Annotated in this window: 416 protein-coding genes, 1 tRNA gene, 1 other RNA gene, 33 pseudogenes and 2 riboswitches (2 of these 453 only partly in view); of the genes and pseudogenes, 258 read left to right on the forward strand and 193 right to left on the reverse strand. The window is 64.9% G+C overall.

Annotated elements, in window-relative coordinates; all coding sequences use genetic code 11:
• The 6 genes from G4G31_RS07605 to G4G31_RS07630 all read right to left on the reverse strand — a co-directional run.
• A protein-coding gene (locus tag G4G31_RS07605; RefSeq protein WP_182990911.1) for a DUF2239 family protein crosses the window boundary here: on the reverse strand, positions 1–450 show its 5' portion. 147 nt of this gene lie to the left of the window's left edge; the window shows 450 of its 597 coding nt (coding positions 1–450); its start codon is at positions 448–450; its stop codon lies off the left edge, out of view.
• 125 nt (positions 451–575) lie between these two features.
• Entirely contained in the window at positions 576–1064 is a 489-nt protein-coding gene (locus tag G4G31_RS07610) for an OmpH family outer membrane protein (RefSeq protein ID WP_182990912.1), read from the reverse strand.
• A gap of 86 nt (positions 1065–1150) precedes the next feature.
• Positions 1151–1405: a hypothetical protein gene (locus G4G31_RS07615; RefSeq protein ID WP_182990913.1), complete on the reverse strand. Its 255-nt coding sequence runs from the start codon at positions 1403–1405 to the stop codon at positions 1151–1153.
• Positions 1402–2067: a hypothetical protein gene (locus G4G31_RS07620; RefSeq protein WP_182990914.1), complete on the reverse strand. Its 666-nt coding sequence runs from the start codon at positions 2065–2067 to the stop codon at positions 1402–1404. The genes G4G31_RS07615 and G4G31_RS07620 overlap by 4 nt, the downstream gene beginning before the upstream one ends.
• A gap of 64 nt (positions 2068–2131) precedes the next feature.
• The gene (locus G4G31_RS07625) at positions 2132–4666 is read right to left on the reverse strand and encodes an adenosylcobalamin-dependent ribonucleoside-diphosphate reductase (protein WP_182990915.1); all 2535 of its coding nucleotides are present in this window, start codon (positions 4664–4666) and stop codon (positions 2132–2134) included.
• Between the two features lie 33 nt (positions 4667–4699).
• Positions 4700–4954 (reverse strand): accessory factor UbiK family protein, encoded by a 255-nt coding sequence (locus G4G31_RS07630; protein WP_182990916.1) that lies wholly within the window; start codon positions 4952–4954, stop codon positions 4700–4702.
• A 269-nt stretch (positions 4955–5223) separates the two neighbouring features.
• Here G4G31_RS07630 and G4G31_RS07635 point away from each other — a divergent pair, with 269 nt between their 5' ends.
• The 5 genes from G4G31_RS07635 to G4G31_RS07655 all read left to right on the forward strand — a co-directional run bounded on the left by G4G31_RS07635 (position 5224) and on the right by G4G31_RS07655 (position 10204).
• Complete coding sequence (locus G4G31_RS07635) at positions 5224–5970, forward strand: TorF family putative porin (RefSeq protein WP_182990917.1); 747 nt, start codon at positions 5224–5226, stop codon at positions 5968–5970.
• A gap of 13 nt (positions 5971–5983) precedes the next feature.
• Complete coding sequence (gene glnK, locus G4G31_RS07640) at positions 5984–6322, forward strand: P-II family nitrogen regulator (RefSeq protein ID WP_182990918.1); 339 nt, start codon at positions 5984–5986, stop codon at positions 6320–6322.
• A 10-nt stretch (positions 6323–6332) separates the two neighbouring features.
• Positions 6333–7736, forward strand: a complete 1404-nt coding sequence (gene amt / locus G4G31_RS07645; RefSeq protein ID WP_182990919.1) for an ammonium transporter — start codon at positions 6333–6335, stop codon at positions 7734–7736.
• 150 nt (positions 7737–7886) lie between these two features.
• Positions 7887–9188, forward strand: coding sequence for a glutamate--cysteine ligase (gshA, locus tag G4G31_RS07650; protein ID WP_182990920.1), 1302 nt, complete (start codon positions 7887–7889; stop codon positions 9186–9188).
• A 143-nt stretch (positions 9189–9331) separates the two neighbouring features.
• Complete coding sequence (locus G4G31_RS07655) at positions 9332–10204, forward strand: alpha/beta hydrolase (protein ID WP_182990921.1); 873 nt, start codon at positions 9332–9334, stop codon at positions 10202–10204.
• 108 nt (positions 10205–10312) lie between these two features.
• Here G4G31_RS07655 and G4G31_RS07660 read toward each other — a convergent pair whose 3' ends face one another.
• The 3 genes from G4G31_RS07660 to G4G31_RS25480 form a co-directional block, all read right to left on the reverse strand.
• Positions 10313–10681 carry a hypothetical protein gene (locus G4G31_RS07660; RefSeq protein ID WP_182990922.1) on the reverse strand — a complete coding sequence of 123 codons (369 nt, stop codon included), beginning with the start codon at positions 10679–10681 and terminating at the stop codon, positions 10313–10315.
• Between the two features lie 164 nt (positions 10682–10845).
• On the reverse strand, positions 10846–11394 hold the full coding sequence (locus G4G31_RS25475) for a class I SAM-dependent methyltransferase (protein WP_229425574.1): 549 nt from the start codon (positions 11392–11394) through the stop codon (positions 10846–10848).
• The gene (locus G4G31_RS25480; protein WP_229425713.1) at positions 11307–11648 is read right to left on the reverse strand and encodes a class I SAM-dependent methyltransferase; all 342 of its coding nucleotides are present in this window, start codon (positions 11646–11648) and stop codon (positions 11307–11309) included. Before G4G31_RS25480 ends, G4G31_RS25475 begins: the two co-directional genes overlap by 88 nt.
• A gap of 180 nt (positions 11649–11828) precedes the next feature.
• Here G4G31_RS25480 and gshB point away from each other — a divergent pair, with 180 nt between their 5' ends.
• The 8 genes from gshB to G4G31_RS07705 all read left to right on the forward strand — a co-directional run bounded on the left by gshB (position 11829) and on the right by G4G31_RS07705 (position 19146).
• The gene (gene gshB, locus G4G31_RS07670; protein WP_182990923.1) at positions 11829–12776 is read left to right on the forward strand and encodes a glutathione synthase; all 948 of its coding nucleotides are present in this window, start codon (positions 11829–11831) and stop codon (positions 12774–12776) included.
• A gap of 3 nt (positions 12777–12779) precedes the next feature.
• The gene (locus tag G4G31_RS07675; RefSeq protein WP_182990924.1) at positions 12780–13184 is read left to right on the forward strand and encodes a PTS sugar transporter subunit IIA; all 405 of its coding nucleotides are present in this window, start codon (positions 12780–12782) and stop codon (positions 13182–13184) included.
• Positions 13185–13266: 82 nt separating this feature from the next.
• The gene (locus tag G4G31_RS07680; protein ID WP_182990925.1) at positions 13267–13536 is read left to right on the forward strand and encodes an HPr family phosphocarrier protein; all 270 of its coding nucleotides are present in this window, start codon (positions 13267–13269) and stop codon (positions 13534–13536) included.
• Between the two features lie 38 nt (positions 13537–13574).
• Complete coding sequence (ptsP, locus tag G4G31_RS07685) at positions 13575–15344, forward strand: phosphoenolpyruvate--protein phosphotransferase (RefSeq protein WP_182991708.1); 1770 nt, start codon at positions 13575–13577, stop codon at positions 15342–15344.
• A 103-nt stretch (positions 15345–15447) separates the two neighbouring features.
• Positions 15448–16581 (forward strand): homoserine O-acetyltransferase, encoded by a 1134-nt coding sequence (locus G4G31_RS07690; RefSeq protein WP_229425575.1) that lies wholly within the window; start codon positions 15448–15450, stop codon positions 16579–16581.
• On the forward strand, positions 16578–17192 hold the full coding sequence (metW, locus tag G4G31_RS07695; protein ID WP_182990927.1) for a methionine biosynthesis protein MetW: 615 nt from the start codon (positions 16578–16580) through the stop codon (positions 17190–17192). Before G4G31_RS07690 ends, metW begins: the two co-directional genes overlap by 4 nt.
• A gap of 142 nt (positions 17193–17334) precedes the next feature.
• Positions 17335–18222 (forward strand): M48 family metallopeptidase, encoded by an 888-nt coding sequence (locus G4G31_RS07700; protein ID WP_182990928.1) that lies wholly within the window; start codon positions 17335–17337, stop codon positions 18220–18222.
• Between the two features lie 3 nt (positions 18223–18225).
• Positions 18226–19146, forward strand: a complete 921-nt coding sequence (locus G4G31_RS07705; protein ID WP_182990929.1) for a pseudouridine synthase — start codon at positions 18226–18228, stop codon at positions 19144–19146.
• Positions 19147–19261: 115 nt separating this feature from the next.
• Here the strand turns inward: G4G31_RS07705 and G4G31_RS07710 are convergent, their stop codons facing one another.
• A complete protein-coding gene (locus tag G4G31_RS07710; RefSeq protein WP_182990930.1) occupies positions 19262–20032 on the reverse strand; it encodes an exodeoxyribonuclease III in 771 nt (256 codons plus the stop codon).
• Positions 20033–20119: 87 nt separating this feature from the next.
• Here G4G31_RS07710 and pyrE point away from each other — a divergent pair, with 87 nt between their 5' ends.
• Positions 20120–20782 carry an orotate phosphoribosyltransferase gene (pyrE, locus tag G4G31_RS07715; protein ID WP_182990931.1) on the forward strand — a complete coding sequence of 221 codons (663 nt, stop codon included), beginning with the start codon at positions 20120–20122 and terminating at the stop codon, positions 20780–20782.
• 2 nt (positions 20783–20784) lie between these two features.
• Positions 20785–21480, forward strand: a complete 696-nt coding sequence (locus G4G31_RS07720) for a DUF6624 domain-containing protein (RefSeq protein WP_182990932.1) — start codon at positions 20785–20787, stop codon at positions 21478–21480.
• Between the two features lie 260 nt (positions 21481–21740).
• Here G4G31_RS07720 and G4G31_RS07725 read toward each other — a convergent pair whose 3' ends face one another.
• The 4 genes and pseudogenes from G4G31_RS07725 to gatC all read right to left on the reverse strand — a co-directional run bounded on the left by G4G31_RS07725 (position 21741) and on the right by gatC (position 25750).
• A complete protein-coding gene (locus tag G4G31_RS07725) occupies positions 21741–22133 on the reverse strand; it encodes a nuclear transport factor 2 family protein (protein ID WP_182990933.1) in 393 nt (130 codons plus the stop codon).
• 279 nt (positions 22134–22412) lie between these two features.
• Positions 22413–23873, reverse strand: coding sequence for an Asp-tRNA(Asn)/Glu-tRNA(Gln) amidotransferase subunit GatB (gene gatB / locus G4G31_RS07730; protein ID WP_183108066.1), 1461 nt, complete (start codon positions 23871–23873; stop codon positions 22413–22415).
• A 74-nt stretch (positions 23874–23947) separates the two neighbouring features.
• Positions 23948–25422, reverse strand: a pseudogene (gene gatA, locus G4G31_RS07735) (Asp-tRNA(Asn)/Glu-tRNA(Gln) amidotransferase subunit GatA).
• Between the two features lie 28 nt (positions 25423–25450).
• On the reverse strand, positions 25451–25750 hold the full coding sequence (gene gatC, locus G4G31_RS07740) for an Asp-tRNA(Asn)/Glu-tRNA(Gln) amidotransferase subunit GatC (protein WP_182990935.1): 300 nt from the start codon (positions 25748–25750) through the stop codon (positions 25451–25453).
• A gap of 322 nt (positions 25751–26072) precedes the next feature.
• Here gatC and G4G31_RS07745 point away from each other — a divergent pair, with 322 nt between their 5' ends.
• The 5 genes and pseudogenes from G4G31_RS07745 (at position 26073) to G4G31_RS07765 (ending at position 33235) form a co-directional block, all read left to right on the forward strand.
• Positions 26073–27116: a rod shape-determining protein gene (locus G4G31_RS07745; RefSeq protein ID WP_056338938.1), complete on the forward strand. Its 1044-nt coding sequence runs from the start codon at positions 26073–26075 to the stop codon at positions 27114–27116.
• A gap of 102 nt (positions 27117–27218) precedes the next feature.
• Positions 27219–28417 (forward strand): annotated as a pseudogene (mreC, locus tag G4G31_RS07750) (rod shape-determining protein MreC).
• Entirely contained in the window at positions 28407–28925 is a 519-nt protein-coding gene (mreD, locus tag G4G31_RS07755; protein WP_182990936.1) for a rod shape-determining protein MreD, read from the forward strand. Before mreC ends, mreD begins: the two are co-directional and overlap by 11 nt.
• A 28-nt stretch (positions 28926–28953) precedes the next feature.
• Positions 28954–32196: a penicillin-binding protein 2 gene (mrdA, locus tag G4G31_RS28950; RefSeq protein ID WP_182990937.1), complete on the forward strand. Its 3243-nt coding sequence runs from the start codon at positions 28954–28956 to the stop codon at positions 32194–32196.
• Positions 32197–32209: 13 nt separating this feature from the next.
• Positions 32210–33235, forward strand: coding sequence for a septal ring lytic transglycosylase RlpA family protein (locus G4G31_RS07765; RefSeq protein ID WP_182990938.1), 1026 nt, complete (start codon positions 32210–32212; stop codon positions 33233–33235).
• A 206-nt stretch (positions 33236–33441) separates the two neighbouring features.
• On the opposite strand, the gene G4G31_RS07770 is transcribed toward G4G31_RS07765, so the two are convergent.
• From G4G31_RS07770 to argS, 9 genes and pseudogenes are all read right to left on the reverse strand, one after another.
• Positions 33442–33948, reverse strand: a complete 507-nt coding sequence (locus G4G31_RS07770; RefSeq protein ID WP_182990939.1) for an SPOR domain-containing protein — start codon at positions 33946–33948, stop codon at positions 33442–33444.
• A gap of 235 nt (positions 33949–34183) precedes the next feature.
• Positions 34184–34942: pseudogene (locus tag G4G31_RS07775) on the reverse strand (type III pantothenate kinase).
• Positions 34942–35085 (reverse strand): hypothetical protein, encoded by a 144-nt coding sequence (locus tag G4G31_RS28140; protein WP_308622142.1) that lies wholly within the window; start codon positions 35083–35085, stop codon positions 34942–34944. Before G4G31_RS28140 ends, G4G31_RS07775 begins: the two are co-directional and overlap by 1 nt.
• The gene (locus G4G31_RS28145; protein ID WP_308622197.1) at positions 35082–35303 is read right to left on the reverse strand and encodes a hypothetical protein; all 222 of its coding nucleotides are present in this window, start codon (positions 35301–35303) and stop codon (positions 35082–35084) included. The genes G4G31_RS28140 and G4G31_RS28145 overlap by 4 nt, the downstream gene beginning before the upstream one ends.
• A complete protein-coding gene (locus G4G31_RS28150) occupies positions 35300–35707 on the reverse strand; it encodes a biotin--[acetyl-CoA-carboxylase] ligase (RefSeq protein WP_308622165.1) in 408 nt (135 codons plus the stop codon). Before G4G31_RS28150 ends, G4G31_RS28145 begins: the two co-directional genes overlap by 4 nt.
• A gap of 10 nt (positions 35708–35717) precedes the next feature.
• Positions 35718–36493 (reverse strand): annotated as a pseudogene (locus G4G31_RS07785) (SDR family oxidoreductase); the annotation flags it as partial.
• Positions 36494–36495: 2 nt separating this feature from the next.
• Positions 36496–37167: a thiol:disulfide interchange protein DsbA/DsbL gene (locus G4G31_RS07790; RefSeq protein WP_182990940.1), complete on the reverse strand. Its 672-nt coding sequence runs from the start codon at positions 37165–37167 to the stop codon at positions 36496–36498.
• Positions 37168–37328: 161 nt separating this feature from the next.
• A complete protein-coding gene (locus tag G4G31_RS07795; RefSeq protein WP_182990941.1) occupies positions 37329–38048 on the reverse strand; it encodes an SPOR domain-containing protein in 720 nt (239 codons plus the stop codon).
• A gap of 5 nt (positions 38049–38053) precedes the next feature.
• Positions 38054–39802: an arginine--tRNA ligase gene (argS, locus tag G4G31_RS07800; protein ID WP_182990942.1), complete on the reverse strand. Its 1749-nt coding sequence runs from the start codon at positions 39800–39802 to the stop codon at positions 38054–38056.
• Between the two features lie 205 nt (positions 39803–40007).
• Here argS and G4G31_RS07805 point away from each other — a divergent pair, with 205 nt between their 5' ends.
• From G4G31_RS07805 to G4G31_RS07855, 11 genes are all read left to right on the forward strand, one after another.
• Positions 40008–40253 (forward strand): hypothetical protein, encoded by a 246-nt coding sequence (locus tag G4G31_RS07805; protein ID WP_182990943.1) that lies wholly within the window; start codon positions 40008–40010, stop codon positions 40251–40253.
• Positions 40250–41584: a 16S rRNA (cytosine(967)-C(5))-methyltransferase RsmB gene (gene rsmB, locus G4G31_RS07810; protein ID WP_182990944.1), complete on the forward strand. Its 1335-nt coding sequence runs from the start codon at positions 40250–40252 to the stop codon at positions 41582–41584. The genes G4G31_RS07805 and rsmB overlap by 4 nt, the downstream gene beginning before the upstream one ends.
• Before the next feature lie 160 nt (positions 41585–41744).
• On the forward strand, positions 41745–42308 hold the full coding sequence (locus G4G31_RS07815) for a DUF4390 domain-containing protein (protein WP_229425444.1): 564 nt from the start codon (positions 41745–41747) through the stop codon (positions 42306–42308).
• A 15-nt stretch (positions 42309–42323) separates the two neighbouring features.
• Positions 42324–44594 carry an ATP-binding protein gene (locus G4G31_RS07820; protein ID WP_182991709.1) on the forward strand — a complete coding sequence of 757 codons (2271 nt, stop codon included), beginning with the start codon at positions 42324–42326 and terminating at the stop codon, positions 44592–44594.
• A 73-nt stretch (positions 44595–44667) separates the two neighbouring features.
• Entirely contained in the window at positions 44668–45390 is a 723-nt protein-coding gene (locus G4G31_RS07825) for a response regulator (RefSeq protein ID WP_182990946.1), read from the forward strand.
• 80 nt (positions 45391–45470) lie between these two features.
• Positions 45471–45827, forward strand: coding sequence for a GTPase (locus G4G31_RS07830; protein WP_182990947.1), 357 nt, complete (start codon positions 45471–45473; stop codon positions 45825–45827).
• A 96-nt stretch (positions 45828–45923) separates the two neighbouring features.
• Positions 45924–46181 carry a DUF3567 domain-containing protein gene (locus G4G31_RS07835; RefSeq protein WP_027865841.1) on the forward strand — a complete coding sequence of 86 codons (258 nt, stop codon included), beginning with the start codon at positions 45924–45926 and terminating at the stop codon, positions 46179–46181.
• A gap of 196 nt (positions 46182–46377) precedes the next feature.
• Positions 46378–47151 carry a class II glutamine amidotransferase gene (locus G4G31_RS07840; protein WP_182990948.1) on the forward strand — a complete coding sequence of 258 codons (774 nt, stop codon included), beginning with the start codon at positions 46378–46380 and terminating at the stop codon, positions 47149–47151.
• A gap of 95 nt (positions 47152–47246) precedes the next feature.
• The gene (locus tag G4G31_RS07845) at positions 47247–48521 is read left to right on the forward strand and encodes an EAL and HDOD domain-containing protein (protein WP_182990949.1); all 1275 of its coding nucleotides are present in this window, start codon (positions 47247–47249) and stop codon (positions 48519–48521) included.
• A gap of 182 nt (positions 48522–48703) precedes the next feature.
• A complete protein-coding gene (locus G4G31_RS07850) occupies positions 48704–49642 on the forward strand; it encodes an ABC transporter ATP-binding protein (protein ID WP_202033716.1) in 939 nt (312 codons plus the stop codon).
• Between the two features lies 1 nt (position 49643).
• Positions 49644–50927 carry an ABC transporter permease gene (locus G4G31_RS07855; protein ID WP_182990950.1) on the forward strand — a complete coding sequence of 428 codons (1284 nt, stop codon included), beginning with the start codon at positions 49644–49646 and terminating at the stop codon, positions 50925–50927.
• A 135-nt stretch (positions 50928–51062) separates the two neighbouring features.
• Here G4G31_RS07855 and G4G31_RS07860 read toward each other — a convergent pair whose 3' ends face one another.
• Together G4G31_RS07860 and metH are read right to left on the reverse strand one after the other, a co-directional pair.
• Positions 51063–51434: an SPW repeat protein gene (locus G4G31_RS07860; RefSeq protein WP_182990951.1), complete on the reverse strand. Its 372-nt coding sequence runs from the start codon at positions 51432–51434 to the stop codon at positions 51063–51065.
• 207 nt (positions 51435–51641) lie between these two features.
• Positions 51642–55352 (reverse strand): methionine synthase, encoded by a 3711-nt coding sequence (metH, locus tag G4G31_RS07865; protein ID WP_374011301.1) that lies wholly within the window; start codon positions 55350–55352, stop codon positions 51642–51644.
• A gap of 408 nt (positions 55353–55760) precedes the next feature.
• Here metH and G4G31_RS28955 point away from each other — a divergent pair.
• Positions 55761–55904: pseudogene (locus G4G31_RS28955) on the forward strand (BrnA antitoxin family protein); the annotation flags it as partial.
• A gap of 235 nt (positions 55905–56139) precedes the next feature.
• Here the strand turns inward: G4G31_RS28955 and fmt are convergent.
• Together fmt and def are read right to left on the reverse strand one after the other, a co-directional pair.
• On the reverse strand, positions 56140–57087 hold the full coding sequence (gene fmt / locus G4G31_RS07875; RefSeq protein ID WP_182990954.1) for a methionyl-tRNA formyltransferase: 948 nt from the start codon (positions 57085–57087) through the stop codon (positions 56140–56142).
• Between the two features lie 11 nt (positions 57088–57098).
• Positions 57099–57638, reverse strand: a complete 540-nt coding sequence (def, locus tag G4G31_RS07880; protein ID WP_182990955.1) for a peptide deformylase — start codon at positions 57636–57638, stop codon at positions 57099–57101.
• Between the two features lie 278 nt (positions 57639–57916).
• Between def and G4G31_RS07885 the strand changes: the two genes are divergently transcribed.
• Positions 57917–59002, forward strand: coding sequence for a LysM peptidoglycan-binding domain-containing protein (locus G4G31_RS07885; RefSeq protein ID WP_182990956.1), 1086 nt, complete (start codon positions 57917–57919; stop codon positions 59000–59002).
• A 115-nt stretch (positions 59003–59117) separates the two neighbouring features.
• Here G4G31_RS07885 and G4G31_RS28155 read toward each other — a convergent pair whose 3' ends face one another.
• Positions 59118–59324: a hypothetical protein gene (locus G4G31_RS28155; RefSeq protein ID WP_308622143.1), complete on the reverse strand. Its 207-nt coding sequence runs from the start codon at positions 59322–59324 to the stop codon at positions 59118–59120.
• Between the two features lie 70 nt (positions 59325–59394).
• On the opposite strand from G4G31_RS28155, the pseudogene G4G31_RS28160 reads away from it, so the two are divergent.
• The 3 genes and pseudogenes from G4G31_RS28160 to G4G31_RS07895 all read left to right on the forward strand — a co-directional run.
• Positions 59395–59819 (forward strand): annotated as a pseudogene (locus G4G31_RS28160) (DNA-processing protein DprA); the annotation flags it as partial.
• A gap of 171 nt (positions 59820–59990) precedes the next feature.
• The gene (locus G4G31_RS28165; RefSeq protein WP_308622166.1) at positions 59991–60161 is read left to right on the forward strand and encodes a hypothetical protein; all 171 of its coding nucleotides are present in this window, start codon (positions 59991–59993) and stop codon (positions 60159–60161) included.
• A gap of 196 nt (positions 60162–60357) precedes the next feature.
• Positions 60358–60822 (forward strand): DUF494 family protein, encoded by a 465-nt coding sequence (locus tag G4G31_RS07895; RefSeq protein WP_182990957.1) that lies wholly within the window; start codon positions 60358–60360, stop codon positions 60820–60822.
• Positions 60823–60957: 135 nt separating this feature from the next.
• Here G4G31_RS07895 and G4G31_RS07900 read toward each other — a convergent pair whose 3' ends face one another.
• On the reverse strand, positions 60958–61464 hold the full coding sequence (locus G4G31_RS07900) for a hypothetical protein (protein ID WP_182990958.1): 507 nt from the start codon (positions 61462–61464) through the stop codon (positions 60958–60960).
• 390 nt (positions 61465–61854) lie between these two features.
• Between G4G31_RS07900 and G4G31_RS07905 the strand changes: the two genes are divergently transcribed.
• Positions 61855–64536 carry a DNA topoisomerase III gene (locus G4G31_RS07905; protein WP_182990959.1) on the forward strand — a complete coding sequence of 894 codons (2682 nt, stop codon included), beginning with the start codon at positions 61855–61857 and terminating at the stop codon, positions 64534–64536.
• Positions 64537–64883: 347 nt separating this feature from the next.
• Here the strand turns inward: G4G31_RS07905 and G4G31_RS07910 are convergent, their stop codons facing one another.
• From G4G31_RS07910 to G4G31_RS07920, 3 genes are all read right to left on the reverse strand, one after another.
• Positions 64884–65093 carry an addiction module protein gene (locus G4G31_RS07910; RefSeq protein WP_182990960.1) on the reverse strand — a complete coding sequence of 70 codons (210 nt, stop codon included), beginning with the start codon at positions 65091–65093 and terminating at the stop codon, positions 64884–64886.
• Between the two features lie 91 nt (positions 65094–65184).
• Entirely contained in the window at positions 65185–68658 is a 3474-nt protein-coding gene (locus G4G31_RS07915) for an ABC transporter permease (RefSeq protein ID WP_229425446.1), read from the reverse strand.
• 3 nt (positions 68659–68661) lie between these two features.
• A complete protein-coding gene (locus G4G31_RS07920) occupies positions 68662–69555 on the reverse strand; it encodes an ABC transporter ATP-binding protein (protein WP_182990961.1) in 894 nt (297 codons plus the stop codon).
• 239 nt (positions 69556–69794) lie between these two features.
• Here G4G31_RS07920 and coq7 point away from each other — a divergent pair, with 239 nt between their 5' ends.
• Entirely contained in the window at positions 69795–70442 is a 648-nt protein-coding gene (coq7, locus tag G4G31_RS07925; RefSeq protein WP_182990962.1) for a 2-polyprenyl-3-methyl-6-methoxy-1,4-benzoquinone monooxygenase, read from the forward strand.
• Between the two features lie 45 nt (positions 70443–70487).
• Here the strand turns inward: coq7 and G4G31_RS07930 are convergent, their stop codons facing one another.
• The 4 genes and pseudogenes from G4G31_RS07930 to G4G31_RS07945 form a co-directional block, all read right to left on the reverse strand.
• On the reverse strand, positions 70488–70913 hold the full coding sequence (locus tag G4G31_RS07930) for an OsmC family protein (protein WP_182990963.1): 426 nt from the start codon (positions 70911–70913) through the stop codon (positions 70488–70490).
• A 91-nt stretch (positions 70914–71004) separates the two neighbouring features.
• Positions 71005–71616 carry an ABC transporter permease subunit gene (locus G4G31_RS25495; protein WP_229425447.1) on the reverse strand — a complete coding sequence of 204 codons (612 nt, stop codon included), beginning with the start codon at positions 71614–71616 and terminating at the stop codon, positions 71005–71007.
• Positions 71617–72189: 573 nt separating this feature from the next.
• Positions 72190–72922 (reverse strand): annotated as a pseudogene (locus tag G4G31_RS07940) (ATP-binding cassette domain-containing protein).
• Positions 72923–72935: 13 nt separating this feature from the next.
• The gene (locus tag G4G31_RS07945; protein WP_182990964.1) at positions 72936–74375 is read right to left on the reverse strand and encodes an alpha/beta fold hydrolase; all 1440 of its coding nucleotides are present in this window, start codon (positions 74373–74375) and stop codon (positions 72936–72938) included.
• Between the two features lie 326 nt (positions 74376–74701).
• Here G4G31_RS07945 and rplM point away from each other — a divergent pair, with 326 nt between their 5' ends.
• The 6 genes from rplM to erpA all read left to right on the forward strand — a co-directional run bounded on the left by rplM (position 74702) and on the right by erpA (position 78861).
• Positions 74702–75130, forward strand: coding sequence for a 50S ribosomal protein L13 (rplM, locus tag G4G31_RS07950; protein ID WP_056338863.1), 429 nt, complete (start codon positions 74702–74704; stop codon positions 75128–75130).
• A 9-nt stretch (positions 75131–75139) separates the two neighbouring features.
• The gene (gene rpsI, locus G4G31_RS07955) at positions 75140–75532 is read left to right on the forward strand and encodes a 30S ribosomal protein S9 (protein ID WP_027865814.1); all 393 of its coding nucleotides are present in this window, start codon (positions 75140–75142) and stop codon (positions 75530–75532) included.
• Positions 75533–75690: 158 nt separating this feature from the next.
• A complete protein-coding gene (locus tag G4G31_RS07960; RefSeq protein WP_229425448.1) occupies positions 75691–76737 on the forward strand; it encodes a patatin-like phospholipase family protein in 1047 nt (348 codons plus the stop codon).
• Positions 76738–76874: 137 nt separating this feature from the next.
• Positions 76875–77912, forward strand: a complete 1038-nt coding sequence (argC, locus tag G4G31_RS07965; protein ID WP_182990966.1) for an N-acetyl-gamma-glutamyl-phosphate reductase — start codon at positions 76875–76877, stop codon at positions 77910–77912.
• A 127-nt stretch (positions 77913–78039) separates the two neighbouring features.
• Positions 78040–78438 carry a polymer-forming cytoskeletal protein gene (locus G4G31_RS07970; RefSeq protein WP_182990967.1) on the forward strand — a complete coding sequence of 133 codons (399 nt, stop codon included), beginning with the start codon at positions 78040–78042 and terminating at the stop codon, positions 78436–78438.
• A 54-nt stretch (positions 78439–78492) separates the two neighbouring features.
• Complete coding sequence (gene erpA, locus G4G31_RS07975; protein ID WP_182990968.1) at positions 78493–78861, forward strand: iron-sulfur cluster insertion protein ErpA; 369 nt, start codon at positions 78493–78495, stop codon at positions 78859–78861.
• Between the two features lie 108 nt (positions 78862–78969).
• Here the strand turns inward: erpA and G4G31_RS07980 are convergent, their stop codons facing one another.
• Together G4G31_RS07980 and G4G31_RS07985 are read right to left on the reverse strand one after the other, a co-directional pair.
• Positions 78970–80070, reverse strand: coding sequence for an anhydro-N-acetylmuramic acid kinase (locus G4G31_RS07980; protein WP_182990969.1), 1101 nt, complete (start codon positions 80068–80070; stop codon positions 78970–78972).
• Between the two features lie 113 nt (positions 80071–80183).
• On the reverse strand, positions 80184–81548 hold the full coding sequence (locus tag G4G31_RS07985; protein WP_182990970.1) for a peptidoglycan DD-metalloendopeptidase family protein: 1365 nt from the start codon (positions 81546–81548) through the stop codon (positions 80184–80186).
• 150 nt (positions 81549–81698) lie between these two features.
• Between G4G31_RS07985 and tyrS the strand changes: the two genes are divergently transcribed.
• From tyrS to G4G31_RS08075, 18 genes and pseudogenes are all read left to right on the forward strand, one after another.
• Positions 81699–82964 (forward strand): tyrosine--tRNA ligase, encoded by a 1266-nt coding sequence (gene tyrS, locus G4G31_RS07990; protein ID WP_182990971.1) that lies wholly within the window; start codon positions 81699–81701, stop codon positions 82962–82964.
• On the forward strand, positions 82961–83419 hold the full coding sequence (dtd, locus tag G4G31_RS07995) for a D-aminoacyl-tRNA deacylase (protein ID WP_182990972.1): 459 nt from the start codon (positions 82961–82963) through the stop codon (positions 83417–83419). The genes tyrS and dtd overlap by 4 nt, the downstream gene beginning before the upstream one ends.
• Positions 83420–83471: 52 nt before the next feature.
• Entirely contained in the window at positions 83472–84137 is a 666-nt protein-coding gene (locus G4G31_RS08000; protein ID WP_182990973.1) for a YbhB/YbcL family Raf kinase inhibitor-like protein, read from the forward strand.
• 31 nt (positions 84138–84168) lie between these two features.
• Positions 84169–84825 carry a histidine phosphatase family protein gene (locus G4G31_RS08005; protein WP_182990974.1) on the forward strand — a complete coding sequence of 219 codons (657 nt, stop codon included), beginning with the start codon at positions 84169–84171 and terminating at the stop codon, positions 84823–84825.
• Between the two features lie 129 nt (positions 84826–84954).
• A complete protein-coding gene (gene dusB / locus G4G31_RS08010) occupies positions 84955–85980 on the forward strand; it encodes a tRNA dihydrouridine synthase DusB (RefSeq protein ID WP_182991711.1) in 1026 nt (341 codons plus the stop codon).
• An 85-nt stretch (positions 85981–86065) separates the two neighbouring features.
• Positions 86066–86299, forward strand: coding sequence for a helix-turn-helix domain-containing protein (locus tag G4G31_RS08015; protein WP_182990975.1), 234 nt, complete (start codon positions 86066–86068; stop codon positions 86297–86299).
• Between the two features lie 91 nt (positions 86300–86390).
• Entirely contained in the window at positions 86391–87977 is a 1587-nt protein-coding gene (gene purH, locus G4G31_RS08020) for a bifunctional phosphoribosylaminoimidazolecarboxamide formyltransferase/IMP cyclohydrolase (RefSeq protein ID WP_182990976.1), read from the forward strand.
• A gap of 359 nt (positions 87978–88336) precedes the next feature.
• On the forward strand, positions 88337–88873 hold the full coding sequence (gene ruvC / locus G4G31_RS08025; protein ID WP_182990977.1) for a crossover junction endodeoxyribonuclease RuvC: 537 nt from the start codon (positions 88337–88339) through the stop codon (positions 88871–88873).
• 26 nt (positions 88874–88899) lie between these two features.
• On the forward strand, positions 88900–89481 hold the full coding sequence (ruvA, locus tag G4G31_RS08030) for a Holliday junction branch migration protein RuvA (protein WP_182990978.1): 582 nt from the start codon (positions 88900–88902) through the stop codon (positions 89479–89481).
• A 101-nt stretch (positions 89482–89582) separates the two neighbouring features.
• A complete protein-coding gene (gene ruvB / locus G4G31_RS08035) occupies positions 89583–90644 on the forward strand; it encodes a Holliday junction branch migration DNA helicase RuvB (RefSeq protein ID WP_182990979.1) in 1062 nt (353 codons plus the stop codon).
• Positions 90645–90672: 28 nt separating this feature from the next.
• Complete coding sequence (locus tag G4G31_RS08040) at positions 90673–91128, forward strand: YaiI/YqxD family protein (RefSeq protein WP_182991712.1); 456 nt, start codon at positions 90673–90675, stop codon at positions 91126–91128.
• A gap of 110 nt (positions 91129–91238) precedes the next feature.
• Positions 91239–93038 carry a CIA30 family protein gene (locus tag G4G31_RS08045; protein WP_229425449.1) on the forward strand — a complete coding sequence of 600 codons (1800 nt, stop codon included), beginning with the start codon at positions 91239–91241 and terminating at the stop codon, positions 93036–93038.
• Positions 93039–93056: 18 nt separating this feature from the next.
• Positions 93057–94202 (forward strand): sensor histidine kinase, encoded by a 1146-nt coding sequence (locus G4G31_RS08050; RefSeq protein ID WP_182990980.1) that lies wholly within the window; start codon positions 93057–93059, stop codon positions 94200–94202.
• A pseudogene (locus G4G31_RS28960) lies at positions 94199–94803 on the forward strand (response regulator transcription factor). The gene G4G31_RS08050 and the pseudogene G4G31_RS28960 overlap by 4 nt, the downstream one beginning before the upstream one ends.
• A 91-nt stretch (positions 94804–94894) precedes the next feature.
• Positions 94895–95383, forward strand: a complete 489-nt coding sequence (locus G4G31_RS08060; RefSeq protein ID WP_229425577.1) for an MgtC/SapB family protein — start codon at positions 94895–94897, stop codon at positions 95381–95383.
• A gap of 97 nt (positions 95384–95480) precedes the next feature.
• Complete coding sequence (locus G4G31_RS08065; protein WP_182990981.1) at positions 95481–95684, forward strand: hypothetical protein; 204 nt, start codon at positions 95481–95483, stop codon at positions 95682–95684.
• A 199-nt stretch (positions 95685–95883) separates the two neighbouring features.
• A complete protein-coding gene (locus tag G4G31_RS08070) occupies positions 95884–97035 on the forward strand; it encodes a porin (protein WP_182990982.1) in 1152 nt (383 codons plus the stop codon).
• 14 nt (positions 97036–97049) lie between these two features.
• Positions 97050–97457, forward strand: coding sequence for a hypothetical protein (locus G4G31_RS08075; RefSeq protein WP_229425452.1), 408 nt, complete (start codon positions 97050–97052; stop codon positions 97455–97457).
• A 122-nt stretch (positions 97458–97579) separates the two neighbouring features.
• Here G4G31_RS08075 and G4G31_RS08080 read toward each other — a convergent pair whose 3' ends face one another.
• Positions 97580–98029, reverse strand: a complete 450-nt coding sequence (locus G4G31_RS08080; RefSeq protein WP_182990983.1) for a DUF2147 domain-containing protein — start codon at positions 98027–98029, stop codon at positions 97580–97582.
• 190 nt (positions 98030–98219) lie between these two features.
• Here G4G31_RS08080 and G4G31_RS27495 point away from each other — a divergent pair, with 190 nt between their 5' ends.
• The 4 genes from G4G31_RS27495 to G4G31_RS08095 all read left to right on the forward strand — a co-directional run bounded on the left by G4G31_RS27495 (position 98220) and on the right by G4G31_RS08095 (position 99921).
• Positions 98220–98354 (forward strand): hypothetical protein, encoded by a 135-nt coding sequence (locus G4G31_RS27495; protein ID WP_267873662.1) that lies wholly within the window; start codon positions 98220–98222, stop codon positions 98352–98354.
• 97 nt (positions 98355–98451) lie between these two features.
• On the forward strand, positions 98452–98829 hold the full coding sequence (locus tag G4G31_RS08085; RefSeq protein ID WP_182991927.1) for a hypothetical protein: 378 nt from the start codon (positions 98452–98454) through the stop codon (positions 98827–98829).
• A 9-nt stretch (positions 98830–98838) separates the two neighbouring features.
• Positions 98839–99417 (forward strand): PEP-CTERM sorting domain-containing protein, encoded by a 579-nt coding sequence (locus G4G31_RS08090; RefSeq protein WP_182990984.1) that lies wholly within the window; start codon positions 98839–98841, stop codon positions 99415–99417.
• A 126-nt stretch (positions 99418–99543) separates the two neighbouring features.
• The gene (locus tag G4G31_RS08095; protein ID WP_182990985.1) at positions 99544–99921 is read left to right on the forward strand and encodes a cupin domain-containing protein; all 378 of its coding nucleotides are present in this window, start codon (positions 99544–99546) and stop codon (positions 99919–99921) included.
• A 197-nt stretch (positions 99922–100118) separates the two neighbouring features.
• On the opposite strand, the gene G4G31_RS08100 is transcribed toward G4G31_RS08095, so the two are convergent.
• Together G4G31_RS08100 and G4G31_RS08105 are read right to left on the reverse strand one after the other, a co-directional pair.
• Positions 100119–100475, reverse strand: coding sequence for a translation initiation factor Sui1 (locus tag G4G31_RS08100; protein WP_182990986.1), 357 nt, complete (start codon positions 100473–100475; stop codon positions 100119–100121).
• A gap of 114 nt (positions 100476–100589) precedes the next feature.
• Positions 100590–103388, reverse strand: a complete 2799-nt coding sequence (locus G4G31_RS08105) for a valine--tRNA ligase (protein WP_182990987.1) — start codon at positions 103386–103388, stop codon at positions 100590–100592.
• 381 nt (positions 103389–103769) lie between these two features.
• Positions 103770–103872, forward strand: a riboswitch (TPP riboswitch).
• Between the two features lie 69 nt (positions 103873–103941).
• On the opposite strand from G4G31_RS08105, the pseudogene thiC reads away from it, so the two are divergent.
• From thiC to G4G31_RS08145, 8 genes and pseudogenes are all read left to right on the forward strand, one after another.
• Positions 103942–105855, forward strand: a pseudogene (gene thiC / locus G4G31_RS08110) (phosphomethylpyrimidine synthase ThiC).
• Between the two features lie 2 nt (positions 105856–105857).
• Positions 105858–106061: a sulfur carrier protein ThiS gene (thiS, locus tag G4G31_RS08115; RefSeq protein WP_182990988.1), complete on the forward strand. Its 204-nt coding sequence runs from the start codon at positions 105858–105860 to the stop codon at positions 106059–106061.
• 21 nt (positions 106062–106082) lie between these two features.
• A complete protein-coding gene (locus G4G31_RS08120; protein ID WP_182990989.1) occupies positions 106083–106865 on the forward strand; it encodes a thiazole synthase in 783 nt (260 codons plus the stop codon).
• The gene (locus tag G4G31_RS08125; RefSeq protein WP_308622144.1) at positions 106862–107803 is read left to right on the forward strand and encodes a bifunctional hydroxymethylpyrimidine kinase/phosphomethylpyrimidine kinase; all 942 of its coding nucleotides are present in this window, start codon (positions 106862–106864) and stop codon (positions 107801–107803) included. Before G4G31_RS08120 ends, G4G31_RS08125 begins: the two co-directional genes overlap by 4 nt.
• A gap of 11 nt (positions 107804–107814) precedes the next feature.
• Positions 107815–108454: pseudogene (thiE, locus tag G4G31_RS08130) on the forward strand (thiamine phosphate synthase).
• A gap of 117 nt (positions 108455–108571) precedes the next feature.
• Positions 108572–109048, forward strand: coding sequence for a chemotaxis protein CheW (locus tag G4G31_RS08135; protein WP_229425453.1), 477 nt, complete (start codon positions 108572–108574; stop codon positions 109046–109048).
• 6 nt (positions 109049–109054) lie between these two features.
• Positions 109055–110790, forward strand: a pseudogene (locus tag G4G31_RS27855) (methyl-accepting chemotaxis protein).
• Between the two features lie 28 nt (positions 110791–110818).
• Complete coding sequence (locus G4G31_RS08145) at positions 110819–111484, forward strand: two pore domain potassium channel family protein (protein WP_182990990.1); 666 nt, start codon at positions 110819–110821, stop codon at positions 111482–111484.
• 93 nt (positions 111485–111577) lie between these two features.
• Here G4G31_RS08145 and G4G31_RS08150 read toward each other — a convergent pair whose 3' ends face one another.
• From G4G31_RS08150 to G4G31_RS08165, 4 genes are all read right to left on the reverse strand, one after another.
• A complete protein-coding gene (locus G4G31_RS08150) occupies positions 111578–114334 on the reverse strand; it encodes an EAL domain-containing protein (protein WP_182990991.1) in 2757 nt (918 codons plus the stop codon).
• A gap of 415 nt (positions 114335–114749) precedes the next feature.
• Positions 114750–116312: a S8 family serine peptidase gene (locus tag G4G31_RS08155; protein WP_182990992.1), complete on the reverse strand. Its 1563-nt coding sequence runs from the start codon at positions 116310–116312 to the stop codon at positions 114750–114752.
• 456 nt (positions 116313–116768) lie between these two features.
• Positions 116769–118328, reverse strand: coding sequence for a S8 family serine peptidase (locus tag G4G31_RS08160; protein WP_182990993.1), 1560 nt, complete (start codon positions 118326–118328; stop codon positions 116769–116771).
• A 226-nt stretch (positions 118329–118554) separates the two neighbouring features.
• Complete coding sequence (locus G4G31_RS08165) at positions 118555–120120, reverse strand: S8 family serine peptidase (protein ID WP_182990994.1); 1566 nt, start codon at positions 120118–120120, stop codon at positions 118555–118557.
• A gap of 352 nt (positions 120121–120472) precedes the next feature.
• Here G4G31_RS08165 and G4G31_RS08170 point away from each other — a divergent pair, with 352 nt between their 5' ends.
• The 3 genes from G4G31_RS08170 (at position 120473) to G4G31_RS08180 (ending at position 123209) form a co-directional block, all read left to right on the forward strand.
• Positions 120473–121579 (forward strand): S-(hydroxymethyl)glutathione dehydrogenase/class III alcohol dehydrogenase, encoded by a 1107-nt coding sequence (locus G4G31_RS08170; protein WP_182990995.1) that lies wholly within the window; start codon positions 120473–120475, stop codon positions 121577–121579.
• 126 nt (positions 121580–121705) lie between these two features.
• A complete protein-coding gene (locus tag G4G31_RS08175) occupies positions 121706–122338 on the forward strand; it encodes a hypothetical protein (RefSeq protein ID WP_182990996.1) in 633 nt (210 codons plus the stop codon).
• A 577-nt stretch (positions 122339–122915) separates the two neighbouring features.
• Complete coding sequence (locus tag G4G31_RS08180; protein ID WP_182991716.1) at positions 122916–123209, forward strand: antibiotic biosynthesis monooxygenase; 294 nt, start codon at positions 122916–122918, stop codon at positions 123207–123209.
• A gap of 146 nt (positions 123210–123355) precedes the next feature.
• On the opposite strand, the gene G4G31_RS08185 is transcribed toward G4G31_RS08180, so the two are convergent.
• Both G4G31_RS08185 and G4G31_RS08190 read right to left on the reverse strand, forming a co-directional pair.
• Complete coding sequence (locus G4G31_RS08185) at positions 123356–123775, reverse strand: hypothetical protein (protein WP_182990997.1); 420 nt, start codon at positions 123773–123775, stop codon at positions 123356–123358.
• A gap of 368 nt (positions 123776–124143) precedes the next feature.
• A complete protein-coding gene (locus G4G31_RS08190) occupies positions 124144–125949 on the reverse strand; it encodes a DUF885 domain-containing protein (RefSeq protein ID WP_182990998.1) in 1806 nt (601 codons plus the stop codon).
• Positions 125950–126198: 249 nt separating this feature from the next.
• On the opposite strand from G4G31_RS08190, the gene G4G31_RS08195 reads away from it, so the two are divergent.
• Positions 126199–127557: a serine hydrolase gene (locus tag G4G31_RS08195; RefSeq protein ID WP_182990999.1), complete on the forward strand. Its 1359-nt coding sequence runs from the start codon at positions 126199–126201 to the stop codon at positions 127555–127557.
• Positions 127558–127644: 87 nt separating this feature from the next.
• On the opposite strand, the gene G4G31_RS08200 is transcribed toward G4G31_RS08195, so the two are convergent.
• On the reverse strand, positions 127645–128034 hold the full coding sequence (locus G4G31_RS08200; protein WP_182991000.1) for a hypothetical protein: 390 nt from the start codon (positions 128032–128034) through the stop codon (positions 127645–127647).
• 84 nt (positions 128035–128118) lie between these two features.
• Positions 128119–128283: a hypothetical protein gene (locus G4G31_RS08205; RefSeq protein ID WP_182991001.1), complete on the reverse strand. Its 165-nt coding sequence runs from the start codon at positions 128281–128283 to the stop codon at positions 128119–128121.
• A 208-nt stretch (positions 128284–128491) separates the two neighbouring features.
• On the opposite strand from G4G31_RS08205, the gene G4G31_RS28965 reads away from it, so the two are divergent.
• The 4 genes from G4G31_RS28965 to G4G31_RS08220 all read left to right on the forward strand — a co-directional run bounded on the left by G4G31_RS28965 (position 128492) and on the right by G4G31_RS08220 (position 135523).
• Positions 128492–129586, forward strand: coding sequence for a TonB-dependent receptor plug domain-containing protein (locus tag G4G31_RS28965; protein WP_374011282.1), 1095 nt, complete (start codon positions 128492–128494; stop codon positions 129584–129586).
• On the forward strand, positions 129496–130920 hold the full coding sequence (locus G4G31_RS25525) for an outer membrane beta-barrel family protein (protein ID WP_374011302.1): 1425 nt from the start codon (positions 129496–129498) through the stop codon (positions 130918–130920). Before G4G31_RS28965 ends, G4G31_RS25525 begins: the two co-directional genes overlap by 91 nt.
• A gap of 601 nt (positions 130921–131521) precedes the next feature.
• Positions 131522–133330 (forward strand): histone H1-like repetitive region-containing protein, encoded by a 1809-nt coding sequence (locus tag G4G31_RS08215; RefSeq protein ID WP_182991002.1) that lies wholly within the window; start codon positions 131522–131524, stop codon positions 133328–133330.
• A gap of 111 nt (positions 133331–133441) precedes the next feature.
• Complete coding sequence (locus G4G31_RS08220; protein WP_182991003.1) at positions 133442–135523, forward strand: M13 family metallopeptidase; 2082 nt, start codon at positions 133442–133444, stop codon at positions 135521–135523.
• A 217-nt stretch (positions 135524–135740) separates the two neighbouring features.
• On the opposite strand, the gene G4G31_RS08225 is transcribed toward G4G31_RS08220, so the two are convergent.
• Together G4G31_RS08225 and G4G31_RS08230 are read right to left on the reverse strand one after the other, a co-directional pair.
• A complete protein-coding gene (locus tag G4G31_RS08225; RefSeq protein ID WP_182991004.1) occupies positions 135741–136394 on the reverse strand; it encodes a PEP-CTERM sorting domain-containing protein in 654 nt (217 codons plus the stop codon).
• A gap of 500 nt (positions 136395–136894) precedes the next feature.
• The gene (locus G4G31_RS08230; RefSeq protein WP_229425455.1) at positions 136895–137392 is read right to left on the reverse strand and encodes an SRPBCC family protein; all 498 of its coding nucleotides are present in this window, start codon (positions 137390–137392) and stop codon (positions 136895–136897) included.
• A gap of 491 nt (positions 137393–137883) precedes the next feature.
• On the opposite strand from G4G31_RS08230, the gene G4G31_RS08235 reads away from it, so the two are divergent.
• Entirely contained in the window at positions 137884–140196 is a 2313-nt protein-coding gene (locus G4G31_RS08235; RefSeq protein ID WP_182991006.1) for a UvrD-helicase domain-containing protein, read from the forward strand.
• Between the two features lie 229 nt (positions 140197–140425).
• Here the strand turns inward: G4G31_RS08235 and G4G31_RS08240 are convergent, their stop codons facing one another.
• The 8 genes and pseudogenes from G4G31_RS08240 to G4G31_RS08275 all read right to left on the reverse strand — a co-directional run bounded on the left by G4G31_RS08240 (position 140426) and on the right by G4G31_RS08275 (position 145783).
• Complete coding sequence (locus tag G4G31_RS08240) at positions 140426–141151, reverse strand: DNA alkylation repair protein (RefSeq protein ID WP_182991007.1); 726 nt, start codon at positions 141149–141151, stop codon at positions 140426–140428.
• Positions 141148–141657, reverse strand: a complete 510-nt coding sequence (locus G4G31_RS08245; protein ID WP_182991008.1) for a hypothetical protein — start codon at positions 141655–141657, stop codon at positions 141148–141150. Before G4G31_RS08245 ends, G4G31_RS08240 begins: the two co-directional genes overlap by 4 nt.
• A gap of 99 nt (positions 141658–141756) precedes the next feature.
• Positions 141757–142605, reverse strand: a complete 849-nt coding sequence (locus G4G31_RS08250) for an ankyrin repeat domain-containing protein (protein WP_182991009.1) — start codon at positions 142603–142605, stop codon at positions 141757–141759.
• An 84-nt stretch (positions 142606–142689) separates the two neighbouring features.
• Entirely contained in the window at positions 142690–143115 is a 426-nt protein-coding gene (locus tag G4G31_RS08255) for a hypothetical protein (RefSeq protein ID WP_182991010.1), read from the reverse strand.
• A gap of 46 nt (positions 143116–143161) precedes the next feature.
• Positions 143162–143383: a hypothetical protein gene (locus tag G4G31_RS08260; protein ID WP_182991011.1), complete on the reverse strand. Its 222-nt coding sequence runs from the start codon at positions 143381–143383 to the stop codon at positions 143162–143164.
• Positions 143384–143399: 16 nt separating this feature from the next.
• A complete protein-coding gene (locus tag G4G31_RS08265) occupies positions 143400–144170 on the reverse strand; it encodes a BPSS1780 family membrane protein (RefSeq protein ID WP_229425456.1) in 771 nt (256 codons plus the stop codon).
• Between the two features lie 12 nt (positions 144171–144182).
• Positions 144183–145141, reverse strand: a pseudogene (locus G4G31_RS28970) (homoserine kinase).
• Between the two features lie 111 nt (positions 145142–145252).
• Complete coding sequence (locus G4G31_RS08275; protein ID WP_229425457.1) at positions 145253–145783, reverse strand: DUF2782 domain-containing protein; 531 nt, start codon at positions 145781–145783, stop codon at positions 145253–145255.
• Between the two features lie 200 nt (positions 145784–145983).
• Here G4G31_RS08275 and polA point away from each other — a divergent pair, with 200 nt between their 5' ends.
• Together polA and G4G31_RS08285 are read left to right on the forward strand one after the other, a co-directional pair.
• Positions 145984–148728 carry a DNA polymerase I gene (gene polA, locus G4G31_RS08280; RefSeq protein WP_182991014.1) on the forward strand — a complete coding sequence of 915 codons (2745 nt, stop codon included), beginning with the start codon at positions 145984–145986 and terminating at the stop codon, positions 148726–148728.
• Positions 148729–148784: 56 nt separating this feature from the next.
• Complete coding sequence (locus tag G4G31_RS08285; RefSeq protein ID WP_182991015.1) at positions 148785–149177, forward strand: VOC family protein; 393 nt, start codon at positions 148785–148787, stop codon at positions 149175–149177.
• Positions 149178–149245: 68 nt separating this feature from the next.
• On the opposite strand, the gene G4G31_RS08290 is transcribed toward G4G31_RS08285, so the two are convergent.
• From G4G31_RS08290 to G4G31_RS08300, 3 genes are all read right to left on the reverse strand, one after another.
• Entirely contained in the window at positions 149246–150028 is a 783-nt protein-coding gene (locus G4G31_RS08290) for a VPLPA-CTERM sorting domain-containing protein (protein WP_182991016.1), read from the reverse strand.
• Positions 150029–150173: 145 nt separating this feature from the next.
• Positions 150174–150362, reverse strand: a complete 189-nt coding sequence (locus G4G31_RS08295) for a hypothetical protein (RefSeq protein WP_182991017.1) — start codon at positions 150360–150362, stop codon at positions 150174–150176.
• 21 nt (positions 150363–150383) lie between these two features.
• On the reverse strand, positions 150384–151277 hold the full coding sequence (locus tag G4G31_RS08300) for an SPFH domain-containing protein (protein ID WP_182991018.1): 894 nt from the start codon (positions 151275–151277) through the stop codon (positions 150384–150386).
• A gap of 180 nt (positions 151278–151457) precedes the next feature.
• Here G4G31_RS08300 and G4G31_RS08305 point away from each other — a divergent pair, with 180 nt between their 5' ends.
• The 4 genes from G4G31_RS08305 (at position 151458) to G4G31_RS08320 (ending at position 155116) form a co-directional block, all read left to right on the forward strand.
• On the forward strand, positions 151458–152546 hold the full coding sequence (locus tag G4G31_RS08305; protein ID WP_182991019.1) for a tartrate dehydrogenase: 1089 nt from the start codon (positions 151458–151460) through the stop codon (positions 152544–152546).
• 116 nt (positions 152547–152662) lie between these two features.
• Positions 152663–153286 (forward strand): GIN domain-containing protein, encoded by a 624-nt coding sequence (locus G4G31_RS08310; RefSeq protein ID WP_182991020.1) that lies wholly within the window; start codon positions 152663–152665, stop codon positions 153284–153286.
• 233 nt (positions 153287–153519) lie between these two features.
• Positions 153520–154353: a dienelactone hydrolase family protein gene (locus G4G31_RS08315; protein ID WP_182991021.1), complete on the forward strand. Its 834-nt coding sequence runs from the start codon at positions 153520–153522 to the stop codon at positions 154351–154353.
• 55 nt (positions 154354–154408) lie between these two features.
• Positions 154409–155116, forward strand: a complete 708-nt coding sequence (locus G4G31_RS08320; protein ID WP_182991022.1) for a lipase secretion chaperone — start codon at positions 154409–154411, stop codon at positions 155114–155116.
• A gap of 16 nt (positions 155117–155132) precedes the next feature.
• Here the strand turns inward: G4G31_RS08320 and G4G31_RS08325 are convergent, their stop codons facing one another.
• Positions 155133–156140 carry an AraC family transcriptional regulator gene (locus tag G4G31_RS08325; RefSeq protein WP_182991023.1) on the reverse strand — a complete coding sequence of 336 codons (1008 nt, stop codon included), beginning with the start codon at positions 156138–156140 and terminating at the stop codon, positions 155133–155135.
• A 445-nt stretch (positions 156141–156585) separates the two neighbouring features.
• Here G4G31_RS08325 and G4G31_RS08330 point away from each other — a divergent pair, with 445 nt between their 5' ends.
• On the forward strand, positions 156586–157791 hold the full coding sequence (locus G4G31_RS08330; RefSeq protein ID WP_374011283.1) for a DUF4382 domain-containing protein: 1206 nt from the start codon (positions 156586–156588) through the stop codon (positions 157789–157791).
• Between the two features lie 95 nt (positions 157792–157886).
• Here the strand turns inward: G4G31_RS08330 and G4G31_RS08335 are convergent, their stop codons facing one another.
• Positions 157887–158522 (reverse strand): hypothetical protein, encoded by a 636-nt coding sequence (locus tag G4G31_RS08335; RefSeq protein WP_182991024.1) that lies wholly within the window; start codon positions 158520–158522, stop codon positions 157887–157889.
• Between the two features lie 250 nt (positions 158523–158772).
• Between G4G31_RS08335 and G4G31_RS08340 the strand changes: the two genes are divergently transcribed.
• The 3 genes and pseudogenes from G4G31_RS08340 (at position 158773) to G4G31_RS28975 (ending at position 161143) form a co-directional block, all read left to right on the forward strand.
• Positions 158773–159657, forward strand: coding sequence for a dienelactone hydrolase family protein (locus G4G31_RS08340; protein ID WP_182991025.1), 885 nt, complete (start codon positions 158773–158775; stop codon positions 159655–159657).
• Positions 159658–159818: 161 nt separating this feature from the next.
• The gene (locus G4G31_RS08345) at positions 159819–160553 is read left to right on the forward strand and encodes a ZIP family metal transporter (protein ID WP_182991718.1); all 735 of its coding nucleotides are present in this window, start codon (positions 159819–159821) and stop codon (positions 160551–160553) included.
• 67 nt (positions 160554–160620) lie between these two features.
• Positions 160621–161143: pseudogene (locus G4G31_RS28975) on the forward strand (putative glycolipid-binding domain-containing protein).
• 194 nt (positions 161144–161337) lie between these two features.
• On the opposite strand, the gene G4G31_RS08355 reads toward G4G31_RS28975, so the two are convergent.
• From G4G31_RS08355 to G4G31_RS08370, 4 genes are read right to left on the reverse strand one after another with little or no spacing between them, the layout of a single operon-like run.
• Positions 161338–162195: a sulfurtransferase gene (locus tag G4G31_RS08355; RefSeq protein ID WP_182991026.1), complete on the reverse strand. Its 858-nt coding sequence runs from the start codon at positions 162193–162195 to the stop codon at positions 161338–161340.
• 6 nt (positions 162196–162201) lie between these two features.
• On the reverse strand, positions 162202–163137 hold the full coding sequence (locus G4G31_RS08360) for a DMT family transporter (RefSeq protein ID WP_182991027.1): 936 nt from the start codon (positions 163135–163137) through the stop codon (positions 162202–162204).
• The gene (locus tag G4G31_RS08365) at positions 163137–164048 is read right to left on the reverse strand and encodes a DMT family transporter (protein ID WP_229425580.1); all 912 of its coding nucleotides are present in this window, start codon (positions 164046–164048) and stop codon (positions 163137–163139) included. The genes G4G31_RS08360 and G4G31_RS08365 overlap by 1 nt, the downstream gene beginning before the upstream one ends.
• Positions 164049–164057: 9 nt before the next feature.
• A complete protein-coding gene (locus G4G31_RS08370) occupies positions 164058–165158 on the reverse strand; it encodes an aromatic ring-hydroxylating dioxygenase subunit alpha (protein WP_182991029.1) in 1101 nt (366 codons plus the stop codon).
• 458 nt (positions 165159–165616) lie between these two features.
• Between G4G31_RS08370 and G4G31_RS08375 the strand changes: the two genes are divergently transcribed.
• From G4G31_RS08375 to dxs, 3 genes and pseudogenes are all read left to right on the forward strand, one after another.
• Positions 165617–165877 (forward strand): exodeoxyribonuclease VII small subunit, encoded by a 261-nt coding sequence (locus tag G4G31_RS08375; protein ID WP_182991030.1) that lies wholly within the window; start codon positions 165617–165619, stop codon positions 165875–165877.
• Positions 165874–166766, forward strand: a pseudogene (locus G4G31_RS08380) (polyprenyl synthetase family protein). Before G4G31_RS08375 ends, G4G31_RS08380 begins: the two are co-directional and overlap by 4 nt.
• Positions 166767–168644, forward strand: a pseudogene (gene dxs, locus G4G31_RS08385) (1-deoxy-D-xylulose-5-phosphate synthase). It abuts the pseudogene before it with no gap.
• Between the two features lie 500 nt (positions 168645–169144).
• Here the strand turns inward: dxs and G4G31_RS08390 are convergent.
• Positions 169145–169735, reverse strand: a complete 591-nt coding sequence (locus G4G31_RS08390; RefSeq protein ID WP_182991031.1) for a C39 family peptidase — start codon at positions 169733–169735, stop codon at positions 169145–169147.
• 286 nt (positions 169736–170021) lie between these two features.
• Here G4G31_RS08390 and G4G31_RS08395 point away from each other — a divergent pair, with 286 nt between their 5' ends.
• Entirely contained in the window at positions 170022–170534 is a 513-nt protein-coding gene (locus G4G31_RS08395; protein ID WP_182991032.1) for a hypothetical protein, read from the forward strand.
• Between the two features lie 484 nt (positions 170535–171018).
• Here the strand turns inward: G4G31_RS08395 and G4G31_RS08400 are convergent, their stop codons facing one another.
• Positions 171019–171720, reverse strand: coding sequence for a 2OG-Fe(II) oxygenase (locus G4G31_RS08400; RefSeq protein ID WP_182991033.1), 702 nt, complete (start codon positions 171718–171720; stop codon positions 171019–171021).
• A gap of 134 nt (positions 171721–171854) precedes the next feature.
• Positions 171855–172073, forward strand: a riboswitch (cobalamin riboswitch).
• Positions 172074–172240: 167 nt separating this feature from the next.
• Here G4G31_RS08400 and G4G31_RS24545 point away from each other — a divergent pair.
• From G4G31_RS24545 to G4G31_RS24550, 4 genes are read left to right on the forward strand one after another with little or no spacing between them, the layout of a single operon-like run.
• The gene (locus G4G31_RS24545; protein ID WP_202033720.1) at positions 172241–172429 is read left to right on the forward strand and encodes a hypothetical protein; all 189 of its coding nucleotides are present in this window, start codon (positions 172241–172243) and stop codon (positions 172427–172429) included.
• A complete protein-coding gene (locus G4G31_RS08405; RefSeq protein ID WP_202033722.1) occupies positions 172429–176613 on the forward strand; it encodes a cobaltochelatase subunit CobN in 4185 nt (1394 codons plus the stop codon). Before G4G31_RS24545 ends, G4G31_RS08405 begins: the two co-directional genes overlap by 1 nt.
• The gene (locus tag G4G31_RS08410) at positions 176610–177158 is read left to right on the forward strand and encodes a hypothetical protein (protein ID WP_202033726.1); all 549 of its coding nucleotides are present in this window, start codon (positions 176610–176612) and stop codon (positions 177156–177158) included. Before G4G31_RS08405 ends, G4G31_RS08410 begins: the two co-directional genes overlap by 4 nt.
• A gap of 55 nt (positions 177159–177213) precedes the next feature.
• Positions 177214–177363 (forward strand): hypothetical protein, encoded by a 150-nt coding sequence (locus tag G4G31_RS24550; protein ID WP_202033729.1) that lies wholly within the window; start codon positions 177214–177216, stop codon positions 177361–177363.
• A gap of 15 nt (positions 177364–177378) precedes the next feature.
• Here G4G31_RS24550 and G4G31_RS08420 read toward each other — a convergent pair whose 3' ends face one another.
• Positions 177379–178284 (reverse strand): DMT family transporter, encoded by a 906-nt coding sequence (locus G4G31_RS08420; RefSeq protein ID WP_182991034.1) that lies wholly within the window; start codon positions 178282–178284, stop codon positions 177379–177381.
• A gap of 187 nt (positions 178285–178471) precedes the next feature.
• Here G4G31_RS08420 and G4G31_RS28980 point away from each other — a divergent pair.
• Together G4G31_RS28980 and G4G31_RS08430 are read left to right on the forward strand one after the other, a co-directional pair.
• Positions 178472–178525, forward strand: a pseudogene (locus G4G31_RS28980) (hypothetical protein); the annotation flags it as partial.
• Positions 178526–178694: 169 nt separating this feature from the next.
• Positions 178695–179312, forward strand: coding sequence for a substrate binding domain-containing protein (locus tag G4G31_RS08430; RefSeq protein ID WP_210283928.1), 618 nt, complete (start codon positions 178695–178697; stop codon positions 179310–179312).
• Positions 179313–179315: 3 nt separating this feature from the next.
• On the opposite strand, the gene G4G31_RS08435 is transcribed toward G4G31_RS08430, so the two are convergent.
• The 3 genes from G4G31_RS08435 to G4G31_RS08445 are packed head-to-tail and all read right to left on the reverse strand — an operon-like array spanning position 179316 to position 181950.
• A complete protein-coding gene (locus G4G31_RS08435) occupies positions 179316–179759 on the reverse strand; it encodes a DUF2846 domain-containing protein (RefSeq protein ID WP_182991036.1) in 444 nt (147 codons plus the stop codon).
• A gap of 50 nt (positions 179760–179809) precedes the next feature.
• Positions 179810–181435 carry a hypothetical protein gene (locus G4G31_RS08440; protein ID WP_182991037.1) on the reverse strand — a complete coding sequence of 542 codons (1626 nt, stop codon included), beginning with the start codon at positions 181433–181435 and terminating at the stop codon, positions 179810–179812.
• Complete coding sequence (locus tag G4G31_RS08445) at positions 181432–181950, reverse strand: TerB family tellurite resistance protein (protein WP_182991038.1); 519 nt, start codon at positions 181948–181950, stop codon at positions 181432–181434. The genes G4G31_RS08440 and G4G31_RS08445 overlap by 4 nt, the downstream gene beginning before the upstream one ends.
• Between G4G31_RS08445 and G4G31_RS27510 the strand changes: the two genes are divergently transcribed.
• A complete protein-coding gene (locus G4G31_RS27510; RefSeq protein WP_267873663.1) occupies positions 181938–182060 on the forward strand; it encodes a hypothetical protein in 123 nt (40 codons plus the stop codon). The two genes, G4G31_RS08445 and G4G31_RS27510, sit on opposite strands and share 13 nt — an antisense overlap.
• Before the next feature lie 278 nt (positions 182061–182338).
• Entirely contained in the window at positions 182339–183100 is a 762-nt protein-coding gene (locus tag G4G31_RS08450; protein ID WP_182991039.1) for an SDR family NAD(P)-dependent oxidoreductase, read from the forward strand.
• A 262-nt stretch (positions 183101–183362) separates the two neighbouring features.
• Here the strand turns inward: G4G31_RS08450 and G4G31_RS28985 are convergent, their stop codons facing one another.
• A complete protein-coding gene (locus G4G31_RS28985; protein WP_182991040.1) occupies positions 183363–183779 on the reverse strand; it encodes a rhomboid family intramembrane serine protease in 417 nt (138 codons plus the stop codon).
• A 293-nt stretch (positions 183780–184072) separates the two neighbouring features.
• On the opposite strand from G4G31_RS28985, the gene G4G31_RS28990 reads away from it, so the two are divergent.
• Positions 184073–184558, forward strand: coding sequence for a hypothetical protein (locus tag G4G31_RS28990; RefSeq protein ID WP_182991041.1), 486 nt, complete (start codon positions 184073–184075; stop codon positions 184556–184558).
• Here G4G31_RS28990 and G4G31_RS08465 read toward each other — a convergent pair.
• Positions 184450–185004 (reverse strand): cob(I)yrinic acid a,c-diamide adenosyltransferase, encoded by a 555-nt coding sequence (locus G4G31_RS08465; protein WP_182991042.1) that lies wholly within the window; start codon positions 185002–185004, stop codon positions 184450–184452. The two genes, G4G31_RS28990 and G4G31_RS08465, sit on opposite strands and share 109 nt — an antisense overlap.
• A gap of 141 nt (positions 185005–185145) precedes the next feature.
• Between G4G31_RS08465 and G4G31_RS08470 the strand changes: the two genes are divergently transcribed.
• From G4G31_RS08470 to G4G31_RS08505, 8 genes are all read left to right on the forward strand, one after another.
• Positions 185146–186573, forward strand: coding sequence for an FAD-linked oxidase C-terminal domain-containing protein (locus tag G4G31_RS08470; RefSeq protein WP_229425581.1), 1428 nt, complete (start codon positions 185146–185148; stop codon positions 186571–186573).
• An 8-nt stretch (positions 186574–186581) separates the two neighbouring features.
• Positions 186582–187631, forward strand: a complete 1050-nt coding sequence (glcE, locus tag G4G31_RS08475) for a glycolate oxidase subunit GlcE (RefSeq protein WP_182991044.1) — start codon at positions 186582–186584, stop codon at positions 187629–187631.
• A 1-nt stretch (position 187632) separates the two neighbouring features.
• A complete protein-coding gene (gene glcF, locus G4G31_RS08480) occupies positions 187633–188862 on the forward strand; it encodes a glycolate oxidase subunit GlcF (RefSeq protein ID WP_182991045.1) in 1230 nt (409 codons plus the stop codon).
• A gap of 233 nt (positions 188863–189095) precedes the next feature.
• Positions 189096–191903, forward strand: coding sequence for a TonB-dependent receptor domain-containing protein (locus G4G31_RS08485; protein WP_229425460.1), 2808 nt, complete (start codon positions 189096–189098; stop codon positions 191901–191903).
• Between the two features lie 146 nt (positions 191904–192049).
• On the forward strand, positions 192050–192364 hold the full coding sequence (locus tag G4G31_RS08490; RefSeq protein WP_182991047.1) for a hypothetical protein: 315 nt from the start codon (positions 192050–192052) through the stop codon (positions 192362–192364).
• A 50-nt stretch (positions 192365–192414) separates the two neighbouring features.
• Complete coding sequence (locus tag G4G31_RS08495) at positions 192415–193101, forward strand: pentapeptide repeat-containing protein (RefSeq protein WP_182991048.1); 687 nt, start codon at positions 192415–192417, stop codon at positions 193099–193101.
• 199 nt (positions 193102–193300) lie between these two features.
• Positions 193301–193852 (forward strand): hypothetical protein, encoded by a 552-nt coding sequence (locus G4G31_RS08500; RefSeq protein WP_182991049.1) that lies wholly within the window; start codon positions 193301–193303, stop codon positions 193850–193852.
• Between the two features lie 46 nt (positions 193853–193898).
• Entirely contained in the window at positions 193899–194639 is a 741-nt protein-coding gene (locus G4G31_RS08505; RefSeq protein WP_229425461.1) for a S9 family peptidase, read from the forward strand.
• Positions 194640–194649: 10 nt separating this feature from the next.
• On the opposite strand, the gene G4G31_RS27865 is transcribed toward G4G31_RS08505, so the two are convergent.
• The 6 genes from G4G31_RS27865 to G4G31_RS08535 all read right to left on the reverse strand — a co-directional run bounded on the left by G4G31_RS27865 (position 194650) and on the right by G4G31_RS08535 (position 201030).
• Positions 194650–196338, reverse strand: coding sequence for a methyl-accepting chemotaxis protein (locus G4G31_RS27865; RefSeq protein ID WP_182991050.1), 1689 nt, complete (start codon positions 196336–196338; stop codon positions 194650–194652).
• 33 nt (positions 196339–196371) lie between these two features.
• A complete protein-coding gene (locus G4G31_RS08515; protein WP_182991051.1) occupies positions 196372–196839 on the reverse strand; it encodes a chemotaxis protein CheW in 468 nt (155 codons plus the stop codon).
• A gap of 261 nt (positions 196840–197100) precedes the next feature.
• Positions 197101–198087 carry a MerR family transcriptional regulator gene (locus G4G31_RS08520; protein WP_182991052.1) on the reverse strand — a complete coding sequence of 329 codons (987 nt, stop codon included), beginning with the start codon at positions 198085–198087 and terminating at the stop codon, positions 197101–197103.
• A 93-nt stretch (positions 198088–198180) separates the two neighbouring features.
• Entirely contained in the window at positions 198181–198672 is a 492-nt protein-coding gene (locus tag G4G31_RS08525; RefSeq protein ID WP_182991053.1) for a glutathione peroxidase, read from the reverse strand.
• Positions 198673–198762: 90 nt separating this feature from the next.
• Positions 198763–199899 (reverse strand): PilT/PilU family type 4a pilus ATPase, encoded by a 1137-nt coding sequence (locus G4G31_RS08530; protein ID WP_182991054.1) that lies wholly within the window; start codon positions 199897–199899, stop codon positions 198763–198765.
• An 87-nt stretch (positions 199900–199986) separates the two neighbouring features.
• A complete protein-coding gene (locus tag G4G31_RS08535; protein ID WP_182991055.1) occupies positions 199987–201030 on the reverse strand; it encodes a type IV pilus twitching motility protein PilT in 1044 nt (347 codons plus the stop codon).
• Positions 201031–201121: 91 nt separating this feature from the next.
• On the opposite strand from G4G31_RS08535, the pseudogene G4G31_RS08540 reads away from it, so the two are divergent.
• Both G4G31_RS08540 and proC read left to right on the forward strand, forming a co-directional pair.
• Positions 201122–201822, forward strand: a pseudogene (locus G4G31_RS08540) (YggS family pyridoxal phosphate-dependent enzyme).
• 14 nt (positions 201823–201836) lie between these two features.
• On the forward strand, positions 201837–202652 hold the full coding sequence (gene proC, locus G4G31_RS08545; RefSeq protein WP_182991056.1) for a pyrroline-5-carboxylate reductase: 816 nt from the start codon (positions 201837–201839) through the stop codon (positions 202650–202652).
• A gap of 320 nt (positions 202653–202972) precedes the next feature.
• On the opposite strand, the gene G4G31_RS08550 is transcribed toward proC, so the two are convergent.
• The 5 genes from G4G31_RS08550 to G4G31_RS08570 form a co-directional block, all read right to left on the reverse strand.
• Positions 202973–203269 (reverse strand): YqjK family protein, encoded by a 297-nt coding sequence (locus G4G31_RS08550; RefSeq protein ID WP_182991057.1) that lies wholly within the window; start codon positions 203267–203269, stop codon positions 202973–202975.
• Positions 203262–203639, reverse strand: coding sequence for a phage holin family protein (locus G4G31_RS08555; protein WP_182991058.1), 378 nt, complete (start codon positions 203637–203639; stop codon positions 203262–203264). The genes G4G31_RS08550 and G4G31_RS08555 overlap by 8 nt, the downstream gene beginning before the upstream one ends.
• Before the next feature lie 13 nt (positions 203640–203652).
• Entirely contained in the window at positions 203653–203970 is a 318-nt protein-coding gene (locus G4G31_RS08560) for a YqjD family protein (RefSeq protein ID WP_182991059.1), read from the reverse strand.
• A 70-nt stretch (positions 203971–204040) separates the two neighbouring features.
• Positions 204041–204895: a 4-hydroxybenzoate octaprenyltransferase gene (gene ubiA / locus G4G31_RS08565; protein ID WP_182991060.1), complete on the reverse strand. Its 855-nt coding sequence runs from the start codon at positions 204893–204895 to the stop codon at positions 204041–204043.
• A 322-nt stretch (positions 204896–205217) separates the two neighbouring features.
• Complete coding sequence (locus G4G31_RS08570) at positions 205218–206159, reverse strand: hydrogen peroxide-inducible genes activator (RefSeq protein ID WP_182991061.1); 942 nt, start codon at positions 206157–206159, stop codon at positions 205218–205220.
• 173 nt (positions 206160–206332) lie between these two features.
• Between G4G31_RS08570 and G4G31_RS08575 the strand changes: the two genes are divergently transcribed.
• The 6 genes from G4G31_RS08575 (at position 206333) to G4G31_RS08600 (ending at position 210606) form a co-directional block, all read left to right on the forward strand.
• A complete protein-coding gene (locus G4G31_RS08575; protein ID WP_182991062.1) occupies positions 206333–207520 on the forward strand; it encodes a PilT/PilU family type 4a pilus ATPase in 1188 nt (395 codons plus the stop codon).
• 20 nt (positions 207521–207540) lie between these two features.
• Complete coding sequence (locus G4G31_RS08580) at positions 207541–208014, forward strand: adenylyltransferase/cytidyltransferase family protein (protein ID WP_182991063.1); 474 nt, start codon at positions 207541–207543, stop codon at positions 208012–208014.
• A gap of 12 nt (positions 208015–208026) precedes the next feature.
• The gene (locus G4G31_RS08585) at positions 208027–208722 is read left to right on the forward strand and encodes a YjjG family noncanonical pyrimidine nucleotidase (protein ID WP_182991064.1); all 696 of its coding nucleotides are present in this window, start codon (positions 208027–208029) and stop codon (positions 208720–208722) included.
• Between the two features lie 22 nt (positions 208723–208744).
• Positions 208745–209506 (forward strand): alpha/beta hydrolase, encoded by a 762-nt coding sequence (locus G4G31_RS08590; RefSeq protein ID WP_202033731.1) that lies wholly within the window; start codon positions 208745–208747, stop codon positions 209504–209506.
• Positions 209507–209635: 129 nt separating this feature from the next.
• Positions 209636–210070 (forward strand): DUF2892 domain-containing protein, encoded by a 435-nt coding sequence (locus tag G4G31_RS08595; RefSeq protein ID WP_182991066.1) that lies wholly within the window; start codon positions 209636–209638, stop codon positions 210068–210070.
• Complete coding sequence (locus tag G4G31_RS08600) at positions 210067–210606, forward strand: RNA polymerase sigma factor (protein WP_182991067.1); 540 nt, start codon at positions 210067–210069, stop codon at positions 210604–210606. The genes G4G31_RS08595 and G4G31_RS08600 overlap by 4 nt, the downstream gene beginning before the upstream one ends.
• Before the next feature lie 516 nt (positions 210607–211122).
• On the opposite strand, the gene trmL is transcribed toward G4G31_RS08600, so the two are convergent.
• Both trmL and G4G31_RS08610 read right to left on the reverse strand, forming a co-directional pair.
• Entirely contained in the window at positions 211123–211593 is a 471-nt protein-coding gene (trmL, locus tag G4G31_RS08605; protein WP_182991068.1) for a tRNA (uridine(34)/cytosine(34)/5-carboxymethylaminomethyluridine(34)-2'-O)-methyltransferase TrmL, read from the reverse strand.
• Positions 211594–211665: 72 nt separating this feature from the next.
• Positions 211666–212373 (reverse strand): ComF family protein, encoded by a 708-nt coding sequence (locus G4G31_RS08610; protein ID WP_229425462.1) that lies wholly within the window; start codon positions 212371–212373, stop codon positions 211666–211668.
• 158 nt (positions 212374–212531) lie between these two features.
• On the opposite strand from G4G31_RS08610, the gene G4G31_RS08615 reads away from it, so the two are divergent.
• From G4G31_RS08615 to G4G31_RS08640, 7 genes are all read left to right on the forward strand, one after another.
• A complete protein-coding gene (locus tag G4G31_RS08615) occupies positions 212532–213434 on the forward strand; it encodes a methyltransferase domain-containing protein (protein WP_182991070.1) in 903 nt (300 codons plus the stop codon).
• Between the two features lie 411 nt (positions 213435–213845).
• Positions 213846–215033, forward strand: coding sequence for a cytochrome c oxidase subunit II (gene coxB / locus G4G31_RS08620; protein ID WP_182991071.1), 1188 nt, complete (start codon positions 213846–213848; stop codon positions 215031–215033).
• A 20-nt stretch (positions 215034–215053) separates the two neighbouring features.
• Complete coding sequence (gene ctaD / locus G4G31_RS08625) at positions 215054–216673, forward strand: cytochrome c oxidase subunit I (RefSeq protein ID WP_182991072.1); 1620 nt, start codon at positions 215054–215056, stop codon at positions 216671–216673.
• The gene (locus G4G31_RS24690; RefSeq protein WP_210283283.1) at positions 216673–216789 is read left to right on the forward strand and encodes a cytochrome oxidase small assembly protein; all 117 of its coding nucleotides are present in this window, start codon (positions 216673–216675) and stop codon (positions 216787–216789) included. The genes ctaD and G4G31_RS24690 overlap by 1 nt, the downstream gene beginning before the upstream one ends.
• A gap of 24 nt (positions 216790–216813) precedes the next feature.
• Positions 216814–217368 carry a cytochrome c oxidase assembly protein gene (locus G4G31_RS08630; RefSeq protein WP_182991073.1) on the forward strand — a complete coding sequence of 185 codons (555 nt, stop codon included), beginning with the start codon at positions 216814–216816 and terminating at the stop codon, positions 217366–217368.
• Complete coding sequence (locus tag G4G31_RS08635; RefSeq protein WP_182991074.1) at positions 217368–217610, forward strand: DUF2970 domain-containing protein; 243 nt, start codon at positions 217368–217370, stop codon at positions 217608–217610. Before G4G31_RS08630 ends, G4G31_RS08635 begins: the two co-directional genes overlap by 1 nt.
• Positions 217611–217716: 106 nt before the next feature.
• Positions 217717–218574, forward strand: coding sequence for a cytochrome c oxidase subunit 3 (locus tag G4G31_RS08640; protein ID WP_182991075.1), 858 nt, complete (start codon positions 217717–217719; stop codon positions 218572–218574).
• Positions 218575–218638: 64 nt separating this feature from the next.
• Here G4G31_RS08640 and G4G31_RS08645 read toward each other — a convergent pair whose 3' ends face one another.
• Positions 218639–218839 carry a twin transmembrane helix small protein gene (locus G4G31_RS08645; RefSeq protein WP_182991076.1) on the reverse strand — a complete coding sequence of 67 codons (201 nt, stop codon included), beginning with the start codon at positions 218837–218839 and terminating at the stop codon, positions 218639–218641.
• Positions 218840–218877: 38 nt separating this feature from the next.
• Here G4G31_RS08645 and G4G31_RS08650 point away from each other — a divergent pair, with 38 nt between their 5' ends.
• Genes G4G31_RS08650 through G4G31_RS08675 form a run of 6 tightly spaced genes read left to right on the forward strand, consistent with a single transcriptional unit; the run spans position 218878 to position 224022 of the window.
• Complete coding sequence (locus G4G31_RS08650) at positions 218878–219645, forward strand: SURF1 family protein (protein WP_182991077.1); 768 nt, start codon at positions 218878–218880, stop codon at positions 219643–219645.
• On the forward strand, positions 219635–220255 hold the full coding sequence (locus G4G31_RS08655) for a cytochrome C oxidase subunit I (RefSeq protein WP_229425463.1): 621 nt from the start codon (positions 219635–219637) through the stop codon (positions 220253–220255). Before G4G31_RS08650 ends, G4G31_RS08655 begins: the two co-directional genes overlap by 11 nt.
• Before the next feature lie 3 nt (positions 220256–220258).
• A complete protein-coding gene (locus G4G31_RS08660; protein ID WP_229425464.1) occupies positions 220259–221407 on the forward strand; it encodes a heme A synthase in 1149 nt (382 codons plus the stop codon).
• A complete protein-coding gene (cyoE, locus tag G4G31_RS08665; RefSeq protein ID WP_182991078.1) occupies positions 221404–222294 on the forward strand; it encodes a heme o synthase in 891 nt (296 codons plus the stop codon). Before G4G31_RS08660 ends, cyoE begins: the two co-directional genes overlap by 4 nt.
• Positions 222295–222298: 4 nt before the next feature.
• Positions 222299–222895 carry an SCO family protein gene (locus G4G31_RS08670; protein WP_182991079.1) on the forward strand — a complete coding sequence of 199 codons (597 nt, stop codon included), beginning with the start codon at positions 222299–222301 and terminating at the stop codon, positions 222893–222895.
• 53 nt (positions 222896–222948) lie between these two features.
• The gene (locus tag G4G31_RS08675) at positions 222949–224022 is read left to right on the forward strand and encodes an AI-2E family transporter (RefSeq protein ID WP_182991080.1); all 1074 of its coding nucleotides are present in this window, start codon (positions 222949–222951) and stop codon (positions 224020–224022) included.
• A gap of 156 nt (positions 224023–224178) precedes the next feature.
• On the opposite strand, the gene G4G31_RS08680 is transcribed toward G4G31_RS08675, so the two are convergent.
• From G4G31_RS08680 to nhaR, 4 genes are all read right to left on the reverse strand, one after another.
• A complete protein-coding gene (locus G4G31_RS08680) occupies positions 224179–225288 on the reverse strand; it encodes an ATP-binding protein (protein ID WP_308622145.1) in 1110 nt (369 codons plus the stop codon).
• A gap of 468 nt (positions 225289–225756) precedes the next feature.
• Complete coding sequence (locus G4G31_RS08685) at positions 225757–226563, reverse strand: alpha/beta fold hydrolase (RefSeq protein WP_182991081.1); 807 nt, start codon at positions 226561–226563, stop codon at positions 225757–225759.
• 154 nt (positions 226564–226717) lie between these two features.
• A complete protein-coding gene (locus G4G31_RS08690) occupies positions 226718–228061 on the reverse strand; it encodes a hemolysin family protein (RefSeq protein ID WP_182991082.1) in 1344 nt (447 codons plus the stop codon).
• Positions 228062–228221: 160 nt separating this feature from the next.
• Positions 228222–229130, reverse strand: coding sequence for a transcriptional activator NhaR (nhaR, locus tag G4G31_RS08695; protein ID WP_182991083.1), 909 nt, complete (start codon positions 229128–229130; stop codon positions 228222–228224).
• A gap of 105 nt (positions 229131–229235) precedes the next feature.
• Between nhaR and G4G31_RS08700 the strand changes: the two genes are divergently transcribed.
• From G4G31_RS08700 to G4G31_RS08715, 4 genes are all read left to right on the forward strand, one after another.
• A complete protein-coding gene (locus tag G4G31_RS08700) occupies positions 229236–230306 on the forward strand; it encodes a DUF475 domain-containing protein (RefSeq protein ID WP_182991084.1) in 1071 nt (356 codons plus the stop codon).
• Between the two features lie 334 nt (positions 230307–230640).
• Complete coding sequence (locus tag G4G31_RS08705) at positions 230641–231216, forward strand: TerD family protein (protein ID WP_182991085.1); 576 nt, start codon at positions 230641–230643, stop codon at positions 231214–231216.
• A gap of 62 nt (positions 231217–231278) precedes the next feature.
• Positions 231279–231974: a TIGR00266 family protein gene (locus G4G31_RS08710; protein ID WP_182991086.1), complete on the forward strand. Its 696-nt coding sequence runs from the start codon at positions 231279–231281 to the stop codon at positions 231972–231974.
• 31 nt (positions 231975–232005) lie between these two features.
• Positions 232006–232587, forward strand: a complete 582-nt coding sequence (locus G4G31_RS08715) for a TerD family protein (protein WP_182991087.1) — start codon at positions 232006–232008, stop codon at positions 232585–232587.
• 72 nt (positions 232588–232659) lie between these two features.
• On the opposite strand, the gene G4G31_RS24695 is transcribed toward G4G31_RS08715, so the two are convergent.
• From G4G31_RS24695 to G4G31_RS08735, 5 genes are read right to left on the reverse strand one after another with little or no spacing between them, the layout of a single operon-like run.
• Positions 232660–233487: a hypothetical protein gene (locus tag G4G31_RS24695; protein WP_210283929.1), complete on the reverse strand. Its 828-nt coding sequence runs from the start codon at positions 233485–233487 to the stop codon at positions 232660–232662.
• Positions 233372–234574: an ABC transporter permease gene (locus tag G4G31_RS08720; RefSeq protein ID WP_182991088.1), complete on the reverse strand. Its 1203-nt coding sequence runs from the start codon at positions 234572–234574 to the stop codon at positions 233372–233374. Before G4G31_RS08720 ends, G4G31_RS24695 begins: the two co-directional genes overlap by 116 nt.
• 1 nt (position 234575) lies before the next feature.
• Positions 234576–235676 (reverse strand): hypothetical protein, encoded by a 1101-nt coding sequence (locus G4G31_RS08725; protein ID WP_182991089.1) that lies wholly within the window; start codon positions 235674–235676, stop codon positions 234576–234578.
• Between the two features lie 2 nt (positions 235677–235678).
• Positions 235679–236419, reverse strand: coding sequence for an ABC-2 transporter permease (locus tag G4G31_RS08730; RefSeq protein WP_182991090.1), 741 nt, complete (start codon positions 236417–236419; stop codon positions 235679–235681).
• Positions 236419–237267 carry an ABC transporter ATP-binding protein gene (locus tag G4G31_RS08735; protein WP_182991091.1) on the reverse strand — a complete coding sequence of 283 codons (849 nt, stop codon included), beginning with the start codon at positions 237265–237267 and terminating at the stop codon, positions 236419–236421. The genes G4G31_RS08730 and G4G31_RS08735 overlap by 1 nt, the downstream gene beginning before the upstream one ends.
• A 307-nt stretch (positions 237268–237574) precedes the next feature.
• Between G4G31_RS08735 and G4G31_RS08740 the strand changes: the two genes are divergently transcribed.
• From G4G31_RS08740 to G4G31_RS08750, 3 genes are read left to right on the forward strand one after another with little or no spacing between them, the layout of a single operon-like run.
• On the forward strand, positions 237575–237973 hold the full coding sequence (locus tag G4G31_RS08740; RefSeq protein ID WP_182991092.1) for a GntR family transcriptional regulator: 399 nt from the start codon (positions 237575–237577) through the stop codon (positions 237971–237973).
• Positions 237970–238842 (forward strand): ABC transporter ATP-binding protein, encoded by an 873-nt coding sequence (locus G4G31_RS08745; RefSeq protein WP_182991093.1) that lies wholly within the window; start codon positions 237970–237972, stop codon positions 238840–238842. Before G4G31_RS08740 ends, G4G31_RS08745 begins: the two co-directional genes overlap by 4 nt.
• Complete coding sequence (locus tag G4G31_RS08750; protein WP_182991094.1) at positions 238839–240266, forward strand: hypothetical protein; 1428 nt, start codon at positions 238839–238841, stop codon at positions 240264–240266. The genes G4G31_RS08745 and G4G31_RS08750 overlap by 4 nt, the downstream gene beginning before the upstream one ends.
• Before the next feature lie 25 nt (positions 240267–240291).
• Here G4G31_RS08750 and ggt read toward each other — a convergent pair whose 3' ends face one another.
• From ggt to G4G31_RS08760, 3 genes and pseudogenes are all read right to left on the reverse strand, one after another.
• Positions 240292–241692 carry a gamma-glutamyltransferase gene (gene ggt / locus G4G31_RS08755; RefSeq protein WP_229425583.1) on the reverse strand — a complete coding sequence of 467 codons (1401 nt, stop codon included), beginning with the start codon at positions 241690–241692 and terminating at the stop codon, positions 240292–240294.
• A 46-nt stretch (positions 241693–241738) separates the two neighbouring features.
• Positions 241739–242050 (reverse strand): annotated as a pseudogene (locus G4G31_RS25560) (gamma-glutamyltransferase); the annotation flags it as partial.
• Between the two features lie 30 nt (positions 242051–242080).
• Complete coding sequence (locus G4G31_RS08760; RefSeq protein ID WP_182991095.1) at positions 242081–242470, reverse strand: hypothetical protein; 390 nt, start codon at positions 242468–242470, stop codon at positions 242081–242083.
• 140 nt (positions 242471–242610) lie between these two features.
• Between G4G31_RS08760 and pstS the strand changes: the two genes are divergently transcribed.
• Positions 242611–243654, forward strand: coding sequence for a phosphate ABC transporter substrate-binding protein PstS (pstS, locus tag G4G31_RS08765; RefSeq protein ID WP_182991096.1), 1044 nt, complete (start codon positions 242611–242613; stop codon positions 243652–243654).
• A 326-nt stretch (positions 243655–243980) separates the two neighbouring features.
• Here the strand turns inward: pstS and G4G31_RS08770 are convergent, their stop codons facing one another.
• The 5 genes from G4G31_RS08770 to G4G31_RS08790 all read right to left on the reverse strand — a co-directional run bounded on the left by G4G31_RS08770 (position 243981) and on the right by G4G31_RS08790 (position 248206).
• Positions 243981–244904: a hypothetical protein gene (locus tag G4G31_RS08770; protein ID WP_229425465.1), complete on the reverse strand. Its 924-nt coding sequence runs from the start codon at positions 244902–244904 to the stop codon at positions 243981–243983.
• A gap of 146 nt (positions 244905–245050) precedes the next feature.
• Entirely contained in the window at positions 245051–245731 is a 681-nt protein-coding gene (locus tag G4G31_RS08775; protein WP_182991097.1) for a TorF family putative porin, read from the reverse strand.
• Entirely contained in the window at positions 245689–246975 is a 1287-nt protein-coding gene (locus tag G4G31_RS08780) for a S8 family serine peptidase (RefSeq protein WP_229425466.1), read from the reverse strand. The genes G4G31_RS08775 and G4G31_RS08780 overlap by 43 nt, the downstream gene beginning before the upstream one ends.
• Positions 246972–247622 (reverse strand): zf-HC2 domain-containing protein, encoded by a 651-nt coding sequence (locus tag G4G31_RS08785; RefSeq protein ID WP_182991098.1) that lies wholly within the window; start codon positions 247620–247622, stop codon positions 246972–246974. Before G4G31_RS08785 ends, G4G31_RS08780 begins: the two co-directional genes overlap by 4 nt.
• Entirely contained in the window at positions 247619–248206 is a 588-nt protein-coding gene (locus tag G4G31_RS08790) for an RNA polymerase sigma factor (RefSeq protein WP_229425467.1), read from the reverse strand. Before G4G31_RS08790 ends, G4G31_RS08785 begins: the two co-directional genes overlap by 4 nt.
• A 664-nt stretch (positions 248207–248870) precedes the next feature.
• Between G4G31_RS08790 and G4G31_RS24700 the strand changes: the two genes are divergently transcribed.
• Positions 248871–249290 (forward strand): hypothetical protein, encoded by a 420-nt coding sequence (locus tag G4G31_RS24700; RefSeq protein ID WP_183108106.1) that lies wholly within the window; start codon positions 248871–248873, stop codon positions 249288–249290.
• A 66-nt stretch (positions 249291–249356) separates the two neighbouring features.
• Entirely contained in the window at positions 249357–250541 is a 1185-nt protein-coding gene (locus G4G31_RS08800) for a hypothetical protein (RefSeq protein WP_182991101.1), read from the forward strand.
• 183 nt (positions 250542–250724) lie between these two features.
• Here the strand turns inward: G4G31_RS08800 and G4G31_RS28995 are convergent, their stop codons facing one another.
• From G4G31_RS28995 to G4G31_RS08820, 4 genes are all read right to left on the reverse strand, one after another.
• Entirely contained in the window at positions 250725–251414 is a 690-nt protein-coding gene (locus G4G31_RS28995) for a tetratricopeptide repeat protein (protein WP_182991102.1), read from the reverse strand.
• 864 nt (positions 251415–252278) lie between these two features.
• A complete protein-coding gene (locus G4G31_RS08810) occupies positions 252279–252596 on the reverse strand; it encodes a hypothetical protein (protein ID WP_182991103.1) in 318 nt (105 codons plus the stop codon).
• Positions 252577–253068 (reverse strand): hypothetical protein, encoded by a 492-nt coding sequence (locus G4G31_RS08815; protein WP_182991104.1) that lies wholly within the window; start codon positions 253066–253068, stop codon positions 252577–252579. Before G4G31_RS08815 ends, G4G31_RS08810 begins: the two co-directional genes overlap by 20 nt.
• 66 nt (positions 253069–253134) lie before the next feature.
• Positions 253135–253380, reverse strand: coding sequence for a hypothetical protein (locus G4G31_RS08820; protein WP_182991105.1), 246 nt, complete (start codon positions 253378–253380; stop codon positions 253135–253137).
• 257 nt (positions 253381–253637) lie between these two features.
• Here G4G31_RS08820 and G4G31_RS08825 point away from each other — a divergent pair, with 257 nt between their 5' ends.
• The 3 genes from G4G31_RS08825 to G4G31_RS25570 all read left to right on the forward strand — a co-directional run bounded on the left by G4G31_RS08825 (position 253638) and on the right by G4G31_RS25570 (position 258114).
• Positions 253638–254525, forward strand: coding sequence for an ABC transporter ATP-binding protein (locus G4G31_RS08825; RefSeq protein WP_182991106.1), 888 nt, complete (start codon positions 253638–253640; stop codon positions 254523–254525).
• Positions 254526–254537: 12 nt separating this feature from the next.
• A complete protein-coding gene (locus tag G4G31_RS25565; RefSeq protein ID WP_229425468.1) occupies positions 254538–255965 on the forward strand; it encodes an ABC transporter permease in 1428 nt (475 codons plus the stop codon).
• A 1177-nt stretch (positions 255966–257142) separates the two neighbouring features.
• Positions 257143–258114: a M1 family aminopeptidase gene (locus tag G4G31_RS25570; RefSeq protein WP_229425584.1), complete on the forward strand. Its 972-nt coding sequence runs from the start codon at positions 257143–257145 to the stop codon at positions 258112–258114.
• 51 nt (positions 258115–258165) lie between these two features.
• Here the strand turns inward: G4G31_RS25570 and G4G31_RS08835 are convergent, their stop codons facing one another.
• From G4G31_RS08835 to G4G31_RS08870, 8 genes and pseudogenes are all read right to left on the reverse strand, one after another.
• On the reverse strand, positions 258166–258870 hold the full coding sequence (locus tag G4G31_RS08835) for a LytTR family DNA-binding domain-containing protein (RefSeq protein WP_182991107.1): 705 nt from the start codon (positions 258868–258870) through the stop codon (positions 258166–258168).
• Positions 258867–259952, reverse strand: coding sequence for a sensor histidine kinase (locus tag G4G31_RS08840; protein WP_182991108.1), 1086 nt, complete (start codon positions 259950–259952; stop codon positions 258867–258869). Before G4G31_RS08840 ends, G4G31_RS08835 begins: the two co-directional genes overlap by 4 nt.
• A gap of 159 nt (positions 259953–260111) precedes the next feature.
• Positions 260112–261002: an RNA polymerase sigma factor RpoH gene (rpoH, locus tag G4G31_RS08845; protein WP_182991109.1), complete on the reverse strand. Its 891-nt coding sequence runs from the start codon at positions 261000–261002 to the stop codon at positions 260112–260114.
• A gap of 467 nt (positions 261003–261469) precedes the next feature.
• A pseudogene (ftsX, locus tag G4G31_RS08850) lies at positions 261470–262391 on the reverse strand (permease-like cell division protein FtsX).
• Positions 262388–263101 carry a cell division ATP-binding protein FtsE gene (locus G4G31_RS08855; RefSeq protein WP_182991110.1) on the reverse strand — a complete coding sequence of 238 codons (714 nt, stop codon included), beginning with the start codon at positions 263099–263101 and terminating at the stop codon, positions 262388–262390. The pseudogene ftsX and the gene G4G31_RS08855 overlap by 4 nt, the downstream one beginning before the upstream one ends.
• 20 nt (positions 263102–263121) lie before the next feature.
• A complete protein-coding gene (ftsY, locus tag G4G31_RS08860; RefSeq protein ID WP_182991111.1) occupies positions 263122–264246 on the reverse strand; it encodes a signal recognition particle-docking protein FtsY in 1125 nt (374 codons plus the stop codon).
• A gap of 229 nt (positions 264247–264475) precedes the next feature.
• Entirely contained in the window at positions 264476–265249 is a 774-nt protein-coding gene (locus G4G31_RS08865; protein WP_182991112.1) for a DUF4261 domain-containing protein, read from the reverse strand.
• A 264-nt stretch (positions 265250–265513) separates the two neighbouring features.
• Positions 265514–267223, reverse strand: coding sequence for a thiamine pyrophosphate-binding protein (locus G4G31_RS08870; protein WP_182991113.1), 1710 nt, complete (start codon positions 267221–267223; stop codon positions 265514–265516).
• A 193-nt stretch (positions 267224–267416) separates the two neighbouring features.
• Between G4G31_RS08870 and G4G31_RS08875 the strand changes: the two genes are divergently transcribed.
• From G4G31_RS08875 to G4G31_RS08885, 3 genes are all read left to right on the forward strand, one after another.
• A complete protein-coding gene (locus G4G31_RS08875; RefSeq protein ID WP_182991114.1) occupies positions 267417–267971 on the forward strand; it encodes a hypothetical protein in 555 nt (184 codons plus the stop codon).
• Positions 267971–268330: a hypothetical protein gene (locus G4G31_RS08880; RefSeq protein ID WP_182991115.1), complete on the forward strand. Its 360-nt coding sequence runs from the start codon at positions 267971–267973 to the stop codon at positions 268328–268330. Before G4G31_RS08875 ends, G4G31_RS08880 begins: the two co-directional genes overlap by 1 nt.
• Before the next feature lie 63 nt (positions 268331–268393).
• The gene (locus tag G4G31_RS08885) at positions 268394–268885 is read left to right on the forward strand and encodes a YcxB family protein (RefSeq protein ID WP_182991116.1); all 492 of its coding nucleotides are present in this window, start codon (positions 268394–268396) and stop codon (positions 268883–268885) included.
• Positions 268886–269191: 306 nt separating this feature from the next.
• On the opposite strand, the gene G4G31_RS08890 is transcribed toward G4G31_RS08885, so the two are convergent.
• Positions 269192–269482, reverse strand: a complete 291-nt coding sequence (locus G4G31_RS08890; RefSeq protein ID WP_182991117.1) for a hypothetical protein — start codon at positions 269480–269482, stop codon at positions 269192–269194.
• A gap of 14 nt (positions 269483–269496) precedes the next feature.
• On the opposite strand from G4G31_RS08890, the gene pepA reads away from it, so the two are divergent.
• Positions 269497–270123: a flocculation-associated PEP-CTERM protein PepA gene (gene pepA / locus G4G31_RS08895; RefSeq protein ID WP_182991118.1), complete on the forward strand. Its 627-nt coding sequence runs from the start codon at positions 269497–269499 to the stop codon at positions 270121–270123.
• A 544-nt stretch (positions 270124–270667) separates the two neighbouring features.
• Here pepA and G4G31_RS08900 read toward each other — a convergent pair.
• Positions 270668–271837 (reverse strand): serine hydrolase, encoded by a 1170-nt coding sequence (locus G4G31_RS08900; protein ID WP_182991119.1) that lies wholly within the window; start codon positions 271835–271837, stop codon positions 270668–270670.
• A 304-nt stretch (positions 271838–272141) separates the two neighbouring features.
• Here G4G31_RS08900 and G4G31_RS08905 point away from each other — a divergent pair, with 304 nt between their 5' ends.
• The 5 genes from G4G31_RS08905 (at position 272142) to G4G31_RS08925 (ending at position 275228) form a co-directional block, all read left to right on the forward strand.
• Positions 272142–272645 carry a nuclear transport factor 2 family protein gene (locus G4G31_RS08905; RefSeq protein ID WP_182991120.1) on the forward strand — a complete coding sequence of 168 codons (504 nt, stop codon included), beginning with the start codon at positions 272142–272144 and terminating at the stop codon, positions 272643–272645.
• Between the two features lie 115 nt (positions 272646–272760).
• An RNA gene (gene rnpB, locus G4G31_RS08910) (RNase P RNA component class A) lies at positions 272761–273109 on the forward strand.
• Positions 273110–273164: 55 nt separating this feature from the next.
• Positions 273165–274664, forward strand: a complete 1500-nt coding sequence (gene glpK, locus G4G31_RS08915) for a glycerol kinase GlpK (RefSeq protein ID WP_182991121.1) — start codon at positions 273165–273167, stop codon at positions 274662–274664.
• The gene (locus G4G31_RS08920; protein ID WP_182991122.1) at positions 274649–274867 is read left to right on the forward strand and encodes a hypothetical protein; all 219 of its coding nucleotides are present in this window, start codon (positions 274649–274651) and stop codon (positions 274865–274867) included. Before glpK ends, G4G31_RS08920 begins: the two co-directional genes overlap by 16 nt.
• Positions 274827–275228, forward strand: coding sequence for a PH domain-containing protein (locus G4G31_RS08925; protein ID WP_182991123.1), 402 nt, complete (start codon positions 274827–274829; stop codon positions 275226–275228). Before G4G31_RS08920 ends, G4G31_RS08925 begins: the two co-directional genes overlap by 41 nt.
• A gap of 12 nt (positions 275229–275240) precedes the next feature.
• Here G4G31_RS08925 and G4G31_RS08930 read toward each other — a convergent pair whose 3' ends face one another.
• Both G4G31_RS08930 and G4G31_RS08935 read right to left on the reverse strand, forming a co-directional pair.
• On the reverse strand, positions 275241–275939 hold the full coding sequence (locus G4G31_RS08930; protein WP_182991124.1) for a fumarylacetoacetate hydrolase family protein: 699 nt from the start codon (positions 275937–275939) through the stop codon (positions 275241–275243).
• Between the two features lie 76 nt (positions 275940–276015).
• A complete protein-coding gene (locus G4G31_RS08935) occupies positions 276016–276978 on the reverse strand; it encodes an AAA family ATPase (protein WP_182991125.1) in 963 nt (320 codons plus the stop codon).
• 455 nt (positions 276979–277433) lie between these two features.
• Here G4G31_RS08935 and mraZ point away from each other — a divergent pair, with 455 nt between their 5' ends.
• The 19 genes and pseudogenes from mraZ (at position 277434) to lpxC (ending at position 297776) form a co-directional block, all read left to right on the forward strand.
• Complete coding sequence (mraZ, locus tag G4G31_RS08940; RefSeq protein WP_182991126.1) at positions 277434–277862, forward strand: division/cell wall cluster transcriptional repressor MraZ; 429 nt, start codon at positions 277434–277436, stop codon at positions 277860–277862.
• Between the two features lie 7 nt (positions 277863–277869).
• A complete protein-coding gene (gene rsmH / locus G4G31_RS08945; RefSeq protein ID WP_182991724.1) occupies positions 277870–278832 on the forward strand; it encodes a 16S rRNA (cytosine(1402)-N(4))-methyltransferase RsmH in 963 nt (320 codons plus the stop codon).
• Positions 278829–279101 carry a cell division protein FtsL gene (ftsL, locus tag G4G31_RS08950; RefSeq protein WP_182991127.1) on the forward strand — a complete coding sequence of 91 codons (273 nt, stop codon included), beginning with the start codon at positions 278829–278831 and terminating at the stop codon, positions 279099–279101. The genes rsmH and ftsL overlap by 4 nt, the downstream gene beginning before the upstream one ends.
• Entirely contained in the window at positions 279098–280882 is a 1785-nt protein-coding gene (locus G4G31_RS08955) for a penicillin-binding protein 2 (RefSeq protein WP_182991128.1), read from the forward strand. Before ftsL ends, G4G31_RS08955 begins: the two co-directional genes overlap by 4 nt.
• Positions 280872–282417 (forward strand): annotated as a pseudogene (locus tag G4G31_RS08960) (UDP-N-acetylmuramoyl-L-alanyl-D-glutamate--2,6-diaminopimelate ligase). Before G4G31_RS08955 ends, G4G31_RS08960 begins: the two are co-directional and overlap by 11 nt.
• The gene (murF, locus tag G4G31_RS08965; RefSeq protein WP_182991129.1) at positions 282417–283784 is read left to right on the forward strand and encodes a UDP-N-acetylmuramoyl-tripeptide--D-alanyl-D-alanine ligase; all 1368 of its coding nucleotides are present in this window, start codon (positions 282417–282419) and stop codon (positions 283782–283784) included. Before G4G31_RS08960 ends, murF begins: the two are co-directional and overlap by 1 nt.
• The gene (gene mraY, locus G4G31_RS08970) at positions 283785–284954 is read left to right on the forward strand and encodes a phospho-N-acetylmuramoyl-pentapeptide-transferase (RefSeq protein ID WP_182991130.1); all 1170 of its coding nucleotides are present in this window, start codon (positions 283785–283787) and stop codon (positions 284952–284954) included.
• A 26-nt stretch (positions 284955–284980) separates the two neighbouring features.
• A pseudogene (gene murD / locus G4G31_RS08975) lies at positions 284981–286473 on the forward strand (UDP-N-acetylmuramoyl-L-alanine--D-glutamate ligase).
• Positions 286473–287690, forward strand: a complete 1218-nt coding sequence (gene ftsW / locus G4G31_RS08980; protein ID WP_182991131.1) for a putative lipid II flippase FtsW — start codon at positions 286473–286475, stop codon at positions 287688–287690. Before murD ends, ftsW begins: the two are co-directional and overlap by 1 nt.
• Positions 287691–287710: 20 nt before the next feature.
• A complete protein-coding gene (murG, locus tag G4G31_RS08985; protein WP_182991725.1) occupies positions 287711–288775 on the forward strand; it encodes an undecaprenyldiphospho-muramoylpentapeptide beta-N-acetylglucosaminyltransferase in 1065 nt (354 codons plus the stop codon).
• A gap of 20 nt (positions 288776–288795) precedes the next feature.
• A complete protein-coding gene (gene murC / locus G4G31_RS08990) occupies positions 288796–290235 on the forward strand; it encodes a UDP-N-acetylmuramate--L-alanine ligase (RefSeq protein WP_182991132.1) in 1440 nt (479 codons plus the stop codon).
• Positions 290232–291188 (forward strand): D-alanine--D-alanine ligase, encoded by a 957-nt coding sequence (locus G4G31_RS08995; protein ID WP_275944334.1) that lies wholly within the window; start codon positions 290232–290234, stop codon positions 291186–291188. Before murC ends, G4G31_RS08995 begins: the two co-directional genes overlap by 4 nt.
• 2 nt (positions 291189–291190) lie before the next feature.
• Entirely contained in the window at positions 291191–292009 is an 819-nt protein-coding gene (locus G4G31_RS09000; RefSeq protein ID WP_182991133.1) for a cell division protein FtsQ/DivIB, read from the forward strand.
• A gap of 12 nt (positions 292010–292021) precedes the next feature.
• Entirely contained in the window at positions 292022–293254 is a 1233-nt protein-coding gene (gene ftsA, locus G4G31_RS09005) for a cell division protein FtsA (protein ID WP_182991134.1), read from the forward strand.
• A gap of 148 nt (positions 293255–293402) precedes the next feature.
• Complete coding sequence (ftsZ, locus tag G4G31_RS09010; RefSeq protein WP_182991135.1) at positions 293403–294596, forward strand: cell division protein FtsZ; 1194 nt, start codon at positions 293403–293405, stop codon at positions 294594–294596.
• Positions 294597–294895: 299 nt separating this feature from the next.
• Complete coding sequence (locus tag G4G31_RS09015; RefSeq protein WP_182991136.1) at positions 294896–295114, forward strand: hypothetical protein; 219 nt, start codon at positions 294896–294898, stop codon at positions 295112–295114.
• Between the two features lie 137 nt (positions 295115–295251).
• Positions 295252–295755 carry a peroxiredoxin gene (locus G4G31_RS09020; RefSeq protein ID WP_182991137.1) on the forward strand — a complete coding sequence of 168 codons (504 nt, stop codon included), beginning with the start codon at positions 295252–295254 and terminating at the stop codon, positions 295753–295755.
• A 138-nt stretch (positions 295756–295893) separates the two neighbouring features.
• Entirely contained in the window at positions 295894–296736 is an 843-nt protein-coding gene (locus G4G31_RS09025) for a DMT family transporter (RefSeq protein ID WP_182991727.1), read from the forward strand.
• Between the two features lie 104 nt (positions 296737–296840).
• Positions 296841–297776 carry a UDP-3-O-acyl-N-acetylglucosamine deacetylase gene (lpxC, locus tag G4G31_RS09030; protein WP_182991138.1) on the forward strand — a complete coding sequence of 312 codons (936 nt, stop codon included), beginning with the start codon at positions 296841–296843 and terminating at the stop codon, positions 297774–297776.
• A 266-nt stretch (positions 297777–298042) separates the two neighbouring features.
• Here lpxC and G4G31_RS09035 read toward each other — a convergent pair whose 3' ends face one another.
• Positions 298043–298513 (reverse strand): DciA family protein, encoded by a 471-nt coding sequence (locus tag G4G31_RS09035; RefSeq protein ID WP_182991139.1) that lies wholly within the window; start codon positions 298511–298513, stop codon positions 298043–298045.
• Positions 298514–298790: 277 nt separating this feature from the next.
• Between G4G31_RS09035 and secA the strand changes: the two genes are divergently transcribed.
• The 3 genes from secA (at position 298791) to G4G31_RS09050 (ending at position 303516) form a co-directional block, all read left to right on the forward strand.
• Entirely contained in the window at positions 298791–301571 is a 2781-nt protein-coding gene (gene secA, locus G4G31_RS09040; RefSeq protein ID WP_182991140.1) for a preprotein translocase subunit SecA, read from the forward strand.
• Between the two features lie 183 nt (positions 301572–301754).
• The gene (locus G4G31_RS09045; protein ID WP_182991141.1) at positions 301755–302783 is read left to right on the forward strand and encodes an OmpA family protein; all 1029 of its coding nucleotides are present in this window, start codon (positions 301755–301757) and stop codon (positions 302781–302783) included.
• 130 nt (positions 302784–302913) lie between these two features.
• Positions 302914–303516, forward strand: coding sequence for a hypothetical protein (locus G4G31_RS09050; protein ID WP_182991142.1), 603 nt, complete (start codon positions 302914–302916; stop codon positions 303514–303516).
• Between the two features lie 59 nt (positions 303517–303575).
• Here the strand turns inward: G4G31_RS09050 and G4G31_RS09055 are convergent, their stop codons facing one another.
• Together G4G31_RS09055 and G4G31_RS09060 are read right to left on the reverse strand one after the other, a co-directional pair.
• Positions 303576–304598: a peptidoglycan-binding protein gene (locus G4G31_RS09055; RefSeq protein ID WP_182991143.1), complete on the reverse strand. Its 1023-nt coding sequence runs from the start codon at positions 304596–304598 to the stop codon at positions 303576–303578.
• 22 nt (positions 304599–304620) lie between these two features.
• Positions 304621–305355 carry a transglycosylase SLT domain-containing protein gene (locus G4G31_RS09060; RefSeq protein ID WP_182991144.1) on the reverse strand — a complete coding sequence of 245 codons (735 nt, stop codon included), beginning with the start codon at positions 305353–305355 and terminating at the stop codon, positions 304621–304623.
• Positions 305356–305643: 288 nt separating this feature from the next.
• On the opposite strand from G4G31_RS09060, the gene argJ reads away from it, so the two are divergent.
• From argJ to G4G31_RS09080, 4 genes are all read left to right on the forward strand, one after another.
• Positions 305644–306882 (forward strand): bifunctional glutamate N-acetyltransferase/amino-acid acetyltransferase ArgJ, encoded by a 1239-nt coding sequence (gene argJ, locus G4G31_RS09065; RefSeq protein ID WP_182991145.1) that lies wholly within the window; start codon positions 305644–305646, stop codon positions 306880–306882.
• A 13-nt stretch (positions 306883–306895) separates the two neighbouring features.
• Positions 306896–307783 carry an ATP-binding protein gene (locus tag G4G31_RS09070; protein WP_182991146.1) on the forward strand — a complete coding sequence of 296 codons (888 nt, stop codon included), beginning with the start codon at positions 306896–306898 and terminating at the stop codon, positions 307781–307783.
• Between the two features lie 263 nt (positions 307784–308046).
• Positions 308047–308457 (forward strand): NUDIX domain-containing protein, encoded by a 411-nt coding sequence (locus G4G31_RS09075; RefSeq protein WP_182991147.1) that lies wholly within the window; start codon positions 308047–308049, stop codon positions 308455–308457.
• 32 nt (positions 308458–308489) lie between these two features.
• Complete coding sequence (locus tag G4G31_RS09080) at positions 308490–309791, forward strand: D-amino acid dehydrogenase (protein WP_182991148.1); 1302 nt, start codon at positions 308490–308492, stop codon at positions 309789–309791.
• Positions 309792–309970: 179 nt separating this feature from the next.
• On the opposite strand, the gene yidD is transcribed toward G4G31_RS09080, so the two are convergent.
• From yidD to G4G31_RS09105, 5 genes are all read right to left on the reverse strand, one after another.
• Entirely contained in the window at positions 309971–310453 is a 483-nt protein-coding gene (yidD, locus tag G4G31_RS09085; RefSeq protein ID WP_182991149.1) for a membrane protein insertion efficiency factor YidD, read from the reverse strand.
• Positions 310454–310455: 2 nt separating this feature from the next.
• Positions 310456–310644, reverse strand: a complete 189-nt coding sequence (gene yacG / locus G4G31_RS09090) for a DNA gyrase inhibitor YacG (protein ID WP_182991150.1) — start codon at positions 310642–310644, stop codon at positions 310456–310458.
• Between the two features lie 30 nt (positions 310645–310674).
• Positions 310675–311430, reverse strand: coding sequence for a cell division protein ZapD (zapD, locus tag G4G31_RS09095; RefSeq protein WP_182991151.1), 756 nt, complete (start codon positions 311428–311430; stop codon positions 310675–310677).
• Positions 311431–311494: 64 nt separating this feature from the next.
• The gene (gene coaE, locus G4G31_RS09100; protein WP_182991152.1) at positions 311495–312145 is read right to left on the reverse strand and encodes a dephospho-CoA kinase; all 651 of its coding nucleotides are present in this window, start codon (positions 312143–312145) and stop codon (positions 311495–311497) included.
• Position 312146: 1 nt separating this feature from the next.
• A complete protein-coding gene (locus G4G31_RS09105) occupies positions 312147–313013 on the reverse strand; it encodes an A24 family peptidase (protein ID WP_182991153.1) in 867 nt (288 codons plus the stop codon).
• Between the two features lie 331 nt (positions 313014–313344).
• Between G4G31_RS09105 and G4G31_RS09110 the strand changes: the two genes are divergently transcribed.
• From G4G31_RS09110 to G4G31_RS09130, 5 genes are all read left to right on the forward strand, one after another.
• Positions 313345–314019, forward strand: coding sequence for a hypothetical protein (locus G4G31_RS09110; protein WP_182991154.1), 675 nt, complete (start codon positions 313345–313347; stop codon positions 314017–314019).
• Positions 314012–314839: an RES family NAD+ phosphorylase gene (locus G4G31_RS09115; protein ID WP_182991155.1), complete on the forward strand. Its 828-nt coding sequence runs from the start codon at positions 314012–314014 to the stop codon at positions 314837–314839. Before G4G31_RS09110 ends, G4G31_RS09115 begins: the two co-directional genes overlap by 8 nt.
• Positions 314840–314945: 106 nt before the next feature.
• Positions 314946–316124: an aminotransferase class I/II-fold pyridoxal phosphate-dependent enzyme gene (locus G4G31_RS09120; RefSeq protein WP_182991156.1), complete on the forward strand. Its 1179-nt coding sequence runs from the start codon at positions 314946–314948 to the stop codon at positions 316122–316124.
• Positions 316125–316658: 534 nt separating this feature from the next.
• Positions 316659–317561, forward strand: coding sequence for a phospholipase D family protein (locus tag G4G31_RS09125; RefSeq protein ID WP_182991157.1), 903 nt, complete (start codon positions 316659–316661; stop codon positions 317559–317561).
• Between the two features lie 378 nt (positions 317562–317939).
• Positions 317940–318950: a hypothetical protein gene (locus G4G31_RS09130; RefSeq protein ID WP_182991158.1), complete on the forward strand. Its 1011-nt coding sequence runs from the start codon at positions 317940–317942 to the stop codon at positions 318948–318950.
• Positions 318951–319514: 564 nt separating this feature from the next.
• On the opposite strand, the gene G4G31_RS09135 is transcribed toward G4G31_RS09130, so the two are convergent.
• Positions 319515–319856, reverse strand: a complete 342-nt coding sequence (locus tag G4G31_RS09135; protein ID WP_182991159.1) for a hypothetical protein — start codon at positions 319854–319856, stop codon at positions 319515–319517.
• 20 nt (positions 319857–319876) lie between these two features.
• Positions 319877–321436, reverse strand: a complete 1560-nt coding sequence (locus G4G31_RS09140) for a hypothetical protein (RefSeq protein WP_182991160.1) — start codon at positions 321434–321436, stop codon at positions 319877–319879.
• A 789-nt stretch (positions 321437–322225) separates the two neighbouring features.
• Between G4G31_RS09140 and G4G31_RS28180 the strand changes: the two genes are divergently transcribed.
• Together G4G31_RS28180 and G4G31_RS28185 are read left to right on the forward strand one after the other, a co-directional pair.
• On the forward strand, positions 322226–322360 hold the full coding sequence (locus G4G31_RS28180; RefSeq protein WP_308601819.1) for a hypothetical protein: 135 nt from the start codon (positions 322226–322228) through the stop codon (positions 322358–322360).
• Positions 322361–322381: 21 nt separating this feature from the next.
• Entirely contained in the window at positions 322382–322936 is a 555-nt protein-coding gene (locus tag G4G31_RS28185; protein ID WP_308602415.1) for a porin, read from the forward strand.
• 333 nt (positions 322937–323269) lie between these two features.
• Here the strand turns inward: G4G31_RS28185 and G4G31_RS09150 are convergent, their stop codons facing one another.
• Positions 323270–323947, reverse strand: coding sequence for a hypothetical protein (locus G4G31_RS09150; RefSeq protein ID WP_182991161.1), 678 nt, complete (start codon positions 323945–323947; stop codon positions 323270–323272).
• 177 nt (positions 323948–324124) lie between these two features.
• On the opposite strand from G4G31_RS09150, the gene G4G31_RS09155 reads away from it, so the two are divergent.
• From G4G31_RS09155 to G4G31_RS29000, 3 genes are all read left to right on the forward strand, one after another.
• The gene (locus G4G31_RS09155) at positions 324125–324574 is read left to right on the forward strand and encodes a DUF3732 domain-containing protein (protein WP_182991162.1); all 450 of its coding nucleotides are present in this window, start codon (positions 324125–324127) and stop codon (positions 324572–324574) included.
• A gap of 115 nt (positions 324575–324689) precedes the next feature.
• Complete coding sequence (locus tag G4G31_RS09160; RefSeq protein ID WP_182991163.1) at positions 324690–324998, forward strand: hypothetical protein; 309 nt, start codon at positions 324690–324692, stop codon at positions 324996–324998.
• 91 nt (positions 324999–325089) lie between these two features.
• On the forward strand, positions 325090–325218 hold the full coding sequence (locus tag G4G31_RS29000; protein ID WP_374011284.1) for a hypothetical protein: 129 nt from the start codon (positions 325090–325092) through the stop codon (positions 325216–325218).
• 1092 nt (positions 325219–326310) lie between these two features.
• Here the strand turns inward: G4G31_RS29000 and G4G31_RS09170 are convergent.
• A complete protein-coding gene (locus G4G31_RS09170; RefSeq protein ID WP_182991165.1) occupies positions 326311–327582 on the reverse strand; it encodes a hypothetical protein in 1272 nt (423 codons plus the stop codon).
• A 344-nt stretch (positions 327583–327926) separates the two neighbouring features.
• Here G4G31_RS09170 and G4G31_RS09175 point away from each other — a divergent pair, with 344 nt between their 5' ends.
• Positions 327927–328574: a hypothetical protein gene (locus tag G4G31_RS09175; protein WP_182991166.1), complete on the forward strand. Its 648-nt coding sequence runs from the start codon at positions 327927–327929 to the stop codon at positions 328572–328574.
• Between the two features lie 390 nt (positions 328575–328964).
• Here G4G31_RS09175 and G4G31_RS09180 read toward each other — a convergent pair whose 3' ends face one another.
• Entirely contained in the window at positions 328965–330893 is a 1929-nt protein-coding gene (locus tag G4G31_RS09180; RefSeq protein ID WP_182991167.1) for a UvrD-helicase domain-containing protein, read from the reverse strand.
• Positions 330893–332842 carry an ATP-dependent endonuclease gene (locus G4G31_RS09185; protein WP_182991168.1) on the reverse strand — a complete coding sequence of 650 codons (1950 nt, stop codon included), beginning with the start codon at positions 332840–332842 and terminating at the stop codon, positions 330893–330895. The genes G4G31_RS09180 and G4G31_RS09185 overlap by 1 nt, the downstream gene beginning before the upstream one ends.
• 440 nt (positions 332843–333282) lie before the next feature.
• Between G4G31_RS09185 and G4G31_RS09190 the strand changes: the two genes are divergently transcribed.
• Positions 333283–334427, forward strand: a protein-coding gene (locus G4G31_RS09190; RefSeq protein WP_182989678.1) for an IS3 family transposase whose coding sequence is annotated in 2 segments (ribosomal slippage) — positions 333283–333541 and positions 333541–334427 — 1146 coding nt in all. Because the reading frame shifts where the segments join, the coding sequence is not laid out codon by codon here.
• Between the two features lie 148 nt (positions 334428–334575).
• Here G4G31_RS09190 and G4G31_RS09195 read toward each other — a convergent pair.
• The 7 genes from G4G31_RS09195 to uraH form a co-directional block, all read right to left on the reverse strand.
• Positions 334576–335811 carry a type II secretion system F family protein gene (locus tag G4G31_RS09195; protein WP_182991169.1) on the reverse strand — a complete coding sequence of 412 codons (1236 nt, stop codon included), beginning with the start codon at positions 335809–335811 and terminating at the stop codon, positions 334576–334578.
• A 29-nt stretch (positions 335812–335840) separates the two neighbouring features.
• On the reverse strand, positions 335841–337565 hold the full coding sequence (pilB, locus tag G4G31_RS09200) for a type IV-A pilus assembly ATPase PilB (protein ID WP_182991170.1): 1725 nt from the start codon (positions 337563–337565) through the stop codon (positions 335841–335843).
• A gap of 341 nt (positions 337566–337906) precedes the next feature.
• Positions 337907–339475, reverse strand: a complete 1569-nt coding sequence (locus tag G4G31_RS09205; RefSeq protein WP_182991171.1) for a methyl-accepting chemotaxis protein — start codon at positions 339473–339475, stop codon at positions 337907–337909.
• Between the two features lie 127 nt (positions 339476–339602).
• Entirely contained in the window at positions 339603–340010 is a 408-nt protein-coding gene (locus tag G4G31_RS09210; protein ID WP_182991172.1) for a hypothetical protein, read from the reverse strand.
• A 10-nt stretch (positions 340011–340020) separates the two neighbouring features.
• Complete coding sequence (locus tag G4G31_RS09215; RefSeq protein WP_182991173.1) at positions 340021–341277, reverse strand: hypothetical protein; 1257 nt, start codon at positions 341275–341277, stop codon at positions 340021–340023.
• Positions 341278–341517: 240 nt separating this feature from the next.
• Complete coding sequence (locus tag G4G31_RS09220) at positions 341518–342075, reverse strand: ClpP family protease (protein WP_182991174.1); 558 nt, start codon at positions 342073–342075, stop codon at positions 341518–341520.
• Positions 342076–342329: 254 nt separating this feature from the next.
• On the reverse strand, positions 342330–342683 hold the full coding sequence (gene uraH / locus G4G31_RS09225; protein WP_182991175.1) for a hydroxyisourate hydrolase: 354 nt from the start codon (positions 342681–342683) through the stop codon (positions 342330–342332).
• A 121-nt stretch (positions 342684–342804) separates the two neighbouring features.
• On the opposite strand from uraH, the gene puuE reads away from it, so the two are divergent.
• The 12 genes and pseudogenes from puuE to G4G31_RS09290 all read left to right on the forward strand — a co-directional run bounded on the left by puuE (position 342805) and on the right by G4G31_RS09290 (position 361594).
• Positions 342805–343752, forward strand: coding sequence for an allantoinase PuuE (puuE, locus tag G4G31_RS09230; RefSeq protein WP_182991176.1), 948 nt, complete (start codon positions 342805–342807; stop codon positions 343750–343752).
• A 95-nt stretch (positions 343753–343847) separates the two neighbouring features.
• A pseudogene (gene xdhA / locus G4G31_RS09235) lies at positions 343848–345324 on the forward strand (xanthine dehydrogenase small subunit).
• A gap of 10 nt (positions 345325–345334) precedes the next feature.
• Positions 345335–347674 (forward strand): xanthine dehydrogenase molybdopterin binding subunit, encoded by a 2340-nt coding sequence (gene xdhB / locus G4G31_RS09240; RefSeq protein WP_182991177.1) that lies wholly within the window; start codon positions 345335–345337, stop codon positions 347672–347674.
• Positions 347674–348848, forward strand: a pseudogene (gene xdhC, locus G4G31_RS29005) (xanthine dehydrogenase accessory protein XdhC). Before xdhB ends, xdhC begins: the two are co-directional and overlap by 1 nt.
• Positions 348848–350179 (forward strand): guanine deaminase, encoded by a 1332-nt coding sequence (guaD, locus tag G4G31_RS09255; protein ID WP_182991180.1) that lies wholly within the window; start codon positions 348848–348850, stop codon positions 350177–350179. The pseudogene xdhC and the gene guaD overlap by 1 nt, the downstream one beginning before the upstream one ends.
• A gap of 273 nt (positions 350180–350452) precedes the next feature.
• Positions 350453–351985: an adenosine deaminase gene (locus G4G31_RS09260; protein ID WP_182991181.1), complete on the forward strand. Its 1533-nt coding sequence runs from the start codon at positions 350453–350455 to the stop codon at positions 351983–351985.
• 598 nt (positions 351986–352583) lie between these two features.
• The gene (locus G4G31_RS09265) at positions 352584–355973 is read left to right on the forward strand and encodes a TonB-dependent receptor (protein ID WP_182991182.1); all 3390 of its coding nucleotides are present in this window, start codon (positions 352584–352586) and stop codon (positions 355971–355973) included.
• 167 nt (positions 355974–356140) lie between these two features.
• A complete protein-coding gene (locus tag G4G31_RS09270; protein ID WP_182991183.1) occupies positions 356141–357841 on the forward strand; it encodes a bifunctional UDP-sugar hydrolase/5'-nucleotidase in 1701 nt (566 codons plus the stop codon).
• A gap of 50 nt (positions 357842–357891) precedes the next feature.
• Entirely contained in the window at positions 357892–358944 is a 1053-nt protein-coding gene (locus tag G4G31_RS09275; protein WP_182991184.1) for a S1/P1 nuclease, read from the forward strand.
• A gap of 187 nt (positions 358945–359131) precedes the next feature.
• Positions 359132–359977, forward strand: coding sequence for a MipA/OmpV family protein (locus tag G4G31_RS09280; protein WP_182991185.1), 846 nt, complete (start codon positions 359132–359134; stop codon positions 359975–359977).
• A gap of 249 nt (positions 359978–360226) precedes the next feature.
• A complete protein-coding gene (locus tag G4G31_RS09285) occupies positions 360227–361240 on the forward strand; it encodes a hypothetical protein (RefSeq protein WP_182991186.1) in 1014 nt (337 codons plus the stop codon).
• Positions 361241–361453: 213 nt separating this feature from the next.
• Positions 361454–361594, forward strand: a complete 141-nt coding sequence (locus tag G4G31_RS09290) for a hypothetical protein (protein ID WP_182991187.1) — start codon at positions 361454–361456, stop codon at positions 361592–361594.
• A 60-nt stretch (positions 361595–361654) separates the two neighbouring features.
• Here the strand turns inward: G4G31_RS09290 and G4G31_RS09295 are convergent, their stop codons facing one another.
• The 6 genes from G4G31_RS09295 to G4G31_RS09320 form a co-directional block, all read right to left on the reverse strand.
• Positions 361655–362620: an ABC transporter permease gene (locus G4G31_RS09295; RefSeq protein ID WP_182991188.1), complete on the reverse strand. Its 966-nt coding sequence runs from the start codon at positions 362618–362620 to the stop codon at positions 361655–361657.
• Between the two features lie 3 nt (positions 362621–362623).
• The gene (locus G4G31_RS09300; protein WP_182991189.1) at positions 362624–363709 is read right to left on the reverse strand and encodes an ABC transporter permease; all 1086 of its coding nucleotides are present in this window, start codon (positions 363707–363709) and stop codon (positions 362624–362626) included.
• A gap of 4 nt (positions 363710–363713) precedes the next feature.
• Positions 363714–365243: an ABC transporter ATP-binding protein gene (locus G4G31_RS09305; protein ID WP_182991190.1), complete on the reverse strand. Its 1530-nt coding sequence runs from the start codon at positions 365241–365243 to the stop codon at positions 363714–363716.
• Positions 365244–365344: 101 nt separating this feature from the next.
• A complete protein-coding gene (locus tag G4G31_RS09310) occupies positions 365345–366352 on the reverse strand; it encodes a BMP family protein (RefSeq protein ID WP_182991191.1) in 1008 nt (335 codons plus the stop codon).
• Between the two features lie 402 nt (positions 366353–366754).
• A complete protein-coding gene (locus G4G31_RS09315) occupies positions 366755–367624 on the reverse strand; it encodes an alpha/beta hydrolase (protein ID WP_182991728.1) in 870 nt (289 codons plus the stop codon).
• 185 nt (positions 367625–367809) lie between these two features.
• Entirely contained in the window at positions 367810–368349 is a 540-nt protein-coding gene (locus G4G31_RS09320) for a DUF2231 domain-containing protein (protein ID WP_182991192.1), read from the reverse strand.
• 192 nt (positions 368350–368541) lie between these two features.
• On the opposite strand from G4G31_RS09320, the gene G4G31_RS09325 reads away from it, so the two are divergent.
• Positions 368542–368844, forward strand: a complete 303-nt coding sequence (locus G4G31_RS09325; protein ID WP_182991193.1) for a YciI-like protein — start codon at positions 368542–368544, stop codon at positions 368842–368844.
• 111 nt (positions 368845–368955) lie between these two features.
• Here the strand turns inward: G4G31_RS09325 and G4G31_RS09330 are convergent, their stop codons facing one another.
• Both G4G31_RS09330 and G4G31_RS09335 read right to left on the reverse strand, forming a co-directional pair.
• Complete coding sequence (locus tag G4G31_RS09330) at positions 368956–369939, reverse strand: SMP-30/gluconolactonase/LRE family protein (protein WP_182991194.1); 984 nt, start codon at positions 369937–369939, stop codon at positions 368956–368958.
• Positions 369930–370151 carry a hypothetical protein gene (locus G4G31_RS09335; RefSeq protein WP_182991195.1) on the reverse strand — a complete coding sequence of 74 codons (222 nt, stop codon included), beginning with the start codon at positions 370149–370151 and terminating at the stop codon, positions 369930–369932. The genes G4G31_RS09330 and G4G31_RS09335 overlap by 10 nt, the downstream gene beginning before the upstream one ends.
• Positions 370152–370352: 201 nt before the next feature.
• Between G4G31_RS09335 and G4G31_RS09340 the strand changes: the two genes are divergently transcribed.
• The 3 genes and pseudogenes from G4G31_RS09340 to pcp all read left to right on the forward strand — a co-directional run bounded on the left by G4G31_RS09340 (position 370353) and on the right by pcp (position 372661).
• Positions 370353–371045, forward strand: a complete 693-nt coding sequence (locus tag G4G31_RS09340) for a DUF969 domain-containing protein (protein WP_182991196.1) — start codon at positions 370353–370355, stop codon at positions 371043–371045.
• Positions 371042–372003, forward strand: a pseudogene (locus tag G4G31_RS09345) (DUF979 domain-containing protein). Before G4G31_RS09340 ends, G4G31_RS09345 begins: the two are co-directional and overlap by 4 nt.
• 13 nt (positions 372004–372016) lie before the next feature.
• Positions 372017–372661 carry a pyroglutamyl-peptidase I gene (gene pcp, locus G4G31_RS09350; protein ID WP_182991197.1) on the forward strand — a complete coding sequence of 215 codons (645 nt, stop codon included), beginning with the start codon at positions 372017–372019 and terminating at the stop codon, positions 372659–372661.
• 244 nt (positions 372662–372905) lie between these two features.
• Here pcp and G4G31_RS09355 read toward each other — a convergent pair whose 3' ends face one another.
• From G4G31_RS09355 to G4G31_RS09365, 3 genes are read right to left on the reverse strand one after another with little or no spacing between them, the layout of a single operon-like run.
• Positions 372906–373808, reverse strand: coding sequence for a LysR family transcriptional regulator (locus tag G4G31_RS09355; protein WP_182991198.1), 903 nt, complete (start codon positions 373806–373808; stop codon positions 372906–372908).
• Between the two features lie 9 nt (positions 373809–373817).
• Positions 373818–374732: a pseudouridine-5'-phosphate glycosidase gene (locus tag G4G31_RS09360; RefSeq protein WP_182991199.1), complete on the reverse strand. Its 915-nt coding sequence runs from the start codon at positions 374730–374732 to the stop codon at positions 373818–373820.
• 20 nt (positions 374733–374752) lie between these two features.
• Positions 374753–375844, reverse strand: coding sequence for a carbohydrate kinase (locus G4G31_RS09365; RefSeq protein WP_182991200.1), 1092 nt, complete (start codon positions 375842–375844; stop codon positions 374753–374755).
• A gap of 330 nt (positions 375845–376174) precedes the next feature.
• Here G4G31_RS09365 and xapA point away from each other — a divergent pair, with 330 nt between their 5' ends.
• From xapA to G4G31_RS09395, 6 genes are all read left to right on the forward strand, one after another.
• Positions 376175–377017 (forward strand): xanthosine phosphorylase, encoded by an 843-nt coding sequence (gene xapA, locus G4G31_RS09370; protein WP_182991201.1) that lies wholly within the window; start codon positions 376175–376177, stop codon positions 377015–377017.
• 19 nt (positions 377018–377036) lie between these two features.
• Positions 377037–378230, forward strand: coding sequence for a phosphopentomutase (locus G4G31_RS09375; RefSeq protein ID WP_182991202.1), 1194 nt, complete (start codon positions 377037–377039; stop codon positions 378228–378230).
• Positions 378227–379183 (forward strand): deoxyribose-phosphate aldolase, encoded by a 957-nt coding sequence (deoC, locus tag G4G31_RS09380; RefSeq protein WP_182991203.1) that lies wholly within the window; start codon positions 378227–378229, stop codon positions 379181–379183. Before G4G31_RS09375 ends, deoC begins: the two co-directional genes overlap by 4 nt.
• An 18-nt stretch (positions 379184–379201) precedes the next feature.
• On the forward strand, positions 379202–381580 hold the full coding sequence (locus tag G4G31_RS09385; protein ID WP_374011285.1) for an aldehyde dehydrogenase family protein: 2379 nt from the start codon (positions 379202–379204) through the stop codon (positions 381578–381580).
• A gap of 160 nt (positions 381581–381740) precedes the next feature.
• Positions 381741–383063, forward strand: a complete 1323-nt coding sequence (gene deoA / locus G4G31_RS09390) for a thymidine phosphorylase (protein WP_182991204.1) — start codon at positions 381741–381743, stop codon at positions 383061–383063.
• Between the two features lie 12 nt (positions 383064–383075).
• Entirely contained in the window at positions 383076–383480 is a 405-nt protein-coding gene (locus G4G31_RS09395; RefSeq protein WP_182991205.1) for a cytidine deaminase, read from the forward strand.
• Between the two features lie 105 nt (positions 383481–383585).
• On the opposite strand, the gene G4G31_RS09400 is transcribed toward G4G31_RS09395, so the two are convergent.
• From G4G31_RS09400 to G4G31_RS09415, 4 genes are all read right to left on the reverse strand, one after another.
• Positions 383586–384350 (reverse strand): LytTR family DNA-binding domain-containing protein, encoded by a 765-nt coding sequence (locus tag G4G31_RS09400; protein WP_182991206.1) that lies wholly within the window; start codon positions 384348–384350, stop codon positions 383586–383588.
• Positions 384350–385240 carry a sensor histidine kinase gene (locus G4G31_RS09405; protein ID WP_182991207.1) on the reverse strand — a complete coding sequence of 297 codons (891 nt, stop codon included), beginning with the start codon at positions 385238–385240 and terminating at the stop codon, positions 384350–384352. Before G4G31_RS09405 ends, G4G31_RS09400 begins: the two co-directional genes overlap by 1 nt.
• Before the next feature lie 2 nt (positions 385241–385242).
• Complete coding sequence (locus G4G31_RS09410) at positions 385243–385527, reverse strand: hypothetical protein (RefSeq protein ID WP_182991208.1); 285 nt, start codon at positions 385525–385527, stop codon at positions 385243–385245.
• Positions 385528–385623: 96 nt separating this feature from the next.
• A complete protein-coding gene (locus G4G31_RS09415; RefSeq protein WP_182991209.1) occupies positions 385624–386211 on the reverse strand; it encodes a GNAT family N-acetyltransferase in 588 nt (195 codons plus the stop codon).
• Positions 386212–386559: 348 nt separating this feature from the next.
• On the opposite strand from G4G31_RS09415, the gene G4G31_RS09420 reads away from it, so the two are divergent.
• The 10 genes and pseudogenes from G4G31_RS09420 to G4G31_RS09465 all read left to right on the forward strand — a co-directional run bounded on the left by G4G31_RS09420 (position 386560) and on the right by G4G31_RS09465 (position 398403).
• Complete coding sequence (locus G4G31_RS09420; RefSeq protein ID WP_182991210.1) at positions 386560–387876, forward strand: aspartate aminotransferase family protein; 1317 nt, start codon at positions 386560–386562, stop codon at positions 387874–387876.
• 10 nt (positions 387877–387886) lie between these two features.
• A pseudogene (locus G4G31_RS09425) lies at positions 387887–389388 on the forward strand (CoA-acylating methylmalonate-semialdehyde dehydrogenase).
• 128 nt (positions 389389–389516) lie between these two features.
• Positions 389517–389675 carry a hypothetical protein gene (locus G4G31_RS09430; RefSeq protein ID WP_182991211.1) on the forward strand — a complete coding sequence of 53 codons (159 nt, stop codon included), beginning with the start codon at positions 389517–389519 and terminating at the stop codon, positions 389673–389675.
• Positions 389672–391038 (forward strand): annotated as a pseudogene (locus G4G31_RS09435) (NAD(P)-dependent oxidoreductase). The gene G4G31_RS09430 and the pseudogene G4G31_RS09435 overlap by 4 nt, the downstream one beginning before the upstream one ends.
• Positions 391026–392354 (forward strand): NAD-dependent dihydropyrimidine dehydrogenase subunit PreA, encoded by a 1329-nt coding sequence (gene preA / locus G4G31_RS09440; RefSeq protein WP_182991212.1) that lies wholly within the window; start codon positions 391026–391028, stop codon positions 392352–392354. Before G4G31_RS09435 ends, preA begins: the two are co-directional and overlap by 13 nt.
• Before the next feature lie 106 nt (positions 392355–392460).
• Positions 392461–393984 (forward strand): NCS1 family nucleobase:cation symporter-1, encoded by a 1524-nt coding sequence (locus tag G4G31_RS09445; protein ID WP_374011286.1) that lies wholly within the window; start codon positions 392461–392463, stop codon positions 393982–393984.
• A gap of 10 nt (positions 393985–393994) precedes the next feature.
• A complete protein-coding gene (hydA, locus tag G4G31_RS09450) occupies positions 393995–395386 on the forward strand; it encodes a dihydropyrimidinase (RefSeq protein WP_182991213.1) in 1392 nt (463 codons plus the stop codon).
• Positions 395387–395556: 170 nt separating this feature from the next.
• A complete protein-coding gene (locus tag G4G31_RS09455) occupies positions 395557–396798 on the forward strand; it encodes a Zn-dependent hydrolase (protein ID WP_182991214.1) in 1242 nt (413 codons plus the stop codon).
• 194 nt (positions 396799–396992) lie between these two features.
• On the forward strand, positions 396993–397274 hold the full coding sequence (locus G4G31_RS09460; RefSeq protein WP_229425469.1) for a hypothetical protein: 282 nt from the start codon (positions 396993–396995) through the stop codon (positions 397272–397274).
• A gap of 259 nt (positions 397275–397533) precedes the next feature.
• Positions 397534–398403: pseudogene (locus tag G4G31_RS09465) on the forward strand (DMT family transporter).
• A gap of 13 nt (positions 398404–398416) precedes the next feature.
• Here the strand turns inward: G4G31_RS09465 and G4G31_RS09470 are convergent.
• From G4G31_RS09470 to G4G31_RS09480, 3 genes and pseudogenes are all read right to left on the reverse strand, one after another.
• Entirely contained in the window at positions 398417–398887 is a 471-nt protein-coding gene (locus G4G31_RS09470; protein ID WP_182991215.1) for a GNAT family N-acetyltransferase, read from the reverse strand.
• Positions 398888–398905: 18 nt separating this feature from the next.
• Positions 398906–400654 (reverse strand): annotated as a pseudogene (locus G4G31_RS09475) (allantoate amidohydrolase).
• Positions 400655–400755: 101 nt separating this feature from the next.
• Positions 400756–401694, reverse strand: a complete 939-nt coding sequence (locus G4G31_RS09480; protein WP_182991216.1) for a LysR substrate-binding domain-containing protein — start codon at positions 401692–401694, stop codon at positions 400756–400758.
• Positions 401695–401809: 115 nt separating this feature from the next.
• On the opposite strand from G4G31_RS09480, the pseudogene G4G31_RS09485 reads away from it, so the two are divergent.
• Together G4G31_RS09485 and G4G31_RS09490 are read left to right on the forward strand one after the other, a co-directional pair.
• Positions 401810–403053, forward strand: a pseudogene (locus G4G31_RS09485) (urate hydroxylase PuuD).
• Positions 403053–404284: pseudogene (locus G4G31_RS09490) on the forward strand (M20/M25/M40 family metallo-hydrolase). The pseudogenes G4G31_RS09485 and G4G31_RS09490 overlap by 1 nt, the downstream one beginning before the upstream one ends.
• A 568-nt stretch (positions 404285–404852) precedes the next feature.
• Here G4G31_RS09490 and G4G31_RS09495 read toward each other — a convergent pair.
• The 5 genes from G4G31_RS09495 to G4G31_RS25575 all read right to left on the reverse strand — a co-directional run bounded on the left by G4G31_RS09495 (position 404853) and on the right by G4G31_RS25575 (position 408751).
• The gene (locus G4G31_RS09495; RefSeq protein ID WP_182991731.1) at positions 404853–405074 is read right to left on the reverse strand and encodes a YfbK domain-containing protein; all 222 of its coding nucleotides are present in this window, start codon (positions 405072–405074) and stop codon (positions 404853–404855) included.
• The gene (locus G4G31_RS09500) at positions 405055–405870 is read right to left on the reverse strand and encodes a YfbK domain-containing protein (RefSeq protein ID WP_182991217.1); all 816 of its coding nucleotides are present in this window, start codon (positions 405868–405870) and stop codon (positions 405055–405057) included. The genes G4G31_RS09495 and G4G31_RS09500 overlap by 20 nt, the downstream gene beginning before the upstream one ends.
• A 102-nt stretch (positions 405871–405972) precedes the next feature.
• The gene (locus G4G31_RS09505) at positions 405973–406605 is read right to left on the reverse strand and encodes a von Willebrand factor type A domain-containing protein (RefSeq protein ID WP_182991218.1); all 633 of its coding nucleotides are present in this window, start codon (positions 406603–406605) and stop codon (positions 405973–405975) included.
• Between the two features lie 2 nt (positions 406606–406607).
• On the reverse strand, positions 406608–408266 hold the full coding sequence (locus G4G31_RS09510) for a hypothetical protein (RefSeq protein WP_229425470.1): 1659 nt from the start codon (positions 408264–408266) through the stop codon (positions 406608–406610).
• A 26-nt stretch (positions 408267–408292) separates the two neighbouring features.
• Positions 408293–408751 (reverse strand): hypothetical protein, encoded by a 459-nt coding sequence (locus G4G31_RS25575; RefSeq protein ID WP_229425471.1) that lies wholly within the window; start codon positions 408749–408751, stop codon positions 408293–408295.
• 94 nt (positions 408752–408845) lie between these two features.
• Between G4G31_RS25575 and G4G31_RS09515 the strand changes: the two genes are divergently transcribed.
• A complete protein-coding gene (locus tag G4G31_RS09515) occupies positions 408846–408986 on the forward strand; it encodes a hypothetical protein (RefSeq protein ID WP_182991219.1) in 141 nt (46 codons plus the stop codon).
• 115 nt (positions 408987–409101) lie between these two features.
• Here the strand turns inward: G4G31_RS09515 and G4G31_RS28190 are convergent, their stop codons facing one another.
• The 6 genes from G4G31_RS28190 to G4G31_RS09535 all read right to left on the reverse strand — a co-directional run bounded on the left by G4G31_RS28190 (position 409102) and on the right by G4G31_RS09535 (position 413869).
• Positions 409102–410451: a S9 family peptidase gene (locus tag G4G31_RS28190; protein ID WP_308601837.1), complete on the reverse strand. Its 1350-nt coding sequence runs from the start codon at positions 410449–410451 to the stop codon at positions 409102–409104.
• 44 nt (positions 410452–410495) lie between these two features.
• Complete coding sequence (locus tag G4G31_RS28195; protein WP_308622146.1) at positions 410496–410921, reverse strand: hypothetical protein; 426 nt, start codon at positions 410919–410921, stop codon at positions 410496–410498.
• The gene (locus G4G31_RS28200; RefSeq protein WP_308622147.1) at positions 410906–411442 is read right to left on the reverse strand and encodes a hypothetical protein; all 537 of its coding nucleotides are present in this window, start codon (positions 411440–411442) and stop codon (positions 410906–410908) included. The genes G4G31_RS28195 and G4G31_RS28200 overlap by 16 nt, the downstream gene beginning before the upstream one ends.
• A 342-nt stretch (positions 411443–411784) precedes the next feature.
• Positions 411785–411931 (reverse strand): hypothetical protein, encoded by a 147-nt coding sequence (locus G4G31_RS09525; protein ID WP_182991220.1) that lies wholly within the window; start codon positions 411929–411931, stop codon positions 411785–411787.
• Between the two features lie 153 nt (positions 411932–412084).
• Positions 412085–413116: a hypothetical protein gene (locus G4G31_RS09530; protein WP_182991221.1), complete on the reverse strand. Its 1032-nt coding sequence runs from the start codon at positions 413114–413116 to the stop codon at positions 412085–412087.
• 3 nt (positions 413117–413119) lie between these two features.
• Complete coding sequence (locus G4G31_RS09535; RefSeq protein WP_182991222.1) at positions 413120–413869, reverse strand: DUF6345 domain-containing protein; 750 nt, start codon at positions 413867–413869, stop codon at positions 413120–413122.
• Positions 413870–414679: 810 nt separating this feature from the next.
• Here G4G31_RS09535 and G4G31_RS29010 point away from each other — a divergent pair.
• The 5 genes and pseudogenes from G4G31_RS29010 to G4G31_RS09555 all read left to right on the forward strand — a co-directional run.
• Positions 414680–414802 (forward strand): annotated as a pseudogene (locus G4G31_RS29010) (DUF6531 domain-containing protein); the annotation flags it as partial.
• Positions 414803–416492: 1690 nt separating this feature from the next.
• A pseudogene (locus tag G4G31_RS29015) lies at positions 416493–417326 on the forward strand (hypothetical protein); the annotation flags it as partial.
• Between the two features lie 421 nt (positions 417327–417747).
• A complete protein-coding gene (locus G4G31_RS25585) occupies positions 417748–419418 on the forward strand; it encodes an RHS repeat-associated core domain-containing protein (RefSeq protein WP_229425472.1) in 1671 nt (556 codons plus the stop codon).
• Positions 419415–420275 (forward strand): hypothetical protein, encoded by an 861-nt coding sequence (locus G4G31_RS09550; protein ID WP_182991225.1) that lies wholly within the window; start codon positions 419415–419417, stop codon positions 420273–420275. The genes G4G31_RS25585 and G4G31_RS09550 overlap by 4 nt, the downstream gene beginning before the upstream one ends.
• A 37-nt stretch (positions 420276–420312) precedes the next feature.
• On the forward strand, positions 420313–421176 hold the full coding sequence (locus G4G31_RS09555) for a hypothetical protein (RefSeq protein ID WP_182991226.1): 864 nt from the start codon (positions 420313–420315) through the stop codon (positions 421174–421176).
• Positions 421177–421200: 24 nt separating this feature from the next.
• On the opposite strand, the gene G4G31_RS09560 is transcribed toward G4G31_RS09555, so the two are convergent.
• Positions 421201–421494, reverse strand: a complete 294-nt coding sequence (locus G4G31_RS09560) for a PAAR domain-containing protein (RefSeq protein WP_182991227.1) — start codon at positions 421492–421494, stop codon at positions 421201–421203.
• 81 nt (positions 421495–421575) lie between these two features.
• A complete protein-coding gene (locus tag G4G31_RS09565; RefSeq protein WP_182991228.1) occupies positions 421576–421941 on the reverse strand; it encodes a hypothetical protein in 366 nt (121 codons plus the stop codon).
• Between the two features lie 336 nt (positions 421942–422277).
• Between G4G31_RS09565 and G4G31_RS09570 the strand changes: the two genes are divergently transcribed.
• The 3 genes from G4G31_RS09570 to G4G31_RS09580 are packed head-to-tail and all read left to right on the forward strand — an operon-like array spanning position 422278 to position 424540.
• A complete protein-coding gene (locus G4G31_RS09570; protein WP_182991229.1) occupies positions 422278–422691 on the forward strand; it encodes a hypothetical protein in 414 nt (137 codons plus the stop codon).
• Positions 422691–423758: a YafY family protein gene (locus G4G31_RS09575; protein WP_182991230.1), complete on the forward strand. Its 1068-nt coding sequence runs from the start codon at positions 422691–422693 to the stop codon at positions 423756–423758. The genes G4G31_RS09570 and G4G31_RS09575 overlap by 1 nt, the downstream gene beginning before the upstream one ends.
• On the forward strand, positions 423755–424540 hold the full coding sequence (locus G4G31_RS09580; RefSeq protein ID WP_182991231.1) for a hypothetical protein: 786 nt from the start codon (positions 423755–423757) through the stop codon (positions 424538–424540). Before G4G31_RS09575 ends, G4G31_RS09580 begins: the two co-directional genes overlap by 4 nt.
• 507 nt (positions 424541–425047) lie before the next feature.
• On the opposite strand, the gene G4G31_RS09585 is transcribed toward G4G31_RS09580, so the two are convergent.
• The 3 genes from G4G31_RS09585 to ispB form a co-directional block, all read right to left on the reverse strand.
• Positions 425048–425980, reverse strand: a complete 933-nt coding sequence (locus G4G31_RS09585) for a hypothetical protein (protein ID WP_182991232.1) — start codon at positions 425978–425980, stop codon at positions 425048–425050.
• Between the two features lie 457 nt (positions 425981–426437).
• Positions 426438–426514, reverse strand: a tRNA-Pro gene (locus tag G4G31_RS09590).
• Positions 426515–426567: 53 nt separating this feature from the next.
• The gene (ispB, locus tag G4G31_RS09595; protein ID WP_182991233.1) at positions 426568–427557 is read right to left on the reverse strand and encodes an octaprenyl diphosphate synthase; all 990 of its coding nucleotides are present in this window, start codon (positions 427555–427557) and stop codon (positions 426568–426570) included.
• Between the two features lie 270 nt (positions 427558–427827).
• On the opposite strand from ispB, the gene rplU reads away from it, so the two are divergent.
• From rplU to G4G31_RS09630, 7 genes and pseudogenes are all read left to right on the forward strand, one after another.
• Entirely contained in the window at positions 427828–428139 is a 312-nt protein-coding gene (rplU, locus tag G4G31_RS09600; RefSeq protein WP_082493710.1) for a 50S ribosomal protein L21, read from the forward strand.
• Positions 428140–428175: 36 nt separating this feature from the next.
• On the forward strand, positions 428176–428454 hold the full coding sequence (gene rpmA / locus G4G31_RS09605) for a 50S ribosomal protein L27 (protein WP_182991234.1): 279 nt from the start codon (positions 428176–428178) through the stop codon (positions 428452–428454).
• A gap of 103 nt (positions 428455–428557) precedes the next feature.
• Positions 428558–429673 (forward strand): GTPase ObgE, encoded by a 1116-nt coding sequence (gene obgE, locus G4G31_RS09610; protein WP_182991235.1) that lies wholly within the window; start codon positions 428558–428560, stop codon positions 429671–429673.
• Entirely contained in the window at positions 429663–430076 is a 414-nt protein-coding gene (locus tag G4G31_RS09615; protein WP_182991236.1) for a hypothetical protein, read from the forward strand. The genes obgE and G4G31_RS09615 overlap by 11 nt, the downstream gene beginning before the upstream one ends.
• A gap of 10 nt (positions 430077–430086) precedes the next feature.
• Positions 430087–431216, forward strand: a pseudogene (proB, locus tag G4G31_RS09620) (glutamate 5-kinase).
• An 8-nt stretch (positions 431217–431224) separates the two neighbouring features.
• A complete protein-coding gene (locus G4G31_RS09625; RefSeq protein ID WP_182991237.1) occupies positions 431225–431587 on the forward strand; it encodes a nuclear transport factor 2 family protein in 363 nt (120 codons plus the stop codon).
• A gap of 73 nt (positions 431588–431660) precedes the next feature.
• Positions 431661–432254, forward strand: coding sequence for a hypothetical protein (locus G4G31_RS09630; RefSeq protein ID WP_182991238.1), 594 nt, complete (start codon positions 431661–431663; stop codon positions 432252–432254).
• 233 nt (positions 432255–432487) lie between these two features.
• On the opposite strand, the gene G4G31_RS09635 is transcribed toward G4G31_RS09630, so the two are convergent.
• From G4G31_RS09635 to rsxB, 3 genes are all read right to left on the reverse strand, one after another.
• A complete protein-coding gene (locus G4G31_RS09635; RefSeq protein ID WP_229425473.1) occupies positions 432488–432859 on the reverse strand; it encodes an energy transducer TonB in 372 nt (123 codons plus the stop codon).
• Between the two features lie 114 nt (positions 432860–432973).
• Entirely contained in the window at positions 432974–433678 is a 705-nt protein-coding gene (gene nth, locus G4G31_RS09640) for an endonuclease III (RefSeq protein ID WP_182991239.1), read from the reverse strand.
• A 3-nt stretch (positions 433679–433681) separates the two neighbouring features.
• On the reverse strand, positions 433682–434401 hold the full coding sequence (gene rsxB, locus G4G31_RS09645) for an electron transport complex subunit RsxB (protein WP_182991240.1): 720 nt from the start codon (positions 434399–434401) through the stop codon (positions 433682–433684).
• Positions 434402–434583: 182 nt separating this feature from the next.
• Between rsxB and G4G31_RS09650 the strand changes: the two genes are divergently transcribed.
• Both G4G31_RS09650 and G4G31_RS09655 read left to right on the forward strand, forming a co-directional pair.
• Positions 434584–435000: an RcnB family protein gene (locus G4G31_RS09650; protein ID WP_182991241.1), complete on the forward strand. Its 417-nt coding sequence runs from the start codon at positions 434584–434586 to the stop codon at positions 434998–435000.
• A gap of 16 nt (positions 435001–435016) precedes the next feature.
• Positions 435017–435238 (forward strand): hypothetical protein, encoded by a 222-nt coding sequence (locus G4G31_RS09655; protein ID WP_182991242.1) that lies wholly within the window; start codon positions 435017–435019, stop codon positions 435236–435238.
• 100 nt (positions 435239–435338) lie between these two features.
• Here G4G31_RS09655 and G4G31_RS09660 read toward each other — a convergent pair whose 3' ends face one another.
• The 7 genes from G4G31_RS09660 to G4G31_RS25590 form a co-directional block, all read right to left on the reverse strand.
• Positions 435339–435593, reverse strand: a complete 255-nt coding sequence (locus tag G4G31_RS09660) for a hypothetical protein (protein WP_182991243.1) — start codon at positions 435591–435593, stop codon at positions 435339–435341.
• A 112-nt stretch (positions 435594–435705) separates the two neighbouring features.
• Positions 435706–436941, reverse strand: a complete 1236-nt coding sequence (locus tag G4G31_RS09665; RefSeq protein WP_182991244.1) for a polyhydroxyalkanoate depolymerase — start codon at positions 436939–436941, stop codon at positions 435706–435708.
• A 263-nt stretch (positions 436942–437204) separates the two neighbouring features.
• The gene (locus tag G4G31_RS09670) at positions 437205–438302 is read right to left on the reverse strand and encodes an NAD(P)/FAD-dependent oxidoreductase (protein WP_229425474.1); all 1098 of its coding nucleotides are present in this window, start codon (positions 438300–438302) and stop codon (positions 437205–437207) included.
• 143 nt (positions 438303–438445) lie between these two features.
• Complete coding sequence (gene fdxA / locus G4G31_RS09675) at positions 438446–438769, reverse strand: ferredoxin FdxA (protein WP_182991245.1); 324 nt, start codon at positions 438767–438769, stop codon at positions 438446–438448.
• Between the two features lie 174 nt (positions 438770–438943).
• Entirely contained in the window at positions 438944–439225 is a 282-nt protein-coding gene (locus G4G31_RS09680; protein WP_182991246.1) for a protealysin inhibitor emfourin, read from the reverse strand.
• Complete coding sequence (locus G4G31_RS09685; RefSeq protein ID WP_229425475.1) at positions 439222–440574, reverse strand: hypothetical protein; 1353 nt, start codon at positions 440572–440574, stop codon at positions 439222–439224. Before G4G31_RS09685 ends, G4G31_RS09680 begins: the two co-directional genes overlap by 4 nt.
• Positions 440574–440783, reverse strand: coding sequence for a hypothetical protein (locus G4G31_RS25590; protein ID WP_229425476.1), 210 nt, complete (start codon positions 440781–440783; stop codon positions 440574–440576). Before G4G31_RS25590 ends, G4G31_RS09685 begins: the two co-directional genes overlap by 1 nt.
• 61 nt (positions 440784–440844) lie before the next feature.
• Between G4G31_RS25590 and G4G31_RS09690 the strand changes: the two genes are divergently transcribed.
• The gene (locus G4G31_RS09690) at positions 440845–441225 is read left to right on the forward strand and encodes a polyhydroxyalkanoic acid system family protein (RefSeq protein ID WP_374011287.1); all 381 of its coding nucleotides are present in this window, start codon (positions 440845–440847) and stop codon (positions 441223–441225) included.
• A gap of 130 nt (positions 441226–441355) precedes the next feature.
• Here the strand turns inward: G4G31_RS09690 and G4G31_RS09695 are convergent, their stop codons facing one another.
• Complete coding sequence (locus G4G31_RS09695) at positions 441356–441610, reverse strand: acyl-CoA-binding protein (protein WP_182991247.1); 255 nt, start codon at positions 441608–441610, stop codon at positions 441356–441358.
• A gap of 231 nt (positions 441611–441841) precedes the next feature.
• Positions 441842–442198 (reverse strand): FKBP-type peptidyl-prolyl cis-trans isomerase, encoded by a 357-nt coding sequence (locus G4G31_RS09700; protein WP_182991248.1) that lies wholly within the window; start codon positions 442196–442198, stop codon positions 441842–441844.
• Positions 442199–442367: 169 nt separating this feature from the next.
• Here G4G31_RS09700 and G4G31_RS09705 point away from each other — a divergent pair, with 169 nt between their 5' ends.
• The 4 genes from G4G31_RS09705 to G4G31_RS09720 all read left to right on the forward strand — a co-directional run bounded on the left by G4G31_RS09705 (position 442368) and on the right by G4G31_RS09720 (position 450327).
• Complete coding sequence (locus G4G31_RS09705; protein ID WP_182991249.1) at positions 442368–443189, forward strand: EI24 domain-containing protein; 822 nt, start codon at positions 442368–442370, stop codon at positions 443187–443189.
• Positions 443190–443582: 393 nt separating this feature from the next.
• Complete coding sequence (locus G4G31_RS09710; RefSeq protein ID WP_182991250.1) at positions 443583–446843, forward strand: transglycosylase domain-containing protein; 3261 nt, start codon at positions 443583–443585, stop codon at positions 446841–446843.
• 66 nt (positions 446844–446909) lie between these two features.
• Positions 446910–448313, forward strand: coding sequence for a TAXI family TRAP transporter solute-binding subunit (locus tag G4G31_RS09715; RefSeq protein ID WP_182991251.1), 1404 nt, complete (start codon positions 446910–446912; stop codon positions 448311–448313).
• 58 nt (positions 448314–448371) lie between these two features.
• Positions 448372–450327: a CocE/NonD family hydrolase gene (locus G4G31_RS09720; RefSeq protein WP_182991252.1), complete on the forward strand. Its 1956-nt coding sequence runs from the start codon at positions 448372–448374 to the stop codon at positions 450325–450327.
• A 277-nt stretch (positions 450328–450604) separates the two neighbouring features.
• On the opposite strand, the gene G4G31_RS09725 is transcribed toward G4G31_RS09720, so the two are convergent.
• On the reverse strand, positions 450605–451066 hold the full coding sequence (locus G4G31_RS09725) for a rhodanese-like domain-containing protein (protein WP_182991253.1): 462 nt from the start codon (positions 451064–451066) through the stop codon (positions 450605–450607).
• Between the two features lie 319 nt (positions 451067–451385).
• Here G4G31_RS09725 and glnA point away from each other — a divergent pair, with 319 nt between their 5' ends.
• From glnA to corA, 5 genes are all read left to right on the forward strand, one after another.
• Positions 451386–452801 (forward strand): type I glutamate--ammonia ligase, encoded by a 1416-nt coding sequence (gene glnA, locus G4G31_RS09730; protein WP_182991254.1) that lies wholly within the window; start codon positions 451386–451388, stop codon positions 452799–452801.
• A gap of 158 nt (positions 452802–452959) precedes the next feature.
• Positions 452960–453316 (forward strand): DUF4124 domain-containing protein, encoded by a 357-nt coding sequence (locus G4G31_RS29020; protein WP_374011288.1) that lies wholly within the window; start codon positions 452960–452962, stop codon positions 453314–453316.
• 148 nt (positions 453317–453464) lie between these two features.
• The gene (gene glnL / locus G4G31_RS09740; protein WP_182991255.1) at positions 453465–454580 is read left to right on the forward strand and encodes a nitrogen regulation protein NR(II); all 1116 of its coding nucleotides are present in this window, start codon (positions 453465–453467) and stop codon (positions 454578–454580) included.
• Positions 454581–454667: 87 nt separating this feature from the next.
• Complete coding sequence (gene ntrC, locus G4G31_RS09745) at positions 454668–456119, forward strand: nitrogen regulation protein NR(I) (RefSeq protein WP_182991256.1); 1452 nt, start codon at positions 454668–454670, stop codon at positions 456117–456119.
• A 286-nt stretch (positions 456120–456405) separates the two neighbouring features.
• Positions 456406–457374 carry a magnesium/cobalt transporter CorA gene (gene corA, locus G4G31_RS09750; RefSeq protein WP_182991257.1) on the forward strand — a complete coding sequence of 323 codons (969 nt, stop codon included), beginning with the start codon at positions 456406–456408 and terminating at the stop codon, positions 457372–457374.
• 267 nt (positions 457375–457641) lie between these two features.
• Here the strand turns inward: corA and G4G31_RS09755 are convergent, their stop codons facing one another.
• Together G4G31_RS09755 and G4G31_RS09760 are read right to left on the reverse strand one after the other, a co-directional pair.
• Positions 457642–458508 carry an EamA family transporter gene (locus G4G31_RS09755; RefSeq protein ID WP_374011289.1) on the reverse strand — a complete coding sequence of 289 codons (867 nt, stop codon included), beginning with the start codon at positions 458506–458508 and terminating at the stop codon, positions 457642–457644.
• Between the two features lie 3 nt (positions 458509–458511).
• On the reverse strand, positions 458512–460149 hold the full coding sequence (locus G4G31_RS09760) for an NAD(P)/FAD-dependent oxidoreductase (RefSeq protein ID WP_182991258.1): 1638 nt from the start codon (positions 460147–460149) through the stop codon (positions 458512–458514).
• A gap of 756 nt (positions 460150–460905) precedes the next feature.
• Here G4G31_RS09760 and G4G31_RS09765 point away from each other — a divergent pair.
• On the forward strand, positions 460906–461373 hold the 5' portion of the coding sequence (locus tag G4G31_RS09765; RefSeq protein ID WP_182991259.1) for a TonB-dependent receptor. It continues 2400 nt past the right edge of the window; 468 of the gene's 2868 nt are visible here — the first part of the coding sequence; it begins with the start codon at positions 460906–460908; its stop codon lies off the right edge, out of view.

Raw genomic sequence — 461373 nt, forward strand, 5'->3', positions numbered from 1 at the left:
CGCACGCGAAGCTTCCTCGAAACCGGGCGCGTCGCCCATCAGTTCGTGCATGAAGCGGTAGGCCGCGTCACGTGCTTCACGCCGGGCGTCGTCCCCGCTGGCGTCGCGCGACGCCAGTTCGACCAGCTTGCGCAAGGCCACCGAGGCGCCGCCCGGCTGCGAGGCCAGCCATTCCCAGTGCCGCGGCAGCAAGGTCACTTCCCGGGCGACGACGCCCAGCTTCGGCCGGCCGGCACTACGCGGCGCTGCGCGCGGGATGCGCTGCAGGACCTCTTCTTCCGTTCCGGTGAAATTGATCTCGACGGGGCGACTGGTGCGGCTGTCCAGCAGCGCGATCGACTGTTCGCTGCCACTGTCGATGGCCGCCTTGACGGCGCGCACGACCTCGATCAGGGGGCCTCTGGCCAATCGTTCGGTACCGAGAAAGGCAATGCAATCGGTGGGCAACATGGGTGACTCCTCATGCGGGGCAGCGCGCCGGCGGAACGCTTGTCCTAATATTACCCGGATAAAAACACGCCAACAATAAGGCTTGGGTAACATGTCAGGCGAGCGCCACACCCACCGGCGACCGGTCAGCGATCCAGCATGGCCGCCACCTTCTCGGTGACATCGATCGCGGGACGATGCCAGATGGTGCGCGTCAGCACCAGGTCGACGCCCAGCCGGGCGGGCAGGGTCTGCATGACCTCGTGGATGCGGCTGGCAAGTGCGGCGCGTTCGGTCGCCTTGCGTTCGGCAAAATCCTCGCCGATCTGCGCACGGGCGCGGCGCACTGCCCGCTCCAGTTCGCCCAGCTCGCGCGAACGCAGCAGCTGCTCGCGCTCGCTCAGCCCGGGCGCGTCGCGCGTGAGCTGCTCGGACCTGTCGCGCAACTGGCGCAGTTGCGCCGCCACTTGCTGGCGCCGCGGCGCGAACTCGGCCTCGATCCCGGCGGCGGCCGCACGGGCCTGGGGCGATTCGACCAGCAGGCGTTCGACGTTGACCACCACGGCCCGCACGTCACCGGCACGGCCGGGTTGCGCCGCGGCCGGCGCCGCGCCAAGATCCGCCAGACCGAGCACGCAGCACAGAACCGAGCAGGATGTTGGCGAGGGCTTTCGGAATCGTTTTCAAGATCGTCCTTTGCGATGAATGCAGTGCGGTGTGCTCAAGCCTGCGCATCGGCGTGCGCCGCCTGCGCCGTGCGCGCGGCAGGCATGCCTTGCCAGAGCAGGGCGGAAGCATCGTCGGCGCTTTTCAGCGCCTGCGCGCCGCCGGGGGCCGGCTGCTGCGCCTTCTCCTGTTCGAACCCGCGCAGTTCGCGCATCAAGGTGGCCACGCCCTCGATGCGGCAGCGACGTGCCAGCTGTTCGAGTGTCATCAGGCCGTACACGTCCACCAGCCGATAGAAGCCGTCGGTCATGCCGAGCACCGCGGAACCCGGCGGCAGCTCGCGCGTGACCTGGCGCGCCGCGAAGGCGCCCGGGGCGCGAGGCACAGCACGTTCGGCGCGTCGGCCTGGTGCTGGGATTCGCGGCGGGCACGCAGCATCGGCAACAGGCGCTCGCGCCGCAGCGCCGGGTCGACGATGCCTTGCGCGGTCAGCTCCGCCATCGCCGTGCGCAGCACGTCCTCGTGCGGATTCACATACGGGTCGAGGTCGATGACGCTGTCATCGGCGCCGATCGCCAGCGTCTTGCAGTCGCCCAGGCAGTAGAGCGAGAGGGCGAGATGGCCGGACCGGGGCTGCACGCGGATCCAGGTCAAGGCCGCGAGCGGGTAGGCGTACAGGGGAATGGCGCGTCCGCCGGCGGCGGCAAGGTAGTGCGCGCGCACCGCCGCCGGGGCCTCAGGCACGGCCTGCGCCTGCTCCAGGCCGCGCCCGATCGCCAGCGCCAGTTCGGCGGCGAAAGCGTGGGTGAACCAGGCGACGTCGCCCTGGACCGTATCGATATGGTTCGTGTCGGCGACCGAGGTGGCGCCGTCGAGCACGATCAGGTCGACACGACCGCTGCCTTCGATCACGGTGAGCAGGTCTTCGTTGATGCCGCCGTGTGGTGCAGTGGAGAGGAGTTCGGTGGTCATGCGTTCGTTCGAGGCTGCCGGATGAGCATGATGGTATCACCCCGCCGGCATCCTGGAACGGCGCTCAGCCGCATTCGCCCACATATTGGCAGTTGTCGCAGCGCGTGCAGCCTTCGGCCTTGCGCAGGGCGCGCGCGCCGCATTCGGGGCACTTCGCCGCCGAAGCCGAGACGACGGGCAGGCCTGTCGTTGCCACGCCTTCCGGCATGCCGTCCGATTCAGTCTCGCCACAGCGCGCCGCCAGCGCTCGCGCCAGCTGCGCGACCGGCACCCCGTTGCCCTGCGCATCGAGAAAACCGCGCTTGATCAGGATCCGCTGCAGCATGAAGCCGACCGCCGCCGCTTCCGAGTCGTGGTAGACCGGTACCCGGGTGCCATCCTCGCGGGTCAGGTGGCCACAGCGCACCGGGCCCTTTTCCCACACGACGTCGCGCATGTCGGCCAGGGCCTTGGCGATCGGCCCGCCGGCCCGCGCCAGCATCGACAACAAGCGCATCGAGGAGGTGATCCATTGCTGGCCCTCGGTGCGCTGGCCGGCCGGCATGAAGAATTCGAAGGGGCGCTCGATCGTCACCGGCACGCCGTCAACCATGCCCTCGACGCGGATGAAACTCACGGTGAGATAGAAAGTCTTGCGGCCTTCCTGGGTCGAGTACTCGACTTTCGAGGTGACCGACTCGAGTTCGCCCAGCGGCCGGCCCTCGAAGCGCTTGCGCAGCGGGTCGTTGTCCAGCGCCGCCGGGGTGTCGTGGCTGGCGACCTCGGGCTGCGGTGTCGCCGTCGGTAAGCCGCCAGCCGCGTTCTCCAGCACGCTGCCCAGCACCGCATTCGGGCGGTAGGTGGCCAGGCCCTTCAGCCCCGCGCGCCAGGCTTCCAGGTAGAGGTTGCGGAAGTCCTCGTAGGGGTAGTCGGCCGCCACGTTCACCGTTTTCGAGATCGCCGTGTCGACGAAGGGCTGCACCGCCTCGAGCATGCGCAGGTGGTCGCTTGCCCCCATCTGCAGGGCGGTAACGAATTGCGGCGGCAGTGCCTCGCCCACCTGCGCCCCAGGCTGGCGCTGCCGGTACAGGCGCCAGGCGTGGTCTTTCACCTCGTAGCTGCGCATGCTGTCGTCGGCCATGCGCTTCTTGCGCTGGTAGGTCCAGGAATAGGGTGGCTCGATGCCGTTCGAGGCGTTGTCGGCAAAGGCGAGCGAGATGGTGCCGGTGGGCGCGATCGACAGCAGGTGCGAATTGCGGATGCCGTGCGTGCGGATGGCCTCGCGCAGCGCCTCGGGCAGGCGCGCCACGAAACGGCCCTCGAGGTAGCGGTCCGCATCGAACAGGGGAAAGGCACCCTTCTCGCGCGCCAGTTCGACCGAGGCGGCATAGGCGGTGTCGCGCAGTTCCTCGGCGATGCGCGCGGCGAGCAGCCGGCCCTCCGGCGCATCGTAGCGCAGTCCCAGCATCACCGGGGCGCTGCCGAGACGAGGGAAACCGAGGCCGATGCGGCGCTTGGCGCGCGCCTCGTCCCTTTGCTGGGGCAGCGGCCACTCGGTGGCGTCGAGCACCAGGTCGAGCATGCGTACCGCCACGGTGACGACCTCGCGCATCCTGGCGAAATCGAAGCCGGCATCGGGCTCGAAAGGCTGCTGGACGAACCGCGTCAGGTTGATGGAGCCGAGGTCGCAGCAGCCGTAGGCGGGCAGCGGCTGCTCGCCGCAAGGGTTGGTGGCCGCCAGCCGCTCGCAGTACCACAGGTTGTTTTCACTGTTCATGCGGTCGAGGAAGAGCACCCCTGGCTCGGCATGGTCGTAGGTAGAGGCCATGATGCGGTCCCACAGCGCGCGTGCGCGGACGCTGCGGTAGACCCAGAGGCCATCGCCGCGCTGGAAGGCACCGGCGGCGACCAGTTCTTCTCCCGGCTCGGCGCGGTGCACCAGCGGAAAATCGGCGTCGGCCTCGAGCGCATGCATGAAAGCGTCGCTCACGCCCACCGAGATATTGAAGTTGGTGAGAGCGCCGTGGTCCTTGGCGGCAATGAAGCGTTCGATGTCGGGATGGTCGATGCGCAGCACGCCCATCTGGGCGCCGCGGCGGGCGCCGGCCGATTCCACCGTCTTGCAGGAGGCATCGAAGAGCTCCATGTACGACACCGGCCCCGAGGCGCGCGAGCGGGTGCCACGCACCAGGCTGCCATGGGGACGGATGGCGGAAAAATCGTAGCCGACGCCGCCGCCGCGGCGCATGGTCTCGGCTGCCTCGGACAGTGCCGTATAGATGCCGGGCAGGCCGTCGTCAACGCCCGTGACGGAGTCGCCGACCGGTTGCACGAAACAATTGATGAGGGTTGCCTTGATGGCGAGGCCGGCGGCGGAGTTGATGCGTCCGCCCGGAATGAAGCCGGCTTCCTGGGCAGCGTAAAACTGCTCGGCGAATCCGGCGCGGTGTTCAGCCGGCTCCAGTGCGGCGAGGGCGTCGGCGACGCGCCGGCGGACATCGGCGATCGTCGTTTCGCCGTCTTTCGCGTATTTCTCGCGCAGCACATGCATCGAGATTTCCTGCGTCGATACCTCCTGGGGAGGCAGGCGCGTGCCGGGCGTTTGGTCTTTCGCATTCATGGGTTCGCTCCTGCATGAATGCCGAAAGCACGCTTACACCTTCGGAGCGCGCTCCGTCAGCTGTGCTTCCAGCGCGGCCACGCGCAACTCCAGCGCTTCCAGCTTGGCGCGCGTCTTGGCCAGGACCTGGGCCTGGATATCGAATTCCTCGCGGGTCACCAGGTCGAGCTTGGAAAAGCCCTGGGTCATCATCGCCTTGACGTTGCGCTCGATGTCCTTGGCGGGCGAGCTTTCCATGGCCTGGTTGATCTTGCCCTGCAAGTCATTGAAGAAGTTGTTCATGTCCATCAGTCCTAGTCAATCAGCCCGCGCACCAGGGTGGTGCGCCGCGGCCAGGTTTGGTGCGTCGTGGCGGTGTGCCCGGCCAGCGCGCACGGTTTTATGGTGATTTTGTTGTGTCTATCAGCAGAAGTGGGGCGTCTTGGCGAGAAATCAAGCACATGGCTTTGCTGCCAAAGGCTGGCACGCATCCTGCTAAAGGAAGGAGAAAGCCGCGACGCTACAGCGACAGATTGTAAACCATCCGACCATCCGTTCCATTTCGAGGGGTATCGATCATGAAGAGCAAGGCAGCAGGGAAGGCGGCCGTGTTGGCGCTGGTAATGACGGGAGCGACGCTGGCCCGGGCCGAGGAAGCGGCGCCCGAGCACCAGCTCGGCTACAACGTCGCGCTCGCCAGCGAATACCGCTACCGCGGCCTCTCGCAGACGCGTTTCGACCCGGCCCTGCAAGGGGGCGCCGACTATACCCACACTCCCAGCGGCTTCTATGCCGGTACCTGGCTGTCCACCGTCAAATGGACGAAGGACCTGGGCGGCGACGGCAATGTGGAAGTGGACTTGTATGCCGGCAAGCGCGGGACGCTCAGTGGCATCCCTGGCGGCGCCGTCACCTATGACGTCGGCGCTTTGTACTACTGGTATCCGTCGAACGACCTGCACCCGAACGCGAACACCTTCGAGCTGTACGGGCAGGTGGGCGTGGGGCCGGCCTACCTGAAGTATTCGCATGCGACCACCAACCTGTTCGGCACGCCCGACAGCAAGCAGAGCGGCTACCTGGACCTGGGGGCGAACGTGCCGGTGGCCGAGGGACTGGTATTGAACCTGCACGCGGGCCGCCAGCGCGTGAAGAACAACGGCGCGCTCTCGTACACCGACTACAAGATCGGCCTGACGAAAGACGTCGGTTTCGCCAGCGTGGCGCTGGCCTGGGTCAAGGCCGACACCGAAAGCTATCTCAGCCCCCAGGGCCGCAACCTGGGCAAGTCGGCGGCCGTGCTGACCGTATCGAAAACTTTCTGAAAGAGGCAATGCGATGAAACTGATTACCGCCATTATCAAGCCCTTCAAGCTCGACGAAGTGCGCGAGGCGCTGTCGGACATGAACGTGCAGGGCATGACGGTGACCGAAGTGAAAGGCTTCGGGCGCCAGAAGGGACACACCGAGCTCTACCGCGGTGCCGAGTACGTGGTCGACTTCCTGCCGAAGATCAAGATCGAAGCCGCCATCGATGACGCGCTGGTCGACCAGGTCATCGACGCCATCCAGGGCGCCGCCCGCACCGGCAAGATCGGCGACGGCAAGATCTTCGTATCCGACCTGGGCCAGGTCATCCGTATCCGTACCGGCGAGACCGGCAACGACGCACTGTAAGGGGCTGACGATGAATCGACTGTTCACCAAATCCGCTGGCCTGCTGCTCGGCCTCGGCCTGGCGCTGCCCGCCATGGCCGCGCCCGCCATCAACAAGGGCGATACCGCCTGGATGTTCGTTGCCACCCTGCTCGTGATCATGATGTCGATCCCGGGCCTGGCGCTGTTCTACGGCGGCCTGGTGCGCGCGAAGAACATGCTGTCGGTGCTGCTGCAGGTCTTCATGATCTTCTCCATCATCATCGTGCTGTGGTGCCTGTACGGCTATTCGCTGGCCTTCACCGGTGGCAATGCCTTCATCGGTGGCTTCGACCGTGCCTTCCTGAACGGCATCTATGATCCGGCCGCAGGCGTGTTCAGCATGGCTGCCACCTTCAGCAAGGAGACGATGATCCCCGAGTTCATCTTCGTCGCCTTCCAGGGCACGTTCGCCGCGATCACCTGCGGCCTGATCGTCGGCGCTTTTGCCGAGCGTGCCCGCTTTGCCGCGGTGCTGCTGTTCGTGGTGCTGTGGTTCACCTTCGGCTATATCCCGGTGGCGCACATGGTCTGGTTCTGGGCCGGCCCGGATGCGATCAAGGATGCCGCCACCCTGGCTTCCGTCACGGCGGACGCAGGCTGGTTGTGGCAGAAGGGCGCGCTCGACTTCGCCGGCGGCACCGTTGTGCACATCAACGCGGCCGTTGCCGGCCTGGTCGGCGCATATGTGATCGGCAAGCGCGTCGGCTATGGCCGCGAATCGATGGCCCCGCACTCGATGACGATGACGATGATCGGCGCTTCGCTGCTGTGGGTGGGCTGGTTCGGTTTCAATGCCGGCTCGGCCCTGGAAGCGGGCGACATCGCTGCGCTGGCCTTCATCAACACCTTGCTGGCGACTGCCGCCGCAACCGTGGCCTGGACCCTGGGCGAGTGGATGACGAAAGGCAAGCCGTCGATGCTGGGCGCGGCGTCCGGCGCGGTGTCGGGCCTGGTGGCGATCACCCCGGCCTGCGGCTTCGTCGGCCCGATGGGCGCGCTCGTCATTGGCCTGATCGGCGGCATCGTCTGCCTGTGGGGCGTGAATGGGCTGAAACGCATGCTGCGCGTGGACGATTCGCTCGACGTGTTCGGCGTGCATGGTGTCGGCGGCATCGTCGGCGCGTTGCTGACCGGCGTGTTCGCCGCGCCGCAACTGGGCGGGCAGGGCATCTGGGACTATGTCACCAACAAGGCGTCGCTTGAGGTGTATTCGATCGGCCACCAGGTCTGGGTGCAGGCGCAGGCGGTGGGCGTGACGATCGTCTGGTCGGCTGTCATTGCCTTCCTTGCCTTCAAGATCGTCGACCTGACGATCGGGCTGCGCGTGCCGGAAGAGCAGGAACGCGAGGGCCTCGATATTACCAGCCACGGCGAATCGGCGTACCATGCCTGATACCGCAAGCTGATCGAGACAGAGGCGCCCTGCGGGGCGCCTTTTTGTTTTCAGCAACCTTAGGTGCGGTGCAGCATAAGCCTTTAAAATGGGAGTATTGCCCCAAGATAAATGCATTGATTGCCAAGAAGCCAATAAGGATAGCATTCCATGGTTCCGCACCTCGCCACGGCCCTGACCGGCCCGCTGCTCGATCTAGAAAAGAAAATCCTCGATGCCACCCCGGCCATCGAGCGCTGGTTCCGCCTCGAGTGGCAGGAACATACGCCGCCGTTCTATTGCTCGGTCGACTTGCGTAACGCCGGTTATAAACTGGCGCCGGTCGACACCAATCTGTTCCCGGGCGGCTTCAACAACCTGTCCACCGAAATGCTGCCGCTGACCGTGCAGGCGGCCATGGCGGCCATCGACAAGTACTGCCCGGACGCGCGCAACCTGCTCTTGATCCCGGAAACGCATACGCGCAATCCCCACTACCTGCAGAACGTGCAGCGGCTGATGCAGATCTTCCGCCAGACCGGCCTGCACGTGCGCCTCGGTTCGCTGTCGCCGGAGGTCACCCAGCCGACGCCGCTGGCGCTGCCAGACGGGAACATGCTGGTAGTGGAACCGCTGGTGCGTTCGCCCAACGGCCGCCGCCTGGGCCTGGCGGACTTCGACCCGTGCACGATCCTGCTCAACAACGACCTGTCGAGCGGCATTCCTTCGATCCTGGAAAACATCCACGAACAGTCGTTGCTGCCGCCGGTGCATGCCGGCTGGGCGGTGCGCCGCAAGAGCAACCACTTCAAGGCGTTCGACGAGGTCGCGAAGAAGTTCGGCAAACTGATCGACATCGATCCGTGGATGGTCAACCCGCTGCACGCGAAAGTCAGCGAAATCGACCTCGAGCACGACCAGGGCACGGAAGCGCTGGCCGATGCCGTATCGAGCCTGCTCTCGAAGATCAAGAAGAAGTACAAGGAATACGGCATGAAGGAGCAAAAGCCCTTCGTGATCGTGAAGCCCGACGCCGGCACCTACGGCATGGGCATCATGACGATCAAGGACGCCAGCGAAGTGCGCGACCTGACGCTCAAGCAGCGGGCCAAGATGTCGGTCATCAAGGACGGCCTGGCCGTGACCGACCTGATCGTGCAGGAAGGCGTGCCTACTTTTGAAAACATCGATGACGCGGTGGCCGAGCCCGTGGTCTACATGATCGACCGCTATGTCGTCGGCGGCTTCTACCGCGTGCACGCCGAGCGCGGCATCGACCAGAACCTGAACGCGCCCGGTTCGCAATACGTGCCGCTGGCATTTGCCCAGCAGCATGCGGTACCGGACCTGAAGGCCCAGCCGGGCACGGCCGCGCCGAACCGCTTCTACGTGTACGGCGTCGTGGCGCGCCTGGGTTTGCTGGCGGCTTCGCTGGAACTGGAACGCACCGATCCAAATCCGGAAGTGTATTGAACGCCGCGGCTAGGCAGCCAAAGACATCGACAGGGACCTGCGGGTCCCTTTTTCATTGGCGGCGTGCCTGGCGCCTGTGTATGCGGCGATAATGTTCGCTCAACAATATTGCGACTGTCATCAGGCTTTTACGAAAAGACACCATGCGCCGCTTCTCGTTCGCCTTGCTGATGCTTATCTTCGCTGCCGCAGCCCTGTCCTGGTTCGCCGGCAGCAGGCTGGTGGCACCGATTCGTCATCCGGTGCCGCTGCCGGCTGGCCTGGCGGCACGCAAGGTGGCGCTGGCACTGGAGGAGGGGCGCACCCTGGCCGGCTGGTTCCTGCCGGGTAAGGGAAAGGGCGCCATTCTCCTGCTGCACGGCATACGCGGCGACCGGCGCCAGATGCTGGGACGGGCGCGATTCCTGAACGCGGCGGGCTATGGGGTCTTGCTGGTCGACCTGCCCGGGCACGGCGAGAGTGCCGCGCCTGTCATCACCTTCGGCCTGCGCGAAGCCGATGGCGTACGCGCTGCGCTGGCTTACCTGGAGCGTGAAGCGCCGGCGCAGCCGCTCGGGGTCATCGGCGTCTCGCTCGGGGCCGCGTCCTTCATGCTGTGCCGCGACTGCTTGGCGGTCGATGCCGTCGTGCTGGAATCGATGTACCCGACGATTCACGAAGCGGTCGAGGATCGCCTGCGTATGCGCGTCGGGCCGCTGGCGGTGCCGCTGTCGACGCTGTTGCTGGCGCAGCTGCCCTTGCGGCTGGATATTCTGCCGGCCCAGCTGCGCCCCATCGATGCCATGGCCGGTTTGACGGCGCCCGTGCTGGTGGCGGCAGGCGACCAGGACCGCCATACGACGATCGCGGAAACCCGCCGCATCGTGGCAGCCGCGCCGGCGCCGCGGGAAAGCTGGGAAGTGCCGGGAGCGGCACACGTCGATCTGTACGGCTATGCCCGGCAGGAGTATGAGGCGCGCATCGGCGGCTTCCCGGCGCGCGGTTTGCACAGCGCCATGCGCGTGCGGGCGGATTGACAACAGCGGTAGGGGGGTGATGAAAGCCGCACCATCGGCTGGGTTCGGAAGAACCGGCGGTGGTGCGGCTGCCTGCGCACGCCCCGGGGGGCGGCGCAGTGGGAAAGGTCAGGCAGGAACGGCGGGAGTGACTGGCGCAGCGGCAGGGGCAACAGCAGGAATCGCAACGCCCAGGGTAGCTGCGGCGCGGATATTGTCGCCGTCGCTACCAGCGAGGACATAGCCACGTTCCATGAGCTTGCGGGTGTAGTACTTGTTGTACATGAAAGCCCACACCAGGCCGATGAAGAGGGCGCCAACGCCCATCGTCAGGAAGGCGATGATCAGCGAGACCACGAAGCCACCGATGAAGGTGATGAAGTCGCCGCGGAACAGGGCGGGGAAGAAGCCGAAGAACAGGGTGGTCCAGGAAAAGCCATAGAAGCCATCCTTGACGATGCCCGATTCCTTGTGACGCATGCTGATACGTGTTGCCAAGATTTTCTCCCGAGTTGAACTGAGTGCTTATAGTTTTGTCCGGTCCGTGGCGCCATGCCCTGCTGTAGAGCGCTGTACCGTTCGTAGGACCGATCCTACGAGTATCTCAGTTTTTCCGTGAGGAAATCTATCGTATTGTAACGAAACACAATATTCGCGGGTGTTCACACTGCCCGGACGACGGTGTCTGGACGCGAAGCCGGCCGTCCCATGCACGACATGCCCCAGCCTGCATGCGGCTCATCGTTCCTTTTGCACCATATAGACGAAGTGCGACCGCAGCGGCGGTGCCAGGCTGGCCAGCGCTTCGGTGAGCAGGGAACCGGCATGGCGGCCAAGGCGCGGCCGAGCGGCGGCGCCAGCAGCAGCGTCTGGTATTGTTCGCGGTGGCCGGGCCAGTAGGCGCGCAACTCCTCGCGCCTGACCTTGCGCACGTGCGGGTTGCGCGGGTTGTTGTAGCGGAAGTCGAAGACCGGGCACCAGCCGCCGGGTTTTAGTACGCGCCACATGTCGGACGCCAGGCGCTGGCGCAGTTCAGGGTCGAGTACCGAGGACAGCACCGTTTGCGCGCTGACGAGGTCGGCGCTGGCGGCGGGCAGCGCGCTCAAGGGCCCACATACCCACTTCACCTCGGGCGCGGTGCGCGGGCGTGCCAGGTCGAGCCGGTCTTGCTGGAGTTCCGTGCCGGTGAGATGGGCGGGGTAGCGCCCCAGTCGATCAGCTGGCGCAGGAAGCCGCCGGTGCCGCAGCCGACGTCGATCACGCGTACGCCGCCAAGGTCGGTACCGAGGGTAGTGGCGAGCATGTGCGACAGTACCCGGCTGCGCATGCCCTGCTGGCGCACGACGTCGGGCCGGTGCCAGGCATAGCGCGCCAGCGCCGCGCCACCATGCCAGCCACGGTAGACCTGGCCGATGCGTTCCTGTTCTGCCTGATGGTGAAGCTGAGGGTCGAGTTGAGCGTCCATGACCCCATCGTGGCCCAGCCAATCGCACTCCGGTTTGCGCCCGCTCAGCCCAACTCCCGATCCCGCGCAATTTGCTCATCAGCACTATATGCCTGAGGAAACTATGCGCCCCGGGGCCCGCGGCCGCGCGCCTTTGCGAATCACGATAAAATCGCATCCATTGCCATCAATGGACCCACCATGAAAATCGCCTTCCTCGCCGATCCGGTTTCCAGCTTCAAGATCTACAAGGACTCGACCTTCGCGATGATGCGCGAGGCCGCGCGCCGTGGTCACGAGGTTTATGCCTTCGAGCAGCGCGACATGGCGCTCGAGCAGGGTGTCGTGCGCGCCGAAGTCGCGCGCCTGCACCTGACCGGCGATCCGGTCGACTGGTACCGCGCCGACCCGGCTGTTGATGCGCGCCTGGCCGAGTTCGACGCCATCATCGAGCGCAAGGATCCGCCCTTCGACATGGAATATGTCTACGGCACTTATTTGCTGGAACTGGCGGAAAAACAGGGCGCGCGCGTGTTCAACAGGCCGTCGGCAATTCGCGACCACAACGAGAAGCTGGCGATCGGCCAGTTCAGCGAGTATACCTCGCCGACCCTGGTCACCTCCTCGGAAAAGCGCCTGCGCGCCTTCCATGCGGAACACGGCGACGTCATCTTCAAGCCGCTCGACGGCATGGGCGGCACCGGCATCTTCCGGGTAAAAGCCGACGCCATGAACCTGGGCGCGATCATCGAAACGCTCAGCGACAACGGTAAACGCACCATCATGGTGCAAAAATACATTCCCGAGATCGTCAAGGGCGACAAGCGCATCCTCGTCATCGGCGGCAAACCGGTGCCGTTCGCACTGGCGCGCATCCCGCAGGGGACCGAGGTGCGCGGCAACCTGGCGGCCGGCGGCATCGGCGTGGCCCAGCCGATCACCGAGCGCGACCGCGAGATCGCCGAGGCGCTGGGCCCCGTACTGGCCGAGCGCGGGCTGTTGCTGGTAGGATTAGACGTGATCGGCGATTTCCTGACCGAGGTGAATGTCACCAGTCCGACCTGCTTCCAGGAGATCACCGACCAAACCGGTTTCGACGTGGCCGCGATGTTCATCGACGCGGTCGAACAGCAGGCGACAAGAAAGTAAATCATGGTAGGCATCCTGCTCCTGACCCACGCACCGCTGGGCCAGGCATTCATCGCGGCGGTCGCGCACGTGTTTCGCGGACCGACCGAACGCTTCGAGGCCATCGACGTGGCGGCCGACCAGGACCTGGTCGACGTCAACTGCAAGGCCAGGGAAGCGATCGCACGGCTGGACGACGGCGACGGCGTCCTCGTCATTACCGATATCAAGGGCGGCACGCCCTCGAACTGCTGCAATTCGCTGGCCGATGCCGGGCACGTGGAGGTCATCGCCGGCATCAGCCTGCCGATGCTGCTGCGCGCAATCACCTATCGCCGCGACACGCTCGACGTGGTGGTGGAAATGGCGTTGGCCGGTGCCCAGAACGGCGCGGTGCGGGTCGATAACCGCATCCGGGTCGGCTCCTGATGTGGATGTGGACGGGCGCCTCGCGCAGGTAGCCCGTCTTTTGGTGTAGCGCCGTCCTGACGATGGAAAAGAAAACGAGAACATGATTCAGCAAGAACTTGAAATCATCAACAAGCTGGGCCTGCATGCGCGCGCATCGGCCAAATTCACCCAGCTCGCCGCCAGGTACAAGAGCGATGTCTGGCTCACCCGTAACGGGCGCCGCATCAACGCGAAATCGATCATGGGCGTGATGATGCTCGCCGCCGGCAAGGGCGCGAAGGTCACGCTCGAAGCCGACGGCGCCGACGAGCATGACGCGATCGTCGCGCTGGCCGCCCTCGTCAACGACAAGTTCGGCGAAGGCGAGTAATGCCCGAATCCGGATTCGCCCGCTCCCGGGGACCCTCGATGGCTTCGTTCACGCTGCACGGCATACCGGTGTCACGCGGGATCGCGATCGGCCGCGCGCACCTGCTCACGCCGGCCGCGCTCGACGTCAAGCACTATCTGGTTCCGGAAGAGCAGGTCGAAGCGGAAGTAAAACGCCTGCAGGACGCGATCGCCGAAGTGCACCGCAACCTGCAGGAGCTCTGGACCGATCTGCCCAAGGATGCCCCGACCGAACTGGGCGCCTTCATCGACGTCCACGCGCTGATCCTGTCCGACCCGATGATCTCGGAAGCGCCGCTCGACATCATCCGCTCGCGCCACTACAACGCCGAGTGGGCGCTGGTCACCCAGATCGACGAGCTCTCGAGCCAGTTCGACGAGATCGAGGACGAGTACCTGCGCGAGCGCAAGCACGACATCCAGCAGGTAGCCGAACGCGTGCTGAAAGTGTTGATGGGCACCGCGCTGTCGGTGCCGCCCGTGCTGGCCGGCGACGACGGCTACCAGCCGCAGATGATCGTCGTCGCCCACGACATCTCGCCGGCCGACATGCTGGCCTTCCGCGACCGCGGCGGCGATCCGCGCCCCTTCGTCGGCTTCGTCACCGACGTCGGCGGACAGAACTCGCACACGGCGATCGTCGCCCGTTCGCTCGACATCCCGGCGGCGGTCGGCATGAGCCAGGCCTCGCGCCTGATCGAGCAGGACGACTGGGTCATCGTCGACGGCGATGCCGGTGTCGTCATCTGCAGTCCGAGCCCGCTGGTGCTGGAGCAGTACCGCGCGCGCCAGGCGGCGCTGGGCAAGGCGCGCAAGCGTCTTCTCAAGCTGAAGAAAACGCCGGCCGTGACGAAAGACGGCACCGCGATCCGCCTGATGGCCAACATCGAGCTGCCCGACGATTGCCCGCATGCGCTCGACGCCGGCGCCGTCGGCATTGGCCTGTTCCGCTCCGAGTTCCTGTTCATGGCACGCGGCGCCGACGGCCTGAAAATTCCGAGCGAGGACGAGCAGTTCGAGCAGTACCGGCGCGCCGTGGTGGCCATGAAAGGCCGTCCGGTGACGATCCGCACGCTCGACGTCGGCGCCGACAAGCCGCTCGACCCGACCGAACACACGGCCCTCAATCCCGCGCTGGGCCTGCGCGCGATCCGCTATTGCCTGGCCGAGCCGCAGCTGTTCCTGACCCAGCTGCGCGCCATCCTGCGCGCTTCCTGCTTCGGCAAGGTGCGCATCCTGATCCCGATGCTGGCCCATGCCTACGAGATCGACCAGACCCTGAACATGATCGAGCAGGCCAAGTTCCAGCTGCGCGAACAGAACATCAAGTACGACCCGGCCATCGAGGTCGGCGCCATGATCGAGATCCCGGCCGCCGCGCTGGCGCTGCCGATGTTCGTGCGGCGCATGAATTTCCTCTCGATCGGCACGAATGACCTGATCCAGTACACGCTGGCGATCGACCGCGTCGATTACGAAGTGGCCCACCTGTACGACCCGCTGCACCCGGCCGTGCTGCAGCTGATCGGCATGACGATCGCCGCCGGCCAGAAGGCGGGCATCGACGTGGCGGTCTGCGGCGAAATGGCGGGCGACATCAAGCTGACGCGCTTATTGCTGGGAATGGGCCTGCGCGAATTCTCCATGCACCCGGCCCAGCTGCTGGCGGTGAAGCAGGAAATCCTGAACGCCGACCTCGGCCAGATCACGCCGCGAATGCGACGCATCATGCGCTCGATGGAGCCGGCCGAGATCATGGAAGCGGTCGAACAGCTCCAGCTCACGTAATACCCCAGCTTTACCTCAGTTTTACCCAAGCGGCCGTCAGTGCCGCGACACACACAGCAAAGAAAACCTCATGGGATCCATCGGAACCGTCACTCCGCAAGCGATGCATTTCGCCGAGCCGCTGCGCCTGCAAAGCGGCGCGCACATCGGCGACTACACGCTCATGTATGAAACCTACGGCACCCTCAACGCCGACAAGTCGAACGCGGTGCTGGTTTGCCACGCGCTCAACGCCTCGCACCACGTCGCCGGCACCTACGCGAACGAGCCGAAAAGCACGGGCTGGTGGGACAACATGGTCGGACCGGGCAAGCCGCTCGATACAAGCCGCTTCTTCGTCATCGGCGTCAACAACCTCGGTTCCTGTTTCGGCTCGACCGGCCCGATGCATACCAATCCCGCCACCGGCAAGCCCTATGGCGCCGCCTTTCCGCTGCTGACCGTGGAAGACTGGGTGGCGGCGCAGGCGCGCCTGGCCGACCGCCTCGGCATTGCGCAATTCGCCGCGGTGATGGGCGGTTCGCTCGGCGGCATGCAGGCCCTGTCGTGGAGCATCCTCTTCCCCGAGCGCCTGCGCCACTGCATCGTGATCGCCTCCACGCCGAAGCTCTCGGCCCAGAACATCGCTTTCAACGATGTCGCGCGCCAGGCCATCCTGACCGACCCGGACTACCGCGGCGGCGATTTCTACGAGCACGGCGTGGTGCCGAAGAACGGCCTGAAGGTGGCGCGCATGGTCGGCCACATCACGTATTTGTCGAACGACGACATGGCGGAAAAGTTCGGGCGCAAGCTGCGCAACGCGGCCGAGAGCCGGGACGCTGGCCGCTCCGACTACAAGTTCGACTTCGGCGTCGACTTCGAGATCGAGTCCTACCTGCGCTACCAGGGGGATAAATTCTCGGAATACTTCGACGCGAATACCTACCTCCTGATCACCAAGGCGCTGGACTATTTCGACCCCGCGCGCGAGCACGGTGGCGACCTCACCAAAGCCCTGGCGGCCACCCGTGCCCAGTTCCTGATCGCTTCCTTCACCACCGACTGGCGCTTCTCGCCCGAGCGCAGCCGCGAGATCGTCGAAGCCCTGATCTCGAATCGCCGCCGCGTCACCTATGCGGAAATCGACGCGCCGCACGGGCACGACGCTTTTCTCCTGGAAGACGCGCGCTACATGGGCGTGGTGCGGGCCTATTACGACCGCATCTGGGAAGAAGGCGAAGGAGCACAGGCATGAAATTCGAAGACTTGACCACCTTGCGCCCCGACCTGGCCTTCATCGCGCACTGGGTACGCGAAGGTTCGCACGTGCTCGACGTCGGCTGCGGCGACGGCGCCATGCTGCGCTACCTGGAAAAGGGCAAGGGCTGCAGCGGCTACGGCATCGAGATCGCCGACGACAAGGTACTGGAAAGCACGCGGCGCGGCATCGCCGTCATCCAGCACGACATGGAGCAGGGCCTGGACCTGTTCGGCGATAACTCCTTCGACACGGTGCTCTGCCTGTCCTCGCTGCAGATGATGCTGCACGTGGAGGCGCGCCTGCGCGACATCGTGCGCGTGGGCGCCGAGGCGATCGTCTCCTTCCCGAACTTCGCCTACTGGCCGCACCGCATGGCGCTGCTCAAGGGCCGCATGCCGGTCTCGCGCACGCTGCCTTACCAGTGGTACGACACGCCCAACGTGCGCTACGCAACGATCTACGACTTCAAGGAGCTGGCCGAGGAATGCGGGCTGGAGGTGCTGGAATACGTGGCGCTGGCCGAAGGCAAGCCGGTCAGCTTCCTGCCGAACCTGCGCGGGAGCCTGGCGGTGTTCAGGTTGAGGAAGAAGGCGCAGCGGGCTTGATCGTTGGCGGATCGTAGGGTGGGCACGGAGTGCCTCGCCGGCCGCGCCCACCCTGCGAGATACTTCCGCCCATATCGTGCGTACCCCATCCGCGCTTTTCTGCGACGATGTTGTTGACAAAAACAGCATACTGGTAACTATCATGAAAAAATTCAAACACTTAGCCGTTTGCATCGCGCTGCTGTCGACGCTCGGCGGCGCCCATGCCCAGAAGGGCGAACAGGTCGTCCAGGACGGCATCGCCGTCAAGCCGCTCTCGCGCGTGCGCGTGCTGGTGCCGGAAGAGCAGCTCAACGCCCAGGCTGCCCAGCAATACCAGGCGATGATGTCCGAAGCCCAGCAGAAGGGGGCCCTGGTGCCGGCCACCCATCCGGAAGTGCGGCGCCTGCGTGCGGTCGCCCAGCGCATCATCCCGTATGCACCGCGCTGGAACGCCTCGGCCAAGAACTGGAACTGGCAGGTGAACCTGTTCGACGTGCCGCAGGTGAATGCCTTCTGCATGCCGGGCGGCCGCATCGGCTTCTACACCGGCATCATCAACCAGCTGCGCCTGACCGACGACGAGATGGCCGCCGTGATGGGCCACGAGATCGCCCACGCGCTGCGCGAGCATGGCCGCGAGCGCGCGGCGAAATCCGGCATCACCTCGGTTGTCGCGCGCGGCGCCGGTGCCCTCGGTGCGGCCATCTTCGGGATCGACCCGAACATCACCAACGCGGTGACCGGCATGGTCGGGCAGGGCGTGGTCTTGAAATTCTCGCGCGACGAAGAGCGCGAAGCCGACCTGGTGGGCCTGGACATCGCCGCCCGCGCCGGCTTCGACCCGCGCGCGGGCGTGGCGCTGTGGCGCAAGATGGGCGCCCTGAACAAGTCGGCGCCGCCTGAATTCATGTCGACCCACCCGGGCGGCGAAACCCGCATCCGCGACATGGAAAAGCACATGAACGTGCTGCTGCCGCTGTATGCGCGCAGCAAGGGCACGAGCGTCAATCGCCTGCCGTCCTACCGCACCACGGCCCTCCAGCGCTGACCGATGGGACACCAGGCCGACGCCAATTCCCATGTTCCGCTGCCGGTGAAGAGCGGCGTCGCGCCCAGCTACCTGTGGCTGACCGAAACGCGCGCCGGCGGCATGCTGCGCTTTCTCAGCGAGCGCTTTCCCGACGTGGCGCCCGCGTCCTGGGCCGCGCGCCTGCAGCGCGGCGAAGTGGTCGATGCGGCAGGCAAGCCGCTGCAGGCGGACAGCCATGTGCGCCAGGGCATGCGCATCTGGTACTACCGCGAACTCGACGAAGCGGAAACGCCGATCCCGTTCAAGGAACGCATCCTGTTCCAGGACGCGCACCTGCTGGTCGTCGACAAGCCGCATTTTTTACCGATGATCCCGAGCGGACGTTTTCTCCACGAGACCCTGCTCGTGCGCCTGAAAGCCCAGCTCGAGCTGCCGCACCTGACGCCCATCCACCGGCTCGACCGCGAGACGGCGGGCGTGGTCATCTTCTCGCACAACCTCGATTCGCGCGGGAAGTACCAGTCGATGTTCCAGAAGCGGGTAGTGAAAAAAGTGTACGAGGCCCTGGCCGGGCCGATCGAGGGGAGGGAGTTCCCCTTCACCTACCGCAGCCGCATGCAGGACGCGGCGCAGTTTTTCGTCAGCGAAGAAGTGGTGGGCGAGCCGAATTCGGAAACGCTGATCGAGGTCATCGAGCGCCGCGGCGACGTGGTGCGCTACCGCCTGCACCCGCACACGGGGCGCAAGCACCAGCTGCGCCTGCATTTGTCGTCCCTGGGCGCGCCGATCCTGAACGACGCGTTTTACCCGGTGGCGCTGCCCTGCAAGGGCGACGATTTTTCGGCGCCGCTGCAGCTGCTGGCGCGCTCGATCAGTTTTGACGATCCCCTGACGGGGGAACCGCGCACGTTCAACAGCGAACGCACGCTCGATTGGCCGTGAATGGTGGGCACGGGGCGCCTCGCCGGCCGCGGCCACCCTACCAGTCGCTGTCGTGCCAGACCCGTAGGGTGGGCGCCCCGAGCCCACCATCCTCAGCGTCACAACCGGCCATGCATCAAGGGTGATAGTCGATGATCAGGGGCGCGTGATCCGAAAACCGCTCGTCCTTGTACACCGCCACCGCATGCGCCTTGGCCGCAATGCCGGGCGTCGCCACATGATAGTCGATCCGCCAGCCCACGTTCTTCGCCCACGATTGCCCGCGGTTGCTCCACCAGGTATAGTCCGCCGCATCCGGCGCCACGACACGGTGCACGTCCACCAGCCCCAACTCGTCGAACAGGCGCGTCATCCACGCGCGCTCTTCCGGCAGGAAGCCCGAGTTCTTCTGGTTGCTCTTCCAGTTCTTCAGGTCGATTTCCTTGTGGGCGATGTTCCAGTCGCCGCAAATGACGACTTCGCGGCCCTCGGCCTTCAATTCCTGCAGGTGCGGCAGGAAGACTTCCATGAAACGGAACTTGGCCAGCTGGCGCTCCGGCGAGGACGAGCCGGAGGGGCAGTAGACGGAAATGACGGTGAGGTTGCCGAAATCGCAGCGCGTGTAGCGGCCCTCGGCATCGAATTCCTGGCAGCCGAAGCCGATGCGCTTGTTGTCCGGGGCGACGCGGCTGTAGACGCCGGTGCCGGAATAACCCTTCTTTTCGGCATAGTGGAAATGGCCGTGGTAGCCGTGCGGACGCAGGAATTCCTCGGTCATGTCGGCTTCCTGGGCCTTCAGTTCCTGGACGCAGATGAAGTCGGCGTCGACGGACGCCAGCCAGTTGAAGAAACCTTTTTTGTGGGCCGAACGGATGCCGTTCAGGTTGGCGGAAATAATTCGTGGCATGGAAATGAGAAGAAGAGGGAACGGCGGCTGTGGGCACGGAATGGGTGCTGGATTAAAATACAGCCACTTTTTTAATCTGGGGTCACCGTGAACAATTTGCGCCAACAGTTTATCGCTTTTTCGGTCTCGACGGGAGTGCTCAAGTTCGGCGAGTTCACCACCAAGGCGGGCAGGCTCTCGCCGTATTTCTTCAACGCCGGCCTGTTCCACGACGGCGCGACCCTCGGCCAGCTGGCCCAGTTCTACGCCCAGACCCTGCTTGACTCGAACGTCGAGTTCGACATGCTGTTCGGCCCTGCCTACAAGGGCATCACGCTGGCCAGCGCCACCGCGGTCGCGCTGGCCGCCAAGGGCCGCAACACCTCCTACGCCTACAACCGCAAGGAAGCCAAGGACCACGGCGAAGGCGGCACCATCGTTGGCGCCACACTGCAGGGCAAGGTCGTGATCGTCGACGACGTGATCTCGGCTGGCACCTCGGTGCGCGAATCGGTGACCATGATCCGCGCCGCCGGTGCCGAGCCTGCCGCCGTGCTGATCGCGCTCGACCGCATGGAGCGTTCCGGCAAGGACGACGCGTTATCAAACGGGTCGGCGGTGCAGCAGGTGGCGGAGGAATTCGGCATACCCGTCATCTCGATCGCCAACCTGGAAGACCTGTTTACTTACCTGTCGGGCGAAGGGGCCGGGGCCGAACTGGGACAGCACAAGGACGCGGTGGCGGCGTATCGCAGCCGCTACGGCGTCTGAAGGTGAAGCGTCTGCAAGCGGGCCTCGCGTTGCTGTGCGCGGTCCTGGCCGGTGCGTCCCACGCGGCGGCGACGGACCTGCCGCGTGCCGATCCCTGTCCCGGCGCCACAGCCTGGGCCGCGGCCCACCCTGACGAATCGGACGAGGCCCAGGCTGCGCGCGACGCCACGCGCAAACTGGGCGACCCCGCGCTGCGTGCGGAACTGGACAAGCGCTTTGCCGTCGACCAGAAAGTGCGCAAGGCCTACCTTGCCGCCCGACTGGATCGCGACGCCCAGCGCATGGTCGTACTGGTCGACGACAACAACCTGGACTGGCTGAAGTATCTGGTGCGCACGAAAGGTTTTCCGACAGCTGCCCGGTGGGGGGAGACGGGCGTGGATGCTGCATGGACCCTGCTGCAGCACGCCGACAGCAGCCCGGATTTCCGGGCGGCGCTGCTGCCGACGCTGGGCGAGCGCGCCGCCGCCGGCGAGCTGCGCGCCGCCAGGCTGGCGCAATTTACCGACCGCGTGCTGGTCGCCTATGGCCGGCCGCAACGCTACGGCACCCAGTTCTCGCCCGAGGGCTGGCGCGCCCCGCATTTCGGCCTGGACGACGCAGCGAGCCTGCGCGCGGTCGAGGAAAACCGGCGTGTACTCGGTGTCATGCCACTGGCGGACTATGTGTGCATGATGAGCGAGGCCAGGAAGCGCTGACGGCGCTGGCGCCTCATGCGAGCACGCCTCGCCCGCATACAGGGCCACTGGTCGGCGAGCGTCTTCCTGAACGCCTGCCGTGCCGTATAGCGCGCGCAGGCCATCGTCTCGCTGTGCGTGGGCGCCATGGTGCTCGCGGGTACCGCCGAAGACCTGGCACTGCGCCGTTCCCTGCGCGTGGCGGCGCGGCAGCAGGCGCTGGTGCTGCTCGACGGGTAGGCAGCAGGGCCGGTCCAGGTGAACAGGGCAGCGCCGTCGTGCTAGGTCAATGGTGCAGGGCGATCCTGCGCAACTGGCACATCGGTAAACGTCTTGTTGACGATTTTCCACTGTCCTTCCTGCCGGACGAAGCTCAGGTAGTCGATGTAATGGAAATCGAACATCGGGCAATGAACTTTCGCAAAAGCGATCTCGCCTGTAATCTCGATGTGGAGCGGCTTCATCGCGAATGCCTGCCCGAGCGAGGCGGGCGATGCGCGTCCTGCGACCACGGCGAGATAATCGTCCAGCGGCCGGAAATAAGCTTGTCCGCGCACTTCGGCAAACAGCTGCGCACGGGGATCGAAGACCGAGCGCAGGAGCCCGATGTCTCCGTGGTACACGCCGCGGCAATAGGCGTCGATGGCTGCAAGGACTTCGTCGTGCTGGTGCATGGCATTCCTCCTTCTGCAAAAAGCGCGCCGCTCAGGCGCAGGTTCGATAGTCGTCGGCACTGCTGCGGCGCTGCTCAGGAGCGCCTGACAAAACCGTTATGGCCGCGTTGCGGCTCCTGGCCGTACAGATGTACTGTCTTCGTCGCCGCGCCTTGCTCTGACGATTTTGTCAGGTGCTCCAGGGCTCGGTGGTCTCAGCGGGCGGTGGATGCATGCCGGGCGCATGAAGGCCGAAAAAAAACCGGAGCGAGCTCCGGTTTTTCATGCGTGCAGCTCGCTTCAGCCCGCCAGCTTCTTCTTCAGCAGCTCCGTCACCTGCGCCGGATTGGCCTTGCCTTTCGAGGCCTTCATGGCCTGGCCGATCAGCGCGTTGATCGCCGCTTCCTTGCCGGCGCGGTACTGCTCGACCGATTTCGCGTTCGCCGCCAGCACCTCGTCGACGATCGCTTCCAGGGCGCCCGTGTCCGAAATCTGCTTCAGCCCTTTTTGCTCGATGACGGTGTCGGCCAGGTTGTCGTCGAGCGATTTGGCTTCCCACATCGCCGCGAACACTTCCTTGCCGGCCTTGTTCGAGATCGTGCCGTCGGCGATGCGCTGGATGAGCAGGGCCAGCTGCGACGCCTGCACCGGCGCTTCACTGACGTCGACGCCTTCGCGGTTCAGGGTCGACGAGACGTCGCCCATCATCCAGTTCGCCACTGCTTTCGCGTTCGCTTTGCCGGCTTTCTCCACCACGGCTTCGTAGTAGGTCGCCATCGCCTGGGAAGAGGTCAGGATCAGGCTATCGTATTCCGGCAGGCCGTACTCGCCGGTGAAGCGTGCACGCATGGCGCCCGGCAGTTCCGGCATCGACGCACGCACGCGCTCGATCCAGTCTTCCGAGATCGTCAAGGGCGGCAAGTCCGGGTCGGGGAAGTAGCGATAGTCCTGCGCGTCCTCTTTCGAGCGCATGGCGCGGGTTTCCTTCTTGTCCGGGTCCCACAGGCGCGTGGCCTGCTGGACCTTGCCGCCGTCCTCGATCAGTTCGATCTGGCGGCGCACTTCGTAGTGGATCGCCTCTTCCATGAAGCGGAAGGAGTTCAGGTTCTTGATCTCGCAGCGGGTGCCGAATTCCTTCTGGCCCATCGGCCGCACCGAAACGTTGACGTCGCAGCGGAAGGAGCCTTCCTGCATGTTGCCGTCGCAGACGCCCAGCCACATCACCAGGCCGTGCAGGGCTTTTGCGTAGGCGACCGCTTCGGCGGCGCTGCGCATCTCCGGCTCCGAGACGATTTCCAGCAGCGGCGTGCCGGCGCGGTTCAGGTCGATGCCGGTCATGCCTGCATAGTCCTCGTGCAGCGATTTGCCGGCGTCTTCCTCGAGGTGGGCGCGGGTCAGGTTGACGGTTTTCGTCTCGAGTTTCCCATCCTTCTCGTAGCCGAAGGTGATCGTGCCGCCCTGGACCACGGGGTCTTCGAACTGGCTGATCTGGTAGCCCTTGGGCAGGTCGGGATAAAAGTAGTTCTTGCGCGCGAAGACGGAATGCGGGGCGATTTTCGCACCGACCGCCAGGCCGAAGCGGATCGCGCGCTCGACGGCGCCCTTGTTCATCACGGGCAGCACGCCCGGCAGGGCCAGGTCCACGGGACTGGCCTGCGTGTTCGGCGCGGCGCCGAACTGGATCGCGCTGCCGCTGAAGATTTTCGAATTGGTCGTGAGCTGGACGTGGTTCTCAAGACCGATGACGACTTCCCATTGCATGGTGTTCTCTCTTTGTATTCTTTGTGCAGGCGTTGGTTGAACGCGTAGGCGGGAAACCCGCCTACCCTGCGACCTTAGATGCCTTCGGGGGCGCGCTGGTGCCAGTCGGTCGCTTGCTGGTACTGGTGCGCGATGTTCAGCAGCTTCGCTTCGGCAAAATAATTGCCGATGATCTGCAGGCCGACCGGGCGCTTGGCGTTCTTGTCGCCCTGGCCGAAACCGCAAGGGATCGACATGCCGGGCAGGCCGGCCAGGCTGGTCGACAGCGTGAAGATGTCGGCCAGGTAGTTTGCCACCGGGTCGTTGGCCTTCGCGCCCAGGTCCCAGGCGACGGTCGGGGCCACCGGGCCCATGATGACGTCGCACTTGTCCGCGAACGCGGCCTGGAAGTCGTCGGCGATCAGGCGGCGGATCTTTTGCGCCTGCACGTAGTAGGCGTCGTAGTAGCCATGGCACAGCACGTAGGTGCCGACCATGATGCGGCGCTGGACCTCGCGGCCGAAACCTTCGGCGCGGGTTTTCTTGTACATGTCCTGCAGATCCTTGTACTCGCTCGCCCGGTGGCCGTAGCGCACGCCGTCGAAACGCGACAGGTTCGACGAGGCTTCGGCCGGGGCGATGATGTAGTAGGTCGGGATCGACAGGGCCGTTTTCGGCAGCGAAATATCCACCAACTGAGCGCCCAGCGCCACGAATTGATCGAGCGCGGCGCGCACGGCGCTTTCCACGTCGGCCGCCAGGCCTTCGCCGAAGTACTCGCTCGGCACGCCGATGCGCAGGCCGGTGAGCGGCTGGTGCAGGTCGCGCGTGAAGTCTTCTTTGAGGTTGCCCTGTTCCACGGTCAGGCTGGTCGAATCGCGTTCGTCATGACCGATCATCTCATTGAGCAGCAGCGCGCAATCCTCGGCGGTCTGGGCGATCGGGCCGCCCTGGTCGAGCGAGGAGGCGAACGCGATCATGCCGAAGCGGGAGACGCGGCCATAGGTCGGCTTGATGCCGGTGACGCCGCAGAAGGCCGCCGGCTGGCGGATCGAACCGCCGGTATCGGTGGCGGTGGCGGCCGGGGCCAGGCGCGCGGCAATCGCGGCGGCGGAACCGCCCGAGGAACCGCCTGGTACGGCTTGCGTGTCCCGGGGTTCTTCACCGCACCGAAAGCCGAGTTCTCGTTCGCCGAGCCCATCGCGAATTCGTCGCAGTTCAGCTTGCCCAGCGTGACCATGCCGGCGGCGCCGAAGCGGTCGACGACGGTGGCATCGAAGGGGCTGACGTAGTTGGCCAGCATCTTCGAACCCGCAGTCGTGCGCCAGTCGCGCGTGACAAAGATATCCTTATGGGCAATCGGAATGCCGGTCAGCGGGCCGGCGCTGCCGGCGGCCAGGCGCGCGTCAGCGGCGGCAGCCTGGGCCAGCGACAGTTCCGGGTCGAGGTGCAGGAAGGCGTTGTGGCTGCTTTTCTCGATGCGGGCCAGGTAGTGACGGGTGAGTTCGGTGCTCGAGACCTGCTTCGCATGCAGTAGCGCCGACAGCTCTTTGATGGTTTTGTTGTGCATGGTGCGTTTTCTGTTCGTGGATGCAGGATTACTCGATGACCTTCGGTACCAGGTACAGGCCGTCCTGAGTCTTGGGCGCCGGCGCCTGGTAGGCTTCGCGGCGGTTTTCTTCCGTCACCACGTCTTCGCGCAGGCGCAGCGGCAGCGACAGGATCGCGGCCAGCGGATGCGACAAGGGCGCAACACCTGTTGTATCGACCGCCTGCATCTGTTCGGCCAGTGCAAAGATGCCATTGAGCTCACCCAGCGCGGTTTCGGCATGGGCGTCGTCCATATCGAGCTGGGCCAGGTTGGCGATGCGTTTTACGTCTGAAAGAGTCAGGGACATGGCAAAAGGCGCGGCCGGGGCCGCATTCAAAATGGGGTTGGGAGAATGACAGAATGGCAAGCGCAGACTGTTGAACAGCGTGCTACGGTCGATAAAACCTTGCTAATCCCGTCGATCTCGCTTCGAGAACTAGGGGGTAAAACCACCTGTTTTCAGCGTTTAATCGGCAAATTATAAGGTAGAATGGCGGGCTAATGCGTGGTCTGCGCCGAATGAGCGCGGCCCCTCAGTACGAACGAAGACCGCAGGGCGCAGGCAGGGCCGATGCGGCGAGGACTCTCCCGATTAATGTTAGGCGCATACAGCGCGCATCAGGACACACATGTTTGGTTCTTTACGCAGTTACTTCTCGAACGACCTGGCCATCGACCTGGGTACCGCCAATACGCTGATCTACGTGCGCGGCCAGGGCATCGTGCTGGACGAACCGTCGGTCGTGGCAATCCGCCAGCAGGGCGGCCCGAACGGCAAGAAGACGATCCAGGCGGTCGGCAAGAAAGCCAAGCAGATGCTGGGCAAGGTGCCGGGCAATATCGAGGCGATCCGCCCGATGAAGGACGGCGTCATCGCCGACTTCACCGTCACCGAGGAGATGCTCAAGCAGTTCATCCGCATGGTGCACGATTCCAAATTCTTCCGTCCGTCGCCACGCATCATCATCTGCGTGCCTTGCGGTTCGACCCAGGTCGAGCGCCGCGCGATCCGCGAATCGGCCCTCGGCGCCGGTGCCTCGCAGGTCTACCTGATCGAGGAACCGATGGCCGCCGCGATCGGTGCCGGCCTGCCGGTCTCGGACGCGACCGGTTCGATGGTGGTCGACATCGGCGGCGGCACCACCGAAGTGGGCATCATCTCGCTGGGCGGCATGGTCTATAAAGGTTCGGTGCGCGTGGGCGGCGACAAGTTCGACGAAGCCATCGTCAACTACATCCGCCGCAACTACGGCATGCTGATCGGCGAACAGACCGCGGAAGCGATCAAGAAGGCCATCGGTTCGGCCTTCCCGGGTTCGGAAGTGAAGGAAATGGAAGTCAAGGGCCGCAACCTGTCCGAAGGCATCCCGCGCGCGTTCACGATCTCGAGCAACGAGATCCTGGAAGCGCTGACCGACCCGCTCAACAACATCGTCTCGGCCGTGAAGAATGCGCTCGAACAGACCCCGCCGGAACTGGGCGCCGACATCGCCGAGAAGGGCATGATGCTGACCGGCGGCGGCGCGCTGCTGCGCGACCTCGACCGTCTGCTGATGGAAGAGACCGGCCTGCCGGTGCTGGTGGCCGAAGACCCGCTGACCTGCGTGGTGCGCGGTTCGGGCATGGCGCTGGAACACAACGACAAGCTGGGCTCGATCTTCTCCTACGAGTAAGCACGACAGCCTCGCAAGCTACAGCGTGGGCAGGTGGACGGTGTCGAACCGTGCACCTGCCCATGTGCCCATCTAACGGGCCGTCCGTCATAATCGAAAGTCATGGAATACAGTCCTCCGCCGCTATTCAAACAGGGCGCCCCCGCGCGGGTGAAGGTGACGGTGTTCGCGTTCGTGTCGCTCGCGCTGCTGCTGATCGATGCCCGCATGCACCTGCTCGGCACGGTACGCCAGGTCGCCGCCACCGTGCTCTACCCGCTGCAGATGGCCGCGCTGATGCCGCGCGATGCCATGTTCAGCATGGGCGATTACTTTTCCTCGATTTCCAGCCTGCAGAAGGAAGTGCGCGAGCTGAAGAACCAGCAGGTCGCGCAGGCGCAGTCCATGCAGCTGGCCCAGCTCCAGATGGCGGAAAACGCCCACCTGCGGCGCCTGCTCGAGGCGCGCGAGCACCTGCCGGTGCAGTCGATCATGGGCGAGATCCTGTACGACGCGCGCGACCCGTCCACCCGCCGCATCGTGCTCGACCGCGGCACGCGCAACGGCGTGCAGCTCGGGCTGCCGGTGATCGACAATGCCGGCGTCATCGGCCAGGTCACCCGCGTATTCCCGTTCACCTCCGAAGTCACGCTGCTCACCGACCGCGACCAGGCCATTCCGGTGCAGGTGCTGCGCTCGGGCCTGCGCAGCATCGCCTATGGCCGCGGACGTTCCGGCCTGCTCGACCTGCGCTTCGTCGCGCCCGACGCCGATATCCGGTGGGCGACGTGATCGTCACCTCGGGCCTGGACGGCATGTATCCGGCCGGCCTGGCCGTGGCCAAGGTCGTGCAGGTCGAGAAAGTGGCGGCCGGTGCCTTCGGGCGCGTGACCTGCCAGCCGCTGGGCGGCGTCGACCGCAACCGCCAGCTCCTGATCGTGATGTCGCAGGCGGCACGCGCGGCGCGTCCGCAGGACCTGCCTGTGCCGCCGGCGCATGGCGCGGCGCGCCGCAACCTGCCGAAGATGGAGCCGGTACCGACACCACCGCTGGCGCCGGCGCCGCTGCCGGCGCAGGGTGCGCCGACGCAACCGGCGGCCGGCGTGCCCGCGGCGGTGCCCGCTGCCGCGCCAGCCACGGCGCCGACGACGGCACCGGCAGGTGCTGCGCCAGCGACGGCAATCGCCACGCCGGGCGCGAACACGGCGCCACGCACCGCCGCGCCGCGTGATGCGGCCCGCTTGAACGCCGCCCCCCCGCCGCGGCCACCACCCAGCCGGTCCAGCCGGCGCTGCGCAAGGAAGGCGCTCCATGACCGGTAACCGTCCCCATTACATCCTGCTGCCGGTCAGCCCGCTGTTCATCGCGTTCAGCCTGACCTGCGCTTTCATGCTCAACCTGCTGCCCTGGGGCCGCTGGATCGGCGCGCCCGATTTCGTCGCGCTGGCGCTGATCTTCTGGGGCATCCACCAGCCGCGCAAGGTCGGCATCGGCGTCGCCTTCTGCATGGGCCTGCTGATGGACGTGCACGATGCGGCGCTGCTGGGCGAAAACGCGCTGGCCTATACGCTGCTGTCCTATGTCGCCATCATGATCCACCGCCGCGTGCTGTGGTTCCCGGTGCTGACCCAGGCCATGCACGTGTTCCCGCTGCTGCTGCTGGCCCAGGCGATCCAGGCGCTGGTGCATTTCTTCGCCACCGGCCGCTTCGCCGGCTGGCTGCACTTCGTCGAGAGTGCCGTCGCCGTTGCCCTCTGGCCGCTCATCACCTGGCTGCTGCTGGCACCGCAGCGCCGCGCCGTCGACCGCGACCATACGCGCCCCATCTGACCGTCGCAGTACATGATTGACGCAGTAAATGACTGAAATAAAAGACAGCGACCGCGAGATCCACCTGTTCCGCCTGCGCCTGACCGCGCTGGCGGTGCTGGTGTTCGTCTGCTTCGGCTGCCTGGTCGCACGATTTGTCTGGCTGCAGGTGATCCAGCACGACCAGTATGCCTCCCAGGCAGAGGACAACCGGATTGCCCTGGTGCCGATCGTGCCCAATCGCGGCCTGATCGTGGACCGCAACGGCGTCGTCCTGGCGCGCAACTACTCGGCCTACACGCTCGAGATCACGCCCTCGAAACTGCAGGCGAGCATGGACTCGGTGATCGACGAGCTGGCCAAGCTGGTCGCGATCGAAGCGAAGGACCGCAAGCGCTTCAAGCGCCTGCTGGAAGAATCGCGCAGCTTCGCCAGCGTGCCGCTGCGCACCCGCCTGACCGACGACGAAGTGGCGCGCTTCACCGCGCAGCGCTTCCGCTTCCCCGGCGTGGAGGTGCAGGCGCGCCTGTTCCGCCAGTACCCGCTGGGCGAGGTCGCCTCGCACGTGATCGGCTACATCGGCCGCATCAACCAGAAAGAGGCGGCCGCGCTCGAGGAGAGCGAAGACGCGGCCAACTACAACGGCACCGACTACATCGGCAAGGAAGGCCTCGAGAAGAAATACGAGAGCTACCTGCACGGCACTACCGGTTACGAGGAAGTCGAGCGCACCGCGGGCGGGCGGGCGATCCGGACGCTGTCGCGCCGTCCGCCGGTCCCGGGCAGCAACCTGATCCTGTCGATCGACATCGAGCTGCAAAAAGTGGTCGAGGAAGCCTTCGGCGACCAGCGCGGCGCGTTTGTCGCGATCGATCCGGCCACCGGCGACGTGCTGGCTTACGTGTCGCGGCCCGGTTTCGACCCGAACCTGTTCGTCGACGGCATCGACAGCCAGAGCTGGAACGAACTCAATACCTCGCTCGACAAGCCGCTGATGAACCGCCCGCTGTCGGGCACCTATCCGCCCGGCTCGACCTTCAAGCCCTTCATGTCGCTGGCCGCGCTGGAGTACGGCCTGCGCCGCCCGTCGGACGCGATCCGCGACCCCGGCTTTTTCGTCCTCGGCGGCCACCGCTTCAACGACGACAAGCCGGGCGGCCACGGCTACGTCGACATGTACCGCTCGATCGCCGAGTCCTGCGACACCTTCTATTACCAGCTCGGCAATGAGATGGGCATCGACCGGATTTCCAACTTCATGCGACCGTTCGGCTTTGGCGTGCCGACCGGGATCGACCTCGAACACGAGAAGATCGGCGTGCTGCCATCGAAAGAGTGGAAGGCCAATCGCTTCAAGCGCAACCGTGCGGCCCAGAAGTGGGTTGGCGGCGACACCATTTCGGTCTCGATCGGGCAGGGCTTCAACAACTACACCATCATCCAGCTGGCGCATGCGGTGGCCAACCTGGCCAATAACGGCGTGGTGATGCGGCCGCACCTGGTCAAGCTGATCGAGGACGGCGCCACGCGCCAGCGCACGCTGACGGTGCCGAAGGAAAGCCGGCGCATCGCGCTGAAACAGGAAAACATCGATTTCATCAAGCGTGCGATGGTGGGCGTGACCCAGGAAAACTATGGCACCGGCCACCGCGCCTTTGCCAACGCCGGCTATATCTCGGCGGGCAAGACCGGTACCGCCCAGGTGATCGGCCTGAAGGGCGGCAAGTACAACGCCCACGCGATTGACGAGCGCCACCGCGACAACGCGCTGTACACGGCGTTCGCGCCGGCCGACAAGCCGACCATCGCCATCGCGCTGGTAGTCGAGAACGCGGGCTTCGGTGCCGCCTCGGCCGCGCCGATCGCGCGCAAGGCGCTCGACTACTACCTGCTCGGCAAGCGCCCGCCGCCGCCGAAGCCGGCCGAGGAGGGGGCGCCTGGCGCCAAGCCGGGCACGGTGCAAGCCGGGGCGAAGCCGGCGCCCGCTACGGCGCCCGGTACGGCGCCTGCGCTGGTGCCGACGGCCGCTTCCGCTACGCCACGCGGCACGCCTGTCACGACCGCGGCCGCCCCACAGCCGGCGCCGGCACGGAAGGCGCCGGCCCCCGCCACGCTGCCGGCCGCCGTTCCCGCCCGCCGCCGCCGCGCGCCGCAGTACCCGACAAGGAGTAAGCAGATGGCCTATTACCCGGAACGGCGCTCCCTCAGCCGCCGGCTCAAGCCCTATTTCACGGTGTTCGACTGGCCGCTGGCGATCGTGCTGTTCATGCTGCTCACGACCAGCATGATCACGATGTCCTCGGCCGGCCTCGAGTTCCCGGGCCGCGTCGAATCGCAGATGCGCAATTTCGTGCTCGCCTTCGTCGTCATGTGGCTGGCCGCCCTGGTGCCGCCGCAAACGCTGATGCGCCTGGCCGTGCCGATCTATACCTTCGGGGTGACGCTGCTGGTGGCGGTCGCCGTGTTCGGCATCATCAAGAAGGGTGCGCGCCGCTGGCTGCACGTGGGTGTCGACATCCAGCCTTCCGAAATCATGAAGATCGCCACGCCCCTGATGCTGGCCTGGTATTTCCAGCAACGCGCCCGGGTCGGCAACTGGAAGTCGTTCGCGGTCGCGGCGGTGCTGCTGGCGATTCCGTTCGGGCTGATCGCCAAGCAGCCCGATCTCGGCACCGCGCTGCTGGTCGGCGCTTCCGGCTTCTACGTGATCTTCCTGGCCGGCCTGTCGTGGAAAGTGCTGATCGCCCTTGCCGTGGGCGCCGCGGCCAGCATGCCGATTGCCTGGTCGATGCTGCACGACTACCAGCGCGAACGCGTCATGACCCTGATCGACCCGACTTCCGATCCGCTGGGCAAGGGCTTCCACATCATCCAGTCGACCATCGCGATCGGTTCGGGCGGTATCACCGGCAAGGGCTATGCCCAGGGCACCCAGGGCCAGCTCGAATTCGTTCCCGAACAAACCACGGACTTCCTGTTCTCGGTGTATTCCGAAGAATTTGGGCTGGTCGGCAACCTATTTCTTTTGGTAATCTATCTCTTGCTGATCGGCCGCGGCATGATGATCGCCGCGAATGCCCCGAATCTGTTCTCGCGGCTGCTGGCCGGCGCGATCACGATGATCTTCTTTACCTATGCGTTCGTCAACATGGGCATGGTGAGCGGGATCCTGCCGGTGGTCGGCGTTCCGCTGCCGTTCATGAGCTATGGCGGCACCGCGTTCATCACGCTGGGCCTGGGCGCTGGCATATTGATGAGTATTCAACGGCACCGGAAACTGGTGCAAACGTGATGGAGGAGGCGCGATGACCGCTTCGAGACATCTCCCAGCGGTCATTGTCCTCGCGGCCTTGTTGGCCGGATGCGGCACCACTGGCAGCCAGAAGGGCACGGCACAGAAAGCCGGCGCCGGCCGGGGTGCGGCGAAGCTGCCGGCGGCCGGTTCCGGCCGCGGCGGCTATTACCGGGACGACGGCCCGGGCCGCAACATCCCGCCGGGGCTGGAACTGGTGCCCGACGCCGTCGTCAAGGCCGAACCCTATGCCAAATGGGCGAACCGGCCCTACGAAGTATTCGGCCAGACCTATACCCCCATCCTCAACGAGGAAGCCTTTGTCCAGCGCGGCGTGGCCAGTTGGTACGGCGTCAAGTTCCATGGCCAGCGCACCTCCTCGGGCGAACCCTACGACATGTACGCGATGACGGCGGCGCACCCGACGCTGCCGATCCCTTCGTATGTGCGCGTCACCAATGTGGCCACCGGCAAGTCTGTGGTGGTGCGCGTCAACGACCGCGGGCCCTTCCATGCCAGCCGCGTCATCGACGTTTCGTACACGGCGGCGCTGAAACTGGGCCTGCTGGGCAGGGGCAGCCATGAAGTCACGGTCGAACGCCTGTTCGCCGGCGATGTTCCGCGCTTCGCCGGCGCCGGCAGGCCCGCGCCTGCAAAAGCGCAACCTGCGCCGCCGGAAATCGCCGCGCTGATGCTGGAAGACCGCGTGCAGTCCGACAGCGCCGCCGTCGCGCAAGCCTTGCCGGTGCCGCTCAAGCCGGCAACCGACAGCGCCGCGACCGAAGAGGGCGCGCCCAGTGGCGGCTTCTACCTGCAGCTCGGCGCCTACAGCCGCGCCGACACGGCCCGGGACAAAGCCAGGCAAATGAGCCGCCAGCTGGCCGATGCCGGCGTTCCCATCGCCGGCCTGGAGGTGGCGCCGGCCGGCAGCGTGCACCGCCTGTACGGCGGACCTTTCGGCTCGCGCGAGCAGGCACAGGAAGCGGCGCGGGCGCTGCCGTCGGAATGGGGTTTGAAGCCGATTGTGGTGAAGCGCTAGGCTGCTTGGCATGCAAATGGCCTTGCTGGCGATGACCGGGCGCGGCCCGTGCAAGCGCGTGGAGTCAGGACTCCACCCTGCGAAACAGCAGTACACGCAGGGTGGAGTCCCGACTCCACGCGGGCCGAATTGTGATCAGCCTGGACGTCAAACCCGACAGGCACGCCCCGATCGTCCGGATCGCGGCTGCCAACGCTAGCAGGTACTCACTTGCAGATATGCAGCACCGCAGCCGGCATGTTGCGGCCGGCTTCGACGATGCTCGCACGGATGCCGGTATCGATACCGCGGAAGCGGTAGGCGAAGCGCTGGGTTTGCGGCCCGCGCGGGAGGATGCGCACGCCCTGGACGCCTTTTTTCGCCAGGTTCGCCACTTCCGCATGTGCGGCCGCGTCCGATTTGAAGACGCCCAGCGAGATCGCCCATTTCATCGGCGAATCGCCCTGGACCACGAAGAAGCTCGTCACGCCCTGCTCCTGCAGCTGGGCGACGCGGCGGTCGGCGGCTTCCTTGCTGCCCTGGGATGGCAGGTAGACCATGTAGCTCGTCACTTCCTGGAAGGGCACCGTCAGGCGGGTCTGGCGCGTGCCGAGGTCCAGCGGCGCCAGGCGCGTCTCGAAGCGGCGCGCGTCGCCGGCGGCAAAGGCGTCGGTCTCGACGCAGGCGACCGGCGTGCCGGAAGGCGCCGCCGGGGCGGCAGCCAGGGGGCGCATCCGGCGCCTGTTCCGGCTCCTCGTCCTTGTCATCGGGGACGGGCGGTTCCGCGGTGTCGGCCGCAGCCTGCGCCTGGGCGCCGCTCAGCAGCACCAGGCGGTTGGCGGCCAGCTGGTTGCGCAGGCGCGCCGGCTCGCGCACTTCGGCGTCCACACTGCCGAGCAGCCCGCGGCCCAGTGCGAACAGCACCACGTTGGCGCACAGCAAAGCCCAGAAAACGAATCTCAACAAAACCTATCCTCCGTATGCGGACTCGGACCGCACCACCGCGTGCAGGCCCACCAGCACGATATTATCGACCATCCTGTGCTCCACCTTGAGGGCGGGAGCGATATACGGGGCCGCGCCCCCCGACAGCACGCAGGATGCCGCGTCCTGGCCGCCGTGTGCCGCCAGCGCGCGCTCGATCGCCCCGACCTGGGCCGACAGGCAGCCCGAGACGATGGCGTCGTTCGTATTGTCGGCGAACAGCGGTGGCGGCGTCGCACCGGGGGGGTCGCCTGCGGCAGCTGGGCGGTATTCCTCGCCAGCGCGCCGGCCATCAATGCCAGTCCCGGCAGGATCATGCCGCCGATGAAGCGGCCCTCGGCGCTGACCGCGTCGACCGTGGTCGCGGTGCCGCAGGTAGCCACCACCAGCGGCCGGCCAGGGGACCAGCGCGCGCGCGCGCCGATGGCCGCGGCGAAACGGTCGCAGCCGAGGCGCTCCGGTTCGCGGTAGCCGTTTTCCACTCCGGCGCGGCGTGCGTTCGATGCGAACCACTCGGTGTCGACCGTGCCGAGCAGCTGCGCCAGGCGTGCGCGCAGCGCGGCGCCGGCCACGTTCGACACCAGCGCACGCGTGGTGCCGCGCGCCTGCCAGCTGCTTGCCACCGCGTCCAGGTCGGCATGCAGGGGCCGCGCCCTGTTCGATCCAGTCGCCAAAGGGGGGCGCGCCGGGTGCGGCCAGTGCCCATTTCACCCGGGTATTGCCGGCGTCGATCAGCAGCAGCATCAGGCGCCCTTCACGCGCAGCGACACGTCGCCCGCCAGCACGGCGCTGCGCCCCGCCGCGCTGTCGAGCAGCAGGCGCCCGGCCTCGTCGACCCCGGCAGCTATACCCTCCTGCATCACGGCGCCGCCATCGAGGATGGTCACCAGCTCGCCCTGCCGGGCATGGCGCAGGTTCCAGCGCGCGCAAAGGCGGCGAAACCGGCCGCCTCGAACTCGCGCAGGTTCGAGGCCAGGCCGTCGAGCAGGGCGGCGAGCAGCGTGGAGCGGTCCATTTGCGCCAGCCAGGGCAGCGAGGCAGTCGGGCGGCCGATGCGCGCTTCCAGCTCGTCCGGCATCAGGAGGTTCAGGCCGATACCGATCACGGCCCGGTACCGCCCCGGGGTGCGGCTTGCGTCTCGATCAGGATGCCGGCCAGCTTGTCGCCGTCGCGCAGCACGTCGTTCGGCCACTTCAGCTGCACCTGCACGCCAAGGCGTTCGAGCGTTTCGGCCAGCGCCACGCCGACTGCCAGCGGCAGGCCGGCCAGGCGCGGCAAGCCGCCCGCACAATGCCAGGCCAGCGAGAAGGTGAGCGAGCCTTCGTTTGAAGACAACCAGCTGCGCCCGGCCCGGCCACGGCCGGCGGTCTGGTGGCGTGCCACCAGCAGCAGCGGTCCGCTCAAGCTTGCCGCGCGGGCCAGCAGGTCGGCATTGGTGGAGCCGGTTTCCTCGACCACCTCGACCGCGACGCCTGAAACCGATCGGGCCGCGATGTCGGCTGCGTTCATGCGGCCCCCCCTTGCGGCGCTTGGTCGGCGCGCGCGAGAACAGCGCATCGAAGACGCGGTTCGGCAGGGCGCGCAGCAAGGCGGCGACGGCGCCCATCTGCCACGGCAGGACGCGGTAGCTGTCGCCGCGCGCGATGGCACGGACTGCTGCGGCCGCGAAGCGCTCGGCCGGCATCAGGAAAGGCATGGGGAAGGGGTTGTTGCTGGTCATGGGGGTCGCGATATAGCCGGGCGCGATGGTGACGACGCGGATGCCCGAGCGTTTCAGCTCGAGGCGCAGCGACTCGCAATAGGCATGTACCGCCGCTTTCGACGCACAGTAGGCGCCCGCGCCGCGCATGCCGCGTACCCCGGCGACGCTGCCGATCGCCACCAGCCGACGCCGGCCCCCTGCTCGCGCATGGCCGGGATAAAGGGGGCGAAGGTGGCGACCGTGGCGGTGACGTTGGTGGCGAACACCGCCTCGAAGACCGGCAAGTCCTCGGGACGTTCAGTCAGCGTGCCATGCGAAATGCCGGCGCAGGCGATGACGATGTCGGCGCCGTTCATCTCCGCCAGGAAGTCGGCACCGGCGGCCGCCAGCGCCGCATGGTCGCAGACATCGACCGCATAGGTGCGGTGGCGTTCCGGATGGGGGAGGGTGGCGACCAGCGCAGCGAGGGCATCGCCGCGCCGGGCCAGCAGGCCGAGCGTGGCGCCGCGCGCCGCGTACTCGCGCGCCAGCGCCGCGCCGATGCCGCTGGAGGCGCCGGTGATGAAGACGCGCTCGGCGGTCCCGGCGTCCATGCTTATTTCTTGTCCGCTTTGGCTTTCGCCACCAGGGTGTCCATCACCTGCAGCGCGACCTGCTGCTGCTCGGTCTCGGTACGGGCGCTCGAGCCTTCCGGATTGGCCATCGACGGCGAGGTGACAAAGCGGCCATCGATGACCACCATCGGCCAGTGGTCGACGCGGTACTCGTTCATCATGGTGCCGGCACGGCGCACCTGGGCCTGCACGCCGAAGGAGTTATAGGCGCTGGCGAAGCGGGCGCGGTCGATCCCGGCCTTTGCGGCCCAGTCGAGCACTTCCTTGTCGTTGGCAAAGCGCTGGTCCTGCTCGTGGATGGCCGCGAACGCACGCGCATGGTACTGCTCGAGCAGTCCCAGCGCCTCGAGCGTATAGAACAGCTTCTGCTGCGGCAGCACGCGCGGCCCACCGGCCACGTGCACGCGCTTGAACACGATATTGCTGCCCTGCTTCTTGACCCATTCCGCCAGCAGCGGCTCGAACACATTGCAATGCGGGCAGTAATACGCAAAGAACTCGATCACCTCCACCTGCTTGCCCGCCATCGGATTGACCTGCTGCGGCAGCACTTGGTAGTGCACACCCTGGGCCGGAACAACGGGTGCGGCAAAAGCGGCACCGCTCAGGGCGAAGAATGCAGTGGTAACGAACAAACGACGAAGCAAATTCATGGTTTTCCTTATCTAGTCAGGAACGTCACGGGGCCTTGAGAAACCGTAGCGAGCGGAAGGAGTGTTGGCCGAGAAGCGCAGCTGTACGAGTAGTACAGCCGGTCCGCCGGTGCGGAGCATCGCAGGCCGACAATCCGACGCGCAGTAGGTTTATCAAGGACCTATCTGGTATTGCGGACGATGGCGACGTCGATACCGCTGTCGAGCAGCTTCGCCCGCGCCTTGTTCACGGCTTCGACCTGGTTGAACGGCCCCAGGCGCACCCGGTGCAGCACGCCGCTGTCGCTGCTGCGATCGCTGATCGCCGCCTCGAAACCCAGCAAGGCCAGCTTGGCCCGGGTGGCCTCGGCATCGGACATCTCGCGGAAGGCGCCCGCCTGCAAGTAATAGATGTATTTCTCGTCCGCGCCCGCGGCGGCCGGGGTGGCTGCAGCCGGCGCACCGGCAGGCGCCGCCGCCGGAGCGGGAGCTGGAGCAGCGGCTGCCGCCGGCTTGGCGCTGCCCGCCTCGGTCATGCCGGCAATCGCCTGGCCGAGCGGGTCGGCGTCGGTGGCGGCGGCCGGCGCCGGCGCCGGCGTCGTGGCGGTCGCGGCGGCGGCTGCTGCCTGCTTGGCTTCGCGTTCGGCCAGCTGGCGCGCCGCTTCGCGCGCGGCGTCGCGGTTGCCGTACATCGGCTTGTTCGGATCGTTGGCCTGGCTCGGTTCGAGGTCGGCCGGCCGTCCCATTTTCGTGGAACGGTCGGTGAAGGGCGAGGTGCCCTTGGTGATCATCAGGGCGACCGCCACCGCGATCCCCAGCCCGATAATCAGGCCGATGATGATGCCGGTCAGGGTACTGCCGCGTTGCAGGCGCAGGGAAGGGATGCGGGTGATAGCGGTCATCGCGTTTACTCGTCTTGCTCTTGTGGTTCGGTAGGGTTGCGTTCCATCTTGACCGGTGCCGAGACGCCGATCAGGGCCAGGCCGTTGCGCAGCACCTGGCGCGTCGCGGTGGCCAGCGCCAGGCGTGCCAGCTTGAGCGGCTCGTCGCCGTCGAGCAGCCACTTGTGCGCGAAATAGTAGCTGTGCAGTTCGCCGGCCAGTTCGCGCAGGTAGAAGGCCACCTGGTGCGGGCCGAGTTCGGCCTGGGCACGCTGCAGCATCTCCGGATACGCGGCCAGCTTCGACAGCAGGCTCGCTTCGTGCGGCGTGGTCAAGCCCGACAGGTCGACGTTCGCCAGCTGCGCTTCGTCGCCGCCCCAGTTGGCCAGGGCCGAGCAGATGCGCGCGTGGGCGTACTGCACATAATAGACCGGGTTTTCGTCCGAGGTTTTGAGGGCGACGTCGACGTCGAACACGAATTCGGTATCGGCCTTGCGCGAGATGAGGAAGAAGCGCACCGCGTCGCGGCCGCGGGTGATGTCGCCGCCGCCCGACCATTCGATCAGGTCGCGCACGGTGACATAGGAACCGGCGCGCTTGGAGATCTTGACCTCTTCGCCGCCCTTCATGACGGTGACCATCTTGTGCAGCACGTAGTCAGGGTAGCCCTGCGGGATGCCGATGTTCACGGCCTGCAGGCCGGCGCGCACGCGGGCAATGGTGCCGTGGTGGTCGCTGCCCTGGATGTTGATGGCCTGGTCGAAGCCGCGGCGGAACTTCTGCATGTGGTAGGCCACGTCCGGCACGAAATAGGTAAACGTGCCGTCGGACTTGCGCATCACGCGGTCCTTGTCGTCGCCATAATCAGTGGTTTTCAGCCACAGCGCGCCATCTTGCTCGTAGGTGACGCCGGCGTCGACCAGGGCCTGCACGGCCTGCTCCACTTTGCCGTCGGCGTAGAGCGAGGATTCGAGGTAATAATTGTCGAACTTGACGCCGAAGGCCTGCAGGTCCTGGTCCTGCTCGTTGCGCAGGTAGGTGACGGCGAAGCGGCGGATCGAGTCGAGGTCGTTCACGTCACCGCTGGCGGTGGCCGGCTCGCCGTCGCTGGCCGCGACGGTTTTCTTCGCCAGGAAGTCGGCGGCGATCTCGGCGATGTAGTCGCCGTTGTAGGCCGACTCGGGCCATTGCTCGTCGCCCGGCTTGAAGCCGCGTGCGCGCGCCTGCACCGAGTTGGCGAGCGTGGCGATCTGGACGCCGGCATCGTTGTAGTAGAACTCGCGGGTGACTTCATGGCCCTGCGACTCGAACAGGCTGGCCAGGGCATCCCCCAGCGCGGCCTGGCGGCCGTGGCCGACGTGCAGCGGGCCGGTCGGGTTGGCCGAGACGAATTCGAGGATGGCATGGTGGCCGGCGCCGGACTGGCCGCGCCCAAAAGCTTCGCCGGTCTGCAGGATGGTGCGCACCACCGACTGCTTGGCGCTGGCGGCCACGCGCAGGTTGATGAAGCCGGGACCGGCGACGTCCGCCGATTCCACCAGGCCGGCAGCGCCCGGCTCGGCCAGCAGGGCGGCGACCAGGCGCGTGGCCAGCTCGCGCGGGTTGGTTTTCAGGGGCTTGGCCAGCTGCATGGCGACGTTGCAGGCGATGTCGCCATGGGCCGGGTCGCGCGGGCGTTCCAGCACGATATTCGGCGTCAGATCGCTGCCGGCAACGATCGGCGCGAGGGCGGCCTGGAACAGGGCGACGATTTCTTGTTTTTGTTGGGCGAGCATAGGTTCGGAGGGTGAAGTCGATAAGTTCAGCAGGGCGGTGGCCGCGGCCACGGCAAACAGTGGTTCATTATACTGGTTTGCTGCAGCGCCGAATATGCCCGGGGCTTCCGGTTGTGGCGCTGGCGCCCGTCCCTGGCCGGCTGTTTAAGCCCGGCCAAAGGTGGAGCCGGTACAATGCGGGTCTTTACCGTACCTGCCCGCCATCATGACCGACAAGCGCCCCACGCTCTCCATCAAGCCCAAGGCCCGCAGCGGCGCCAAGCCCGCTCCGCGACCGGTCGCCAACCCGGCGGCGCAGCACGCCAGGCCGCAGGCCCGGGCCCAGGCCACCACGCCGAAGCCGGCAGCCAAGCCGGCCGCGCCCGCTCAGGCAGGCCCGTCCGAGGCTGGCCCCCAGCCGCCCGCGCGCCGGCAGCGCGCGCCGAGGCGCCCCGTCCAAGCCATGAAATGAAGCAGCAGTTCCAGCTCGACTACCGTCCCGCGCTGTCGGGCGACTCGCTGGCGCTGGCGCTGCTGGGCGCCGCCGCGGCGGTGGCACGGGTGCGCGCCGGTACCGCGCTGCCCCAGGCGCTCGCTACCGTGTTCAAGGCCTATGACGCTGCTCCTCAAACGCGCGGCGCGATCCGGGACCTGGCCTACCGCAGCATGCGCGGGCTCGGCCGCGCCGAGACCCTGCTCGGCCAGATGACGAGCAAGGCGCCGGACGCACCGATGCTGGCCGGCCTGCTGTGCTGCGCGCTGGTACTGCTCGATCCGCCGGAAGGGGAGAGTGCTCCTTATGAGGCCTTCACCGTGGTCGACCAGGCGGTCAACGCGGCCGCGAGCCACCCCGATTTCGCCCATGCCAAGGCGATGGTCAACGCCGTGCTGCGCCGCTTCCTGCGCGAGCGCGAACAGCTCGTCGCCGGCGCGCTGCAGCAGCCGCTGGCGCAGTGGAACTACCCGCAATGGTGGATCGACGCCACCCGCGCCGCCTATCCGCGCGATTGGGAAGCCATCCTCGCGGCCGGCAACACCCATCCGCCGCTGACGCTGCGCGTCAATACGCGCAAGACTTCGGTGGAGGACTACCCGGGACGCCTGGCCGATGCCGGTTTCGAAGCCGACGTGGTCGGGCCGACCGCACTGCGCCTGAAGCAGGCGACCAACGTGGCGCAGATTCCCGGTTTCCATGAGGGCCTGGTGTCGGTGCAGGACGCCGGCGCCCAGCTCGCCGCGCCGCTGCTCGACCTGCGTGAGGGCATGCGCGTGCTCGACGCCTGCGCGGCGCCCGGCGGCAAGAGCGGCCATATCCTCGAGAGCGCCGACGTCGAGCTGACCTCGGTCGACGCCGACCCGCAGCGCCTGGCGCGCGTGGGCGACAACCTCGGCCGTCTCGGCCTGCAGGCGACGCTGGTGGCGGCCGAAGCGCAGGCGGCCGGCTGGTGGGATGGCCGTCAATACGATCGTATCCTGGCCGACGTGCCGTGCACGGCGTCGGGCATCGTGCGGCGCCACCCGGATATCCGCTGGCTGCGCCGCAAGACCGACACGCGCCAACTTACAACACTTTCCGCGCAGATACTCGACAATCTTTGGCAGATGCTGCTGCCCGATGGTAAATTGCTGTTTGTGACATGTTCGCTCTGGCCCCAGGAGTCGGAGGCGCAGGCGGCCGCCTTTGCGGCCCGCCATGAGGACGCCATCCGCCTTGACGCGCCGGGCCAGCTGCTCCCCACGAGCGGCGCCGGGCTGGATCATGACGGGCTGTTCTATGCCCTGTTCCACAAGCGCGTGGCGTAACTTTTCACACGCAAGCTTGTTTAACGCTCGTCAGGGCAGGGGATGCGGCCCACCGACGCATCGTCGAAGACAGTACCTTGGTACGGCGAGACGATGCAACGCGGCCATGGCGATTTTTAAACACGCTCTGCGCTCAATTAATTTAGGTTCCGGCCCACCTGTGACATTACGATTCTTCCGCCTCCTCGCCTGCCAGCTGCTGCTGGTCTTCGCGTGCGCAACGGCGCAGGCGGCCGACGGGATCGAGATCACGCTGGCGAAAATCGAGGCGACCGACGAGGGTTACCGCCTCGGCGCCAATTACGCATTCGACCTCAATCGCGACCTGGAAGACGCCCTGCAGCACGGCGTCAAGCTGTTCTTCACGACCGAGATCGAACTGACCCGCCCGCGCTGGTACTGGCGCGACGACCGCGCCGTGTCCACCCGGCGCACGGTCAGCATCTCCTACGACGTGCTGCTGCGCCAGTATTATGTGTCGGTCGGCGGCAGCGTCCAGCAGACCTACCAGACCCTCGACGAAGCCATGTTCCAGATCCGGCGTCCGAGCCGCTGGCTGATTGCACCGAAAGGGGCTCTCAAGCACGGCGAGACCTACGAGGTCAGCCTGCGCATGTACATGGACCGCGACCTGCTGCAAAAGCCGCTGCAGGTCAATGCCTTCGGCAATTCGGACTGGCGCCTGGCTTCGAACTGGAAGACCTTCACCTACCGTGCGGAGTAAGCCGTGAACCAGGCCATGCGCTACGCGCTGGTGGTCGGCGGGGCGATCGTCTCGATCCTGCTGTTCCTGCTCGCCTCGGCCTCGGACAACTCGGGCTTCTTCCAGCGCTACTATGCCTGGCTGCTGGGCCTGAACGCGACGATCGCCTTCCTGCTCCTGATCCTGGTGCTGGTCGCCCTCGGGCGCCTGTATTCGCGCTACAAGGCGGGGCGCTTCGGTTCGCGCCTGATGGCGCGGCTGGTGCTGCTCTTTGCCGGCATCGGCATCCTGCCCGGCCTGATCATCTTCATGGTGTCGGTGCAGTTCGTCTCCCATTCGATCGAATCCTGGTTCGACGTCAAGATCGAGTCCGCCCTGCAGTCCGGCCTGAACCTCGGCCATGCCGCGCTCGACGAGGCGCTGGGCGAACTGGGCAACAGTGCCCAGACCGTGGCGGCAACCCTGTCCGGCCAGGATGACGTCGGCGCCCAGATGACGCTGTCGCAGCTGGTGAGCGACACCGAAGGCATGCAGAGCGCGATGCTGCTCGATGCCAGCGGCAAGCTGGTGGCCAGCGCCAGCCAGGACCGCCGTGCCGACCTCACGGCCGACCTGCCGAACCCGCAGATGGTGCGCCAGGCCGGCATGCCGGGCGGCTATGCGCGCGCCGAAGGGGGCATCGAACTCGATTTCCGCGAGGGCGCCAACGGCGAGGCGAACGGTCTCGACGCCGCCACCGGCCTGCGCCTGCGCGTGGTGCTGGCCGTGCCCGAGCCGCCCGGTGCGGCGCCGCGCTACCTGCAGGTGATGCAGGCGGTGCCGGTCAACCTGGCCTCGAACGCGGCCGTGCTGAAAAGCGCCTACAGCGAATACCAGCAGCGCTCCTGGTCGCGCGACAGCCTGCGCCGCATGTACCTGCACACCCTGACGCTGACGCTGCTGCTGGCCATTTTCGGCGCCATCGGCAGCGCGGTGCTCATCGCCGGCAACCTGGCGCAGCCGCTGCTGGTGCTGGCCGAGGGCACGCAAGCCGTGGCCGAGGGCGACCTGTCGCCGCGCCCGATCGTCGAAACCAGCGACGAACTCGGTACCCTGACCCAATCCTTCAATGCCATGACCGGCCAGCTGTTCGAGGCCAGGAGCGCGGTCGAACGCAACCGCGCAGCGCTGCAAAGCGCCAAGGCCCACCTGGAGTCGGTGCTGGCCAACATGTCGGCGGGCGTGCTCGTGCTCGACGCCGAGGGGACAGTGGTCAACTCGAACGACGCCGCCTGCCGCATCCTGCAGATGGAACACTGCAATTTGCACGGGCCGCTGAACAAGATCGAAGGCACGGAGAATTTCGCCAACGCCGTCACCCGTGCCTTCTCGACGCAGAGCGCGCAGTCGGCCGCGGGCACCGCGCGCCAGCGGACGCACTGGCAGCAGCAGATCGAAATCCCGCGCCGCGCCGCCGGCGAAGACCACGACACGACCCTGCTGGCGCGCGGCTCGCGCCTGCCGGTGGGGGTGGGCAGCGGCTTCATCGTGGTGTTCGACGATATCTCGGACGTGATTTCGGCACAGCGCTCGGTGGCCTGGGGCGAAGTGGCGCGGCGCCTGGCGCACGAGATCAAGAACCCGCTGACCCCGATCCAGCTGTCGGCCGAACGCCTGCAGATGAAGCTGGCCGACCGCCTGGAAGCGGGCGACAAGGCGCTGCTCGAGCGCGCCACGACCACCATCGTCAACCAGGTCGACGCCATGAAGCGCATGGTCGACGACTTCCGCGACTATGCGCGCACGCCGCCGGCGGTGCTCGAACCGCTTGATTTGAACGACCTGATCGGCGAAATCCTGAACCTGTACCTGGCCGAGGACGCGTCCGACATCATCCATGCGGCGCTGGAACCGAACCTGCCGCGCGTGATGGGCGACGCGACCCAGCTGCGCCAGGTGATCCACAACCTGCTGCAGAACGCCCAGGACGCCTTTGCGGACCGCGCGCCGGGCGCGCCTTCTCCGCGCATCGACGTCGCCACCGAGATCATCCACTACACCGGGGCGGACGGCACGGCCGGGACCGCCGTACGCCTTGCCATCCTCGACAACGGCCCTGGATTCGCCCCGAAAATCCTCGCCCGCGCCTTCGAACCCTACGTCACCTCGAAAGCCCGCGGCACCGGCCTCGGCCTGCCGATGGTGAAGAAGATTATCGATGAGCACGGTGGCCGCATCGATATCCAGAACCGTCCGGACGGTTCTGGCGCGTCAGTATTCATTTTGCTGTTAAAGTTAGCACAAGAGGCGAACTTGGCCGAAGTGTAAAACGGGCATAGAATCACGCCTGAATATCAGCTGCATTGACGACTGGATAACGGGTGGAGGCGGAAAGCGAACGATGGCAAACATACTCGTAGTTGATGATGAAATGGGCATCCGCGAGCTGCTCTCGGAAATCCTGGGAGACGAAGGTCATGCAATCACGCTGGCGGAGAACGCGCAGCAGGCACGGGAAGCGCGCGCGGCCGGCGCGCCGGACCTGGTCCTGCTCGATATCTGGATGCCCGACACCGACGGCGTCACCCTGCTCAAGGAGTGGCAGCGCGACGGCTTGCTGACCATGCCGGTCATCATGATGTCGGGCCACGCCACCATCGACACGGCCGTCGAGGCCACCCGCATCGGCGCCCTGAATTTCTGGAAAAGCCGATCGCGCTGCAAAAAGCTGCTGAAAGCCGTGCAGCAGGGCCTGACCCGCGCCCGGGAAGTGGCACGCGCCCCGGTGCCGCCGCCGCGCCCCGTGATGGCGGCCCCGAGCATCGAAGCCGCCCCTGCCAGCGCGCCCATGTACGCGGCCCAGCCGATGGCGGCGCCCCTGAACGGCGCCGGGGTCGGCGTGGTCGGCCATGGCGAGACCCAGGGCTACACGCTCTCGTTCGACCTGCCGCTGCGCGAGGCGCGCGACGCCTTCGAACGCATGTATTTCGAACACCACCTCGGCCGCGAAGGCGGCAGCATGACGCGCGTGGCCGAAAAGACCGGCCTCGAGCGCACCCACCTGTACCGCAAGCTCAAGCAGCTCGGCGTCGAACCGGGCAAGCTGGGCAAACGCGGCGGATGATGGAGGAGACGGGGCAGGGCGGCTCCTCGCCCGCGGCCCCGTCGGTCTCATCTTCCGCTGTCTCGTCAGTTCGTCGGACGATGACTACTCTGGTTGTCGGCCCCGACGCCGCCCGTCGCGAAGCGGCGATTGCACAAGCGCTGGAATTACCGGATTTGCGCGAAGATCGCGTCGCTATCCTCCTTGAAGGCATGCCAAGTGGCACTTCCCCCTTCGAATCTTCTGAAAATCTCCTGATTTCACGCATTGCTCCGGGGTGCCTTTGCTGCGCCGGGAATCTCGTGATGCGTGTTACATTGAATCGTCTGTTGCGCCAGCGACCGGCGCGCCTGTTCATCGGCGTGGCGAGCGCGGAGCATCTTGACCAGTTGAGATCGTGGTTGAGCACCGCGCCATACGATCAGCTGTTGGCTCTTACGCCTGACCTCGACTCTTGAAATCGGGTGGGCGACCCCCACCTCTTCAATGAAGTCGAAAGCCAGCCGCCCGCCGCCGCGCGACTGGTCCAACACTGACCGAGAGAAGGAGTCATCATGAACATGATCTACAACAGCGAACAGTACAGCGTCGTCGAATTTGGCGTCGATCGCGACCTCGAAGCCCTGCGCTTCGGCGGTTACGAGATCGTCGACAAAGCCGGCCGTCGCGAAGCGTTCATCGGCGGCAAACTGGCACAATCGTTCCGTCGCGATGTGAACAATCTCATCGCCAGCGAGCCGACCATGGAGGAAATCGACGATTTCCTGGGCTCCTACGACACCCTGATGAGCCAGCCGGTCGTGCTGCACTAAGCAGTCCGTCCACCCACCAGGAGAGCCAGACACAAGAAGGGCCAGGGACCTCCAACAGGACGCAGGCGCACCCGGCGCCGTGCCCGCCCTGCCGCCCCACCTGCAGCCCGCAGGTCCATGCCCCGCGCGGGCCATCGTGAGTCCACGCCGCCCGCGCCGCCCCTCCGCGAACCCGCGCCATGGTAAGCTGCCTGCCATGTGCCAACTGCTTGCAATGAACTGCAATGTCCCGACCGACATTGTGTTTTCCTTCACCGGCTTCGCCCACCGCGGCGGCCGCACCGATACCCACCACGACGGCTGGGGCATCGCCTTTTTCGAAGGCGCCGGCGTACGCCACTTCGTCGATCACCAGGCCGCCATCGCCTCGCCGATCGCCGAGCTGATCAAGCGTTACCCGATCAAGTCCACCAACGTCATCGCCCATATCCGCAAGGCCACGCAGGGCAGGGTCGCGCTCGAGAACTGTCACCCCTTCGTGCGCGAACTCTGGGGCCGCTACTGGGTCTTTGCCCACAATGGCGACCTCAAGGAGTTCCAGCCGAACCTGGACGGCGCCTTCCGCCCGGTCGGCACCACCGACAGCGAACTGGCCTTCTGCTTCCTGCTGCAGGAATTGCGGCGCCGCTTCGGCGACATGCCCCCCGCGCTGCCGGCCCTGCGCGCCGCGCTCGCGGAACTGGTACAGGCTGTCTCGGATTACGGCACCTTCAACATGATGCTGTCCGACGGCAGGGCGCTGTTCGCGCATTGCTCCACCAAGCTGTGCTACGTGGTGCGCCAGTATCCGTTCACCGCCGCCTGCCTGTCCGACGAAGACCTGTCGGTCGACTTTTCCCAGGTGACGACGCCGAACGACCGCGTCGCCATCATCGTCACCGAGCCACTCACCACCAACGAAACCTGGACGCCATTCGCGGCGGGTGAATTGCTGGTGTTCGTGGACGGGGCGCCGGTCGCGCCGGCCTAGTGCCGGGCACTTTTTTCGTGCACGTCGATGCCGAAAAGCCACTAATTGCCGAGAATCAGGTAGAGTGATCGGCTCTACCTGACCACCGGACCGCAATGACCGATACCGCCAGCCTCGACCAGGCATCCCAGCCTCTCCAGCTGCGCAATTTCTTCCTGGCGCGCCAGCCGCTGCTCGACCGCAACGGAGCGCTCTTCGGTTACGAACTCCTGTTCCGCAATACCTCGGCAAACGAAGCCGACATCGATTCCGACCTGTCGGCCAGCGCCGGCGTCCTCGCCCACGCCGCCCAGCTCGGCCTGGCGCGCGCGGTGGGCGATGCCCAGGCCTTCCTGAATGTCGACACCGAAGTGCTGATGAGCGACATCTTCGCCTTCCTGCCGCGCGAGCGCACCGTGCTCGAACTGGTGGGCACGGTGGAGGCAAGCGAGCCGGTGCTGTGGCGCCTGGCCGAGCTGACCGGACACGGTTTCCGTTTCGCCGCCGAAGCATCACGCCATGGCAGCCGCCTGGGCCAACTGTTGCCGCTCATCGACTTCGTCAAGGTCGACCTGCGTGCGATGCCGGCGGCGACGATGCTGGCGCTGGTGCCGCGCCTGCGCGGCACGGGCAAGCGCCTGATCGCGGAGAAGGTCGAAAGCCAGGCCGAGTACAAGACCTGCCTCGACCTCGGCTTCGATTACTTCCAGGGCTTCTATTTCGCGCGGCCCTCGGTACTTACCGGACGCAAGCTGTCGCCCTCGCAGCAAGCCCTGGTCGAGCTGATGAACCTGGTCATGTCCGACGTCGACAATATCGACATCGAACGTGCGATCAAGCGCGACATGACGCTCTCGATCAACCTGCTGCGGATCGTCAACACGCCGGCGGCCGGCCTGCGTCAGCGTATCGATTCGCTCAGCCAGGCCCTGCTCGTGCTCGGACGGCGCCAACTGCAGCGCTGGCTGCAGATCATGCTTTATGCCGAGCCGGGCACGCGCGGGCCCGGCCATACGCCTCTTCTGATGCTGGCCAGTACCCGTGCGCGCCTGATGGAATTGCTGGCCCAGCGCCTGCGCCCTGGTCAGCGCCAGGTGGCCGACATCGCCTTCACGGTCGGTATCACCTCCCTGATGGACACGCTGTTTTGCGTGCCGATGGCGGACCTGGCCGAACAGATGGGGGTGAGCGACGAGGTGGCGGACGCGCTGCTGCGCCGCACCGGCTTCTTCGGCGAATTGCTGCGCCTGGCCGAGTCTTTCGAACAGATGGAAGAGGGCGGCGACGTGCTGCCGGCACTGCGCGAACTGGCCGCCAGCGGCGACGACCTGGCGGAACTGGAGATGGCGGCTTTCGAGTGGAGCGAGCAGGTGGTGCGCTACGCGCTGTAGAGCGCCTCACCAAGGTGAAGCCGCACGCGCGATGCGCGCGCCCTCCAGCCCAGCGTTGCGTCGCCTCGCCGTACTGTTGTACTGTCTGCGACGACGCGCCTTGCTCTGAAGGTTTTGTGGGGCGCTCTGGCCACCGCCGGTGGCGCCGCCGCGCGCAGACGAACGAGATAAACAGAGGTGTGATGGAAATGCTGCTGGAAGTGTCAGGGCTGGCCAAGTCCTATGGTGCGCGCCGCGCCGTCGATGGCGTGTCCTTCCGCCTGCGCGCCGGCCAGACGCTCGGCCTGATCGGTCCGAACGGCGCCGGCAAGTCGACCACGGTCGGCATGCTGTGCGGCTTGCTGCGCCCGGATGCCGGCGAAGTGCGCCTCGGCGGGGTTGCCGTCGGCCCCGGCGTCAACGCGGCCAAGCGCCGCATCGGGCTGGTGCCGCAAGACCTGGCGCTGTACGAGGACTTGCCGGCCCGGGACAACCTGATGCTGTTCGGCGCCCTCTACGGCATCGGGCGGAGCGAAGCACGGGTGCGCGCCGCGCGGGTGCTGGAGCAGGTGAACCTGCTCGACCGCGCGCGCGAGCGGCCCGCCACCTTCTCGGGCGGGATGAAGCGGCGCCTGAACATCGCCGCCGCCCTGATGCACGCGCCCGACCTCTTGATCCTCGACGAGCCCACCGTCGGCGTCGACCCGCAAAGCCGCAATGCCATCTTCGACATCCTCGAAGCTCTGAAGGCCAAAGGCTGCGCGCTCGTCTACACCAGCCACTACATGGAGGAAGTCGAACGCCTGGCCGACCACATCGTCGTCATCGACGGCGGCAAGGTGCTGGCCGACGACACCCCGGCCGGCCTGCAGCGGCGCCTGCCATCGCAGGCCGCGCTGCACGTCGAACTGATCGATCCGCCCGAGGCGGCATTGCTGGCCGGCCTGCGCGCATTGTCCGGGGTGACGGGCGTGCACATCGACGGCGCCCACCTCGAGATCGGCCTGGCCCACGAGAGCGACGCCCTGCCGGTGATGGGCTGGCTGGACCGTTCCAGCTGCCGCACGCAGGGCTTCGCCACCGCGCGCACCCGTCTCGAAGACATCTTCCTTCACCTTACCGGACGCAGCCTGCGCGACTGACATGACCGCCTTTCTCGCCCTGGTCCGCAAGGACCTGATCCTGTTCGTGCACGACCGCCGCGCCCTGCTCGTGAGCCTGGCGCTGCCGATCATCATCGCCACCTTTTTCGGCTTCCTGTTCGGCGGCGGCGACAAGCAGAACAGCGCCATCGAACTGGCCCTGGTGATGGAAGACGACAGCGGCACCGCCAAAGCCATCGCCGCCGGCCTGGAAGCGGACCCTGGCCTGGCGCTGGTGCGCATGACGGCGCAGCAGGCGCGCCAGGCGGTGCGCACGGGCGAACGCAAGGCCGCCATCGTCATCCCGGCGGGCTTTGGCGAAGCGGCCAGCGGCGCCCTGTTCGGTCCGGCCGAGAAGCCGGAAATCGGCCTGCTGTACGACCCCTCGCAGCCGGCCGTGCTGTCGATGGTCAAGGGCATGCTCACCCAGCAGGTGATGCAGGTGGTATCGAGCGAGATGTTCGGCGGCCCCGGTGGCCGCGAAGCCACCGAGCGCAACCTGGCCATGCTGAAGGAACAGCCGGAATCGGCTGACACGCTGGCGCTGCGCGACATCCTCGTCAGCGTGCAGAAGTACCAGGCCTTGCCGCAGCCGACCGACGGCGCGGCCGCCGCGCGCGGGATGTCGGTGCCGTTTACCACCAGCGACGAAGGCGTGGGCGGCGGCAAGCGCGCCGGCCCGGAGGGCTACAACGCCTTTGCCCATGCGTTTGCCGGCATGGGCGTGCAGTTCCTGCTGTTCATGGGCATCGACATGGGGGCGGGCCTGCTGCAGGCGCGCCGCAGCGGCGTCTGGAACCGCCTGCTGGCCGCGCCCGTGCCGCTGTCGACCCTGCTGCTGGCGCGCGCCGCCTCGAGCGCGCTGATCGCCTTTGGCGTCATGTGCGCGATCTTCGCCTTCGCCGTGCTCGTGTTCGATGTGGAGATCGCCAGTGTCGCCGGTTTCGCCGGCGTCGCGCTGTGCTTTGCACTGGTTACCGCCAGCTTCGGCGTCCTGATTGCCGCCTTCGGCAAGACGCCGGAGGTGGCGCGCGGCCTGGCGCTGTTCGCCACGCTGCTGATGGTGATGCTGGGTGGCGCGTGGATGCCGTCCTTCATGTTCCCGGTCTGGCTGCAAAAGGCCTCGGTGGCCGTGCCGACGCGCTGGGCGGTGGAAGGGCTGGACGCGGTCACCTGGCGCGGCCTCGACCTGGACGCGGTGATGCCGGCGATGGCGGCGCAGCTGGGCTTTGCCTTGCTGTTTGCGGTGCTGGCCGTATGGAAGTTCCGCCGTATAGAAGATTGAGAGCGCCTGAAAACGCCTCATGCCGGCGTTGCACCGTCTTGCCGTACTAGCGTACTGTCTGCGACGGTGCGCCTTGGCCTGAGGCGTTGTCAGACGCTTTCTGGTAGCGCCCGTAAAACCCTCAGGCGAGCCTGCTCAGCCCGTTGTACCGATCCACTGCTGGTGCAGGTCGGGATCGGTGCGCATTTCCCATAGTCCGAGCACGATGGCCGCGATGCCGACAACGAGCATGCTGGTGCTCATCGGGCGGTCGGGCACCACGCCGACCAGCCAGGGCGACACCGCCACCCAGGCACCGACGAGGATATTGACCAGCACTGCCCAGATATAGGTCTTGTAGAGATCGAAAGCGGCAAGAACGGCCATGATGCCGCCGGCAATGAATGCATTGATTGCGGGGGGCGAATAGCTCGGATAGCCCATCGCCCAGGGCGAAACGAAGAGCCAGAGTCCCAGCAGCAGGATGCCCTGGTCCTGCCAGCGCCGGGTAGCGAGGTGCATTGCCATGATGTCCTCCCTGCATGTCCTTCTCCTGATGAGGGCCGAGGCCCCACGGAATTAGGCAATATTTAACGGGAAAAGTTCAGCGCGCATCGCGTCGCCGCTGCGTGGGAGGCAGCCCGGCGCACGAGAGCGGTGGAGATAAAAATGCCTGGGGACGAGCGATCGTCCGCTAGGCATTGTTGCGTTTGCGGCCCGGTCGGGCCACGGCGCTCAGGACAGGTTCGGCGCCAGGTGGCGTTCGACCTCGCTCTTCTCCATGCCGCGGCGGCGCGCCATGTCGCTTACCTGGTCGTCGCCGATTTTGCCGACGACAAAATACTTCGAGTCCGGATGGGCAAGATAGAAGCCGGACACCGCCGCGCCCGGATACATGGCATATGACTCGGTCAGCTGCATGCCGATCTCCTCGGCCTGCAGGGTCTCGAACAATTCCTTCTTGACCGTGTGCTCGGGGCAGGCCGGGTAGCCCGGGGCCGGACGGATACCAAGATATTCTTCCGCGATCAGCTCGGCGTTGTTCAGGTCTTCGCCCGCCGCATAGCCCCACAAATCGGTCCGCACGCGCTCGTGCAGGTACTCGGCGAAGGCCTCGGCCAGGCGGTCGGCCAGCGCCTTGAGCATGATCGACGAGTAGTCGTCGTGGGCATCCTCGAAGCGCTGCTCGTGCTTCTCGATGCCGAGACCGGCGGTGACGGCAAACATGCCGATATAGTCGGCCACGCCGGACGCTTTTGGCGCGATGAAATCGGCCAGGCACTGGTTCGGACGCTGCACGCCGTCCACCACGGGTTTCACGCCTTGCTGGCGCAGGCCGTGCCAGGTGAAGGCCACTTTCTCGCGGGTTTCGTCCGTATAGATTTCGATGTCGTCGTCGTTCACGGTGTTGGCAGGCAGCAGCGCGATGGCGCCATTCGCCGTGAGCCAGCGGCCCTCGATGATCTTCTTGAGCATCGCCTGGCCTTCCTCGAACACTTTCGAGGCCGCTTCGCCGACGACTTCGTCGGTGAGAATGGCAGGGAAAGGACCGGCCAGGTCCCAGGTCTGGAAGAACGGACCCCAGTCGATGTAGCGCGAAAGCGTGCCGAGTTCCACGTTCTTGAACACGCGCCGGCCGATGAACTTCGGTTTCACCGGTGCAAAGTCCAGCTTGGCCTTGTTGGCGCGCGCCTGCTCGAGCGTGACCATCGGCAGCGCCTTCTTGTTGGCGTGCTGCTCGCGGATGCGTTCATAGTCGGCCTTGATCTCGGCCATGTACTGCAGGCGCGATTCCTCCGTCAGCAGCGACTGGCCGACCGACACCGAACGCGAGGCGTCCGGCACATAGACCACCGGGCCATCGTAGTGCGGCGCGATCTTGACGGCGGTGTGGGCGCGGCTGGTGGTGGCGCCGCCAATCAGCAGCGGGATGCCGCGCTCGCGGAACCACGGGTCGCGCTGCATCTCGCGCGCGACGTGGGCCATTTCTTCCAGCGAGGGCGTGATCAGGCCGGACAGGCCAACGATGTCGGCATTCTCTTCCTTGGCCTTGGCGAGGATGTCGGAGCAGGGCACCATCACGCCCATGTTCACGATCTCGAAGTTATTGCACTGCAAGACCACCGAGACGATGTTCTTGCCGATGTCGTGGACGTCGCCTTTCACCGTGGCGATCACGATCTTGCCCTTCGGTTTCGCCACGACGCCGGTGCGCTCTTCCTCGCGCGCCTTTTCTTCTTCGATATACGGCACCAGGTGGGCCACGGCCTGCTTCATCACGCGCGCCGATTTCACCACCTGCGGCAGGAACATCTTGCCCTGGCCGAACAGGTCGCCGACGACATTCATGCCGTCCATCAGCGGGCCTTCGATCACGTGGATCGGGCGGCCGCCGCTACTGGCCACGGCCAGGCGTGCCTCTTCGGTGTCTTCGACGATCCACTGGGTGATGCCGTGCACCAGCGCATGTGCCAGGCGTTTCGCGACCGGGGCATTCCTCCACTCGAGGTTCTGCTCCTGCTTGCCGCCGCCGGCCTTCAGGCTGCCGGCGAATTCGATCATGCGCTCGGTCGCGTCCTTGCGACGGTTCAGCACCACGTCCTCCACACGCTCGCGCAGCTCCGCCGGCAAATCGTCATAGACGCCGACCATGCCGGCGTTCACGATACCCATGGTCATGCCGGCCTGGATCGCGTGGTAGAGGAATACGGTGTGGATCGCTTCGCGCGCCGGATCGTTGCCGCGGAAGCTGAACGAGACGTTGGAAACGCCGCCCGACACTTTCGCGTGCGGCAGGTTCTTGCGGATCCAGCGGGTGGCATTGATGAAATCGACCGCGTAGTTGTCGTGTTCCTCAATGCCGGTGGCGATCGCGAAGATGTTCGGGTCGAAGATGATGTCTTCCGGTGGGAAGCCCACTTGCTCCGTCAGCACGGTATAAGCGCGCGCGCAGATTTCCGTCTTGCGCTCGAAGGTATCGGCCTGGCCCTGCTCGTCGAAGGCCATCACGATGACGGCGGCGCCGTAGCGGCGGCACAGTTTCGCCTGGCGGATGAATTCCGCTTCGCCTTCCTTCATCGAGATCGAGTTGACGATGGCTTTACCTTGCACGCATTTCAGGCCCGCTTCGATCACGCTCCACTTCGAGGAGTCGATCATGATCGGCACGCGCGAGATGTCCGGCTCCGAGGCGATCAGGTTCAGGAAGCGCGTCATCGCCGCCTGCGAGTCGAGCATCGCCTCGTCCATGTTGATGTCGATAACTTGCGCGCCGTTCTCGACCTGCTGGCGCGCCACCGACAAGGCCTCGTCGAACTGCTCGTTCAGGATCATGCGCGCAAACGCCTTCGAGCCGGTAACGTTGGTACGCTCGCCGACGTTCACGAAGAGCGAGGATTCGTCGACCGTGAACGGCTCCAGGCCCGACAGGCGCATGGCAACCGGCACGTCCGGCACCGTGCGCGGCCTGGCGGTCGAGAGCAGCCCGGAGATCGCCTGAATGTGCTCGGGCGTCGTGCCGCAGCAGCCGCCGGCGATATTGATGAAGCCGGCGTCGGCGAATTCGCGCAGCAGGGCCGAGGTGTCGGCGGGCAGCTCGTCGAACCCCGTGTCGCTCATCGGGTTGGGCAGGCCGGCGTTCGGGTAAATGCAGACAAAGGTATCGGCGATTTGCGCCAGCTCCTCGGCGTACGGGCGCATCAGCGCCGCGCCCAGCGCGCAGTTCAGGCCGATGGTCAGCGGCTTGGCGTGACGTACCGAATTCCAGAAGGCCGGAACGGTCTGGCCCGAGAGGATGCGGCCGGAAGCGTCGGTGACGGTGCCCGAGATCATGATGGGTTTGCGGACCTGCTCGGGATGCTCGTCGAAATACAGGTCGATGGCGAACAGCGCGGCCTTGCAGTTCAGGGTATCGAAGATGGTCTCGACCAGCAGCACGTCGACGCCACCATCGACCAGGCCGCGGACCTGCTCGTGATAGCTCGCGACCAACTGATCGAAGGTGATGTTGCGCGCTGCCGGGTCGTTCACGTCGGGCGAAATCGAGGCCGTCTTCGGGGTCGGCCCGAGGGCGCCGGCGACGAAGCGCGGTTTATCCGGCGTGCTGTATTTGTCGCAGGCGGCGCGCGCCAGTTTGGCGGCCTCGACGTTCATCTCATAGGCCAGGTGGCCCATGTGATAGTCGTCCTGGGCCACGCTGGTGGCGCCGAAGGTATTCGTCTCGATCAGGTCGGCACCGGCGGCAAGGTAGCGCTCGTGGATTTCCTGGATGACCTGCGGCTGGGTCAGCGTCAGCAGCTCGTTGTTGCCCTTGACGAAGAGTTCGCGATGTCCCGCGCTTTCCGGTGCGGCGAAGGCGGCGAAACGGCCATCCGGGCCGCCGCGGTAAGCCGTTTCGTCGAGTTTGTATTGCTGGATGATGGTGCCCATCGCGCCATCCAGGATCATGATGCGGCGCGCGAGGATCTCGCGCAGCTGGGTTTCGATCGGGGAGAAGGTGGCGTTCGGGGCAGTCATCGGTCGCTTTCTGGAGGCTGGCCACCTGGGACGGCGGCACGAATGGGGCGGTCTGAAATTATACGTCAATGCCGGGCATTGTTTTCCGGACCGCCGGGATAGTCGGCAGATTGTATCGTTATGTATTTATGCGCCCGATTGTTACACGACGTTACAAATCGTGGCTGTTTCGCAATTTTGCCGATACATACAGCGGTGACAATGAATACATGCCATGAGAAGTGTGGCACGTATTAACACGGGATCGAGAGCATGAACAAAGAGTACGAACCAGATTGGGACCAGTCTGCACTGCAAAGCCACGTTGTGGCTGCTCCTTCGAAGCACCAGCCAAGCGGTGTGAAGCAGATCGTCACGATCCGCCTCGACGTCGACATGTTGGAATGGTTCAAGGCGGCCGGTCCAGGTTATCAGACCCGCATCAACCAGGTCTTGCGCGAACACATGGACGCGCAACGCGCTGCGGTCGCCAGCGCCGAGTAAGCGCTAGTAAGGTGCAAGTGCAAACGCGTCCGAGGGGCGCGTTTTTCGTTTGTGGGGGATAGGTGGGGTTCGCGCTGCTGCGCATGTCATTTTGCAGGCGCTGGTGGTATGCCGTCGGCATGGCCAACTCGGTGCGGATGTCGGCGTGGGCACAGTGTGCCCACCCTACGGTTGTACGGATGTCCGGGTAGGCAGTCGTGACAGCCGGGGCTATCAAGGCGGGACTACCCATGCATCACGCGAACTGCAGGCCTTCGAGCGGGAAGCCCTTCAGGAATTCCGCGGCAGCCAGGCGCTTGCCGCCGGGCTTTTGTAATTGCAGCAGACGCAGCGCGCCTTCGCCGCAGGCCACCACGATACCGTCGGCGTCGGCCGCCAGCACTTGTCCAGGCGTGCCCCTGCCATCGGCAAGCTTTGCCTCCCAGATCTTGATCACAGTGCCATTGAGCGTGCCTTGTGCGGCGGGGAAGGGGTTGAAGGCACGCACCTTGCGCGCGAGCACGGGCGCCGGCAGGGTGAAGTCGAGCCGGGCTTCGTCCTTGCTGATCTTGGCCGCATAGGTCACGCCTTCCTCGGGCTGCACGGTTGCCGGCAGGTCGCCGCGCGCCATCCGTCGGAGTGCCTCGACGATCATCCTGCCGCCGAGCCCGGCCAGCTTGTCGTGCAGGGAAGCGGTGGTATCGTCCTGCCCGATCGCGACGCGCTCGATCAGCAGCATCGGGCCGGTATCCAGGCCTTCCTCCATCTGCATGATGGTCACGCCGGTCTCGACGTCGCCACTTTCAATGGCACGGTGGATCGGCGCGGCGCCGCGCCAGCGTGGCAACAGCGAGCCGTGGATATTGATGCAGGGTGCGATATCGAGCGTGCTGCGCGGCAGGATCAGGCCATAGGCCGCCACCACCATGGCGTCGTAGTCGAGTGCCACCAGGCGTTCATGGGCGGCGCGCGCTTCCTCGGCACGCTGCGGGTCTTTACTATCCATGCGCAGCGACAGCGGCTGCAGCACCTCGATGCCGTGCGCCAGCGCCAGCTGCTTGACGCTGGAAGCCTGCAGCTGCATGCCGCGGCCGGCCGGGCGGTCGGGCTGGGTCAGCACCGGGGGAATCTCGAAGCCGGCCTCGATCAGCGCGCGCAGGGCGGTAGCGGCAAATTCCGGCGTGCCGGCGAAGACGACTTTCATCGGGCGGCCGTTCAACGACGGCCGGCGGCGCGCATGGCGGCCTCGCGTTCCATGCCGCGCTCTTCCTTCTGCAGCTTGGCCTTGATGCGGTTGCGTTTCAGCGGCGACAGGTATTCAACGAAGACCTTGCCCATCAGGTGGTCCATCTCGTGCTGGATGCACACGGCCAGCAGGCCATCGCATTCTTTCTCGAAAAACGCGCCTTTCGCGTCCTGCGCACGCACTTTCACGCGCGCCGGACGTTCCACGCCGTCATAGACGCCGGGCACCGACAGGCAGCCTTCGTCGTAGACCTGCTTTTCTTCGCTGGCCCAGGTGATTTCCGGATTCACAAAAACGATCAGCTCGTCGTGGGTCTCGCTGATGTCGATCACGACCACGCGTTCGTGCACATCGACCTGGGTTGCGGCCAGGCCGACGCCGGGCGCGTCGTACATGGTCTCGCTCATGTCGGCCACGAGCTTGGCGAGGCGATCGCCGAATTCGGTCACCGGCTTGGCGACCTTGTGCAGGCGGGGATCGGGGTAGCGCAGGATATTCAGGAGAGCCATGGCAGCTTCTTTAATAACAGTTCGATAAGGATAGTGGGAAACAGGCAATAGATGGGGTGCGAGAACAGAAATGCAACACGCAACCTGGTCAGCAGGACGCGGTTTGTCTTGCTAGTTCAAGGATTTGTGTGCAGAATTTGATTCAGTTCGGCAACTCTTCGTGATCCGCCACTGCGATCAGGGGAGCGTTCGATCGTGCTGTCTCTTGCGCCGCGGCTGGCCGAGTGACGGGCAGCCAGCTATTCCGTTGTCAATGCCGCATTTTACGGACGTCTTCAATGAAAAATTTTAGCACAGTCATGACCCGCGCTGCAGGCGCGGCGCTCGTCGCGTGTGTCGTGGCGGGTCCTGTGCAGGCCGCCGATTGCGCCTTCAAGCCGAACGCGCCAGACCAGCACGTCGTCGTCAAGCGCGATACGCTGTGGGACATTTCGGGCAAATTCCTCGAGCATCCATGGTGCTGGCCCCAGGTCTGGGGCATGAACCGCGATGAAATCCGCAATCCGCACTGGATCTATCCGGGCCAGATCGTGTATTTCGACCGCAAGCATGGCCGCCTCTCGCTGACCAAGCCGGGCGACGATTCCGGCGCGCCGCTGCAGCGCCTGTCGCCGCAGGTGCGCAGCGAAGGCCTGGAGCAGGCGGCGATCGACACGATTCCCGCCGGCGCCATCGAGCCCTACCTGACCCAGCCGCTCGTGGTCGACAAGAACGCGCTGGCCGGCGCGCCGCGCATTGCCGCTTCCGAGGAAAGCCGTGTCTACCTCGGCGATGGCGACCGCGTCTATGTCCGCGGCAACCTGCAAGGCGCAACCGACTTCCAGGTATTCCGTCCGGGCGGTCCGCTGCGCGACCCGCAGACCCGCGCCGTGCTGGCCTACGAGGCGAGCTATCTCGGCACCGTCAAGCTGGTCAAGGCCGCAGTGCCGGGCGTGGACGTGCATACCTTTATCATCACCAGCGCAAAGAGCGAGATCGGCGTAGGCGACCGTCTGGTCCCGACGCCGCCGCCAAGCTTGCGCAACTATGTGCCGCATGCGCCGCAACGGCAGGTCGACGCGCGCGTGATGTCGATTTATTCGGGCGTGACCCATGCCGGACAGAGCCAGGTCGTCACTGTCAATCGGGGTTCGCTTGACGGACTCGATGTCGGCTCGGTGCTGCGTCTCTATCATTTCGGGAAGACGGTGGCCGACCCGGAGCGCAAGGGTTTCATGGGCTTCGGACGCGCCAAGTTGAAGCTTCCCGATGAACAGTACGGCAACCTGTTCGTCTTCCGTGTGTTCGACCGTGTTTCTTACGGCCTGATCATGCAAGTAGCGGCGCCGGTGGAAGTCGGCGACGTGGCCAAATCACCGGAGTAAACCCGCCGTGCAGGACACGGACCCCACCCCCGCCAGCCGCCTCGCTCTCCTTACCGACTGGCTGCGCCTGCAAGGCGCGAGCGGGGTGGGGCTGCAGGGCGCGCATGCGCTGCTCTCATGTTTCGGCTCGCCCGGTGCCATCTTCGCGGCCGGGCATGCGGACCTTGCCGCACAGGTCGGCGAGCGCCTGGCGCGTGCGCTCTGCGCGCCGCCCACGCGCGCCATCCTCGAGCAGGCCGACGCCACCGCTGCCTGGTGCAGCCAGCCCGGCCACCATGTCGTCGTGCTGGGCGATCCCGCCTATCCGCAGGCACTGTCCCACATTCCCGATCCGCCGCTGCTGCTCTATATAAAGGGGGCGCATCGACCTGCTGGCGCGCCCGGCCCTGGCCATCGTCGGCAGCCGCAATGCCACGGCCCGGGGCAAGGCGAATGCCGCCGCCTTCGCCGCCGCGCTCAGCGCTGCCGGCGTCTGCGTGGTGTCGGGCCTGGCGCTGGGCATCGACGCAGCCGCGCACGAGGGCGCACTGCGCGGGCCGGGGCCACCGTCGCCGTGATCGGCACCGGCGCCGACCTGGTTTATCCGGCGCGCAACCGGGCGCTGGCCGAACGCATCGCGCAGGAGGGCTGCATCGTTTCCGAATACGCGCTCGGCACGCCGCCCACGCCCGGCAACTTCCCGCGCCGCAATCGCATCATCAGCGGCCTGTCCGCCGGCGTGCTCGTGGTCGAAGCGGCGGCCGCCTCCGGTTCACTGATTACCGCGCGCGTGGCAGGCGAGCAAGGCAGGGAAGTGTTCGCCTTGCCGGGTTCCATCCATGCGCCGCTGGCGCGCGGTTGCCACAAGCTCATACGCGAAGGCGCGCGCCTGGTTGAAACCGTCGACGAGATCCTCGAGGCCATGCGCGTGTCGCCCCTGGCCTGCATTGAGCCTGCAACTGACACTGCCGTGCCGCTCGATGCGCAGTGCATGCTGGTGTTGAAAAAGATGGGACACGACCCATTCGAAGTCGACAGCCTGCTGTCTCACAGTGGCTTGCAGATCGGGCAGCTGAGCATGGCGCTGCTCGCACTCGAACTGGCCGGCATGGTGGAGCGCCTTCCGGGTAGCAGGGTGCAGCGCGTGGTCGGGGCAACGGGGGGTGCGCTGGCGGGGTGACGGCGGCGCAGACCATCGGTCAGGGAAACGCATCATGCTGCCCGAATAGCCATCGGAAAAGCCATGTCATCCTGATCGTTACTTACACGGCTATATGAACCGATAAGGCTGAAAAACGACGAAATCTGTTCGCCGCATGCCCGTGCACGCAGCAAGCTTGTACGCGTGCGAGCTTAGCTGCTACAGTAGCGTCACTATGTTCGACATCCTGGTCTACCTCTACGAGACGTACTATCGTCCCGAAGCCTGCCCCGAGCCGGCTGCCCTGGCACGCAAGCTCTCCGCCGTCGGCTTCGACGACTTCGAGATCTGCGAGGCCATCGATTGGCTCACGGGTCTTACTGAAATGGCCGGCGAAGAACTTGCCGACGTGACGGCCTCCACCGGCATGCGCTATTACGTGGACGAGGAATACATGGAGCTTGGCAGCGATGCAATCGGCTTCATCCAGTTCCTTGAAAGCGCCAAACTGCTCACGCCGGTGCAGCGCGAAATCGTCATCGAACGCGCGCTGGCCGTGGACGAATCGCCCGTCACGCTGAGCAAACTCAAAATCATCATCCTCATGCTCATGTGGACCCAGAACAAGGAACCGGACGCCCTGATCTTCGACGACCTGTTCGGGTCGGACGACGAGCAGATCCCACGGATGCTGCACTGACATGAATCCCTCACCTGCCGCCATTGCGGCAGGTGTCATTTTGGGCCTGCGCATCGTCCACCGGCCCTGTCCTTCCGATTCAAGCAGCCGTGATGCCGGCCGCCCGATCCGAGACGGCCAGTATCACTTGCGCGCTCAAGTGTTATCCTTGCCTCCGCCGGAATTGGCGCTGCCGTAGCTGGATGCCGGCTGTTCGGGATGGCCGCGGTTTTCCGAGCCCTGGTCACCCGACTGGCGCGAACCCGGACCGGCGGGCGATTCCTGCGAGCCCGCGCGCTGGTTCTGCTCGAGGCCGCCGTAGCCGGACTGCTGCGACATGCCCGGGCGGTCTTCCTCGGCGCGTGCCTGCATGCGCTGTCCCTTCTGGCGCGCGCTCCATCCGCCTCCCCGGGTGCCGACACCGCCGCGTCCGCGGTCGCGCTGGCCACCGACGCTGGCTCGACCGGCGCTCAGGTTTTCAGATTGCATGTTGCCGGAGGGACGCTGTTCGGAATTGGGCGTCCACGATTGCGAATTCGGTGCCGACGCCGCCACCGCGCCAGGCGCACGGCCCTGCTGGCTGCCCTCGGCCACCGGCACCATCTTTTCCCGCGCCATGCTGCGGCCGTGTTCGTTCACCATGCCTTTGTGTTTGTCGCTCATGGTACTTTCCTCCCGTAAAACGGCGTGGCCCGTGCACGCCAACGGGACGATCATGCGCGCGCAACCGTGGCACTTGTATCGGAATCGTGTCCGGACCGATGTAGGAAAGCGCCCACTTCACGGCGGCAAGGCATGAAGCGCGCACACAACATTGTCCCTTGCTAAGGGCGCGCGGGGCGACGCAAACGGCTTGCACGACACAAGCATGGTGCAGAGGCTACTTGCGAACAGCGCGATAACGCGCTTATCATTGGCCGCTCATTCAGGACTGTTACTACTAAGAACCTACCCGCGTAACAGAATTGCGGCGCAGTTCGCCGACGCGGTCCGGCCGCCAAGCATGTATGATGCGCAGGCCACACACCTAATATAAGTACGACGAGAAACTTTATGACCAAAACCCTCATCATCGCCGAGAAGCCCTCCGTCGCGAATGACATCGCCAAGACGCTGGGCGGCTTCACCAAGCACGATGAGTATTTCGAGAACGACGAATACATCCTGTCGTCGGCTGTCGGCCACCTGCTGGAAATCGCGGTGCCGGAAGAGTACGACGTCAAGCGCGGCAAATGGAGCTTCACGCACCTGCCGATGATTCCGCCCCACTTCGCGCTGAACCCGATCGCGAAAACCGAGTCGCGCCTGAAGGTGCTGAACAAGCTGATCAAGCGCAAGGATGTCACCACCCTCATCAACGCATGTGACGCCGGGCGCGAGGGCGAACTGATCTTCCGCCTGATCGCGCAACACGCGAAAGCCAAGCAGCCTGTGAAACGCCTGTGGCTGCAGTCGATGACGGCCAATGCGATCCGCGAAGGCTTCAAGCAGCTGCGCAGCGACGAAGAGATGCTGCCGCTGGCCGACGCCGCGCGCTGCCGTTCGGAAGCGGACTGGCTGATCGGCATCAACGGCACCCGCGCCATGACCGCCTTCAACTCGAAGGAGGGCGGCTTCTACCTGACCACCGTCGGCCGCGTGCAGACGCCGACCCTGTCGATCGTGGTCGAGCGCGAAGAAAAGATCAAGAAGTTCGTCCCGCGCGATTACTGGGAAGTGCGCGCCGAGTTCGTCTGCGCCGCGGGCGTCTATGAAGGACGCTGGCTCGACCAGAACTTCAAGAAGGACGAGAACGATCCGGAAAAGCGCGCCGAGCGCCTCTGGAGCAAGACGGCCGCCGATTCGATCGCCGCCGCCTGCCGCGACAAGCAGGGCGTGGTCACCGAGGAATCGAAGCCGACCACCTCGATGGCGCCGGCCCTGTTCGACCTGACGAGCCTGCAGCGCGAGGCCAACGGCCGTTTCGGCTTCTCGGCCAAGAACACGCTCGGCCTGGCCCAGGCGCTCTACGAAAAGCACAAGGTGCTGACCTACCCGCGTACCGATTCGCGCCACCTGCCGGAAGACTATATCGCGACCGTCAAGGAAACGATGGTCGCGCTGGCCGACACGAATAACTACAACCAGTTCGCCAAGCAGATCACCAGGAACGGCTGGGTCAAGCCGAACAAGCGCATTTTCGACAACACCAAGATCTCGGACCACTTCGCCATCATCCCGACCGGCGTCGCCCCTAAAAACCTGACGGAACCGGAGCAGAAGCTGTACGACCTGGTGACGCGCCGCTTCATGGCCGTGTTCTTCCCGCCAGCCGAGTTCCTGGTCACGACCCGCTTTACCGAAGTGTCGGGCCACCAGTTCAAGACCGAAGGCAAGGTCATGACCAACCCGGGCTGGCTTGCCATCTACGGCAAGGACACCACCGGCGACGACAAGGATGGCGCCACGCTGGTCCCGGTCGCGAAGGGCGAGAAGGTGTTGACGGACAAGATCACCGCCAACGGCCTGGTGACGAAACCGCCTGCGCGCTACAGCGAAGCGACGCTGCTCTCCGCCATGGAAGGCGCCGGCAAGCTGGTCGACTCCGACGAGCTGCGCGACGCCATGGCCGGCAAGGGCCTGGGCACGCCGGCCACGCGCGCCGCCATCATCGAGGGCTTGCTGACCGAGAAATACCTGATCCGCGAAGGGCGCGAACTGATCCCGACGGCAAAGGCGTCGCAGCTGATGACCTTGTTGCGCGGCCTCGGTGTGAACGAACTGACGGCGCCGGAACTGACGGGCGAGTGGGAATACAAGCTGTCGCAAATGGAGAAGGGCAAGATCTCGCGAGAGGAATTCATGCGCGAAATCGCGCAGATGACGCAGATCATCGTCAAGCGTGCCAAGGAATACAACAACGACACGATTCCCGGCGAGTACGCCACCTTGCGGACGCCTTGCCCGAACTGCGCCGGCGTGGTCAAGGAAAACTACCGCCGCTTCGCCTGCACCAAGTGCGACTTCTCGATGAGCAAGACGCCGGGCAGCCGCCAGTTCGAGATCGAGGAAGTCGAAGAGCTGCTGGAAAAGCGCACCATCGGACCGCTGCAGGGCTTCCGCTCGAAGATGGGCCGTCCGTTCGCGGCCATCCTGCGTATCGTGCGCGACGAGGAAATCGGCAACTTCAAGCTCGAATTCGATTTCGGCCAGGACCAGGAGGGCGGCGAAGACGGCGAGGGCGTCGACTTCACCGGCCAGACCGCGCTCGGCCCCTGCCCGAAGTGCTTCGGCGGTGTCTACGAGATGGGCCTGGCCTATGTCTGCGAGAAGAGCGTGGCCAAGCCGAAGAGCTGCGACTTCCGCAGCGGCCGCATCATCCTGCAGCAGGAAATCCTGCCCGAGCAGATGGCCAAGCTCCTGAACGACGGCAAGACCGACCTGCTGCCGGGCTTCGTTTCGCAGCGCACGCGCCGTCCGTTCAAGGCCTTCCTCACGCGCGGCAAGGACGGCAAGATCAGCTTCGAGTTCGAGGAACGCAAGGCCAAGCCGGCGGCCAAGGGCAAGGCCGCGGCCGCGAGTGGTGCTGACGGTGCCGATGGCGCCGAAGCGACGGCGCCGATCAAGGCCGCCGCACGCAAGTCGCCAGCCAAGGCCGCCGCCAAGACGGCCGCCAAGCCCGCCGCCCGCAAGGCGCCGGCCAAGACCGCCGTCAAGCGCGCCAGTGCGTCGGCCAAGAAGGATGCGGCCGGCTGACCAGGACGGCGCAAACAAAAACCGCGGACTTGTTCCGCGGTTTTTTTTCGTCTGGACAGGGTAATGCCGCTAGGCCGGCGGCGGGCGCAATGCCTGTGTTAAGTACTCACCCAAAAATAAATGTGTTTTTGGCTTCCAGAACCGGCGCGTTGCTGCGTCGGCTCGTGCTTGCAGTGCTCGCACTGCGGCGCTCTCGCCGTCTTGCACCGCATCCGAACCGGCACGTCCGGTTCTGTTTGCCAAAATTCCCATTTATTTTCGGTCGAGTACTTAGCGGCGGCGGAAATAAAAAAACCGCGAGCCTTGCGTCGCGGTTGTGTGGGGTGCCTGCGCTGTTGCCCGGCGCCTTATTCCTGCCAGTCCTGCAGGGCGCGGATCGCAGCTTCTCCGTTGCGGATCGCCTTGACGCGGCGAACAACCTCGTCGCGCCACGCTTCCTCGGCATCGAGGTCGGCCGGGCCGTCGACGTCCTGCGACAGCAGGCGCAGTACTACATGCTTGTCTTCAGCGGAGAGCAGCTGAATCTTCTCGCAGATTTCGGCAAGCATGGTCGACATCGGTGTCCTCACTGGAAAACGGTGATTTGATCATAGCCCGAGTTCTATCGGCTGTCGACCGGAACCATGTTGTCTGTGGGTTTCTTGTCAATCAGCTTATGGTCCGGGTCGATGCCGGCCCGCGCCGGAGGGGCGTCGACGACGAAGCGCACGTCCCGGTGCCGCTCGCGCACCAGGCGCCGCTCGCGCACCAGAGGCTTGCCGTCGCGGTCGTCGACACCGAATTCGATGTAGTCGGCCAGCGCCGCGTCGTGCTCGGCCGCGCCGCCGACGCGCACCTTGCCCGCGCTGGCATGCAGGGTGACCTCGTACTTGCCGTCCGGCCGGCGCGGCGCGCGCTGGCGCTGTCGGCGCGGTTTTCATACAGCACGATCGCCTTGAACAGGTCGTCGACCAGGTAGGCCTTGTCCGCCGGCGCGGCCGCGCGCAGCGCCGTCGCCAGCGCGGTGGCCGCGGCCGTGCGTCCTGTTGCCGCCGGCGCCGTGCGCAGCATCTCGCGCAGCGTCGCGTTGAGCTGCTCTTCGCCCAATATATCCTGCAGCAGGTAGAGCGCCATGCCGCCCTTGCGCTGCTGCAGCCAGGCTTCGTCCATGCCCTGCATGAGCGGCTGTTCGCGGCCGAGGACGAGCGCGCGTCCCATCAGGTAGGCCTGCAGGTCGTGGCGCAGGTAGCGCCGCATCCCGGTCGAGCCCTCGCTGCGGCGCAGCGCCATCAGTGCCGTGTATTCGGCCAGTCCGTCCACCAGCGCGTCGCCGGGCAGGCGCTCTTCCCACCACTGGCGCGCGGTGCCATACGCGCCCATGTAGAGGGGGTAGTCGATGTCTGGGCCGCGCCGCCGTCGACGCGGGCAATGAAGGCGCCATCCTCGGGCAGGGCCAGCATGCCGGGGAAAGCACGCGCGGGACCGGCATTGCGCGGCGTCTCGACCACGCGCAGGTCGTGCAGGCCATAAGGGCCGAACTGGCGCGTGCCGTAGTCGAGCACCGCGCTCGCGCCGCGCAGCAGGCCGTCGACGCTGTCGTCGTGCGCCGGCTGGAAGTAGGCGTCGAGGGCGACGTCCTGCCAGCGCTCGTGGCGCACCGCGTAGCGGGCCGACGCCACCGCGTAGCCGCCCGCGATCGGCTGCTCGACCCGGTAGTGGAAATGGCGCCGTTCGTTCGCGATCCATTCGCGTTCGAGCGCGCCGGGGGCGATCGCCACCTGGTCGACCGTGGTGCTGACGATGGCACTGAAGCGCACGCTGGCGGCGGGGGAGAGCGGCGCTGCTGGCGGGGCGCGTCAGGCGGTGGTGGCGGCGGTCGCGCGCGTCGCGCAGTTCCACCAGCGGCTGGTAGCCGATGCGTGGCAGCGCCTCGTCGGTGAACCAGGTGCCGTTGGCCGCCACCGGAGTATCGCTGCCGAAGCCGAACAGGCCGCCGGGCGCGTAGCTGAGGTCGAACTGCAGGGCCATGCGCGCGCCCGGCGCCAGCGGCGTCGCCAGGCGGTAATGGAAGAAGCCGCGCGCGCGGTCCGCCGTCACCAGGCGCGCCGGCAGCGACAGCCGCGCCACCAGGTCGGCACCTGGCTGCTGGTAGAGAACCAGGTCGGCCAGCGGCGCCGTGCCGCGGTTTTCCAGCTGGTACACGCCTTGCACGGCCAGCGTACGGCTGCGCGGATGGATGTCGACGCGCAGGTCGACCGCGACAAGGGCGGGCTGCGCCAGGCCGGCGAAGCGGCGGTAGCGGGTTTCGTAATCGGCGCGGCGCGCTTCCTCGCTGCGCGCCATGCGGTAGCTGCCGGCGACGTCCAGTTCGTACCAGGCCAGGGCGCCGCTGCCGGCAAAGAGCAGCAATCCGGCCGCAAAGGTGGCGAGGATGGGCAGCGTCAGGTGCTGGCGCGCCATGCGCAGGCGGCTGCGCAGCTCGGCATTCACGCCGTGTGGCCACAGCACGACCGTCAGCGCGAGCAGCACCAGGGCCGCGCCGGCCCAGTACAGTTCGAGCGTGCGCTCGAGCAGCAGGTGGTGGCCGAAGCCGTTCATGCTGGAATACTCCAGCTGCGGGAACACGCCGTACAGCAGCAGCGGGTGGTCGATCCCGCGGCCCTGGACGGCCGTGAAGCCGACGTAGAGCGCCACCAGCACCGCATAGCCGAGGTATTTGCGTGCGCACAGCACCTGGACGGCGATGGCAAGCACCGCCAGCAGGGCGTACTGCGGCAGCAGGATGGTGAACAGGAAGCGCAGGTACAGGCCTGGCTCGAGCGCGAAGTAGCCGCGCAGGAGCTGGCACAGCATCGCGCACAGCATCACCAGGAATAGCAGCAGCGCCTGCATCGCCACCAGTGCCAGCGTTTTCGACAGCGGCGCCAGCCAGGCCGGCACCGGCAACGCGTCGAACAGCTGGGCCACGCGCGCATCGCGTTCGCGCCACACCAGCTGGGCCGCGTAGAATGCGGTCACGACCAGCATGAAGCTGCTGAACATCTCGCGGATCAGGGCCAGCATGTTCCGGGTGACCGGATAGGTGCGGGCGCCGTGCAGGATGCCCAGCTCGAAAGTGCCGCCCGCCAGCATCGCCATCGCGACCGGGGCAATCAGGGCGAAGGGCAGGGTGGCCACCGTCTGGCGCAGGTGCAGGAGGGTGGTGCGCGCCAGCAGTGCCAGTGTGTTGCGGCGTGCGAAGTCGGGGCGCTCGCGGGTATGCACGGCCACCTGCGAGAGGGGCGTCGTTGCGCTGTCGGCGGGCGCGTCGGCGGCGCGGGTTTCCAGCATGCCGACCAGGTGCAGGCGCCAGTAGCCGAGCAGCAGCACGGCCAGGCCGAAGCCGCACCAGATCAGGCGGTTGACCCGGTACACGCCTTCCAGGCCGATGGGGCGTGCGTTGCGTTCGGCGGTCGGCCAGTATTCGGTCAGGCGCAGCACCGCCGTGGTCGCGAACGGGTCGATCAGCGCCGCCAGCGTCTTGTAGTCGAAGTCGCGCGCGAGCGAGGGGGCGATGGTGTAGCCGAGCATCAGGACGATGCTGGCCACGTACACCGGCAGCATGCGCCGCGTCAGCGCCGCCAGCACGAAGAAGATGGCACCGAAGACGAACAGGTTGGGCAGCAGCGTGAACAGCCAGGGCAGCAGGTAGGTGCCGAAGGCGGCGCCGCCGACGCGGTCGGGGTCGACGCCGGGCACCAGGCTGCCGAGCCACTGGCCGAGCAGGATGCCGCTGAAGATCAGGGCCAGCACCGGGTAGGCGCCGAGGAAGCGCCCGAACACGTAGGCGCTCTTCCTGACGGGCGCGCTGAAGAAGAAATGGTGCATGCCGTGCTCGAAGTCCTGCTGGATCGCGCGTCCCATGATGGCGGCCACCACGATCACGGCCGGGCAGCCGAGGAAGGCGGTCGACAGTGCCACCTGGCGCGGCGCGTCGATCAGCATGCGCGCGCCGAAGGCGACGATGGTGTCCTTGAACACGCCGCCCGCGGCCGCCGTCCACAGCAGGGCCAGCACGACGAAGATGCCGAAGCAGCTCCAGGCCAGCAGGCTGCGCGCGCGCTGGCGGAGCTCGAAGCGGACGATGGCGAGGAAAGCGGACATCGATCAGCAGTTCCCGGCCTGGGCGTTGTGGCGCCCGGCGATGGTGGCGAAATACACGTCCTCGAGACTCGCGTGGGCGGGCTCGAAGCCCATGCCCGGGTCGTGCTCGGCATAGACGTGCACCAGCGTGCGCCCGGCGCGCAGGCGCGTCGAAATCACCGCATGCTGCTTCTGGAACAGCGGCAGCTCGGCCTTGTCGATGAAGCGCGCCCAGATGCGCTCCTCGATGCCCTCGATCAGGCGCGCCGGCTCGCCGCAGAGCAGCACATGGCCCTTGTGGAGGATGGCCATGTTGGCGCACAGGTCGGCCACGTCGGACACAATGTGGGTCGAGAGCAGCACGGTCTTGTCGCTGCCGATGTCCGACAGTAGGTTATGGAAGCGCACCCGCTCCTGCGGGTCCAGGCCGGCGGTGGGCTCGTCGACGATGATCAGCCGCGGGTCGCCGATCAATGCCTGGGCCACGCCGAAACGCTGGCGCATGCCGCCGGAGAAGCTGCCGAGCTTCTGGTGGCGCACCTCGAACAGGTTGGTTTGCTGGAGCAGGCCGTCGACGACTTCGCGCCGCCGGCTTTTATTCGCAATGCCCTTCAGTTGGGCGAAGTGGTCGAGCAGTTCCCAGGCCGAGACGCGCGGATAGACGCCGAAGTCCTGCGGCAGGTAGCCGAGCATGCGCCGCACGGCGTCCTTTTCGTCGAGGACGTCGATATCGTCGGCGAACACGGAACCGCTGTCGCACTCCTGCAGCGTGGCCAGGATGCGCATCAGCGTCGACTTGCCGGCGCCGTTCGGGCCCAGCAGGCCGAACATCCCGGGCGGGATGTTCAACGTGACCTTGTCCAGCGCCACCACACCGTTGGCGTAGGTCTTGGACAGATTGCGGATGCGTAATTCCATGCGGACTCCCCTAGCAGCTTTGCATGGCGTTCATTTCCGTTTCCGCCAGGCCCTTTTTGACGCCTGCATTGTATGCGCTAACGGCTGACTCAGGCGGACCGATGCGACGCACGGCGCGATGTGCGTTCCAGAGTGCAGAAAAGCGGGGACGGTCTGCACGCGGCGCCTGGCCGGCAGGCGGACGGCAGCGGGGTCGGCTGGCGCATATAATGGCGTTTTGCCGCGAATGAAGGACCCCCATGTTAGCGAACCGTTTCTTCGGCCCCCTGGATGATCTGATCGTCGGCTTCGACAAGGCGCTGCGCGTCGTCGGCGGCGTGGCCTCGGCCTCGCGCGCGAACCCCGCGGCCAACTCGGTCGACTGCGAACTCGACGAACGCGAGCAGCGCCATAGCGCCGGCCTGATGCGCGTGAACCACGTCGGCGAAGTCTGCGCCCAGGCGCTCTACGATTCGCAGGCGCGCCATGCCCAAAGCCCGGCCATGCGCGCCCAGTTCGCGCAGGCCGGCCGCGAGGAAGAAGACCACCTGGCCTGGACCGCGCAGCGCCTGACGGAACTCGGCTCGCAGCCGAGCATGCTCAATCCGCTCTGGTACGCGGGCGCCTACGCGATGGGCACCGTGGCGGCCAGTGGGCTGGGCGACGCGCGCAGCCTTGGCTTCGTCGTCGAGACCGAGCGCCAGGTCGAGGCGCACCTGAACAGCCACCTCGAGACGCTGCCGATCAAGGATGCCAAGTCGCGCGCGATCGTCGAGCAGATGCGGGTCGACGAGATCGCCCACGGCGGCGCCGCCCAGGCGCTCGGCGCGGCCGAGATGCCGGTGCCGGTGAAGCTGGCCATGCGCGCGATGGCGAAGGTGATGACGACGACGGCGTATTACGTCTGATCTTCGATCATCGTAGGGTGGACTCGGGAGTCCACCCTGCACACCCTAAGGCGCCTCGACAATCTCCACGGAGTGCGTCATCTCGACCGAATGGGCCAGCATGATCGAGGCCGAGCAGTACTTCTCGTGCGACAGCTTCACGGCGCGCTCCACCGCCGCCGGCTTCAGGTTGCGGCCGGTGACGACGAAGTGGAAGTTAATCTTGGTAAACACCTTCGGGTCGGTAGCGGCACGCTCGGCCTGCAGGGTGACGTCGCAGCCGAGCACGTTCTCGCGGCCGCGCTGCAGGATCAGGACGACGTCGTAGGCGGTGCAGCCGCCGGTACCGACGAGCAGCATTTCCATTGGACGCGGCGCCAGGTTGTGGCCGCCGCCCCCGGGCGCGCCGTCCATCGCCACCATGTGGCCCGATCCGGTCTGGGCGCGAAAACTCATGCCCGACGGGCCGTTCCAGCTGACTTTGACTTCCATGCAGATTCTCCGCTATCTAAGGGTGCCTGTATTGTAGAACAGCCCACCGCGGCATGCCGGGGTGGGCTGTTCTGGCAGGGGCGCCGCGTGGCTACACGGCCAGCACGTAGCGCTCGCTCTTCATGCGCCAGGTGGCAAAGGCGATCACCGCCGCCACCGGCAGCGCCGCGCTGACGAAGGTGAGCAGGTAGGGCAGGAAGCCCAGCTCGACGCCCTTCGACATTTCGCGCAGCAGGGTCTGGTTCGACAGCATCGGCACCGCGTACATCCACAGCGAGGTCTTCAGTTCCATCATCGAGACCACCAGGCCGGGCAGCATCGGCAGCAGCAGCACGATGCTGAGCAGGCTTTGCGCTTCCTTGAAGGACTTGGCGTTCATCGCCAGGGCGATCTGGGCGGCAGCCGCCAGCAGCGCCAGCGGCAGCGCCAGGAAGCACACCAGCGCGACGTCGAACCAGTTCAGGCTCCACGACATGCCCAGTTCCTCCAGCGGCACCCAGGACAGGACGATGTGCGCCAGGATCAGTTCGAGCGTGAGCCCGACCACGGCCAGGGTGCCGGCCATGAGCCACTTGCCGGTCACGATTTCCCGGGCCCGGGCCGGCTGCGCCATCAGCACTTCCATCGAGCGCCGTTCGCGTTCGCCGGCGGTGCTGTCGACCGCGGCCGACATGCCGCAGAAGAAGGCCGGGAAGAACAGCATGCTGAGCATCCCGCCAATCAGAACCGGCCGAGCGCGAGGCGTTGGTGCCGGTGTCGTAGCGCTGCACGTTGATCGGCGCCAGCGTCGCCGGCGACACCCCGTGCGCCAGCAGGCGCGCGCTGGCGACGTTGGCGCTGTAGTTCTCGAGCACTTCCTCGATCTCGCGCCGCTGGGCGCCCTTTTCGGCCGCCGAGTCGTACCACAGCTCGATGCGCGCCGGGCGCATCGCCGCGTAGTTGGTGCCGAACTTCTCCGACAGGCGCAGCACGGCCGCCAGCTTGGTGTCACCCTGCAGTTTCTCCTCGATCGCCGCCTCGTCCAGCATGGCGATGTTGGTGATCGTGATGTTCTTCTGCCGGAGCTGGGCCATCAGGGTGGGCGCCTTGTCGGCGCCGATCACGGCCAGTTCGATGCCCTCGCGTTCCGAGCGGGTGGCGCGGTCGATCAGCTGCTGCATCAGGAAGCCGAACATCACCGGATACATCAGCGTGAACAGCAGCAGCAGGCCGACGTTGCGCTTCTCGCGCAGCGTTTCGCGCAGTTCTTTCAGGTAGATGATGAGGAAGCGCGGCTTCATGCGGCGATCCCTTCTTCGCCAACCAGGCTGACGAAGGCGTCTTCCAGGTTGTCGATGCCGGTACGGCGGCACAATTCGTCGGGCGAGCCCTGCGCCACCGTGTGGCCCTTGGCGATGACGATGACGTCGTCGCACAGGTGGGTCACTTCCTGCATCACGTGGGTGGCCATGATGACGCAGCAGCCGTCGGCGCGCAGGGAAGAGAGCGCACGGCGCAGCGCGCGTGTGCTCATCACGTCCAGGCCGCGGCTCGGTTCGTCGAGCAGCAGGTTGCGCGGGCGGTGCAGCAGCGTGCGCGCCAGCGCCACCTTGATGCGCTGGCCCTGCGAGAAGCCCCTTGGTGCGGCGCTCGAGGATGTCGTCCATGGCCAGCAGGTCCGACACCTCGTCGATGCGCGCGGCCAGGGCGGCGCCGCCCATGCCGTTGAGCTCACCGAAATAGGCGAGGTATTCGCGCGTCGACAGGCGTTCGTACAGGCCGAACTGGTCGGTGAGGAAGCCGATATTGCGGCGTACCGCGAGCGGGTCGCGCTCGGGGTCGACGCCGTCGATCGACACGCTGCCGTGGTCGCGCTTGAGCAGGCCCACCGGGGTGCGCAGCAGGGTCGTCTTGCCGGCGCCGTTGGGCCCGAGCAGGGCGGTGATGTGGCCGTCGCAGGCGCTGAAACTGACGCCGCCAAGCGCCTGCACGGTGCCAAACTGTTTACGTACTTCTTGAACTTCGATCATGGGCGGCTCGATGTCAGGGTTGCGGCCCGGCGCTGCCGAGCTGGAAGGTCGGGGCCGGAATCTCGTCCAGGCAGGTGGCGTCGAGCTTGGCGCCGGGCTTGTCGAGGAATTCGCGCAGCAAGCGTGGCGCGCAGCCCAGCTGCGAGACGCCGTGGCCGGCATTGGCCACGACCAGCTGGCGTGCGTTCGACATGTGGCGCGCGGCACTTTGCGCGCGCCGCGGCGGCGTCACCGGGTCGAGCGCGCCCGAGAGCAGCAGGGCGGGCGCGGCGATCGTGGCCGGGGCGGCATACGGCACCGCCGGCACGTTCATCGTCTTGCACATGGCCGGCATGCGTTCGGCCAGCGCGCGCGTCAACTGGCCGGTGTTTTCCTTCATCAGATCAGGCGTCATGCGCGGCACGTCCTCGGCGCAGACCACCGCCAGGTGCAGCAGGAAGGCGCTGCTGGCCTCGCTGGCGAAGTCGCCGCTGATGTTATGGCGGGCGATGAAGGGCTCCCAGCGGCCCCGGTAGGCGCTGTGGATCAGGAAAGGCAGGCGGCGCGCGTCGGCCGGCGAATACAGGATGTTGTGGACGGTGCCCGTGAAGCGCTGCCCGGTCATGCTGAAGGTGGCCGGTTGGGCGGTGCGCGGGTCGCTGATCGACAGCTTGATGCCGGCTTCGGCGCGCGCGGCCAGGCTGCCGAATTCGGCGCGCAGGTTCGGATAGGCCTTGTGGCAGGCGGGGTCGCGCGCGCAGCCGTCGAAGAGCTTGTCGAGGGCGGCCTGGCCGTCGCGCCCACCGGCGGGAATCACCTGGTCGGGCGCGGCCACGCCGTCGAGGATCAGCGAGCGCACGCTGTCCGGGAAGGCGCGCGCATAGGCCTGGCCGAGGCGGGTGCCGTAGGAACCGCCCCAGACGTTGACCTTGCCGTAGCCGAGCGCGCGCCGCACTTCGTCGAGGTCGCGCGCGGCGTTCGCGGTGGTGTAGGCGGCGAAGGGGGCGCGGCTGGCCTTGATGCAGCGCGTGACCTCGGCACCCAGTTCGTCATCGCTCATGGTGGCGTGCTCGGGCCGGTCCTCGCAATCGAGCCTGCCCGACAGGCCGGTGCCGCGCTGGTCGATGAAGACGATGTCGCGGGTGGCGCGCACGCGCTTGAAGGCCGCCGACAGCAGGACGATGACGTCGCTGCCGGCCTGGCCGGGACCGCCGGCGAGCACGAACAGCGGATCGGGTTTGGCTCCTTCGCGGAAGGCCGGGGCGACGGTGACGTGCAGCTTGAGCGCGCCGGCCGCCGGTTTCGCGTAATCGAGGGGCACCGGGACTTTGACGCAGCGCAGCGCTTCTTCGGCACCCGGCAGGTGGCAGCTGCGCGGAGCGGGACGCGCCGCGTCCGCCGGCGCGGCTGCAGCGGCGCCTCCCGACGACAGCAACAGCGCCAGCAGGGCAGGCAGGATGGGACTGGTTTTCACTCGAACTCCTCAGTAGTTGACCAATAGTAATTTGGGTTCGTTTGCACGGTCAACTCATGCTTGCGCAAGAAATTACTTGAGGGAAGTCTAGTGGGGTTCGCTTGAGAATGGTTGCGCAAAATCATTAGCCTTCGGATATGAACGTGTCGCATGCGACGGAGGTGCGGGAATGCCACAGCCGGCCTGGGGCCGATCTTGACCGGGTGCCTGCGCTTGAGGTATCATCGCTGGCTTTCCATTTGCTCTGGAAAAGACAATAAGGATGAGTCCGCAGCAACAATTGCGGAACCGCCATTTGAGCAATTTACCTATTTTAGGAAGTCAACATGAAAACTTTTTCCGCTAAGGGCCATGAAGTCCAGCGCGACTGGTTCGTGATTGACGCGACGGACTTGGTCCTCGGACGTGTTGCCAGCGAAGTGGCACTCCGACTGCGCGGCAAACACAAGCCAGAATTCACTCCTCACGTCGATACCGGTGACTACATCGTCGTCGTCAACGCAGGCAAACTGCGCGTGACCGGCACCAAAGCCACCAACAAGACGTACTACCGTCACTCGGGCTACCCGGGCGGTATCTACGAAACCAACTTCCTGAAAATGCAACAGCGTTTCCCGGGCCGCGCGCTCGAGAAGGCTGTCAAGGGCATGCTGCCCAAGGGCCCGCTGGGCTACGCCATGATCAAGAAGCTGAAAGTGTACGCGGAAGGTACCCACCCGCACGCAGCACAGCAACCACAAGCACTGACCCTCTAAGGAACTGACATGATCGGTAACTACAACTACGGCACCGGCCGTCGCAAGAGTGCAGTCGCTCGCGTGTTCATCAAAGCCGGCACCGGCCTGATCGTCGTGAACGGCAAGCCTGCGAACGAGTACTTCTCGCGCGAAACCGGCCTGATGGTCATCCGTCAGCCGCTGGAACTGACCGGCAACGTCGAGCGTTTCGACATCAAGGTCAACGTGCACGGCGGTGGTGAGTCGGGCCAGGCTGGCGCCGTCCGTCACGGCATCACCCGCGCCCTGATCGACTACGACGCAGGCCTCAAGGGCGACCTGGCACGTGCCGGTTTCGTCACCCGTGACGCCCGTGAAGTCGAGCGTAAGAAAGTCGGCCTGCGTAAAGCACGTCGCGCCAAGCAGTTCTCGAAGCGTTAATCGCTTGCAGCCTTCGGGCGTCAGCAGCTTCACGCTGCTGACCTGTTGGACAGAAAGCCGCCTTCGGGCGGCTTTTTTTTCGTCCGTCAATGCTGCGGCATCGCTGGGAGACGCATTGTAGACTGGCCCGTCGATCATTTCGCCGGAGACCTTTCGTCGTGAATAATGGAATCAGGAAGATCAGCCTCGGCCTGCAGGGCGGTGGCGCCTATGCCGCCTTCGGCTGGGGCGTCCTCGACCGCCTGCTCGAGGACGAGCGTTTCGACATTGCCGCCATCAGTGCCACCAGCGGCGGCGCGATCAATGCCGCCGTGCTGGCGGACGGCTATGCCCGGGGCGGCGGCCGCGCGGGCGCACGCGCGGCCCCGGAGCGCTTCTGGCGCGCCCTCAGCAGCGCCAGCATGCTCAGCCCGCTGCGCCCGAGCGCCTTCGATATCCTGGGCGGCGCCGGCTCGATGCAGGCGTCCCCGGCCTACCACCTGATGCAGGCGATGAGCGCGGTCTTGCCGCCGCAAATGACGCCAGTCAGCATGAATCCCCTGCATGCGCTGCTCTCGTCGCTGATCGATTTCGAGCGGGTGCGCAGCTGCGAAGAGATCCGCCTTTTCATTCCCGCCACTAACCTGCGCACCGGCAAAGCGAAAATTTTCCTGCGCGACGAGCTCGATGCCCGCATGGTCGCGGCCTCGGCCTGCCTGCCGCAGGTCTTCGCCGCCGTCGAGATCGACGGGGAAGCGTATTGGGATGGCAGCTTTGTCGGCAATCCGGCATTGTCTCCGCTGGTCGAGCAGGGCGACGGCACCGATATCCTGATCGTGCAGAACAATCCGATCGCTCGCGAGCAACTGCCGCGCAGCCTGGCCGATATCGGCAACCGCGCCAGCGAAATCGCCTTCAATCTCAGCTTCGTGCGCGAAGTCAGTGCCATCGAGCACGTCCGTGCCGTGGTCGACGAGGAGCGTATCGAGCAGACGCACGCGGCCGCCGTGCGCCTGCACATGATCAGCGGGAATGGCGAACTGGCCAATCTCGATATCTCGAGCAAGTTCAACCTGGAATGGCCCTTCATCCTGCAGTTGCGCGAGGCGGGGCGCAAGGCGGCGGGCGACTGGCTCGATGTCCACGCCGGGAACGTGGGCCTGCGTTCGACCATCGACACCGAGGCGGTGTACTACCCCGAGCGCCAGATGGCGCGCGCGCGGTGAACGGCCTGAGGGCACTTGGCTGTTCGCCGGCGGCATCCCCTTTGCCAGTCGTACGGGCGCGAAAACGCGCTACCTGACAGGCTGTTAAAATTGCGGCCTCGTCCTGCAAGGGCTCATATTTCATGGAAGGAACAGACATGATCAAAGTTGGCATCGTTGGCGGAACCGGTTACACGGGCGTGGAATTGCTGCGGCTGTTGGCCGCGCATCCCGGCGTGGAGCTGACCGCGATCACTTCGCGCAAGGAAGACGGCCTGCCCGTAGCCGACATGTTCCCCTCGCTGCGTGGCCGCGTGAACCTGGCCTTCTCGGCGCCCGACAAGGCCGACCTGACGGCCTGCGACGTGGTGTTCTTCGCCACCCCGCACGGCGTGGCAATGGCGCAGGCGCCCGCCTTGCTGGAAGCCGGCGTGAAGGTCATCGACCTGGCGGCCGACTTCCGCCTGAAGGACAGGGCAAGCTTCGAGAAGTGGTACAAGATCGAGCACACGGCGCCGCAGCTGATCGAGGAAGCCGTCTACGGCCTGCCCGAGCTGAACCGTGACGACATCCGCAAGGCGCGCCTGATCGCCAATCCCGGCTGCTACCCGACCACGATGCAGCTCGGCTTCGTGCCGCTGCTGAAAGCCGGCTTGATCGATGCCGGCAGCCTGATCGCCGACGCCAAGTCGGGCGTGTCCGGCGCTGGCCGCAAGGCCGAGATCGGCACGCTGTTCTCGGAAGCGAGCGACAACTTCAAGGCCTATGGCGTGGCCGGTCACCGCCACACGCCCGAAACCTCGGCCCAGCTGCAGCGCTTCACCGACCAGAAGGTCGGCCTGATCTTCACCCCGCACCTGGTGCCGATGATCCGTGGCATGCACGCGACCCTGTATGCGCGCCTGACGAAAGACATCGACGACGACGCCCTGCAGGCGCTGTTCGAGGATGCCTACAAGGATTCGCCCTTTGTCGACGTCATGCCTTTCGGCTCGCACCCGGAAACGCGCTCGACGCGCGGCTCGAACATGCTGCGCCTGGCCGTGCACCGTCCGGACGGCGGCGACACCGTCGTCCTGCTGGTGGTGCAGGACAACCTGGTCAAGGGCGCATCCGGCCAGGCGGTGCAATGCATGAACCTGATGTTTGGCCTGGACGAAACGACCGGGCTGCAAGGTATCGCGCTGTTGCCGTAATGTAAGAATTCCTGGCGGCATTGCCGGACACGAGCTAGATCAAGGTGGCAACTGTTGAGAACGGTAAATTGACCGATGCACTGGTCGGTTTACACGTCGCAACTTCCATCTACTACAGGGGTGCTCCATGTTCGGTCGCAACGCAAAAAGCGAAATTGACAGCCTGATCGGCGTAGCCGCCCGTATCGAGGGAGACCTGTGTTTCAGCGGCGGCCTGCGCATCGACGGCGAGGTGCACGGCAATGTCATCGCCAACGAGGGTCCGGATAGCGTGCTCATCGTTTCCGAGCACGCGCGCATCGAGGGAGAGGTGCGTTGCGCCAACCTGGTGGTAAACGGTTTCATCGCCGGGTCGGTGCATTCGACGGAACTGCTTGAATTGCAGCCGAAAGGCCGCATACATGGGGATGTCCATTACAAGCTGCTCGAGATGCACGGCGGCGCCCTGGTGACCGGCAAGCTCACGCACCAGCCGGCCGGGGAACCCGTGTTTCATCTGGCGCCGGCGGTAGCGACCGGAGCATGACCGGCGCGAACAGTCTATAATGGGAATTGTTGAATCCAATCAGGAGTTTATCCCATGACCGCAGTAGCCGAAGCGCAAGACTTTGACACCATCCCGACCCCCATCGTCTTCACCGACAGCGCTGCCGAAAAAGTGGCCCAGCTGATCGAGGAAGAGGGCAATCCCGACCTGAAGCTGCGCGTGTTCGTGCAGGGCGGCGGCTGCTCGGGTTTCCAGTACGGCTTCACCTTCGACGAAATCGTGAACGAAGACGACACCACCATGGAGAAGAACGGCGTGCAACTGCTGATCGACTCGATGAGCTACCAGTATCTGGTGGGCGCCGAAATCGACTACAAGGACGACCTCGAAGGCGCCCAGTTCGTCATCAAGAACCCGAACGCCACCAGCACCTGCGGTTGCGGTTCGTCGTTCTCGGCCTGATAAGCCAATCTGCCGCCCGGTTTTTTCTGGGCGAGAATGAAAAATCCGGGCATTGCCCGGATTTTTTTTCGTCCATGCCGTACATGCCCGCTGCGCCTGTGGCCATCTTCAAGCGGGGTACAGCGCCCCCAGCACCCGCGGACCTGTTGCGCCCGTCACCGCCGGCATGTTGCCTGGCTGACGCAGGTTGAAGCGATAGCCCAGCCAGGCAAAGGCCAGTGCCTCGACGTGGTTCGGGGCAATGCCCAGTTCCGCCGTCGATTCGACCAGCACCTGGCCGCCGAGGGCGGCGCCCAGCATGCGCAGCAGGGTGCCGTTATGGGCACCGCCGCCGCAGACGTAGACGGCGTCGATCCGGACCTGTTCGTCGAGGATGGCGCGCGCGATCGTCTGCGCGGTCAGGGCGGTGAGCGTGGCCTGTACGTCGGCCGCGACCACGCCGGCGAAACCCGCCAGGCGGGCGTCGAGCCAGTCCATATGGAACAGGTCGCGGCCCGTGCTCTTCGGTGCCGGCTGATGGAAATAGGGTTCCTGCAGCAGGTAGGCCAGCAGGGCGGCGTCCACCTTCCCGCTCGCGGCCCGGGCGCCGCTGGCATCGTACTCCTTGCCCTGGTGGCGCCCGATCCAGCCGTCCAGCAAGACATTGCCGGGACCGGTATCGTAGCCGGTCACGCGGCCGTCGGCATGCAGCATGCTGATGTTGCCGATGCCGCCGATATTGACCACCACCCGCGTCGTGCCGGGTTTGCCGAAGGCCGCCGCGTGAAAGGCCGGCACGGGGGCGCCTTGGCCGCCGGCGGCGATGTCGCGGCTGCGAAAGTCGGCGATGACGTCGATGCCCGTCAGTTCGGCCAGCAGGGAGGGATTGTTGGTCTGGCGCGTAAAGCCGCGTTCCGGGCGGTGGCGTACCGTCTGGCCGTGCACGGCGACGGCAGCAACCGGTCCCGGGGCGCGCGTCGCGAGCATGCCGGCACACTGCGCGTAGGCATGCGCCAGGCCGTTGGCGGCGATCGCCTCGCGCTCGATCTCGTTGGGGCCGTTTGCCTGCAGCCCCATGAGCTCGGTGCGCAGCGCGGCAGGGAAGGGGACGAAGGCAGACTCCAGGGTGCGGATCGCGCCATCGGCGAAATCGGCAAGCACGCCGTCCACGCCGTCGAGGCTGGTGCCGGACATCAGGCCGATATACAGGGAGGAAGATGAGGTCGTCATATGCGCATCATAGATGAAAGCGTGACTGCAAAATGCCCGCCGTGGCTGCGGCAGGCAACAAAAAAGCCTGCCGTGCAAATGCAGGGCAGGCTTTCTCGAAGAGGCGAATCGCTTTAGCGGGCCGCCATGGCGTTGCCGCCTGGAGTCAGCAGCGAGAAGCGGTGGTTCATCTCGGCAGCTGCCATGCGGAAGCGGGCCAGCTCGCCCTTGCTCAGCGGGGCGGCCATCAGGTCCTTCAGCGTGCTTGGATCGCGCGCGACATTGGCAACGCGGAACTCATAGTGCAGGTGGGCACCGGTCGACCAGCCGGTCGAGCCGACAAAACCGATCACTTCACCCTGGCTGACCTTGGCACCCTTGCGCAGGCCGCTGTTGAAGCGGCTCATGTGGGCATAGGCGGTGCTGTAATTGCCCCAGTGCTTGATGACGACCATGTTGCCGTAGCCGTTCGAGACGCCGATGAAGTCGATGGTGCCGTCGCCCGAGGCGTGGATCGGGGTGCCGAGGGAAGCGGCGTAGTCGATGCCCTTGTGGGCTTTCCACTGGCCCGAGATCGGGTGCACGCGGTTGGCGAAGCCCGACGAGACGCGCGAGAATTCCAGCGGCGACTTGAGGAAGGCTTTTTTCAGCGACTTGCCGTCCAGGCTGTAGTAGCCGCCCTGCCTGGTCACCGGGTCTTCGAACCAGACAGCCTGGTAGCTCACGCCGCGATTGATGAATTCGCCTGCCAGGATGCGGCCGGTTTTCACCAGTTCGCCGTCGAGCCAGAAGGTTTCGTAGACAACATTAAAGCGGTCGCCGCGCTTGATGTCGCCGCGGAAGTCGATGTTGGTCGAGAACATCTTGACGATTTCGCCGACGACGGAGTCGGGAATCGAGCCGCCGTCGACATTCGCGTCGGTCGCCGAATACAGCGAGGAGCTGTTGAGCTCGCGCGAACGCATTTCGACGCGGCGTTCCAGCTTGGCCGGTGCTTCCGAAGCCTTGAAGCTGTCGCCATCGCGTGCGATGGTGAGCGTGGTCGGGGCGTTGTTCTTGTCGGTGAGGGTGGCGCGCAGCGACAGCAGCAGGCCGTTTTCGTCGGTCTCGGCCTGCAGGCGCTTGCCGTTCTTCAGCGACAGGATGCGGCGGGCCAGTTTGTCGGAGCGGATGAAGTTCTGTGCCTGTGCATCTTCCACACCCAGGCGTGCCAGCATGGTGCCAACGGAGTCGCCCGAACGGACGCGCTCTTCGTGGATGAACTGCTGCTCGTCCTGCTGGAGCGCGGCGATCTGGTCGGAGAGATTGGGCAGGGCCAGGTTCTCGGCAACCGACTTGACCGGCACGTCGGCGTCGTCCTGCGCGATCGGCGCCGTAGCCACGGCGCCGAATGCGCACAGTGCCAGGGCGAGCGCGCCAGCGCCGACGATACGGGTCTTGCGACTCATGTTCGCCAAGCGGAACGGGCTGTTGCCAGTGATTTTATGTATAGGATTCATGCAATCAGTTAAAATTTGCCGCTTCAACTTCGGGCCACTTTTATTCTTGTTGTTTTGAAAAGTTTTCCTACGGCAAGATTGATGGGATCGAGCATTATACCAAAATACGTGGTCCTACAACCGCTTTAGCCAATTTCCTACAAATAATTTATGACCTCGCCCGCGTCTTGTAGTAATAACAACCCTGCGTCCGCCACCTCTACCTTGCCCCTGTCCGACAAGGTGCAAGAGGCGCTCGCCATCACGAAACGCGGTGTCGACGAACTGCTGATCGAAAGCGAATTTGCACAAAAGCTGGCCCGCTCGGAAGCGACCGGTACGCCGCTGCGCATCAAGCTGGGCCTGGACCCGACCGCCCCGGACCTGCATCTGGGCCACACCGTCGTACTGAACAAGCTGCGCCAGTTGCAGAACCTGGGGCACCAGGTGATCTTCCTGATCGGCGACTTCACTTCGATGATCGGCGACCCGTCGGGCCGCAACGTCACCCGTCCGCCGCTGACGCGCGAGCAGGTCGAGGAAAACGCCCAGACCTACTTCCGCCAGGCAGCCTTGGTGCTGAACGCCGAGCGTACCGAAATGCGCTACAACTCCGAGTGGTGCGACCCGCTGGGCGCGCGCGGCATGATTCAGCTGGCCTCGCGCTACACCGTGGCACGCATGATGGAACGCGACGACTTCACCAAGCGCTACAAGAGTGGGACACCGATTGCTGTGCATGAGTTCCTCTATCCTTTGATGCAGGGCTACGATTCGGTTGCTTTGAAAGCAGACCTTGAGTTGGGTGGAACAGATCAAAAATTCAACCTCCTCGTTGGCCGTGAATTGCAGAAAGATTACGGTCAGGAACCGCAGTGCATTCTGACCATGCCGCTGCTCGAGGGCCTGGACGGCGTCGAGAAGATGTCGAAATCGAAGAACAACTACATCGGCATCACCGAGGCGCCGAACACGATGTTCGCCAAGCTGATGAGTATTTCCGACGTCATGATGTGGCGTTACTACGAGCTGCTTTCGTTCCGCTCGCTGGACGACATTGCCTCCTTGAAAGCCGCAACCGGGGCCGGCGCCAATCCGCGCGACGCGAAAGTCGCCCTGGCCCAGGAAATCGTCACCCGTTTCCATTCGGCGCAGGCGGCCCAGGATGCGCTGGCCGACTTCGTCAACCGCTCGAAGGGTGGCATCCCGGACGAGGTGCCGGAAGTCACGGTCGCGGGCGCGCCGCTTGGCGTGGCCCAACTGCTCAAGGCTGCCGGCCTGTGCGCGTCCACCTCGGAAGCGATGCGCATGGTCGACCAGGGCGGCGTACGCATCGATGGCGCTGTCGTGAGCGACAAGAACCTGAAGGTCGAGGCCGGCAACTTCGTGATGCAAGTTGGCAAGCGCAAGTTCGCGCGTGTGAATTTCAGCGCATGATCGGACTGCTGCAACGCGTCAGCCACGCAAGCGTCGTGGTCGATGGCGCCACGGTAGGCGCGATTGACAAGGGCTTGCTGGTGCTGGTCTGCGCCGAGAAGGGCGACACCGAGCGCGAGGCCGAAGCCTTGTTGGCCAAGCTGCTCGGCTACCGCGTCTTTGCCGACGAGGCCGGCAAGATGAACCGCAGCCTGCGCGACATCGCCGGCGATCTGCTGCTGGTGCCCCAGTTCACGCTGGCGGCCGATACCCGTTCCGGCACCCGGCCCTCGTTTTCGCCGGCCGCGGCGCCGGAAGACGGGCGGCGCCTGTTCGACCATGTCGTGCGCCAGGCCAGGGCCTCCCATGGCAAGGTGGAAACAGGGCGTTTTGGCGCCGACATGCAGGTGGCATTGACGAACGATGGTCCCGTGACGATCTGGCTGCGCGTTGATCCCGTCGTTGTCGCGCGTTGAAACCTGCCTTGCCAGCCGCGGTCAATATGAGGAGGCCCACCGGGAGTCTGCGATGAAGATCTGGAGTGATTCGTTTACCGAAGGCGGGCTGATCCCGCCAGAGTGCGCGTTTGCCGTCGCCGATGCGGCCAGGCATGTGCGCCTGTCGAGCAACCGCAATCCGCACCTGGCCTGGGACGAGGTGCCGGCCGGCACCCAATCGCTCGTCATCCTCTGCGTCGATGGCGACGCGCCTTCGGATGGAACCGACGTCAACAAGGAAGGGCGCACCGTGCCCGAAGGCCTGAAACGGGCTGATTTCCATCACTGGGCACTGGTCGACATTCCGCCCAGCCTGAAGTCAATTGCAGAAGGGCAGTTTTCCGACATGGTGACTCCCGGCGGCAAGAGCGGGCCGAACCTGCCTTTCCTCGTCAAGAACGGCACCGAGCACCAGTTGCGCCAGGGTATCAATGACTATACTGGCTGGTTCGCGAACGATCCCGACATGGCTGGCCAGTATTTCGGCTACGACGGACCCTGCCCGCCGTGGAACGACGAGCGCGTGCACACCTATGTGTTTACGATCTACGCACTCGACGTTCCGCAGTTGGCGCTCGATGGCGAGTTCACCTGTGCGGAAGTACGCGAGGCGCTGATCGGCCATATCCTCGACGAAGCCCAGATTTTCGGCGTGTACTCGCTCAACCCCGACGTCGCCTCGACGCTGTCCACCTGAAGCGCCGGGAATCCCGGCGCACACTTAACTCATGCAAGACGACAAGACCACGCGGATCCTGCTGATCCGCCACGGCGAAACGGCGTGGAACGCCGAGCGCCGCCTGCAAGGCCACCTCGATATCGACCTCAACGAAGAGGGCAGGCGCCAGGCCCGGGCCCTGGCCGCGGCGCTGGGGGACGAGCCGATCGACGTGCTCGTCGCCAGCGACCTGGCGCGCGCCAGCCAGACGGCAAAAGCCATTGGCGACGGGCGCGGCCTGCCGCTGTTCATCGATGCGCGCCTGCGCGAGCGCTGCTATGGCGGCTTCGAGGGCCTGCTGTACTCCGAGATCGCCGCACGTTTTCCACACGCGTTCGCTGCCTGGCAGGGGCGTGATGTCGATGCAGTGCTGCCGCCTGGTAAGAATCGGGGCGAAAGTTTCCGCGAGTTCTATGACCGGTCGATCGGCGCCATCCTCGGCTGGGCTGCGGACAATCCCGGCAGGACGCTGGCCCTGGTGGCCCATGGCGGTGTGCTCGAGTGCGCCTACCGGGCCGCTCTCGGCCTGTCTCTGGTAACGCCGCGCGATTTTAAAATCCACAACGCCAGCATCAACCGCTTCCTGGTGAAAGATAGCAAGCTCGAGCTGGTGAACTGGGGCGAGGTTGAGCATTTGCGCGACGCCACGCTGGATGATGTCGGCTAGCCACTTCTTTCCATTCTGTCCAGCACCATTTATCGCGTTCGCTACAGTTTGGAAAAAAATTTGCTGATTAATTGAGCAGGGGATCGGGTAAAATAGCAGGTTCCCGTGCCTTCCCAACATATTCCTGCTGTGCAAATCGGTCCTTATCTCCTCCGCAATAATGTCTTCGTTGCGCCCATGGCCGGCGTGACCGACCGCCCGTTCCGCCAGCTGTGCAAGCAGCTCGGTGCCGGCTATGCGGTGTCCGAGATGGCGGCCTCCAATCCCCGCCTGTGGGCCAGCGAAAAGACCAGCCGCCGCACCGACCACGCGGGCGAGATGGAGCCGAAGGCGGTACAGATCGCCGGCGCCGACCCCCAGGACCTGGCCGACTGCGCCCGCCATAACGTCGAGCGCGGCGCGCAGATCATCGACATCAATATGGGTTGCCCGGTGAAAAAGGTTTGCAATAGCTGGTGCGGTTCGGCCCTGCTGCAGCACGAAGACCTGGTCGAACGCATCCTGCATGCGGTCGTCGCGGCGGTGGACGTGCCCGTTACCCTGAAATTCCGTACTGGCTGGGATCGCCAAAACAAGAATGCTTTGAATATTGCGCGCATGGCGGAACAGGCCGGCATCCAGATGCTGACCCTGCACGGGCGTACCCGGGCCGACGGCTACAAGGGCGAGGCCGAATACGACACGATCCGCGCCGTCAAGGCGGCGGTCGGCATTCCGGTGGTCGCCAACGGCGACATCACGACCCCGCAAAAGGCGAAATTTGTGCTCGACTACACGGGTGCGGACGCCGTCATGATCGGCCGCGCGGCCCAGGGCCGGCCCTGGATCTGCCGCGAAATCGACCACTACCTGCGTACCGGCGAACTGCTGCCGCCGCCGCTGGTGGAAGAGGTGCGCGCCCTCATGAACGAACACCTGCCGGCACATTATGCCTTCTACGGCGAGTATGTCGGCGTGCGCACCGCGCGCAAGCACATCGGCTGGTATGTCGAGGATTTGCCCGGCGGCGAGGCGTTCCGCCAGCAGATGAACCGTCTCGAGTCGACGGCCGAGCAGCTCGCGGCCGTGGATAATTTTTTCCAATCCCAACTCCGACATGGCGAGCGGTTACAATACCGGCCCGCAGAGCTTATGCAAGATGCAATAGCGGCATAGTAAAAGTAGTCAAACAAGAAAAACGATTTGGGGACAGTGCCGGCACATCGGCACAGCAATCACTAACCAGGACGAAGCAGCAGACATGAGCAAAGAGAGTATCCAGGAAGTTGTCCAGAAGAGCCTCGAGGACTATTTCAATGACCTGGGCGAGCAGAAACCGACGAACATCTACGACATGATGCTGCTGACCGTCGAGAAGCCGATCCTGGAAGTGGTGATGACGCGCGCCGACGGCAACCAGTCGCACGCCGCCCAGATGCTGGGCATCAACCGCAATACCTTGCGCAAGAAACTGCAAGAGCACGGACTGCTGTAAAGTCTGCCGGCACGAGTGGCCGTGCGCGGGCGCGGCCAATATGGCGTGCCCTGATTCCGCACAGAATTCCCATCAACAACGGCCACTCCCCATGATCAAACAAGCTCTCATTTCCGTCTCCGACAAGACCGGCGTGCTCGATTTTGCCCGTGCGCTTTCCGCGCTCGGCGTCAATATCCTGTCCACCGGCGGCACCGCCAAGCTGCTGCAAGACAATGGCGTGCCGGTGACGGAAGTTGCCGATTACACCGGCTTCCCGGAAATGCTCGACGGCCGCGTGAAGACCTTGCATCCGAAAGTCCACGGCGGCATCCTGGCGCGCCGCGATTTCCCCGAGCACGTCGCCAAGCTGGAAGAGCACGGCATCCCGCAGATCGACATGGTCGTGGTCAACCTGTATCCATTCCAGCAGACCGTCGCCAGGGAAGCGTGCTCGCTGGAAGACGCGATCGAGAACATCGACATCGGCGGCCCGACCATGCTGCGCTCGGCGGCCAAGAACCATCGCGACGTGGTCGTCATCGTCGACCCGAGCGACTACGGCGTGGTGCTAGCGGAAATGAAAGGGACCGGTGAGGGCGCCGGCGCCGTGAGCTACGACACCAAGTTCCGCCTGGCCAAGAAAGTCTTCGCGCACACTGCCCAGTATGACGGCGCCATCACGAACTACCTGACCAGCCTGGGCGAAGACAAGGCACACGCCACCCGCTCGAGCTATCCGCAGACCATCAACATGTCGTTCGAGAAGGTGCAGGACATGCGCTACGGCGAGAACCCGCACCAGGGCGCCGCCTTCTACCGCGACATCGTCACGATCGATGGCGCGCTGGCGAATTACCGCCAGCTGCAGGGCAAGGAACTGTCGTACAACAATATCGCCGATGCGGACGCGGCCTGGGAATGCGTGAAGTCACTGGGTGGCTTCCAGCAACCGGCCGGCTGCGTGATCGTCAAGCATGCCAATCCCTGCGGCGTGGCCATCGGCGTCGATGCGCTGGACGCGTATGCCCGCGCCCTGCAGACCGACCCCACCTCGGCCTTCGGCGGCATCATCGCCTTCAATGTCGAAGTCGATGGCCGCGCCGCGGAGGCGCTGGCGAAGCTGTTCGTCGAAGTGCTGATCGCACCGTCCTTTACCGCTGAAGCGCGCCAGATCATGGCGGCCAAGCAGAATGTGCGCCTGCTGGAAATCCCGCTGGGCAATGGCCACAACGCCTACGACGTGAAGCGCGTCGGCGGCGGCTTGCTGGTGCAGGCGCCGGATGCGAAGAACGTCGGCATGGCCGACCTGCGCGTGGTGAGCAAAAAGCAGCCGACCCCGCAGCAAATGGCGGACCTGATGTTCGCCTGGCGCGTCGCCAAATTCGTCAAGTCGAACGCCATCGTTTTCTGCGCCAACGGCATGACACTGGGCGTCGGGGCAGGGCAGATGAGCCGCATCGATTCGGCCCGCATCGCCTCGATCAAGGCACAGAACGCCGGCTTGTCGCTCGCCGGTTCGGCCGTCGCCTCGGATGCCTTCTTCCCCTTCCGTGACGGGCTCGACGTGGTGGTCGATGCCGGCGCCACCTGCGTCATCCACCCGGGCGGCTCGATGCGCGACCAGGAAGTCATCGACGCGGCGGACGAACGTGGCGTGGTGATGCTGTACACGGGAACGCGTCACTTCAGGCACTGATTGACCGTTGTCCGCGTAGGGTAGGCGGGGCGGAATAGTCCAGTGGACTGTTCTGCGGCCTACGCGTTCAACGCACGCATGCGCATTCGCGCAGGGTAGGCGGGTCCCCCGCCTACGCGTTCAACCATCACATGAAATTCCTGCAGCGGTTTGTCACCGACCGTTGAACGCGTGGGCGGCAAAGCCGCCCACGCTACGTCCATGGCATGCTATACATGGACTCTGCGCTCGCCGTAACTGGTTTATTGTTGTCAGGCTACCACTGTGCACCCTTCCGCGTGGGCACGGGGTGCCCACCCTACTGGGTTTTTACCCAGTATTTTTCCCACGAACGTTGCTGGCCGGTATAACATTCGTCCATGATTATCCTCGGCATCGACCCAGGCCTGCGCACCACCGGCTTTGGGGTTATTGAAAAACACGGCAGCAAGCTGCGCTACATAGCCTCGGGCACCATCAAGACCGGACTCGAGGGTGCGCTGCCGCCGCGCCTGAAGATCATCCTCGACGGCGTGCGCGAAGTCGTGGCCACCTACGGCCCGCACTGCGCCGCCATCGAAAAAGTGTTCGTGAACGTCAATCCGCAGTCGACCCTGCTGCTGGGCCAGGCGCGCGGCGCCGCGATCAGCGCGCTGGTGGGCGCCGACCTCGACGTGGCCGAATACTCGCCCACCCAGATCAAGCAATCCGTCGTCGGCACCGGCAAGGCCGCCAAGCCGCAGGTCCAGGACATGGTCGCGCGCCTGTTGATGCTGCCCGGCCTGCCCGGCAGCGATGCGGCCGATGCGCTGGGCGTGGCCATTTGCCACGCGCACACCCACGACACGCTGGCGCTGCTGAACGTGCTCAGCCCGCAGAAGGCCACGCTGCGCATGAAGAACGGCCGCCTCGTCTAACTGAACATCAAAAAGAAAGGCCCACCATGATCGGTCGCATTTCCGGAATCCTGCTCGACAAAACCCCGCCGCAACTGCTGGTCGATTGCAACGGCGTCGGCTATGAAGTCGACGTGCCGATGAGCACCTATTACAACCTGCCGCATACCGGCGAAAAAGTCGTGCTGTTCACCCACCAGGCCATCCGCGAGGACGCGCACCTGCTGTTCGGCTTCGGCACGGCCAGCGAGCGGGCACTGTTTCGCCAGCTGATCAAGATTACCGGCGTCGGCGCACGCACCGCGCTGGCGATCCTGTCGGGCATGACGGTGGCCGACCTGTCGCAGGCGGTGACGCTGCAGGAAGCCGGCCGCCTGGTGAAGATCCCCGGCATCGGCAAGAAGACCGCCGAACGCCTGCTGCTGGAACTGAAAGGCAAGATCGGCGCCGACCTCGGCGTGGTCGGCGGCGGCGCCCCGCGCGACGATACGCAAGCGGACGCCATGAATGCGCTGCTGGCATTAGGGTATTCTGACAAGGAAGCGCTGGTCGCGACCAAGAACCTGCCCGAAGGCGCAAGCGTGTCGGACGCCATCAAGTTCGCACTGAAAGCGCTGTCCAAAGGATGAGGCAGGATTTTCGCGCGGCACGCCGCGCGCCTGCCGAACGGGTTCGCCATGCAGGGCGAACCCTGGCCTGCGACCATACACGGTATTGTAGAGATTAAGCAATGAGCATCCAGACCGACAATTTCACCGAGCACCGCGTCATCGACGCGGCCCCGGCCTCGCCCAACGAGGAGGCGATCGAGCGCGCCTTGCGCCCGAAGCAGCTCGACGAATATGTCGGCCAGGTCAAGATCCGCGACCAGCTCGAGATCTTCATCTCCGCCGCTCGCAAGCGCCGCGAGGCGCTCGACCACACGCTGCTGTTCGGCCCGCCGGGCCTCGGTAAAACCACGCTGGCCCACATCATTGCGCGCGAGATGGGCGTGAACCTGCGCCAGACTTCCGGCCCGGTGCTGGAGCGTCCGGGAGATCTGGCCGCGATCCTCACCAATCTCGAACCGAACGACGTGCTGTTCATCGACGAGATCCACCGCCTGTCGCCCGTCGTCGAGGAAATCCTGTATCCGGCGCTCGAGGACTACCAGATCGACATCGTGATCGGCGAAGGGCCTGCCGCGCGTTCGGTGAAACTCGACCTGCAGCCGTTCACGCTGGTGGGCGCCACTACGCGCGCCGGCATGCTGACGAACCCGCTGCGCGACCGTTTCGGCATCGTCGCCCGCCTCGAGTTCTACAACGTCGAGGAGCTGACCAAGATCGTCACCCGCAGCGCAGCCCTGCTGGAAGCACCGATCAACCAGGAAGGTGCACGCGAAGTGGCGCTGCGCGCACGCGGCACCCCGCGTATCGCCAACCGCCTGCTGCGCCGCGTGCGCGACTATGCGGAAGTGAAGGGCAATGGCGAGATCACCAAGGACATGGCCGACCGCGCCTTGCTCATGCTCGACGTCGACTCGGTCGGCTTCGACGTCATGGACCGCAAACTGCTGGAAGCGGTGCTGTTCAAGTTCGGCGGGGGCCCGGTCGGCATCGGCAACCTGGCGGCGGCGATCGGCGAAGCGGCCGACACCATCGAGGACGTGCTCGAGCCCTACCTGATCCAGCAAGGCTACCTGCAGCGCACTCCGCGCGGACGTATCGCGACGCCGGCGGCGTATCAACACTTCGGCGTGGCCGCACCGCGCATCAGCCCGACCGGCGACCTCTGGGACAATTTGCGATGAGCCTCCGTTGAGCACGAATCCTGGCCAGATGCAGATCTGGGTCGACGCCGACGCCTGTCCCGCCGTCATCAAGGACATCCTGTACCGGGTGGCCGAGCGCACGCAGATCCCCGTGACGCTGGTGGCGAACCAGCTGATGCGCGTGCCGGGCTCGAAATTCATCCGTGCGCTTCAGGTGCCCAGCGGCCCTGACGTGGCCGACGCCGAGATCGTCGAACGCCTCAGCCCCGGCGACCTGGTCGTCACCGGCGACATCCCGCTGGCGGCGCAGGTGCTGGAGAAGGGCGGCTACGCCCTCAACCCGCGCGGCGACTTTTATACGAAGGACACCATCGCCCAGCAACTGACGATGCGCGCCTTCATGGAAGAACTGCGCAGCGGCGGCGTCGACACCGGCGGCCCGCCCGCCTTCAGCCAGGCCGACCGCCAGCAATTCGCGAATGCCCTCGACCGGCACCTGGCACGCCACCGTCCGCGCAGCTGACCGCAGCTGACCGCAGCTGACATTTGTCACCTTAAACTGGTGGCAGCTGCTTCTGTTGCGGCGTCCTCGCCAAACGCATACTGGGCTCATACCAACACGGGAGAGCCCTGATGAACACCACCACCCTGAAAACCCTGCTGCTGTGCGCCGGCATCGCTTGCAGCCAGGCCGCCCTGGCCGCCGCCACCCTGGTACGCGACGTGCGCGTCTTCGACGGCGAGAAAGTGCACGAGCGCCGCTCGGTGCTGTTCGAAAACGGCAAGATCGCCGACGCCGACTTCCGTGGCGCCGCCCCCGCCGGCAGTCGCATCGTCGAAGGCGCCGGCCGCACGCTGCTGCCCGGCCTGATCGACGCCCACACCCACGCCTTTGCCTTCCAGGAGTTGCCGGTGCTGTTCGGCGTGACGACCCAGATCGACATGTTCACCGACATTGGCATGATGAAAAAGGCCAGGGAAGAGATGGCACAGGGACGCCGCCATGACCACGCCGACCTGTTTTCGGCCGGCACCCTGGTCACCGCCCCGCACGGCCATGGTACCCAGTTCGGCGTCGCCATCCCCACCATCACCGGGCCGGAACAGGCCCAGGCCTTTGTCGACGAGCGCATCGCCGAAGGCTCGGACTTCATCAAGATCGTCATGGAAAGCGGCTACGGCTTCCCCTCGCTCGACCTGGCCACGGCGAAGGCAGTAATCGAGGCGGCGCACCGGCGCGGCAAGCTGGCCGTGGTCCACATCGGCACCGAGAAGGATGCGCGCGCCGTGCTGGAAGCGGGCGCCGACGGCCTGGTGCACCTGTTCCCGGCGGCATCCGCCGATGCGCAAGGCCTGGCGCGCCTGGCCGCCAGCCGCGGCGCCTTCGTCATCCCGACCTTCACCGTACTGGAAAGCATGGCGGGCTGGCGCGGCGACGACCTGCTGGCCGATCCCGCTCTGGCCAAACCTGCTCGGCAAGGACGCGCAGGCCCCGCTCAAGGCACGCTACGGCAATACGTCGCATCCCGAGCGGCTGGCGGCGCCCAAGGCCGTCACCGCGGCGCTGGTCAAAGCGGGCGTACCGGTGCTGGCCGGCACCGACGCCGGCAACCCCGGCACCCAGTACGGCGTGAGCATGCACCGCGAGATGGCGGCCTGGTCGAAGCGGGCCTGACCCCGGCGCAGGCTCTGGCCGCCGCCACCAGCGTGCCGGCGAAAGTGTTCAAGCTGGGTGGGCGCGGCCGCATCGACAAGGGCTACAAGGCCGACCTGCTGCTGGTGGAGGGTAACCCTGCGGCCGACATCCCGGCCACGCGCCGCATCGTCGAAGTGTGGAAGGACGGCGAGCGCGAACGCGCTGCGCGCGGGCCAGCGCCAGCAGGTGGCGCAAGCCGCCCAGGAAGCCGCCAGGGGCAGGGCGGCATCTCCCTGCCGGCGGACGGGCGCATCAGCCGCTTCAGCGAGAAGGGGCTGGCCAGTCCCTTCGGCATGGGATGGGGACCGTCGACCGACGGTTTCGCGGGCGGCAAATCCACCGTGGCCTTGAAGACGGGAGCGGTGCTGGCGGATGGCGAGGTGCCGCTCGCGATCGAGGCCAAGGTGGCGCCGGGCCTGCCCTTCGCCTGGGCCGGCGTGGCCTTCATGCCTGGCGCGCGGCCGATGGAGCCGGTGAACCTGTCCGCCGCCAACAGCGTGCGCTTCAAGGTGCGCGGCGACGGCAAGACTTACCAGATCATGGCGATGACGGACGGTGTACGCATTCCCGCCGCCAAGTCCTTTGTCGCGGGACCGGAATGGACGGAAGTGTCCGTTCCCTTCAGCGAGCTGAAAGGCTTCGATCCGTCGGCGATGACCATGTTAGGATTCAACGCCGGTCCGCAGCCGGGCGACTATCGCTTCGAGATCGCCGACGTGCGCCTGCTGGCACAATAACGACTACCACAGGAAGAGATGAACACGATCACGCAGGCGATGCGGCGCGTATGGACGGGGCCCTGGCTTCCGCCCGAGCAGGGCAAGCGGCCCTACCTCTGGCTGCTGAGCCTTGGCTACATGTTCTGGAAGTACGCCTACGTACCACCGAGCCTGCGCGAGGCGCTGCTGCTGTCGCTGACCCTGGTGGTCTTCTTCTGGCTGTACTGCGCCAGCTACTGGGCGCGCGGCAGGCAAGTCGCCGCCTGCATGCTGGTCAGCTGCCTGATCGGCGCTGCCTGGGTGCGCTGGAACGTGGGCGCCGCCACTTTCTTCATCTTCGCCTGTGCCATGGCCGGCCAGATCGTCTCGGTGCGGCATGCCATGCTGTCGATCGCCGGCGTCATCGCCTTTGGCGGGCTGGCCGCGCTGCTGATCGAGGAAACGCGCATGTGCTGGCTGTTCCTGATGCCGCTGCTGACCGTCAGCCTGCCGGTGGGCATCGGCGCCGTGCTGGACGCACGCCTGCGCCGTTCGCGCGAGGCGCTGCTGCGCAAGCAGGAGGAGGTCGAGCACATGGCCACCATCGCCGAGCGCGAACGGATCTCGCGCGACCTGCACGATTTGCTGGGGCATTCGCTGTCGATGATTACCCTGAAGGCGGAACTCGCCGGCAAGCTGCTGGACCATGAGGGCGGAGGCGACGCCGCCCGCGTCGCCGCCAGGCGCGAGATCGCCGACATCGAGCAGGCCGCGCGCCAGACGCTGGCCGAAGTGCGCGCGGCCGTCAGCGGCTACCGCGAGAGCGGCCTGGCACAAGCCCTCGCCAGCGCCCGCGCCAGCCTCGCCGCGGCCGATGTCGAACTGGACGAGCAGGTCGCGCGCGTGCCGCTGGCACCGGCCGCCGAACACGTGCTGGCATTGGCGCTGCGCGAAGCCGTCACCAACGTGGTGCGCCACGCCGGCGCGCGCCGCTGCACGCTGTCGCTGGGGCTGGAGGAGGGCAATGCGGTGCTGCGCGTTGCCGACGACGGCACCCGCCTGCGCGGCGAACACGACCTACGTCACGGCAACGGCCTGGCCGGCATGCAGGAACGTGCCGCATCCCTTGGCGGCAGGCTGGCGCTGCGTGTCGGCGCCGGGCTGGCGCTGGAACTGCGCGTGCCCGCCGGAGGCGCGGCATGATCCGGGTCCTGATCGCCGAAGACCAGGCCTTGGTACGGGGCGCGCTGGCGGCCCTGCTCGGACTGGAACCGGACCTCGAAGTGGTTGGCACCGCAACCGACGGCAGGCAGGCGCTGGGGCTGTGTGCCGAGCTCAAACCCGACGTGGTGCTGACCGACATCGAGATGCCGCACCTGACCGGCCTGGAGCTGGCGGCGCGCCTGGCCGAGGAGGGCGCCGCCTGCCGCGTCCTGATCGTAACCACGTTTGGGCGCAGCGGCTACCTGCGCCGCGCGCTGGCGGCCGGGGTACGCGGCTACCTGCTCAGGATGCGCCCGCCGAGACGCTGGCAGCCGCGATCCGTACCGTGCACGGCGGCGGCATGACGGTGGCGCCGGAGCTGGCCGTGGCCAGCTGGAGCGGCGGAACCGATCCGCTCACCGAACGCGAACGCCAGGTCCTGCGCCTGGCGGGGGAGGGCAGCAGCAGCGCCGACATCGCGCGCCAGGTGCACCTGTCCGAAGGCACGGTGCGCAACTACCTGTCCGAAGCCATCAGCAAGCTCAACGCGGGCAACCGGGTCGAAGCCTATCGCCTCGCGCGCGACGCCGGATGGCTCTGAGGAGTACCTGCGGCCAGCCGGAACGTAGCGCCGTCCAGCTTGCTTATCTGTCATCATCCCCACGGATGCGCGAGAGGAGCGGCAAGTGTGGATGGAACGTAGCTGGATGATCGTGGTGCAGGAGTTTTCCGACCTGGGCGATGTGGAAGGCATTACCCGTGTCGTCGTGCGCCTGCTGGTGGCGGTGGTGCTGGGCGGGATGCTCGGCTATGAGCGCGAATCGGTCGGCGCCTCGGCCGGCCTGCGCACCCACATGCTGGTGTCGCTCGGCTCGGCCATGTTCGTGCTGATCCCGCTGCAGGCAGGCATGGAGATCGATGACCTGTCGCGCGTGCTGCAAGGCATCACCGCCGGCATCGGCTTCCTCGGCGCCGGCGCCATCCTCAAGCACAGCAACAAGAACGACATTCGCGGGCTGACGACGGCCGCCAGCGTCTGGCTGACGTCGGCCATCGGTATTGCCGCCGGCATGGGGCGCGAGGCGACCGCCGTGCTGAGCGCGCTGTTTGCCCTCGTCATCCTTGCCATTCTGCGCACCAGCCCTAAGCGGGGCGCCGACAAGCAGGGGCGCGACCGCTAGGTTCGCCAGCATTCGTTTTCATCAGGCAAGCGGGCGCCTCGTCCGTGCCGGTTTGCTAGGATAACTCGCCTGGTGAAAACCTTGTGGCGAGGCGCCCATGTCAGGAAATCAAGCGGACCCACGGACCGACAGCTACACGGCTGCGCGCGTCAACGATGCCCTGAATATCCTGCGCAAGGATGGCATGAATCCCGCGCTGGAATTCATGCAGCTGGTCGGCGTGCCGCGGCGCGTCGCCATGCGTGTGTTGAGTTTGCCCGAGCAGCAGCGCTGCGCCGATCGCCGCCGCGCGGCCAGGTAAGCCCTTGCAACCGAAACAATCTTCCCGTATTTATGTTGCCGTACACCAACATAAGTTGGATGTGAGCGAGGTTTTGCTTCCTCCAAGGCCGAGTCCCTTCTTAGAATGTAAAAGCCGAACAAGGTCGATCTGACCTTTTCCCCGCTTCTTACTTTCTATTTTCCGGTGCCTTTGCGCATCGGAGCAAAGGACCATCATCATGGCTGTTCCCCAGTTCTTTCGCCAGCGCGCCCTGGCGGCGCTCGTGGCCACCGCCTGCCTGAGCCCGTTCGCTGCCAGTGCCGCGGACGAGGACACGGCGGCGTCGCGCCTCCACGTCAGTGGTTTTGCCTCGATCGTTGCCGGCCGCAACATCGATTCGCCGACCCAGCCCGATTATGCCGGCCCCAGCACCCTCGGTGGCCGTGCCTGCCCCTGCTATATCACCGACTGGACCAATGGCAGCGTGTATGGCGACGACCTGACTTTCAAGCCGGAATCGCGCGCCGGCATCCAGCTGCGCTACAACGCCACCGACAAGCTGTACTTCGTTACCCAGGTCGTCACCCGTGCGGTCGAACCGAAGCCAGCGGTCGAGTGGGCCTACGGCAGCTACAAGCTCAACGATAACCTGGAAGTCCAGGCCGGCCGCAAACGCATTCCGCTGTACTACTACTCCGATTTCCAGGACGTCGGCACGGCCTACCCATGGATCGGCACCCCGCCCGAACTGTATGGCTGGGAAGTGACGAACTACAACGGCGCCAGCGTTCGCTACAAGACCAAGCTGGGCCGTATCAACCTGAGCTCGAGCGTGTTTGGCGGCAAGGAAACCAAGAAGGAAACGCCGTACTACGCCATGTTCACCGAGGGCGACACCAAGGTCACCTGGCGCAACCTGGTCGGCGGCGACCTCGAGGCCAGCCGTGGCCCGCTGACCGTGCGCGCCGTGTACATGCAGGCGCAAGTCGATACCAGCAACGCCACCACCGAATGGAGCGATACCGCACGCCTGCGCGCCTTTGGCCTGGCGGCCAACCTCGATTTCGACGACTGGTTCGTGCTGAGCGAAGTGACCCGCCTGTCGCGTACCTACGACGCCTACCGCGTCGACGCGCCGGCCTACACCATCGGCGCCGGTTACCGCTGGGGCAGCTGGACCCCGATGCTCAACTTCGCGCACTACGAAGAGAAGAGCACCGACCACGACTGGTACGAGCCCGCCGCCTACCAGCGCGCCTCGCTGACGCTGCGCTACGACATCAACGAAACCAGCAGCGTGAAAGTCCAGTTCGACAAGTACAAGGACACCACCCATAACTTCGGCGACGACCTCAAGGCCCTGCGCGCGGCCTACGAAATGGTGTTCTGAGCAAAGGAAACAAGATGAAAAAGATGATCAACATTGTCGGCCTGTCGCTGGGACTGGCCGTGGCCGCCAGTGCCGGCGCCGAAGTGGTCGTGGTGGCCGGTGCCGCCAGCCCGGTCGCGAAAATGACGAGCGACCAGGTCGCTGACCTCTACCTGGGCAAGTCCAGCGGTCCTGCCCTGATCGACCAGGACAAGAACTCGGCGGCACGCACCGAGTTCCTGGAAAAAGTGGCCTCGAAAAAGGGCGCCCAATACGAAGCGACCTGGGCGAAGATCGAGTTTTCCGGCAAGGGCATGCGCCCCAAGGTGCACGCATCCGATGCGGCCGTCAAAAAAGCCCTGGCGGCCGATCCGAACGCGATCGGCTATATCGACAAGGATGCGGTGGACGGCAGCGTCAAGGTGCTGCTCTCGGTGCAGTAACCGCCGGTTGCACAGCATCCCGCACGAGTCCCTGCGCCAGCCCCTGGCGCAGGGATTTTTTTTCGCGCGTCCGGCGTAATAAAAAAGCGGCCACGCGGGCCGCTTCGATGGAGCGCGGGCTGTTACTGCTCGCGCTGCCAGATTTGCGAACGGCCCAGCATCGGCATGCCGATGTAGCCGCGCACTTCCATCTTCTGGCCGCCGTCGCGCAGCGTGGCCTTGCTCTTGTAGACCTTGCCCTTGGCCGGGTCGAGGATTTCGCCGCCCGAGTATTCGTTACCGTCCTTCTTCAGGCCCGACAGGATCGTCATGCCGATGATCGGCTGGTTCTTGCGCGAATCGGTGCAGGCGGTGCATTTCGGGTTCTGGTCTTCGTTTTGACCGCGGAACAGCTTTTCGATCTTGCCCTGCAGGGCGCCGTTTTCCTCGGTGACGCGTACCAGCGCTTTCGGCAGCTTGGTTTCGTCGTCGATGGTCTTCCACAGCCCGACCGGCGACCCGGGGTTCTGTGCCCATGCGGCGGTGGTGAGCAGCATGGTGGCAATCAGGCTGGCGGGGATCAGCTTGCGCATGTTCGGTCTCCAATTTGTTATGAATAAGCCAGAGTGTAGCAAACCGTTCCGTTGATGTGGCAACTCCGCGTGTCAAAATTGCTTGAAGGATAGAGCGTAGCGGCACAATCTTGAACAGATTACTCACGATGAAACGATTGCGGGGCGGACGAACATGGTTTTGCTAAAGATATTCGGCCTCCTGGCCGCGATGCTGGCCGTTGTCGGCTTCGGTCTTTGTGGGATCGTCATCGCGGACGCAAACCGCGAAACCCGCACCGCCATCCTGGTCGTGGTAGGAGCGGTGCTCGTCTTCTTGCTCTTCACGCTGGGCTCTGTCGTGTAGAAAGGGATCAAGGGCAGCTTCTCGTCTTTCGATTCGCCACCATGAGCGCACCCGTGCTTGCGCCCGCGACCGCGCAACTGGTCCACCTCGTGCTGGAATGGCTGGCGATGGCCGTCGGCTTCCATCGCTGGACGTACGCGCGCTGAAGAAATCCTGCATCCACTTCGCCCAGCCGGACGGCAAGATGATTCCCTTCGAGAGCTACAACCTGTTGTACCGCGCCGGCGCGCAGCGCGAGACCATCCGCCGCAGCATCGCCTTGCAGACGGCGGCAAGGCGCATGCCGGCGCGGCGATCGTTGGCGGCGACCTTATCCCGCACTGGCCTGAATCGTCTGGTGTCGCATCACGCGCGACGCGCCCACGCCGATTTCGTGCGGCCCCACACTTTGAAACACATCAATATCGGAGCACTGCTCGTCCATATGCTGGAACTCAGGCGCAAAGTCTTTGCGCGTTCTCAACTCAACCATTGAGGAAACATCATGAGTGTATCCAGATTGATGAGGCAGCTCCTTGCTGCGTCCGTGCTGGCATTGGGGGCAGGGACCGCCTCCGCCGATATCGTCGTCATCGACTTCGACGACATCAGCGGCATCTACATCGACTCCTACAGCGAGTCCGGCTTCGACATCGTCTCGCTGGAAACAGGCGTCGGCGGCGGCCACCTGCACCCGGGCAGCGGCGACCTCTGGCTGCACAGCCAGTTCGGCTCTTCGCCCTACCAGATCCGGCGCACGGACGGGGCGAATTTCGACGTGCTCGGCTTCGAGTACCTGGGCGGCACCTCGACCTTCATTGCCGACAACGGCGCCACCTTCAATATCGTCGGCGAAGTGCCGCTGACCCACGTCGAACTGCCGGCCAGCTTCCAGAACGTCAATTACATCAACTGGTACATGACCACGCCCGACCCGGACGACATCTATGGCGAAGACTGGGGGCGGATCGACAACATCGTGACGCGGGTGGCGCCGGTGCCGGAACCGGCCCATGCGGGCATGCTTGGGCTGGGCCTGGGGGCGCTGCTGGCGGCCCGCCGGCGTGCACGCCGCAAGGAATAGGCAGGGCGCCGGCAATCGGTCTCACGGCGGCGGTGTGATGGACCTGCCGTCGCCACGGCCTGCCTTCGTGGGACCGGGCTTCGGAGGTGATAGCATTGACTGACCTTCCTCGCCAATGGAGCCGCCATGCCTCTCGATCTCCGCGAAACCTATGTCCACCTCTCGGAAGACGGCAGCGCCCGGGCGCTCGATGGCAACGGCTTCTGGCAGCTGCCCGAACCCGAGAGCGCACGTTATGACAAAGGCTGGCTGATTACCGAATTTGCGTTCACCGAGGATTGGCCGACCTGGGAAATGCACCCGGAGGGCGACGAGTTCGTGTATCTGCTCTCCGGCGCGGTGGAACTGTTGCTGGAGCGCGACGGGACGGTGGAAACGGTGACGCTCGAAGGCAGCGCTGCGGCGCTCGTGCCGCGCGGAGTGTGGCACACCGCCAAAGTGCGCTCCCCGAGCCGCATGCTGCATGTGACGCGTGGCGCGGATACCCAGCACCGGCCAGCCTAGTCCAGAAGACCGACAGACGGCATACAGGCTGGGGTCAGGTCTGACATTTGGACACGGCCTCTGCCTTGGCTTCAGGCCTCACACGTGTCAGCTTGCACTCCAGTGGCACATCGTACAAAAACAGCCCCGGACGATGCACCCTATAGTCGAGTTCGTGTCCGAATGTCAGACCTGACCCCAGCCTCTCAGTTGGTGCGTCAGGCGCCGGTGCGCTTCGGGCGGTGCCCAAGCCTGGTCAGCGTATCCATGACGAGCTCGCAGTGGTCGCCCTGCACTTCGATCACGCCATCCTTCACGGTGCCACCCGAGCCGCAGGCCGTGCGCAGCTGCTTGCCGAGTAGTGCGAGGGCGGAGGCGTCGAGCGTGAGGCCCTTGACGAGGGTAACGCTCTTGCCGCCGCGGCCTTTCGTCTGGCGCGACACGCGCACGACGCCATCGCCGGTGGGCACGGTGCTCGCCTTGCAGGCGCACTGGGAGAGGGGCTGGCGGCATTCCGGGCACATGCGCCCGCCATCGGTGGAATAGACCAGGCCGCCGTTTGCGCGAGGTTTCATAGCTGGTTGCTTGAGGTGGAATAGAGCACGGCAGTGTAGCAGCACAGAATGAAAAAAACCGGCCGGCGGGCTTGCACCCGGCGGCCGGTTTCATGCGGCTGGCAGCCCGCCCGATCAGGCTGGCGGCAGCTTGCCCAGCTGCTCGCGCATCTTCTCGATGGTCGCGCTGAAGTTCGCCAGGCGTTCCTTCTCCTGCGCCACGACGGCAGCCGGCGCGCGCGCGACGAAGCTTTCGCTCGACAGCTTGCCGTTGGCCTTGGCGATCTCGCCCTCGATGCGCGCGATCTCTTTCGAGAGGCGCTCGCGTTCGGCGGCGACGTCGATTTCCACTTTCAGCATCAGCTTGGTCGTGCCGACAACCGACACGGCGGCCGGCGATTCCGGGAGGGCATCGACGATCTGCACTTCCGCCAGTTTGCCGAGCGAGGCGATGAAAGGCGCGAAGCCGGCCATGTTGGCGCGGTCGGCTTCATTGCCCGGTTCGACGATCAGCGGCACGCGCACCGACGGCGACAGCTTCATCTCGCCGCGCAGGTTGCGCGTCGCATTCGTGAGCTCCTTCAGCTGCGCCATCCAGGCTTCGGCGGACTCGTCGATCGCATCCGGATTGGCGATCGGGTAGGGCTGCAGCATGATGCTGTCGCCCGACTTGCCGGCCAGCGGCGCCACCGCCTGCCACAGTGCCTCGGTCACGAACGGAATGACCGGATGCGCCAGGCGCAGGATCACTTCCAGCACGCGCAGGAGCGTGTGGCGGGTGGCGCGCTGCTGCGCCTCGGTACCTTGCTGGACCGAGACCTTGGCCACTTCCAGGTACCAGTCGCAGTACTCGTCCCAGACGAACTTGTAGATGCTGCTGGCGATGTTGTCGAAGCGGTAGTCCTCGAAGCCTTTCGCCACTTCCAGCTCGACCCGGTTCATCAGCGAGATGATCCAGCGGTCCGACGGCGACAGGTCCTCGGGGTTCGGCGCCGAGCAGTCCTTGCCCTCGGTGTTCATCATCACGAAGCGCGTCGCATTCCACAGCTTGTTGCAGAAGTTGCGATAACCCTCGGCGCGACCGAGGTCGAAATTGATGTTGCGGCCCAGGGACGCGTAGCTTGCCATCGTGAAGCGCACGGCATCGGTGCCAAAGGCCGGAATCCCGCTCGGGAATTCCTTGCGCGTGGCTTTCGCAATTTTTTCGGCGGCGCGCGGGTCCATCAGGCCAGCGGTGCGCTTGGCCACCAGCGACTCGACGTCGATACCGTCGATCAGGTCGATCGGGTCCAGCGTATTGCCCTTCGACTTGCTCATCTTCTGGCCCTGCGAATCGCGCACCAGGCCGTGCACGTACACGGTCTCGAAGGGCACCTTGCCCGTGAAGTGCGCGGTCATCATGACCATGCGCGCGACCCAGAAGAAGATGATGTCGAAGCCCGTCACCAGCACCGACGAGGGCAGGAACATCTTCATGTCCGGCGTCTCCTCCGGCCAGCCCATGGTCGAGAAGGGGACGAGGGCCGAGGAGAACCAGGTGTCCAATACGTCTTCGTCGCGGCGCAGTTCACCCGTGATGCCTTGCGCGGCGGCCTTGGCCTTGGCTTCTTGCTCGTCACGGGCGACGATGATGTTGCCGGCTTCGTCGAACCAGGCCGGGATGCGGTGGCCCCACCACAGCTGGCGCGAGATGCACCAGTCCTGGATATTGCCCAGCCACTGGTTGTAGGTTGTCGACCAGTTCTCCGGCACGAACTTGATTTCGCCGCTGGCGACTTTTTCGAGCGCCACTTCGGTGATCGATTTGCCCGGATTGAAGCTACCTTCCGGGGCCGGCTTCGTCATGGCGACGAACCACTGGTCGGTCAGCATCGGCTCGATCACGACGCCGGTGCGGTCGCCGCGCGGCACCATCAGCTTGTGCGGTTTCACCTGTTCGAGCAGGCCAAGCGCTTCGAGGTCGGCGACGATCTGCTTGCGCGCTTTGAAACGGTCCAGGCCCTGGTATTGCGCGGGGGCGTTCTCGTTGATCTTCGCGTCGAGCGTCATGATCGTGATCGGCGCGAGATTCGCGCGCTGGCCGACGGCGTAGTCGTTGAAGTCGTGCGCCGGGGTGATCTTCACGCAGCCGGTGCCGAATTCCTTGTCCACATAGCTGTCGGCGATGATCGGGATTTCGCGATCCGTCAGCGGCAATTTCAGCATCTTGCCGTGCAGGTGAGTGTAACGCTCGTCGGTCGGATCGACCGCCACGGCGACGTCGCCCAGCATGGTTTCAGGACGGGTGGTGGCCACCGTCAGGTGGCCCGAGCCGTCGGCCAACGGGTACTGGATATACCACATCGAGCCGTCTTCCTCGACCGAATCGACCTCCAGGTCGGAGACGGCCGTGCCCAGCACCGGGTCCCAGTTCACCAGGCGCTTGCCGCGGTAGATCAGGCCCTGCTCGTACAGGCGCACGAACACTTCCGAGACGACCTTCGAGCGGGTCTCGTCCATCGTGAAGTATTCGCGGCTCCAGTCGGCCGAGGCACCCAGGCGGCGCATCTGGCCGGTGATGGTGTTGCCCGATTTTTCCTTCCACTCCCAGACCTTCTTGATGAATTCGTCGCGACCGAGGTCGTGGCGCGAGACCTTCTGGGCGTCGAGCTGGCGCTCCACCACGATCTGCGTGGCGATACCGGCGTGGTCGGTGCCCGGAATCCAGGCCGTGTTATGGCCGCGCATGCGGTAGTAGCGCGTCAGGCCGTCCATGATGGTCTGGTTGAACGCGTGGCCCATGTGCAGCGTGCCCGTCACATTCGGTGGCGGCAACTGGATGCTGAACGCGGGCTTGCCGGCGTCGAGCGTGGCGGCGAAATACCCGCGCTCTTCCCAGGCGGCGCGCCAGTGTTGTTCGATGTCGGCTGGCTCGAAAGACTTGGCTAATTCCATGATGTGGCAGTGTGAGGTGCGAAAACGACCATTATAGAGGAGGAGGGCGGGGGTGAGGTCAGGCGATAGCGGGAAATTCGGCGTCGAATCGTTGTCGTTCGTGGCGCTGTTGCGTGTGTTGCGTGTGTTGGTATCGGTATGCCCAATCCGCGTGGGCACGGGGTGCCCACCCTACAGGAGGCCCTCTTGGCAAGCCCAGGCAACCCCCGGTTCAACGCACATGTCCCCCAGGGTGGGCACCTGTGCCCGCGCGGATTGAACCCATCACGAACGGCACAGGCAACAACCCCATGTCCAGGGGAGCACCCGTCCCGAGTAAGCGCTCAATATTTTTTTGCTAACGCCAATTCGCAGGCTATAATCCGCCCGCTGCCGCAAGGCAGCACACGCTAGGGGTCCTGCGCGTCGATCGATGCGCGGGTGAGACATACCCTCTGAACCTGATCTGGATAATGCCAGCGAAGGGAAGCTTTCGAGATGCGGATTCGTGCCCACGCACGCGCCTGACGCCACTCTCGGCCTCCTTTGCTGGCTCCTCACGCAAAGGAGCCGCATGAATGCACCACTGAAGTTCGACGCCGCCACCGCCATGGTGGACAGCGCCGCGATTGCCCCCTTCCCGAATTCGACCAAGGTCTACATCGAAGGCAGCCGCCCCGATATCCGCGTGCCGATGCGCGCCGTCGCCCAAAGCGACACCCCGGCCAGCTTCGGCGGCGAGACCAACCCGCCCGTCTTTGTCTACGACACCTCCGGCCCCTACACCGACCCGGCAGCGTCCATCGACATCCGCCGCGGCTTGCCGGCACTGCGCCGCACCTGGATCGCCGAACGGGGCGACACCGAGGAGCTGTCCGGCCCGAGCTCGACCTCACGGCGCCGGGCGCCTGCTTGATCCGAGCCTGGACGCGCTGCGCTTCGAGCTGCAGCGCAAGCCGCGCCGCGCGAAAGAGGGCGCCAACGTCACCCAGATGCATTACGCCCGCCGCGGCATCATCACCCCGAGATGGAATTCATCGCCCTGCGCGAGAACCTGCGCCGCAAGGAGTACCTGGCGTCGCTGGAAGCGAGCGGCGAGATGGGCCGGCGCACGGCCGCGCTGCTGGGCCGCCAGCATCCGGGCCAGTCGTTCGGTGCCGCCATTCCTGAGGAGATCACGCCGGAATTCGTGCGTTCCGAGGTCGCCCGTGGCCGCGCCATCATCCCGGCCAACATCAACCACCCCGAGAGCGAGCCGATGATCATCGGCCGCAACTTCCTGGTGAAGATCAACGCCAACATCGGCAACTCGGCCGTCACCTCGTCCATCGGCGAGGAAGTGGAAAAGATGACCTGGGCGATCCGCTGGGGTGCCGACAACGTGATGGACCTGTCCACCGGCAAGCACATCCACGAGACGCGCGAATGGATCATCCGTAACAGCCCGGTCCCGATCGGCACCGTGCCGCTCTACCAGGCGCTGGAAAAAGTGAACGGCAAGGCCGAAGACCTGACCTGGGAAATCTACCGCGACACCCTCATCGAACAGGCCGAGCAGGGCGTCGACTACTTCACCATCCACGCCGGCGTGCGTTTGCCGTATGTGCCGATGACGGCCAAGCGCCTGACAGGCATTGTGTCGCGCGGCGGCTCGATCATGGCCAAGTGGTGCCTGGCGCACCACGAGGAGTCCTTCCTCTACACGCATTTCGAGGACATCTGCGCCATCATGAAGCAGTACGACGTGGCCTTCAGCCTGGGCGATGGCCTGCGTCCGGGTTCCATCTACGATGCCAACGACGAGGCCCAGCTGGCCGAACTGAAGACCCTCGGCGAACTGACCCAAATCGCCTGGAAGCACGACGTACAGGTGATGATCGAGGGGCCCGGCCACGTGCCGCTGCACCTGATCAAGGAGAACATGGACCTGCAGCTGGAACAGTGCATGGAAGCGCCGTTCTATACGCTGGGGCCACTCACCACCGACATCGCGCCCGGCTACGACCACATCACCTCCGGCATCGGCGCGGCCCACATCGGCTGGTACGGCACCGCGATGCTGTGCTACGTGACGCCGAAAGAGCATCTCGGCCTGCCCGACAAGAACGACGTCAAGGACGGCATCATCACCTACAAGATCGCGGCCCACGCCGCCGACCTGGCGAAGGGCCACCCGGGCGCGCAGATCCGCGACAACGCGCTGTCGAAAGCGCGCTTCGAATTCCGCTGGGAAGACCAGTTCAACCTCGGGCTCGACCCGGACAAGGCGCGCGCCTTCCACGACGAGACGCTGCCCAAGGATTCCGCCAAGGTGGCGCATTTCTGCTCGATGTGCGGCCCCCATTTCTGCTCGATGAAGATCACCCAGGAAGTGCGCGCCTACGCGGCCGAGCAGGGCGTGGGCGAAGACACGGCTCTGGTGCGCGGCATGCAGGAAAAGGCGATCGAATTCGTGCGCGGCGGCGCGAAACTGTACCGCGAGGTCTGAGCATGTTCGACATCGAACTCAATGGCGAACCCTACAGTTTGCTGGACGGCCAGACCCTGGGCGACCTGGTGCAGGCGCTCGGCGTCGGGAAGCAGGCGGTGGCGCTGGCGGTCAACCGCGAGGTGGTGCCGCGCCAGCAGTGGGCCTCGCGCGTGCTGGCGCGCCAGGACAAGGTCGACATCGTGCGCGCCATCGGCGGCGGCTGAAAGGATGAACAAAGGATGAACATGAGCGAAGACTTCCTCACCATCGCGGGCAAGCAATACCGCTCGCGCCTGCTGGTCGGCAGCGGCAAGTACCGCGACCTGGATGAAACACGCGAGGCCACGCTGGCGGCCGAAGCCGAGATCGTCACGGTGGCAATCCGCCGCGTGAACATCGGCCAGGATCCGAAGGCGCCAAATTTGCTCGACGTGCTGCCGCCGTCCCGGTTCACCATCCTGCCCAATACCGCCGGGTGCTACAACGCCAGGGACGCGGTCTACACCCTGCAGATGGCGCGCGAACTGCTGGACGGGCACAAGCTCGTGAAACTCGAGGTGCTGGGCGACGAGACCACGCTGTTCCCGCACATGCCGGAAACCCTGAAGGCGGCCGAGACCCTGGTGCGCGACGGCTTCGACGTCATGGTCTACTGCAGCGATGACCCGGTGCAGGCGAAACTGTTGCAGGAGATCGGCTGCGTGGCCGTGATGCCGCTGGCCTCCCTCATCGGTTCCGGCATGGGCATCCTCAACCCCTGGAACCTCAAGTTGATCATCGAGGAGGCCCGCGTGCCGGTGCTGGTCGACGCCGGCGTCGGCACCGCGTCGGATGCGGCGATCGCGATGGAACTCGGCTGCGACGGCGTGCTGATGAACAGCGCGATTGCCTGCGCACGCGCGCCGGTGCGCATGGCACGCGCGATGAAGCTGGCGGTGGAAGCGGGCCGCGAGGCCTACCTCGCCGGACGCATGCCGCGCCGCTTCGCCGCGTCGCCCTCGTCACCAAGCGACGGGCGCCTCGCGTGACGGCGTCCGGTAGGGCGTCCCATAGGGCGTCCCATAGGGCGGCTGTCATCGGACTGGCGACCGGGTCGGCGTCGGTTACCGCGCCGGGTACCGCGTCGCATAGCGCGCCGGGTACCGCGTCGCATGGCGCGTCGCATAGCGCGGCCGGCATCTCCCCGGCATGGCGCCGGCGGTGCTGGTCTTCGCCGGCCTCGATCCCGGCGGCGGCGCCGGCCTCGGCCGCCGACATCCCGGCGATCGCCGCCCAGGGTGCCCACGCGCTGCCGGTGGCCACCGCGCTGACGGTGCAGGACAACAACCGCGTGCATGCCGTGCGTCCGGTCGAGACCGAGTTCGTGCTGCACCAGGCCCAGGCCCTGATCGATACCTGCGCCATCCGCGCGGTCAAGATCGGCATTCCCGGCAACCGCGCAAATGCGCTGGCGATTGCCGGGCTGCTGAGAAGCCTGCGCAAGCGTGATCCGAAGCTGCCGGTCGTGCTCGATCCGGTGCTCGCCAGCGGCCATGGCGATGCGCTGGCGTCCGGCGATCCGCTCGATGCCGTCGCCGAGCTGCTGGCGCTGGCCACCATCGTGCTGCCGAACGAGCCGGAAGCCTGCGCGATCGGCGCCTTCCCCGGCGCCCAGTGGCTGGTCACGGGCGGCCATGGCGATGGCCAGTTCGTCACCAACCGCTGGTATGCCAACGGACAGCTGGAACAGCGCTGGCGCTGGCCGCGCCTGCCCGGCGCCTACCACGGCAGCGGCTGCACCCTGGCGGCCGCCCTGGCCGCACGCCTGGCGCTGGGCGAATCGATGTTCGAGGCGCTGGGAGCCGCCCAGTCCTACTGCCACGAAGCCCTGGCCCAGGCCTTCGCGATCGCGCCGGGCCAGCGCATTCCCCGCCGCTTTTTACAGCGCACAGGCCAGGACGGCGTGCAGGCGCTGCCCACCACATGAAAGGATCCAATATGCACGGCTTGTATCTCGTCACCCCGAACTGGGACGACACCGACCGGCTGCTGGCCGCCACCGAAGCGGCCCTGCGCGGCGGCGCGGCCCCGGTGCAGTACCGCCACAAGGAGGCCGGCGCGGCACTGCGCCTGGAGCAGGCGACGGCGCTGCTGGCGCTGTGCCGGCGCCACAAGCGGCCGCTGGTCGTCAACGACCACCTCGACCTGTGCATGCGCATCGATGCCGACGGCGTGCACCTGGGCGGGGGCGACACCGCGCTGCAGCAGGCGCGCTGGGGCCTCGGGCGCGACAAGATCGTCGGCGCCTCCTGCTATGGTGAGCTGGCGCTGGCACGCGCGGCGCAGGCGGCGGGCGCGAGCTACGCTGCCTTCGGCGGCTTCTATCCCTCGCCCGTCAAACAATACGATTTCGTCACGGCGCCATCGATCCTGGCCGCCGCGCGCGCCGAACTGGAGCTGCCGCTGGTCGTCATCGGCGGCATGACCCCATCGAACGCCGCACCCCCTGGTGGCGCAGGGTGCCCACATGGTGGCGGCAATCACGAGCGTGTATGGCGAAGCCGACCCGGAAAGCGCGGCGCGCCGCTTCGCCACACTGTTCGAGGGGGCCGCTGCAGCCCACGCGCAGGGGGTTTGATGGACAGTCAGTTGTAGGGGCGAGACAGATCGGCTATGCTGGACTTCCCTATTTATTGCTCATGAGCAAAAATAGGGGATCTCCGGGGATATCCCCCTCTTCTACAGCAGGAATGACATGGACAACACCTTGATGAACGACGGCGTGCTGGAAGCGCTCGCATTCAAGCTCGGCAACGAAGAATACGGCATCAAGATTTTGAAGGTGCAGGAAATCCGCGGCTACGAGGCCGTCACCCGCATTGCCAGCGCGCCGGAACATGTCAAGGGCGTGGTCAACCTGCGCGGCACGATCGTGCCGATCGTCGACATGCGCATCAAGTTCAAGCTGGGTGAGCCGACCTACAACCAGTTTACCGTCGTGATCATCCTGAACATCCAGGACCGCGTGGTGGGCATGGTGGTGGACGCGGTGTCGGACGTGATTTCGCTGACGGCCGAGCAGATCAAGCCGGCGCCGGACATGGGCGGCGCGCTCAACACCGATTACCTGCTGGGCCTGGGCACGGTGGACGAACGCATGATCATCCTGGTCGACATCGACCGCCTGATGACGTCCGAGGAAATGGGCGTCATCGAGACCCCGGCGAGCTGAGTGATCATGCTGAGCCGACTCAAGGTAGGAACCCGACTGGCGCTGGCCTTTGTGCTGGTGCTGGCTTTTCTCGTGGCCGTGATTGCGATGGGCATCAGCAAGCTCGGTGCGCTCCATACCGGCACCCGTACGATGGCGACCGACGCCTATCCGAAGGTGGTGCTGGCCCAGAGCCTGGCCGACCGCATCAACCGCAGCGCGCGCTCGGTGCGCGACTTGCTGTTGACGGACGATGCCCAGGCCGTGGCCAAGAACCTCGGCGTGATCGCCACCAGCCGCAAGGAAGCGGCCGAGATGTTCGCCGGGCTCGACAAGCTGGTGGTATCCGAGGATGGGGTCAGGAACCTGCGCACCTACAAGGCCGCCTACGACCAGTACATGGTGGCCCTCGATGAAGTCATGCGCCTGCGCGCCGCCGGCGAGCACGATGCGGCCGTCGCCCATCTGCTGGGCCCTGCACGCAAGATCCAGAGCGCGGTCTTCATTTCGTCCAACGAACTGATCGACCACCAGGGCAAGACCATGCAGGCCACCTACGAGGCGGCCGAGCAGACCTATGTCGTCGGCCGCAACGCCATGCTGATCCTGGGCGCGCTGGCGCTGCTGGGCGGCGTGGCGGCCGCCACCGTCATCACCCGCAGCCTGCTGCGCCAGCTGGGCGGCGAACCGACCTATGCGGCCGACGTCGCAGAGCAGATCGCCGCGGGCAACCTCGGCGTGCCGATCGCCACCCGCGCCGGCGACACCGGCAGCCTGCTGTTTGCCATCAAGGGCATGCGCGACAGCCTGGCTGGCATCGTCAGCCAGGTGCGTCTCGGTACCGACACCATCGCCGCCGCGTCCGCCGAGATCAACGCCGGCAACCAGGACCTGTCCAGCCGCACCGAGCAGCAGGCTTCCTCGCTCGAGGAAACCGCATCGTCGATGGAAGAGCTGACCGCGACCGTCAAGCAGAACGCGGACAATGCGCGCCAGGCCAACCAGCTCGGTGCCAGTGCCTCGCAGGTCGCGGTGCGCGGCGGCGACGTGGTGGCGCAAGTGGTCGAGACCATGGACGCGATCAACGCTTCCTCGCGCAAGGTGGTCGACATCATCGGCGTCATCGACGGCATCGCCTTCCAGACCAATATCCGGCCCTGAACGCCGCCGTGGAAGCGGCGCGTGCCGGCGAACAGGGACGCGGCTTCGCCGTCGTCGCCTCCGAGGTGCGCAACCTGGCCCAGCGTTCGGCTGCGGCAGCGAAGGAAATCAAGGCCTTGATCCACGCTTCGGTCGACCGTGTCGACGCCGGCAGCGCGCTGGTGGCGCAGGCCGGGACGACGATGCGGGAAGTGGTCGACAGCGTGCGCCGCGTGACCGACATCGTCGCCGAGATCAGTGCCGCCAGCGCCGAACAGAGCGCCGGCATCGAGCAGGTCAATGGCGCCATCGCCCAGATGGACCAGGTGACCCAGCAGAATTCGGCCCTGGTCGAGGAAGCCGCCGCCGCCGCCGAATCGATGCAGGACCAGGCCGCGCGCCTGAGCCAGGTGGTGGCCCTGTTCCGCCTGGGCGAGGAAGACGCGGTTCCCGTGCGTGCGCAGACATCGTCCGTGACCGCCCGGTGCCGGCAAGCGCGTCCGTGCGCTCCTGAGCCGCTTCGCACCGACACCCCGCCCGCAAGGCGGGGTTTTTTTTCGCCCGCCGCCGATGAAGGCCGCCCGGCGCCGCGCGCACCGTCCCTGTTCTTGTGCCTACAATAGCGCTATTGCACCTACCGAGAACATTTCGATGCACCTGCTACACCTGTTCAATCGCACCCGCCGCCATCCTTCCGCCATCCTCTTGATGGTGCAGTTGCTCGCGATGGTGCTGTACCCGTTTGTCGAGCACACGGCCGCCGGCCACGTGACCCTGAACGCCTTCGGCATCGTCATCCTGACGCTGACTACCAACATGGTACGGCGCACGCCCGGGCTGACGCGCATCAGCGTGATGCTGGCGGTGCCGATCATTGCCCTGCTGATCGCGCAGATGCTCTACGACCTGCCGCAGCTGCGCGCCTGGTCATCCGGACTGGAAGTGATCTTCTATTTCTATGCCGCCGGCTCGCTGATCGCCTACATGCTGGAAGACCGGCACGTGACCACCGACGAACTGTTCGCCGCCGGCGCCACCTTCACGCTGCTGGCCTGGGCCTTTACCCACCTCTACCTGCTGGTGCAGGCGCTGGCGCCTGGCTCCTACGGCGCCGCGGTGCACCCCGAGCTGCCGCGCACCTGGAGCGAACTGAATTACCTCAGCTTCGCACTGCTCTCGAGCACCGGCATCGGCGACGTCATCCCGCTTACCGTGCACGCGCGCTCGCTCGCCAGCATCGAGATGTTCGTCGGCCTGATGTATCTTGCCGCCGTGGTGGCGCGCCTGATCGGCCTGACGATGCAGCCGAATAAGTAATGTAGGGTGGGCGGCTGTATCCGCGATGGCGGATCGACGACGAGGTCAATGCCGCCCACGCGTTCAACCGTCATACGAGCAGCCGCGTCAGTCCTACTCTTCGCCAACCGGCATGCCGGTGTACTCGCGCACCAGGAATGCCTCCAGCTCGGCCAGCGGCATCGGCCGCGCGAACAGGTAGCCCTGGCCTTCGTCGCACAAGGCTTCGCGCAGGGTCTCCACCACCTCGTCGGTTTCGATCCCTTCGGCCACCACGGACAGGTCGAGCACGTGGGCCATGTCGATCAGCGCCCCCACGAAACCGTCGCCGGCCGGGTTGTCGGAGATGAAGGAGCGGTCCAGCTTCAGCACGTCGATGGGCAGGCGTTTCAGGTAGGACAGGCTCGAGTAGCCGGTGCCGAAATCGTCGATCGAGAGGCGCACGCCCAAGGCTTTGAGGCCCCTGAGCACTTCCACCGACTGGTCGAGGTCCTCGATCAGCGCGCTTTCCGTCAATTCCAGTTCCAGTGCGCCTGCCGGCAAGCCGGATTCGGCCAGTGCGGTGCGCACGTGGCCGATCAGGTCCGGCGAGCGCAACTGGCGCGCCGAGACGTTGACGGAAACGTGCAGGTGCAGGCCGAACTGCTCGTTGATCTGCTGGACGTCGCGGCAGGCCGCGCCGAGTACCCAGCGGCCGATGGTTTCGATCTGGCCGCGCTCCTCGGCCAGCGGGATGAATTCCAGCGGCGCCACGCGGCCGAATTCGGGATGGTCCCAGCGCAGCAGCGCTTCGACGCCGAGCGTGCGCAGCGAGCGCAGGTCGACGCGCGGCTGGTAGTGCACCGCAAACTGGTTCTGCTCCAGCGCCCGGTGCAGTGCCGCCTCGAGCTGCAGGCGGCGCTTCGCCTCCAGGCTCATTTCCGGCTCAAAAAACTGGAAGGAGCCGTCGCCCTGCGCCTTGGCCTTGTACATGGCCGTGTCTGCCTTCTGGAACAGCTCGTCGGTCGACGTGTCCTCGCCCCCGGCCAGGCTGATGCCGATCGACGCCCCCACGCGCATTTCCATGCCGTCCGCAACGAAAGGCATATCCATCGTGGCGAGCAGGCGCCGCGCAATGGCGGTCGCGGCCTCGCGGCCCATGCAGCTCGCTGCCACGACGAATTCGTCACCGCCCAGCCGCGCCACGACGTCGCCCGGCCGCATGCACGATTGCAGGCGCCTGCCCACCTGTTGCAGCAGCCGGTCGCCGGTGGCGTGGCCCATTGAATCGTTGACTTCCTTGAAGCGGTTCAGGTCGATGAAGAACACCGTCGTCCCACCCTGGCCCTGGTCGAGCATGCTCGATACGCGGCGGTTGATCCAGTTCCGGTTCGGCAGGCCCGTCAGCGTGTCGCGCGTGGCCAGTTCTTCCAGCCGCGCCTCGGCGCGCTTGCGCTCGGTAATGTCGATGATGAAGGCTGTCAGCGACCGTGCCTCGCCCTGCGCATCGAGCTCGACGGTCTGGTTCACCAGGGCGACGACATGGTGGCCCTGGCGGTGCAGGAGCACGGTCTCGAGTGCACGTTCGCGATGACCGGTGCAGCGGACGTTGAGCGCCGGGCTGGCGTCGCCGGCAACCAGGATGGCCGCTACGGGCTTGCCGACCAGTTCCTCGCGCGAGTAGCCGGAGAGCTGGCACAGTGCCGGATTGATGTCTTCGACGATGCCGTCGCCGTTGAGGAGCATGTAGCCGGCCGGCGTGATCTGGATCGTTTCGCGAAAGCGCCGTTCGCTGTCGCGGATCTGCTGTTCGCGCGCCACACGATCGGAAATGTCGTGGAAAAACACCGACAGGCCTTCTTCGTGCGCATAGATGCGCTCGCTGACCCAGACACCGACCGGTTCATAGAAGGTTTCGAAGCTGATGCTTTCGCGGCTTGCCATGGCCTTGACCAGGTTCTGGCCGACCACCGACTCGGCCAGGCCCGGGGCAACGTCCCACACGACCTTGCCGAGCGCCGCGTCGCGGTCGACACCGACGAAGGCTGCCGCGCGGTTATTCGCATACACGATTTCCCACGACGAGTTGACGGAGAAAAAGCCGTCGTCGATGCTCTCGATCAGGGTGAGGTTGTGTTCGGCCATGCGCTCGAGGCGCCGCAGCATCTCGTTTTCGCGCGTGATATCGCGCGACACGAACACGGCGCCCAGGCAGTCGCCCGTCACCGGATCGATCACCATGCGCGTCTTCGATGCCAGCGCGCGATACTGGCCCTGCGTGTCGCGCTTGCGCAGTTCGATCGCATCCGGCCGCGGTTCGCCGGCCAGGATGCGCCGCATGTCGTCGTTGGCATGGGCATGGTCGTCCGGATGCACGAAATCGATCGCCGGTTGCCCGATCAATTGTTCCCTTGTCCAGCCGAGGTTGCGTGTGAAGGACGAGGAAATGTCGATGTAACGCCCGTCCAGGTCGCAGAAGGCCACGAGGTCGGTCGCGTTGTCGACCATGAGCCGCAGGGTAGCCGCATCGCGTGTCGCTCCATCCAGCGCTACCTGTCGTCCCGTCACGTCCACCAGCGTGCACGCGTATCCGCCATCCTGTTGCCGGGGCAGGGCCGTGATCAGGCCGTGCCGCTGGCGGCCATCGCCGCAGGCAATCTCGAGCTGGCATTCGAAGGCTTGCCGCCGCGCCAGCACGCCATCGAGTTCGCGCGCGAGCGCAGGACCGTCTGTCACGGCGACCGTTGCCAGCCAGGCAGGCAGCGGCATGCCCGCCATGTCCGGCAGCAGTCCCGGGCACCACGCCAGCGGCGCTTCGCACAGGCCCTCGGCATCGATGGACCATGCGAGGTGAAGAAGCGGTTCTTGGGTCGAGCTGCGTTCGCGGATCATGTTGGGCGGCTTCGTGTCGTGAGCCAGGCACTGGCGCCTTGCTCACATGCTTGATATGGAATCGGAAAAAAGTCAGGTCAGGACAGGAGGCCGAGCGCTTGCGTACTGTGTACGCATGCACGGCCGACCGTGGACGATAGCATCGCTAGTTCCATGCGGCAACATTCCAGTAAGCCTGCCTCTTGTTTGTGGTTCTGTTGCAACTGAAGAAGCGGTAGGCGTGACAGGTCTGTAAATAGAGAATGGCAACTTCGATAGTGGCCGAGCTCATCTGCCTGGCGGTTCATGCACTGATTGAACGCGCAGGCGGCGCGGATGCAACGTCGACGCACAGGGCAGGGCCGAGCCGCCTACCCTACCGCGAGGCAAAAAAAAGGACGCCGAAGCGTCCCTTTTTTTCACCCGAAGGCGTCGATTACTTACCGCAGCCCAGCGACTTGATACGGTCGTAGGCAGCCTTGGCTTGCACCAGGCCATAGCCGTACTTGGTGTCGCGGCCGGCGGTGCCCAGGTCCTGGGCGCTGGCGGTCAGCGAGGTACGGATCTGCGCGCCCGTGCAGGTCGGGAAGTAGCTCCACACCAGTGCGGCGACGGCCGACACGTGCGGGGTGGCCATCGAGGTGCCATCGAAGTAGGCATAGTTGGTTGCCTTCACGCCGACAGTGGCGCTCTGGCCCAGCTTGGTCTTCATCGATGCGCCATCGACATCGGTCGCGGTGACCGACGGGATGCTGGTCACGGTGGTGCCGAGGGTCGCGCCGAAGGCACCGGCCACGTTGTTGTACACCACCGCGCCGACGCCGCCGCTGCTCTGGCAATTCGAGACCTTGGTCGCGAAGTCGACCGTGCCGCGGGCGATCAGGCAGACCTTGCCGGAAACGGCCGTGTTGACCTTGTCGCCGATGCCGAAGTCGGCCAGCGCAGCAGTCGCGGTCTTCACCGGCGAGCCTTCCATCGCGCCCGGGACGTAGGTGGTGGTGCCGACTTTCAGCACGCCTTCGCTGCCGCTGCCCATCGGCACGGTCGACAGGACGCCGACGCCGGGACCGGCGATTTCGACCTTGCTGTTGTACTGCGAGAAGCTCGCCCACTGCTTGTTCTCGTCGACGGCGCCAACCATCATCACGCTGCTGTAGCCGGCCGGGTAGGACACCACGGTGTTGCCGTCGTTACCTGCGGCGGCGATGTTCAGCACGCCCTTGGCCTGGAGCGCATCGAATGCATTCCTTTCGGTGGTGCTCGATCCGCCGCCGCCCAGCGACATGCTGATCACGTTCGCGCCGGCCGCGCCGCACTTGTTGGCGGCCGAGGCCAGGGTCGACGAGTAGGCCCAGCCGTCGGCGCCGAAGACCTTCACGATATGCAGCTTCAGGCGCTTGTTCGGGTTGACGCCGACCACGCCGACGCCGCTGTTGTTGACCCCGGCGATGGTGCCGGCAACGTGGGTGCCGTGGTGGTTTTCGTCGGTGTACCACCAGCCGGTGCCGGCATCGTATTCGCCGGTGACGACGTTGCCGGTCAGGTCTTCGTGGTCGCGGTTGTAGCCGGAGTCGATGATGCAGACCTTGCGGTTGCCGACGTTGGCGTCGCTCAGCAGGTCGGCCTGGACTTGCTTGATGCCGTAAGGGACCAGTTGGCCCGCGGTGTAGGGCGTGCCGGTCGACGGGCTGGTCAGCGCGAACGGACGGCGGATCACGTCTGGCTCGATGTACTCCACGTTCGGGTTGTTTTCCAGGCCTTTCAGCGCAACCAGTGGCACTTCAATGGCCATGGCGTTCGTGCCAAAGATTTCGTGCTTGACCGAACCCCTGGCGGCCTTGACCACGCCTTTGAGGGCGGCGGCGCTGCCTGGCTTGAAGGCGACGATGACACGGGTGGTGTCCGGTGCTGCGGCATGGGCATTGCAGAACACGCCGGCCGCGATGGCGGCCACGCACAGCTTGAGGGTGGTAAGGGCGTGCTTCGATTTCTGAACCATCTAATTCTCCGTATATAAACCTGTTAAATGCCGCGATTTCTTCGGTCGCATGCACGTTTTTTGAAAAACGATTGCCGTGTAGAACGGCTGAGCCAGTGTAGGCGCAACCATACAGCTGAGCAAATGACAGTCCAAACGTGCGTGGCGCGTGTTGCAATGTTGCACGCTTGCTAAAGGAGATTTACAAATTTTCCGAAGTGCATGTTATATTTTTCGCCCTCTCGATTGTGCATACGCAACAATTTCAGCAAGCGCCGGGCCGCTTCTCGACGTCGCTGCCGGACCCCTGACCATGTTGCAGCGCGCGGCTCGCACGCTTCGATATCCGTGGCGCATAAGGCCTTCCCTGACCCACGTCACAAAAACAATCGGGCCAGGCCTGTGCAAGACAGGTCCTGGCCCGATCGCCTGGCAAGCCGGCGCGCGTGGAACGCGGCCGGCAGCGCATGACGGTGCTTACATGCCGCAGCCCAGCGACTTGATGCGCTCGTAGGCCGCCCTGGCCTGCACCAGGCCGAAGCCGTATTGCGGATCGCGCCCCGCCGTGCCCAGGTCGAGCGCGCTCTTGTCCAGCGACGCGCGGATCTGCGCCGCGCTACAGGTCGGGAAGTGGCTCCAGACCAGTGCCGCCACGGCCGCCACATGCGGCGTCGCCATCGAGGTGCCGTTGAAGTAGGCGTAGTTGCTGCGCTTCGTTCCTACCGTCGCCTCCTGGCCCAGCCGGGTCCTCAAGGCCGCGCCGTCGGTATCGGTGGTGCTCACCGAGGCAATGGTGGTGACGACCTCGCCCAGGGTGCCGTTGATCGCGCCCGGCACGTTGTTGTAGATGACGGCGCCAACGCCGCCGCTGTTCTGGCAGTTCAGGACTTTCAGGCCGAAGGTGATGCTGCCGCGCCCGATCAGGCAGATCTTGCCCGCCATGGCCGGGTCGAGCTTGTCGCCGATGCCGAAGTCCGCCAGCGGCGCGGTCGCCACCTTGATCGGCGCGCCGGTCAGGCTGCTCGAGGTATAGCCCGTGGCGCCCACGCTCAGCACCGTGTCCAGGCCGCGGCCCATCGGCACGGTGGAGAGCACCGATACGCCGGGACCGGCCAGCTCGACCTTGCTGTTGTACTGCGAGAAGCTGGCCCATTGGCGGTTTTCGTCGAGCGCGCCGACCGACACCACGCTCGGGTAGCCAGCCGGATACGACACGGTCGTATTGCCATCGTTGCCGGCAGCCGCGAAGCTGAGGATGCTGGCTGCGGCCAGGCCGTCGAAGGCGCGCCGTTCGGTAAGGGTTGGCGTCCCGCCGCCCAGCGACATGCTGACCACGTTGGCGCCGGCCGCCTTGCACTTGTTGGCCGCCGTGGCCAGGTCCGAGGAATAGGCCCAGCCATCGGCGCCGAAGACCTTCACGATGTGCAGCTTGAGCTGGCTGTTGGGGTTGACGCCGACCACGCCCTTGCCGCTGTTGTTGACGGCGGCGATGGTGCCGGCCACGTGGGTGCCGTGGTTGTTTTCGTCGGTGTACCACCAGCCGGTGCCCTCGTCGTATTCGCCGCTGACGTGGTTGCGGATGAGGTCTTCGTGGCGGCGGTCGAAGCCGGAATCGATGATGCAGACCTTGCGGTTGCCGGCGAACGCATCGCTCAGTTGATCGGCCTGGACCAGCTTGACCCCGTAGGGCACCTGCTGGCCAGTCGCATACGGGGTGCCGGTCGAGGGCGTCGCCAGGGCGAAGGGATAGCGCTTCGCGTCTTCTTCCACGAACTCGACGTCGGGGTTGTCCTGCAGGCTGCGCACCGCGCTGCGCGGCACTTCCATGGCGACGGCGTCGGTGCCGAAGATGGGGCGCGCGGCCGTTGCCGCGGCGCCGCCGAGGGCGCTCTTCATCGCCATCTTCGCGCCAGGCTTGAAGCCGACGATGACACGGGTGGTATCGGCGGCGTGGGCGGAACTGCACAGGAGGGCGGCAGCGGCGGCGGCGAGGCACAGGCGCAGGCTTGCCGGTGCGTGCTGGAAGTGTTGGACCATTGGTTCTCCATGGGTGGGCTGATCGAACGCCGCGCCTTGGCGCGTCGCGTGCGCTGGGTGTGTCCCGGCCACTCCCTTCTTCCCGCCACCGGCAATGCCGATCGCGCTCTCACGGAGTAAAAAAGGGCCGGGACCTGTAAGCTACAGAATCCCGGCCCTGTTGGTTACCTGACAATACTGACTGCTTGACGGCGGCCAGCCTGCGAGGCTTCCCGATGACACCCGCTTACATGCCGCAGCCCAGCGACTTGATGCGGTCGTAGGCGGCTTTCGCCTGGACCAGGCCGAAGCCGTACTTGGTGTCGCGGCCGGCGGTGCCGAGGTCCAGCGCGCTCTTGCCGAGCGAGGTACGGATCTGGGCGGCGGTACAGGTCGGGAAGTAGCTCCACACCAGGGCAGCAACGGCCGACACGTGCGGCGTCGCCATCGAGGTGCCGTCGTAGTAGGCGTAGTTCGATGCCTTGATGCCGACGGTGGCGCTCTGGCCCAGCTGGGACTTCATGGCCGTGCCCTCGACGTCGGTGGCGGTGACCGACGGGATGCTGGTGACCGTGGTGCCCAGCGTGCCGCCGAATGCGCCTGCCACGTTGTTGTACACCACGGCGCCGACGCCGCCGCTGTTCTGGCAGTTCTGCACCTTGACCGCGAAGTCGACGGTGCCGCGGGCGATCAGGCAGACCTTGCCCGAGACCGCGGTGTTGACCTTGTCGCCGATGCCGAAGTCGGCCAGCGGCGCGGTCGCGGTCTTCACCGGCGAGCCTTCCATGGCGCCCGGGGCGTAGGTGCTCGAGCCGACCGTCAGGACGGCTTCCTGGCCCGCGCCCATTGGAACGGTCGACAGCACGCCGACGCCAGGGCCGGCCAGCTCGACCTTGCTGTTGTACTGCGAGAAGGTGGCCCAGGCCTTGTTCTCGTCGACAGCGCCGACCGAGACCACGCTGGTGTAGCCGGCCGGGTAGGAGACTTTGGTATTGCCGTCATTGCCGGCGGCGGCGATGGAGAGGATGCCGGCCGAGGCCAGCGAATCGAAGGCGCGCTGCTCGGTCAGGCTCTTGGTCGGGCCGCCCAGCGACATCGACACCACGTTGGCACCGGCCGCCTTGCACTTGTTGGCGGCGGTGGCCAGGGTCGAGGAATAGGCCCAGCCGTCGGCACCGAACACCTTCACGATGTGCAGTTTCAGCTGCTTGTTCGGGTTGACGCCGACGACGCCGGTGCCGCTGTTGTTGATGCCGGCGATGGTACCGGCGACGTGGGTGCCGTGGTGGTTCTCGTCGGTGTACCACCAGCCGGTGCCGGAGTCGTACTCGCCGGTCAGGTTGTTGCCCGACAGGTCTTCGTGCTTCTGGTCGATGCCCGAATCGATGATGCAGACCTTGCGGTTCGCGGCGGCCGAGTCGCTCAGCTGGTCGGCCTGCACCATCTTGATGCCGTAGGGGACCAGCTGGCCGGTGGCGTAGGGGGTGCCGGTGGAGGGCGTCGCCAGGGCCAACGGATAGCGCTTCACGTCTTCTTCGATGAATTCGACGTTCGGATTGTTCTCCAGGCCTTTCAGCGCGGTGCGCGGCACTTCCATGGCGACGGCGTTGGCGCCGAAGATCTCATGTTTCACGGTGCCTTGCAGGGTCGAGGCCAGCGACTTCATGGCCGCCTTGGCGCCCGGCTTGAAGCTGACGATGACGCGGGTGGTGTCGGCCGGGGCCGCGCTGGCGGTGCCGCAGACGATGCTGGTGGCAGCCGCGATCAGGCACAGGCTGAGGGTTTGTGAAGCGCGAGTGAAACGTTGAACCATGGTGACTTCTCCGTATAAAAGCCTATAGGTATGCCGCGATTTTTTCATCGCGTGCACGTTTATGTAGTGCGTCTTTCGCCGTAAGCACGGCTGAGCCAGTTTAGGCACGAAACATATGTACGTGCAATTGAAACCCAATCGTGCGCGGCGATGTTGCAATGTTGCGGTCGCGCACGATTGGAAAACAGTTCGACAACAAAAAAGGTGCTATATTTTTGGCCCTGACATTTGTGCAAATGCAGCAATTCTTGCCTTGCGGGCAAGACTGCAGGGATCGTTCCGGCTTGGTATGATGGCAAACTCGCGCGGCGCCGTGCCGCGTCCATCCATCCCATGTCACAGGAAATCCCACATGAAAACCAAGGCAGCGATTGCATGGAAGGCGGGCCAGCCCTTGAGTATCGAAGAAGTCGATCTCGACGGCCCGCGTGTCGGCGAGGTGCTCGTCGAAGTCAAGGCGACCGGCATCTGCCATACCGATTACTACACGCTCTCGGGTGCCGATCCGGAAGGCCTGTTTCCCGCCATCCTCGGCCATGAAGGCGCGGGCGTGGTGGTCGACGTCGGGCCGGGCGTGACCAGCGTGAAGAAGGACGACCACGTCATCCCCCTCTACACCCCGGAATGCCGCCAGTGCAAATTCTGCCTGTCGCAAAAGACCAACCTGTGCCAGGCGATCCGCTCCACGCAGGGCCGTGGCCTGATGCCGGACGCCACCTCGCGCTTTTCGCTGGACGGCCAGCCGCTGTTCCACTACATGGGCACCTCGACCTTCTCGAACTACATCGTGGTTCCCGAGATCGCGCTGGCCAAGGTGCGCTCCGACGCGCCCTTCGACAAGATCTGCTACATCGGTTGCGGCGTCACCACCGGCATCGGCGCCGTGATCTTCACGGCCAAGGTGGAGGCGGGTGCGAATGTCGTCGTGTTCGGCCTGGGCGGAATCGGCCTGAACGTGATCCAGGCAGCAAAAATGGTCGGTGCCGACAAGATCATCGGCGTCGACATCAACCCGGCGCGGGAAAGCATGGCGCGCAAGTTCGGCATGACCCATTTCGTCAACCCCAAGGAAGTGCAGAACGTGGTGGACACGATCGTCCAGATCACCGACGGCGGCGCCGACTATTCCTTTGAATGCATCGGCAACGTCAACACCATGCGCCAGGCGCTGGAATGCTGCCACAAGGGCTGGGGCCAGTCGATCATCATCGGCGTGGCCGAAGCGGGCGCCGAGATCTCGACCCGTCCGTTCCAGCTGGTGACGGGACGCGAGTGGAAGGGTTCCGCTTTCGGCGGCGCGCGCGGCCGCACCGACGTGCCGAAGATCGTCGACTGGTACATGGAAAACAAGATCAACATCGACGACCTGATCACCCACCACCTGCCGCTCGAGCGCATCAACGAGGGCTTCGACCTGATGAAGTCGGGTGAGTCGATCCGCTCCGTCGTGGTCTACTGACTTACGCCGCTTTTCAAGTCGCACTGACGGCCTGTCCCGCGAAAGCGACCGTTTGTCGCACAGCGGGGGCAGGCGCCAGTCCCCTGTCTTACTCTTCTTCCATCGACAACCGTCCTGGAGAAGATCATGCAAGACACCCACCGCGCCTCACTTTCCCTCAAGCGCCCGCTGCTGCTGTGCGCCCTGGCCGCCGCCTGCGCGCTGCCCCTGCTGCCGGTCCAGGCGGGCGAAGGCATCCACGTGAGCCGCAGCCTGCAGGCCAGCGACGGCGGCGCACCCTACGCCGTGGTGCGCGGCAAGGACGACGTGGTGGCGGGCGAGCGCGCCGATAGCGCGCGCATCAAGGAACTCAGGCGCAGCATCAAGGGCGACTTCCTCTGGTTCCGCGACGGCGGCAAGGAATACGTCGTGCAGGACCCGGCCACGATGGGGCGCGTGCTCGCGGCCTGGGCGCCGCTGGAGGCGATCGGCGCGCGCATGGGCGGGCAGGGCGCCGAAATGGGCCGCCACGGCGCCGCCATGGGCTCGATCGGCGCGAAGATGGCGCTGGCGGCCATCACCTTCGACGGCGACAAGATGGAAGCACTCGGCAAGGAAATGGAAGCGGCGGGCAAGCCGATGGAAGCGGCCGGCAAGAAAATGGAAGAGCTGGGCAAGGAGATGGAGCGCGAACAGGACAAGGCCGAACGCGCCATGCGCGTCGAAATCCGCGATGCGCTCAGCAAAGGCACGGCCAGGCCGCTGCCGCTGCGCAGCTGACGACCCACCCAGCCGGAAGGCGGCCAGCATGCGCCGCCGTCCGTCCGGCGACACGGCCAGAGTGCGGCTGTCGAGATCCTGTGCCACCCAGCCCTTCCGCAGCGCCAGGCGCAGCAGCGCGGCACCCAGCGCACCGCCCGGTGCGGACGGCGCTCGCTCCAGTCCAGGCAGGAACAGGCGAGGCGGCGCCGCTGCCGGCGCAAGCCTTCCACATCGATGCCGGCTTCCATGAACTGTGTCTCGCCTGCGGCCGACAAGGCATGGTTTCCGTTCGCATCCACACCCAGCCAATCCTGCTCGACGAAGTCGTCGTGCAGCGTCACCGCCAGTCTACCGGCCATGTGGTCGTAACAGGTGCGCGCTCGCCGTCGACGGGCTCACCTCCGCCACCACCGACGCGCTCGCACGCATGAACGATGGCGAGCACCACACGGCGCACAAGGCGGCGCTCAAACGGGGCCCTGGATGCGGTCACGCAGGACGCGACCGCAGTGCGTGGCGCGGGTAGCGGTGCTGCTGGACGAGGGCGCGGGCGGCGCCGAGAACCGTTTCGTATGCCGATGGCCGGCAACGCTACCTGGACATTGCCGCCCAACTGAGACCTCGGCTGGAAGAAATCGACGGATTCGTATCGATCGAGCGCTTCCAGCGCCTGAGCGACCCTGCGAAAGTGCTGTCGCTCTCCTTCTTCCGCGACGAGGAGGCGGTCGCGCGCTGGCGCCGGCTGGACGCGCATCGCGCCGCGCAACGAGCAGGGCGCACCGAATTGTTCGCGGGCTACCGGCTGCGCATCGCCCATGTCGTGCGCGACTACGGGATGCACGACAGGGAACAGGTGCCGCCGTACAGCCGCGCAGGCGGGAGTGGATGAACGTGCCAACCACCGTTCGCAAGGACGCCGGCGTCGCCACGTAGGGTGGGCGCCCCGCGCCCACACAGCGATCGTTGTCGGCACCGACAACCTGGACCGATCATCTGGCTGCCAGCCCGCGCTACCGGGCGGGGAACCCACCGGCCTCAGCGTTGCGCCAGTGTCGACGAGATCACGATGACCTGGCCCAGCAGCGGGTTCGGCACATAGCTCATCACCATGTCCGTGCCGGAGCTGCCACGGTTGAATTCCATGGTCACGTTGCCGTCCCGTGAAACGAATTTGTCCGGCGAGACCGCGACCAGTCGAAGCGGGCGCTGGTTATCGATGCGCGCATTGATGTGGTCTGTACTGGTCTCCACGTTCAGGCGCCAGCCATTCGACATGGCATAGGCTCCCCCCACATTCTCTTCCTGCTCTGTCGTGAGCCAGACCGGCTTGATGGGCGCCGTCACCTGCACGGTCGACACCGGTGCCATTTCACGCGGATAGGGGAGATCCTGGGCGCCGGCACCGAAGGCCAGCCCGAGGAGCGAGGCGGAAAGCAGAAGAGGAAGGGGACGCATGATGATTCCTTTACAGAGCAGGAGGACGCTGTCACTTCCGGCGCGCCCAGGGCGGGCCGGGTCTCGACGAGTGCCGCGAAGCGGGCAGAGCGGATCGCGGGTTCCTCAGTCTAGGTCGCTTGATGGCCAGTACAAGCCAGGAAGGGACGACATCACGAAACAGTCTCGGTTTCGGAAAAAGCAGATCAAACGGACATGACACGGAAATGGCGGCATGGCCTCCCGTTTCGTATCATGCCGGCGTCCCGGCAGCCGGCAAAACAAAAGGCCGGGACACATGGCATCCCGGCCTTTCGACGCATGATGCCGGTTAGTGAGCGCTGATACCGACGTCAGCGATCACCACCGGGCTGGGGACCAGCCCGGCCTCAGCGCTGGGCGGAATGCGTACCCAGCAGCGACGGAACGAATTCCTCCATCACCGCCTTGCGCAACAGCTTCGGCGGCACCAGGCCCTGGGCCAGCACGAAGTCGTTGAATTTCTGGCGGTCGAATTTTTCGCGCAGTGCGACTTCCGCTGCCTGGCGCGTTTCCATCAGGCGCTGGTAGCCGTAGAAGTAGGAAGTCGCCTGGCCCGGCGCGCGGAAGGTGTAGCGCTGCATTTCCTGGGTCGCCATGCCTTCGGACAGGCCGACGTCGTTCATCAGGAAGCTCTTCACGCCGTCCGGGGTGATCTCGCCCAGGTTGACCATCGGGTCGAGGAAGGCGCGGGCGGCGCGCATTGCGCGGGCCTGCAGCGCGAACAGCTGGCCGTCGAGCGGCTCGTAGGGCTGCACTTCGGCCTCGGCATACAGCGCCCAGCCTTCGACGTTGACGCTGTTGAAAGCGAACACGGCGCGCGCGGTCGACACGCCGGTTTCGATCATCTTGGCGAACTGCAGTTCGTGGCCGGGACGCGCTTCGTGCGCCGTGATCGACCAGGTGCCCGACTGGTGGGTGAAGTCGTCGAACACCAGGCGCTTGCCGCTGGCGTCCGGCGGCATGCCGGTGGTCAGCACGAACTCGCCATATTCTCCGGTGTTGCCGATCAGGCGCGGTGGGCTCATGTGCGGCGCCGGCTGGGCCGCGTTCTCGGCCATCGAGGCCAGGCGGATCACGGCCTTGCGCTCTGGCAGGGTGACGATGCGCTGGGAGCGCGCCACGCCCTCGAGCGCGGCCAGGCGGTCGGCATACAGCGGCATCACCTGTTCGGTCGGGATCTGCTGTTTTTTCAGCTCGAGCATGACGGCGCGGTAGTCGGCATTCTTGAAGCCGCGTTCCTTCGCGATCAGATTGGCCGTGATCTGCATCTGGTTGCGGATCTCGGCGAACGAGGTCAGCGACTTGGCGATCAGCTCCTGCGGGCTGATGTCGACACCGAAGTTTTTCAGGTTGTCGGCATACACTTCCGGCGGCAGGCGGTGGTCGCTACGGGCGCGCGGCAGCATCTCCGTCTTCAGGCGCGCGTTGTAGGCGGTCAGCTGCTTTTCCAGCAGGTCGACACGGCTTTCCCAGCCCTTCAGTTCGCTCTTGGCGAACAGTTCGCGCATGCCCTTGATCAGGGTCGGGCCGTCGTTCAGCGCCTGTTCGACTTCGCCCTTGTAGGGCCCGATCAGGTTCTTGTTCGCCTTCAGGCGCTCCTGCAGGCGTTCCTGCGCCAGTTCCGTCACCGGGCGGTAGCCCTTGGCTTGTCCCGTGTACTTGTCGAGCCGGACCAGCAGCGCCTGCTGGCGCTCTTTCGGAATGCGCGGATCGAGCGTGGCGCGCACGACGCCGAACATCATGCGTGTCAGGTCAGTGAAGGGCATGAAGTACTTGCGCTCGAGCGCCGCGCTCTTCATCTGGTCTTGCGCCTTGTCGATCAGGATCTGCAAATCCTGCTTCACCTTCGGGTCGGTCTCGCTGCGCAGGCGCTTCTGCAGTTCGGCGACGGCCGCGCGCGTATCGCGGTTGATGGCGTCGAACTGGTCGCGCGACAGGTCGGTGATCTGTTCGTCGAAGCCGTCCACCCCGAGCGTGCTGGCCTCCTCGGGCGAATACCTGGCCATCACGTTCAGCAGCACTTTGGCGTTCGTGTTGCTCTTCGTGACCCAGGCCGGTTCGGCGGCGAAGGCGGGCAAGGACAGCGCGGCGGCCAGCAGGCCGGCGACGAGGGTACGGCTGAAGGGAAGGGTGCGGGGACGGGCGGGCAGCATGCGTTTCCCTTTGGTCGGGGCGTAGGGACAGGGCCGGACGCGCGGCGTACCGGCAGCGCGGCGCGTGGCGGCCGCGTGCATGAGTATGCCCTTTTTAGGAAAGTATTTGTGAATTCGCAAGCATGCCCGGGGAGTAGAGTCCATCCGCCAGCCAAGCCCTAACAAACGATTTGGCAAAAATGTTTGCTACGTTATAGTAAGTTTAATGCTAGAGTTCGGTAATCAAAATTACCATAGAAAGGAAGCTCCATGCGTTTGTTGGCCCTTGTATTGTCCTTGCTTGCCCTATGCACGCAGGCAAACGCCGATGAAGTGGATGACATCGTCAACGCCTACATGCAGCGCACCCATACGCCCGGGCTCAGCCTGGCGGTCGTGCGTGATGGCAAAATCATTCGCGAACAGGGCTATGGCCTGGCGAATGTCGAACACCAGGTGCCGGTGGGGCCCGACACCCTGTTCCAGTCCGGCTCGGTGGGCAAGCAGTTCACCGCCGCGCTTGTCATGTTGTTGGCCAGAGATGGAAAGCTGCAGCTCGACGCGCCGATTGCGCGCTACCTCCCGCATACCCCGAAGTCATGGAGCGCGATCACGGTGCGCCACCTGCTGACGCATACTTCCGGCGTGGGCGACCCGGAGAAGAAGGTCGACCTGCGCAAGGATTACACGGACACCCGGATGATCGCGCTGGCGGCCTCCATGCCCTTGCGTTTCCAGCCGGGCGCCAGATGGGAGTACAGCAATACCGGCTACCACCTGCTGGGCTATATCTGCAACCGGGCAGGCGGCAAGTTCTATGGCGACCAGCTGCGCGAACGCATCTTCGCCCCGCTCGGCATGAGCACGCGCATCATCAGCGAGCGCGACATCGTGCCGCACCGGGCCGCCGGTTACGAATGGCGCGATGGCCAGTTGACGAACCAGGAATGGGTGTCGCCGACGATGAACCGCACCGCCGACGGCAGCCTGTACCTGACGGCGCGCGACCTGGCCTTGTGGGACCTGGCACTGTATGACGACAAGATCCTCGATGCCGCCGCCAGGGAAGCGAGCTGGACACCGGTCAGGCTGAAGGACGGCGGCAGCTTCCCGTATGGCTTCGGCTGGGACCTGGCACCGGTGAACGGGCACCGGCGTATCGCCCACAACGGCTTGTGGCAGGGCTTTCGCAGCCAGTTCAGCCGCTTCGTCGACGACCGCCTGACCGTGGTCGTGCTGGGCAATTCGAGTTCGGCGCCGGCGGAAAAGATCGCCAGCCTGGTGGCGGCCCACTACCTGCCCGGCCTGGTGCCCCCGGTACTGCCCGATACCGACCCGGAAGCCAACGCACACGCTCGCGACATCGTGACGCACTTCGAACGTGGGGTGGCGCCGCCGCGCCTGTCGAAAGCGGCGCGCAAGCAGTTCACGCCGGAGTTCATGGCCATGGTCGCCCAGGACATGGGCGAGTTCGGCAAGATCGGCACAATCGAGCCGATCGAGCGCAAGGCCAAGGACAACTTGCGCCAGTATGCCTACCGCCTGCGTGGCGAGCACGATACGGCAGTCATGCGCTTTGCCGTGAACAAGGCCGGCGAAGTCGAGGCGATCGGCGTGTTCCCGGACTGAGGGCCAGCGCCGCCATGATTGCGGCACCTGTTTCAACCGCGGCCCGCGGCGTCCGGCACCGTCCACGCAGACGCGCGCGGCGCCGCCTCAGGTCGACGCGTAGGCCTGCAGCAGTTCGTCGCGGCGGCTGTGCGCCGAGATCTCGAGGAGGATGGTGCGCTCGAGCCTGACGGCGGGGTGGACCGCCAGGTTTTTCGCGTACCAGAACACCTCTTCCAGGGGCTTGTCGAGGTGCCAGGTGGTGACCACGAAGCCGTCGTCGGGAATCGCCTTGCCGCCGAAGCGCGCGATGTTGGCCCAGTCGACGGAGTTGTCCCAGGAGCTGCAGTCCGTGCCCCAGGCCAGCATGTACAGGCAGCCGGCGCGCACCAGCCACTGGCTCACCAGGGTCTGCCAGGCGGGCGTTACCTGCGCGTCGACGATGACGATGACGCGCGTCGGCACGTCGATCAGCGCGGGCGGCGGCGTTTCCGGCACCGGTGCAGGTAGCCGGTGGCGGGCGAGGCGAGGGGTGTGGCGCAGGTGGCTCGCATGGCGCGCACTCCGGGGCAGGCTGCCACTTTAGCGGCAGGCGTTGGCGCGCGCCAGCGACCGGGCGATCGAACAGGTAACAGCGAGCAGGGTGCCCGGCAAAGCGGATTTCATCATGCGCGAACCTCTGGAATTGGCAAACCTTGGCTTGATTTTACTGCTTGGAAACGCGCGAAAATTCACCAATTGTTTCATCTGCTTATGCAAAAAGGGTGTTGTGCGATACAAACCTGCCCCTTTCGAAACATTGCGTTACGAGAAATCGTTACCGTTCGGGGGTTAATTTGCGGCAAGTCCGTGCGACAATCCCTGTTGCTTAACACTCAGCATTCGCACGCCATCCATGCCGCATACACACCGTTCGCCGTCCCCGTCGCTTCGCGCTATCCCCCTGCTGCGCCCCTTGCCCTGCGCCGTTCTTGGCGCGCTGTTTTTGTCGGGCGCCGCATTGGCGCAGGAGGCGCCCGCTTCGGCGGTAGCGCCGGTGGCTCCGCAGAACCGGACGCCCGTATGCGCAGCGGCCGCCAGTTCGGGGCCTGGGCAGGCCACGACGACGGAGTGCGCCGCTGCCGCCACCCCGGCGGCGACAGCGGCCAACCCGGCGCCTGCCGCACCCGTCTCCACGGCAGCCACCCCGGCGCAACCCCGGGGCTCGCCCGACGGGCAGCCGGTGAACACGGTGTCGGTGACCGCCCAGCGGAGCGGCAACCGCACCGACCGCCAGGTCTATGACGTCAAGGCCGATCCGGCCACCGTGAGCGATACCGTCGCCGATACCCTCAACAAGGTGCCCTCGGTGGCGGTCGATGCCGATGGCGCCGTCACCCTGCGCGGCAAGACCAATGTCCAGATCTACGTCGACGGCAAGCCCTCGGCCATGATGCAGGGCGAGAACCGCGCCATGGCGATCAGTTCGATGCCGGCGGGGGACCTCGATTCGGTCGAGGTCATCAACAATCCGGGCGCCCAGTTCGGCAACGAGGGCGGCGGCGGTCCCATCATCAACCTGGTGATGCGGCGCGAGCGCCGGCCGGGCGGTTTCGGCAGCGTGACCGCCATCGCCGGCAGCGGCGGGCGGGCGGGCGTGAATGCCGCGGGCAGCTACACGACCGGGCGCATGAGCATCCAGGGCGGCGGCTACATCCGCAAGGAAGAGCGCCACGGCACCGGCGAAACCCGGCGCGAGCGCATCGATCCGCTGACCGGTGCGCGTGTGCACACAGCAGCCAGGACACCTCCAGCGACGCGCGCCAGCAGACGGCCAGCCTGCAGGGCATGGTCAGCTACAACCTGGGCGACAAGGATGTGCTGGCCGCCGGCGCCAACTTCATGTCGCAATCGACCGAGGGCGTCTCGAGCGAGCGCTACCTCGGCACCAATACGGCCGGCCTGGTCGACAGCGACTATCTGCGTACCGGGGCGCGCGACGGGCGCAACCGCAATTACGGCGTCAGCGCACGCCTCGACCACAAGGGCGACGCGCCCAACGAAGTCATGAAATTCGACCTGCGCCTGTCCGGTGCGAGGATTGAGGGCGACGCGCGCTACGCCACCGACTACACGGTGCGCCCGCTGCGCGCGCAAGCCCCGCGCAGCCGCCTGGACAACCTGTCCGAGAACCGCATCGCCGACTTCACCGGCGACTATGAACTGCCGGGCGAGCACGGCACCTTCAGGGCCGGCTACAAGCTGGCGCGTACCAGCAATGTCTTCGACAACGCCTACTTCGACATCGACGCGCCGGGTGGGGCCGAACGCAGCAACACGGCACGCACCAACCGCTTCGAGCTCGACGAGACGACGGCCGCACTGTACGCCTCCTACCAGTGGCGCATCGACCGCGCGTGGAGCGTGAGCGGCGGCCTGCGCACCGAATACACCGACGTCGACATGTTCCAGGCGACGACGAACGTTCGCGCCGGCAACCACTACCTCGATGCGATCCCGAGCGCCTTCGTGACCTATGGCTGGTCGGACGACACCACGATCCGCCTGAACTATGCCAAGCGCATCCGTCGTCCGGGCGCGGGCGACCTGAACCCCTTCGTGGTCTATGTCGACGAGTTCAACGTTTCATCGGGCAACCCGAGCCTGCAGCCGAGCGATTCCCATTCGCTCGAGCTGGGCCTCGAGACCAAGCTCGGCAAGGTGGACACGACGGTGCGCCTGTACGGACGGCGCGAGACCGACCTGATCTCCGAGCGCCGCATTTTCATCGCCGACAACGTCCTGCTGACCACGCGCGAGAATGCCGGCAGCAGCCGCTCCGGCGGCCTGGAGTTCACGCTGGGCGGCAAGGCCACCGAAAAGCTCAACATCAGCGCCAGCGGCAACGTCGGCCATGCCGAACAGACGGTGCTGGGCAGGCAGGGCGATGCCACGCGCAGCGCGACCTCGATTACCGGGCGCGCACGCATCGCTTACCAGTACAACCGCGAGAACAACTTCAACCTGTCGCTCAACGCCCAGGGCAAGACCCTGTTCGGCGAAGGTTACCGCCAGCCGAGCTATACCGCCGACATCGGCTACCGCCGTAGCGTGACGCCGACATTGAGCCTGGTGGTCAACGTCAGCGACCTGTTCGATTCGCAGAAAACCGAAATCATCACCGAGACCGACCGCCTGCGCGAGTACAGCATCCGGCGCCCCGACGGCCGCCGCGTGATGGTTGCCCTGAGTTACCGCTTCGGCGGTTTCAGCGCCGGCGCAGGGCGTCCGGGCGGTCCTGGTGGACCGGGCATGCGTGACCCCGGTGGTCCGGATGGTCCCCGCAGCCCTGGCGGCATGGGGGGCATAGGTCCGATGGGCGGTGCGGGCGGGCCGGGAGGCTGAACCGGCGGCGGGCGGGCGGCCATCCCGCCCGCGGCCAGGGGCGCGCACGTTTCCTGAAATCTAGAAAACCTGCCCTTGTGATAGCATCGCCGAGTTCGTTGCCTCAATGGCATCTTTGTACTCGTCACCATGGCCAAATCGATCCAGTTCGCGCAGGGCAGAAGCAAGGCGGTCTTGCAAGACCTTGCCGCGCGCCTGCGCCGGGACGTTTCCGGCTGGGGAGGGCAGTCGTCGCCGGGCGCGGACCCGAGCGGATGCAGGCGGCGATGCTGCTGTCGCTGCTCGTGCATGGCTTGCTGCTGAGTATTTCCATCGGCGGCCAGGCCTTCGGGCTGCCCGGCATGCATTTTCCCAGGAAGAGCGGCGCACGGGAGCGAACGAGTTGCGCATCCAGCTGGCGCCGGCCGTGCCGAAAGCCGCGCCCGCTGCGGCGGCGCCTGCACCTTCCGTTACGCCAGCGCCGCATCGAAATGACGTCAAGGCGGCGCCCGCGCCGCGCCCACGCACGGCGCCTCCTCCTGTACCAGTCAAACCTGCCGCGGTGGCCGAACCGGTCGCGCCTGTGGTGCCTGTGGCATCGGTCGCGCCCCTTCCAACGCCGGTGTCCACCGCGGAGCTATTGAAGGCGGCGCCCGGCTTCGTGGCAGGCCAGCAGGCGTCCGGGGAGGATGCCGAAGTAGGCAAGGCGGCAGCGCGGGAGGACGGCGCGCGGGCACGTGAACAGGAACGCGTCGAGAAAAAGGCGGCAGAGCGCAGGCGCCAGGCGGAACTGCTTGACGCCCAGCGCGAAGCGGCACGCCAGAAGCGCGAGCGCGCGGAGTCCGTCCGCGCCGAGCAGGAAGCCAGGAAAGAAACCGAGCGCCAGGAACTGGCCCGTGAGGCGCTGAAGCAGGAAGCGCTGAAACAGGATGCCTTGAAACAGGAAGCGCTGAAACAGGAAGCCTTGAAACAGGAAACGTTGAAGCAGGAGCAGGCGAGGCTGGCCGAGCAGCAGGAGGCGGCCCGCCAGGAGCAGCAGCGCCTCGACACCCTGCAGCTGGAAGCAACGCGCAAGGAAGCAGCACGGTTGGAGGCGGCACGCCAGGAACAGCTGCGCCAGGATGCTGCCCGCGCCGCGGAAGCAGCCGGAACCGAAACGGCGCGCGTGGAAGCGGAGCGCCAGCAAGGCCTGGCGCGCGAAGCGCTGCGGAGCGAGCAGGCGAAACAGGAACAGGCAAGGCAGGAACAGGCAAGGCTTGCCGAACTGACGCAAGCGGAAGCGGCCCGTCAGGAGAAGGCACGCGAGGAAGCAGCACGTCAGGAGACAGCGCGCCAGGAAGCAGCACGCCAGGACGCAGCACGCCAGGACGCAGCACGCCAGGACGCAGCACGCCAGGAAGCAGCACGCCAGGAAGCAGCACGCCAGGAAGCAGCACGCCAGGAAGCAATACGCCAGGAAGCAATACGTCAGGAAGCAGCACGCCGGGAAGCAACACGTCAGGAAGCGGCACGTCAGGAAGCGGCACGCCAGGAAGCAGCACGCCAGGAAGCAACACGTCAGGAAGCGGCACGCCAGGAAGTGGCACGTCAGGAGGCAGCCCGTCAGGAAGCGGCACGTCAGGAAGCAGTCCGCCAGGAAGCGGCACGTCAGGAAGCAACCCGTCAGGAAGCGGCACGCCAGGAAGCAGCCCGCCAGGAAGCGGCACGTCAGGAAGCGGCACGCCAGGAAACGGCACGTCAGGAAGCAGCCCGTCAGGAAGCAGCCCGCCAGGAAGCAGCCCGTCAGGAAGCGGCACGTCAGGAGGCCGCTCGTCAGGAAGCGGCACGTCAGGAAGCGGCACGTCAGGAAGCGGCACGTCAGGAAGCAGCCCGCCAGGAAGCGGCACGTCAGGAAGCAGCGCGCCAGGAAGCAGCCCGCCAGGAAGCAGCCCGCCAGGAAGCAGCGCGCCAGGAAGCGGCGCGTCAGGAACGCGCCGCCCAGGAGGCACAGCGCGAGGAGCGCCTGCGCGCAATTGGCAAGCAGCTCGACGAGGAGGCAAACAAGCGCGACGCCGCCAAGCTGCCGCCCACGACCAGCAGCCTGCGCCGCGGCTGGATGTTCGGCCGCGCCGACCCGAACGCCGAACTGGTCCAGTACGCGGCGGCGATGAGCCGCAAGATCGAAATGAACATGACCTTCGATACGGTGCGCGAACTGGTCAAGCAGACCCACGCCCAGCCGGTCGTGACGGTGGCCGTACGCGCCGACGGCTCGGTGGAGAAAGTGACTTTCGTCGTTTCCAGCGGCCTGCCCGCGCTCGATGAAGCGATCCGGCAAGTCGTGGCCAGCCAGGCGCCGTACGGGCGCTTCCCGCCGGCGCTTGCCAATCAGTACGACGTGGTCGAGATCCGCCGCACCTGGATCTTCGACATGGCGATCCGCCTCGAGTAAGCGGGAACGCGGCGCGGCGATGCCGCGACAGGGCAGCGCCGGCGGCTGGCTGATATTGCTTTAGCAACATTTGTATGTCAGCATGCTGGATCATTCCCTGGAAGCCCGTTCATGTCCCACATTACCCGCCTTGCCCTGTCGCTGGCGCTGGCAGGCAGCGCCGCTTTTGCCTGCGCCCAGAGCACCGAGCCGGAGCGTCCGGCCACGACTTTCCCCTATACCCCCGGTCTCGACGTCAACTCGATGGACAAGAGCGCCGACCCCTGCGTCGACTTCTACCAGTACGCCTGCGGCGGCTGGCTGAAGAACAACCCGGTGCCGGCCGACCAGGCTCGCTGGTCGGTGTACAGCAAGCTGGCGCAGGACAACCAGCGCTACCTGTGGGGCATCCTCGAAGGCCTGGCGCAGCAGAAGGCGGGGCGCAACGCCACCCAGCAGAAGATCGGCGATTATTTCGCTGCCTGCATGGACGAAGGCGCCATCGCCAAACGGGGCGGCGAACCGCTGGCGCCCTGGCTGCAGCAGATCGACGCGATGCGCTCGAGGAGCGAGCTGCCGCGCGTGCTCGCGGCCTTGCAACTGACCATGTCGAACACCGATTTCTTCTTTGGCTTCACGTCCAGCCAGGACTTCGCCGATTCCACCCGCGTCATCGCCTTTGCCAGCGCCGGCGGCCTGGGCCTGCCCGAGCGCGACTACTACCTGAAAACCGACAAGCGCTCGAAGGAAATCCGCGCCAAATATGTCGCCCACCTGGCAACCATGTTCGGCCTGATCGGCGAGGATCGGGGCAAGGCCCGGCGTTCGGCGGCAAGCGTGATGCGCATCGAGACGGCGCTGGCGCGGGCCTCGCTCGCTCCCGTCGAGAAGCGCGATCCCTATAAACTGTTCCACAAGACCGACCTGAAAGGTCTGCAGGCACACACCCGCGGCTTCGACTGGAAGCCTTTCCTTGCCGAGCTTGGCCAGCCGGACCTGAACAGCTTCAATGTCACCGAGCCAAAGTTCCTGCGCGCCTTTGCCGGGCAACTGCGCACGAAGAGCCTGGCCGACATCAAGACGTATTTGCGTGCGCATGTCCTGACGACGATGGCGCCAGTGCTGTCGCCGCAGTTCGACGAGCCGCATTTCGCCTTCTTCAGCAAGACCCTGCGCGGCGTCGAGCGCCAGCAGCCGCGCTGGAAGCGCTGCGTGCAGCTGGTCGACTACCAGCTCGGCGAAGCCCTCGGCCAGGAGTTCGTCAGCCGCGCCTTCTCGCCGGAACTGAAGGCCAAGTCGCTGCACATGACGCGCCAGGTGGAAGAGGCGATGGCGAAGGACATCGAGTCGCTCGACTGGATGAGTGCCGACACCAAGAAGCGCGCTCGCGAGAAACTCGACGCGATCGTCAACAAGATCGGCTACCCCGATACCTGGCGCGATTACTCGACGTATGAAGTGCGCGCCAATGATTTCGCCGGCAACGTCGTGCGCGGTTCGCTGTTCGAGAACCGGCGCCAGCTGGCCAAGATCGGCAAGCCGCTCGACCGCAGCGAATGGGGGATGACGCCGCCGACGGTGAACGCCTACTTCAATCCGCAGATGAATGACATCAACTTCCCGGCCGGCGTGCTGCAACCGCCGCTGTTCGACCCGAAAATGGATGATGCGCCAAACTACGGCAATACGGGCGGCACCATCGGCCACGAACTGACCCACGCCTTCGACGACGAGGGCCGCCAGTTCGATGCCAAGGGCAACCTCAAGGATTGGTGGACGAAGAAGGACAACAAGGCGTTCAACGAGCGCGCCCAGTGCATCGTCGACCAGTATGCCAAATACACCGTGGTGGACAACATCAAGATCAACAGCCGCCTGACCCTGGGCGAGGATGTGGCCGACCTGGGCGGCTTGATCCTGGGCTGGATGGCATGGAAGACGCAGATGGCCAGCATGCCGCAACAGGCCCAGCCGAAGGGCAGCGCGCTACGTGATGGCCTGAGCCCGGAGCAGCGCTTCTTCGTCGGTTTCGCACAATGGGCCTGCGAAAACAACCGTCCGGAAAGCCTGCGCGTGTCGGCCACGACGGACCCGCACTCGCCGGGCAAGTACCGGATCAATGGCGTGGTCATCAACATGCCGGAGTTCGAAAAGGCCTTCGCGTGCAAGCCGGGCCAGCCGATGGCGCCGGTCAAGCGTTGCCGCGTCTGGTAAGAGCCTATCCCGGTAGTCCGGAGTCGCTGCTGGCGCGCCTGACAAACGCGTGCTGCGTTGCTCGTCGTTGCATGGCCAGCCATGCGGCCTCCTCGCGCCTTGCCCGCGCTTGCCATGCATCGCCACCAGCTTTCCCCGGACTACCGGGATAGGCTCTAAGAAGAAGACTGCGTGCCATCCCCAGCCGGTCTGCAGCCGGGGCATGGCAGGCGAACGCTCAGCTGCGGCGCCGCCGTCCGAGGGCAAGCATGCCCAGGCCGCCGGCGAGCAGGGCATAGCTGCCGGGTTCAGGCACTTGTGCCGGGAGTGGCGCGAAGGTCGGGAACAGGCCCGAGATCGACCCATTCTCCAGCGTGGTCAAGTCGTAGGAGGCAGTACGGCCATAACGGATCGCATTCGTGTCCAGGAACATGAAGTTGCTGCCGGCACCCGGCCCGAGCGTTCCGCCTCCGGCGGCGCCGAACAGGAAATTCAGGTTCGGTGTATCGAAACGCAGGACGCTGTCGGGTGCCACCTCGCCGATGCCGTCGATCCGGTAGTCGCCGTTGTAGATGCCGGTCACGAAGTTCCCAATACGAAAACTCGTGATCGCGCCGCTCGAGTTCGGATCATTGACCACGCGCCAATAAAAATCGAGGGTGCCGTCGACGCTCGAACGTACGACGCGCGACTGCACGGTGCCGGAGACGGTACCGCCATAAGCCGCAAAGCTGAAAGCCATCACATCGTCTTCGAGGACGACGCCGGCAAGTTGCGGACTCTCGTCAACGGTGGTGCCATCGAGTGGCGTGGTGCCGACAGGCAGGATGACGGCCTGGGCACCCGTGCTCAGTGTCAGGGCAATGGCCAGCGCAAGGGTAATACGTTTCATGGGAACTCCTTGTAAATGGGCGGCACCGGGCCTCCCGCGGTTGATGAGCAGGACAACAACTCTTTACTAGGGAACAAATGATTCGTTGCAATATGCGCAACGGATGAAATTATATGCACTGTAAATACAGTCGCAAGATAAACTTTGTAAAAGTAGAATAGCTACCAAAAAACAACCCAGCAGTATCGCGTCCTGCTCGGGTGCGGGGCGGAAGGGTATGTTGCTGTGGCAGGGGCAAAGAGCGCCTGATAAACCGCCATTGCTGCGTTACAGCGTCTCGCCGTACAGGCGTACTGTCTTCGCGCTTCGCCGATGCGACGCTGCGCCTTGCACTGACGGTGTTGTCAGGCGCTCCAAGTCGGCGATACGACCGGAGGCGATCGCCTCGATCGGATGGGCTGGGCGTGCACTTTCGCCAGGCAAAATAAAAGCCCGCAGGCGAGTGGCCCCGGGCTTTGACATCGACCGCTTTTACGCGGCGGAGACCGCCGCGACTGTCATCAGTGCTGGCTGATCTTGCCGCGCCATGCGCCCGTTTCCGAGCCGCGCTTTTCCAGCATTTCCTTGTAGTTCGACAGGTTCGCACGCGTTTCCATGCGCACCGCGCCCAGGGCGTCGCCGAGGGTTTCCAGCACGCCTTCCGGCTGGTAGTCCATCTGCAGCGTCACGCGGGTGACAGAGTCGGAAATCTTGTGGAAGGTGACGACACCGCCGTTCGGCACGCCGCCGATGCTGCGCCAGGCGATGCGCTTGTCCGGGATCTGCTCGGTGATCTCGGCATCCCACTCCTTCTCTTCGCCGGCCACATTGGCTTTCCAGTGCAGGCGCTTGTCATCGAGCTGGCGGATTTCATGCACGCTCTTCATGAACTGCGGGAAATCCTCGAACTGCGTGAACTGGTTGTAGGCGGTGCGCACAGGCACGTTCACTTCGATCGATTCGATGATCGAGGAACCCATGTTCGAACCACGGTTCTTCTTCATTTGTTTCGACAACATCATTCCGCCGACTGCGAGTGCGGCGACAGTAACCACTCGATTTAGCATGTGACTCTCCTTTGACAAATAGACGGCCTGCACGCAAAAACGCTATGAGCCCGACCCCATGGGCGTGCAGGACTCGACCGGATATGGCTGGGTCGTACCGGGCCACGCGATAGTTCGCGCATTTGCGATTAAGTTAAGCGAATTTCTGAACAGGGGGCGCGCGGGAGAAAATGCATGACGATACTGCTGAGTTGGAAGACGTTACCTGAAGATAATGAGAGGCGTTTAACTTTTTGTGAGGAAATTATTGTAACCGGGGCGGGTAATGGATGAGCAATGCAGGATGCACGGCGAATGAGCGGGACAAGCTCGACGGAAAAAATTGACTACGATTGAAATCCTGTTTCAATTTTCGATGCCGGATGAAATATCCTTTCAAACACCCATGAGCACCCGGCGACGCTGGATGGGCATACAGTAAATCCCGGCGGTATAATGGCCGCATGAATCTCCTTCACAACCTGAACCCTGAACAATTGGCCGCCGTTACGTTGCCTCCCCAAAGCGCACTCATCCTTGCCGGCGCCGGTTCGGGGAAGACTCGCGTCCTCACTACCCGCATCGCCTGGCTGATCCAGACCGGACAGGTCTCGCCCGCCGGCATCATGGCCGTGACGTTTACCAATAAGGCGGCGAAGGAGATGCTCACGCGCCTGTCAACCATGCTGCCGGTGAATACCCGTGGCATGTGGATCGGTACCTTCCACGGCCTGTGCAACCGCTTGCTGCGTACCCATTACCGCGACGCCGCGCTGCCGCAATCCTTCCAGATCCTCGATTCGCAAGACCAGCTGTCGATGATCAAGCGCATGCTGAAGGCGGCGAATGTCGACGATGAAAAATATCCGGCCAAGAACCTGATGTATTTCATCAATAACGCCAAGGACAATGGCCTGCGTGCCGGCCAGGTCGAGGCCTACGATCCGATCGAACGCAAGATGGTCGAGCTCTACGAGCTCTACGACCAGCAATGCCAGCGCGAAGGCGTGGTCGATTTCGCGGAATTGCTGCTGCGCTCGTACGAGCTGCTGTCGCGCAACGCGCCGCTGCGCCAGCACTACCAGATGCGCTTCAAGCACGTGCTGGTCGACGAGTTCCAGGATACCAACGACCTGCAATACAACCTGTTGAAACTGCTGGCCGGCCATGGCGAGGGTAGCGGCGGGGCGATCTTCGCCGTCGGCGACGACGACCAGAGCATCTATGCGTTCCGCGGCGCCAACGTCGGCAACATGCAGGCCTTCGAGCGCGACTTCCAGGTCAAGAACCTGATCAAGCTCGAGCAGAACTACCGCTCGCACGGCCACATCCTCGACAGTGCCAACTTCCTGATCGCCAACAACACCAAGCGCCTCGGTAAAAACCTGCGCACCGACGCCGGCCAGGGCGAACCGGTCCGCGTCTACGAGGCCTCGTCCGACCTGGAAGAGGCGCAGTGGATCATCGAGGAAGCAAAAAGCCTGATGGCCGAAGGCCTGGAGCGCAAGGAAATCGCCATCCTCTACCGCTCGAACGCGCAAAGCCGCGTCATCGAGCATGCGCTGTTCGCGGCCGGCATTCCCTACACCGTCTATGGCGGCCTGCGCTACTTCCAGCGCGCCGAGGTCAAGCACGCGATCGCCTACCTGCAGCTGATGGACAACCCGCACAACGATTCGGCCTTCTTGCGCGTGGTGAATTTCCCGACGCGCGGCATCGGCGTGCGCTCGATCGAGCAACTCCAGATGGCGGCCGATACCTATGGCGTTTCGCTGTACGCGGCCGTGCCCTACATGACCGGCAAGGCGGGGACCTCGCTGGGCGGCTTCGTGAAACTGATCGAAGGCGCGCGTTTCGAGACCCAGCAACTGGCGCTGCCGGAAATGGTGCGCGTCGTGCTCGAGCGCAGCAACCTGCTGACCCACTACGCCAACGAGAAGGAAGGCGCCGACCGCATCGAAAACCTCGAGCAGATGGTCAACGCCGCCACCCAGTTCGTGCAGGAAGAAGGTTTTGGGCAGTTCGCGCCGGCCCACCTCGGCCCGCCAGCCCAGGCCCAGGCCGGCGAGGCCGTCGTCTACCAGGACGGCATCGACATCCTCGAAGCCGACGCGCCACTGCCGTCGGTCATGTCGCCCTTGTCCGCCTTCCTTGCCCACGCCTCGCTGGAAGCAGGCGATGCGCAAGCCCAGGCCGGCCAGGACGCCATGCAGCTGATGACGGTGCACTCGGCCAAGGGCCTGGAATTCGACGCCGTATTCATCACCGGTCTGGAAGAGGGCCTGTTCCCGCACGAAACCAGCGCGCGCGAGGCGGACGGCGTGGACGAGGAACGGCGCCTGATGTACGTGGCGATCACCCGCGCCCGGAAGCGCCTCTACATGAGCTTTACCCAGCAGCGCATGCTGCACGGCCAGACCCGCTTCAACATGAAGTCGCGCTTCTTCGACGAGTTGCCCGAGGAAGCCCTGAAATGGCTGTCGCCGCGCGTGCAGAGCCACTGGTTCGCCAACAAGAAAGCCGCCACCGCCTGGGACGACGCTGCCTTCCGCAACGCCGGCAGCGACAATAAAATCGCCGCCCAGATCACCCAGAAGTCCGCCGGCAGCTCCGGCTGGCGCATTGGCGAGTCGGTCGCCCACGCCAAGTTCGGTGAAGGCGTGATCGTCAACATCGAAGGCGGCGCCGGCGCCGCCCGCGCCCAGATCAACTTCGGTGCGGCGGGCATGAAAGTGCTCGACCTGTCGGTGGCCAAGCTCGAGCGCATTTCACGCTAGCGCGAATGCGGCCGGTAAATGAGGCCGGGGCCTCATTCACGAAGCCGAAGGTTTCATTCACAAGGCCGGGCCCCCATGCACACGCCCGTAGGGTGGGCGGGGCCGCCGAGGCACCCGTGCTCGTGCCGCATGGTACGCATGAATATTCGGGAAGCTCCGCTTTGCCTGCGCTGGCAAATGGTGGTCTGGCGCCGTGCCGGACAAACAGGTTTTCTGGCGAATCCCCGCATCAGGCGTGCATGAATGTCCGCTGCACATCGGCAGGCAGGTTCTCGATCGCATAGCGCACGGTCGCGCGCTCCATTGATGCCAGGTGCTGGCGCAGGAAGGCCACTACCAGTCCCGGTTCGTATTTGCCGGCGACCTTCAGCACCCAGCCAATTCCCTTTTGCACGTAGGGGTCGCGATCGGCCAGCAGGCGCGCGCAGTTGGCGAATACACAGTCAAGATCGACATGCGCGCTACGGCCCACGAACTTGACGAGCGCAACGTTCGACGCGCGCCGGCACCACGGGCTGCTTGACTGTCCCCATGGGTAGATACGCTCCACGAGATGAGGGTGGCGCTTGAGGTAGGCATGGAGCGGCTTGATGCACAGGTCGTCGCATTGCGCCCAGTTGCCGACCGCGTTCTCGAGCCATGCCTGCACCCGTTCCAGCAGGCGCCCCTCATCGTCCAGGCGGGGCGCTAGCTTCGCGACCAGCGCCGACGCCAGCATGAGATGTTCGTGATACGCCTGCGATCGCGCGAAATGCTCCGCCAGCGCCAGCCAGTCGTCCGCCGACAGCGTCCGATGGCGCGCGAACGCCTGCGCGGCGATCCCGGTCACGCAGGCATTGGAGACGCCGAGCGCAGTGACCGGCGTGGGAAAGTAGCGCTGCAGGGACTGCGCCAGCTCCTCCGATGCGGCGGCCCGCAGTGCGCATTCGAGCTCGGCGACGATGACGTCGCTCATGCGACGGGCAATTCGGTTGCGCCACCCCCTGGCCGGGCAGGCGGACGCGCCAGCGCCAACCGCGCCAGGTAGCACAGGTTGGCAAGCACGAAGGGACCGAACACGAAAAGCATCAGGCCGGGACGGCTGGCCAGTATCGCCAGTTGCACGCGCGAGGTCTCGATCAGGTTCGGCTCCTGGTGCAGCGACATCGGTACCCCGGCCGCGAGTGCGTAGCCATAGTGCAGCGCGAACAGGATGAGCCCGGCACGCCGCATGCCCGCCAGCGCCACATAGGTATAGACACAGTACATGCCGACGGAAACGACGACAGCAATGAGGGGCGACAGGAAGGCCGTGATTGGCCCATAGCTGAAGAAGACCGCCGCCACCAGGTTGTTGCCCATGTTGTAGTGCCCCGGCATGTGCCCCGCGGGCGGAATCGACAATATCGCGATCAGGAGATAGGGTGTGAACAGGCATCCCGCAACGAGCGAGATGATTTTTCGCTTCGAATCACTGCGCATGGTGTCGCTCCATCGGGTCCCTTCGTGTGGCTGCGCCACATTCTCATGCCGGTGCCGGTGCTGGCCTGGACGGCAGCGCCCCAGGCATGTTATTCCGGCCTAGCCGCCGGCGTCCTCAAGCAGCTTGGCCAGTTCCTGGTAATCGTGTTGCCGCGCTATTTCCGACGCGCTGCGCCCTGTCCTGGCCTCAATGACCCTTGCCTTGGCGCCGCTCGCGATCAGTGCACGCGCAATGTCGCGCCCCTGCGTATCGCACACCTGCCGCGTCTGGGCGCAGCCGTCGGCCACGGTCAGCAGGACGCTCCTGATGCCGCCGTTGGGATCGACGCCGCGCTGCAGCAGCAAGCTGGCGACGTCAGCGCGCGCGTTGATCGCCGCAGAGTGAAGGAGAAACACCGCACCGGGATCGTTGGGGTCAAGTGGTCCGCGCGCGTCGAGCAGGGCTGTCAGCAGTTCGGGCAGGCGCTCGTGCGTCATGTGCATGCTGATATACGCCAGGTTGACGTCCGAGGCCACCGCTCCCCTGGCGATGAGATAGGCGATCACCTCGGTCGAGGTGGCGGCGCCCAGCGCACGGCTATGGTCGGCGGTTGGCGATGCGCCCGCTTCGACCAGCAAGCGGGTCATGGCGAGATTGCCCGTGGCCGCCGCATTCACCAGGAGGCCGTGCCCGATGTCCGGATCGCGTGCCAGGTCGGGCTTTGCGCGCAAGAGCCGCTCCAGTTCGGCGACTTTTCCCTGATGGACATACAAGGCCGCCTGATCCTTTGGCGGCTTGGTCAGCTCGTCGATCGCGACGCGTCCGAGCAGGTAGGGCACCGCAACAACCAGGCAGAGCGGGTTGCCGTCACAAAGCACCTTGTCGGCGCGCGCGGGGGCGGATACGAGCAGCGCGGCGGCCATGAGTGCAACCAGCCACGACGCTTTCAACTGTTTGTTTGCTTTCACGATCTTCCTGTCCGGTGGCGGTGTGCGGTCGACAGCAACATGGTCCGCGGCCACCTGGCGCGTGACCAGCGTTTCCGATCCAGCCTACATCCCGTCGATGCGCCTGGCCCGGTCACGCAACAACAGCATCGCCGTGCCGGCGTCGCGCACCCACAGGTAGGACTTGTCGTTCTCGCTCCGGTGCACATGGAGCTGCCCAGGATTGCAGCCGTGCCGCTTTGCGAAATCGTGCTTGTCGAAACCAGGCGGAACATGGGCGACGTCCTTGCGCGGCGCGCCATCCTTTTCGAAACGGTACAGGCAGGCGAAGGGCTCCTTCGCTCCCCACAGGTCCGCCTTCATCTGGCCGACCCAGACATCGCCCCAGTAGATGCGCAGGGTCTTGCGCTCGCGCGCTACCGGCCCCTGTGGTGTCGTGGCGACCCTGAACCGTTCGGCTTCGAGTGTGCGCACGAACTGCGTTGCGAATGCGTTCAGCGGGGCACCGGTGTAGTTCGACAGGTCAGGCATGTAATCTTGCGTTCGTAAAAGTGCACACAGTATATTTCGAACCGTTCTACCCTTGGCCGTGGCCGGCAGGTCCGGCCTTGCGATACCGTAGCCATCCGCCCACGCTCAGCAGCAGCGCCGTGAGCGCGCACATCGCGCCGCTCGCCAGCCTTTGCTGGCGATCCGTCAGCGCGCTGAAGATATCCAGCAAGGCATTGCTGCCGAAGACGGTGAGGTACAGCGCCCCGAGAGTCAGCAGCAGGGCAAGGGCGAGGACGAGAATGCGCATGGGTTTTCCGGGAGCCTTATTTACTGAGGTCGACGGGCCTGGAAGCGCCGTCCACCGGTTTGCCGAAAATCTGCCGGTACCCCGCATACATCGCGCACTGCAGCAGCAGGACGAACAGGAAGATCAGCCACATCAGCAGCACGCGTCCCAGTACCGAGCCGCCCATCAGGAGGGCGATCAGGAAGCAGAACAGCAGCAACAGCCCGAACCAGGCCAGCAGCAGCACCACGAACACGCGCGCACTCTTGAGTACGGCGAAGAAGCTGTAGAAGATGGCCTTGCCCGGCCCCATCTGCTGCCAGTAGATCAGCGGCGCGGCGAAGGACAGCGCGATCAGGACGCTCACGTTCAGGCTCGACAGCGCGAACATCTTGACGAGCTCCCACACCGCCACCTGCGGCACGTTCTTCGGGTCGACCGGCTGCGCGACCTGGCGCATCAGGTCGAGGTCGATGGCGGCGCGCGCAAGCAGGGTCAGCAGGATCGAGGCGGCCAGGTAGACCAGGCCGATCTTGCACAGCTGCCCCAGCACCGGCCAGCGAAAGCCGGTCAGCAGCACGGCCGGGGTGACGCGTTCGCCTTCCTCGATCATCAGGCAAGCCTTCATGAAGGCCATCGAGAACGAGGGCACCAGCACGATGGCGAGCAAGGGGCCGAGCAGCGGCACGGCACTGACCAGGATGCTGATCAGGATGTTCGCGAACAGCAGGGTGGTCAGCGCGGCGGGTTGTTTGCGGAACAGGCCGGTGCCCTGCTTGAGCCAGGTCCAGCCGGTGATTGCGGGCATGTTGTTCATTATCTAGGCCGCCAGGCTCGGGGCCGGGCTGGCAATACGGTCGCGCACGATGCGCTCGAATTGGGTGGGGTCGTGCGGCGTCAGCAATTGCGCCGCGCGCGGGGCGTGCAGGTCGTACAGGCGCGACAGCCAGAAACGCAGCGCCGCCGCGCGCAGCATCGCCTGCCAGGCGGCGCTTTCCGCCTCGGTGAAGGGGCGCACGGCGCGGTAGGCCGCCAGCAGGGCGTGCACGCGCGCCTCGTCGAGCCGGCTGCCGTCGGCGGCAATGCACCAGTCGTTGACGGTGACGGCCAGGTCGAACAGCCAGGTGTCGACGCCGGCGAAATAGAAATCGAAGCAGCCCGTCAGGCGTTCGCCGACGAACATCACGTTGTTGCGGAACAGGTCGGCATGCACGGGGCCGCGCGGTAGTTGCGCATAGCGCTCGGTGCCGGCAAAGTCGGCCTGGTACGCGACCTCGTCCTGCAGCAGGCGCGCCGTGTCTGCCGGCAAGTGCGGCAGCACGGGGCGCGGTGGCTTGCCACCAGTCGAGGCCGCGCAAATTCGGTTGCGCCAGCAGGGAAGTCGCGCGCCGCCAGGTGCATGCGCGCGAGCATGGTGCCGACTTCGGCGCAGTGGACCGGCTGCGGATCCATCTGCGAGCTGCCGGCGAGTTTGCTGACGATGGCGGCCGGCTTGCCCTGCAGCGGCACGACCAGTTCGCCCTCGGCATTCGCGACCGGGGCCGGCACGGGAATGCCGCGCTCGGCCAGGTGGCGCATGAGCTGCACGTAGAAGGGCAGCTGGGAAAAATCCAGGTTTTCGAAGACGGTCAGCACGAACTCGCCGCGCTCGGTCGTCAGGAAAAAATTACTGTTGTCGATGCCGGAGGCGATGCCTTGCAGCGCCAGCGCCTGGCCAAGGGGAAACTGCTTGATCCACTGGGTGAGGTGCTCCAGTGTGACCGCGGTGAAAACTGCCATTATGGAAGTACAGGTTAAGGGTCGGACTGGCAGGCGCCAGGCGCCCGCGATTGGCAGCTTACTGCTGGGTAGATGGCAGCGGCGGCGGTGGCGGAACGTCGGCCGGCTTGCTCATCGGCACGGTGGCCGGCGGCACCTTGCCGGCGGGGGTGCGCCGCTGGCCGGGGTGCGCGGGGCCGCCGATGCGCCGGCCGGAGCCGCGCCAGGCGCCGTCGTGCCTGCCGCAGCGGCCGCCGCGTCGGCATCGGCCTTGGCTTTTTTCTTCGCGTTGAGGTCGAATTCCATCACCTGCCATTGCGGCGCACGGAAGGCGCTGCTCTGGGCATCGCCCGCCTGCGCGTTGCCGGCTGCCTGGTTCGGACGCATGATGTAGTGACTCTTGCCGCTACGCACTTCGACTTCGGTGACCTGGCCGTTGTTGCGCTTTTCCTTGATCTGGGTACCGCGGCGCGGTTCGATGCGGGTGGCCGGCTCGTCGCTGCCACGCTCGATGGGCTCGGTTCCCGGCGGCTGGCCCGCCTGCTGGGCGCCTGCGGTGGCGGGCGTGGCAGTCGTCGGGTTGCCGGTCTGTGCGGCGGCCGTGCCGGCGCCGGCGAGCAGGGCGATCGTCAGGAGGCTCAAGCGGGGAAATGTGCGCAGCATGGTGGTCACCTTGTGTCGTTTAGACCATTGTAACAAACGGATACCGTTCCCTGTGAAAAGTGTCTGTTATTGACGCGGTCCAGCCCCACATACGGACTGTACAGGGAGTGCCCGCGTGCGCAGCCCTTGCACTTTCACCATGCCGGATTCTGCGATAATGCAGCCACCCTGGCTCGCCGCCGGCTCACCCATTTATTCCTATGCAAAATACCCTGCTGCTCGTTGACGGTTCCAGCTATCTTTATCGCGCCTTCCACGCGCTGCCCGACCTGCGCGGCCCCGACGGCCACCCGACCGGCGCGATGCACGGCATGGTCAACATGCTGCGCCGCCTGCGCGCCGACTTCCCGGCGGCCTATATCGCCTGCGTGTTCGATGCCAAGGGCAAAACGTTCCGCGACGACATGTACCCCGAGTACAAGGCGACGCGGGCATCGATGCCGGACGACCTGAGGAAGCAGATCGAGCCGATCCACGAAGTGGTGCGCCACATGGGCTGGCCGATCCTGACGGTCGAGGGTGTCGAGGCCGACGACGTGATCGGCACGCTCGCCGTGCAGGCCGCCGCCAAGGGCATGAACACGATTATTTCGACCGGCGACAAGGACCTGGCCCAGCTCGTCAACGACAAGGTCACGCTCATCAATACGATGAGCAACGAAAAACTCGACGAAGCCGGCGTGGTCGCGAAATTCGGCGTGCCGCCGAACCGCATCATCGATTACCTGACCCTGATCGGCGACACGGTCGACAACGTGCCGGGCGTGAACAAGTGCGGCCCGAAGACGGCGCTGAAATGGCTGGCGCTGCACGGCTCGCTCGACGGCGTGATCGAGAACGCCCATACCATTGGCGGCGCGGTCGGCGAGAACCTGCGCACGGCGCTGGAATGGCTGCCCCAGGGCCGTCAACTGATCACCGTCAAAACCGACTGCAACCTGATGGGCCATCTCGTGACGATCGAGGAAAGCCTGGTCGGCCGTCCGGAAGACAAGGATGCGCTGCGCGACTTCTTCCAGCGCTATGGCTTCAAGACCATGTTGCGCGAGCTGGGCAACCCGGCCCCCGGCACACCGGTACTGAATTCCCCGGAAGGCGCCCAGCGCTCGGACGATACGCTACCCGGCATGCCGATCATCAAGGGAGAATACGAGCTCGTGACCACCTGGGAGCAGCTCGACAAATGGCTGGCGCTGGCCGAGGCCGCCGAACTCACCTCGGTCGACACCGAAACGACCTCGCTCGACCCGATGACGGCGCAGATGGTCGGCATCTCCCTATCCGTGGAGGCGGGCAAGGGCGCCTACATCCCGGTGGCGCACCGCTACGCCGGCGTGCCGGAGCAATTGCCGCGTGAAGAGGTACTGGAACGCATGCGCGGCTGGCTGGAGAATCCGAGCAAACCCAAGCTGGGCCAGAACCTGAAGTACGACATGCACATCTTTAATAACCACGGCGTGACCCTGCGCGGCATCGTCCACGACACGCTCTTGCAGTCCTACGTGTTCGAGTCGCACAAGCCGCACGACATGGACACGATGGCGATGCGCCACCTCGGCTACACGACCATTCCCTTCGTGGACGTCTGCGGCAAGGGCGCGAGCATGATCTGCTTCGACCAGGTGGAACTGAACCGCGCCACCGAATACGCGGCCGAGGATTCCGACATCACGCTGCGCCTGCACCAGACCATGCTGCCGCACGTTCTGGAAGATGCCGGCCTGACCTATATCTACGAAAAAATCGAGCTGCCGACCCAGATCGTGCTGCAAACGATCGAGCGCAACGGCGTGCTGATCGACAGCGAAAAATTGCAGGCCCAATCGCGCGAGATCGGCGCGCGCCTGGTGGAACTGGAAGCGCAGGCCTATGAACTGGCCGGGGGCCCCTTCAACCTCGGTTCGCCGAAGCAGATCGGCGAGATCTTCTTCGGCAAGCTCGGCCTGCCGGTGATCAAGAAGACGGCCACCGGCGCGCCTTCCACCGACGAGGAAGTGCTGCAGAAGCTGGCCGAAGACTTCCCCCTGCCGAAAGTGCTGCTGGAACACCGCGGCCTGTCGAAGCTGAAGTCCACCTACACCGACAAGTTGCCGACGATGGTCAACCCGGCGACCGGCCGCGTGCACACCAATTATGCGCAGGCCGTGGCCATTACCGGCCGCCTGGCCTCGAACGACCCGAACCTGCAGAACATCCCGGTGCGGACAAGCGAAGGCCGGCGCATCCGCGAAGCCTTCATTGCCGCTCCGGGCAAGGTGATCGTCTCGGCCGACTACTCGCAGATCGAGCTGCGCATCATGGCCCATATCTCGGGCGACGAAGCCATGCTGCGCGCCTTTGCCGAGGGCGAGGACATCCACCGCGCCACCGCCGCCGAAGTGTTCGGCGTCGCGCCCGACGAAGTCGACAACCAGCAGCGCAGCTATGCCAAGGCGATCAACTTCGGCCTGATCTATGGCATGAGCGCCTTTGGCCTGGCGGCGCGCCTGGGGATCGAGCGCGCCGCTGCCGCCAGCTATATCGACCGCTATTTCGCCCGCTTCTCGGGCGTGAAGCAGTACATGGACGAAACGCGCCTGCAGGCCAAGGCGCGCGGCTATGTCGAAACCGTCTTCGGCCGCCGCCTGTGGCTGCCCGAGATCAATTCGCCGAACGGCCCGCGCCGCGCCGGTGCCGAACGCGCGGCGATCAACGCGCCGATGCAGGGCACGGCGGCCGACCTGATCAAGCTGGCGATGATCGCGGTGCAGGACTGGCTGGAGAGCGAAAAACTGGCCACGCGCATGGTCATGCAGGTGCACGATGAACTGGTGCTGGAAGTGCCGGAAGGCGAACTGGAACTGGTCAAGGGCAAGCTGCCGGAACTGATGGCGGGCGTGGCCCGGCTGAAGGTGCCGCTGGTGGCCGAGACCGGCGTGGGCAGCAACTGGGAAGAAGCGCACTAAAACGATAGCATCATCAATGCGGCAGTTGCCGCCAACTTGGGAAAAGGAGAGACAGGATGTTCAATCACGTCGTGATCGGGTCCAACGACATCGAACGCTCGAAACGCTTCTACGATGCGGTACTGGGCGTACTTGGAGCGGGCGAGGGAATGCGCAACCAGGCGCCGACCGGCCAGAGCCGGCTGTTCTACCGCCATGACGGCAACAGCCTCGGCATCACCCTGCCGATCAACGGCGAAGCGGCCACCTGCGCCAATGGCGCGACCATCGGCTTCAAATGCCAGTCGCCCGAGCAGGTCAGGCAGTTCCACGACACGGCTGTCGCCCATGGCGGCATCTCGATCGAAGATCCGCCGGGCCTGCGCGAGGGCAGCCTCGGCGCCATGCACCTGGCCTATGTGCGCGACCCGGACGGCAACAAGCTGTGCGCGGTGTACCGCGTGAAGTAAGCCCCAAAGAAAAGCCGGCGCCGTCTATGGGACGGGCGCCGGCTGCGCGAATCAAACGATGAGGGGAATCAGCGGCGGCGGCGGGCCATGCCCAGCGCGGCCAGCCCCAGCGCCATCAGGGGCAGCGCACCCGGCAGCGGTACCGGTACCGGCATGTCGACCTGCCCCTCGATCACGTCGTTCTGGCAGGTTTCGCCCCAGTGCAGCGCGTACGACGAGTAGCGCGCCAACTCGACCGACGAGAGCATGATGGTGAATTCCAGCGCCGCGTTCGGCGTGACCGTCCAGGTGCCCACCAGGCCCGTGTCCGTCACGGTGTTTGATGCCGTGTTCACGGCCGTCGCCTGGCCGTTGCGGTAGTAGCAGCTCACGCCCAGGCCGCAGCTCATGAAGGCTTCCGAACCCTTGGTGTTGGCGGCGTTCGTCGCGCCGTTCAGCTGGTAGAGCTTGAAGCTGCCGCCGGTGTTGCTGAAACGGTTGTCGAGGTGGAAGCCATAGGACCACAGCGTGCCATTCGCCGAATTGCTGCCTGCATGGTTCGCGTCGCCGCCGTAGGGGTTCCAGGTTTCGGCCAGGAACAGGTCGCCGTAAGCGATGCCGCCCTGGGCTGCCCAGGTATCCACGCCCGCGTGGCCGGCGAAATTGGTGGCGATGGCGATTTTCAGCTCGTTGCCGTTGCGCTCGATGGTGGCGCCATGGATGTCGAAGGTGCTGTTGCCGATGACGTCGCCGTAGCCGTGGGCGTCGCCGCCCCAGAAGGCACCGGCGCCGGTGTCGTTAATGACGCCCGCTTGCGCGCTGCCGGCGCAGAGAGCAATGGCAGCCAGCGCCGTCGTGATGATCTGTTTCATGATTTCCCTGGAATGTGATTTTTATAATCACTATTTCAAGCAGGAATCATGCCAATAATAAAGATTTGTTATAGATCAGGCACTTGCTTCCGGTTTCGTGCTTGGACAGGCCGCGACTGTAAAGTTTACCGTCACGGCGCCGCCTTCATGCTTCGCCCTCTTCCCCAGGCTGGGTAGGCGCAATGCGGATGCCGCGCCGTGCCAGGGCTTCGCGCAGCAGGAACTCGATTTCCGCGTTCACGCTGCGCAGGTCGTTCGCGGCCAGGCGCTGCAGTTGCTCCCACAGGTTGGGATCGATGCGCAGCGGGAAGGCCTTCTTGCCGGGACTTGCCATCAGGTTCTCGGTTCGGGGGCGTCAGTTGTACAGCGTGCCCGTATTGATGATGGGCTGTGCGTTCTGGTCGGAGCACAGCACGACCAGCAGGTTGCTGACCATTGCCGCCTTGCGCTCGGCGTCGAGCTCGACGATGTCGCGCTCGGCCAGCCTTTTCAAGGCGTCTTCGACCATCGCGACGGCGCCGTGGACGATGCGGGCGCGGGCGCTGATGATGGCCTGCGCCTGCTGGCGGCGCAGCATGACCTGGGCGATTTCCGGTGCGTAGGCCAGGTGGGTCAGCTTGGCGTCGACCGTTTCCACGCCGGCCGCTTCGAAGCGCGCCGTCAATTCGTTCATCAGGGCGTGCGCCACTTCGGCGGCACCGCCGCGCAGGGTCATTTCGTCGTCCTTCAAATCCTCGCCTTCGTCGTAAGCGTATTGCGCCGCCAGGTGACGCAGGGCCGCTTCCGCCTGGACAGCCACATAACGCTCGAAATCGTCGACCTCGAACATGGCCTGGGCGGTATCGCGCACGCGCCAGACGACGGCGGCGGCGATTTCGACCGGATTACCACGCTTGTCGTTCACTTTCTGCATCGGCATGTTCAGGTTGCGTGCCCGTACGGTGAGTTTGTGTTTGCGATAGAAGGGAAACGCCCAGCGCAGGCCTTCGCTGCGGTCGGTGCCGATGTAGCGGCCGAACAGGGTCAGCACGGCCGTTTCGTTCGGCTGCAGCATGTACAGGCCCGTGCACGCAAAAATACCGGCTGCAATCAGCACGATACCAGCAATGGAGGCCATGAAAGGGAGGGCCTGCTTTACTACCAGGACATTGAGCGAGAATCCGGCTGCGATGGCGAGCAGGCCACCGGCCAGGGCCAGATAGCCATTCACGGACGAAACGTGCACTTCCTGCCTGACATGCGTGGTCATGGTGGTGGACTCCCTATGTATATTAAAGTGATATCACTTTAAGATCATCGGGGCGATGTGTCAAGCAGGAAACTTCAACGGCTGTCACTGCCTGGCCGCCGTCGCAATCCAGGAGCGGATGATGCGCGCTCCTGGATTCGTTTATGCTGATTCTTTGCATGCGTGTCAGGAAGAGCAACCATGAAAACCCACAAGATCGCCGTGATCGCCGGCGACGGCATCGGCAAGGAAGTCATGCCCGAAGGCCTGCGTGCATTGCGCGCGGCAGCGGCCCGCTTCGGTATCGGGCTGGAATTGACCACCTTCGCCTGGGCCGATTGCGACTACTATGCGCGCCACGGCAAGATGATGCCGGACGACTGGAAGGAGCAGCTATCCGGCTTCGAGGCGATCTTCTTCGGCGCCGTCGGCTGGCCGGATACGGTGCCGGACCACATCTCGCTATGGGGCTCGCTGCTGAAATTCCGGCGCGAGTTCGACCAGTACGTCAACCTGCGCCCTGTGCGCCTGATGCCCGGCGTGCCATGCCCGCTGGCCAACAAGCAGCCGGGCGACATCGACTTTTATGTGGTGCGCGAAAACACCGAGGGCGAATACTCGTCGGTCGGCGGACGCATGTTCGAAGGCACCGAGCGCGAGCTGGTGCTGCAGGAAGCGGTGTTCACCCGCCATGGCGTCGACCGCATCCTGAAGTATGCCTTCGAGCTGGCGCGGCGCCGTCCGAAAAGGCACCTGACCGCGGCGACCAAGTCGAACGGCATCGCCATTTCGATGCCCTACTGGGACGAGCGCGTGGCCGCCATGGGCGAGCAGTACCCCGACGTCGAATGGGACAAGTACCACGTCGACATCCTGGCCGCGCGCTTCGTACTGTCTCCCGAGCGCTTCGACGTGGTGGTGGCCTCGAACCTGTTCGGCGACATCCTGTCCGACCTGGGCCCGGCCTGCGCCGGCACGATCGGCATCGCGCCTTCGGCCAACCTGAACCCCGAGCGCCGCTTCCCCTCGCTGTTCGAACCGGTCCACGGGTCCGCGCCCGACATCTACGGCAGGAACATCGCCAACCCGATCGCCATGATCTGGTCGGGCGCGATGATGTTCGAGTTCCTGGGGCAGGGCGACGAACGGTACACGCAGGCGCACGACGCCATCCTGCGGGCGATGGAACGCTGCCTGACCGGCGGGCCGCGCACGCCCGACATGGGCGGCAATGCCAGCACGACGGAGGTGGGCGAGGCGATTGCCGCCTACCTGGTGGCGGCGAGCTGAAGGTGCAGGCCGCCTCCGCTGGTCCGGCGAATCGTGCAGTTCGTCGCAAAAGGCGGCGGCGCCATGAAGCGCCTGCCTACAATGATTTCATTGTCCAACACTACCGGGAATTCATCATGCGCCGCCTTGCCCTCGTCCTTGCCTTGTCCCTTTCCTGCGCTGCCGCCTGCGCCGCCGAGCAGGTGCGTGCAGCCGCGCCCTTCACCTCGATCAGCGTGCAGGGGCCGATCAGCGTCACCGTGGATGCCGGCAAGGCGCAGACGATATTGGTGCGCGGCAACGACCGTTTCGTCAGTGGTCTCACCAGCGAAGTCGTGAATGGCGAGCTGCGCCTGGGCATGCGCGACAAGAACCTCTCCGCCGGCAAGGGCGAGCAGCGCGTGCTCGTCACGGTGCCGGCGCTGCGCGCCTTCAAGGCCGAAGGCGCGGGCGAAACCCTGCTCAACAACATACGCGGCGAGCGTTTCGACCTGAGCTACCGCGGCGCCGGGCGCCTGGTGATCAATGGCCAGGTCAAGTCGCTGAAGATGCGGGCCGAGGGCGTGGGCGAGGTCGATGCCAAGGCCCTGGTCGCGAACGAGGCCGACGTCCGCTTCCAGGGCATCGGCGACGTCAAGGTCCACGCGAAGGACAGGCTCGACACCGTCGTGCAAGGCATGGGCACGCTCACCTACTACGGCAAGCCGCGCAACATCAACAATTCTGTGCAGGGCATTGGCAGCGTCGATGCCGGCGACTGAGGGCGTTCGAAGACGTCCGCGGCAAGGACGATTGGACGCCCAAGGCCACTAATTTGTCCACGCGCGCCACTACCGCGCACCTCTCCCTGATTGACAATATTTTACGTAAAGGCGGCACAGCCGAAAGCGCTACGCAGTCGCGTCACGCCTGGCAGCTGGCCGTTTCTTTACGTAGCAGGATCCAGGGGCCGGTCGGCCGGGCGATCCATTCCAAGCCAATCCAGGAGACTTCAATGCAACGACTAAACAAAACGCGTTCATGCTGTGCCGCCTTGCTGCTGGCATGTGCCGGCCTTGCCGTATCAAACCAGGTACTTGCCGTCGAAAACGGTCCAGCCCCCAGCCTGGCGAGCATCCAGGCCGACGGGCCCTATGCCGTCTCCACCCAGACCGTGAGCGGCAGCGGCTTCGGCGGGGGCACCGTGTATTCGCCGAATACCGCCGGCAAGTACGCGGTCGTTGCGGTCTGCCCGGGCTTTACCGCCACCCAGTCCTCGATCGCCGCCATCAGCCGGCGCCTGGCAACCCATGGCTTCGTCGTCGTGACGATCAATACCACCAGCGTGTACGATTTCCCGTCCAGCCGCGCCAACCAGCTGCTGGCCGCGCTGCGCACCGTCACGGCGCTGGCGACCGGTCCGGTCGCGGGCAAGATGGACACGACCCGGCAAGGCGTTGCGGGCTGGTCGATGGGCGGCGGCGGCGCCATGCTGGCGGCGGGCATGACGCCGGGCCTGAAGGGAGGTGTCGCGTTTGCTCCCTGGAGCCAGTCCAACAACGTGAGCCGCTCGGCCGTGCCGATGGCCTACCTGGCCGGCACCGCCGATACCGTCGCCCCGGCCGGCAGCCACGCCAGCGTGTTCTACAACGCCACCCCGGCCACGACGAAGAAGCTGCTGGGCGTGATCACGGGCGCCGACCACAACTTCCCGAAAACGGCCAGCCAGCCGGCAAGCTATACCCAGGTCGCTTGGATGAAGCGCTTCCTCGACGGCGATACGCGCTATGCCCAGTTCCTGAAGGGCGATACGCGCTTCACGACCTTCCGCTCGACCGGGCCGTTCTGAGCCGGCGGCACGCGGCGCTGTCAATCCCAAGGCAAGCTGTCATACTGGAGCGAACATGACGAAGTCGAAGAAGTGGGTCGCTGCCGCGCTGGGCGTGGCGGCTTGCCTGGGGCTGGTCTTCCTGCTGGCGACTTTTGTCGCCGACAAGCCGGCCGCGCCTGCCGTGGCAAGCGTGGCCGGCAAAGGCCAGGTGCCGGTCGACGGCACCATGTACGGCCAGGCCTTGCCGGCCCCGGCAGCCTCGTGGCCCGATCTTCCCGGAGGCCAGCCAGCCATGGAGTCGCCGCTGAGCACGATGTCGCCGCCCCGGTTCGCCGCCGACAGGCAGGGCAGGCTGGTGTTTGACGCCGATACCCATGCCAATCTCGAGAAATTCCTGCTCGAACTGGATCCGAAGAGGAGGCAGGCGAACCTGGAGCGCATCGTGCAAGGCTTGCCCCCGCAGGCCGCCGGCGAGCTGAAAGTACTGCTGGGCCAGTTCGAGCAATACAGCAAAGCACTCGCCCATACCATCCCGCCCGATAACGCGCCGGAAACCGAGCAGGCCGGGCTCAAGCTGCTCGACCAACTGCATGCGCTGCGCGTGTCCTACCTGGGAGCGGACGCGGCCCAGGCCATGTTCGGCGCGGAGGAGGCAACGGCGCGCCGGCTGATCGCGCTGATGGCGGCGCAGGACGATCCGAACCTGACGCAGCAGCAGAAGGCGGAGCGGGCGCAGGAGCTCTTGCGCATGCAGAGTCCACCGGCTCCTCCGCCGCGCTGAGGGCGGACCTCCGGGCTCAGGCCTCGTAGCGGGCCTGGTACTGCTTGGGCGAAACGTCGAACCAGCGCCGGCAGGCACGGAACAGCGTGCCCTGGTCGGCGAACCCCAGCATGTAGGCGATTTCCCCGACCGAATAGCGGCGCTGCGCAAAATATTGCCGGGCCAGTTCGCGCCGGGTCTCGTCGAGTATCTTCTTGAAGGACGTGCCCTCGTCCTCCAGGCGGCGGCGCAAGGTGCGGTCGCCCAGGCACAGCAGCCTGGCAATGTCTTCGCGCCGGGGTTCGCAGCCGAGCAGCTTGCCGGCGATCAGGTCGCTCACCTTGCGGCTGATGCGCCGGTTGTCCAGGCGAATCAGGCGCTGGCCGGCGAACTGGGCATGGAACTTTTCCAGTGCCGGGTTATGCGTCGGCAGCGGCAGGCGCAGGTCGGCGGCGGACAAGACCAGCCGGTTGGCGGCGGCATCGAAGCGCACGGGGCTCTGGAAGGCTTCCTCGTAACGCCGCGGGTGCGCCGGTGGCGGGTAGTCGAACTCGACAAAGCGGGGCAGGATATCCCGTTGCGAAATCCAGCGCAGGAAAGACAGCAAGGTCAGCGTATCGAATTCGTAGCGCTGCCGCGGCACGCTGTCGCCGCCGCCGCACAGTGTCATCTCGATCGACACCGCGTCTCCTTCCTCGCGCAGCACCAGCGTCGCCGCTTCGCTGACGACGCGCAGGTAACGCACCAGGCATTCGAGGCTGGCCAGCAGGTTGGGGCAGGACATCATGGCATAGCCAATGACATCGAAGTTGGCGAGCGAAGAGGACGGGGGCCTGGACAAGGCGATCATGCAATTGCGGGAACGCTGCACCGCCAGGTTCCACAAACGGCTCACCTTTTCGGTTGGGCAGCGCATGTCGGGATTGTCCAGGTCCGCCAGGCACATCCCGGCCTCGCCGAACAAGTCCTGCACATCGAGTCCTTCGTGCTCGAACAATCCGCAGATGCCTTTGACCCAGGCTGCGGACGTGGTGCGATTGCTCATGTCCGTTCATTCGTCCAATCTGATCGTCATCGCGTCCGCCGGAATGGTCCGGTGGGGCGGTCACGCACCCTAGGCGGGTCGGTTAAGAACTCGTTAGCGACAGGCTCGCGAGGATCTTGCTGGAACCTTCGGGCACCGGAGACGTCAGGCGGGCGAGCGTGCCTGACACAGCGGTTGCGGCTCGAAAATATAGCGCATCGGGACTGAAAAAAGGACGGTCGTTTGTAAAAAAACCATGCACACGATCTGTTCGGCCGAAATCGATGCGCCCCGCATATTCGTACTCCTGCTGGGCAGTCATTCGTGAAGTTGCGCAAAGGCAACAGTAAACCGTTTCAGTTGTAATGAAACGTTTCAATGTACGCTGCTTAACTTATAAGTTGCCATGCGGAATGTTAGGATCTTTTCGACGCCGTGACAGGCGAAACATTTTGAAAGGTATCCCGTGCGTATTACCCCACTCCGTTCTACTCTCCTCCTCGGCGCGATCGCTGCGGCAACCCTGAGCGCCTGCGGCGGCGGTGGCGACAGCGGTAGCACGACGCCAACTCCGGTGTCGACCATGGGCACGCTCAAGGTCGGCCTGACCGACGCCCCGGCTTGCGGCTTCGACGCAGTCAATGTCAGCGTCAGCAAGGTACGCGTCAACAAGAGCGCCACCGCCGGCGAACTTGATGCCGGCTGGACCGAGATCGCCCTGGCGACGCCGAAGAAGATCAACCTGCTGAACCTGACCAACGGCGTGCTCGAGAACCTGGGCCAGACCACCCTCGAGGCCGGCCAATACAACCAGCTGCGCCTGGTGCTCGATACGGCGGCGAATGCCAACACGGTCGTGCCGACCGGCGGCACCGGCGAAAAGCCGCTCGAGACCCCGAGTGCGCTGCAAAGCGGCATCAAACTGGTGGGCGCCTTCAACGTGGAAGCCGGCCAGACCGCGGACGTCGTGATCGACTTCGACGCCTGCAAATCGGTCGTTACCCGTGGCGGCAAGGGCACCTACGCACTCAAGCCGGTCATCAAGATGCTGCCGGCCCTGGTCAACGGCATCGGCGGCTTTGTCAGCCCGGCGCTGCTGGCGCAAAACGTGACGGTATCGGCCCAGCAGAACGGCAGCATCGTCAGCGCGACCACGCCGAACGCGACCACGGGCGAATTCCTGCTCTCGCGCCTGGCGCCGGGCAACTACGATGTCGTCATCACCGCCGACAACAGCGCCGCAGCCGTGGTGGGCGCCGTGCCGGTTGCCTCGACCACCGGCAAGACCAACCTGAGCACCGCGGCCGCGCCCATCACGCTGGCGACCAGCACCATGGGCAGCATCGGCGGCACCGTCACCATGACGCCGCCGAGCAGCACTGAAGCCGCGTATGTGGCGGCCAAGCAGAGCTTCGGCACCGGTACCCCGGTGACCATCAAGTACCGGGGCGCGGACCTGGCGACCGGTGCCTACACCATCGCCAACCTGCCGGTCGCCGCTCCCCGGTACGCGGCCTACAGCGCGCCACGCTGCCGCTGGCTTTCGAACCGGCTGCGAACGTCACCGCCGGTACCTACCGCGTGGACGCATCGGCGACCGGCTACACGGCCAAGTCGGTCGACGCCGTCAGCATCGCTACCGCCAACGCGACTGGCGTCAACTTCACGCTGACCCCGTAAATCAGGTCGGTAATAAAACAGCGCCCCGGCTGCCATTGCAGGCAGCCGGGGCGCTGTCGTTTGCGTTCCCAGCGGTCGAGCGGTGGCTCAGCGTTGCTTGCGGCGCCGCGTGGCAGCGGCGGCCAGCACGCCCAGGCCGAGCAGGGGGCCAGCGAGGGCCGGTTCCGGGACTTCGCCTGCCGGGACCGTGGGCGTGATCCCGGTCTGGCGCAGGTAGCCCGAGGCGCCGCCGCACTCGACGTCGGTGGTCCAGCCGCAGCCGGCGCCGCCCATGCCGGCGTCGCTGTTGGCGGTGAAGACCGTGAACAGGCTGCCGCTCGAATCGAGGCCGACATGGTGTTCGGTGTCGTTCGCGTAGATGTAGCCGGACAGCAGGCCATCGCTTCCGAAGCGCAGGTCCAGTTCCAGCAGCGCGTCGGGTCCGTACCCGCTGTCGAAGCCGGTCCTGGACGAGTAGGACATCAGGCCGTCGCCGTTCTCGGCATCGAAGCTGTACGTCAGGCTGAGCAGGCCCTGCCGCGGGCGCTTGTGCGCGCCAAGGTAGTCGGCCAGGTTGAAGCTGAAGGCGCCGCTATTGACCGTGGCTTCGTCGAATTCGAGCTGCAGCGTGATGCCGCGCGGCGTTTCTTCGTTGGTCGGCTGCCATTCGTAGATGACGCCGGCGTGGCTGCTTGCGCAGAAAAGGCTGAGGCTGGCAGCGGCCAGCAAGGATTTGATGTTCATGGTATGGACTCCCGTTGTGGACAGGAATCGTTCTAGCAATTCCCGCGCCACCTGTCCGTACACCCTGGATTGCCGGGCTGTCTTGTTTGTCAACTGTTTATGACAACTGCCAGTTGTAAAGAATGTCGACAGTGCAACTTGCAGAGCGCCGAGGCAAATCTGCTGCCGGGCCAGGCCAGCCTTGCGGACGCACGATCGCTGCCTCGCTGTTAAGATAGTCAGCCTTACAACCTTGGACTGGAGGGATGCAATGAAGGATCTCGTACAGGATGGCGACAGCCTGCTCGCCGCCAGCAGTTTCGAAGACGGCGTCGACCGCCGCGTGTTCCTGAAAGCCGCCGTCGGCACCGGTTTTGCCGCCGCGGTGCTGCCGGTGGAAGCGCAAACCCTGGTCAAGACCGATACCGCCGGCCTGTCCGCCGCGGACCACATCATCGTCATCAACGGCCAGGACGTCCCCGTCTACCGCGCCCAGCCCGAGGGCAAGGAGAACCCGCCGGTCATCCTCGTCATTTCCGAGATCTTCGGCGTGCACGAGCACATCAAGGACGTTGCGCGCCGCTTCGCCAGGCAGGGCTACATGGCCGTCGCACCCGACCTGTTCGTGCGCGCGGGGGACGCCGGCAAGGTGCCGAACATCGCCGACCTGATGAAGAACATCGTGTCGCAGACGCCGGACGCGCAGGTGATGTCGGACCTCGACACCGTCGTTACCTGGGCAAGGCAGCGCGGCGGCAATACCGAGAAGCTCGGCATCACCGGCTTTTGCTGGGGCGGACGCATCACCTGGCTGTATGCAAGCCATAACCCGAAGGTCAAGGCGGGCGTGGCCTGGTACGGCCGCCTGGTAGGCGAGGCCACGGCCAACTCGCCGAAACACCCGATCGACATCGCGCAGAACCTGAAGGTGCCGGTGCTGGGCCTGTACGGCGCCAGGGACACCGGCATTCCACTGGAATCGGTCGAGCGCATGAAGGCGGCACTGGCCAAGGGCAACAGCAAGTCCGAGTTCGTGGTCTACCCGGATGCCGGACACGCGTTCCATGCCGACTACCGTCCGAGCTTCGTCGAGGCAGACGCGAAGGATGGCTGGCGGCGTGCGCTGGACTGGTTCAAGGGGCACGGCGTCGTGTAATCGAGCCCGCGTAGCGGCCTGGAGCGGTACAATGCCCGGTTTGCCACACGACGCACGATCCGGCGATCCCCGGAAAACCGACGCGCAGCAGGTTTGCCGGGGTTTGCAAAGTTAGAGGTTTCCAAATCGACCCGATTCTCATTTCCATCCTGCTGGCGACCCTGATCGCCGGCGTCGTCAGCATCTCGGCCGCGGCTGTCTTCAGTTTCACGCTGCTCTCCAAAATGGTGGAGCGGCTGGTGAGCCTGTCCGTCGGGATCATGCTGTCGACCTCCCTGCTGCATGCCTTGCCCGAGGCCTTCGAGTCCGGCGCCAGCCCGCACAAGCTGTTCGCGACGCTGCTGGCCGGGCTGCTGGTCTTCTTCATGCTGGAGAAGCTGGCGCTGCTGCGCCATTCGCACCACCACGAGGGCGATGGCCACCACCACGCCCACGGCCACGATGCGCGGGAAGCGGGCAAGTCGGGCTGGATGATCCTGATCGGCGACGGCATGCACAACTTCACGGACGGCATCCTGATCGCAGCGGCCTTCCTCGCCAACCCGGAACTGGGCATCGTCACCGCGCTGGCCATCGTCGCCCACGAAATCCCGACCGAGATCGGCGACTTCATCGTGCTGCTCAATGCCGGCTTCTCGCGCATGCGGGCGTATGTCTTCAACCTGCTGTGCAGCCTGCTGGCGGTGGCCGGCGGCCTGCTCGGCTACTACACCCTCGACCGCGCCAGCGGCCTGATTCCCTACGTGCTGGTATTCGCCTCGTCGGGCTTCATCTACATCGCCGTGAGCGACCTGATGCCGCAGATGCAGAGGAGGGCGACGGTGAAGGAGTCGATTCCGCAGGTGCTGCTGATCGGACTTGGCGTTATCATCGTGCTGTTCCTGACCGGGCACTAAGGGCTGTCGTTCCACGCTGCTCCGGTCGTGCCGACGAGAGGAGCGTGCCATGCACAGCTATCGCTGGATGCCCGAATCGGGTACTGGACTGGAGCACCTCGTCGTGCGCCGCGATGGCGACACGATCACCGCCCAGGGCGTGGTGATCGGCAGCGAGGGCGGCGCCAATTTTGGCGCACGCTATGCCATCGAATGCGATGGCGAATGGCGGGTGCGCCATGCCGTCATCGAGGTCGCCGGCGGCGCGCGCCTGGCGCTGTTTGCCGACGGTGCCGGCCACTGGCGCGGCCAGGATGGCGCGACCGGCGGCGCTGGACGGTTGCATCGACATCGACCTGACCGCCAGCTGCTTTACCAATACCTTGCCGATCCGCCGCCTCGGCGCCGCGCTGACCGAACGGCAGCCGATCGACGTCGCCTGGGTCTGGATACCGGAGCTGCGGGTGGAAAAGGCCCGCCAGGCCTACACCCGCCTGGACGACGCGCGGGTGCGCTTCGAGAGCGTCGGAACGGGTTTCCAGGCCGACCTGACGGTCGACGGGGACGGGTTTGTGCTTGATTACCCTGGATTGTTCCGGCGCACCGGGTGACGTCCACATGCCAAGGCATTGCCGTTGGTATGGCTCCGCGTGGCAGTGCGGCATGCGACCGTACGACCGCGTGGGCTCAAGAGCCCACCCTGCCTATCGCCGAACTCCATACGTGAGGTGCGCATACCACCGCCCGTAGGGTGGGCTCTCGAGCCCACGCGGTACGGCATTCGATCAGTCGAAACCGATGAAAATCATCGATCCCCGGTCGCTACCGGCCGCCCCGGATCGCTGCACCACTCGCTCCACGACCCCGGATACAGGGCCGCTCCCGGCATCCCCGCCACTTCCAGCGCCAGCAGATTGTGGCAAGCCGTCACCCCCGACCCGCACTGCATGATCGCGTCCTTCGGGTCGCTGATCACGGCACCGAACTCCTCGCGCAGCTGCTCTGGTGCCTTGAAACGGCCGTCGCCCTGCAGGTTGTCCTTGAAGAAGCGGTTACGCGCGCCCGGGATATGCCCGCCGACCGGATCGATGGTCTCGTTCTCGCCGCGAAAACGGTCGGCCGCGCGGGCGTCGATCACGGTGCGTTTCGCGCTCTCGATGTTCTCCAGCACCTCGGCCACCGTCACCGTCGGTACGAAGGGCGCGCGCGCCGCGATGCCGCCGGCGGCGCGCGGTTCGGGCGGATCGTTCGACAGCGGGTGTCCCAGCGCCTGCCAGGCCGGCAGGCCGCCATCGAGCACGGCCGAGGCCTCGTGGCCGATCCAGCGCAGCAGCCACCACAGGCGCGCCGCGTACATGCCGCCGTGGGCGTCGTAGGCGACGACCTGCGTCGTGTCGCCCACGCCCCAGCGGCGCAGCGTCGACACGAAAGCGTCCTTGTCAGGCAGCGGGTGGCGTCCGCGGAAGACGCCGTCCTCGCCGCGCTTGGGGCCGGCCAGTTCCGTCTCCATGTCGGCGAACAGGGCATGGGGCAGGTGGCCGGCGGCATAGGCGGCGCGGCCGGCGGTCAGGTTGACGAGGTCATGGCGGCAGTCCACCAGGACCCAGTCCGGGTCGTCGATGTGCTGTGCCAGGTCTGAAGCGGAGATCAGAGTGGTGTACATGTGGCCTCACAGTTCGCTTGCGATCGGATCGGTCTTTTCCAGGACGGCGCCGCGCGCCGTCCTGCGCGTATTGTAGAACGTGGCGGCGATGCCCGAGGCAAGGATCACGGTGATGCCCAGCCAGACGTGCCAGTCGAAGCGGTCGCCCCACAGGGCCAGGCCCCACAGGCTGGAAAACACGACGCCGGTGTACTGCAGGTTCGCCACCACCAGCACCTTGCCGACACGGTAGGCGCGCGTCATCGCCATCTGCGCCATCAGCGCGGCCACGCCGATCCCGAGCAGCAGCAGGGCGCCGCCCTGGGTGTGCTCGTGGAAGGGAAGGCCGACCGGTTTGCCGTCGCCGCTCACTACGCCTACCAGGCCGGCAATGGCCGTCGTCAGCGAAAAATAGAACACGACGCGGTATTCGGGTTCGCCCATCTGCCCCAGTTTGCGCACCTGCATGTAGGCCATCGCCGAGATCACCGACGAGCACACACCGGCCAGGCCGCCCAGCCACTGCTGGGTTTCGATGGCCGGCTGCAGCACCAGGATCACCCCAACGAAGCTGGCGCCGACCGCCACGACGAGCGGCCACTCGACAGTATTGGCGCCGGTTGCCGCGCGCGACCACCAGCCGGCCAGGAACATCCCGGCCGCGATCCAGATCGGCGCCATGTAGTTCAGCGTCATGGCCGTGGCCAGCGGCAGTTTGCCGATCGCGAAGAACCACAGCCAGAGCGAAGTCACGCCGACCAGGCTGCGCCAGAGGTGGGCTTTCGGGAAGGGGGTGCGGAAGCTCCCGCCCTGGTGGCGCACGATGGCCAGCAGCACGAGCGAGCCGATGATGCCGCGGTAGAACAGGAGTTCGGAGGTGGTATAGAACTCGGAAGCGAGCTTCACGCCTGCGCCCATGGCGGCAAAGGCGAAGCTGGCGAACAACATCCACAGTGAGGGCATTACTTTCCTACGATGATGAAACCAGGGTAGACGATACAGCAGCTTGCGCCGGCGCGCCTGGCGCCACAGTGCGGCGCCCGATCACGCTGGCCGCAATGCAGGAGGCGAGGATGACGGCGATGCCGGCCCAGACCGTCCAGTGGAAAGCGTCGCCCCAGATCCAGCCGCCCAGCAGGCTGGAAAAGACGATGCCGCTGTACTGCAGGTTGGCCACCACCGGGGTGCGGCCCAGGCGGTAGGCGCGGGTCAGGGGCCAGCTGGCCGGCGGTACCGGTCAGGCCCACGCCAAGCAGCAGCAGCGCGCCCCGCCAGTCGGGCGCATGCGAGCCGGAGGAGGGAAAGGCGAGCGTGCCCGCCAGGCCGGCGACGACATTGAGCAGCGAAAAATAGAACACGACCCGGTATTCGGGCTCGCCCTTGCGGCTCAGGCGCCGCACCATCAGGTAGGCCAGCGCCGCCAGCGCGCCGGAAGCGAGCGCCATCAGTCCGCCCAGCCACTGGTTGGCGGCGAAGGCGGGACGGAGCACCAGCACCACGCCGCCAAAGCTGGCCAGGATGGCAGCCAGCAGCGCCCACGGGAAGCGCCGCTCGCCGCGCCAGAGGGCGGCAACGATCAGGGCCACGGCGGTCCAGATCGGCGACAGGTAGTTCAGGGTGACGGCCGTCGCCAGCGGCAGGCGGGCGATCGCCGCGAACCAGAGCCAGAGCGAGGCCACGCCCAGCAGGCCGCGCCACAGGTGGGCCAGCGGTTCAGGGGTGGCGAGGGATCGGCCCTTGATACGGGCCAGGAAAAAGAGCAGCGCGACCCCGACGAGGCCGCGCACCAGCACGATCTCGGCGATCGAGTACCGGGTCGACGCCAGCTTCACGCAGGTGCCCATCAGGGCAAAGGCGAAGCTGGCGAAGAGCATCCACACGGCTTACAGCGCGATCTTGCTACGGTACCACTCGTGGAAGTGCTGCATGCCGTCTTCCATCGGCGACTGGTAGGGTCCCACTTCGTTGACGCCGCGCTCGACCAGGATCTTGCGGCCGGCGTCCATGCGCTGGGCGATCTCGTCGTCCTCGACGCAGGTCTCCATGTAGGCGGCGCGTTCGGCCTCGACCAGTTCGCGCTCGAACAGCGCGATCTCTTCGGGGTAGTAGAACTCGACCACGTTGCGCGTCTTTTGCGGACCCAGCGGCCACAGGGTGGACACGACCAGCACGTTCGGATACCACTCGACCATGATGTTCGGGTACAGGGTCAGCCAGATGGCGCCTTGCTTCGGTTCCTTGCCGCCATTGAACTTCAGTACCTGCTCCTGCCACTTTTTATACGTCGGCGAGCCGGCCTTCTGCAGGCCGCGGTTCACGCCCACGGTCTGCACGCTGAAGTCGCGGCCGAATTCCCATTTCAGGTCTTCGCAGGAGACGAAGTTGCCCAGGCCCGGATGGAAGGGCTCGACGTGGTAATCCTCGAGATAGACCTCGATGAAGGTCTTCCAGTTGTAGTCGACCTCGTGGATCTCGACGTGGTCGAACAGGTAGCCGGAGAAGTCGAGGTCCTTCGAGACCGACATCGCCTTCAGCTGCTGCATGACGTCGTAGCCGTTCTGCTCGAACAGCAGGCCGTTCCAGCTTTGCAGCGGCGATTTCGCCAGGTTGAGGCAGGGCGTTTCCGCGAAGTGCGGCGCGCCGATCAGCTCTCCCTTGAGGTCGTAAGTCCAGCGGTGCAGCGGGCAGACGATGTTCTTCGCGTTGCCGCGGCCATTGAACATCAGCGCCTGGCGATGGCGGCAGACGTTGGACAGCACCTCGATGCCGTTGGCATTGCGCACGAGCATGCGGCCTTCGTTTTCGGAAGGCAGGGTCGCGAAGTCGCCCGTTTCCGGCACCATCAGTTCGTGACCGACGTAGCGCGGGCCCTTCTGGAACAGTTGCTGGATTTCCCGCTGCAACAGTGCGTCGTCAAAATAAACATTTACCGGAAGCTGCGCGCACGAGCGCGCCAGCTTGGCGTGGGTAGCCAGATCGGACATCCCAACCCCCCTTATAGAAGCAGCGTGCCAAAGAGAAGAAAGAATCCAAAGACCAGTATTTTTCGCTGAGGAAATACGGTAATTCGGACAGAACCGGAGATTATAGCGTGTTACGAGCTCAACCGGGATGGATAAGCTGTTGCGCGTTGGATTGTTGTCCCGTCCGCCGAATTGGCGCGGTGAAGGGGGCATGGCGATCGCGTGCTGCTCGCGCCGGTTGGCGTTCAGGGGTGCGGGCCGTCGCGGGACTGCGGGGCGGAATGGCGCAGAAAGTGCCAGAAGGGCATGGTTTTCATGAAGTTGCGGGGGCTGGCGCTTCCGACGAACCCTTCTAGACTGAGCTCGGCAATCGCGCAAGACCACCCCAAGGGTGTGTATTGTTTTAAAATACGCGATTCAAGTCCCGCGCGGCGCACCCGATGCGCATGACGGGATCGCTGGCCCAACAAGAAGACACTATGGCAATCAATGCAAACGCGGGAGCGACGACGGCTCCGGCCTCGTTCGAGGAAGCAATGGCCGAGCTGGCCCAGCTCGTCACCCAGATGGAAGGCGGCCAGCTGCCGCTGGAAGCCTCGGTAGCCGCCTATGCGCGCGGCTCCGAGCTGGTGAAGTATTGCGCGGGGCAGCTCGACAAGGTCGAGTCGCAGGTGAAAGTCCTCGAAGGCGACATGTTGAAACCCTTCAGTGCCGACGGCGTCGGCGAGGGTAGTCAATGAGCGCGCTGTCCTTTTCCAGCTGGATGGGCGGCGTCCAGGCCGAGGTCGAGGAGGCGCTGTCGCGCTTCCTGCCCGCGGCCACGAGCGTGCCGACCAAGCTGCACGAAGCCATGCGCTACACGGTGCTCGGTGGCGGCAAGCGCGTGCGTCCCTTGCTGGTGTACGCCAGCGGCGCCCTGTTCGGCGCCGACCCGGCGGCACTGGCGCGCGCCGCCTGCGCCCCGGAAATGATCCACGCCTATTCGCTGGTGCACGACGACATGCCCTGCATGGACGACGACGACCTGCGCCGCGGCAAACCCACGGTGCATGTGGCCTATGACGAAGCGACGGCGCTGCTGGTCGGCGATGCCCTGCAGGCCCAGGCCTTCGGCGTACTGGCAGGCGCCGATACGCTGCCCCGGCACGGCTGGTCGCCATGCTGCGCCTGCTGGCCGAAGCGGCGGGGTCAAGCGGCATGTGCGGCGGCCAGGCCATCGATCTCGACAGTGTCGGCCTTGCGCTCGACCAGGACCAGCTCGAACGCATGCACCAGCTGAAAACCGGTGCGCTGCTGCGCGCCTCGGTGCTGCTGGGCGCGCTGTGCGGCAAGGACCTGAACCAGACGGAGCTCGAAGCCCTGGGTGCCTACTCGAAAGCGGTCGGGCTGGCCTTCCAGGTCGTCGACGACGTGCTCGACGCGACGGCCGATTCGGCCACGCTCGGCAAGACGGCGGGCAAGGATGCGGCCGACAACAAGCCGACCTATGTCTCGATCCTGGGCCTGGACCAGTCGAAGGCATTGGCGGAGCAATTGCGGCGCGAGGCGATCGATGCGCTGGCGCCATTTGGAGAACCAGCACTGCGGCTGCGCGAACTCGCGGATCTGATCGTGCAGCGGAAGGCATAAATGAACCTGTTAGAAACCATCAACGACCCCTCGGACCTGCGCCAACTGCCGCGCACCCAGCTCACGCCCCTGGCGAACGAGCTGCGCCAGTTCCTGCTCGAGTCGGTCGCGAAGACGGGGGGCCACCTGTCCTCGAACCTGGGCACGGTCGAACTGACCATCGCGCTGCATTATGTCTTCGAGACGCCGCACGACCGCATCGTCTGGGACGTCGGCCACCAGACCTATTCGCACAAGATCCTCACCGGCCGCCGCGGCCGCATGGACACGCTGCGCCAGCTCAATGGCCTGTCGGGCTTCCCGAAGCGCGACGAAAGCGAATACGACACCTTCGGCACCGCGCACTCGTCGACGTCGATTTCGGCAGCGCTGGGCATGGCTGCGGCCGCGAAGATCAAGGGCGAACACCGCCACGCGATTGCCGTCATCGGCGACGGCTCGATGACCGCGGGCATGGCTTTCGAGGCCCTGAACAATGCCGGCGTCGAGGAAGACTGCAACCTGCTGGTGGTCCTGAACGACAACGACATGTCGATCTCGCCGCCGGTCGGCGCGCTGAACCGCTACCTGGCGCGCCTGATGTCCGGCCAGTTCTACGCCGCCGCCAAGAGCGTGGGCAAGACCGTGCTGCCGGGCCCCGTGCTGGGCCTCGCGCGCAAGCTGGAGGAACACGCCAAGGGCATGGTGGTGCCAGCCACGATGTTCGAGGAATTCGGCTTCAACTACATCGGCCCGATCGACGGCCACGACCTCGACTCGCTGATCCCGACGCTGGAAAACATCAAGAAGCTCAAGGGGCCGCAGTTCCTCCACGTTGTGACGAAGAAGGGCCAGGGCTACAAGCTGGCCGAGGCCGAGCCGATCCTGTACCACGGCACGGGTAAATTCAATCCGACCGAGGGCATCAAGCCGGCCACGGCGCCCGCCAAGATGACCTATACCGAAGTCTTCGGCAACTGGCTGTGCGACATGGCAGCCGTCGATTCGCGCCTGGTCGGCATCACGCCGGCGATGCGCGAGGGCTCGGGCATGGTGCGCTTCCACCAGCAGTACCCGGAGCGCTATTTCGACGTCGGCATCGCCGAGCAGCACTCGGTGACCTTCGGCGCGGGCCTGGCGACCGAAGGCCTGAAGCCCGTGGTGGCGATCTATTCGACTTTCCTGCAGCGCGCCTACGACCAGCTGATCCACGACGTGGCGCTGCAGAACCTGGACGTGACCTTCGCATTGGACCGCGCGGGCCTGGTCGGCGCCGACGGCGCCACCCACGCGGGCAACTACGACCTGCCTTACCTGCGCTGCATCCCGAACATGGTGGTCATGGCGCCGTCGGATGAAAACGAATGCCGCCAGATGCTGACGACGGCTTACCACTATCCGGGCCCGGCCGCGGTGCGCTACCCGCGCGGCGCCGGTATCGGTGCGCCGTTGCAGGAGGAGCTGACCTCGATCGCCATCGGCAAGGGCGACATCAAGCGCCAGGGCGAGAAGATCGCCATCCTCGCCTTCGGTTCGATGGTGGCGCCGAGCATGGGCGCGGCAGCTGACCTGAACGCGACGGTCGCCAACATGCGTTTCGTGAAGCCGCTCGACGCCGCGCTGGTGGAGCAGCTGGCCGCCAGCCACGACTACCACCGGTGACGGTGGAAGAGGGCGCGACCATGGGCGGCGCCGGCAGCGCCGTGGCCGAAGCGATGGCCGCCGCCGGCATCGTCAAGCCCCCTGCTGATCCTCGGCCTGCCCGATAAATTCATCGACCGGGGCGACCCGGCCGCGCTGCTGGCCTCCGTCGGCCTGGACGCGAAAGGCATCGCCGCCTCGATCCGCACCCGCTTCGGCGCGGCGGGCGAGCCGCGGCTGGTGGTGAACAACACCTGATTCAATTGGATGAAACGAAGAAGCGGCGCCGAGGCGCCGCTTTTTTTTCCCGCTTCGTCGACCGTAGGGTGGACGGCTATACCCGACGGCTGGTACACCCGCGGCCTTGCTGCCGTCCACGCGTTCAACCTGTATACGCATCGTCGCGGCGTATCGGCCGCTGCTTGAACGCGTGGACGGCATCGGCGTCGCATGAACACGGCCGTCCCGGTAGAGCCGTCCACCCTACGGGTATGTTGCCTGGGGCGTAGCGTGGGCTCTCCAGACCCGTGGGGTGAGCGCCCGAGCCCACGCGGGACTGCGGCGTCCATTATCGTGCCTACCGCGTGGGCACAGGGCGCCCACCCTGCTGACTGACGTTCATCCGCTGCGTATGCGTCCACCAATGGACGTACGCCGACACCGCCGAATTGTCGATGCGGTAGGTCAGACTCCGTAGGGTGGGCGCCCCGAGCCCACCGTCCACGACACGCATGAACGCAAGGCTCCGAGACAACCAATCAAAACGCGCTGACGTTCATGCGCTGCGTATGCGTCCAGCGGTGATCCGATGCCGCCACCGCCGAATTGTAGGTACGGTAGGTCAGCCCCTCGCCCGGCCATGGATCCATCATGTAGATGTAGTTCACGCCGTTGTAGCTCTGGTAGCCGCGGCCGGCCATGATGTGTCCACCGCCGTTGGTCCAGCCATAGCGGATCACGAAGGGGCGATTCGCGTTGATGTCCCACACCACGCTGCTCCACGACGAAGCCGAGTTGTAGGCCGTATTCGGCACGCCCCAGGCATTGAGGATGTTCTGGACGCTGCCCGCCGTGCCATACATGCTGTTGGGCTGGTTGGCGTAGCTGTTCCAGTTGAAGGTGCCATTCCCGCAGGCGTAGTTCAGGCCAAAGGCCCAGTTCACGATCTGGCACTGGCTGGGCGTGCGCTGGTAGACGGCGAGGATGGCCTTGCTGGTGGCGGACCAGCACCACTGGCTGTGTTCCTGGGTCGTCAGCGGAACGTTCAGCGCGCGCGCTTGCGCGAACGCGGCGGGCAGGGCGGCGGCAAGCGCCAGGCCGAGCACGAGTTGAGTGACATTCTTCTTCATAGGGGTCTCCGTAAGCTGCATGTTGTAGTTGTGGGGATCGTCTTAGCGGTGCTGGTCCAGGTTGCCCTTCACCGCCACGCGCAGCGCCGGCAGGATCTCGGCATCGTCGAGCAGGGGGCGCGACCGCTTTGGCGTCATTCACCGTCCCCTTCGCCATCGACAGCGAGGTGCGCGCCGACAGCAGCGGGGCGAAACGGGCGCTGCCGCCGACGCCGCTCACTTCCAGCAGGTCCGAGCGCGCCTGGTAGATGCGCACCAGGCGCAGGTTCGAGCGGTCCGCATTGCCGTGCTGGGCAACGAGCCTGTCGAGGTCCTTCGACAGCACGGCGGCGCCATAGGCGACGGTTTCGAAGCGGCCGTTCTGGCGCTCGACGGTGGCCATGCCGACCGGACGCTCGCCTGCCATGACGACGAAACGCCACTGGTTCGCATGGCGCGCCATGTCCTTCATCTTGCCCTTCGCGCCCAGGATCTTGTCCGGATCGATCGTGTAGACCGGGAAGCCGTAGCCGATGCGGGCGTCCTTCAGTTCGCTGACATCCTTGACGTCGAGCGGGAAGTCGGCCAGCGGGCTGCCGGCGCGCTGCTGCAGCAGCTGGTTGATGAAGGTGCTCAGGTCGCGCTGCGCGGCGGCCAGGGCGGCGCCGTTGCTGGCGCTGGCCTGCTGCGCCGCCGTGTGGTCGGCCGCTTGCGGGCCGGCCTGCGCGCTGCCGAAGGCGAGACTCACGCCGAGTGCCGGGGCGCCGAGCGCGTGTCGATAGGTCAGGTGCTGCCGATGTGGGTGTTGCATGGATGCTGACTCCTCAAATGTTGAAGCGAAACCCGCCTGTCCGGACGGGCGCGGAGGTGCTGCGACAAACATGCACGCGGGCTGCGTGCAGGACATCGGGTGCTGGCCACGGCGCGGGGCACCGGACCGGCGGTGAGCGATGATGCAAGGAGCGAGGCGGCGGCTATACGGATGCGGCGGGTATGGCCGGTCCTGCCCGAAGCAGGCGAAACAAATGGAGCGCGTGGTGACGACAGGGAGTGCCGCAGGACCCGGGGTCCGGCAAAGTCGCGCCCTGGAAGGTCCGGAACGGTCTTGTGGACGTTCCGGGCAGAAGTCCGGCCGGCGTCATTCGCCAGGCGGGCAGGATGCGGGGCGCTTGTATAGACAAGAGCCGTGGGATGCGTCGTATTGTAGTGAAGACAATCTCACTACTCAACAAATTTTTTGTTATCGGGGCGGGCGAAAGCATGTCCATCCGGCTATCGGCCGAACGGCAGCAGGCGCCGTCTTGTCAGCGGCCCTGTCCGAACAACTCCTCGGCGCGCCGGAACAGGATCCAGGAGGTCGCGATCAGCTTGTCGCCGCTGACCGGCACGTGGCCTTTATGCGTATGGGTGAAGCCCGCCGGCGCGATGATCAGGCGGCCCTTGCGCGCTTCGATCTTGCGGTCCTGGTAGAGGAACTCGGTTTCGCCCCCCTCGGCCACGTCGTTCAGGTAGAACTGGAACAGCAGCACCCGGTGCAGGGTTTCGCAACTGGCGTTCTGCGGATAGATCTCGGAATGCCAATGGTGGTAGCCGCCCGTCCCCTGCAGGTACTTCTGCAGGTTGATCGGGCCGCAGCGGTACATCGCCTGCAGCAGGGCGGGCAGGTGCGGACTGCCGCATTCGTCGAAGTTCGCCAGCGACAGCGCCACCGGCTCGCCCGTGCGCGGATGCGCCACCATGGGCGCGAGCGCGCCCAGCACGAGGGCGCGGTAGCGGTCGATGTAGCTCGCCAGGTGCTGGGCCACGGCCGCCATCATCAGGTTGCCGATGTCATGCCATTCCTTGTGCGGGCCGATGGTGAGATCCCAGCTGTCCTTCTTGTTCGTGTCGACGCCGTTGCCGGTGCGTCCGCGCACGACCTTGTCGCTGGCATGGAAGCGCGCCACGATGGCGTCGCATTGTTCGGGGCTGAGGGCGTTGTCGTAGATGCCGATGAAGTCGTCCAAGGTCGTCTCTTTTCCGTGATGGGGTGATTGTTTTTTTGTGCCAGTGTACCGCGCCATGCCAGGGCTGCGCACCCCCGTATCCGGGCAGGGTAGGGGCCATGGCGATGTGACAACACGGCAGGGTGCATGTAGAATTCGCCCTTTACGCGATTGGTGCCCTCCTGCTTGTCTGCCGGAGGGTGAAACGGGAAGCCGGTGACGCGCGGGATAGCCATCCCCCGCCAGTCCGGCGCAGCCCCCGCTGCTGTAGGCCTGACGACCCTGGCCATACGCCACTGTGCATCGCACGGGAAGGCAAGGACAGGGAAGGACGAAGGCAAGCCAGAAGACCGGCCAGTCGTGCAGTACTTTGCAGCGCCCGGGGTGTGGCGTTGCCGGTTGGCTGTCCGTTTTCCTTCGTTCCGGTCATGAGCTCGTGCGCGCCCGTTGCGGCGCGCTGCTGCGCGCAAGCGACTTCCCGCGAAGGGCATGGGTAGCCTGGTTTTCATGCGCGCCCCGCGTGCCTTACCCGTCGACGTCGATGAGTGCCCGTCTATCTTCCCGCGTCCTTGCGATGCTGCTGTGCTGCCTGGCGCTGCTGCCCGCGCGCGCCGCCACCCTGTTCGCCGCCGTTACCGAACGCGCCGCCCCGGCCGCCGTCGATGCCGCCCACCGCCACCGGAAGCGCATCCGCACGACCGCATCGTCTTGCGCACGACGGCGCAGCTGATGGCGGCGAGCGAACGCGACCTGGGACGCTGGATCGGCCAGGCCGACAGCGTGCTGGCCGTCGCCGTTTTCGGCGACCCGGCGCGGCGCCTGAAGGATGCCCCGGGCCGCCACGCGCGTCCCGCCACTGCCATCCTCGCCTTCAACGGCGAGGCGACCCTCAGCCTGTCGACGCGAGGGCGGCATGGCCGCTTGCACGATTTTTCGCCGGAGACCCTGCGCCAGCTCGCCGCCGAGGCGCCGCCGGAGGCCGCGCTGGCGGCGGCGCAGGCCCACGCGTCCGCGGCCTACTGGCTGGCTGCGCGGCGCCTGTGGCAGGCCGGCGGGGGCGACAACCTGGCTGCGTTGCTGGACGGTTTGCTGGATGCGCAGCCGGACCGTGCCGGTGCGCTGCCCGCGCCGCAGCCGGAACCGACGCTGCGCCTGCGCGTCGGCGCACGCGAGCTGGCCGATGCCGGCGCCTGGGGCCATGCCGCCAGCCTGGGCCTGAAGGAGCGGCCGACGGTCGTCGTGCTCGATCTGGCGAACATGGACCAGGAGGTCCCGGCCGCGCTGTGCCGGCGCATCGAGGCGCACGGCCAGGCTTGCGTGCAGCTGGCGGCGCGCTGGGGCGGCGCCTCGCGCGAGGCCCTCGAGCGCCTGCCGGAACTGATCGCGCCGGCGCGGCCCGCGGCACTCGTCGTGCTGCAGGATTTCGTGGTCGGCGCGGCCGAGGGCCGCGAGGCGGTGGAGGCTGCCTTCAAGCGGCTCGACATCCCGGTGTTCAAGGCGATCCGCCTGATGGATCGCAGTGCCGTGCAATGGCGCCTCTCGCCCGACGGCCTCACGCCCGATTCGGTGCAGTACCGGGTGGCGCTGCCCGAGCTGCAGGGGATCGGCCAGCCGATCGTGGTGGCGGCGCTGGGGCAGCCGCGCCACGATCCGCTGACCGGCATCGAACACCGGCCGCCGGTCGTGCTGGCGCCGGAAGCGGAGCGGGTCGCCGCCCGTGTGAGCCGCTGGCTGGCCCTGCGCGCCAAGCCGAACCGCGACAAGCGCGTCGCCCTCATCTATTACAACCATCCGCCGGGACGCCAGAACATCGGCGCCGACAACCTCGACGTGCCGGCCTCGCTGTTCGACATGCTGGTCGCACTGAAGGCGGCCGGCTATACGGTCGGCGAGCTGCCGGCCTCGCCCGAAGCGCTGCTTGACCGCATCATGGCGCAGGGCGTCAACCTGCCGGAGGACCGCACGGCGCTGCGCGAACTGGCAGACAAGGTCGCCGGCGTCGAATCCGCCGACTATGCGCGCTGGTTCGGCGCACTGCCGCCGCGCGTGCAGGGCGAGATGCAAAGCGGCCTGCTCGGGCGCCTGCAGACCGACGTGCTGGAAGCGGAAGCTTCCGGAGAACAGGCGCTGGGACGCAAGCAGGTGAATGTCGTCATCAAGGAACTGCTGCACCTGGTCGAAGGCGCCGACCACCCGCAGCGGGCGCTGGCACTGCGCGACCTGGCGGCGCTGGAAGCGGGTTATACCGCTTGTCTCGACGAGCGCGCCCAACGCCCCTGCCGGTCTTTGGGCCCCCTGCAGCGGCGCCTGGCCGGCTACGGCATCGAAGGCTTGCGCGGCTGGGGACCGGTGCCGGGCAAGGTGATGGTCGAGGGCGGCCGGCTGCTGGTGCCGGGCATCGTGTTCGGCAACGTGTTCATCGGCCCGCAGCCGCCGCGCGGCTGGGAAGTGGACGAAGAGCTGCTGCATGCGAACACCAGCATCACGCCGCCGCACCAGTACCTGGCCTTTTATCACTGGCTGCGCGACCGCTTCAAGGCCGACGCCCTGGTCCATGTCGGGCGCCATTCGACCTATGAATTCTTGCCGGGCAAAGCCGTCGGCCTGGCGGCGGACGACTACCCCAGCCTGATCGCCGGCGACCTGCCGGGCATCTACCCGTACATCGTCGACGGCGTGGGCGAGGGCACCCAGGCCAAGCGGCGCGGCCTGGCCGTGATGGTCGACCACCTGACGCCACCGCTGGCGGCCACGCCCCTGTACGACGAGCTGCTGGCGCTGCGCCAGGTGGTCGAGAGCTACGAGGCGGCCAGCTCCGAGACGCTGAAAACGCAGGCCGCGGCGGTGATGCGCGAGCGCGTGACCAAACTGAACCTGCGCGCCGAACTGGAAGCCTCGATGGCCGATGTGCTCAAGGTGCGCGGCATCGGTTTCGACGCCGCCGACGACGACCTGCTGGCGCATGAAGTGGGCCACTACCTGACCAAGCTGCAGGAAAAGTTCATGCCCTACGGCCTGCACGTGTTCGGGCGCCCATGGGAACGCCAGTCGCTCGACCTGATGCTCGATTCCATGCGCAAGGGCGGCATCCTCGACCTTGACGTCGAGCGCAAGCTGGTGGACTCCCCGCGTCTCGAGATGGCGGGCCTGCTGGCCGGCCTGGACGGACGCTACATCGAGCCGGGCAAGGGCAACGACCCGCTGCGTTCGCCCGAGGCGCTGCCTACCGGGCGCAACTTCCATGCGGTCGATGGCGACATCCTGCCGACGCGGCTGGGCTATGGCCTGGGCGAGCGGCTGGCGACAAAGGCGGCCGCGCGCGCGAACGGCAAGGAGGGCAGCGAGGGCATCATCCTGTGGGCCTCCGACGCGGTGCGCGACGAGGGCGTAATGGTCGCCTTTGCGCTGGCGATGATGGGCGCCGAGCCGGTGTGGAATGCGCGCGGCATCGTGACCGATGTGCGCCTGAAGCCCGGGGCACCACGGCGCGATGCCATCGTCACCACCTCGGGACTGTTCCGCGACCTGTATCCGAACCTGATCCGCCTGATCGACCGCGCCGGCAGGCTGGCGCTGGCCGCATCGGCCGCCACCCCCGGTGGAAGAGGACCCCAGCTGCGCGAGCCGCTGACGGCGGCACTGGCGCCGCTGCCGGGCGCGAGCTGGGGCCACGAAACGCTGGCGGACAACCGCGTGGCAGCCGGGTGGCTGGCGCGCACCAGGACCCTGCGCAGCGGCGGCATGCCGCTGGTGGACGCCGGCACGGCCGCGGCGCAGCGGGTCTTCGGCGATGCGCCTGGCGCCTATGGCACCGGCGTGAATCGCCTGACCGAGCGCTCCGGCGCCTGGCGCGAACGCGAGGAGCTCGGGCGCGCCTACCGCAACCGCATGGGCCATGCCTATGGCCTGGACGCGAGCGGCGAGGCGAACCACGCCGCCTTCGACGTCGCACTAAGCGGTATCGCGCGCACCTATCACGGCCGTGCCAGCAATCTCTACGGCCTGCTCGACAACAACGATGCCTTCGACTACCCGGGCGGCCTGTCGCTTGCTGTCGAGACGCGCACCGGGCGGGTGCCGGACGCGATGATCCTGCAGCACGGCCAGCCCGGCCAGGCCGATGTCGAGCCGCTGGCCTCCGCCCTGCTGGGCGAGCTGCGCGGGCGCTTCCTCAATCCCGCCTGGCTCAAGCCCCTGATGGGACACGGCTATGCCGGCGCGCGCACGATGGGCCAGGAATTCGTCGAGAATTTGTGGGGCTGGCAGGTGACGCGCCCCGACCTGGTCAAGAGCTGGGCGTGGGACGAGGTCAAGGCGGTTTACTTCGACGACGCCCATGGCCTCCAGTTGCCGCAATTCTTGGGCGAGCGCCACAACGTGCACGTGAAGGCGCACATGCTGGCGGTGTTCATGGTGGCGGCCGAGAAGGGCTACTGGAAGACCGACCGCGCCACCGTCCGCCGCATGGGCGGCGAGCTGGCGCGCCTGGTGGCCGCCAACGGGCTGCCCGGCAGCGGGCATACCTCGCCCGCGCATCCGATGTGGCAGTGGCTGGCGCCGCAGCTGGAGGACGCCGACGCGCGCCTGCTGGGCGTGGCTTTGGCACGCGCGCGCGGCGAGGCAGGGCTGCCTGCGCCACCGACCCCTCGGGCCACCGCGCATGCTGGGGCAGCGGCGACTGCGCCGCTGTCGGCGCGGCGCACGGCTGGCGCCACGCCTGCGCCCACGCCCGCGCCGGCGCCGGCGCCCGTGCGTGCCTATGAACTGCTGGCGTCGCCCGACGCGCCCGCACCTGTCGGCCTGCGTGTCGCCGGTGTACTTGGCGCACTCGCCTGTGCCTGCGTCCTGTTCGCGCTCGGCGTGCGCCGCGGCGCTCGACCGATTCTTCCTCAACCTTCCGGGAGCATTCCATGATCGACTTCTTTTCCTTCGCCTGGCTGCACGACGCCGTCAGCTGGCTGCTGGCGCCGGCCCTCGCAGCCCTGCTGCTGGGCTGCGCACTGGCGCTGCTCGAAGGCGGCATCGCCGTCGGCGAGCGCTTTTACGGCCTGGCGCGGCTGCATGCGGCGGGCGACCTCGCCCGCGTGCAGGCGGTGGCGCGGCGGCGCCTGGAACGCGCCGACCTGCTGGCGCGCATCCCGCCGATGCTCGGGCTGATGGCCACGATTATCCCGCTCGGACCGGGCCTGGCCGCGCTGGGCCAGGGGCGATCCGGCCCGGCTGGCCAGCGCCGTCACCGTCGCCTTCGACGCCACCGTGCTGGGACTGGTCGCCGGCATCGGCGGCATGGTGATCGGCAAGCTGCGCCGCCGCTGGTACGAAGAGACCCTCGAAGCGATGGAAGGCGCGGCATGATCGCCGGCCGCAAACGCCTGCGCCTGTACTCGCGCGCCTGGACGCGCGCTTCGGCCAGGACGACGAGGATCCGCGCGCCAGCCTGGTCAACCTGGTCGACGTGATGCTGGTGTTCGCCTGCGGCCTGATCGCCGCGATCGCCGGCAGCCAGGGGGCGCCTTGAAGGCACCGCGCCCGGTCGAGAAGGGCCGCCAGATCGAGCGCCCGGCCAGCGGCGCGAGCCAGGCCGGCAGCGGCTACGACCGCGTCGGCGAGGTGTACCGCGATCCGAAGACGGGCAAACTGATGCTGATCGAGCCGGCCAGGTGAGCTGCCCGCACTGCCTCAGCGGTTGCGGGTGCAGACATACACCGCGCCGCCCGTCACCAGGAAGCCCGCCAGCGCCATCGGCCTGAGCGTTTCGCCCAGCAGGACATAGCCCATGCAGGCGGTCACGCCGGGAATGAGGTAGAACAGGCTGGCGACCTTGCTGGCCTCGCCCTTGCGCATCAGGACGAACAACAAACTGATCGACCCGATCGAGTTGACGGTGGAGAGCCAGGTCGAGGCGAACAGCAGGCGTGGCGTCCACTCCACCGCGAAGCCCTCGAAGCCGAGCGACAGGCCGCAGGCCACCATGCTGGCCACAAACAGCTGGACGAAGCCGCCGGTGCGCAGGTCCATCGCCGCGCAGTAGCGCTTCTGGTAGAGGGTGCCGAGGGTGATTCCGGCCAGGGCCAGCAGGCAGGAGCCGATACCGGCCAGGCTCGCGCCGCCTGTCCCCACCTTGTCGGCAACGACGAGCGCCACACCGCACAAGCCGCCGGCCAGTCCGATCCACTGCCGGGTGCTGGTTTTCTCGCCGAGGAAGAGCGCCGCGCCCAGTGCCGTGAACACCGGCATGGTGCCGACGACGAGCGCCGATACGCCGGCGCTGACGCCGAGCTTGAGCGCTGAATACAGCCCCGCGAACTGCAGCGCCTGCAGCAGCAGGCCGACCACGGCCAGATGGCCGAACTCGCGCCGGGTGGCGGGCCAGGGCGCGCGTGTGACCAGCGCGACCGCCAGCAGGATCAGGGCCGCCACGCCGAAGCGCAGGAACAGCAGCGTGAAGGGCCCCGCATACGGCAAACCGATCTTGCCGACGATGTAGCCGGTGCTCCAGGTCAGCACGAACAGGGTGGGCAGGGCGGGCAGCATCGGCAGGGACGGCGTGGCGGTGGAGGCTTTGGCGATGCTCGGGGCGGTCATGGGTATCTCCGGTGGGATCGATGCATCGAGCTTAAGATGTCATCAGTTCCGATACAATGCCTCGACTGGATAAAACATTGTTTCCGAATTGGATACCATGGAAGAGATCAAACCACGCGAGTTCAGCGACATCTGGGCATTCGTTCGTGTCGTCGAGACCGGCACGTTTTCGGAAGCCGCACGCCAGATGGGCACGACGAAGGCCGCCATCAGCAAGCAGGTGGCGCGCCTCGAGCACGCGCTGCAGACCAAGCTCCTGAACCGGTCGACGCGCCGCATCGGCATGACCGAAGCGGGCCGCGAGATCCACCAGCACGCCGTGCGCATGGTGGAAGAGGCCAGGGCGATCGAAGCGACGATCGCCGGGCTGCAGCAGGGGCCGAGCGGCACCCCTGCGTGTGACGACCTCGATGGCCTTCGGGAACGCCCAGCTGGCGCGGCTGCTGCCCGAGTTCATGGCGCGCTATCCGGACATCACGGTCGTCATGAACCTGAACGATCGCCGCGTCGACCTGGTGGAAGAGGGTTTCGACATCGCGCTGCGCCTGACCGCGCAGGTCGACCTGCAGACCGCCGTGGCGCGGCCCGTCGGGCGGCTCCGCCACGCGCTCGTGGCCGCCCCGGGCTACCTCGCGTGCCGCGGCAGGCCGCAAACGCTGGCCGACCTGCGCGACCACCAATGCATCGTGTTCGGCGAATCGCGCAGCGCCACCTGGACCTTCATGGTGGACGGCGAGCGCTCGCCGCTGAAGGTAGTAGGTGCCCTGGCCGCCAACAGCAGCCAGTCGCTGCGCATGGCCATGCTGGGCGGCGCCGGCATCGCGCTGCTGCCGACCTACATCGTCGGCGAGGACATCGCCCACGGCCGCGCCGAACGCCTGCTACCCGACGTGCAGCCACTGGGACTGTTCGGCGACCAGCTCTATGCCATCTACCTGCAGGACCGCTTCCTGCCGCCGAAGGTGCGGGTATTCATCGATTTTTTGGTGGAGAAGATTGGCGAGCATCCGGAGTGGGATGCGTTTTGAAACTCAATCGATGTTGTAGAGTTCGTACCGTCCACTCGAGATGTTCTTCTTTGCCGATTCGATCTCATCCTGGTCGCGCACCAGGTACGAGATGTCGGACCCGTTGGCTAAAGCGGCGCGGAAGAAATAGTTTTTGTTCGCTTCAAATTCGACGGGAATGTACAAGCTCGGAAACCCCTGCAGTTTGTATTCGTACGTCCCCGGGTTGGCCTCGTAGTACCCATATTCGCCCGTATTCAGGGGAATCTTCGGCTGGCCCTTGATCTCGAAATTCACGTCCATCAGCGACCCGATGATCCCCGTTTTCCATTGGTAGACATAAACGCCAGCTTTTCCTTCGGTGGGTTTCGTGAAGTTGGATGTCGTATCCAGATTCAGGTCTTTATAGGGCGTCACGGCGCAGCCGGACAGTAACAGGGCACTCAGAACGATCGATACTATTTTCATGTTGCTTTAACTTGTTGCGGTAAATTTTCGTGGATTGGCTACACCGGGCGTCAAACCGCCCCGAGCAGCCGCAAATGCTCGTCATCGAGCACACTGTCGACCATCGCGTCGATACGCCGGTCGCCATCCGCGATCGCCAGATCCAGTTCCGCCAGGACAGCCCCATGCTCGCGCTGGCGGCGCACGCCGAAGAGGTCGAGGCGCTCGATGGCATACACCAGCAAGGCACTGGATAGGCCGGTCATGGTGGCAACGAGCACGGCGGCAACCGGTCCGGCCAGGGGCGCCAGCGGGGGAAGGTGGGTGGCGAACAGGGCGGTGATCGCCTTTTCCGCCACTTCCTCGGCCATGATGCCCAGCGAAGTCGTCAATCCGGTCGCCAACAGCTTGAGGGCCGCGTCGCCGGCCTGCGCGCGCGTCATGCCCTTGGGTGGGAACAGCGCCAGCTTCAGGGCCGACAGGATCGCCATCATCCCCTCCCGAATGACGCGCACGACGCGCTTGCCGGTGGTGACCAGCATGTTGATCAGCATGGTGGCGAGGTTGCTGAGGAAGCCGCTGATGGCGCCATCCTTGAATGCGGCCAGCGTGTCTTGCCATTTCGCCGCGACGCGTTTGACGATCCTTCCCAGCCGCTTGCGCAGCGCGTCGAAAAAGCCCGCGCTGCCGGTATCGCCACGCAGGCCTTTCCTGTAGGCGTCGAGGACTTCATCGAAGCTCGCGGTAAGGAATTCGGTCAGCAACAGGCCGACTGCCTGCTGCAAACCCATCTTGCCGGCTTGCCCGGTGCCCGTTGCGACCGCACGCTCGCCATAGTAGGCCGCCTTGTCGCCCAGGCCTGGTGCGTGTTGTGAAGCGGCGCGCTGGCCGCGTCCGATGGCGGGCTTGACGCGCCGGTCGTCGAGGCCGTAGCGCTCCTTGTTGTTGCGGCCGCTGCCGTCGGTGGCCTGGCTGTCGCGCCATTGGTCGAGCGCTTTTTGCTGCTTGGAGCGGTTGGCGCCATTCGCGGTCATGGCAAAGTTGTCAGGGTCGGCGCCAAAGGCCTCCTTTTTCCCCTTGTCCTGCATGAAGCCGCCTTCATTGTGGTACTGGTTGACCGAGTAAATGTGGTCGCAGTCCGCCTGCGAATAATCGAGCAGCTCGCCCGAGTATTCGTCCACGATCATCTGGGAATCGGGATGGATGCTCGCATCCCGGTATGTGCCGCGCGCCGTCTTGTAGGCCTGCCCGGCGTATTCTTCGCGCTTGAATTCGTCCTCGCTGCGCGCATACACGCCTTCTTTGGCATTGTGCACGGTGGTGACGTTGCCGCCCGCCTTGTCGGCCGCCGCGAGAACCTGGCCGAGGCCGAAGGGACCGGCGATCCCGCGCAGCACGGCATTGCGGCAATCGCCAAGCAGCGCGTCCATGCGTTCGCTATCCCAGCGGGTGCGCAACTGGGCTAGCAGTGCGCGCGTCTCGCGGTTCGAGACGCCGACCGGCGCATTCCACGCCGCCATTTCGGCCGCGTGCTCCTCGAGCATCTCGTCCAGGATGGCATGGGCCGCATGGCTGGTGCCTGTGCTGTCGGTTCCGTCGGTGGGCACGCGGTAGGAGGCGATGCCGGCGCGGTGCTCCCGCAAGGTATCGAGCCGGGCCTTTTGCTTGCGGTGCAGTTCGGCGCGTGACGGTTTCATGCCAGGCTGGCTTCGTAGTTGACCGACATCGATTTCCAGCGCGCGATGAATTGTTCTTCGTGCGTGTTGACGACGCCATCCGCATGGGCGATCACGTCGACGATATCGTCGATATCCCGTTTCGGCAGCCCGGCGTGCTTGGCATACTGCAGCGCCTGCGGCAGGGTAGGGGGCTTGGCGGTCAGCCTGGCCACGCGCTCGCTGAGGACGGGCGGCAGGTTGGCGGCGCTGCAGCCGGCAATGAACTGGTCGAGTTCCTGGCGCTCTTCGTCGCAGATGACACCGTCTGCATTCGCGATGGCCAGGCCCACCGCGTACATGGCGACGAGCTTCTTCTCGAAGTCCTGGTAAGCCTGCAGGCGCTTGGCCAGCGCGGCCATCTTCTTTTCATACTTCGTCTGGGCCGCGCGCTCCCCGGCTTTGGTGCCTTCGGCCACCCCTTTCCGGTAGGCCGTATCGCTCGCGCTGGACGCGTGATCGACCGCCGCGGCGGCGGGCGCCGATGCCGGCGCCAATCGCCGCTCCGGCCGCGGTCGTCGTGCCGAGCGCGCCAATGGCGACGGCAAGCGAACTGCCGCCGGTCATCGGCGCCAGCACGACGGCGCCGACGCCGCCGGCGACGTAGGCGAGGCATTTAAAGAATCCCATGTAGTTCTCCTGATGAATCGTGGAAGCTGCCGGGAGGGCAGCGAGCAATCCGCTATGGTAGACGCAAAGTTCCGTAAGGAAACTATTGAATACTCACATTGCATGAATTCCGCGAGCGCGGGAGCGTTGCCGGCACAGTGCGGGACTTCAAGCTGGGAACTATGTGGAACCGGACTTCGATTTCTCCTGAAAAACCGTGCGTTTTCGCCTGTGATATCGTCGTGCTCACATTCTGGACAGCCAAAGGGAGAAAGAATGCAGCGTTTCACCGATAAAGCCGTACTGATCACGGGCGCCGCTTCCGGCATCGGCCTGGCGGCTGCCCACCGCTTCCTCGACGAAGGCGCCCGTGTCGTGATGCTCGATATCGACGAAGCCAGCCTCAGGAAAGCGGCCGCGAAACTGCCGCAGGACCGCATTCTCGTCCAGGTCGGTGACACGGCCGACAGGAAGACGGCAACGGCTGCCGTCAAGGCGGCGGTCGAGCGTTTCGGCGCGCTGCATATCCTGGTCAATAACGCCGGGATGGCCACCGAAGGCGACATCACACAAACCAGTGAGGAAGACTTCGAACGCGTGATGGCCGTGAATGTCGCTGGCTACTTCCATATGGCGAAGGCGGCGATGCCAGAACTCGTCAAAACACGCGGTTCGATCGTCATGACTTCCTCCGTCTCGGGCCTTGGCGGCGACTGGAATCTGTTCGCCTATAACACCTCGAAGGGAGCCGTGAGCAACATGGTGCGCGCGATGGCGATGGATGCGGCAAAGGACGGGGTGCGCGTGAATGCGGTCAATCCGAGTTTCACCAAAACCGGCATGACCGAGGACATGGTGAGCGATCCCGAACTGGTCGCCAAGTTCAGGGAACGCATGCCGCTCGGCGCGCCCGAGGATCCGGAAGGTGTCGCGGCGGCGATGGCTTTTCTCGCCAGCGAGGACGCGCGCCTCATTACCGGCGTCAATCTGCCGGTCGATGCGGGCCTGCTGGCATCGAACGGGCAGCCGCCGCAGTAAGCATTGATCCAGCCCCAACCGCTGGGGTCAGGTCTGACAAATGGACACGAGCTCTGCCTTTAAGTCGGCAGTGAAGGGCGTGCGGCTGAGATCGTGTCCGAATGTCAGACCTGACCCCGGTTTCGAATGGACACGAGCTCTGCCTTTAAGTCGGCAGTGAAGGGCGTGCGGCTGAGATCGTGTCCGAATGTCAGACCTGACCCCCGGTTTCGGTTTCGCGGTTTCGCGTATTTCTTCATTTCTTGTCCGCCAGCGAAGCCGCTCATCCACCAGGTTTCACTACGCCACGTCCCTCCGGCACATGAATCGATCGTGCCAGCAAATGCCCCGCCAGCCAGCCCCCGATCAGCCCACCGATATGCGCGGCATTGTCCGTGTGCGGATACACAAACCCCATCCACAGGCTGAACAGCAGGAAGGGCAGCAATGAGCCGCGCAGTTCGGTAACGACCGTCGGCGGCACGCCGCTGTGCGGGCGCGAGAGGAAGGCGAGCAGGCCGCCGATGATGCCGAAGATGGCGCCGGACGCGCCCACGCTGCTGACCGGCGCATGCCGCAGCACGCTCCACAACACGCTCGACAGGCTGCCGCTGACGCCGGCCAGCAGGTACAGGCCGGCAAAGCGCGTGCTGCCGAAGATGCGCTCGGCGAGCGTGCCGACCTGCCACAGCGCCAGCATGTTGAAGCCCGGTGCCAGATGCTCCCGTGCAGGAACATCGAGCTCACCAGGCGCCAGTACTCGCCCTGGCCCAGCGTCAGGCGGCCGATGTTCGCGCCCCAGTCGCGCAGCAGGGAAGCCTGCAGCGATGCGTCGGCCGCGGCCGGATACAGCGCGAACATCCGCCGCATCGGGCCCACCAGCGCGGCCTCGTAATGGCGCCGTGCCAGCCACATCAGGGCGAACAGGCCGACGTTCGCCGCCAGCAGGCCCCAGATCACGGGCGTCGACGGCGTCCAGTAGTCGATGCGGTCGTGGAAAACGGCGTTTTCCTCGTGTTCCTGCCTGAAACGTTCGGTCTGGCGCGCCGGCAGCAGGGCGACGATGCGCTGCGCCGTTGCCGCATCGGCGACGGAAAAGCCCACCGTCACGTCTTCGTCCACGCCCAGCACGTCGAACCAGACGTCCTGGCCATTGTCATAGGCGTTGACGATGTCGGCCATGCGCAGCCGTTCTTCGCAGCGCTGGGGCAGGCGGAAGGAGCGCTGGCGGCTGCCGCGCACGATCACGAAGTCGTCCTGCACCTCGAGCGTGCCCGGACCGCGGAAGCGGAAGGGATTGGTCGGCCAGCGCGAACCGGCCATGTAGAAACGGACGTCGAAGCGTGCACTCACTCCCACCGGCACGTCCCTCAGCCGCGCTGGCGCTGGTGGTTCCAGAGCACGTCGCTGCCGCCGGCAAAGCGGTTCAGCACGCGCGCGAGCACGAACATCAAATCGGACAGGCGGTTCACGTATTGACGCGGCTGCGGATTGATCGTGTCTTCTTTCGACAGGGCGACGATGGCACGTTCGGCGCGGCGGCAGACGGTGCGGCATACGTGGGCGGTAGAAGCCGCGCGCGAGCCGGCCGGCAGGATGAATTCCTTCAGGATCGGCAGGTCGGCATTGTATTTTTCCAGCAGGCCGTCCAGGCGCGCCACGTGCTCGTCCTTGATCATCTGGTAGCCGGGGATGCACAGCTCGCCGCCGAGGTCGAACAGGTCGTGCTGGATGGTGACGAGTTCTTCGCGCAGGTCAGGCGGCATGTCCTCGCACAGCAGCAGGCCGACGAAGGAGTTCAGTTCGTCGACTTCGCCCAGTGCATGGATGCGCGCGCTGTCCTTGCCGGTGCGGCTGCCGTCGCCCAGGCCCGTGCTGCCGTCGTCTCCGGTGCGTGTGGCGATTTTGGAAAGTCGATTACCCATGATTATGTCCAGACCCTGAAAAAGATAGCCCGAGGATACGACAAATCGATGTGATTGTGCTTAGAATCGCAGGATGTCCGCCCCTCTCCAAGCGTCCCCCACCGTGTCCCCCCCGAGCGCCGCCGCCAGGTCGCCGCGGCGCTGGGCGCAAGGCTGCCCGATGGCGTCGTCCTGCATGCCCCCGAAGACACGCGTCCCTACGAATGCGACAGCCTTGCCGCCTATCGCCAGTTGCCGATGGTCGTCACGCTGCCGCGCAGCGAAGACGAGGTGCTGGCAATCCTGGCCGTCTGCCGCGAACTTGGCGTGCCGATCGTCCCGCGCGGCGCCGGCACCGGCCTGTCCGGCGGCGCGCTGCCCATTGCCGACGGCGTGGTGTTGTCCACGGCGCGCCTGAACCGGATTGTGCGCGTCGACCCGCTGGCGCGCACGGCGGTCGTGCAGCCGGGCGTGCGCAACCTCGCCATTTCCGACGCGGCCGCGCAGTACGGCCTGTACTACGCGCCCGACCCGTCCTCGCAGATCGCCTGCACCATCGGCGGCAACGTCGCCGAGAACTCGGGCGGCGTGCACTGCCTCAAATACGGCCTCACCGTGCACAACGTGCTGCGCGTGCGCGTGGCCACCATCGACGGGGAAATCATCGAACTGGGCAGCGAGGCGCTGGACGCGCCGGGGCTCGATCTGCTGGCGGTCTTCATCGGCTCGGAAGGCATGCTCGGCATCGTGCTGGAAGCGACCGTCAAGCTGGTGCCGAAACCGGCGGCGGCCCAGGTCATCATGGCGTCTTTCAATGACGTGGTCACCGGCGGCGACGCGGTGGCGAGCGTGATTGCGGCCGGCATCATCCCCGCGGGCCTCGAGATGATGGACCGTACCTCGTCGCGCATGGTCGAACCGTTCGTCCGCGCCGGCTACGATCTCGACGCGGCGGCGATCCTGCTGTGCGAGGCGGACGGCACGCCCCTGGAGGTGGTGGAGGAAATCGAACGCATGACGGCCGTGCTGCAGGCGGCCGGCGCCAGTGCGATCGCGGTGTCGCAGACGGAAGCGGAGCGCATGCGCTTCTGGTCGGGGAGGAAGAACGCCTTCCCGGCGGCGGGGCGCATCTCGCCGGACTACTACTGCATGGACGGCACGATCCCGCGCAAGAAGCTGGCGCAGGTCCTGTCCGGCATCGAGGCAATGGAGCAGACCTACGGCCTGCGCTGCGCGAACGTGTTTCACGCGGGCGACGGCAACCTGCATCCGCTGATCCTGTTCGATGCCAACCAGCCGGGCGAATTCGCCCGTGCCGAAGCCTTTGGCGCGGCCATCCTGGCGCTGTGCGTGGAAGTGGGCGGCACCATCACGGGCGAGCATGGCGTGGGCATGGAGAAGATCAATTCGATGTGCGTGCAGTTCGGACGGCTTGAGCTGGACATGTTCTTCGCCGTGAAGCGCGCTTTTGATGAGCCGATGCTGCTCAACCCGGACAAGGCGATCCCGACGCCGCACCGCTGCGCCGAATTCGGCAAGCTGCACGTGCACAAGGGGAACGTGCCGTTCCCGGACCTTCCACGCTTTTGAAGTCGACCATGGCAGCAATCGAACAATTCAGGGACCAGGTACGCGCGGCCGCGGCAGGCAAGCGCCCCCTGCGCATCCGCGGTGGCGGCAGCAAGGACTGGTATGGCGGGCTGCTGCAAGGCGCCATCCTCGACACCCGCGTCCACACCGGCATCGTCGACTACGAGCCGACGGAACTCGACATAACGGCGCGCTGCGGCACGCCGCTGGCCGAGATCGAGGCGACCCTCGCCGAACGGAACCAGATGCTGGCCTTCGAGCCGCCGCATTTCGGCGAACATGCCACCTTCGGCGGCGCGGTGGCGGCCGGCTTGTCGGGCCCGCGCCGCGCGAATAGCGGCGCCGTGCGCGACTTCGTACTGGGTGCGCAATTGATGGACGGGAAGGGCGAAGTCCTGAAGTTCGGCGGGCAGGTGATGAAGAACGTGGCGGGTTATGACGTCTCGCGCCTGCTGACCGGTTCGCTCGGCACCCTCGGCCTGTTGCTGGAGGTGTCGGTCAAGGTGCTGCCGCGCGCCTTTGCGGAGACCACGCTGCAATTCCAGATGAGCGAGATCGAGGCTCTGCGCTGCCTGAACGAGTGGGGCGGCCAGCCCCTGCCGATTTCCGCCAGCTGCTGGTGCGAAGGCGTGCTGGCGCTGCGCCTGTCCGGCGCGCGCGCGGCGGTGGACGCAGCCGTCGTTTCGCTCGGCGGCACGGTATTGAATGACGCCGACGCCTTCTGGACGGCGCTGCGCGAGCAGCAGCACGCCTTTTTCAAGGGCGACGCGCCGCTGTGGCGCCTGTCGGTCCCGTCCACGACGAGCGCCATCGTGCTGGGCGGGCCGCAACTGATCGAGTGGGGCGGGGCGCAGCGCTGGCTGCGCGCGGACAGCGCCGCCTTCGATGTCATCCGCCGCGCCGCCGTTGCCGCCGGCGGCCACGCCACCCTGTTCCGTGGTGGCGACAAGTCGGTCGGCGTGTTCCAGCCGCTGGCGCCCGCGGTGGCGCGCATCCACGCGCGGCTGAAGGATGCCTTCGACCCCGCCCACATTTTCAATCCCGGACGAATGCCCTGACATGCAAACCAACCTGGCCGACTTCATCAAGGGCACGCGCGAGGGCGAGGAAGCCGAAGCGATCCTGCGCGCCTGCGTGCACTGCGGCTTCTGCACCGCCACCTGCCCCACTTACCAGCTGCTGGGCGACGAGCTCGATGGCCCGCGCGGACGCATCTACCTGATCAAGGGGGTGCTGGAAGGCGTGGAGCCGACCCGCAAGACCCAGCTCCACCTGGACCGCTGCCTCACCTGCCGCAACTGCGAATCGACCTGCCCGTCGGGCGTGAAGTACGGGCGCCTGGTCGACATCGGCCGCCGGATCGTCGAGCAGAAGGTGCCGCGCACGGCCGCCGACCGCATCAAGCGCACCACCCTCAAGGAACTCCTGCCGCGCAGCGCGTTGTTCAAGACGGGGTTCAGGGCTGGCAGCGCGCTCCGGCCCCTGCTGTCGAAAGGCTTGCAGGACAAGCTGCAGCCGGCGCGCGACCCGGGCCGGTGGCCGACGCGCGCGCACCCGCGCAGGATGCTGGTGCTGGACGGCTGCGTGCAGCCGGCGATGGCGCCGAACATCAACGCGGCCACCGCGCGCGTGCTCGACGCTTTCGGCGTGCAGCTGCTGCGCGCACCGAAGGCCGGCTGCTGCGGCGCGGTGCGCTACCACATGAACGACCAGGACGGCGGGCTGGCCGACATGCGCCGCAATATCGACGCCTGGTGGCCGTACGTCGAGCAGGACGGGCAGGTCGAAGCGATCGTCATGACCGCGTCCGGCTGCGGCGTGACGGTAAAGGAATACGGCCACCTGCTGGCGCATGATCCCGACTATGCGGCCAAGGCGGCGCGCATTGCCTTGCTCACGCGCGACCTGTCGGAGATCCTGCCGGAGTTCGAGGAACAGTTGGCCGAGCGCCTGCGCGGCAAGCTGCGCAAACGCGTCGCCTTCCACCCGCCTTGCACGCTGCAGCACGGCCAGCAAATCCGCGGCAAGGTCGAGGGCCTGCTGCGCGCGGCGGGCGTGGACGTCGTGCTGTGCGCCGACAGCCACCTGTGCTGCGGTTCGGCCGGCACCTATTCGGTGCTGCATCCGGAGATCGCCGACGAATTGCGGATGCGCAAGCTGGCCAACCTGGACGCCACCGGCGCGCAGGCAATCGTCTCGGCCAACATCGGCTGCATCAGCCACCTGCAGGCGGGCACGCAGACCCCGGTGACACACTGGATCGAACTGCTCGACCGGGCGCTCGCCTGAGGGCCTGCCTGCGTCCTGCCCCGGAGGCCGCCCGCCTCCGATCTTCCTGAAGCCATGAACAATCCGGCGCCTACTATCAAAGTGGGCGTCTTGTCAAACTATTCATCTTGGTAACTTTGCGTCCGTGCAATGTTATGCAAGAGTCATTCATATGCATGCCGTGCATACGTTCCAGCCCGGCATCGCATGGGAGAAGCAAAACCACAATAAAAAATCCATACCTCGGAGATGTCGTGAAGCACAACAACAACCTGAACAAGAACACCCTCGCGATAGCGCTGAGCCTGGCTTTCCCGGCTTATGCGGTCGCACAAGTGGCGCCCGCGCCAGAACCGAAGATGGCGCGCGTCGAGGTCACCGGCAGCAGCATCAAACGCACCGAAGCGGAAGCAGCCGGTTCGGTCCAGGTGCTCACGCGCGAGGACATCGAAAAAACCGGCCAGATGACCGCGCTCGGCATCCTGACCTCGACCGCCGCCATCGACACCGACCTGAACTCGGCCACCGCGAGCTCGGGCAGCTTCGCCACCGGCGCCTCGGGCGTGAGCATGCGCGGGCTGACCAAGGTCTCGACCCTGGTCCTGGTCAATGGCCGCCGCATCGCGCCATATGGCCTGGCCGACGGCGCCCAGGAGAACTTCACCAACCTCGACGCCATCGCCAGCGATGCCATCGAGCGCATCGAGATCCTGAAGGACGGCGCGTCGGCCATCTACGGTTCCGACGCCATTGCCGGCGTGGTCAACATCATCCTGCGCAGGGACTTCCAGGGCGCTCGCGTGCGCACCCAGTACCAGGAAGCCCAGCACTTTCACGACCTACGCAGCCGCAACGTGTCGGCCATCGTCGGCTACGGCGACCTCGCCGAGCAGGGTTTCAATACCTACCTCACCGCCGAAGCCTACAAGCGCGACGGCTACTCGCAAGGCGAAATTCGCCCGTTTTACCCGGAATGGCACCGCCAGACACCAGGCCGCTCGACCTGGGACGCGAAGAGTTCGTTCTCGCCAACCGGCAACTACTTCCGCAGCTCCACCAACATCGTCGGAGCCCCAGGCTGCCCGCCGGAAAACATCGACCCGACCGACAAGCTGTGCAAATGGGATGTGCTGCCGTACACGGGCATCACGACCGATAACAAGCGCCATGCCATCGCCAGCATGACCCACTTCCGGATCGGCAGTGTCGCCGATGCCACCTTCGAGATCACCACGGCCGGTACGGAGACCGATTACATCGTGGCGCCGTTCAGCGTCAGCAACCAGACTGCCACCAGCGCGACGAGCATCTGGTACGACGTGTATGGCGGCAAGATGGTCGGCCCGTTCTCGTACCCGAAACTGCCGGTCGGCCATCCGATGAACCCCTACAACGTGCCGACCGAGTACCGTGCGCGCATGATGGACACCGGCAACGGCTTCAACTTCAACCGCACCGAAGCGGACCAGTCGCGCGTGATGCTGTCGCTGCAGGGCACGATCGGCACCTATGACTGGCGCTCGGCCGTGGGCTGGACGACCTCGAACGCAACCAAGTCCACCCGCGCCGTCAGCGCCAGGGGTTACACGGATGCGATCCTCAACCGCACCTACAAGTTCGGGCAGCAGAACGACCCGGCACTGCTCGAGGCGATGTTCCCGGTGCGTACCACCGAGGGCGAGTCCGACGTCAAGTTCTTCGATGCCACCGTCGAGGGCACGCTGCTGCAGCTACCCGCCGGCCCGCTGAAATTCGCGCTCGGCACCGACGTGCGCAGCAACGGCTACTGGATGAAGAGCTCGGAAAATGTGCTGCGTGGCGAGCTGGTGGGCGTGTTCGGCCTGCAGGTCGACGACCGCGTCAGCCAGTACGCGCTGTTCGCCGAAACCGCCGCTCCCTTGAGTCGCCGCATCGAGCTGCAGGCGGCCCTGCGTGCCGACAAGACCGATGGCTTCGAGGCGCACCTGTCGCCGAAGCTGGGCCTGAAATACACGGTGACCGACAGCCTGCTGCTGCGCGCGACGGCATCGGGCGGCTTCCGTGCCCCGAATATCGTTGAGTCCGGCAACGGCCTGGGCCGCAGCTCGGTCGCCGGCAGCGTCGTCGACCCGCGCCGCTGCCCGATCGCCAACCAGCTCAACGCGCTGGTGCAGGGCGCGGCTGGCGCCACCACCGCCGACAAGGCCCAGGCCAACAGCTTCCGCAGCGCGGAATGCCTCGCCAACCTGCCCAGCTTCGTCTCGTCCAACCCGGACCTGAAGCCGGAAACCTCGCGTTCGTTCACGGGCGGTCTCGTGTTCCAGCCGGTGAAGAACTGGTCGACGGCGATCGACTACTACTTCCTCGAGCGCCGCAACGAGATCGGCACCCGCGCGATTACCGACATCCTGAAGAGCGAGGCGGACCTCCCGGCCGGCCAGCTGATCCGTGTCGACAACTCCGCCACCGACAACGAGTTCCTGGCCCTGGTGCGCAAGTATGCGCCGAACAATACCCTCAACTATGGCGGTGTCGGCCAGCTGGGCATGCTCTACAACCCCTACGTCAACAGTGGCCGGACCCGGGTATCGGGGCTCGACTTCGATGCGACGGGCCGCTTCAAGCTCGGCGGCACCGACGTACGCCTGAAACTGGACGGTACCTATGTGCTGAAGTTCCAGCAGTACAGCGTCGCGGCCAATGCCTACGATCCGGACCAGGCAGGCACCTATGATTTCGGGTCGCGCCTGGCGCTGATCGCCCGTGCCTACGTGAAGCAGGGCGAGTTCGACCACGGCCTCACCTGGAACTACAGCAGCGGCTACAGCAACAACAGCCTGGACCAGCCGACTTATTGCGTGACGCAGAAAGTCGCTGCCCAGTACATGGAGGATTGCGAGCGCGTCGGCCACAACACGACCGTGGATTACAGCCTGGCGTACTCGGGGATCCCGCACGTCAGGCTGAGCTTCTACGTGAACAACCTGTTCAACGAGAAGCGTCCGATCGCCTGGCGCGGCGGCTGGAGCGCGACGTCTCCCCAGTTCCGCACCTTCGCGCTGGCAGCCAGCTACACCTTCTGACGGTCGGCAGGTACGGCGCATCGGGGACCAGGCTGCGGCCTGGTCTTTTTACGTGGCCGCAGGCAGCGCATGGTTCGGCGCGCCGGCAGCAGCGCCGGCATGGCCGTGATAGCATCCGTCCCATTCCTGATCCACAAGAGCCAGCAATGAGTTTCGTATTTCGCCTCGTGCGCGAAGAGGGCGGCGACGCGCCCGTCGTCGTCTTCGAGGATTCCACCAGCCCCGGTTTTGTTCCGTTGTGGGAAGAAGTCGGCGTCTATGATTCGCTCTACAACAGCGACGGCAAACCCGCACGCGACGTCTCGCGCAGCATCGCCTATGGCCTGGATCGCATCAGCGAGGAAGCCGCGCTGGCGCGCCTGATCCCTTCCTCGCTGTCCCAGGGCGAAGCGATCCGCTTCCTCGAGGACGTCAACCGTGCCTGCGTCATCCACGGCACGGCGCGCATCGAAACGCGCTGAGGCGCGGCATCCCCAAGTGACGCTGCGGCGTTCGACCAGAAGCGATACCCATGCCACGTCCCACCATCACCATCGAAGGCGAGTCGCCGACCCGCGCGCGCATCGAAGCGCTGCTGCGCGAAGGCGCCGTCCTCGTATTCGACAATTGCGATTTGAGCGGCGCCGATTTCTCGCGCCTGGACCTGCAGGACAGCAGCTTTCGCAACTGCGTCCTGCAAGAGACGGTGTTCTTTGCCGCCCGTCTGGCACGTACCGTGTGGCAGCGCTGCCGTGCGGGCCAGGCCGATTTCGAGGCCAGCGACCTGGTCGACGCGCGCTTTGCCGCCTCGGACCTGAACAATACGAACTGGCGCCGCGCCAGGCTGGCCGCGTGCAGCTTTCGCAGCTGCAAGCTGACCGGTGCCTCTTTTGAAGAGGTGAGTTACCTCGGCCTGTCCTTCGACGATTGCCTGCTGGTGGGCGCCGACCTGCGCCGCATGTCCTTTCGCAAGCTGACGCTCGTCGGGCTGGACTTCGCCGACGCCGACCTGTCGGGCTGCGACTTTCGCGAGGCCGTGTTCGAAGGCGGCAGCCTGCGCGAGGCCCACATCAAGGACACCCGCTTCGACGGCGCCGACCTGCGCGAAGCGGACCTCGGCGGCCTGAAACTCGTGAACGCGAAACAGTTTGCCGGCGCCACCATCTCGCCGCGCCAGGCGGCGGAGCTGGTGCGGGCGCTGGGATTGAACGTTGGCTGAGCGGCTGCAGAAGGGCGCTTGACGGCCAGCAACGGGCATTGCAGCGTCTGTAAGCAAATGCCACGATTGTAAGGAATTGTTAAAACGGTCAACAGCGTCTGTCCGGGCCCCGTTCTTGGTGCAGTGACATGCATTTCGTGCACTACACACGAGAACACATCCAGCAATTACGCTGAGTAACTACACCGAGGAGCTGCACATGAAGAAACTGACCGCCACCCTGATCGCCGGCCTGTTCGCCACCGCTGCATACGCCCAATCCCCGGCCAAGCCGGTTGCGAAAGCCGATACCAAGGCAATGGACTCGAAGACCGCTGTCGTGGTGGACAACAAGGACGTGAAGGCTACCGTGAATGGCGAAGCCAAAGTTGCCGCGAACGACCAGAGCAAGGACGCCGGCGCTGCGGCTGCAGTGAAGTCGGACGACAAAAAGTCCAAGGCAACGGCCAGGCATGACACGAAACACAGCAAGAAATCCAAGTCGCATACCGCCACCGAGTCGGCGACCGGCACCAGCGGTGCCAGCGGCATGACCGGCAGCAGCGCCACCCCGCCTGCCAGCGCCAACACCGATGTCGGCAACACCACCGTGACCACGAGCACGGAAGCAACTGGCGCCACCGGCAGCACCGGCGCAACGGGCGCCACCGCGGGCGCTGCCGCTACCGGCGCGACCAGCACCGATACCCCTGCCACCCCAGCCGTGCCGCCGACCGTCACCCCGACCGTCAGCCCGTCCGCAACCAAGTAAGCCTTGTCGTAGCAGACCCCAAGCCCGCGTCATCGCGGGCTTTTTTTTGACCATCTATTCCTGGCTGCCGCTGGCGCAACAAGGACGCTACGCAGTGATGGCGGTCGACAAGCCCTACCAGTCGGACGCACCGCAGCAGGGGGAGCCTGGCAGCGCGCTGGGCTGCGCCGGCGCCTTCAACGAACACTTTTCGTACGACCTTTGGCTTGCCACCTTGAAGACGGCGCTGCGTCACGCCCTGGCGCGGCCTGAGGTGGACCGTACGCGCGTACTGGTAGTCGGCATCTCGGAAGGCGGGGTCATGGCGGCGGGGCTGGCACGGGCGCTTCCAGAGGTGACCGATGTCGTGCTGCTCGGCGCAAACGGACCGACGCAGCTGTACGACCAGGCCGTCAAGATCTACCGCTCGGCCGACAGCGACGAGGTCAAGCTGCTGCGCCTGCAGGAGCTCGATGCCATCGTGAATGCCATCCAGGCCGATCCGGCCAGCACCAGCAAGTTCGCCTGGGGCCACACCTACCTGCGCTGGAGCAGCTTCTTCGCCCATGCGCCGGCCGACGACCTGGCGCACGCAAAGGCGCGTGTCTACATCGCCAGCGGCATGCAGGACACCCGCGTGCCTGTCCTGTCGACGGAGGTGATGTACGCGCAGCTGGGTGCGCAGGGCAGGGACGTGAGTTTCCGGCGCGTGCCGGCTGCGGCCCACAACCTGGCGCCGGAAGGCAGGCCGCTGCCGGAGGCGCAGAAGGAATACGACGCCTTCATGGCCTGGTTCGACAAGCGTTGACAGCTACGTCCTAGAACGCTTCCCAGCCGGCCTCGATGCTCGCCGTCTGGCGGATCGATGCCACCGGACGCCGGGCAAGGCGTGGCGCGGGCGCTGCCTTTGCTGCCGGCACCGGCAGCGCTGCGCGCGTCTGTTCCGCGGCGGCGACCTTGAACACGGCCACGACACGGGCCAGCCGGGCCGCCTGGTCCTGCATCGCTTCGGCGGCCGCTGCCGCTTCCTCGACGAGCGACGCGTTCTGTTGCGTGACCTGGTCCATCTGGATAACGGCCATATTGATTTGCTCGATGCCGGCCGTCTGCTCCTGGCTGGCCGCGGTGATCTCGCCCATGATGTCCGTGACGCTGCGCACGCTCGCCACCACCTCATCCATCGTGGCGCCCGCATGGTCGACCAGCTTTGCCCCGATATCGACCTTCGACACCGAATCGTCGATCAGGAGCTTGATTTCCTTGGCCGCCGCCGCCGAACGCTGTGCAAGCGTGCGCACTTCGGAAGCGACGACGGCGAAGCCGCGGCCCTGTTCACCGGCACGTGCCGCCTCCACTGCCGCATTCAGGGCAAGGATATTGGTCTGGAACGCGATACTGTCGATCACGCCAATGATATCGACGATCTTCCTCGACGACGCGTTGATCGAGGCCATGGTATCGACCACCTGCGATACCACCGCGCCTCCGCGCTCGGCCACTGCCGAGGCCGACGAAGCCAGCTGGTTGGCCTGGCGTGCGTTGTCGGCGTTCTGCTTGACCGTCGAGGTCAGTTCTTCCATCGACGATGCCGTTTCTTCGAGCGAGCTGGCCTGCTCCTCGGTGCGCGAGGACAGGTCCAGGTTACCGGCGGCGATCTGGCTCGATGCCGATGCGATCGTGTCCGTGCCGCTGCGTACCTGGCCGACGATGCCCGCCAGGCTGTCGCGCATGGCCTTCATGGCGAACAGCATGCTGTTGCTGTCGCCCTGGCGCAGCTCGACGGAAACGGTGAGGTCGCCCCCGGCGATCGCGCTGGCGATGGCGCCGGCATAGGCGGGTTCTCCGCCGAGCTGGCGCGTCAGGCCGCGGGTGATGAGCATGCCCAGGGCGATGCCGGCTGCGGCGCTGCCGAGCACCAGCGTCAGCATCATCGTTCGGCTTGAACGGTAGAGGGCGGCGATGTCCACAGCGGCGGCGGCGGCATTCTGCGCTTTCAGGTTCGCCAGGTCGGTCATGCGGTTGTCGACCGCGTTGGCAACAGGCACGACGGTAGTGAACAGATAGTCGACCGAGGCGCGCTTTTCCTGCAATGCCTCGCCCGCTGCGCGCTTTGTCGTTTCCGCGATCATGGCTTCGTATTCACGCACACCGGCGCCAACCTCGGCGAGCATCTGCTTGCCCTTGTCCGTGTAGAACAGCGGGCCAGCCTTGTCGAGGTTCGCCTTCAGTTGGGCGCGGGCCTTGTCGAGGCCGGCCGCCGCGCTCTGGCGCTCTTGCTCGGTCGAGGCCAGCAAAAGGCTGCGCACGCCGCGGCCCACATAGATCAGGTTGATGTTGGCTTCCTTGACATACGAAACGCCTAGCAGCTCCTGTTCATAGAGCTTGCTCGCGCTGTCATTGATGCGCGACATATTAAAAATGCCGATTGCAGCGACGACCGCACTGAGCACCGACAGGATCAGGAAGCCGGCGATGAGGCGGGTACCCACCTTCATATGGTTAAACATGGGATTGTTCCAGGGACAGGTTAAATAGAGGGATCAGGCGGCCAGGCGTTCGACCAGGCCGAGTTCTTCGGAGGACAGCAGACGTTCGATATCGAGCAGGATCAGCATGCGTCCCTCGACGGTACCGATCCCGCGCAGGAAGTCGGTATCGAGTCCGGTGCCCATACGCGGTGCCGGGCGGATCTCGTCAGCACCGAGGCTGATGACGTCCGAGACGCTGTCGACCACCATGCCGATCACGCTGCCGGCAATGTTCAGGACGATGACGACGCCGCCAGCGGCCTGCTCGGGCATGGGGAGTCCGAAGCGCAGGCGCAGGTCAACGATCGGAACCATGATGCCGCGCAGGTTGATCACGCCCTTGATATGGGGCGGGGTGCCGGCGATGCGGGTCGCCGTACCGCATTCCCGGATTTCCTGCACTTTCAGGATGTCGACGCCGTATTCTTCCTGGCCGAGCCGGAAGGCAAGGGCTTCGATCGTAGCTTGTTTGATTGTCATGGCCGATGGTTTCAAAATTGGAGCAGGCAGCGCCTGTTCGCACGCATGCACGATATCAGTGCATGTGATTGATTCCAATAGGAAACAAAAGCCCGAAATCGCTAGCGAAACGTCATCAACAAGGCGTTTGTACAATACAAGCAGGGAGCCGGTCCTTATTGCCGTGTCGAAACACTTTGTTGTCCAATACAAGCGACGGACAGGCTAAACGCGACAAAATTGCTGAGCGTTTCTTTGGCGCAACGAAAAAGTGCGGGCCTGTCAAGCTTTCGCCGTCCGGTGCTGGGCAGTGACGGCACCGGCACCGTGCTCGACGCGCCAGAAATGCAGGGCAGGTTCGATGGCGTCGAGAGACTGGAAGACGTACACACCCGGCAAACGCGGAAGGCCGGCAGGCGCACCGGCGCCGCCGGCCCATAGCATGCACCGCGCGGGCAGGGCTGCGCGCAGCGCCGCGATGGAGCGCGCAACGTTCCTTCTTGGGAAAGAAGCGCTGAATGACAGGGCCACGATGTCGGCTGCAGCTTCGGTCGCTGCAGCCGCCACTTCGCCCGATGGGAGGTCGCTGCCGAGCTGGATGCACTCCACCTCGAACGTCGCCAGGACCGCCTCCACCATCATGTTCCCCAGCACGTGCTGTTCGCCCGTCAGCGTGGCCAGCAAGGCTTTCGGCCCGCGGTCCCCGGCTGTCCGCACGGCCGCCTGCTTGGCATGCAATATCGATTTGGCGATCTGCGTGTACAAGTGTTCGCAACGTACCGGCAGCGCGCCGCTTGCCCAGGCCGCGCCCACGGCCGTCGTCAGGGGCGCGAGGAACTCCAGGATAAAACGGCGCAAGCCGAGATCGAGCAGACGGTACTGGAGATGGCCGTGCAGTTCGGCGACGCGGTATTCGCGTAGCAGGTCCATGATCTGCTGGTACTGCGCATCTGAGGCGCCGGCATTCGCAAGGCTTGCCAGGGAGGGGGCAAGGACCGTTTCTCCACCCGCGAATATCTTGCCAGGGCGGACGCCTTGGGCCATCAGGCGCCGCGCGGCGAGGAGACGCTCGACCTGGCCAGGCGGGTAGACCCGGTCGCCGTTGCGGTCACGCAGCGGTTGTGGAAAGCCGTAACGCCTTTCCCACATCCGCAGTGTTGCCGGCCGTATTCCAGTCTGGCGTTCTACCTCGGTAATGGTCAATAACTCTGTAACGGATGGCGAATCGCTTCTGGAGGTCACGCTGGGCACGCTTTGACTATCGGACAAGGTCCCCAGACTAATGGAAAGGGAGCAGGCGCAGCGCACGAGCGTGCGCCGCGCGGACAAGCTGTCCAGCCGCGTGGCTTGCCCGGGGCGGAATCAGGCGCCGAGTTCCCGCTCGATATCGGCTGCGATCTGTTCCGGTTTCGTCGTCGGCGCGTAGCGCTTGAGGACGCGGCCATCGCGGCCGACGAGGAATTTGGTGAAGTTCCACTTGATGGCCTGGGTGCCGAGCAGGCCCGGCGCTTCGCGCTTCAAGTACTGGAACAGGGGATGGGCCCCGTCGCCGTTGACGTCGACCTTGGCGAACAGCGGGAAGCTGACGCCGTAGTTCTTTTCGCAGAACGCCCCGATCTGCGCCGCGTCGCCGGGCTCCTGCTGGCCGAACTGGTTGCAGGGGAAGCCCAGCACCTCCACCCCGCGTGCGCGGAACTGCTGGTAGACCTGCTCGAGACCCTTGTACTGCGGCGTGAAGCCGCAGGCGCTGGCGGTGTTGACGATGAGGAGCAGCTTGCCGCGGTAGCGCGACAGGTCGGCCGCGCTACCGTCGAGCAGCGTGGCCTCGAAATCGAAGACGTTGGATGGGTTCATTCCTGGATGATACCAAGAGTCCCGCTATCATCCGAAAACGATGCGCGGACGATACCGGAAGTCCCGGTATCTCCAGAGAGGCGCGTGCGCCTACACCAAACCGAGGTGCTCGGTTCCGGCCGAGAAATCGCGGTTCTTCATGTGCTTGCTGTTGAGCTTGATGGTGAGGCGCAGGTCGTTCACCGAGTCGGCATTGCGCAGCGCGTCTTCATAGCTGATCTTGTCGGCCTCGTGCAGGTCGAACAGGGCCTGGTCGAAGGTCTGCATGCCCAGCTCGCGCGACTTCTTCATGATTTCCTTGAGCTCGTGGACGTCGCCCTTGAAGATCAAATCCGAAATCAAGGGCGTGTTGAGCATGATCTCCATCGCCACCACGCGGCCCTTGTCCTCCTTGCGCGGGATGAGGCGCTGCGAAATCAGGCCGCGCATGTTCAGCGACAGGTCCATCAGGAGCTGCTGGCGGCGCTCTTCGGGGAAGAAGTTGATGATGCGGTCGAGCGCCTGGTTGGCGCTGTTGGCGTGCAGCGTGGCCAGGCACAGGTGGCCGGTTTCGGCAAAGGCGATCGCGTGTTCCATCGTTTCGCGGTCGCGGATCTCGCCGATCTGGATCACGTCCGGCGCCTGGCGCAGGGAGTTCTTCAGCGCCGCCTCGAACGAGTCGGTGTCCACGCCCACTTCGCGCTGGGTGATCACGCAGTTCCTGTGCGGGTGGACGAATTCGACCGGATCCTCGATGGTGATGATGTGGCCGTAGCTGTTCTCGTTGCGGTAGCCGACCATGGCCGCCAGCGTCGTCGACTTGCCCGAGCCGGTGGCGCCGACCATGATCACGAGGCCGCGCTTGGTCATGATCACGTCCTTCAGGACGGGCGGCAATTCCAGGTCCTCGAGCTTCGGGATCTGGGTGGTGATCGTACGCAGCACCATGCCGACGTTGCTCATCTGGACAAAGGCGGACACGCGGAAGCGTCCCAGGTCGCCCGGGCTGATCGCGAAGTTCGCTTCGCGCGTGAGCTCGAAGCCGGCGGTCTGCTTGTCGTTCATGATCGAACGCGCCAGGTCGGACGTGTGGGCGGCCGTCAGCGGCTGGTTCGACACCGGCGTCATCTTGCCGTCGATCTTGATCGCGGGCGGGAAGCCGGCCGTGATGAACAGGTCGGAGCCGCCCTTGCTTACCATCAGGCGCAGCAGGTCGAACATGAATTTTGAGGCCTGGTCGCGTTCCATCGCGGTCCTTTAGGTATTGAAACGTGTTGATTGTCGCGTTCACAAAGCCGCGGGCGGCGACGCCGCCAGAGGCTTGTCGAGACCCGCTTAACCCGGGAAGTTTTCCGGGATTTTAGCCGCTGCGCGGGCAGCCGAGCTCGAAATGATGTTACGGCGTACCAGGTCGGTCAGGTTCTGGTCCAGCGTCTGCATGCCCGTATTGCTGCCGGTCTGGATTGCCGAGTACATCTGCGCGATCTTCGCTTCGCGGATCAGGTTGCGGATTGCCGGCGTGCCGATCATGATCTCGTGCGCGGCCACGCGGCCCGAGCCGTCCTTGGTTTTCAGCAGGGTCTGCGAAATGACGGCCTGCAGCGACTCCGACAGCATCGCACGGACCATCTCTTTTTCCTCGGCCGGGAAGACGTCGACGATACGGTCGATGGTCTTGGCCGCCGACGAGGTGTGCAGGGTGCCGAAGACGAGGTGGCCGGTTTCCGCCGCCGACAAGGCGAGACGGATGGTCTCGAGGTCGCGCAATTCGCCGACCAGGATGGCGTCGGGGTCTTCGCGCAGCGCCGAGCGCAGGGAATTCGAGAACGACAACGTGTGCGGGCCGACTTCGCGCTGGTTGATCAGGCACTTCTTCGACTCGTGCACGAATTCGATCGGGTCCTCGATGGTGAGGATGTGGCCGTATTCGTTTTCGTTGAGGTGGTTGACCATCGCCGCCAGCGTCGTCGACTTGCCCGAGCCGGTAGGGCCCGTGACCAGCACCAGGCCGCGCGGCTTGAGGGCCAGGTCGCCGAAGATCTTCGGGGCGTTCAGTTCTTCCAGCGTCAGGATCTTCGACGGAATGGTACGCAGCACAGCGGCAGCGCCACGCTCCTGGTTGAAGGCGTTGACGCGGAAACGCGCCAGGCCCGGAATCGAGAACGAGAAGTCGACCTCCATGACTTCCTCGTACTGCTTGCGCTGGCCGTCGTTCATGATGTCGTACACCATGGCATGCACGTCCTTGTGCTCGAGCGGCGGCAGGTTGATGCGGCGTACGTCGCCATGCACGCGGATCATCGGCGGCAGGCCGGCCGAGAGGTGCAAGTCGGAAGCCTTGTTCTTCACCGAGAAGGCGAGTAATTCTGAGATGTCCATTTATAATCCTGTGCAGTGAAGGGCGCTCCTGGCCGCTCTTCGGCAGACGCTCTCCAGCATCGTCCCGAATATTGCCCCATAGAAAACGATTATGTCCACAATCGCTGCCAACTTGCAAGCTGTCGAAGCGACAATCGCGGCCGCCACCGAGGCTGCCGGGCGGCCCCGTTCGACCGTCCAGCTGCTGGCCGTGTCGAAGACTTTCCCCACGGAAGCAGTGCTGGAAGCCATCGCGGCGGGCCAGCGCGCCTTCGGCGAAAACTATCTGCAGGAAGGCGTCGAAAAAATCGCCGCCGTGGCGCGCGCGCAACCTGACCTGTCCCTGGAGTGGCATTTCATCGGTCCGATCCAGAGCAACAAGACAAAACCGATCGCCACCCATTTCGACTGGGTGCACACGGTCGAGCGCATCAAGATCGCCCAGCGCCTGTCCGAGCAGCGCCCGCCCGAGCGCGGTCCCCTGAACATCTGCTTGCAGGTAAACATCAGCGGTGAAGTCACCAAGAGCGGCGCCACCGCCGCCGAACTGCCCGAGCTGGCACGCCGGTGGCGGCGCTGCCGAACCTGCGCCTGCGCGGCCTGATGGCCATTCCCGAACCGCAAAGCGACCCGGCGCTGCAGCGCGCCGCCTTCGCCACGCTGCGCCGGCTCGGCGAAAGCCTGCGCGCCGACGGCCTGATGGTCGACACCCTGTCGATGGGCATGTCGGGCGACATGGGGGCCGCCATCCTCGAAGGCGCGACCATCGTGCGCGTCGGCAGTGCCATCTTCGGTGCGCGCGAATACCACTAAGGAATCGACACGACATGAACATCGCTTTCATCGGCGGCGGCAACATGGCCACTGCGCTCATCGCCGGCCTGGTCAAGCAGTTGGGCGGCGCGGCCCGGATCCACGTCGTGGACCCGAACCAGGAAGCGCTGGCGCGTCTCGCGGCCAGTTACGGGGTGACGACGGCGGCAGTCATCGACGGCGCGGTGGCCGGCTGCGAGGTGATCGTGCTGGCCGTGAAACCGCAGCAGATGCGCGAGGTTGCCGCCACGCTGGCACCGCGGCTGGGCGGCGCGCCCTTGCTCTTGTCGATCGCGGCCGGCATCCGCAGCGCCGACCTCGCACGCTGGCTCGGCTACGGCACCATCGTGCGCGCGATGCCCAATACCCCGGCCCTGATCGGCATGGGCATCACCGGCATGGTGGCCACCGCCGCAGTCAGCCCGGCCCAGCGCGCCGCGGCCGACCAGGTCATGGCGGCGGTCGGGCAGACGGTCTGGCTGGACGACGAAGCGCTGATCGACCCGGTGACGGCGGTGTCGGGCAGCGGGCCGGCCTATGTCTTCTATTTTCTGGAAGCGATGGAGGCGGCGGCCGCCGAGATGGGCCTCTCCAGTGCGCAAGGCAAGGCGCTGGCGCTGGCCACCTTCATGGGCGCGGCCCAGTTGGCGGCGCAGTCGGACGAGCCCTTGGACGTGCTGCGCCAGCGCGTGACCTCGAAAGGCGGCACCACGCACGCAGCCATCATCAGCATGGAGGCGTCGGGCGTGAAGGAAGCGATCATGGCCGCGATGAAGGCGGCAGCGGCCCGCGGGCGCGAGCTGGGCGACGAGTTGGGACGCGACGGGTAATGCAACGCATGCCGGTAGTGACGCGGCGCGAGGTTCAGACGGCGCTTGAACTTTACAGCGTGGGCACGGGGCGCCCACCCTACGGTCACCGCCGCAGCCCGTAGGGTGGGCGCCCCGTGCCCACGCGGACTCGTAGGGTGATCGGCTCCACCCGTCCAGGTGCTAATACGCAGCGTAAGCGCCGCTCACGCGTTCAAATCACGCCGGCATAGACGCGACGCGGGTTTCAAATGGTGCTTGAACGCGTGGACGGCTCACGCGGTCCGGGGATCAGGTGCATCAAAATAGCCGTCCACCCTACGTGCCGATCCGCGCCCGGATCATCGGCAGCACCCGCTGCACGGTCGGCAGCGCTCCCTGCACCATCTTCCACGCCGACACCCCCGCCGCCGCCGGGCCAACGCGCGCTTCGGCCGCGCGATCAGCAGACCCAGCGCCACGCCGGCACCGACCAGCACCGACTTGCGGTGCTCGAACAGGAAACCGCCCGCATGCGCGGCACGCTCGGCCGGCAGCTTGAGCACATTCAAGGCATCGGCGATGTCGCCACGCTGCGCGGCGCATTGCGCCACCAGGTGGGCGCGGCGCACGGCCAGCGGTGTCGTCTCGCTATTCATGGGCCGCTCCCGTTCCCTTGATGAAGGCAAGGTCCTTGCCCAGTTCCGCGCGGGTGGCGGCCAGCATCGGTCCACGCGCGGCGAAGCCGGCACGTACCTTGAGCAGGATGAGGAGGGCGGCGAGGGCGAACAGACCCGCCATGCCGCCAGTTGCCAGCAAACGGTGCGTGTCCCAGAACAGGACGATGACGAACAGCGCCATGAGCAGCAGGGCGCCGGCGCCGAGGAAGGCGGCCAGCAGCGTCCAGGCCAGGTAGCCCAGCATCCGCCCCGCTTCTTCCTGCACCTCGACGGCCGCCAGCTCGAGGCGCGTGCGCGCCATGGCGACCAGCGTCGTGCCGATCCGGCCGACCGTCTCGCGCATCAGCATGAACTGCAATGCATCAACGCTGGCGGTTGATCAGCATGCCCAGCACGACGCCGACTGCCGCGCCGATGCCGACCGCTTTCCACGGATTTTCCTTGACGTAGACGTCCGTCGCCTTGGCCGCGGCCTTGGACTTTTCGACGACTTCCAGGTTCGCCAGGCCTTCCTTGGCGCTGGCGATGGCACCTTCGAACTTGGCCTTGGCCGCGTCGAACTGTTCGCCGGTCAGCGAGCCGCCGTGGCGCAGCCAGGCTTCGGCGTCCTGGATCACGGTTTTCAGGTCGGCCAGCAGCTGGTCGCGGGCGCCGGTCTGGGTCGGGATTTTTTCCATCATGGTGGACCTCTTTGTGGTGGGAGTTCAAGCGCTGCCTCGTGGGCAGCGACGCTTTGCTATTCGGACAATATTATCCTAATGCATAGTCTAACGCGACACCAAGAAATAGTGCCGCACCCAACCAATTGTTGTGGCGGAAGGCGGCGAAGCAGCGCATCCGGTCGCGGTCGCGGATCAGGGTGTAGTGGTAGAGCGCCATGCCGGCTGCCACGATTACGCCGGCGACGAACCACCAGCGCAGGCCCAGTATCCAGCCGCACAGGAGGTCGATCGCCAGCGCGATGCCGTAGCACAGCATGACGGCGGCGACGTCGAAACGCCCAAAGGTAATCGCCGAGGTGCGGATGCCGATCTTCAGGTCGTCGTCGCGGTCGACCATCGCGTATTCCGTGTCGTAGGCCACGGCCCAGAACACGTTCGCCACCAGCAGCCACCAGGCCACGGCGGGAACCTGCCCCTGCACGGCGGCAAAGGCCATCGGGATGCCGAAGCCGAAGGCGATGCCGAGGTAGGCCTGGGGGATGGCGAAGAAGCGCTTGAAGTAGGGATAGCTGCCGGCGACGATCACCGCCACCACCGACAGCTGCCTGGTCAGCGTATTAAGTGGCAGGATCAGCAGGAAGGAAACGATGGCGAGCACGACGGCGACCATCACCGCCTCCCAGCCGCGGATGCGCCCGCTGGTGAGCGGCCGGTCGACCGTGCGCTTGACGTGCTTGTCGAAATCGCGGTCGGCGTAGTCGTTGATGGCGCAGCCCGCCGAGCGCATCAGGGCGGTGCCGAGCACGAAGATCACCAGGATCATCGGATCGGGCTTGCCGTTCGACGCCATCCACAGCGCCCACAGGGTGGGCCAGAGCAGGAGGAGGATGCCGATCGGCTTGTCAGCACGGACCAGCCGGAAATAGAGCGCCAGCTTGTTCATTGTTTCGCTTTCTTGTCGCGCAAGAATATTGTGTACAAGACAGCGATTTTACTGCGTTTGGGGAAACGACCGGATGACATGCGATGCCGGTGCGGAAATAGGGAGGCATGCAGAGCGGCGGGTTCGTAGGGTGGGCACGGAGTGCCCACGCCGTATGGAACAGCCGCATGTCGAAACGCGACCGCGAATGCGAAGCGAAGGCGCAGCGGTCGCGTACGTCGCACAGTCTCGACACGCCACCGCGCTATACCGCGTGGGCACGGAGTGCCCACCCTACGCACTCCGATACCATCCGGATAATTCCCGGCGGTAGCGACGCCGGTCAGGCCGCCTTTTCCAGGGCCAGCATATCCACCCCTGGCAAATCGCACTGCGCCACCGCATTGCATACGGCTTCGATCGCTGCGCGCCGGGTAAAACTCTTGCGCCAGACGATGACGACGCGGCGCGAAGGCGCCGGCGCCGCGAATGGCACGAAGGAAAGCATGCCGTTCGGGTCGTCCATGTCGCGTACCGAGGCGCGCGGCAGGACGGTCAGGCCGATGCCGCTGGCGACCATGTGGCGGATCGTCTCCAGCGACGATCCCTCGAAGGTGCGCTGCATGCCGTTGCCCGGCGAGGAAAAGCGCGCCATTTCCGGGCAAACCTCCAGGACCTGGTCCCGGAAGCAGTGACCACTGCCCAGCAGCAACATGGTTTCCGCCTTCAGGTCGTCGGCCGGGATGTCGCGGCGTCGCGCCCAGGGGTGGGTACGCGGCGTGGCCACCACGAAGGGCTCGTCGTAGAGCGTCTGCATCAGCATGCCGTGGTCGGGAAGGGGAAGGGCCATGATGGCCGCGTCGAGCTCGCCCTGGCGCAGCAGTTCCAGCAACTTGACCGTGAAGTTTTCCTGCAGGACGAGCGGCATCTGCGGCACGTTGTCGATCAGGTTCTTTACCAAAGGCGGCAGCAGATAGGGGCCGATGGTGTAGATCACGCCCAGGCGCAGGGGACCGGCCAGCGGGTCCTTGTTCTGCTTGGCCAGTTCCTTGATGGCGGCCGTCTGCTCGAGCACGCGCTCGGCCTGGGCCACGATCTGGGCGCCGACCGGCGTCACCGACACCTCCGACCCGCCGCGCTCGAACAGCGTCACGCCGAGCTCGTCCTCGAGCTTCTTGATGGCAACTGACAGGGTGGGTTGCGCCACGAAACAGGATTCGGCGGCATGGCCGAAATGTTTGGCGCGCGCGACGGCAACGATGTACTTCAGCTCGGTCAGTGTCATGGCATGTGGCCGATCATTGCCGCAAGGAAGCTGCAGCGCGCCGGCGTGGTCGTTTTGGAAAGTGTATTTTAACGAGAAACTTCACGGGGAATCTTAGTCGATATAATTGCCGGGCGGGCGAATATTGCCCGACGTTGTACACGCAGTACAGAAAGACGTTCAGAAAGGTAAGCATGTCTACCCCCTTCGGTCCGGCCGATGCCCAGGCCTATATCCATAAACTGCTCACCGTCATGCACCAGCAGGGCGGCTCCGACCTCTTCATCTCTGCCGACTTTCCGCCCAGCATGAAGCACCAGGGCGCGATGAAACCGATGAGCCAGCAGCGCCTGACGGGCGAAGTCACGCGTGCGCTTGCGCTGTCGCTGATGAACGAACGCCAGCGCGCCGAGTTCGAAGCCGAAATGGAGTGCAATTTCGCGATCTCGCTGCCGAACGTCTGCCGTTTTCGCGTGAATGTATTCGTGCAGCAGCAGAGCGTCGGCATGGTGGTGCGCACGATCGCCTCGGAAATTCCGAACTTCGAGAAGCTCGAGCTGCCCGAGGTATTGAAGGACGTCGTCATGACCAAGCGCGGCCTGGTGCTGGTCGTCGGCGGCACGGGGTCCGGCAAGTCGACCACGCTGGCGGCGATGATCGACTACCGCAACAGCAACTCGGCCGGCCACATCATCACGGTGGAAGACCCTGTCGAGTACGTGCACAAGAACAAGAACTGCCTGGTGACGCACCGCGAAGTCGGCGTCGACACCCATTCCTGGCACAACGCGCTGAAGAACACGCTGCGCCAGGCGCCGGACGTGATCCTGATCGGCGAGATCCGCGACACCGAGACGATGGAGCACGCGATTGCCTTTGCCGAAACCGGCCACCTGTGCCTCGGCACGCTGCACGCGAACAATGCCAACCAGACAATGGACCGCATCATCAACTTCTTCCCGGAAGAGCGGCGCAACCAGTTGCTGATGGACCTGTCGGCGAACCTGCGCGCGATCGTCTCGCAGCGCCTGGTGCGCACCGCGGACGGCCTTGGCCGCAAGGCTGCCATCGAAATCCTGCTCAACACCCCGACCATCAGCGAGATGATCCTGAAGGGGAATTTCCATAGCATCAAGGAAATCATGCAGAAGTCGCGCGAACTGGGCATGTGCACCTTCGACCAGGCGCTGTACGAGCTCTACAACAAGGGCGACATCACGTATGACGAGGCGATCCGCAACGCCGACTCGGCCAACGGCCTGCGCCTGCAGATCAAGCTCTCCGGCGACCGCCGCGAGGCCGATACGGGCACGAGTGCAAAAGGCCCGGGCCTGTCGATGATGCTCGAAGAAGAACCACAAGACCCTGCCAATCCGACCTGACCGGTCCCAAGCCGAACCTTATGCCCCATTTCGAGAACAAGATCTGCTCGCGCGCCGAGCTCGAGGCGCGCGTTGCCGCACTGCCGAAACCCGTCGTCCTGACCAACGGCGTCTTCGACATCCTGCACCGCGGCCACGTCACTTACCTGGCGCAGGCGCGCGAACTGGGTGCCTCGCTGGTCGTCGCCGCCAATACCGACGCCTCCGTAAAACGCCTGGGCAAGGGCGACGACCGGCCCCTGAACACCCTGCACGATCGCATGGCGGTGCTGGCCGCGCTGGAATCGGTGAGCCTCGTGGTCGAATTCGACGAGGACACGGCCCTGGAAACCGTGCTCGAAGCGCGTCCGGAGATCTATGCCAAGGGCGGCGATTACGACATGACGGCCATTCCCGAAGGGCAGGCGGTGCTGGCCTATGGCGGGCGGGCGGTAGCGATCGATTTCGAGCACGACCGCTCGACGACGAAGCTGGTGGCGCGCATTCGCGGCTGACGGGGCCGCTTGATGCGACACCGCCTGTTCCTGTTCGACCTCGACGACACGCTGCTCGACTTCAAGGCGTCGGAGCGGCTGTCGTTCGAACGGACGATGGCTGGACTTGGCCTGGATGCCGTTCCGGCGGAATTGTTCGCGCGCTACCAGGCCATCAACATCGCGCTGTGGAAGGCCTTCGAGGCGGGCACGGTCTCCAAGGATTTCCTGAAGGTGGAACGCTTTCGCCGTACCTTCACCGACAGCAGGCTCGATCTCGACCCCGAGGCCGCGAGCGCGCTATACCTCGATGCGCTGGCGAACACGGTGGTCCTGATCGAGGGCGCGGCCGAACTGTGCGCGAGCCTGGCGGCCATCGGCGAAGTGGGCATCATCACCAACGGCATCGAGCACATCCAGCACCAGCGGGTGGCCGCGTCCAGCCTGCACGCGCACGTGTCCTTCGTCGCCACTTCGGAGGCCTGCGGCCATGCCAAGCCGGACAGCCGTTTCTTCGACTACACAGTGGGCATGGCGCGCCACTTTTCGCCGCCTGAAACGGTGATCGTCGGCGACCGCCTGGACGCCGACATCCTCGGCGCCAACCGCTTCGGGATCGCCAGCTGCTGGTTCAATCCGGGCGGCCAGCTTAACGACACGCAGGCCGTGCCAAGCTGCGTCGTGGCGCATCTGGACGAGGTCGTGCCGGCGCTACGCAGCCTCGCCTGAACCACCCATGAGAAGAGCGCCCATGCAACGAATCTTCCATTTCCTGCTGCTGCTCGGCGTTCTTTATGCCCTGGCCTGCGTGGCCCTGTTCGCGTTCCAGCGTTCCCTGATTTACTTCCCGCCGCAGGGCGCGGCGGTGCCGGCGCCGAAGACGTCCACGCTGGAGGTGACCGGCGCGCGGGTCAGGGTGTCGGAGCGGCCGCTGCAGGGAACCAGGGCCCTCATTTATTTTGGCGGCAACGCCGAAGATGTGACGATGAGCCTGCCTCAGCTGGACAGCGTCTTTCCCGACCGCGCCCTTTACCTGATGCATTACCGCGGCTATGCGGGCAGCACCGGCAAGCCGACCGAGAAAGCGCTGGTGGCGGACGCGCTGGCGCTGTTCGACCGCGTCCATGCCCAGCATGGCGATGTCGTCGTGATCGGCCGCAGCCTGGGCAGCGGCATTGCCGTACAGGTCGCGGCGGCGCGGCCCTTGTCCAGGCTGGTGCTGGTCACGCCCTACGACAGCCTGCAGGGGCTCGCCGCGGACCGGTTTTCCTGGTTTCCGGTGCGCTCGCTGCTGCAGGATAAATACGAATCCTGGCGCCATGCGCCGCGCGTGACCGCGCCTACCCTGCTGCTGGCGGCCGACCACGACGAGATCATTCCCGCCGCCAGCACGCGGCGTCTGCTGACGCGGTTCGCCCCCGGCGTGGCGAGCATGACGGTCATCGAAGGAAGCGGGCATAACACGATCTCGGATGCCAGCGCGTATGTTGAGTCGTTGAAGTGGGCGAAATAGAGCCCGCGTTCCATTGCACCGACATTTTCCGCCAGCGCAGCTTTTTTTTCGCATTGGTTGAATCCTTTTGCTTGTCGTCCGCCACTTAGGAGCAGAAGCACTTTTTCTGACCTACAAAAGGAGTCGACAATGTTTTTCCAGAAGAACCTCCCCGGTATCGAGCGTGCCATCCGTGTTGCCATTGGCTTCTGCCTGATCTGCTTCGGGCTGCTTTTCGCCCAGCACGGCTGGATGACATGGTCCGCCATCGGTGCCGGCGTGATCGCCGCATGCACCGGCTTCATCGGTTTTTGCCCGATGTGTGCCATGGCCGGACGCACACTGCAGGTCGATCCCCTGTTCACATCTATTAAGGAGGGAGCCATGTTTTGCAGCACGTCGGTCGGGATGCACCTATTGCGGGGAGGAGGCGCGCTGGCGCTGATCGCGCTTGCCATCCATCCAGGTTCGAGCCAGCCTTTGCACGTAGTGCCACTCATCCTGGGAGCCGTGCTGCTGCTGCGCGGTTGTCCCATGTGCTGGCTGATCGGCCTGGTGCAAACGATCGGAAACAAGCGCACATGATCCAGTTCGACCTACCCCTTGTCGAAGCAGCCTGTAGCGGAGACGCCGCGGCGATCGAGAAGCTGTTGGCGCTGTCCCAGCCGGATTTGCGCCGCTTCGCGCGGCGCTCCTGCGCCACCAGCGAAGACGCGGACGACGCGGTACAGGTAGCCTTATGGAACTTGCAGCGCAATATTGGCGCCATTCGGGTCATTGCCGCCCTGGCCGGATGGATGTTCAACATCATCGAGCGCGAGTGCTACCGCTTGCTGCGTATTCGAGGAAAGACCGAGGAGCTCACCGAATCGATGTGCAACTCCCTGGAGCAACCGGTTTCAAACGATGCCCTCCGGCGCGACCTCGCCTGTGCGATGGCGGCCCTGCCGCCGGCGTACCGCGAGGTGCTGATCTTGCGTGATGTCGATGAATTGACGGCGCCGGAAGTCGCCGAGACGCTGCGGATTTCCGTGCCTGCCGTCAAAAGCCGCTTGCACCGCGCCCGCGCCATGATGCGCGAGCGCCTGCTAGCGAGCGGCTATACGGCTGTGCGCCAATGAGGGGACGACCGGTTTTAAAGCAATATCCTCAGCCCAGGAGCGTCTTCCAGTAGTGAGATCTTCCGCATGTCGGCTGCCTGCTGGAACCGGAGTTTATTGCCTGCGATAGTGTCGATGCACGCAGATGAGGATTGTCCCTGCTACCCACAAGTATCCGCCGATGGCAAGTCCGCGAGACAGAGCAAAGCTGTCTCCACTCCCACATCCACCAGCAGGGAGCACCAGGCACAGCAAGGCAAGCACGATCGCTACCCGAGCGATGACTGTATGCAATTTGGTCAGGGACCGACGGGCCCAAGCACCTTCGATGATCAACAGGACGCCGAGATTGGCGAACCAGCGCGGATCAAGGACTAGCCCGCCCATTATCAGGACCTGATACCCCAGGAGGCCTCACCTTGCCCGCAGGTAAAAGCAGGAAGCGACAAGCTTGCGAGATAAGCAGCCAGACCAACGAGCAGCAGGACGGGGGAAGGGGCGCGAAGTAGCGGTGGGATTGCCATCGGACTCGTGCTTTCAGGCCCCGCCCGCATACCCGTTCTGGCGCCACGCCTCATACACCACCACCGCCACCGTATTGGACAGGTTCAGGCTGCGGTTGTCCGGCATCATCGGCAGGCGGATGCGCTGGGCGGGCGGGAAGCTTTCGCGCAGGGCGGGGTCGAGGCCGCGCGATTCGGCACCGAACACGAAGACGTCGCCCGGCCGGAAGGCCGCGTCCGCGAAGGGCGATGAGCCATGGGTCGTGAGCGCGAACATGCGTGCCGGGTCGGGTTGGGCGTCCGCCAGAAAAGCATCCCAGTGCTTGTGCACCTTCATCGTCGCGTAGTCGTGGTAATCGAGGCCCGCGCGCCGCATCTTGGCATCATCGAGCGGAAAACCGAGCGGTTCGATCAGGTGCAGCTGCACGCCGGTATTGGCGCACAGGCGGATGACGTTGCCCGTGTTGGGCGGAATTTCTGGTTCGACCAGGACGACGTGAAACAAGCAATTCTCCTTCGTTGACAAGATGGCGCATCGATGCGGTGACATCGATGCGGTGGCATCAATGCGGCGGCATCAATGCGGCGGCGTGCGCGCGAACACCAGGTTCGACACGCGCGCCGCGCCGGCGGCCTTCAAGGTGGCCGCTACTTCGTTCAGCGTGTGGCCGCTGGTCATGACGTCGTCGACAACGCCGATGTGGCGGCCGGATACCAGGTGCGCCATCCCGGGCGTGACGGCGAACGCGCCCCGGATGTTGCGTGCCCGTTCGCGCGGCGCGACGCCGGACTGCGCCGCCGTCTCGACGACCCGCGTGAGCAGGCGCGGTGCCAGCGCGATGCCGAGCCCGCGTGCCAGCGGCCGGGCGATCTCGAGCGCCTGGTTGTAGCCGCGTTCGACCAGGCGGCCGGGCCCCGGGGGTACCGGGCACAGCACGTCTGGCAGGGGCCAGCCGGGCCGGGCCAGCACAGCCCCGGACAAGCGCTGGCCGAACCAGGGTGCGAGCGGCAGGCGCGCGCCGAACTTCAGCGCCAGCACCAGGCCGTCGAGCGGCGCTTCGTAGTCGCAGGCGGCGAGGGTGGCATCGAAAGCCGGCGGGTCCGCCAGGCAGGCGCCACACTGCCCCCGTCGTCTGCCGTGCCGAGCGGGTTGGCGCAGCACGCGCAGCGCGCCGGGGACGCGGCTCCCCCGCGTGGCATAGCGTGCGGTGCAGGGCGTGCAGACGACCTCGTCGGCGCGCTCGCCGCACAGCGCGCAGGAGCAGGGCAGCAGCGAGGACAACAAGGTTTTCCCCAGGCCAGACCAGGCATTGTGCGGCCAGCGGCCCCTCCACAGACCTGCTTGCCCGGCCATCGGCTCGACTCCCCACAAACATGTACACTCCCGCCATTATCTCATTTCAAAGCTTCAAGACCATGGCTTCTCCCCAGTCTCCCTCCAAAATGAGTGCGCCGATTGACGCGTCGCGCGTGCGTGCGCTGTTCGCGGAACCTGGGCGCGTGGCGCCAGGCGACTTCCTGCGCCGCGAGATTGCCGAACGCATGCACGAGCGCCTGAGCCTGGTGAAAATCGTGCCCCAGCGCGTGCTCGATGCCGGTTGCGGCGCCGGGCCCGACCTGGAACTCCTGCAAAAGCGTTACCCGGCTGCCCATATCGTCGGCCTGGATGCGTCGCCCGCCATGCTGGCGGCGGCGCGGGCGGCCGCACCGCAGGCAGGCTCGGGCATGCGTTCGCTGAACCAGATGCTCAGCCGCTTGATGCCCGCCAAGGCCGGCGTCGACCTGGTTTGCGGCGACTTCGGTGCCCTGCCATTCGGGCCGAACTCGCTCGACCTGGTCTGGTCGAACCTGGCACTGCACTGGCATCCGCAACCCGACCGCGTCTTCTCCGAGTGGCGCCGCACCCTGCGCGTGGACGGCTTGCTGATGTTCTCCAATTTCGGACCCGATACCTTCAAGGAGCTGCGCGCCGCCTTTGCTGAAATGGACGAAACCCCTCACACGCTGCCTTTTGTCGACATGCACGATTTCGGCGACCAGCTGATCGAAGCGGGCTTCTCGACGCCGGTCATGGACGCCGAGCGCATCACCGTCACCTACGGCACGGTGGACGCGCTGCTGGCCGACGTGCGCGCGGTCGGCGGCAATCCGCTGGCGACGCGCCGGCGCGGGCTGGTCGGCCGCGCCGCATGGGGCCGCATGCGCGACGCGCTCGAGGCCGGGCGCGGCGCCGACGGCAAGATTGACCTGAGCTTCGAAGTCATCTACGGCCACGCCTTCCGGCCGGTGCCGAAGAGCACGGCGTCGGGCGAATCGATCGTGCGCTTCCAGCCACGTAAGCCGTAGACCGGCTGGCCCCCGCCCGGTGCCGATCGTCGCCGTGTGGGAACGAGCGCGTGCCGTGGGCATCCTGTTCCCGCACGCACCACAACAGTTGCCCAGAACAAGGATTTTCCTTGAATAAAAATTAGCCATTTGAGTATAATCAATGACTATTTTTTCGCCCTATGAGCCAGAAACGCTGAAAAAGCGGGCAAAACAGGGCGGCATTTAGAAAATTGAAAAGCAGCATCAGCAAGTTTCGCGCCCGCCAGTGTGTTTGCAGTTGCTGGTGGACGTTGCAAGGTTTCGTACTATGCACGTCCACGCCGCGCCGCCGGGACTTGGAACTTGCACTTGGTTTCGGAGCGGCGGCGGTTCGTTCATGGAATTGCTGACCGTTTAAAAATATTCTTATTTTGGGTGGTTGGGGACAACATGACATATGCAAAGCGACTTCACGCCATGGTGCTCGGTCTCGCGGTAGCGACCAGCATCCCGGCGCTGGCAGCCCCGGAGATCACGGGACGGCCGGTAGAACACCAGTTGAACATGCAGCCTCAGGTGACTGCGGTCGGCGCAGACATCTATAACCTGCATAACTGGATGATGCTGGTTTGCCTGGTCATCTTCATCGGCGTCTTCGGCGTCATGTTCTATTCGGTGTTCAAGCACCGCAAATCCCTCGGCCACAAACCGGCCACCTTCCACGAATCGACCGCCGTCGAAATCGCCTGGACCGTCGTTCCTTTCCTGATCGTCATCGGCATGGCCCTGCCTGCCACCAAGACCGTCATCGCACTGAAGGACACCTCCAACGCCGATTTGACCATCAAGGCCACCGGCATGCAGTGGAAATGGGGCTACGACTACCTCAAGGGCGAAGGAGAAGGCATCAGCTTCCTGTCGAACCTGGCCACCCCGCGTACCCAGATCGGCGCGCCCGGCACCCCCGCCACCGAAGCGCGCGGCGAAAACTACCTGATCGAAGTCGACAACGAAGTGGTCGTCCCGGTCGGCAAGAAGGTGCGCATGGTGCTCACCGCCAACGACGTCATCCACGCCTGGACCATTCCCGCCTTCGGCATGAAGCAGGATGCGATTCCCGGTTTCGTGCGCGATGGCTGGTTCAAGGCCGACAAGATCGGCGTCTACCGCGGCAACTGCGTCGAGCTGTGCGGCAAGGACCACGCCTTCATGCCGATCGTCGTGCGTGTCGTATCAAGCGAGGACTATACTGCCTGGGTCAACACCAAGAAGAAGGAAATGGCTGCGCTGGCGGACGATCCGAACAAGGTCTGGACCATCGACGAACTGAAAACCAGGGGCGAGCAGGTGTACGCCGCCAATTGCGTGGCCTGCCACCAGGCCAACGGCAAGGGCGTGCCGAATGCCTTCGCGCCGCTGGACGGTTCGGAAGTCGTGAACGGCGAGAAGGGCCACCAGATCGCCGTGCTGCTCAATGGCCAGGACACCCCGCGCTACGGCACGGCCATGCCGGCCTGGAAGCAACTGTCGGACACCGAGATCGCCGCCGTGATCACCTATACCCGCAACACCTGGTCGAACAAGGCCGCGGAAAACATCGTTCAACCGGCCGAGATCATGGCTGCGCGTAGCAAGTAACAAGTACCCGGGATACTGACATGACTACCAGCATTATCGACCACCCACACGACGACCATCACGGCCATGATCACGCGCATGACCACGATCACGACCACCACATGCCGACCGGCGCCCGCCGCTGGCTGTTCGCCACCAACCACAAGGACATCGGTACCCTGTACCTGTGGTTCTCGTTCATCATGCTGCTCTCGGGCGGTGTGCTGGCGCTGATGATCCGCAGCGAGCTGTTCCAGCCTGGCCTGCAGTTCTTCCGTCCCGAGTTCTTCAACCAGCTCACCACCATGCACGGCCTGGTGATGGTGTTCGGCGCGATCATGCCGGCTTTTGTGGGCTTCGCCAACTGGATGATCCCGCTGCAGGTGGGCGCGTCCGACATGGCCTTCGCGCGCATGAACAACTTCTCGTTCTGGCTGCTGCCGCCGGCGGCGCTGCTGCTGGCCGGGTCCTTCTTCTCGCCGGGCGGCGCCACCGCCGCCGGCTGGACCCTGTACGCGCCGCTGTCGACCCAGATGGGCCCGGGCATGGACATGGCGATCTTCGCGATGCACATCATGGGCGCCTCGTCGATCATGGGCTCGATTAACATCATCGTCACCATCCTGAACATGCGCGCACCCGGCATGACCCTGATGAAGATGCCGATGTTCTGCTGGACCTGGCTGATCACCGCCTTCCTGCTGATCGCCGTGATGCCGGTCCTGGCTGGTGCGATCACCATGACCCTGACCGACCGCCACTTCGGCACCTCGTTCTTCAATGCCGCCGGCGGCGGCGACCCGGTCATGTACCAGCACATCTTCTGGTTCTTCGGCCACCCCGAGGTCTACATCATGATCCTGCCGGCCTTCGGCATCGTCTCGCAGATCATCCCGGCCTTTGCCCGCAAGCCGCTGTTCGGCTACGCCTCGATGGTCTATGCGACCGCCTCGATTGCCGTGCTGTCGTTCATCGTCTGGGCCCACCACATGTTCACCACCGGCATGCCGGTCACCTCGCAGCTGTTCTTCATGTATGCGACCATGCTGATCGCGGTGCCGACCGGCGTGAAGGTGTTCAACTGGGTTGCCACGATGTGGAAGGGCTCGATGACCTTCGAGACCCCGATGCTGTTCGCGGTCGGCTTCATCTTCGTGTTCACGATGGGCGGCTTCACCGGCCTGATCCTGGCCGTGACCCCGATCGACATCATCGTCCACGACACCTATTACGTGGTGGCGCACTTCCACTACGTGCTGGTGGCGGGCTCGCTGTTCGCGCTGTTCGCGGGCTTCTACTACTGGGGTCCGAAGTGGACCGGCCACATGTACCCTGAACTGCGCGGCAAGATCCACTTCTGGGCTTCGCTGATCACGTTCAACGTCACCTTCTTCCCGATGCACTTCCTCGGGCTGTCGGGCATGCCGCGCCGTTACGCCGACTACTCGACCCAGTTCACCGACTTCAACATGATCGCCACGATCGGCGCCTTCGGTTTCGGCCTGTCGCAGGTGTACTTCCTGTTCTTCGTCGTGCTGCCGACCATCCGCGGCGGCGAGAAGGCTTCGGCCAAGCCGTGGGAAGGCGCGGAAGGCCTGGAGTGGACCGTGCCGAGCCCGGCGCCGTTCCACACCTTCGAGAACCCGCCGCTGGTGAAGTAATGAACGATTCGCGCAAGTCCGTGCAACGCAAGAGCAATCGGCGCACGGCGCTGGTGCTGGCCGCGATCGCCGCCTTCTTCTTCGCGGCGGTGATCGTCCAGCGCCTGATCGCATGAGCCACGCAGCATGAGCCACGCACCATGAGTTACACCCCGAGCCAGCGCCTGCGCCTGAACCGCTCCACCCTGGTCAAGCTGGTGGTGGTGGCGCTGGGGATGTTTGGCTTCGGCTATGCGCTGGTGCCGGTCTACCGCCAGATCTGCGAGGAGCTCGGCATCAACGTGCTGACCCAGCAGGACGGCACCGTGGAGCGCCCGGCGAACACGCAAGTCGACAAGACGCGCACGATCACGGTGGAGCTCGACGGCAACGCCCAGGGGCCGTGGCGCTTCCGCCCGACCCAGCGCAGCATCCAGGTGCATCCGGGCGAACTGGCGACCGTGGTCTACGAAGTCGTGAACACCCAGGCGCGCAGCGTGAAAGCCCAGGCGATTCCGAGCTACGCGCCGCAGTCGGCGACGCCGCACTTCAAGAAGGTCGAGTGCTTCTGCTTCCGCGAGCAGCTCATGAAGCCGAACGAGGCGCGCCAGATGCCGGTGGTATTCTTCATCGATCCGAAGCTGCCCAGGGAGGTGAAGAACATCACCCTGTCGTACACCTTCTTCGAGATCGCCGGCGCGGTGGCGGCGAACTGATGGAAGGGCAGGAGCCGGGGCAGGGCGGCCGGAAGGGCGATGCGCCGGGAAAGAGGCAGGCCTCGTTCGCGGCCTCGATGAAAGCCGTGTTCTGGTCCTTCTTCGGGGTGCGCAAGCGCCGCGACTACGAGCACGACGCGGCCAACCTGAACCCGCTGCACGTGATCGTCGCGGCGCTGCTCGGGGTGGCGATCTTCATCGGCGTGCTGCTGATGCTGGTGCGCTTCGCGGTATCGCAGTAACAGCGCAGTAACAGCGCAGTAACAGCGCAGTAACAGAGTCAGATTCAAGGGTTTTTTGCAGCAGCCACAAATTCAACGCATTAGAAGATTGATCTAGGAGATGAAGATGAGTGTGTCAAAAACCGCGCCGCACTATTTCGTGCCCGGCCCTTCCATGTGGCCGATGGCCGGCGGCATCTCGATGCTGGTCACCATGGTCGGCGCTTCCGGCTGGGTCAACAGTGCCGCGTGGGGCCCGGCGGTCTGCCTCGCCGGCATCGCTGCCATGCTGGTGGTGCTGTATTACTGGTTCGGCGACGCCATCGGCGAGTCGGAATCGGGCCAGTACAGCCACCGCATCGATTCGTCCTACCGCTGGTCGATGAGCTGGTTCATCTTCTCGGAAGTGATGTTCTTCGCCGCCTTCTTCGGCGCGCTGTTCTATGCCCGCTCGATCACCATGCCCTGGCTGGCCGACCTCGACCACAAGGTCCTGTGGCCCGACTTCGCCGCCAACTGGGGCAATACCGGTCCTGCCGGCGTGGTCGAGAGCTTCAATACCATGGGCCCGTTCCCGATCCCGACCATCAACACCCTGTTGCTGCTGACCTCGGGCGTGACCCTGACCATCGCCCACCACGCGCTGCGCGCCGGCCACCGCCGCAATACCGCCGTGTTCCTGTTCGCCACCATCCTGCTCGGCGCCATCTTCATGGGCTTCCAGGCCTACGAATACATGCACGCCTATTCGGAACTGAACCTGAAGCTGACCTCGGGCATCTACGGCTCGACCTTCTTCATGCTGACCGGCTTCCACGGCTTCCACGTGACCCTGGGCGCGATCATGCTGTCGGTGATCCTGTACCGCGTACTGCGCGGGCATTTCACGGCCGATAACCACTTCGGCTTCGAAGGCGCCGCCTGGTACTGGCACTTCGTCGACGTGGTGTGGCTTGGGCTGTACGTGGTGGTGTACTGGTTGTAAGCTGCCGCAAGCTCGCTTGGCGAAGGGACAGCCAGCCGGCTGTCCCTTGTCATATCTGCCCCGCTCAGCGGATGCCGGTCGGCTGGATCCAGCCCATCTTGTACGAGAAGAGCAGGATCAGGAACAGGGTGATCGACAGGCCGACGCGTATCGCCAGCGCCTGCACGGTGCGGTTGCTGCGCCCCTTGTCGCGCATCAGGAAGAACAGGGCCGAGGCCAGGCTGGCGATGATCAGGATAAAGGCGATGGCAACGAAGATTTTCATGGACGGCCTGGCGGGATCGAGAGAAGGGTTTCATTGTAATGCGTTTGGCTTTCCGTTTTAGGCTCATCCCTTTCGTGGTGACGGTGTTATTGGTGGTGCTCGGTATTGCGCTGGGCAACTGGCAAACCCGGCGTGCGGAGGAGAAGCTGGCCATTGCGGCGCGGGTTGCCGAGCGGTCCGCGGCGGCGCCGGTCGTCCTCGACGCCGCGGCGGTTCAAGCGGCGGACCGCGTGGAGTCGGGACTCCACCCTACGAACGTCAGGCAGCTCGAATATCGACGGGCGCGGGTACAAGGCGAATTCGTCGCCGCCTGGCCCGTCTTCCTGGAGAACCGCCCCTACAATGGCCGCGCCGGTTTTTACCTGGCGATGCCATTTAGAATAGCGGGTTCGGATACCCATGTGCTGGTGCTGCGCGGCTGGCTGCCGCGCGACCCTGCCGACATCGCGCGCCTGCCTTCCTTTGCCACGCCTTCCGGCACGGTGGAGATCGAAGGCGTGGTCGTCGGCAGTGCCGGCCACGTCATGCAGCTTGGTACGCCGGGCAAGCTGGCGCCGGGGGCACGCGTGCAGAACCTGGCCGTCGACGAGGTGGCGCGTGCCAGCGGCCTGGCGCTGCTGCCCTTCTTCGTGCAGCAGACCGGACCTGACCAGCCGGGCGAGACGCTGGTGCGCGACTGGCCGCTGCCCGCCAGCGGCGTCGACAAGCACCGCGGCTATGCCTTCCAGTGGTACGCGCTGGCGGCCATGGCAGCCTTATTTTTTGTGATCACGGGATTTCGTAGTGGAAGAACACATGTCGCTTGAAAAGCAGAGCGGGGCAGGGCAGATGGGCGCCCAGGCAAAGCGAACGGGACGCTGGAAATTGTTCGCCGTGCTGCTGGTATGCGCGTCGCCCATCATCGCGTCCTACTTCGCCTATTACGTCATCAAGCCGAGCGGCCGTACCAACTACGGCACCCTGATCGACCAGCGCAGCCACCCGATGCCGAAGCTGCCCAGCACCACCCTCGACGGCCGGCCCAAGACGCTCGAGCACTATGCCGGCAAGTGGCTGATGGTGAAGGTGGGCGGCGCCGCCTGCGACCAGGAGTGCGAGGCCCAGCTGTTCGCGATGCGCCAGCTGCGGACCATGCAGGGCAAGAACATGGAGCGGGTCGAGCGCGTCTGGCTGATCACCGACGACGCGCAGCTCGACAACACGCTGATCCGCAAATATGACGGCATGCACCTGCTGCGCGTCCCCCGCGCGGCCCTGGGCAACTGGCTGCCGGTGGAGGCGGGCGGCAAGCTGGAAGACCACATTTTCCTGGTCGACCCGCGCAGCAACCTCATGATGCGCTTCCCGAAACACCCCGAGCCGCGGCGCGTCCACAAGGACCTGGCGAAGCTGCTGCGGGCCTCGGCGATCGGCTAGGCGATGGACGCCTCTTCCCTGTATGCGATGGCGCTCACGGCGCTGGCCGTGGCGGGTGTTCCGCTGTGTATTGTCTTGCTGTCGTCGGACGCGAACAAGTACCGCAAGCTGGTCTGGGTGATGGTATTCCTCACGTTCGACCTGATCGTCTTCGGCGCTTTTACGCGCCTGACCGACTCCGGGCTCGGCTGCCCCGACTGGCCGGGCTGCTATGGCGCCGCCAACCCCTTCATCGCCCACGAACAGATCGCGGCCGCCGAAGCGCTGATGCCGACCGGGCCGGTGACGAAAGCGAAAGCCTGGATCGAGATGATCCACCGCTACCTGGCCATGGGCATCGGCTTCCTGATCATGGTCCTGATGTGCGGATCGATCCATCAATGGATCAAGACGCACCGGCGTGCTTTTGCCCCCGGCCTGCCGGTGGCGCTGTTCCTGCTGGTCTGCGTGCAGGGCGCCTTCGGTGCCTGGACCGTGACCCTGAAGCTGCAGCCTGTCATCGTCACCATCCACCTGCTGCTGGGCATGACGCTGCTGGCCATGCTGGCCTGGCTGGGCGAGCGCGAAAACGCCTTGATGGCGCCGCCGGCACCGAGCCGGAACCTGGCCGCCTTGCATCGCCTGCGTTGGCTGACCCTGTTCGCCGCCGCCGTGCTGCTGGTGCAGATCGCCCTCGGCGGCTGGGTGAGCACCAACTACGCCACCCTGGCCTGCGACGAATTCCCTTTCTGCGACGGCAAGCTGGTGCCGGATATGGACTTCGAGCACGGCTTCACGCTCTGGCGCGAACTGGGCAAGACCGCCGCCGGCCACTACCTGCAGTTTTCGGCCCCGGTGGCCATTCACTGGGTGCACCGCAACTTCGCGCTGGTCGTGACCGTGGTGCTGGGGCTGGCCGCCTGGCGCGCCTGGCGCGAGCCGCAACTGCGCCGCACCGCCCGCCTGATCGCGCTCGTGCTGCTGGTCCAGCTGTTCACGGGCGTCGCGACGGTGTTCTTCGCCTTCCCGCTTGCCATTGCAGTTTTGCATAACGCCGGGGCCGCGCTCCTCGTCCTCCTGGTGACCATGTTAAACTACAAGGTCAAGTACTTACTCGAAGCGTCGCGGTACGCTGGCGTGAAGAGCGCCGCGGCTGCGAACTCGTATCGATGACCACCCAGACCGCCTTCCCGCCGACCAGCCGCATCTCCCAATACTGGACGCTGACCAAGCCCCGCGTGACCCAGCTCGCGGTGTTTTGTGCCGTCATCGGCATGTTCCTGGCCACCGATGGCTTCCCCGGCTGGCGCCCGCTGATTGCCGGCACGGCCGGCATCTGGCTGCTGGCCGGTGCCGCCTTCGCCGTCAACTGCCTGATCGAGGCCGAGATCGACGCGCGCATGGCCCGCACCGCGCGCCGCGCCACCGCCAGGGGCGAACTGACGCGCAACCAGACGCTCGTGTTTTCAAGCATCATCGGCGGCCTCGGCATGTGGGTGCTGTATGCCTTCGTCAACCCGCTGACCATGTGGCTGACCTTCGTCACCTTTGTCGGCTACGCCGTCGTCTACACCATCTACCTCAAGCCCGCCACGCCGCAGAACATCGTCATCGGCGGCCTGTCAGGCGCGATGCCGCCGGCGCTCGGCTGGGCGGCGGTCGCGGATGCGGTGCCGATGGAAGCCTGGCTGCTGGTGCTGATCATTTTCGTGTGGACGCCGCCGCATTTCTGGGCGCTGGCGATGTACCGGCGCGAGGACTACGCGCGCTCCGGCCTGCCGATGCTGCCGGTCACCCACGGCATGGCCTATACCGGCCAGCAGGTGTGGCTGTATTCGCTGGCCCTCGTTGCCACGACGCTGCTGCCCTACGCCGTGCGCATGAGCGGCCTGATCTACCTGGTGGCGGCGGTCCTGCTCAATGCCGTGTTCCTGCGCCACGCCTGGCGGGTACACAAGCACTACACCGACCAGGTCGCACGCAAGGCGTTTGCGTACTCCATCCTCTACCTGTCGCTGCTGTTCGCGGCGCTGCTGGTCGACCACTACTTCAGGTTCTGACAACATGAAAACACCGTTTTCCGCGCTCGCGCTGGCGGCCATGCTGTGCCTGCCCATGCTGTCCGGCTGCGACAAGCTGGCCTCGACCCCGCCTGTCTTCCGGAACACCGACCTGACGGGCCTGGACTATGCCAAGGGCTTTTCGCTGACCGACCAGAACGGCAAGCCGCGTACCCTGGCCGACTTCAAGGGCAAGGTGGTGGTGCTGTTCTTCGGTTACACCCAGTGCCCCGACGTGTGCCCGACCACGATGGCGGAAATGGCCGCCGTGATGAAGGAACTCGGCCCGGCGGCAAACGACGTGCAGGTGCTGTTCGTCACGCTCGACCCCGAACGCGACACCCAGGCGCTGCTGGCATCCTACGTACCGGCATTCGACAAGCGCTTCCTCGGCCTGCGCGGTACACCGGAGCAGACGGCGGCCACCGCCAGGGAATTCAAGGTCTTCTTCGCGAAGGTGCCAGGATCGGCGCCGGGCAGCTATACGGTCGACCACACGGCTGGCAGCTACGTGTTCGACCGCGACGGCCGCATCCGCCTGTTCCTGCGCCATGGCCAGGGTCCGGCACCCATCGTCCACGACCTGCGCCAGCTGTTGTGATGGTTTGTTGTGATGCTATGATGAGGTAAGACTACCTCATCATCTCCGACGGCATGGAACCACGCTCCGGCAGGAACTACACCCGCATCGCCACCGTCGTCCTGCTCACGCTGGGCTGCCTCTACGTCCTCAAGCCCTTCCTGCCGGCCATCCTGTTCGCCGCCGCTGTCGTCATCTCGTCCTGGCCCCTCTACCTGCGCCTGCTGCACGCGATGCAGGGGCGGCGCACGCTGGCCGCGCTGACGATGACGCTCTCGCTGACGCTGCTCGTCATCATCCCGCTGGCCACCGTCGCCTACAACCTGGCCGACGACGTCGCCACCACCTTCGGCCAGATCCGGTATGCGCTGGAGCACGGCGAACTGCTGCCACCGAGCTGGATCCGCGACCTGCCGTTTCTCGGTGAGACGGTCGACAACTACCTGCGCCAATTGGTCGCCAGCCGCGAGCAGATGCTGGCGCTGGCCCAGCGCATGGTCGAGCCGGCGCGGCATTACCTGATGGCCGGCGGCCTGATGCTGGGCACCGGCGTCGTGCAGATGAGCCTGGCCGCTTTCGTGAGCTTCTTCCTCTACCGCGACGGCCAGGCCTTGACCGCCGTGGTCTCGGTGACGATGGCGAAGGTGATGGGCGAGGGCGCGCAATCGGTCACCGACATCGTCAGCCAGACCACCCGCGGCGTCATGTACGGCCTGCTTGGCACGGCGCTCGCCCAGGCCCTGGTGGCGGCCATCGGCTTCTTCATGGCGGGCGTGCCGGCGGTGCCCCTGCTGTCGGTGCTGGTATTCGTCAGTTCGCTCATTCCGGTGGGGCCACCCATCATCTGGGGCGGTGCGGCGATCTGGCTGTTCTCCCAAGGCAGCACCGGCTGGGGCATCTTCATGGTGATCTGGGGCACGGTATTGATCAGCGGCGTCGACAACGTCGTGCGGCCCATGCTGATCAGCCGCGGCACCAGCCTGCCGTTCCTGCTGACCCTGCTCGGGGTACTGGGCGGGGTGATTGCCTTCGGCGTGGTCGGGATGTTCATCGGGCCGGTGCTGCTGGCGGTGGGCTACTCGCTGATGAGCGAATGGACAGGCACGCGCGACCCGATCGTCAAGCAGCAGGGCGACCTGGCGCCCTAGCGGCTGCCGGCACGCGCGCGCGCGGGCAGGACGCAGCCCGCCGCAAAGCCGATCCCGGCACTACCCCAGACGAGGGCGGCGACGAATTCGAAGGCGTTGCGCAGTTCCGCGTATTTTGGAGGCCAGGCCTGGGCCGGACAGGGCGCCGCGGCGCGGTCAGGCCCCTCGTCCCAGCAGGCTGCGCAGCTTGTCGAAATCGATCGGCTTGGTCAGGTGGTGGTCGAAACCCGCCTCGACGGCCAGGCGCTTGTCCGCTTCCCGGCCCCAGCCGGTGGCGGCGATGAGCAGCATGCCGGCGCCGCGCGGCAGGGCGCGCGCCTTGCGCGCCAGTTCGTAGCCGTTCATGTCGGGCAGACCGATGTCGAACAGGGCCACTTCGGGCGCGAATTCGTCCAGCGCCATCAATGCGTCCTGCGCGCTGTGCACCGCGCGCGCGGTACAGCCATGCAGTTCCATGAACATGGCCAGCGTCTGGGCGGCGTCGGCATTGTCGTCGACCACCGGGATGCGCCTGGGCGCAAGGGCGCCACTGTCCTCGGCCGGTGCCGCGCAGTCCTGCGGCGTGCTCACCAGCGGCAGGCGTACCGTGAAGGTGCTGCCGCGGCCTTCGCCGGCGCTGTACGCCTCGACGCTGCCCCCGTGCAGGGCCAGCAGGCCGCGCACCAGCGCCAGGCCGATGCCCAGGCCGCCCTTGGAGCGGTCGAGCGCGGGTTTCAATTGGGAGAACATGCCGAACACGGCGTCGAGCGCGTGGCGCGGGATGCCGATGCCGTTGTCGCTCACCTCCACCACTGCCTGCCCGTTTTCGCACCACGCGCGCAGCGTGATGGCACCGCCGTCGGGCGTGTACTTGGCGGCGTTCGTCAGCAGGTTCACCACGACCTGGGTCAGGCGCGTGACGTCGGCGTCGACGATGACGTCATCGGCGGGCAGGGTGACGCTCAGGCTGTGGTGCGCCGCCTTCATCATCGGCGCGGCATCCTGGGCGGCACTGCGCAGCACGTCGGCGAGCGCGATCGGCGCGCGCCGCAATTCCGTGCGGTTCTGGGTGATGCGCGAGACATCCATCAGGTCGTCGACCAGGTGGGTCAGGTGGTGCAGCTGGCGGTCGAACACGGCCAGCAGCTGCTGCGGCGGCGGGCCGTCGCTGCGGCCGAGTTTGAGTACCTCGAGCGCGCTGCGCATCGGCGCCATCGGGTTGCGCAGCTCGTGCGACAGCGTGGCGGAATTCGTCCTTGCGGCGGTCGGCGTCGGACAGTTCGGCATTCAGTGCACGCAGCTGCTGCTCGGCTTCCAGCTGGACCGACAGGGCGCGCTCGGCGCTCTGGCGCGCCGCCAGCAGTTCGCGCTCGTAGGAGCGGCGGTCCTTGACGACGAACAGCGCCCACTCGTCGACGACGCGCGCGTCGTCTCCGTCGCCACGGCGGCGGCGCTGGATGTTGACCAGCATCGGCACCCGTACGCCGGCACGGTCGAGCATGTCGATCTGGAGCTCGGCCAGCGAGCCCTGCATCTGCAGGATGGGGGTGCAGTGGGTCTGGTGGAACAGGCGCGCGCCGATCGGCAGGCGCTCCTGGATGCGCATTTGCCCGACCAGTTCGTCCTGGCTGAAGCCGAGCCAGCCGCAGACGGTGGCGTTCGCGCGCAGTACCAGGCCGGCCGTATCCGTCAGCAGCAAGCCGCAGGCGGCGTCCTCGTACAGGGCAGCGTCGGCGGGCAGCGTGGCGTCCATGTTCAGGGCAGCTGCTGTGCGAGGAAGGCGTCGATCGCCTGCGAGCTGGCGCAGGGTGCGCTCATGTGCGGGCAGTGGCCGACGTTGTCGATGATGTGCAAGACGCTGTGCGGCAGGTGCCGATGCAGGTAGTCGCCGACGCTGCGCGGCGCGATCAGGTCGTCGCTGCATTGCAGGATCAGGGCCGGCGTGTTTGACTGCGGCACGTCGGCGCGGTGGTCGGACAGGAAGGTGACGCGGGCGAAGTGCTTGGCGATTTCCGGATCGTTGCGGCAGAAGCTGTCGGTCAGCTCGGTCGCCAGTTGCGGCTGGCCCGGAGCGCCCATGATCGCCGGCGCCAGGCTGCTCGACCAGCCGAGGTAGTTGGCGTCCATCGTTTCCAGCAGTTCGTCGATATCGCCGCGGGCGAAACCGCCCACGTAGTCGCCGTCGTTGATGTAGCAGGGGGAGGGGCCGACCATGATTTGCGCCAGGAAGCGCTCGGGCGCGCGGATCGTCGCCAGCAGGCCGATCATGGTGCTGACCGAGTGGCCGACAAAAATCACGGATCCATCGGCGGCGCATTCGTCGATGATTTCCAGCAGGTCGGCGGCGTAGCCGTGCAAGCTGCCGTACTTGTCGCGGTCGTAGGCCGACAAATCCGAGCCGCCGCTGCCGACCAGGTCGAAAGTGACGATCCGGTAGCGCTCGGCGAAGGCCGGCGTCAACATGCGCCACATGCTCTTGTCACAGCCAAAGCCGTGAGCGAATACCATCGTGGTGGCGCCGCTTCCGGAAACAGATACGTTATTACGCTGGAGCACGCTCATCGTTTTCTCGGCTAATCATTTTTTTAACTTTGTTGCGCAACAGTGTACATCAGGTAACGTTTTGCACGCGTTATGGATTTGCAAAAATGAAAAATCCTGCCTCGGGGCAGGAGTAAAGCCTGCCGGGGCAGGCTTTACGGGTGCGTCATGACGCTCAGCCGTGCTCGTCGTCCTCGTCGCGCTCGAGCTGCGGGATCACCTTGATCAGCAGGATGCGCGGACCATTGGTTTTCTTGACCACCACGTCGAACTTCGGGAATTCGATGCGCTGGCCCTGCTTCGGAATATCGCCCAGCTTCGCCATCAGGAGGCCGCCGACCGACTCGACGTCGTCCAGCCCCATTTCCTCGTTGTCGATGTCGATGCCGAGCAGGCGTTCGAGCGAGAAGATCGGCAGGCTGGCCTTGCCGATATAGGTGCCGTCGGACTGCGGCAGCCAGTCGTTCTCGTTCATGCGGAATTCGTCGCGGATTTCGCCGACCATCGCGCCGAGCAGGTTGTCGAGCGTGATGAAGCCGACCGGACGCTTGCCCTTTTCGCCGATCAGGGCGAAGTGGGGCGCGCCGCTGCGGAAACGGCGGAAGATGTCCTGCGCCGGAGTGCGCGCCGAAATCGTCTCGACCGGGCGCAGGAATTGCGACAGGTCGCTGAGGTCCTTGCCCGACTGCTGGGCGAAGAACAGGTCCTTCAGGTGGATCACGCCCAGCACTTCCTCGCCTTCCTCGTCGAAATACGGGTAGCGCGAGAAGCGGTTGCGGCGCACGGTGTCGAGGTTTTCCTCGATCGGCTGGTCTTCGTGCAGGGCGATTACCTCGTTGATCGGCCGCATCAGGTCGGATACGGCCATTTCCGAGAATTCCAGCGACTGCGCCAGGATCTGGCGTTCGTCGTGGGTGAACTTCTCCTTGCCCGTGCTCGTGTTCGTGCGCAGGATCAGCTTCAGCTCGTCCGTCGAATAATGGGTTTCATGGCTGCCGGTGCCGGACAGTCCCGCCACCCGCAGCACCAGGTTGGCGCTGGCATTCAGGAGCCAGATCGCCGGGTACATGGCCCAGTAAAAGCCATAGAGCGGCAGCGCGGTCCACAGCGCCACCACTTCGGGGATACGGATCGCCAGCGACTTCGGCGCCAGTTCGCCGACGACGATGTGCAGGAAGGAGATGACGCTGAAGGCCACCACGAAGGAAACGCCGTGGATGATTTGCGGCGAGGTGACGCCGAGCATGCCGAACACCGGTTCGAGCAGGCTGGCAAAGGCCGGTTCACCGACCCAGCCCAGGCCCAGCGAGGCCAGGGTGATGCCGAGCTGGCAGGCCGACAGGTAGGCGTCGAGCTTGTCGTGGACCTTGGCCAGGATGCGTCCGCGCAGGCCGCTGGTCTTGGCGATGGCGCGCACGCGGGTCTTGCGCAGCGTGACGATGCCGAATTCGGCCGCCACGAAGAAGCCGTTCAACGCGACCAGGAACAGGGCGAGAACGACAAATAAAATATTTTCCATATGAAGGGTAAGTGAATAAAAGGTACTACCAAGAGCGCCTGACAAAATCTCCATGGCGGCGTTGCACCGTCTCGCCGTACAGGCGTACTGTCTTCGACGGTGCGCCTTGCCATGAAGGTTTTGTTAGGCGCTCTAAGACATTGTACAGCCCGCGTGCTGCTCAGGCGGCGGCAAGGCCCCCGTGCTGCGCCGCCGCCAGGATCGCTTCGACCGCCGGATGCTGGATCTTGCGCTCGTTCGAGATCGCGTAGAACTGCTCGCGCACTTCCGGCACGCGCCCGACCAGCACCGCCTTCAGCTGTTCGGCAAGGTCGTCGGCCAGCGCCGCCGGCGCGAAGAACAGGCCGTGCCCGCGCCGGCCGAAGGTGTTCAGTAGCGCGTTATCTTCAAATTCGCCGGCCACGTCGGGATGCACGCCCTGCATCTCGAACCATTCGTCGATGCGGGTGCGCAGCGCGTTGTTCCGGGTCGGCAGCAGGAAGGGCGCGCCGTCGAGTTTTTTCGGGAAGCCTTCCGCGTAGCGTGCGGCCAGCTCGGCCGTGCCGACGACCATCATCTCGCTCTCGAACAGCATGTGGCTGAACACGCGCAGGGTGCTGCCGCTGGGCAGGGCGCGGTCGGTCAGCACGACATCCAATTTATGCAGGGCAAGGTCGGCCAGCAGCGCCTCGTACTGGTCTTCGAAGCAGACCAGGCGCACCGGCGTGGGCAGCGTGGCGGTCGCTTCCAGCAGGCGGAAGGCCGTCAGTTTCGGCAGCGAGTCCGAGATGCCGACGGTCAAACGGGTGCGCAGGTGGCCGGCCTGGTCGAGCGCTTCCTGCATCTGCTCGCCCAGCAGGAAGATCTGGTCGGCATAGCCCAGCGCCAGGCGCCCGGCCTCGGACAGCGTCAGGCGCCGGCCCTGCTGGGTGAACAGGGACTTGCCGACGGACTGCTCGAGCAGGGTGATCTGGCTGCTGACGGTTTGTACCGCCAGCCCGAGGCGCTCGGCCGCGCGCGTGATGCTGCCTTCCTTGGCGACCACCCAGAAATAGTACAGGTGGCGAAAATTCGTTCCCGCGTTTTTCATCTCTTCCGTTTTTCCGAAGTAATGCTTCGATTATCTTCGCTTTTTCAATTGAGCGCACGACTCTACACTGCGCTTTATCAATTTTCACAACGAAGGGAAATCAATATGAAGCACTTTAGAGGATCTTTCCTCGTAGCGATCATCTGTCTGGGCCTGGCCGGCTGGTGGGGTTACGAACACGCGGGCTTGTCGGGCGCGCTGACGGCAGTCGGCGTTGCCGCCATCCTGTCGATCATGGAGGTGTCGCTGTCGTTCGACAATGCCGTGGTCAACGCCTCGGTCCTGAAGGGCTGGAACGAATTCTGGCTCAAGCTGTTCCTGGGCCTGGGTATGATCATCGCCGTGTTCGGCATGCGCCTGGTGTTCCCGCTGGTGATCGTGGCCGTTGCAGCCGACCTGGGACTGACCGAAGTGTGGAACCTGGCACTGTCCGATCCGAAAGGTTTTTCAAGCCACCTGACGGCGCACCATGCTGAAGTGGCGGCTTTCGGCGGTATGTTCCTGCTGCTGGTCTTCCTGAACTTCCTGCTCGACGCGGACAAGGAAACCCACTGGCTGGGTAACTTCGAGAAGAAGCTCGGTTCGCTCGGTAAAGTGTCGTCGATCTCGGTGATGATCGCGCTCGCTTCGCTGCTGTTCTCGATGAGCTTTGTCGAGGAAGCCAAGCAGATGATCGTCCTGACCGCCGGTATCTGGGGCATCCTGGTCTACGTCGGTGTCGACATGATCAGCAGCCTGCTGGAGAAGGAAGAAGAAGAGGGCGGTAACGTCGGCGACATGGTCAAGAAGGGCGGTATCGGCGGCTTCCTGTACCTCGAAGTGCTCGATGCATCGTTCAGTTTCGACGGCGTGATCGGCGCCTTCGCGATCACCACCGATGTCGTGATCATCATGCTGGGCCTGGCCATTGGCGCGATGTTCGTGCGTTCGATGACGGTCTACCTGGTCAAGAAGGGCACGCTGGACGAGTTCGTCTACCTGGAACACGGCGCGCACTATGCGATCGGTATCCTGGCCGTGATCATGATGGCCGGCATGATGGACATCCACGTGCCCGAGATCGTGACCGGTTTGACGGGTGTGGCCTTCATCGCGGCTTCGCTGTGGTCGTCGATCCGCTACAAGAAGAAGCATGCGGCGCTGGAAGCACGTGAAGGTGTGAAAGAGCTGGCGTAAGGGGTGACGGGGCGGTGGTGGTGTTTGCCGCCGTCCCGGATGCGGAAACCTTGTACCGCGTGGGCTCAAGAGCCCACCCTACGGTGCACGACTTTCGTAGGGTGGGCACTCGTGCCCACGCTGTCGCCCCGGCAGAACAGCGTAGTCGTAGCGTGATGCGGCCGGCGAGGCTCCCGACTCCACGCGGTACCGAGCAAAAACAGAGTCACAGAACAACGCGCAGCGCCACAACGGCTGCGCACAACGAACCGCACGGCGAGCGGCAGAACACCAGCTCGCTGTGCGTGGTTAAAACCGGTGTTCAACAAGAAGTCCTAACTTAGGAGATACACAAATGGCAATCAGTCTGCAAAAAGGCGGTAACGTCAACCTGTCGAAAGAAGCCCCTGGCCTGACCAACCTGAAAGTCGGCTTAGGCTGGGATACCCGCGCCACCGATGGCGCCGCTTTCGACCTGGACGGCGCTGTCTTCATGCTGAACTCGTCGGGCAAGGTACGCTCGGACGCCGACTTCATCTTCTACAACAACCTGAAATCAAGCGACGGCTCCGTGGTCCACTCGGGCGACAACAAGACCGGCGAAGGCGCGGGCGACGACGAAACCGTCGCCATCGACCTGACGAAGGTGCCGGCCGACGTCGACAAGATCGTGCTGGCCGTGACCATCCACGACGCCGACACCCGCCGCCAGAACTTCGGCATGGTCGGCAAGGCCTTCATCCGCTGCATCAATGCCAGCGGCGACGCGGAAATCGCCCGCTACGACCTGTCGGAAGACGGCTCGACGGAAGCTGCAATGATCTTCGGCGAGGTGTATCGTAACGGCGCCGACTGGAAGTTCCGCGCAATCGGCCAGGGCTTCCAGGGCGGCCTGGGCCCACTGGCCAAGAACTACGGCGTCAACGTCTAATTGATAGGTTTGCAGTCCCCGCCAGCGGGGGCTGTCTTTAAAAAAGAGGAAGCCTTAAAAAAATGCCAACTTTTACCGTGACCGGGGATGTCGATCCCTTCCTGCATGTGTCGATGAGGCGCGGCGAGACCATCTATTGCGAATCCGATGCGATGGTGATGATGGAATCGACGCTCGACCTGAAAGGCAAGATGAAGGGCGGGCTCGGCAGCGCGCTGATGCGTACCTTCGCCAACGGCGAGTCCTTCTTCCAGCAGCACATCGAAGCGACCCGCGGCGACGGCGACTGCCTGCTCTCGCCGACGCTGCCGGGTGCGATGCAGGTCGTCGATGTCGGCCCGAACAACTACATCATCAGCGACGGCGCCTTTGTCGCCGCCACGTCCGGCGTGGACCTGAAGGTGCGCACCCAGAGCGTCGGCAATGCGCTGTTCGCCAACAGCGGCGGCTTTTTTGTCACCGAGACCTCGGGTTCGGGCCAGGTGGTGGTGTCGGGATTCGGTTCGATGTCGGTGCTCGACGTGGAGCCGGGCAAGGACGCCATCATCGACAACTCGCACGTCGTGTGCTGGGACAGCACGCTGCGCTACGAGATCTCGATCACGACCGGTACCAGTGGCGGCTTCCTCGGTAACCTGATCAACAGCCAAACCAGCGGCGAGGGCATGGTCCTGCGCTTTTCGGGCAAGGGCAAGGTCTACGTGTGTTCGCGTAACCGTGCCGCCTTCAAGGCATGGATGCAGGCGCCCGCCAAGTAACGTCGCTCTTACGCGCACAAGGAGAAATACAATGACTGTCAGTCTGCAAAAAGGCCAGAAAATCTCGCTCTCGAAAGAGGGCGGCGGTTCGCTCACCCGTGTCACCATGGGACTGGGCTGGGATGCCATCAAGTCCAAGGGTTTCCTCGGCTTCGGCGCCAAAACCGAAAGCGTCGACCTCGACGCCTCGGTGGTGATGTTCGACGAATCGAACCGCGTGGTCGATACCGTCTGGTTCCGCCAGTTGAAGAGCAAGGACGGCAGCATCGTCCATACGGGCGACAACCGCACCGGCGCCGGCGACGGCGACGACGAGCAGATCAACGTCGATCTGTCCGCCGTGCCGGGCAACGTGAAATCGCTCGTCTTCACCGTGAACAGCTTCACCGGCCAGAACTTCTCGCAGGTGCAGAACGCCTACTGCCGCCTGCTCGACGCGACCGGCAACAAGGAAGTGGCGCGCTACGACCTGTCGGTGCAGGGCGCCCACACCGCCCAGGTGATGGCCAAGCTGTACCGCCACAACGGCGAGTGGAAGATGCACGCCATCGGCGAAAACGCCAGCGGCCGCACCTTCGACGACCTGATGCCGTCGATTACGCCCCACCTGTAATCTGATCGTTGTGTAAAAAAGACCGGGGACGCGTCCCCGGTTTTTTTGTTTACGTGCGCGAAAACTGCCGCTTCAGTCGTCGCTTGCCGGGTCCACCGGGAGGCACACCCATGGCTCATACATCATCACCGCTTCCACCCTGATGCCTGGCTGGAAGCAGATTTCGCCGCGCGTGATCAGGTCCATGGGCACCGCCGCGGAATACGTGCCCGATTCCGACCGGCTGGCGTAGCGGTGGCGATAGCTGGACGAGTCGGCGCTTTTGCCGGGCCGGTAGCGCACCAGCACCGTGGCATCCTCTGGCACGGGCAGGTCGAAACGCAGCGCAATGGCGTACGCGCCGTCCTCGTCCTCGTCCTCCTGTTCGACCAGGCTGCCGCGCGGCCGCGGCAATTGCGCGATCTGGCGCGCATACTTCGCTTCCAGTCCCTTCAGGTGGCGCGCATAATCGTCCAGCACGAGGTCGAGGTCGAACCCGGCCAGCTGGAACGCTGTCTGCCACAGCGCATAGCCGTTCAGGTCGCGCGGAAAATCCGCGCTTGCCAGGGCTTGCAGCAGGGTTTTCGGCGCTGCCGCGCCGTAGCGCTTGACCAGGCGGTCGACCAGAATCGCACCCAGCGGGTACTTGAGGTTGTCGTCCACCGTCCCGGCGAAGGCTTCCTGGTCGGCCAGCTGGCGCGGCGCGAGCATCCGCCGTGCCGAGACGGTGGCCGCCGCCAGCTCCTGCTTCGGGGTCACCCCGGCCTGCCGGTCCAGCGTGTTTTCCACCCATTCGGCCAGGCCTTCATTGAGCACCATCATCTTGTCCAGTTCGATCGAACGGGCGCCGCCGGCCAGGCGCGCCGCGAACACGTGGGCCGTCTCGTGCGCCGGGGTGGAGGTCGCGTCCTTGCCGTTCACGTGCATGCGGATGCGGTCCTGGTAGGCCGTGCCGGCGTGGTTCTCGGTCGTGCCGGACAGGTCGACGTCGATCGGCGCCGCCCCTTCGATACCGAGCAGGGGAGGCGACGGCGGCGAAGGTGCGGTCGGCCTCGTCGACCAGGGGACGCACCCGTGCGCTGCTCAGGGCCGGGTAGCTGAAGCTGTAGTGGCGCGTGCTCGCATGGGCACCGGCGATGGGCACGAATTCGAGGGCATCGGCGCGATCGCTGTCGCCGGCGCTCCCATCCTTGCCCTGCCTGTCGCGCTTGGCCACCAGCATGAAGCCCGCCAGCATGGCGGCCACCATCAGTGCGATACCGAGCCGCACGAGCCATCGGCGCGCCATGCCGATACGCTGCACCCGTGCGCGCACCTTGCCCGCGCTGGAGAACAGGACGAAGGAGAACGAGGCGAACAGCAGCGCCGCGCCGAGCTGGGTCCAGATGGTGGCCATGGGGAGCCGCCAGGTGGTCCCGGTAAAGCGCAGGCCCAGCAGGTCGGCGGTGTTGAGCAGCGCCGCGATCGACGGCGACCATTCCTGCAACAGCTTGATCCCGATCGCGCACAGCGCCAGTGCCAGCCAGGCCACATGGCGCAGGAAGCCCAGCAGCATGCCCGCCGTCAGCGCGACGGCAGTCGTCAGGCAGCACAGCGCGAACATCGTCAGCAGCAGCGTGGGCCGCAAGGCATGGTTGAGCGAGTCGTGCGTGGCCGCGTGCAGACAGGCGTGCATCAGCAGTGCGCCGGCAGGGAAGATCAGCAATACCAGCATCGCGGCGTTCAATTTCGCCATGAAGATGGCCCGGCGCGTCACGGGCAGGCCGTCGAGGAATTGCAGGGTGCCTTCGTCGATCTCCCGGATGAGCAGGTTGACGCCCAGGGCGAATCCCAGCAGGATCTGCATGGCCCCGAGCTCGTCGGACACCAGTTGCAGCCGGTCCGCGAAGGAATGGGTGCCGAAGGGGACGAGGAAAACATCGACGAGATCCATCAGCAGAAGCGCGAGCACGACCCAGACAAAGGGGCGCAGGCTGCGCAGCTCCTTGCGCAACAGGGCGCCGTTCATTTCACCTCCCAGCGCTGTGCCGCCAGCCTGGCACTGCAGCCGAGCAGCGCGTCGCGCCGCTCCACCGCGGTGAACAGGCGGGTGCCGCGCGCGAACGACGCCGGCAGCACGCCGGCGCGGGTGCTGTCGACCCGGACAGCGCTTCCGGCGCGATTTCGCCATCCCATGGCCCCGGGGTCCGGTACAGGACCGAGAACGGCGGCACCTCGCCGGCCGCCGGCCCGGTCCGGTAATGCACCTCGAAGGTGTTCCCCGCCATGCGCTGCGCGCTGAAACGCACCTGCGGTACGGCGATCCGGTCGAGCGTGCCCGCCATGCGTGCCTGTTCGGCCTTGAACAGTGCGTCGAACTGCCGCGTCAACCTGGCCTGGCCCGGCGCGCCTGCCTGTGCCAGCAGCGCCGCAAAACCGGGGTCGAGCAGCGAGGCACGGGCGTCGCCCGGCGGGCGCTCGGCCAGCACCGAACGGCTCAGTACCCGGAAGCGCGGCTCGCCCATCTGCTGGGCCAGCGAAGCGACCATCCTCCACGCCAGCGCATCGGCAAGGCAGGGGCCGAGCTCCTCGCGCACGCTCAGCCACGCGTGTACCGCGCGTTCGGCACCGCGGCCCCGGGCCTGCAACAGGCGCGCCGCGAAAGCGGCACGCAGCGCCAGCTTGTCCTGCTGTTGCGGCAGGTCGCGCGCCACCAGCCACTGCGCGGTACCGTCGAGCAGCCAGCGCCGGCTTTCCTCGGCGGCGCGGCCATGCGAATACCATTCCATCCACGAGGCCAGCGCATAGGCCCGGAATCCTTCGCGGTCGAAGCTGTCGCTGGTAAAAGCTGCGCGTACCACCACCCCGTCGGCATTGGGCAGCACCGCGCGCTGGAAGGCATCGCCATCGAGGGCATCGTCAGGCAGCGCCGTCAGTGCGGGAGTGTCGTGCAGGCCCAGGAAAGCCTGCATGCGCGCCAGGTCGATTGAGATCGCATTGGCCAGCTGCTGGGCGACGCCTTCGGGGCCGGCGTCGCCGACCGCGACGGCCGGGCCGCCCTCGCTGCGCACCGCGTGCGCCAGTTTGTAGGGCGGCTTGGGTTTGCGTGCCTCGATCACCGTGAACGCCATGATCACTGCGGGGAAGCTGATGGTGACGGCGGATTTTCGCGCGAGCGCATCCGGCGCGACAAGGCCACCACCAGCGAGCCTTCGGCCGACAGCGCCAGCGCGAAGGTCGCCACGACCAGCGCCGCGGCGATGCCGCAGGTGACCAGCACCTCCGACAGGGGCAGCACCAGCCTTTCGTAAACCATCGATTCCTGCGCCAGGTAGAAAGGCGCCCAGTTCTGGATAGCCAGTTGCCCGACGGCGTTCGCCGCCATCGTGCAGACAGCCAGCATGCTCCAGATGACGTAACGGTAACGGCCGGTCAAGCCGATGGCGAAGGCCAGTGCATAGCTGAACAAGGCGAAACTGGCGCTGCGGATGGCCACCATGGCGACGTAGTGCGGCGTCAGCGTGACCTTGTGGCGCGCCAGGAGCAGGGTTGCGCCCAGGCAGGCGCCCATCGCCAGCAAGAGCAGTGCGCACCCGAGCAGCCATTTCACCGCCAGCACCTGGGTACGGCTGACGGGCAGGGTTTCCAGGAACAGCTGGGTACGGCCCATGTATTCGCGCACGACCAGGCGGTTGGCCAGCACCAGCGCCATCAGGGGCACCATGATCGCGACAATTTTCTGATAGGCCACCATCGGGCTGCCCATGATCCCCGCCGCGCGCAAGGCGACAGCCTGCCCGAGCGCCAGCAACAGCAGCATGGCCAGCAGCACCCAGCGGTGCTCGCGCCACTCCTTGTAGAGGAGGGCGCGCATCAGGCGGTCACGCTGTCGGTGCGGGCAAAGGCCAGGAAGATGTCTTCCGGGGACAGCCGCTCGGCGACGGCGCCTGGCGGCAAGGTGGCCCCGTCCCATAGCGTTGGATCGGCCTGCCAGATATCGCCGCGCAGCCGCGTGAAACCCTCGCCGGGAATCGCGTCGTCAAGCGCGACGATGCGCCGCACCTGCGTGCGCAAGGCACCGACTTCGCCCTCGAAACGGCAGCTGCCGGCCTGCACGATGCCGACGCGCTGTGCGAGCTGCTCCACCTCGCCGACCAGGTGCGAGGAAAACATCACCGTCGTGCCCTGTTCGCGCTGCAAGGCCTGCAATTGATCGTTGAACTCGCGCCGTGCCACCGGATCGAGCCCGGCCGTCGGTTCGTCCAGCAGCAGCAATTCCGGGCGCGGCGCCAGCGCCAGCGCCAGCCCCAGCTTGGTGCGTGTGCCGCCGGACATCTCCGACGCGCGCCGGTCGCGTGGCACGTCGAGCATGCGCAGCAGGCGCTGGAATTCGGGCGCGTCCCAGGTCGGATAAAAGCTGCCGACAAAATCGCCTAACTGGTCGGCCGTCATCCAGGGATAGAAATTCGGTTCCTGGCAAACGTAGCCGATGCGTTGCTTGAGCCCGGCCGGCATGCGTTTCACAGGGCGGCCGAGGACGGTGATGCTGCCGCTGTCCGGACGCAGCAAACCCATCAGCAGCTTGAGGGTCGTGGTCTTGCCGGCGCCGTTACGGCCGAGGAATCCGAACATTTCGCCCTGGCGCACGGTCAGGTTCAGGCCATCGAGGGCTTGCACCCGGCCATAACGGTGGGTGACGGATTCGAGCTCGACAGCGTTCATGTTGTTAACCGGAAATTAAGTTCGGTCATTATAGTATTGCCGATTGGTATTTTGGCAAGCTGTGCCGCGGGTTGCGGATCCGTTCGCAAGCGGATCATTCGTAGCGTAGGCGGGTTCCCCGCCTACGCGTTCAAGTTGTCCATGCTGACCGCTCTGGCGTCATGCAGGCATGGGTTGTACGCGTAGGCGGCGCATGGGCAACGGGAATGCGCACATTGCGGTCCGAGCCGCCTACCCTACGTTCAATATTTCTTGACATGATAGGGAAGCGAGTCTACTGTATTAATTAACTAATACAGTAGACACCATGACCTCCCACACCGCCCAGCTGTTTTCCATCACCACCGGCTCCTCCGAGCCGATCTATCGCCAGCTTGTCGAGCAGGTGCGGCGCATGGTGGCCGCCGGCCAGATGGCGCCCGGCGATGCCATGCCCTCGGTACGCGAAGTGGCGCAGTCGCTTGCGCTGAACCCGATGACCGTCTCCAAAGCCTACAGCCTGCTCGAAATGGAAGGCCTGCTGGCGCGCCGGCGCGGCATGGGCATGGTCGTCGCCGACCGCGTGCAGACAAGGCAAAGCGCCTTTGAACGCGCCGAACTGCTCAGACCCACATTAGAACGCGCCGCCATGGAAGCGCGTCAGCTCGAACTCGATCCAGACACCGTCCTCTCCCTCTTCACCCAGATCCTGAAGGAACAAGCATGAATACACCGATCGTCCAGCTGTCTTCGATCAGCAAGCAATTCGGCACTACCCCCATCCTCGCCAGCCTTGACTGGCAAGTGATGCCGGGCCAGGTCATCGGCCTGCTGGGGCGTAACGGCGCCGGCAAGTCGACCCTGCTCGAATGCCTGCTCGGCCTGCGCGAAACGGATGGCGGCAGCGTGCGCATCTTCGGCGAGGACGTGCGCAAGCTGTCCGACGCGAGCCGTGCCCGCATCGGCTACGTGCCGCAAAAGTCCGACCTGTTCGACTGGCTGACGCCGCGCCAGATGCTCGACTATTTCAAGGCCCTGTACCCGCGCTGGAACGATGCCAAGGTCGATGCGCTGCTGGCCCGCTGGGGCTTCGACCAGCGCATGCAGAACAAGGCGATCAGCAAGCTGTCGGGCGGCGAGCAGCAGCGCCTGTCGATCATCCGTGCGCTCGGCCCCGACCCGGATTTGCTGGTGCTCGACGAACCGGTATCGGCGCTCGACCCGATCGGCCGTCGCGACTTCCTGCGCGAACTGATCGACGGCGTGATCGAGCACGGCACCACGGTCGTGTTCTCGACCCACATCCTGTCGGACCTGGAGCGGGTGGCGCTGGACATCGCCTTCCTGAAGGACGGTACCATCACCCTGCAGGGCCAGCTCGACGAATTGCTGGAGGGCGCACGCCGCGTCACCGGCCCCGGTGCGATCCTCGACGGCGTGAAACTGGCCGGCGAATTGCGCCGCCAGCGTAGCCGTGACGGCACCGTCAGCGTGGTCACCCATGGCGGCGCCGTGCTCGGTGCGGTGGGCCAGCAGGCCGGCGTGCGCGTCGAGCCATTGAGCCTGGAAGACCTGTTCATCGAGGTGACGCAATGATCGCCGCCCTGAGGGATTACGCGATGCTGTGGCGTGCCGCGCTGGCGATCAGCCACCGGCGCACCAACCTGATGCTGGGCTGCATGGGCCTGGTGCTGGGCGCTACCGTCGCCACCCTGGTCATGCTCAAGAACGGGAATCCCGTCACCGCACTCGCCTACGCCCTGCGCGCCGTCTACGTGGTGCTGGCATTCGGCTGGCTGATGTATTTCGTTCCCGGCGCGATGAAGCTCAACACGCCGGCGAATGCCATCCTGGTGCCGCGCATGCGGCGCCGGCTGCGCGAGCTGACGGTGCTGGTGTGGGTTTCCGCGATCGTACTCAGTACCCTGATGACGATTGGCACGCCGATGCGGGTGTCGTATGTCTTCCTCGGCACCGGCTTCTGGCTGGCCGCCATGGCCCTTGGACGCAGCGGCAACTTCTGGGGCAAGTGCCTGCTGTTCGTGCTGCCGCTGTTCCCCATCCTGCATTCGTCGATACCGCCCGACTGGCGCGCGCTGCTCGTCACCGCACCGGTGCTGGCGGTGGCCACGATGCTGATGCTGGCGCTGGCGGCTTACACGCTGGAGACGATGTTCCCCAACGGTGGCGACCGTCATTACAGGCTGCAGGCCGAACAGAAGCTGATGACCGACCAGATGAGCATGGACGGCCAGTTCAGGCAGGCACGCACCCCGCGCCTGGGGCTGTGGGCCTACCAGGCGGTACTGCGTCGCGATATCGCAGGCCGCAGGGACGGGGCACTCCTGATGCACGTGCTCGGCCCGGCTACGCACTGGACCCAGCGCAACCTGTCGCTGCTGGCCCTGGTTCCGGGTGCCGCAATCGCCATGTTCCTGCTGCGCTACCAGTCCAGCGCCGCCACGCTCGAGATGATCGCCGAGGGCAGCTGGGTAGCCGCCTCATCGGCTCTGTTGGTCCAGCTGTTCGACTACGAGGGCCGCTCGATGCGTCTGGTGCACACCCGCGGCGAGCAGTCGCTGGTACGGCTGGCGCCCGGCATTCCGGGCAGCGCTGCCGCGTTCAACCGCAAGCTGGGCTGGCGCCTGCTGCGCGCTGCCTTGCTCGAGTGGGCCTGCATCACCGCGGTCGCGGTGGCAGTCGTCGCCATCACTGGCGGATCGAACGAGACCTTGTGGCGGGAACTGTTCATCTGCTGCCTGGCCCTGCCGCTGATTGCATCGAACCTGCGCGACCACGCCCGCCGCAGCGGCTCGGCCGGGTGGTGGATCGCGTTGGGGCTGGCCGCTTCGCTGGGCCTGTCGTTCGCTGTCGCAGTCCCGCTCGGGCGCATGCTGGATACGCCGGTCCTGCCGGTGGCAGCACTGGTGTCAATCGCGCTGGGAGCGCTGGCGGTAACGCTGCGCTGGCGCCGCGTGGCGGGCGCTCCCCACGCCTTCCCGGTGGGGCGCCTGGCCTGAACTGCAGCCGATGTTCAGCTGACCTTCAATGGCCGCGCTTCTGCACCAGCGCCGTGCCTACCCCGTGACGGCGGCCTTCGCTGACCGCCGTCACGGTGCCATCCGGATTGAACACGATGGCGTTCGCCGCGCCGATTTCCTCGGCCGGCTCTTCCCACTTGTGGCCGAAGGCTTCCAGCGCCTTCGCCTGCGCCGTGCCGGCGAAGCCCGGTTCGACCGAGGTGACGGCGCTATTTCTCTGCGAGAGGCGCGGGGCGTTCAGCGCCGCGTCCATCGGCATGCCGAGGTCGAGGTAATTGACGATGGTCTGGAGGACGGTGGTGATGATGGTCGACCCACCCGGACTGCCGATGGTGAAGGCGGGCTTGCCGTCTTTCAGGGCGATGGTCGGCGCCATGCTCGAGCGCGGACGCTTGCCCGCTTCCGGCACGTTCGGGTGCGGGCCTGAAAAATCGAAGTCGGTCAGCTCGTTATTGAGCAGGAAACCGTAGCCCGGCACGACGATGCCGCTGCCGCCCCAGGACTCGATGGTAAAGGTGTACGACACCACGTTGCCTTCCTTGTCCGACACTGTGAAGTGGGTCGTGTGCGCACTCTCGCGCTGCAGCGGGCGCGTTTGCGGACGCAGCGGCACGCTCGGATCCTGTTGGTAGCCGTACGGGTCGCCCGCCGCCACCACGCCGGCCGCGCGCTGCATGTCGATCAGCTTGCGGCGCTGGGCGGCGAAGTCTTTCGTCAGCAGCCCAGGCACCGGCGCATCGACGAACTCGGGGTCGGCCAGGTAGGCATTGCGGTCGGCGAAGGCAAGCCGGCTCGCTTCCAGGTACAGGTGTTCGGCCTGGGCGCGCGGCATCGCTTTCAGGTCGTAGCCTTCGAGGATGTTCAGTGCTTCGGCCACGGCCACGCCGCCGCTGCTCGGCAGGGGCATGCCGTAGATATCGTAGCCGCGGTAAGTGCTCTTGACCGGCTGGCGGATGCGGGCTTCGTAGTTGGCCAGGTCCGCCAGCGTCATGCCGCCGCTGCGCACGCGCAGGCCCGCTGCGACGGGTGGCTTGTTGACGGTGTCGACGATGGCGCGCGCCAGCGGGCCTTCATAGAAGGCTTTCTGGCCGTGGGCGGCGATCTCGCGGTAGGCCCTGGCCATGCCGGGGTTGCGCAGCAGCGTGCCGGGCTTGACCGCCTTGCCGTCAGGGCCGAGGTAGAGCGCGGCGCTCGTCGTGAACTGGGCGAATTTTTTCTCGTTCAGCGCCGTCATGCTGGAAAAATGGTCGGTAACGACGAAACCCTTCGATGCCACGTCGATGGCCGGCGCCAGCACCTGCTTGAAATCCATGCTGCCATAGCGCGACAGCGCCTCGTGCCAGCCGCGCACGGTGCCCGGTACGCCGACCGAGGCGCCGCTGGCGACCGCTTGTTCGAAGTCGATGGGCGCGCCGTTTTCCGGGGAACACGTTCGGCGTCGTGCTGGCCGGTGCCGTCTCGCGGTGGTCGATCGTCACCACGCGCCTGTCCTTGGCAAGATAAATCACCATGAAGCCGCCGCCGCCGATACCGCAGCTGTACGGGTCGGTCACGCCCAGCGTCGCGGCCGCGGTCACGGCGGCGTCGATGGCATTGCCGCCCTTGTTCAAGATGGCGAGCGCCGACTGCGAGGCTTTTTCGCTGATGGTGGCGACGGCGCCGCCGCTGCCGGTAGCAACCGGGGTCCTGGCCAGCGCCGGCGGCGCCTGCAGGACAATGGAAAGGGTCAGGGTGCAGGCGAGGGCGGTGGCTGGACGGGTCATGGATGGGCTATGGTGGCTAGGAATGTGGACTCACGCCGGCTTGACGCGCAGCCTGACGGGAAGGGTTGGCGCCGCACCCTGCGGTGGCGGCGACGCGGCGATCGATTCGTCGAGCTCGATGCGGGCGCCGGGCAGCAGCGCGCTCGCATGGCCGGGTTTGCCGGGTTGCAGTTCGAAGCGTTCAGCGGGGCCGTTCTTGCCCTGCAAGCTGAAGTGGTAGGCGAGGACGCCGGCCCAGACGCAGTGCACGCCCGGCGGGCAGCGGCTGTCTTCGACGCTGTCGTAGGTCAGCGTGAGGCCGGGTGCAATCTGCGCACTCGCGTGCAGCGCCAGCGTGATGGGGCCCGGCGGCCCACCGCCGGGTGCGGCGCAGGCAGCCATGGCGGCGCAGAAGACGGGCAGGGCGAATAGATGGCGCATCTGGTCTCGGATCGCGAAGATGTCGGTCAGTGCAGGATAGCAAAAATGCCAGGCCACCGGCGCATGGTGCCGGTCATACAGGCGTCATATTCGCTCGCTAGACTGCGCTCGTCTCTCAACCAACCCGAGTTTCGCCAATAATGAAAACCAAGCACATGTTCAAGACGATGATTGCCGGCGCCGCCGCTGCCTTTGCGATGACTTCCTCGTTCGCCGCGGACGTCACCGGCGCGGGCGCGACCTTCCCGTATCCGATCTATGCGAAATGGGCGGAGAGCTACAAGGCCGCCACCGGCACCGGCATGAACTACCAGTCGGTCGGCTCGGGCGCGGGCATCAAGCAGATCAAGGCGAAGACGGTCGACTTCGGCGCCTCGGACATGCCCCTGAAAGCGGCCGAACTGGACGAAGCGGGCCTGATGCAGTTCCCGGCCATCATGGGCGGCGTCGTCGCCGTCGTGAATGTCGAAGGCGTGGCACCTGGCCAGCTGAAGATGACCGGCCCGGTGCTGGCCGACATCTACCTCGGCAAGATCACCAAGTGGAACGCGCCGGAAATCGCCGCCCTGAACCCGGGCGTGAAACTCCCTGGCGACGACATCACCGTCGTCCACCGCGCCGACAGCTCGGGCACCTCCTTCCTCTTCACCGACTACCTGTCGAAGACGAATCCCGAATTCCAGAGCAAGATCGGCGCCGGCACCGCCGTGAAGTGGGCGACGGGCGTGGGCGGCAAGGGCAACGAGGGCGTCGCCGCCAATGTCCAGCGCATCAAGGGTTCGATCGGCTACGTCGAATGGGCCTACGCCAGGAAGAACAAGCTGGCGCACACCCAGTTGAAGAACCGTGACGGCCAGTTCCTGCAGCCCGACGACGAGCACTTCAAGGCCGCCGCCGCCAGCGCCGAATGGACCAAGACCCCCGGCTTCGCCGTCGTGCTGACCGACCAGCCGGGCAAGGCCAGCTGGCCGATCACGGGCGTGTCCTACATCCTGATGCACAAGTCCCAGGAAGATGCCGCCAAGGGCAGGGAAGTCGTGAAGTTCTTCGAATACGCCTTCAGGAACGGCGCCGCCGCAGCGGCCGAGCTGGACTACGTGCCGCTGCCGGCATCGGTCATCAAGCTGGTGCAGGGCGTGTGGAAAGTGCAGTTGAAGGACGCGTCGGGCGCGGCAATTTACTGATTGCGGGCGGACGCAGAGCCGCAGATTTACCGTAGGGCTGGCGGCGGTCTTTTACAGGAGGCCGCCGTTTTTTTGGGGTGGGATTCTCGTAGGGTGGGCTCTCGAGCCCACGCGGTACGGCAGTCGATCAAGGAGCATGTTTGATCTCGCTGCTCCCGTTCACGGTGTGGCTGTCTTCATGCGAGTTCAGGAAGCGCCGTCTCATTAGTGATGAGACCGCGTGGGCACAGGTGCCCACGCTACGAAAACTGACCGGGTACAGGACAGGCCGCCAGTCTCAAACGATGACACCGCGTGGGCACGGAGTGCCCACCCTAAGAACAGCATTACTGCGGATAGCGCGGCTTCAGGCGATCCGCCTCGGCGACCGGGAAGGGCGAGCCCAGTACGGTCGATTCGCCGCGGGTGCGGTTGCGGGCCTGGCACTTGTGGGTGCAGACCGTTGCCGGCGGCGCGACCTCGGTGGCGTCTTCACCCATCACTTGCCCCATGCGGCCGCCGCTGGCGACCGACCATTGCGACACGCCGCCGCAATGGAGCACGTTGCTGATGGCGCCGGTGCGCGTCACGATCTGGTTGGTGCAGCTTGGTGCGGTGATGCGGTCGGCGAACTGCGGGCTGTCGCGGCCGACGAACTTGCGCGAGTAGTCGTTGCCGAAGTTGATGCGCGGCGTGACCTTCAGCGTGGTGTCCTTGTAGGCGACCGTGTCGCCCTCGCGGTTACGGAAGTTGCGGTTGTCGTAGTAGAAGGCGCTTTCGGCCAGCTTGTGCGTGAACACGGTCTTGGTCTCGTCGGTGCGCTGCACTTCCATCTGGAACAGGCCGCCGTTGGCGCAGTCCTTGGCCTGGATTTTCATGGTGAGGCCCGGACCGCTGCGGGTCAGCACCATGTCGGCCGAGCTGCTCAGTTCCACGCTGACGCTGCCGTTCAGGACCAGGCCGCGATGGTCGGGCATCTTGCTCTCGAATACCGGGGTCGCCTTGCCGCCGGTGATGTCGACCGGATTCGGCGCGCCCGTCATCGTGTAGTTCAGCACGCCGAAGCTGGCGGCGTCGACGTCGAACTGGATATATTTTCCCTGCACGCGAAACACGGAGCCCACGCTGCCGGCTGCGACGCTGGTCGTTTGCGAACCGCTCTTGCCGAGCACCGTGAAGCCGCCGCCTTCGCAGCCGGTGGAGTCGGCGGCAAAGGACGATTGTGCCGCAAACAGCAGGCCGATGCAGCAAGCCGAGATCAATTTTTTCATTCTTTTCTCCTGAGGGTTGGACCGGTGCAGGGACCGGTCCGTTGACGATGACGCTTCGTTCGCACCCGGCGCGTCGGCCTTGCCAGGTGCTTCAACCCGTTAATACCGGTCAGTCGCCCGAAGGTTCACGTCGCGGAGAAAAAAATTCAGAACTGCCGGCTGACGCTGGCGGTGAAGGCCGGCGCAGGGGCGGCCGGCAGGTAGGGATGCCAGGTTTTCTGCAGGCCCGCCTGCAGCAGGTAGCCCTTGGTGCGCGTGGCGAGCGCTGCGCGCAGGTCGCCGCCATCGCCAGTCGCATCGCGGTACTCGCCGAAGGGACGGCGCAGGCCGGCATGGACGGCCAGGCTCACGTTGTCGGTGAGGGGATAGGCATCGTTCAGGTCGAGGTAGACGCTGCGCCCTTCGCCGTAGTAGCGCGGCGAGTAGAACAGCCGCGCGCTGGCGCGCCCCATCAGCAGGCCGACATGGAGTTCGCTGTAGTCGAACTGGCTGCTGCGCGGGAAGGCGCTGCGGGTAATGCCGGCGTCCAGCGTTATTGTGGGCGAGATGCGCTGGGCGCGGCCGCCATAGGCGATCAACTGGCTGCCGCTGCGTCCTTCCAGCCGGACGGGAGACGCAAAGCCGCCCACATACCAGCCGGCCGCGGCGTCGTGCTCCACCCGCAACTGCAGCACCGGCCGCGTATCGAGGGCAACGCCACGCGCCGCATAGGCCGAGAGCAGGGACAGGTTGGCGCTGGTCTGGCCGTGCGCGCTGCCGGCGCCGCACAGCAGGACGAAGGCGGCTAGGGTGAAACGGCGCGGGTTGTGGCGGAGCTTTGGGAACATTGGCAAACGCAGGCGTCGAAGGCCCGCCGGAGGGCGGCGCAAGCGTCTATGTTACCAGCCGAGGAGGCCGCCGCGGCGTCGAGCATGCGCCGCAGCGACTGGGCGTTGGCGCGTGGCTGCAGCTGCGCCAGCAGGGCGGACAGGCCCGCGACGTGGGCGGCGGCATAGGACGAGCCGGACACGACGCCCCAGCGCGTGCCCGGCATGCAGCTGGGGATGTCGGTGCCGGGCGCATACAGCATGGTCGACAGCGGCAAGCGCCGTTCGCCGCCGCGCCCGACCGCGATCACGCCGGGGTGGGCGGCCGGAAAGCCGCCGTCGGCGCGCTGCGGATCGGCCGCGCCGACCACGATGACGCCGCGCGCCAGTGCCGCATCGAGCAGGCTTTGCAGCAGCCGGTCGGGTGGCCCGCCCAGGCTCAGGTTAATGATGCGCGCGCCGTTCTCGAGCGCGAAGTTGATCGCCTTGCCCAGCGTGAAGCTGTTGCAGCGCGCCGGCTGGCGCGCTTGTTCCCAGCAGGCGCGCAGCGCCATGATCCTGGCACCCGGGGCGACACCGGCGATACCGACGCCGTTGCCCGTCTGCGCGCCGATGACGCCGGCGACCGCGGTGCCATGGGTCTCGGCGGCATCGGGCACGTCGTCGACGAAATTGCGGCGCAGGACCAGCTGGCCGGCGAGATCGGGGTGCGATGCATCGACGCCGCTGTCGATCACGGCGATGTGCACGTTGCGGCCGGTGCTGATGCGGTGCAGGTCGGCCAGGTGCCAGTCGCGCGCGGCCGGCTGGATCGGGTAGAGCGGGTCGGCGCTGCCGAGGGCCTGGAAATCCTCGATCGATTGCGCCCACACCACGCGCGCATCGTGCGCCAGGGCGTCCAGCACCCGTTCGAGCGGCGTGTCGTCGGTTTCCTCCATCAGGAAGCAGTCGACGCCGATCGCCGGCATCGACCAGTTGTCGCGTACCCGCAGGTGGTGGCTCGCAGCGAGTGCCTGCGCCAGGCGGCGGCGTGCGGCGCCGCCGCTGTCGTCGTTGTAGCCGCCGCCGTAGGCGCCGTCGGCGTGGAAGTGGTCTGGCGGCAGGCGCAGCATGACCAGGAGCTGGCGCTGCGTCGCCGCGGGAGGAGGGGCAACCGCAGGCGCTGCCTCGGCCGCCGGCACAGGGTTCGCCTCCTGCGCGCCGGCACCGTCAGAGAAGGCCAGCATGAGGACGAAGGCCAGCAGCAGGACCAGGACGCGTGTCACGGCTGGCCTCCCGCGCCCAGCTGCTCGGCCAGGGTGACAGCCGGTTCGGCGCGCAGGCGGGTCACGGTCTTGCCCGGTTCGTCCTCGGTATCGAGCAGCCAGGCGCCGGTGACGGTCGGCCCGCCGACGACGCGTGCGCCGCTGGCCTGCACGATACGGCGCAATTCACGCTCCGGCGTATCGGGATTGAAGGTCACGACCAGGCTGCTGCGCTGGCCGGCATCGGCGCCGAGCAGGCGATAGGCATCCGTGTTTGCGTCGGGGCTTGCGGGCGCGCGTGCCAGCAGCAGTGCCAGCACGGCGATGGCGCCGAACTGCAGGGCGACGGCGGTACGCAGCCAGCGGCCGTCGTTCGCTGCAAGGCGCGTGCGCCAGCCTGGCACGGGCGGCGCCGGGTCCGCGACCGGCGGCAAGGCGGCCGGCGCGTCCAGCTGCGGCAGCAGGCGCGCCAGCGCCGCCTCGGCGTCGAGCTGGGGCGCTGGCGCCGGACCTGCGGCGCGCAGCGTGTGCAGCATCGACAGGTCGAGGCGACAGGCGGCGCACACCTGCAGGTGGGCTTGCACCCGGTCCCGTTCGGTGCCGGTGAGGCTGCCGTTCGCCAGCCAGGGCAGCAGCTCCTGGGCTTCCTGGTGTGCAGGGGTATTCATGGCCGGTTCTCCAGCTGGCCGTCGAGCAGGACGGCGAGACGTTTACGCGTGTGGAACATGCGCGTCTTGATCGTGTTGACGGGGCACTCCATGATGTCGGCGATTTCCGGATAAGTCATGTCATGATAAAAGGTCAGCTGGAAGGCAATGCGCTGCGCCAGCGGCAACGTGGCAAGGGCAGCGTCGACCGCATGCGCCAGGCGCCCCTGGTCGAACTGCCATTCGGGGCGGTCGCTCTCCAGGCCTTCGCGTTCGTCGGCAAGGGCCTCGACCGGTTCGTCCAGTGCCTGCAATGCCTTGCAGGCGCGCCGGTAGGCAATCGCGAAAACCCAGGTCGACACCTTGCTGCTGCCGTCGAAGGTCGCCGCCTTGCGCCAGACGGCCAGCAGCGTGTCGTTGACGATTTCCTCGATCAGCGGCGCGCTGCGCGTCATCCGCTGCAGGAAGCGCGTCAGTCGCGGGAAATAGGCGCGGTACAGGGTCTCGAAAGCGCGCCGGTCGCCGGCCGCAACCCGGCCGACCAGGCAGGCTTCGCCCGCCGGCGTCCTGGCCAGGCTTGCAATGTCATCGCTCGTTTTTTCCACGCACGTCTCTCCCCGCATCTTTCCGCTGCCCGGTATATACCCGCCGGCCTGGAAAAGGTTCAATGGGGTGTGCAACGTGGTATGCCTGGCGATTGTCGCACGTGGTGTGCGGGCTTGCTACATGGCAATTGCGACTATGTGGGGGAATTGCAGCATGCGCAGGGCGGCCAGGCGTTTCGATCGACTGCGTCAACGAACAATCTAGGGATTATTTCCGGATCACTGCCGTACGAGGCGATGATTTCGTCGATCCGGATGTCCGCAACTGACCCACAACCGACGGTCACTTCAGCCTTGAAAACGCCCGTCTCATAACCAAAACCAACTTACGGACAACTAATAAGACGATGGCGATGGCGAAAAAACCAAGCAGTAAAAATTCTCGAAGCCAAAAAGCGATGAAGGACTACAAGCTAATCGGTGGTCCACTGACTGAAGGGTATGTATAGGCGTAGTACATCAAAAATGCGAGCAAACAGACCCCACCGACAAGCTGCAATCCTTGATTTGCAGAGGGTGATTGTTTCCCTTCACCGTTACCCGTCTCATCCATGCAAATCCTTTTTGCAGCCGAAAATTGCCGTCGACGAGGGCGGCCCAACCACATTCCACTGAAGCCCGCATCCCAGTTTTGAAAAGCAGTTGAACAACGGCGATATTTTAGTTGCTGGCTTACCAACACTCCGGTAGAGTTCTTCGTGATGACTGTCCGCGCTGCCTAGCTCGATCACTTCCGCAACTTGTCGAACTCATACCTAAAAGTGATTCATGTTTTTCTTATTCACGCGTATGGGCGGGCTCGTTCGGTCGTTCGGGTGGTGTCACTCCCCAGGCGAGCAAGATTCTGCCCAAGCCGAACACGAGGTACGGCATCACGCTGAACAGGCCGGTAGGTGTGTTCCTGATGACGGCCGAGATATCGGCCCCGATTAAATATCTCGCCGGCTTGCTGCTCGATGGGAAAGGGTACGCGCACGATCACCCCTTTTTGGACGAAAAAAGTCATCCGTTGGGGCCCACCTCCAACCTGCTTCCCTTCGGGTATTTGGCAATCATGATTCCTGCCTTTATCGTCGTGTTCTGAGCAATCTTCACGCTGATCCAGCCGCACGCCGCACCTGCTTTCCTGCGCAACCAGAGACTTCTCTCAATGCTTTATATCTTCCTGCTGCTTATAGGCCTCATCATCCTGAACCTGTCCGCCAGCCGGTCGATCCGGCGTGGCGCCGACACCAGGTACAAACAGAACATGTTGATTGCGATGATCTGGCTGGTGCCCTTCATTGGCCTGTTCATGGCGACCGGCCACATCACGCAGCATGCGCCTACGGCCAGGAAGCATGAACCGCTGCAAGGTACAGTTGACGGCTCTGCGCCCATGATCGTTCGGGTTGCCGGCTGCCCCGACTTTGATGTCCAAAGGCAGCTCGTGGAAGTACACGGATTCCCCGTCATCTCTGCGGACGCGTTTGATCATTGGCTCGCCGCCAGCCCGCAGGCCTCCACAGCCGACATGGCCTGCGTTGCCAAGGCATGGCTGATGCACATGCGTGAAGCCTGTGGACCAGAGTTCCGGCTCTTTGAAACTGAGCACGCCTTTATCCTGTCGCCACTGGAAAGCGGCGTTCTGCGGGCGACCGGCATCTTCATGGCCACCACGCGCAGGCGCATTACGGCCGTGCTGCGTGACCTGGCCGTATTCCCGGCGGGTAGCAAGAGCGTTCTGCTGGTGCTGCATGACGAAGACGCGTACTACCAGTACGTATCGGCCTACTATCCGGACAACGGCGAATTCTCCTTCAGTAGCGGCATGTTCATTAATTCCAGTGTGCCTCACTTTGTCGTCCCGCTCGCCGAACTCGCTGCCATTGAAGCGGTGATCGCGCACGAGATGACCCACAGCGCGTTGTCGCACCTGACTTTGCCGCGATGGCTCGATGAAGGCCTGGCCGTGAATACCGAGCAGCGCCTGACCGGTGTGCCTCGCCTTATCTACACGCCCCACGAGCTGCATGAAAAGCACCTGCGCTATTGGGGCACGGCGGAAATGCAGCAATTCTGGACCGGCGAATCCTTCTTCCGCACCGACGATGGGAACCTGCTCTCCTACGAACTGGCACGCATCCTGGTTTCGCATCTTTCCGCTGACTGGGACCGCTTTACGCGATTCGTCACCCATGCACAGCGCGAAGATGGCGGCGGGCTGGCTGCCCGCGAGCACATGAACGTTGAATTGGGCGCATTGGTTTGCGCTTTGCTGGAGCAGCCTTTTTCGGCAGATTGGGAGCCTGTAGCGGTATCGCACGTCCAGGCTGCTTGTGCGCACGCATCGTGACACGTGTCGATGAAAAGTCTTGTAGCGTTGATGACGGCGGCAATGGTTGTTGGCTACGCGAGCGCGCTCGTCGCCGACCCGCGGCGCGAGCCGCCAGGGCTGAAATCCCTTTGTGACAATTCGTGTTCATCACAACAAGCGCAAGCCGTTCGCTAGTTTCTCGTAGGCGGCCTTGCTTCTCTACTAGCGAACCGCCTGACAAGCTTGTTTGTATCCTCCAGTGCACGAGCTCTTGAAAAGACGCTGCGCAGTAACCACGTCCCTGCGTACGCCAATTCCATTGTGATACAGGTATGCGAGGTCGCCGCATGCTTGCGCCGAGTTTCCATTGCAAGCCTTTCTGAGCCATGTGGCGCCCAGCACAGGGTCCGCGCTGACATTCTGTCCAAACACATACCTGATGCCGAGGTCCCGGCAGGCGACCATATCCCCGGCCTCGCAGCTCCTGCGATATAGCGCGAGTCCGGCTGCACTATTTGCTGGGACGCCGACACCTCTAAGCAGAAAGTCTGCAAGGTTCGTGCAGGCCATCATATCCCCGCCCTCACATGCCTTGCGATACAAGGTCGCGGCTTTCGGGTTATCTACCGGGGTTCCCATACCGCGGCCGTAGAGCGAACCGAGATTGGTGCACGCGAGGGCATAGGTGGCATCGCATGCTCTCCGGTAGTAAGGAAGCGCGGTAGCGGCCTCGTTCAACCTATACTCAAAATACGTTCCGGCTTTATAACAGGCCTCAGGAGATCCTCCGGCACATTGGGCCTCGAGCTTTTCGCGCTCGCCCGCCACGCACATACCGGCCACGGCTGTCAGAACGATCGCTAGCAATACGCCAGTTCGGCCTACACGCCTCGTTTTCTTCGATCTCATCATATTTGAGCGACTCGTTTCGACCCGAAACGAAACCGCGGTCTACCGGATTCGTTTTCTGTCAGGAAATTTTTATGGCGGAGACTTGGGTTGGCTGTCGAAGGTCTGCTCTCGACCCTATTGCAGACCTTGGGCACTGCGAAATCTGACACAGTTTCACGGTGCAGTGTTCGCTCCAGCATGTTCAAGCGGAGAGAGCCCAAGGATTGCTCTTAAAGACGAACCTGAAGCATAGATGATATCGGCAACGCGCACCCGCCCGGCAGAGCTGTAGCCTAGATAGCTGATGCATCGCCTTTCTGGAGCGGTCGATTCCAGGCACATCTGGACTCTACGCGATGAGGAAGTTCGCCTTATCGAAAGTGGGGCTTTGTAATCAGGGTCTTGGGAATCATAAAGGACGTCGAAATCAATTCGACAGACTTCTTTGGAAGCTTCAGCGCACTGCCTGTCACGAACAAGCGCGCGTGCCAGGTCTGGCCGGAAATACTTTTCAAGGATGGCTACCGACGCCTTCTGTACAGGCTCGTCGTTTCGATGCTCCGCATACAGGTTCTTCACCACCGTCTCAAGATCGTTCCCACCTTCGGCGGCAGAAGCGCAGCCAGAGGAAAAGAGTATGAACGCGCAAACGAGAACGCGATGTATCGCAGGCATACCGGTAGAGAGTCGCATTACGTTGAAATCCTTCTGCTTCGTTGTCGTAAAACGTCCGCTCCTGGCCGATGACAGTCCTTCGTGAAGCGGCCAGTGTACAGGACAGGTTGTCGGCAAGGATGTGTTTGCAAGTGGATGCCTGCCTGGTGGACATCCGCTACCGATCCATTGCGTACATTCAAATCGTCGAGTGAAAACCCGATGGAATCGCTATGCTTCGTCCAGAAGACGGAGAACATGGAGTCTGGAGAATACGGCAAACGCCCAGACAATGAACGGAATCAGCATTCCCCAAAACACGACATGCCAATAGCGAGCCTTCTTTTGGAAATACGGACGCGATGCACGGTTCCCGCTCCAAAAGAAAAGAGGTGCCGCGACAAGCCAGAAGAACAAGAATGGGTACCCAAGTCTGTCCGATGCAAGGAAACCATAAAGAAAGACAAACGGAAATCCCCAAGCTGGCGCGAAGTCGCGCCAGAAAATCCTGGCTGTTTTGATGAGCGTGTCAGGGCGTTCTTGCGTCATGGCTTTCAAATGCAGGGTTAATCGAAGCGATATCGACCGTTGGCTCCTGGCCGATAACAGACGTTCGTGCAGATGTCAGTGTACTAGCCTGCCCGCGCAAGCTTGCCCGGTTTCCTGCTTCCTCTTGCGTATCACTGTAGCGAGCGCTGATGCCGGCGTAGGTCAGCACGCCTGCAAGCAGCGTCCAAAGCACCAGGTCCGTCAATATCGCGCGTCTGTGCTTGCGTTTGCGGAGGGCAAACTGAACGGCGCTACCGACAACGAAGAACACGACAGCAATGCCAAGCCCGATCATCGCCATGAAGACCAGTGCGCCGAAGGCGTGCTGGCCATCGCCCGGATACGTTTCACCCCACCATAGATGAGAAAGCGGTAATACGCCTGCGAGCGATATTGCCAGGCACAGTCTCAGGGCCGCCTGGAATACCGGATGAGGTAGCGGAATGCGCATCGTGTTTCTGCCCATGTTCATGCATCGGCTGGTCGCTGGACATCGCCCGGCAGGCCGCCAGGAAGAAACCTCATCAACCAGAACGGGTTATTTCGTTACCAGGCTCTTTTTGTCTCGCGCATAATCTTTCAGTACCTCGGTGACGACCAATGCCACGCCGACGATCAAGAACATGTATTTCAGTGGCGCGGGGATCGCGGTCGGCAACAGCCTGTCGAACACCACGAACGCGGCAAAGCATGCGGACCAGGTGGCGTCCATCCAGCGCCGTCGCAGAAGCGACATGAACGTCGCCGCTATCCAGAGTACGACAGGCCAGTCATTCCAATCCATCGGTGTCTCCATGTGATATCGATGTGGTCCATCTGTTTCAGCAGGCCAGGGCTCGCATGCCGGGTATGCCAATTCCCGTCATCATAGCAATACGACCAGCCCGATAATGCGTGAATTGTCACCGCAAAAAGCCTGTCCACTCATCCCGGCTTTTTACCGTTCACCACGAAAAACCGCCACTCGTTGTTTCCAGATAGAAGCACACCGCATCCGCCGCTACCTTGAACGTATCCATTCGACCTTCAAGGAGCCCCGCCATGCTATCGATACACCAGCTTCATAAAACCTATGCCAACGGCGTGCACGCGCTGAACGGCATCAGCCTCGAGATCCCCACCGGCATGTTCGGCCTGCTCGGGCCGAATGGCGCCGGCAAGTCCTCGCTGATGCGCACCATCGCCGGGTTGCAGGAGCCGGACAGCGGCAGCATCCACTTCGACGGCCGCGACGTGCTCGCGGACAGGGACAGCCTGCGCCGTGAGCTGGGCTACCTGCCGCAGGAGTTCGGCGTCTATCCGAAAACCAGCGCGCTCGAGCTGCTGAACCATTTCGCGGTGCTCAAGGGATTCACGCGGCGCGGCGAACGCAAGGAGATGGTGGAGGCGCTGCTGCAGAAGGTGAACCTGTGGGATGCGCGAAAGCGTGCGGTGGCTGGTTTCTCCGGCGGCATGCGCCAGCGCTTCGGCATCGCCCAGGCCCTGATCGGCGCACCCAGGCTGGTGATCGTCGACGAGCCCACCGCGGGCCTCGATCCGGATGAGCGCAACCGTTTCCTGAACCTGCTGGCGCGCATCGGCGAACAGGTGGTCGTGATCCTCTCGACCCATATCGTTGAAGACGTGACCGACCTGTGCCCGCGCATGGCGATGATCGCGCGCGGCCAAGTACTGGTCTCGGGCAAGCCGCAGGAGGCGATCGCGCAGCTAGCCAGCCGCGTGTGGCGCAGTTGCGTGGACGAGGTCCAGCTGGACGAATACCAGCGCCGCTTCGCCGTGCTGTCGACGCGGCTTGTGGCCGGCAAGCCGCAGATCAACGTGTACGCCGAGACCCAGCCGGAAGAGGGCTTCACGATGGTCGACCCCAGCCTGGAAGACGTGTACTTCCTGCAGCTGCGCGCGACGCAGTCCAACGCCGCGCTGGCCTGAGGAGCTTCCAACATGTGGAAAGAATTCTTCCGTTTCGACCTGCGCTACCAGTTGCGCCAACCGATGCTGTGGCTGGTCATGGTGGTCCTCGCGGCCATGGCCTTCGCCAGCGCCGGCAGCACGTCCTTCCGCATCGGCGCCGGCCCCGCCGGCATCGGCAACGTGCACCTGAACGCGCCGGGCGTGATCGCCAACCAGCTTGGCGTGCTGTCCATGATCGCGATGCTGCTGGTGACCGTCTTCATCGCCGGCGCCGTGCTGCGCGACAGCGAAAGCGGCATGGCCGACCTGCTGTATGCCGCGCCTTTGAGGAAACGCGATTACCTGTTCGGGCGCTTCCTGGCCGGCTTCACGGTCTGTCTGCTGATCTTTGCCGCGATCACGGCGGCGATGATGGCTGGCTCGCTGCTGCCGTCGATCGACCCTGCGCGCCTGGGCGCGTTCTCGCTCTGGCCCTATGCCTGGAGCTTCGTCGTGCTGGTCGTGCCGAACCTGCTGTTCGTGGCGGCGCTGCTGATGCTGCTGGCGACCGTGACCCGTTCGATGATGATGGTGTACGTGGGCGTGCTCGCCTTCATGGTGCTGTGGTCGGTCGCGGCGGTGCTTGACGCGGGGAATGGCAGCGCGTCGCTTTCCCTGCTGCTCGATCCCTTCGGCGTGCGCGTGCTGGCACACCTGACCCGTTACTTTACAAGTGCCCAGTTGAATGCCGAGTTGCCGCCGCTGTCGGGCCTCCTGCTGGCCAACCGTGTGCTGTGGACCGTCATCGCCCTGGCCATGGCAGGCGCCACCGTCGCGCTGTTCAAGCCGCAGCATGCCGGCAGCGGCCGCCGCTTCGGCAAGGCGCGCAGCCAGCCGGCGGTAGGGGGCTGCGCCGGCGTCGTTCGCCAGGGTCGCTCCGGTGCGCCGCATTGCGCCGCGCTTCGACGGCTGGACCGCCCCGGGCCAGGCCTGGCATCTGCTGCGTTTCGACCTGCGCGCCACGATGCGCAGCCTGCCCTTCCTGGTCATGCTGCTGCTGGCGCTGGCCAACTTCATCGCCAACTACACCATTGGCGGTGCGCGCTTCGACAGCGTGCCGTATCCGCTGACGCGCCTGATGCTGGACGAGCTGGCCGGCGGCATCAACGCGATGCTGGTGCTGGTGCTGCTGTTCTACAGCGGCGAGCTGGTGCACCGCGACCGCCAGCTGCGCATCGCCGACGTCAGCGACGCCACGCCGGTGCCGGGCTGGATGCCGCTGCTGGCCAAGACCGGCGCACTCGCTGCCGTGGTGCTGGCCTTCCTGGGCGCCGGCGTGCTGACCGCGGTCGCGATCCAGCTGTTCAAGGGCGGTGCGCCGGTCGAGGCAGGGCTGTACGTGCAGGGCACGCTCCTCAACGCTGCGTACTTCATCATCGCCGGCATGGCCCTGCTGGCGCTGCAGACGCTGGCCAATAACAAGTATGCGGGCTACCTGCTGGGCGCCGCGCTGGTCGCATCCGGCAGCGTGCTGGGCCTGGAACACAAGCTGGTGAGCTTCGCCGCCATGCCGCAGCTCGTGTATTCGGACCTGAACGGCTATGGCCACGCTTTGGCCGGCTGGTGCTGGTTTGCGCTCTACTGGAGCCTGGTCGGCGCGGCGTTGCTGTTCCTGGCGCAGGCTTTCCGCGTGCGTGGTCCGGCCCCAGGCTGGCGCGCGCACCTCAAGAGCGGCCTGCGCGGCTTGCGCGGCGGCGCAGGCCTCGGCCTGGCGCTGAGCGTGGCCGCCAGCGTGGCGGTGGGTGGCTGGATCTACACCAACACGAACGTGATCAACCGCTATGAGTCGAGCGCGGCCCTGCTCGACAGGGCGGCCGACTACGAGAAGCGCTACCGCGGTTTCCTCGACCTGCCCAATCCCAGCCTGACGGCGGTGCGCGCCGATGTGGCGATCTACCCGGCCGAGCGCCGCGTCACCATCCGTGGCAGTTACCAGCTCCGCAACAAGACCGGTGCGCCGCTGGACACCCTGCGTATCCAGTTGGACCCGGCCGCCATCACCCGCCTGACCCTGGTGCCTGCGCACACGGTAACGCTGGACGATGCGCGCCATGGCATGCGCGTGCTGAAACTGCGCGAACCGATCGCGCCCGGCGCCAGCCTGCCCTTCGGCTTCACCGTCGAGGTGCAGGGGGAGGGCTTCACCAGCAGCGGGGCGCCAGACAACATCCACCATAACGGCACCATGTTCACGTCCGAGAACTTCTTCCCGAAATTCGGCTACGTGCAGGCAAACGAGATCGACGACCGCGCCGAGCGCCGCCAGCGCGGGCTGGGCGAGCCGCACCGCATGCCGCTGCTCGACGACCCGGCCGCACGCAAGGCCAACTTCTGGAAGCTGTTCGGCTTCGACGCCGACCTGGTCGACTTCGAGACCACGGTCTCGACCAGCGCCGACCAGGAAGCGATTGCACCCGGCACGCTCGTGCGCAGCTGGGAAGAGGGCGGCCGCCGCTACTTCCACTACCGGATGGACGGGCCGATCCTGCCTTTCTTCGTCTACCAGTCGGGCCGCTGGAACGTGAAACGCGCCGACTGGCACGGGGTGCCGATCAGCGTCCGTTACGATGCCAGGCACCCGTACAACGTTGACAGCATGGTAAAGGGCACCCGGCGCGCGCTCGACTATTACAGCGCCAGCTTCGGCCCGTACCCGCACAAGGACGTGCGCATCACCGAGTTCCCGCTCTACCAGCAGTATGCGCGCAGCTTCCCCGGCGTGATCCCGTTCTCGGAGTCGCTCGGCTTCATCAACGACCTGCGCGATCCCGATGGCGTCGACCACGTCTTCTACGTGACGGCGCACGAAGTGGCGCACCAGTGGTGGGGCGACCAGGTCATCGCCGCCAACGCCCAGGGCAGCATGATGGTGACGGAATCGGTGGCCGAGTATGCGGCGCTGATGGCGCTCGAGAAGGAGTTCGGGGCCGCGAAGACCCGCCGCATCCTGCGTTTCGACCTCGACCAATACCTGGCGGGACGCGGCAAGGAACTGGTGGTCGAGCAGCCGCTCGTCAAGGTGGAGAGCCAGCTGTACATCGGCTACCGCAAGGGCAGCATGGTGTTCTACCGCCTGCGCGAGGAAATCGGCGAGGCAGCCCTGAACCGCGCGCTGAAGAATTTCGTGAGCGCGCACCGCTACCAGACCGCTTCCTACGTCACCAGCCGCGACCTGCTGGCCGCAATCCGCGCCGAGACCCCGGCGGATAAGCAGGACCTGCTGACCGACCTGTTCGAACGCATCGTCGTCTACGACAACCGCGTGAAGGCGGCGGCCGCGGTGCAGCGCCCGGACGGGCAGTGGGACGTGACGATGCAGCTGCAGCTGGCCAAGCTGGAGGCGGACGGCAAGGGCAAGGAAAGCCTGCGCACCTACGACGAGCCGGTGGAAATCGCCGTGTTCGCCGGTGACCGTGAGCTGATGCGCGGGAAGCGCATGATGCCCAGCGGTGACTCGAGCGTGACCGTCACGGTCAGGGAGAAGCCGTCGGAGGTGGGTGTCGATCCCTACAACATCCTGATCGACCCGGTGCCAGGCGATAACCGCAAGGCGGTGAGCCTGAACTGAGACAGGCCGTATCGACAAGGCGGATGGTGCCGATGGCACGATCCGCCGGCATCACAATCCGTTGAGCTGCCTGAACTGCGCCGCACGCCGCCGCGACATCGGCACCTTCAAGTCGTCCTTCAGCGTCAGCACCATGCTCCCCGCTGCTGATGGCGCGATGCCGACGACGAAATCCAGGTTCACGATCTGGCGCCGGCTGACCCTGAGGAAGCGCTCCGGATCGAGCTTCGCTTCCAGCTGGTTCAGGGAGCGCAGCAGCAGCGGACGGTTGCGGTCGAAGTAGACCCGCGTGTAGTTGCCCTCCGATTCGAACAGCACGATCTGCTCCAGCGCCACGAACCAGCAGCGCTCCCCATCCTTGATGAACACCTTGCCGTCCGGCGCCTGGCGCTCGTTCTTCTGCGCGTCCGGTGCCCTCGAAGCCTTGTTCACGGCATGCGCCAGGCGCGCGGGCTCGATGGGTTTCAACAGGTAGTCGAGCGCGCTGACGTCGAAGGCACGCAAGGCGTACTGGTCGAAGGCGGTGGTGAAGATGACCGGCGGCGGATCGTCGAGGGAAGCGAGCAGGTCGAAGCCGCTCCCGCCCGGCATCTGCACGTCAAGGAAGACCAGGTCCGGCCGCAGTTCCTCGATGGCGCCGCGGCCATCGACCGCGTTCGCCGCTTCGCCCACCACCTGCAGGGCAGGGTGGACGGCAAGCAGCCGGCGCAGTTCGAGGCGTGCCAGGCGCTCGTCGTCGATGATCAGGACATTCATGTGCTCTCCAGTGGCAGGACCACGTGCGCGATGACCCAGCCATCGCGTTCGGCCAGGGTGCAGCCGGCGCGGGGGCCAAACAGCAGGGACAGCCGCCTGGCGGTATTGGCCAGTCCCAGGCGGGTGGAGTCGCTGGCCTGCGCGAGACGCCCCTCGTTGGCCACGGTCAGCTCGACCCCATCGTCCTTGCGGTGCGCCCCGATACGTAGTTCGCAAGGGCCGATGCTGGGCTCGACCCCATGCTTGACCGCGTTCTCGACCAGGGTTTGCAGCGCCATCGGCGGAATCGCGACGGCCTCCAGGCCCGGCTCGATGTCCATCGTGATGCGCAGGCGTTCGTCGAAGCGGTGCTTTTCCATGCCGAGGTAGGCCTCGACGGCCGCCAGTTCGTCCGCGAGCGGCACGGTGGCCGTCTGCCCGGCACGCAGGCTGTGGCGCATCATGCCGCCCAGCTGGCCGACCGCGCGCGCGGCGAGCTCTGGGTCGTGGAAGATCAGCGCGCGGATGCTGTTCAAGCTATTGAAGAAGAAGTGGGGATTGACCTGGGCCTGCAGGGCGCGCAGTTCGGCGTCCTTGACGCTGACCTCGAGCTGCAGCTTTTCCAGCTCGAAGCGCAGCGCGCGCCGCCGCGCCAGCATCGTCGAATAGCAGAGCGTCCAGACCGCGAACAGCGCGTACCACAGCAGGCAGAGTAAAAACAGCAGGCTTGGCGCCTCCGGATCGGCGAGCAAAGCCCCATGCCGGAACACCAGGTCGGACAGCGCCAGCACGCCGGTCTGCACCACGCTCAGGACCAGCAGGCCGCTGAGGATACCCTTGAGCGGTGGCGGGCCGTGGCGGTCGATCCAGCCGCGCCGGCGCAGGAACAGGCGCCAGCAGTGCGATACCAGCAGGCCGCTGACGATGCACATGAGCTTGGCGAGGACGAAGCGCAGGGCGGCCTCGCCGAAGTTGTTCAGGGTGGACAGGATGGCCACCAGGGCAAGGCCGCCCCAACCACTGAGTTGGAAAAGCCAGTAGTCGCGCGAGGAAGAGGTACTCAGCTCGGCGCCGCGGAAAGGGATGGTGCTCGGGCTATCCATGCATAAACGAGAACGTGTTCATTTATTCATGGTACTGCATTTGTTGCCGACAGAACAAAAATCGCGGGGCGGTGACGCTCCAAGCGCCCAATAAAAAACGGCGGCCCCTTGCGGAGTCGCCGTTCGGCGTTTGCCCAACGCCCGGTAAAAGCCTGATGCTTACACGTAGGCGGCCAGCGCGCCTTTCATTTTCTTCAGCGCCGCCGATTCGATCTGGCGGATGCGCTCGGCCGACACGCCGAATTCCTCGGCCAGCGTGTGCAGCGTGGCGCCTGAGCCGTCGTCGTTCGCCAGCCAGCGCGCTTCGACGATGCGGCGCGAACGCGGGTCGAGCTTGCCCAAGGCCGTTTCCAGGCCTTCGGACTGCAGGCGCGTGACCTGCTCGGCTTCCAGCACCCGGGTCGGTTCCTGCTGGTCCGACGACAGGTAGGCGATCGGCGAAAACTTGTCGTCTTCGTCGTCGGTCGGCGCTTCCAGCGCGATGTCGCGGCCCGACAGGCGGGTTTCCATCTCGATCACTTCTTCGCGCTTGACGTCGAGGAGCTTGGCGAGATCGTCCACCTGCGTCGGGGTCATCGCATCCAGGCCCACCTTGTTGCTGCGCAGGTTGAAGAACAGCTTGCGCTGGGCCTTGGTCGTGGCGACCTTCACAAGGCGCCAGTTCTTGAGGATGTACTCGTGCATCTCGGCCTTGATCCAGTGCATCGCGTACGATACCAGGCGCACGCCCTGGTTCGGGTCGAAACGCTTCACGGCCTTCATCAGGCCGATATTGCCTTCCTGGATCAGGTCGGCATGCGGCAGGCCGTAACCGAGGTAGCCACGCGCGATCGACACCACCAGGCGCAGGTGCGAGAGCACCAGTTTTTGCGCGGCATCAAGGTCGTTCGCTTCCCGCAGACGCTTCGCCAGCGAAACTTCTTCCTCATGGGACAGCATTGGCAGGCGGTTCACCGCGGAAATATACGCGTCGATGTTACCGAGATTGCCAGTGAAACCGAGTCCCAGAGCACGGCTGCCGGTTGGAACCAATGCGGATTGTGCGGACATGTTGTTTTCCTCGTAGAGTAATCTGTGCTGCGCCGGCACCCCGGCCGGGACAATCCCGACGGTGACCGCCCCATCTCGAAGCGGGCGCTCGCGATACCGTTTACATTCACTTGAACCATATATTAGCACTCTCACAGGGTGAGTGCTAGCGAGCCCCTGGCGACGGGCGGCTGTTTAAGTCTGGCTAAAGTATTGCGCTGAATCAGCTTTGTTCAGTCGCTATTGGATTCTCACTGTAGAGCGGAACAATGCGCGACTATTGATCTAAATCAAGCGTCTAGGGCGATAAATCACCTTAGGTCACAGCCTAAGTGGTCGCGACAGGCGCATTCTGTTAAATGCCGCACAGAGAGCAAAGTTCCGAATCGAGCGAGGCATCGTCCTACTTGTGCATTGCACGTTGACGCACAAAGCAGGACGGTTCAGGGAAATACTGGGAGGAAGGCAGCCAGTACTGCCTTTTGCACTTAATTCAAGCGCGCAAGATGGCGTTGCACAGACAGCAAGGCGCCGATCAGGCCGAGGCCGGCGCTGATGGCAAGCAAACCGGCGATTTCCAGGCCTCCCAGTGGTGCCAACTGGAATTCCGAGGCATACAGGCGTGCGAATTCGGCAATGGCCGCGTTCAACGGACGCAGGGCCAGCAGCACCGCGCCCAGCGCCACCGCGCCGGCGCAGATGCCGAGCAGGGCGCCCGTATAGTAGAACGGGCGGTGGATGAAGTTGTCGGTTGCGCCCAGCAGTTTCGACACGGCGATTTCCTCGCGCTGGGTCAGCACCTGCAGGCGGATCGTGTTGAACACGACGGCAATCACCACCACGCCCAGCGTGATCGCCAGCAGCAGCAGGGCCAGGCGCAGGATGCCCAGCAAGGCGGCCAGGCGTTTCACCCATGCGGAGTCGACTTGTACCGTATCGACACTGGGCAGGGCGCCCATCTGCTCGACGATGCTGTCGATGCGCGCCGCGTCCGCCGTACTGGAAAAGCCCTCGAGCTTCATTACATAGCTGTCCGGAAGCGGGTTGTCGCCCAAGGTGTCGAGCGCCGCCGACAGGCCGCTGCGTTCCTTCAGGTCTTCGAGCGCGCGCTCGCGCGGCACGAAGGCGATGCGGGCGTGGCTGCCCTGCAGGATCTGGCGCAGCTGGGGCTCGATTGCCTGCGCGTCCTCGCGCGAAGCGCCCGGCTTGACGAACAGGCTGATCTCGGGGTCCACCGACAGCTGCTCGGACATCGGCCGCACGTTGTCGAGCAGGGTGATGCCGGCGAAGGGCAGGGCCAGGGCCACCGCCACCACCAGCACGTTGAACAGGAAACTGCCCGGCGCCTTGCGCACATGGGCCAGGGGCCGCGCCGAGGGCGAAGCGGTGTTGGCGGATCCAGGGGCTCATGCCGCACCTCCCTCGGAGGCGGGCGCATGGCCGGCATCGGCTCGGGCGTCGACGCGGCCGGCATCGACGAGTTGCCCATGTTCCAGCCGGATCACGCGTGCGGCGCCGTCGAGCACCTGCTCGTCGTGGGTCGAGATGACGCAGGTGACGCCGACGGCGTGGAAAGCGCGCAGGGCGTCGAGCACCTTGTCGGCGGCCACGCGGTCGAGATTCGCGGTCGGCTCGTCGGCCAGGATGATCTGCGGGCGGTTGACGATGGCGCGGGCGATCGCCACGCGCTGCTGTTCGCCGCCGGAGAGTTCCAGCGGGTGCGCGCGGGCGCGATCGAGCAGGCCCACCTTGTCGAGCGCGGCGCGGGCACGGCCCTCGGCCTGCGACCTCGGCGCGCCGGACACGAGCAGCGGCAGCATCGTATTGGCGAGGATGTCGCGGTCGTTCAGCAGGCGCTGGTGCTGGAAGATCAGGCCCAGCTTACGGCGCAGGAAAGGGATACCCGCTTTGCGCAGTTTGCCGATGTCCTGGCCGAACACCACCACACGGCCGCTGCTGGGGCGTTCGATGGCGGCCACCATTTTCATCAGCGTCGACTTGCCGGCGCCGGACGGGCCGGCCAGGTACACCAGCTCGCCCTTGTCGATGTTCAGGGTGACGTCGCGCAGGGCGGTGGCGTCGAGGGAATATTTCTTGGAAACGGAATGGAACTCGATCATCGGTTCAGTGGACCTTACTGTTATCCCAGCAGCGCTTCAACGAACTCGTCTGCACTGAAAGGCTGCAGGTCGTCCAGCTTTTCGCCCACGCCGATGAAGTACACCGGTACCGGACGGGTGCGGGCGATTGCGGCGATGACGCCGCCCTTGGCAGTACCGTCGAGCTTGGTGATGACCAGGCCGGTCAATTGCAGCGCATCGTCGAAGGCTTTCACTTGCGCCAGCGCGTTCTGGCCGGTATTGCCGTCGATGACGAGCAGGGTTTCGTGCGGGGCGCCATCCATGCCCTTGCCGATCACGCGCTTGATCTTCTTCAGCTCTTCCATCAGGTGCAGCTGGGTCGGCAGCCGGCCGGCGGTATCGACCATGACGACGTCGACGCCGCGCGCTTTGCCCGACTGCACGGCATCGAAGGCGACGGCAGCCGGGTCGCCCGATGCCTGGGAAATCACGGTGACGTTGTTGCGCTGGCCCCAGACCATCAGCTGCTCGCGCGCAGCGGCGCGGAAAGTGTCGCCGGCGGCCAGCAGCACCGATTGGCTGGAGCGCTGCATGTGCTTGGCGAGCTTGCCGATGGTGGTGGTCTTGCCGGCGCCGTTGACGCCCGCGATCATCATCACCAGCGGCTCGTGGCGGCCCAGCTCCAGCGGTTTTTCCAGCGGGCGCAGCATGTCGACCATGAGCTGCTTCAGTGCGGCCTTGACGGCAGCGGCGTCGAGCAGCTTGTCTTCCTTGACCTTGCGGCGCAGGTTATCGAGCAGGAACTGGGTGGCGTCCATGCCTGCGTCCGACATCAGGAGCGCGGACTCGAGTTCCTCGTACAGGTCTTCGTCGATGCGCGCACCGACGAACAGCAGCGACAGGTTGCTCGAGGTCTTGGACAGGCCGGCCTTCAGGCGCGCCATCCAGGATTTTTTCTTCTCCGCCTCGGTGGTCGGGCGCTCGGCCGTTTCCTCGATGAAAAGGGCCGCTTCGGAGATCGGGGCCAGGGCGCGGGTGAAGCCAGGCGCCGGCGTTTCCGCCACAGGCGCGGCGGCGATATCCTCGGCAGGCGAGTCCACTACAGGCCGATCCGGGACGGGCAGGTCCTGCGCCGGTGCCGGCGTTTCGGGGGCAGCTTTTTTTCTCTTGAAGAAACTAAACATGAATTGATTGGTGGAGGTAATGCATGCACATGCCGGACCTGGGGCCGGCACGATGAAATGGGGTCGCGCGTATTCTACCAGAGGGCAAACCTTCCGAATCGTCAAGTCCGGAGGCGCGAGCTGTGCACAAACGCGACAGTTGCGCGTGCCCGGTAGCCGGCCATGCGCTGCCGCTGCAGGCCGGACCGGGCCTGGAGCCGGCCCCGCAAGATCGTGACAGGGAGGGCGCTCAGTGCACCAGCCGGCCCCACCAGTTGCCCTTTTTCTCGGGCGCGACCGCTTCCAGCCGCCAGCTGCCATAAGGGTTGTTGAAGAGCGAGTCCGGACCGTAGTCGACCGGCGTCGCGGCGACGATGCGGTAGACCGGCGCCCCTTCGCTGACCGAGAAGGTATGCCCGACCTCGATGTCGTGGGCCTCGAGCAGGTAGCGCGTGAAGGTGCGCAGCAGGTCGGCGGCAGCGGTACGGTCGATCGATCCCTTGCCGATGGCCATGACGGCTTCCGGCAGGCCGAAGTTGTGCATGCCGCAGGAATACACCTCGTGGCCGGACACGACGAACACGACCAGGGCGCGGTGCGCGGTCAGCAGGGGCAGCTGCTCGCACATCTCGGTCCAGTAAGCGGGGCCATGGGCAATGCCGGTGCTTTCCACTTTCACGCCCAGCCCGCCGGCGTCGACCAGGGCCGCGCCTGCACGCATCATCGCCTCGGCCGCCTCGCGCGAGCCGCCCTTGCCGATCAGGTACACCACGCAGCGGTGTTCGCCCACGTCGTCCATTGCCCCTGAGGCGGCCCAATGCGGACCGGCCACGCGGAAGGCGGCGCTCACCTCGGGATCGGCGGCGCCGTACACGAGTTCGCAGGTAAAGCCTGTTTCGGCGTCGCGCAGCAGGTTTTCAATCAGCAGGTGGCCGCTGTCGCCGTCGGCGATGTCGTCGGCCAGCGCCTGCTGGCTGTCCCATGGTCCCGGTATGCACAGGATTAGTTCTGGTGTGTCGTTCATGTCGGTGGGTCTCCTCATGGCGCAGCCGGCCCATGGATATGGGCGGGATACGCAATCCAGTACAGGAAGAGTGTTGCACGAAAGGCAGATCGGGTGTCGCCCTGTATTGCCGAGCGGATTGATCAGCAGCGTGCGGGCAAAGACCCACGGGGCGAAGGCGTCCGAGCGGAACGCGCCGCGCTCATCCTTCGCACCCATGGGCCTGCGCCGCATCGCCGTTCACCGGGATGCGGCGCAGGCAGCGCCTCCGAGAGGCTGGAGGGCTCAGCCGGCCTTGGCGGCCTCGGCCGCCTGACGCATCGCGTCGAGCGTCATGTTCGGCGTAATCAGGTTGCCGTCGTAACGCAGTTCGATCAGCGCCGGCATTCCCTTGCCGTTGGCATGTTCGAGGGCCCGCGCCAGCGCAGGGGCGAAGTCGGCGGTGCGTTCGACGATTTCGCCATGGCCGCCATAGGCGCGTGCCAGGGCCGCGAAGTCCGGGTTATGCAGGGTCGTGCCCGACACGCGGCCCGGATAGGTCTTTTCCTGGTGCATGCGGATGGTGCCGAACATGCTGTTGTTGAAGACCAGGATGATGACGCCGGCGCCGTACTGCACGGCAGTCGCCAGTTCCTGGCCGGTCATCATGAATTCGCCGTCGCCGGCGAAGGTCAGCACCGTGCGCTCTGGATCGACGATCTTCGCCGCCACGCCGGACGGCACGGCATAGCCCATCGCGCCATTGGTCGGCGCCAGCTGGGTGCGCATGCCGCCGTAGCGCCAGAAACGGTGTGCCCACGAGGCGTAGTTGCCTGCGCCATTCGTGACGATGGTGTCGCGCGGCAGGGCGCTTTGCAGGTCTTGCACCACCTGCCACAGGTCGAGCGGGGCATCAAGCGGGCTCGCATCGCGGAAGATCGGCGGCTGCGCCTGCCAGGCGGCCAGTTCCGCGCGCGCTTCCTCGACCGTGTGGCGCCAGGCGCTGCTATCGACCGGTGCCATCGCCGCCAGCATCGCGCAGGCTTGCGGCGCGCCGCTGGCGATCATCAGGTCGGCCTGGTAGACGCTGCCCAGTTCCTCGGGGTCGGCGTGGATGTGCACCAGGCGCTGCTGCGGGACGGGCGAGGCCAGCAGGGTATAGCCGCCGGTTGTCATTTCGCCCAGGCGCGGGCCGATGGCAATGACCAGGTCGGCATTTTTCACGCGCGCGGCCAGCTTCGGATTGATGCCGATGCCGACGTCGCCGATATAGTGGGGGTGTTCGTTGTCGAGCAGGTCCTGGAAGCGGAAGGTGCAGGCCACTGGCAGCGCGTTCGCCTCGGCGAAGCGTTGCAGGTCGGCGCAGGCTTGCGCATTCCAGGTACCGCCGCCCAGCAGCACGACCGGGCGCTGCGCTTCGGCCAGCAGGCCGCGCAGGGTGTCGATCTGCTGCGCGGACGGCGCGCCCTGCACCGGCTGGTAGCTGCGCGTGTTGGCCACTTCAGCCGTGTCGATCAGCATGTCTTCCGGCAGGGCCAGCACGACCGGGCCGGGGCGCCCGCTGGTGGCCACCTGGAAGGCGCGTGCGATGTACTCGGGAATGCGGTCGGCGCGGTCGATCTGCGCCACCCATTTTGCCATCTCGCCGTACATGCGGCGGTAGTCGATTTCCTGGAAGGCTTCGCGGTCGACGAAGTCGTTGCCGACCTGGCCGATGAACAGGATCATCGGTGTCGAATCCTGGTAAGCCGTGTGCACGCCGATCGAGGCGTTGGTCGCGCCCGGACCGCGGGTGACGAAGCAGATGCCGGGCTTGCCGGTCAGCTTGCCGTAGGCCTCGGCCATGAACGCGGCGCCCCCTTCCTGGCGGTTGATGACGAAGCGGATATCCGAATCGTGCAGCGCGTCGAGCACGTCGAGGTAGCTTTCGCCAGGCACGCCGAAGGCGGTATCGACACCGTGGACGTGGAGCGCGTCGACCAGGATCTGGCCGCCGCTGCGGGAAGGGTGCGTCATGTCTCTGTCATCCTTGTGGATTAATAGTCAGGGCATTCTATGCGAGTGCCCCAGCTCAGGCTTTTGAAATGGCGACACGAAATTTCAGAAACGACAAGGGCCGGCGGTGCAGCCAATCGCGCCGAAAATAATTGTCGACCTGCAATGGTTCCCGCGCTAGACTTGTCAAATTAATCATTCGAGGGAGCGCGCGATGCCGATTTCACGACGCCAGCTGGTGCTGGGAGCATTGGCCGCGGGCACCGTCCTGCCCACCATCGGACATGCGGCCGGCGAGCATCCGCTCGACAAGGTGGCGGTCTGGCTGGTGCCGCTGGACGACTTCCCTGAAGAAATGGCTGCGACGCTGGCAAGAATCCTGCAGGCCGACCTGAAGATCAAGCTCAGGGCCAGCGGGCGCCTGCCGCCGCTGGATATCCCGACCCTGCCCGGGACCGACCAGGCCATCAGCGAAGAGTTGCTGCGCCTGGCCCTGCCGGCGTCAAAAATGGCGACCGGATCGGACAGCTATCGCGTCTTCCTCACCATGCGCGACATCAACGCACGCTCGGGCAACTTCCGCTTCCAGTTCGCCACCCACGCGCCCCGCCAGGCCTGCTCGGTGGTGTCGCTCGCGCGGCTGCTGGAGTACAAGGACGGCGAACCCCGCATGAGCGAACGCAGCGCGCTGCGCCTGCACAAGATGGTCAAGCGCGCGATCGCCGAACTGCACCGGGCTGGCGCCGCTCGCCCGATCCGACGGACCTGATGTACGCGCCGCTGGTGAACCTGGCCGATATCGACCGCATCGACCTCCGGGCACCGCGAGCGCGCTCCGGCTGGCGCGGCGCCGGCGCAAACGCCACGCACGACGACGATTTAAGTACTCAACCAAAAATAAATGTGTTTTTGGCTTCCAGAACCGGCGCGTTGCTGCGTCGGCTCGCGTCCGCTTGCGGGGCAGTGCTCGCACTGCGGCGCTCTCGCCGTCTTGCACCGCATCCGAACCGGCACGTCCGGTTCTGTTTGCCAAAATTCCCATTTATTTTCGGTCGAGTACTTAGCTGCAGGTTTCAGGCGCCTGGCGACACATCGGTTTGTTTTGGCAGCGACAATACCGTTTGGTGATCCATTCGAAGGTTTTTAATTGGCAGAAGTAGACGGTAGAAAACTCAACCAGACTCATACACCATGCCACTCGAAACAACCCTCATCTATAGCGAGTCGCTGATTCGGCAAGCGACGTTTGCCTACTGGCGTCGAACAGTCGGCGTATTTTTTGTGCCGGTGCTGCTGGCGCTGACAGCGTGCTTCCTTGTACTCCTCATGCAGCGCGATCTCTCGTGGATAACGGGGATGATCGGAACGGTCATTGGTTTCGGTTATCTCATCTCGGCCAGTCTGTATGTTGTTCACTACAGGAACTCGCTTGCAAAATTTCGTCGTTTCAAAGATGCGATGGTTACATTTCACGCGGACAATAACTCGTTCACGATGAAGTCCAGTGCTGGAACATCCACTCTTCACTGGGCTGCCGTGAAAGAGGTCTGGAAATTCGAAGACGTGTGGCTTCTGCTATTTTCGAAAGCCCAGTTCAGCACGCTGCCTGTCGCAAATCTTTCGCCGGAACTACGACAACTCATTGTCGGCAGTGTCGAATCAGCCGGCGGCAAGGTTCTCTGAACCGCGGTCAGGCCAGCTGGGGTCAGTCTAGCTGGGGTCACAGGCTAGCTGGGGTCAGGTCTGACATTTGGACACGATCTCAGCCATACATCTTGATGAAGTTTCCAAAAGTAGAGCTCGTGTCTATTTGTCAGACCTGACCCCGGCGTTTTGAGCCGTCGTTATTGCTGTCGTTATTGTGACTTCGTCGTTATCGCCGGCTGTTCAGGACTTGCGTGCACATGCAATCCAATGCGCCTTTGTTTGTCGACGACATTGACAGCTTGGACGGCTTCATAAAACCAGGTTCTATTAAGTACTTGTTATTTAAGCATCTTTGTGCTTGGCATGTAAATTGCTTGTTAGAAATTTTCTGTGCAACATCAATTTATCTCGGAAGACAAGATGAAAATTCTGAAGAAACTGGTTTACGCTGCGGCCGTTGCGATGTCGATGTGTACTGCCCACGCTGCTCCTATCGTCAATGAATGGGTATTCAACCCGAATGGCGGCGGCTTCGACAACGGTCAGCAGGTTTTTGAATACCTGGACGTGAACGGAAACAGCTTTTTTGCCCTGACGCGAACGGACGGGAATAGCTACACGTTCAGCCAGCATGCCGTCTCAACATCGTGCAAGCCGACTCGAACGGGAGGCTGTTCCCCATTAGCTACCCAGGCGGCAACATCACTGCGATGTTTGAAGCGGACGGCACAGGACGCTTTGGAGATGCGCTCAGTTTCAGCCGCGGGACGATCAGGATGTATCAGAACCCGACGAATTTGGAGTACGGCGGCACCAAAGGCATTTACGGCGCCAACCTTGGAAATCTCATCGCGAGCTTCGATGTGCTCGGCGGTGGAGGCGATGTTGACGCGAGCGGCAGCCCGACCGCGAGCGGTCAGGTCAATGTGCTGGCACGCGTGAACATGGACTCGCTCATGCCAGGTTATTTCTTCCGTGGCGACGGCAGCGACCTGTGGGATAAGACAGTCGTGCAATTCCGTTTCGCGAACGCAAATGTCATCGGCCTTCCCAATGCATTCCTGGTCGATGAAGTTGCATGCCAATACGCCGGCTTTACGGGCCCAGGGTGCAATGGTACGGAGTTCGCCAATGCGCCAGGCGAATACTTCTTCGTTGGAAATAACGGTCAATTTATCGTATCCGAAGTGCCAGAGCCGGGTTCCCTGGCCCTGTTCGGTATTGCCATGCTCGGCGCCGGTATCGTCGGCCGCAAGCGCGCTGCCCAATCCTGATCGATTGGCATCGATAATCAGGAAAAAGACGGCGCTTCCGAGGTGCCGTTCCAGCCAGGACAACTGGGGGAACACTGAGCATCTCCTGATGCTCAGGCGTCCGACCCCTGGGGCCCGGTAGCACGGTATGGGCGAGACGCGTGGCGAACCGGGGTCAGGTCTGACATTTGGACACGATCTCAGCCATACATCTTGATGAAGTTTTTAAACGTAGAGCTCGTGTCTATTTGTCAGACCTGACCCCGGCGTTATTTTTCAGACCTGACCCCGTGGCGAACTGGGGTCAGGTCTGACATTTGGACACGATCTCAGCCATACATCTTGATGAAGTTTTCAACCGTAGAGCTCGTGTCTATTTGTCAGACCTGACCCCGGCGTTATGAGCCCGCCGGTAGGAATGACCCCGCCGTTTAGGAACAGGCGAGGAGCAGGCCCTTGCACGGTGTCGAGGTCAATGCCTCAGCCAGGCTGCGGCACCGTGCGTACCGTTGCGCTCAGAGAAACCAGACCGGCGCGGCGGCTATTTCTCCACCGACAAAGCCGGTCATTTCGGTTTGGCCGGACTCAACTGCGCAAACAAACTCCCGGCCAAGCCCATCAACACCTGGTCGGCGCCCATGTCCGGCCCTGCATTGGCCACCATCAGTGCCCCGGTCCCTTGCTCGGGAAACAGCACTGCAATGGCCAGCCAGTTGCCGTCCGAGCCCTGATGCACCAGGACGGGACCCTGGCGGCCCGCGATCGATTGCTGCACCCCCCAGTCGAGGCCGGCTGGACTGCCCGGCTGCGCCGTCTGCATCAGCCGGTAGGACGCAGGCGAGAGCAGCTTGCCCTTGCCTGCCGCCCCGGCCAGCTGGTCCAGATTGAACTTCGCCCAGTCCTCCAGGCTCATGTGCAGGAAGCCCGCGGGCGCGTACATGCGGGGCGCGCCGTCGTTGAGTCGCGCCATGTGGCGCATCGGCTTACCGTGCTGGTGGCCACGATTCTGACCCTCACCGGTGTTGCCGAAGCCGGCACGCGTCATGCCCAGCGGCTTGAATACCTCTGCGCCCATCAGCTCCTCGTAGCTTGCATGCGCAGCGCGCTCGGCGATGACGGTGGCGACAATGAAGCCGGCGTTGCTGTAGCTGAAGGTGCCTGCTTTCGCTTCAGGCTTGTCCTTGAGTGCGACGGCTACATAGCTCAAGCGCTGCTCCGCGCTCGGGCGGCCGTCGCGGAAAAATTTCACCATCGTCTTATCGTTGCGCAGGTCGCGCGGAAAGCCCGCGCGGTGCGAGAGCAGTTCGACCAGGGTCACCTTGCGGTATTCCGGCCGCATGCTTCCCGCCATGTCGGGGAGCATGGCGTCGAGCGGAGTGTCCCATGCAAGCACGCCGCGTTCGACCAGGCGGGCAATCATGGCTACTGTCATGACCTTGCCCGTCGAACCGATCAGCCACACATCGTCGAGCGTCACCGCGGCCTTGCTTCCCGCCTCGCGCACGCCCAGCACGGTCTGCGCCGAGACGGCACCGTCGCGCAGGATGACGGCGCCGACAGCAGGCACTTTCGATCCGGACTTTGCCGATGCGATGGCGGCCGACAGCTCCTCCGATGGGGTCGCGGCAGCTACTGCAGCCAGGCTGAAGGCGGCAACGCCGAAGAGAAATCGTTTCAGCATACTGAATCCCTTTTTTTGATTTTGGTAGCCGAAGTGTAGCGGGCGCGATGGCAACCTGGTCTATATTGCGATGAGTGGAAGAATGCCGGCAATAGAATGCAGTAATTGCTGCCAAGCTCACTGGATACACGCAGTTTCTCCTCGGTCGTCCGGCCCTCAAGGAGTCAATAGCACCGGCATGGGGCCAGACGCGGCCTCTGAAGATCGTGTGGCAGGCTTACTCGCCTTGAAGCGCTGCGCCGTTTGTCGCCGACCAGTGCCGTTCAACCCATCGAGTCCACCGCTTGTCTCGGCAGGCTCGTGCTACGGTCACCGGCTGCATATGCTGTCGGCTCGATGAACTCACTCCAACCGGCATATGAAACTCGCTCTCACCGCGGCCTTGCTGGCCACGCTCGTCCATCCGCTCACCGCAGCCGCGCAAGTCACCAATGACAACTGGGAAACCACATTACGACAGTTTGACAGCGACTACTGGAAAGCCTTTAACAGTTGCGAAGTGCAGAAAATGACGATGATGAATGCCGAGGATCTGGAGTTCTATCATGACCTTGGTGGTCCGATGCGCGGCCGGCAGGCATTTGCGGATGCGACCAGCAGGAATATCTGCGGCAAGCCGGACTGGCGCCTGCGCAGGGGAGAAGTGCCCGGAACGGTCCAGTACTACCCGCTAAGGAACAATGGGACTGTATATGGTGCGGTCATCACCGGTGAGCATTACTTCTACCACCTGAACAAGGGCCAGCCCGAGCGGGTGGAGGGAAGGGCGCGTTTTACGCATACCTTGCTGCTCAAGGATGGGCAGTGGCAGGTTGGGCGGATGCTCAGTTTTGATCACGGGCCGGCAAAACAAGCAGAGTAATGACACCGTCACTATCCCGCCAGGCTGAACGCTCACCTGTAGCAGGCGTGTCAAGGTGTCGCCAGGCCATCTCCGATCGCCTGGAAGATCGCGCATCGGTTACAATGCTGACCGTGAAGCAGGCCAGACAGCCGCTGGCTGGCACCTGCAAGGGTGCCGGCGGGAGGAAGGTCCGGACTCCACAGAGCGGGGTGACGGTTAACGGCCGTCCGCTGAAAGCCAGGCGCAAGCCGGGTATAAGGCGAGGAACAGGGCCACAGAGACGAGCGTATTCAGTTACGGTGAAACGCGGTAACCTCCACTCGGAGCAATTCCAAATAGGCACGCGTTGATGTTGCTCGCGGAGCGTGCGGGTAGGAAGCTTGAGCGCCGGAGTAATTCGGCGCCTAGAGGAATGGCTGTCATAGGGGCGTCCCGCAAGGGAGACCACTACACAGAATCCGGCCTATCGGCCTGCTTTACACTAATTCTTGTGCCCGGTCTCACGCCGGGTGCCATCTCGTCAGCGGCGGAGTGGTCATGCCTCAACATGTACCTCAATACATCCTTGCCCTCGACCAGGGAACGACCAGCTCCCGTGCCATCCTGTTCGACCGCGAAGGCCAGGTCGTCGTCTGCGCCCAGCAGGAATATCCCCAGCACTTTCCCCAGCCCGGCTGGGTCGAGCACGATGCCCTCGACATCTGGAACAGCCAGCTTGCCTGCGCGCGCCAGGTGCTGCGCGACTCCGGCATCGCCGCCAGTCAGATTGCCGCCATCGGCATCGCCAACCAGCGCGAGACCACCGTTGTCTGGGACCGGGCCACGGGCGAACCGATCGCGCGCGCCATCGTCTGGCAAGACCGGCGCACGGCCGGCGCCTGCGACCGCCTGCGTGAAGCAGGCCATGCACGACTGATCAACCGCAGCACCGGCCTGGAGCTGGACGCTTATTTTTCCGCCACCAAGCTGCAGTGGCTGCTGGAGAACGTGCCGGGCGCGCGGGACCGCGCCGAGCGCGGCGAGCTCTGCTTCGGCACGGTCGACAGCTGGCTTGCCTTTCAATTGTGCGGGCGCCACGTCACCGACGTCAGCAACGCTTCGCGCACGATGCTCTACAACATCCACACGATGCGCTGGGAGCCGGCCTTGCTCGACCTGTTCGGCATTCCGGCAGCGATGCTGCCGGAAGTCGTGCGCAGTGCCGACCGCATCGGCACCGTGCGCGAGGAGTGGCTGGGCGCGGCCATCCCGCTGATGGGTATTGCCGGCGACCAGCAGGCCGCCACCTTCGGCCAGGCCTGCTACGCCAAGGGCATGGTCAAAAATACCTATGGCACCGGCTGCTTCATGCTGATGCATGCCGGCTATGTGCCGCCGGTCTCGCGCAACCGTCTGCTGGCCACCATCGGCTGGAAGGTCGATGGCCGCGTCGACTACCTGCTCGAAGGCAGCGTCTTCATGGGCGGCGCCACGGTCCAGTGGCTGCGCGATGGCCTCGGCATCATCAAGCAATCGAACGAAGTCGAGGCGCTGTCCATGTCGGTGCCCGACAGCGGCGGCGTGATGCTGGTGCCGGCCTTTGTCGGCCTCGGTGCTCCGCACTGGGACCCGTATGCGCGCGGCACCATCGTCGGCATGACGCGCGGAACCACCGCCGCCCACATCGCCCGCGCCGCGGTGGAGGCGATCGCCTACCAGAGCGCGGAGCTGCTGGCGGCCATGCAGAAGGACGCGGCCTGCCCGGTAACGGAAGTGCGCGCCGACGGTGGCGCCGCCCGCAACGACTTATTAATGCAGTTCCAGGCCGACCTGCTCGGCGTGCCGGTGGTGCGCCCGGCGGTTACCGAGACGACGGCGCTGGGCGCGGCCTACCTGGCCGGGCTGGCGCAGGGCTTCTGGAGCTCGCGCGAGGAAATCGAAGCCTTGTGGCGCGCCCAGCGCCGCTTCGAGCCGGCGATGGCGGCCGAGCGCCGTGCCGAACTGCGCGCACGCTGGGCGCGGGCTGTCGAGCATGCCAAGGGATGGGTGGAGCATTGAGCGCGGGGCAGGGAGTCGCGTTCGCGATCGCGCCCGCGGGACCGGGCGCGTACTGGCTGCTCGCCGCGATCACGCTGCTGGCCTGCGCCGCGCCCCCGGTCGTGATCCGCCGCGATGGCCTGGGGCTCAGTTTGAAGAACATTGGCCTGGCCGCCATCCCCGGTGCTGCCGTTCACGGCTTCGCTGGCCTATGGGGTGCGTGACAACAGCTTGCGCGTGGAGGACGGCAGGATCCTGCTGCGCGCGGCGCGTTTCTATCAGCATGACCGGCCGCTCGCCGATTTCGACCTCGCGCGGGCGCGCGTCGGCGGCTATGACGAGATCATGGAAGCGCAGCTCGGCCTGCGCCGCAACGGCATCGGCTTGCCGGGCTACGCGGCGGGACGCTTCATGGGACCTGGCAAATCGACGATCTTTGCGCTGCTGACGGACCGCAGCAGCGTCGTGTTCCTGCCGGCGAAGAGCGGGCCGTCGCTGCTGATCAGCGTCGAACAGCCGCAAGCGTTTCTTGCGGCGCTACGCGGCACGCACCCGGCATCCGCAGCTGCCGTCCTGCACCCCTGAGCCGGCAAGGACTTACCGCTCGACGATCTCCAGGTCGAACTCGTCCACCCCCGCCACTTCGCCATGCACCCGGTCGCCAGGCTTCAGGGCTCCGACCCCGCCCGGCGTCCCCGTGAAGATCAAGTCCCCCGGCGCCAGCGTTACCAGGCGAGAGAGGTGGCTGATGATGTCGGCGATCGGCCAGATCATTTCGTTCAGCGAACCATCCTGGCGCACTTCGCCGTTGACCGTCATGCGGATGCAGGCGTCCTCGGACGGGTGGCCGAAGCTGCTGACCGGACGCAGCGGGGAGCAGGGCGCGGAGGCGTCGAAGCCTTTCGCCATGTCCCAGGGCCTGCCGTGCTCCTTGGCGACGGCCTGCAAGTCGCGCCGGGTCAGGTCGATGCCGACGCCATAGCCCCAGACCTTGCCGAGTGCCTCGTCGGCGGGAATGTCGGCGCCGCCGGCGCGCAGGGCCACCACCAGTTCGATCTCGTGGTGCAGGTCTTCCGTCGCCGGCGGGTAGGCGAGCGTGCCCTCGGCCGGCACCACGGCGTCGGCCGGTTTGGTGAAGAAGAAGGGCGGCTCGCGGCTCGGATCGCTGCCCATCTCGCGGGCATGGGTGGCGTAGTTGCGGCCGACGCAGAAGACGCGGCGGATCGGGAAACGGGCGCTGCTGCCGTAAATGGCGAGCGAAGGCGTGGCGGGCGGCGTGATGGCGTAGTCGGGCATGGGATCTCGCGTGGACGGTGGAGCCTTCATTCTACCGGCGCCTGCGCACTCCTCGCGCGCCGTACCACGCCCGGGTTCAGAACCCGATCCGGCTCCGTCCCGGCAGCCCGCGCAGGCGCACGTCCTCGAGCATGATGTGCCCGCGCCCACCCGCGACCGCATAGCCCAGGCTGTCGAGCAGGGTCTTGCGCAGGTCGCGCGGCGAGACCGGCGCCAGTTTATCGAGCACGGCGTCGCCCAGCAGCGCGTCGAAACCGGTCAGGTTCAGTTCCTCCAGCAGCGAAGCATACATGCGCTGGGCGATGCCGGCCGCCTGGTCTGGCGTGGGCGCCGGCACCTCGTAGACGGCCATGCGATTGAGCAGGGGAGCGGGAATGCCTTCGACCGAATTCGCCGTCAGCACCCAGAAGATCTGGCTGGCGTCGACTTCGACGTCGATGAACTCGTCGCGGAAGGCGCGTGCCGTTTCCGGTTCCAGCAGTTGATAGAGGGCGGCGAGCGGGTCGGACTGGGAGGAACCGGTCGCCTTTTCGACTTCGTCGAGGACGACGACCGGGTTGGCATACTGACCACGCACGAGGCGCTCGGCCACCTTGCCGCACTTGGCGCCGCGCCAGCTGGCCGAGCTGCCGGTGATGACGAAGCCGGCCGACAGCGCGTTCATGCTGATCAGTTCGCAGTCGGTACCCATCGCCCGCGCCAGGCGCTTGGCGAAGTGGGTCTTGCCGACACCGGGCCCGCCCAGCAGCAGGATCGGCATGACATTGAAACCCTTGTTGCCGGCATGGGCCAGGCGCAGGTAGCGCGCCAGGTCATCCAGTACTTCATCGAAGTTCGGGCATTCCTCGAACAGGGGAGACAGGGCGTCGATCGAGGAAGGCGTGGTCACGAAGCGCTCGGGGCCGGTATCGAGCATGCGCTCGTAGAAGGCGTCGAGTTCGGGGGAGCGGCCGCGGCTGCGGTCGAGGGCGTCCTGCACGTCGAGCAGGTCGTAGACGGCGCGGGTCCGGGCGAGGGTGAGAGGGGTGGCGAAACTCACTTTATTTCTCCTGTGCACGCATCACATCCCGACTGCCGGCCGTCGCCGAACTGTCGGGCGATGGAGAAATCCTAACCCTTTCCGCATGAATCCGCAATTTCCCAACCGTGCCCTGCGCGCCTGCTGATCTTGCTGTCGGAAAAGTCCTAAGCCTGTAAATATTTTCCTAACGTCAACGATACAACACCTCATCCCAGATGAGGTTGCACTTTCAGTGTTAATCCTAAGTGCTTAATTTTCCGAGAGATTTTCTATTCATACTGCTTGAGCGAAGTTGTCTAAGTCCTTAATTTCATTGGAAAAATGCGAATTTTTCCTGTTGGAATTCGCTTGACCAGTAACAACGCTTCCTCTAAAGTGGGAAACAGTGTGAAAAAGTGCAGTTTTGTGGGAGAAGTTCAGGTCTCCCGGCGCGCAAACAACTAAACTGATAACTCTCCAAAGCTAGGTAAAACGTGTTTCAAGGCGCGTCAGCGATCAATCTCGATGCGAAAGGCCGGATGTCCATTCCGGCAAAGCATCGTGACGCCCTCGCGCTGCAATGCGAAGGACGGCTTACCTTGACCCGCCACCCCCACGGCTGCCTGTTGTTTTTCCCGCGTCCCGTGTGGGAAACCCACCGCGACCAGATCGCCGCCTGGCCGATGTCCGCCCGTGCGTGGCAACGCATTTTCCTCGGTAACGCCTGCGATGTCGAGATGGACAGCGCCGGCCGTGTCCTGATTTCTCCCGAACTGCGCGCCGCCGTCGGCCTGGAAAAGGAAGTGATGATGCTCGGCATGGGCACCCACTTCGAGATCTGGGACGCCGCCAAGCTGGCCGCCGACGAAGCCGCGGCCGTGGCCGGCGGCATGCCTGATGTCCTTTCCAACTTCTCTTTCTGAGGCACCGATGATTCCTGCGCATTCGGTGCCCGAATTCCAGCATCGCACGGTGCTGCTCGACGAAGCGGTCGACGCCCTCGACCTGGCCGGCCCACGTGCCGACGGTATCTATATAGATGGCACTTTCGGCCGTGGCGGCCACAGCCGCCTGATCCTGTCGCGCCTGGGCGAGAAGGGCCGCCTGTTTGCTTTCGACAAGGACCTGCAGGCGATCGCCACCGCCGAGACCATCGACGACCCACGCTTCACGATCATCCATGACAGTTTCGCCACCATGGGCGCGGCGCTGGCCGAACGCGGCATCGCCCGCGTCGACGGCATCCTGCTCGACCTGGGCATCTCGTCGCCGCAGGTGGACGATGCCGCGCGCGGATTCAGCTTCCGCAACGACGGCCCGCTCGACATGCGCATGGATACGACCCGCGGACTCTCGGCCGCCGAATGGATTGCCACGGCGCCCGAACAACAACTGGAAAAGGTAATACGCGATTATGGGGAAGAACGGTTTGCTTTTCAGATTGCAAAGGCGATTGTTGCTCGCCGGGCAGTCGAACCAATTTCAAGCACACGACAGCTTGCCGCAATCGTGGCAGACGCGGTCAAGACTCGGGAAAAGGGCAAGGATCCGGCCACCCGTACCTTTCAGGCTATCCGGATTTTCATCAATCAGGAGCTTGAGGACCTCGAGGCAGGATTGACCGCTGCCTACGCCATGCTCGCGCCCGGTGCGCGCATGTCCGTCATCAGCTTCCATTCGCTCGAAGACCGCATGGTCAAGCAGTTCCTGGCCAGCAAAGCCAAGGTCGCCCAGCCGGACCGCCGCCTGCCGATCCGCGCCGTCGATCTGCCGCAGCCGCTGATGAAGCTCATCGCCAAGATCAAGCCGTCCGATGAAGAGGTCGGCGCGAATCCGCGCGCCCGCTCGGCGGTGCTGCGCGTGGCCGAGCGCCTGGAGGACACGGCACGATGAGCAACAAGCTCAATATCTTCCTCGCAGCCGGCCTGATCGCCTGCGGCCTGACCCTGGTCAACGCGCGCTACCAGGCGCGCCACCTGTTCATCGAGCTCGAGCGCCTGCAGCAGCACGCGCGCCAGCTCGACATCGACTGGGCCCAGCTGCAGCTGGACCAGTCCACCCTCGGCAAGAGCGAGCGCATCGAGCAGATCGCGCGTACTGAACTGAACATGACGCCCCTGACGCCTGCGCGCACCCAATACCTGACCGAGGACGCCAAATGAAGCGCGACAAGCCGTTCAACGCCAATCGCGTCGCCGCTTCGAAGGGCATGGCTTTCTCGAAGAGCCCCGTGCTGGCCGTGCGTTTGCCGGACTGGCGTTCGCGCGTGATGCTGTTCGTGCTCTTCGCCGGCTTCATGACGCTGGCCGGCGCCGCCGTCTACCGCCAGGTCATCAACGACGAATTCCTGCAAAAGCAGGGCAAGAACCGCTACGAGCGCACGCTCGAGATGCCGGCCACGCGCGGCAAGATCATGGACCGCAACGGCCAGGTGCTGGCTTCGTCCCTGCCGGTCAAGGCCGTCTGGGCCGTGCCGGAAGACGTGCTGGCCTCGCCGCCGGAGAAGATCGCCGAACTGGCGCGCCTGCTCGGGATGCCGGAAGCGGAACTGCGCAAGAAGCTCGACTCGAACCGCACCTACGTCTACCTGAAGCGCCAGGTCGAGATGGAGGTCATCGCGAAGATCGAGAAGCTGAAGATCAAAGGCCTCGACACGAACAAGGAATACAAGCGCTTTTACCCGCAGGGCGAAGTCATGACCCACATGGTCGGCTTCACCAACGTCGAAGACGTCGGCCAGGAAGGCATGGAGCTGGCGCAGCAGAAAAGCCTGGTCGGCGTGCCCGGCAGCCGCCGCGTGATCAAGGACCGCTTCGACCGCGTCGTCGAAGACCTGGGCATCCTGCGCGAGCCGCACGACGGCAAGAACCTGACCCTGTCGGTCGACAGCAAACTCCAGTACATCGCCTTCACCAGCATCAAGAACGCGGTCGAGAAATTCAACGCCAAGGCCGGCGCCGCCGTGGTGCTGGACGTGCACACGGGCGAGGTACTGGCACTGGCGAACTACCCGACCTATAACCCGAACGACCGCACCAAGCTCACCGGCGAGCAGCTGCGCAACCGCGTCATCACCGATACCTACGAGCCGGGTTCCATCATCAAGCCGATGACCGTGGCCCTCGCCCTGGAGACGAAACGCGTCACCCCGAACACCGTGTTCGACACGGGAGCGGGGCGCATCGTCGTCGGCGGCCACGCCATCCGCGACTCGCACCCGAAGCCCATGCTGACCACCAGCGGCATCATCCAGAAGTCGTCGAACGTCGGCGTCGTGAAGATCTCGCAGATGATCCCGCCGCAGGAAATGTGGGAGCTCTACACCAAACTCGGCTTCGGCCAGGCACCGCGCTTCGGCTTCCCGGGCCCGGCCGCCGGCCGCGTGCGTCCATGGAAATCCTGGCGCCCGGTCGAATACGCGAACATGGCTTTCGGCCACGGCCTGTCGGTGTCGCTGCTGCAGATGGCACGCTCGTACATGATCTTCGCGCGCAACGGCGACATGATCCCGCTGTCCTTCGTCAAGCTCAGCGAAGAGCCGGTCGGCCAGCAGATCATCTCCCCGAAAACGGCGGCCCAGGTGCGCACCATGCTCGAATCCGTCGTCAGCCCGGAAGGCACGGCTTCGCGCGCCCAGGTGGCCGGCTACCGCGTCGGCGGCAAGACCGGTACCGCGCAAAAGATCGTCAACGGCCGCTATTCGCAAACCAGCTATGTCGGCTCTTTCGTCGGCATCGCGCCGATGTCGAAACCGCGCTTCGTCATCGCCGTCATGGTCGACGACCCAAAGGGTGCCGTGCACACCGGCGGCGGCGTGGCCGCGCCAACCTTCGCCGACCTCGCAGCCAGTGCGCTGCGGGCCGATAACATACCGCCGGATTCGTCGGTCACCGACATCATCATTCCGGAAGAACCACTCGAGGAGAGCCTGGATGGCGCTTAGCCCGCACCAGATTCGCCAGTCAGACCTGGCCCGCTGGGTAGTTGCCGCCGCACCAGGCGGCAAACTCGTTTCCGACTCGCGCCAATTGCAGCCGGGCGACGTCTTCTTCGCCTATCCGGGCGACGCCGGCGACGGCCGCCGCTACATCGCCGCCGCCGTCGCCGCCGGCGCTGCCGCCGTGGTCTACGACGACCGCGACTTCACCGGGATGAATCCATCGATGTGCCGCACCTGGCCGTGCCCGACCTGAAGCGCCAGGCCGGCCCGATCGCGCACGCGTTTCTCAGCATGCCGGACGTCGACATGTTCACCGTCGGCGTGACCGGCACCAATGGTAAAACCTCCTGCGCCGTCTGGCTCGGCCAGGCGATTGCCAGCCTGGGCGAGACCGCCGCCGTGATCGGCACGCTGGGCGTGGGCATGTACAAGGGCGCTGCCGCACCGACCTTCATCGAAACCGGCTACACGACGCCCGACGCCGTGCTGCTGGCCAGCCGCCTGGCCACCGTGCGCGAAGCCGGCGCCCGTTCGCTGGCCATCGAAGTCTCGTCGATCGGCCTGGACGGGGCCGTACCAACGGCATGCACTTCGACGTGGCCATCTTCACGAACCTGACGCGCGACCACCTCGACTACCACGGCGACATGGCCAGCTACGAAGCGGCCAAGCGCAAGCTGTTCGAGTGGCCGGAACTGCAAACGGGCGTCATCAACCTCGACGACGCGGCCGGCCGGCGCCTGGTCGCGCACCTGCGCGCCACCCGCCCCGAGCTGGCCATTACCGGCTACACGCTGCAGGACGAAGCGGCGCAGCCGGCCATCGAGGGTGTGACCATCCTCCGTGCGGCGAACAAGCGCAGCCGTCCTACCGGCGCCGAATTCGTGCTGGAAACGAGCCAGGGCAGCCTGCCGGTCAGGACGCAACTCGTCGGCCACTTCAACATCAGCAATGCGCTGGCCGTGCTGGGCGCCCTGCTGGCCAAGGGCGTCGAACTCAAGCGCGCCGTCGCGGCCATCGAAGCGCTGGTGCCGGCCCCGGGCCGCATGCAGCAGGTCGGCGGCCAGGATGCGCCGCTGGTCGTGATCGACTATGCCCATACGCCGGACGCGCTGGAAAAGACCCTTGGCGCGCTGCGCCAGGTCGCGACCGAACGCGCTGGCCAGTTGTGGTGCGTGTTCGGCTGCGGCGGCGACCGCGATCCGGGCAAGCGCCCGCAGATGGGCGCGATTGCCCAGCTGGCCGACCAGGCCATCGTCACCAGCGACAACCCGCGCAGCGAAGACCCGGCTGCCATCATCGAGCAGATCGTGGCCGGCATGGACGGGCAGGCCGCTTCGCGTCGCCAGGCGATCGAGGACCGCGCCGCCGCCATCCTGTACGCCGTCAAGCATGCTGGTAAACAGGACGTGATCCTGCTGGCCGGTAAAGGCCATGAGCCCTACCAGGAGATCAAGGGCAGGAAGATGCCGTTCTCCGATGCCGAACACGCCACGCTGGCCCTGAGCGCACGGCTCACCATGATGAGGACGCATTGATGCGCGGTTCGCTCGCACAACTGGCAAGCGCGATCGACGGCGCCGTCCTGCAGGGCGACGCTGCTTTCGAGAGCGTCTCGACCGACAGCCGCACCGCCAATGCCGGCGTGCTCTTCGTCGCCTTGCGCGGCGAGCGTTTCGATGCCCACGACTTCCTGCCGCAGGTGGCCGCGAATGGCGCCGCCGCGGTGGTGGCCGAGCGTTTGCCGGAGGGCTGGACCCTGCCGGCACTGGTCGTCCCCGACACGCTGGTGGCCCTGGGGCGCATCGCCAACAGCTGGCGCCGTCAGTATGCGATTCCCGTGATCGGCGTCACCGGCAGCAACGGCAAGACCACGGTCAAGGAAATGATCGCCTCGATCCTGGCCGCCGCGGTCGGCATCGATGCGCGCCTGGCCACGCAAGGTAACCTGAACAACGAAATCGGCGTGCCGCTCACGCTGATGCGCCTGGAATCCTCACACCGCGCGGCGGTGGTGGAACTGGGCATGAATCATCCCGGCGAGATCGCGCGCCTGGCGGCGATTGCCGAGCCAACCGTCGGCCTGGTGAACAATGCCCAGCGCGAGCACCAGGAATTCATGCACACGGTGGAAGCCGTCGCGCTGGAAAACGGTTCGGTGTTCGCGGCACTGCCGGCAAGCGGCGTGGCCGTCTATCCGGGCGACGACACCTACACCCCGCTGTGGCAAGGCCTGGCCAAATGCCGTAGCCTGACCTTCGGCTTGCTTGATGCCTGCGACGTGCGCGCTACCTTCAGCAGCACCGGTTTCGGCAACGCGCTGCAGGTGACGACCCCTGAAGGCGGCTTCGCATTGAACCTGGCCGCCGCCGGCGAACACAATGTGCGCAATGCGCTGGCGGCGATCGCCTGCACGCTGGCGGCCGGCATCGAACAAAGCGTGATCGTGCGCGGGCTGGAGGCCTTCGCCCCGGTGGGCGGGCGCCTGCAGCGCAAGCAGGCCGTCAACGGCGCGCTCGTCATCGACGACACCTACAACGCCAATCCGGATTCGATGCGCGCCGCGATCGATGTGCTGGCCGCCTACCCGGCGCCGCGCTTCCTGGTCATCGGCGACATGGGGGAAGTCGGCACGCAGGGCCGCGAATTTACCGAGGAAATCGGCGCCTATGCGCAAAGCCGCGGCATCGAAACGGTGCTGGCGACGGGTGAACTCTCCACCCACCTGGTGGCGCACGGCGCAACACACTTCGAGCAGTTTGACGAATTATTGGCAGCACTGGACAAGCAACTGGGCGGCAATTCGGACGCAACTGTGTTGGTGAAGGGCTCGCGTTTCATGAAAATGGAACGCGTCGTCCATCACCTGACTGGATCAACAGCTACTCCCAAGGACGCTCACTAAATGCTGCTCTGGCTTGCACAATACCTCCAGGACTATATCGGTCCGATGCGGGTCTTTAACTTCATCACCTTCCGCGCGGTCTTCGCCACGATCACCGCGATCGCGATCGGCCTGTTCACCGGCCCGGCCGTGATCCGCAAGCTGACCGAGATGAAAGTCGGACAGGCGGTCCGCACCCAGGGTCCGCAGACCCACCTGAAGAAACACGGCACCCCGACCATGGGCGGCGTGCTGATCCTGATCGCCATCGCGGTCTCGACCCTGCTGTGGTGCGACCTGTCGAACCGCCTGATCTGGCCGGTGCTGATCGTGACCCTCGGCTTCGGCGCCGTCGGCTGGGTGGACGACTACCGCAAGGTGGTCTACCAAGACCCGGAAGGCATGCGTTCGGGTGAAAAATACTTCTGGATGTCGCTGGTCGGCATCACCGCCTCGCTGTATCTCGCGTTCTCGGTGTCGGCATCGACCCCCTGGGGCGTCGCCCAGCTGTTCTGGACCTGGGTGCAGTCCGGCTTCTCGCTCGACCTGCCGCCGAAAGCCGACCTGATCGTCCCCTTCTTCAAGACCATCAGCTATCCGCTGGGCGTGTGGGGCTTCATCGCGCTGACCTATTGCGTGATCGTCGGCTCCTCGAACGCGGTGAACTTCACCGACGGCCTCGATGGCCTGGCCATCATGCCGACCGTGATGGTGGGCGGCGCCCTCGGCCTGTTCGCCTACCTGACCGGTAACGTGACCTATTCGAAATACCTGTTCATCCCGCACATCGCGGGTGCCGGCGAACTGCTGATCTTCTGCGGTGCGATGGCGGGCGCGGGCCTGGCCTTCCTCTGGTATAACGCGCACCCGGCGCAGATGTTCATGGGCGACGTCGGCGCGCTGGCCCTCGGCGGCGCGCTCGGCACCATCGCCGTGATCGTGCGCCAGGAGATCGTGCTGTTCATCATGGGCGGCGTGTTCGTCGCCGAGACGCTGTCGGTGATCATCCAGGTGTCCTGGTTCAAGTACACCAAGAAGCGCTACGGCACCGGCCGCCGCGTGTTCCTGATGGCGCCGCTGCACCACCATTTCGAACAAAAGGGCTGGAAAGAGACCAAGGTCGTGGTTCGCTTCTGGATCATCACGATGGTCCTGGTCCTGGTCGGCCTGTCCACGTTGAAACTGCGCTGAAACCGCCTTAACTGAAACTGCAATCGATGAACTACGAAGGCAAACTCGCACTGGTACTGGGGCTCGGCGAATCCGGGCTCGCGATGGCGCATTGGCTGGGCCAGTGCGGCGCGCGCGTGCGCGTGGCCGATACGCGTACCGAGCCACAGCGCCTGCCGGCGCTGTATGCGGCCGTGCCGAATGCCGAATTCGTCGGCGGCGCCTTCACGGCGAGCCTGCTGGACGGCGCCGATTTCGTTGCCGTGAGCCCGGGCCTGGCACCGAACCGCGAGCTGGCCGGGATCGTCCCGGCGGCGGCTGAACGCCTTATCCCCGTCTGGGGCGAGATCGAACTGTTCGCCCAGGCGCTCGCTGCGCTGAAGGCGGAGCGTGGCTATGCGCCGAAAGTCATCGCCATTACCGGCACCAACGGCAAGACGACGGTGACGAGCCTGACCGGTCTGCTGTGCCGCCGCGCCGGCCTGGATACCCGCGTGGCCGGCAACATCAGCCCGGCGGCACTCGACGTGCTGCGCGAAGTGCTGGCGGCCGACACGCTGCCGCAGGCCTGGGTGCTGGAACTGTCCAGCTTCCAGCTGCACACCACGGTCAGCCTGAATCCGGACGCGGCCACCGTCCTGAACCTGACCCAGGACCACCTCGACTGGCATGGCGACATGGCCGCCTACGCGGCGGACAAAGCGCGCATTTTTGGTGCCGACACCGTGCGCGTCCTGAACCGCAATGACGCGCTCGTCATGCAGATGGCCGCCGCGGGTGCCGCGCACACGACTTTCGGCATCGACGAGCCGGACGCGCCGCACGCGATGGGCATCGTCAACGAACGCGGCGTGCTGTGGCTGGCCACCGCCGTGCCGGGCGAAGCGAGCGAGAAGAAGTTAAAAAAGGGGAAGTCGCCGAACCCGTCGAGTTCACGGTGAACCGCCTGATGCCCGCCGACGCCCTGAAAATCCGCGGCCTGCACAATGCCTCGAACGCGCTGGCCGCGCTGGCCCTGTGCCGCGCCGCCGGCCTGCCGCTCGCGCCGCTGCTGCACGGCCTGCGCGAATACGGCGGCGAGCCGCATCGCGTCGAGCTGGTCGCCAGCATCGAGGGCGTCGACTTCTACGACGACAGCAAGGGCACGAACGTGGGCGCCACCGTTGCCGCGTTGGAGGGCCTGGGCAAGGCCTTCACCGGCGAGCAGCAGATCCTGCTGGTGGCCGGTGGCGACGGCAAGGGCCAGGACTTCGCGCCGCTGGCCGGTCCCGTCTCGCGCCATGCCGGGGCCGTGCTCCTGATCGGCAAGGATGCGCCGGCGATCCGGCTGGCTCTCGAGCCGACCGGGGTGCCGTGCTTCGACTTCGAATCGCTGCCGCAGGCGGTGCGCCGCGCCGCCGGCCTGGCCCGTGGTGGCGACTGCGTGCTGCTGTCGCCGGCCTGCGCCAGCCTCGACATGTTCACCAACTACGCGCACCGCGCCCAGGTCTTCGTCGACACCGTGCGCGAACTGGCCCTCGACAAGGGAATGGAGATCTGATGGCCTTCCAGATTCCCTTCAAGTTCTCGGGTTCGAGCAGCGATGCGGCGATCGCCGAGCGCGCGCGCCCGTCGAAAATGATGGACTACGACCAGCCGCTGGTGTGGGTCGTGCTGCTGCTGATGCTGTTCGGGATGGTGATGGTGTATTCGGCCTCGATCGCGCTGCCGGACTCCCCGAAGTTCGCCTATGTGCAGGGCCGCCACGAGTACTTCCTGTACCGCCAGGCCGGCTTCATCGCGGTGTCGATGCTGGCCGCCTACATCACCTTCCGCGTGCCGGTCGTGTTCTGGCAGCGCATGGCGCCGCTGATGTTCGTCGGCACCCTGGTGCTGTTGATGCTGGTCCTGATTCCTAACGTGGGCGTCTCGGTCAATGGCGCGCGCCGCTGGCTGTCGCTGAAGGTGTTCAACCTGCAGCCCTCCGAGATCATGAAGGTGGCCGTGGTGCTGTACGCGGCCGACTTCACGGTGCGCAAGCAGCAATACATGCACAAGCTGACCAAGGGCTTCCTGCCGATGGCGGTGGCAATCGGTTTCGTCGGCCTCCTGCTGCTGCTCGAGCCCGACCTGGGCGCCTTCGGCGTCATCGTCTGCATCGCCATGGGCATCCTGTTCCTGGGCGGCTTCAACATGATCTGGTTCGGCGGCATCGCCTCGGTCCTGGTCGCGCTGTTCGTCTCGATCATCGCGCTTTCGCCGTTCCGGCGCGAGCGCATCTTCGCCTACCTCGATCCCTGGACCGGCGAGAACGCGCTCGGCAAGGGCTACCAGCTGCTGCACTCGCTGATCGCCTTCGGCCGCGGCGAAATCACCGGCGTTGGCCTCGGCAACAGCGTGGAAAAGCTGCACTACCTGCCGGAGCCGCACACCGACTTCATCATGGCGGTCATCGGCGAGGAACTCGGCCTGATCGGCGTGCTCGTCGTCATCGCCCTGTTCTACTGGCTGATCAAGCGCGCCTTCGACATCGGCCGCCAGGCGATCGCCCTCGAGCAGATCTTCGCCGGCCTGGCCGCGAAGGGCTTCGGCATCTGGCTCGGCGCCCAGACCTTCATCAACATGGGCGTGAACCTGGGCCTGCTGCCGACCAAGGGCCTGACCTTGCCCCTGATGAGCTATGGCGGTTCGGGCGTGATGCTCAACTGCGTGGGCCTGGCGATCCTGCTGCGCATCGATTACGAAAACCGTGTGCTGATGCGGGGAGGGCGCCTGTGAGCAAGCCCGTGAAAAAGCTGATGATCATGGCAGCCGGCACCGGCGGCCACATCTTCCCTGGCGTCGCGATCGCCCAGACCATGCGCGAGCGCGGCTGGGAAGTGAGCTGGCTGGGCACCGCGCACGGCATGGAACGCGAGTTCGTGCCCAGGCACGGCATCCCGATGGACTCCATCGATTTCGCCGGCCTGCGCGGCAAGGGCCTGAAGCACACCGTGACGGGCGCCTTCAAGATGGCGGCCAGCTTCACGGCCTGCCTGCGTTTCATCAAGCAGAGGAAACCCGACGTCGTACTCGGCATGGGCGGCTATGTCACGGTGCCGGGCGGGATGATGGCGCGCCTGCGCGGCATTCCGCTGGCCCTGGTGAATGCCGATGCCGCGCTGCTGTTGTCGAACAAGACGCTGGCACCGATGGCCGACCGTGTGCTGTTCGGTTTCCCGGCCGATTTCGGCAAGGCGGCCGGCAAAGCGGTCGTCACCGGCAACCCGGTGCGCCAGGCGATCCTCGACCTGCCGGCGCCCGCCGAACGCTTCGCCGGGCGCACGGGTCCCTTGCGCGTGCTGGTCGTCGGCGGCAGCCTGGGCGCGAAGGTGCTGAACGACAGCGTGCCGGCGGCACTGGCGCTGATCGACGCGAACGTGAGGCCCATCGTGACCCACCAGTCGGGCAAGAAGAACATCGATGCACTGCGTGCGGCGTATGCGCAAGCGGGCGTGTCCGCCAACGTGGTCGACTTCATCGACGACATGGCCGGCGCCTATGCCCAGGCCGACCTGGTGATCTGCCGCGCCGGTGCGATCACGGTGTCGGAACTGACCGCCGCGGGCGTGGCCAGCGTGCTGGTGCCGTTCGTCGCCAGCACCACGGACCACCAGCGCGACAACGCGATCTGGATGGCGCAGCAGGGCGCGGCCGTGCACCTGGCCCGGGGAGACCTGTCGGCACAACACGTGGCGCAGCTGCTGCAGAACACGAGCCGCGCCGACTGCCTGGCGATGGCGCAGGCGGCGCAAGCGGTCGGCCGGCGCGATGCCAACGCGGCGATTGCCGGCGTCCTTGAGCAACTGGCGAATAACAAATAAGAACAAGCGAAGAACAGACAATGAAACACAAGATCAAGCATATTCACTTCGTCGGCATCGGTGGCAGCGGCATGAGCGGCATCGCCGAGGTGCTGCTCAATCTCGGCTACAAGGTGTCGGGTTCGGACCTGGGCAGCAATGCCGCCAGCAGCCGCCTGAAGGACCTGGGCGCGCGCGTCTACCTCGGCCACGCCGCCGACAACATCCTCGGTGCCGACGCCGTCGTCACCTCGACCGCGGTGAACGAAGCCAATCCGGAAGTGGTGGCCGCGCGCGCCGCGCAGGTGCCCGTCGTACCGCGCGCGATCATGCTGGGCGAGCTGATGCGCCTGAAACGCGGCATCGCCATTGCCGGCACCCACGGCAAGACCACGACGACCAGCCTGGTCGCCTCGGTGCTGGCCCAGGGCGGCCTGGATCCGACCTTCGTCATCGGCGGCAAGTTGAACAGCGCCGGCGCGAACGCGAAACTCGGCACCGGCGACTACATCGTCGCCGAAGCCGACGAATCGGACGCCTCCTTCCTGAATCTGACGCCGATCATCGAGGTCATCACCAACATCGACGCCGACCACATGGAGACCTACGAGCACGATTTCGAAAAGCTCAAGGCCGCTTTCGTGAATTTCACGCACCGCCTGCCGTTCTATGGCCGCGTGATGCTGTGCATCGACGACCGCCACGTGCGCGCGATCCTGCCGCAGGTGACGAAACCCGTGACGACCTACGGCTTCTCGGAAGATGCGCAAGTGCGCGCTCTCGACGCCTATGCCGACGGCGTGCACATGCACTTCACGGTGCGCCAGGAAGGCTATCCGGATACGAAGTTCGTGCTGAACCAGCCGGGCATGCACAACGTGCTCAACGCCTGCTCGGCCATTGCGATTGCGCGCGAGATCGGCATCGATGACGCGGCCACCGCCCAGGGCCTGCTGGAATTCCGCGGCGTCGGCCGCCGCTTCACCCGCTACGGCGAAGTCGCATTGGAGGGTGGCGGCAGCTTCACCCTGGTCGACGACTTCGGCCACCACCCGGTCGAGACCGAGGTGACGCTGGCCGCGGCGCGCGCCGCCTACCCGGGCCGGCGCCTGGTGCTGGCTTTCCAGCCGCACCGCTACAGCCGCACGCGCGACCTGTTCGAAGACTTCGTCAAGGTCCTGTCGACCCCGGACGTGCTGCTGCTGGCGGAAGTGTACTCAGCGGGAGAGATGCCCATCGTCGGCGCCGATGGGCGTACTCTCGCCCGTTCGCTGCGCGCCGGCGGCAAGGTCGAACCGATTTTCGTGGAAACCATCGCCGAGATGCCCGACGCGATCCGCCAGGTGGCACGTGACGGCGACGTCGTGCTGACCATGGGCGCGGGTTCGATCAGCGGCATTCCGAATCAGCTGACTGCGCAACGGACTGCGCAACAAGCGCCACAGCCAGCGCAACAACCAACCTTGAAGGTCGCATCATGAGTGAAATCCTGACCAACTTCGGCAAGGTCGGCGTCCTGTTCGGCGGCCGTTCGGCCGAGCGCGATGTGTCGATCATGTCGGGCACCGGCGTGCTGAACGCCTTGACGAGCCGCGGCATCGATGCCCATGCCTTCGATCCGGCCGAGCGCAGCATCGCCGAGCTGGCGGCCGAACGATTCGATTGCGTCTTCATCGCGCTGCACGGCCGCTACGGCGAAGACGGCAGCCTGCAGGGCGCCCTCGAGCAGCTCGGCATTCCCTACACCGGCAGCGGCGTCATGGCCTCGTCGGTGGGCATGGACAAGATCACGACCAAGATCATCTGGCTGTCGAAAGGCATCCCGACCCCGCGCTATGCGACGGTGGCGCCGGGCGCCGACCTCGACGCCATCGTGGGCGACCTCGGCCTGCCGCTGATCGTCAAGCCGCCGCTCGAAGGCTCGACCATTGGCATCACGAAGGTGAACGCCGCCGAGGAACTGGAAGCGGCGGTCGCCCTGGCCGCCGGTTTCGACGAAACCGTGCTGGTCGAGGAGTTCGTCACCGGCCGCGAGTTCACGGTCGCCGTGCTCGGTTCGGGCAAGGACGCGCGCGCGCTGCCGATCGTCGAAATCGTCGCTCCGGAAGGCAACTACGACTACCAGAACAAGTACTTCACCGACGACACGCAATACCACTGCCCGGCCCAGCTTCCCGCGGAGTTGACCGAGGAAATCCAGCGTCACGCCGTCGCCGCCTACCGCGCGCTCGGCTGCGAGGGCTGGGGCCGCGTCGACGTGCTGGTGCGCGAGAGCGACATGCGTCCCTTCCTGCTGGAGGTGAATACCTCGCCCGGCATGACGGGCCACTCGCTGGTGCCGATGGCGGCGCGCGCGGTGGGCATCGGCTATGAAGACCTGTGCATCGAGATCCTGCGCTCGGCGCGCTGCAAGATGGTGAAGGCACAAGGATAAGCATGTGGCATGACGTACGCGCCCTCAACGCCACCGCCAGCGCACTGCTGGCGGCAACCCTGCTCGCGGCCATCGCAAGCGGGGTGTGGTGGTTGTCGCAGCGCCCGATGTTCACCCTGCGCGGCGTGCGTGTCGAGAGCCTGTACGGCATGGAACTGAAGCACGTGAACGAACTGACGGTCAGGAACAGCGTCCTGGGCAAGCTGCGCGGGAACTTCTTCACGACCGACCTGGACCAGGTACGCACGACTTTCGAGGCGGTGCCCTGGGTGCGCCGCGCAACGGTGCGGCGCGAGTGGCCGAACCAGCTGATCGTCGAGGTCGAGGAACACGTGGCGCTCGGCACCTGGGGCGAAGGCCGCCTGCTGTCGGTGAAGGGCGATGTGTTTACCGCCAACCTGGCCGAAGCCGACGACGACCACGAGCTGCCGGCCTTCGCGGGCCCGGTCGGCAGCGAGAAGGAAGTGCTGGCGCGCTTTTCCGAGCTGCGTTCCTGGTTTGCGCCGGTGCAGCTGGTGCCGCAGGCGCTGTCGCTGTCCTCGCGCTACGCCTGGACGGTCAAGCTGGACAACGGCATGAGCGTGGAGCTCGGCCGCGAGCAGGACAAGGACACCGTCAAGGCGCGCGTACTGCGCCTGGTGGGTGTCTACCCGCAGCTGGTGGCGCGATTGCAGGAAGGCCGCATCGACACGATCGACACGCGTTACGCGAACGGACTGGCATTGTCGTCCGCGGCCCTGAGCGTGCCGGCCGATGCGAGCAAGCCGGTCAAGGCAGCAAAGAAAAAACCAAGTACCAACAAGACAACCAAGCATATCTAAAGCAGGCGAGCAATGACAAAAGACGCGAAAAACCTGATCGTCGGCCTCGACATCGGCACCTCGAAGGTGGTGGCGGTCGTGGCCGAGGTGATGTCCGACGGACGCCACGAGGTCATCGGCCTCGGTCAGCACGAGTCGAAAGGATTGAAGAAGGGCGTGGTCGTCAACATCGAGGCCACGGTCGAATCGATCCAGCGCGCGCTCGAGGAGGCCGAGCTGATGGCCGACTGCAAGATCCGCAACGTGTATGCCGGCATCGCGGGCAGCCATATCCGTTCGTTCAACTCGAGCGGCATGGTGGCGATCAAGGACAAGGAAGTCACCGCCACCGACGTCGCCCGCGTGATCGAGACGGCCAAGGCAGTGAATATCCCGACCGACCAGCAGCTGCTGCATACGGTGCCGCAGGAGTTCATCGTCGACAACCAGGAAGACGTGCGCGAGCCGATCGGCATGAGCGGCATCCGCCTGGAGGTGCGCGTGCACATCGTCACCGGCGCGGTGTCGGCGGTGCAGAACATCGTCAAGTGCGTGCGCCGCTGCGGCCTGGAAGTGTCGGACCTGATCCTGCAGCCGATGGCCTCGGCCGACGCGGTGCTGACCCACGACGAGAAGGAACTCGGCGTGGTCCTGATCGACATCGGCGGCGGCACCACCGACATCGCCGTGTTCAGCGATGGCGCCATCCGCCACACGGCCGTGATCCCGATCGCCGGCGACCAGATCACCAGCGACATCGCGATGGCGCTGCGCACGCCGACCGGCGAAGCCGAGGAAATCAAGCTGCGCTACGGCGTGGCCAAGCAGGCGCTGGCCGATCCGGGCGAAACCCCGGAAGTGCCGGGCCTGGGCGACCGCGGTCCGCGCGCGCTCTCGCGCCAGGCGCTGGCCGCCGTGATCGAGCCGCGCGTCGAGGAGCTGTTCGCGATGGTGCAGCAGGTGGTGCACGAATCGGGCTACGAGGGCGTGCTCTCGTCGGGCATCGTCCTCACCGGCGGCACCGCGATCATGCCCGGCATGATCGACATGGCGGAAGACATTTTCCTGAAACCGGCGCGCCTTGGCACGCCGGAGTATCGCGGCCAGCTGGCCGACGTCGTGCGTAGCCCCCGCTACGCCACGGTGCTCGGCCTGCTGCTGGAAGCGAAAAAACAGTATTTGCGGGGCCACATCGTGACTAGGCAGGACGGCTCGGTAAAGGCGGTGTGGCAGCGTATGAAGGAATGGTTCTTGGGGAATTTTTAAGCAGCACGTACAGCACCCGATTCAGCGTCTTTGATTCGATACAAAAAGCATATTTTTTTACATTACTTAGCAGTGTCCGGCCTTCAAGCCTGATAACCTTACGAGCTTGACGCGTAGATACTGCACTTGAATATTAGGGAGTCACATCATGGAGTTCGATATGGTCGATAACGCAGCACTGGGAACGGTGATCAAAGTCGTCGGCGTGGGTGGTGCAGGCGGCAACGCGGTGCAGCACATGATCAACAAGGGCGTCTCCGGCGTCGAGTTCATCGCCGCCAACACCGATGCCCAGGCGCTTGCCGCATCGAGCGCGAACAACATCATCCAGATCGGCGAGTCGGGCCTCGGCGCCGGCATGCGTCCTGAAGTCGGCCGCCAGCTGGCCGAGCAGACCCGTTCGCGCATCGAGGATTCGCTGCGCGGCGCGCACATGGTCTTCATCGCCGCCGGCATGGGCGGCGGTACCGGCACCGGCGCCGCGCCCATCGTGGCCGAAGTGGCGAAAACCATGGGCGCCCTGACGGTGGCCGTGGTCTCCAAGCCCTTCTCCTACGAGGGCCAGAAGTGCATGGACATCGCCGAGCAGGGCCTGGAAGAACTGTCGAAGCACGTCGACTCCCTGATCATCATCCTCAACGAAAAGCTGGAAGAGATCTACGAAGACGAATCGATGCTCGAGTGGATGAAGCACGCCGACGACGTCCTGAACAACGCCGTCGCCGGTATCGCCGAGATCATCAATGTGCCGGGCCACATCAACGTCGACTTCAACGACGTCAAGACCATCATGAGCGAGCAGGGCAAGGCCATGATGGGGACGGCCACCGCCGCCGGCGTCGACCGCGCGCGCATCGCGGCCGAACAGGCGGTCGCTTCGCCGCTGCTCGACGGTATCGACCTGTCGGGTGCCAAGGGCGTGCTGGTGAACGTCACCGCGTCGCGCGGCCTGAAAGGCAAGGAGATCAAGGAAGTCATGGCTGCCGTGCGCGCTTTTGCCGCACCGGACGCGTCGATCGCACAGGGCATCGCCTACGACGATTCGATGGGCGACGAGATCCGCGTGACCGTGGTCGCGACCGGCCTGGGCAAGAACAAGAAGATGCAGCTGGTGCAGCCGCAGCAGGTGCTGCGCACCGGTACCTACAACGCGCCGATGATGGGCACGACCCCGCTGACCGGGGGCGTGACCATGGGTGCGGCCGGTATCGGCGGCAACGACGGCATGAAGCAGCCGGCCGTGTGGCGCCGCGAGCAGGCATCCGAGCAGGTGCGTGCGATGCAGAACAACGGCGTCGAGACCTACGACATTCCGGCCTTCCTGCGCAAGCAAGCCGACTAAGCTTGTCGACAGTTCGATTCAAAACCGGGACCGTGGCGCAAGCTGCGGTCCCGGTTTTTTTCTGGCCGTCACGGCTGTGCGGGCGTGCGCCGCCGCAATGTCGGTCGCGCAACAGGAGTCTGGACGAGAAAATAATAAATTTTTCCAGAAGCACAAGTTCCATGAACAATCGTGGCATAATTTTCCCACCCTCATGTTGCCCGGCTTATCGGTTTGATCGGTATCGCCTGGCGCTGGCATTGTCGGTGCTTTTAATCAAAACAACGAAGAGCATTTTTGGATCTCACTGGAGAAATTTCATGAACAAGACCGTTGTAATTGGTGTCATCCTGGCGATGTCTACCGCAGTCGCCATCGGCGGCGGTGTCGAGCCCACGCCCACCGACAAGATCACGATCGAGACGACCACGGACGATACGAACCAGACCAGTCCGGCATTCGAGGAGGAAAGTGCGGCCGCCATGGCCGAAGCCTCCGATATCTGGCCTGGCTTGCAAGATAACAAGCAGATCAAGTAAGCCCTTCCCGTTGTGACAAGCTGGGCGGCCATGCGCCGCCCAGCGATCCTTCTTGCTCTTCCGGGGGCGTCCCGTGCAAGCCCACGCCAGTTCAGGCATACTGCGGCCTTTCCAAAATAACACTTGAGGAGTACCGCATGAGCATCAAGATTGGCGACCGCCTGCCGGAAGGCACCCTGGCTGAATACATCGAGACCGCAACCGAAGGCTGCGCGCTCGGTCCGAATACCTTCGAGGTAACCAAGCTGGCCGCTGGCAAGAAGATCGCGATCTTCGGCCTGCCGGGCGCCTTCACGCCAACCTGCTCGGCCCAGCACGTGCCGGGCTTCGTCCAGAATGCCGAGGCGTTCAAGGCCAAGGGCGTCGACGAAATCTGGTGCATCTCGGTCAACGACGCGTTCGTCATGGGCGCCTGGGGCCGCGAACAGAAGGCCACTGGCATCGTGCGCATGATGGCCGACGGTAACGCCGCCTTCAGCAAGGCCCTCGGCCTGGACGCCGATTTCTCCAAGCACGGCATGGGCACGCGCTCGCAGCGCTATTCGATGCTGGTCGAAGACGGCGTCGTCACCCAGCTGAACGTGGAGCAGGGCGGTTTCGAACTGTCGAAGGCGGAAACGCTGCTGGCGCAACTGGGCTGATCCCGGTCCGGCTCGCAGTCGAGCTCGCAGTTCAGATACCACCAGAACGGCGCCTCGGCGCCGTTTTTGTTCTCATCGAATCACCGAAAGGCCCGGCACATGCGCCACATTTCCGGCAACCTGCGCAGCATCTACGCGATGCTGGCCGCAGTGGCCATGTTCGCACTGATGGACACGGCCATGAAGCTGCTGTCGGCGCACTACCCGGCAATGCAGGTGGCGGCGCTGCGCTCGCTGTCGTCCCTGCCGCTGGTGTGCGCCTGGGTGGCCTGGCGCGGACGCTTCGGCTCGATGCTGCGGGTACGCTGGTCGCTGCAGTTGCTGAGGGCGGCCGTCGGCATCGCGATGCTGGCCCTGTTCGCCTACGGTCTCAAGAAACTCTCGCTGGCCGAGGCGTATTCGATCTTCTTCATTGCACCGGCCCTGATCACGGCCTTGTCCGTGTTCGTACTGAAGGAAAAAGTAAACCTGGCGCGCTGGATGGCGATCGCGGTGGGCATGGGCGGCGTGCTGGTTGTGTTGCGGCCGGAAGGCGAGGGCATGCTCACGCTCGGCGGCCTGGCCATCCTCGGCTCGGCCGTCTGCTATGCCATCTCCGCCATCGGCGCGCGCGTGCTGGCCCGCTCCGACAGCAGCGAGCAGATCATGTTCTGGCTGATGCTGATGATGGCGGTCGGCGCCACCGTCCTGGCCGCGCCCGAGTGGGTAGACCTGGATCCTGCCCATGCGTGGCTGCTGTGCGGGCTGGCCGTGAGCGGCTTTTTTGGCCAGCTGGCCATCACCGAGGCCTTCAGCCATGGGCAGGCGTCGGTCGTGGCGCCGTTCGAGTATTCCGCCCTGGCCTGGGGCGTGGCGATCGACTGGCTACTCTGGCAAACCCTGCCCGACGGCTACACGCTGCTGGGCGCGGCGATCATCGTCGGCAGCGGGCTGTACCTGATTCGCCACGAGAAAAGCCACAGCGAAGCCGAGCACCCCTGAGACACGCTTCAGTGTGTCGCGCGTCCGCAGCGTATGGCTGAGCTGTTGCCTCTCTGCAAGGGCCGAGCCCGGCACCGATTGGCAAGCGCATATATAATCGGCGCATGCTCAAACAACGAACCATCAAAGAACTGGTGCGCACCATCGGCGTCGGCCTGCATTCGGGCCGCAAGGTCGAGCTGACGCTGCGCCCGGCACCCAGCAATACCGGCATCGTGTTCCGCCGCGTCGACCTCGACCCGGTGGTCGAATTCCCATCGAGCGCGGAAGTGGTGGGCGATACGCGCATGGCCTCGGTGCTGGTCAAGAACGACGCCCGCGTGTCCACGGTCGAACACCTGATGTCGGCCTGTGCCGGCCTGGGCATCGACAACCTCTATATTGAAGTGACGGCCGAGGAAATCCCGATCATGGACGGCTCGGCCTCGTCCTTCGTCTTCCTGCTGCAGCAAGCCGGCGTGCAGGATCAGGATGCGCCGAAGAAATTCATCCGCGTGCTGAAGGAAGTCGAAGTGCGCCAGGGCACCGGCAATGCCGAAAAATGGGCGCGGCTGAAACCCCACGACGGCTTCAAGCTCGATTTCTTCATCGAGTTCAACCACCCGGCGGTGGACGGCACGACCCAGAACGCCTCGGTCGATTTCGCCCAGGTGTCCTACGTGCACGACGTGGCGCGCGCCCGCACCTTCGGCTTCATGCAGGATGTGGAAAGCCTGCGCGGCATGGGCCTGGCACGTGGCGGCTCGCTGGAAAACGCGATCGTGATGGACGAATACCGCATCCTGAATGCGGACGGCCTGCGCTACGACGACGAGTTCGTGCGCCACAAGATCCTCGACGCCATCGGCGACCTCTACCTGGTGGGCCACCCGCTGCTGGCGGCCTACGAGGCGCACAAGTCCGGCCACGCCCTCAACAACGACCTGCTGCGCGCCTTGCTGGCGCGGCCGGATGCCTACGAGATCGTGTCCTTCGACGCGCTCGAGGGCGCGCCGGCTTCGTATGTGAAGCAGATGAAGGAAGAGTGGGCCTGGAGCTGACGGGTGCGGCGTGACGGGAACCATGTGCTCGCCGTTTGACGGGCGCATTGGCGACGTAGGGTGGAGTCCTGACTCCACGCGGGGTCATCACATGATCAAAGGCGAAGTGCGCCATAGTCGAACCGATGAGACATCGTATTCGCAGGCGCACCGGCCGGTGCAAGGGCGCCGCTATCCGAAGGGTGGGACCGCGTGGAGTCAGGACTCCACCTACGGTTCTGCCTCGGCGGCCCCTGCCCTGGGCCCTTCGATCGGTTGCGCGGCGTTCAACCCGCGCGCCGCCTGGCGGCCAGCCGCTTGATCGCCGCCACCAGCGCCGCGTTCTGCGGCGTCTCCGGCAGGCTTTCTCCCAGTTCCTCGAACGCATCCACCGCCGTCGGCGGCAATTCCAGCACGCGCGTCTCTACCCGCTCGGGCATCGCGCGCGTCACCTGCACCTTCAGGCGCGTGGAGCTGACCTGCCAGCCGCGCCCGAGCAGGGTGGACTGCAGCTTGGGCAGTTGCTGCTTCAGGCGCGCGGCCACCGCCGAACTCGGCACGACCAGCACCAGCACCCCCTCCCGGAAGGACAGGACGTCGCAGTTGCCGAACATCGAGGGCAGGGCGGCGCCGACGTCGCGCTGCAGGTCGGCCATGCGCATGGCGGTCGGCAGCAGGCGCGCCATGCGTTCGTTCGAACGCAGGAAGTCGGTCGCCTCTTTCGACGTCTGGCGGTCGCGGGTGCCGTAGATATGCATGGGTCGGTGGAAGGTGGTGGCGCGGGGCGCGCCCGGAAGATCGGTGAAAACAGGCGCCAACATACCACAAGCCGGCACTTCCCGTAGCATGCGGCAGTGGACGATGCAATTTGATAACATTCTTTCGCGCACGAACCTTGTTATCTAGCCCACAACCCCCAAGTGTGGCCGGATCGCATGATAAAATCAGTCGCTTTTCGCCATAGGCGGTCTCAGGCCGGTATCTTTTTGATATCATCCTTGCTCTTTTAGCGGCGTCCTTTTTAAGAAACTTAGCATGTCATTACTGACCCAGATTTTCGGCAGCCGCAACCAGCGTCTGCTCAAGCAATACCAAAAAACCGTGCGTCAGATCAACGCGCTCGAGCCGGAGATGGAGAAGCTGTCGGACGCCGATCTCCAGGCCAAGACCCCCCAGTTCAAGGAACGCGTCGCCAATGGCGAGTCGCTCGACGACATCCTGCCGGAAGCCTTTGCCGTCTGTCGCGAAGCCGCGAAACGTGTGCTGAAGATGCGCCACTTCGACGTGCAAATGATCGGCGGCATGGTCCTGCACCAGGGCAAGATCGCCGAAATGGGCACGGGCGAAGGCAAGACCCTGATGGCAACCCTGCCGGTCTACCTGAACGCACTGTCGGGCAAGGGCGTGCACGTCATCACCGTCAACGATTACCTGGCCCAGCGCGACGCCGATTCGATGGGCCGCCTGTACGGCTGGCTCGGCCTCACCACGGGCGTGAACCTGTCGCAGATGGACCACGACAGCAAGCAGACCGCCTATGGTTCCGACATCACCTACGGTACCAACAACGAATTCGGTTTCGACTACCTGCGCGACAACATGGTCTACGAGGCGCGCGAACGCGTGCAGCGCGGCCTGAACTTTGCCGTGGTCGACGAAGTGGACTCGATCCTGATCGACGAAGCGCGTACGCCCTTGATCATTTCCGGCCAGGCCGAGAACCACACCGACCTGTACCACCGCATGAACGAGGTACCGCCGCAGCTGACCCTGCAGATCGGTGAAGAAACGCCGGACGGCAAGGGCGAGGTCGAAGTCCCGGGCGACTACACCAAGGACGAAAAAGCGCACACCGTGCTGCTGACCGAAGCCGGCCACGAAAAGGCCGAGGCCATCCTGACCAAAATGGGCCTGCTGCCGGAAGGCGCCTCGCTCTATGACGCAGCCAACATCACGCTGATCCACCACCTGTACGCGGCCCTGCGCGCGCACGTCCTGTACCACAAGGACCAGCACTACGTGGTGCAGAACAACGAAGTCACCATCGTCGACGAATTCACCGGCCGCCTGATGACGGGCCGCCGCTGGTCCGACGGCCTGCACCAGGCCGTGGAAGCCAAGGAAGGCGTGCGCATCCAGAACGAGAACCAGACCCTGGCCTCGATCACCTTCCAGAACTACTTCCGCATGTACACCAAGCTGTCCGGCATGACCGGTACCGCCGACACGGAAGCCTATGAGTTCCAGGAAATCTACGGCCTCGAAACCGTCGTCATCCCGCCGAACCGTCCTTCGCAGCGCAAGGACCGCCAGGACCAGGTGTACAAGTCGGCGCAGGAAAAGTACAACGCGATGCTCATCGACATCCGCGACTGCTACGAGCGCGGCCAGCCGGTACTGGTGGGTACCACCTCGATCGAGAACTCGGAACTGCTCTCAGGCATCCTGACCAAGGCCAAGCTGCCGCACAACGTCCTCAACGCCAAGCAGCACGCCCGTGAAGCGGAAATCATCGCCCAGGCGGGCCGTCCGAAGATGATCACGATCGCCACCAACATGGCCGGCCGCGGTACCGACATCGTCCTGGGCGGCAATGTCGAGAAGCAGATCCAGATCATCGAAGCGAACAACGAGCTCTCGGAAGCCGACAAGGCCGCCCAGTCGCAGAAGCTGATCGACGAATGGCAGTCGCTGCACGACCACGTGGTCGGCGCCGGCGGCCTGCACATCATCGGTACCGAGCGCCATGAGTCGCGCCGCGTCGACAACCAGCTGCGTGGCCGTTCCGGCCGCCAGGGCGACCCGGGTTCCTCGCGCTTCTACCTGTGCCTGGACGATCCGCTGCTGCGCATCTTCGCGGGCGACCGCGTGCGCGCCATCATGGAACGCCTCAAAATGCCGGAAGGCGAGCCGATCGAGGCGGGCATCGTGACCCGCTCCATCGAGACCGCCCAACGCAAGGTCGAGGCCCGCAACTTCGACATCCGCAAGCAGCTGCTCGAATACGACGACGTCGCCAACGACCAGCGCAAGGTGATCTACAGCCAGCGTAACGAGCTGCTGGAAGCGACCGACATCTCCGAGCTGATCGCCTCGCTGCGCGCCGGCGTGTTCACCGACGTCGTGCGCACCTACGTGCCCGCCGAGTCGGTCGAAGAGCAGTGGGACATCAAGTCGCTGCAGTCGGTGCTGGCTGCGGAATGGGCGCTGGACGTCCCGCTCGAGCAGATGCTGGTCGACGAGCCGAACCTGAACGACGACGACATCCTGGAAAAAGTGCTGGCCGCGGCCGACGCTTCCTACAACAGCAAGATCTCCATCGTCGGCAAGGATGCCTTCGGCGGCTTCGAGCGCAACGTCATGCTGCAAAGCGTCGATACCCACTGGCGCGAGCACCTGTCGGCGCTGGATCACCTGCGCCAGGGCATCCACCTGCGCGGCTACGCGCAGAAGAACCCGAAGCAGGAATACAAGCGCGAAGCCTTCGAACTGTTCGGCGCCATGCTGGACCAGATCAAGAACGAAGTCATCCGCACCGTGATGACCGTGCGTATCCAGACCCGCGAGGAAGTCGAGGCGGCGGAAGCGGCCATGGCGGCCCAGGCGGCGCACCTGGAAAACATCAACTACCAGCACGCCGACTTCAACCCGGCCGCGGCGCCGGAAGAATTGCTCGCACCGAACCCGACGGGCTCGTCGAGCGCGGTGGCGGCTGAAGACCACAGCACCTACATGGGCGTGAAAGTCGGCCGCAACGACCCTTGCCCTTGCGGCAGCGGCAAGAAGTTCAAGGCTTGCCACGGCAAGCTGGCGTAAGCAGCATTGCGTTTCGCATGAGCAAGAACGGCCGGAGCAATCCGGCCGTTTTTTTTGGCCGATGGGCTGCCTTGCCATGCCCCGCGCAATTGTTGTAAAAAGTGTAATTTCGTGAGATTTTGCGCGTTCGTAACGCGCTACAATCCGGCTCTTCGGTACGTCAAGACCATGGGAGAGGCGGGCATGCAGATCAACAGGACATTCGGCGCCTTGTGGCGCATCCACTCGGGACGCATCGCGCGCGCAGGCATGCTGGGTGTGGCAGCGCTGGCGCTGGGCATGGCGTCCGCCGCGGAGCTGCGCGATATCCCGGGCGCGAGCGACAGCCCGGTGGTGTCGCGCTACCAGGGCTCGATCCTGGACGCGGCCGGCGGCGAGCCGCTCGGGTTCACGCGGGTCGTCGACCTGGAGAAAGGCAAGCCGGTCCTGCGCCAGGTGGAAGGGCGCATCACCAATCGCTTCTACTTCGGACCGAAGGGCGCCGCTGCGCTGGAAGTGTTGCGCAATTATCGCCAGGCGCTCGAAGCGGCAGGCTTCCAGGTCGTCTACGCCTGCGAAGAACCCCAGTGCGTGAAGGACAAGGTCCAGAAGCTGGTGCAGGAACTGCCCAAGGAAGCCAGGGGAATCGGCAGCAATGTCATGGCCCGCAGCATGTTCAACAGCGGCTACCAGCCCGGCTTCAACCTGGTCAGCGCGCGCAAGGCGGCCGGAAGCGGCCATGTCTACGTGCAGGTCGCGATGTCCATCGATTCCGGGTCCGGCAAGACGGCTGGGCGTGTGCAGCAGCTGGTCCAGGTCGTGGAACCGGCCACCGCGCAGACCGGCAAGGTGACGGTCGATGCCAAGGCCATTGGAGACATCCTCAAGCGTGACGGCAAGATCGCCCTGTATGGCGTGAACTTCGATACCAACAAGGCCGTGCTGCGCCCCGACTCGGACGAGCAGCTCAAGCAGATGGCCGAAGCCCTGAAGGCGGCCCCGAACCTCAAGGTGTTCATCGTCGGCCACACCGACAACCAGGGCGACTTCGAGAACAACCTGGGACTGTCGCAGCGGCGCGCCCAGGCCGTGGCCGAGGCCCTGAGCACCCGCTACGGCATCGCCGCAAACCGCATGACGGCGCGCGGCGTTGCCAACCTGGCGCCGGTGGCATCCAACGAAGCCGACGACAGCCGCGCGCGCAACCGCCGCGTCGAGCTGGTGCTGCGTTGATGGGGAAAAAGGATGAATCAGCATCGTATATTCCTTGCAGCCGTCTGCACGCTCGCGCTCGCGCAGGGCGCCGTTGCCGCGCCCGACAGCCGTTTCCTGATGCCGCCGGGGCTGTACCCGTGTCGAGACCGTGAGCGACACCAGCCGCAGCGATGCCGCCGGCTCCCCGGACATCCGCAGCGTGACCGATCCCCGGACCGGCAACGTCGACAGCCGGTTCCGCCGCAGCGACGGCAGCCGCGGCAGCTACGCCGTGGCAGGGGAAGGGCCGCAGCGTGTCTGCATCCGCCCCGTCAAGACCGTCGACATCCCGAGGGAGCTGCTCAAGGACGGCTGCAAGGCGGCCAAGGGCGAAGTCGTGGGTGACAGCATGGTCTCGGTCAACGATTGCCCGTGGGGCCGGATCAAGACCACGCTGCGCCGGCTCGACGAGAAGACCTGGGAGTCGGTGACCGAATCGGTCATCAAACGGCCGCCGCTGGGCTCCGAAGCGGCGGGCGGCCTGCCCTTCCTGCGTGCGATGGCCGAGAAGATGGCGCGGGAAGGCAATGCCCAGGAACGCGCCGAAGCCCAGCGCTCGCTGGCCCTGTTCAAGCAGATGCAGGCCAGCGCCAGCGAGATGGGGCAGGCCGACATACCGCCCGAGGCAGCGGCGGCCATGCGCTCCGGCAGGGGCGCGCTGGAGCAGAAAACGGTGCAGCGCCTGACCCGCATCGGCGCCTGCCAGGGGTGATCGAGGCAATAACGGCGTCCCGAGGGACGCCGCTGCCGGGCCGCGGGACAACCCGCGCTTTACCAGGCCATCTTGTTCCAGGTATTGTCCCCAACGATCCCATCCACGCCCAGGCCCTTGGCGCTCTGGAAGCTGCGTACCGCGCTGTTGGTGCCCGAACCGAAGATGCCGTCCACTACCAGGCCATAGCCGCTTTCGTTGAGCTGGCTCTGGACGGCGCGCACCTTGGCGCCCGAGTCGCCCTGCTGGGTGACGATGGTCAGGGCCGGCCAGGTGGCGTTGCCGACGACGCCGTCGGCGCCCAGGCCGTGCGAGGACTGGAAGTTCTTGACGGCGTTCTGGGTGGCCGTGTCGAAGCTGCCGTTCACCGTCAGGCTGTAGCCCCATTGCTGCAGCAGGTACTGGATGGTACGCACGCGCTCGCCCGTGTTGCCGTACTGGACCAGCGGCCAGGACAGGGTGCTGCCGGTGCCGCCGCCACCGCTGGTGCCGCCGGCGACCAGGGTCTTGTAGCGCGGCCAGTCCCAGCCCGAACCCGGGTCGGTGTGGCTCTGGCCGGCGTAGTTGACGTGGCCCTTGACGTTGTAGAGCGAGTCGGAAGGCACCGCGTTCCAGCCGCTGCTGCCGTTGTAGACCTTCTGCGCCAGCCCGCGCGAGGCCAGGATGTCGCGCGTCAGTGCCGCCGAGGCGTTGTACATGGCGCTCGTGTACCAGGTGGCCGGGGCGTTGACATAGCCCTCGTGCTCGATGCCGACTGTGTAGCCGTTCGAGTTCCCGACGTGCCAGGCCTTGCTCGACTCGCGTACCATCTGCGTCACCTGGCCGTCCGAGGAGCGGATCACGTAGTGGGCGGAGACGCCCGCGCTGCAGTTCTGGAACCAGGAAATCGAGCCGGCGTAGGAGCCCTGGGTCGTGTGGATGGTCACGTGGGTGACCGAGGCGGTGCGCGCCGAGTAGTTGCAGCTGGCCGCCGGGTTCCAGATCGCCGGCGGGTAGTCGGTCGAGGCGGCGGCGGGGAGGGCCTGCATGCCGAGGGCGGCAAGGGCCAGGCCTGCAAGCAAGCCGTTCATGCTCTTTTTCATGGTATGTCCTGAGGAGGGTGGCTTACTCGTTGTAGGCGGGGGTGTCGACGAAGTCCGGTGCCGAGATCTTCGGATCGGGCACGCCGGTCTCTAAAGTGATGCGGCGCGCCGACAGCTTCCTCAGCTTGTCCTTGCCATAGACTTTTTCCATCTCGACGTGGCGCTGGCCGATCTTGTAGCCGCTGCCCTCGCGGCCCTGGCGGATCGCGGTCAGGATTTCATAGGTGTAGATTTGCGCCACTTCCGGCTGCGGGATGCCGCTGTAGCGGGCAACCGCGCTTTCCCATTGTTCGATCGGGAAGTTCTTCGTCTTGCGCGCGGCGTACTGCGAGAGCAGGGCGGCCGCGGCGCGGATGTTGCTGCGCACGTCAGTCATGACGACATCGGGCGAGACGCGGATCAGGGCCGCGCCCTGCGTGAGCGAGGTGCCGAAATAGGTGTCGTTGCGCAGGCCCATGATGCCGTAGGTGGGCGGCATGCCGCCGTGCGGGTCGGTGTCGATTTCGATTTGCGGCTCGTCGCTTTTCTTCAGCTGGCCTTTCGGTACGTGCGCAATCCAGCGGCTTTCCGCGTAGGCGATCGACTCGAGCAGTTCGACCGGGACGTTGAACTCTTTCGACGCCTCCCTGAAATACTGCTGATAGCGTTTCGCTGCGGCGCTCAGTTCGCGCGGCTGGCCATCGGCGAATGCGGATGGCGCGGCCATGGTGCCGGCGCACAGCGCGACGAGCAGCCGCGCCTTTATCGTTAGCTTCATTTTCCGTCTCCTGTCATGCATGTTATTAGCCCGTGGAGTGGGCACCTACCCGGCACCGAGGGCAACTCGGCAGGCCAGGTGCGATCGAGTATATGTACGCCTGGAGGGCGCACAATTGGCGTGCGACTCTCCCTACGGGGAGTTGACAAAGGGAGATGATTGGCGTTACGGATGAGTACAAAAGGCCGGCAGCGGCGGCGCGGCGTGGGGTGCATGGAACAGGGTCGCGCCCATCGCAGGGTGCGCGCAGTACAATATCGGATTCGACAACATTCCCAGAGAACCGCCATGGCCGTGAATTCCCCCCTGCCCGTCGCCGCCGACCTGAAACCGGTCGCCGGCTTCGAGATCGGCTTTGCCCAAGCCGGCATCAAGAAGCCCAACCGCAAGGACCTGCTGGTCATGAAGCTGGCCGACGGTGCCACCGTTGCCGGCGTGTTTACCCTGAACCGTTTCTGCGCCGCGCCGGTGCAGGTCAGCAAGGCCAACCTCGCCGCTGTCGGCAATGGCGGCGCGCCGATCCGCGCGCTCGTGGTCAACACGGGTAACGCGAATGCCGGCACGGGCGAGCCGGGCCTGGCCAATGCGCAGGCCACCTGCGCGGAAGTAGCGCGCCTGCTCGGCTGCGAAGCGCAGCAGGTGCTGCCGTTTTCGACCGGCGTGATCCTGGAACCGCTGCCGCTCGCGAAGATCGTCGCCGGCCTGCCGCAGGCGGTCGACAGCCTGACGGCGGATAACTGGTTCAATGCCGCCGAAGCGATCATGACCACCGACACCCAGCCGAAGGCGGCGTCCCGCACGGTCACCATCGGCGGCCACACGGTCACGATGACCGGCATCAGCAAGGGCGCAGGCATGATCAAGCCGAACATGGCGACCATGCTGGGCTACCTGGCTTTTGATGCGAAAGTGGCGCAGCCGGTGCTGGACGAACTGGTGAAGTATGCGGCCGACCAGTCGTTTAACAGCATCACCATCGACGGCGACACCTCGACCAACGATTCCTTCATGCTGATCGCCACCGGCGCCGGCAGCCTGGTCGTGAACGAAGCTTCCGGCGCCGACTACGAAGCCCTGCGCGATGCCGTCACCGATATTTCGCGCAACCTGGCGCAGCAGATCATCCGCGACGGCGAAGGCGCGACCAAGTTCATCACCATCACGGTGGAAGAGGGCCGTAGCCTGGAAGAGTGCCGCAAGATCGCCTACGCGATCGCCCACTCGCCGCTGGTGAAAACCGCCTTCTTCGCGTCCGACCCGAACCTGGGCCGCATCCTGGCCGCCGTCGGCTATGCCGGCGTGGACGACCTCGACGTGACCAAGCTCGATCTGTACCTGGACGATGTCTGGGTCGCCAAGGCCGGCGGGCGCAATCCGGACTACCAGGAAGCGGACGGCCAGCGCGTGATGAAGCAGTCGGAAATCACGGTCCGCGTCACGCTCAAGCGCGGCGACGCATCGGCCACCGTCTGGACCTGCGACCTGTCGCACGACTACGTCAGCATCAACGCCGACTACCGCTCGTAAGCGCGCCGCTGCCATGACATCGCTCGACCAGCTACTCCAGCGTCTTGACGGCCTGGTGACGCGGGTCGAGGCGCTGCTGCCGCCGGCCCAGCCGCGCGAGCCGGACTGGAAGCACGGTTTTGCTTTCCGCTGGCGCCGCCGTGCCGGCGGCGGGCATGTGCTGCAGCCGGTGGCCCATGCGGCCTCCATCCGCTTCGACGACCTGCAGCATATCGAAACGCAGAAGCACAGGATCGAGCAGAACACGCGCCAGTTCGTGGCGCGCCGTCCAGCCAACAACGTGTTGCTGACGGGCGCACGCGGCACCGGCAAGTCTTCCCTGATCAAGGCTTGCCTGAACGGCTTTGCCGGCCAGGGCCTGCGCCTGATCGAAGTCGACAAGGCCGACCTGGCCGACCTGCCCGACATCGTCGACCTCGTCGCAAGCAGGCCGGAACGCTTCATCATCTTCTGCGACGATCTGTCATTCGAGGAAGGCGAGGCCGGCTACAAGGCGCTGAAGGTGGCGCTCGACGGCAGCATCGCCACCCAATCGGACAATGTGCTGATCTACGCGACCTCGAACCGGCGCCACCTGATGCCAGAGAAGATGTCGGACAATGCGGCGTATTCGACCTCGGACGATGGCGACCTGCACCCGGGCGAAACGGTCGAAGAGAAGATTTCGCTGTCCGAGCGCTTCGGGCTGTGGCTGTCCTTCTACCCCTTCAAGCAGGACGATTACCTGGGGATCGTGGCGCACTGGCTGGCCAGTTTCGGGTGCACGCCGGAGCAGATCGCGGCGGCACGGCCGCTGGCGCTGCAATGGGCCCTGGGGCGCGGCTCGCGCTCGGGCAGGGTGGCCTGGCAGTTTGCGAAGGATTATGCGGGCAAGCTCGCCACGGAACCGGATCGTCAATGAACGTAGGGTGGGCACCTGTGCCCACGCGGTATGGCACGGTAGTGATATCGAAGAGACAATAGAAATGTATGGGCGGGCGTTTAGGGTACAAACCTTAATTCGACTTGCAACAGTGCCATACCGCGTGGGCTCAAGAGCCCACCCTACGAACCATTCGCCAAGCTTATCCCCCTCATCCATTTTGTATCGCCCGCCGCAACACCCCGCGTGCCGGCCGCTCCAGGCTGGCGTACAATATCGGGTTTCCCGGACCGGACCAGCCCATGCAACAAGCGACCACCCGGCCGATCGATGTGGCGGTCGGCATCCTGATGCGCCCGAACGGCGACGTGCTGCTGGGCCAACGCCCGGCGGGCAAGCCGTATGCGGGCTACTGGGAGTTCCCTGGCGGTAAAGTCGAGCCGGGCGAGGATATTTTTCACGCGCTGCAGCGCGAGTTTGTCGAGGAACTGGGCGTGCAGATCCTCAGCGCCACCGAATGGTGCGGGGTCGAACACGTCTACGAGCACGCCCATGTGCGGCTCCACTTTTTCATCAGCCGCGACTGGCGCGGCGAACCGCAAAGCCTGGAAGGCCAGGCCTTTGCGTGGCAAGGGGCAGTCGGCGTTACCCCGCTGCTGCCCGCTACCATTCCCTTGCTCGAGTGGCTCGATCAGCTGCGCTACGCAAGATAAAAAGCAGTCAACCAATCTGTTGAAGGATCTTCGTGAAAATCATCGTCTTGGGTAGTGGCGTCATCGGCACCACCACTGCGTATTACCTGGCCCAGTCCGGGCATGATGTCACCGTCATCGACCGCCAGCCGGCCGCCGGCATGGAAACGAGTTATGGCAACGCCGGCGAGATCTCGCCCGGCTATGCTTCGCCCTGGGCCGGTCCCGGCGTGCCGGCGAAAGCCGTCAAGTGGCTGATGATGCAGCACAGCCCCCTGGTCGTGCGGCCGAAGCTCGATCCGAACCAGTGGCGCTGGATGCTCTCGATGCTGGCCAACTGCAACCACAAGAGCTATGCGATCAACAAGGGTCGCATGGTGCGCCTGGCCGAGTACAGCCGCGACGTCCTCGTCCAGCTGCGCAAGGACACCAGCATCGCCTACGACGAGCGCAGCCAGGGCACCCTGCAGCTGTTCCGCACCCGGAAGCAGCTGGACGGCGCCGCCACCGACATCGCCGTGCTCGAGCAGTACGGCGTGCCTTATGAAGTGCTCGATCCGGCCGGCTGCGAAGCCTATGAGCCGGCACTGGCCAAGGTGCGCGGCAAGTTCGTCGGCGGCCTGCTGCTGCCGAACGACGAGACCGGCGACTGCTTCAAGTTCACCCAGAAGCTGGCCGGGATGGCCAAGGAACTGGGCGTGAAATTCCGCCACGGCGTCGAGATCAAGCGGCTGTCCGTCGAGGGCGACAAGGTCACGGGCGTGGTCACCTCGCAGGGCGAATTGAAGGCCGATACCTTCATCCTGGCGCTGGGCAGCTATTCGCCCTTCGTCCTGAAACAGATCGGCATCAGGATTCCGGTCTATCCGGTCAAGGGCTATTCGATCACGGTGCCGATCACGGATGCCGCCGGTGCGCCGGAATCGACGGTCATGGACGAGACCTTCAAGGTGGCGATCACGCGCCTGGGCGACCGTATCCGCGTCGGCGGCACTGCGGAACTCGCCGGCTACGACCTGACCCTGCACAAGGCACGCCGCGACACGCTGGAACACTCGGTCACCGACCTGTTCCCGCAGGGCGGCGATGTGTCGAAGGCCGAGTTCTGGTGCGGCCTGCGTCCGATGACGCCGGACGGCACCCCGGTGGTCGGTCCGACCCCTTACCGCAACCTGTTCCTCAATACCGGCCACGGCACCCTGGGCTGGACCATGGCCTGCGGTTCCGGCCGCGTGCTGGCCGACATCGTTTCGGGACGCCAGCCGGAAATCGGCCTCGAAGGCCTGTTCATGGACCGCTACGGCCGCGTCAACAAACCGGTGCTGGTGCCGGGCGGGATCAGCGTTACGGCATGACGCGTAGGGTGGGCACCCGTGCCCACGCGGTACGGGCGTGTCCTCGCATCGCATACGGCGAATCGTCGCTCGTGAGCGGAGGCGTCAACGTTTTCGCTTGCCATGTGAGCGATATCTCGTCGCAGTGGGCAAAAGGATGCGTGCGTAACCGCGTGGGCACGGAGTGCCCACCCTACTAACTACCTGAACAGGCGCCGTTCGCTGCGCTGGCGGCGCAGCCGGCGGCGTTCGCGCCAGTCGCGCCAGGCCTGTTTGGGATCGTCGCAGCCGCGGCAGTTACCGCAATCGGCACACTGGCACACATCGCAGGCCCAATCGGCGTTCCTGCAGGACAGGTCCTGCAAGTCGCACGACAGGTCGGGCAGGCAGGCGCCGTCGCAGGGGAGATCGCAGACTCCGCGCTGGTGATGCAGCACCGGATTGGGCACCACGGGACGGCGGCGATGGGTCTCGCCGCACAGGCGCAGGCGGCGCCGCAACAGCGCCACACCCCACCACACACCGAACCGTTCGATCACGCGATAGCCATGGGCCGAGCAGCTGGCCTGGCCGGTGGCGCAGCGGTAGGCGCAGGAAAACCCTTTATGCGGGGATAGAAAGCGCTGGTAGCCGCGGATCGCGGATAAAGCCAGGCTGGCAAGCAATCCGGGCTGGGTCGCCAAGCTCAGTGCGTTTCGTCGTCGAGCGGATTGTCCTGCAACTCGTTCGGCGCGGCACCCGGGATGGTGTATTTTTCTTCGGCCCAGGCACCCAGGTCGATCTGTTTGCAGCGCTCCGAGCAGAAGGGACGGTACTTGTTCTCAGGCGTCCATTCGACTTTCTTGGCGCAGGTGGGGCAGGCTACAACGGTCATGGCGGTACTTTTTAAACTCGGCGCGAAAACTTAGAAATTACAGAGCGTCAGCTCGAAAGGCACGTCTTCTTCCAGCGAGCGCGGCTTGAGGTCGCCGTCCTGGCTGGTGAAGCGCACCCACAGCATGTACTTGTTGGCGGAAATCTCGGGGATTGCACCCAGCGACTCGTCCAGGCCGAGGCGCAGCATGTGGTAGATCTTGCCTTGCAACATTTGCTGGTAGCTGCCGGAGACCGCGACCATCTTGCTCGGACGGCCCGAGTCGCGCAGCAGGCGCAGCACCAGGGCAAGGGCGTCGAACAGCGGCGCCAGCGGCCCGAACCAGCCCATGATGTCGGCGTGGCGCTGCTCGGCAGGGCGCTTTTGCCAGGCGTAATACGAAGGCAGGTCGAATTCGCAGGCGCCGCCGGGAATGATGGTGCGGCCGCGGATGCTCATCAGCCATTCGTTGTCGCGCACGTTCTGGCCGGTCTTGCCCTGGCTGCCCACGAGGGCGCTGCTGACCTGGTCGAGTTCGGACAGGATGGCGTCGAGCGCGTCGGCCGCCACCGCCGGGTTGCTGCGGTAGGTGAGCAGGCTCTGCTTTTGACGTTCGATTTCCTGCAGCAGGTCGGACTTCAGGTCGGCGCGGCCGGCCACTTCCAGCATGTCGAAGATCGTCGCGAGCGCGACGTGGTGCTGCATCGGATGGTCCTGTTGTACGAAGAACTTGAATTTCTCGTACAGGTCCTCCAGCCGCAACAACGTGCGAATGCGCTCGTTGAAAGGATATTCGTAGACGATCAAAGTGACATTCCCCTGAATGTGGGCTGGCGAGCAACTCCGTGATTCTGAACCATGCGCAGCAAAATTACAAACTCCGCTGCGTTGTAGCGGACAGGCGGGCGGCCTCGGCCAGGTAAAAGGCATGCAGGCGCTCCACCTGGGGCGCCAGCGCATCGATGCCGTTGTCGTTGACGACCACGTCGTCGGCCGCCGCCAGGCGCTGTTCGCGCGTCACCTGCGCCGCCATGATGGCGCGCACTTGAGCTTCGGATAAGCCATTCCTTGCCATCACGCGCGCCACCTGCGTCGCTTCGCTGCAGTCGATCGCCAGCACCCGCGTCACGCGTTCGCGCCAGGTGCCGGACTCGATCAGGAGCGGCACCACGTAGATGACATAGGGACCGGTGGCAAGGGCCGCGGACGCCGCGGTGGCCTCGCGGATACGCGGATGCAGGATCGCTTCCGGGCGGGCGCGGGCGCCCGGGTCGGCAAACACCAGCTCGCGCATCTTCGCGCGGTCGAGGGCACCCTCGGGCGTGGCGAAGCCGTCGCCGAACTCGGCCAGCAGGGCCGGCATGGCGGCGCCGTGCGGCGCGGTGAGGGCGTGGGCGATCTGGTCGGTGTCGACAAGCGTCGCGCCGAGCGCGCCGAACATGTCGGCCACGGTCGTCTTGCCGCAACCGATGCCGCCGGTCAGGCCGACGGAAAAAGCGGTGGGAGCGGTCGCAGGGGGCATGTCAGGCCGCCAGGAACTGCTGCAGGCCGGCCGTCAGTTGCGGCCCGTAGAGCAGGGCGATCAGGCCGGCGGCTGCCAGGTAGGGCCCGAACGGGATCGGATTGTCGCGGCCGCGGCGAGCGAACACGATCAGGCTGATGCCGACGACAGCGCCCACCACCGAGGACAGCAGGATGATGGCCGGCAGCATCTGCCAGCCGAGCCAGGCGCCGAGCGCGGCCAGCAGCTTGAAGTCGCCATAGCCCATGCCTTCCTTGCCGCGCACCAGCTTGAAGATCCAGTACACGCTCCACAGCACCAGGTAGCCGGCGGCCGCGCCAATGACGGCGTCGCGCAGCGGCACGAAGGTCCCGTTCAGGTTGACCAGCAGGCCCGCCCACAGCAGCGGGTAGGTGAGGTCGTCGGGCAGCAGCTGGGTGTCGAAGTCGATGAAGGTCATCGCAATGAGCAGGTAGAGGAACAGCAGCGTCGCCAGGCCGGCGATGCCGCTGCCGAAGGTCCAGACCAGCAGGGCCGACAGTATCCCGGTCAGCAGTTCGACGGCCGGGTAGCGCGGCGAGATCGGCGCCTTGCAGTTGCGGCATTTGCCGCGCAGCGCCAGCCAGCTGACCACGGGAATGTTCTCGAGCGCGCTGATCTGGTGGCCGCAGTGCGGGCAGGCCGAGCGTGGCACCATCAGGTTGTAGCGGTCCGTGTGCGGCAATTCCTTGCCGCTCTCGTGGGCGACATAATTGTCCGATTCGCGCTGCATCATCTTCGGCACGCGGTGGATCACCACGTTCAGGAAGCTGCCGATCAGGAGGCCGAACAGGCCGGCCACCAGGGTAGGGCCAAACGATGCCGGGTCGGCGAAGAGAAGAGTTTCCAAAGGCTGGCTTCCGAAAAGATGAATGGTTCCGTAGATCAATCTATTTTAGGGGTTTTCGGCCGTTTTGGCGAAGCCGCCGTCGCTTGCGGGCGCCGCCGCTGCCACGTATGTCGCATGGATGCGCCAGGCTTGCGAGGTAGGCCAGGCTGTATTCCTTGCCGACGCGTGCACCTGGGCGGTTTTGTACCGACAGGGCAGCATGGGTACTTGCCTGTTTTCCTGCCCGCCTGCATGCCATCCTTGACGCATGCCTGCATAAACTGTAGTTAAAATAGGTTATGTGGGTTATGATGAGGGTGATCGAACCGATCTAATCTCAGCAGGAGGGAGCATGCGCACACTGGAATACGAGGGCCCCGGTATCTCGGCCCTGGCGGGCGACCCCGACGAGGTCGGCCGGCGCCTGCACCAGGTCGATCCAAAACAGGCGGTGGCGGTCGCCATCACCCACGTCACACCGCGCGAAGCGGCGGCGATCGCGGAAACGTTTGCCAGCATAGCCGACCTCGTGAAAACCATCGTCGGCAAGCACCACCGCGCATCGCTCGAAGCGATCGTCGAGGCGCTGGTGCCGAAGGCGCCGCCGACGCCGAACGAATTGCGCGAAGCGGCCATGCTGGCGCGGGCGCGCACCGCCGTGATCGACAGCGGCGACTGGATGACGGCGGCCGAGATCGCCTCGGCGGCAGGCTTCAGCACCACCAACACCAGCGCCCAGCCCAATAAATGGAAGCGCGAGCGCAGCATCTTTGCGATCCGCCACAACGGCATCGATTATTTCCCCAGCTACGGCCTCGACCCGCAGGCCGGCTACCGGCCGCGCAAGGCGCTGGCACAGCTCATCAAGACCTTCGGCGACACCAAGGATGCCTGGGGGCTGTCGTATTGGTTCATGTCCGCAAACAGTTTTCTTGGTGGCAAAGCTCCGCGCGAGCTGATCGCCACCGACCCCGAGCGCGTGATCGCGGCTGCCGCCGACGAAGTGGCCGGCGTGGCGCATGGTTAAACGGCCGGCCGCCAGGCCGGACGCGCGCAAGCCGGGTCTTGGAACGCCTGACAAACTGTCAGAGCAAGGCGCAGCGACGAAGACAGTCCACTCGTACGGCAAGGCGCTGCAACGCAGCCATGACGGTTTGTCAGGCGTTCCTGAACCAGGTCCGGACGGGAAGGCCGTCATCCCGGGCGTGGCCATCGCGCCGCCGCCCACCCTGCACCTGTCGACCACGCGCTGGCCGGCAGGCAGCATCCTCCATCGCGTGCATGCCGACGCCTACGGCGCCGTCGAATTCAACCCTGGCCTGAAGGGCAACGCGCGCTTCAGTCCGGTCAAGGATGCCGCCGGCAGACCGATTCCCACCCTGTATGGCGGCGCCAGCTTTGCCTGCGCGGCGATGGAATCGGTGTTCCACGACGTTCCCTTCGCACCGGGCTTCAAGTTCTATGACAAGGGCAAGCTCGCCGGCCAGGTGCATTCGCAATTCGACGCGAGCGAAGACCTGCTGCTGGCCGACCTCGGCAGCCGCGCCTTGCGCAAGCTCGGCGCACTGCGCAGCCAGTTGATCGACACCGAGAAAGACCAGTATCCGACCACGCGCCTGTGGGCCGAAGCGATCCATGCCGCCCACCCGCAGGTACAGGGGCTGTGCTGGATTTCGCGCCAGGACGACAGCGCCCGTGCCGTCGTCCTGTTCGGCGACCGCGTCGGTGAGGGGCTGCTGCGCCAGAGCGCGCCCTCGCGCAGCCTGGCGAACGATCCGCAAGCCTATGGCGAGCTGCTGGCGCTGGCCGAGCAGATCGGCGTCGATATCGTGCCGGGCCGCAGCTAGCGTCGCGGGCGCGCCGAGCAGGCGCCGGCAGGGGACAGTAGAATGCAGCACACCTGATTCACTCCCCGCACGTTTTTCAGCGGCACCTTCTTTACCCGATATCGACATGAAACTATCCCAACGCGCCCAGTCCATCGATCCCTTCTTCGCCATGGAATTCGGCAAACGCGCCGCGGTCCCGGAGGCGCAGGGACACCGGGTCATCAAGCTCAGCCTGGGCGAGCCCGATTTCGGCCCGCCGCCCGCCGTGCTGGAGGCCGCGCGCGAGCTCGTCGGCGGCGCGCTGCCCTATACCGCGGCGCTCGGCACGCCGGCCCTGCGTGCGGCGATTGCCGGCTTCTACCTGCGCGAGCATGGCGTGACGATCGATCCGAACCGGATCATCGTCACCGCCGGGGCCTCGGCGGCGTTGCTGCTGGTGACGGCGGCGCTGGTCGATGCCGGCGACGAAGTCATCGTCGGCGACCCTTCGTATCCATGCAACCGCCAGTTCCTCAGCAGCTTCGGCGCCCGGGTGAAACTGGTCGCGACCGATGCCGCCAGCCGCTTCCAGCTCAGCCGCGACAGCGTGCGTGCCAACTGGACGGCGCAGACCCGCGGGCTGATGATCGCCACTCCCTCCAACCCGACCGGCACCTCGGTAAGCCCTTCCGAATTGCGCGCCATCTGCGACTGGGCGCGAGAGCACGGCGCCTGGCGCATCGTCGACGAGATCTACCTGAACCTGGGCGACCGCGACGAAGCCGGCCGGCCGCCGCAGACGGTGCTGGCCTTCGACGACGGCGCCATCGTCATCAACAGCTTCTCGAAGTATTTCGGCATGACCGGCTGGCGCCTGGGCTGGACGGTGGTGCCGGAAGCAATGGTGCCGACCATGGAGCGCCTGGCGCAGAACTACTATATTTGCCCATCAACCCTGTCGCAGGGCGCGGCGCTGGCCTGCTTCACGGCCGAATCGCTGGACGTCTGCGAAGCGCGCCGGGTCGAGTTCGCCCGCCGCCGCGCGCTGGTGCTCGCAGGTCTCGCTGGCATCGGCCTGCCGGTGCCGGTGCCGCCGGACGGCGCCTTCTACGTGTATTTCGATGTGAGCGGAACGGGCCTCACGGCACGGGAATTCTGCGAGCGCGCCCCGGAAGAGGTGCATGTGGCGCTCACGCCGGGCAAGGATTTCGGCCATGTCGGCGCCGATCGTTACGTGCGCCTGTCGTATGCGACCAGCGCGGAGAACCTGCAGGAAGCTGTGCGGCGCCTCGGAACGTTCATGGCGGGTCTGCACAGCGCCTGAGCGGCCGCGGCTGGCGGCGCCCGCCAGCGGCCCATCGCGCCCGTCGTTTGCGCGCCATCATCGAACGCATTGACGACCGGAGCGGGCGGATCGTGGCCTGTTCCGTCCTTGTGTCCAGGTGGCTCGCCGTTAAAAAAAAGGCCGAGCCCAGCGGCTCGGCCTCCATTTCCCGCAAGTGTTGTAGGTTCTCAGAATACTTCGCAGTAGCCGCCCGCTCGTTCAAAAGTACTTCTCAGGTATCTCGCAACATTTTTTCTCATAAAACCTCGCAGTTTTTCAACTACGGCGGCGGGAAGCATGCAATCTGGCACCGAAGCATGCGAACATCGACGCGTCCTCACCGCTTTGTGTAGCGGAGCTACGGTGAGAACAGGTGAGTAGCTCGGCTATACGAAAGGTTCGATTCGCGCTGCTCACACTGGGACACGATCGACCCAACGATCCTCGAGACCGATACGTCCTGACACGATTGCTGTGTTCAGCTAAATGAGCGAGGCAAGACAGAACCGAGCAGCCAAATCACGGAGGTAGTAGATGTTTTTAGAATCGGGTAGAGATATCGCGCAAAAGATTCAAGCGTTGATGGATGAGGAAATTTCTCAGCCACTGAGGTTGGCGGTCGCGTTTTGGGGCGCCGGCGCCGACTATCGACTACGGGGCGCTTGCAAGATCATCTGTGACCTGGAATCAGGTGCATGTAACCCGTCAGTGATCAGATCTCTGCTCGATCGAGAAAATTGTGTCACTTTGAAACTCAACGGTCTGCATGCCAAGGTGGTGATCGGGTCGGCAGGGGCAGTGGTGTCATCGGCAAATATGTCGACCAATGGTTTGGGTGCTGAAGGAGCCGATTCTAGCGGTACGATCGAGGCCGGATATTTTGTGCCCCCATCCACGCCCGACTATCAAAGGATGACCACATGGTTCGATCGACAATGGATGCAGGCGACACCGATAACCGAACGCGATCTCGCCGTGGCAGAGGCAAGGTGGGAATTCCGTAATCGTACGATGCCCGAAGACGTCGTTCCCAGCGCTGTCTCGACCATTCCTTCCTTTGACATCGATCCTTTCAGCTTATTGGAAGAGCAGATCGACGCAGACGATCGTTTGCGTGCCGTGAAGCCCGAGGTCTTCGCTTTGTTGAAGGTCGAACTGCCCAGCGTCGACAATCGCCGGCTCGGCAAGATAGCGACTTGGGCATGCCACCTCCTCTTGAACCAAGCGGGCTCGGGACGAGATCACTCTGCCGGTGACGGTGAAGCGCGCGGCCCGGCAACCGACGAGTGGATCGTCGGTCGATTTGGAACACAAAAGCGTTTGGAAACCGTTGCGAGCGTCGTCACTCTGCTGGAAACGATCTCTCGCTCGCCATCATTCTCGCGCGATGTCCGACGTGCGGCGACACGAGCATTGTCGGTGCAACCTTGGGGATGACCTGTACGGTGGGCCTGAGAGTTTGCGCCATTGTCCGTCTTGCCAGCGTTCGACGGAGAATCGATGCCAGCGCCGGTAGCGACGGATGCGCGTGTTCCAGGTGTGAAGGCCGGAGATCCCTACGCCGCCAAGGCGCGGCATTGAGCCGCCTCCGAATCGCTTCCGTGGGGGGCGCATGTCCCGCAATGCTGGCGGCAATGATGCCCCGCTCACTTCCCAGGCTAGCGCGGTAGCGGCGGAGGCATGAGCTAGGGATCTTAGTGCCCGCTTGCACAATCTGTGTTGGTGCTGCACCCCCAACGGGGAAGCTCAGCCTTTTCGGCTAAGATACGTCCTCAAGTTCATCCGGTCAGACGATCCATAAGTAAGTAAGCAGCCATGCCTAGAGCCAAGAATCAACGCACTCGTGTTCAAAAAACAGTAATGCTCGATACCAATTTATGGCGATATCTTTCCGATTTTGGAGGATTTGAACGAGTAATGTCGGTCGCGCAAGAAAATCGCGTGGCAATTTCTGTAGCCCCTGGTACAGTTTTCGAAATAAGAGAGTTGAAGGACGATGCAACAAGGAAGGCTATGCTGAGATTAGCGGCCGACCCTCGACTGAACCGGCTTATGCCAGAAGCATATTCGGAGGCAGAAGACTTCAAAAGCGAAGTCCGCCGCTTGCGTCCTAAATGGCTTCGGGAAAACCCAAATATGAAAGAGGTCAATCGACTGAAATATAGCTGGACACGTGTAAAAGGAGGCTTTTGGGAGCGTGCGCGGCTCGACATCGCTCCTCCAGTGACCGATGAATCGATGCGTGGCGCTACAGAAGTCGATGCAGCGCGTAGGGAGGCAATCGCGCTACGCGAAATCGTCAAAACGCAATATAAGCCCCAAGAGGCCGAGATACCGCTGACGAGCGTCTACTACGCTCCGCCCGATGATTCTTGGGCCCATCCAGTTGAATACTGGCGGGCCGGGGCGTGCTATATATGGACATCTGAGCTGATGTATTACACGAGTCCCTACCGGGAATGGATTGATGGCGAAGTTGATCACATAGAAATGCTTTGGGATTCACAGAGCTTTAAGAGCTTCTGGTATTACGAGGTCAAAGCCGAGAATATGAAACGGCAGTGGTTGCGTGGCGCGTTTGAATACTTGCAGCGCTGGTATAAAGTGACCTCGGGTACCCCAGGTGATTCTCTTCTCGCGTCGCATTTAGCGGAAGTTGACTCCGTCCTCTCCGCAGACAAGAATTTTGTACGGTTCGCCGAACGCTGTCATAAGGAAGCGCCATTCAAAACCGCTACGGCGATAAAGATTGCTGCAGGGGCGGCTACGGCAGACGAAATATGCGCGGCACTCAACGATATTGGGAAGGCATCCTTGAGCGATTAGCATCGCAAGGCAGATTGGACCGATCCGTACAACCAAATGACGCTCTTTACAGTAGCAGCAAATAAATATTTTGGAGAGTGAGTTACTGCGCAGTAGCTCTACGTCTGATAGTAGATAAAGCTACTACGAGCTACGTGAGAACACCGCGAATTCACTGAAGTTTTTCAGGCATTGTGAAGTATTCTGAGCACCTACACCGGCGATATGTAGGGACTCACGACATCTCGCAGTAGTTCCCCTCGAAACGGCCACCATTTCTCGGATACCTCGCAGTGCATATTCTCATAAAACCTCGCATTTTTTGAAATGCGAGGAGGAGAAGATTGCCAATCCGAACGCAAGACGCGACGCAGTCAGCAGGACGTGAAGCCCAGTTCAAGTAGCCGACTTGCTCGGCTGCCCTTGAAGAGGATCTGAGGTACGCTTCCAGCCAGTGGAACATATCCTGCAATGAGAACTTGCAGTTGCCGTAGGTTTCAGGCATGTCTCGCACTCTCATCCGTTGATTCCCCGGCGCCGGAGCTTAGCCGCGCCAGCCGTTACCTGGCGCGGTTAAGACTATCCTCAGAGGGCGGTGATGTTGTTTCCCTCGCGATCATACGTTTCTGACGATCCGCAAGCCGGGCAGCTATCGTGGGCCGGGAAGTTGCTCGCCTCGAGTACAAAGAATCCATCGGTGTTAATGCTGTCGACTTCGCACTCACTGAGCCAAGGCGCGTTTTCGGTCAGCCACTGCGGGTCGGCCGGCGGCGTGATCGTCACCCTTTCGAGCTCTCCGTCGAATTCATCCCCGACCCACTCCGGCTCGATGTTCTCGTCAGTGAGCCTGGTGTACGGCAGATCTATGGTCACGGTGCCGTGGCAATTGCGATCGGTGCCGTCCGGGCAGTGTGCTTCAATGCGCATGATGTAGTCCTCCTTGGTGATTAGTCGAGCCCGCGGTCGAGAATGTTTGCCGCCTGTGCGGCCAGCTTCACATGGTCGTCGAGACGTCGACGAAGCAAGTCTGTGTTATGGCAGCGCACCGGATGCTCGAGTGCCGCGACCAGGTATTGTGTAATCGCGAGCTTGTGCTCGTAGATTGACAGCTGGCCATACAGAGCGTGTGCGTGCCACTTGAGATGGTGGTCCCAAAAGCGCATGACGCCTTCCGGCACCCTCGTCTTGGCGTTGCGAATGTCGATCTTCTCCAACGCCGTAATGACGTTGCCGCGGTCGTTGGGCTGCCCTTGCCAGTAGGGCCGGTAACGCGTCGGATGGCACAACTGGTGGCACACGGCGGCCAGCGCAGCGAGCATGGACGTAGGCTGGAGCGGTGCGTCGCTGGCGAGAGCGCGAAGACCGTCCGCGCGGCCGAACGCGACCCATATCTCGAGTAGATTCAGCGCCAACGGAATAGCCTTAACGTAGTGCACGGCCCGGATTTCGTGGCCCAGGTAGTCCGACAAAATGGTGATGAAAGTTTCTGCATTTGCGTGTGCAAACGCCACGAACATCGAGAGCGGCAGTTTTGGATAGCGTGCACTGTCTCCGGTGCGAGCGCGTACGGCCCCATCGAGGATGGCCAGTTTCCCGGTGGGTGGTTTGACTTTGACCGTCGGCGTCATCTTCTCGGTCAACTCGCGCTGCGCCTGAGCATAGTTAAGAAATTCCAGTCCATGGCAATGCAGGCAAAGTTGCTCGTCAAGTGGGACGAACGCGGGCTTGGCTTCGATATCGTCGGTGGTCGCCTGGCGGGCGAGCATATCGCGCACCAGCGCCAGCATTTTTTCGAGGCGCGCGAAGTCGCCACCCGAGCGCTGGGCCGCGGCACTGAACAAGGCGTTCTCTATCTTGTCAACCTTCTCTCGCAACGCGATGTACAAGTCTTCGATCTCTTCGCGCCTTTCCGCCGGCAGTTCGACCGCCAGCTGCGTAATCAGATCAGCGAGCAAAGCGGTCCCGGCAACGGCCTTCTCATCCTTGACCGGGTAGGAAGTAGCCACTTCGAACGACGCCGCGTTATCGTCGCCAGGAGGAGTCAGGAACGCAAACAACTGAACCGGGCTTGCTGCGTTCATCTGGTAAAGCAGCTTGAGCACTTTCAAGGTCTTGCGCGCATCCTGCTCCATGTAGTCGCCTAGCGCGTGTCCAGTGAGGACCGGAACCTTTTTGCGGGCGTCTCTAAAGAAGTTCTCCGGACCGGTTGTCCTGCAGTTCTCGTCCGGCTCCAGTTCGTTCTTGAGCGCGCCGATGGTGGCCGGCGACGACGAATTCATATTGCCCAGGTCGAAATCGCCTGGGAACATGCGAGTGCGTTCGTCCTCGGTGAGGTGATCCAGCAGGAACTGCAGCACGCTTGACGACTTGCGACCGACGATTCGGCCGATACGATGCTCGGCGTACTCTCTGCCGAGCATATACTCGCGACAGAGGCCTTTGTCCTTGAGGTGAGGCAGCTTGGCGATCTGATACAGCAGCATTGATTTCATGGCATTTGACTGCATGGCTTCCCTTCTTGAGTTCGGAATTCCCGGGTAAAGTCCAGGACTGAATTCAGGATGCCAGAACGATCCTTACGCTCAAACGGGATTTTTTTTAACAGGGACAGGGTGATGTGTTCGCTGTAGTGTGAGCGCAGCTTTGGCTGGCGAGCTGTCCGGTAGGTTTAGGCGCTTTTTCTATCTCTTCTCACGCGCTCTGCAGCACTTCTTCTCATAAACTCCGCAGTTTGCCACTACGTGCTAAGCCAGCTTGGGGTGTTCGGTCAGGAAAAGACAGCCTGTTACCGGCTCGAGACCAGCGGCAAGTAGGGGGCGTGCGGACGAACATCCGGCCTGACTCAAATTAACCGGTCCTTTTTTTGTCGGTGCCGTGTCCACCGGATTGCCGACGGCGGTGACGGCGCCATTGGCGTCACGGTACACCGACCGCGCAGATCTCGAAGACAAAAAGATCGCCGGGCCCGAATTGCGTGCTGGCCAAGAAGGCGAAATACTCACGCGTGCCGTCGGCGTCGAATCGGAAGCCTGTCAACGCAGTCCTTGCATATCCTATGCGGCTTTTTATCCAGACACGAAGGAAACACAGATGAAAAGAAGTATTGCAGCACTATCGGTACTGTGCGCGACCTCGGGCGGCGCATGGGCGCAATCGAGCGTTGCGGTCTACGTCCTGGTCGACGTGGCCCTAGTCCGAGAAAGCGGCGGCACGGCCAGCTCGGTCACGAAGATCAGCAGCGGCGTTAGCACCGGCTCGCGCCTGGGTTCAAGGGCACCGAGGACACCGGTAACGGCATGTTGGCGCTGTTCCTGCTGGAGAGTGGCTTCCAGGCCGATGCCGGGGTCATGGGGCAGGGTGGGCTGCTGTTCGGCCGCAAGGCCTACGTTGGCCCGCAGGGCGGCTTCGGCATGGTGACGCTGGAACGCTAGTACACGCCGCAATACTTGGCGGTGGCCGCGCTTGATCCCTTCGGCTCTGGCTACGCGGGTGACAGCAAGAACTTGATGATCCCGACCGACAACGGCCCCGGCCGCATGGACAATACCATCAAGTACACTTCGCCAGCGGTATCGGGCGTCATCGCCGAAGTGGTGTATGCGCCTGGCGAGGTGGTAAACGACAACAAAGCGGGGCGTCAGTTCGGCCGCGGCCTGAGCTATCGCAACGGTCCGTTGATGCTGCGCGTTGGCTACCACAACAACGATACCGCGACCCTGAAAAACACCGGAAACGCGCGCAACCTCGTAGTCGGAGGCACCTACGACATCGGCAGCAACCGGGTGCACCTCGCCTACGCCATCAACAAGGGTTTGAACAGCGCGATGCCGCGCAATACAGCCAATCCCTTCGGCTACGCGACACTACCCGTTTTTTCGACCGACAGCTGTGATGTGCTGGTCGGCCTGACCGTGCCGTACGGCGCGCACACACTGATGGCTTCCTGGATCGGCAGGAACGACCGCACCCGCTTCAATCAGGACGCGCACCAGTTCGCTCTCGGCTAAAAGTACAACCTCTCGAAGCGCACCGACCTGTATGCGGTGTACGGACACATGACCAACAAGCATGGTGCCGGTTATACGGTCGCCAGCGCGGTCGAGAGCGGTACGGGCGACAAGGCGGTCGACTTGGGTATCCGGCACGCGTTCTAGAACTTTGTCACGGATGTGCAGCGGATGCGGTCAAGGTCCGGTGTAAACCTGACTTTGTATTTTCCGCAAGCGCCTGCTGAAGGATCTCGGGCTGACCTTCGCCAGTATTTCCTGTAGTACGAAAAATAATCAAGCTGCCCCAACCTGGCAACCATATCGAAGCCGGTTGGCGGCAGTGATAAACACTTAACTTACGACTTCTTCGATGTCGCCATCATCTGGTCGTTCATAATAGTCGTGATCGACCGCTGCGGAGATGTCCAGCGCCATGTCCGCTGCTAAGCAGACTCTGCCAGCTTTTTTTATACGGATTACACCACTGAACCGGATTTTATCGCCGGAAAACATCCTATCGGGGTCTTGATCCATATCGATCACCCCACTCACTGGCACAGCCCATGCTGACACTGCATCTCTCAGGGCTTCTGGATCACTAGCGAGTTCTGCAAACGCCTCGGAAAAATAGGCGTTCGTCTCGGCGGAGGCTGTGTTGACTGCTTCGTCGTGGAAGATTTCCTCGTCAATAAAACCGGACAATACGTCCTCGAAAAAATCGTCAGTGTTCCTGAACACTCGTGGAGCAGTGTTTTGACTTTCAATGCCCACGATAATCGCATCAATAATTTTCCCTAAGTAGCCATAAACTGCTAGGTCTTTCGCACGATTGGCGATGCACTCATCGTCGAGGATCAAATATGCCGCGCCATCTACTCCAGGATTTTCTTCAAATGATGCTAGGAGGGCTGCCAGACTGTTATAGCCAAGAGCGGCTGCGACTAGCTGCTGGATATGACCGAGCGAAACGGTCATGAACGACGCGGCAAGCTCGGTACGCGCGACGTAAGCGATACTACGGAAACTCATTGCAATTCTCCATTGCTGCGGTCGGAAGTCGAACGATTACGCATCCCCGCAGTGGAAAATCCAATGGTTGAGGAAGGCTTTCAGATATTGCACAGATGGGTCACTACTTGCCTTGATTGAGCCGTTCGCAACTCGGGCGGGCGCCACTGAGACGAATGTACACCTAACCTTTGCAGATTGCAACTAGAAGCGATCACGACAGCCAAGCCAAGTTGGCTTCCCCCTGTTCTGGGCGCCAAGGAGGAGTTCGATCCAAAGGAGCTTGCTCTTAACGACGCAACGCGTGAAGAGCGCCGTTCAGTGGCCGAAGACTTGGCAGCGGTAGCGAACTCATTTGATCAGTTAGTGCAGCATTGCAACGAAACAGAGAAGGCAACAGGGATCCGACCACAAATAGTCGTGACAGATCACGTTGATCATCCGAAGTTTCAATCCGGCACAAGATTGGTTCTCTTGTGCGTGCTAGGTGGCGCAAAAAGGGTGCTGGGTTCATCGCCTTCGGTGAACTTCAAACAACCCAGCGTAAATCTCGTCAATAATCTATCCTTACGGCAACCGAGAGTCTTTAATAAAGTAGCAATATTTCTGCGGTGGTATCTACTGTGGCGTAATAGCAAACTAGCGTAGCAATAGCACACATCCGGAAACACGCATCTAACTTCCTCTCATGGGTGCGCTTCGTTTTTTGGAATGTCGTAATATCCTCAATCTTGCACCTATGCCCAACAACTTGAGGAACGACATGAATGCGAATTGGAGGCCGGTATTCGCCGGTGCTGATGGCGATCGTCCGTTTAAATTGCAGGAGTATAACGATGGCGGTGATCGCGCCTTAAAAGTCGTAACAACCTATGGCAAGGACGAGATCCTGGGCGACGGCGTGGCCACGATTGGGCTACCTGTATCAGCCGACGAAGAAATGCACATAGATGCCCAGACACCAGAAGAGCTTCATGCAAAACTGCTTGAAAATGGGTTTAGCGAGATAGTTGCTGCGCAAATTGTTCGGCATGCGCGTCTGCCATCATCTGATCAGAACGACAGGAATTAGATCCTGATTGCACTTGCCAGTAGCACCTCGTTCGGCGCACGCAGATTCAGCTGGGCATCTCCATTTCGTAGGAACGTGGCACAGTCACCCAATGGGAGGTAAGCACTCTGAGCTGGACCGTGAAACACTTGCACGTCTGTGTATCAACAGTCCCGGCTTGCCTATGGTTTCGCTTGTCTGGACTCCTCACGGCCTGATTGGCGAGTTAGGGATGTGGTGATCCTCAGGGCCTAAGAGGAACCGCGCCGCGATATTTGCACGTTAACGGGCAGGTGCGGCGACGACACCGCGTAGTAAGCTAGAAGGGGGCGTGTAGTAACAGGCGCCGAGCGCAATTTGATCGACGGGGGATGCGGGAAGGAGGGGGTGGGAGCTATGTTTTCACATAGCTCCCGGGCACTACCCCTTTAGGTCACCGACGCAGCAGATACACGGCGCCAACAATTAGCACAAAGGCTAAAACGGGAGCGACACCCGAATGAGTAAGTAACAAAAAGCCACTTCCTACTTCGAGCATCACATGACCGAAAGGTGCTGGAGCCGTTGATGTAGTATTGGACATGTCCAATCTCCTTCAACATTGCCACCGGTCTCTTGAACGAGCCGGGCGGTGGCGTCCAGACTTTGCTGCCTATTTCTCTTACGCCAATCGTCAAGCGAAGGCCCAGTATGGAGTTGGCGGCAGCAACCCGACTGGCAGGTTACAGGCACCGCTAATTAGCGCCTGCTGTTCTTAACACTATCTAACGATCTTAACCGCAAGCGCCATAACGCGCAAATAGATTTCGAGCTTTAACGCTACCGTAGGTGCTAATCGACAGCGAACAGTTTCATTCGACTCTGTCACTGTCGGTAAAGACTGCCTCAACTGTTTGCCCAGACAGTAGCGCTACCGCGAACTACGTCACATCGCTACAAGTTCACCGCGAAGTTTTCGGAGACATACGAAGTACTCTGAGAACCTGCAGTCGCCCGCCGCCGCCAAGCAAGTTGTAGGAACTCACCATACCTGCAGTGGCTTCCTGTTCGAACCATGGTACTTCTCAGGTATCTCGCAGTACTTTTTCTCATAAAACTTCGCAATTTTTGAGTGCAGACGGCACAAAGCGTCCAATCTGGCAATGAGGAGCAATCTTCGTAGATTGTTTCCGTACGAGGGCTCGCAGGATGATCCAGAGAGATGAGCTGCTAAAAGCGGCCAAGGGCTTCGAGGAGAAGTGTTTGGGACCATGATATCAGTCCGTCTACAAACGCGGGCGTCATCTTAGCGCCTGGTCCGGTTCGGGTTGTGGTAGACGCCGTCTACTACGACTCACCCTGCGGGAGCGCCGCCTGCGCTAGGCCCCTCCGACTCCACACTATTCCGTGTCAGCGTTGCCATCATCGCCTCAGGAACGAGCATGTGATATGGCAGTTCATCCGAGTGCTCGTACTCGAGCACTCCCTCTGTGACACCCCAGAATCCGTCAACAGGGGTGAATCGTGGAGCGAGATTCTGCACTAGTTCTGAAAGCGGCTCGATCCACTCTGAAGGGGGCTTAATCGGATCAACGACTGAGAACAATTGTTCCAGAGCTTGCGATACTAGATTCGCTTCACCCCTGATGCTCAACGTCACCATGAGATCACCGAATGGCCATGTCAGCGAAATCGCCACTTTCTGCAAATTCAGTGTGAGAATGTCCTGGGGCAAGGCATTCGCGATGCCTGCGACAACTCCCATCATCATTTTAGGAAAATCGTCGTCTGCCCCGAAACCCATTCGCGCGAGATTGAGGACGCCATCTGTTGCTCCCACGGCGGGCACGTGGGAAATATCAATCTGTGTTCGTAGAAACGCGTCAACGGCCTCACATCCGGTCTCTACTGTTGGAAGTCGCCCTAGCCCAGGAATTGTCGCCCAGTTGTATCCAAGGGCGAAGCGCTCGTCTATAGTATTTCTCGCGAGGCTGATAAACGATGCGAGATCCGCTTCATCGGCAACCTCCGCGGTCGCTGCCGGGAGCGTGGGGGAAGCTTCAAATTCTTCGCTTGGAACTCCAAGGTACTCTGGGACAAGTGGATTACCTCGGAAGTAGTCGCTCATAAGGCGCTTCCAACGCTCGACAGGAAGCGGTCCGTCGAAACGAAAAAGCTTCGTGTATTCCGAATGTTTGCCAGCGCGATCGATTTGTGCATCGATCCGCTCAAAGTACGCCTCTGCCCGGTAGGCACGGATGGCACCATCGAAGTGTGTGATCGCCAATGCAGCAGGTGAAAATTCAGCATGTGTGTATCGACAGCCGTACATATCTTCGTCTAGTCCGCCTGAAGTATTCTCGATAAGTTCCTCAACTTCAGACGTTCGGAAAAAGACCAGCTTGCCGTCTACGTCTCGCGTCTCGCGTCTCGGGAGACTTCCACCAGAAGTGAGTCCTGTCAACACCCATTGGTAGCCAGGAAGATGTTGCTGTCCTTTGTACGCAGTAGGAAGCCGTACAGCCTGAATGTCATCGTCGAGGGCGCGCGCGATAAACTGCTGTGGTTTATGCTGAGTAAGCAGCTTACCTGTGCCCGTTTTATACGTGATCCCAAGGGTTGCCATGGATCCAGCTGTGGTAATTGGGGCTGATGGATTGTCGAGATACCGATCCACAACGCTGAGCCCCCGGAGGCGCATTTTCGAAATTAAGCAGCGTCTGCTCACGTGTTAGCGCTCATTACCTAGCCTTCGGGACCCAAGTGGTCATTCCAGCTTAGACGCTCAAATCATCATGGCAAGAACATTTTCATAAAAGCTGACCGAAAGCTGAACCTTTCTGGACAAGCATACTGAAAAACCCAATACTTGCTTCAGGAGCAACACTCGCGTACACTGAGCCATTCTGATAGTCCGCTTTCGGCCCATTAATTAGACATCTCCAAATGCCTCTTCCCATTCTCGACCACATGATTAGGCGCCAGAGCCCCGTTGTTGGGATGGACGCCGAGGATTTTTCGGATGTAGTGCTCTTTCGGGAGAGAGTAGAGAAACTGGCGAGCGCTCAAAGGAAGTACCAAGGAATTCCGATCTCCCGAACTACGCCCACCGAGAAGCCCGATGAATTCACATTCGAGGCTAACACTCCTGATGTAGAAGAGGTCGCGAGCCTAGCTCGGAACTTCAGATTCTTCTATGCCGACAAAGAGCCGACGCAGTTCCAAAAGATTCTGACGAAGGTGCGGCGACGCACTCAAGATGAATGGGCCGGCGGATACATGGATTGGTTGGCCGGCCAATACAAAGAGGCAATGAAGGCCACGCAGGTATCCGCTAATCTAGGTCATCCAGTTTCAAACAGAAGAATGATCGATCTCTGGTTTAACTCTGAGTTCTTTCACTCGGAGAAATCAAAGAAACAGGAGTTGGTAGATATACATACAGCCATCGGCGAAATGCCCTCACTATTCCAACTGTATGTCGCTATCGCACGCTGCTCTTCTTTCGTTAAAAATCTATATGCAGTGGTCCATGCCTTGGACGTTGGACACCAGTTCGTCTATACGCCTAATCACCATTTTGGACGGGCAAAATCGAAAGGGGAGAGCGATGTCTAATCCTTCCATTAGAGACGACACTTAACTACGAACCGTCTGCACAACGATTTTATGAGTGTGCCGTGTCGAACAATTGCATGCGCAGCCGATAGCAGACCTAAGTCAGCGGTACGAGCTGATATACACCATTGCTTCTTCATGCGGAAGTCGCCAAGATTCTTGCCGCTTGCCGCTTGCCGCTTGCCGCTTGCCAGCGCTTCGGCGATCTACCTCGGCTGACCACCGCGGCCGGTCCAGGTGTGGGAGGATACGGCTACAGTGAGCTGCGCGTTTGAGAGACCTACTCGTGTGGTTTTTGCCCATGCGATCACCGAAGGCAGGATACTTGGATAGCGTTGTATCGATCCTTGGACAGCGGCCAGCGTCAGCCTACCAAACCATATTTACGGATCACTTGGTCCAGTCCCAAATAACCCATCCTGCGGCTTGCATCAGCGGTAGTGATGCTTCAGGTGCCCGGTCAGCGTGGATCGCTATGGCTACCATGCCGGTCGCTCTCGTCACCGCAACAAAGATGTTGTGGAGTTGTGCCTTACGTACCGGGTCAGTCACCATATTTGCAGCCTCTTGTCCTAGAAGGTAGGGGATTAGTTCACTGAGGTCGTAGCGCTTGTTGACACATGACTCGAGCACCAGCGTCGCTAGATGCGTTTCGCCCTTGACGCCTGCAATCGTCGACAGATGAAGGTCAAAAGACTTGCCGTAGGCATCAATGCGCAGGGTGTTAGCCCCGCCAGGCCGTACAGCAAGTGGGGCCCTATCGTCGGCTTCAAACTCCGTCTCAGCGACGTTTGGCACCTGCGCATCCAACTCGATAAGGGGCTCGAGTCCCGTCAACAGTCGTTCTAGCGAGGTATCCCAAAGCTCCTGCGTTTCGGTGGCGTACTGGCCTTCGACGATGTCGAGCACGACGCGGTTCACGGCCTGCAGGGCTTGCGAGTCTTGATGGAGGTCCCTCCGCAACTGGGACCAACCAACCAAATCGCGAAGATCGGGGCGCCCGCAGTGTCTCAATAGCTTCAACACGGCAAGTCGCGCGCTGCCGGTACGCTTCGTTACATCCCCAGCGGTGTACTCGACTGTGCCTGCCTCACGGACGAGCCTGCAGATCGTTGATCGAGCGCCCGCAGGGCGGCTCGCGTCAATGACAAAGTCCGGCACATAGTCCTTGATGTGCCTCCCGACAGGCTGTTGCGCATTGCCTTCGCGCTTGACGCCACAGACTGCCTTGATCGGCCGTGAAGCTAGCTCGTTGGGAGCGAAGTTTTCGGCGGCCCATGTGCCAAACCGTTGAACCACGCTCTGTATCGTTGCGTCCGAATACAGGATCAGTGCAGGCTGCGCAACTGCTCTACCGCCACTGCCTTCTATGTGTCCGCCCACAAGCTTCAAGCGATTGGCTACATCCGCAATTAGGGGACCGAAGCGCAGGCTGGACGAAACCTCAAAGAACCCCGGTTTTGGGAAAGCGTGCGCATGGGTCCCGGCTCCTCGGATCAGGATCGCTTGGTTGATGTCCCCAAAGCGCTGAATGATGGCGTCTCCTAGGAATGCGTTGCTGAGCACGTCCAGTTGTAGGTCACTGGTGTCCTGCATTTCATCCATAAAGACCAGCGGGAAGCGATGGGCAATAGTGTCGTCTAGGGTCGGAGCATACTTCAGCGCCCTTTCTGCGAACGCAAACATGTCGTCATAACAGAGCCAACCATCCTTGGTAAGGCGGTTTTTAATCCGCTTGAGGGCATCGATGGTTTTGCCATTCGCAGGAAGTGCTGTCCGTGCGCTTGTGGTCAACGTCAGTTCGGGGCCACTGAATCGAATTCCTCGAATCGCGCTCGAACGCTCCCACTGAAATTTTTGTGGGAAAAGCCACCCTTTAACATCTACGTCCTTCTTTGCCAAGCTTAAAAATCTATCTCCGTACGCATCGTCATCAATCTCTTTTAGCTCGACTCCCCTCGCTCTAAGCCAAGGGATTGCCAAGTATTTGTTGATGAAGGTCTGGATGGTTCCGATGTAATGTGGGTAGGCCAGAAGTGCCTCGCCGCCAGGAAGGCTCAGAAGCCGTTGTTCGATTTCCTGCTTAGCCACGTTAGTGTGACTGAGAATACAGATTCCGCGATTCGCGTAAGGCCACTTTCGCGATAATAAGGCGAGTTTTGCCCCGAGCAGCGTTGTTTTTCCACTCCCAGGAACCGCCTGAAAATCTGCCGACTCCATGTGAAGCAAAGCCCTGATTTGGTCATCGCGATCAAATGACAGCTGGGGAAACCATTTGCCTAACTGCTTTAGGTCCTCAACATTTAACTGCACTGGCATCAGAGCGGCTCCAAGTGTGGCATAAGATGATTGAAGGTATTCGCTAAATAAGGCGGAAGCTTGTTGAAGAGCTCTTCACCCTTGCCACAATGCCCATTCCTGAGAAGTTCGGCCGCATATTGTGCTGAGATTGCTTTCGACAATCCATCTGCGAGCAGCTCGTACGCGTCGATGGCTATTGCTTCGTTTGCGCCTAGAGCTTCATCTTGTTCTTCGAGAAACTCCTTTGCCTCTTTCATGGTTTTGGCGCGTACTTCGGCTGTTAGTATTCCGTCCGAATTTTCGGCATCAGCGAGTTGGATTCCGGTGAACATCGCATCTCTGCAGCCAGAGGTCAAAAGGTCATATTCCAACGTCCACTTGTCGGAAACGAACACTTTCGTGTTCCCGCCTGCTGCTCGATCCACGCGCGCTTTGACGTGAGCTGCAGCCTCTTCACGTGAGAAGTCTGCTTCCTTCCGATTGCTGTGCTTCTTTCGTCCCTTCGGCAAGGCGACACCGGCTTTCTCCTTGTCCAATCGTCCTTGGACGTAGGCTACGCCATCTGGAACAATGTCCCGGTCGGTGACGCAAGCCACTGGAATCGGAACATGTGCACCTGTGAGGCTCTGAAAGATTCGGGCATATCGAAACAACCCCACTGATCCGACATTCACGACGGAAATACCGTTGGCCGTGAAAGAGCGACCGCAGGCCTCGGCAAGAGCCGGCAGCAAAAGCTCTTCTGCAGGTCCTTCGACGATCAGCACACCTCGCGCGAAAAACAGATTGGCTTTAGTCACGTCCAGGAACCTGGACAGGTACTTATAGTCGCTGTCATCAAGCTTTGTTTCATTCTTGCGCAAAGGAAAAGTTTTGCCTTTGCAGACGAGAATGACGTTCTCCACCGGAGCGCTAGCCGCGATATTCGGGCTGTGCGTGCTCAGGACGATTTGGATACCGTCTTTGGCGGCTCTCGAAGAGAGCATTTCCAGCACACGAGCTTGAAGTTGAGGATGGAGATGGGCTTCCGGCTCTTCAATAAGAAGGAGCGCGAGTTCCATGCCCGTGCCGAGCAAGAGCAGCTCGGTGGCCATGAACAGTACGTTGTTGTAGCCCAGACCCCGCTCGCAGGCCTCCGCATTGCCAACAGGTGAGGGGGCATCTAGGGTGAGCTCCATCTTTTCCAGCAATTGCACGAGAGAGGGCTCGGAGGCCATCTGGATGTCAGACAGCAGAGGTGCATCTTCAAAGCTCAACTCATTGAGATAGCTCTTGTTGAGCTTATCCCTGACATCCTTGATGATCGGGAACCCACTGATACGGTGCTGAGCTTGTGCCATGACCTCGACGAGGGTGTTAGGAATCACGTCGGGGTTCTTAGGATCAAATTTGTTGATCCCATGGTTTTTCATGGCCTTTTGAGCCCGGAGCACTTGGGAAAGCCTCGAGCCCTTCTTGGGGCGAAGCTCGGATACAGCATCTCTCAATGGCTTGAGATAAGTGGCGCGAATTAGGTCTCGGGCTGCTGCTCCGATTTCCGGGCCGTGGCCGCCGGCACCTGAATTAGTACGCACTATCGGCTGCAGGCTGCGGCTCTCCGTCGTATCGGTTCGTCTACGAGCGCGAAGGTGGATGACGAGATATGGCTCTTTATCGCGCTCAATGGTGAGCCAATCGAGTAGCGCAGCTTTCTGGTCCTTGGACAGACCGCCAAACTCAACCTCGATGCTTAGCTCTTCGGCGCGAGCGTCCTTGAATACGTGAAAGTCTAGGTCGTCGATGCGCAGGTAATCGTTGCTAGTTGTGGACAGGGCGTATCGAAGGGCATCCACGATACTGCTTTTACCGGCATCATTCTCGCCAACGAGGACGTTCAGGCCTTGGTTGAGAATCAGGTTAAGGTATTTTCCATCTTTCTCTGTCCCGAATGCTCGGAAATTGCAGGCTGTAATCCGACGAACGTACATGTTCCCCCCAGTCTTTTAAGTTCCTTAGTGTAACGGAACTTCCATTAGTCTAATGAGGAAGACCCTTGCGCTAGCGACAGTCAGTCATCCTTGCATGACTGCTAGAAGATCTAAAGGCAGTTGATCGCGGATCAAGTATGGACGTCAGCAAGCATTAGGAAGCAGGCGTAGAAGGACGAAGCTTTCGCGGCTGTCTCGTTGCGAGGATCTTAGATGCGTAAGTGCACGACTCAGGGCTACATTACCGTTTGTCGAGGCGTTCCCGGGCGTTAAAGGACTGCCAGGTCGAGCGCGCAAACGTTCAGGTAAGCTGTATGCCGATCGAGCCTATAATCATGAGCACGTCCAGCTTGGCTGCGCCGACTGCAGTATGAGGCATGGCCTTCCCCCACCAGCTCGGACACTTTCGATAGGTATGATGTCCCTATCGGAGGTATTACATGGCACGTGAAAGACGGTTGTTTTCAGAAGAGTTCAAGCGAGAGGCAGTCAAGCTGGTAGGCCAGCCTGGTGCGAGCAAGGCGGCAATTGCGCGAGACCTGGGCATTGGCGCGAACCTGCTGGGACGGTGGTGCAGAGACGCCAACGTGGATGCAGAGGTCACAGGCGGGAGCGAGAAGGTCTCAAGCCAGGAATATGAGCGCATGCGGCGCGAGCTGGCCAAGGTCAAGACGGAGCGCGACATCTTAAAAAAGGCGCTCGGCTACTTCGCAGCCGACCTCAAGTGAAGTACGGCTTCATCGCCAAATATCGAACCATCTGGCCGACGCGGACGATGTGTCGTCTACTCGGCGTATCGAGCAGCGGCTTTTACGACTGGTTCGGCCGGCCAGTGAGTGCGCACGAACGCGAGAATGCGCAGCTGCTCAAGGCCATCAAGCATAGCTACGAAGCCAGCGATGGCACATATGGTTCGCCGCGCGTAGTGCGAGACCTTATCGATGCTGGCTTCGCTTGCAGCGAGAATCGCGTAGCACGGCTGATGAAAGCAGCTGGCATCAAGGCTCGGCATAAGCGTCGCCGTGCACCAGGCCAGCTTGACGCGCCGATCCACGCCATTGCGCCCAACTTGCTGGACCGGCAGTTTGAAGCGACAGGCCCGAACCAGAAATGGGCAGCTGACTTTACCTATGTATGGACTGGCGAAGGCTGGCTGTTTGTCGCTGTTGTCCTCGACCTGTACTCGCGGCGTGTAGTGGGCTGGTCGATGCAACCGACAATGACGGCACAGCTGGTAATGGATGCCCTGCTGATGGCTGTTTTCCGTCGTGGCCGTCCTCGGGCAGTGCTGCATCATTCCGACCAAGGCTCCCAATACACCAGCGAAGACTTTCAGCGCTTGCTCGAGTCTCACGGCATCGTTTGCAGCATGAGCCGTCGTGGCAACTGCTGGGACAACGCTGCAATGGAAAGCTTCTTCTCGACGCTCAAGACCGAGCGCCTGAGCAAAAAGCACTACCGGACCCGAGATGATTTACGCGCTGACGTGTTCGACTATATCGAAAGGTTCTACAATCCACGCCGGCGTCATTCCACTATCGGCTACATCAGCCCGGTACAGTTTGAAAATCTAAAATGCGCCTAACGGAAGTGTCCGTGACGATGAGGGAAGGCCAGCAGTAGCTTTACGTCAGATAGAGGTAGAGCTACTGCGAACTACGTGAGAACGCTGCGAATTCGCTGCGAAGTTTTCTGAGACGCTGCGAAGTATTCTGAGAACCTACAAGTGTTGTTTAGACCACCGAACCGAGCTTGAAGATCGGCAGGTACATCGCCACCACCAGGCCGCCGATCAGCACGCCCAGGATGACCATGATCATCGGTTCCATCAGCGAGGAGAGGGCGGCGACGGCTTCGTCGACCTCGTCTTCGAAGAAGTCGGCGACCTTGCCCAGCATGCTGTCGAGCGCGCCGGATTCCTCGCCGATCGCCACCATCTGGGTCACCATGCTGGGGAAGACGTTCGAGTTCTGCATGGCCACGGTCAGGCTGGTACCGGTCGACACTTCGGTCTGGATGCGGCGGGTGGCGTCGAGGTAGACGGCATTGCCGGAGGCCCCGCCCACCGAATCGAGCGCCTCGACCAGCGGCACGCCGGCGGCGAACATGGTCGCCAGCGTACGGGTCCAGCGGGCAATGGTGGCCTTGCGGATCACGTCGCCGAAGACCGGCACGCGCAGCAGCAGGCGGTCCATGGTCTGCTGCATCTTGAGCGAGCGGCGCCAGGACTGGAAGAAGAAGTAGATGGCGGCGGCAATGCCGGGGAAGATCAGCCAGGCCCATTCGACGAAAAATTCCGACATGCCCATCACGATCAGGGTCGGCCCCGGGAGGTCGGCGCCGAAACTGGTGAACACCGATTTGAAGGCCGGCACCACCCAGATCATGATCACGGCCACGACGATGAAGGCGACGGCGAGAATGGCGATCGGGTAGGTCATGGCCGACTTGATCTTGGCCTTCAGCGCCAGCGTCTTTTCCTTGTAGATCGCCAGGCGGTGCAGCAGGTCTTCCAGGATACCGGCCTGTTCGCCGGCGCCGACCAGGTTGCAGAACAGCGGGTCGAAATAGCGCGGGTACTTGCGGAAAGCGTTGTTCAGGCTGGTACCGGTCTCGATATCGCCGCGGATGTCGAGCAGGAGCTTGGACATCGACGGATTCGCGTGGCCCTTGCCGACGATATCGAAAGCCTGCAGCAGCGGCACGCCGGCTTTCATCATCGTTGCCAGCTGGCGCGTGAACATGGTCAGGTCCTTGTCGGTGATCTTCTTGCCGGAGCGGTAGATCTTCTTCTTGACCTTGGTGACCATGATGCCCTGGCGGCGCAGGGTCACGTTGACGATCGCCTCGCCGCCGGCACGCAGTTCGCCACGGACGGTCTTGCCGGACTTGTCCTTGCCTTCCCAGGCGTAGACCGCTTCCTTGACTTGGGCACCGCCGCGGGCGCGGGTGGTGAGGGATGTTGCCATAGTAATCCTGTCAGTCGCTTATCTAGTCACTACTCGTTGGTACAGCCAAATACTTCCTCGATACTCGTCAGCCCCTGTTTCACCTTCATCAGGCCCGAGCGGCGCAGCGAGTTGACGCCGTCCTTCTCGGCCTGCTCGGCGATCTGCATCGAGTTGCCGTTCGCGAGGATCAGCGCCTCGATTGCCTCGCTGATCGGCATGATCTGGTAGATGCCGACGCGGCCCTTGTAGCCGGAGCCGAGGCAGCGTTCGCAGCCCACCGGGCCGTAGGGCTTCCAGTCGCCTTCCAGGTCGCTCTCGCGGTAGCCGGCGGCCAGCAGCGCTTCGGGTTCCATCTCGACCGGCTGCTTGCAGGTGCACAGGCGCCGTGCCAGGCGCTGCGCGGTGATCAGGATCACCGAGGAAGCGATGTTGAAGGGGGCCACGCCCATGTTCATCAGGCGCGTCAGGGTCGAGGGCGCATCGTTCGTGTGCAGGGTGGAGAACACCATGTGGCCGGTCTGCGCGGCCTTGATCGCGATGTCGGCCGTTTCCAGGTCGCGGATCTCGCCGACCATGATGATGTCGGGATCCTGGCGCAGGAAGGACTTCAGCGCCACCGGGAAGGTGAGGCCGGCCTTGTCGTTGACGTTGACCTGGTTCACGCCGGGCAGGTTGATCTCGGCCGGGTCTTCCGCGGTCGAGATATTGATGCCCGGCTTGTTCAGCACGTTCAGGCAGCTGTACAGCGAGACGGTCTTGCCCGAGCCGGTCGGCCCGGTCACCAGCACCATGCCGTAAGGGCGCGAGATCGCGTCGAGCAGCAGGGCCTTCTGGTCGGGGTCGTAGCCGAGCGCGTCGATGCCCATCTGGGCCTGGGTCGCGTCGAGGATACGCATGACCGTCTTTTCGCCGAACAGCGTGGGCAGGGTGCTGACGCGAAAGTCGATGGTGCGCGTGGCTGAGAGGATCAGGCGCATGCGCCCGTCCTGCGGCACGCGCTTTTCCGAGATGTCGAGCTTGGCCAGCACCTTGATGCGCGAGACCAGCTTGTCGCGGATCGACAGCGGCGGCATCGCATGGTCGCGCAGCACGCCGTCGACCCGCAAGCGGATGCGGTAGAACTTCTCGAAAGGCTCGAAATGGATGTCGGAAGCGCCCAGCTGCACCGCGTCCAGCAGGATTTTGTTGAGGAAGCGCACGATCGGCGCGTCTTCGACATCGTTGGTGGACTCCACCGGTACCGCGCTTTGCTCTTCCTCGGCGAATTCGATGTCGTTGTCGTCGCCGGCCAGGTCGCCCAGACTCTCGTCGGCGGACTTGGTCAGGCTCGACAGGAGCGCCAGCAGGGCGTCGTGGGCCACGATCACCGGCTCCACTGCCGCTTCGCTCTGGAACTTGATCTGGTCCAGGCCCTGGGTATTGGTCGGATCGGAGATCGCGACCGAGAGTCGGTTGCCGCGCTTGGCCAGGGCGATCACGCGTTGCGTCGCCATCAGCTTGATGTCGATCGCGCTGGCCGGCAGCGAAGCCAGGTTGAAGTTCGACAGGTCGAGCAGCGGATAGCCGAAGGTCTCGGCGCAGAACACGGCGAGCGACTGGGCATCGATGCCGCCGCTGGCGAGGAGTGCGTCGATGAAGCTGCTGCGGTCGGCGACGGCTTTCTTTTGGCAAGCATCGGCTTGCGCCGCGCTCAAACGGCCGACCTGCACCAGCGCACGCGCCAAACCCGACATCGGTGTGCTTGAGGTCGTGTTCGGGAGGACTGCTGCCATAAGAACCGTAAAAGTAGAGGAGCGACTGAAGGCGGCGCCTGGGAATAACCGGACGCCGGACTCTTTGGATGATGCCTACAGGCATTCCTTTTGTAAAGCATTTAGGTAGCGCAAGATGCGTACACACCACGGAGACGAATATGCAAGACGCCTCAGGGACAGGATTCTGTTGGCGTTTCGCCAGCAGATGTTAGCGACGCATCAACGAGTGTGGACATCGCGATATCGATGATGCAAAAAGAATAATGGATGAGCCGGCTTGCCTTGATGGTGCGGCGCGCCGGCCATGGGGCAAAAAAAACAGCGCCCGCAGGCGCTGTTTTCCAGGAGCTGTCCTTCGATCAGCGCAGTGCCAGCGGAGCCGGGCGCGTCGCGACAGCCGGGGCGCCGCCGTGTTCGGCCAGCTTGAACACCGACAGGGCGCCGGTCAGCTGGCCGGTCTGCTCGGTCAGCGATTCGGCGGCGGCCGAGGCTTCCTCGACCAGGGCCGAGTTCTGCTGGGTCATCTCGTCCATGCTGTCGATGGCACGGCCGATGTCCTCGATGCCTTCGCTCTGGCGCTGGCCGGCTGCCGAGATCTCGGCCATGATGTCGTGCACCTTCTTGACCGAGTCGACGATCTGGCCCATGGTCACGCCGGCCTGGTCGACCAGCGCGCTGCCGGCATTGACCTTCGAGACCGAGTCGCCGATCAGTTCCTTGATTTCCTTGGCCGCCGCGGCGCTGCGCTGGGCCAGGTTGCGCACTTCGCCGGCCACGACCGCGAAACCACGGCCCTGTTCGCCGGCACGGGCCGCTTCGACCGCCGCGTTCAGCGCCAGGATGTTGGTCTGGAAGGCGATGCCATCGATGACCGAGATGATCTCGACGATCTTCTTGGCCGAGGTGTTGATGTCGCCCATGGTGCTGACGACGCCACCCACGACCTGGCCACCGCGGGTGGCAATGTCGGTCGCGCTCACCACGAGCTTGTTCGCTTCGTTGGCGTTGGCGGCGTTCTGGCGCACGGCGCCGGTCAGCTCGTCCATCGCACGGGCGGTGCGTTCCAGGCTCGCGGCCTGCGATTCGGTGCGGCCGGCCAGGTCGGCATTGCCGCTGGCGATCTCGGCGCTGGCAACGGCGATGGTCTCGGCCGAGCCCTTGATTTCGGCAACCATCGTCGCCAGGCGGGCGCGCATGTCCTTCAGCGCCACCAGCAGGCTGGCGGTATCGCTCGGTTCGGTACGGATATCCATCGCCAGGTCGCCGGCGGCCACGGCACGGGCGATTTCGCGGGCATATTCCGGCTCGCCGCCCAGCTGGTGCCAGATGGCGCGCACGACGAACCACGACACCAGTGCCAGCGCCGCCACCACCACGATGGCGGTGAAGATCATGGTCCAGAGCACGCGGCTGACGTTGTTGGCGCTGCTGACGATGCCGGCCTTGAACTGTTCCTTGGCCTTGGCCTGGGTCTTTTCCAGGTCGGCGTTCAGGGCCGCCAGCGTGCTTTGCATTTTCGGCACCACGGCTTGCGGGTCGCCTTGCTCGAGTTCGAGCATGATGCGCGCGGCCGACAGCGCCGGCGCATAGTATTCGTTGAATTCCTTCAGCAGGCGTGCGCCGTTTTCGCGCTGGCCGTCGATCTGGCCGAACTGCTGCAGGTGGGTGCGGACCTTGTTGGCCTGCTCGCCGACTTGCTCGATGCGCGCCTTGTCGCCTTCGGACACGGCGTCGCGCAGACCGTCGGTGATGTCGCCGATCTCGAGCGTGAGAGCCTTGGATGCGTCAAGCACCGGGTAGTCGGTACGCTCGGTGGAATTGATCGACTCCAGCGCGTCGTTCGCGATCATCGCGGACACGCCTACGCCGAGGCCGAAAATCAGGGTCGAAATGACCGGTAGTGCCCAGATTCTGCGCTTGATGCTCATATTTCTCGTCTCTCTCGTCTCGCTACTAACAATACACAACTGACAATGCCCGCTTTCCTACGTACTAAGCCCTGGCGGCTCATGGAGCGGCCAGGGCGGCGTTCAGGAAGCGGGCTTCCAGTCTTGTTTACGGCGCGGTGAAGACAACCTTGACGGTGGAATCGACAGCGCTTTTCTCCATATAGCCGATTGCCTTCGGATTGCCGGCAACGGCAGCCTTCACGGCGGCGCTGTTGGCCACTTGCGCGGGCATCGTGGCCTTGCCGGTGAACACCAGCTTCGACCACAGGGCCTTCGCTTGCGACGCATCCTTGTCGGTCACCTTCTTGTAGAACTCGCCACGGATGGCGGCGTCTTCAGGCTGGTCGATCGGGGTCATGCTGCTCGACTTGCCGAGGAAGAACTGGGCAACCTGGTCCTTCGACATCGAGGCTTCGGCGGCCTTCGGGTTCACCACCACCACGACTTCGGCGAATGCCGGGATCGAGGCGGACAGGGCGAGGGCTGCAACAGCCATGGTCATTGCGTTTTTCATGGCGTGCTCCTTAGAAAACGAAGTCGAGGGCGACTGCGCCGACGGTGATGTCGCGCTGGAAACCAGGCGCGGCGTTGATCAGCAGGCCGTTGCCGACGGCCGGCTTGACGCGGTCGATCTGGGCTTTCAGCGCCATCGAGTTATGGAAGTCCCAGCGCATGCCGAGCGAAGTGGTGCTCTGTTCGCCCTGGCCGGTGCCGTAGTACGGCAAGCCGGCGACGTAGCCGCGCAGCGTTGCCATGGTCGGGGTACAGGCGGCCGGGTAGCCGGCCGGGCAGGCCGCTGGCACGACGTTGGTCGGGAAGTCGTCGATCTTCAGCTTGCTCTGGATGAAGTACGGCAGGACCTTGCCGAAACGGTAGCCGCCCATCACGTACCACGAGGTGGTCGAGGTGACATAGCTGTTGTTCTTGCGCTTGGCAAATTCACTCTGGGCGACAATGTTGTTCCAGTCCATGGTCAAGCCCACCGAGGTGAACGAGCCATCCTTGTCGATCGGGGTAAGTTGATCAGCCAGCGTGTTCAGTTGTGGCATCCGGTAGCCGGTACCGGCAGCGCGCAGGTTGTTCAGCAGGTTACTCAAGTTGCTCGAACCCGTGATGGTAATCTTGGCGTCGACGCGGCTGAAGCGGGCCGTGAACGGACCATGTTCGGCCGTCAGGTTGACGCTCGTCGTATGGTTTGCCTCGGCAGTCACGCCACCGACGATCTTCGCCTGACTACGGCCGAAGCCCACGTTACCGGTAATGGTGGTGTCGCCGAAGCTCTGCTGGTAAGTCGCATCGATGCCGTCCAGGGCGCTATACGGTACTTGCGAATACATCTCGACGGGGGCGCGCAGGAAGTTGTTGGCGTAACCTACGTTGCGGAAGTCCGAAATCATGAACGTCGGCATGGCGGTACGACCAATGCGGAAGCTGAAGTGATCATTGACACGGACTTTTGCGAAGCCCAACGACAGTTCGGCACCGAAGTCGTCCTCCGCGTCGCGGCGCACGAGGCCCTGGCCGGTAAAGGACAGCCAGCTATTGACGCCGATGTCAGCCTGCAAGCCGAGGTTCGAGTCGACGCCAGTGCTTGGGGAATTCCTCTTGGCGCCGGAAGCCTGATTGGCGCGGCCAAATTCGGCCTGGTCGGTATTGCTGAAGGTCAGGGCGCCGGTGCCGAAGCCACTGATCTTGACAGTCGGTGCCGTCAATTCCTGGGCGAAGGCCGACGAGAGTGCCAGCGGCAGGGCCAGCGCGACGACGATAATCTGCTTATTCATAAGACAACCTGTAACAGATGCTGCGTTTATAAGATTTAGTTCTTGTTGTGGTACGTCAGATCGCTCGGAAGCGTGAATTGACGGAAATGATTGTATCCATGAGGCAAAAGTGCTGACAAGCAAAAGAGCACCGATTCCAGGCAAATAAGGCCAGGAGGCGGTGCTCTGTTGTGTGGCTGAAACAGTAGAATCAGTAACCGATGTTTTCTCTACAAGTTTCGATTTCGTATTGGTAAGAGATCAGTTCCACCAGTGCGTGGTCGAGCCCATCGGCGGCAGGCGCGCCTGGGTTGCCTCGTGCACGAGGCCGGCCCGCACCGCCTGTTCGGCGGTATAAATACGGGCATTGCCGAACAGGTGGGGGCGGATGTCGCACGCTTCCGGCGCGCCGCGGGTGGCCTCGTCGAAGATGCTGGCGTAGCGCTCGGCATCGAAGTCCAGGCATTCGCGCCATTCCGACACGCGCGAATGGTCGGCCGCCACCAGGTTGCCGAAGCCCCAGTGCAGCGGGTGGATCAGGAAGCGCGAGCCGGGGCAGGCATAGCGGCGCTCGCCGGCAAGGAAAATGACGACGCCCACGGATTCGACGCTGCCGATATTGAAAGTGGACAGCGGAATGGGGAGCGATTTCAGGAAGAAGTAGAGCGCAAAGCCGGCTGTCATGTTGCCGCCCTCGGAAGACATGTGCAGCTCGATTTCGCTGGCACCGCTTTGCAGGGCTTGCAGGCACATGTTGCGCACGCTGCAAGCGGAACTGGCGTTGATGGGTCCGATGAAATGAACGATATGCAAGGACATTGGCGCTCCTGTCGTGTAGGCACAGGATAACAAGTTTCGCGCGGGGGGTGCGCTCGGCAAGGCCGAGCGTCGGGGTTGCTCGGCAAGGCCGAGCGTCGGGGTTGCTCGGCAAGGCCGAGCGTCGGGGTTGCCCGGCAAGGCCGAGCGTCGGGGTTGCCCGGCAAGGCTACCGGTAGGGTGGACGGGTCCCCCGTCCACCCTACGGATGCGGCAAGCATTCTGCTACCGCTTCCGTACCCTCTGTCAGTGAGACACTAGCTGCCCCGGTAAGTGGAATACGACCAGGGCGTGACCACCAGCGGCACGTGGTAATTCTGCGCCGGGTCGGCCACGCCGAAGGCGATCGTCACGCGGTCGACGAAGCGTGGCTCGGGCAGGGCGACGCCCCGGGCGGCGAAATAGTCGCCCGCGCCGAACACGAGTTCGTAGCGGCCGGCGCGCAGGGTCTCGCCCTCGAGCAGCGGCGCATCGCAGCGGCCGTCGGCATTCGTGCGCGCCTCGGTCAGCAGGCTGCGGCCCGTCTCCGTGACGGCATACAGCGCAATCGCCACGCCGGATGCCGGGCGCCCGTGCGCGGTGTCGAGCACGTGGGTGCTGAGTTTGCCCATCGCTTCTCCTATATGTTGGTGGTGAACGACGCTATTGGCGGGATCATATACCGATGACGATCCGACAATATATGATCCTCCATATACCCATCATCCCGCGGCCGTCACGGCTTGCCGAATCATGAACCCTGACTACCCACGCGACCTGGTCGGCTACGGCCGCAATCCTCCCCACGCGCGCTGGCCTGGGGGCGCGCGCATCGCCCTGCAGTTCGTGCTGAACTACGAAGAGGGCGCGGAAAATTCTGTCCTGCACGGCGATCCGGCTTCGGAGACATTTTTATCCGAAATCATAGGGGCCCAGGCTTTTCCGATGCGCCACATGAGCATGGAGTCGCTCTACGAATACGGCTCGCGCGCCGGCCTGTGGCGCCTGCTGCGCCTGTTCGAGGAGCGGGAGTTGCCGCTGACCGTCTTCGGCGTCGCCATGGCCTTGCAGCGCAATCCCGATGCGGTGGCCGCCTTTCGCGAGCTCGGCCACGAGATCGCCTGCCACGGCCTGCGCTGGATCTCGTACCAGAACGTCGACGAAGCGCTTGAACGCGCCCACATGGCCGAGGCGGTGGCGATCATGCGCGAGCTGACCGGCGAGGCGCCGCTCGGCTGGTACACCGGTCGCGATTCGCCGAACACACGCCGCCTCGTGGTCGAGCACGGCGGCTTCGCCTACGATGCCGACCATTACGGCGACGACCTGCCGTTCTGGCAGAACGTGGCATACCAAAACGCCGACGGCGTGCGGGCGGAGCGGCCCCACCTGGTGGTGCCCTACACGCTCGACACCAATGACATGCGCTTCGCAGCGATGCAAGGCTTCAACTCGGGCACGCAATTTTTCGACTACCTGAAGGACGCTTTCGACGTCCTGTACGCGGAAGGCGATCCGAATGGCCTGGATCGGCCTAAAATGCTGTCCATCGGCCTGCATTGCCGCCTCGCCGGCCGTCCGGCGCGCGCCGCTTCGCTGGCCCGCTTCCTCGACTATGTGTTGCAGCACGACGCCGTCTGGGTCACGCGCCGCATCGACATCGCGCGCCACTGGCAGGCCACCCATCCCTACCGTGGCTGATATATGAATGTTCTGATAAGCGATATCTGATTAATGCCATAGTAGGAGCGGGCTCCGATCGGGTACTCTTCATGCTGGACCAATCCGAGACAAGCATGGCTGAACCGATTCGTTTTTATTTCCGCAACGCCGTCCACGAAGTGACCGACGTGGCACCCACGCAAACCATCCTGCAGCACCTGCGGGAGGACCTGCGCTGCACCGGTACGAAGGAAGGCTGCGCCGAAGGCGATTGCGGCGCCTGCACGGTGGTGGTCGGTTCGCTCGAGAACGGCGAACTCGAACTGAAAGCGGTCAATTCCTGCATCCAGTTCACGCCCACGCTCGACGGCAAGGCGCTGTTCACCGTCGAAGACCTGCAGTTGCCGGACGGGCGCCTGCATCCGGTCCAGCAGGCCCTGGTCGAATGCCACGGCTCGCAGTGCGGCTTCTGCACGCCGGGCTTTGCGATGTCGCTGTGGGGCATGTACCTGAAGGCGGAAGGGCAGGCACCGAGCCGTTGCCAGATCGACGATGCGCTGTCGGGCAACCTGTGCCGCTGTACCGGCTACCGGCCGATCATCGAGGCGGCAGGCCGGATGGTCGAACTGCCGCGCGCGCAATTCGACCGTGGGCTTGTGGCCGGGCAGCTGCGCGCCCTGCAGCGCGACGCCGGCGCGACGTATGTCTTTGAGGGCCGCAGCTTTTACTCGCCGCGCACGCTGGACGAACTGGTGGCGCTGCGCGCCGCCCATCCGCAGGCATTGCTCCTTGCCGGCTCGACCGATGTCGGCCTGTGGGTCACCAAGCAGATGCGCGAGCTGAACGACATCATCTACCTCGGCCATGTGAGCGAACTGAAATCCGTGCGCGAGCTTGATGCCATGCTGGAAATCGGCGCCGGCGTCACGCTGCAGGATGCCTACGCGGCACTCGGCCGCCACTATCCGGACGAACTGAAGGAACTCTGGCAGCGCTTCGCCTCGCTGCCGATCCGCAATGCCGGCACCCTGGGGGGCAATGTCGCCAACGGCTCGCCCATCGGCGACTCGATGCCCTGGCTGATCGCCCCGGGTGCGCGCCACGGTGCTGCGCGGGCCTGGCGGCGAGCGCGCGCTGGCGCTGGAAGATTTTTACCTCGGCTACCAGCAGAAGGACCTGCGGGCGGATGAATTCGTGGCTGGCCTGCGCGTGCCGCTGCCGCGTGCGAATGTCCGGTTCCGCACCTACAAGCTGGCGAAACGCTTCGACCAGGACATCTCGGCCGTGTGCGCGGCCTTTGCACTTGCCTTCGACGGCGATATCGTCAAGGACGCACGCATCGCCTACGGCGGCATGGCGGCCACGCCCAAGCGCGCCGCCGCTGCCGAAGCCGTGGTGCGTGGACGTGCCTGGGACGAAGCCGCAATGGAGGAAGCCATGGCCGCGCTGGCGCAGGATTATGCGCCGCTGTCGGACATGCGTGCGTCCAGCAATTACCGCATGAAGACGGCCCAGAACCTGCTCAAGCGCTTCTGGTTTGAAACCCGTCTCGACAATCCGCTGCCGCCGGGCGCAGTCAACGCATTCGCAGTTTCGGCAACCGCCGCGTAAGGAGATCACCATGAACGACGCAGGCGCACCAGCATTGAAAGCGGCGGCGTGGAGCGCGGTCGGCCGCTCGCGGCCGCACGAATCCGCGGTCTTGCACGTCCTCGGCCAGGCCACCTACACCGACGACATTCTCGAGACCGCGGGCACGCTGCACGCGGCGCTCGGCCTGTCCAGCAAGGCCCACGCCAACATCCTCGCGATCAACCTCGACAAGGTGCGGGCCGCGCGCGGCGTGGTCGCCGTGTTGACGGTGAAGGACATCCCGGGCACCAACGATTGCGGCCCGATCATTCATGACGACCCGATCCTGGCCGATGGCAAGGTCGAATACGTCGGCCAGCCGGTCTTCATCGTTGTCGCCGACACCCACGACAACGCCCGCCGCGCGGCGCGCCTGGCGCAGATCGACTTTGAGGAGCTGCCGGCCATCCTCACGCCCCAGGAAGCCCACGCCGCCAAATCCTATGTGGTGCCGCCGATGCGCCTGGCGCGCGGCGACGCCGAAGCCGCCTTCGCACAAGCCCCGCGTAAAGTGAGCGGCAAGCTCTTCGTCGGCGGCCAGGAGCAGTTCTACCTGGAAGGGCAGATCGCCTACGCGATTCCCGGCGAAGACAAGGGCATGCTGGTGCAGTGCTCGACCCAGCACCCGAGCGAGATGCAGCACGTGGTCGCGCACGCGCTCGGCCTGCATTCGCACCATGTCGTGGTCGAATGCCGGCGCATGGGTGGCGGCTTCGGCGGCAAGGAATCGCAGTCGGCCCTGTGGGCGGCGGCCGCCGCGATCTCGGCGCATAAACTCAAGCGCCCCGTCAAACTGCGTGCCGACCGCGACGACGACATGCTCGTCACCGGCAAGCGCCACTGCTTCTATTACGAATACGAAGTCGGCTACGACGACAGCGGCCGCATCCTGGCGGCGAAGGTGGACATGGTCTCGCGCGCCGGCTATTCGGCCGACTTGTCGGGCCCGGTCGCCACGCGCGCCGTCTGCCACTACGACAACGCTTATTATCTGTCGGACGTCGAGATCCGCGCCGCCTGCGGCAAGACCAATACCCAGTCGAACACGGCCTTCCGCGGCTTCGGCGGCCCGCAGGGCGCGATCGCAATGGAATACGTGATCGACGACATCGCGCGCGACCTGCAGGTCGACGCCCTCGACATCCGCAAGCGCAACTTCTACGGCAAAACCGATCGCAACATCACGCCTTACGGCCAGGCCGTGGTCGATAATGTCATCCACGAACTGGTGGCCGAGCTCGAGACGTCCAGCGAATACCGCGCGCGCCGCGAGGCGATCAATGCCTACAACGCCGCCAGCCCGGTGCTGAAAAAAGGCCTGGCATTGACGCCCGTGAAATTCGGCATCGCCTTCAACGTCACCCACCTGAACCAGGCGGGCGCGCTGGTGCACGTGTATGTCGACGGTTCCATCATGGTCAACCATGGCGGCACCGAGATGGGACAGGGCATCAATACGAAGGTGATGCAGGTCGTCGCCCACGAACTGGGCGTGGACATGGACCATGTCCGCGCCACCGCCACGAATACCAGCAAGGTCGCGAATACCTCGGCCACCGCCGCCTCGACCGGTGCCGATTTGAACGGCAAGGCGGCGCAGGACGCGGCGCGCCAGATCAAGGAGCGCCTCGCCGCTTTTGCCGCCACCACCTATGGCGGCGAGCCGGGCGAGGTGCGCTTCGCAGCCGACACGGTGTTCGTCAACGGCATGGAAGTGCCGTTCCCCCAACTGGTGCAAAAGGCCTACCTGGCGCGCGTGCAGCTGTGGTCGGACGGCTTCTATGCCACGCCGAACCTGTCCTGGGACGCCAAGACCATGAACGGCCGGCCGTTCTCCTACTTCGCCTACGGCGCGGCCGTGGCCGAAGTGGTGGTCGACACCCTGACCGGCGAATGGAAGCTGCTACGCGCCGATGCGCTCTACGATGCGGGCAACTCGCTCAACCCGGCCATCGACATCGGCCAGGTCGAAGGCGCCTTCATCCAGGGAATGGGCTGGCTTACCACCGAGGAACTCTGGTGGAACCCGGGCGGTAAACTCATGACGCATGCACCGTCGACGTATAAAATCCCGGGCGTGTCGGACTGCCCGCAGGACTTCCGCGTGCGCCTGTTCGAGAACCGCAACGTCGAGGACAGCATCCACCGCTCGAAAGCCGTGGGCGAGCCGCCGCTGCTGCTGCCGTTCTCGGTGTTCTTCGCCATCCGCGATGCGGTGTCGAGCGTGGGCGGGCACAGAATCAGCCCACCCCTGAACGCGCCGGCGACGAGCGAGGAAATCCTGGACGCCATCGCTGCCGTCGAAGCCGCCGTTTCCGACCGCGCGTGATGGACGACTGGCTCACTGCCGCGCTGAACGCGCCGGCCGTGCTGGTCACGGTCGCCATCGCCGAAGGCTCCGTGCCGCGCGAGCCGGGGGCGAAGATGCTCGTTACCCGTGACGGTTTCGCGGGGACGATCGGCGGCGGGCACCTGGAGCTGCGTGCGATCGAAATCGCGCGCGGGATGCTGGCCGAGGGTGCAGCCGCGCCGACGCTGGAGCGCTTCGCGTTGGGACCGAGCCTGGGACAGTGTTGTGGCGGGGTGGCGCATCTGGTGTTCGAGGTCGTTGACCGCGAGCAGATGGTGTTGCTCAATATGCGCCGCAACGAGGATACCGGCGCGTAGGGTTGGCGGCTTCGCCGCCGACGCGTCCAACCGGTGCCCGCCTTGTTGCGCCATTGCGCGAGGCCGGACTGGTGCCAACGCCATCCGGGCACCATGTCGCGAATGCACTGGCGTCTGTTGAACGCGTAGGCGGCCGAGCCGCCAACCCTGCGGGAGCGTCACAGGCCGCGGCATCCCCGACGTGGGCCCTGTTCGACGCAAACGGCAAACACATCGCCGGCGCCGCCGTCCCCGCCTTCGACCGCACCCGCGGCACGCATGTGTTCGACGACGAAACCGGCCACCGCTGGCTGGCCGACCTCGTATCGGCCCCGCGCGCCCACCTGATGCTCTTCGGCGCCGGCCACGTCGGTGCCGCGCTGGTGCGCGCGCTGGCCGACTTGCCCTGCCGCGTCACCCGGGTCGACGAGCGCGAGGAGCTGTTCCCGGCCGTTGTGCCGCCCAACGTCACCGTCGAGGCCACCGATACGCCCGAGGCGCTGGTGGAAGCCGCACCAGGCGGCACCAGCTTCCTCGTCATGACCCATAGCCACGCACTTGACCTGCGCCTTACAATCGCGATACTGTCGCGCCCCGGCACGATCGCAGACTCGACCCGTGCCGACTGGTTCGGCCTGATCGGCTCGAACACGAAACGCCGCCAGTTCGAACACCGCCTGCGCGAACGCGGCGTCGACGACAGGCGCATCGATGCCATGGTCTGCCCCATCGGCCTGCCCGGCATTACCGGCAAGGCCCCGGCCGTGATCGCCGCTTCATGCGCGGCGCAGCTGCTCACCGTCTGGGAGGCCAACGAGGCCACCAGCCACTCCCAAGTTTCTTCGGAATCCACCTGATGTCCACCGCATTCACTACCGTGCAAGCCTACCGAGCGAGCTTGCTGCATTTTCGCGCCGACCCCGCCTTTGCCGAGGATGCGTATTCCTGGCACGAGGATGGCCTGCTCGTCATCGAAGACGGCCGTGTCAAGGCGGCCGGCGATTACGCGGCGCTGGCGGCCACGCTGCCGGCTGATGTGACGCCGCTCGACTACCGCGGCCAGATCATCACGCCCGGCTTCATCGACACCCACCTGCATTATCCGCAGACGGACATGATCGCCTCGCCAGCCCCGGGCCTGTTGCCCTGGCTCGAGACCTACACTTTCCCGACCGAGCGCCAGTTCGGCGACCCGGCGCATGCGCGCCAGACGGCCGAGTTCTTCCTCGACGAACTCACCCGCTGCGGCACCACCACGGCGGTGGTCTACTGCACCGTGCACCGCGAGTCGGTCGACGCCTTTTTCGAGGCGAGCGAAGCGCGCAACCTGCGCATGGTGGCCGGCAAGGTGCTGATGGACCGCAACTGCCCGGACTTCCTGCGTGACCCGGAAGGGGGCATCGGCGAGAGCGAAGACCTGATCCGCAAGTGGCACAAGCACGCGCGCTCGCTGTACGCGATCACGCCGCGCTTCGCGCCGACGTCCAGCGATGCCCAGCTGGGCGCGATTGCGGAACTGGTCAAGGCGTATCCGGACACCTTCATCCAGACCCACGTCTCGGAAAACAAGGACGAGTGCAGCTGGGTGCGCGAGCTGTATCCGCATTCGCGCAGCTACCTGGGCGTCTACGACGACTATGGCCTGATGCGCCCGCGCGCGTTGTTCGGCCACTGCATCTGGCTCGACGACGAGGATTTCGCGCGCATGGCAGCGACGGGGTCAAGCGCCTCGGTGTGCCCGACCTCGAATTTGTTCCTCGGCAGCGGCCTGTTCGATTTCGAGAAGGCCGACGGCGCGGGTGTGCAGGTCACGCTCGGCACCGACGTCGGTGCCGGCACCTCGTTCTCGATGCTGCAGACGATGAACGAAGCCTACAAGGTCGCGCGCCTGAAGGGCAGCTACCTGCCGGCCCTGCGCATGTTCTATCTCGCCACGCTGGGCGCGGCGCGCGCGATGGACCTGGAAGGGACGATCGGCAGCTTTACCGTGGGTGCCGAAGCCGACTTCATCGTGCTCGACCCGAAAGCGACGCCGCTGCTGGCGCGCCGCAGCAGCCATTGCAATACGCTGGAAGAGCAACTGTTCGCGCTGGCGCTGCTGGGCGACGACCGGGCGATCCGCGCGACCTATGCGGCGGGTGCGAAGGTGCACGAGCGGGGTGTCGACGGTCGTGGGGCTGTTGCCTGATCCGTTATCGGTCCCTTTGATCCGCGTGGGCACGGAGTGCCTCGGCGGCCCCGCCCACCCTACGGATTGCGCCGCAGGTTCGGCCTGCGGCCTCTGTGACCCTTTTCGACTTGCGGCGCCTCCCGTAGGGTGGGCACCCCGTGCCCACGCGGATAGTGCGCACCACTAGAGCCACAGGCAACAGCCCCACATGCGCCAGCCTCCCCGCATTGCCAACATTGAACGAAGCCGTTAAAGTTGCGCGGCCAATTCAACCCAACACGAGAGTCCCTCATGCAGATCAAACCCGGCACCAGCCTGCTGATCGCCCTGGCGATGTCCGCCGCCCCCGCGCTGGCCAAGGAACCGTCCACCGCCACGCGCCAGGCCAACGAAGCGGCCACCGCCCGCCACTACGCCTCGCTCATCGCCGGCAGCGAACCGAAGCTGTCCGAGCTGACCCTGTTCTTCACGCAGATGCCCAAGGGCGGCGACCTGCACCACCATTACTCGGGTTCGATCTACGTCGAGCAGTACCTCGACTTCCTGGATAAACAGGGCCTGTGCGTGAACAAGGGGACCTACCGCATCGAAACCGACAAGGCGGCCATCGCGCTTGAACGTGCCAAGCCGGCCAGGGAGCGCAACTGCCTGTCGAGCGCCGAGGTCTATGCGGACGACCACACCTGGCGCGAACTGGCCCAGCGCTGGTCGACCAAGGACTTCGCCAACCATGGCGCCCTGAACCCGCCGCCGGACCGCGCCTTCTTCCAGACCTTCGGCTACTTCGGCCCGGTGTCGAATGCGAACTTCAAGGAAGGGCTGCAGGAGCTGAAGAAGCGCGCGATCGCGGAGAACGTCAGCTACATCGAGACCATGTTCAAGATGTCGCCGACAGTCAGCAATCCGGAGTTCGATACGCGCGCCTGGCAGTTGGCGAACGACGACGCCGCGCTCGATGCGGAGCTGCGCCGCGCCCATGAGGCGCTCGAGCGCGACCCGGTCTTCGCGAAGAACATCGCCGACTTCGTTGCGAAGATCAACGAAGCCGCCGAAGGCATCGACGACGAGCGCTTCACCATGCGCTACCAGACCTATGTGCTGCGCCTCCTGGGCCCGTCGCAGGTGTTCTCGTCGATGGTGTCGGCCTTCAAGTCCGCGTCCAGCGGCGGCAAGGTGGTGGGCGTGAACATCGTCGGGCAGGAGAGCACGATGGTGTCGATGCGCGACTACGCGCTGCACATGAAGATGTTCCGTTTCCTGAAGTCCGTGTATCCGGACGTGAAGGTGGCCATGCACGCCGGCGAGCTGGCGCTGGGCGATGTGCCGCCGGAGGGCCTGAAATTCCATATCGACCAGGCGCTCGTGGTGGCGAAGGCGGACCGCATCGGCCACGGCATCGACCTGGCGCACGAGGCCAATGCGGTGGGAATCATGCGCAAGATGCGCCAGGACGATGTGCCGGTCGAGATCAACCTGACTTCGAACGCTTTCATCAGCGGCATCGAAGGCGCGAATCACCCGATCACGCTCTACCGCAAGTACGGCGTGCCTTACGTGATTTCAACGGACGACGCCGGCGTGACGCGCCACACGCTGTCGCAGGAATACGTGCTCTTTGCCAGCCGCTACAAGCCCGACTACGCGGAACTGAAGAAGGCTTCCTACAACAGCGTGCGCTACGCCTTCCTGCCGGCGCCCGAGAAGGCCCGCCTGACGCGCCAGCTCGATGCGCGCTTTGCCAGCTTCGAAGCGGAAATTGCCGGCCTGGCAAAGAACGCGGTGCGCATGGAGGCGCCAAAGACGACGCAAAACCGTCACAAATAAGCGACACCGGGGACATAAAACAACAGACGGGATCCGCCTCCGCGAGGAGGATTCCCGCTATTCCTTAACGGCAGCGCAACGCTGCCGTTTTTGCAAGTGCACCCGGCCTTGCACGATAAACAGGCAGACAAATGTTGGTTCGATGCTAACGTTTGTGGTCAAGTCGCCACAAAACCCCCCTCATGCAGGGGGGATTGCCGAAAAAAATTCTCAAAATATTTCAGCAAAGAATGCACACCTTATAATCGCGCCTTGTTGAATTGCTCGGGGAAACCCCAGCGCGGCGGGTCGAAAGCACGTTTTTTGGGTGATTAAGAGCCTGGACCTATAAATGGCCAAGCAAAAACGTATTTGTCTCGGTCGGGACACTCATGCATATTTGTTGTTGTTAGTAAATATGCTTGAAGTTTTTTCAAGGGCGCGTTGTAACCGGATCGAAATATTTCCTGTTTACAATTGCCCGGTCCCACCGAAGGCCAGCTGTACGCCGCGTGTTCGCAGTGACTGGGCGAACCAGCAACCAGGGTTGCAGTACTTGTAAAGAGGGGAACCCTTCGGGGCGACCAATAACTATTCAGTCTATTTTGGGGTTTTAACAATGATCACTCAAAAACAGATCCGGCTGACCAAGCTGGCGCTGGCTTTGTCGATTGCACTGTCGGCGTCGCCGGCTTTCGCACAGAACACCACCTCCGCCATCGGCGGTCGCGTTGCAGGCGCGGACGGCAAGCCGGTAGCAGGTGCACAGGTTACCATTCGCCACGCCGAGTCGGGTTCTGTCAGCACGGTCACGACCGACGCTGAAGGCCGTTACGTTGCCCGCGGCCTGCGTGTCGGCGGTCCGTACACGATCACGATGACCAAGGACGGTGTTGCTGAGACGTATAACAACGTCTTCACCAACCTGGCCGAAACCGCCAGCGTCGACGGTACCCTGGGCAATGTCCAGGTGGTGAAAGTCACCGGCCAGACCGTCTCGAACAAATTCAACAGCTCCAACATGGGTTCGGGCACCAGCATCGGCCGCGCCGAACTGGTGGCGCAGGCGTCGATCGCCCGCAGCCTGTCGGACTACGCACGTAACGACCCGCGCCTGTCGCAGACCGACAAGGAACGCGGCGAGATCTCGGCCGGCGGCCAGAACTCGCGCTTCAACTCGATCACCGTCGACGGCGTGTCGATCAGCGACACCTTCGGCCTGGAAGCGAACGGCCTGCCGACCAACAAGCAGCCGATCTCGATCGATGCGATCCAGTCGGTGCAGGTCAACATCTCGAACTACGACGTGACCCAGAAGGGTTACACCGGCGCGAACATCAACGCCGTCACCAAGTCGGGCACCAACGACTGGCACGGCAGCGTGTACCACGTGTACCGTGACGACCGCCTGGTCGGCGACCGCTTCAACGAGACCTCGGGCGAGTACTACCAGGCCCCTGCGTTCAAGGAAAAGACCAACGGCCTGACCCTGGGCGGCCCGCTGATCCAGGACAAGCTGTTCGTGTTCGTCAGCGCTGAAGATTCGACCAGCTCGAAGGCGTCGCCGACCTACGGCCCGCTGGGCAGCAACCTGACCAACATCGGCATCACCCCGACCCTCATCTCGGGCCTGCAGGACATCGCCAAGAACACCTACGGCATGGACGTCGGTTCGTCGGACATTCCCGGCGGCGCCGAGCTGACCGTGGAAGACCGCCTGCTGAAGGTCGACTGGAACATCAGCGACAACCACCGCGCCAACTTCCGCTGGCAGAAAACCAAGCAGAACGAGCCCCAGTTCCCAGGCAATTCGTCGAGCGGCATCGCGCTGACCTCCTACCTGTACGCCGAGAAGAAGACCACCGAGTCGAGCGTCGCGCAGGTGTTCAGCGACTGGACCCAGAGCTTCTCGACCGAAGTGAAACTCTCGCGCCGCGATTCGGGCAAGAGCCACGACACCAACTCGCGCCTGCCGTCGATGGCATTGCAAGTCGGTGGCGCACTGCCGGCCGGCACGCCTACGTCCGTCTCCGGTGCCAACCGCTTCCTGAACTTCGGTACCGAAGCGAGCCGCCAGTTCAACGAACTCGACACCACCACCTGGGACGCCTATGCCGGCGCGACCTGGCTGCATGGCGACCACGAAGTCAAGGGCGGTGCCGACTACACGAAGAACGAGATCTTCAACGCCTTCCTGCAGAACGTGAACGGTACCTATACCTTCCGCTGCAACAACACCGCCGGCCTGACCTCCGCACAGGTCGATGCCTGCGTGCTGGAAGCCTTCCGTCAGGGCCGTCCGAGCTCGTACCAGGCGCAGCTGCCTGCTACCGGCTACACGCTGGAACAGGGCGCCGCGAACTGGACCCTGGCCAACACCGGTCTGTTCCTGCAGGACACCTGGAGCGTCAACCCGCAACTGAAGCTGACCTACGGCGTGCGCTACGACAGGGCGTCGACCAACGACCGTCCGCTGCGTAATGACGTCGTGGCGGCCGCACGCGTGGTCGGTTCTGTCAACGCGACCACCGGCCTCATCACCCGCGACAGCGGCGGTTTCGGCGTCGACAACACCGCCACCATCGACGGCGACGACCTGATCCAGCCGCGCGTTGGCTTCAACTACCGTTTCGACACCAAGCGTGCTACCCAGCTGCGCGGCGGCTTCGGCCTGTTCGGCGGCGCAGCCCTGAACGTCTGGCTGGGCAACCCGTTCGCCAACGCCGGCATCGCCACCCGCGTCGTCGGTTGCGGCACCGGTAACTTCGCCGCCTGCCCAGGCACCGGCGACCCGATCTTCAGCGCCAATCCGGACACCCAGCGTGCCCTGGCCGGCGTGACCCCGGCAGCCAACGTCGACGTCCTGCAGAACGGCATCAGCCAGCCGTCGGTGTGGAAGGCCAACCTGGCGTTCGAGCACGAGCTGCCATGGTACGGCATGGTCGTGAGCCTGGAATACATGCGCACGGACACCAACAAGGGCATCTACTTCCGCCAGCTGAACCTGGGTGATCCTACCCGCGTCGGCCCTGACGGTCGTCCGCTGTTCTGGACCGCGCCTGGCTACAACGCCGCCTGCGCTACCGGCACCACCAGCATCACCTTCAACACCAGTGGCGCCTGCAACGGCTACCGCGCACGCGCGCTGTCGAACGCATCGTTCAACAACGTGCTGGAAGTGGCGAAAACGAAGAAGGGCGGCGGCAACCTGGCCACCCTGCAGCTGACCAACAGCCGTTCGCGCGGCCTGCGCTGGAGCGCTGCCTACACCTACACCGATGCCACCGAGGTCAGCAACCTGAGCTCGTCGACTTCGGGCTCGAACTTCGGCGCCCGCGCCATCTTCGATCCGAACGAAGACGTCGCAGCGAACTCGGCTTACCTGGTGAAGGACCGTATCAACGCCTCGGTCAGCTGGGAGAAGGCATTCTTCGGCACCTACAAGACGATCGTCGGCGCGTTCTATGAAGGCCGTAGCGGCAAGCCGTACAGCTGGACCTTCAACAACGACATGAACGGTGACGGCGTCAACGGCAACGACCTGATGTACATCCCGTCGGCCTTCGGTTCGGGTGAAGTCGTCTTCCGTGGCGACACGACGACCAACCACGCCAACGAGCAGAAGTTCTGGGACATCGTGAACTCGAACCACGCGCTGCGTAACTCGGCCGGCAAGGTCGTCGATCGCAACAACACGTTCGCTCCATGGACCAACAGCATCGACATGCGTATCACTCAGGAAGTGCCTGGCCTGTTCAAGGGCCACAAGGGCGCGATTGCGATCGACTTCCAGAACGTCGGCAACATGCTGAACAAGAAGTGGGGCCGTATCAACGAGATCAGCTTCGCCAGCAATGGTGGTGCTTCGCGTAACTTCGTTGACTACGCTGGTATGCAAGACGGCAAGTACGTCTACCAGGTCCGTGACCGCGTCGAAGACTACACTGTGCGCCAGGTCAAAGGCGAATCGCAGTGGGCCCTCCAGGTCACCGCACGCTACGAGTTCTAAGCTCGCCAGCAGAGGTGCAAGCCTGAAAACGGCCGGTGGCGACACCGGCCGTTTTTTCGTTTACGTGAGAGGGCAATACGGGGCTTGTAAAGATAGTCTCGCGCTGGCCCACGTGCAATAATTCGGGTCGCCCACACGGGCACCGTCTTCATCAGCAAAGGAATTCCATGATCGCTTCCCCGCGCCTGCGCGCCCGTCTGTCTTTCCTCGCGCTCGCGCTGGCCGCCGCCGGCTGCGCCACGACGCCGCGCGGCCCGGTCACCCTCAACCTGGTCGCGATCAACGATTTCCACGGCAACCTCGAGCCGAGCAAGTACGAGTACACCAGCGCCGCCACCGGCACCACGCGCATCCTGCAGGCGGGCGGCATCGAAGCGCTCAGCGGCGCCTTGTCGGCCTGGCGCCGCGAGGACAAGGACCTGCTGTTCATCGGCGCCGGCGACCTGATCGGCGCAAGCCCGGCGCTGTCGTCGATGTGGGCGGACGAGCCCAGCATCGAAGCGATGAACCTGCTCGGTTTGCGCATGAGCTCGGTCGGCAACCATGAATTCGACGGCAGCGCCAAGGAACTGCTGCGCCAGCAGCACGGCGGCTGCGATTCGCCGCGTCCCAGCAAGGCCTGCAAGCTCGCACCAGACTTCCGTGGTGCGCGCTTCCCCTATCTGGCGGCGAACGTCTTCGACAGCGCCACGGGCAAGCCTTTCATGCCGGGCTACCGCATCGAGTCGGTCAAGGGCGTGAAGGTCGGCGTGGTCGGCGCGGTGCTGCAGGATACGGCGTCGGTCGCCATGAGCTCGGCCATCGCAGGATTGCGTTTCATCGACGAGGCCGAGGCGATCAACCGCGCGCTGCCGAAGATGCGCGCCGAGGGCGCCCAGGTCGTGGTCGTCCTGATCCACGAAGGCGGCCGCACCAAGGACGCACCCGACCAGCCGAATTGCCAGGGCCTGACCGGGCCGGTTGTCGACATCGTGAAAAAGCTCGACCCGGCCTACCGCCTGGTCATTACCGGCCACTCGCACCAGGGTTACCTGTGCAAGGTCGACGACCGTGTCGTGACCCAGGCCGATGCGGCCGGCCACCTGCTGTCGCGCATCGCGGTCAAATACGACCCCGCCAGCGACACCGTACAGGACATCGACGTGCGCAACGTCGTGATGGACCCGCTTCAGTTCCCGGCCGACCCGAAGGTTGCCGCCTACCTTGCGAGCGTCAGGGAACGCAGCCGCGTCGCACTGGCACGCCCCGTGGGCAAGCTGGGGGCGGCGCTGGTAACGCGCCAGGCCAGCGATTCCGGCGAATCGCCGCTGGGCGACCTGATCGCCGACGCCGCGCTGGCGGCCACGCGCAGCCTTGGCGCCCAGATCGGCTTCATGAACAATGGCGGCATCCGCAAGGACCTGGAAGCGTCCAGCGCCGACCTGACCGCCACCTTCGGCCAGGTCCAGGCCGTCCTGCCCTTCGGTAACACGCTGTTCGTGATGGACCTGACCGGTGCCCAGCTGCGCCGCCTGCTCGAGCAGCAATGGCAGCGCCCCAGCAATTCGAGCGTGAGCCTGCTACAGATTTCCCATACCCTGTCGTATACATGGGATGAGAAGCGCCCGCTGGGCAGCCGTCTGGTGCCGGGCAGCCTGAAGGTGAATGGCCAGCCTGTCGAGGATGGCAAGACCTACCGCGTGGTGGCCAACAACTTCCTCGCCGAAGGCGGCGACAACTACCCGGAATTTGCCAAGGGCACGAACCGTGTCGCAACGCAGATCGTCGACCTCGACGCGCTGAGCGACTATATTGCCAGGAACCCGGGTGCCGGCGCTGCCAATGCGGCGCTCGCCCCGACAAGACGCATCGACAAGGTGCGCCAGTAACACGTACCGCTGCGCCGTATTGCTGCTGTATCGCCCATTTCGGAGAACGTATGAAAAAACTCGCTTGTGTACTCGCCTTGACCGGCGCTTTCCTGTCGGCCGACGCCCTGGCCTGGGGCAACGACGGCCACCGCGCCGTCGGCGCCATCGCCGATAAACTGCTGAAAGGCAGCAACGCCGAGAAGCAGATCGCCGCGCTGCTGCTGCCGGGCGAATCGCTGGAAGCGATCGCCAACTGGCCCGACTGCGTGAAGGGCAGCTATTGCGGCCCGCAGTCGCCGGAGATGGTCGACTATGTCAACGCCAACCCGAAGCACGGCAGCTACCACTACACCGACGTGCCCTTCCAGCTCGAGCACTACCATGAAGGCGGCGTCGGCACCTTCGAGGAAGACATCGTCCAGACCCTGAAGCAGTGCATCGCCGTGCTGCAGGGGAAAACCGATCCGGCCCTGAACCCGCACAAGTTCACCAAGCGCCAGGCCCTGATCCTGCTGACCCACATGACGGGCGACATCCACCAGCCGCTGCACGTGGGCGCAGCCTTTGTCAGCAAGGACGCGAAGTTCGTGGTGCCGAAGTCGCATGCCGAAGTCGACGAAGTCGCGATCTTCGATTCGCGCGGCGGCAACAACCTGCTGCTGGACGACCAGAAGATCACCGAACTGTCCGCGAACCTGATCCCGCCGGGCGAGGCCAAGCCAGTGAAGGAAGGCGTGCCGAAGGCGCTGACCAAGCCCTTCCACTCGTACTGGGACAGCACCACGGTCGACTACGCGTTCCGCCGCATCCGCACCAGGACCCCGGCCCAGTTCGCCGAGGCGGCCATTGCCGGCAAGCCTGCCGTCAAGCCGAACACGGGCGAGCTCGCCACCTGGCCCTACCAGTGGGCCGACGACGCGCTGGCCGTCTCGAAGCTGGCCTTTACCGACGTGGTGCCGGGCAAGCTGGTGCCGCAGACCGGCCGCAAGGGCGAGACCTATTACACCTTCACGCTCGAAGTGCCGGCCAACTACCCGGTGCCGAGCTCGCAAATCGCCAAGGAACAGCTGATCAAGGGCGGCTACAAGCTGGCCGAGGTGCTGCAGGCGATCTACAAGTAAGACCAGCCTCGATGCGCCTGGTCCGAGGGGGCAGGGCGCTCCTCGCCCGATGGAGCCGCGGCCCCGTGCCGCCGGCTCCTTTTTTTCGCCCCGTGCCGGCAGGACGCTTCGGGGCGGCACCAATGGGGCGGCCGTATTGCAGCTAAAATAACGGTCCCGGCGCACCGCGCCCTCATCCGGATACCCCATGAATCGCCATCCCCTCCGCTGCGCGGGCCTTGCCTGCCTGTTCGCGACTTCCGCCCATGCCGCCACGCTCGATGCCCCTGCCGCGGTGCCCGCCCAGCCGCTGTGGGAGCTGGGCCTGGCCGGCGGCGTAGTCAGCGCGCCCTCGTATCCGGGAGCGGATGACCGCGAGACGCGGGCGCTGGGATTGCCGCTGCTGATCTACCGCGGCAAGATCTTCCGCGCCGACCAGTCCGGCATCGGCGCACGCCTGTTCCGCACCGACGCGGCCGAACTCGACGTCGGCCTGGCGGCCTCGCTGCCGGCCCGGTCGGACGACGTCGAAGCGCGCGCCGGCATGCCGGACCCGGGCGCGCTGGCCGAGTTCGGCCCGCGCCTCAAACTGCGCCTTGCCCGTTTCGACGGCTACAGCGGCCTGCGCGCCGAACTGCCGCTGCGCGCAGTGATGGAAGTGCGCAGCGGTGTGCGCCACCAGGGCTATACCTTCGAGCCGCGCCTGGCTTACGACCGCCGCAGCATGGACGGCAAGTGGCTGTTCGAGACCAACCTGTCCGCGGTGGTCGGCGACGGCAAGATCAATCGCTATTTCTATGAAGTGCGGCCGGAATACGCGACGGCCACGCGGCCTGCCTACCAGGCGAAATCCGGCCTGGTGCTGGTGCGCGCCGGGCTGTTTGTCGCGCGCGCGATCAACCGCGACCTGCGCGCCTACGGCTTCGTGCGCGCCGAGAACTACGGCGCCGGTGCCAACGACAATAGTCCGCTGCATTTGCGCGACAATGGCGTGTCGGCGGGCTTCGGGCTGTCGTGGACGTTCAAGCGTTCGGCCGCCCTGGCCAGCGAATAAGAGCGCCTGACAAAGGTGAAGCCGCACACGCGATGCGTGTGCCCTCCATAGCTGCGTTGCAGCGTCTTGCCGTACAGATGTACTGTCTTCGCCGCTGCGTCGGGCGGCCGCATTCCTTGCCCTGAAGGTTTGTTGGGCGCTCCCAGTCGGGAACGTATTTCTTAATCTCAATCACTTGCGCCGCCGCAAGCTACCGTGGCGCGCGAGCGCAAAGAATGGGCATTTCGCACTCCACCGGAGGAGATGTCCATGTCGTTTCGCCACGCCTGCCCTGGCATTGCGGGTGCCCTGTTCCTGCTCACCGCGATGGCGGCCCCGGCCGATCCTTTTCGCGACCACGATGGCCAGCTGCCGCCGCCTTCCCAGTACAGCGGCCCGTCCTTTCGTCTCAGCCATGCCTATCCGTCCGGACTACCGGCGCCGCGCATGCCCTGGCGCACGGCGATCGGCAACGTCCCGATCAGCACAGGCAATGCCGCCGCCTACACCCAGGCGCTGAAAGACAGCATCGCGCGCGACATGGTGGCGCTGCTGGCCAATGACGGCGACTGGGACGCCGGCAGCCGCGGCTGGTACCACGATCCCTGGCTCGGCAGCCAGCGCGAGGCCATCCACGGCATGCTGGTCGGGCTCGAGCAGGTCGACAATGCGCTGTTTCCGAAGAGCGGCCTCGCCAAACCCTTCACCACCTACGTCGTGACCTATTACAACCGCATCGGTGCGCAGACGCTGGGACGCATCTGGCGCGACCCGCAGGCGCCGCAGCTGGGCGGCGGTGCGACCCAGTATGCGGACGGCTCGGTGACGGTGAAGCTGGCTTTCACCACGGCCGGCCCGCAAGCGTGGCCGGCGATGCGCGGCGCGCTGTCCTGGCCGATCATGATGGCGGCCAACGCCACCACCGGCCACTTCGGGCGGCCGACCCCGGCGCCAGCCTACCTGATGCAGGCCGATATCGTCGTCAAGGACAGCCAGTCGGCGCCGCAGACGGGCTGGGTGTTCACGACCCGGTCTACGACCGCGACACCCGTCCGGGCAGCCGCGGGGTCTGGGACCAGATGGTGCCGCTGGGCGCGCAGTGGGGCAACGATCCGCAGGTCGACAGCGCGGCCAATGCCGGCGCGGCGCTCCTTGAAACCTGGGTCAACCCGCAGGCGCCCCTGTACGCGCTCGAGACGCTGGGCTGGGGCGGGCGCCTGTCGGGGCCGAACGATCACGGCGTCAACGACATCTCGGTGGCAGCCGAGGGCAAGCGGACCTTGACGCGCCGGGCCGGCAATTCCTCGTGCCTTAGTTGCCACGGCGCTTCGCAGTGGAATGCCGCCCATCCCGGCAAGGGCATGGCCTCGTTCATGATGCCGCTCGTCGGGCCGGGGGGGGGCCGGCGCAAGGGCCGGCGCGCCCTATCTCGATTCGCCTGCGCCCGGCTCGGCGGCCTGGCTGCGCTGGTACCAGAACCGGCCAGGCACCGAGCCGATGGACCCCGGCAGCATCCCGGGCGACTACGACCTGGCGCTGACCTTCCGCGTGCTGCCGGCCTGGCACGCGGCCAGGAGCGGCAAGGCGCATGCGCTGCAGAAGCTGGACGCGGGCGGGACGGCGGTGCGGCGGGAGTGATGTTGGAGATGGCGAAAAAAAGGCGGCCCGCAGGCCGCCTTCCTCTTTGCGCGAAGCGAATCAGCGCGATTTGACGAACGGCTTGCCCACCGCCTTCGGCGCCACCGACTTGGCCATCAGGCCCGCGAGCACGATCACGGTGACGACATACGGGATCATCTGGATCAGCGAACCGGGGATCGCGCCAATGACAGGAAACTCTTTGCCTTCGAGCTGGATCTGTACCGCCGTGAAGAAGCCGAACATCAGGCAGCCGAGCACCGTGTGCAGCGGGCGCCAGTTGCCGAACACCAGGGCGGTCAGGGCGAGGTAGCCGGCACCGGCAGACATGTCGCGCAGGAAGAAGCCGCTCTGGACGATGGACAGGTAGGCGCCCGAGAACGAGCACAGCACGCCGGCGATGAGCATCGCCAGGTAGCGCGTCCGCTCGACCGAGACGCCGGCGGCGTCGGCAGCATGCGGGTTTTCCCCACAGGCGCGCAGGCGCAGGCCGAAGCGGCTGTGGTACACCACCCAGTGCACCACTGGCACCAGCAGGAAGGCGAGATAGACGAGCGCCGAGTGGCCGCCCAGCACCTTGCCCCAGAACCAGCCGAGGAAAGGCACGTCGGCCAGGGCTTCGGTCCCGATGAATTCGATGCCGGACAGGCGCGCCGCGCCCAGGTCTGGCGTGCGGCCGCCCTGCTGGAAGATGTACTGGGCGACGACAAAGGTCAGGCCGCTCATGGCGATGTTGATGGCGATGCCGGCGACTAACTGGTTACCCTTCTGGGTGATCGACACGAAGGCCTGCACCATGGCGATGGCGACCGAGACAGCCACGCCGGCGGCAACGCCCAGCCATGGGTTCTGCGTCGTGTAGCCGACGGCGGCGGAGACGAAGGCGGAAGCCAGGATCTTGCCTTCCAGGCCGAGGTCGACGACGCCGCTGCGCTCGGCGAACAGGCCGGCCAGGGCGGCGAACATCAGCACCGGCGCACTGCGGATCATCGAGACGATCGCGCTGGGGAAATCGAAGTACTCCATGGCTTATCCTTTGCGTGTTGCGTTGATCAGTTTCAGGAGCGGCTTGGCGTAGAAGTTTTCCATCGCGCCGCAGAACAGGATGATCAGTCCCTGGATGAAGATGAAGGTCTCGACCGGAATGTTCGGCTTTTCCAGCGACAGGTCGAAACCGCCCTGGATCAGCGCGCCGAACAGCACCGACGAGAGGAAGATGCCGACCGGGTGCTGGCGGCCCATCAGGGCAATCGCAATGCCGACGAAACCGGCGCCGGCCGGGAAGTTCAAACTCAGGTAGTGGGTCGAACCCATGATCGAATTCACGGCCGCCAGGCCCGCCAGGGCGCCCGAGATCAGCATCGCGACGATGATCATGCGGCTGATGCGCACGCCGGCATAGTGGGCAGCATGCTGGTTCAGGCCGGTGGCGCGCAGCTGGTAGCCCCAGCTCGAGCGCGACACCATCACGCCATAGATGACGAGGGCGAGGATCGCGATGGGGAAGCCGATGTTCAGCGGCGAATCGCCGAAGACAGGGAACCAGGCGTTCAGGGTCGGCAGGGCGGCGGCATCGGTAAAGACGCGGCTGGCCGGGTTCTGTTCGCCTTCGGGCAGCAGCGCCTTGACGATGATGAAGTTCATCAGATTGGCGGCGATGAAGTTGAACATGATGGTCGTGACCACCACATGGCTGCCGCGCTTGGCCTGCAGGTAGCCTGGCAGGAAAGCCCACAGGGCGCCGAACACCGCGCTGCCGAGCATCGCCAGCGGGATCAGCAGCCAGGGCGAGAGCGTGGCGTCGAAAGCCAGCACGGCCAGGGTCAGGCCCAGGCCGCCGAAGTACATCTGGCCTTCGGCACCGATGTTGAACAGGCCCGCCTTCATGGCGATCGAGACGGCCAGGCCCGTGAAGATGAAGGTGCTGGCGTAGAACAGCGTGTAGCCCAGGCCTTCCGGGTTGACGACGGCCGAGTCGATCAGGATCTTCATCGATTCGACCGGGCTCTCGCCCAGCAGGTGGATGACGAGCGCGGCGACCAGCAGCGCCGACAGCAGGTTCAGGACCGGCAGGACGAAGCCTGTCGCCCAGCGTGGAAGTTCAGTTGTTTTCATGGTGTTAATGCTTGTGCATTCCGCCCATCAGCAGGCCGATGCGGGTGGTGTCGAATTCATCGATATTGAGTTCGCCGGTCACGCGGCCGCCCGACATGACCACGATACGGTCGGCCAGGGCGCGCACTTCTTCCAGCTCCACCGACACCAGGAGAATGGCCACGCCTTCGTCGCGCAGGCGCAGCAGCTGGGTATGGATCGATTCGATGGTGCCGATATCGACACCACGGGTTGGCTGGCCGACCAGCATCAGCTTCGGCGCCGCCGACACTTCGCGCGCGATCACGACCTTCTGTTGGTTGCCGCCCGAAAGCAGGCCGATGCGCAGGTCCGGATTGTTCGGACGCACATCGAAAGACTGCAGCAGGCCGGCACAGCGCTTGGCGATCTTGCCGAAGTCGAACAGGCCCCAGCGGTTCTTCACGCGGTCCTGGTAGCCGAAGACGGTGTTCTGCATGACCGAGAAATCCTTGATCACGCCGTCGCGCAGGCGGTCTTCCGGGACGTGGCCGATGCCGAGCTTGCGGAAGGTGGCGGGCAAACCGTCGGCATTCGTGCGGCGGCCGAAGGGCAGGGCACGGCCTTCGAGTTCGACCTGGCCGGAAGAGGGCAGGCGCATGCCGGCCAGGATTTCCATCAGTTCGCTCTGGCCGTTGCCGGACACGCCGGCAATGGCGACGATCTCGCCCTTGCGCACGGTGAGGTCGATGTCGGCCAGCAGCTGGACGCCGTTCGCGTCTTTCAGCTGCAGGTTTTTCACGTTCAGTACAGGTGCGCCCGGATTGAAGGGCTTGCGCGGCAGGTTGCCTTCGATCGGGCGGCCGACCATCATGTTGGCCAGCTGCTCTTTCGAGGTCTCGCGGGTGGTCACGGCGCCCGACACGCGGCCGGCGCGCAGCACCGTCACCTGGTCGGTGATGTCCATGATCTCCTGCAGCTTGTGGGTGATCAGGATGATGGTTTTGCCCTGCTCCTTGAACAGGCGCAGGATGTCGAACAGCGAGGCCGTTTCCTGGGCCGTCAGCACGGCGGTCGGCTCGTCCAGGATCAGGATGTTGGCGCTGCGGTAGATCTGCTTGAGGATCTCGACGCGCTGCTGGGCGCCGACCGACAAATCGTGGATGGTGGCCAGCGGGTCGACGTCGAGGCGGTAGCGGGTGCAGATCTCGCGCAGCGTGGCTTCGACTTCGGCGCGCTTGCTGGCGAGCTTGAAGCCGCCTTCGGCGCCCAGCATCACGTTGTCGAGCACGGTCATGTTCTCGACCAGCATGAAGTGCTGGTGCACCATGCCGATGCCGAGATTGATCGCTTCCTGGCTGCTGCGGATGGCGCGCGCCTGGCCGTCGATCAGGAGCTGGCCACTGTCGGCGTGATAGTAGCCGTACAGGATGCTCATCAGGGTGGATTTGCCGGCGCCGTTTTCACCGATGACGCCATGGATGGAACCCTTGGCGATCGAGAAGCTGACGTCAGCGTTCGCTTGCACCGGCCCGAAGGCCTTGCTTATGTTGCGAAATTCTACGGCTGGCTGCATAGCGATCAGTAGTGGAAAAGATAAATCGTCATTTCAAAAGCGCGCCGCGCCGGGAGTGCCGGCGCGGCGCGCTTTGATTACTAATGGAATCCCGAGTCGGCTCAGACCGGGCAGCTGCTCGCTGCGCGGTAGTCGATAACCTTGGTCTTGCCGTTGATGATGTCGGCCTTGACGGCATTGACGCGCTTCTCCATCTCCGGCGAGACGACCTTGCGGTTGTCCTTGTCCAGCACCCAGTCCACGCCGCCTTCCTTCAGGCCCTTGTAGGTGGTGCCGGCCTTCCAGGTGCCGTTCTTGACCTGCATGAACGAGTCGTAGATGGCGATGTCGACGCGCTTGACCATCGAGGTCAGCATCGAGCCCGGATGCAGGTAGTTCTGGTTCGAATCGACGCCGATGGCCAGCTTGCCTTTTTCCTTGGCCATCTGCAGCGCGCCCATGCCCGAACCGCCGGCCACGGCGAAGACGACGTCGGCGCCGCGGTCGAACTGCTGGCGTGCCAGTTCGCCACCCTTGGCCGGGTCGTTCCAGGCGGCGCTGGTGGTGCCGACCATGTTCGACATGATCTCGATCTTCGGCTGCTGCGCCTTGGCGCCCTGGCTATAGCCGCAGGCGAAGGCGCGGATCAGCGGGATGTCCATGCCGCCGACGAAACCGATCTTCTTCGATTTGGACGCCATGGCGGCGGCAACGCCGACCAGGTAGGAGCCTTCCTGTTCCTTGAACATGATCGAATTGACGTTCGCGCCAGGCGCGATCGAGTCGATCAGGACAAATTTCACCTTCGGGAATTCCTTGGCGACCTTGGCCACGGCCTGGGTCTGCGAGAAACCGATGGCCGCGATCATGTCGAGCTTCTTGCGCGCCAGGCCGCGCATCACCTGCTCGGCCTGGGTATCGCTGTTGGCCTGCACCTCGATGTACGGGATGTTCGTTTCTTTCTTGAAGCGCTCGGCGCCTTCGAAAGCGGACTGGTTGAACGATTTGTCGAACTTGCCGCCGGCATCATAGACGATGCCCAGCTTCGGCGCGCCGGCCGGCGCGGCAGCGGCCGCGGTACCAGCGACGCACAGTGCCGCGATCGTCATGCTGAGTTGCTTGAATTTCATGAATGAGCTCCTGGAATTTCGATATTGTACCCGGCGCAACGGCTGTGTTGGGCTGGACGGCCTAGAGGCAAGGCTCAGCCCGGGTGGGTGTCCCACCTGGATAGAACGTGGTGCCGTGCGGATTGTGGCAGTCCCGGCCATCTCATGCGGTTACGATTTGTATCCTTGCCCTCGCTCCAGCCCTGGGTGCGCGTGGATGTCGCGCCATCACCACAACATTGCGGGGAGTTCGGGGTAGCCATGCGCTGCGCCGGCGCCGGCGTGCCTTGTGCCGCGCGTTTTGCCGGTCGCTCTCACGCTGTCAAATATGCATCAGTCAGTAGATGCATGACAAATACGATTTTACTTGGCAATTTATTCGGAGGAAATATAAATGCCGACAACATTCGGCATTTTTTTTCGTTATGCCACAGATTGGACGAGCTGCGGTGCCGCGAGCGGCTGGCGGAAGCGGTCTGCGAGGAAGGCGGCGACGCGGCCCTGGGTCGCTTCCAGGTAGGGAATGTTCAGGTGGTCGGAACCGGGCACGATCTCGTCGGCGACCAGGTTGGCCAGCTTTTCGCACAGTTGGTCGGTATGCGAATGCGGCACGATGTCGTCGCTTTCGGCACGCAGCACATAGGTTGGTACCTTCAGCAGCGGGGCGTGCTTCACCGACTCGAAGCGGTGACGCAGCATGTATTCGATCGGCATGGCGCGGAACTTGCGCTTGGCAATCGCCAGGATCGAATCGTAGGGGGTGATCAGGACGACCGAATGCGCGGCGCGTTCCTTTGCCACCTGCACCGCGACGCCCGAGCCGAGGCTGCGGCCGACAACGGCGATGCGGCGCGAATCGACCTGGCCGACCGTGGACAGCCAGTCGAACAGGGTGCAGCCGTCCTCGACCAGAAGGGTTTCATCGGGAATGCCCTGGGAATTGCCGTAGCCGCGGTAGTTCATGGCCAGCACCGTCATGTTCGGGAACAGATTGCCGGCATCGCGCACGACCCAGGAGACTTCTTCCGAGCGGCCGCCGAAATACAGCACGGCCGGATGCGGGCCGGGCGTACGCGGCGTCATCAGCCAGCCGCACAGGCGGGTACCGTCTTTCGCGCGCAGGACGATCGGCCGGGTACGGTGGCCGCTGCTGCGCGGGCTGTTTACTTCGGGGATGATGGTCGGATTGAATACCAGCCGGCGCTGGTTGGCGGCGATCGCGGCCGTCAGCCCCAGCCACAACACGCTGGCAAAACCCGCCATCCCTGCCGCCATTTTTTTCGAGGTATCCATGACCACAGTCTACCTCGGCGGTAGAAAAACGTTCTGTGCGTTATGTCGCCATGCACTGCAGCATGAGTTTTGGTCAGCGTGGCAGTCGCTTTTTCGCTACAGCTGAGCTTGTTTTGGCATGGATGAGGCGGGCCGGGGCGGTTCGCGCCGGGCCTGCGACGCGACGGCGCCCGGGCGCAACCGGATCAGCGCATTACCGGGCCGTTCGCGGGGACATATTTTTCGGCCGCGAGCATGGCATGCTTCATGGCCGCGTCGCCGGGTGCCTTGATTTCCGGTACGTCCTGCACCGGGCTCACACCCTTGACCCGCATGCCCTGCTCGTAGACCAGGCGTCCGCCGAACCAGCCCGACACCAGTACACCCGCCGCGGCCAGCGCCGACATCGCCAGCGAGCCGCCGCGATGGTGGCGCGTGTCCTTGCGCATGACGACGTTGGCAGCGGTAAGCGCCAGCGCGCCGGTGTTCAGGATTGCGTGGACATTCGCCGTGCGTTTGACGTCGGTATCGCGCTCGATGGCCATGTAGTCCATGGCACCGGCGACGCCGGCCGCCAGCCCGCCGATCAGGCCGCCCGCCAGGCTGTAATACGAGGCGTTAGCGTAATCGTCGTTGTCGGTGGCGCGGTGCATGGCGTCGAGGATGAAGCCGAATGGAATCAGGGCGGCTGGCGCGACGATCAGCATCGGGTGCAGCGGATGGCCGGCGAGCGTTGACTTGGGCATGGCGGATCTCCTTCGTGGTCGTCTGGATGAAGAAGAGTCTGACACAAGCCTGTGAACCCATCCGCACGGTTAATCCGGGAAATAATTGGCCGGAGCTGCACCGGCAAATGGTCGCGGCCGCGCAGCCGTGCGGCCTGCCCGCATCGGGTAACATGAACCTTTCATCGTGCCGCCAACCATCAAGGAAATATCGTGCATTACCTGCTGACCTACGACCTCGCCCCCGACTATCTCGAACGCCGCGCTGAATTCCGCAACGAACACCTGCGCCTGGCGTGGGAAGCCCAGGAACGTGGCGAACTCGTGCTGGCCGGCGCGCTCGACGAGCCGGCGGACCGCGCACTGCTCGTTTTCAATTGCGACACCCCGGAGACTCCCCAGCTGTTCGCCGCCACGGATCCGTATGTGACCCATGGCCTGGTGCGCGCCTTCCACGTGCGGCCGTGGAATACGGTAGTTGGGGACATCGCCTTCAACCCGGTACGTCCGGGCTGACGAGCCCAGGGCCGCTGGGGCATCGCCAGGCAGCCCGTCACAGGCGGCATGCGCAAGGTCGTCAGCAGCCGGCGGCGGCCAGCGGCCGCAACCAGCCTGCCGCGGCGGACCTCAGCGGGGCACCAGTCTCAGCACCAGGTTCTGCGTCGTGGCCGCCAGCGCGCCACCCTCCATCACTGCCAGCCCGCGTGGCGAATTCAGGCCGCCCGGCAGCGGGCCGAGCACGTTGTTCTGGCTGCCCGCCACGCCGATGACGGTAGCGACCGTGCCCCCGGTGCCGATGCGGCGGATGGTGCCGTTGCCGGTATCGGCGACGAACAGGTTGCCGCCGCGGTCGATCGTGAGGCCGGCGGCGCGGCAGAAGCGTGCCGCCACGGCCTGCCCGTCGGCGCTGCCGCATTGTCCGGCCGCCCCGGCCAGCGTACGTACCTCGCCCGAGGGTGAAATTTCGCGGATCGTCGAATTGCCGGTGTCGGCCACGTACAGATAGCCGGCATCGTCGACCTCGATGTCCTGAGGTTCGCAAAAGCGTGCCGTGCCGCCCCGGCCGTCGTTGCTGCCGCAGGCACCGGCCGTCCCGGCAATGGTGGTCACATTGTTGGCACGGTCGATGCGCCGGATCGTGTGGTTCAGGGTATCGGCGACGTACAGGTTGCCCTGGCGGTCGAGCGTAATGCCTTGCGGCGAGCAGAAGCGTGCCGTGCGGGCAGGGCCGTCGCTGCTGCCGCACTGTCCCGCTGCACCGGCCAGGGTGGTGACGGCACCGGCCGGGCTGATTTGCCGGATGGTCGAGTTGCCGGTGTCGGTCAGGTACAGGTTGCCGTCGGCGTCGACTTCCAGCCGGGTCGGCGCATTGAAGCGCGCGCCAGTGCCGGCGCCGTCGCTGCTGCCGATGGCGCCCGCGCTGCCGGCATGGGTGACCGCGACGCCCTGCGGCGAGACCTTGCGGATCGTGCTGCCGTTTTTCTCGGCGACGTACAGGTTGCCGTCGGGCGCGTGCACGATGCCTTCGGGGGCGTCGAAGCGGGCGTTCGACCCGGAGCCGTCGAGCGAACCGCCGCAGGTCGGACAGAGTCCGCCAGCGATCAGGAACACACCGCTGTCGCCCGGCGGGCGGCCGTGACCGGCCAGCCAGGATGGTCGGGTTCATCGTCGTCGTAGTCGCTGTAGCCGATACCGATGGCGACGCCGCCACCGCAGGCGGCCAGCGCCCCGCACAAGCCCAGCGGCCACAGCCAGCGCGGCAACCTCGATAACAATCGGCTGATGAAGCGGCGCAGGGCGTGCGCGAAAGGCGGCAAGCGCATGATGTCTCCTCCGGATGGCGGTCGGCGCCGCTGTTTGTCTGATCGAGGTTAATGGTCGCCAGGGGTGCGGGCATGAGCGCGATCAAGCGTGCGCAGGTACGAAATGCCCTGTCGGCCGGACGCCACGGGCAGCGACCTTTCATTCGTGCAAGCCCTGTTCGGTTACACTTGCCCGGCTATCAATTCCAAGCTGGAGAGTGCATGCACACTGCCGTCAACCTGTGGCCGCTGCTGGGCGTGGCCGTCATCGCCGCGGGCTTCCTGCTGCGTGCCAATCCCGTGCTGGTGGTGGTCGCCGCCTGCGGCGTCACTGGCGCCGCCGCGGCGCTGCCCGTCATGCATGTGCTCGAGTCGCTCGGCACGGCCTTCATCAAGACCCGCAACCTGCCGCTGGTGCTGCTGTTGCCCCTCGCGGCGGTCGGCCTGCTCGAGCGTTTCGGGCTGAAGGAGCACGCCAAGGCCAGCATCGCGCGCATCCGCTCGGCTACCACGGGGCGCCTGCTGATCGTCTACCTGTTCCTGCGCGAGATCTCGGCCGCCGCCGGTCTCACCAGCCTGGGCGGGCAGCCGTCGATGGTGCGGCCGCTGGTGGCGCCCCTGGCCGAAGGTGCGGCCGAAGCGCGCAACGGCAAGCTGTCCGACCGCCTGCGCTACCGCATCCGCGCGATGGCCGCGGCCACCGACAACGTCGGCCTGTTCTTCGGCGAAGACATTTTTGTTGCCTTCGGGGCGATCGTGCTGATGCAGACCATCCTGCGGGCCGAGGGCATCGAGGTCGACCCGATGCGCATGGCGCTTTGGGGCATCCCGACCGCCGTCTGCGCCTTCGTGATCCACAGCTGGAACCTGCGCCGCCTCGACGCCGCCATCCGCCGCGAAGGGGAGGGCAAGTGATCTTTTCGCTCGGATTGCTGTATGTACTGGTCGGCCTGCTGCTGGCCTTTGTCGCCGTGCTCACCGCGCTCGACCGCGCCCACCCTCGCCGCTTCACGAGCGCGCTGTTCTGGGGCCTGTACGCCGCCGTCTACCTGTTCGGCGACTTCATGGCACCCGCACTGGCCGGCGCCATCATGATCGCGATGGCGCTGCTGGCCGGCTGCGGGCTGGTCAGGGCCGGCGGCCACGGCACGCTCGACGAAGGGACACGCTCCGCCAGCGCCGCGCGCCCTGGGCAACCGCCTGTTCCTGCCTGCGCTGGTGATCCCGATCGTGACCGTGCTCGGAGCGACGCTATTGAAGGATGTGCACATCGGCGAGCTGGCCCTGTTCGACAAGGCGCACCTGACCCTGGCCAGCCTCGGCCTGGGCGCGCTGCTGGCGGTGGCGGCGGCCTGCTGGCTGACCCGCGCCAGTCCCCTGCAGGGGCGTGCGCGAAGCGCACCGGCTGGTCGACGCCATGAGCTGGGCGGTGACGCTGCCGCACATGCTGGCCGTGCTCGGGCTGCTGTTCTCGGAAGCCGGCGTCGGGCGCGCTGTCGCCCACGTCAGCACGGCCTGGTTCGACATCGATTCGCGCCTGGCCGCGGTCTGCCTGTATTGCATCGGCATGGCCCTGTTCACCATAATCATGGGAAATGGCTTTGCGGCGTTCCCGGTAATTGCCGGCGGTATCGGCGTGCCCTTGCTGGTTCGACAATATGGCGCCGATCCGGCCGTGATGGCTGCCATCGGCATGTTCAGTGCGTATTGCGGCACATTAATGACGCCGATGGCGGCGAACTTTAATATCGTGCCGGCGGCCCTGCTGGAGTTGCCCGACAAGAACGCGGTGATCAAGGCGCAGATTCCGACCGCGCTGCCCTTACTGGCGGCGAACATCGTCCTCCTGTATTTCCTGATGAACCTTTCCTGATGGATCAATAGCGATGAAAAAGACTGTGCTGCTGACCGGTTTCGAACCCTTCAACGGAGCGAGCATCAACCCGGCCTGGGAGGCGGTGCGTGCGCTCAAGGGCTGGCGTGGCGAAGACTTCCTGGTGGAAGTGCTGCAGCTACCCTGCGTGTTCGGTTTCGCCAACCGCGTGCTGCGCGGCGCAATCGACGAGATCAAGCCGGACGTCGTGATCTGCGTCGGCCAGGCGGGAGGGCGCGCCGACCTGACCGTCGAGCGCGTTGCGATCAACGTCGACGACGCACCGATTGTCGACAACGACATGCAGCAGCCGATCGACGCGCCGATCGTCGCCGGCGGACCGGCCGCCTACTTCGCGACGCTGCCGGTGAAAGCCATCGTTGCCGCCATGCGCGAGCGCGATTTGCGCGCATCGGTGTCGCAGACGGCCGGCACTTTCGTGTGCAATCACGTGTTCTATGGCTTGATGGACCATGTCGACGGCAGCGCGATCCAGGGCGGGTTCATCCACGTGCCTTACCTGCCCGAGCAGGCCGCAGCGTTCCCGGGCGCGCCATCGATGGCCCTGGCCGACATCGTCGAGGGATTAAGGGTGGCAGTGGAAGTCGCCGTGCGGGGTGGCGGTGAACAGGCTCAGGTGGAAGGCGCGACCCACTAATGTAGGGTGGGTGCGGCCGGCGAGGCTCCGCCCACGCGGTACGGCGGTCAATTTGCGATTGCGTTTGCAAATAGACCTTCCCCATGCGTCACGGGGTGTGACCAACAGCGCCGCCGATCAAGCGATGATACCGCGTGGGCGGAGCCTCGCCGGCCGCACCCACCCTACGAACCCGTTGAACGGGCGGGCGGCGCACGTGCCGCCATTGCGCATCGTGCCGGATGCAGCCGCCCGCCCTACGAATTCAATCCCCGTCCGGCTTCACGATCTTCAAAAACGCCCGCACCACCGGCGCATCGTCCTGCCCCGGATACGTGATGTACAGATTCGCCGACGGCGGATTCGTCCGGATCGGCACGAACACCACGCCCGGCCAGCCGATGCGGCTGGTCGTCTCCGGCAGCAACGCCACGCCCAGGCCGGCCCCCACCATCGCCAGCAGCGTTTGCGGTTCTGCCGCTTCCTGGAAGATGGTCGGCTGGAAGCCGGCGGCGATGCAGCAGCCGATCAGGTAGCGCGGCTCGGCGGACTGGTTCAGGTGCAGCGTCAGCATCGGTTCGCTGGCGATGTCGAGCAGCTCGATCGCCTCGCGCTGCGCCAGCGGATGGTGCTTGTGCACGGCCACGCACACGTTCTCGCGGAAGCACAGTTCCTGGTGCAGGCCGGCAGCCTTCAGGGATTCGTCGTCGAGGCGCGGCTCGCGCCAGAAGCCGACATCGATCTGCTTCGACCGCAGCGCCTCGAACTGCTCGTCGGGACCGAGTTCGTGGATGGTCCAGGTCACGCGCGGGAACTCGGACTGGAAGCGCTCGAGCAGGCTCGGGATCGGGCCCCACATCGCCGAGCCGACGATGCCCACGCGCAGGCGCCCGACTTCGCCGCGGTCGATCTGGCGGATGGTGTCGATCGTCATGCGCATGCGCCCCAGCAGGTCCGATGCCTCCGCCATCAGCGCCTTGCCCGCCACCGTCAGCTCGAAGCTGCGCGTGGTGCGCGCGAACAGGCGCACGCCGAGTTCCGACTCGAGCTTCATGATCTGCTGCGACAGGGGAGGCTGCGAAATGTGCAGGCGTTCGGCGGCGCGGCTGAAGCTCTTTTCCTCGGCCACGGCCAGGAAGTACTTCAACTGTTTCAGGTCGATCGACATGGCGGCGGATCAGGCGTTCGGGTTCAGGGCCACGGCCAGGCGCGCACCGATCAATGCGTTGTGTTCGACCAGGGCGATGTTGGTCGCCAGGCTGCGCCCTTCGGTGAGTTCCTTGATGCGTGCCAGCAGGAAGGGCGTCACCTTCTTGCCGGCGACACCCTGCTGCGCCGCCTCGCCCAGCGCCTGTTCGGTGATGCGGTCGATCTCTTCCTTCGGCATGGCCGCTGCTTCCGGCACCGGATTGCTGACCACCACGCCACCATCCAAACCCAGTTGCCACTTGGTGCGGATGAAGCGTGCCTGGTCTTCGGCGCTGTCGAGCTGGAAGTCGGCCTTGAAGCCCGATTCGCGCGTGAAGAAGGCGGGGAAGCCGGGCTGGCCGACGCTCAGCACCGGTACGCCATGGGTTTCCAGGTATTCGAGGGTCAGGCCGATGTCCAGGATCGATTTCACGCCGGCGCAGACCACCGCAACACTCGTCCGGGCCAGTTCCTGCAGGTCGGCTGAAATATCAAAACTGGTCTCGGCGCCGCGGTGCACGCCGCCGATGCCGCCGGTAACAAACACCTCGATGCCAGCCAGCCGGGCGCAGATCATCGTGGCGGCCACGGTGGTGGCGCCCAGCAGGCGCTGCGACAGCACATAGGCCAGGTCGCGCCGGCTCACTTTCAATGCATCCGGGGCGGTGCCGAGGGTCTCGAGCTGCTCGTCGGAGAGACCGATGCAGATCTTGCCGTCCATGATGGCGATCGTCGCGGGCACGGCGCCGGCGTCGCGGATGATCTGTTCGACCTTGCGCGCGGTCTGCACGTTCTGCGGGTAAGGCATGCCGTGCGAGATGATGGTCGACTCGAGGGCGACGACGGGCTTGCCGGCATTGCGGGCGGCGGCGACTTCAGGAGAAAACTGCAGGTAGGCTTGCATGGTGGTCCAGGATCCAATAATCAGTTGAGGGCGCCGAAGGTTTCCGGCGCCAGTTGCGGGCAGACGGTCTGGCGGCATTCGATCGTCATGGCCGACAGTTGCAGGCCGCGGCGGCAGGCCAGGGCCAGGTCGCTGCCGCCGCTGTGCAGCGACAGCACGACCGCGGCGGCAAAGGCGTCGCCGGCACCGGTGACGTCCACCACTTGCGCCGGCGGCGCTTGCAGGCGTTCGACGGCGCCGCCGCTGGTAAAGAGCACGCCGCGCGCGCCCAGCGTCACCACCACGTCCTCGGCGCCTTGCGCCTGCACTTCGCGGCAGGCCGCCGCCAGTTCGGCTTCGCCAGGCAGGTCGCGGCCCACGCGCGTGGCCAGTTCGCCTTCGTTCAGGATGAGGAGGCGCACCCCGGCAAGGGACTTCGGCAACCGGTTCATCTTCGGTTCCGACACCGCTACCAGCACCACCGAGATGCTGTCGCGCGCGGCGTCGCGCTGCAGGGTGGCGATGGCATCCATCGTCAGGTTCAGGTCGGCCACGATCAGCGAAGCGCCGGCGCGCTGCTGCTGGCGCATGTCGAGGAAGGCGGGCGTGATGCGGTCGTACAGCGCCATGTCGGCCAGGGCGACGAGCATCTGGCCTTCGCCGTCGAGCACCGCCGTGTAGGTGCCGCTGCCGGCGTCGTCGAGTTTCAGGGTGCCGCGGGTATCGATGCCGACGCTTTCGGCATGGGCGAGCAGGGCGCGTCCGGAGGAATCGTTGCCGACCGCCGTGATCAGCGACACCGGCGCGCCCATCCGCGCCAGGTTCTCGGCGATGTTGCGCGCCACCCCGCCGAAGGACTCGACCCCGCTGGCCGGATTGGAAGTGCCCATTACCAGCGTGCCGTTTGCGCGCAGCTTGCGGTCGAGATTGGCTGCGCCCACGCACAGGATGGGCCGATGGTCGGGCAGTACGTAGGCACGTCCCAGCAGGCGGCGTTCGCGCACCAGCGTGGCAATGTAGCCGGCCACGGCGGAACGCGACAAGCCGAGCTCGGCGGCGAGATCCTGTTGCGAGATGAAGGGGTTCGCACGGATCAGCTCGTACAACTGTTCTTTTTTCGAGAGTTCAGTCACGGTCGGGACCATTCAACAAATGTTTGTCAATGCTAGACAAATGTTTGATCCGCGTCAACGAATATCAACCCATCTTGTCGGCTTCACCAGATTGTAGCGATATGCCAACGGGCTGCGTCGCCTATCTCAGCCTATTTATTTGTCTGTCGTATAAATGAGCAAGAGAAATGGTATTTGCCATACATATCCGCGATAATGCATAGTTAGAATAATTTTTGGCTACGCAGCGCCCGGTGATCTCAGCACGCGGCACCTGGCCGTCTCCCCGCAAGACCGCACGCTAGCCGCACGACAAGCCTCCCCATTTCAGATTCGACAGAAGGAAAACTCATGTCCAGCAATACCCCATTCGAAGCCGCCGACGTCATCCGCGCCCGCAAACCCGGGTTTGAGCCACGTGTGGCGATGATCCTCGGTTCCGGTCTCGGCGTGTTGGCCGAACAGATGACGGACGCGGTCTCGATCAGCTATGCCGACCTGCCGGGCTTCCCGATCAGCACCGTGCATGGCCACGCGGGCGAGCTGGTGCTGGGCACCCTGGCTGGCGTGCCGGTCGTCTGCATGAAGGGCCGCGGCCACTTCTACGAAGGCTATGGCGCCCATGTCATGACCTCGGCCGTACGCACCTTCAAGCTGCTCGGCTGCGAGATGCTGCTGGTGACGAATGCCGCCGGTTCGCTGCGCCCTGAAGTCGATGCAGGCAGCGTCGTCGTCCTGACCGACCACATCAACCTGCTGCCGGGCAGCCCGATGGCCGGCCCGAACGACGACCGCTTCGGCCCGCGCTTCTTCAGCATGGCCAACGCCTATGATGCCGAGCTGCGCAACCTCGTCAAGGAAACCGCCGCCGCCAAGTCGATCACGCTGCATGAAGGCGTGTACCTCGCCGCACCTGGCCCGAACTTCGAGACCGCCGCCGAAATCCGCGCCTTCCGCACGCTTGGCGCCGATGTCGTCGGCATGTCGGTGGTGCCGGAAGTGATCTCGGCGCGCCACTGCGGCCTGAAGGTCGTCGGTGTGTCGGCAATCACCAACCTGGCCGAAGGCCTGACCCCGTTCCCGCTGTCGCACGAGCAGACCCTGAAGTACGCGGCCGTCGCCGCCAAGGACCTGGTCGCCCTGATCCATTCCTTCACCGAGCGCCTGGGTTCGATCCCGCGCGCAGCAGCTTAAACACCTGTCGAGGACTTCCATGTCACGCGCATTCATTCTCCTGCTTGACTCCTTCGGCCTGGGCGCGCTGCCCGACGCCGACAAATACGGCGACACGGGCGCCAACACTTTCGGCCACATCGCCGAGTGGGCCGCGAAAGAGGGTAAGCCGATGTCGCTGCCGAACCTGGAGCGCCTCGGCCTGGCTGCCGCCGCCCACAAGGCCAGCGGCGAATGGGCCGCCGGTTTTACGCAACGCGAAGGTTTTACCGGTGCCTGGGGCGCCGCGCGCGAACAGTCGACCGGCAAGGACACGCAGAGCGGCCACTGGGAAATCGCCGGCGTGCCGGTGCTGTTCGACTGGGGCTATTTTCCGAAGACCGTGCCGTCCTTTCCAGAAGAGTTGACGGACAAGCTGCAAGAGCTCACGGGCGTTCCTGGCTGGCTGGGCAACTGTCATGCATCGGGTACCACCATCATCGACGAACTCGGTGACGAACATGTCGCTACTGGCCGTCCGATCCTGTACACCTCGGCCGACTCGGTGCTACAGATCGCCGCCCACGAAGAGCACTTCGGCCTCGAGCGCCTGTACGAAGTGTGCGAAGCGGCCTATGAGCTGGTCAAGCCCTACAACATCGGCCGCGTGATCGCGCGTCCTTTCCTGGGCGCGAACGGCAAGTACAAGCGCACCAGCAACCGCCACGACTACGCCGTGCCGCCCACCGCGCCGACGCTGCTCGACCACGTCAAGGAAGCCGGCGGCGAAGTCATCGCCCTCGGTAAAATCAGCGACATCTTCGCGGCCCAGGGCGTGACCCAATTGATCAAGGGTGTCGACAACATGGCCCTGTTCGACCGCCTGGTCGAAGTGGCCGATACGGCGCCGTCGAAATCGCTGACCTTCGTGAACTTCGTCGACTTCGACATGCACTTCGGCCACCGCCGCGACGTCGCCGGCTATGCGAATGCGCTGCACGAGCTGGACGCGCGCCTGCCGGAATTCATGGCGAAGCTGCAGGACGGCGACCTGGTCGTGATCACCGCCGACCACGGCTGCGACCCGACTGCGCCGGGCTCGGACCACACCCGCGAACACATCCCGATGATCTTCTTCGGCCCGCAGGTCAAGCCGCAGGAACTGCCGATCGCATCGACTTTCTCCGATATCGGCGCCACCCTGGCGAACCACCTCGGCGTCAAACCCCTCTCCAACGGAACCGCACTGCTATGACCCAGAACCTGGACTTCAAACGTAATACCGCCGTGGGCCTGGACCTCGGCTGGGTCAACGGCATCAAGGTCAACCGCAATGCGGCCGACCGCCGCGCCGCCAGCCTGGCGAACCGCCGCACGGTCAAGAAGGAATACCAGGCTGCCTGGCTGATCCGCGCCGTGCAGTGCATGGACCTGACCACCCTCGGCGGCGACGATACCCCGGGCCGCGTCGAGCGCCTGTGCATGAAGGCGATGCGCCCGCTGCGCGCCGACCTGATGCAGGCCCTCGGCCTCGAGTCGCTCACGACTGGCGCGGTCTGCGTGTACCACGAGATGATCACGCCTGCGGTGAAGATCCTGCAGGGCCGCCTGCCGATCGCCGCCGTGTCGACCGCTTTCCCGGCCGGCCTGTCCAGCCTGGAGACCAAGCTGCGTGAAATCGAGCTGAGTGTCGCCGCCGGCGCCACCGAGATCGACATCGTCATCACCCGCCAGCATGTCCTGACCGGCAACTGGCAAGCGCTGTACGACGAGATGCTGGCCTACCGCCAGGCTTGCGGCGAAGCGCACGTGAAAGCCATTCTCGCCACCGGCGACCTGGTCACGCTCGACAACGTGGCCAAGGCCTCGTGGGTCTGCATGATGGCCGGTGCCGATTTCATCAAGACCTCGACCGGCAAGGAAGGCGTGAACGCGACCATTCCGGTGTCGCTGGTGATGACCCGCGCGATCCGCGAATACTACGAGCAGACCGGCTTCCAGGTCGGCTACAAGCCGGCGGGCGGCGTGTCCACCGCGAAGAGCGCGCTGCAGTACCTGACCGTGATGAAGGAAGAGCTGGGCAACGACTGGCTGCAGCCGCACCTGTTCCGCATCGGCGCGTCCAGCCTGATGACCGACATCGAGCGCCAGCTCGAGCACTACGTGACCGGTGCTTACTCGGCCGCCCATCGCCACGCGCAACCTTAAACACCGAACGGATTCGTCATGCCAACAATTAAAGAGATTCTGCAAACTATGGATTACGGCCCCGCACCCGAGAGCACCAAAGAAGCAAACGCGTGGCTGGACCAGCATGGACGCCGTTTCGGCCTCTTCATCGACAACGCCTGGACTGAAGGCCTCGAAACCTTCGCATCGAACAATCCGGCCGACGGCTCGGAACTGGCGCAGGTGACGCAAGCCACGCCGGACGACGTGAATCGCGCCGTCGAAGCCGCGCGCCGCGCGCAGCCGGGCTGGGTCGCCATGGGCGGCCATGGCCGTGCCAAGGTCATGTACTCGCTGGCGCGCCTGCTGCAAAAGCACGCACGCCTGTTCGCGGTGCTGGAGACCCTGGACAACGGCAAGACCATCCGCGAAACCCGCGACGCCGATTTGCCGCTGGCTGCACGCCACTTCTACCACCACGCCGGCTGGGCCGCGCTGCAGTCGGAAGAATTCGCGGACTACCGCGCCGTTGGCGTGGTCGGCCAGATCGTGCCGTGGAATTTCCCTGTCCTGATGCTGGCCTGGAAAATCGCGCCTGCCCTGGCCGCCGGTAACACGATCGTCTTCAAGCCGGCCGAATTCACGTCGTTGACCAGCCTGCTGTTTGCCGAGATCTGCCAGCAGGCCGGCGTTCCAGCGGGTGTCGTGAACATCGTCACCGGTGACGGCCGCGTGGGCGAAGCCATCGTGAATCACCCTGGCATCGACAAGCTGGCCTTTACCGGCTCGACCGAAGTCGGCCGCATCATCCGCAAGGCGACCGCCGGCAGCGGCAAGAAGCTGTCGCTGGAACTGGGCGGCAAGTCGCCCTTCATCGTCTTCGACGACGCCGACCTGGACGCGGCCGTCGAAGGCCTGGTCGACTCGATCTGGTTCAACCAGGGACAGGTCTGCTGCGCTGGCTCGCGCCTGTTGGTGCAGGAGTCGGTGTACGACCGCTTCATCGCCAAGGTCAAGGTGCGCATGCAGAACCTGCGCGTCGGCTCGCCGCTGGATAAATCGAACGACATCGGCGCCCTGGTCGACCCGGTGCAGCAGCAGCGCATCCACGGCCTGGTGGAAGCTGCCCGTGCCGAAGGTTGCGAGATCTGGCAGCCAGCCTGCGAAGCCCCAAGCGCCGGCTCGTGGTACCTGCCGACCCTGATCACTGGCGCCTCGACCTCGGCCGCCGTCGCCCAGACCGAAATCTTCGGGCCGGTGCTGGTCGCCATGAGCTTCCGCACGCCTGGCGAAGCAGTGCAACTGGCAAACAATACCGTGTATGGCCTGGCCGCCTGCGTGTGGTCGGAATCGATCTCGCTGGCGCTGGACGTCGCGCCGCAGATCAAGGCCGGCGTCGTGTGGATCAACACGGCGAACCAGTTCGACGCAGCTTGCGGTTTCGGCGGCTACAAGGAATCGGGCTTTGGGCGCGAAGGCGGCAAGGAGGGCATGTACGAATACCTGACCCACCGCAGCGAAGACCTGCGCCCGGCTGCACCGGTGATTGCCGAAAAGGGCAAGGTGAAACCGGCGGAAGAGGGGAGCCCGTTCGCCGTCGACCGCACCGCCAAGCTCTACATCGGCGGCAAGCAGGCCCGCCCTGACGGCGCCTACAGCCGCGCGATCATTGGTGCGAATGGCGCCTTCCTGGCCGACGTCGGCGAGGGTAATCGCAAGGACATCCGCAATGCCGTGGAAGCGGCGCACAAGGCTGCCGGCTGGTCGAAAGCCACCGCGCACAACCGCGCGCAAGTGCTGTATTACATCGCCGAGAACCTGGCGATCCGCGCCGACGAATTCGCCCAGCGGATCGCCGCGCAGACCGGCGCCAGGGACGCGGCGCGCGAAGTCGCCGCCTCGATCGAGCGCCTGTTCTACTGGGCTGCATGGGCCGATAAATACGACGGCCTCGCACACCAGCCGCCGATGCACGGCATCACCGTCGCGCTGAACGAGCCGGTGGGCGTGATCGGCGTGATCTGCCCGAACGAGAACCCGCTGCTGGGCTTCATCTCGCTGGTGGCGCCGGCCCTGGCGCTGGGCAACCGCGTGGTCGCCGTGCCGTCGGAAGCGCATCCATTGTCGGCGACGGACCTGTACCAGGTGCTCGACACTTCCGACCTGCCTGGCGGCGTGCTGAATATTGTCACGGGTTCGGCCGACGAGCTGGCACGCACGCTGGCGACCCACGGCGACGTCGATGCCGTGTGGCGTCATGACGGCTCTGCCGAGGGCTGCGCGGAAGTCGAGCGCCTGTCGAGCGAAACCTTGAAGCGCACCTGGGTCGGCGGCGGCAAGGGCCGTGACTGGTTCGATCCGAAGCAGGCCTGCGGCCGCATGGTCTTGCAGCATGCGAGCCAGGTCAAGAACGTCTGGATTCCCTACGGCGTATAAATATGGTTGGCGTCTGTAATGACGCATTTGTAGGGTGGGCGGGTTCCCCGCCCACGCGGTGATAGGTAAAGGCTCCGATGTCGTGCGCGGGCTGGCATACGCTAACTATCACCGCGTGGGCGGGAGACCCGCCCACCCTACGTTATAGAAAGGTTTAACTATGTTCCTCCCCCAAGAAATCGTCCGCAAGAAGCGCGACGGCGGCATCCTGACCGCGGAAGAAATCCAGTTTTTCGTGCGCGGCATCCCTGACGGCAGCGTCACCGAAGGCCAGATCGCTGCACTCGCGATGGCCGTCTACTTCAACGACATGAGCATGGACGAACGCGTCGCCTTCACGCTGGCAATGCGCGATTCCGGCCAGGTCATGGAATGGAAGTCCCTGAATTTGCCAGGCCCCGTGGTCGACAAGCACTCGACCGGCGGCGTCGGCGACGTGGTGTCGCTCATGCTCGGACCGATGATCGCGGCCTGCGGCGGTTTCGTGCCGATGATCTCGGGCCGCGGCCTGGGCCACACCGGCGGCACGCTCGACAAGTTCGATTCGATCCCCGGCTACAGCACCGTGCCGGATCCGGAAAAATTCCGCCAGGTCGTCAAGGACGTGGGCGTGGCCATCATCGGCCAGACTGCCCAGCTGGCGCCGGCCGACAAGCGTTTCTACAGCATCCGCGACACGACGGCGACGGTGGAATCGGTGGCGATGATCACCGGTTCCATCCTCTCCAAGAAGCTGTCGGCAGGTCTCGATGCGCTGGTGATGGACGTGAAAGTCGGTAGCGGCGCCTTCATGCCGACCTTTGAGAAATCGGTGGAACTGGCCGAGAGCATCGTCGCGGTTGGCAATGGCGCCGGCACCCGCACCTCGGCCATCCTGACGGGCATGGACGAGTCGCTCTGCCACGCCGCCGGCAACGCTGTCGAAGTGCGCGTCGCGATCGACTACCTGACCGGCAAATCGCGTCCGGCACGCCTGCATGAAGTGACGATGGCGCTCTGCGCCGAGATGCTGGTCATCTCGGGCCTGGCCGCCACGGAAGCGGAGGCGCGCGCGAAACTGCAGGCGGCGCTCGACTCGGGCGAAGCGGCGGAACGCTTCGCGCGCATGGTCGCGGCCCTGGGCGGCCCGGCCGGCCTGATGGACAAGCCGGACGCCTATCTGGAAACGGCCCCTGTCATCGTGCCGGTTCCAGCACTGCAGGCAGGCTATGCTGCTTCGGTCGACACCCGCGGCCTGGGCCTGGCGGTCGTGGCGCTGGGCGGCGGCCGCGTGCGTCCGCAGGATGCGATCGACTTCGCCGTCGGTCTCACTAACCTGGTGGAACTGGGCGACCCGATCGAGGTCGGACAGCCTCTGGCTACCGTCCATGCACGTACCGTTGATGCGGCCGAGCAGGCCGTGCGCCAGGTGCAGGCGGCGTACCAGATCGGTCTTGAAAAACCGGCGGCCCAGCCGATGATCCACCGCACCATCCGTCCGTAAGAAGGCAGCATCATGAAATACGCAAAACTGATTGCCGAAGCGGGCGCCGCGCGCGAACTGGCCTATGTGCCGTACTCGAAATTCCAGGTCGGCGCCGCCCTCGAATGCAAGGACGGCCGCATCTTCCGCGGCTGCAACATCGAGAACGCCTCCTACGGCCTGTGCAACTGCGCCGAGCGCACCGCCTTCTTCTCGGCCATGGCCCACGGCTACAAGCCGGGCGACTTCACGGCCCTGGCCGTGATCGGCCAGACGGATGGTCCGATCGCCCCCTGCGGCGCCTGCCGCCAGGTCATCCTGGAACTGGGCGGCAATGACCTGCCGGTGGTGCTGACCAACCTGAAGGGCGACATCCTCGAGACGACCGCGGCGGCGCAGCTGCCGAATGCGTTCGGGAGCTGGGATTTGAACAAGTAAGACTGCAAGGACCGGTGCTTGCCGCACCGGTCGATGTACTGGAAAGCGCTGCACGCGAAAGCGGAGCAGCGCTTTTTTATTCGCGCTTCGTCAATGGCCGCCTCATCACATCTGCTGAAACAAATGCGCATGATTCCGGCTTACCTCCAGCTCCTGCGGATAATTGCGCACCCTGAGCATCTGCCGCCCGCGCATATCGCGTGACACCTCGGCAATCGCATCCACCCGCACCAGCGTCGACCGGTGAATCCGCCAGAACTCGTCCGGATCGAGCTCGTCCGCCAGTTCCTTCAGTGTCTTGCGGATCAATAGTTCGGCAGTGGCCGTCTGCACCCTCGTGTACTTTTCATCCGACTGGAAAAACAGGATCTCGCGCGTGCTGATCATGCGCAGGTTGCCGCCGACTTGCGCCTGGATCCAGCGCAGGTAGTTGCGCTTCGGCGCCGCGCCCTGTTGCTGCAGCAGCTGGCCCAGCTGCGCCAGTTGCGAGCCGATGTCCTGAGGGGCCTGGGTGAGCCTGCGATGAAGGCGCTCGCGGGTCGTCGACAGCCGCTCGGCGGTCACGGGTTTGAGCAGGTAGTCGATGGCGCCATGCTCGAAAGCATCCACCGCGTACTGGTCGTAGGCGGTGACGAACACGATGTGGCAACGGTTGTAGAGTTGGCGGGCCGCTTCGATGCCGCCCATGCCGGGCATGCGGATGTCGAGGAAGGCGATCTGCGGCTTGTACCGTGCGGCCAAATCGACGGCTTCGATGCCATTCGTGGCCACGGCGACGACTTCGATGTCGGGCCAGGCTTCGAGCAGGCGTGCATGCAGTTGTTCGCGCATCGCTGCTTCATCGTCGGCAATCAGGGCAGTAACGCGCATTATGCTCCCTCCATCATTTTGTACGGAATGCGCACCGAAGCGCAGGCGCCGCCGCCCGGTGGCGCTTCGATCACGAGCTCGGCCGCGGCGCCGTAGAGTAGATGGAGGCGCTCGCGGATGTTCGCCAGGCCCACGCCGTCGTCGGCATGCAGGTCGATGCCGACGCCGTCGTCGCACACGTCCACGATCAGCGTGGCGCCTTCAACCCTTCCTCGCACCGTGATGGTGCCGCCGGCGATCTTCGGCTCCAGACCATGCTTGATGGCGTTCTCGATCAGGGTTTGCAGCATCATTGGCGGGAAGGGTGCGCTGCCGAGGAAATCGGGCACTTCGAAACGCACCGCCAACCTTTCCTTCATCCTGGCCTGCATGATGGCCAGGTAGGCCCGTGAGAGTTCGAGCTGCTTGCCGAGGGTGGACCCGCCAGCGGAGCGCATCTGCGGAAGGCTGGACCTGAGATAGGCGATCAGGTGCGCATGCACCTTGGCCGCTTCCGGCGGATCGGTTTCGATCAGGCGGCCGATCAGGGCCAGCGTATTGAACAGGAAGTGCGGTTCGACCTGAGCCTGCAGGGCGGCCATCTGCGACTCGACCAGGCGCTGTTCCAGCGTCGCGACCTCGGCCTTGAGGGTGGCGTCGCGCGCCACGAGTTCGGCGCGGCGCTTGCCGCCGGCCAGCACCTTCACCCCGAAGGAAACGAACACATACCAGAACGCTGGCTCGGGGGTATTGACCAGCACAAAGAAGACGATCGCCAGGAACCAGGTCAAATAGAGTTGACGCCACTCGACGACGGCAAGCCAGTCGAAAAAGGCCCACCAGAGCGCCTTGGCCTCGGCGAAAGCCTGGCGCACGAAGTCGAGTGTCCGGTTGATCTGGCTTGCCTGCACGTTCAGTCTCCGTTGTGCGTCGTGTCGTGCGTGGTCGGCGTTGCGATGGGCGTCGTCTTGTCGCCATTGATGGCCAGCACCGCATACTTGACGGCGAGGAAGATCGCGAAGAGCGTCAATGCCGTCGGAATCACGGCGATGGCGCAGGCGACCAGGAAGGCGGCCAGCAGCAGGGCTGGCCAGGGCAGGGCGGAGAAGGTGCGCAGCCCGCCACGCACGACGCGCATGCAGCTTTCCGCGGCGTCTTCGAGTTCGGCGGCAAAGGACCGGAAAGTCGTGGTTTTCATCTGTGTTCTCCCTGTAAAAGTGGATCGGATGAACACACTGTATGCCAGCGAAAGGGTCGCTTGGTGCGTCCTGCGACGAAGCGCAATTTTCATGGGCTAACCGGTAGCGTCGCCCGACGAACGGGACCGCTGGTGCGCCTCCCAGCCACGCTTGAGCAGGCCATAAAAGGCGGTGTCGGTGGTTTCGCCGGCGACGATCCAGCGCTCCGGCATATAGCCCTCCTGGCGGAAGCCCAGCTTTTCCAGCACACGGCCGGACGCGATATTGCGCGGGTCGATATCGGCTTCGATGCGGTTCATGCCCAAGCCTTCGAAAGCATGCTCCACCAGCGCCGGCAGGGCTTCGCTGACGATGCCCTGGCCCCAGAAGCTGCTGCCGAGCGCGTAGCCGATTTCGCAGCGGCGGTTGTCGCGATTCACGCCGAACAGGCTGGCTGTGCCGACCAGTTCGTCCGTACGGGTGAGCACGATGCCGAAGCGCAGGGCGCTGCCGTCGGCATAGCCCTGGGAGGCGGCAACGAGCATCTCCTCGGCCTGTGCCATGTCGGTCCAGGCACCGCGCGACCAATAGCGTACGACGGCGGGATCGGAAAAGATCGCGAACAGGGCCGGGGCGTCGCCGGCGCCCAGTGGACGCAGCGTCAGGCGTTCGGAATGCAGTAGCGGCGGCAGCGTCTCAGACATGAAAGTCTCCAGTGTGTCATCACGATGGTCTTACCCGCGATGGATGAGTTTGCGTTAGATCAAATGCCCGGGCTTTGCCGTTCTGCCTGTCGGTGCAGTGCTTTAGCATTGTCCAGTGCCCGCTGCCGACTCCACATATATGCAAATTGATATGACTAGGCTACAGCGCGCGTTTATATTACCGGAACGACGGCGGGTTTTTGCATATTTGCAACGCATCCGCCGGCCGGGTCTGGCGCAGCTTGCCCGCGGCTTGCCATCCGCTTCGCAGGCGCGCACATTGCTAGTAGATTGCCTCATCGTTTTGCCATTCGGTCACTTATTGGCTGCAAACAAGGGAGAGCCTGCATGAACGAGTCCAGACCCCAGTCGATGTCCGCCTTCTGGATGCCTTTCACGAACAACCGCGATTTCAAGAGCGATCCGCGCCTGCTGGTTTCGGCCCAGGGCATGTATTACCAGGACGTCGACGGCAACCAGGTCCTCGACGGCACCGCCGGCCTGTGGTGCGTGCCCTGCGGGCATGCCCAGCCGAAAATCGTCGGCGCCGTGCGCGAGATGATCGGCAAGCTCGACTTCGCGCCCACTTTCCAGATGGGCCATCCGGCCGCCTTCGATTTGGCCGAACGCTTGATGGACTACACCGGGCACAAATTCGGCCACGTGTTCTATACCAATTCCGGTTCCGAAGCCGTCGACACCGCCCTCAAGATCGCGCTGGCCTACCACAAGGCACGCGGCGAGGGCGGGCGGACGCGCCTGATCGGACGCGAGCGGGGCTACCATGGTGTCGGCTTCGGCGGCCTGTCGGTTGGCGGCATCGGCCCCAACCGCAAGCATTTCGGCCCGCTGCTGCCGGGTGTCGACCACCTTCCGCACACCCACAACCTGCAGAAGAATGCGTTTTCGCGCGGCGAACCCGATTTCGGCGCCGAACTGGCGGACGAACTGGAACGCCTGGTCACCCTGCACGATGCGTCCACGATTGCCGCCGTCATCATCGAGCCGGTCTCCGGCTCCACCGGCGTGCTGGTGCCGCCGAAAGGCTACCTCAAGAAACTGCGCCATATCTGCGACAAGTACGGCATCCTGCTCATTTTCGACGAAGTCATCACCGGTTTCGGGCGCCTCACCACGCCGTTTGCCGCCGACTATTTCGGCGTCGAGCCGGACATGATGACGACCGCAAAAGGCCTGACCAATGGCGTGATCCCGATGGGCGCGGTGTTTTCCAGGCGCTTCATCCACGATGCCTTCATGGAGGCGCCGGCCGGCATCGAACTGTTTCATGGCTATACCTATTCCGGTCACCCGGTGGCCTGCGCCGCGGCCCTGGCCACGCTCGAGGTCTTCCAGGACCAGGGCATCCTCGAGCACGCGAAGGGCATCCAGGCCTATTGGGAAGACGCGGTGCATGCACTGAAGGGGCTGCCGCACGTGATCGACCTGCGCACGATCGGCCTGGTCGCCGGTATCGAGCTCGAATCGATTCCGGGCAAGCCGGGCGCGCGCGCCTACCAGGCATTGAAGAAGGCCTTCGCGGACGGTATCCTGATCCGTACCACGGGCGACATCATCGCGCTGTCGCCGCCGCTCATCCTCGAGAAGCAGCACATCGACGAGTTGTTCGGCAAGCTGGCTACCGTACTCAAACACCTGGACTGAAGAGACAAGCATGAACCAACCCGACATCATCGGCCATTTCATTGGCGGGCACGTGGTCGACACCGCGGGCGATCGCTACGCCGACGTGTTCAATCCGGCGCTGGGCGAACCTTGCGCCCGCGTCACCCTGGCAAGCGTGGACGAAGTCGACGCCGCCGTCTTGCCGCCGCCGCCGCTTTTCCGGCCTGGTCGGCCACGCCGCCGCTGGCGCGCGCGCGCATCCTGTTCAAGTACCTGCAGCTGTGCCAGCAGCACACCGACGCCTTCGCCGCCCTGATCACGCGCGAGCACGGTAAAACCTTCAGCGACGCGCAAGGCGAAGTCGCGCGCGGCATCGAGGTGGTCGAATTCGCCTGCGGCATTCCGCAAATGCTCAAGGGAGAATTTACCGACCAGATCGCGCGCGGCATCGACGCCTGGTCGATGCGCCAGCCGCTGGGCGTCGTCGCCGGCATCACTCCCTTCAACTTCCCTGTCATGGTGCCGATGTGGATGTTCCCGATCGCGCTCGCCTGCGGCAATACTTTCGTGCTGAAACCCTCGGAACGCGACCCGTCGCCTTCGCTGCTGCATGCGCGCCTGCTGAAGGAAGCGGGCTTGCCGGATGGCGTCTTCAACGTGGTGCAGGGCGACAAGGTGGCGGTCGACGCACTGCTCGACAACCCCGCCGTGCAGGCCATCAGTTTCGTCGGCTCCACCCCGATCGCCGAATACATCTATGCCCGCGGCAGCGCCAAGGGCAAGCGTGTGCAGGCGCTGGGCGGCGCCAAGAACCACATGGTCGTCATGCCCGACGCGGACATGGACATGGCGGTCGACGCCCTGATCGGTGCGGCCTACGGTTCGGCGGGCGAGCGCTGCATGGCGATCTCGGTGGCGGTGGCCGTCGGCGACGCCGGCGACAAGCTGGTGGCCGCGTTGGCCGAACGTACCCGCAAGCTCAAGATCGGCGACGGCATGGGCGAGGGCATGGAGATGGGCCCCGTGGTGACGCAGGCTGCGCGCCAGCGCATCGAACGCCTGATCGGCGAAGGCGTGGAGCAGGGAGCTACGCTGGTCGTCGACGGCCGCGGCTACCGGGTCGACGGACGCGAGAACGGTTTCTTTGTCGGCGGCACGCTGTTCGACCATGTGCAGCCCTCGATGAGCATCTACAAGGAAGAGATCTTCGGGCCGGTGCTGTGCGTGGTGCGCCTGCCGGACGTGGGCAGCGCGGTGGAACTCATCAACGCCAACGAATACGGCAACGGCGTGGCCGTGTTCACGCGCGATGGCGGCGTGGCACGCGAATTCGTGCGCCAGATCCAGGTCGGCATGGTGGGCGTGAACGTGCCGCTGCCGGTGCCGATGGCCTTCAACAGCTTCGGCGGCTGGAAGCGCAGCATGTTCGGCGACCACCATGCCTATGGCCCGGAAGGCGTGCGCTTCTACACGCGCCACAAGGCCGTGATGCAGCGCTGGCCGAATACGGCGAGCAGCGGAGTGGAGTTCGCGTTCCCGCAGATGAAGTAAAGCGACAAACAGCTATAAGCTTGCGTCTCACGGTTTGATCGAAGGGCGTAGGGTGGGCACTTGTGCCCACGCAGTCATACCGATGCTCACCGGTCCGGTGGAGACTGCAGGGAGGCGAGTCGATCGGCATGCATTTCGATACGCATGCACCGCACCGCGTGGGCATGAATGCCCACCCTACGAAAGGCACCACCAGCGCCAGCACCACCAGCGTCATCGGCACCACCCGCACCACCGCAGCAGCAGTCTCGCACCAGCAATCCAACGATAACAAGGGATGCACATGATCGAGTCTCTCCAGCACCTGCCGCCGGCAGCCGATTCGCACGGCGCACTGGCGGCGCAGTTCACCGACCTGGCGCCGCCGCTTACGGCACGGCAGGCCGCCGTCGAGGCGGCGCGCTGCCACTACTGTTACGACGCGCCCTGCACCCGTGCCTGCCCGACCGGCATTGACGTCGCCAGCTTCATCCGCAATATCCACGACCAGAACATCAATGGCGCCGCAGTCGGCATCCTCAAGCAGAACATTTTTGGCGGCAGCTGCGCACGCGTCTGCCCGACCGAAATCCTCTGCGAGGACGCCTGCGTGCGCAACAATCCGGCCGAGCGCGCACCCGTGAAAATCGGCCTGCTGCAGCGCCATGCGGTCGACAATGCCCGCTTCGACGGCCACCCGTTCGAACGCGCACCTTCCACCGGCAAAACCGTCGCCGTGGTCGGCGCGGGCCCGGCCGGCCTGGCCTGCGCCCATCGCCTGGCCATGCTGGGCCATGACGTCGTCGTCTTCGAGGCCCAGTTGAAGGCAGGTGGCCTGAACGAATACGGCATTGCCAAGTACAAGCTGCCTGGCGAATTCGCCCAGCAGGAAGTCGACTTCCTGCTGTCGATCGGCGGCATCGAGATCCGCTACGGCCAGAAGCTCGGCGAGAACCTGCAACTGCGCGAGCTGCATGCGCGATTTGACGCTGTCTTCCTTGGCCTGGGCCTGGGCGCCAGCCGCCGCCCGGGCCTCGTAGGCGAGGACGCGCCAGGCCTGCTGGCGGCCACCGACTACATCGCCGCGCTGCGCCAGGCACAGGACCTGTCGCAGCTGCCGGTGCCGCGCCGCGCCGTCGTCATTGGCGCCGGCAATACCGCGATCGACATGGCGGTGCAGATCAAGCGCCTGGGTGCGGAAGAGGTGACGCTGGTGTACCGTCGCGGCCTCGACGCGATGAGCGCGACCGGCCACGAAATCGAGATCGCCAAGGCGAACTTCGTCCACATCCGCACTGGGCCGCGCCGCTCGAGGTGCTGGTCGACGAAAGCGGTCGCGTCGCCGGCATGCGCTTCGAAGGGACGCGCCTGGAGGAGGGACGCCTGGCGCGCACCGGCGCGCTGATCGACATCGCCGCCGATGCCGTCTTCAAGGCGATCGGCCGGGGGATGGCGCCGGCGCCGGGCGACGACCTCGCTGCCGGGCTAGTGGGTGAAGGCGAGCGCATCGTCGTCGATGCATCCCTCCGCACCCGGGTGCCGGGCATCTACGCCGGCGGCGATTGCGTCGCGCTGGGCCAGGACCTGACGGTACAGGCGGTCCAGCACGGCAAACTGGCCGCGCTGGCCATCCATAACGACTTCGCCGCGGAGGCAGCATGGCCGACCTGAGCATCGATTTTTGCGGCATCAAATCGCCGAACCCGTTCTGGCTCGCTTCGGCACCGCCGACCGACAAGGCCTACAACGTCATCCGGGCTTTCGAAGCCGGCTGGGGCGGCGTGGTATGGAAGACGCTGGGCGAAGATCCGCCGGCGGTGAACGTGTCCTCGCGCTACTCGGCCCACTACGGCAAGAACCGCGAAGTCATCGGCTTCAACAACATCGAGCTGATCACCGACCGCAGCCTCGAGATCAACCTGCGCGAGATCGCCGCGGTCAAGAAGGCATGGCCCGACCGCGCCATGATCGTCTCCTTGATGCTGCCCTGCGAAGAGGCGCCGTGGGCGGCGATCCTGCCGCTGGTGGAAGCGACCGGCGCCGACGGCATCGAGCTCAATTTCGGTTGCCCGCATGGCATGCCCGAGCGTGGCATGGGCGCGGCGGTAGGCCAGGTGCCCGAATACGTCGAAATGGTCACGCGCTGGTGCAAGACCCATTCCCGCCTGCCCGTCATCGTTAAACTCACGCCGAACATTACCGACGTGCGCGCACCGGCACGGGCGGCGCTGGCTGGCGGGGCGGATGCGGTCTCGCTGATCAATACCATCAATTCCATTACCCACCTCGACCTCGACCGCATGGTTGCTTTTCCGGTTGTCGGCGGCGCCAGTACCCACGGCGGCTATTGCGGCTCGGCCGTGAAACCGATCGCGCTGAACATGGTGGCCGAGATCGCGCGCGATCCTTTCACTGCCCGCCTGCCGATTTCCGGCATTGGCGGCATCGGCAACTGGCGTGACGCCGCCGAATTCATCGCGCTCGGCGCCGGTTCCGTCCAGGTGTGCACGGCGGCGATGCTGCACGGCTTCCGCATCGTCGACGAGATGAAGGATGGCCTGTCGCGCTGGATGGACGAGAAGGGCTACCCGAACATCGCCGCGTTCTCGCGCAAGGCCGTGCCGAACACGACCGACTGGAAGGCGCTGGACATGAACTACCAGGTCATCGCCCACATCGACCAGGACAAATGCATCGGCTGCGGCAAGTGCTTCGTCGCTTGCGAGGACACGTCCCACCAGGCCATCGGGCGCGCGGTGCTGGAGAACGGCGGCCGCCGCTACGAGGTGATCCGCGAGGAATGCGTGGGCTGCAACCTGTGCGAGATCACCTGTCCGGTCGAAGCCTGCATCACGATGGTGCCGCAGGAAACCGGCAAGCCCTACATGAACTGGAATCAGGATCCGCGCAATCCGCGCGCGCTGGCGACGCCGCCATCGCCGCCGGCGCCGCTGGCCGAAGGTGCGCAGCGCGAAGTCCCCGCTTGACCCGGGCGCACAGGCGGACGATGCGCGGCCGGCCCCGGCCGTTCGCGCCGCCCCCATCGATTGCGCTACACTGGGTTGCACCGCAACCCGACTGGAGAGGCCCACCGTGACGGAACAAGTGACCGAACACCGCGCTGTCAGCAACGAACTCTGGAACCCCGACCTTGCGCCGACAAGCGTCGCCCAGCGCACCTGGCGCTGGTACCACTTCGGGGCGCTCTGGGTCGGGATGGTGATCAGCATTCCCGCCTACATGCTGGCGGCAAGCCTGATCGACAGCGGCATGTCGGCCTGGCAGGCGGTGTTCACGGTGTTCCTGGCGAACGTGATCGTGCTGCTGCCGATGCTCCTGATCGGCCACGCCGGCACCAAGTACGGCATTCCCTATGCCGTACTGGCACGCGCCTCCTTCGGCACGCGCGGCGCCCGCCTGCCTGCCCTGATGCGCGCCGTCGTCGCCTGCGGCTGGTACGGCATCCAGACCTGGTTCGGCGGCAGCATGATCTACACGCTGCTGGGCGTGCTGCTGGGCGCCCCGCTCGAGGGCGACAAACTGCCGGGCCTGGGCATCAACGCCGGCCAGCTGGCCTGCTTCCTCGCCTTCTGGGCGATCCAGATGTATTTCATCGTGCACGGCATGGAGTCGATCCGCAAGCTGGAGACCTATACCGCGCCCTTGAAAATCGCGATCTGCTTCCTGCTGCTCTGGTGGGTCTACGACAAGGTCGGCGGCTTCGGTCCGCTGCTCGACCAGCCTTCCCAGTTTGCCGCGGGCGGACCGAAAGCGGGCCTGTTCTGGTCCGTGTTCTGGCCTTCGCTCACCGCCATGATCGGCTACTGGGCCACGCTGGCGCTGAACATTCCCGACTTCACCCGTTTCGCCAAGACCCAGCGCGACCAGGTCGTCGGCCAGACGCTCGGCCTGCCGCTGCCGATGGCGCTGCTCGCGGCGCTGGCCGTCACCGTCACCTCGGCCACGGTCGTCCTGTACGGCAAGGCGCTGTGGGACCCGGTCGACGTCGCCAGCCGCATGACGGGCGTGGCGGTGCTGGTGGCGCTTCTCATCCTCCTGATCGACACGGCCAGCGTGAACCTGGCCGCCAACCTGGTGGGCCCCGCCTACGATTTCTCGGCCCTGTCTCCGCGGCGCATTTCCTACCGTGTCGGCGGCTACATCACCGCCGGCATTGCCCTGGCGATGATGCCGTGGAAGATACTCGAGAGCACAGAGAACTACATCTTCATCTGGCTGACCGGCTATTCGGCGCTGCTCGGGCCCATCGCCGGCATCATGATCATCGACTACTACATCATCCGCAAGACGAACCTCGATGTCGGGCAGCTCTACCGCGACGACGGCGTCTACACCTATCGCGGCGGCTGGAACATCGCCGCCCTGGTGGCATTTGCCGCCGGCGTGCTGCCGAACATCCCCGGTTTCCTGCATGCCGCGCTGCCGGCCTCGTTCCCGGATGTCGGGCCGGCCTTCAAGGCCATCTATACCTATGCCTGGTTCGTCGGCGTCGTGATTGCCGCCCTGGTCTATGGGTTGATGATGAAGGGCCGCACAGTGCCGGCGCTGGGCACGGTGAACGGTTCGGCCAACAAGTATCCAACATATAAAAGCTGAAAGGGATTCCATGACGACGATCATCCGTGGCGGCACCATCGTGAACGCCGACCGCGCCTTCCGCGGCGACGTGCTCTGTTCAAACGACAGGATCGTCGCCGTCGGCGAGAACCTGGACGCGCCGGCCGACGCCACCGTCGTCGACGCCGGCGGGCAGTACGTGATGCCGGGCGGGATCGACACCCATACCCACATGCAGCTGCCCTTCATGGGCACGGTCACCGCGGACGACTTCTTCACCGGCACCGCGGCGGGCCTGGCAGGCGGCACCACGACCATCATGGATTTCGTCATCCCCGACCCGAAGCAGTCGCTGCTGGAGGCTTACCACACCTGGCGAGGCTGGGCGCGCAAGGCGGCCGGCGATTACACCTTCCACGTCGCCGTCACCTGGTGGGACGAGTCGGTGCACGCCGAGATGGGCACGCTCGTGCGCGAGCACGGCGTCAACAGCTTCAAGCACTTCATGGCCTATAAAAACGCCATCATGGCCGACGATGAAACCCTGGTGAAGAGTTTCCGGCGCGCGCTTGAACTTGGTGCGATCCCGACCGTCCACGCCGAGAACGGCGAGCTGGTCTACCAGTTGCAGCGCGAGCTGCTGGCCAGGGGCATCACCGGCGCACGCGCGCATCCGCTGTCGCGCCCCCCGGAAGTGGAGGCGGAAGCGGCCAACCGCGCCATTGCAATTGCGAACGTGCTCGGCACGCCCGTCTACATCGTCCACGTGTCCTGCGCCGAATCGCTCGAGGCTATCACCCGCGCGCGTGCGAAGGGGCAACGCGTCTACGGCGAGGCACTCGCCGGCCACCTCGTCATCGACGACAGCGTGTATGCCAGCGAAGACGAGGATTTCGCCCGTGGCCACGTGATGAGTCCGCCGTTTCGCAGCGCTCACCACCAGGCCTCCTTGTGGCAGGGTCTGCGCGGCGGCAACCTGCACACGACCGCTACCGACCACTGCACCTTCTGCGCCGAGCAGAAGGCGGCCGGCAAGGACGATTTCACCCGCATCCCGAATGGCTGCGGCGGCGTCGAAGAACGCATGGCCATCGTGTGGGACGCAGGCGTCAACAGCGGCACCCTGACGCCGTCCGAATTCGTGCGCGTGACGTCCACCAACGCTGCCCAGATCTTCAACATGTACCCGAGGAAGGGCGTGATCGACGTCGGCGCGGACGCCGACATCGTGGTCTGGGACCCGAACGGCTCGCGTACCATTTCCAGCAAGACCCAGTTCGCGAAAGGCGGCTTCAACGTGTTCGAGGGACGCACGGTACGCGGCATTCCCACCCACACGATCGCCGCCGGCAAGCTCGTGTTCGAGCGCGGCGACCTGCGCGCCGAGGAGGGCGCCGGCCGCCACATCGACCGTCCCGCTTTCGGCACGACGCAGGCATGAACCCCGTCGGCGCTGCTGGCACGGACCTGGGGTGAGCGGCTACACCAACACAGGCCGCGATGACGCTGCCTCACTGCCGCCCACGCGTTCAACCCGCGCATGCACCCCCGACCGCAACCGATAGCCGCAATCACGCATCGCCCCGCCACCACCACGAACGGAACATCACCATGTCCAGCACCCTGCGCATCAACGGCCAACGCCTGTGGCAATCCCTGATGGAACTGGCGCAGATCGGCGCCACCGAGAAGGGCGGCGTCAAGCGCCTCGCCCTCACCGACCTCGACCGCCAGGGCCGCGACCTGGTCGTGCGCTGGGCCCGCGAAGCCGGCATGTCGGTCACGGTCGACAGGATCGGCAATGTCTTCATGCGCCGCCCCGGCCGCAACAACGCTTTGGCCCCGATCGTCACCGGCAGCCACGTCGACACCCAGCCGACCGGCGGCAAGTTCGACGGCAACTATGGCGTGCTCGCCGGCCTGGAAGTGGTGCGTACCCTCAACGACCATGGCATCGGGACCGAGGCGCCGATCGAGGTCGCGTTCTGGACCAACGAGGAAGGTTCGCGCTTCGTCCCGGTGATGATGGGTTCCGGCGTGTTCTGCGGCGCCTTCAGCCTGGAGACGGCCTATGCCGCCAGGGATGTCGAGGGCAAGAGCGTGCGCGAGGAACTGGAGCGCATCGGCTACCTGGGCGACGAGGAACCCGGCCAGCATCCGATCGGCGCCTATTTCGAAGCCCACATCGAGCAGGGCCCGGTACTGGAAGATGCCGACAAGGTGATCGGCGTCGTGCCGGCCGTGATGGGCCTGTCCTGGTACGACTGCGTGGTGACCGGCATGGAAGCGCATGCCGGCCCGACCCCGATGGGCCTGCGCCGCGACGCCTTGCAGGTCGCCGCCACCATCATGCAGGAGGTGGTGGCGATCGCCAACCGCTACCCGCCCTACGGCCGCGGGACGGTCGGCATGGTGCAGGTATTCCCGAACAGCCGCAACGTCATTCCCGGCCAGGTCAAGTTCAGCATCGACCTGCGCAACGTGAACGACGAGCTGCTGAACACGATGCACGAGGAGATGCTCGCCTTCATCGCGCAAACGCGGGCGCAGTCGAAGCTGGGCATCGACATCGAGCGGGTTTCCTACTACCCGCCATGCCCCTTCCATCCGGACTGCGTGAACGCCGTGCGCGCCGCCACCGACAAGCTGGGCTACTCGACGATGGACGTTGTCTCCGGCGCCGGCCACGACGCCATCTACACGGCGCGCGTGGCACCATCGGGTATGATCTTCGTGCCCTGCAAGGATGGGATCAGCCATAACGAGATCGAGGATGCGCGTCCGGATCACCTGGAAGCGGGCTGCAACGTGCTGCTGCATGCGATGCTGGAACGGGCGCGGGCGGCAGGCTGAGGCTGCGGACGGGCGCGTGACGGATTGCGCAACGCGCTCACGGAAGCGGTCGGCCCGGCGCTTTGGCGAAGGGAGCGGTGGCCTGCGGAGGCGCGGCCGGCGCAGGTGGCCTCGCCCGCAATGCGGCGGGTAAACAGGGCGCAAGCCTCGTGCACCCGTGCAATCTCCACCGGTAAACGCGGCTAGAATGCCGCATGCCGAGCAAATCTCCCATTTATCCCGGTCCGACGACGGCGCGCGGCGCCGTGCTGGCCGTGCTGCTGTCGAACGAAGACCAGACCGGCGCCGAACCGCTGCGCGGGCGCGTCACCCTGGCCGCCATCGTCCGCGCGCTCAAGCGCAAATACAACTGGCCGATCGAAACGAGCAGCTTCCCGTCGAACGCCGTGGACGGCCGCGCCACCGGGCGACGGTCTACAGCCTGCCGCCGGATGTTATCAAGCGCGCCCTCGAGCGGGGCGGACGCGACTGGCTGAAAAGCCGCGCCGTATCGCGCCGCCAGCCGCCCCCGGACGTCGAGTGACCCGGAGGCTCGCGCTGTCCCGCCGTCGAGGCATCCGCGCCACCGCCGTTTCAAGCTGCCGCTGAAGCGGGGCCCGTTCGCGCACCTGTGCGGGGCCGCGCTTGCCTGACGGCGGCAGGGCGCCTACCTTGTAAGCATTCCAGGCGAGGACACGAGCGGATTGCCGCGCCCGCCATCGCCTGCCGAGCCGAGCAGCGCGCGCGGGGGGGCCCATGCGTGACCTTGCCACCATCCGTCGCCCTGTGATGACGCTGGCATGCACGGCGGCCGCAATGCTGGCCTGCGCCGCCAATTCCCTGTTGTGCCGGCTTGCGCTGCAGGACGGCAGCATCGACCCGGCCAGCTTCGGCGCGCTGCGGGTCGTGGCCGGAGCGCTGGCGCTGGGCGCCTTCGTCCGCCTGCGCCGTGAAAAAGCGGCAGCCAGGCCCGACTGGTGGTCGGCGTCGATGCTGTTCGCCTGGGTCGCCTGCTTCTCCTTCGCGTATGTCAGCCTGCCGGCAGGGATGGGTGCGCTGGTGCTGTTCGGCGCCGTCCAGCTGACGATGTTCGGTGCCGCCTTGCGCAAGGGCGAGCGCTTCTCACTGCCCGGCTGGCTGGGGCTGGCCTGGCCGCCGCCGGCCTGGTCTATCTTGTGCTGCCGGGCGTCGCCGCGCCGCCATGGCCGGGCACCCTGCTGATGGCGCTGGCGGGCTTGTCCGGGGCGTGTACTCGCTGCGCGGACGGTGCGCGGGGGGAGACACTGCCGATCCGCTCGGCGCCACCGCGCGCAATTTCATGTACGCCACGCCGCTGGCCCCGGCACTGTGGTTGCCTTTTACGGGCGTCGCACATGCCGACGCGTCCGGGGTCACCCTGGCCATCGTTTCCGCGCGCTGAGCTCCGGTGTCGGCTACGCGTTCTGGTACGCGGCGCTGCGCGACTTGTCGGCGATGCGGGCAGCGACCGTGCAGCTGTCGGTGCCGCCGCTGGCCGCGCTGGGTGCCGTGACCTGGCTGGGCGAGTCCCTGACGCCGCGGCTGGTGCTGGCCTCCAGCGCGATCCTGGGCGGCATCGCCCTCGCGTTGACCCGGCGCGGCCGCTAGCAGGCCGCCGGGTTCAGGACAGCTGTTTTTCCATGTAGACCGACGGGATGCCGATACCCGAACGATGCGGGTACAGCTCTTCGCGCACGGCGATGAAACCTGCGCACCGGTAGAAGGGCACGGCGTTGAGCGAAGCCGAGAGGAACAGACGCGTCAGGCCCGTGGTGCGCGCGGCCGCCTCGACCGACGCAAGCAGGCTCAGACCGACGCCGCGACCCTGCGCGTCCGGGTCGACGAACACGGCATCGACTTCGCCCTCGCGCGTATCGAGCACGGCATAGCCGAGGAGGGCGCCGTCCTCGACGGCGGCCATGGCTTGTCCCAGTGCGATGCGATCGGCCAGGCTCGCCGGCGCAGGCGCGGCCAGCCAGACACCCAGTACCTCGGGCGTGTAATGCCCGGCGCACCCATGCGCGACGGCGCGCGTACGCAGGTCCCACAGCGCCGCGATCTCGCCGGGCATGGCCTTGCGCAAGCTGATCATGGCAGTTTGCCCACGTGTTCAGCCCAGGCTGCGCAGGAAGTCGAGCAGCACCTGCGCCGCCAGCTCGGCATCGTCGGCCGTCATCGTCTCCAGCGGATTGTGGCTGATGCCGCCATTGCCGCAGCGGGTGAAGAGCATCGCCACCTCGGTGAGCTGCGCCATCTGCATCGCGTCATGGCCGGCGCCGGAGAGCAGGTCGAAGCGCGGGACGCCCGCACGTTCCACCGCCGCGCCGAGCAAATCCATCAAGCGCGGCGAGCAAGGCGCCGCTTCCGCCTCGACGATTTTATGCAGCTTTTTCCTCGATGCCGCGCCGGGCACAATGGCGCTGATGCCTGCCAGGATGTCGTCGACGGCCGCCAGGCGTACGGCGTCATCGGCCGCCCGGATGTCGAGCGAGAGCTTGCAGGCGCCTGGAATCACGTTGACCGAACCCGCCGGCACCTCGAGCTGGCCGACGGTGCCGACCAGCGATGCGACCCCGCTGCAGCGCTGTTCGACGAGCAGGACGATTTCAGCCGCTGCCGCGGCGGCATCGCGGCGCATGCCCATCGGCGTGGTACCGGCATGGCTGGCCACGCCCGTCAGCTCCACCAGGTAACGCGAGCTGCCGGCAATCGCTGTCACCACTCCCAGCGGCAGGCCGCGTTCGAGCAGCACCGGGCCCTGCTCGATGTGCACCTCGACGAAGCCCAGCAGGTCTTCACGCCGGCGCGCGATCGCGCCGATGGCAGCCGGATCGTGCCCGGCCGCGACCAGTGCTGCGCGCATGGTCACCCCATCCGCATCAATCGCGTCGAGCAAGGCCGGATTGAAGCCGCCGGTGACGGCGCTGCTGCCGAGGAAAGTGCTGCGAAAGCGCACGCCTTCCTCTTCCGCGAAGCCGATGACTTCCGGTGGAAGGGCAGGCGTTCGCCGCGCGCGTGCAGGTGGCGCACCAGCGCAATCGGCAGCAGCACGCCCAGGCGGCCGTCGTACTTGCCGCCGTTGCGCACGGTGTCGTAGTGCGAACCGGAGACCAGGGTTTTCGCACCCGCATCCTCCGCCGCATAGCGCCCGACCACGTTGCCAACGGCGTCGATGTGCGCTTCCATGCCGGCCTCATTCATCCGGGCGGCGATCTGTTCGGCCGTGCGCCGGTGCGCGGGCGTCAGGTAGGCGCAGGTCAGGCCGTCCTCGGCGTCGCTCCATGCGCCGATGGTCTCGCACCAGTCCATCACAAGCGCGCCGATTTCAGGCGTGACGTCCAGCAGCGCGTTCAGGCGAATCTCGGCGATGCGGTGCACCTGGCGCAGGGCCTCGGCCAGCTCGGCGTCACGGCCGTTCTTCTTCAGGCGGCGGGTAAAGGTGGCGATGATCGCCGTGCGCGTCAGCCCGCGCCCGGTCGGTCCCTTGACGGCCAGGATGAAGGGAAAGCCGAACTTCTCGTTGTATTGGGCGTTGAGCGCCTGCAACTGCGCGTATTCCTCGGCGCTGCACTGGTTCAGGCCGGAGGCTGCCTGCTCGCCCGTCGATTCCGGCGTCAGCTCGCCCCGGACCGCCGCCTTGCCGGACCAGCTCGGGATGGGCGCGCAGCAGGGCCAGGCGCTCGTCCTCGCCCGCTTCCGTCACCACCGCCTGCAGCGCCAGCTTGAGCGCGGCCAGGGTGGCGAAGGGACGGCGCGTTGCCGCCCGTTCGGCGATCCAGGGCGAATGCTCGTAGATGCCGTTCAGCGCGGCGGCAAAGGCGGAGGCATCAAGGGTGTTCAGGCTGGAAAGCGTGGTCATGGCGGCGGTTCCGTGGTGGAGCAGTCGATGATAAATCCTGCAACCCGCGTCCTCATATGGCCAGCATGATGGAGCGGATTGCGCAGCGATATAGTAAGCGGTTACTTCGGTTGCAATGCCCGTGCGGCCTGGCTCACCTGGTCGCGCAGCCATTTGTGCTCGGGCGACTGGTGCACGCGCTGGTGCCACAATTGGTAGAAGCGCATGGGCGGGAATTTCAGCGGCATGTCGAAGGTTTTCAGCGGCAGCGCCTTCTCATAAAAGCGCATGAACTGGCGGCCGGTGGTGAGTACCAGGTCGGTCTGGGTCAGCATGTAGGGGATCAGGCCGAAGTAGGGCGACTCCACCGCGATCTTGCGCTGCATTCCCTGGCGCGCGAGGAAGGAGTCGATCACGCCGTGGTAGCCTGGCAGGGTCTGCGAAGGCGCCACGTGCGGCAGGGCCAGGTAATCCTCGATCGTCATCGCGTCAAAGGCGGTGCGCTTCGCATACGGGCTGTCGGCACGCATGGTGCAGACGATGGGGTCTTCGAACAGCTTCGAGATGTGCAGGTGCGCCGGCGGCTCGTCCCAGTTGGCGATCACCAGGTCCATCTCGCCGTCCGACAGCATGCGCAGGTAGTCCGAGCCCGGACCCATGCCGTGGATGGCGACGCGGCTGTTGGGCGAACCGCGGCGCACCGCGGCCACGACATTCGGCAGGAACTGGGTGTCGAGGTAGTCGGGCGCGGCAATGTGGAAGGTGCGCGCCGCTTCCTCGGGCACGAAAGGCGACTTCTTGACGAACAGGTTTTCGGTTTCGTCGAGGATGCGCTTGGCGGGTTTGAGCAGGCTTTCGCCATGCTGGGTCGGGACCATGCCGCGGGCGCCGCGCACCAGCAGCGGGTCGCCAGTCAGTTCGCGCAATTTGCGCAGCGAGGCGGAAATCGAGGGCTGCGGCTGGTTCAATTTCAGCGCCACGCGCGAGACGTTCTTCTCCACCAGCAGCAGGTAGAGGATGCGAATCAGGTGGATATCGAGGTGCTGGGGCAGGGCGGCCATGTGGGCGATGTTTGGCGTATATCCGTTCGATTATGTCGAATATACGCCATGTTTCATGTTGTACAAAATGAAATCGGTTTATCGTCAGTGAAATACTCGCGACAAGGACGTGTGCATGGACGTGTTCGGAACCCTGGGCCCCTATGGCCTCGAATGGCTCAACCTGCTCGTACGCTGGCTGCACATCATCACGGGCATCGCCTGGATCGGTGCCTCCTTCTATTTCGTCTGGCTCGATAACACCATCAAGCCGCCGGCCCCGGGCTCGGAGCTGGCGAAAAAAGGCGTCGCCGGCGAACTCTGGGCGGTGCACGGCGGCGGCTTCTACAACCCGCAGAAATACCTGGTCGCCCCGGCCGAACTGCCCAAGGAACTGCACTGGTTCAAATGGGAAGCCTATTCCACCTGGCTGTCGGGCTTTGCGCTCCTCTTTATCGTGTATTACCTGAACGCGCAGGCGATGATGGTCGACCGCAGCGTGGCGGACCTGTCGAGCTGGCAGGCGGTCGGCATTGGCCTCGGTTCCCTGGTCGTCGGCTGGCTGGTGTACGACCTGCTGTGCAAGTCGCCGCTGGGCAAGCGCGACCTGCTGTTCGGTGTCGTCATCTTCGCCTTCCTCGTGGGCGCCAGCTATGTGCTGACCCACCTGCTGAGCGGGCGCGCGGCTTACCTGCACATCGGCGCGATGATCGGCACCATCATGGTCGCGAACGTCGCCCACGTGATCATTCCCGGCCAGCGCAAGATGGTGAACGCGATGATGGCGGGGGACAAGCCCGATCCTTCCTACGGCATCAAGGCCAAGCAGCGCTCGGTCCACAACAACTACTTCACGCTGCCCGTGCTGTTCCTCATGATCAGCAACCACTATGCGATGACCTACCGCCATGAACACGCCTGGGCAGTGCTGGCCGTGATCATGGCGGCGGGCGTCTTGATCCGCCACTTCTTCAACCTGCGCCACAAGGGCCGCATCGAGTGGAAGTACCCGGCGGCCGGGGTCGCCCTGCTGGCGCTACTGGCGGTGCTGATCGCACCGAAGGCACCGGTGGCGCCGGCAGTCGCTGCGGGGCAGCCGGCGGCGGACCACGCCGCCAGTTTCGCCCGGTGAACACCATCGTCGGCCAGCGCTGTGTCGCCTGCCATGCGGCGCATCCGACCCAGCCCGGCTTTGCCACGGCGCCGGCCGGCGTGATGCTCGATTCTCCCGAACTCGTCGCCCAGCATGCGCAGCGCATCTACCAGCAGACCGTGCAGCTGAAAGCCATGCCGCTGGCGAACCTCACCCACATGACCGACGCCGAACGGGCGCAGGTCGGCGCCTGGTTCGAAGCCGGGGCAAAAACTGGAAGGAACTGATGGATACCAACGCAAGACAGCAGCTGCTCGACTGGATCGACGCCCATTTCGACGAGGAAGTCGCCTTCCTGCAGTCGGTTGTGCGCATTCCTACCGATACCCCGCCCGGCAATAATGCGCCGCACGCGGAAGCGGTGGCGGACATGGTGCGCAACTACGGCTGGGAAGCCGAGCGCCACGCGGTGCCGCAGCAGGCCGTGCGCGACTACGGCATGGAGAGCATCACCAACCTGATCGTGCGCCGGCCCTACGGTGGCGGTGGCCCGACCATTGCGCTCAACGCCCACGGTGACGTGGTACCGCCGGGCGAAGGCTGGAGCCGTCCGCCCTACGGCGCGCAAGTCGAGGACGGCTTCCTCTACGGGCGCGCCGCGGCCGTGTCGAAGAGCGATTTCGCGACCTATATCTTTGCGGTGCGTGCATTGGAGGCGCTCGGCCGCCCGCTCAAGGGCGGCGTCGAGCTGCACTTCACCTATGACGAGGAATTCGGCGGCCTGCTGGGGCCGGGCTGGCTGCTCGAGCAGGAGCTCACGCGTCCCGACCTGGTGATTGCCGCCGGCTTCAGCCACGGCATCGTCACCGCGCACAACGCCTGCCTGCAGCTGGAGGTGACGGTGCACGGGAAAGCCGGCCATGGCGCCATGCCCGAGACCGCGGTCGACGCGCTGCAGGCGGCCACGCGCATCCTGAACGCGATCTACGGCCAGCTGCCGGAACTCAAGAAGATCAAGTCGACCGTGCCGGGCATCGACTCGCCCACCATGCTGGTCGGGCGCATCGATGGCGGCACCAACACCAACGTCGTGCCGGGCAAAGTGACCCTGAAGATGGACCGGCGCATGATTCCGGAAGAGGATCCGGTACAGGTGGAAGCGGGCGTGCGCGCGCTGATCGAGGAAGCAGTGGCGGGCATGCCCGGCATCCGCATCGAGATCCGGCGCCTGCTGCTGTCGCATGCGCTGCGTCCCCTGCCCGGGTCCGGGCAGCTGGCCGCGGCCCTGCAGCGCAATGCAAAGGCGGTGCTGGGCGAAGACATTCCGCCCACGGCACGCCGCTGTACGCGGACGCGCGGCTGTATGGCGAGCGCGGCATCCCCGCCGTGATGTACGGCGCCGGCCCGCGTACGGTGCCGGAATCGAACGCAAAGAAGGCGGACGAAAGGCTGGCGCTGGAAGACTTGCGCAGCGCGACCAAGGTGGTGGCGTTGACGCTCCTGGATTTGCTGTCGTAGGGTAGGCGGCTCGGTCGCGAGGGTGGTGCACACGCAGCTTAGCGCCGCGGTTGCCACCGCTAGTCGTGCACCGTAGGGTGGACTCCTGAGTCCACGCGTTAGGTGCGTATGCAGTGGCAAAACGTCTTGATAATCGGCGCATGGGCGCGCCGCTCGCTTACGGGGTCTGCATACGCAGTACCGCGTGGACTCAGGAGTCCACCCTACGTTATGCCGCTGCCAGCGACAAAGGTCGTTCCGTAGGGTGGACGGCTTAACTGGTCCGCGCCGTGGTTCGCACACGCGTGCGTTGAACGCGTGGGGTAGTGCACCGTAGGGTGGACTCCTGAGTCCACGCGTTGGGTGCGTATGCTGTGGCAAAACGTTTCAATAATCGGCGCACGTGCGCGCCGCTCGCTCTCCGGGTCGGCATACACAGTACCGCGTGGACTCAGGAGTCCACCCTACGTTAGGCCGCTGCCAGCGACAAAAGGTCGTTCCGTAGGGTGGACGGCTCCACCTGAGTGCCTGTATTCATGCAACCGGTGCGCCGTCCACGCGTTCAACCAGCAGGTGCCCGTTCGCGCGCTTACGGCTGCCCACTCCCTCCCACCTTCGCCAGCGCCTCGGCCTGGCGCACCAGCCTGACGAATTCGGCGCGGTAGCCTTCGCTGTCCACTCCGCGCGCGCCATTGGCCAGGTCGGCAATCTCGGCATGGCTGTAGCCCATTACCTGCGGCTCTCCGCGCAGGCGCTGGCCGAAGGCGGCAACGGCGACCGCGAAGCGCGCGTCAAGGGGCGCGGCCTGCAGCGTCTTGTGGAACCGAGGCGGCCCGCACCGGCTGCTCGACCAGGCGGCTGCTGGACTCGCCCGGCAGCTTGTAGCGCAGGCGCACGAAACACAGCTCGTCGCCCGTGGCCGCGTTGGCCGCCTTTTTCCCTCTGTCCGCGCCGTAGCGCAGCGGGTCGACCAGCTTGCCTGCGGCGGCCGCCGGCGTGATCTCGTAGATCGCGGTGACGCTGTGGCCCGCGCCCATGTCGCCGGCGTCGACCTTGTCGTCCTTGAAGTCCTGGCGTGCCAGCATGCGCGTTTCGTAGCCGACCAGGCGGTAGGCCGCGACCCGGGCCGGATTGAATTCGACCTGCACCTTGACGTCGTTCGCGATCGGGAACATGGTCGAGCCGAGTTCCTCGCTCAGGGTCTTGCGCGCTTCCAGCAGCGAATCGATATAGGCCGCGTTGCCATTGCCCGACTGCGCCAGGCGCTGCATCAGCGCGTCGTTCAGGTTGCCTTCGCCGACGCCCAGGATCGACAGGTAAACGCCGCTCTTGCGCTTCTCGGCGATGAATTTCTCGAGCTCGCGCGGGTCGCTCACGCCGACGTTGAAGTCGCCGTCGGTGGCGAGGACGACGCGGTTGACGGCTTTCGCATCGAAGTGGCGCTCGGCCATGGCATAGGCGCGCTGCAGGCCTGCGCCGCCGGCGGTTCCCCCGCCCGCGCCGAGGGCATCGATGGCGTCGAGGATCTTCTGCCTGTCCTTGCCGCTTGTCGGTTCCAGCGCGACGTTCGTGCCGTTGGCGTAGGTGACGATGGCGATCCGGTCCACGGGGACGCAGCTGCTGCGCGAACAGGTGGAAGCCCTGCTTCAGGAGCGGCAGGCGGTCCTGCGGTCCCATCGAGCCGGAGACGTCGACCAGCAGCACCACGTTCATCGGCGCGCGCTCGGCCGCCTTGACGTCGTAGCCGCGCACGGCGATGTGGACCAGCTGCTTGTCCGCGCTCCGGGGCTGGGCATGACGTTCGTCGTCAGCGCGAAAGGCTGGGCGCGGTTCGTGGGCCGGACGTAATCATAGGGGAAGTAGTTCACCATTTCCTCGACGCGCACCGCCGCGGCCGGCGGCAGCTGCCCCTCGGTCAGCTGGCGCCGCACGTAGGCATACGAGGCGGTATCGACATCGGTACTGAAGGTGGAGACGGGCTGCTCCTCGACCAGGACCACGCCGTTCGCTGTCTTGTCCGGGAACTTGTCCATGCCCGGCTGAATGGGTGGGGCCACGCGGGAATACGCCATCGGTGGCGGCGCCGGGGCGGGCAGGTAGGACGACGCGATCGACGAACCGGTGACGGTAACGCGCTGCTGCGGCTGGTGCTGCTGTTTCAATGCAGCAGCCTCCGCGGCAGGGGAGGCCGCGGGAGGCTGCGCCACCGCGGCCGGCTGCGGTGCCGTCCCCGCGGTCACCTCGTTGGCACGCATGTGCTGGTTCGGCTCGGGGGCGCTGCACGCTGCCAGCAGGAGGGAAACGGCTGCCATGACGGGCAGCACGGCGGAGGGATGTCGCATGTTCAGGACCTTGTCGAGTTATTGTTACTACAAGGTGCTACAGGGACAGCTTCGTTGCAATCGCGGTTACATGTTGTAATCGTTTGGCCACGCGACAGCGCTCTCCTGGCCGCAACCCGGACCTCAGCGCGGCACGATCGCGAACTGCGGCCCCTTGCTGTAGTCGGGTTTGATGCTGCGCCCCATGAACAAGGCCCAGGCTTTGCGTCCCGCTTCGCCGCCCACGCCCGCCGCGTAGGCCAGCGCCGGCTGCAGGTTGGAGGGAAAGCCCATTGCCGTGGCCGCGTAGCCGCCCATGTCGCCCGGCTTGTGGTCGAGCGCGGCCGCGAGCTGGGGGCTGTCGCAGGGCAGGGCGGCAGCCTCCGGACCGACGGTGACCGCATAGGCTTCGCCGATGTTGTCGAAATAGGGCGCCGTCGGCGTCGCGCGCACCGTCCGGTGTAGTTGGCCGCGGCCAGCCAGCAGGCGCCTTCGCCCACCATGCGCTCGAGCGGGAAGCGCGCCTTGTACTTCAGGAGCGGCTCGGCATCCTTGAAGCCCAGTTCGGCCAGGTGGCCGACGGCGGCCGTGAAGAAGTCGTCCTGCCAGGGCGCGACGGCGGTCTTCTTCTTGTAGATCACGGCCGGGCCGTTGACGATCACGCCGAGCTTGTTCGCCTGCGGGTTGGCGCTGTACTCGCTGTTGTACCAGTCGAGGTTACTGTCGAGGATGGCGAGCAGGTCGCGCTTGAGCGGGTGGCCGTCGGGCGTGATGTAAGCCGCTTCGCCCAGCGTGCGCAGGCTCCAGGCCTGGCCGCGCACCTGGTGCGGGGCCAGCAGGCCGCGGTTGTTCTTGCGGTAGCCGGGGTTGGAGGCGAACACGTTGTACATCGCCCAGAACTGCAGTTCCTCCAGATAGTAATGGTCGCCCGTGACCAGGTAAGGCAGGTAGGCAAAACCCGGCTGGTGCGCGCTGTCGGCCTTGTAAGGCGACTTGCAGGCTTCCCTCGGGCAGGGCGGGAAGGCTTCGAGCTTGCCGGTCTTCGGGTTATGGGTGTCGCGCTTCCCGCCGAGCAGGGTCATGTACGGGTAGTCGGCGAGGCTGACCGGCAGGCCGCTACGCTTGTCGCGGTAATGGGTGGACCAGCTTCCGGCCAGGTCGGCGGTGGCGAGCGTGATCTCCTTGGCGCGCGCGTCCATGCCGAGCAGGTAGATGGCGGCCCAGCCGGGCAGGATGCCGAGGTCGTGGCGTCCGCCCGTGTTGGGCATCGCCGGCGAGGCCTGGCCGACGCCCATCGGCTCGGTCTTCGGTCCGTTCCACTTGGCGTCCATGGCACTGCTCGACACCTGCACCGACTGGTCGTAGTTCGGCAGGGCGCGCGACGCGATCAGGTAGGCCGTGTCGTGGCGCAGGTGCACGTTCGGTGCCTGTCCGCTCCAGGCCAGCATGCGCCAGCGCGCATGGTGGAAATGGGTCAGGTTCTGTTTCGCGTAGACCGGCTTGCCGTCGACGGACAGCGTGACGTCGTAGGTGATGTTGCCTGGGTCGGGTTCGTAGGCCCAGTCGTTCTCGACGGCGACGTCGACCCGCGCCTTGTCGGTACCGCGGTACCAGCGTACGGCAAAGCGGGCTGCCAGGTGCGGATGCTCGGCACCCCTGGCGCTGCGTAGCGGCGCGGCCACCTGCAGCTCGGTGACGACGGGTCCGTTCAGCCAGGCCGGGCTTTTTGCGCCTTCAGCAGCGCGCCGAGCGAAGCGCCATAGTGTTCGCCGTCGACGACGATGTCGAGGGTGGCGTCAATGTCGCGCGGCTTCGCGGCTGCGCCATCGTCGGCCTTCTTCGCCGTCTTCACGAACGCAATGCCCGGGTCCTTGCCGGCCGGGAGGCGCGGCAGCAGCGTGGAGATGACGGCGTGGCGCACCGAACCATCGGCATGGCTGGCCTTGACGTCGACCTGCAGCGGCAGCGTGGCGCCGTCGGCCAGCCTGGCGACCAGGCCCGCGCCACGCGGCAGGTCGCCGGGCGCGAACACCTGGCCGAAGGTGAGGGGCACGTCCTTCTGTTCGCCGCGGCCTTCGTTTTCGACCACGACACCGGTGATGCCGCCGGCAGGAATGGCGAAAGCGCTTGCGCGGCGCTGGCTTGCCCTTCTCATCGTCGTCGTCATCGCGCGCACCGCCTTTGCGTTTCCCTGCAGGTTCCGATGGCGGGCCCGCCCGTCCCGCACCCGGTTCCTGCACCGGTGCCGGCGCCGCATCGCCATGGCGCTCGCTCAGCACGCGGCCGGCATCGAGCTTGCCGGTAACGGGCAGGCCTACATAGCCTGGATCGGCGCTGCTCCGCTTGTCCTGGGCGTGAACAAAGGCGGTGCCAAGGCACAGCAGGGCGCAAGCGAAGGGTAAGCGAAGGCCGAGGCGCAGGCGGGAAGGAGCGGAGACAGGATGCATGCGTGGTTCAGTGTTGGATACGGATGGGTGCACATTAAAACAAAAAGCGCCCCGCAGGGCGCCCGGTACATCACTGCTTGAGCGTGCGCTCGAACAGCTTGAAGATGCGGCGGTACTGGTCGAACCAGCTTTCCGGCTGCGTGTAGGCATGCCGTTCGAGCGGGTAGCTGGCCAGTTCCCAGTTATCCTTTTTCAGCTCGATCAGGCGCTGCGCCATGCGCACCGAGTCCTGGTAGAACACGTTGTCGTCGACCATGCCGTGGCCGATCAGGAGATGGCCTTGCAGCTTGTCGGCATACTCGATCGGCGAGGAGATGCGGTAGGCTTCCGGATCGATGTCGGGCGTGTTCAGGATGTTCGCCGTGTACTCGTGGTTGTAGCTGGTCCAGTCGGTGACGGGACGCAGGGCCGCGCCGGCCTTGAACATTTCCGGTGCGCGCATCAGCGCCATGAAGGTCATGAAGCCGCCATAGCTGCCGCCATAGATGCCCACGTTCGCCGCGTCGCCCTGGTGGTTCGCCACCATGTACTTCACGCCGTCCTGGTAGTCCACCAGTTCCGGGTGGCCCATCTGGCGGTAGATGGCGGTGCGCCAGTTGCGCCCATAGCCTTTCGACGCGCGGTAGTCCATGTCGAGCACGATGTAGCCTTTTTCCACCAGCAGGTTGTGGAACATCTGCTCGCGGAAGTAGACGGGGAAGCGCTGCGTCGTGTTCTGCAGGTAGCCGGCGCCGTGCACGAACATCACGACCGGGTACTTCTTGCCCGGCTCGAGCTTGGCCGGACGGTACAGCTTCGACCAGACCGGCTCGCCGCCCGCGCTCGAGGGCACGGCCACGTACTCGGGCTGGATCCATTCGCGCGCCTTGTATTCAAGCGTGCGGGTGTCGGTCAGCTTCGTCGCGGCGCCGCCCGATACCGGCACGCTGGCCAGCTGGGCCGGCGTGTAGCTGTTCGAGTAGTGCACCAGCAGCTTGCGCTCGTCCGGCGACAGGGCGAAGCGTTCGACGCCGGCCAGGCCGGTCACTTCGCGGGTGGCGCCGTCCTTCGCGTTCACCGCGCAGACTTCATAGGTGCCGGGTGTCTTGCGGTTGCACAGCAGGTAGGCGGTGGAGCCGTCGAAGCTCCATTGCACGTCGCCGGCTTCCCACTTGCCGCTAGTTAAGGCGCGTGCGTGGCCTGCCGCGTCCTGGGTGTACAGGTGCGAGTAGCCGCTTTCCTCGGACAGGTACCACAGCGTGCGGTTGTCCGGCAGCCAGCCGAATTCGGCATTGTCGTAATTGACCCAGGCTTCGTCGCTCAGGCGGTGCACGGGTTTCAGCTTGGCGGCGCCCAGGTCGACGGTGGCGATCCAGCGGTCCTTGTTGTCGACGGCGCGCAGCATCACCGCCACGCTCTTGCCGTCCTGGGTCCAGCGCATGGCGCCGGCTTCGCGGTCGGAAATGCGCAGCGGGCGGTTGCCCTTCAGGGGCTCCTGCCTGGCGGCCGCGCGCAGCTGCGCCAGCGGATCGACGGCGATGCCGGGCAGGCTGTCGAAGGACAGGTCGTGGACCTTCCCTCCCCCAGGTCGATCAGCTTGAGCTGCTCCGGCGCCGGGTTGTTGCGGCCGACGCGGGTACGCTCATCGTCCGCCTCCTCATAGCCCGATTCGGTCACGTAGCGCGGCATCTTGCCGACGCGGACCCTTGTCCGCGCTCTTGGCGGCGGTGATGACGAGCAGCCAGCGGCCGTCGGGCGACAGGGCGCTGCCTTCGATCGTGACTTTCTCGCCCGGGTAAATCGGGGAGGGCGCGCGGGTCGGGTCGGCGCGGCGCTCTTCCTCGGCGCGCGCACGGCCGGCGTCGCGGTCGTCCTGGCGCGTTTCAGGGTGGAGATCAGGCGCAGCTGCATCTCGCGCAGCGCGTCTGGATCCGTGGCTGCCGGGTCCTTGGCCGCGCGCGCGGCAGGGCGAGCGGCGCCTGCAGGCGGCTCGTGCGGTCCCAGCCGAACCAGTCGTGGCCGACGCGGAATTGCACGGCGCGGCCATCGTTTGAAAATTGCGGATCTTCCGCCTTCACGCCGCGCGTGACCTGGACCAGGGCGCCGCTTTTCAGGTCGCGCTCGAACAGGTCGCCATTGCGCATCAGGACAGCGCGCGTATGGTCGCGGTTGTAGACCACGTTCGGGCTATCCAGGCCAGCGAGTTCCTTGTCGGCGACGCGCCGTGCTTCGCCACCGGTTGCCAGGAAGGTATCGCGCAGTTGGGAGCCGGTGCGCTTCTGCTTGAAGTACACGCGCTTGCCGTCCCAACTCCACCAGGCGGCTTCCGCGGGGTTGCCGATCCAGTCCGGGTGGGCCATCGCCTGGTCGAGCGTGACGGGCGTGGGCGCAGCCGTCGCGGAAGCCGCGGACAGCACGGTCAGCGCGCTCATCGCGCTCAGAAATGTCAGTGCAGGAAGTCGCATCGTGAATGTGTGTTGAGGTGAGGGAAATAGCGTTCTGGCTAGAAAATGCGCATGCATTCTAGCTCAGCCATCGTGCTACCGGGCGCCTCACGATACGAATGTCCTGAAACAAAAACGCGGCCCGCGTACGTACGTACGGGGCCGCGTGGGGGGGCGCAGCGGCCTGCCGGCTTGCTGCGCTGCGATGGGTTCGCTCGGGTCAGTTCACCTGGCGCAGCGTTTTCGGACGGCGCGGCAGGAACATGGCGATGCGGGCAACCACGGCCAGGACGGCCAGGGCGACAGGCAGGAATTCAAGGATCGTCATGATCAACCCCTTGCGACTGTCGTACGGGCGGCGTGCCACCCACCGTGGGCCGCGTACAAGCCATTCGAGAAACTGCGCACCGCACTGAAGGCGGCCCTGAAATGGTGGCGCAGACCCGTTTGCTGCGCCTGGGTGATCTTGTGTTGCATGCTGCTCTCCTGGTCGATACTGCGATGTTGCGTTGCAGTATAAAGAGGAGCGAGGCATAAATAAACTTTCAGTTCATGATGCCAGCGATAAGCGGCGTGAATGTTTGGCGCCTGGTCCATCGCTGAGATATTGACGCTGCAAATGTCTGTCCGTTAGGGAACTGTATGGACGGGGGAATAGCAGGTGCGCCGACGTGTTCTTGCCGGCACACCCGCAAGCGCGCACCTGGGGCGGCCCGTTGGCGCCGGATCAGTCCTCGCAGTGCTTGCCGGCGTTTGCGCGCGAACGGGTGATGCCGGCCTCGGTGCCGAACAGCGGCAGGTCCAGGTAGGACTGCTCGGTGGCTGGCACCGCGAACACATAGCCACGGGTTTCCGGGCGATGGCGCAGCACCACCGGGCCAGGAAGACCGGCGCGAGCACGCGCTGCGCCTTGCGCTTGCCGAGGTCGAGGTAGCCGAAGCGCAGCGTCTGCGAGACGATGGCCTCGGCCGGCAGGCGTTCTTTCGCCTTGCCCAGCACGCTGGCCAGGTTGCGTGCCACCTGGCGCGCCGCCAGTTCAGGGGCGATGATGGCCGCCGTGTCGAGCGTCTCGGCCACGCCGGGACGGATACGGACCGCCAGCGCGTCGAGCACGCCGTCGCCGGCCAGCGTCACGGCAACCGAGGCCGCGCCCAGCACCGGTATGCCGGCGATTGACTGGCGATAGGCGCCGATGGCGCGAAACAGTAGCGCTTCGGCCACGCGGCCGTTCGGGTCGGCGCCCTGGCCCTTGGACTGGAACAGGCGCTCGAAGGCGAGGGTGTGCTCGCCGGCCCATTCGCGCACGCGCAGGCGCTCGGCGGCCGCTTCGACCTGCCGGGTCAGGGCCTCGCGTTCCTCGACGCGGGCGAAGGGCGTGGCGAATGGCGCCAGCCCGGAATGGAACTGCAGTGCGCCGGACGCGTGATACACCACGGCGCGGGCGCCGGCCGGCAGCTGCACCAGCGTGCGGTCGTCATGGACGACGAAATTGGCGCGGTCGTGCGGGCAGGCGTCCGCTTCCCGGATCAGGTTCAGGAAACGGCGCGCACGGGCGGCGGCATCGTCGCGGGTGAAAGGGCGCAGGGCGAGCACCTCGGCGCGGTTGGGCAGGTGGCCGTCGCAGGAGGCGGCCAGGCCATCGATCAGCTGTTGTTCGTTCATGGTTCAACCCTCCGTCCAGTACCACAGGATGCAGGCCTGCTGGGCCGGCGCCAGGTCGGCATCGACATTGCCGTGTCCCCACAGGTGATCGCGGTTCAGGTAGGACAGGTCCCAGCGGATGTTGCCGTTGTTCCAGGTGGCGGCGTTGCCGACGCAGACCGTGATCGGGTGGTTGTCGACATACCAGTCGGACACGCCGTTGTGCCAGGCCTGGTGGACCGTGTCGCCATCCGTCAGGTTGTCGGCCACGTCCTCGCCGCATTCGTCGGTAGTAATGCCATCCCACATGGTTTCCCAGGCGCCGCAATAGATGTGCATGCGCGCGAAGATGTTCCACAGGCCGCTCACGCGGTCGCGGTTCACCGTTTCGCAGGAATAGGCCATCACCCATTCGTTGTTCCAGTCCTCGCCCAGTTGCCAGCGATTCGAATAGGTGCGCCACTCGGTCTGCGGCGTGTCATAGAGCATGCGCGCACGGCCGTCCGCCTCGTGGCCGCCGTGGGTCTCGATCCAGAACAGGTCGACGTCGTCGACCCAGCTGCGGTCGTCGCCGCCCTGGTCGTTATCGCGGATATCGTTTTCCCAGGCGTCCGTGTTCGCCCAGTAGAAGGCCCGCGTGTGGCCTGCCGAGCGCAGCTTCGCATCGAAGCCGTTACTTCGGTTGAAGGTATAGGTGAGATCTCCAGCCGTGCTCACGCCTGCGGCGCGCGCGTGACTGAAGTATCGGATCGCTTCGACTCCGAACCTTGCCATGACGTTCTCCTTTTCGACTATGAATGTTCCAGCGGAAAGCAATGCCTTTGATCAAGAAAAGCGGCATTTGCGTGGAACGAAGTCCACAGTAGCGGCCCCAACCGTAACAGTCTCTGCGCCAGATCATGGTCGCGACGACTTACCCGATAGGGATTGGTGCCGCGGTGGCAGGCAGCCCAGCCCCCGGCGCCTGGCGGCGAAGCGGCAGCGGCACTCCCGGACGCCTGGCGCAGCCGTTCTTGCGGCAACGCATGAGTTGTTTAAATGCTTGCAACAGTGTCGCTTTATTGACTCTTTGTTGTTGGTAAAACCACTCTGAAAGTGACAATTTATGTGTTTTACGACAAGATTCTCAGCTATAGTCGGGTTGCATCGCAGACATGACGGCAGTGCCGCAGACATCGTTCGCGCCGGTGTCCGCCAGTTCCCGAGACTGTCGGCCGGCCCCTGTTAAAGTTCAGTTCGCAATCAGACATGATGACTTCACTGACTACCCTGATTACCCGTCTTCCGCGCCCCGCCATCGCTCCTTCCTTGTTGACCCTGGTCCTGCTGCTCGTGTCAGCGGCCTCGCATGCGGACTTGCCCGGTTTCGGCTTGCCCACGCCATGTCCGCCCAACATGAGCTGCGTCCCCGGTACCCCGACCCTGCCGCCGACGAATCCGCCTGGCACTTGCGGTCCCGCTCCCGGGGGCGACACCTGCGGCGGCGGCGGGCCGGCCTCGGGCAGTGGCGCCGATGCCTTGAACGTTGGTGCCGGCAATCCCATCAACATCATCAACGGCAACAAATACCAGCGCGAAGTGGACATGGCGCCGCTGCCGGGCGTACTCGGACTGGAAATCGTGCGCCACTACAACAGCGCCTACAGCAAGGCGGGCGCATCGACGAACCTGCTGGGACGCGGCTGGAAGCTGTCCTACGAGACCGAGTTGTACGTGACCGCCACCGCCTTGCAGGTGGTGCAAGCCGACGGTGCACGCCTGATCTTCAACCGCGATCCGCGCAACCCCAGCCTGTGTGCCGGTGCCAATCCCGCCGACGGCAGCATCACCGAGACCGCCACCGCGCGCGGCAAGGAATACGTGTGGCGCTGGACGAACGGCCGCGAGCTGAGTTTCAACTCGGCCGGAAAGCTGGTGCAAATCCTCGCGCCCGGCGGACAATTCGTCACCCTCCAGCACGATCATCGCGGCGTCCTGCTGAGCGTGACCGATCCGCAGGGACGCAGCCTGCGCCTGCACTATCTGGGCAAGGACGATCGCACGGCCGGCTTTCGCGGCGTCCAGCACATCGACAGTCCTGTAGGCCGCTTCAGCTATTCCTACGGCGCCGAGGCACCGAAGGGAGCGGAGGTCGATCGCACGCTGCTGGCGACCACGCTGGTCAAGGTCGCCATGCCCAGCGGCGCCCGTACCTATCACTACGAGGACGCGCGCTTTCCCACCCTGCTGACCGGGATCAGCGAACTGACGGCCATGGCGGGCAAGCCGGCCTGGGAACGGATCGGTACCTACGGCTACGACGTCAACGGCAAGGGCATCCTGTCGATCCGCGGCAAGGCCGGGTCGCAGGCCGAAGCCGTCCGGCTCGATTTCGCGGAGCCGGGCGTGACGACCGTCACCGACGAGCGCGGCCGCAAGACCGTCTTCAGGCATGCCGTGCTGGCCGGCAGCTACCGGCTGCTGGAAGTGCGCGGTGCCGGCTGCACCGGCTGCGGCGAGACCAATGTGCGCTACCGCTACGACGGCGCCGGCCGCCACGTCGGCACGACCATGCTCGACGAAGCCGGGTTGCCGATCGCCTCGTCCGACCTCACCACGGATAGCCTGGGCCGCACCCCTGCGCGTCACCAGGACCCTCTACCAGAACGGCAAGCCGCTATCGAGCCATTGGCAGCGCCGCTACGAATACGTGGGCGAGTCCAGCCAGCCGGCGCTGGTGGCACGCCCCAGCGTGGTGCCCGGCAAGGAGCAGGTCACGCTGATCCGCTACGGCGACAAGGGCGGCGCAGCAGGCCAGCCGGTGGCCGTTACCGAGCGCGGTTTCGCCGCCGCCCCGGACAATCGCGAAGGTATCGTGGCGATCGAACGCAGCCTCGGCTACCGCTACGACCGCTATGGCCAGCAGGTGGAAATCGATGGGCCGCTTGCGAATGCCGCCCAGCCGAGCCCTGCCAACAGCGACATCACCGTCGCCGGCTACGAAGCGCGCAACAAGCTGCTCAAGCGGACGGTCGCACCGGGCGGTGTCGTGACCGAGGTGCTGGCGCGCGATGCCGCCTTGCGCCCGACCGTCACGCGCGTGACCGACGGCCCGCTCGTCACCACGACCACGCTGCGCAACAACTGGCGCGGCCAGCCCGAAGAGGTGCGCGTGGCCACCACGATGGCCGACGGCGCCGAACTGGTGCGGATCACCCGCTATCGCTACGACCTGAACGGCAGAGTGCTGGGCGCCACCGCCGCCGATGGCCGCGCGGTGCCCGTCGCGCCGGACGGCGAGGCGCCGCAGGCCGAAGCGCAGGTCGGCGGCATCCTGGCCAAGGCCGACTGGTCCGGCCGTCCGGTCGCCTGGCAGGACGCGAACGGGCAGGGCGCCTTGCGCGCCTCGTGGGGAGCCATGGGCACCGCCGCCGAATCCTTCGTACTGGCGTTCGCCACCGGGAAGGCCGAAGCGCTGCGCCTGGTCGACGATTTCGGCCGCGTCACCGCCATCCGCAACCCCGGCCGGGGCTGGCGCATCGCCCGCCACGACGCGGCAGGCAATATCGTCGAGCTGCGCGATCCGCGTGGCGCCGTGCAGAAAGCGCGCTGGGACCACGCCGGCCGCATGCTGCAACTGCAGCGTTTCGCGCCAGGCCAGGCGCAAGCCGAACAGACCCTGAGCTACCGCTACATCGGCAGCTTCGTGCACCAGCTGCGCATCCGGGATGCCGACGGCGAACGCGTGACGACCAGCGAGCGCGATGCACGCGGCCTGGTGACGAGCGAGTCGCTCGAGATCATTCCCGCCGGCGCACTGGCCAGGGTGATCCGCCCGATCCGCATGCGCTACAACTGGCGCCACGACGACGCCGGCCGGCTGGTTGGACGCAGCATCGTCGACCAGCACGGCCGTGAAACCGTGTTGAGCCAGGAGACCGACGCGCGCGGCATGCCCGTGCGCATGGCGACCAGGGGCGCACTGCCGGCCATGCTCGGCGGCAGCACCAGCATCGCTTCACGCATCGGCTGGCAGCGCAGCTTCGCCACCGACATCGTGCATGGCGACGGCAGCGTCGACCGTTTTAGCCTGCCGGCCGGGGAAGACGCATCGTCCGCCACGGGCGAGGAGGGCGAGGCTCCCGCAGTGCTGACGGCGGCGTCGCTGGGCGGTGCGCCCGGGGCCAACCACGATGCCGCCGGCCTGCCCGCCACGATCGACACGGCGCGCGGCCCGCAACGCCTGACCTGGAATGCCGCCGGCCAACTGGCCGCCAGCGCGCGCCTCGATGGCGGCAGCCGCTATGTGTACGACGCCCGGGGCCAGCGCGTGGTCAAGATCGTCAGCAGCGCGCAAGGGAAGGACGAGGCGACCGTGTTCTTCTACGAGGGGCGGCGCCTGGCGGCGGAGGCATCCGCCGACGGCAAGCTCAGTTTCGCGTATGCCTATCTCGGCTGGCGGCCACTGGCGCAGATCGACGCGCGTGCCGATTCGCTGTGGCGGCGTGCCCGCAACTGGCTGTTCGGCGCACCGGTGCGCGCCCTCCACACGGACCAGGCAGGCAAGGTGCTGAGCATGTCGGAAGGGGGACGCACCGTGTGGCAGGAACCGCGTGCCACGCCCGGCCTGATCCAGGCCGCCGCGGCGCCCTTGCCGGGGCTGCACCAGCCCCTTGCGCTACGTCGGCCAGTACCACGACGCCGACAGCGGGCTGGCCTACCACGGCGCCCGCTATTTCGATCCCGCGCGGACGCGCTTCATCAGTCCGGACCCGCGCGGTGTCGGCGACGCGCTCGACCACCTGCCGGCCACCATGCTGCTCGACCTGTATGCCTATGCCGGCGGGCGCCCGGACGAATTCTTCGATCCGGACGGCGCCGCGCGCATCCGCTATTTTGCGATCACCACCGGCGCCAACGGTGCCGCCCTGGGCGATAACCAGGGCTATACCAAGGCACGCTGGGCCTTCATCGTCGACGACATCCAGGCCGGCCCGGGCCTGAACGCGCTCGGACTGAAGCGCAATGAATACGCGCAGAACGGCGCCGGCCTGCTGGTCGACGTCAAGGGCAACTACCTCGGGGGCAACAACTCGTCCAAGACCTGGATGGGCACGGGCGGCAACGACGTCAACCTGTTCACCCAGCACTACGGCAGGAACCTGATCAGCATTCCGGAGTTCACGATCACGATGAACGACGACGATGCCACCAGACTGATCGCCAGCTATATCGCGGCGGACCGGCAGGCGCTGTTCGGTAACAGCTGTCCTGTGCGTGCCAACCTGCTCCCGCAGATCAAGTTCGCCGCCGGCGACGCCGACATCAAGGTCACCTCGGCCACAGCGAACAACGCCAACAAGCAGCGCATCCTTGCCTGCGGCACCGGGGCGAGCCAGGACCAGGCCAAGCGCCGCATCGCCAAATACGAAGCCGCATCCGAAATCAACGAGACCGGCCGGATCAACCGCGACTGCAGTACCGGAGGGTGCCCGGGGATCGGCTACTACTGCAATGCCACCAAGTGCTTCGCGCCGCGCGACCAGCTGGCCTACGGTCCGCCAAACACCACCGAGCCGGTCTACACGCCCTCGTACGGGCGCTCGCAGTTCATCGCCAGCACGCTGGTGGGCGAATTGCTGGCGGGGTACGACAGCTTTTCCGCCAATGAGCTGACCACGGTGGGGCTGACGGAGGAACGGAAAACGATGCTGAACGCCGCCAAGACGAGGGGCGACAAGATGGCGGCGTGGTGGGCCAGCACACCATCGGCCGGGACGTTCGCCGCGGCGAATGCGGCCTGGTCGAACCTGTCGGCGGCGAACAAGCAGAAGTTCACCGCCGAAACCGGGCTGGGCCAGCGCGAATACACGGACATGGTGCGCATCAAGACCCAGCCGCCGACCAATTCCAACGGGGTCGATCTCTCGGGCGATGCAAAAGCGGCATTGATCACCACCGCGATCATGAGTAATGCCGATACCAAGACCTTCCTGATGGGGATTTTCGAGAATTTCGATACCTTCACCGTGATGAGTCACGCCCTGATGCGCAAGAACATGAACGCGGCGCTCGCCTACCGGCCGAATGCAACCGAGGAGCACCTGGCGGCGATGGTGGCGCGGGCGCACAACGGCGGCAACTGGCAGCGTACCTACGCTTCCCTGACCTCGTCGGACCAGCACGACTATGTGAAGAACTTCATGGGTGCGCCTGGCCATACCGGCAAAGGCGACTTCAAGTCGCTGCGCTGCACCGACGGCTTCGGCGAGCGCACCTTCCGGCCGGGCGTCGCCGACAAGGACATCGGCGGCCTGGAAATGAAACAACTGGACCTCCAATGATCACTACCAAAATCGTTGCATGGCGCCTGCGCCATCTCATCCTGGCCGCTGCCTGCTGCACCCTCGGCCAGGCCGCAGCCCAGGGTCTGACGCTGCGCGTGCCCGAATGCAGGCCAGCCGCGCCGAAGGCCTTGCCCGACAAATACCAGGCGCTGGCCAAGCGCTACAAGGAGTTCGCCTGGGCGGCGAAAGTCGGCCGCGACGCGTCCTTCGCAGGCGGCAATGGCTGGGAGCGGGTGGACGGATCGGAGATGCGTGACAGCTACAGTTTCCGCCGCATCGACCTGAACAACGACGGTTATTGCGACTGGTATCTCGATACCTCGTCACCGTTGTCGACCGGAGGCGACCGCGATTCCATCAACACCCTGTACCTGGGCGGGCCGCAGGGCTGGACCCGGATCGGCGCCACGGTCCCGGACGACAAGCCCGACGTGCTCGGTGTCGGCAAGGCTGCGGAGCAGCAGCCGCGCTACCTGTTCGGCGAAGAGCCCGGCGTGATCTACGATGCCGGCCAGAAGACCCGCTACCTCGTCACCGCCCTGTACAGCCGTCACCAGGCACGCGATACGCAGCCGGGATACCGGATCCTGGCTTGGGACGCGGCCGCAAAAACCCTGCGCGCGCTGGACAAATGGCAGCCGGGGTCGAAAGCGGCCGAGGTGTACGCCTACTTCAAGCAGCACGGCGCCTATGTCGCACCGGGGCCTGGCGAGCGTGCCGAGGACACGGCCCTGAACTTCGACAAGGAGATCGAGGCATACGAACGCGAACGCGCATGCGGTGCCAGCACCGCGGAAGCGGCCGAACGCAAGCTCTCGCCCTACCTGCTGGCCAGCTGCAAGCGGCCGCGCTGACGACTTGAGGTCTCGAAAAGGACCAATTGCAGACGCCATGATCACGAGAGCGGCCTTTTATCCCCGCCTGCGCCGTCTGCTGTTGGCCAGCGCCTGCTGCGGCGCTGCCGGCCAGCCAGCCGCACAGGGGCTGACGCTGCGCGTACCTGAATGTCAACCGGTCGCTCCCAAGGCGCTGCCGGAAAAATACTACGCGCTGGCCAGGCACCACAAGGACTTTGCCTGGGCGCAGAAAGTCAGGCGCGACCAACCGACCGCAGGTGGCAATGGCTGGGAGCTGATCGACGGATCGGAGATGCGTGACTGGTACAGCTTCTATCGTGTCGATATCAACAACGACGGTTACTGCGACTGGTATCTGAATACGTCGTCGCCACTGTCGACAGGCGGGGATCGCGATTCCATCAATACCCTGTATCTCGGCCGCCCTCAGGGCTGGATCAGGTTCGGCGCCACGGTTCCGAGCGACAAGCCTGACGTCCTGGGTTTTCGTAAAACCGCGGCGGAGGAACGGCGCTACCTGTTCGGCGAGGAGCCGGGCATTATCTACGACGCGGACCAGAAGATCAGCTACCTGATCACCGCGCTATATCGCCGCCACCAAAGGCGAGATGCGTTGCCGGGCTACCAGATATTAGTGTGGGATGCGCGCGCAAACATCCTGCAAGCGCTCGACAAGTGGCAGCCTGGATCGAAGGCAGCCTCGGTATATGCCTACTTCAAGCAGCACGGCGCCTACGTCGCTCCGATGGACGGCGTGAGTGCAGAGGAGGCGGTGATGGACTTCGATAAAGAGATTGAAACGCATGAAATAAGGCAAGCGTGCAGCGCCGACGCCGAGGAGCTGGCTGAGCGCAAGATATCGCCTGTCCTGCTGGCCACCTGCAAGCGGCCACGCTGACAGGACTTCGTCGCCGCAGGCCCGTCACGCCTCGACGCGCTGGCCCGAGCGCGTCTGCACCGCGACCAGGCGCGGCGGCGGATTGCATTTGCACAGGCACAGGTCGCCATCGAGGGCGTATTGCCTGCCCTCGTGCGCAACGTCGAGACGGGGGCCATCCGGAGCGATGACGCCATCGGACAGGCAGCGCGGGCAGGACACGGTATCGCCCTCGAGCGCAATGGCGGCGCCATCGATTGCGGTCAGGGAACTGGCGCTGGTGACTTCGCCGCCGGCCGTGGTGGTGGCGCCCAGCGTCATGTAAAAGCGGTCCGGCATTGGCTTCTCCCCCTGCTGGCAAAGCCACGACACTACCGGTGGCGCGCCGCGCTGATCTTGATCCGTCTTAAAGCATGCCGCTCATGCGCGGCGCTTGTCGGCGATCCGGGCGTAGCGCGTGCCGTCGTCCATGAATCCGATCGTCCATTCCCCCTGCTGCACCAGCATCTCGGTGACGTTGCACGTTGCCCGGTATCCCGTTCGCAGGGTTCGCTGCAAGCGCGATATCGGGTAGAGCACCGTGGTGTCGCCGGCGCGGCGCTGCTGTGCGATCCAGGCGCGCGCCTGCTCGAACAGGGCGCCGTTCCAATCGCCGGGGGGGGGGCTGCAGCGCCGGCAGCCGGCAGGGGCCGGGCCGATGCCGGCCGCGTCCAGCGCGCGGCCCGCTTTGCCTGCTGCGAACGGCGCCATGGCCGCCGCCGCGATGCCGGCCGCCATGGCGAGCATGGTCCTGCGTCTTGATGTGTTCATTTCATCCTTGATGGCGGATTGTCGATGCGGGCCATGATAAGTAGCGGCGGCGATAAGCGGTGTCGCGCAGTCGCCGAATGGGGTACAGGTCCGGCGTTCGCTACCGCGGCAGCAGCGACACCGCTTGTCGCATCGGCATGCCAGGATGGGGACACGGCCGCGTGGCGGTATGTCCGGCAAGCGGGCAGGCCTCCCGTCGGCGTGAGGTGTGCAGAAGAGTCGCAGCCGCGTCGCCAGTATTTCCGAATGGAAATATATTTGGTAACATGATATTTTGAACGGTCGCGGCAACGCACCGGATGTGAAAGCACCATGCCAAGACATATCGAACACATCGATGCGATCGCGCGCCGGCAGCAAGCCGACGCGCTCTATATCGAGTTCCATCCCCAGCCGTTCGCGCAGTGGCGCAACTACCGTTACGAGGACGATGCGACGCGTTCGGCCGTTCTCGCCTGGCTCGATGCCCACGGCGTCGGCTGGACCGCTTGCGGCCCTTTCGCCGATCCGCGTGTGATGGCGCCGTATCTGGGCCAGGTCTACCTCGATGTGCCCTACGACGAAGCGCTGCCGGCCTACCGCCAGTTGCGCGACTATCTCGAGCACCCGGACGGATCGATGCGCCACGACGGCGTGCGCTTCTGCGTCATGCCGCTGGACTACGCCATGCAGAATGCCGAACACGACACGCCGGGTTACTGGGAACGCTGGGCAGAGAACTTCTGATGGCGACCAATCAGTACTCGCTGCTGCGCCAGTGGCACATGCTGCGCATGGTGCCGCGTGCGCCCCAGCAGGTCTCGGCCAAGGAGTTGTGCGAGCGGCTCGATGCCGCCGGTTTTCCGGTGGCGAAACGCACCGTCGAGCGCGACCTGCAGGAACTCTCGACCGTGTTTCCGATCGCGGTCGACGACGGGGCGCGGCCCTACGGCTGGAGCTGGCTGCGCGATGCCTCGAGTTTCGACCTGCCCGGCCTGACCCTGCCGGAAGCCCTGACGCTGACCCTGGTCGAGCAGCACCTGCGCCACCACCTGCCGCCCAGCGCCGTCGATGCGCTCGGCCCGCATTTCCAGTCCGCCGCCCGCGCCCTGTCCGCGGTGGACGGTACCGCAGCGCCGCGGGCCTGGCTGGACAAGGTGCGCAGCATCGAGCCCCTGCAGCCGCTGCTGGCGCCGCTCATGGACGAGGCGTGTCAGCGCACCGTCTACCTGGCGCTGATGCACGACCGCCAGTTGAAGCTCCACTACCGCAAGCGCGACACGGACACGCCGACCGTGTACCCGTCCGTGCATCCGCTGGCCGTGGTGCAGCGGGGAGGGCTGGTCTACCTGGTCTGCATGTTTGCCGGCTACGAGGACGTGCGCACCCTGGCCCTGCACCGCGTCCAGCAGGCCGAAGCCCTGTACGAGCCGGCGCGCCGCAAGCCCGGATTCGACATCGACGACTACATCGCCTCCGGCCAGTTCGGCGTGATCGCGGGCGAGCCGATCGCCCTGCGCGCCGTCTTCACGCGCGCGGCCGGGGAACACCTGTTCGAGACGCCGCTCAGCGCCGACCAGGTGCTCACCCTCGACGAACAGGGCCGGCTGCAGCTGGCGGCCACGGTGCCGCACACCCGTGCGCTGCTCTGGTGGCTGCTCGGATTCGGCGACGGCGTGGTGATCCAGGAACCGGCCAGCCTGCGCGAGGAAATCGCGGGCATCGCGCGCCGGATGGCGGCGGCCTATGACAAACAGAACCCGGCTGGCGCAGCTTGCGCCGGCCAAACACAGGAAACAGAGGAAGCAGCATGAAGCGCATCGAAGTAGACGAGAAGGCATTTGACGGGTTCGAAGACTATCGCGGCAAGGACGACGCGAGCCGGGCGCTGGGGCGCCTGGTTCGCTATGCGGACCGGAAGCAGGAGGAAGAAGCCGACCGCATCGCGCTTGTCATGCTGGAAGACCACTGGTTCGATTTCAACGACAACCCGGGACAGGCCTCGAACGCCCCCTTCCTCGAAGGCGTCTGCCGGCTGTACAAGAACATCCGGTCCTATCGCCTGAATTTCTATGATGCCGACAGCTTCGGGCACGCGCTGGCAGCGGTCGCCACGCTGCCCGAAAGCCGGATCGTCCTCTACATCGGCGCGCACGGCTCGAAGGGCAGAATCGGCGCCGCCAATTCGAGCAACCTGATGAAGAAGGTAGCCGAATTTTCGCGCAAGAAGAAAATCGAGGGCATCCTCCTGAGTTCCTGCTTCGCCGCCGGCCACGACGGCGCCATGCAGGAAGCACTCAAGGGCGGCAGCAACTGGATCTTCGGCTACCGCACCGCCGTCGATTTCCTCGGCAGCGTGCAGGTCGAGGCGGCGATCCTGGCGCAGATGGCGGACACCGGCGCAGGTTTTTCCGATACGGGGGACGATGTCGTCGCAGCGGTCGGCAAGGCGCTGGGGTGCTTCAATCCAGCCTGGGAAATCGGGGAAGAGCCTTGCCTGACCCTGCGCCAGGCCTTCCGCCTGCTCGTACGCGGCAAGCACATGAAGACCGTGGTGGACTACACGCAGGATGCGGCCGACAAGGCCTGGCCCTGACCTGCGCCTGGGCGCGGCGGCGCCGGCGCCGGGTTCATCTGCCATGCGTAGGCGTGGCGAGCACGAAGACCGGGCAAGAAGAACAGCGGCCCGGGCCGCTAATGCCGTTCAGTTAAGCCACAAGCTTCCGTATCCGGTAGGGTGGGCACTCCGTGCCCACGCGGTACGTGCGTCCCCAGCACCCGCAGCTCGGACAGATCGTCGAGTGGGCCGCTCCGGTGGGGCACTCTGTGCCTGCGTCGTCATGCCGACCGCTAACGCTACAGCCAGCAGCCCGACTGACTCATGCATAGTCTCTCATCCCTAGCCTGGGCTGTTGCCTGTTCTGCCAACGGTGCCTTGGATCCGCATGGGAACGAGTGCCCACCCTACGGGCCTGGCTGCGGACTCGCGGTAGCAAAAGGCGGAAGAAATCTTCGAGCACGGCTTGACTGAACGGCATTGGGCCCGGGCCGCTGCTTTTCATGAATTCCGAGGTTGGCGTGAGAGGATTCGAGTCGCCGGGCTCTACTTTTTCTCCTCGCCTTTTTTCTCGTCGCCTGCGGGCTTCGGCGGATCTGCTTGATGAGCGAGATCCGTCGGCACGACAGTAACTTCGCCGATAGGAATTCGTCGGATCAAACCACTGTTCGGCTCGAAGAGAATAATCGCGGTCGCTGTCGAGACAACCAATCGCCCACTTGCGACTTGTGCGTCATTGTTGAATACCGCGACGCAGGTGGCTGTCGTGATCGCGGGCGCGTCCTTTTTCCTGGGCTTCGACCACGTCTGAAGCAGCATCGTGCGTGATTTGACTGGTTCACAAAAATCCGGGGCGACGACAAATTTTTGCAGATAGTGACTGCCCAGTTGCATGCCAAACATCGGCACGATTGAAATCACTACTACGGTAATCATCAAAGCGCCGACCATCAAAAATGGACTGATCATGATGAGTCCGCCGAAGAATCCCGAAGCAATCGCTCCCTTGCCAAGCAATTCACCAGTTGTGTCTCGCGGATTCGGCGGTATGAGGTAGCGCCAAACACTTTTCGTTCTGGTGCGAGCGCTCGCTCTCCGGGATTTGAGGAACACCGCGCAGCATACAAGCGCAAATGGGATGAGTGCGCCGAGCAGGCTGGGCAAAAGAAGCTGCTCGAACAGTGGCCACCAAGTGATTTCTCCCAGCCCCAGCACCAGTGAAATCACGGCGTAGGCCGACAGTCCGATCAGATCAAGGACAGACGAATAAATAGATTCATGAGGCAAACCAAATACCGTCTCGACGGCCAGGGAGACACCGTAACCGAGCAGCGTGAGGATGAGACTCATCGACGAGAGGATCGTAATTCCCCATGTCACGCCACTAGCGCGCTTTTCGGCAACGACTCCCTCGTCGGTGGAAGGCGAAGGCGACGCGGATGCCTGCTGGGCCCTGGGTGTGCTGATTCTTTCGTTCATAGGCAGCTCCCTATCTGAAATGGCCTGCTGCTTCCCTTTGCGAGAATGCCCGAGACCGCCAGGTCAAGGCAGGAGCATAAGCGTTACGTTTCATTTGAAAAGCTGTACAAAGTGCTAGGGAAGCGCTGATCTATTCACGACGGCGTCTCGGCCACGACAAAATGCGCCCCGCGGCGTTGCAAATCCTCGCGATACCCGCGGTATCGCTGCGGTTTGCGCCTTGCCCGGCACATTTTTCGCGACCGATTCCGTCCAACCGGAATACATCAGCACTTTCCTAGGGGCATGCCTGCAGAGCCAGAAATAGGCGATGGAAGCGCGGCACGGGCACAGGTCGCTCTACTGGAAGCGCTATATCATTGCCGTCGAGCTAAAACGAGCCGAAAGGAATTTTGCGATGTGAAGGAAGGGCTGAAACGAAAACAGCGGCCTGGGCCGCTGTTTTTCATGCATTCCTTGGTCGGGGTGAGAGGATTCGAACCTCCGGCCTCTACGTCCCGAACGTAGCGCTCTACCGGGCTAAGCTACACCCCGACTGGTTTGAGACGCCGAAGCTGACGTCTCGGGAAGCGTTACTATAATTATACTCAGTGGTTCCTGTCAACCGCGAAACTGCAGAGCTGGAGCAGGCTTTCCTTGTATGCGCTGTCGGGCAAACCGGCGATCGATTCGGCGGCGCGGCGGGCCGCGGCTTCGGCTTCGCGGCGGGTGTAATCAAGGGCGCCGCTGCTGGTGACGGCGGCCAGTACGGCGTCGAAATGCTGCTCGTCGCCCTGCTCGATGCACGAGCGCACCAGCTCGCGCTGCTGCGGCGTGCCGTTTTCCATCAGGTAGATCAGCGGCAGGGTGGGTTTGCCTTCGCGCAGGTCGTCGCCGACGTTCTTGCCGATCTCGGCGGCATCGCCTGCGTAGTCGAGCACGTCGTCGATCAGCTGGAAGGCCGTGCCCAGCGAGCGGCCGTATTCGCCGGCAGCGCCGATCTGCTCGTCGTTTGCGCCAGCCACCAGCGCGCCCAGTTCGGCGGCGGCTTCGAACAGCTTGGCCGTCTTCGAACGGATCACCTTCAGGTAGCTCTCGTGGGTCACGTCCGGGTCGTGCATGTTCAGCAGTTGCAGCACTTCACCTTCGGCGATCACGTTGGTCGCGTCCGACAGGATCTGCATGACGCGCATGTTTTCCAGGCCGACCATCATCTGGAACGAACGCGAGTAGAGGAAGTCGCCCACCAGCACCGAGGCCGCGTTGCCGAACAGGGCGTTGGCGGTCTGGCGTCCGCGCCGCATCGACGATTCGTCGACGACGTCGTCGTGCAGCAGGGTGGCGGTGTGGATGAATTCGACGACGGCCGCGAGTTCATGGTGGGCCACGCCCTTGTATCCGTAGGCATTGGCCAGCAGCAGCACCAGCACCGGGCGGATGCGCTTGCCGCCGGCACTGATGATGTATTCGGCGATCTGGTTGACCAGGCTCACTTCCGAATGCAGGCGCTGGCGGATCACCGCGTTCACCGCGTCCATGTCGGCTGCGATCGTCTGGGTGATGTTGTTCTGTTGTGCGTGAGGGGTAGCGGCGGACAAGGCGAACCTGCGTGACGTTGATGAGGTTTGATGGCGTATGGCTGCGGATTATACGTCATGCAAGCATGAGCCGTGCCATTTCGCCAAGCGTGGCGGGTAGGCATCGTTTTCCGGCCCTCGTTGCCGCTGTGCCACGATCTCGACAATGCAACGCCGGTCTTTGACGCAACAGGCCACTCCATGTATAATTCCCTGTTCCCCGGCACCAGAGAAGCACGACGCATCGTCGCCGTAGGGATTTTTATTAAACAATTGATGAGGTTTTCAATCATGTACGCGGTCATAAAAACCGGTGGCAAGCAATATAAAGTTGTCGCTGGCGAAAAACTTAAAGTAGAACAGATACCGGCAGACATTGGTTCCGAACTCACGATCGATCAGGTCCTCGCCGTTGGCGCGGGCGAGAGCATCAAATTTGGTGCTCCCCTGGTTGAAGGTGCGACGGTTCTGGTGAAGGTCGTTTCCCATGGTCGCCACGACAAGGTCCGCATTTTCAAGATGCGCCGTCGTAAGCACTACCAGAAGCGTCAAGGCCACCGCCAGAACTTCACCGAAATCCAAGTGGTTTCGATCAACGGCTAATTGCCCCTCTCTTCAAAGTCATCAAGGAGTACTTAAATGGCACACAAAAAAGGCGGCGGCACTACCCGTAACGGCCGCGACTCAGAAAGCAAGCGCCTCGGCGTGAAGGTGTACGGCGGCCAGGCGATCAACGCCGGCGGCATCATCATCCGTCAGCGCGGCACCCCAGTGCGTCCTGGCACCAACGTTGGCCTGGGCAAGGATCACACCCTGTTCGCGCTGGTCGACGGTACCGTCAAGTTCGTCAAGCAGGGCGTCGGTTCGAAGCAGTACGTGACCGTCATCGCTAACGAAGTCGAAGCGGTTGCTGCTTAATTAGCACGCAAGCGCCGCCCCGGGCGGCGCAGTTTGTAAGGCGCAAGCCTTCCATCGAAAGGCTCTGCTTAACGTAGAGCCTTTAGTTTTTTGGCGGTCAAAAATGAAGTTTATCGACGAAGCAAGAATTGAAGTCATCGCGGGCGACGGCGGCAACGGCTGCGCATCGTTCCTGCGCGAGAAGTTCCGTCCGTTTGGCGGTCCTGACGGCGGCGACGGCGGCAAGGGCGGCTCGATCTGGGCAGTGGCGGACCGTAACATCAACACGCTGGTCGATTTTCGGTATTCGAAAACCCACCATGCGCGCAACGGCGAACCGGGCCGCGGCTCCGACTGCTATGGCAAGGGCGCGGACGATGTCTACCTGCGCATGCCGGTCGGCACCCTGATCATCGATAACGTCAACGGCGAAATCATTGCCGACCTGACCGAGCACGGCCAGACCGAAATGCTGGCCAAGGGCGGCGAGGGCGGCTGGGGCAACATCCACTTCAAGACCTCGACCAACCGCGCACCGCGCCAGAAGACCGAGGGTAAAGCAGGCGAGCGGCGCGAGCTGCGCCTGGAACTGAAGGTGCTGGCCGACGTGGGCCTGCTGGGCATGCCGAACGCCGGCAAGTCGACCTTCATTACGGCCGTGTCGAACGCACGTCCGAAAGTGGCCGACTACCCGTTCACGACCCTGCATCCGAACCTCGGCGTGGTGCGCGTTTCACACGAGAAGAGCTTCGTGATCGCCGATATTCCCGGCCTGATCGAAGGCGCGGCCGAAGGTGCGGGCCTGGGCCACCAGTTCCTGCGCCACCTGGCGCGTACGGGTCTCCTGCTGCACATCGTCGACCTGGCGCCCTTCGAAGCGACGGTCGACCCGGTCAAGGAAGCCAAGGCGCTGGTGCGCGAGCTGGAAAAGTACGACGAAGAGCTGCTGAACAAGCCGCGCTGGCTGGTGCTGAACAAGCTCGACGTGGTGCCGGAAGACGAACGCAAGAAGCGCGTGAAGGACTTCGTCAAGAAGATGGCCTGGAAGGGCCCGGTCTTCGAGATCTCGGCACTGAACCGCGAAGGCTGCCAGGAACTGATCAACGCGATCTACCTGCACCTGGAAGAAAAACGCGCCGCCGAGCAGCGCACCGAAGCGACGACGCAGATGACCGAGGAAGCGCGCGGCATTTCGTCGATCGACCCGGACGATCCACGTTTCAAGACCCTTGAAGACTAAGGGGCGCCTCACCCGCGCCGGTGTGCGTGGCCAGCTGCTGCAGCTGGTCGCCACCGCCAGTTCGCTGGCGGCGCTCGTCGCCATGCTCGATCCGGACCGGATCGCGACGAGCCTGGGCGTGTTTCTCGTTGGCGTGAACGGCTACAGCCAGTTCTTCGCCATGTATGTCGGTGTCCGCCTCGCCATCGCGGGGCTGGCACTGCTCGCGGCAAGGCGGGGCGACCAGCCCCTCCTGGGCGATCTCGTCGCAATGTTCCTGCTGGCCCAGCCGGTCGGGCGCCTGGTCGCGGCCTTCGCGATCGGCCTGCCGCAAGGGCCCCTGTTCATCGTCAGTGCGATCGAGTTGCTGGCGGGCCTGGCCTTGCTGGCCTTGCGTCCGCCGAAGCTGGCACTGACACCATGAGAATTCTGCCATGACATCCGCCACCCGTTCCGTCATCCAGCCTGCCGGCCGCATCATCGTCAAGGTCGGCTCCTCGCTCGTCACCGACGAAGGCCGCGGCCTCGACCACGCCGCGATCGCGCGCTGGGCCGGCCAGATCGCCGCACTGCGCGCGCGCGGCAAGGAAGTCGTGCTGGTCAGCTCGGGCGCGATCGCCGAAGGCATGCTGCGCCTGGGCTTTGCCAACCGCCCGAGCGACATCCACGAACTGCAGGCCTGCGCCGCCTGCGGCCAGATGGGACTGGCGCAAATCTACGAATCCAGCTTCAGCGTGCATGGCGTGAAAACCGCGCAGGTGCTGCTGACCCACGCCGACCTGGCCGACCGCGAACGCTACCTGAACGCGCGCGCCACGCTCACCACGCTGCTGCGCCTGGGTGTGGTCCCGATCATCAACGAGAACGACACCGTCGTCACCGACGAAATCAAGTTCGGCGACAACGATACGCTCGGCGCCCTGGTCGCGAACCTGATCGAAGCCGATGCCCTGGTGATCCTCACCGACCAGCGCGGCCTGTATTCCGCCGACCCGCGCAAGGACCCTGACGCCCGCCTGATCGCCCAGGCCAGTGCCGGCGACGCGACCCGGAAGCGATGGCCGGCGGCGCCGGCAGCAGCATCGGCCGCGGCGGCATGCTGACCAAGGTGCTGGCGGCCCGCCGCGCCGCGCGCTCGGGCGCGCACACCGTGATTGCACGGGGCCGCGAACCGGACGTGCTCACGCGCCTGGCCGATGGCGAAGCGATCGGCACCGAACTGCAGGCGCCGACCACGCGCCTGACCGCGCGCCGCCAGTGGATGGTCGACCATTTGCACACTTCCGGCGAGGTCGTATTGGACGCCGGCGCGGTGCAGAAGCTGACGCGCGAAGGCAAGTCGCTGCTGCCGATCGGCGTCACCGCGGTGAAAGGCGAATTCGGCCGCGGCCAGGTGATCACCTGCGTCGACGAAGCCGGGGTGCCGGTCGCGCGCGGTCTCACCAGCTACACCAGCAGCGAAGTGCGCCGCATCATGCGCCACTCCTCGAACGAAATCGAAGCCATCCTCGGCTATATCGAAGGACCGGAGCTGGTCCACCGCGACAACCTCGTCCTCCTGTGAAAGCGCACATGACCCATCCCGCCACCGTCGTCCAGGCCCAGCTCGATGCCTATAACGCCAAGGACCTCGACGCCCTGATGCGTACCTATGCGCCGGACGCCCGTCAGTTCGCGCTGCACGGCACTCTGCTGGCAGAGGGCCATGCGCAGATCCGTCCCCGCTATGAAGCGCGCTTTGCCGAACCGGACCTGCGCGCCCAGCTGCTCACGCGCAGCATCGTCGGCAATATCGTGACCGACGTCGAACTGGTGTTCCGCAACCTGCCGGAAGGCCGCGCCACGGTCGAGATGCTGTGCATCTACGAGGTCGTCGACGGCCTGATCGCCCGCGCTTCCTTCGCGACCGGGGCAACGCTGCTCCTCACGGCCTGATTCCTACACGGAACGATGCTTTCTCGGTATGATATTTCTTTTTTGAAATATCTCAGGCACCAAGAGGACAGCGATGACCGATTTTTACTCCACTCTTGCCCTTGACGAGGAGCTGCCGGCTGTCGCCGGCGAGCAGCCCAGGTTCTACATCGTTTCGCGCCGCAAGATGGCGATCCTCTACCTGGCCACCTTGGGCATGTACGGTATCTACTGGTATTACAAGAACTGGGCCTGCTACAATAAGCATTGCCCAGACGCGGCCCAGGCGGGGAACGGCGTATGGCCGATCCCGCGTGCGATCTTCTCGGTCTTCTTCACGCACGACCTGTTCGAAAAAATCAAGCACCACGGCCGCCGCAGCCCGCTTGTGGCTGCCTGGGAGCACCGCTCGCAGGCCACGATGCTGGTGATACTGACCCTCGCCTGCAATCTGCTCGACCGGTTATCGATGCGGGAGATCGGCTCGCCGACCACCGACATTCTCGCGCTCCTGATCCTGCTGCCGATCCTGTACACCAAACTGCAGGCGCAGGAAATGATCAACGCCAGCTGTGGCGACCCCACAGGCGAGACCAATGCCAGCTTCAGCGGTGCGAACTATGCGTGGACGATCATCGGCTCCTTGTGGTGGGGCCTGATCCTGATCGGCATGAGGCTGCCCGAGTAGGGCGCGGCTGAGGCGGGCCGAGTCCGCGCGCTTCGGTCTGCCGCGAGCACCGAACTCGCCCGGGTCCTTGACGTTGCCGTTTCCGCGCTTCGCCACCGTCGTGCCGGGGTTGCCTGCGCCGGCTTTCTTGCCGCCCGAGGTGACCAACTCGCCCATGAGTCCAACGCAGGCCGGCCCCGGCGCTGCGGGCCAGGCGCGCCGGAAGCGCCGGCCTGGTTTCCGGCGGAGCCTGTTTAGAGAGTCCAGACGTACTTGAGTTCGGCCCAGTCGCGGACGGGTTGTCCGTTTTGCGTCGCGGCTTTGAACTTGCATTTGGCGAGGCCGGTGCGCGCGGCTTCGTCCAGGTCGGCATGCCCGCTGCTGGCCTTGACCTTTGCATCGAGCACCGCGTTATCGGGACCGACGAGGAAGGCGAGACCGACCGATCCCCGGCGCCGTTCCCGCTGCGCAGCCTCGGGCCACGCTGGTTTTTGCGGGCAGCTGCCGAAAACGATGGCGGCCGGGGTAGCGGCAATCGCGGGAGGCGCCGCGGGGGCGGTCGCGCAGCCAGCGAGGGTGGCAAGGAGGGGCGGCAGCATGACCAGGCTGAGGGTACGGTGTTCCATGGGGATTCCTGTCTCTTGAGTGGAAAAATGCGGACTCAGCATTATTCGATCATCTAGACAGTTTTGTCTACTTCTTTCCGTCGCGCCCACAGCCGATGGCCGGGCAGGCTGGCCTCAGCGTCCCGTCACGTCATCGGCGGCGAGCACGACGGGTGCCACGGCCTCGGGCGCAATTACCCCGTCCGGCATCGGTGTCTTGTCGCGGAACTCGCACAGGTCATTGATGATGCAGTTCCAGCATTTCGGCCGGCGCGCCACGCAGGTGTAGCGCCCGTGCAGGATCAGCCAGTGGTGGGCGTCGATCAGGAACTCCTTCGGCACCACCTTCAGCAGCTTCATCTCGACTTCGTCGACATTTTTCCCCGGCGCGATCTTCGTGCGGTTCGATACGCGGAAGATGTGGGTGTCGACCGCCATCGTCGGTTCGCCGAAGGCCGTGTTGAGCACCACGTTCGCCGTCTTGCGGCCCACGCCCGGCAGGGACTCGAGCGCCTCGCGCGAATGGGGCACCTCGCCACCGTACTGGTCGACCAGGATCTGGCAGGTGGCGATCACGTTCTTCGCCTTCGTGTTGTAGAGGCCGATCGTCGCGATATAGCCCTTCAGCTCTTCCAGCCCGAGGTCGAGGATCTTCTGCGGCGTATTCGCCACCGGATACAGGCGGCGCGTCGCCTTGTTGACGCCAACGTCGGTCGACTGCGCCGACAGCAGCACGGCGATCAGGAGTTCGAAGGGCGTCGTGAACTCGAGTTCGGTGGTCGGATGCGGATTGGCGGCGCGAAAGCGCGTGAAGATTTCTAGGCGTTTTGCCGGGTTCATCGATCAGTCTTTCCGTTCGGGCGGCGGTTCGGTGGAAGCCGCGGCGGCATTTGCGGCCGCACGCAGGCGCGCGCGTTCCATGGCGGCGGCGATGATGGCGCGCTTGCGCTCCTTCTCGGCCAGCTCCTCTTGCGTGTTGGTGGTCTCCGCGGTGACGGCGCGCATCTTCTCGACCGCCTTGGCGGCCAGGCGCGCATCGTTTTCCTCGCGCTCGCGCGTCAGGCGTTCGGTGCGGAAATCGTGGCGCGCGCGGGCGGCGTCGGCCGCCTCCTGCGACCAGGCGGCCCAGCCGGTGCTTTCCCAGTCGGGCTCGTTGATGCGCGGGACCATGCTGATGCAGTCGACCGGGCAGGGCGCCACGCACAGGTCGCATCCGGTGCACAGGCTCGGCAGGATGGTGTGCATCTGCTTCGCCGCGCCCATGATCGCGTCCACCGGGCAGGCCTGGATGCACAGCGTGCAGCCGATGCACAGCGACTCGTCGATGAAGGCCACCGGCCGCGGGCGCTCGATACCGTTCGCCGGATTGATGGGAATGACCGGGCGCCCGGTGACGCCGGAGAGCCGGCGTACCCCTTCCAGGCCGCCGGGCGGACACTGGTTGATCTCCGCCTCGCCGCTGGCAATGGCCTCGGCATACGGCCGGCATGCCGGATAGCCGCACTTGGTGCATTGCGTCTGCGGCAGCTGGTCTTCGATCAGGTCGGCGAGGGTCTTGGTCACGATGGCGGGCGGCGTAAAGCCGTCATTATCCGACAAAAGCGCGTCCCGCGCGATGTACTGCCCGGATCCCGCATGATGATTCCGACAATAAGTGGAGCACCGTACAGAGTGGCGCACGGGAGCGTGATGCAATGGGGGTATGGGCGCGCGCCTGCGTAGCCTGCCCTCATACGGAGAACAACATGAACAATCGTTTCATTGCCAAGGCCATGATCCTGGCTTTGCTGGCCGCCAACGCGCCCGCTTTTGCGCAGCACAGCCATGCCCAGGAGCGGCGCGACGACCGCCGCGAATACCGACAGGAACAGCGGGAAGACCGCCGCGAGTATCGTGAAGAGCGCCGCGAGGACCGCCGGGAAGCGCGCGAGGACCGCCGCGACGACCGCCGTGCCATGCGCGGCGCCGGACCGCGCCACGACCTCTACCGCGGCGGACGCCTGCCGGCGAACTACCATCATCGCCAGTACGTGGTCGACAACTGGCGTTCGCACCGCCTGAGTGCGCCGCCACGCGGCCACCATTGGGTGCAAGTCGGCAACGACTACGTGCTGGCCGCCATCGCCACCGGCATCATCGCCAGTGTATTGCTGGGTAACTGACAGAAGAAGGAGCATCATGAGCGAATGGATCATCGCCCCCCTGCTGGCCGTCGACCCGACGGGCCTGCCGACCTACCGCCAGGACAGTACGGGCACCACGGACAATTCCTCGGCGGAGAGTGAGGATGGCCTCGACGAGCAGGGCGACCGCCGTGGCGGCGAACGCCGCGCAGACCATCAGGGCGAGCAGGACGACGACTTCGCCCGTGGCGAGGACAGGCGCGGCGAGCTGCGCTAGCGCTGCCGGAGCTGCGCTTCAGTAAAAAATGCCGCAGCGTGCTGCGGCATTTTTTCGCGCCGGGAAGCCCGCACAGGCAGGGCTTTCCGGTTCGCCGGCTTTACGGGGCTGGACGCGCCAGGGTCTTGCGGAAGTCCGGATCGTCGAACAGCTGGCCAGCCAGCTTGCGGTAGAGTTTCTGGTACTCGGCTGCCGCCAGCGGAATCGCCGTCGCGCCCACGAACGAGGATTCCCACGTGGCATCGGTACCAAGGGTGCGATCGTACTTGACAGCATCGCCATGAGTGACGACGAAGCGGGCACCGAGCTTGGCCGTGCCGGTAACGATGGCGGGGTCGGCCTCGCTTTCGGTCAAGCGCAGGCAGTGTGCGTTGTTGCAGCAGAGGGATCACGATGCCAGGTGCCTGGCACCATTGAAAAAGCCCCGGCGCCGTAAGGCGGCCGGGGCTGTTGAAAGGGTCTTGCGGTCAGCGGAATTCGCGGATGAACTCGCCGATCTTCGGGCAGATGATCTCGCGCCAGCGGCGGCCCGAGAAGATGCCGTAGTGGCCGGCTTTCGGCGCCACGTAGTCGCGCTTCATGTTTTCCGGAATGCTGCTGCACAGCTCGTGCGCTGCCTGGGTCTGGCCGGCACCGGAGATATCGTCGAGTTCGCCTTCGACGGTGAACAGGGCCACCGTCTTGATGTCCTGCGGACGCACCAGCTTGCCGCCGACTTCCCAGGTGCCTTTCGGCAGGCGGTGTTCCTGGAACACGGTCTTGATGGTGTCGAGGTAATACTCGGCCGGCATGTCGAGCACGGCGTTGTACTCGTCGTAGAACTGGCGGTGGTTTTCCGCCGATTCCTCGTCGCCGCGCACCAGGTGCTGGTAGAACTCGCGGTGGCTCTGGGCATGGCGGCCCGGGTTCATGGCGATGAAGCCGGCGTGCTGCAGGAAGCCCGGATAGACTTTGCGGCCATAGCCAGGGTAATTGCCCGGCACGGCGTAGATCACGGTGTTCTCGAACCAGGAGAAGGGCTTTTCGGTTGCCAGGTCGTTGACGGCCGTCGGCGACTTGCGCGGGTCGATCGGGCCGCCCATCATCGTCATCGTTTTCGGCAGCTTCGGATCGTTATCGGATGCCATCAGCGAGATCGCGGCCAGCACCGGCACGGTCGGCTGGCACACCGAGATGACGTGCACGTTCGGGCCGAGGTGACGGATGAAGTCCTGGACGTAGTAGATGTAGTCGTCGAGGTGGAAGGGACCGTCGCTCAGGGGCACCATGCGCGCATCGATCCAGTCGGTGATGAACACGTCGTGGTCGGGCAGCAGGGCGCGCACCGTGTCGCGCAGCAGCGTCGAGTGGTGGCCCGACAGTGGGGCAACGAGCAATACCGTCGGCTGGTCGAGCGCGGCGAAAGCGGCGTCGGACAGGTTCTTCTTGAAGTGCAACAGTTTGCAGAATGGCTTGGTGACGGCGGCATGTTCGATGATGCCGACCGGCTCGCCCTTGATCGTGGTGGTGTCGATGCCGAACGCCGGTTTCTCGTAGTCCTTGCCCAGACGATACATCAACTCGTACCCGGCGGCGATACGCTGGGAAAACGGGGTGTGGGCGAACGGGGAAACGGGGTTCGAGAACAGCTTCGATGACGCATCCGCCCATTGCATCAGCGGGGTCAGGAAGGAGCGTTGCATCTCGTGCAATTGGTAGAGCATAGTAATCCTTCGTGGTGTTGCGCGCCGCCCCAGCGTGTGGCCGGGACGCGTCGCCCGGCGGGTCGCCGTGCGCGAAATTTCATCAATTCATTATAGAGTAACTTGCTTGACTGGTGGAAATATCGGTTTCGCCTGAACCTTCGTTCCATGCGCGCTTGAACCGGTTATACACCCGTTTTTGATAGGGCGTCCGTGATGCATCCCACATAAAAAACAATGCCCCGTGAAGACGGGGCATTGTGGTTTTGAAGTAACTGAACCGATTAATCGAAGACGGGGGTCTCGACGCCGAGGATCTTGTGCAGCTTCGGCGAGGTCGTCGTGTACTGCATGTGGATCTTCTTGTCGGGGAAGATGTAGGGGGCGGCGCCGAAGGCGGCCAGGGCCGCTTCGTGGAAGCCCGACAGGATCAGCTTCTTCTTGCCCGGGTAGGTGTTGATGTCACCGACGGCGAAGATGCCCGGCACGTTCGTTTCGAACTTCTCGGTATCGACCACTTTCAGCTGGCGGCGCTCGATGTCCAGGCCCCATTCGGCGATCGGGCCGAGCTTCGGCGACAGGCCGAAGAAGACCATCAGCATGTCCAGCGGCACGCGGCGGGTGACGCCGTCGGCGCCGGTGACCTTCACTTCGGAGAGCTTGCCGTCCTTTTCGTCGAAGCCCGTGACCTGGCCGGTGATCAGCTGCATCTCGTACTCGTCGCACAGGGCCTTCATCTTGGCGACCGATGCCGGCGCGGCGCGGAAGTCTTCGCGGCGGTGCACCAGCACGACCGACTCGGCCTTGCCGACGAAGTTCAGGGCCCAGTCCAGGGCGGAGTCGCCGCCGCCGCAGATGACCAGGTTCTTGCCGTCGAAGATCGCCGGGTCCTTGACGCGGTAGAACAGCTGGCTGTTCTCGAACTTCTCGATGCCGTCGACCTTGATCGTGCGCGCCTGGAAGGAACCGACGCCGGCGGCGATGAAGATGGTCTTGGTGATGAACTGGGTGCCGGTCGAGGTCTCGACGTTGAAGCGGCCGTCTTCGCGGCGCTGCACGGTCGTCACTTCCTGGCCCAGGTGGAAGGTCGGCTCGAAGGGCTCGATCTGCTTGAGCAGGTTGTCGGTCAGTTCCTGGCCGGTGCAGACAGGCACGGCAGGGATGTCGTAGATCGGCTTGTCCGGATACAGTTCGACGCACTGGCCGCCCACGGCCGGCAGCGAGTCGATGACATGGGCCTTGATCTCGAGCAGGCCGAGTTCGAAGACCTGGAACAGGCCGACGGGACCTGCGCCAATGATGACGGCATCGGCTTCGATGGCGCCGGCGAACGAGCTGTTAGGGGCGATGCTGCCCGCATCGTGGGTGGCATTGATAGTCATGCACGCAATCCTGTTGATTTTTTAAAAGAGGGGGCGGTGACGCGATGGCCGCTAGTGTGCCACGGAAGACGCACGGCTGCAGGCGCCGGACCAAAACCGCAACTGCCGGCGCAAGCGCGCGCCGGCGGCTGCTACATGCAATGTCAGCGGGCCAGTTGGTCGAGCTTGGACTTGACGTCTTTCCACTCGTCCGCGTCAGGCAGGGCCGGTTTGGTCTTGGTGATCGATGGCCATGCGCGCGACAGGTCGGCGTTGATCTTGATGAATTGCTGCTGGTCGCCCGGCACGTCTTCCTCGGCATAGATCGCGTTGACCGGACATTCGGCCACGCACACGGCGCAGTCGATGCACTCGTCGGGGTCAATCGCGAGGAAATTCGGGCCTTCCCGGAAACAATCGACCGGGCATACATCGACGCAGTCGGTGTAGCGACAGCGGATGCACGATTCGGTGACAACGTGGGTCATAACAGTCCTATTGATGGTGGGTGCCGCAGCGTCAGCGCGCAAGGAGGGGCCGCCAACATGGCAAAGCACTGTATTTTAGGGCAATTCGGGCTTTCCTACAAATCACGCTTAGACACAATATACATAAGCAAATGTGCTGCGTGACGTACGATGAGGCCGGTTTTGCCGCGCCGCTCAGGCCGCACCGTGGAGGTGTGCCAGCAGCGCCGCCCAGGCGCTGGCGTCCGGCGCGCCGTCGTCGACCAGCACCAGCGAGCGGCAGCGCTCGCCGTCCTCGACCGTGATCTCCCAGCGCGGCAGGTCGGCGCCTACTGCGCGCGGCGGTGTGGTGCAGAAGAAATCCAGGTGCCGCAGCACCTCCTCGAGCGCCGCGCCGTCGGGGTGGCAGGCGGTGTCGAGGGCGACCGAGCGTTCGGCACCACTGAAGCCGCCCGCGCACCTGGCGGTGATTTTCATTTGGCGCCGGCCAGCTCGGCTGTTGTCGCCGGGTCGACCATCGGCACCACCGCGGCGCTGCTCTCGCCGGTTTCCTGCCCGAGATCGACGCCGGCCGGGCCGTTGCGACCGCGCTCGGCACACCAGCGCGCCAGCGCCTCGGCCTCGGCTTCGAGGACGCGTTCGATGTTGTAGTACTCGGCCAGGTTCATGGTGCCGCAGCAGGCGCGCCGGTCCTGCTGGGCTCCGGGGGCGTCGCAAACGGCCGGGGCCAGGCGCCGGAAGCCGCGCGCCGGGGATGCCGGCGCGGTCTCGTCGGCCGGAACCGTCGGGGCGTGCTCGTCGCCTGCTTCCGGCTCGGCCAGCACTTCGCGCAGCGTGAACTGGCGCCGCACCGATTCGGCATAGGACGCCGGCTTGCCGTCCTCGAGCGTCAGGCGCAGCATGTCGTTGGCGACGTCGGCATAGGTGGCGGCAATGTCGGGCGCGGCCACCGGGGCGCGCAGCACCAGGCCGCGCAGCCAGGACGCGACCCGGTGCAGCACCGCGGCATCGTCCTCGAAGGCGGGGTTGCGCTCGAGGGCGAACAGGTCGGCCAGGATGTCGTAGACGGCCCCGGTGAATACCTGCGAAATGGCATGCACCTGGGTGCCGGCCTGCGACAGCGTCAGGTCGTTGTCGGCATTCCGGAGGCCCGTGGTGCCGCCGAGTGCCAGGCCGAATTGCTCGGCGATATCGGCCAGGAAGGTCTTGTCATGCAGGCGCGCCTTGGTCTGGGCAACCACCGCTTCGCACTGGTCGAGCTGGGACAGGGCCAGGAAGATGGCGGTGAGGTCGCCGAAGGATTCGTGCAGGCCGCCGGTCTGGGGGGGATTGTCGGCCTCGAGCCAGTGCGGTTTCAGGCCGTCGAGCACGGCATGGCCGGTCTCGTGGGCGACGATGTCGAAGGAGCGGCAGGTGAACACCCGGTCGGTTTGCCCGGAGGGCACGAACTCGCCGAACTTCAGGCAATTCTGGGTGCGGCTGTAGAAGGCGTTCATCACATTCGGCAGGCCGTAGGGAAAAACTTGCAGCGGCGCCGTATCGATGCTGCTGTTCCATTGCCACGGCAGCGGCATCTCGACCCCGCTGGACGAGAGCGAGCGCTGGTACATGGTCAGGGTCTGGCGCACCACCGCAAAGGTGTGGACGGCATCGAACTGAGGCGTGTCCGGCATGGTGACGAAGTCGCCGAAGGCGTTCGGCTCGACTGCGTCGATGCCGGGCGTGCCAGAGGCGATGCGGGCGTCGCGCGGCCCGGCCAGCACGATGCCGGGCAGGAAGGCCTTGCGCGTGCCCATTTCCGTGACCGACGGGTCCTGTTTCCACATCAGCACGCGCGCGCCGAAGGCATAGGGCAGGGGACCTTACCCGGAGGCGGCTCGTCGGCACCGCGCGGGAGGCCGGGTTGGTCGAGCAGCTGGGCAGCCTTGCGGTGCTGGCGGTAGGGCGCGCTTGGGGTGGGAACAAAGGCGACCGGCGCCGTCTCCCGCTCGAAAGTAATGGTTGTTTGATCCGGCAGCAAGACTCGTTGTTCCATGGCGCACCCTCATGTGATTGAGATACATCATCAGATAGTCGCGCCCCCGGCGGAATCGATCTTGACCCACGTCAATTGCACAGCGCACTGGTATCTCGCGCATGCAACTGGCATCATGGCGGATTGTCTTGAGCAATTATGTAAGGAAGGAATGCAGATGGCGGACATTCAGATCGTCCAGGAACACAAGCTGAGCCCGGAACGGGCGCGCGCGGCGGCGCAACAGGTGGCCGACAAGGTGGCTGCCGAGTTCGGCATGGAATGCCGTTGGGATGGCGAGGACGTGCTGCGTTTCGAGCGCAGTGGGGTGGAGGGCGCGTTGACCCTGGGCGAACAGCGCGCAGCGCTGCGGATCAAGCTGGGTTTCCTGATGAGCGCCTTCGGTCCGGCGATCGAGGCCAAGGTGGCCGACAAGATGAAGCGGGTGTTTGCCGCGGCGTGAGTACCGTAGGGTGGGCTCTCGAGCCCACGCGGTCGTACCCTTGCATACCGCAACGTTTTTCGAAGGGAACAATGATCAACCGGTGATACCGCGTGGGCACGGAGTGCCCACCCTGCCAAACCGTGACCGATCAGCCCTTCAGCTCTTCGATCAGATCGATGTACTGCTGCATCGCGTCTTCTTTCGAGGTGCCTTTCAGGCCATCCCAGGCGTCGTACTTGGCACGGCCGACCATGTCGGTGAAGCCAGGACGCTCGCCGCTGACGTCGCCGCTCGACGCCTGCTTGAACAGCGCGTAGATCTTCAGCAGGGTCATGTTGTCCGGACGCTCCGGCAGGTTCTTCGAATCGGCCTGGGCCTGGGCGAACTGGTCTTGCAAGCTCATAAAAACTCCTGTTGTGTTTGCTGGATGAGGCATTGACTGTAAGGCAATGCATGCGGGGCATCTTAGCGCAGGAGGCGGCGGGTCACGCAGGAATCGCCCGTATTTTAGAGGGCTTACTCAGAAGACAAGGGGTAGCGCCGACGGCGCCTGGACATCAAAAAAGCCGCGTCGGCCGGGAGCTCCCGGCCGACGCGGCTTCGCGCACGCCTGACTGCCTTGCAGCCCGGCTGCTTACACCGCCAGCAGTTCGACGTCGAAGATCAGCGTCGCGTTCGGCGGGATCGCGCCGCCGGCGCCGCGGGCACCGTAGCCCAGGCTCGCCGGGATGGTCAGGCGGCGCTGGCCGCCGACTTTCATGCCCTGCACGCCTTCGTCCCAGCCGCGGATCACGTGGCCGGCGCCCAGCGGGAACTGGAACGGATCGTTGCGGTCCTTGCTCGAATCGAACTTGGCGCCCGGGGTGCCGTCGTCGTTGCGCAGCCAGCCGGTGTAGTGGACGGTGACGTAGGCACCGGCTTTCGCCTCGGCGCCTTCGCCGACGACGGTATCTTCGTACTGCAGGCCGGAAGCGGTGGTGGTAGTGGACATGGTATTCCTTCGCTGTTCAAGTTGAGGGGCGATTGTAGTGCATCAATCCGCCCCGCGCCATCGAGCGCCCGCTGCGGCGCCCCCGCGATCCCGGTCTACAATACGCTTTTGACTTCTGGAGCCGCACGATCATGCCTGCTCAACAGTCCAGCACGCCGGGGAGCCCCTCATGAATGCCGTCGCCACCGCCTGGGCGCGTGCGTTGCGCGCCCAGTTCTCGAGCCGCATGCTGCTGTTGTCGCTGCTGCCGCTGATGCTGTCGCTGCTGCTGTGGGGCGGGCTGCTGTATGCCTTCGGCCAGCCGCTGTTCGACTGGCTGCAGGGCCTGTTCGCCGAGTACGGCTGGTTCACCTCGAGCGACAGCATCCTCTCGACGCTCGGCCTGGGCATGCTGAAGGTGATGGTGGTGCCGATCATGGCGATCTTGCTGCTGCTGCCCCTGATGATCGCCTCGTCGTTGCTGTTCATGGGCGTGGTCGCGATGCCGGCCATCGAAGGCCACGTCAGCCGCCGCCAGTACCCGAAGCTCGAGCGCAAGGAAGGCGGGTCTTTCGTGGGCAGCGTGGCCATCAACCTCTCGAGCGTGCTCGTGTTCGCGGCCCTGTGGCTGTGTACGGTGCCGCTGTATGCGGTGCCGCCGGTGGCGGTGCTGGTGCAGGCCGCGCTGTGGGGCTGGGTGACCTCGCGCGTGATGAGCTACGACGCGCTGGCCGGGCACGCCAGCACGCTTGAACGCAAGGCCCTGATGGCTGCGCACCGCTGGCCGCTGCTGGCGATCGGCATGGTGTCGGGCGTGCTCGGCGCCTTGCCGGGCATCGCCTGGATGGGCGGCGCGCTGCTGTCGATGGTGCTGTTTCCCTTCCTGGCGGTGCTGTCGGCCTGGTTGTACGTGCTGATCTTCCTGTTCACCGGACTATGGTTCCAGTACTACTGTCTGGACGCGCTGGAAAGGCTGCGCGGGTCGGGTGCGACGGCGCCGATGCCGGCTTGAATTTCCACGGTCGGACACCCCGGACTCAGGCCGAAAAGACAGGCCAGGTACGCCGAATCTCATCCGTGTAGGAGGCGAATACCCATGCTTGTAGGCATCAGTGCTATCCCGATAACTCGGCCGTTGTTTTTTTGCGAAAATGTTCGGGGCAGGTCAAATTTGTTGAACAGGTCTACGTGGAAGACCTGTTGATGTGGTGGAATGATGGCTTGGGCGCGGCGCATTTTCATCGCGATTTTTAGCGCCAGCCACGTGAACCAACAACGACCTCGATCACTCGAACAGACCAGTAGTACGGATGGCGAGCAGGTTGACAGGATGGGGCATTCGGAAACCGCCAGCAGGTTGCCCGAGGCCCTCGTAGGAATGACGATTCAAACCGGTTAAGCCATCATGGAAAGCACCCGCCGTTTCAAACGGCCACGTAACGTATTCAGCGCCATGCGCAACCTGCGCACGCGCGCCGACGGCAGCGCCGCGCCCGCCCTCGCCATGGCAGCGACCGCGCGGGACGCGCCCCTGTACGACACCTATCCGCACCTGTCGCTCGTCTCCGACGCAGGCGCGAACTCCGCCGAGGCTCCGCCAGGCGATGGCGCCGGACCCGAACACGAAGGCGAGCCGCCTGCCGGCAAGGGCCGCGGCAAGCGCGTCCTGTTCGGCCTGCTGCTGGTCGTCGTCGCGGCCGGTTCGGCCTACGCCGTCTACGAGACCCGCACCTCCACGCTGCAGGCGAAGCTGTTCGCCGGCATGATGAAGGACGTGCACTATCGCATGCACAAGGGCGCGAGCGACGCGATCCGCTTCCCGTCCGAGAGCCCCTACGATGCCCGCCTTGGCTACTCGCATCTCCCGGCGTTTCTCACCAGGCTGCAGTCGCGCGACTACGTCATCGAAGCGCAAGCGCGCATGTCGCCGAAAATGGTGCAGCTGGCCGACCGCGGCATCTTCGCGACCTACCGCGAAAAGACCCGTACCGGCCTCGAGATCCTCGACTGCCGCAGCCAGCCGCTGTTCGGCTCGCGCTTCCCGGAACGCTTCTACGAGCGCTTCGACGACACCCCGCAACTGCTGGTGCAAAGCCTGCTGTTCATCGAGAACCGCGAGCTGCTCGACCCGGCCTACCCGAAACGCAACCCGGCCGTCGAATGGGACCGCTTCTCGAAAGCCGTGTTCGACAAAACCCTGCACGCCGTCGGCGTCGGCAGCGGCGGGCGCGTTGCCGGCGGTTCCACGCTGGCCACGCAAATCGAAAAATACCGCCATTCGCCGGAAGGGCGTACCGCCTCGCTGTCGGACAAGCTCGTGCAAATGGCCTCGGCCACGCTGCGCGCCTACCAGGATGGCGAAGACACCACTGGCGCACGCCGCCAGATCGTGCTCGACTACCTGAATACGGTGCCGCTGTCGGCCAAGCTCGGCTACGGCGAAGTGAACGGCATCGGCGACGGCATGTGGGTCTGGTACGGCCGCGATTTCGCCAAGGTCAGTGCCGCCCTGAAGGGCCGCATGGACAATTCCGAAGCGGTGCTCATCTACAAGGAAGCGCTGTCGCTGATGATCGCGCAGCGCCGTCCTGCCTACTACCTCGGCGCCGGCAAGGAAGACCTCGAAACGCTCACGAACAGCCACCTGCGCGTGCTGGCCCAGGCCGGCGTGATCACGCCGCAGTTGCGCGACGCGGCCCTCGCCGTCAAGCTGCAGCCCTCGCTGCATTCCGGCGTGGCCGCACCCGAGCCGAACGCCTTCGTGTCGCGCAAGGCCTCGAACGCCGTGCGCAACCACCTCGGCTACCTGCTGGGCGAGCCGCGCCTGTACAACCTCGACCGCCTCGACATGTCGGTGGTTTCCACCCTCGATGCCCAGGCCCAGCAGGCGGTGACCGCCACGCTGCGCCAGCTGACCACGCCCGAGGCGGCCGCAGCGGCCGGCCTGACCGGCAAGGGCCTGCTCGGCAACGGCGACCCGGCCCAGGTGGTCTACAGCTTTACCCTGATGGAGCGGGGCGACAACGTCAACTACCTGCGCGTCCAGACCGACAACTACGACCAGCCCCTCGACATCAACGAGCAGGCCAAGCTCGACCTCGGTTCGACGGCCAAGCTGCGCACGCTCGTCACCTACCTCGACATCGTCGACCAGCTGCACCGCCGCTACGAGCCGATGGACCCGAAGGCGCTGCGCGAAGCGCGCATCGACCCGAAGGATCGCCTGAGCCAGTGGGCGGTGGAATACTTCCTGGCGCTGCCGGCGAATGCCGACCGTGGCTTGACGCCCATGCTGGCGGCGGCGATGGAGCGCAAGTACTCGGCCAACCCTGGTGAAGGCTTCTTTACCGGCGGCGGCCTGCATTACTTCGGCAACTTCAGCAAGCTCGACAATTCGAAGATCATGACCGTGCAGCACGCGCTGCAGCAGTCGACCAACCTGGTCTTCGTGCGCATGATGCGCGACGTCGTGCGCTACTACATGTTCCAGCTGCCCGGTTCCTCGGCCGCCCTGCTGGCCGACGCCAACGATCCGCGCCGCGCCGAGTACCTGGCGCGCTTCGCCGACAGCGAGGGCAAGACCTTCCTGGCGAAGTTCTGGAACAAGTACAAGGGCAAGACCCCGGACGAAGCGCAGGCGCTGCTCTTTGCCGGCGTGCGCCCGGCCGCCTCGAAGCTGGCCGCGGCCTACCTGACGATCGCGCCGAAGGCCACGCTGGCCCAGTTCGGCGCCTTCATCGACCGTTCGCTGCCGAGCAACGAGGTCGACGAAGAGCGCATCGCCAGGATGTACGAGCAGTATGCGCCGGCCAACATGTCGCTGGCCGACCGCGGTTATGTCGCCTCGACCCACCCGCTGGAACTGTGGCTGGTCGGCTACCTGCAGACCCACCCGAAAGCCGGCTGGAGCGAAGTGGTCGCGGCCAGCGTGCGCGAGCGCCAGGAAGTCTATTCGTGGCTGTTCAAGACCAGCCGCAAGAACGCCCAGGACAAGCGCATCGCCGGCCTGATCGAAGTCGAAGCCTTCCTCAAGATCCATGCCCAGTGGAAGAAGATGGGCTATCCCTTCGATTCGCTGGTGCCGTCCTACGCCACCACGCTGGGCGCCTCGGCCGACCGGCCGGCGGCCCTGGCCGAACTGATGGGCATCATCGTCAACGGCGGCGTACGCAAACCCGTCGAGCGCATCGACTCGCTGCACTTTGCCAAGGCCACGCCTTACGAAACCCTGGTCAAGCGCGCACCGAAAGTGGAGAACGAAGTCGTGCTGGCGCCGGAAGTGGCGCGCGCGGTGGCCACTGCCATCCGCGGCGTGGTGTCGGAAGGTACGGCCAAGCGCGTCAAGACCGCCTTCACGCAATCGGACGGCAATGTCATCGCGGTGGGCGGCAAGACCGGTACCGGCGACCAGCGCTTCGACGTGTATGCTAGAGGCGGGCGCCTGATCGAATCGCGCTACGTGAACCGTTCGGCCACGTTCGTCTTCAACATCGGCGAGCGCTTCTTCGGCAGCATGACGGCCTATGTGCACGGACCGCAGTCGGAGAACTACGACTTCACCAGCGCCTTGCCGGTGCAGCTGCTCACAACGCTGGCGCCGAGCCTGATGCCGATGATCGAACCGCCACAGGGCAGCGTGGCCGCGCAGCGCCAGTGCGTGCGCTGACCCGTCCGTCGCCGGCCTGCTTGCCCAAACGGATGAGCAGCCGGGGCCTGGCCTTATAATGGCTGGATGAGTCCCGGAGAAAGGGCGCGCAGCGCAAGCCGGCGCGCCGTATCGACAATTCGCAGCTTCAGCCTGGTTTCGCTGCGCGACCTGATCGTCGCGGCGGGGCCGACCGTCGTCCTGGTCGCGCTGGCCTGCTTCATCGCCTACCTGGTTGTCGACCCGGCCCCGCCGCGCATCGTGCGCCTGGCAAGCGGCCAGGAAAACAGCGCCTACGAAGCCTTTGGCGCCCGCTATGCCAAGGAACTCAAGAGCGACGAGATCAAGGTCGTGCTGCAGCCCTCGCTGGGCTCCCAGGAAAACCTGCTACGCCTGCAGCGTGGCGAAGCCGACATCGCGTTCGTGCAAAGCGGTTCCACCAGCGAAGAGCAGGCGGGCCAGCTCGGCCTGGTATCCCTGGGCAGCCTGTTCACGGAACCCGTCTGGCTGTTCCTGCGCAGCGAGGTCAAGGCCACCAGTCTCACCGGCCTGCGCGGCAAGCGCATCAACCTCGGGCCGGAGGGTACCGGCGTGCCGACCCTGTTCCGCCAGGTGCTGGCCGTGAACGGCGTCGAGCCGAACGAACTGACCATCGGCGCGCTCGAGAACACGCCGGCCACGGTCGAACTGCTGGCCGGGCGCATCGACGGACTCGTGTTCAGTTCGGCGCCGGAAGCGCCGCTGATCCAGATGCTGCTGCAAACGCCCGGCATCCGCCTGTTCAACTTTTCCCAGGCCGAAGCCTATACGCGGCGCCTGCCTTTCCTCACCCACGTAACGCTGCCGCGCGGGATCGTCGACCTGGGCCGCGACATTCCGTCCCAGGACTACCACCTGATCGCGCCCACGGCCACCCTGGTGGCGCGGGAAGACCTGCATCCGGCCCTGGTCGACCTGTTTGTCAAGGCGGCCGGCGAGATCCACGGCGGCGCCGGCTGGTTCCAGCAGCAGGGCCAGTTCCCCTCGCCGAAATTTACCGAGATTCCCGTGTCGGAGGAAGCGGCGAAATACTACCGCGACGGCCCGCCGCTGCTGCAGCGCTACATGCGCTTCTGGCTGGCGAATCTGTTCGAGCGCCTGTGGGTCGTGGTGGTGGCGCTGGCCGCCCTGGTGATACCGCTCTCGAAAATCGTGCCGCCGCTGTACGTGTGGCGCGTGCGTTCGCGCGTGTATCGCTGGTACGGCGAATTGCGCGCGGTGGAGCAGGCCTGGGAGGCCGTGCAGCCGGAAGCGGAAGAGGCGCGCCGCGAGATCGTACGCGAGGATCTCTTGCACCGCCTGGACGACATCGAGGAACGCGTAAACCACATCTCGATTCCGCTGGCCTATGCCGATGGCCTGTACGGCCTGCGCGGCCATATCAACATCGTGCGCCAGCGGCTGCGCGCATCGGCACCGGCGGCGGCCGGACCGGGCGACTTCGGCGGATAACAATTTCCTGCGGATGAGATTACACTGGCAGGCCGTGTGATTTGTCTTTAAGGAAATTATGATCCGCCGTCCTCTCTCCCTCCTGGCACTCAGCCTGGCCTTTGCCTTCGGCGCCACTCCCGGCGCCCAGGCCGCCACCTCGACGGACGGGGCGGCGGATGCGCCCGCTCAAAAGCGCAACCTGCGCGAGACCTACACCAAGCACGAATACCAGATCCCGATGCGCGACGGCGTCAAGCTGTTCACCACCGTCTATGTGCCCAAGGATGCCTCGCGTCCGTATCCCTTCCTGATGACGCGCACGCCCTACAGCGCCGGCGTGTTTGCACAGGGCGAGCTGCACTACGGTGTCGACTGGTTCCCGGAGTCCATCGGCCCTTCGCGCGAGCTGGAAGATGCCGGCTATATCTTCGTCAAGCAGGACGTGCGCGGGCGCTACATGTCGGAAGGGAAGTGGCAGGAGATGACGCCGCACGGTAAAGCCAAGCTGGCCGCCGGCGAAGGCGAGGAAAGCCGCGACATGTACGACACCGTCGAATGGCTGCTCAAGCACGTGCCGAACAACAACGGCAAGGTCGGCATCCACGGCATCAGTTATCCCGGCTTCTATACCTCCGCCAGCATCATCGACTCGCACCCGGCCATCAAGGCGGCCTCGCCGCAGGCGCCGGTCACCGACCTCTACATGGGCGACGATTCCTACCACGGCGGCGCCTTCATGCTGGCTGCGAACTTCGATTTCTACGCCGCCTTCACCTCGCGCCCGAATCCGACGCCGCTGCCGAAAACGCGCGACAGTTTCGACTACGGCGACACCGATGCGTACGATTTCTTTCTCAAGCACCTGACGCTGTCGAACATCCTCGGCACCATGACGGACGAACAGCGTCTGCTCCTCGTGCCCACCATCGAGCATGACACCTATGACGAGTTCTGGACCTCACGCGCCATCGGTCCGCGCCTGAAGAACGTCAAGCCGGCGGTGCTGACCGTTGGCGGCTGGTTTGACGCGGAAGACCCGCAGGGTCCGTTCACGACCTATGCTTCCATCGAAAAGCTCAACCCAGGCACGACCAATGGCCTGGTGATGGGACCCTGGGTGCACGGCGGCTGGGCGCGTGGGGAGGGCGCACGCCTCGGACACGTCAGTTTCGACAGCAAGACCTCGGAGTACTTCCGCCGCGAGTTGCAGTTCCCGTTTTTCGAACAGCACCTGAAAGGCGTCAAGCCGGCGAACCCGGTCGCCGAGGTCACGGCCTTCGAGACCGGCAGCAACGTCTGGCGCCGCTACACGGCCTGGCCGCCGGTGCAGGCCAAGCCACGCACGCTGTACTTCGGTGCCGACGGCAAGCTGGGCTGGACGCAGCCCGCGGCAGCTGGCACCGCTTTCGACGAATACGTGGCCGACCCGAAAAAGCCGGTGCCCTATATTGCCTATCCAGCCACCGGCGTGCCGCAGGAATACATGGTCTCGGACCAGCGTTTCGCCGCCAAGCGGCCCGACGTGCTGGTCTACCAGAGCGAAGTGCTGGAGGAGGACGTGACGATCGTCGGAGGAGTGACGCCGAAACTGTTCGTCTCGACCACGGGCACGGACGCCGACTGGGTGGTGAAGCTGATCGACGTCTATCCGGCGTCCTACCCGGAGGCGCCCGCTGGAGCCCACGGTGCCGACCCGGGCGTGCCCGCGCTGGCGCTGGGCGGTTTCCAGCAGCTGGTGCGCGGCAACCCGCTGCGCGGCAAGTTCCGTAACGGGTTCGCCAAGCCGCAACCATTCACGCCGGGCAAGGTCGAGGCGCTGGATTTCGACATCGGCCAGGTCAACCACACCTTCCGCCGCGGCCACCGCATCATGGTGCAGGTGCAGAGTTCGTGGTTCCCGCTGGTGGACCTGAACCCGCAGACGTTTACCCACATCCCGAAGGCGAAGCCGGAAGATTTCGTCAAGGCGACCCAGCGTGTGTACCGCGCGCCGGGCACCGCGTCGGGCTTGCAGGTGATGGTGATGCCATAACCGGGTAGATGGACGGCTGCCAGGGCGGCAATAGGTCGTTCGATGTACGCCGCTACATGCTGCACGCCGTAGGGTAGGCGGCTCCACCCGCAACACTTCCGCAGACGCGGCGCCTGCGCCGCCTACGCGTTCAAACCCGCGCGATCAGCCCCAACGCGCTTGAACGAAGGGCTCGAACGAATGGCCCGAACGGCAGCGCGAATGAGCCGCCGTGGGTTGAACGCGTAGGCGGCGCGTGCAGTGGCGCAACGCATCGGGCGCGATGGAGCCGCCTACCCTACGCTCCGATCCAGGGCAGGCCAGCCTTGCACCAGCCGCCAATCGTCTTGCGATGCCCCTCTGCATCGCGGTCGCCCTCGAAACCCTCCAGGATGTCGTAGGACTGCGCATAGCCAAGCTCCGTGGCCACCCGTGCGCTGTGGCGCGAGCGCACGCCCGAGCGGCACAGGAACAGCAATACCTCGTCCTTGCCCGCCACCTGCCCCAGCTGCTCGCTGAACTGCGGATTCGGCTGGCCGCCCGGGTAGGTGGCCCATTGCACGGCCACGTGCTGCGCCTCGGAAACCGAGGCGACGCGTCCAACCCAGTCGCGTTCGGCATTCGTGCGCACGTCGACGATCTTCACCTTCGGATCGCTTTGCAGCAGCGTGAACGCCTCGCGCGGCGTGACGGCACCGGCGTAGGGCTGGCCCGGCGCGCGGGTGCGCGCACTGGCGAGGATGTCTTCGGTCGTGCTCATCATTATTCCCTTTGATTAATTCGACTGCACCAGGATGGCGCCAGCCTTGCCGAAAAAGTGCGTTTTGCACCATCATGGTGCAATAAGGATAAAATGCACCATGATGGTGCGCCGCGCACCAATTGCCCGCACGCTTGCCGCAAGGCCTGTCGTCGGAGATTTTATGGTTAAACTCTCGGGTTGCCAAAGAACGAATGCGCATTTGTTCATGACAGGGAAGCTGGCATGGTTCCTGCATTAGTTCCTTGCAAGATTGTCGCACCGGCTGACGGGACAGCGCCCTCGCTGCGCGACACACCATTTTAATTAGGAGAAACGCATGGCAAAGACCGCCGCAGATGTGATGCAGATGGTGAAGGACAACGAAGTCAAGTTCGTTGATTTCCGCTTCGCGGATACCCGTGGTAAAGAGCAGCACGTCACCGTTCCTGTGTCGCACTTCGACCTCGACAAATTCGAGTCGGGCCACGCGTTCGACGGTTCCTCGATCGCCGGCTGGAAGGGCATCGAGGCATCGGACATGATCCTGATGCCGGACCCGAACACCGCCAACCTCGACCCGTTCATGGAAGAGACCACCCTGTTCATGCAGTGCGACGTGATCGAACCGTCGGACGGCAAGGGCTACGACCGCGACCCGCGCTCGATCGCCAAGCGCGCCGAAGCCTACCTGAAGTCCACCGGCCTGGGCGACACCGCCTTCTTCGGTCCGGAACCTGAATTCTTCATCTTCGACGGCATCCGCTGGAAAGTCGACATGTCGGGCTGCTTCGTGAAGATCGATTCCGAAGAAGCCTCCTGGTCGACCGACGCCAAGATCGAAGGCGGCAACAGCGGCCATCGTCCAGGCGTGAAGGGCGGCTACTTCCCGGTCCCGCCGGTCGATAGCTTCCAGGACATGCGTTCGGAAATGTGCCTGATCCTCGAATCGCTCGGCATCCCGGTCGAAGTGCACCACCACGAAGTGGCCGGCGCCGGCCAGAACGAAATCGGCACCCGCTTCTCGACCCTGGTCGAGCGCGCCGACTGGACCCAGAACATGAAGTACGTGATCTGGAACGTCGCCCACAGCTACGGCAAGACCGCCACCTTCATGCCGAAACCGATGGCCGGCGACAATGGCTCGGGCATGCACGTGCACCAGTCGATCTGGAAGGAAGGCAAGAACCTGTTCGCGGGCGACGGCTATGCCGGCCTGTCGGAAACGGCCCTGTTCTACATCGGCGGCATCATCAAGCACGCCAAGGCCCTGAACGCGATCACCAACCCGGGCACCAACTCGTACAAGCGCCTGGTGCCGGGCTACGAAGCCCCGGTGAAGCTGGCCTACTCGGCCCGTAACCGCTCGGCCTCGATCCGCATTCCGCACGTGGCCAACCCGAAGGGCCGCCGCATCGAAGTGCGCTTCCCGGACCCGCTGGCCAACGTCTACCTGTGCTTCGCCGCGCTGCTGATGGCGGGCCTGGACGGTATCCAGAACAAGATCCACCCGGGCGAAGCGGCGTCGAAAGACCTGTACCACCTGCCGCCGGAAGAAGACAAGCTGATCCCGACCGTCTGCGCCTCGCTGGAAGAAGCGCTCGACGCCCTGAACGCGGACCGCGAGTTCCTGATCCGCGGCGGCGTCTTCAGCGACAGCATGATCGACGCCTACATCGACCTGAAGATGCAGGAAGTGCAGCGCATGCGCATGACGCCGCACCCGGCCGAATTCGACATGTACTACTCGTCGTAAGCAGATAGCTCCACTGTTGCAATACGGCATCAGAAGCTGTAAGCACAGGTAACAAACGCGGGGAGGGCCATTGGCTTTCCCCGCGTTTTTATGTGGATGCGGTATATTCGGGCTCAACTCCACCTTGCACGCCCTGCGTGCCGCTTTTACCGATGCGAATGATAACGTTTGGTTTTCGCCATGGCGCCGCGCTGCTAGCAGGCGTGCTCGCGCTGCAGTTCCCGGCCCAGGCCCAGGTCTACCGTTGCACCGATGCGAGCGGAAACAAGCTGTACACGGACACGAAAAAAGGCAATTGCGAGCTGCTCGATACCGGCCCGGCATTGCCGCGTCCGGTGGCGGCCTCGCCCATGATTCCCTCGGCACGCCCGACCAGCCCGGCGCCGGCTGCCGCCGCATCGAGCCCGACCAACTTCCCCGGGTCGACAGCTCGCAGCAGCGCGCCTGCGACGACGATCGCCGCGGCATCCTCACCGAGGAACTGCGCGCCGAAGAGAAGAAGCTGGCCGACCTGAAGCAGTCCTTCAACAATGGCGAACCCGAGCGCCAGGGCAACGAGCGCAACTTCGTCAAGTACCGTGAGCGCGTCGTCCAGATGCGCGACGACATCAGCCGCACCGAGCGCAACATCGAGGCGCTGCGGCGCGAAATCGCCAACATCCGATGACGGAACCCGACAGCGCGGCCCAGGCCCCGCAGCCGGGCCCGCCATCGACACAGCCAGCCTCCGGGTTCGCCGGCCTCGAGCTGCTGGCCTCGAGCGTGCTGCTGGTCGATGCCCACGACCGCGTGCGCTACGCCAACCCGGCGGCCGAGAACATGCTCGACGCCTCGCTCAAGTCGCTCTCGCGCCAGACCCTGGCGGCGCTGTTCTCCAACGGCGACGAGCTCGCTGCCCTCTGCGGCCAGACCCGCGCCCACCAGTATGCCGACCTGCGCCAGGACCTGGCGCTCGAGCGCCCCGGGCGCGAAACCCTCCACGTGCACAGCATCGCCAGTAGCCTGGACAACGGCGAGGTGCTGATCGAACTGCGCGAGAACGTCCAGCAGTTGAAACTCGATCGCGAGGAGCGCTTCCTCGACCAGAGCCAGGCCAACAAGGAACTCATCCGCAACCTGGCGCACGAGATCAAGAATCCGTTGGGCGGCATCCGTGGCGCGGCCCAGTTGCTCGAGCTGGAACTGCCGCCGCTGCACCTGGCCGAGCTGAAGGAATACACCCAGGTCATCATCAAGGAAGCCGACCGCCTGCAGACCCTGGTCGACCGCCTGCTGGCCCCGCACAGGAAGCCCCACATCGTCGGCGACGTCAACATCCACGAAGTGTGCGAGCGCGTGCGTAGTCTGGTGCTGGCCGAATTCCCCAACGGCCTGGCCATCCGGCGCGATTACGATGCCTCCATCCCCGAGTTCCGCGGCGACAAGGAGCAGCTGATCCAGGCCGTCCTGAACATCGTCCACAACGCCGCCCAGGCCCTGGGCACGCGCATCGCAGCTGGCGATGCCGAGATCGTGCTGCGCACGCGCGTCGCCCGCCAGGTGACGCTGGCCAAGGTCCGCTACGGGCTGGCATTAGACTTGCATATCATTGACAATGGACCGGGCATCGCACCCGAAATCCGCGACCGTATCTTCTACCCGCTGGTGTCGGGCAGGGATGGCGGCAGCGGCCTGGGCTTGACCCTGGCGCAAACCTTCGTGCAGCAGCACCTTGGGATGATCGAGTGCGAAAGCCGGCCTGGACTGACGGATTTCCGGATACTCCTGCCGCTGCATTGAGGCGGGCGGGTCCGCCGGGTCCACGATGAATCACAGCCCGCATGGCATTCCGAATGACCGGCGGGCAGGGCGGAAAGCAGGAAGCACATGAAACCAATCTGGATTGTCGACGACGACGCATCGATTCGCTGGGTGCTGGAAAAAGCACTGGCACGCGAGAGCCTGTCCACGCGCAGCTTCGCCAATGCGCGCGAGGCCCTGGCCGCCTTCGAGCACGAGACGCCGCAGGTGCTCGTGTCGGATATCCGCATGCCGGGCGAATCCGGCATCGACTTGCTGCAGGCGGTCAAGGAGAGGCATCCCGGCCTGCCGGTCATCATCATCACCGCCTTTTCCGACCTCGATTCGGCCGTCGCGTCCTTCCAGGGCGGGGCTTTCGATTACCTGGCGAAGCCCTTCGACATCGACAAGGCCGTCGCCCTGATCCGCCGCGCCCTCGAGGAAAGCCTGCGCGAGGCGAGCGTGGAAGCGGCGCCTGCCGAGACGCCCGAGATACTCGGCCTGGCGCCGGCCATGCAGGAAGTCTTCCGCGCGATCGGCCGCCTGTCGCAATCGAACGTGACGGTCTTGATCACGGGCGAATCGGGCACTGGCAAGGAGCTCGTCGCACGCGCCCTGCACAAGCACAGCCCCCGTGCGCGGCAGCCTTTCATCGCCCTGAACACGGCCGCCATCCCGAAGGATTTGCTGGAGTCGGAACTGTTCGGCCACGAACGCGGGGCCTTCACGGGCGCGCAAGCCATGCGGCGCGGCCGCTTCGAGCAGGCCGAGGACGGTACCCTGTTCCTCGATGAAATCGGCGACATGCCTTTCGATTTGCAGACGCGCCTTCTGCGCGTGCTCTCGGACGGCCACTTCTACCGCGTCGGCGGGCACCAGCCGGTGAAAGCCAACGTGCGCGTGATCGCCGCCACCCACCAGAACCTGGAGCAGCGCGTGCGCGACGGCCTGTTCCGCGAAGACCTGTATCACCGCCTGAACGTGATCCGCCTGCGCCTGCCCAGCCTGCGCGAGCGGGTGGAAGACATCCCGCTGCTGGTACGCCACTTCCTGGTGCAGAGCGCACACCAATTGGGCGTCGAACCGAAGCGCATGAGCGAGGCCGCGATGCGTTTCCTCAGCGGCCTGGAATTGCCGGGCAACGTGCGCCAGCTGGAAAACCTGTGCAACTGGATTACCGTGATGGCGCCCGGCCAGACGGTCGAGGTCAAGGACCTGCCGCGCGACCTGACGCAGGCGCCGCCGGTGGCCGCGGCATTGGCCGCATCCACGCCGGCGGAAGGCGCGCCGGTATCCCTGTCGGTGCCGCCCTCGCCGGACGGCTGGATCGGGTTGCTGGAACTGCAGGCGGCCAGCATGCTCAGCGCCGGCCAGTTCGAAGTGATGGACACGCTCGGCAAGCAGTTCGAATCGGCCCTGATCAAGACGGCACTGAAGCACACGCACGGCCGCAAGCACGACGCCGCCATGCGCCTGGGGATCGGCCGCAACACGATCACGCGCAAGATCGTCGAACTGGGCATCGAAGGGGCGGAGTAGGGGGCGGCCCTGGCGTAGTGCTGATCCCGTAGGGTGGGCGCCCTGTGCCCACGCGGTCATATGAACCATGCCACGACGGCTCGCCGACGCCTCGCCGCTATGTTCTCGTCATCAAGGTTTTGCCGGAAGACACGTCGACGATCAAACGACGCAACGGCGTGGGCACGGGGCGCCCACCCTACGTGATCGCACGCGTTCAACCGGCGGATGTAGACACGCGAAGGCGGAAGAGGCCCGGTGAATGGTGTAAGCTCTCGCATCGCCGCCGACCCATCCACCGAACCACATGCTGATCAACTGCGTCGCCTACCAGGAAGGCAAGAAACTGTCCGATATCCCGGTCGAGGATATCAGCGAATACCTGAAACAACCCGACTGCTTCGTCTGGGTCGCGCTGCGCGACCCTGAGCCGGCCGAGCTGGCCGAGATGCAGCACGAATTCGACCTGCATGAACTGGCCGTGGAAGACGCCTCGCGCGGCCACCAGCGGCCCAAGCTCGAGGAATATGGCGACTCGGTGTTCACGGTCGTGCATACCGTGAACCTGAACGGGGACGAGCTCTGCTCCGGCGAGGTGGCGATTTTCGCCGGCCTGAATTACGTGTTGTCGGTGCGGCGCGACTCCGCCCAGGGTTTCCTCGGCGTGCGGGCCCGTGCCGAGCGCCAGCCGCACCTCTTGAGGATGGGTTCGGGCTTCGTGCTGTACGCGCTGATGGACGCCGTCGTCGACCGCTACTTCCCCGTCGTCGACAAGCTCGAATCCGATCTCGAATCGATCGAGGACCGCATCTTCGGCGGCCAGGGCAACCAGCGCGACAACATCGAGCGCCTGTATGACCTCAAGCGCAACACCCTGGTGCTGCGCCACGCCGTGATCCCGCTGATGGATGCTGTCGGCCGCCTGCACGGCGGACGTGTGCCGCAACTGGCGATTGACACCCAGGACTACTTCCGCGATATCCACGACCACCTGCTGCGCATCGCCGGCCGCCTCGATACCATCCGCGACACCATCGCCACCGCGATCCAGGTGACGCTGTCGATGGTCTCGATCGAGGAAAACGACATCAACAAGAAGCTCGCTGCCTATGCCGCTATCTTCGCGGTGTTTACGGCGTTTGCCGGCGTGTGGGGGATGAACTTCGAATTCATGCCGGAACTGAAGTGGCACTACGGTTACCCGACGGCCCTCGGCCTGATGGCCGGCGTGTCGGGCTATATGTATCGCCGCTTCAAAAAAGCCGGCTGGTTATAGAGGCTGTGCGCCCGATCGTGCGTGCGTTGAACGCGTGGGGTGAGCCGGGCTAAATGCCCGGCAAACGCGAAGCAGGCGCTCAAGGTGCAGGCGGATCGCGGTGTCGGGTGGAGCCGACCACCCTACGTCGTGCTGCGGCGGTTGCCGATCTCCGCCGCTGTATGCCGGAGGGCGTAGGGTGGACGGCTCCACCAGGGTATACGATCGGCCCGCACCCTGAAAGCCGTCCACGCGTTCAACCAGCGCGGATACTGCCGCGCAAGCGATTCAAGCCCGTCCCGCCGTCGCCGCACTCCCCGCCGTGGCCACGATGATCAAGCCAATCGCCAGCCATTGCACGGTCGTGAGCATTTCGCCCAGCACGGTCCAACCGGCCAGCGCACCAATGGCCGGCCCGGCGCTGACCAGGATGCCGAATACGCGGCGCGGCAGGCGCGCCAGCGCCATCATCTCGAGCGAATACGGCAGGATGCTCGACAGCACAGCCACCGCCAGGCCGATGGCCAGCACGTCTGGCGTCAACAGCACACTGCCGGCTTGCGCGAGGCCGACCGGCACGGCGAGGCAGGACGCCACCAGCATGCCCCAGGCCACCGCGTGGCCGCCGCGCAGGGTCGACACGCGCTTGCCGAACACGATGTACATCGCCCAGCAGACGGCGGCGGCGAGCGCCCAGGCCACACCGATCGGATCCAGGCCGGCCACGCCGGCGCGCAGCGGCAGCAGCAGCCACAGGCCGACGGCGGCGCAGGCCACCCAGGCGACGTCGCGGGGGCGGCGTGAGGACAGCAGCACCAGCGCCAGCGGGCCGGTGACCTCGATGGCGATCGCCACGCCGATCGGAATGCGGGCAAAGGCCGCGTAGATGGTCAGGTTCATGCAGCCGAGCATGAGGCCGTAGACGAGCAGGTTGAACGCATCCGCGCGCGCAGGGCGCACGCGCCAGGGACGCCAAAATGCCGCCAGCAGGCAGGCCGCGAGCCCGACGCGCAGGGCGGTGACGCCGGCGCTGCCGACCAGGGGGAACAGGGTCTTGGCAAAGGCGGCGCCGATGTTCACCGACACCATGGAACCGAGAATCGCCAGCCCCGGCAGCAGCGGGGCGGCGGTGCTCTGGGCGCCGGCGGACTGCAAGGATCAGTCCTGCGGCACGAGGACGTCCGCCCCCATCGCCAGCGCCACGGCTTCGGCCACGCGGATGCCGTCGACGGCCGCCGACATGATGCCGCCGGCGTAGCCCGCGCCTTCGCCGGCCGGGAACAGGCCGCGCGTGTTCAGGCTTTGCAGGTCGTCGTCGCGGCGCTTGATGCGGATCGGCGAGGAGGTGCGCGTCTCGACGCCGGTCAGCACGGCGTCTTCCTTGTAGTAGCCCTTGATCTGCTTGTCGAAGGCGACGAAGGCTTCGCGCATGGCGCTGATCGCGTATTCGGGCAGCGAAGGTGCCAGGTCGGTCAGGTGCACGGCCGGCTTGAACGACGGGATCACCGAACCGAATTGTTTCGACGGCACCCCGCGCACGAAGTCGCCCATCAACTGGCCTGGCGCATCGTAGTTGCTGCCGCCCAGGACGTAGGCACGGGATTCGAGCTCGCGCTGGAAGGCGATGCCGGCCAGCGGGTGGCCCGGATAATCGCTTGGCGTGATGCCGACCACGATGGCGCTGTTGGCATTGCGTTCGTTACGCGAGTACTGGCTCATGCCGTTGGTGACCACGCGGCCTTCCTCGCTCGACGCGGCCACCACGGTGCCGCCCGGGCACATGCAGAAGCTGTAGACGGAACGGCCGTTGGCGGCATGGTGCACGATCTTGTAGTCGGCCGCGCCCAGAATCTTGTTGCCGGCGTTCGGCCCGAAGCGGCAGACGTCGATCAGCGACTGCGGGTGCTCGACCCGGAAGCCGATCGAGAAGGGCTTGGCTTCGATGTAGACCCCGCGTTCATACAGCATCTCGAAGGTGTCGCGCGCGCTGTGGCCGATCGCCATCACCAGGTGGCGGGTCGGAATGCGCTCGCCATCGGCCAGCACGACGCCGGCCACTTCGCGCACGCCGCCCTTTTCCTCGACCAGCACGTCGGCAACGCGGGTCTGGAAACGGATCTCGCCGCCCAGCGACAGGATCTCGGCGCGCATCTGCTCCACCATCTTGACCAGGCGGAAGGTGCCGATGTGCGGTTTGCTGACATACATGATCTCTTCGGGCGCGCCCGACTTCACGAACTCGGTCAGCACCTTGCGGCCGTAATGCTTCGGGTCCTTGATCTGGCTGTAGAGCTTGCCGTCGGAGAAGGTGCCGGCGCCGCCTTCGCCGAACTGCACGTTCGACTCGGTGTTCAGTTCGCGCTTGCGCCAGAAACCGAAGGTGTCGACGGTACGCTCGCGCACGACTTTGCCCCGTTCCAGCACCAGCGGATTGAGTCCCATCTGGGCCAGGATCAGCGCGACGAACAGGCCGCAGGGACCGGTGCCGACGACAATCGGCCGCGGCGTACCGGCGGGCGGGCGGGCCGCGTCGACGAATTTGTAGCCGGTGTCGGGCGAGGGCAGCACGTATTGATCGTTCTTCAGGCGCTTGAGTACCGCGGCCTCGTTGCGGACTTCGACGTCGATCGCATAGATCAGGACGATGGCCGCCTTCTTGCGCGCATCGTAGCTGCGTTTGAAGACATTGAAATCCACCAGGTCGGCGGCATCGATGCCCAGGCGCGCGAGGATGGCGTCGCGCAGGGCGTGGTCGGGGTGGTCGAGCGGGAGCTTGAGTTCGTTAATTCGCAGCATGACTATTCGGGAAGTGCGCCGCGCGCAGGGGCGGGCGAATCGGTGTAATGCGCAAGTATAAGGCATCGCCGGGTACAGGACGGCGGATCGGCGCCGCACGACCGGAAAAACGCCTCGGCCGTTCCCTACCATTTGTCACTCTGGCTTTGCTTCGTTAAATTTCCACTATTCAAAATGCATAAGAGGGACAGAGTGGAAAGCGCGTCAGCGTGTGCTGGGAACGCGCGATATGCTGCATTGCGTGAAGATAAAAAAAGCTTAACTTTCTTCTTTAAAGCGAAATATTTTTCGACTCAAAAGCAGTGTCGCCGTCGATTCTTTGGTGTGTCGCGATAGAACCAATAATTTATGCTCAGCAATTTTGTGCAGAGCAGCATGTTGCGGAGCTTTGTACAGACTGTTGTTTCTACGCATTTGCCCTGTCGCGTTTTGTTGACACTTGGACTTTTCGTATGGTTTTATGTGTCCATTCGGATAATGTTTGATTTGTTTCAAGCATTAATTGAGCGTGGCCGTGCTAACCCCACGGGTACCGGGAAATATTAAGCATACAAAGCTGCAAAAAGCAGTCGTAACAGTTCTTCGAACGCTATACCAAAGCATCCTGAAAAGAAGGGCCCCGCGCGTTTCGACGTTGCTGGACACGCCGCGCCGCAAGGCGCGTCATGGTTGAGAGAGACAGCAGGCCTTGCCCAACCGGCGCAAGGACTGGATGAAAAAAACCACCACTTTAGAAAAGCCCAGAAGGAGAAGTTGATGACGTTTAAGTTGAAGTCGATGCCGCACGCGATCGCGTTCCTGGTTGCTACCGGCGCACTCGCAGGCATGAGCCCAGCAATGGCCCAGCAGCAGGAAACGCCCGCGATGCAACGCGTGGTCGTGACCGGTTCGCTGATCAGCCGTACCGACACGGAAACACCGGCTCCGGTGCAGGTACTGAGCGCGGCCGATATCCAGAAGAGCGGCAAGACCTCGGTCGCCGAACTGCTGACCGACCTGGCAGCCAACGGCGCCGGTACCCTGGGCACCGGCTTCTCGGGCGCGTTCGCCAACGGCGCATCGGGCGTCTCGCTGCGCGGCCTGACCGTCGGCGCCACCCTGGTGCTGATCGACGGCCGTCGCATGGCACCTTATCCGCTGTCGGACGACTCGCAGCGTTCCTTCGTCGACGTTTCCTCGATTCCTTTCGATGCCATTGAATCGATCGAAGTCCTGAAAGCCGGC

The organism is Massilia sp. Se16.2.3 (genome assembly GCF_014171595.1).
Lineage (GTDB): Bacteria > Pseudomonadota > Gammaproteobacteria > Burkholderiales > Burkholderiaceae_D > Telluria.

Coding starts and splice junctions, on each gene's coding strand:
- G4G31_RS07615 (WP_182990913.1), bottom strand. CDS start 1,405: ATGACCGACGGCTTCTATCGGCTGGTGGACGTGTACGGCCTGATGACA.
- G4G31_RS07620 (WP_182990914.1), bottom strand. CDS start 2,067: ATGACCACCGAACTCCTCTCCACTGCACCACACGGCGGCATCAACGAA.
- G4G31_RS07625 (WP_182990915.1), bottom strand. CDS start 4,666: ATGAATGCGAAAGACCAAACGCCCGGCACGCGCCTGCCTCCCCAGGAG.
- G4G31_RS07630 (WP_182990916.1), bottom strand. CDS start 4,954: ATGGACATGAACAACTTCTTCAATGACTTGCAGGGCAAGATCAACCAG.
- G4G31_RS07635 (WP_182990917.1), top strand. CDS start 5,224: ATGAAGAGCAAGGCAGCAGGGAAGGCGGCCGTGTTGGCGCTGGTAATG.
- glnK (WP_182990918.1), top strand. CDS start 5,984: ATGAAACTGATTACCGCCATTATCAAGCCCTTCAAGCTCGACGAAGTG.
- amt (WP_182990919.1), top strand. CDS start 6,333: ATGAATCGACTGTTCACCAAATCCGCTGGCCTGCTGCTCGGCCTCGGC.
- gshA (WP_182990920.1), top strand. CDS start 7,887: ATGGTTCCGCACCTCGCCACGGCCCTGACCGGCCCGCTGCTCGATCTA.
- G4G31_RS07655 (WP_182990921.1), top strand. CDS start 9,332: ATGCGCCGCTTCTCGTTCGCCTTGCTGATGCTTATCTTCGCTGCCGCA.
- G4G31_RS25480 (WP_229425713.1), bottom strand. CDS start 11,648: ATGGACGCTCAACTCGACCCTCAGCTTCACCATCAGGCAGAACAGGAA.
- gshB (WP_182990923.1), top strand. CDS start 11,829: ATGAAAATCGCCTTCCTCGCCGATCCGGTTTCCAGCTTCAAGATCTAC.
- G4G31_RS07675 (WP_182990924.1), top strand. CDS start 12,780: ATGGTAGGCATCCTGCTCCTGACCCACGCACCGCTGGGCCAGGCATTC.
- G4G31_RS07680 (WP_182990925.1), top strand. CDS start 13,267: ATGATTCAGCAAGAACTTGAAATCATCAACAAGCTGGGCCTGCATGCG.
- ptsP (WP_182991708.1), top strand. CDS start 13,575: ATGGCTTCGTTCACGCTGCACGGCATACCGGTGTCACGCGGGATCGCG.
- G4G31_RS07690 (WP_229425575.1), top strand. CDS start 15,448: ATGCATTTCGCCGAGCCGCTGCGCCTGCAAAGCGGCGCGCACATCGGC.
- metW (WP_182990927.1), top strand. CDS start 16,578: ATGAAATTCGAAGACTTGACCACCTTGCGCCCCGACCTGGCCTTCATC.
- G4G31_RS07700 (WP_182990928.1), top strand. CDS start 17,335: ATGAAAAAATTCAAACACTTAGCCGTTTGCATCGCGCTGCTGTCGACG.
- G4G31_RS07705 (WP_182990929.1), top strand. CDS start 18,226: ATGGGACACCAGGCCGACGCCAATTCCCATGTTCCGCTGCCGGTGAAG.
- G4G31_RS07710 (WP_182990930.1), bottom strand. CDS start 20,032: ATGCCACGAATTATTTCCGCCAACCTGAACGGCATCCGTTCGGCCCAC.
- G4G31_RS07725 (WP_182990933.1), bottom strand. CDS start 22,133: ATGCACCAGCACGACGAAGTCCTTGCAGCCATCGACGCCTATTGCCGC.
- gatB (WP_183108066.1), bottom strand. CDS start 23,873: ATGCAATGGGAAGTCGTCATCGGTCTTGAGAACCACGTCCAGCTCACG.
- gatC (WP_182990935.1), bottom strand. CDS start 25,750: ATGTCCCTGACTCTTTCAGACGTAAAACGCATCGCCAACCTGGCCCAG.
- G4G31_RS07745 (WP_056338938.1), top strand. CDS start 26,073: ATGTTTGGTTCTTTACGCAGTTACTTCTCGAACGACCTGGCCATCGAC.
- mreD (WP_182990936.1), top strand. CDS start 28,407: ATGACCGGTAACCGTCCCCATTACATCCTGCTGCCGGTCAGCCCGCTG.
- mrdA (WP_182990937.1), top strand. CDS start 28,954: ATGACTGAAATAAAAGACAGCGACCGCGAGATCCACCTGTTCCGCCTG.
- G4G31_RS07765 (WP_182990938.1), top strand. CDS start 32,210: ATGACCGCTTCGAGACATCTCCCAGCGGTCATTGTCCTCGCGGCCTTG.
- G4G31_RS07770 (WP_182990939.1), bottom strand. CDS start 33,948: ATGCGCCCCCTGGCTGCCGCCCCGGCGGCGCCTTCCGGCACGCCGGTC.
- G4G31_RS28150 (WP_308622165.1), bottom strand. CDS start 35,707: ATGAACGCAGCCGACATCGCGGCCCGATCGGTTTCAGGCGTCGCGGTC.
- G4G31_RS07790 (WP_182990940.1), bottom strand. CDS start 37,167: ATGAATTTGCTTCGTCGTTTGTTCGTTACCACTGCATTCTTCGCCCTG.
- G4G31_RS07795 (WP_182990941.1), bottom strand. CDS start 38,048: ATGACCGCTATCACCCGCATCCCTTCCCTGCGCCTGCAACGCGGCAGT.
- argS (WP_182990942.1), bottom strand. CDS start 39,802: ATGCTCGCCCAACAAAAACAAGAAATCGTCGCCCTGTTCCAGGCCGCC.
- G4G31_RS07805 (WP_182990943.1), top strand. CDS start 40,008: ATGACCGACAAGCGCCCCACGCTCTCCATCAAGCCCAAGGCCCGCAGC.
- rsmB (WP_182990944.1), top strand. CDS start 40,250: ATGAAGCAGCAGTTCCAGCTCGACTACCGTCCCGCGCTGTCGGGCGAC.
- G4G31_RS07820 (WP_182991709.1), top strand. CDS start 42,324: ATGCGCTACGCGCTGGTGGTCGGCGGGGCGATCGTCTCGATCCTGCTG.
- G4G31_RS07825 (WP_182990946.1), top strand. CDS start 44,668: ATGGCAAACATACTCGTAGTTGATGATGAAATGGGCATCCGCGAGCTG.
- G4G31_RS07830 (WP_182990947.1), top strand. CDS start 45,471: ATGACTACTCTGGTTGTCGGCCCCGACGCCGCCCGTCGCGAAGCGGCG.
- G4G31_RS07835 (WP_027865841.1), top strand. CDS start 45,924: ATGAACATGATCTACAACAGCGAACAGTACAGCGTCGTCGAATTTGGC.
- G4G31_RS07840 (WP_182990948.1), top strand. CDS start 46,378: ATGTGCCAACTGCTTGCAATGAACTGCAATGTCCCGACCGACATTGTG.
- G4G31_RS07845 (WP_182990949.1), top strand. CDS start 47,247: ATGACCGATACCGCCAGCCTCGACCAGGCATCCCAGCCTCTCCAGCTG.
- G4G31_RS07850 (WP_202033716.1), top strand. CDS start 48,704: ATGGAAATGCTGCTGGAAGTGTCAGGGCTGGCCAAGTCCTATGGTGCG.
- G4G31_RS07855 (WP_182990950.1), top strand. CDS start 49,644: ATGACCGCCTTTCTCGCCCTGGTCCGCAAGGACCTGATCCTGTTCGTG.
- G4G31_RS07860 (WP_182990951.1), bottom strand. CDS start 51,434: ATGGCAATGCACCTCGCTACCCGGCGCTGGCAGGACCAGGGCATCCTG.
- metH (WP_374011301.1), bottom strand. CDS start 55,352: ATGATCCTGGATGGCGCGATGGGCACCATCATCCAGCAATACAAACTC.
- fmt (WP_182990954.1), bottom strand. CDS start 57,087: ATGAAAGTCGTCTTCGCCGGCACGCCGGAATTTGCCGCTACCGCCCTG.
- def (WP_182990955.1), bottom strand. CDS start 57,638: ATGGCTCTCCTGAATATCCTGCGCTACCCCGATCCCCGCCTGCACAAG.
- G4G31_RS07885 (WP_182990956.1), top strand. CDS start 57,917: ATGAAAAATTTTAGCACAGTCATGACCCGCGCTGCAGGCGCGGCGCTC.
- G4G31_RS28165 (WP_308622166.1), top strand. CDS start 59,991: ATGGGACACGACCCATTCGAAGTCGACAGCCTGCTGTCTCACAGTGGC.
- G4G31_RS07895 (WP_182990957.1), top strand. CDS start 60,358: ATGTTCGACATCCTGGTCTACCTCTACGAGACGTACTATCGTCCCGAA.
- G4G31_RS07900 (WP_182990958.1), bottom strand. CDS start 61,464: ATGAGCGACAAACACAAAGGCATGGTGAACGAACACGGCCGCAGCATG.
- G4G31_RS07905 (WP_182990959.1), top strand. CDS start 61,855: ATGACCAAAACCCTCATCATCGCCGAGAAGCCCTCCGTCGCGAATGAC.
- G4G31_RS07910 (WP_182990960.1), bottom strand. CDS start 65,093: ATGTCGACCATGCTTGCCGAAATCTGCGAGAAGATTCAGCTGCTCTCC.
- G4G31_RS07915 (WP_229425446.1), bottom strand. CDS start 68,658: ATGTCCGCTTTCCTCGCCATCGTCCGCTTCGAGCTCCGCCAGCGCGCG.
- G4G31_RS07920 (WP_182990961.1), bottom strand. CDS start 69,555: ATGGAATTACGCATCCGCAATCTGTCCAAGACCTACGCCAACGGTGTG.
- coq7 (WP_182990962.1), top strand. CDS start 69,795: ATGTTAGCGAACCGTTTCTTCGGCCCCCTGGATGATCTGATCGTCGGC.
- G4G31_RS07930 (WP_182990963.1), bottom strand. CDS start 70,913: ATGGAAGTCAAAGTCAGCTGGAACGGCCCGTCGGGCATGAGTTTTCGC.
- G4G31_RS25495 (WP_229425447.1), bottom strand. CDS start 71,616: ATGCTGTTCTTCCCGGCCTTCTTCTGCGGCATGTCGGCCGCGGTCGAC.
- rplM (WP_056338863.1), top strand. CDS start 74,702: ATGAAAACTTTTTCCGCTAAGGGCCATGAAGTCCAGCGCGACTGGTTC.
- rpsI (WP_027865814.1), top strand. CDS start 75,140: ATGATCGGTAACTACAACTACGGCACCGGCCGTCGCAAGAGTGCAGTC.
- argC (WP_182990966.1), top strand. CDS start 76,875: ATGATCAAAGTTGGCATCGTTGGCGGAACCGGTTACACGGGCGTGGAA.
- G4G31_RS07970 (WP_182990967.1), top strand. CDS start 78,040: ATGTTCGGTCGCAACGCAAAAAGCGAAATTGACAGCCTGATCGGCGTA.
- erpA (WP_182990968.1), top strand. CDS start 78,493: ATGACCGCAGTAGCCGAAGCGCAAGACTTTGACACCATCCCGACCCCC.
- G4G31_RS07980 (WP_182990969.1), bottom strand. CDS start 80,070: ATGACGACCTCATCTTCCTCCCTGTATATCGGCCTGATGTCCGGCACC.
- G4G31_RS07985 (WP_182990970.1), bottom strand. CDS start 81,548: ATGAATCCTATACATAAAATCACTGGCAACAGCCCGTTCCGCTTGGCG.
- tyrS (WP_182990971.1), top strand. CDS start 81,699: ATGACCTCGCCCGCGTCTTGTAGTAATAACAACCCTGCGTCCGCCACC.
- dtd (WP_182990972.1), top strand. CDS start 82,961: ATGATCGGACTGCTGCAACGCGTCAGCCACGCAAGCGTCGTGGTCGAT.
- G4G31_RS08000 (WP_182990973.1), top strand. CDS start 83,472: ATGAAGATCTGGAGTGATTCGTTTACCGAAGGCGGGCTGATCCCGCCA.
- G4G31_RS08005 (WP_182990974.1), top strand. CDS start 84,169: ATGCAAGACGACAAGACCACGCGGATCCTGCTGATCCGCCACGGCGAA.
- G4G31_RS08015 (WP_182990975.1), top strand. CDS start 86,066: ATGAGCAAAGAGAGTATCCAGGAAGTTGTCCAGAAGAGCCTCGAGGAC.
- purH (WP_182990976.1), top strand. CDS start 86,391: ATGATCAAACAAGCTCTCATTTCCGTCTCCGACAAGACCGGCGTGCTC.
- ruvC (WP_182990977.1), top strand. CDS start 88,337: ATGATTATCCTCGGCATCGACCCAGGCCTGCGCACCACCGGCTTTGGG.
- ruvA (WP_182990978.1), top strand. CDS start 88,900: ATGATCGGTCGCATTTCCGGAATCCTGCTCGACAAAACCCCGCCGCAA.
- ruvB (WP_182990979.1), top strand. CDS start 89,583: ATGAGCATCCAGACCGACAATTTCACCGAGCACCGCGTCATCGACGCG.
- G4G31_RS08040 (WP_182991712.1), top strand. CDS start 90,673: ATGCAGATCTGGGTCGACGCCGACGCCTGTCCCGCCGTCATCAAGGAC.
- G4G31_RS08045 (WP_229425449.1), top strand. CDS start 91,239: ATGAACACCACCACCCTGAAAACCCTGCTGCTGTGCGCCGGCATCGCT.
- G4G31_RS08050 (WP_182990980.1), top strand. CDS start 93,057: ATGAACACGATCACGCAGGCGATGCGGCGCGTATGGACGGGGCCCTGG.
- G4G31_RS08060 (WP_229425577.1), top strand. CDS start 94,895: ATGGAACGTAGCTGGATGATCGTGGTGCAGGAGTTTTCCGACCTGGGC.
- G4G31_RS08065 (WP_182990981.1), top strand. CDS start 95,481: ATGTCAGGAAATCAAGCGGACCCACGGACCGACAGCTACACGGCTGCG.
- G4G31_RS08070 (WP_182990982.1), top strand. CDS start 95,884: ATGGCTGTTCCCCAGTTCTTTCGCCAGCGCGCCCTGGCGGCGCTCGTG.
- G4G31_RS08075 (WP_229425452.1), top strand. CDS start 97,050: ATGAAAAAGATGATCAACATTGTCGGCCTGTCGCTGGGACTGGCCGTG.
- G4G31_RS08080 (WP_182990983.1), bottom strand. CDS start 98,029: ATGCGCAAGCTGATCCCCGCCAGCCTGATTGCCACCATGCTGCTCACC.
- G4G31_RS27495 (WP_267873662.1), top strand. CDS start 98,220: ATGCTGGCCGTTGTCGGCTTCGGTCTTTGTGGGATCGTCATCGCGGAC.
- G4G31_RS08085 (WP_182991927.1), top strand. CDS start 98,452: ATGGCTGGCGATGGCCGTCGGCTTCCATCGCTGGACGTACGCGCGCTG.
- G4G31_RS08090 (WP_182990984.1), top strand. CDS start 98,839: ATGAGTGTATCCAGATTGATGAGGCAGCTCCTTGCTGCGTCCGTGCTG.
- G4G31_RS08095 (WP_182990985.1), top strand. CDS start 99,544: ATGCCTCTCGATCTCCGCGAAACCTATGTCCACCTCTCGGAAGACGGC.
- G4G31_RS08100 (WP_182990986.1), bottom strand. CDS start 100,475: ATGAAACCTCGCGCAAACGGCGGCCTGGTCTATTCCACCGATGGCGGG.
- G4G31_RS08105 (WP_182990987.1), bottom strand. CDS start 103,388: ATGGAATTAGCCAAGTCTTTCGAGCCAGCCGACATCGAACAACACTGG.
- thiS (WP_182990988.1), top strand. CDS start 105,858: ATGTTCGACATCGAACTCAATGGCGAACCCTACAGTTTGCTGGACGGC.
- G4G31_RS08120 (WP_182990989.1), top strand. CDS start 106,083: ATGAGCGAAGACTTCCTCACCATCGCGGGCAAGCAATACCGCTCGCGC.
- G4G31_RS08135 (WP_229425453.1), top strand. CDS start 108,572: ATGGACAACACCTTGATGAACGACGGCGTGCTGGAAGCGCTCGCATTC.
- G4G31_RS08145 (WP_182990990.1), top strand. CDS start 110,819: ATGCACCTGCTACACCTGTTCAATCGCACCCGCCGCCATCCTTCCGCC.
- G4G31_RS08150 (WP_182990991.1), bottom strand. CDS start 114,334: ATGATCCGCGAACGCAGCTCGACCCAAGAACCGCTTCTTCACCTCGCA.
- G4G31_RS08155 (WP_182990992.1), bottom strand. CDS start 116,312: ATGGTTCAGAAATCGAAGCACGCCCTTACCACCCTCAAGCTGTGCGTG.
- G4G31_RS08160 (WP_182990993.1), bottom strand. CDS start 118,328: ATGGTCCAACACTTCCAGCACGCACCGGCAAGCCTGCGCCTGTGCCTC.
- G4G31_RS08165 (WP_182990994.1), bottom strand. CDS start 120,120: ATGGTTCAACGTTTCACTCGCGCTTCACAAACCCTCAGCCTGTGCCTG.
- G4G31_RS08170 (WP_182990995.1), top strand. CDS start 120,473: ATGAAAACCAAGGCAGCGATTGCATGGAAGGCGGGCCAGCCCTTGAGT.
- G4G31_RS08175 (WP_182990996.1), top strand. CDS start 121,706: ATGCAAGACACCCACCGCGCCTCACTTTCCCTCAAGCGCCCGCTGCTG.
- G4G31_RS08185 (WP_182990997.1), bottom strand. CDS start 123,775: ATGCGTCCCCTTCCTCTTCTGCTTTCCGCCTCGCTCCTCGGGCTGGCC.
- G4G31_RS08190 (WP_182990998.1), bottom strand. CDS start 125,949: ATGCTGCCCGCCCGTCCCCGCACCCTTCCCTTCAGCCGTACCCTCGTC.
- G4G31_RS08195 (WP_182990999.1), top strand. CDS start 126,199: ATGCGTTTGTTGGCCCTTGTATTGTCCTTGCTTGCCCTATGCACGCAG.
- G4G31_RS08205 (WP_182991001.1), bottom strand. CDS start 128,283: ATGAAACAATTGGTGAATTTTCGCGCGTTTCCAAGCAGTAAAATCAAG.
- G4G31_RS08220 (WP_182991003.1), top strand. CDS start 133,442: ATGTCCCACATTACCCGCCTTGCCCTGTCGCTGGCGCTGGCAGGCAGC.
- G4G31_RS08225 (WP_182991004.1), bottom strand. CDS start 136,394: ATGAAACGTATTACCCTTGCGCTGGCCATTGCCCTGACACTGAGCACG.
- G4G31_RS08230 (WP_229425455.1), bottom strand. CDS start 137,392: ATGTTGTCGAAACAAATGAAGAAGAACCGTGGTTCGAACATGGGTTCC.
- G4G31_RS08235 (WP_182991006.1), top strand. CDS start 137,884: ATGAATCTCCTTCACAACCTGAACCCTGAACAATTGGCCGCCGTTACG.
- G4G31_RS08240 (WP_182991007.1), bottom strand. CDS start 141,151: ATGAGCGACGTCATCGTCGCCGAGCTCGAATGCGCACTGCGGGCCGCC.
- G4G31_RS08245 (WP_182991008.1), bottom strand. CDS start 141,657: ATGCGCAGTGATTCGAAGCGAAAAATCATCTCGCTCGTTGCGGGATGC.
- G4G31_RS08255 (WP_182991010.1), bottom strand. CDS start 143,115: ATGCCTGACCTGTCGAACTACACCGGTGCCCCGCTGAACGCATTCGCA.
- G4G31_RS08260 (WP_182991011.1), bottom strand. CDS start 143,383: ATGCGCATTCTCGTCCTCGCCCTTGCCCTGCTGCTGACTCTCGGGGCG.
- G4G31_RS08265 (WP_229425456.1), bottom strand. CDS start 144,170: ATGCCCGCAATCACCGGCTGGACCTGGCTCAAGCAGGGCACCGGCCTG.
- G4G31_RS08275 (WP_229425457.1), bottom strand. CDS start 145,783: ATGCTGCGCACATTTCCCCGCTTGAGCCTCCTGACGATCGCCCTGCTC.
- polA (WP_182991014.1), top strand. CDS start 145,984: ATGCAAAATACCCTGCTGCTCGTTGACGGTTCCAGCTATCTTTATCGC.
- G4G31_RS08285 (WP_182991015.1), top strand. CDS start 148,785: ATGTTCAATCACGTCGTGATCGGGTCCAACGACATCGAACGCTCGAAA.
- G4G31_RS08290 (WP_182991016.1), bottom strand. CDS start 150,028: ATGAAACAGATCATCACGACGGCGCTGGCTGCCATTGCTCTCTGCGCC.
- G4G31_RS08295 (WP_182991017.1), bottom strand. CDS start 150,362: ATGGCAAGTCCCGGCAAGAAGGCCTTCCCGCTGCGCATCGATCCCAAC.
- G4G31_RS08300 (WP_182991018.1), bottom strand. CDS start 151,277: ATGACCACGCATGTCAGGCAGGAAGTGCACGTTTCGTCCGTGAATGGC.
- G4G31_RS08305 (WP_182991019.1), top strand. CDS start 151,458: ATGAAAACCCACAAGATCGCCGTGATCGCCGGCGACGGCATCGGCAAG.
- G4G31_RS08310 (WP_182991020.1), top strand. CDS start 152,663: ATGCGCCGCCTTGCCCTCGTCCTTGCCTTGTCCCTTTCCTGCGCTGCC.
- G4G31_RS08315 (WP_182991021.1), top strand. CDS start 153,520: ATGCAACGACTAAACAAAACGCGTTCATGCTGTGCCGCCTTGCTGCTG.
- G4G31_RS08320 (WP_182991022.1), top strand. CDS start 154,409: ATGACGAAGTCGAAGAAGTGGGTCGCTGCCGCGCTGGGCGTGGCGGCT.
- G4G31_RS08325 (WP_182991023.1), bottom strand. CDS start 156,140: ATGAGCAATCGCACCACGTCCGCAGCCTGGGTCAAAGGCATCTGCGGA.
- G4G31_RS08335 (WP_182991024.1), bottom strand. CDS start 158,522: ATGAACATCAAATCCTTGCTGGCCGCTGCCAGCCTCAGCCTTTTCTGC.
- G4G31_RS08340 (WP_182991025.1), top strand. CDS start 158,773: ATGAAGGATCTCGTACAGGATGGCGACAGCCTGCTCGCCGCCAGCAGT.
- G4G31_RS08355 (WP_182991026.1), bottom strand. CDS start 162,195: ATGTACACCACTCTGATCTCCGCTTCAGACCTGGCACAGCACATCGAC.
- G4G31_RS08360 (WP_182991027.1), bottom strand. CDS start 163,137: ATGCCCTCACTGTGGATGTTGTTCGCCAGCTTCGCCTTTGCCGCCATG.
- G4G31_RS08365 (WP_229425580.1), bottom strand. CDS start 164,048: ATGCTCTTCGCCAGCTTCGCCTTTGCCCTGATGGGCACCTGCGTGAAG.
- G4G31_RS08370 (WP_182991029.1), bottom strand. CDS start 165,158: ATGTCCGATCTGGCTACCCACGCCAAGCTGGCGCGCTCGTGCGCGCAG.
- G4G31_RS08375 (WP_182991030.1), top strand. CDS start 165,617: ATGGCAATCAATGCAAACGCGGGAGCGACGACGGCTCCGGCCTCGTTC.
- G4G31_RS08390 (WP_182991031.1), bottom strand. CDS start 169,735: ATGAAGAAGAATGTCACTCAACTCGTGCTCGGCCTGGCGCTTGCCGCC.
- G4G31_RS24545 (WP_202033720.1), top strand. CDS start 172,241: ATGAGTGCCCGTCTATCTTCCCGCGTCCTTGCGATGCTGCTGTGCTGC.
- G4G31_RS08405 (WP_202033722.1), top strand. CDS start 172,429: ATGGCGGCGAGCGAACGCGACCTGGGACGCTGGATCGGCCAGGCCGAC.
- G4G31_RS08410 (WP_202033726.1), top strand. CDS start 176,610: ATGATCGACTTCTTTTCCTTCGCCTGGCTGCACGACGCCGTCAGCTGG.
- G4G31_RS08420 (WP_182991034.1), bottom strand. CDS start 178,284: ATGACCGCCCCGAGCATCGCCAAAGCCTCCACCGCCACGCCGTCCCTG.
- G4G31_RS08430 (WP_210283928.1), top strand. CDS start 178,695: ATGGCCTTCGGGAACGCCCAGCTGGCGCGGCTGCTGCCCGAGTTCATG.
- G4G31_RS08435 (WP_182991036.1), bottom strand. CDS start 179,759: ATGAAAATAGTATCGATCGTTCTGAGTGCCCTGTTACTGTCCGGCTGC.
- G4G31_RS08440 (WP_182991037.1), bottom strand. CDS start 181,435: ATGAAACCGTCACGCGCCGAACTGCACCGCAAGCAAAAGGCCCGGCTC.
- G4G31_RS27510 (WP_267873663.1), top strand. CDS start 181,938: ATGCCGGCGCCAATCGCCGCTCCGGCCGCGGTCGTCGTGCCGAGCGCG.
- G4G31_RS08450 (WP_182991039.1), top strand. CDS start 182,339: ATGCAGCGTTTCACCGATAAAGCCGTACTGATCACGGGCGCCGCTTCC.
- G4G31_RS28985 (WP_182991040.1), bottom strand. CDS start 183,779: ATGCTGGCGCTGTGGCAGGTCGGCACGCTCGCCGAGCGCATCTTCGGC.
- G4G31_RS08465 (WP_182991042.1), bottom strand. CDS start 185,004: ATGGGTAATCGACTTTCCAAAATCGCCACACGCACCGGAGACGACGGC.
- glcE (WP_182991044.1), top strand. CDS start 186,582: ATGGCAGCAATCGAACAATTCAGGGACCAGGTACGCGCGGCCGCGGCA.
- glcF (WP_182991045.1), top strand. CDS start 187,633: ATGCAAACCAACCTGGCCGACTTCATCAAGGGCACGCGCGAGGGCGAG.
- G4G31_RS08490 (WP_182991047.1), top strand. CDS start 192,050: ATGAGTTTCGTATTTCGCCTCGTGCGCGAAGAGGGCGGCGACGCGCCC.
- G4G31_RS08495 (WP_182991048.1), top strand. CDS start 192,415: ATGCCACGTCCCACCATCACCATCGAAGGCGAGTCGCCGACCCGCGCG.
- G4G31_RS08500 (WP_182991049.1), top strand. CDS start 193,301: ATGAAGAAACTGACCGCCACCCTGATCGCCGGCCTGTTCGCCACCGCT.
- G4G31_RS27865 (WP_182991050.1), bottom strand. CDS start 196,338: ATGTTTAACCATATGAAGGTGGGTACCCGCCTCATCGCCGGCTTCCTG.
- G4G31_RS08515 (WP_182991051.1), bottom strand. CDS start 196,839: ATGACAATCAAACAAGCTACGATCGAAGCCCTTGCCTTCCGGCTCGGC.
- G4G31_RS08525 (WP_182991053.1), bottom strand. CDS start 198,672: ATGAACCCATCCAACGTCTTCGATTTCGAGGCCACGCTGCTCGACGGT.
- G4G31_RS08530 (WP_182991054.1), bottom strand. CDS start 199,899: ATGGAACGCGACCAGGCCTCAAAATTCATGTTCGACCTGCTGCGCCTG.
- G4G31_RS08535 (WP_182991055.1), bottom strand. CDS start 201,030: ATGGACATCTCAGAATTACTCGCCTTCTCGGTGAAGAACAAGGCTTCC.
- proC (WP_182991056.1), top strand. CDS start 201,837: ATGAACATCGCTTTCATCGGCGGCGGCAACATGGCCACTGCGCTCATC.
- G4G31_RS08550 (WP_182991057.1), bottom strand. CDS start 203,269: ATGAATAGCGAGACGACACCGCTGGCCGTGCGCCGCGCCCACCTGGTG.
- G4G31_RS08555 (WP_182991058.1), bottom strand. CDS start 203,639: ATGCTGATGCGCGAGACGGTCGGCCGGATCGGCACGACGCTGGTCGCC.
- G4G31_RS08560 (WP_182991059.1), bottom strand. CDS start 203,970: ATGATGGAAAAAATCCCGACCCAGACCGGCGCCCGCGACCAGCTGCTG.
- ubiA (WP_182991060.1), bottom strand. CDS start 204,895: ATGAACAAGCTGGCGCTCTATTTCCGGCTGGTCCGTGCTGACAAGCCG.
- G4G31_RS08570 (WP_182991061.1), bottom strand. CDS start 206,159: ATGACACTGACCGAGCTGAAGTACATCGTTGCCGTCGCGCGCGCCAAA.
- G4G31_RS08575 (WP_182991062.1), top strand. CDS start 206,333: ATGTCTACCCCCTTCGGTCCGGCCGATGCCCAGGCCTATATCCATAAA.
- G4G31_RS08580 (WP_182991063.1), top strand. CDS start 207,541: ATGCCCCATTTCGAGAACAAGATCTGCTCGCGCGCCGAGCTCGAGGCG.
- G4G31_RS08585 (WP_182991064.1), top strand. CDS start 208,027: ATGCGACACCGCCTGTTCCTGTTCGACCTCGACGACACGCTGCTCGAC.
- G4G31_RS08590 (WP_202033731.1), top strand. CDS start 208,745: ATGCAACGAATCTTCCATTTCCTGCTGCTGCTCGGCGTTCTTTATGCC.
- G4G31_RS08595 (WP_182991066.1), top strand. CDS start 209,636: ATGTTTTTCCAGAAGAACCTCCCCGGTATCGAGCGTGCCATCCGTGTT.
- G4G31_RS08600 (WP_182991067.1), top strand. CDS start 210,067: ATGATCCAGTTCGACCTACCCCTTGTCGAAGCAGCCTGTAGCGGAGAC.
- G4G31_RS08615 (WP_182991070.1), top strand. CDS start 212,532: ATGAGTGCGCCGATTGACGCGTCGCGCGTGCGTGCGCTGTTCGCGGAA.
- coxB (WP_182991071.1), top strand. CDS start 213,846: ATGACATATGCAAAGCGACTTCACGCCATGGTGCTCGGTCTCGCGGTA.
- ctaD (WP_182991072.1), top strand. CDS start 215,054: ATGACTACCAGCATTATCGACCACCCACACGACGACCATCACGGCCAT.
- G4G31_RS24690 (WP_210283283.1), top strand. CDS start 216,673: ATGAACGATTCGCGCAAGTCCGTGCAACGCAAGAGCAATCGGCGCACG.
- G4G31_RS08630 (WP_182991073.1), top strand. CDS start 216,814: ATGAGTTACACCCCGAGCCAGCGCCTGCGCCTGAACCGCTCCACCCTG.
- G4G31_RS08635 (WP_182991074.1), top strand. CDS start 217,368: ATGGAAGGGCAGGAGCCGGGGCAGGGCGGCCGGAAGGGCGATGCGCCG.
- G4G31_RS08640 (WP_182991075.1), top strand. CDS start 217,717: ATGAGTGTGTCAAAAACCGCGCCGCACTATTTCGTGCCCGGCCCTTCC.
- G4G31_RS08645 (WP_182991076.1), bottom strand. CDS start 218,839: ATGAAAATCTTCGTTGCCATCGCCTTTATCCTGATCATCGCCAGCCTG.
- G4G31_RS08650 (WP_182991077.1), top strand. CDS start 218,878: ATGCGTTTGGCTTTCCGTTTTAGGCTCATCCCTTTCGTGGTGACGGTG.
- G4G31_RS08655 (WP_229425463.1), top strand. CDS start 219,635: ATGTCGCTTGAAAAGCAGAGCGGGGCAGGGCAGATGGGCGCCCAGGCA.
- G4G31_RS08660 (WP_229425464.1), top strand. CDS start 220,259: ATGGACGCCTCTTCCCTGTATGCGATGGCGCTCACGGCGCTGGCCGTG.
- cyoE (WP_182991078.1), top strand. CDS start 221,404: ATGACCACCCAGACCGCCTTCCCGCCGACCAGCCGCATCTCCCAATAC.
- G4G31_RS08670 (WP_182991079.1), top strand. CDS start 222,299: ATGAAAACACCGTTTTCCGCGCTCGCGCTGGCGGCCATGCTGTGCCTG.
- G4G31_RS08675 (WP_182991080.1), top strand. CDS start 222,949: ATGGAACCACGCTCCGGCAGGAACTACACCCGCATCGCCACCGTCGTC.
- G4G31_RS08680 (WP_308622145.1), bottom strand. CDS start 225,288: ATGCCGAACTGTCCGACGCCGACCGCCGCAAGGACGAATTCCGCCACG.
- G4G31_RS08685 (WP_182991081.1), bottom strand. CDS start 226,563: ATGAGCGTGCTCCAGCGTAATAACGTATCTGTTTCCGGAAGCGGCGCC.
- G4G31_RS08690 (WP_182991082.1), bottom strand. CDS start 228,061: ATGGAAAATATTTTATTTGTCGTTCTCGCCCTGTTCCTGGTCGCGTTG.
- nhaR (WP_182991083.1), bottom strand. CDS start 229,130: ATGAAAAACGCGGGAACGAATTTTCGCCACCTGTACTATTTCTGGGTG.
- G4G31_RS08700 (WP_182991084.1), top strand. CDS start 229,236: ATGAAGCACTTTAGAGGATCTTTCCTCGTAGCGATCATCTGTCTGGGC.
- G4G31_RS08705 (WP_182991085.1), top strand. CDS start 230,641: ATGGCAATCAGTCTGCAAAAAGGCGGTAACGTCAACCTGTCGAAAGAA.
- G4G31_RS08710 (WP_182991086.1), top strand. CDS start 231,279: ATGCCAACTTTTACCGTGACCGGGGATGTCGATCCCTTCCTGCATGTG.
- G4G31_RS08715 (WP_182991087.1), top strand. CDS start 232,006: ATGACTGTCAGTCTGCAAAAAGGCCAGAAAATCTCGCTCTCGAAAGAG.
- G4G31_RS08720 (WP_182991088.1), bottom strand. CDS start 234,574: ATGAACGGCGCCCTGTTGCGCAAGGAGCTGCGCAGCCTGCGCCCCTTT.
- G4G31_RS08725 (WP_182991089.1), bottom strand. CDS start 235,676: ATGGCGTTCACGGTGATCGAGGCACGCAAACCCAAGCCGCCCTACAAA.
- G4G31_RS08730 (WP_182991090.1), bottom strand. CDS start 236,419: ATGCGCGCCCTCCTCTACAAGGAGTGGCGCGAGCACCGCTGGGTGCTG.
- G4G31_RS08735 (WP_182991091.1), bottom strand. CDS start 237,267: ATGAACGCTGTCGAGCTCGAATCCGTCACCCACCGTTATGGCCGGGTG.
- G4G31_RS08740 (WP_182991092.1), top strand. CDS start 237,575: ATGACCTCCCACACCGCCCAGCTGTTTTCCATCACCACCGGCTCCTCC.
- G4G31_RS08745 (WP_182991093.1), top strand. CDS start 237,970: ATGAATACACCGATCGTCCAGCTGTCTTCGATCAGCAAGCAATTCGGC.
- G4G31_RS08750 (WP_182991094.1), top strand. CDS start 238,839: ATGATCGCCGCCCTGAGGGATTACGCGATGCTGTGGCGTGCCGCGCTG.
- G4G31_RS08760 (WP_182991095.1), bottom strand. CDS start 242,470: ATGCGCCATCTATTCGCCCTGCCCGTCTTCTGCGCCGCCATGGCTGCC.
- pstS (WP_182991096.1), top strand. CDS start 242,611: ATGAAAACCAAGCACATGTTCAAGACGATGATTGCCGGCGCCGCCGCT.
- G4G31_RS08770 (WP_229425465.1), bottom strand. CDS start 244,904: ATGAAAAAATTGATCTCGGCTTGCTGCATCGGCCTGCTGTTTGCGGCA.
- G4G31_RS08775 (WP_182991097.1), bottom strand. CDS start 245,731: ATGTTCCCAAAGCTCCGCCACAACCCGCGCCGTTTCACCCTAGCCGCC.
- G4G31_RS08785 (WP_182991098.1), bottom strand. CDS start 247,622: ATGAATACCCCTGCACACCAGGAAGCCCAGGAGCTGCTGCCCTGGCTG.
- G4G31_RS08800 (WP_182991101.1), top strand. CDS start 249,357: ATGCTTTATATCTTCCTGCTGCTTATAGGCCTCATCATCCTGAACCTG.
- G4G31_RS28995 (WP_182991102.1), bottom strand. CDS start 251,414: ATGATGAGATCGAAGAAAACGAGGCGTGTAGGCCGAACTGGCGTATTG.
- G4G31_RS08810 (WP_182991103.1), bottom strand. CDS start 252,596: ATGACGCAAGAACGCCCTGACACGCTCATCAAAACAGCCAGGATTTTC.
- G4G31_RS08815 (WP_182991104.1), bottom strand. CDS start 253,068: ATGAACATGGGCAGAAACACGATGCGCATTCCGCTACCTCATCCGGTA.
- G4G31_RS08820 (WP_182991105.1), bottom strand. CDS start 253,380: ATGGATTGGAATGACTGGCCTGTCGTACTCTGGATAGCGGCGACGTTC.
- G4G31_RS08825 (WP_182991106.1), top strand. CDS start 253,638: ATGCTATCGATACACCAGCTTCATAAAACCTATGCCAACGGCGTGCAC.
- G4G31_RS25565 (WP_229425468.1), top strand. CDS start 254,538: ATGTGGAAAGAATTCTTCCGTTTCGACCTGCGCTACCAGTTGCGCCAA.
- G4G31_RS25570 (WP_229425584.1), top strand. CDS start 257,143: ATGGTAAAGGGCACCCGGCGCGCGCTCGACTATTACAGCGCCAGCTTC.
- G4G31_RS08835 (WP_182991107.1), bottom strand. CDS start 258,870: ATGAATGTCCTGATCATCGACGACGAGCGCCTGGCACGCCTCGAACTG.
- G4G31_RS08840 (WP_182991108.1), bottom strand. CDS start 259,952: ATGGATAGCCCGAGCACCATCCCTTTCCGCGGCGCCGAGCTGAGTACC.
- rpoH (WP_182991109.1), bottom strand. CDS start 261,002: ATGTCCGCACAATCCGCATTGGTTCCAACCGGCAGCCGTGCTCTGGGA.
- G4G31_RS08855 (WP_182991110.1), bottom strand. CDS start 263,101: ATGATCGAGTTCCATTCCGTTTCCAAGAAATATTCCCTCGACGCCACC.
- ftsY (WP_182991111.1), bottom strand. CDS start 264,246: ATGTTTAGTTTCTTCAAGAGAAAAAAAGCTGCCCCCGAAACGCCGGCA.
- G4G31_RS08865 (WP_182991112.1), bottom strand. CDS start 265,249: ATGAACGACACACCAGAACTAATCCTGTGCATACCGGGACCATGGGAC.
- G4G31_RS08870 (WP_182991113.1), bottom strand. CDS start 267,223: ATGACGCACCCTTCCCGCAGCGGCGGCCAGATCCTGGTCGACGCGCTC.
- G4G31_RS08875 (WP_182991114.1), top strand. CDS start 267,417: ATGCCGATTTCACGACGCCAGCTGGTGCTGGGAGCATTGGCCGCGGGC.
- G4G31_RS08880 (WP_182991115.1), top strand. CDS start 267,971: ATGTACGCGCCGCTGGTGAACCTGGCCGATATCGACCGCATCGACCTC.
- G4G31_RS08885 (WP_182991116.1), top strand. CDS start 268,394: ATGCCACTCGAAACAACCCTCATCTATAGCGAGTCGCTGATTCGGCAA.
- G4G31_RS08890 (WP_182991117.1), bottom strand. CDS start 269,482: ATGCTGGCTGAACGTGTAGCTATTCCCGTCCGTTCGCGTCAGGGCAAA.
- G4G31_RS08905 (WP_182991120.1), top strand. CDS start 272,142: ATGAAACTCGCTCTCACCGCGGCCTTGCTGGCCACGCTCGTCCATCCG.
- glpK (WP_182991121.1), top strand. CDS start 273,165: ATGCCTCAACATGTACCTCAATACATCCTTGCCCTCGACCAGGGAACG.
- G4G31_RS08920 (WP_182991122.1), top strand. CDS start 274,649: ATGGGTGGAGCATTGAGCGCGGGGCAGGGAGTCGCGTTCGCGATCGCG.
- G4G31_RS08930 (WP_182991124.1), bottom strand. CDS start 275,939: ATGCCCGACTACGCCATCACGCCGCCCGCCACGCCTTCGCTCGCCATT.
- rsmH (WP_182991724.1), top strand. CDS start 277,870: ATGATTCCTGCGCATTCGGTGCCCGAATTCCAGCATCGCACGGTGCTG.
- ftsL (WP_182991127.1), top strand. CDS start 278,829: ATGAGCAACAAGCTCAATATCTTCCTCGCAGCCGGCCTGATCGCCTGC.
- G4G31_RS08955 (WP_182991128.1), top strand. CDS start 279,098: ATGAAGCGCGACAAGCCGTTCAACGCCAATCGCGTCGCCGCTTCGAAG.
- murF (WP_182991129.1), top strand. CDS start 282,417: ATGCGCGGTTCGCTCGCACAACTGGCAAGCGCGATCGACGGCGCCGTC.
- mraY (WP_182991130.1), top strand. CDS start 283,785: ATGCTGCTCTGGCTTGCACAATACCTCCAGGACTATATCGGTCCGATG.
- ftsW (WP_182991131.1), top strand. CDS start 286,473: ATGGCCTTCCAGATTCCCTTCAAGTTCTCGGGTTCGAGCAGCGATGCG.
- murG (WP_182991725.1), top strand. CDS start 287,711: ATGATCATGGCAGCCGGCACCGGCGGCCACATCTTCCCTGGCGTCGCG.
- murC (WP_182991132.1), top strand. CDS start 288,796: ATGAAACACAAGATCAAGCATATTCACTTCGTCGGCATCGGTGGCAGC.
- G4G31_RS08995 (WP_275944334.1), top strand. CDS start 290,232: ATGAGTGAAATCCTGACCAACTTCGGCAAGGTCGGCGTCCTGTTCGGC.
- G4G31_RS09000 (WP_182991133.1), top strand. CDS start 291,191: ATGTGGCATGACGTACGCGCCCTCAACGCCACCGCCAGCGCACTGCTG.
- ftsA (WP_182991134.1), top strand. CDS start 292,022: ATGACAAAAGACGCGAAAAACCTGATCGTCGGCCTCGACATCGGCACC.
- ftsZ (WP_182991135.1), top strand. CDS start 293,403: ATGGAGTTCGATATGGTCGATAACGCAGCACTGGGAACGGTGATCAAA.
- G4G31_RS09015 (WP_182991136.1), top strand. CDS start 294,896: ATGAACAAGACCGTTGTAATTGGTGTCATCCTGGCGATGTCTACCGCA.
- G4G31_RS09020 (WP_182991137.1), top strand. CDS start 295,252: ATGAGCATCAAGATTGGCGACCGCCTGCCGGAAGGCACCCTGGCTGAA.
- G4G31_RS09025 (WP_182991727.1), top strand. CDS start 295,894: ATGCTGGCCGCAGTGGCCATGTTCGCACTGATGGACACGGCCATGAAG.
- lpxC (WP_182991138.1), top strand. CDS start 296,841: ATGCTCAAACAACGAACCATCAAAGAACTGGTGCGCACCATCGGCGTC.
- G4G31_RS09035 (WP_182991139.1), bottom strand. CDS start 298,513: ATGCATATCTACGGCACCCGCGACCGCCAGACGTCGAAAGAGGCGACC.
- secA (WP_182991140.1), top strand. CDS start 298,791: ATGTCATTACTGACCCAGATTTTCGGCAGCCGCAACCAGCGTCTGCTC.
- G4G31_RS09045 (WP_182991141.1), top strand. CDS start 301,755: ATGCAGATCAACAGGACATTCGGCGCCTTGTGGCGCATCCACTCGGGA.
- G4G31_RS09055 (WP_182991143.1), bottom strand. CDS start 304,598: ATGAAAAAGAGCATGAACGGCTTGCTTGCAGGCCTGGCCCTTGCCGCC.
- G4G31_RS09060 (WP_182991144.1), bottom strand. CDS start 305,355: ATGAAGCTAACGATAAAGGCGCGGCTGCTCGTCGCGCTGTGCGCCGGC.
- argJ (WP_182991145.1), top strand. CDS start 305,644: ATGGCCGTGAATTCCCCCCTGCCCGTCGCCGCCGACCTGAAACCGGTC.
- G4G31_RS09070 (WP_182991146.1), top strand. CDS start 306,896: ATGACATCGCTCGACCAGCTACTCCAGCGTCTTGACGGCCTGGTGACG.
- G4G31_RS09075 (WP_182991147.1), top strand. CDS start 308,047: ATGCAACAAGCGACCACCCGGCCGATCGATGTGGCGGTCGGCATCCTG.
- yacG (WP_182991150.1), bottom strand. CDS start 310,644: ATGACCGTTGTAGCCTGCCCCACCTGCGCCAAGAAAGTCGAATGGACG.
- coaE (WP_182991152.1), bottom strand. CDS start 312,145: ATGCCCCCTGCGACCGCTCCCACCGCTTTTTCCGTCGGCCTGACCGGC.
- G4G31_RS09110 (WP_182991154.1), top strand. CDS start 313,345: ATGCGCACACTGGAATACGAGGGCCCCGGTATCTCGGCCCTGGCGGGC.
- G4G31_RS09115 (WP_182991155.1), top strand. CDS start 314,012: ATGGTTAAACGGCCGGCCGCCAGGCCGGACGCGCGCAAGCCGGGTCTT.
- G4G31_RS09120 (WP_182991156.1), top strand. CDS start 314,946: ATGAAACTATCCCAACGCGCCCAGTCCATCGATCCCTTCTTCGCCATG.
- G4G31_RS09125 (WP_182991157.1), top strand. CDS start 316,659: ATGTTTTTAGAATCGGGTAGAGATATCGCGCAAAAGATTCAAGCGTTG.
- G4G31_RS09130 (WP_182991158.1), top strand. CDS start 317,940: ATGCCTAGAGCCAAGAATCAACGCACTCGTGTTCAAAAAACAGTAATG.
- G4G31_RS09135 (WP_182991159.1), bottom strand. CDS start 319,856: ATGCGCATTGAAGCACACTGCCCGGACGGCACCGATCGCAATTGCCAC.
- G4G31_RS09140 (WP_182991160.1), bottom strand. CDS start 321,436: ATGCAGTCAAATGCCATGAAATCAATGCTGCTGTATCAGATCGCCAAG.
- G4G31_RS28180 (WP_308601819.1), top strand. CDS start 322,226: ATGTTGGCGCTGTTCCTGCTGGAGAGTGGCTTCCAGGCCGATGCCGGG.
- G4G31_RS09150 (WP_182991161.1), bottom strand. CDS start 323,947: ATGAGTTTCCGTAGTATCGCTTACGTCGCGCGTACCGAGCTTGCCGCG.
- G4G31_RS09160 (WP_182991163.1), top strand. CDS start 324,690: ATGAATGCGAATTGGAGGCCGGTATTCGCCGGTGCTGATGGCGATCGT.
- G4G31_RS29000 (WP_374011284.1), top strand. CDS start 325,090: ATGGGAGGTAAGCACTCTGAGCTGGACCGTGAAACACTTGCACGTCTG.
- G4G31_RS09170 (WP_182991165.1), bottom strand. CDS start 327,582: ATGGCAACCCTTGGGATCACGTATAAAACGGGCACAGGTAAGCTGCTT.
- G4G31_RS09175 (WP_182991166.1), top strand. CDS start 327,927: ATGATTAGGCGCCAGAGCCCCGTTGTTGGGATGGACGCCGAGGATTTT.
- G4G31_RS09180 (WP_182991167.1), bottom strand. CDS start 330,893: ATGCCAGTGCAGTTAAATGTTGAGGACCTAAAGCAGTTAGGCAAATGG.
- G4G31_RS09185 (WP_182991168.1), bottom strand. CDS start 332,842: ATGTACGTTCGTCGGATTACAGCCTGCAATTTCCGAGCATTCGGGACA.
- G4G31_RS09195 (WP_182991169.1), bottom strand. CDS start 335,811: ATGGCAACATCCCTCACCACCCGCGCCCGCGGCGGTGCCCAAGTCAAG.
- pilB (WP_182991170.1), bottom strand. CDS start 337,565: ATGGCAGCAGTCCTCCCGAACACGACCTCAAGCACACCGATGTCGGGT.
- G4G31_RS09205 (WP_182991171.1), bottom strand. CDS start 339,475: ATGAGCATCAAGCGCAGAATCTGGGCACTACCGGTCATTTCGACCCTG.
- G4G31_RS09210 (WP_182991172.1), bottom strand. CDS start 340,010: ATGAAAAACGCAATGACCATGGCTGTTGCAGCCCTCGCCCTGTCCGCC.
- G4G31_RS09215 (WP_182991173.1), bottom strand. CDS start 341,277: ATGAATAAGCAGATTATCGTCGTCGCGCTGGCCCTGCCGCTGGCACTC.
- G4G31_RS09220 (WP_182991174.1), bottom strand. CDS start 342,075: ATGTCCTTGCATATCGTTCATTTCATCGGACCCATCAACGCCAGTTCC.
- uraH (WP_182991175.1), bottom strand. CDS start 342,683: ATGGGCAAACTCAGCACCCACGTGCTCGACACCGCGCACGGGCGCCCG.
- puuE (WP_182991176.1), top strand. CDS start 342,805: ATGAACCCTGACTACCCACGCGACCTGGTCGGCTACGGCCGCAATCCT.
- xdhB (WP_182991177.1), top strand. CDS start 345,335: ATGAACGACGCAGGCGCACCAGCATTGAAAGCGGCGGCGTGGAGCGCG.
- guaD (WP_182991180.1), top strand. CDS start 348,848: ATGTCCACCGCATTCACTACCGTGCAAGCCTACCGAGCGAGCTTGCTG.
- G4G31_RS09260 (WP_182991181.1), top strand. CDS start 350,453: ATGCAGATCAAACCCGGCACCAGCCTGCTGATCGCCCTGGCGATGTCC.
- G4G31_RS09265 (WP_182991182.1), top strand. CDS start 352,584: ATGATCACTCAAAAACAGATCCGGCTGACCAAGCTGGCGCTGGCTTTG.
- G4G31_RS09270 (WP_182991183.1), top strand. CDS start 356,141: ATGATCGCTTCCCCGCGCCTGCGCGCCCGTCTGTCTTTCCTCGCGCTC.
- G4G31_RS09275 (WP_182991184.1), top strand. CDS start 357,892: ATGAAAAAACTCGCTTGTGTACTCGCCTTGACCGGCGCTTTCCTGTCG.
- G4G31_RS09280 (WP_182991185.1), top strand. CDS start 359,132: ATGAATCGCCATCCCCTCCGCTGCGCGGGCCTTGCCTGCCTGTTCGCG.
- G4G31_RS09285 (WP_182991186.1), top strand. CDS start 360,227: ATGTCGTTTCGCCACGCCTGCCCTGGCATTGCGGGTGCCCTGTTCCTG.
- G4G31_RS09290 (WP_182991187.1), top strand. CDS start 361,454: ATGGACCCCGGCAGCATCCCGGGCGACTACGACCTGGCGCTGACCTTC.
- G4G31_RS09295 (WP_182991188.1), bottom strand. CDS start 362,620: ATGGAGTACTTCGATTTCCCCAGCGCGATCGTCTCGATGATCCGCAGT.
- G4G31_RS09300 (WP_182991189.1), bottom strand. CDS start 363,709: ATGAAAACAACTGAACTTCCACGCTGGGCGACAGGCTTCGTCCTGCCG.
- G4G31_RS09305 (WP_182991190.1), bottom strand. CDS start 365,243: ATGCAGCCAGCCGTAGAATTTCGCAACATAAGCAAGGCCTTCGGGCCG.
- G4G31_RS09310 (WP_182991191.1), bottom strand. CDS start 366,352: ATGAAATTCAAGCAACTCAGCATGACGATCGCGGCACTGTGCGTCGCT.
- G4G31_RS09315 (WP_182991728.1), bottom strand. CDS start 367,624: ATGGATACCTCGAAAAAAATGGCGGCAGGGATGGCGGGTTTTGCCAGC.
- G4G31_RS09320 (WP_182991192.1), bottom strand. CDS start 368,349: ATGCCCAAGTCAACGCTCGCCGGCCATCCGCTGCACCCGATGCTGATC.
- G4G31_RS09335 (WP_182991195.1), bottom strand. CDS start 370,151: ATGCGCTTGCCGCCTTTCGCGCACGCCCTGCGCCGCTTCATCAGCCGA.
- G4G31_RS09340 (WP_182991196.1), top strand. CDS start 370,353: ATGCACACTGCCGTCAACCTGTGGCCGCTGCTGGGCGTGGCCGTCATC.
- pcp (WP_182991197.1), top strand. CDS start 372,017: ATGAAAAAGACTGTGCTGCTGACCGGTTTCGAACCCTTCAACGGAGCG.
- G4G31_RS09355 (WP_182991198.1), bottom strand. CDS start 373,808: ATGTCGATCGACCTGAAACAGTTGAAGTACTTCCTGGCCGTGGCCGAG.
- G4G31_RS09360 (WP_182991199.1), bottom strand. CDS start 374,732: ATGCAAGCCTACCTGCAGTTTTCTCCTGAAGTCGCCGCCGCCCGCAAT.
- xapA (WP_182991201.1), top strand. CDS start 376,175: ATGTCCAGCAATACCCCATTCGAAGCCGCCGACGTCATCCGCGCCCGC.
- G4G31_RS09375 (WP_182991202.1), top strand. CDS start 377,037: ATGTCACGCGCATTCATTCTCCTGCTTGACTCCTTCGGCCTGGGCGCG.
- deoC (WP_182991203.1), top strand. CDS start 378,227: ATGACCCAGAACCTGGACTTCAAACGTAATACCGCCGTGGGCCTGGAC.
- G4G31_RS09385 (WP_374011285.1), top strand. CDS start 379,202: ATGCCAACAATTAAAGAGATTCTGCAAACTATGGATTACGGCCCCGCA.
- deoA (WP_182991204.1), top strand. CDS start 381,741: ATGTTCCTCCCCCAAGAAATCGTCCGCAAGAAGCGCGACGGCGGCATC.
- G4G31_RS09395 (WP_182991205.1), top strand. CDS start 383,076: ATGAAATACGCAAAACTGATTGCCGAAGCGGGCGCCGCGCGCGAACTG.
- G4G31_RS09400 (WP_182991206.1), bottom strand. CDS start 384,350: ATGCGCGTTACTGCCCTGATTGCCGACGATGAAGCAGCGATGCGCGAA.
- G4G31_RS09410 (WP_182991208.1), bottom strand. CDS start 385,527: ATGAAAACCACGACTTTCCGGTCCTTTGCCGCCGAACTCGAAGACGCC.
- G4G31_RS09415 (WP_182991209.1), bottom strand. CDS start 386,211: ATGTCTGAGACGCTGCCGCCGCTACTGCATTCCGAACGCCTGACGCTG.
- G4G31_RS09420 (WP_182991210.1), top strand. CDS start 386,560: ATGAACGAGTCCAGACCCCAGTCGATGTCCGCCTTCTGGATGCCTTTC.
- G4G31_RS09430 (WP_182991211.1), top strand. CDS start 389,517: ATGCATTTCGATACGCATGCACCGCACCGCGTGGGCATGAATGCCCAC.
- preA (WP_182991212.1), top strand. CDS start 391,026: ATGGCCGACCTGAGCATCGATTTTTGCGGCATCAAATCGCCGAACCCG.
- hydA (WP_182991213.1), top strand. CDS start 393,995: ATGACGACGATCATCCGTGGCGGCACCATCGTGAACGCCGACCGCGCC.
- G4G31_RS09455 (WP_182991214.1), top strand. CDS start 395,557: ATGTCCAGCACCCTGCGCATCAACGGCCAACGCCTGTGGCAATCCCTG.
- G4G31_RS09460 (WP_229425469.1), top strand. CDS start 396,993: ATGCCGAGCAAATCTCCCATTTATCCCGGTCCGACGACGGCGCGCGGC.
- G4G31_RS09470 (WP_182991215.1), bottom strand. CDS start 398,887: ATGATCAGCTTGCGCAAGGCCATGCCCGGCGAGATCGCGGCGCTGTGG.
- G4G31_RS09480 (WP_182991216.1), bottom strand. CDS start 401,694: ATGGCCGCCCTGCCCCAGCACCTCGATATCCACCTGATTCGCATCCTC.
- G4G31_RS09505 (WP_182991218.1), bottom strand. CDS start 406,605: ATGCGACATCCCTCCGCCGTGCTGCCCGTCATGGCAGCCGTTTCCCTC.
- G4G31_RS25575 (WP_229425471.1), bottom strand. CDS start 408,751: ATGACGACGACGATGAGAAGGGCAAGCCAGCGCCGCGCAAGCGCTTTC.
- G4G31_RS09515 (WP_182991219.1), top strand. CDS start 408,846: ATGGCGCTCGCTCAGCACGCGGCCGGCATCGAGCTTGCCGGTAACGGG.
- G4G31_RS28190 (WP_308601837.1), bottom strand. CDS start 410,451: ATGCGCTGGACCCAGGACGGCAAGAGCGTGGCGGTGATGCTGCGCGCC.
- G4G31_RS28195 (WP_308622146.1), bottom strand. CDS start 410,921: ATGCAGCTGCGCCTGATCTCCACCCTGAAACGCGCCAGGACGACCGCG.
- G4G31_RS28200 (WP_308622147.1), bottom strand. CDS start 411,442: ATGAGCGCGCTGACCGTGCTGTCCGCGGCTTCCGCGACGGCTGCGCCC.
- G4G31_RS09525 (WP_182991220.1), bottom strand. CDS start 411,931: ATGCAACACAAGATCACCCAGGCGCAGCAAACGGGTCTGCGCCACCAT.
- G4G31_RS09530 (WP_182991221.1), bottom strand. CDS start 413,116: ATGAACGAACAACAGCTGATCGATGGCCTGGCCGCCTCCTGCGACGGC.
- G4G31_RS09535 (WP_182991222.1), bottom strand. CDS start 413,869: ATGGCAAGGTTCGGAGTCGAAGCGATCCGATACTTCAGTCACGCGCGC.
- G4G31_RS09550 (WP_182991225.1), top strand. CDS start 419,415: ATGATCACTACCAAAATCGTTGCATGGCGCCTGCGCCATCTCATCCTG.
- G4G31_RS09555 (WP_182991226.1), top strand. CDS start 420,313: ATGATCACGAGAGCGGCCTTTTATCCCCGCCTGCGCCGTCTGCTGTTG.
- G4G31_RS09560 (WP_182991227.1), bottom strand. CDS start 421,494: ATGCCGGACCGCTTTTACATGACGCTGGGCGCCACCACCACGGCCGGC.
- G4G31_RS09565 (WP_182991228.1), bottom strand. CDS start 421,941: ATGCTCGCCATGGCGGCCGGCATCGCGGCGGCGGCCATGGCGCCGTTC.
- G4G31_RS09570 (WP_182991229.1), top strand. CDS start 422,278: ATGCCAAGACATATCGAACACATCGATGCGATCGCGCGCCGGCAGCAA.
- G4G31_RS09575 (WP_182991230.1), top strand. CDS start 422,691: ATGGCGACCAATCAGTACTCGCTGCTGCGCCAGTGGCACATGCTGCGC.
- G4G31_RS09580 (WP_182991231.1), top strand. CDS start 423,755: ATGAAGCGCATCGAAGTAGACGAGAAGGCATTTGACGGGTTCGAAGAC.
- G4G31_RS09585 (WP_182991232.1), bottom strand. CDS start 425,980: ATGAACGAAAGAATCAGCACACCCAGGGCCCAGCAGGCATCCGCGTCG.
- rplU (WP_082493710.1), top strand. CDS start 427,828: ATGTACGCGGTCATAAAAACCGGTGGCAAGCAATATAAAGTTGTCGCT.
- rpmA (WP_182991234.1), top strand. CDS start 428,176: ATGGCACACAAAAAAGGCGGCGGCACTACCCGTAACGGCCGCGACTCA.
- obgE (WP_182991235.1), top strand. CDS start 428,558: ATGAAGTTTATCGACGAAGCAAGAATTGAAGTCATCGCGGGCGACGGC.
- G4G31_RS09625 (WP_182991237.1), top strand. CDS start 431,225: ATGACCCATCCCGCCACCGTCGTCCAGGCCCAGCTCGATGCCTATAAC.
- G4G31_RS09630 (WP_182991238.1), top strand. CDS start 431,661: ATGACCGATTTTTACTCCACTCTTGCCCTTGACGAGGAGCTGCCGGCT.
- G4G31_RS09635 (WP_229425473.1), bottom strand. CDS start 432,859: ATGGAACACCGTACCCTCAGCCTGGTCATGCTGCCGCCCCTCCTTGCC.
- nth (WP_182991239.1), bottom strand. CDS start 433,678: ATGAACCCGGCAAAACGCCTAGAAATCTTCACGCGCTTTCGCGCCGCC.
- G4G31_RS09650 (WP_182991241.1), top strand. CDS start 434,584: ATGAACAATCGTTTCATTGCCAAGGCCATGATCCTGGCTTTGCTGGCC.
- G4G31_RS09655 (WP_182991242.1), top strand. CDS start 435,017: ATGAGCGAATGGATCATCGCCCCCCTGCTGGCCGTCGACCCGACGGGC.
- G4G31_RS09665 (WP_182991244.1), bottom strand. CDS start 436,941: ATGCTCTACCAATTGCACGAGATGCAACGCTCCTTCCTGACCCCGCTG.
- G4G31_RS09670 (WP_229425474.1), bottom strand. CDS start 438,302: ATGACTATCAATGCCACCCACGATGCGGGCAGCATCGCCCCTAACAGC.
- fdxA (WP_182991245.1), bottom strand. CDS start 438,769: ATGACCCACGTTGTCACCGAATCGTGCATCCGCTGTCGCTACACCGAC.
- G4G31_RS09680 (WP_182991246.1), bottom strand. CDS start 439,225: ATGAAAATCACCGCCAGGTGCGCGGGCGGCTTCAGTGGTGCCGAACGC.
- G4G31_RS09685 (WP_229425475.1), bottom strand. CDS start 440,574: ATGTGGAAACAGGACCCGTCGGTCACGGAAATGGGCACGCGCAAGGCC.
- G4G31_RS25590 (WP_229425476.1), bottom strand. CDS start 440,783: ATGGAACAACGAGTCTTGCTGCCGGATCAAACAACCATTACTTTCGAG.
- G4G31_RS09695 (WP_182991247.1), bottom strand. CDS start 441,610: ATGAGCTTGCAAGACCAGTTCGCCCAGGCCCAGGCCGATTCGAAGAAC.
- G4G31_RS09700 (WP_182991248.1), bottom strand. CDS start 442,198: ATGTCCACTACCACCACCGCTTCCGGCCTGCAGTACGAAGATACCGTC.
- G4G31_RS09705 (WP_182991249.1), top strand. CDS start 442,368: ATGAATGCCGTCGCCACCGCCTGGGCGCGTGCGTTGCGCGCCCAGTTC.
- G4G31_RS09710 (WP_182991250.1), top strand. CDS start 443,583: ATGGAAAGCACCCGCCGTTTCAAACGGCCACGTAACGTATTCAGCGCC.
- G4G31_RS09715 (WP_182991251.1), top strand. CDS start 446,910: ATGAGTCCCGGAGAAAGGGCGCGCAGCGCAAGCCGGCGCGCCGTATCG.
- G4G31_RS09720 (WP_182991252.1), top strand. CDS start 448,372: ATGATCCGCCGTCCTCTCTCCCTCCTGGCACTCAGCCTGGCCTTTGCC.
- G4G31_RS09725 (WP_182991253.1), bottom strand. CDS start 451,066: ATGAGCACGACCGAAGACATCCTCGCCAGTGCGCGCACCCGCGCGCCG.
- glnA (WP_182991254.1), top strand. CDS start 451,386: ATGGCAAAGACCGCCGCAGATGTGATGCAGATGGTGAAGGACAACGAA.
- G4G31_RS29020 (WP_374011288.1), top strand. CDS start 452,960: ATGATAACGTTTGGTTTTCGCCATGGCGCCGCGCTGCTAGCAGGCGTG.
- glnL (WP_182991255.1), top strand. CDS start 453,465: ATGACGGAACCCGACAGCGCGGCCCAGGCCCCGCAGCCGGGCCCGCCA.
- ntrC (WP_182991256.1), top strand. CDS start 454,668: ATGAAACCAATCTGGATTGTCGACGACGACGCATCGATTCGCTGGGTG.
- corA (WP_182991257.1), top strand. CDS start 456,406: ATGCTGATCAACTGCGTCGCCTACCAGGAAGGCAAGAAACTGTCCGAT.
- G4G31_RS09760 (WP_182991258.1), bottom strand. CDS start 460,149: ATGCTGCGAATTAACGAACTCAAGCTCCCGCTCGACCACCCCGACCAC.